Here is a 461373-nt window from a genome sequence, read left to right as displayed (position 1 = left end):
GCGCCGTCCGCAGCCTGTCACCCCGACCACGCCCCGCACCGGCGCCGTTCCATCCGGCCAGTCGGCCCCTCTGAGACTGGTCGACGAGCAGCGCATTGATACCCCCGCGCGCCCCAGCCCTGCAACGCCCCACGCAACCGACCATACAGACCATGCTTTCGGCTTTGTCAGCTATGCCAAACGGATGGGTGCACACAACCTGACCGACCTGCTGGAGGCTGCCGCCGCCTACATGGCCGATATCGAGGGTACACCGCAGTTCTCGCGCCCGATGCTGGTGCAAAAATTGCGCGAGGCTCATCAGGAAGGGTTTTCTCGCGAAGAGGGTCTGCGCGCCTTCGGACACCTTCTGCGGCAGGGCAAATTGAAAAAGCTCAGCGGCGGACGCTTTGCGGTGACAGATGTGACCGATTTCCGCCAATCGGCCTGAAGCTGCCGCAATCTGTCACGCAAAACGCTGCCCAAGGGATATTCGGCAGCGTTTTCATATCAGCATATCGGATGGGGCGCGCCGTTGGGGCACGCCCGCAGTCCCGTGTTTTACATCGCAGGCATCAGCACGCTATCAATGACGTGGATCACGCCGTTCGATGCTTCGATGTCGGCCGATGTTACGTTGGCATCATTGACCATGACGCCGCCATCGATCTTGATAGTGACATCGTCGCCCTGCACTGTCGCGGCTGTCATGCCATCGCTCAGGTCAGTCGACATGACCTTGCCGGACACAACGTGATAGGTCAGGATTGCCGTCAGCTTGTCCTTGTTTTCAGGCTTCAGCAGGTCTTCGACAGTGCCTTCGGGCAGTGCGGCAAATGCTTCGTCAGTCGGCGCAAATACGGTGAACGGGCCTTCGCCTTTCAGCGTATCAACCAGGTCGGCGGCCTGCACCGCGGCAACCAGCGTGCCGAACGAGCCGGCATCGACCGCGGTATCCACGATGTCCTTGTCTGCCGCCATGGCGGGAAACGCGAGCGCCGTCGATGCGGCAAGGGCCAGGAAAGTTCTGCGGATCATGAAAAAACTCCTCTCGGGTGGTCGCCATCATCGGCGATAGAGGGGATACGCGGACTAGCCGCAAAAGGATCACTCACATAACCGTGAAGACCGCATGTAGGCCGATCAAAATCAGTCTGGCGCTGCACATGCGTCATCTGGCGGTTCAGCTAACCGGCGCGCTGCCGCGTATTGGCATAGGTCGCAATGACGCCTAGCCGCGGAACCCCGTCGCCACCACGAACTTCTCGGAACTGTCTGCACGGCTGCTGGGCGGCTTGACGTTGGCGACCTTGGCAAAACGCTGTTTCAACAGCTTTTGCAGCTCGCCCTCGGCGCCGCCGGCCAATACCTTGGACACGAACGTTCCACCCTCTTCGAGCACGTCAAACGCCAGATAGGCCGCCGCCTCGCAGAGCGAGATGATGCGCAGGTGGTCGGTCTGCTTGTGCCCCGAACTGGACGCAGCCATGTCGGACATCACCACATCGGCGGGTCCGCCCAGCCATTGCTTGACCTGTTCGTCCGCACCCTCGTCCATGAAATCGAGCTGATGGATGGTGGCGCCTGCAATCGGCTCCACCTCCTGCAGGTCGACGCCCAGAATAGTGCCCACAGCCTTGCCGCTCTTTTCCCCCAGCGCGTTGATGCGCGGCACCGCCACCTGGATCCAGCCGCCGGGGGCGCAACCCAAATCCAGAACGCGCGCACCCGGCACCAGAAAGCGGAATTTATCGTCCACTTCCATGATCTTGAATGCCGCACGGCCACGATATCCCTCGTTCTGGGCGCGCTTGACATAGGGGTCATTCAGCTGCCGTTGCAGCCAGCGCGTCGAGGACGCCGTCCGCCCGCGGGCCGATTTCACCTTGACCGTCAGGTCGCGTTGGCCGCGCCCCGATGTATTCTTGCCGTCCGGTCCCTTGTTCATGCGCTCTCCTCGCTCGCCAGCACGCCGTCGGCGGCCATTTGGGCGTATAGCATGCCCTCGCGAAGACCGCGATCCGCAACCGACAATCGGTCGGTCGGCCAGCAGCGCAAAAGCGCCTGAAGGATCGCCACCCCCGACATGATCAGCGCATGCCGGTCCAGCCCGATCCGCGGATCCAGCCGCCGCCCGTCCGGCCCCAGCGCCAGATAGCTGCGGATCACCGTGTCGATCTGGTCCGAGGTCATGCGCAGCCCGTCGACGCGGTTGCGGTCATAGCGTTTAAGCCCCAGATGGCTGGCCGCGACGGTCGTGACGGTGCCGCTGGTGCCTACGATCTGGAACCCCTTGCGCGACTGTTCGCGCTTGTAAGGGGCGAATTCCATCAGGTTTTCCTCAAAAAACCAGCTCATCAGCGCAAACCGGGCCGCGTCATCCTCGACGTCACGAAACTGGTCGCGCAAGGTGGCCACGCCCAAGGGCACGCTGATCCAGTCGACGACGCGCGCGCAGGGTCCCGTGCCGCCATCACCCTGATTGAAGCCACCATGCAGCCGCATGATGGCGCGGCGGCGCTGGGATCGTTCGACATCGGTGAGGTCGATCCACACCAGTTCGGTCGACCCGCCACCGATATCGACCACCAGCAACTGATCCGTTTCAGGGCTGACCAACGGCGCACAGCTAACCACGGCCAGCTGCGCCTCTTCCAGCGGTGTGATCACATCCAGCGTCAGGCCCGTCTCGTTGCGGACCCGCGCCATGAAGGCGGCGCCGTTGGTCGCGCGCCGGCACGCCTCGGTCGCAACAAGGCGCATACCGGCGACCTGATGGCGGCTCAGCTTCTGCTGGCATACGCGCAACGCCTGAATCGTGCGCCCGATTGAGGCGCGTGACAACAGGCCGCTCTTTTCTAAACCGGCGCCAAGCTGCACCGATTTACTGAAGCTGTCTATGACCCGAAACTGACTGCCACGCGGTTCGGCAATCAGCATCCGGCAACTGTTCGTACCCAGATCGAGCGCCGCATAAAGCGGCGGGCGACGGGGCGGTTTCGGCGCGGGGCTCTCAACCGGTTTCGAGATTGCGCCCGCACCTTCGGGACGCTTGGGCGTCATTGGAACGCCCTCCATTTCGAGTTGTCCCCAACGTATGGGTTTCGCAGAGTTCGCGCAAGGCTGCACAGGGACGCCTGTGCCTCATAGCTATGATGAGAATTATGGGGTATGCGTACGCTGGCCGGGCTTGCCCTGCTGCGTTAGACAAACCTGCGTCGCTCTGCACGCGCGTTGGGTCGAAAACGGGCGCTGCGCGTGGTGGCGTGTACTTTAGACAGGGCGAAATCAGGGGGAATCATCATGGTCGACGTAACAATCGTTTACTGGCGCGACATTCCGGCTCAGGTCATCGTGGGCAAAGGGCGGCGCGGCGTAAAGAAACAGCTGCCCGAGAAATTCGAGCAGGCCATTGACCGCGCCGCGATGAAGACCGGCGCCGCTGGAACCGACGCCTATCTGTCCGAATGGCGCAAGGCGGCGCCCTACCCTCTGGACGGCGAGGCCGAAGACGTGGTCGCCGCCGAGGCTGCCCGCCTTGACGGCGAATACGACCGCGACCGCCTGAAGGCGCTGATCGCCAATGATGGCTGGAATTCTGATCGCATGGACGCTGGCGAAAAGACCGCCGACGCATGACCCCAACCGGGATAAAGGAGGCTCTGATGGCCCTGTTGAACTTTAAGAAACGTCGGCAGACCACGCCCGCGGCATCGCCCGCCGCCGTCGAGGCTCTCCTCAAGGATTACTCGATCGAGGTGATGCCACGCACCGCCGAAAAGATCGATGATTTCCGCGACCTGCTACCCGCAGGCACACGCGTTTACATCGCCCATATCGAAGGTACACCCATCGAGGATATGGTTGCCACCGCGCGCCGTCTGGCCGATCAGGGCTACAACATCATGCCGCATTTTCCGGCGCGCATCATCAAGGACCGCAGCGTGCTGGCCGATTGGATCGCACGCTATCACGGCGAGGCCGGCGTCGACCAGGCGCTGTTGCTGGCGGGTGGCGTTGCGCAGCCCTATGGCGATTTTCACAGCTCCATGCAGCTGCTTGAATCGGGCGAATTCGGCAAGGCTGGCTTCAAACGCCTGCATGTCGCAGGCCATCCCGAAGGCAACCGCGACATCGACCCCTCTGGCGGCATGGAAAATGTGACTGCCGCGCTGAAGTGGAAGCAAGCCTTTTCCGAGACGTCCGACGCTGAAATGGCGCTGGCCACGCAATTCGCGTTCGAGGCCAAGCCGATCATCGAGTGGGCAGATAGCCTCAAGGCAGCCGGCATCGACCTGCCCATCCATATCGGCGTCGCCGGCCCGGCGAAATTGCAAACCCTCATCAGGTTCGCTATCGCCTGCGGTGTCGGCCCGTCGCTGAAAGTCCTGCAAAAACGCGCGATGGACGTGACCAAGCTGCTGCTGCCCTACGAGCCGACCGACGTGATTGCAGATCTGGCCGCGCACAAGGCAGCAAACCCGGACTTTAATATCACCAACGTGCATTTCTTTCCGCTCGGAGGTATCAAGGCCAATACGACATGGGCAATCGAGAATGCAGGCGCCTCCGGCGTCCCTGCCTCGGCCCAGTAAATATAGAACCAAGGAACAAACATGACCCGCACCATCGTCGAGAGCAAAACAAGAACCGCCGTCATCGGCTTTGACGAGCCCTTTTGCGTCATCGGCGAGCGCATCAACCCAACCGGCCGCAAGAAACTGGCGGCCGAGCTGGAGGCGGGCGATTTTTCGACTGTCCAGAAGGATGCCATCGCGCAGGCCAATGCGGGTGCCACCGTGCTGGATATCAACGCCGGCGTCGTTTACAATTCGAACCCCAACCCGAATGAGACAGAGCCGCCCCTGATGACCAAGATCATCGAGATGGTTCAGGGTCTTGTCGATCTGCCGCTGTGCATCGACAGCTCGGTCCCGGCCGCGCTTGAGGCCGGATTGAAAGCCTGCGAAGGGCGCCCCCTGCTGAATTCGGTCACGGGCGAAGAAGAGCGACTGGAATTCGTGCTGCCGCTGGTCAAGAAATACAATGTGCCGGTCGTCGCAATTTCCAACGACGATACCGGGATTTCCGAGGATCCGGACGTGCGCTTCGAGGTGGCAAAGAAGATCGTCCAGCGCGCCGCCGATTTCGGCATCCCTGCACATGACATCGTGGTCGATCCGCTGGTCATGCCGATCGGCGCGATGGGCACGGCCGGTTTACAGGTCTTTGCTCTCGTGCGCCGTCTACGCGACGAGCTGGGCGTGAACACCACCTGCGGCGCGTCCAACATCAGCTTTGGCCTGCCGAACCGGCACGGCATCAACAACGCGTTTTTGCCCATGGCGATGGGCGCCGGCATGACGTCTGCCATCATGAACCCGGTCGGCCTGCCCGTCCCGTCCGCCAAGATTGCGGAAAAACGCGCCGAAGTGGCCGCGACTGGCCTGCAAATCCCAGAAGACATGGACGACGAGACGTTCTGCCAGCTTTTCGGCCTCGGCAGCACCCTGCCGAAATCGGGCAGCGAAATGGAGGCGATTCGCGCCGCCAACTTCCTGACCAACAATGACGCGCATGGCAGCGAGTGGATCAAGTTCAACAAGGCAGCGCCCAAGGCGGGCGAAGAAGGCCGTGGTCGCGCGGGCCGTGTCGGCGGTCGCAAGCGCCGCTGAACCCGATGAGCTAACGCGCAAGGCCCCGCTTCGGCGGGGCCTTTTTGCATTTAATGCTAGGCTCTGGACCCATTGATTGGCTTGAAGCTACGGGGCCTTGAGGATTCAAGCTCCCGGAGTGATGGGGGGTGCTGATGAGCAATTTTTACGGGCTGAGCGAAGATCAGATAGCGCGGTTTCGGCCATATTTTCCGAAGGGCCATGGGGTACCGCGTGTCGGTGACCAGCGCGTTCTGAGTGGCATTATCTTCATGAATCGCAATGGGTTGCTCTGGCGCGATGCTCCCCGGGAGTATGGTCCGCACAAGACCCTCTACAACCGCTGGAAACGGTGGAGCGACATGGGGTGTTCGCGCGAATCATGACGGGCCTGGCCGCCGAGGCACCCGACCACAAGACAATCTCGATTGATGCAACCTATCCGCTGCCCGGCAGGGGTTTGCCTACAAACCACGAGAGGGTCAAAGCACACCGCACGGCCTCGAGCCTGCGGGTAAAAAAAGGGGGCATGGACGTCTGATAGGGCGAACGAAGGGCGGCGTGACCCGTTGCCCGGCAGGCAATTGGAACAATCGACGAGAGGGACGAAGCTGCATGCTGTCACCGACACGATTGGACGGCCGCTCAAGTTCTTCATGACCGCAGGCCAGGTCAGCGACTTCTGTGGTTGCCGCCCGTGATGCAAGAATTTTTTGACCCTACTTGCGCGTGATCGAGTGCGAACTTCTGTCAGGCCTCGTGATGCGGCACTTCCATTAGCCGCGGGCCGGGATGGTGATCAGCGGATTGGGTCCAAATCTACACCTCGAGCTTTCAGCTCGTATCGCTGAACTGGTTTTCTCAATCCGGATCTGTTCGATCATTTTGCCCATTCAGGTCGTCGTCTTCTCACACCCCCTTGGCACCGTCGCTAGCGGTTCGACATGCGCATCATGCCGCGACTGCCAGCGCCGGATCCTTGTAATCCTCGTTTTTTGTTAACATCGCCCAGATCTGCCGCGCCATCTTGTTGGCCAGCGCGATTGCGACCAGCATGGTGGGTTTGCGCGCTAACATGCGTGACAGCCAGTTGCCCTGCGCAAGAGTGCGCCGCCCAAGCCAGCCCAGTCGCGACATTGCGCCCATGACCAGAAGGCGTCGGATGTCGGCCTGACCGGCTTTGGTCATCCGCCCCAAGCGCTCCTTGCCGCCCGAGGAATGCTGCCTGGGTACAAGGCCCAACCAAGCCGCAAAGTTGCGCCCGGTTTTAAAATGCGCCATGTCGGGCCCGAAAGCTTCCACCGCGATGGCCGTCAGCGGGCCGACGCCTGGCATGGTCTGCAGTCGGCGCCAGCAGGTCCTGGCACTCCTCCCGGATCAGCGCGGGCAAATCTGAAGTATCATCGTCCACAAGCGCTGTCATGCGATCAAGGTAGCGTATTCCTACGGGAAAGACGTCGCCATGCTCATACAGCAGAGCCCGCAAGGCGTTCACATCCGCGGTGCGCTGATGAACTAGCCGCTCCCGGCCACGGAAAACCGCCGCGCGGGACTGCTGCTCAACTGTCTTGGGCTCCACGAAGCGCATCTCGGCCTGGCGGGCCGCGATGACGATCGCCTCAGCATCGGCGGCGTCATTCTTCTGGCGCTTCACGAACGGGCGCACGTATTGCGGCGCGATCAGCTTCACCTCGTGCCCAAGCGCTTCCATTTCGCGCGCCCAATAGTGCGCGCCACCACAGGCTTCGAAGATGATCAGGCAGGGGGCCTGCTGGGCCATGAACGCGGGGAACTGCTGTCGCGTAAGTTTCTTGCGAAACTGCACCTCCCCCGAACGCAGGGCTGCGTGGACCTGAAAAACATTTTTTGCCAGATCGACTCCGATCATCATATCGTTCATCTCGCCGTCCTCTCTGTTGTGTGGCCTTGAACACCACAACCTTGGCACATTGCGATGCCGTCGGGGAGGGCGGCAACCACTCCATCTACGCCGGGGCCAAGGCTTTGGTGAACGGCCTGCCCGCGGCCGACTGGCTGCCGGGAGATCGGGGATACGACGCGAACTGGTTCCGCGAGGCCCTGATAGAAAAGGGAATAAAGCCTTGCATCCCTGGCCGGAAGTCCAGAGGCAAGCCCGTCACATACGACAAACGCCGCTACAGGATCGAGATCATGTTCGGACGGCTGAAGGACTGGCGCAGGGTCGCTACACGCTATGACAGATGCCCAAAGGCCTTCCTCTCAGCCGTAGCACTCGCCGCCACTGTGATGTTCTGGCTATGAACCAAGAACGAGCCCTGACCCTAGAGGCTGTTGACGTTCCGGATTCCCAATTCACCTAACTTCTGATTCAAGGTTGCAAACAGAGGAGAGCAGCCTTGACCCGAAGAGTTTTGACCGATGCGCAATGGGCCATCATCGAACCGTATTGCCTTGGGAAGCTATCCGATCCGGGACGAACCGGGCGTGATCCCCGCTTGTTCGTGGAAGCGGTCCTGTGGATCGTGCGCACCGGGGCGCAGTGGCGTGAGCTCCCGGTCGAATTTGGCAAATGGAACAGCGTGTTCAAGCGGTTCCGCAGGTGGGTCAAAGCGGACGCTTTCCACTACATGTTTTCAAAGCTATAGCTTCAGACGCCGACCTGGAATACGCAATGATTGACGGAACGATCGTGAAGGTCCATCGCTCGGGTCAGGGCGCAAAAGGGGGACTCTTTGCCAGGCCATCGGCCGTTCTCGCGGCGGCATGACGACGAAGATACTGGCTCTGACAGACGCACTCGGCAATCTCGTCGATTTCCCCCTTCTCGGCGATTGAAGGCAATCGCCTGCCAGGCAGCGGGACAGGCCCACGATCTGCGCGAGACTGGTATGTTGATCCGTGATCTGTCTGCCGGGCACTTGCTGGCGGATAAGGCTTTCGATGCAGATTGGTTGCGCAATGACCTGCTGGAACGCGACATCATCCCGGTCATACCGTCGAAATCCAATCGGAAATTTCCCGCAACCTTCGACAAGGAAACCTACAAATGGCGGCATCTGATCGAAAACTACTTCGGCAAGCTGAAGGAAAACAGAGGGATGGCCATGCGCTCCTGCAAGGCAGATCAGAGCTTCAAGGCCTTCATCTCGATTGCGGCAACAATCATTCAGATACGGTGAACGTCAACAGCCCCTAATATTTCACATGCGCGATTAACCGTCGATCCGTCCAAAATTCGGCGGTTTTTCGCCACGCAGAATCTAAGGCCTTCGATCTGGCGGGAATTTGTAGGAAACAGACACGCGCGCGCCGGAAGAGCGTCGCAGGCAGAAACGAACTCGAGGGAACGATGACCGTCCGATCCAACCGCTTTTGGCGTATAGCGCCACTTTTTTGTGTCGCCGCCATCAGTCTCGGCGCCTGCGCGTCCCAGCAGTCAGATGCCACCAACCAATTCAAAATCGACCCCGCGCGCGAGGCGATGGCCCTTCGCGAGGCAGCAAGCCTGCGCGCCAAGGGCAAGCGCGTCTGGTGCGTGCCCTTCGCCCGCAACGTCAGCGGTATAAACATTCGCGGCAACGCCAACACATGGTGGAACAAGGCGGCGGGCACCTTTGATCAGTCCAAAAGCCCTGTTGTCGGCGCGGTCATGTCTTTCCGCGCAACGTCATCGATGCCGATGGGTCATGTCGCTGTCGTCTCCGAAGTCCTGGCCCCCAACCGCGTTCTGGTCGATCATGCCAACTGGCATCGCAACCAGATCAGCCAGGGCATGACCGTGATTGACGTGTCGAATGCCGGCGACTGGTCTGCTGTTCGATTGGAGTCAAACCCAAATGCCTTTGGCGGGGTGTATCCGGTCAATGGCTTCATCCTGCCCCCTAAATCGGCTATTTAATACGGGCTGACGGTTGGCCGCTCTGTGTCGATGCATTTTCACAGCGTCCCGAAGGGGTCTGGCGTAGTTTGGGCGATCCTTCCCCCATCTGATCGGGCTGAGTTATGGAGATTTCTCGATCATCGACGCGGAGCTTTGGGCGTGCGCCCGGCTGGGGCGGTTGAGCGTTTCAAAGCGTCTGACAGGGCCGATCCCAGCGCGCCCTGAGGGCTGCCCGTGGACTGCGGTGCAGCCGAGGATCGAACCCCGCGGCCCGGCTTTGGTTTTTCAGTCTTGGTTGCGCGCGGCGATGACGCGTCGCCGCCATCTTTGCGCATGGTCAGGCCAATGCGCTTGCGCGCCACATCGACTTCGGTCACTCGGACGCGGACCACATCGCCGGCTTTGACCACCTCATGCGGGTCTTTGACAAAGCGATCAGCCAGTTGGCTGACATGCACCAAACCATCCTGATGCACGCCGATATCGACGAACGCGCCGAAGGCCGCGACATTGGTTACCGTCCCTTCCAGCGACATGCCGGGTTTGAGATCGGTGATGGCGTCAATGCCATCGGCAAAAGTAGCGGTCTTGAAGCTGGGGCGTGGATCGCGGCCCGGCTTTTCCAGTTCCGTCAGGATATCGCGCACGGTTGGCAGGCCGAATTTATCGTCGACAAACTGCTCGGCCCGCAGACCTGCCAGCGCGCTGCTATCGCCCATGATCGCGCGGATGTCGCGGCCACACGCCTGCACGATCTTGCGCGCAACGCCGTAGGCCTCGGGGTGAACGGAGGACGCATCGAGCGGTTCGGTGCCGCCCGAGATACGCAAAAATCCCGCGCTTTGCTGGTATGCCTTTGGCCCCAGACCGGGCACCTTGAGCAGGGCCTTGCGCGTGACAAAGGCGCCGTTGGCATCGCGATGCGCGACGATGGACTGGGCCAAGGATGGCCCCAAACCCGCGATATGGGACAACAGCGGCGCCGAGGCCATGTTCAAATCGACCCCCACCGCATTCACCGCATCCTCGACCACCGCAGCCAGAGATTGCGTCAGACGGCGTTGATCGACGTCGTGCTGGTATTGGCCGACACCAATCGCCTGCGGCTCGATCTTGACCAGCTCGGCCAGGGGGTCTTGCAAGCGGCGGGCGATGGACACGGCCCCGCGCAGCGACACATCGATATCCGGGAACTCTTTCGAGGCTAGTTCGGAGGCGGAATACACCGACGCTCCGGCCTCTGACACGATGACGGGTGTGGGGCGCGGCGCCCCGGCCGGCAGGCGCTTGAGCACGTCCGCGACCAGCCGCTCGGATTCGCGGCTGGCCGTGCCGTTGCCGATGGCAATCAGGGCGATATCGTGCCGACGAATCATCTGTAGCAGCGTCTCTTCGGCGCCGCGCAGGTCGTTACGCGGCTGGAACGGATAGATCGTAGCGGTTTCAATCAGTTTGCCCGTCTCATCGACAATCGCGATCTTGCAACCGGTCCGAATACCCGGATCAAGCCCCAGCGTCGCGCGCGCGCCCGCAGGGGCCGCCAGCAGCAAATCGCGCATGTTGCGGGAAAAAACATCTATCGCGGCCTCATGGGCGCGGCGGCGCAGATCGGTCATCAGATCGACAAACATCGACAGGCTCAGCTTGACCTTCCATGTCCAGTTCGCCGCCTCTTGCAGCCACAGATCCCCCGGTGCCCGACCGGGTATCCCGATTTCGGCAGCGATGATGCCGATGACACGCGGTAGTCCCGTGTCCGGTTCTGGGCCGATGTCGATGGTCACGACCTCTTCTTTTGCGGCGCGTAGAATGGCCAGCGCACGATGCGGCGGGATCGTTGCCCATTTTTCGCTATGGTTGAAATAATCCGAGAATTTGGCGCCGACCTCTTCTTTGCCGGGGGTCACGCGCGCCGTGATCACCGCGTCTGTTTGCAAGACCTGACGCAGGCGGCCTATGAGGGCGGCATTTTCGCCAAGCTCCTCGGTCAGAATGTCCCGTGCGCCGGTCAGCGCGTCCTTCTGTGTCACCACGGCCTCGGACAGATAGCCCTGCGCCAGCGTGGCCGGGTCGGCGGCGCGATCAGCGAGGATTGCGCGCAACAGCGGTTCCAGCCCGTTCTCGCGGGCGATCATGGCCTTGGTCCGCCGCTTGGGTTTGAACGGCAGATACAGGTCCTCCAGCACCGCCTTGGTATCGGCGCCTGCGATGGCGCGGGCGAGCGCGTCGGTCAGCTTGCCCTGCCCGGTGATTTCACCAAGGATGCTGGCGCGCCGCTTTTCCAGATCACGCAGGTAGTCCAGCCGCTCGGCCAATCGCCGCAATTGCGTATCGTCCAGACCGCCTGTCGCCTCTTTTCGGTAGCGTGCGACAAAGGGGACAGTGTCCCCGCCATCCAGCAGCGCGATGGTCGCGGTGACCTGTTCGGCGCGTGCCCCGATATCGGTGGCAATCTTGCGGGCGATACTGTCTGAGGCGGCGGTCATGGTCGGCTCCCTGCGCTAGTCGGATGATCGTAATAGCCGGGCAATCGGGGGCCGCCAAGCCTTGTTGGGCGCCACGAGGGAAAAGAGCGGAAGTCCAGAGAATGTCGCAGGGTGTTCGACGCCGGTTGCCGAAAAAATCAACGCGCCGTCGGCACAATTTTCAAATTCACCCCAGCGCGTAGCCCGCGCCACGTACAGTACGGATGGGATCGCTGCCACCCTGTTGCGTCAACGTCTTGCGCAGGCGCGCGACGTGAACATCGACCGTGCGCGTGTCCAGAAATATATCGCGCCCCCAAACAAGGTCCAGCAACTGCTCGCGGCTGAAAACGCGGCCGGGCCTTTCCATCAGCCGCGTCAAAAGGCGAAACTCGACCGGCCCCAGCTTCAGGTCTTGGTCGTCGCGAATGACCCGATGGCTTTCGGGATCGAGGGTGATATCCTGAAAGGACAGCGCCACGACCGACCCCGAACGCGTGCGCCGTAGCTGCGTGCGTGCCCGCGCCATAAGTTCATTCACCGAATACGGCTTTGTCACATAGTCATCCGCGCCGGTTTCCAAACCGCGCACCGTATCGACCTCTTCGGATCGCGCGGACAGCATGATAACGGGAATGTGCCTTGTGTCGTCGCGGGTCTTGAGCTGGCGACAGACTTCGATACCGCTGACCTTCGGCATCATCCAGTCGAGGATCACCAGATCGGGCAAAGCCTCGGAAACCATCAGCATGGCGTCTTCGCCGTTTTCGGCGCAGCGCACGGCAAACCCTTCGGCTTCCAGATTGTAGATCAACACCTCGCGCTGGGCCGGCTCATCCTCGACCAGCAGCACCTGCGCCTGCATAATTGACATGCCTAAACCCCTGATTCTGACGATGTCGTATCTGCCTTTGGCCGCGCCTCGTCCGGTTGCTTGCCGGTCGCCAGATAGATGACCTGCTCAGCAATCGATGTCACGTGATCCCCCATGCGTTCGGTGTTCTTGGAGATGAAATGCAGATGCAGGCAGGCAGTGATATTGCGCGGATCCTCCATCATGAAGGTAAGCAATTCGCGAAACAGCGCATTATACATCTGATCCACATCCACATCGCGCGCAATCACATCCGCGGCCAGTGCCGCATCGTGATGGATATAGGCATCCAGCGCATCCTTCAGCATCATCTCGACGGCGCGTGTCATGCGGCGAAGGGTGCCTATGCTGTCACTGATCGGCTCGGCGCCGGACAGAACCTGGCATCGTTTGGCCATGTTCTTGGCGTAGTCGCCGATCCGCTCCAGATTGCCGCTGATCTTGATCACGCTCAGAATCAGGCGCAGGTCAATCGCGGTCGGGGCGCGCAAGGCGATGATGCGGGCGGCGCCTTCGTTGATTGTCTCTTCGAGGGCGTCGATGCCAGCGTCTGCGGCGCGCACCTGCTGGGCAAGCTCCGCATCGCGGGTTTCCAAAGACTTCATGCCAAGGCGGATGGCGTCTTCGACCAGCCCGCCCATTTTCATGATCTGCGCCTGAACTACCTCCAGATCGGTGTCGAAAGCCGACGATATATGTTCATTCTTCATGGCTCATCCAATCCTGCCGGTGATGTAGCTTTCGGTCCTTGGGTCGTGGGGGGCGGTGAATATCTGGTCGGTATCGCCATATTCCACCAAAGTGCCAAGGTGGAAAAACGCCGTCTTCTGGCTGATCCGCGCGGCCTGCTGCATGGAGTGGGTGACGATCACCACGCAATAATTCTGCCGCAGATCGTCGATCAGCTCTTCGATCTGCGCGGTTGCGATCGGGTCCAGCGCCGAGCAAGGCTCGTCCATCAGCAGCACTTCAGGGGCCGTGGCGATGGCGCGCGCGATGCAAAGGCGCTGCTGCTGTCCCCCCGACAGCCCTGTGCCCGGACTGTCCAGCCGGTCCTTGACCTCGTTCCACAGCGCCGCCTTTCTCAGGGCGTTCTCGACGATATCACTCAGGTCGGATTTGTTGCGGGCCAGCCCGTGAATTTTCGGGCCATACGCGACGTTGTCAAAGATGGATTTCGGAAACGGGTTGGGTTTCTGAAACACCATCCCGACCTTGGCGCGCAGTTGCACAGGGTCAACGCGGCGATCATAGATATCCTCGTCATCGATGCGGATATCCCCCGTCACCCGGCAGATTTCAATCGTGTCGTTCATCCGGTTCAGACAGCGCAAGAAGGTGGATTTGCCGCACCCGGATGGCCCGATAAAGGCGGTTACCGTGTTGGGAGCGATGTCCACCGAGACGTCCTTGATGGCGATGGTATCTCCATAGCGCACCTGCACGTTGGTTGCTGATATCTTCTGCCCGGCCATGGCGCCGACAGTTTCGGTCATATTAGTGTCTTTCATGTCATTCTCTACCCTACCAGCGGCGTTCAAATCGGCGGCGCAGCAATACGGCCACCGTGTTCATCACCGCGAGGAACACCAGCAACGTGATGATCGCCCCCGAGGCGCGTTCGGCAAAACCGGGATCAGCCCGTTGCGTCCAGTTAAAGACCTGCACTGGCAGCGCTGTCGCCGCCTCTCCGAACAACCCGGCGCTCTCGCTGTAGGGCGCCGGATATTCGCGCACAAAGGCGACCATGCCGATCAACAGCAACGGTGCGGTTTCACCCAAGGCCTGAGCCAGCCCGATGATGGTGCCGGTCAGGATACCCGGCGCGGCCAGCGGCAGGACATGGTGGAACACCGATTGCATCTTGCTGGCCCCCACGCCCAGGGCGGCATCGCGGATCGACGGCGGCACCGCTTTCAGCGCGGCGCGGGTCGTGATGATGATCGTCGGCAGCGTCATCAGCGTCAGCACCAGCCCCCCGACCAGCGGCGAGGATTGTCGCAAGCCCGCGAAATTGATAAAGATCGCAAGCCCAAGGATGCCGAAGACAATCGACGGCACGGCGGCCAGATTGCTGATATTCACCTCGATCAGGTCGGAGAACCTGTTTTTCGGCGCAAACTCCTCCAGATAGATCGACGCGGCGACCCCGATGGGCAGCGCCAGCACCAGCACGACCAGCATCATGTACAGCGATCCCAGCAGGGCGACCCCCAGACCCGCCGCCTCGGGCCGCTGATCGCTGGCGTCGGGGGCGGTCAGGAACTGCCAGTTGAACCGCGTCTTGATCACACCGGCATCGGCAAGGCTTTGGGCGATTTGCAGCGCCTCGGGCGAGGTGTTGGCGTCCAGTGCGGCGCTTTCCACCGTGACCCGGCCCTTGAAATATCCGTCAATCCGCCCTTCGGCCAGAACATCCATCACCACCGTACCGCCGACCAGATCGGGGTTTGCCAGCACATGATCGCGCACACTCGCCGCCGCCTCCTTGCTGATCATCGCGCCGACGTCTTTGCCCGGAAGGGCGGTGGTGATACCGGACGCCTTCAGTTGCTGCAACAGCGCGTCCCGCAGCAGGGGCGCGTAGCCAAATGTCGTGACCTTCGCCATGACGGACGGATCGCGCTGCCCAGATTTGTCCAGCTTCGCCTCGGGCAAGGGGATTTCCAGCGTGATATAGGTCTGGCGAAACGCGCCGACACCGTTGGAGACGACTGACGTCAGCAACAGGATCAGCGCCACTGCCGCGATGCCAATCGCACCCAGCCCATAGGTGCGAAACCGCGCTTCTGCCGCGTTGCGCCGCCGGGTGCGCTGATCACTGACCAACAGGGAATTTGCCACTTTTATCATTCGTATTGTTCCCGATATTTGCGCACAATCATCAGGGCCAGCACGTTCAGCCCCAGCGTAAAGGTGAACAGCGTCAGCCCGAGGGCGAAGGCCACCAGCGTTTCCGGGCTGGCAAAGTCGGTATCGCCGGTCAGCTGGCTGACGATCTTGACGGTGATGGTCGTCATCGCCTCGAACGGATTCAGCGACAGGCGGGCGGCGGCCCCGGCCCCCAGCACCACAATCATCGTTTCTCCGATGGCGCGGCTGGCCGCCAGCAGCACGGCCCCGACAATGCCGGGCAAGGCGGCGGGGATGACCACTTGGCGGATTGTCTCGGACCGGGTGGCGCCAATTGCATAAGAACCGTCACGCATCGTCTGCGGCACGGAGTTGATGGTATCGTCCGATAGCGACGACACGAAAGGGATCAGCATGATTCCCATGACCAGCCCCGCCGTCATGACCGACGACGCGCTGTCCCCCAGCCCAAGGGGCTGTGCGAAATAGTCCCGCAGCAACGGGCCGACGGTGATCAGGGCAAAAAGCCCGTAAACAATCGTCGGAATCCCGGCAAGAACCTCGATCAGCGGCTTGGCGACGCCACGCATCCGCGGCCCGGCATATTCAGACAGGTAAATCGCCGCAAACAGGCCCACCGGCACCGCCACCATCAACGCGATAAAGCTGACATAAAGAGTACCCCAAAGCAGCGGCAGAATGCCGAGCGCGCTGTTGCCGCGAAAATTGGGAGCCCAGTCAGCGGAAAAGAAAAAATCGCGCCAGTCGTATTGGTGAAAAAACTGGAGCGTTTCGGACACCATCGACAACACGATGCCAAGGGTGGTCAGGATCGCGACGGTCGATGCGGCGATCAACAGCGATTTTATCCAGGCCTCGGATGCGACGCGGGCGCGAAACCCGGCTGAGGATCGCACGATTGCGCCGAAACACCCGATAGCGCCAACCGCCAGCACCGCCCAGAAAACGGCCCCTGCGGACAGGGTTTCAACACCCTGCTGATGCCCGATCAACCGGACAACGGACAGCGCCGCATAGCTGGCAATCGTCGGCACCAATACGCTGAGAACCGCGTTCGCTGCGTGCGCCTTGGGCAGCGCCGCCAACGTGCGAATGTCACCGCCCGCTGCGATACGTGCCCGTGCCCTTGCGCCGATCAGCCCCGCAAGGGCCAGACCGGCCACCAGAACCGGCAATGAAAAGACGATATCAAAAACCCACATCAAGGCAGCTTTCCCATGGATGGTCGCGGGGCCAACCCAACGGTCGGCCCCGCATTCAACCTTACATACCGCCAAGCAGCGTGTGATTAACCACGGCATCCTGAGTGGCCGTCAGCTCGGGGTCGGACACCAGACCGTATTCGGCCAGCGGTCCGTCCGGGCCCGCGATTTCATCGCTCACGAAGAATTCTGCGAAGTCCTGCAAGCCCGGGATCACACCCAGATGGGCGGCTTTGACGTAAAAATACAGCGGGCGCGACACAGGGTATTCACCGGCGGCGATGCTTTCGGTGTTCGGCACGACGCCGGACATGGTGGCCACCTGCAACTTGTCGGTGTTGTTCTCATAGAACGACAGCCCGAACACACCGATCCCGTTTGCATCCGCCTCGATCCGGGCCAGCGTTTCGGTATAGTCGCCGTCGATATCAACCGACAGACCATCGGTGCGGACCGTCATGCAGGCGGTCTCGGCCGCGTCTTCGTCACCGCCGTTGATCGTCATGATCGCATCCAGCGCGCCGCTGTCGCGGCAGCCTTGCAGCAGCACCTTTTCCTCAAACACTTCGCGGGTGCCATGCTTGGTCCCCGGAATGAAGGCCCTGATCGGCTGATCGGGCAGATCACTATTCAGCACGTTCCAGTTGGTGCTGGAATTGGCGGCCATGCCCTCGCTCGTTGGCAGCTCGGCGGCCAGGGCCATATACCAGTCGGCAGGCGTAAAGGCGAAACTGTTGCCGTTGATATCGCTGGCAAAGACGATCCCGTCATAACCGATGCGCACCTCGATGATATCGGTCACACCGTTTTCAACGCAGGCTTCGACCTCGGACGATTTTATCGGACGGCTGGAATTGGCAATATCCACCGTGTTCTCGCCGACGCCCGCACAGAACCGCTTGAGCCCGGCAGAGGATCCGCCCGATTCAACCACCGGCGTCGGAAAGTCGAAATTTTCCCCGAATGCCTCGGCGACGATCGCCGCATAGGGCAGGACAGTGGACGATCCTGCCACCTGTACATTGTCGCGGGCATAGGCGGCAGTGGCCGTGACGGCAACACCGGCCAGCGTGGAAAGAGTAAGTTTTGCGAATGACATGAAGGCTCCTGTCAGTTCCGGATCAAAGATCACCCCCACGGTGATCCTGGCGCGCTTATCCGCGCGCAACGCTTCGGTTTTGCGACAGGTTCGTTACAGTTTCATGACAGATGCAGGCTGGGGCGCATTTCTGCACCGGGTATCAGATGTCGCCCGAATCGGGCGGCAGAATAACGGTGAACTGAGATCCCTGCCCCGGCTGGCTGGTAATCCTCAACCGTCCCCGGTGCCGGTTCAGAATATGTTTCACAATCGCAAGGCCCAGCCCGGTGCCGCCCAACTCACGGCTGCGATGGCTGTCAGCGCGATAAAACCGCTCGGTCAGGCGCGGCAGGTGAATGGGATCAATGCCGGGCCCATGGTCGGCAATCGTGACCTCTATCGCGGGGCCACGAAGAACCGGATCATGTGCAATCTTGCGGGCGGTCGCCTCGACCGATTGATCGGCCCCGCCATATTTGATCGCGTTCTCGACAAGATTAGTAAAGACCTGCAACAATTGATCTGAATCGCCAATGACGGGCAATGGACCCTGCCCCGGATCGTAACGCAACGATACAGCGCGCTCCTGCGCCAACGTGCCGAGGTTGCGCAGCGTGGCCTGTAACACATCCCGCAGGTCCAACTGCACGGTCGGGCGCACCCGCTCATCCGCTTCGACCCGGCTAAGCGTCAGCAATTCACCCACAAGGCGGTTCATGCGGTCAGCCTCGCCCGCCATGATGCTCAGAAAACGGCTTCGCGCCTCAGCATCGTTCCGGGCAGAATTTCGCAAGGTTTCGATAAAACCCGTGACGGCAGTCAGGGGCGTGCGCAATTCATGACTGACATTGGCAACAAAATCGCGGCGCATCTGCTCGGCCTGGGCCAGGCCCGTCGCGTTCTGAAAGCTGAGAAGCAACAGCCCGCTGTCCCCAATCGCCCGCAAATGCACATCATAGAAGGCGTCACTGCCGTTTTCGACAATCTGATATGATACCTTTCGGGGCGTGCGATCCAGCAGCCCAAGTTCGACCGCCTCCACCAGCTTGGGGTGACGAAAGGCAGTGGTGAAATGCCGTCCCGCAACGCTTTTGCCCAGAAACACCTCGGCGGCATCATTCAAGGTCACAACCTTTTCGGCGCGATCAATGACAAGCGTCGGCGAGGGAATTGCAGCAATCAGATCATGGACCGTCGGGAGTTTGGCCGACGCTTGGCTGGTCATTGGTTTTTCTCTGACTTGGTGACTTGACAGCTAATTAGCCGATCTTTGATCTCAACAACAGTGATTGTCAGGCATAAATCCCGCCCTCAACGGCCTGTTTGCGCCGCCCTCCTTGACGGCCCGTCGAACTCCGGGGCGACATCATCGCTCGCCCCCTTATTTTGCAATCCAGCTTGGCCCCCTATCACTATCGCTGCTTTGTCCATGACGAGTCAGCAACCGGAGCGGAGCATCACCTGCCTGCCACGAGGACAGACCCGATGTGGATCGTCTGCTACAATCACCGGCGCCCACCGCACCTTGGGATATTTGAAGCAAGAAGAATTGAAGCACCCTACCCTTCTTATTGCTGAAAAATATCCCCGCCGGAGGCAGGCTTGCCAAAGTCGCGCGGCTTGCCGTCAGGGCGCGGCAGCACCATATTCAAGTCATGTTGAAATTCACTCCGATCCTACTGGCGATCATCTACGCCTTTGTCATGTACCGGTTTTCGGCCTGGCGCACGGCGCGCGATCTGACCGCGCGCTCAACCGAGCTGGCAGACCCGCGACTGAAAAAACTGACCGACCAACTGGCGCAGGCGCTGGACGTTGCGCGCATCCGCGTCGATATCTACGAAATCGATCCGGTGAACGGACTGGCCGCGCCGGACGGGCGTATTTTCATCACGCGCGGCTTCTACGCCAAGTTTCAGTCGGGCGAGGTGACGGGCGAAGAGATGGCGTCGGTTATCGCGCATGAGCTGGGCCATGTGGCGCTGGGGCATTCGCGGCGCCGGATGATCGACTTTTCCGGCCAGAACGCGCTGCGCACTGCGCTGGCTATGGTGTTGTCACGGTTTCTGCCGGGGATCGGCGTGATGATCGCGGGCGCACTGACATCGCTTCTGTCTGCGCGCCTGTCGCGGGGCGATGAATACGAGGCGGACGAATATGCTTCGGCCCTGCTGGTCAAGGCCGGGATCGGTACCGGGCCGCAAAAATCACTGTTTCAAAAGCTGGAGGCGTTGACGCAGTCCAATTCCGGCGCCGCGCCTGCTTGGCTGATGAGCCATCCCAAGACGGCCGAGCGGATCGCCGCGATTGAAAAAAACGAGTCGCGCTGGGGCGCCTGACGCCCCTATCCCAGCGCCTTTGCCAGACGTGGCAGGCGCGCCTTTTTCAACAAGGCGCGCATCGTCCAGTCGTCACCGCTCAGGCGGCGCGCCTCGGCCAGAACCTCGGCGCCGACCTGCGCCATCATTTCGGGCTGCGCCTGCCAGATGCCGTGCAGCAGCGCATCGGGATCGGTGCGCGACAGGCCTTCTTCGGCCAATATCTGGCGCGGGAAATCCTTGGCATTCAGTGTGATGATGATATCAGCCGACCCGGCGATAGCCGCGGTCAGCACATGGACGTCCGCGGGATCGGGCAGCCACAGCCGCGCCTCCAGCGAGGCAGGCCATGTCACTCTTGCGCTCGGCCACCCGGCGTCCATCAGCGCCGCCTCGGCGCCCGCTTGCGCGATGCCATCGGCGCCCAGCTTGATCGCCGCGCGCTGCCATTCCTCGATGATGCGCGCCGACCACATAGGGGCAAAGGCACCCGCGCGCGCCGCGCCCAGCAGCATCTGGCGCATCACCGTCGGGTAAATCACGCAGGTATCCAGCAGCGCCTTCACAGCCGGAAAAACAGCGCCTTGAGGTATCCCGATTCCGCCAGATGCGTGTGCATCGGGTGGTCCGGCCCGGCCCCGCCGGTATGGATCAGTTGCGGCGCGGGCCCCGTGCCGCGCCCGACACCGTGCAGGCCACGTCCGATGCCGCGCATGCTGGCGCGGCGAAAGGCCTCCAGATCGGCCGCATGGCTGCACGAACAGAGGCCCAGAAACCCGCCCTCGGCCACCAGCGGCGCGGCAAGGCGCGCGGTGCGCTCGTAGGCACGCAGGCCGGCTTCCAGCGATTTTTTCGATGGTGCAAAGGCGGGCGGGTCGCAAATGACCACGTCAAAGCGCGCGCCTTCCTCGCCCAGCGCCGTCAGAACGTCGAACGCGTCGCCCTTGCGGGTCTCGAACCGCTGCGCCATGCCCATCGCCTCGGCCCCGCCGCGCGCCAGATCCAGCGCCGGGTCAGAGCCGTCAACCGCCAGCGCCGAGGTGGCGCCATGCGCCAGCGCGGCCAGTGAAAAACCCCCGACATGGCTGAACACATCCAGCACGCGCGCGCCTTGGCTCAGCCGCGCCGCAAACGCGTGGTTCGGGCGCTGGTCAAAGAAAAGACCGGTCTTTTGCCCATGGGTCAGATCGGCCATGTAGATGGCACCGTTCATCGACACCGGCACAGCCGCATCCGGCGCCGCGCCGATCAGCACCCCGGCGACGTCGTCCAGCCCCTCAAGCGCGCGGGCGCGGCCGGCGGCGTTTTTCAGCACGTTGGTGGCGCCCGTCACCTCGACCAGAGCGGCGGCCAGATCGTCCAGCATCACATCGGCCCAGGCCGCATTCGGCTGGATCACGCAGGTATCGCCAAACCGGTCGATGACCACACCGGGCAGCCCGTCCGCCTCGGCATGGACCAGTCGGTAATAGGGCGCATCGAACAGCCGCTCGCGCAGGGCCAGCGCACGGCGCAGGCGCGCGACCAGCCAGGCGCGATCGATGGTCTGGGAGGTATCAAGGTCCAGTACCCGCGCCATGATGCGCGAGGCCGGGTTCACCGCAACCAGCGCCAGCGGCGCGCGCTCGGAATCCTCGAGCAGGGCAATGCTGCCGGGCGCGATGGCCTTGCTGCGCCGGTCGGTGACCAATTCATTGTCATAGACCCAAGGCACGCCGCGGCGCACCCCCGTGGGCGAGGTTTTCGGTTTCAGGCGGATCACGGGTATGGGGGAGTGCGTCATGCCGTCCCCTTAGAAGGTTTTCAGCGGTGCGAAAAGCGCAAAGCGTGTTCGGCACGCCCATGATGCCCCGGCTTTCGGCGGGAACGCTGCACAGATCGGCGGATCACCGAGCCTGATGGGGGCCGCGATCCCTGCGTCAGTCCCTTGGGCGCGATTTCCAGCCGCCCCGGCGGCGCGGCAATTCGGCTGACTGCAGGCCTTGTTGCAGCACCTCGGTCATGGGGTGATCGGGGTGATCGGCCTGATACCGTCCGAGGTAATGCACGATCGCGTCCTGAGTGTCCTGCCCGTCGGGCAGCGACAGCGCCCAGTCCAGAAAAATCGACCGACATTCATCGGCAGTGATGCCCTCAATGCGGAAAGCCTCGTAAATCAAAGCCTTGCGGTCCAGTGGGTCATCGCGTGATTTCATGGCGCGTTTTCCTGCCTTGTACCTAAATTTGCGTGGGTATCGGCCAATGCACTGGCCAGCGCACTATCGATAATTGCCGCTGCGGCCTGCGATGCCTTAGCCAGCGCCGAAACAAGTGAAAGAATATCCGGCCAACCCGTCTCGCGCAAGACGAAGGCGCGCGCACCGGCGCCCAGGTTATCCGCGTCCAGTGCCCCGTCGCCCAAAAGCCGCGCCGCCATCTGCACTTCGCGGCACAGCGCTGCGGCCTGCGACAGCGCGCGAGCCTCATCCGCGCTCCACCAGCCCAGCGATGTACCCGCGCGCAGCCCCGCCTGCGTGCCCTGTCGGCCGCAGCCTGCGACCAGCGTTGCGGCCTGCGCGATCAGCTGCACATCCTGAAGCCGCCCCGGCCCCAGCTTGGCGTCCAGTGGGCCGTCGGGCGCCTTGGCGGCGGCGATGCGTGCCCGCATCTCTGCCACCGTAGCGGCCAGCTGTGCGGGCGCATTCTCGCGCTCTGCGATGCCGACGATCAGCGCCACACGGAACGCTTCGATATCTGCGCCCAGGTCCGCCTCGCCTGCGACGCTGCGCGCGCGGGTCAGCGCCAGATGCTCCCACCCCCAGGCGCGGGTCTGCTGATAGTCGCGGAAGGCGGCCAGTGACGTCGCCACCGGCCCCTGATTGCCCGAGGGCCGCAAGCGCATGTCCACCTCGTATAGCCGCCCGCCCGCCATCTGCACCGTCAACGCCGAAATCATCGCCTGCGTCAGCCGCGCGTAATAGGCGCCGGAGGCCAGCGAACGACGGCCCTCGGACGCCTCGGCGCCATCCGCGTCATAGATCACGATCAGGTCCAGATCCGACGCCGCATTCAGCGCGCGCACGCCCAGCGATCCCATTCCCAGCAGGCAGGCGCCCCGCCCGGGCGGCGGGCCGTGCTTGGCCGAGAATTCGCGCACGACCTCGGGCCACAGGGCCGACAGCACCGCCTCGGCCAGATCGGCGTAATGGCGCGCCGAGGTGGCGGCATCCACCAGTCCGCGCAGATGATGCACCCCGATGCGGAAATGCCATTCACGGCGCCAGTGGCGGGCGGCGATCAGGCGCGCCTCATAGTCGTCCTCGCGCGTCAGACGCGCGGCAAGATCGGCGCGCAGGGCCGCCAGCCCCGGCCATTTGGCAAAGAAATCGCCGGCGATGACCGCATCCAGCACGGCGGCGTTGCGCGACAGGTAGCGCGCCAGCGCGGGCGCAGTGCCGGCAATATCGACCAGCAGATCCAACAGATGCGGATTGGCCTCGAACAGCGAAAAGACCTGTACGCCCGCAGGCAGCCCGGCAAGGAAGCCATCAAAGGCCAGCAGCGCCTCTTCGGGGTGAGACGTGCGCGACAGGCGCGCCAGAATATCGGGCCGCAACCGGCGGAATATCTGCCCCGCGCGATCCGAGCGCAGCGCCGGATAGGTGGGCCAGCGCGCAATCACCTTGGCGTCCAGCCACGTGCCCTGCTCGACCTCATCACCGCTTCCGGGCGCCTCTTCGGGCTTGAAAAACCGCTCGATCACCGCGTCGACGGCTGTGAGGCGCGACAGCAGCTCGTCTTTCAGATCCGCCGTTTTGCGTCCCATGAAGGCAGCCAGCCGGTCCATCCCCTCATCGGTTTCCGGCAGGTCGTGGGTCTGCTGATCGCGCAGCATTTGCAGCCGATGCTCGACCTCGCGATGAAACTTGTAATGCCCGGCCAGATCGCTAGCGACATCGCTTGGGATCCACTCCTTGTCGGCCAGCCCTTCCAGCCCCTCGATGGTGCCGCGCATGCGCAGACTGGGGTCGCGCCCCCCGACGATAAGCTGCCGGGTCTGGGTAAAGAACTCGATTTCGCGGATGCCCCCGCGCCCCAGCTTCATGTTGTGGCCCATCAGGTCCAGCGGGCCGCCCAGATCGGCGCCCAGCCCCTTGTGCGCGCGGATGCGCAGCCGCATGTTGTGCGCATCCTCGATCGCGGCGAAATCCAGATGGCGGCGCCAGACAAAAGGCGCAAGCGTGTCGAGGAATTTGTCGCCCGCCACAAGATCCCCGGCGCAGGGGCGCGCCTTGATATAGGCCGCGCGCTCCCATGTGCGCCCTAGGCTCTCATAGTAACGTTCGGCGGCGGCCATCGACATGCAGACCGGCGTCACACCGGGATCGGGGCGCAGGCGCAGGTCGGTACGGAATACATAGCCTTCGGCGGTATTTTCGCTGAGAATCGCGGCCATGCGGCGGGTGGCCCGCACAAAGGCAGCGCGCGCTTCGTGGTTGGCATCCGGTTCAAAGCGCGTTTCGTCATAGACGCAGATCAGGTCGATATCCGAGCTGTAATTCAGCTCTCCCGCGCCCATCTTGCCCATGGCCAGCACGACCATTCCGGCGGCATCCTCCAGATTGTCCTCAGTCATGCCCGGCAGCTTGCCACGCCGTATCTCGTGTGCGACGCAGTGGCGCAGCGTGACGGCACAGGCCAGATCTGCGAGATCGGTCAGGGTTTGCGTCACCACCTCCAGCGGCCAGACGCCTGCCAGATCGGCCAACCCCGCCAACAGGGCGATGCGCCGTTTGCCCTGCCGCAGTGCCCCCGAAGGATCGCCCTCGATACAGCCCAGATCGGTCATCAACGCCGCCAGCGCGTCCTCTGGCATGTCCAGCGCGCCGGGCAGCCATTCGGCCTCCGATTGCATAAGATGGCGCAAATAGGGGCTGCACCCCGCCGCGTTGCCGATCAGATCACGCAGATCGCCGGCGAATCCCGGGAAGCGCGCCTGCGCCTCCTCGGCGTGATCCGCCTGATAGGGGCGCGGCAGGCGGGTGATGCGGCTGACAAAATCCATATTCCCAGTGATACCGAGGGAGGTAGCCGGGTCAATGGCGCGCGTTGCACATTCGCGATGATGCCAGGGCCCGAGGGCGCGCCTGAGCGATGGACAAGCATTCCGGCGGCGCCATGTTAATTTCTTTTACATGACCCTTGCATTCGGCGCGGCGCATACCAATCTATCTTAATGTGAAGACGATTTACATAACGACCCCTGCCAAAACCCGCAAAGGATTATACATGAGCACCTATGCACATACTCCCATCGCTGCTGGCGGCCCGCTACGCTGGCTGGAGCGCGCCGCGCACTGGCTGGACGAGCGCGGCAAGCCCGCATGGATTGCCGTCACGGTGATCGGTTTCATCTTCTTCTGGCCCGTCGGCCTCGCTATTCTTGCCTATATCATATGGAGCAAACGTATGTTCGGAACCTGCACCAAGCGCCGCACGAGCGCCCCGTCAATGACCCGCAGCAGCGGCAACAGCGCCTTTGATGCCTACCGGGATGAAACGCTGCGACGCCTTCAGGATGAGCAAGCCAACTTCGAGAGTTTCCTCGACCGGTTGCGCCAGGCCAAGGACAAGGCCGAGTTCGACCAGTTCATGGATGACCGCGCCAAGGCCGCGAAGGACGAGCGCACACAGGACGATCGCGCATAGACCGCAGTCTGACAGCAGCCTTTCCGGCGGCCCGTCCCTCATGGGGCGCAGGTCGCCGGATGCCGCGCGGGACCACTTGATACTGCCTGCGGGCAGTATCCGTGATAAAGAGCAGCCCCGACCCTGCCACATACCGAAAGCCAGCCATGTCCTATTATTCCCAAGCAATCCCCCTGCCCGATCCGGACACCCATCCGGAATTCTACGCGTCCATCCCGTCCAAGCGGCTGGTGGCGTGGGTCATCGATTCGATCCTGATCATGGTCTTGTGCGTCCTCATATCCATCCTGACGGTGGGCATCGGGTTTTTCTTCTTCCCGGCGCTGTTCCTAATGATCGGCTTTGTCTACCGCACGGCGACATTGGCGCGCGGCTCGGCGACGTGGGGCATGGCCTTCATGGCGATGGACATGCGCAGACATGATGGCGCGCGTTTCGACTGGCTGACGGCCTTTCTGCACACGCTGGGCTATTCGGTATCGATGGCTTTTGTCCTACCGCAGGTCCTGTCGGTGCTGATGATGCTGATCGGCGCGCGGGCGCAGGGACTGACCGATCACGTTCTGGGCACGGTCGCGATCAACCGGCGCGTCTAACCCGCCGCCCGGATGCATTTGCGCGCCAAGGCATGTTGCAACTCAATCTCGAAACGATTTAGGTTTAAGACAGCACAGTTAAAAATGGCCCTTGATGCGACATACCACCACCATAGCCCCGCAGTTCTATGTGACCGCCCCCCAGCCCTGCCCCTATCTGGACGGTCGGATGGAACGCAAGCTGTTCACCGCGCTTCAGGGCGATGGCGCGCAGCGGCTGAATGACGGGCTGTCCAAGCAGGGCTTTCGCCGCTCGCAAAACGTGCTGTACCGCCCCTCCTGCGCCGATTGCGCCGCCTGCCTGTCGGCGCGCATCAACGTGGCGGAGTTTTCCCCGTCAAAAAGCCAGCGGCGCGTGATTCGACGCAATGCGGGGCTGACCCGGCGGGCAACTTCGCCTTGGGCGACCGAGGATCAATATGCCCTCTTTCGCCGTTATCTGGAAAGCCGCCACGCCTCGGGCGGGATGGCGGACATGGACGCGTTCGAGTTCGCCTCGATGGTCGAAGAAACGCCGATCCGCACGCGCGTCGTCGAATATATCGACGAAGACACCGGCACGCTGGTGGCAGTCTGCCTGACCGACATTCTCGATGACGGGGTCAGCATGGTCTACTCCTTCTTCGATCCAGACCACGACCGCAATTCCCTGGGCACCTACATCATCCTCGATCACATCGAGATCGCCCGCGAGGCCGAACTGCCCCACGTCTATCTGGGCTACTGGGTGCCCGGCAGCGAAAAAATGGGGTATAAGGCCGCGTTTTCCGGTATCGAGCTATATGTCGGTAGCCAGTGGGAGCCGATGCGCGACCCCAAGGCCTACGAGGTACACGTGCATCCGCTGTCCAACGATTCCATCTCGGAGCAGGTGGCCGACATCACCCTGCCAGACGGCACGCCCCTGCGCGCCAATCAGGGCTAGGCAGGGTTTTCGCCCACCCCTCATGCCGCCCGTGGGCAAGTTTGCGACGCTGCTGGCCTTTCCCTTTGCGATTAAATCCCTAATGTTCCAGCCAACGCCCTGCAAAACAGTTGGACACGTCTCATGAGCACCGATCCCCTCGTCGTCTTTACCCCGTCCGGCAAACGTGGCCGCTTTCCCGTTGGCACGCCGGTTCTGACAGCCGCGCGGCAATTGGGGGTCGATCTGGATTCCGTGTGCGGCGGGCGGGGCATCTGCTCGAAATGCCAGATCACGCCCAGTTATGGCGAATTCTCCAAGCATGGCGTGACCGTCGCCGCAGATGCGCTGTCTGAATGGAACTCGGTCGAGCAGCGCTATGAGGACAAGCGCGGACTGAAGGCCGGTCGCCGCCTTGGCTGTCAGGCCACCGTGCAGGGCGACGTCGTGATCGACGTGCCGCCCGAATCCCAGCTTCACCGTCAGATCGTGCGCAAGGCCGCGTCCACCCGCGCCATCGAAATGGACCCGGCCACGCGCCTTTACATGGTGCAGGTCGACGAACCTGACATGCACGAGCCCACCGGCGATCTGGAACGTCTGGCCCGCGCGCTGAAACAGCAATGGGACGTCCCCGCCATTCGCGCCGATCTGTCACTGCTGTCCAAGCTGCAACCGGTGCTGCGCAAGGGCAAATGGCAGGTGACTGTCGCAATGAACAAGGCGCATGACGACGACGTCGCCCGCGTGCTGGAAATATGGCCGGGTCTGCATGAAAGCGGCCTTTACGGGCTGGCCATCGACCTCGGCTCGACCACCGTCGCGGCGCACCTGACCGATCTGCACACCGGCGCCGTCATCGCATCCTCGGGCATCATGAATCCGCAGATCCGCTTTGGCGAGGATCTGATGAGCCGCGTCAGCTATTCCATGATGAACCCCGGCGGCGACGTCGAAATGACCCGCGCCGTGCGCGAGGCGATCAATACCCTGGCCGAGGAAATCGCCAAGGAGGCCGAGATTGCACCAAACCTGATCGTCGAGACGGTGATCGTCTGCAACCCGGTCATGCACCACCTGCTGCTGGGCATCGACCCGGTCGAGCTGGGTCAGGCGCCTTTTGCGCTGGCCACCTCGAAGAGCATTTCCATCGACGCGCGCGAGATGGACATCACCGCAATCAACGACCGCGCCCGCATCTATATCCTGCCCTGTATCGCAGGCCATGTCGGCGCCGACGCCGCAGCTGTGGCACTGTCCGAACAGCCGGGCAAATCGGATGATCTGGTGCTGATCATCGATGTGGGCACCAACGCCGAAATCCTCCTCGGTGACAAACAGGGCGTTCTGGCCTGCTCGTCCCCCACCGGGCCAGCGTTCGAGGGGGCGCAAATCTCATCCGGTCAGCGCGCCGCGCCCGGCGCCATTGATGCCATCCGCATCGATCCGGTGACCAAAGAGCCGCGCTTTCGCGTTATCGGCAGCGATCTCTGGTCGGACGATCCCGGCTTTGAGACGGCCGTCGGTGCCTCGGGCATCACCGGCATCTGCGGGTCGGGCATCATCGAGGCGGTGGCCGAACTGCGCATGGCAGGGCTGCTGGATGAAAACGGTCTGATGGGCTCGGCCGAGGCGACAGGCACCGCGCGCATGGTGCCAGAGGGGCGCACGCACAGCTATCTGGTACACGATTCCACCGCGGTGGGCGGCCCGCGCATCACCGTGACCCAAGGCGACATTCGCGCGATTCAGCTGGCTAAATCCGCGCTCTATGCCGGCGCGCGGCTACTGATGGACGCGCGCGGCGTCGACAAGGTGGACCGCATTGTGCTGGCCGGCGCGTTTGGCGCCCATATCTCGAACCTGCACGCGATGGTACTGGGCATGATCCCGGATGCGCATCTGAGCAAGGTGACGTCAGCCGGAAACGCGGCCGGCACCGGCGCGCGCATCGCGCTGTGCAACATCGGCGCCCGCGCCGAAATCGAGCGCATGGTGGGCGAAATCCACAAGGTCGAAACGGCAATCGAGCCGAAGTTCCAAGAGCATTTTGTCGCCGCCAACGCGATCCCACACAAGACCGAGCCGTTCCCGGAACTGGCCAAGATCACCACCCTGCCCAACCCCAACTTCAACGCAGGCTCGGGCGGTGACAGCGATGGGGGTCGGCGGCGCAGACGGCGCGGGTAAAACAGCGCATTTTTCTGGCCACTGTGCATGGACGCACGGCCCCGGCCCCGGTAAACGCCGTGGAGCCTTTGAATGCCCTGCGGCTTTTCCCCAGTTTGCGTTGCAACTTGCGTGCGTGCTTTAGCGAATTGGCAACGTCTGGTCGCATATACTGTGTAACGAATAACCTATGGATAATATTATATGAAACGCTGCCTCCCCCTCACCCTGCTTGCCGTGATGACCCTTACCGCCTGCGCTGGCCGTGATCCCAATCCGGTCACCGAAATTCAGGATGGCGATGCGCGCCTTTCGTGCACGGAACTGCGGCGCGAGATTGACGTCAATTCGCAAGCCGTGCGCGGCCTGATCGACGAAAAGCGTGACAAGCAGACGCAAAATGTCGTCGCGGGCGCAGCAGGCGCGATTCTATTCTTTCCCGCGCTCTTCTTTATGGATCTGAAAGGTGCCTCCGCCGAAGAGGCGCGTGCCTATCAGCGCCGAAATCAAGGCCTTGTAAGTCGCTATAACGCCCGCGGCTGCCGCCCGGCCATCGCGATCCAGGCCTATGAGCCAGCCAAGGCCGCAGCTGAGGCCAAGCGCGCCGAACAAAAGCCCCTGGCAGGCAAAGATCCCGCCAACTGAGACGCGCCGCCAGATCATGGGCGAGGGTATTCACCAATAGCCTCGCCCTGCGGCGACCTCAGTAATTCCCGGCGACGTATTTGGCGATGGCGCCGCCACGCGAATTCACGTCGAGCTTTTGATAGATCGCCTTGAGATAATATTTGACGGTGTTCTCCGACAGGCCCAGCCGGGCCGAGATCTGAAAATTCGTCAGCCCGTTTACCAGCAGGCCCAGTATCTCATGCTCGCGCCGCGACAGCGCGTGTGTCGTCTCCGATGTCAGGCGCCGCAGGATATCTGTCGGTACAATGGAATGTCCCTCGACCAACTTGCCCAGGATCTTGGGCAGGCTGATCAGGATCTGACCCATCATGCAAACCGAATTGGCACCCGATTTGATCGCTGCACGAATGAACGCGAATTCAGTATCGTCAGCCACCACAACGACCAGCGCCGCAGGGAAATCGCGCCGCAGCATATCCAACGCGCTCGCCACATCGCAATCGGCCAACCGCACGCCCAAAATTACGATCACGCGCCCCGTCTCGGCGGCCAGCAGGCGCCGGAGCCCTTCCAGATCGGTGGCAAACTCGCCCAGTTCGGTGCCCGGTATCTGACCAACAAGCGATCCGATGCCTTGGCAAACGATCAACTGGCGGTCCGCAACGATGATACGGGATATGTGTAGGTCAGGTTTGCTCATACGCCGATAGCTGCACATACTGGCACGCTTGTCACGAATAATAATGAGATCATGCGCAGAACCTGCTGAATTAGCAGGGTTTTCCGGTGTGCATCGGTATGCAACTGCCACGCTTACCCCACCGGGTAGCGCCGCACTACCCGTTCGGTGCCCCTCGGCGACAGCTGGCGGCCAAGCCCATACTCTCGGGGATTTCGCGCCCGGTACTCAGCTCTCATAAATAGGGGCAACCAACAGGAGAGATATCATGCGCGGCAATTCCCATCTATTCATCCCCGGCCCCACAAACGTCCCCGAAGAGGTGCGCCGCGCCATGAATATCCCAATGGAGGATATGCGCGCGCCCGATTTCGCTGATTTTGTGACCGGCCTGCTGACCGATCTGAAAAAAGTGTACCGGCTGGAAAAAGGCCGCGTCTTCATCTTTCCATCCTCGGGCACCGGAGCGTGGGAATCGGCCATCACCAACACGCTGAGCGAGGGCGACACCGTCCTGATGTCGCGCTTTGGCCAGTTCTCGCTGCTTTGGGTCGACATGGCCGAGCGGCTGGGCCTGAAGGTCGACCTGTGTGATGTCGAATGGGGCAAGGGCGTGCCCGTCGAAGAATACGCCAAGCGGCTCAAGGCGGACACGGATCACAAGATCAAGGCCGTCTTTGCCACTCAGAACGAAACGGCGACGGGCGTGTCATCGGATGTCGCCGGCGTGCGCAAGGCGCTGGACGATGCCGGGCATCCTGCCCTGTTGTTCGTCGACGGTGTCAGCTCGATCGGATCGATCGAATTCGAGATGGAAAAATGGGGCGTCGATCTGGCTGTGTCCGGCTCGCAAAAGGGCTTCATGCTGCCCGCCGGCCTTGGCTTTCTGGCCGCAAGCGACAAGGCGCTGGCCGCTAACGCGTCGAACACGAACAAAATGAACCGCTGCTATTTCAGCTGGGAAGACATGATCAAGCTGAACGACACCGGCTACTTCCCCTATACGCCCGCCACGCAGCTGCTGCGCGGTCTGCGCACATCGCTGGACATGATGCTGGACGCGGGGCTGGAAGCGATCTGGACGCGTCACACATTCCACGCCGAGGGCGTGCGCCGCGCTGTCGCCGCTTGGGATGGTTGCGAATTGGTGGCGCGCGGCCCCGAATGGGCCTCGGACACGGTGTCGGCCATCTACACCCCCGAGGGCGTGGATGCGCGCGATGTCATCGCGCATGCCTATTCCAAATACCAGACGTCGCTGGGCACCGGCCTGAACAAGCTGGCAGGCAAGGCGTTCCGCATCGGTCATCTGGGATCGCTCAACCCGGTCATGCTGCTGGGCGCGATTTCAGCCGCTGAAATGGCGCTGGTCGATTCGGGTGCCAAGATCGAGCTGGGCTCGGGCGTGGCTGCTGCGCAAGCACATTACCGCAGCGTCGGGGGCTGAGCCGGTGCGCGCCCTAGTCACCCGCGCCTGGCCCAAGGGAACGCAGGACCGCCTCGCACAAGTGTGCGAGGCGACGTTCCGCGATCCCGACACGGCGATGACCGAAACCGAATGGATGGAGGCCGCGACCCGCTATGACGTCATCCTTCCGACGGTGTCTGACAGTATCCCGGCCGGATTCTACGACGCGGCCAAGGGCAAGGTCCGCCTGCTGGCCAACTACGGTGTCGGCTACAACCATATCGACGTCGCCGCCGCCGAGGCGGCGGGCATCACCGTGACCAACACCCCCGGCGTGCTGACCGATTGCACCGCTGATCTGGCGATGGGCTTGCTTCTGGCCGCGGCCCGCCGTCTGGGCGAGGGCGAGCGCGAGCTGCGCGCAGGCCGCTGGGACGGCTGGCGCCCCACGCATCTGATCGGGCACAAGGTGGCGGGCGCCACGCTGGGCATCATTGGCTTTGGCCGAATCGGACAGGCGATGGCGCAGCGGGCGCATCATGGTTTCGGCATGAAGGTGGTGTTCCAGAACCGCAGCCGCGTCGCACCCGAGCTTGCCGCGCAATACGGCGCCACGCAGCTGGCCAGCGTCGCCGAGGTCGCCGAGGTCAGCGATTTCCTGTCGCTGCATTGCCCCGGCGGCGCCGATACGCGGCATCTGATCAGTACGGATATCTTTGCCGCGATGAAGCCCGGCGCGATCCTGATCAATACTGCCCGCGGTGACGTGGTCGATGAGGACGCGCTATTTGCGGCGCTGAACACCGGGCATCTGGGCGGTGCCGGCCTTGATGTCTATCAGGGTGAGCCAAAGCTCGATCCGCGCTTTCTGAAGCATGAGAATCTCGTGCTGGCCCCTCACTTGGGCAGCGCGACAGGCGGTACACGCGCAGCGATGGGGCACCGCGCCATCGACAATCTGGAGGCCTTCCTGAAAGGCGATACGCCGCCCGATAAAATCGTCTGACACCCGTTTAACCACGACTTCAACATGCCCCGGCACCAGCCGGGGCATGTTGCGTTTCACCTCCCCCGCATCTGGAAGATGACCGACCGCCACGTGGGGCGCTTCAACTCCCGCGCATTCCGCACTCCACCGCATACGAACGCGCGGACACCGGGTAGTGCGCCCTACCCGTTCGCGGCCCTTTCCCAACCCCGGCCCTGCATTGCTACCCATGCGAAAGTGTCTGGCGTGGACGCAATCCGGCACCTTTCAAGGGACGACGTATTCCAAGGGAGGAAACACCATGAGCTATACTTTGCACCCGCTGAAAAAACAGCGTCTACAGCGGTCCGAACTGGCTGTGCCAGGTTCGAACACCGAGATGTTCGAAAAGGCCGCCAACAGCGATGTCGATTACATCTTCCTCGATCTTGAGGACGCCGTCTCGCCCTCCGACAAAGAGCAGGCGCGCAAGAACATCATCCAGGCGCTGAACGACATCGACTGGAAAGGCAAGACCATGTCGATCCGTATCAACGGACTCGACACGCATTACATGTACCGCGACGTCGTCGATATCGTCGAGCAAGCCGGCCAGCATATCCACACGATTCTGGTGCCCAAGGTCGGCGTTCCCGGCGATCTCTACTGCGTCGAGACGATGCTCAGCCAGATCGAAGTGGCCAAGGGCTTCAAGCACCAGATCGGCCTTGAAGCACTGATCGAAACCGCCCTTGGCATGGCCAACGTCGAGGCGATTGCCGCTGCGCCCGGCCGTCTTGAGGCGATGCATTTTGGCGTTGGCGACTACGCGGCCTTCACCCGCGCCCGCACCGTGGTCATCGGTGGCCTGAACCCCGATTATCCGGGCGATCAGTGGCATTACGCCATCTCCCGCATGAACGGCGCCTGCCGGGCCTACGGCCTGCGCGCCATCGACGGACCGTTCGGTGATTTCAGTGATCCCGACGCCTATGTCGCATCGGCAAAACGTGCCGCTGCTCTGGGTATCGAAGGCAAATGGGCCATCCACCCCAGCCAGATCAAACTGGCAAACGAAATGTTCTCGCCCCCCGAGGAGGAAGTGACCCGCGCGCGCCGCATCATCGAAGCGCTTCGCGAGGCGGAAAAGCAAGGTAAGGGCGCTGCAAACCTCGACGGTCGGCTGATCGATGCCGCCTCCGAGCGTATGGCGCAGAACGTGCTGGCGGTGGCCGATGCCATCGCAGCCAAGGGCTGAGGGAAACAAAATGGATATTCACGAATATCAGGCCAAGGAGCTGCTGAAGAAATTCGGCGTCAACGTGCCGCGCGGCGGCATCGCCTACAGCCCCGAACAGGCGGTTTACCGCGCGCAGGAACTGTCCGGCGAAAAATGCGTCGTCAAGGCCCAGATCCATTCCGGCGCCCGCGGCAAGGCCGGCGGCGTGCGGATTTGCAGCACGGATGACGAAATCGCCGATGCCGCCGCCTGGATGCTGGGCCGCAAGCTGGTCACGCACCAGACCGGTCCGCAGGGCAAGCTGGTCGGCCGCCTCTATATCGAGGAAGCCACCGACATCGCGCAGGAAATCTACCTGGGCTTTGTCATGGACCGCACCGAGGAGCGCGTCGTCGTCGTCGCCTCCGCCCAGGGCGGGATGGAGATCGAAGACATCTCCGAGGACGAGCCGGACAGCATCATCCGCTCGGTCGTCGATCCGGCTGTGGGTATGCAGGCCTTCCAGGCGCGCGAAATCGCATTTCAGCTGGGCCTTGATGCCGCGCTGATCCCGCAGGCGGTCAAGCAGATCACCGGCTGCTACAAGGCGATGGACGAACTGGACGCCTCCATGCTGGAAATCAACCCGCTGGTCGTCACCGGATCGGGCGAGATCGTGGCGCTCGATGCCAAGCTCAGCTTTGACGACAACGCGCTGTTCCGCCACCCGGACATTTCCGAGCTGCGCGACAAAAGCCAAGAGGATTCGCGCGAAACCTATGCCGAGGATCGCGGCCTCAGCTATATCGGCCTTGAGGGCGAAATCGGCTGCATCGTCAACGGTGCGGGTCTGGCGATGGCGACGCTGGACATGATCAAGATGTCGGGCGGCGAGCCTGCCAACTTCCTCGACGTCGGCGGCGGGGCCAGTCCCGAGCGCGTGCTGATGTCGTTCAAGGCGGTTCTGAACGATCCCAATGTCGAGGCGATCCTGGTCAACATCTTTGCCGGCATCAACCGCTGCGACTGGATCGCCGAGGGCGTCGTGCGCGCGGTGCAGGAGCTGAAGCTGACCATGCCTCTGGTCGTCCGCCTGTCGGGCACCAACGTGGAAGAGGGCCGCAAGCTGCTGAACGAAAGCGGGCTGAACATCACCACCGCCGAAACGCTGGCAGAGGCGGCGGAAAAGGTCGTCGCGGCCTGGAAAAAGGCATCAACCAAGAATGCGGAGGCAATCTGATGGCCATCCTGATCGACAAGAACTCCAAGGTGCTGGTCACCGGCCTGACGGGCCGTATCGGCAGCTTTCATGCGCAGGAAATGCGTGATTACGGCACCAATGTCGTCGGCGGCGTGACCCCCGGCAAAGGCGGGACCACGCATAACGGTCTGCCAGTATTCAACACCGTCAAGGGCGCGGTCGCCGAAACCGGCGCCGATTTGGTCATCGCCTTCGTGCCGCCCCCCTTTGCGGCGGATAGCATCATGGAAGCGGCCGATGCGGGCATCAGCACCTGCGTTTGCATCGCCGATGGCATCCCCACGCAGGACATGATCCGCGTCAAACGCTACATGCGCCGCTACAAGGAAGAAAAGCGCATGCGTCTGATCGGGCCGAACTGCGCCGGGATCATCACGCCGGGTCAGGCCTTTGCCGGTCTGATGCCGCCCGCGATCTACCTGCCGGGCCGTGTCGGCATCGTGGGCCGGTCGGGCACGCTGGGCTATGAGGCTGCCAGCCAGATGAAGTCGCGCGGGATCGGTGTGTCCAGCTCTATCGGCATCGGCGGCGATCCGATCAACGGCTCGTCCTTCCGTGATATTCTGGAGCTGTTCGAGAATGATCCCGAAACTGATGCAGTCGTCATGGTCGGTGAAATCGGCGGCCCGCAAGAGGCCGAGGCCGCGGAATACATCCGCGATCACATGAAAAAGCCTGTCGCGGCCTATATCGCGGGCCTCTCGGCCCCCAAGGGTCGACGCATGGGGCATGCGGGCGCAATCGTGTCAGCCTTCGGCGAGTCGGCGCAGGAAAAGGTCGAGATCCTGTCAGGCGCAGGCGTCACCATCGTTCCCACCCCGTCAACCTTTGGCGAAACCGTCGAAAAAATGCTTTCCTGACAACATCTTGGGCGGAACCTGTGCCGGGTTCCGCCCGAAATTCCAAGACATATTGCCTTTGCCTTAATTTTGTCCCAATTGCTCCTCATTCACGCCCCGGTTTGCCGTCACCATGTAATGGATCACCGGCTGCCAGCTGGACCGATACCCGGCGCGTGACCCCTTTTGAAGGAGCACACCGATGCCCACCTCAACACCCACGCCCAAGAAGGCGCAATCGACCAAAGCGACCCTCTCTGCGACTCAGCAGACCAAACCCAGTGCGCCGCGCAAGGCAAAAGCCAAACCGCAAACCAACCCGCGCCAGATCTTCAACGATTTCGCCAGCATTTAATCACGCTTGAACGCACAGCACTGGTCGCCAGACAGCGCCGCCAGTGCTGAACTAAAGCGTTTCGCGAAAAACCTGACTCACAGCTTTTCGCGAAACGCAGTGCAACATGTTGGCGTTGCGCGCGTTTCGCCTCCGGTGAGTGCCTCAAGTTCAAGGCGAAACGCTTTAATGACAAAGTCCCCTCCCGATCCCGTCTCATCCATCCGCAATCTCGGCCCCGCCGTCGAGGCATCCTGCACGCGGGCCGGCATTCATTCGGCGGACGCGCTGCGCGATCTGGGCGCGGATGTCGCCTATGCGCGCATGATCGCCAGCGGCACTGCACCCCATTTCATCGGATATTATGTGCTGGTCATGGCCCTTCAGGGGCGGCCCTGGAACGATTGCCGCGGCGCCGAAAAAACAGCCCTACGCGCGCGATTCGACGCGATCAAGGCTGCGAACACGCCAAAGGGCCGCACCCCTCTGGATGCGGCCCTTGCCGAAATCGGTGTGATCAAGCGGCCCGGCGGGCCGCCAGACGGGAATTAACCAACCAGTTCAAGACCTGCGAAGAAATACGCGATCTCTTCTTTGGCCGTTTCGGGCGCGTCCGAGCCGTGGACCGAGTTTTCGCCGACGCTTTCGGCAAAATCGGCGCGCACTGTGCCGGGGGCCGCATCCTTGGGGTTGGTCGCGCCCATCACTTCGCGGTTCTTGGCGATGGCGCCCTCACCTTCCAGCACCTGCACGACAACCGGGCCGGAGGCCATGAACTCGCACAGCTCGCCGTAGAACGGACGCTCGGCGTGGACTTCGTAGAACTTGCCGGCCTGCGCCGGGGTCAGGTGGATGCGCTTTTGCGCGACGATGCGCAGGCCCGCATCCTCGAACTTGGCGTTGATCTTGCCGGTCAGGTTGCGCTTGGTTGCGTCGGGTTTGATGATGCTCAGCGTGCGTTCGGTTGCCATGTCAGCCTCTGATTAAGTGAATGTTGATATGGCGGCTGCGGTATCATGGCCGCCCGAAGGGATAAAGACCTATTCGGGGTGCGACACCATGGCATGTCATGCGGGCTTTTTATTCTGAGTTATTTCGTCAGATTAACCTGACGAAACGACTCAACTTAATCAAGGACGCTATCGCGATGTTTCTGAAAACCATCTGTGCCATTGGCGCGCTGATCCTTGCCGTATCCCCCTCCTGGGCCGGTACGGCAGCCCCGCTGACCTACGAGCAGTTCGAAGCGGCCGTGCCGCATCTGGATCTGGACAGTTGCCCTGACGCCCTGGCGCAGAAAAATGTGTTCTGCCGGGCAACCCTGCGGCATGACGACATCCACGTCTTTGCCTTCAGTAATGACGGCGAAAACCTGTTTGTCGGGTTCAAATCCTACACGGCGGACGGATTGGCGGCCCTGCTTCAATAAGACCGGCAGTTGACAAGGGCGGAGCGCCGGGGCATCGCTCCGCCCATGCTACGCATTGATGACATATCCTATTCCGTCGCGGGTCGCCCGCTGATCGAAAACGCTTCGGCAAGTATTCCGGATGGCCACAAGGTGGGCATCGTGGGCCGCAATGGCACGGGCAAGACCACGCTGTTCCGCCTGATCCGGGGCGAACTGGCGCTGGAGGGTGGCGCCATTACCCTGCCTCAGCGCGCCCGCATCGGCGGCGTGTCCCAAGAGGTGCCCGGCAACGAGGTGTCGCTGATCGACACGGTGCTGGCCGCAGACACCGAGCGCGCCGATCTGCTGGCCGAGGCCGAGACGGCGACCGACCCAACCCGCATCGCCGAGGTGCAGACGCGCCTGTCGGACATCGACGCCTGGGGCGCCGAGGCGCGCGCCGCCTCGATCCTCAAGGGCCTTGGCTTTGACGATGACGCGCAGCGGCAGCCATGCTCGGCCTTCTCGGGCGGCTGGCGGATGCGTGTGGCGCTGGCCGCCGTGCTGTTCGCGCAGCCCGATCTGCTGCTGCTGGACGAGCCGACAAACTATCTGGACCTCGAAGGCGCGCTGTGGCTGGAGACATATCTGGCCCGCTACCCGCATACCGTGCTGATCGTCAGCCATGATCGTGGGTTGCTGAACCGCGCCGTCACGTCGATCCTGCACCTCGAAGACAAGAAACTGACACTGTATAATGGCGCCTACGATACCTTCGCCGAAACGCGCGCTGCGCGTCTGGCAGCGCTCGAATCCGAGGCCAAGAAGCAGGACGCCCGCCGCGCCCACCTGCAAAGCTTTGTCGACCGCTTCCGCGCCAAGGCATCAAAGGCCGTTCAGGCGCAATCGCGGCTGAAAATGATTGCCAAGATGAAGCCGATCACGACCCCGCAAGAGGCCGCGCTGAAACGCTTTACCTTCCCCTCGCCCGAGGAACTGTCGCCGCCGATTATCCATATGGAGGGCGGGTCGGTCGGCTATGACGGCAAGGCGATCCTGCAACGTCTGGACCTGCGCATCGATCAGGATGATCGGATCGCGCTTCTGGGCAAGAACGGCGAAGGTAAATCGACCCTTTCCAAGCTGTTGGCAGGCAAACTTGATCCGATGGGCGGCAAGTTGACCACCTCGTCCAAGCTACGCGTCGGCTTCTTCGCCCAGCATCAGGTCGAAGAGCTTCATGTCGACGAAACGCCCATCGACCACATCCGCCGTCTGCGTCCCGGCGAGACGCCCTCGCGCCTGCGCGCGCGCCTTGGCGGTTTTGGCATCGGGTCCGAGCAGGCCGAAACGCTGGTGGGCAAGCTGTCGGGCGGGCAAAAGGCGCGACTGTCGCTGATGCTGGCTACCATCGACGCGCCCCATATGCTGATCCTGGACGAGCCGACCAACCATCTCGACATCGAATCGCGCGAGGCGCTGGTCGAGGCGCTGACTGCTTATACCGGCGCCGTGATCCTCGTCAGCCACGATATGCACCTGCTCAGCCTCGTGGCGGATCGTCTTTGGCTGGTCAAAGACGGTCGTGTCGCGACCTATGAGGGCGATCTGGAAAGCTACCGCACCATGCTTCTGACGGGCGACAAGCCCGCACCCAAGGCCAAGGAGCAAAAGCCGAAACGCCCGTCGCGCGATGCGATCACGGCCATCAAGCAGGACGTGAGGAAATGCGAAGAACGCGTTGAAAAGCTGAATACAATGGCGGACAAGCTGGCCAAGAAACTAGCCGACCCCGCCATGTATGACGACGACAACAAGGACGAGGCGACCGTCTGGCAAAAGAAGTATTCCGAAGTGATGGACGCGCAGGCCCGCGCCGAAACGCTGTGGATGCGCGCCTTGGAAAAGCTGGAGCGCGCCGAGGCCTAGGCCCGCAACGATTGACACAGCACGCCCCGGCGCGCCAAGGATAGACATGGACAGCAGCGCCCTCATCACCACGTTCGTCACGCTTTTGATCGTGCTTGACCCGTTTGCATTGGCGCCGCTGTTTCTGGCGCTGACGCGTGGGATGAGCGCGGCAATGCGCCGCTCGGTTGCCATTCGGTCCTGCCTGATGGGTACGGCGCTTCTGGTCGTGTTCGGTGCCTTCGGCGAGGCGGTGCTGGGCTTTATCGGCATCTCGATGCCTGCCTTCCGTATCGCCGGCGGCATCCTTTTATTCCTGACCGCGCTGGACATGCTGTTCGAGCGGCGCACCAAGCGCCGCGAGGATCAGGTAGAACACGACGATCACGAGGATCCCTCGATCTTTCCCTTGGGCATTCCGCTGATTGCCGGACCGGGCGCCATCGCCACGGTGATTCTGCTGACCGGCGAAAACGAAGGGCTGACCGGCCTTGCATGGGTGCTGGGCACGATGCTGTTCGTGATGTGCCTTGTCTTCGTGTCATTCCTCAGCGCCGGTCTATTGGAGCGCGCTTTGGGCAAGACCGGCATCAGCGTCGTCACCCGCGTTCTGGGCATGCTGCTGGCGGCCTTGGCGGTGCAGTTCGTGCTGGACGGTCTGCGCGGCTTTGGTCTGGCGGGCTGATCCGGGCTGCATATTCCCGCACGGCATGATCTGGCACTGCGCGGCGCGCGCCCCTATCTAGGTCGGGCAAAGGGAGACCACGTGACCGATTTCGATTCAGCAAACCTTGTCTACCTTATCGTGCTGGGCTGCGCGGTGATGATGTGGTTCTTTGCCGCCAACCGCCACTCGATGGGCAAGAACCTGCAGCAAGCGGCGGTCTGGGGCCTGATTTTCATCGGGGTCATCGCCGCGATCGGCCTTTGGGATGATATCCGCAACACCGTTGCGCCCACGCAATCGGTCAGCCGGGATGGCACACGGATCGAATTACCCCGCGCGCCCGACAGTCACTACTACCTTGATGCACAGGTGAACGGCGCGCCAGTGCGCTTTGTCGTGGACACCGGCGCCAGCGACATCGTTCTCAGCCGCGCCGACGCAATCCGCGTGGGGCTGCATCCGGACGGGCTGGCCTTTACCGGGCAGGCCAACACTGCAAACGGTATGGTGCGCACGGCGCCAGTGAGGCTGGACAGTTTCGTTGTCGGCGGCGTCACCGACCAAGACCTGCGCGCCGTGGTGAACGATGGCGATCTGGAGGAATCTCTGCTGGGCATGCGCTATCTGCAACGCTTCTCAAACATGCAGATATCCAATGGCACGCTGGTGCTGGAGCGGTAGGGCGCGTCTGCGTTTTGCGATCCCGGCGGTAATCTGGCGCCGAAGGATGCCCCCTAATTCGCGGCCGCCCATGGGCCCATCAGGGGGAAGCAGGCTGTTTCTCGGCCTTCTTCTCCCATCTGCCCGACGCCTCGGACCAGTATTGCGCGGCGCAGCCCGCATCGGTCAGCGCCTCCCACTGGACGCGCGCATGGGCGACGGCGGCGTCGTTGTTACCGTCAAACAGCACGCATACCCGGTCAAGGCGCGTCACCTCATCCGGCGCGACGTCCGCGCCATCCACTGCCATCAGGCAGGTCGCGCCGTTGGGCATGTCTGCAAGCGTGGTTAGCAGAATCGGCTGGTCGGCCTCATGCGGCTGCCCCGCGCGGCCATGTGGCAGAAATCCGTCATCGCCTCCTGCCAGCCACAGCGCCTCGTCCAGCGTGTCCAGATGCGCGGCCTCGCGGCCCCGGACGGCGACGCGCCAGCCCGCGCCGCGCGCCTTTTCCAGCAACATGGGCAAGGTCGCCTCCAGCGGCGCGCGGGTCAGGTGATAGAAATAGGCAACGCCCATCAGTCCCCCTCGGCCATGTCCGCGACCAGCCGGTTCAGCGCCATGACACCCCAGCCCGTCGCGCCCTTGGGAGCATAGGCCGTGTCAGATTTGACCGAGGCGACCCCGGCGATATCCAGATGTATCCACGGTATGCCCTCCTGCACGAACCGCTTGAGGAACTGCGCCGCCGTGATGCTGCCCGCAGGACGGCCGCCGACATTCTTCATGTCCGCGATCTGGCTTTTCAGCTCGTCGTCATAGGCCTGTCCCATCGGCATGCGCCATGCGCCTTCGCCCTCGGCCTCGGCGGCTTTCAGGAATGCACCGCAGAGGTCGTCATCGTTGGAGAAAACGCCGGCATTCTCATGGCCCAGCCCCACGATGATGGCGCCGGTCAGCGTCGCCAGATCGATCATCGCGCACGGTTTATACGTCTCCTGCGCGTACCACATCACATCCGCCAGAACGAGCCGCCCTTCGGCGTCGGTGTTGATCACCTCGACTGTGTCGCCCTTCATCGACGTGACCACGTCGCCGGGGCGCGTCGCGCGGTCCGACGGCATGTTCTCGACCAGGCCGACAAGGCCGACGACATTCGCCTTGGCCCGGCGCAGCGCCAGCGTGCGCATGACACCGGCGACAACACCGGCGCCGCCCATGTCCATGGTCATATCTTCCATCCCGGAAGCAGGCTTCAAGCTGATCCCACCGGTGTCGAACACGACCCCCTTACCGACCAGCGCCAGCGGCGCATCGCCGTCCTTGCCGCCCATCCATTCCATCACAGCCACCTTCGTGGGGCTGGCGCTGCCCTGCCCCACGCTGAGCAGGCAGCCCATGCCCAACGCTTCCAACTTGTCCTCTTCCAGAATTGTGACTTTTAGACCGAGGCCTTCCATATCCTTGATCCGGTTGGCAAACTCAGTGGTGGTCAGGTGGTTGGCGGGTTCGTTGACCAGATCGCGGGTGAAAAAAGTCCCCTCAACAATGGCGCGCGCGGCATCTGCCAGCGGCTCGACGTCACTCGCGTCCTTCACCATCATCGTCACGTCGCCCAGCGTTTTCTGATCGCCGGTCTTGCGGGCAGTGAACTCGTAGGCGCGCAGCGCGATGCCCTGCATCAGCTCGACAGGGCTGGCCTGCGACGCGGCCAGAACAATCATGCCCTTTTTTCCCAGCAGCTTGCCCAGCGCCGCGCCGGCCTTGCGCGCCTCAATGGCGCTGGCGCGCGACGCGATGCACAGCACATCGACCGCCTCAGCCTTCAGCCCGGCAGGCCAAGCCAGCGATTTCACGTCGCCTGATTTCATTTCGTCCAGCGCGCCGCCGTCAACCATGCGCGCCAGCGCGCCGCGGGTCAGCTTGTTCACGCGCTTCGCGCCTGCGTTCAGCTTGCCGTCCTTGGCGATCAGCACGACGATGCGGCCCGGGGCCTCGGCGATACGGTCCAGATCTGTATCGATGATGGTGGTTTTGGCGGGCGTGGTCATGGGGCGGCTCCTGTGCGGTCCTGCAATGGCTTGTCATATTCTGCCCGGACTCTGCGCATTTTGGCCCCGAGCGCAATGGCGCCTTGGCGCCGGCCGCCCCGATTAGCAGTTTTACTGGTCGCGCATTTGGTTTAGTTTGCCACCAGATATTGCGTGTCAGGGGGAATAGAGTGGCCAGATTCGACAGATATATGCTGTCGCAATTCATGGTTCTGTTCGGATTTTTCGCGCTGGTGCTGGTGTCGATCTTCTGGATCAACAAGGCGGTGCGCATGTTCGACCGCCTGATCAGCGACGGCCAATCGGCCTGGGTTTTCATCGAATTCACCGCCCTTACCCTGCCGGGTGTCATCGGCGTGGTGCTGCCGATCGCGGCATTCGCGGGGTCGGTCTATGTCACCAATCGCCTCAGCACCGAAAGCGAACTGACGGTGATGCAGGCCACCGGGTTTTCGCCTTGGCGACTGGCAAGGCCTGTGCTGTATTACGGGCTGATCGTGGCGATGATGATGATGCTGCTGTTCCACCTGCTGATCCCGCTTAGCCTGAAACAGCTGGAGCAGCGCCGCGCCGAGGTAACGGGCAATATCACGGCCAAGCTGCTGACCGAGGGCGAATTCCTGCACCCGGCCTCCGGCGTTACCTTCTACATCCGCGAAATCACACCCGAGGGCGAGCTGCGCAACGTGTTCCTGTCGGATCGGCGCCGCGCAGGCGCGCCGACGACCTATACATCGTCGCGCGCCTATTTGGTGCAAGAAGGCGGTGGCACCAAACTGGTTATGGTCAACGGGCTGGCCCAAAATGTGGCGCCGGACGGGCAGCGCCTATTCACCACCCATTTTGACGATTTTTCCTATGATATCAGTCGGCTTGTGGCGCAGAATGCGCTGAACCTCGACCGGATCGCCTTTGCCTCGACGCTGGATCTGATCCGCGATCCGGCGGCCGTCGCCGAGCGCACGAATGTCACGCTGGGCGTGGCCATCACCGCACTGCACAGCCGGTTCGCACAGCCGATCCTGTGTGTCGTTGCGGCACTGGTCGGGTTTGCCACATTGCTACAGGGCGGTTTTAGCCGCTTTGGCGTCTGGCGGCAGATCGTTACCGCGTTCCTGCTGCTGATCGGGGTCAAGCTGATCGAGGGCGCCGTTGCGGGACCGGTTCTGGCCACGCCGACAATGTGGCCGCTTTTGTACTTGCCCAGCGCGGTCGGGTTGATCCTGTCGGGTTTGTTGCTTCATTCGGCGGCCAATCCCGGCCTTTTGCGGCGGCTGCGCAGACGTGACAGGGCGGGGGTGGCATCGTGACGCTACACTACTATTTCGCGCGCAAATTCCTGTGGACCTATCTGGGCATCACCGGCATTTTCATGGTCATCCTCGGCCTCATCGACATGGTCGATGAATTGCAGGACTTTCCCGAGCTGCAATTGTGGGAGGTGGCCGAAATCGTGCTGCTCAACCTGCCTCATGCCAATTACGAGATCCTGCCGCTGGTGATGATCCTCGCGTCGGTCGCGCTGTTCATGCGTCTGGCGCGGTCGTCCGAAATGGTGGTGGTGCGCGCCTCCGGCCTGTCGGGGTTTCGCGGAATGTTGGCGCCGCTGACCATGGCGACGCTGATCGGACTGGTGTCGATCACCGTCATCAATCCGGTGGTCGCCGCATCCTCCAAGCAATATCATAACCTGATCGCCAACTACCGAAACGGCGACACCAGCATCATGGCACTGTCATCCGAGGGGCTTTGGCTGCGTCAGGGCAGCGCGCTGGGCCAGACGGTGATCCATGCCACATCGGCCAGCGCGGACGTCAGCACGCTGCAAGGCACCACCTTCATCGCCTTTTCCCCCGAGGGCGATCCGCTGCGCCGCATCGCGGCGCGGCGCGCAACGCTTGGCATCGGAGAATGGGTGCTGGAGGACGTCAAGCTGTGGGATCTGTCCGACGGCACCAACCCCGAGGCGAGCGCCCAGCGCATGGACCGGATGACGGTGCCCTCGGCCCTGACCCGCGAAGGCATCGTCGACAGCTTTGGCAAGCCGGAATATATTGCCATATGGGATCTGCCCGCGTTTATCGCCCAATTGGAGCAGGCCGGATTCTCGGCCCGCCGCTATGCGGTGTGGTTCCAGATGGAACTGGCGCGTCCGATCTTCCTGATGGCGCTGGTGTTGGTGGCCGGTGCCTTTACCATGCGCCACACCCGCACGACCAATACGGGCGTTTCGGTCCTTATCGCGATCATGTTGGGGTTTTCGCTGCATTATATCCGTAATTTCGCGCAGGTATTGGGCGAAAACGGGCAAATTCCCGTCATTCTGGCCGCTTGGGCGCCGCCGGCTGCGTCATTGATGCTTGCTTTTGGCATCTTGCTGCATATGGAGGACGGATGATCCGCCTGTTGCGCACTCTCACCCTCCTGCTTGCGATCCTGCCCGGCCTGGCGCAGGCGCAGGGCGGCGCTGCGCCGACCCGCGCGGCGCTGCTTATTGCCGATGAGGTTCTGCTGGAAGGCAGCGACACGTTGGTCGCCACCGGCAATGTCGAGGCGGTCTATGACGGCCAGCGGCTGAAGGCGCGGCGCATCACTTATGACAAATCCGCAGGCAAGCTGACGATTGATGGGCCGATCACGCTGTTCGATGGGAATTATACGACCGTTCTGGCCGACGCGGGACAGCTGGACCGCGATCTGAAAAACGGCATCCTGACCGGCGCACGCATTGTAATGGACGATCAGCTGCAACTGGCCGCGACGCAGATCAACCGCAAGGACGGGCGATATTCGCAGCTCTACAAGGCCGCCGTCACCTCGTGCCAGATCTGCGCCGAGGGCGGCACACCGCTGTGGCAGATCCGTGCGCGCCGCGTGATCCACGACGCCGAAACACGGCAGCTGTATCTGGACGGCGCGCAGTTTCGTATAGGCACCCTGCCCATCGCCTATTTTCCGCGCCTGCGCCTGCCCGACCCCACCGTGACGCGCACGACCGGGTTCCTGACCCCGTCGCTCTATAATTCCTCGCTGCTGGGGTTTGGCGCGAAGGTGCCCTACTTCATCACCATCGGCGACGACAAGGATCTGACGCTGACCCCTTATTACTCCACCCAGACGCGCACGCTGGAATTCCGCTATCGTCAGGCATTTGCCGATGGCGGGATCGAGTTCGAGGGCGCATTCAGCAACGACGACCTGGTATCCGACGACCGTGCCTACCTGTTTGGGCGCGGCGTCTTTGCCCTGCCGCAGGAGTATGTGCTGCGCTTCAACATCGAGGCGGTCACGGATGACACCTACCTCGTCGATTACAACTATTCCGACGAGGATCGGCTGGATAGCGAGATCTCGGTCGAGAGGATCCGCCGGGATGAATGGCGCCGCGCCGCGCTGACCTATTTCCACACCCTGCGCATGGGCGAGAACAGCGCGACACTGCCAACAAGCGTCGCCAATTTCGACTATGAAAAGCGGTACTTCCCCACCCGAATCGGCGGCGAACTACGTATCGCCGCCGAGGCGCACGGCCATTATCGCTGGTCTACACTGGACACCGACGGGCCGGATTACGATCTTTTCGCCGACGGGCGGGACGTGAAGCGCCTCACCACCACCGCCGAATGGCTACGCACCTGGACGATGTTTGGCGGGCTGCGGGCCACGGCCCAGACCGGACTGGCGGTCGATCTCATCCACGTGAACGAGGCGGGCACCACGTCGCGCAGCAGCATAACCCAGGCCACGCCGAACGCGGCGCTTACCCTGCGCTATCCGCTGTCCAAGATCACCGGAACCGGCACCACCCATGTGATTGAACCGATGGTGCAGTTGGCGTGGATCGGCGGCGACACCCCGAACATCGCCAATGACGAAAGCACGCGCACCGAATTCGACGAGGGCAACCTTTTGTCCCTGTCCCGCTTTGCCGCCGCTGACCGGCGCGAACGCGGCGCCAGCGCGGCCTACGGCGTCAGCTGGTCACGTTTTACACCCAGCGGGCTGCGCAGCACATTGACCGTAGGGCAGATTGCCCGTGACCGCGCCCAGCGCGAAGCGACGGGCGGGCTGACGTTTTCGCGCTCGTCAGGGCTGCGCGGGACCACGTCCGACGTGCTGGTTGCGGCGCAGATTGCCACGCAAAACGGGCTGTCCATCACGGCGCGCGGCCTTTTCGACGGTGCGTTCGACACAACCAAGGCCGAAGCCCGCGCCAGTTGGCGCAACGCCGCCGTCGATCTGGGCGCCACCTATATCTGGCTACCGCCCGACCTGCAGGAAAACAGGCCCAACACGACCTCGGAATGGGCTATCGACGGGTCTTACCGGCTGTCCAGGCATTGGACAGGCGACGCCGCATGGCGGTATAATGCCGCCAGCAATAACAGCGTCCGGGCCGGCGTGGGCGTGACCTATACAAACGAATGTGTCGAGGTCTCGCTTTCGGCCTCGCGCCGCTTCACCTCTTCCACTATCCTCGAGCCGTCGACCGATATTTCGCTCACCGTCGGTCTGCGTGGCTTCAGCGCGCGCGCCGAGGACAAAAGTTACGTTCGGGAATGCAAAAAATGACCTCACAAACCAATTCCAAAATCACCTTTCGGGGCATCGCCCTGGCCCTGATGCTGCCCTTGGCGGGCGCGTCGGTTGTCGTGCCGCAGATCGCCACGGCGCAGGGCATGTTCGATCCGGTGGTCAAGATCGACGGCGCCGCCGTCACCCGCTACGAGCTGGACCAGCGCACCAAGCTGCTGAAACTGTTGCGCGCTCCTGCGGACCCCGCCAAACTGGCGCGCGAACAGTTGATCGACGACCGGCTCAAGGCCCAGGCTGCGGCAGCTAACGGCATCACCGTTGATGATGCGCAGGTGCGGGCGGGGATGGAACAGTTTGCCAGCCAAGGCAGCCTGAACGTCGACCAGATGATCACCCTGCTGGCGCGCGGCGGCGTGGCCGAGCAAACATTTCGCGAATTCGTGCGCGCCGGACTGCTCTGGCGCGAGGTGACGCAGGCCCGTTTCGGCCAGCGCGTATCGGTCAGCAAAGAGGATCTGGAATTTGCCCGCACGACCGTTTCAGATGGTTCTGGCGTGCGCGTGTTGCTGTCCGAAATCATCATTCCCTACACCCCTGAAAATCAGGCGCAGGTCATGGAGAAGGCTCGCCAGCTTTCCGAGCTGACCTCGACCGCGTCCTTTTCGGCGCAGGCCAAGCAGTTTTCCGCGACACAGACGCGCGATTCTGGCGGACACCTGCCTTGGCAGCCTGTCACGCAACTGCCGCCCATCCTGCGCCCCCTCGTTCTGGACCTTGCGCCCGGCGAGGTGACTGCGCCCCTGCCGCTGAACGGCGCTGTCGCATTGTTCCAGATGCGCGACATTCAGGAAACCGACGCCCCTGATCCCGTCTATACCGCAATCGAATACGCCGCCTACTACATCCCCGGCGGGCGGAGTGCGGACGCGCTGAGCCGCGCCGCGCAGATCGATGCGCAGACCGACAGGTGCGATGACCTTTACGCCATTGCCAAGGGCCAGCCCGCCACCGTGCTGGAACGGGGCACAAAAGCCCCCGGCGAGATCCCGAACGATATCGCCATTTCGCTGTCGCGCCTTGATCCCGGTGAGGTCTCCTATGACGTGACCCGCGCGGACGGCCAAACGCTGGTCCTGCTGATGATGTGCAGCCGCAGTCAAACGCAGACCGCTGGCGCGCCCAGTCCCGCCGCCGAGGGCGAGACCGCGGCCCCGGACGAAACGGCGCAACTGTCGGCTCAGATCGCCACCCGTCGGCTGGAATCCTTCGCCAATGGCTATCTTGAACAGCTGAGGTCCGAGGCGCGGATCATCGAATACTGATGCCCGCCCCCATGCCCCCCATCGCGCTCAGCTGCGGGGAGCCTGCGGGCGTCGGCCCGGAACTGGCGCAAAAGGCGTGGGAGGTGCTGGGGCCATCGCTGCCCTTCTTCTGGATCGGTGATCCGGCGCATCTGCCTGTGGGCTGCCCGGTGACGGTGATCGAGCGCCCCGATCAGGCCATCGGGGCCGTCGGCCTGCCCGTTCTGCCGCATCCCATGCCCGGCGCATTGACGCCCGGCACCCCCAACCCCGCTCATGCCCAAGGCGTCATCGACGCCATAGCGCGCGGTGTGGATCTGGCGATGACCGGCGCCGCGGGCGCGCTGTGCACCGCACCCATTCACAAGAAGGCGTTGCAGGACGGCGCAGGCTTTGCCCATCCCGGCCATACCGAATATCTGGCGGCACTCACCGGTACAACGCGCGTGGTGATGATGCTGGCCAGCGATCAGTTGCGCGTGGTCCCGACCACGATCCATCTGCCCATGCGCGATGTCCCTATCGCCCTGACGGCGGACCTGCTCACCGATACCATCCGCATCACCCATACCGGCCTGATCCGCGATTTCGGCGTCGCCGCGCCCCGCATCGCCATTGCCGGCCTCAACCCCCATGCCGGCGAGGGCGGCAAGATGGGGCGCGAAGAACTGGACCTGATCGCCCCCGTTCTGGACACCCTGCGCGCCGACGGGCTGAATCTGATCGGGCCGCTCTCGGCGGACACGATGTTTCACGCCGCCGCGCGCGCAGGTTATGACGCCGCCATCTGTATGTACCACGATCAGGCGCTGATCCCGATCAAGACGCTGGATTTCGACCGGGGCGTCAACGTCACGCTGGGCCTGCCCATCGTGCGCACATCGCCCGATCATGGCACTGCGCTGGACATCGCCGGGCGCGGCACGGCAAACCCCACATCGCTGATCGAGGCGCTGAAAATGGCGGCGCGCTTGGGCGCGGCGCGGCGCGCATGAGCATCGACACGCTTCCCCCCCTACGCGCGGTCATCGCCAGTCACGACCTGAGCGCACGCAAATCTCTGGGGCAAAACTTCCTTCTGGACCTTAACCTTACGGCCAAGATCGCGCGGCAGGCCGGCGATCTGACAGAATGCGACGTGCTGGAAATCGGCCCCGGCCCCGGCGGCCTGACACGCGGTCTGCTGGCCGAGGGCGCGCGCCGCGTGCTGGCCATCGAAAAGGACCCCCGCTGCATGGCGGCGCTGGCCGAAATCGCAGACGCCTATCCCGGACGGCTAAAGCTCATCGAGGGTGATGCGCTGAAAATCGACGCGCTCCAGCACCTGACGCCGCCGATCCGCGTTGCCGCGAACTTGCCCTATAATGTCGGGACCGAATTGCTGGTGCGCTGGCTGACGCCGGACACTTGGCCCCCCTTCTGGCAATCACTGACGCTGATGTTCCAGCGCGAGGTGGCCGAGCGGATCGTGGCCGCACCGGGGTCCAAGGCTTATGGGCGCCTTGCCCTGCTCGCCCAGTGGCGCACCGATGCCCGCATCGTGATGAACCTGCCGCCCGAGGCGTTTTCACCGCCCCCCAAAGTCTCCAGCGCGGTGGTGCATCTGACCGCCTTGGCGCAGCCCCGCTTTCCCGCGCAGCCAAAGCTGCTGGAACGAACGGTCGCCATGGCCTTTAACCAACGGCGCAAAATGCTGCGCGCCGCCCTCAAGGGCCTTGCCCCCGATATCGAGGATCGACTGATCGCGTCCGGCATCAAGCCCACCGACCGGGCCGAAACCGTGGCGTTAGAGCAATTCTGCGCTCTGGCACGCACGCTGGAAGGGTAAGTGACCCTCGCCATCTTGTTGCCGGCGGCGGGCGCCTCGGCCCGCATGGCCGGGCGCGACAAGCTGATGGAACAGATCGACGGCGTGCCCCTGCTGGCGCGACAGGTCGCGCGGGCGCTTGCCACCGGCACGCCGGTCTATGTCACGACGCGCGCTGACCGGCCCGCGCGCATCGCGGCGCTGGCCGGGTTGAATGTCACGCAGGTCATGATCGCTGACCCCAGCCAAGGGCTGTCGGCCTCGATCCGCGCCGGGGTGGCCGCGCTGCCTGAGGATGTCACCGCGCTGATGGTGCTGCTCCCTGATCTGCCGGAGATCGAGACAGCCGATATGCGCGCCATGATTGCGGCCCATGCCGCACAGCCAGACTGCATCCTCCGGGCCGTGGCAGAGGATGGCACACCGGGTCACCCGGCTGTTTTTCCGCGTAAGCTTTTTAGTGCACTGGCTGATTTGACAGGCGATACAGGCGCACAAGCCCTGCTGCGGCAGGAAGGATTCGCCCCCTTCACCCTGCCCGGCAGACGCGCAATTACCGATCTCGACACGCGCGAGGATTGGGCCCGGTGGCGCGCGCAGCAAGGGTGACTGCCCACCCCGCCTGCGATCGTTCGTCATCAACGCCCCAAAACGCGGCGCGCACCTACTGGCCAAGACCCTGCGTGCGCCTCTGGGATATGACGCCGTCGAGAAATCGGTTCGCCCGTTGCGGGCTGCACGGATGCTGAAATTCAGGCTGTCACCGGCCAGAGTCAGACCATGGTGGCCTAGTATCGATCAAAATCCAGCCGCCGCGCACTGAGTCGCACAGCGCGAAAACAGTGCGAATAGGCCAGAACAGAACGAATACGAAACAGGAAATTGTCAGTAGCCTATGTGAGTACGCACAATCGCAATCCGCTTCAGCTAATTTCGGATTGCGGAAAACCCTGCATAAACAAGGTGGTACCCAAGGCCGGACTCGAACCGGCACGCCTCGCGGCGGGGGATTTTGAATCCCCTGCGTCTACCATTCCGCCACTTGGGCGCACTGCGCGGATATTTAGCGAATGGCCCGCCCCCCGTCCAGCCCTGCCGCGCGGTGTGACACGGGTTTTTTAGCCCAAACTTTTGTGTGATGCGCATATGCCGGGGCTTGACCGACCCCACCGTGCATGCTCTGAGCCATTGCAATCTCACTGTAATCTACGGAGCGCGCGACGCCGATGATACGACGCCTCTATCAAAGCACCATCGCCATGGCCGAACACCCGCGCGCGATGTGGGTGCTGGCCGTTGTCGCCTTTGTCGAAAGCTCGATTTTTCCGATTCCGCCTGACGTGCTGATGATCCCGATGATTCTGGCGCGGCCGCATCGTGCCTGGGCGATTGCCGGGCTGGCAATGCTGGCCTCCGTGCTGGGCGGGCTGGCGGGGTATGCAATCGGTGCGCTGGCGTTCGAGCAGTTGGGCCGCCCGATCCTGGAATCGCTGGGCAAGGCCGGTGCGATGGCCGAATTCAGCACCCGGTTCAACGATCTCGGGTTCTGGGCTGTGCTGGCGGCAGGCGTCACGCCCTTTCCCTACAAGGTGATCACGATCATGTCGGGCTGGACCGGTATGGCGCTCGGCACCTTCGTCCTGACCTCGATCCTGGCACGCGGTCTGCGCTTTTTCATCGTGGCGGCACTGCTGTGGAAATTCGGCGCGCCGATCCGCGAATTCGTCGAGCGGCGACTGGGCCTGATGTTCGTGGCATTCTTTGCCTGCCTCGTCGGGGGGTTCCTGCTGATAAAGGTGTTTTGAAGATGTCTCGTAACGCATGGATCGCCCTGGCCGCCCTCGGATCGCTGGGCCTTCTGCTGGGTGCGCTGGCGTTTCAGCATCTGGGCGGCCTTGCGCCCTGCAAGATGTGCCTGTGGCAACGCTGGCCGCATGTTGCCGCCGCGCTGATCGGACTGGGCGCGCTGGCGCTGGGGCGCTGGTCGCATGGCCGCATCCTGCCATGGCTGGGGATGCTGGCGGTGCTGACGTCAGCGGCGATCGCTGCCTATCACACCGGGGTCGAGCGTGGCTGGTGGCAGGGCCCGTCCTCCTGCACAGGCGGCGGGGGCGGTGATCTGCTGCGCATCGACGGGCCGCTGGACATGGTGATGTGCGACGCGGTCGCATGGCAGATGCTGGGCCTGTCGATGGCCAGTTGGAACATGCTGGCCTCGCTGATGCTGGCCACCATGTGGGTCATGGCCGCGCGGCGTTAATGCCCTACCCTGCCGATTTGCGTGTGCTCAGCAGCAGGCTGGTTTCGCTGCTGACAATGCCGTCTATCCGTCGGACCTGACCAAGAACACGGTCCAGTTCTTCCAGCGTTGGTGCGCCAATCTCGACGATGATATCCCAGCGCCCGTTGGTGGTGTGGCTGGCACGCACGGCGCTGAGGCCGTTCAACTGGCGCAGGATGCGGTCGGTGCCGCGCCCCTCGATTCCCAGCATCATCAGCCCACGCACCGGATCGCGCGCTGCATCGCCCTTCAGCACCACCGTGAACCCGACGATCTCGCCGCTGCGCCCCAGCCGCTCGATACGCGAACGCACAGTCGTGCGCGACACGCCAAGGGTCGCGGCCAGATCCGACAACGACGCGCGCGCATCATGTCGCAATGCCGAGATGAGAGCCTGATCAGTTTCGTCCATTATGTCAGTTTATCCTTTCATTATGATCAATCTTGTTCCCATCTGTGCAAATTGTCTACTTCCATCCGCCCCGTTTGCACAACACACTGTCGCCATACCTAACTAGGAGAGCGACATGACCGGCAAAACCTGCATTCTGATCGGCGCGCCCATGGACAGCGGCAAACGGCGCCAAGGCTGCCTCATGGGCCCCGACGCCTACCGCGTGGCGGGCATCGGCCCGGCGCTGGCGGATCTGGGCCATGACGTGGTCGATATCGGCAATGTCGCCCCCGATCCGGCCGAGGCACACCCCGATCTGCCCGGTCACCTATTTGCCCCGGCCGAGATGATCGGCTGGACGTCGGCGCTTGCCCGCGCCGCGACCGAGGCACTGCCACGTGGCTTGCCAATCTTCCTTGGCGGCGATCATGGCCTTGCCTTGGGATCGGTACTGGGGGCGGCAAATCATGCCGCGGCGCAGGATCGCCCGTTATTCGTGCTGTGGCTGGATGCGCATACCGATTTCCACACGCCGCAAAGCACGGCATCGGGCAACCTGCACGGCGCGCCGCTGGGCTATGTCACCGGGCGCGACGGATTTCACGGCTTCCCCGAGGTCGCGAACCCGGTCCCGCATGAAAACATCTGCCTTCTGGGCCTGCGCTCGGTCGATCCGGACGAGCGTGAGGCGATGCAGACAACCGATGTGCGCTATCACGATATGCGCAGCATCGACGAGGCCGGGATCGCCCGCCCCCTCGCCGCGTTCCTTGGAGATGTGGAAAAGGCGAACGGGATGCTGCATGTCTCGCTGGATGTCGATTTCCTCGACCCGAGCTTTGCCCCTGCCGTCGGCACCACTGTCCCCGGCGGCGCCACCATGCGCGAGGCGCATCTGGCGATGGAGATGATCTGCGACAGCGGCCTGATGACGTCGCTCGATCTGGTCGAACTGAACCCCTTCCTGGATGACCGGGGCCGCACCGCACAGGTGATGGTGGATCTGGCCGCCTCCGCCCTTGGCCGCCGCGTGTTCGACCGCCCAACGAGGGCATATTCATGACCGTTCAGGCGCCCTCCAACGTGGTGATGATCCGCCCCAACAGGTTTCATCCAAACCCCGAGACGGCAGCGGACAATCGGTTTCAGTCTCTGCCGACGCTCGGCGCGGACGAGGTCGCCGCAAATGCCTGGAGCGAATTCGACACGGCCGTGCAGCGCCTGCGCGATGAGGGGGTCGGCGTGCATGTGTTTCAGGACGAACGCGACGACACCCCCGACGCGGTGTTCCCGAACAACTGGTTTTCCACCCATCCGGGCGGCCATGTTGCCATTTATCCGATGTTCGTGCCGTCGCGTCGCCGCGAGCGGCGCGAGGACGTGATCGAGATGCTGAAACGCGAGTATCGCGTGCAGGTCGTCACCGATTATTCGGGGCTGGAACAGGACGGACTGGCGCTGGAAGGCACCGGCGCGATGGTGATCGACCATATCGGGCGCATCGCCTATGTCGCGCGCTCGCACCGCGCCGATCCGATTTTACTCGAGCGGTTCTGCACCAATTTCGGCTACGAGCCGATGGTGTTCGATGCCATCGACGAGGGCGGCGCGCCCGTCTATCATACCAATGTCATCATGGCGATCGGCACGCATTTCGCGATGGTCAGCCTCGACATGATTGAGAATAACGACCGCCGCGCCGATATCGCCGCGCGTCTGGCCGAGCCGGGCCGCGACGTGATCGACCTGACGCACGCGCAGATCGCCCAGTTCGCAGGCAACGCGATCGAGCTGAGCACACCAACCGGACTGATGACGGCGATATCCTCGCGCGCGCTGGCGGCCCTCGACAAAGGCCAGATCGCAATGATTGAACGGTCCACCCGCATCGTGCCGCTGGACATCCCCACCATCGAGGCCGCCGGCGGATCTGTCCGGTGCATGATCGCCGGGCTGCACCTGGCAAAACGTAATTTCACCATAGAAAAGGCCGCAAAATGAGCAAGCTTTCCCCCTCCGACAAGGCCTATGTGCCCTTCGTCAGCGTCGACAACATGATGAAGCTGATCCACCATATCGGGATCGAGGACATGCTGATCGGCCTTGCCGATTACATCGAAGAGGATTTCAAACGTTGGGAGCTGTTCGACAAGACACCCCGCGTTGCCAGCCACTCCGAAGAGGGCGTGATCGAACTGATGCCGACCTCCGATGGGGAGGTTTACGGTTTCAAATACGTCAACGGACACCCCAGCAACACCAAGCAGGGCCTGCAAACCGTCACCGCCTTTGGCCTGTTGGCGAATGTCGGCAATGGCTATCCCGTGCTGCTGAGCGAAATGACCCTCCTGACGGCGCTGCGCACTGCGGCCACTTCGGCGCTGGTGGCGAAATACCTCGCCCCCAAGGGCGCGGATACGATGGCGATGATCGGCAACGGCGCGCAGTCCGAATTCCAGAGCCTCGCGATGAAGGCCATCGTTGGCATCAAGACGGTGCGCCTGTTCGACATCGACAAGGAAGCGACCAAAAAGGCGGCGAAAAACCTCGCCGGTCTGGGCCTGAACGTGGTCGAGTGCGACACCGCCGAGGCCAGCATGGAAGGCGCGCAGATCATCACGACCTGCACTGCGGACAAGCAATATGCCACCATCCTGACAGACAACATGGTTGGCGCGGGCGTGCATATCAACGCCATCGGCGGCGACTGCCCCGGCAAGACCGAGCTGGCCCCCGCCATTCTGGAGCGGTCCGACATCTTCGTCGAATTCCCGCCCCAGACCCGGATCGAGGGCGAAATTCAGCAGATGGCCGAGGATTACCCCGTAACCGAGCTGTGGCAGGTCATGACGGGCGCCGCCAAGGGCCGCACCAGTGACACGCAGATCACGCTATTTGATTCCGTAGGCTTCGCGACAGAAGATTTCAGCGCGCTGCGCTATGTTCGCAAGAAAATCGAAGGCACGGATTACTTTCTGGATCTGGACATGCTGGCCGATCCCGACGATCCGCGCGACCTGTTCGGCATGCTGCGCCGCGCCGCGCCCAAATAGCACGCACCCGCGCGGGACAGATCACGTCCCGCGCGCAGTTCCTCTGTTAGCGAAGAACTTAAGGCGCAGCAAGATCATGACGCCCGGCGGCACGGGGGACGTGCCGCCGGACTGTACCGGTTCAGCTGTCGCTGGCGGGGATCAGGCCCATCTCTTGTGCCGCGCTCATTTCGGCATCGTCGACAACGCCGTCACCGTTGACGTCGATTGCGCTGAACTGTTCTGCGGTCATTTCAGGGTACACGGCCTGCACCTCTTCCACGGTCAGCAGACCGTCGCCGTTGGTGTCCATATCGGCCAGACCGCCCGCGGCGAAGGCCGTCGTTGCCAATGCGCCAGCGGCCAGCATGGATGCGATAAACTTGGTCATGGTGTCTCTCCTATCGTCTTTTACTTTAGGAAGGGGCTGTATTGCCCGCTTCACATCACAGGACGCGCTGGCAGCGATTTGCGTCCCGGATCAGTGCCTTGTCCGGATTTCAGGCGGCAGATCGCCTACCCGAGTGGTGCGCGGCGGCGCCTGTTCGCGCAAAAAGGCAGGCATCTGAACGTCGGCGGAAAGGCTCTGATTGCAGGGGGGCCAAAGACACCCAACATTCGCATGGACCAATGACGCTCTGAAAGGCCGAACCCATGCTCCTGCCCTGCACTGTGGCGCCCCCCCGATCCGTTTCCCAAATCCTGGCCGGGCTTCAGCCGGATCTCATGCGCCTCGCCCGGCGGCTCGCGGCCAGCGAATCCGAAGCACAGGATCTGGCACAGGAGACGCTGCTGCGGCTCTGGCTGCGCCGGGCCGAGATCGGACAGGTCGACGATCTGCGCGCCTATGCGCGCGCTGCGCTGCGCAACCTTTACCGTCAGGGCCTGCGCCGCGCGCCGCACCTGCCGCTGGAAGAGGCCGAAGACCCCAGCGTCGCCCCCGAAGTATTCGGCGCGCTGGCGCTGGCCGATCTGCAAGGCGCCATCCGCCGCCTGCCAACAGATCAGGCCACGCTGATCGCGCTGGTGATGTCGGGCGAAACCAGCCCGGCCGCCTTGGCCGGGCGCACGGGCTGCGGGGTGAACACGGTGATGTCGCGCCTTGCCCGCGCGCGTGCACAACTGCGCCGCGACATGGATATGGCTCCGGGCGCGCCGGTGGCCAGCCTGCTATAGCCCCAGCGCGCGCCGCCGCTCGGCCGCGAAGCCCTGCACCAACCGGTCAGCCACCAGCGCCAGTATCGCCATTGCCGCGCCCGACGTAATGCCCAGCCCGATATCGGCCTGCCCCAGCGCAAGGAAGATCGACTGCCCCAGCCCCGTCGTGCCGATCAGTGCCGCGATCACCAGCATTGCGAACGCATAAAGGATCGTCTGGTTCAGCCCCAGCAGGATCGTCGGCGCGGCATAGGGCGCGCGCACCTCGCGCATCGTCTGCCACGTCGTCGCGCCCGATGACGTCGCCGCTTCGATCAGGTCGGGCGGCGTGGTGACAAGGCCGTGGCGCGTGTAGCGGATCATCGGCACGATGGCGTAAAAGATGATGGCCAGAAACGCCGAGAATTCCCCGATCTGAAAGAACATCAACACCGGAATCAGGAATACGAACAGCGGTATCGTTTGCAGCATGTCGCAGATCGGCTGTACTACCCGCCACGCCAGCGGGCTGAGCGCGCAGATCAGGCCGATGCCCCCGCCCAGAACGGCGCAGGTCAGCACAGCGGCACCCGACAGGTACAGCGACCACAGCGCCTTGGCCCACAACCCCGAAAACAGGACCGCCGCCAGCATCAGCACCGCAAACAGCGCCAGACGCCGCCCGCCCGCAACCCAGCCGATGGCACCCGCGCCGATCAGGACGAAGGGCCAAGGCAGCTCGGCGATGCCCGTCTCGACGATACCCGCCAGAATGGGCAGCATCAGTCCCGCCGCCACGCGGCCCCGCAGCGCAATCACACCGCCGATCCCGGCGGAGACGGCGAACAGCACAGCGCTCATCCAGCCGGTCCATTGGAAGCCCCAGGTGAACGGCAGCACCGCCCCGTCAAGGCCGATCCGCAGCGGAAGCAACCCATAGAACATCGCGGCGTTCTTGATCGCGTCCAGCGCGGCGCCATTGGCGCGCACGAACACCGTCAGTCGGCCATCGACCCAATCAGCGGCCGGCACCAGCAGCTTTAGCTGGCTGGCAGCAGGCAGATAGAGCCACGCCAGAACGGCGACAAATGCACCAACCGCGACGATTGCCAGTGCGACGCGGCGCGAATGGCGCTGCTGCTGGCGCGCCATACCGGCGCTGATCCGGTCAATAACGATGGCGAACGCCACGATCACCAACCCCGCCAATAGCGCATCGCCGAACTGCGCCTTGCGCATGGTCAGAAGCACCTCCCAACCGATATCGTTGAAGCCACCGATCACGGCCGCGATGATCACCATAGACAGCGCCGCCATGAGCGACTGATTGACGCCCACCATGATCTGCGTCGTGGCCGACGGGATCTCGATCAGGAACAGTTGTTGCAGGCGGTTGCCGCCCGACATGATCGCCGCCTCCTTGATGTCGGTATCGATGCGCTCCAGCCCCAGGATCACATTGCGCGCCATGGGCGGCGCGGCATAGATCGCCGACGCGATCAGGCCCACCACCGGGCCGAACCCGAACAGCAGCAAAAGCGGCGTGAGATAGGCAAAGGTCGGCACGGTCTGCATCACGTCCATCACCGTCTGCACGGCGGATTTCACGCGCGGCATCTCATTGGCCAGGATGCCCGTGGCACCGCCCAATATCAATGCCAGCGGCACCGATACGGCGACCAGCGACAGGGTGTTCATGCTCTCCACCCAGTAGCCGGACGCAACGACAAAGCTAAGCCCGGCAAAGCCGAGCAGCGCCAGACGCACCCCCCCACAACCCAGCCAAGCGCCGTCACCAGCGCCACCAGAAGCGGCCAGGGCGTGTGCAGCAGCAGCGCCTGAGCCCAGCCCATGGGATAGGCCAGCCCGGCCGAAAACATCCGTGCGCCCGGTTTGATCAGGTTCAGGAACCACGTCAGCCCGGTGTCGACCCAGCGCGCCATGGGCAGCGCCCAGTCACCCGGAAACCGGTCCAACCATGGCAGATGCGGCACCAGCACCATGCACAGCGCGCCCGTGGCCAGCACCACCAGCGCCGCAATGGTGCCAGGGCTCAGCTGGCTCCCTGACCCCTTGGCGCCACTCATGACGGGTCGACCTGCAACGCCTTGGCCAGATCGGCCGGGTCGATCATCCCGGCGATCTGCCCATCTCGCCCCCGGACCGGCACCGGCTCATACAATGACATGCACGCGGTCAACGCCTCGTCCAGCGTCATATCGACGCGCAGGCCCGGATTATCGGCAGGTGGCGGCGCATCCGGATCAACCGGATGCAGGACCGAGAACAGGCACGCATGGCGTCCCTTGGCCACATCCCGCGTGAAATCGCGCACATAATCGTCGGCAGGTTCCAGCACGATCTGGCTGGGCGTGCCGATCTGCACGATCTGGCCATCGCGCATGATGGCGATGCGATCGGCGATCTTCAGCGCCTCGGCGATGTCATGGGTGATAAAAACGATGGATTTGCGCAAACGCGCCTGGATGTCGACGAATTCATCCTGCAACTGGCGCCGGATCAGCGGGTCCAGCGCGCTGAACGGCTCGTCCAGGAACCACACGTCGGGATTCACTGCCAGGCTACGCGCGATACCGACGCGCTGGCGCTGGCCGCCGGACAATTCGCGCGGATAAGCGCCCTCGCGCCCCTTGAGGCCGACCAGATCGATCACCTCCTGCGCGCGCTTCAGCCGCTCGGTTCGACCCTGCCCTTGCATCTTAAGCGGAAAGGCAACGTTCTGGAGAACGCTCATATGCGGGAACAGGCCAAAATGCTGAAACACCATTCCCAGTTTGCGACGACGCAACTGAGTCATGCGTGATTTTGACGCGTTCAGGATATCCTCGCCGTCAATCTCGATCTGGCCCGCCGTCACCTCGATCAGCCGCGAGATGCAGCGTACGATGGTCGATTTACCGGACCCCGACAGGCCCATAATGACGAAAAGCTCGCCGCGCTTGACATCAAAGCTGACGTTTTGGACTGCGGGCACCAGCCCCTGATCGCGCAGGATCTGCGCCGCTGCGTCCACATTGCCCCCTGACCGCTCCAGCGCATCGGGCAGACGCGCCCCTGCGCCGGTGCCAAATACCTGCCAAACATCGCGACAGCGGATCGCGGGCTGATCCGAGGGGGTCGGGTCGGTCATCTATCTCTCCCGAAGGTCTGGATCTGGTCGATTTGAAGTGGCACGCGCCCGAACGGCAAGCTGCGGCCCAGCGCGGTCCGATTTCCTAACCACAGCAGGCAAGGGTCCAAGGCCGCGCAAGGTATTGCCAACGCACCCCATACATGCCGCCCGGTTTCACAGGACAGCCCCCGAGATGCCATCAGACATACCGGAGGCAAAGCTGTAATCACTCGGTCGCGGCGACGACGACAGGTTTCCACTTGTCCGGGTTCGCCTGCATCCACGCAGCGACCGTTTCCTCGACCGACTGGCCGTCAACATCGACCTCGCCCATCATCGGCTGTTGATCCTCGACGCTCAGCTTCATGTTGGCAAGAATCTCGCCCGCCGCAGGCCATTTGTCGGGCAGTCCCGACCACGAGGCTTTGAACACGCGGGTGGGCGTGAAATCGCAGTCATATGTGGCATCCGGGTTCGGGCCCCAGGCCGGATCGTCAAAGCAGGCCTGCTCGCCCACCGGCAGATCGACAAATTTGACGTCATAGGCCGACATTGCCCAATGCGGCTGCCAGAAGGTGATCAACAGCGGAGATTCTTTTTCGGTCGCGGCGCGCAATTCGGTGATCAGCGCCCCTTCGGATCCGGCCGGCACGGCCTTGAATGGCAACGCAAAACCCGTGACGCGGTCGGCGCCCGGCGTTCCCCAATCGGCGGGGTAGTCGACCAGACGGCCCGCTGGCAATGTCTCGGCTGTGGCGAACTGGGCGGCACAATCCTTCAGCGCTTCCCAGGCCGGCAGGCCGGGACAGATATCGGCCACATGCGCGGGATAGGCGATGCCCTCTTTCGCTTCCAAACCCAGATCGCCGAGTTCGGTCACGCCGCCTGCCTCGATCTGCTTGGCATATTCGTCTGACACGTTGGACGACCAGATTTCCATCGCTGCGTCAATTTCGCCGTCGGCAAGGGCCTGATACATGTTCATGTAGCCAGCCGTGACATATTCAACCTTGTAACCGGCCGCCTTGAGCATCTCGCCCGCGATGCGGGTGGTGACATGCTGCCCGGTCCATTCATTCACCGCCAGCTTGATCGGTGTGTCAACGGCGCCCAGTTCGGCGCCGTGGCCTGCGCCTGCGGCGGCTGCCATGATGGCCGCCGCGCCCAGATAGGTTTTCGGCACGCTTTTCATTCTCATCTCCCTTTTTTGCGCCAGTATTGACCGAGTAGGGCATGGTGTCACTGCCTAATCTGCTTGTTTTAGACGTGGTTTATGCTTGGATGGACAGATGAACCAGCGCACGGACCAGAAGATGAGAATCCTCATTCTTGTCACGCCGCATTTCAACATGGCCGCGACAGCCGGGTTGGTCGATCCATTTCGCGCCGCCAACTATCTGGACGGGACGGCGCATTTCGCCTGGGAATTTGCCTCAGTGATTGGTGGTGCATGTCTGGCCAGCAATGGCATGTCGATTCAGACGTTACCGCTGGCACAGGTTCAGGGCGCACTCCGCGACATGGTCATCCTGTCCTCCAGCTGGACGCCCGAGGCGCATTGCGGCGCGCCGCTGCGCAGCGCGCTCTGGCACTGGGCGCAGTCCGGGGTGACATTGGGTGCAATCGACACCGGCGCTTTCGTCCTGGCGCAGGCCGGGCTGCTACAGGGGCGCCGTGCAACCGTGCATTACGAGCATATGGACGCCTTCGGCGAGCGCTTCCCCGGCTGTGATCTGAGCGAAGAGCTATACGTCTTCGACGGCAACAGGATCAGCTGCGCCGGCGGCGGTGCATCGGTGGATTTTGCGCTACAGATCATTCGTGGCGCAAAAGGTGACGCGCTGGCCAATGCTGCGGCGCGCTATCTTTTTCATCCCGTGGTTCGCCCGCCCGGAGCCCTGCAAAATGCCGCAGTCCAAGAACCACTGGGCAGCACCGCACCAACCGCGGTCAAACGAGCCATTGCCCTTATGGAGCGCAACCTCGAAACGCCCCTGCCGATCGCGCTCATTTGCGAACGGCTTGGGATTTCGCACCGCCAGCTAAATCGCCTTTTCGCCGGGTTCGTTCGCAAGACGCCAGCGCTTTACTATCGTGATATCAGGCTGGATCGTGCCCGCGGCCTTGTCACGCAAACGGACCTCGCCATGTCCGAGATCGCAGTCGCATCAGGGTTTGCCAGTCAAGTCCATTTCTCACGCGCCTATCGCATCCGGTTTGGCCTGCCGCCCAGCCGCGACCGAATAGAGGGACGTGTACCATTCGAATTCCGCGCCTGGCCGATGCACCGCAAGCCGCGCCAAGGCTGAGAAAGTTTGTACCGACGCGTACATTTCAGATCCGCCACGCACAGCGACCGCCAAGCAATCCAACGTCAGCACTGGCACACCACACATGCGCGACCTGCCGATTGAGACCGGCCTGATGGCCCCCGAACTGGAATAACGCATGCCCGCCTGACTGTCAGTTCATGAATTTGCGCGCTGTGCACTGCGCCATCATCCAGGTCAAGTTTGCTCGCACACCGTGCTTGAGTCTCCCGCCACGGGGCACCCCTGTCATGTGCCACTCATTTGCTGCTGCACGACTTCTGTCAGTTCGGTCAAGGAAAACGGTTTTGGCAAAAAGACCGAGTTGGGAATACGCGCCTGTGTGTCACCAAAATCCTCTTCTGCGTAGCCGGACACAAAGACGACACGCACGTCGGGCCGTACCTTTAGTGCCTTTTGCACCCAGCTGGGTCCATCCATGCCCGGCATCACCACATCCGTGACAAAGACGTCTATCGTGATCGTCGGATCCTCAACGATTTTCAGCGCCTCTTCTGCTGATTCTGCCTCTAGCACGGTAAAACCACGCATCTGGAGGGCGCGCGATGCAAAAGCGCGCACCGGCGCCTCATCTTCGACCAGCAGGACAAGCCCCTCTGTCGGCGTTACCTCGATCTGTGGCTTCTGGATTGGGGTGGGGCGCAGCGTCACCGCTTCGTGTGCGGGGAACATCAGGAAAAACGTAGTGCCCCCCCCTCCTCGCTGTCGACAAAGATAAAGCCGCCAGTCTGTTTGACAATGCCGTAGGCCGTCGAAAGGCCCAATCCCGTTCCCTCGCCAGTGCGCTTGGTCGTAAAGAACGGCTCAAACACCTTTGACAAGCGATCCTGCGGAATGCCGATCCCCTCATCCCTGACGCTGATCCGGACCCAATCACCCGGCGCCACCACTGCCCTGTCACGGTGCAGGGGCGCGTCCAGTGTGACGTTCTGCGTCTCGACCCGGATCTCGCCCCCCTCGGGCATGGCATCGCGCGCATTCACGACCAGGTTCATCACAACCTGCTCGAACTGGCGTTTATCGGCGCGGATAGACCATAGGGCCGGATCGTGATTCAGTGACAAGACCACCTTTTCCCCGACCAGCCTGTTCAGCAGATGCGTCAGGTCCGACATCGCGTCGCGCAGGTCCATGATTTCGGGGCGCAAGGTCTGCTTGCGCGAATACGCCAGAAGCTGGTTCACCAGCGACGCAGCGCGATTGGCGTTCTGATTGATCTGTAGCAAATCTCCATAGTCCGAATCGCCCTGATCATGGCGGAGTAGCAAAAGGTCGCAATGTCCTGAAATCGCGGTAAGAAGGTTATTGAAATCATGCGCGACGCCCCCGGCCAACTGGCCGATGGCCTGCATCTTTTGCGATTGGACGAACTGAGCTTCAAGCGATTTCAGCTCGGTCGCGTCGTTCAAAACCGCGATCAGGATCACCTCGCCGTTTTCCATCGTACGGTTCAGCGTGACCTGTACAAACACTTCGCGATCCGACCGGCGCACGCGCAGAAATTCCGAATGCAGCGCGCCCCGCGCAAGCGCGGAATCCTCCAGCCAATCAGGAATGGAGCGGCCCAAACCTTCGAGCAGGTCAGTGATTTGCCGCCCTTTCGCCACATCGGCCCCCAAAAGATCAGCTGCCGGGCGGTTGCACAGTTCGATCGTACCGCCGCGCGCCAGTTTTAGTAAAGGCACCGGCAACTCATCGAAAAAGGTCCACTCCACCGCCGGGCCTTCGGTCGCATTTACGGTGACGCCCGGCATCAGGAAGACCTCGCGCCGCCCGGCGATACCCTCCAACTCGACGACGAGGCACGATTCTACGCCGGACTGCGTACTGACGTCGTTCATTTGCCCCGAACGAAGCGGCAGCGCGGGACAGATAAGATCAAGCGTGCGAACCCGCTCGCCAAACAGCAGACGCGCTGCGTCATTCATGTAAAGAACCGCATTGTTGCGTCCGATCGTCAGCATCGGCAGTGGCAGCGTATCACTGCGCCGGGCCACCAGGTCTGCGGATTTCTCAATCCTCCACAGCAGCGTGTCCGCCCCGGCCCTGTGGACCGACAGACGCACGTGCCCCTCGCCCGTTACAACATCCTCGTGCGCCGCGCCGCGCACACCTGCGCGCGTCTGAAGACGATACAGGATCGCACCCGGGTTCGCGATCAACGGCTGCAGCACCTCGGACAAAGCATCGAATCGCTGGGCCTCGTAGGCGCGCTGTGCCGCGTTGTTGCAGCAAATGATCGCGCCGTCAGGCCCGGTCACCACGCTGGCCGCTGCGTCATGTTCGATCAAGATACGCAAGGAATCAGCCGCGCGGGTTTCCGATACAGTGTCGCGCCACGACATACGCAGGATCCATCCTGCACACCCCCCCAGCACCAGCGCCACCAGGATCATGGCCTGTTGTTCCAGTCCCGGAGGTATCAAGAATGCGGTCACCGCAAACAGCACCGCAAAGAACAATACCAAGGCTGCATGCGGACGCAACTGCGTCGCCGCCCGCTTGATCGGGTTGAGAGAGAGTGAGGATATGGTCAAACTTGAAGGCCCTGCATTGCGACTCGCTGCCCCGACCTTTGGCTAAACCATTTAAGTCCAGCTTAACGTCGGCCAGATTTACATGTCAGGGTTGTTGGTCAGGCTATCCATCGCGGCAAAGGTGCGCCACGAAGAAACCGTCACCACCGTCCGTTACATCAAACCTGTGGGTTTCGCGCCGCACCCAGCCGGGCGACGCGGCAAGAAAGGCGTCGATCTGGTCCTCGTTTTCGGCACTGAGGACAGAACAGGTTGCGTATATCAACTGCCCACCGGGGGCGACATACTCCGCAGCCGCAGCCATGATCTGTGACTGAAGGCGCGTCAGATCGGTCAGCCGCTCGGGCGTCAGCCGCCACTTGGCCTCTGGCGCGCGACGCCAAGACCCCGAACCGGAACAGGGCACGTCGCATAAAACCATATCGAACAATGCCTTGCCCGGTGCAGGCAGCTTGTCCAGCACCGTGATATCCACGCCTGCGCGCGCCGCGCGATTTGGCAAATCCTGCATGCGCGCGGGGTCCACGTCATGCGCAGAAATCTGCGCGTCGCTCCGCGCGGCAAGGGCCAGTGATTTACCTCCGCCACCGGCACAATAGTCCAGAATGCGGGGCGCCGGGGGCAGGTCTATGTCATCCATTACCGCCTGGCTGGAGCCGTCCTGAAGCTCGACCAGCCCGTCCAGATAGGCGCGACTGCGCGCCAATCGGCGGGCGCCATGCGTCACGATCAATGCCATGTCTGCAATGGGATGCGCGCCGCAGATAATATCCTCACCGGCCAAGGCCGCTATTGCGGTGTCGCGATCCCCCTTGCGCCGGTTGACGCGCAGCATGACAGGCGCGCGCTGGCGCAAGGCCTGCGCTGTCGCTTCGGCCTTGTCGCCTAACGAGGCGCGAAACTTCTGCAATAGCCATTCCGGCATGTCGCAGGCATCAGCCCCTGTCGGGACACCCCCCGCCTCTCGCTCGGCTGCGCTTAGGGGCTCCGGGGCATGACCCACCCCGGTGAACAGCGTATCGGGATCAATCTCACCCGCACGTAACGCGCCCAACATGCGCGCGCGCCCCGTTTCGCCGCCCCCAAGGCAAGCATAGGATCGCCAGCAACGCAGTGCCTGAAACACATGGTCGCGCACCGCCGCCCGATCACCCGATCCGGCAAAGCGGGACTGCCGCGCCCATCCGATCAGTGCCTTCTCAGCGGGCACGCCGCCCGCGATGTGATCGAGTATTTCGATCGCAGCCTGAATGCGCGCGCCAGGGGTCACGCGGGAGTTACTTCAACGGTTAGATGAGGCGCGGAGAACAACATACTAATATTACGAACCAATACGATAATTCGGCGATTCCCGCGTAATCTGGACATCATGGACATGGCTTTCGCTCAGACCCGCGCCGGTGATACGGACGAACTCGCAGTTGCGGCGCATTTCATCGACCGTGGCGCAGCCGGTATAGCCCATGGCGGCGCGCAACCCGCCAACCAACTGGTGAATAACCGTGCCGGCCGCACCCTTGTAGGGCACCTGCCCTTCGATCCCCTCGGGTACCAGCTTGTCGCTGGCCGCGTCCTTTTGGAAATACCGGTCGGCCGAGCCGCGCGCCATTGCGCCCAAGCTCCCCATACCGCGATAAGCCTTGTACGAGCGGCCTTGGAACAGGATCATCTCGCCGGGCGCCTCGTCGGTGCCGGCGATCATGCTGCCGACCATGGCGCAGGACGCGCCGGCGGCAATCGCCTTGGCGAAATCGCCGGAGAATTTGATGCCGCCATCGGCGATGATCGGAATATCGCCCGCCGCCGCGACGCAATCCATGATCGCGGTCAATTGCGGCACGCCGACGCCCGCCACCATGCGCGTGGTGCAGATGCTGCCCGGCCCGATGCCGACCTTGACCCCGTCAGCGCCCGCGTCGATCAGGGCACGCACCGCGTCGCCTGTGGCGACATTGCCCGCCACGATCTGCGCGTCCCCCGCTATCGTCCGCGCGCGCTTCACAGCCTCGGCAACGCCGGCCGAATGTCCATGCGCGGTGTCGATCACGACCATGTCGCAGCCCGCGTCGATCAGGGCCTCGGTACGCTCGAAACCCGCATCGCCAACGGTGGTGGCGGCAGCAACGCGCAAGCGACCCAGACGGTCCTTGCAGGCCGACGGATTCAGGACGGCCTGCTCGGTATCCTTTAGCGTCAGCAGTCCGGTCAGCTTGCCCTTGCCGTCGGTCACCAGCAGCTTTTCGAGGCGGCGCGCCTTCATCAGGGATTTGGCCTCTTCCAGATCCGCAGGCTCGTGCAGGATCGCCAGATCGTCCGAGGTCATCATCACGCTGACCGGCGTTTTGGCATCCTGCGCAAAGCGCATGTCGCGATTGGTTACGATCCCCACGACCCGGCCCGATGCGTCGACCACCGGAAACCCGGTGACGTTATACTGCTCCTGCAGCGCCTTGGCGTCTGCGAGCGTCTGATCGGGGGTCAGGGTGATGGGGTTGTAGACGATGCCGGACACAAACCGTTTGACCTGACGCACCTCTGCCGCCTGCCGGGCGACGTCGAAATTGCGGTGTATCACACCCATCCCGCCCGATTGCGCCATGCAAATTGCCATGCGCGCTTCGGTCACCGTATCCATGGCCGAGCTGAGCAATGGGATGGTCAGCGCAATAGATTTCGTGACCCGCGTGCGTACGTCGGCTGTGCTGGGCAGCACGGTCGACGCGGCAGGAACCAATAGGACATCATCGAAGGTCAAAGCCTCACGAATCTTCATCACGTTTCTCCATGAACAGATCGTTTGGCAACTCCCTATTTCACGGATATCACCGGTGCGAAAGGCCAAACCCGACCGAACGGCAAAACGTGGCTTGCCGCAGGGTGACAGCGCGGGCTAACTGAACCGGTCTATTTCAAATCGGAGCATTTCATCATGAGCGCACAAGGCACCGGGCGGCTGGATCTGCCCTTCGTCGGCATCTCGACCTTCGGCAAACGGCCCTATGTAGCGGACTGGGCCGCGATCGACGCCGATATCGCCATCCTCGGCGCGCCCTTCGATGGCGGCACGCAGTTCCGGCCCGGCGCGCGGTTTGGCCCGCGGTCGGTGCGCGAGGCATCGACGCTGTTCAGCTTTGGCCTTGGCGGCGCGTATGATCACGAGGACGACGTCACTTATCTGGGCGAAGACGTGCGCATCGTCGATATCGGTGACGCCGACATCGTCCACACCAACACAGTGCAGAGCCACGCAAACATCGCGACCGGTGTGCGCGCCATTTTGGATGCCGGCGCCCTGCCCGTCATCATCGGCGGCGATCACTCGATCAACATTCCCTGCATCGACGCGTTCGAGGGACATGGCGACATCCATATCCTGCAGATCGACGCCCATCTGGATTTCGTCGACGTGCGCCACGGTGTGCGCAACGGCCATGGCAACCCGATGCGCCGCGCCGCGGAGAAGTCATATGTCACCGGCCTGACGCAGGTCGGCATCCGTAATGTCAGCTCCACCGCCAAGGACGGCTATGACGCCGCCCGCGCCATGGGCTCGGACATCCTGTCAGTCCGCCAAGCCCGCGATCTGGGCGCCGAAGCGCTGGCCAAGCGTATTCCCAAGGGCGCGCGCGTCTATGTCACGATCGATATCGACGGCTTCTGCCCCTCCATCGCGCCCGGCACCGGCACGCCCAGCCATGGCGGCTTTCTCTATTACGAAATGCTGGAGTTGCTGCAAAATGTCGCGCAAGCGCACGAGATCGTCGGCATAGATCTGGTCGAGGTGGCCCCGGCCTATGACCCCACTGACGGCACGTCCATCCTGGCCGCACAGGTGCTGCTGAACCTGCTCGGCTTCATCATGCACGCGCGCAAGGGGTGAGCCGCACCTTTCATCGTTCCCAAAATACTCCCGCCGGAGGCGTCCGGCGGGTCAAATCGTCGAAACCTCGACCTATAGCGCAACAAGTGCAAAGAAATACGTGCCCCAGAGACACTTTTTTCGCCTCGCCTGCTTGACGCCCCCGCCGCCCGGTCATAATGTGCGCCTCGCACGTACAAAGGAGTGGTCCCATGGAGCTGCTAGTTGTAGTAACCCCGAAAAAGCGCATGGGCCGGTAACCGGACACCCAGAAGGTACCCCATGCGCCCCCGCCAAACCGGGGGTTTTTTTATGCGCGCAAGCGGAATGATGTCATGAACGGAGCAAAACAATGACACGTCAGATGACCGGAGCGAAAATGGTGGTTCAGGCCCTCAAGGATCAGGGCGTGGACGTCGTCTTTGGCTATCCCGGCGGCGCGGTCCTGCCGATCTATGACGAAGTGTTCCAGCAAAACGATATCCAGCACATCCTGGTGCGCCATGAACAGGGCGCGGTCCACGCCGCCGAAGGTTACGCCCGCTCGACCGGCAAGCCGGGCGTTGTTCTGGTGACATCCGGTCCGGGTGCGACAAACGCGGTGACGGGCCTGACCGATGCGCTGCTCGACAGTATCCCGATCGTTGTACTGACCGGCCAGGTGCCGACTTTCATGATCGGGTCCGACGCCTTTCAGGAGGCCGATACGATCGGCATCACCCGACCCTGCACGAAACACAACTGGCTGGTCAAGGATACGGCCAACCTCTCGGCGGTCATCCACGAGGCATTCCATGTCGCCACCGCAGGCCGCCCCGGCCCGGTGTTGATCGACATCCCCAAGGATGTGCAATTCGCCAGTTCCACCTACACGCCGCCGCAAAAGGTGCGCACCGGCCACTATCAGCCGCAGGTCAAGGGCGACTTGGACGCGATCACCGAACTTGTCGCGGCTATGGAAACCGCCAAAAGGCCCCTGTTCTATACCGGCGGCGGCGTCATCAATTCCGGCCCCGCCGCCAGCCAGCTGCTGCGCGAGTTGGTCGAGGCGACGGGCATTCCGATCACTTCGACGCTCATGGGCCTCGGCGCCTACCCCGCCAGCGGCAAGGCGTGGCTGGGGATGCTGGGCATGCACGGCCTTTATGAGGCGAACATGGCGATGCATGATTGCGATCTGATGATCAACATCGGCGCGCGGTTTGACGACCGCATCACCGGGCGGCTGGACGCCTTCAGCCCCGCCTCGAAAAAGGCGCATATCGATATCGACCCCAGTTCGATCAACAAGGTGATCAAGGCCGATATTCCCATCGTGGGCGACATCGCCCATGTGCTGGAGGACCTGCTGAAGGTCTGGAAATCGCGCGGCCGCAAGGTGAACAAGGAAAGCATCGCCAAATGGAACGCCCGCATTGACGAATGGCGCAAGGTCGATTGCCTCAGCTTCAAGCAGGACGGCCCCACGATCAAGCCGCAATACGCGCTGGCGCGGCTGGAGGCACTGACCAAGGATCACGACCGCTACATCACCACCGAAGTCGGCCAGCATCAGATGTGGGCCGCGCAATATCTGGGCTTCGAGGATCCGAACCGCTGGATGACCTCCGGTGGACTGGGCACGATGGGCTATGGGTTCCCGGCCTCCATCGGCGTGCAGATGGCGCATCGCGACGCGCTGGTCATCAACGTCGCGGGCGAGGCAAGCTGGCTGATGAACATGCAAGAAATGGGCACCGCGATCCAGTTCCGCCTGCCGGTCAAGCAGTTCATCCTCAACAACGAACGCCTCGGCATGGTGCGCCAGTGGCAGGAATTGCTGCATGGCCAGCGCTATTCGCATAGCTGGTCCGAGGCGCTGCCCGATTTCGTCAAATTGGCCGAAGCCTTCGGCGCCAAGGGCATCCGCTGCTCGGACCCCGCCGATCTGGACGACGCGATCATGGAAATGATCAAATACGACGGCCCGGTGATCTTTGATTGCCTCGTGGAGAAGCACGAAAACTGCTTCCCCATGATCCCTTCGGGCGAGCCACATAACAAGATGCTGCTGGGCGAGGCATCAACCAAGGATGCCATCGGCTCCAAAGGTGCGGTGATGGTTTAAGAGTGGCGCGCAACATTCGCCATCCAATTGATTTTTCGCAGAAAAATCGCGCCCCCGTGGTGCTGCTGCAAAGGAGCTGACATGTCCGCACTGAATATCAAGAAAGGCTCGAACAAGCATTCGGCCTATAACCTGCGCCCCACATTTTCGGATGTGGAAGAGCGCCACACTCTCGCCGTTCTTGTCGACAACGAGGCGGGCGTTCTGGCCCGCGTCATCGGTCTGTTTTCGGGCCGGGGCTACAACATCGACAGCCTGACCGTGGCCGAAATCGACGCCGAGGGGCATACCAGCCGCATCACCATCGTCACCACCGGCACGCCGCAGGTGATCGAGCAGATCAAGGCGCAGCTGGGCCGCATCGTGCCGGTCCACGAGGTTCACGACCTCACCGTCGAGGGCCCAGCGGTCGAACGCGAGCTGGCCCTGCTGAAGGTGGTTGGCGACGGCGACAAACGGGTTGAGGCGCTGCGCCTTGCGGACATTTTCCGCGCCAATGTTGTGGACAGCACGCTTGACAGCTTCACGTTCGAGATTACCGGCACATCGGAAAAAATCGGCGCTTTCGCTGACCTGATGCGCCCGCTCGGCCTGGCGGCTCTGGCCCGCACCGGCATCGCCGCATTGCCGCGCGGCGTCTAACCGGGACGTTGGCAGAAATTGCTGCGGCAAAGCAATTTCTGGATACGAAAAAGCGGACCCGCCCGGGTCCGCCACTGTTTCTGGATGTCAACCTTGCTGCTTGATCTGGCTCAGGCGTAGGCCACCCGCTTGATCTGATTGAACGGGAGGATCTGAGCCGCCGGCCTGCCGCTATTGGCCGGAATCGGCGAGTCGCCCCGGATCACACCCATGCGCGTACCGGCCTTTTTCAGTTCGGCGGTCAGGGCGGGATGGCTCCGGCGGGTGACCAGACGCGGCATATCCGCAAGGCGCACGTCGCCGGTGTCGCGCAAATTAAACTCTACCAGATCGCCGGCCGTCATAGCCGCATCACCGCCATCAGCGCCCCTATAGAACGCCAGATCGCCATGATCCTCACACCAGATAACGGCCCGATTTTCGCGTTGATCTGTCCAAAGAACTACTCCGTACATGTATATTCCCCCCAAAAACTCAAGTCTTGCGGCATTCATCATTCTTGCCGACTGATTGCTTGCCCTGAAGTTCGCAGCGCGTTATCGCCATCTTGAACAGGGCCCTTCCGTGTATTCAAAATGTCGTGTTCCCGTGCGGTCGGCCATGTCTGAATGCGCATTTGATATGGGGTATTTGTGTCATAATGCGCAATTACTGACGCTAGTTAGCGTCAGATGCCGTGACAAGCTGCCATAGACATGTTCAAATGTTCTTCAACACGTTGAAAGCAACCGGTTAGTGAGAGACCGTCATGCGATGGTTCAACACATAGCATAGCCTTCACACCCCGCTGCCCACCCGGGCGCCCCTCGCCACGCTGAATGACGGAATGTGTCCATGACTGCGACAGTCACCCACCCTGCCGAGCGCGCCAAAGACCCCGCGCAACTGCGTGCAATTTTCGGCGAAAACCTGCGCTCGCTCAGCGCCGATTACCCATCGATTGCAGGGCTTTGCCGCGATTTGGGGATCAACCGCACCCAGTTTAATCGCTATCTTAGCGGCGATAGCTTTCCGCGGCCCGACGTCCTGCACCGAATCTGCCAATTCTTCGACACAGACGCCCGAATCCTGCTGGAACGGGTCGAACTAATGGGCAACGCATCGTTCGATCTACTCAGCCATCCCGCCGTCGCCGGATTCTTTGGGGCCGCGCCGATTGCCGTGCCGACGGATTTGTTTCCAAACGGTATCTATCGCTTTGTGCGGCGCAGTTTCATCGACGAGGCGCAATTCGTCATGGGGCTGGTGCTGATCCACCGCGAAGACGGCTATACTTTCCTGCGCGGATACGAACCGCGCGAGGCGATGCGCAGCCAAGGCCTGTCCACCGCCCCGCGCGACCGCGAATTTCGCGGCATCGTCATGCGCCAGGAAGAGGGGATCATGATCATCGTCACCCATCGTAATTCAATGGCCTGCTCGTTCAACTTCCTCACGCCCGAAACCTCGTTTCAGCGCAACCTCTGGGAAGGCTACGTCACCCGGACCGTGCGCGAAAAGATCAGCGGCATCCGCGCCGCCCGCATGGTGTACGAACATCTGGGCAGGAATACCGGCGCCATCCTGTCAGCGGCGCGCACGGCGGGATTGATCGGAATCCAGGACGTCCCCCCCTTTCACACGCGCCTCTTGCGATTGGATCAGCCGTTCCGCTGACGCCTTGCGATGTCGCGGTGAGCAAAGTCACGTCGCGTCCGTTCGGTTTTCCGCACTGCAATCATGGCATCCTGCCCTCATAGCCACATGCCAAGGGAGCCAGCCATGAGCCTCACCGACCTATCGCGCGTTCGCAACACGGTAGAGAACGCCAACGGCCTGCCAAACGCCCACTACATCGATCCGGCCGTGTTCGATGAGGAAAAAAACGCCCTTCTGTTTTCGCAATGGGCCGGCCTTGCCGTTGCCGCCGACGTACCAGAGCCGGGCGATGCAGTGCCGATGACGTTCCTCGGCATGCCCTTACTGCTGATCCGCGACAAGGAGGGCAGCGTGCGCGTGTTTCAGAACATCTGCCGCCATCGCGGCATGATCCTGGTCGACACCCCGCGCAAGATCGAGGGCGCGATCCGCTGCCCCTATCACTCCTGGTGCTATTCCACCAAGGGCGCGCTGGTCAGCACACCCCATGTGGGTGGTCCCGGCCAAAACACCCACCCCGCGATCCAGCGCAGCGAACTGGGCCTGAACGAAGTGCGCAGCCATATCTGGCGCGACGTCGTCTGGATCAACCTGTCCGGCGATGCGCCCGCGTTCGAGGATGCGATGGCGCATATCATCAACCGCTGGCGCGAATTCGATCTGCCGCTTTATCACGGCGGCCATGACAGCCGATTCACTCTTGAAATTCAAACCAACTGGAAACTCGCGGTCGAGAATTATTGCGAAAGCTATCATTTGCCGTGGGTGCATCCCGGCCTCAACAGCTATTCGCGGCTGGAGGACCATTATCATATCGAAGCGCCGGGTGACTATTCCGGCCAGGGCACAATGGTCTATCGCCAGCTAACCAACGAAAACGGCGACAAATTCCCCGATTTCGAGGGGGTCGGCGCCAAGTGGAACGAACAGGCCGAATACATCGCCGTCTATCCCAACGTCCTGCTGGGCGTTCACCGCGATCATGCCTTTGCCATCATCCTTGAGCCCAAGGGCTGCGAACGCACGGTGGAGCATATTCACCTCTATTACTCCGGTCCCGCCACCGACGAGGGGCTGAAGGCGCGCAACACCCAGCTGTGGAAAACCGTGTTCGAAGAGGACATCTTCGTCGTCGAAGGCATGCAGAAGGGCCGTCATGTGACCCAGTTCGACGGCGGCCGTTTCTCACCCGTGATGGACAGCCCGACCCACTGCTTTCACTCTTGGGTCGCAGGCAAGGTCGAGGCATATCGCGCCCTGCAAAGCGCCGCCGAATGAGCGGCGATCTGCATTCCCGCATGCTGGCCGCCCATGCGCGGCCAGACCCCGCGGCGCTGGTTGAACTCTACACCGAAGCGGCGGACTGCGCCAATGATCTGGACGCGTCCTGCTTTTTCCTGACCCATGCTTATGTCTTCGCGCTTGAGGCCGGCGCCCCCCAAGCCGGCCAGCTGCGCCGCCGCCTCCTGCGCCACGGGCGCGAGGAATGACGCCTCAGCCAGCCTCGTACAGCAGACGGTAAAGATGCCATGTCGCGTGGCCCAACAGTGGCAGCACGATGAACAGCCCCAGAAAACCCGGCAGCAACGCGACGAAAGTTGCCACCGCGATGAACAGCGCCCAGCCCAGCATCGGCACCGGATGGGCCGCGACCACGCCGAAGCTGGTGATCATCGCCGTGACGAAGTCGATCTCCCGATCCAGCAGCAAAGGCAGCGCGATGACGGTGATCATGTAGATCAGCAGCGCAAACAGCCCGCCGATGATGCTGCCGACAATCAGCATCCCCATTCCCTCGGGCGTGAGGTAAATGGCGAAGGAGGTCGATACATTCGTCATCGTCGAGAATCCCAGAAACAGCGCAAAGATCATGTGCGCGAGGAAAAACCAGAACAGGAATATCATCACGATAATAACGCAGATCGACGGCAATTGCCGCTGGCCCTGACGACGGATGACACCGAACACGGCCCCCGGGTTCAACGGCAGCCCGCGTTCCAGCCGGTGGCTCACCTCATAAAGGCCGACCGCCGCGAAGGGCCCGATAAGCGGAAAACTGACAGCCGCGAACGTCAGCCAATACGTGTGGCCCGTCGCCACGGTCACCCAGACCATGAGCCACCCGATCGCCACATAGACCCCGGCAAAGACCACCGCATATCCCGGCGCGCGCTGCATGTCGCGCCAGCCCCGGCGCAGCGCCTCGCCCAGCATGGGTAACGTCGGCGCGCCCAGATCCGGCACTCCCAACTCGGCCATCATCGGCGCGCTCGTCCTGGGTTCGTCCGATCTTGTTTTCTGCATCTTTGCCCTCCTGCCATGCACCTGTGGCAATACTTGTGCCACCTTGCGCAATTATCCTCAGACATGAAGCATAGCGAAAGGATCCCGGCCATGTCATCGCCGAAATCCCGTGACGACTTCTGGCGCGAATAACGCAAATTGATCGAACCGGCGCCGCAAGCACCATAGGACTGGCTGGATACGGACGTATCCCGGTGCGTGGGTGACGAAGGCGACCGCCCAAGATCAGTAGCGCGCCGACTGGCGCTACTCCCTAATGAACCGGGACCTCGACCCGCGTGAACAACGCGCGACGCCGTCTTTCAATGTTCCCAAAATACTCGAATCCCGCACTCCGCCACAGGCGCCAGCGGCAAATATCACTCGCCCTGCGCCTCTGCCCGGCTCTTGCCGCTGACATTCATCGCCAGCGTAGCCGCCATGAACTGATCCAGATCACCATCCAGCACGCCCTTGGTGTCGGACGTCTCGACCAGCGTGCGCAAGTCCTTGACCATCTGGTAGGGTTGCAAAACATAGCTACGGATCTGGTTGCCCCAACCTGCATCACCCTTGGCATCATGTGCCTCGTTGATGGCGGCGTTGCGGCGGTCCAGTTCCTGCTGATACAGCCGCGATTTCAGCGCCTTCATGGCGATGTCACGGTTTTGGTGCTGCGACTTCTCAGACGAGGTTACAACAATCCCGGTAGGATGGTGCGTGATACGAACAGCGGAATCGGTGGTGTTAACGTGCTGTCCACCGGCGCCCGAGCTGCGATAGGTATCAATGCGGATATCGGACGGGTTCACCTCGATATCAATATCGTCGTCGACCACCGGATAGACCCAGACCGAGCTGAACGAGGTGTGCCGCTTGGCCGCTGAATCGAAAGGGCTGATGCGCACCAAGCGATGCACGCCGCTCTCGGATTTCAGCCAGCCATAAGCGTTGCGCCCACTGATCTTGTAGGCGGCCGATTTGATACCAGCCTCATCACCCGATTGCTCCGACTGCAGCTCGACCGTATAGCCGCGCTTTTCAGCCCAGCGGACATACATCCGCGCCAGCATGTTGGCCCAATCGCAGGATTCAGTGCCGCCAGCGCCGGCGTTGATTTCCAAAAACGTGTCGTTGGCGTCCGCCTCACCGTTCAGGAGCGCTTCCAGTTCCTTCTTGGCGGCGCGTCGTTTCAGCACCTTCAGGGCGGCTTCGGCCTCGGTGACGACATCTTCGTCGCCTTCGGCCTCGCCCATTTCGATCAGCTCGACGTTGTCCGACAGCTCGGCCTGGATCGCGTCATGCGTTTCCAACGCGTCGACCAGCGCCTGACGATCCTGCATCAGTTTCTGCGCCGTGGCCGGATCATCCCATAGCTTCGGATCCTCGACGCGCGCGTTAATCTCCTCCAGCCGGTGCTGGGCCGTCTCCCATCCCAGGCGCTGGCGCAGCAGTTCCAGCGATGTCTGGATTTCGGTGGTGATGGTCTGAATTTCAGCGCGCATATATGCTTTCCTGGTGGGTTGTGCGCCTGATACCGCAGCACGCGGCGGCGGGCAAGCGCGCCCTGCCCGCCGCGTTCCCCGTCAATACAGCCCGCCCGAACTCATCGAGCCGAACGTCGCCTTTTTACCGACCCGCCCGGTCCGACCGCTGGAGGTGGTTACGTCGCGCACCTGCTCGCCCTCACCCTCGCGGAACAGCTCCAGATCGTTGCCCATGGCAAAGCCGCCATCGAACATCAGGCCGAACATCGGATCCTGGCCATCGCGGAAATACTCCGCCACGACAGTGGGGCCCGAAGCGTCGTCGGACAGACGCGCGCCGGTGCGGCGGTCGATCTTGATGAAGTGGCCACCCGGTGGGATGGTGAATTCGCCGCCGCCATATTTGGCCGTCGCCTTGCGCATGAACTGGGTAAAGACCGGCCCGCACATGCCCGCGCCATAGGCGCTGCGACCCAGGCTGCGCGGCTGGTCATAGCCGATATAGCAGCCCGCAACGATATTGCTGGTAAACCCGATGAACCACACATCGCGCGCATCGTTCGTGGTGCCGGTCTTGCCCGCGACGGGCACCGACAGCTTGACGTTGCCCGCCGCCGTGCCGCGCTGCACGACACCTTGCAGCATCGACGTCAGCTGATAGGCGGTGATCGCGTCGATCACCCGCTCGCGGTTGGACACGATGCGCGGCGCGCGGCCGGGTGCGATGGAAGGATCGTTGCAATCGGTGCAGGTCCGCTCGTCATGGCGGTACACGGTGCGCCCATAGCGGTCCTGCACGCGGTCGACCAGCGTCGGCTCCACCCGTTCGCCGCCATTGGCGAACATGGCGTAGGCCGCAACCATCTTGTAGACGGTCGATTCCTCTGATCCCAATGCGTTGGCCAGATACGGCCCCATATTTTCATAGACGCCAAAGCGTTCGGCATAGGAGGCGACGGTCTCCATGCCCACCTCCTGCGCCAGGCGGATGGTCATCAGGTTGCGCGACTGCTCGATCCCGGTGCGCAGGGGCGTTGGACCATAATAGCGGTTCGACGAGTTGCGCGGCCGCCACAGGCCCTGCGGGGTGTTCACCTCGATCGGGGCGTCGACCACGATGGTCGCAGGGCTATAGCCGCTGTCGAGCGCCGCTGCATAAACGAACGGCTTAAAGCTGGAGCCGGGCTGGCGCTTGGCTTGCGTGGCGCGGTTAAACACCGAATTCTGATAGGAAAATCCGCCCTGCATCGCCAGCACGCGGCCGGTATTCACGTCCATCGCCATGAAACCGCCCTGCACCTGCGGCACCTGCCGCAGCGTCCAGCGGATGAATGCGCCATCCTTGGTCATGCGGCGCACATGCACCACCTGTCCGACCTTGAAAGTGTCCTGAAAATTCCCGCGCAGCCATCCGATATCGTCGCGCGGAATCACCTGCGGTTCGGTTTCGGATTGCGGCACATCCTCGATGCCGATGCGCATCTTCTGATCGGCGACCTCAAGGATGACCGCCGGATACCAATGGCTTTCCAGATCGATATCGCGCGCAACGCTGATCTCGGCCAGCGCGGCGCGCCATGCCTCTTCGCTTTCCAGCGCCTCGGGGGGCAGCGATTTGCCCGTGCCGCGCCAGCGGCCCAGATTGCGGTCGTACTGCTCCAGCTTGCCCTGCAGCGCCACTGCCGCCTCGACCTGCATTTCGGGGTCGATGGTGGCGCGCACGGTAAAGCCGCCCGAGAAAAACTCGCCCTCGCCAAAATCCCGGCTCAGCTGGCGGCGGATCTCATCCGTGAAATAGTCGCGCGGAGGCAGCGAGGCGGAGAACGGCTCGAAATCGCCATTTTGCACGCTGCGCAGGGGCTGTGCGACCTCCTCCTCATAGACGGCCTTGGTGATGTAGCCGTTCTGCTGCATTTCGCGCAGCACGAAGTCGCGCCGCGTGCGCAGCTTGTCGCTGGCGCGCACAGGGTGGAAACTGCTGGGCGCCTTGGGCATTGACGCCAGGAACGCGGCCTCGTGCGGGGCCAGTTCGCGCAACGACTTGTTGAAATAGGTCTGCGCGGCGGCGGCCACGCCATAGCTGTTCTGCCCCAGAAAGATTTCGTTCAGGTAAAGTTCCAGGATCTTTTCCTTGGTCAGCGCCTCTTCGATGCGGGTGGCCAGGATGATTTCCTTGATCTTGCGTTCGATCTTGCGGTCGCCCGAGAGCAGGAAGTTCTTGACCACCTGTTGCGGAATGGTCGAGGCGCCGCGCACGGTGCGCCCGCGCGTCTGGACCGCTTCGATGGCAGCGGCGGCGATACCGCGCGCATCATACCCACCGTGGGAGTAGAAATTCTTGTCCTCGGCGGAAATGAACGCCTCCTTCACCAGCTGGGGAATATCCTCGGCCGGGGTATAAAGACGCCGCTCGCGGCTGAATTCATCGATGATGCGCCCCTCGCCGGAAAAAATGCGGCTGATCGTGGGCGGCGTGTAGTTGGCAAGGCTCTGGTGACTGGGCAGGTCGCGTCCGTAGATGTAGAAAATCGCGCCTATGGTGATCGCGATCACCATGACCCCCATGGTGATCACACTGAAAATAGACCCGAAAAACGTCAATATAAATCTAAGCACGCACACCCACCTTATTGGTCCCGTCGATCATATATGCACCCGCGCCGCCGCCGTCAAAACACAAGCGCGACAGGACTGCGCCGGTATCCGCCCACGCAGCTTGCAGATCACTGACGCATCAAGCGGGAATTTGCGGCATCCGCGATGGTCCAGGCGCCGATCGCATCGGCAATGGCCTGCGCCATGTCCGCACGCCATTCTGGATCGTTCAGGTTGTCCATGTCCCGCCCGTTGGACAAAAAACCCAGTTCCAGCAGGACGGACGGAATAGCGGGCGATTTCAGCACCGAAAAGCTGGCGCTACGCATAGGGCGCGAATTGAGCGGCAGATCCGCCTCCTTCAGCGCAACAACCAGCGCGCGCGCCATCAGATCGGCGCGCGGCTGCGTCTCCATCCGGGCCAGATCCATCAGAACGTCCGCGACCACGTCATCGGTGCCGGACAGATCCAGCCCCGCCAGCAAATCGGCGCGGTTGTGGCGCTCGGCCAGCGCGGCGCTGGCGGCGTCGGAGGCATCGGCGCCCAGCTTATAGATGGTGGCGCCGCGCGCCGTCCCCTCGCCCAGCGAATCCGCGTGCAGCGACAGGAACAGATCAGCGCGCGCCGCGTGGGCGATACTGACCCGCCGCTCCAGCGAGACAAAGCTGTCATCCTCGCGCGTCAGTACCACCTCGATATCGCCCGCGCGCAGCAGCGTCTCTTTTAACTGCCGCGCAAAGCCCAGCATAAGATCCTTCTCCAACATACTGCCCGAGTCGGCGCCCGGATCGATACCGCCATGGCCCGGGTCCAGCACCACGACCATCGCCGCGCCCGGCGCGCGCGGCTGGGCGGCGCCCATATCGGCGGGCGGTGGGAGGTCCCAGCCGGGCTGCGGCTGCGGCACGCCGGCGCCGTCCGCGAACGCCTCGGGCGAGGTGTGCACCAGCGTCAGCACCAGATCGGCGCTGCCATCATCGGCGCCGGTGTTCAACACCGCATGGACCAACGCAAAGGGGCCGGCCAGTTCCAGCGCCATACGCGACCAGCCGGGCCGAAATCCGCCAACACGCGCAGCACGCACCAGATCGGTCTGCACCAGTTCTGGGCCCAACGTCCCGGCCCAGTCCACCTCGCGAAAGTCGACCACCAGCCGCTCGGGCGCGTCAAGGGTGAAGATGCGGAACGGCACCCCCTGGCTGAGCGCCAGCTTGATCCGCAATTCACCGCGCGCAGCAGTGATGGCGCTGGCCTCGGCGTTCAGCCGCGCCAGCCCGCCAAAGCCCTGCTGCGCGATAACCGGGGCCGCGCCGCCGATAAAAAGGGCAGCAAGAGCAATGCAAAATCTGATCATGTGGTGTAGTGTCCAAGAGGCTGTGCCGGGCGATGTGCCCGCGGTTTTGCGGCGCACCCTATCAGGCAGCATTGCGACTGTCCCGCCCCCATCGGCGCCAATTTTCATCACAACGACGGCGCGGCGATCACAATAGCGCGGGGCGGCAGCCCGCCGGGTTGAATTGCCCCGCGCGAGGCCCCACACTTTGCCGGGAGGCCTGCCGCCGCCACATACGGTAGTTGATCGTCAGGAGGATGCCAAAACCCACGCACGCCGCGCCTTGGGCTGGTTGCTCGGCGGGCCGGGTGGTTGGCAACCGTCGCAGGATATGCTTTCTGCCGTCAAAGCCGCCCGGAAATAGACCGGCCATGACATAACGGAGTTATCGAAATGAACCGCACCGCCATTCTGACCGGGGTCGGCATAATCGTCGCCGGCGCCGCACTGACCGCGCTGGTCACCCCAAGCGCCCCGCCCGCATACTCGGCCACCGCCCAGACAGCCCAGGCCGACACCACCGAGATCGCCCAGATGAGCGACGAGGAATTCGGCGCGCGGGTGCGCAGCTATCTGCTGGAGAATCCCGAGGTCATCTTTGAGGCCGCCGCCGTCATGGAGCAGCGTCAACAGGACCTGCAAAGCGCCAATGACGGAGATCTGATTTCAGCCAATTTCGATGCAATCTTTGATGACGGGCATTCTTGGGTCGGCGGCAATCCGGACGGCGACATCACCATTGTCGAGTTTATGGATTACCGTTGCGGCTACTGCCGCCGTGCCTTTCCCGAGGTCGAAGAACTGATCGCGAGCGACGGAAATATCCGCGTCATCATCAAGGAATTCCCGATTCTGGGTCCCGAGTCAGTCGTGGCTTCGCGCTTTGCCATCGCGGCGCAGCAGGTGCTGGGTGCGGACGCCTACAAATCGCTGCATGACGCGATGATGTCCTACAAGGGGGATTTGTCGGTCGACGGCCTGACAAGTCTGGCCGAAACGCTGGAACTGGACGCCGAAAAGATCACCGGACATATGGACAGCGATGACGTCAGCGCCGTGATCGCGGCAAACCGCGCACTGGGCGAGCAGCTGCAGATTTCCGGCACGCCGTCCTTTGTCATGCAGGACCAGCTGCTGCGTGGATACGTCCCGCTGGACGGCATGCGCGAGATTGTCGCAGATTTGCGCGGCTAAAACGCTTTGGCGCCGTCCCGTACAGGGTCGGCGCTGATTTGTGGCGGCGCTATTCAGCCGCTTCCTGCGCGGTTTCCGCATCGATCTGGGCAGCACGCTTTTCAACCTGCTCAACGATGTGGTCAATCATCTGATCGTTGCTCAGCTTGTGGCTCTGCTTGCCCGCCAGATAGACCATGCCAGACCCTGCCCCGCCGCCGGTAAACCCGACATCGGTCATCAGCGCCTCGCCCGGCCCGTTCACGACGCAGCCGATGATGCTCAAGCTCATCGGCGTCTTGATATGTTCCAGCCGCTGCTCCAGCGCCTCGACCGTCTTGATCACGTCAAAGCCCTGACGCGCGCAACTGGGGCAGCTGATGATGTTGACGCCGCGGTGCCGCAAGCCGAGAGATTTCAGGATCTCGAACCCCATCTTGACCTCTTCGACCGGGTCGGCGGACAGGCTGACGCGGATCGTATCGCCGATTCCCGCCCACAGCAGATTGCCCATTCCGATGGCCGATTTGACCGTGCCGCTGATCAGCCCGCCGGCCTCGGTGATGCCCAGATGGATCGGTGCGTCCGTCGCCTCGGCCAACTGATGATAGGCAGCAGCGGCCATAAAAACGTCGGACGCCTTAACGCTGATCTTGAATTCGTGAAAATCGTTGTCTTGCAGAATGCGGATATGCTCCAGCCCGGACTCGACCATCGCGTCGGGGCACGGCTCGCCGTATTTTTCCAGCAGGTGACGTTCGAGACTGCCGGCATTGACGCCGATGCGGATCGAACAACCATGGTCACGCGCGGCGGCGATCACGTCGCGCACGCGCTCGGGGCTGCCGATATTGCCCGGATTGATCCGCAGACAGGCGGCACCCGCCTCGGCGGCCTCGATGCCGCGTTTGTAGTGGAAATGGATGTCGGCGACGATCGGCACCGGGCTTTCGCGCACGATATCCTTCAGCGCCCTGGCTGACGCCTCGTCCGGGACAGAGACGCGCACGATGTCGACGCCGACATCCGCCGCCGCCTGAATCTGGGCAACCGTCGCGGCGACATCCGTCGTGGGGGTATTCGTCATCGTCTGCACTGAAATCGGCGCACCACCACCAACCGGCACGTTGCCGACATGGATCTGGCGGCTTTGCCGACGTTCGATGTTGCGCCAAGGGCGAATGGGGTTCAGCGACATTGCGGCGGTCCTTCCTCCGGCGGGTGTGGCCTGCCGGTTTCATTGTCACATGTCAGATAGGACGATCCGGCGCCCGCTTCAATCGCTGAGAGTCTGCTGCGTGCCGGGAAGGCGTTCGGCCGCGGTGTCCAGCTGGGCAACATAGCGCTCCAGATCGGAATCCTGCGTCAGATCGGCCACTGTCAGCAGACCTGTCAGCCCCTCGGGCGCCAGCGCGAGATTGGCAGTGATGGCACCCTTCGGGCCCGCCGGGCCGTAATGCTGACCGGCCACCTTGAAATAGATCGCACCAGATTCGCCCACGCGCAGCGTCGGCGGCACTTCGGTCAGCGGCACATCATAGGTGTCGCCGGCGTTCATGATGCCCTCGTAAATGACGCTGCCATCGGCAGAGCGCACACGCACCCATGCCGGGCGCACAGCGACCATCTGCACGCCGGCCATCGGATCGGCCACGACCTGCGGGCTGACGACCGAAGCGATGACGGCATCGATCGCATTCGGCTGAGGATTGGGCGCCTCGGCGATGGCGCGAGGGGCAGTTGGCTGGGTGGCGCCGGGCAGCGTGCCGCCTTGCATCGGATCCAGCGTGGAAATCGGGCCGTCGCGCGCGACCAGAACCGGCACGTCCAGCGCCTCGGGTCGGTAGAGCCGGTCCAGCGTGTCCCCCTCGGGCGAGCCGAACCCGGCCCCGGCGGCGATCACATCATCGCCTGTGCCATCGCTGGTGGCCGTCCGGTTGCTGCCGCGCGCATCGGCCAGAGGATCAAGATCCGCCAGCACGTCGGGCGTGTTTTCCACCGGCGACACCTGCACGCGCTGCACCTCGTTCAGGACGCTCCAGCCACCATAACCGATGGCCGTAATAAGCGCGATCAGCACGGCAACGGAACCGATTGCCCCCGGCTCGATCCGGGACAGGATGCTTTCGCTGGCGGGAATGAACGGCGTACCGGGCGCTGTCAGGCGGGCATCGCCGCGCCCTGCTGCACGCGGCGCAGACGCATCGCTGCGGCGCACCGACGATGCGGCAGCCGACATGCCATGCGCGGTGTAAAACCCGCTTTCCTTGCAGAAGGCGACAAAGGCGCGGTCGGGGTCCATACCCAGATAACGGGCATAGGACCGCACGTAGCCAGGGATAAAACCGGGGGTATCAAAAGCGTCGGGATTGGCATTCTCGATGGCGGCGACATAGCTGGCCTTGATTCGCAGCTCGCGTTCAACATCCAGCAGTGATTTGCCCATCGTCGCCCGCTCGCCGCGCATCAGATCACCGAGGCGCAGATCAAACGAGTCAAAACCGCGTGATTCTGCCTCCGTGGTTGATGTGCCTCGCGAAAACCGACGCAATATCATGCAAGCTGCCCCTCAATGTCGATAAGCCTAGGCCAAACCTTCGATTCGACCGTGCCCTTTGTTTTCAGGCATACTAGCATATCGCAAGCCGATTTGCACCTTTTGCGGATCTAGGCACTCATCTCGGCACGATTCAGCGCACAATGGCTCCATAGCTCATCCATGGCATTTACCAGGTGATCTATCTCGCCCGGGCCATGCACCGGCGACGGTGTAAAGCGCAGCCGCTCTGTCCCGCGGGGCACCGTGGGGAAGTTGATCGGCTGCACATAGATTCCATGGCGTTCCAACAGCATGTCACTGAGTTTCTTGGTATGTTTGGGGTCACCAACCATAACGGGCACGATGTGGCTGCCATGGTCGATCAGCGGCAATCCAAGCCCTTTCAGTCTGAGCTTCAGGATCTTCGCCTGCGTTTGATGCTGAGCGCGCAGAGACTGGTCGCGTTTCAAAAATGCCACGCTTGCGGCCGCTCCTGCCGCGATGGTAGGCGCCAGCGACGTGGTAAAGATAAACCCCGGCGCATAGCTGCGCACCGCGTCGCACATGCGTGCGGAGGCCGCGATATAACCGCCCATGACGCCGTAAGCCTTGGCCAATGTGCCGTTGATAATGTCAATCCGATGCGCAAGGCGGTCCCTTTCGGTCACGCCACCGCCGCGCGGGCCGTAGATACCGACGGCGTGGACCTCGTCGATATAGGTCAATGCGCCGAATTCGTCGGCGGCGTCGCACAGCGCCTCGATCGGGCCGAAATCGCCGTCCATGGAATAGACCGATTCGAAGGCCACCAGCTTGGGCGCGTCAGGGTCGTCGGCGGCCATCAGTTCACGCAGATGCGCCACGTCATTGTGGCGGAAAATACGCTTGGACCCGCCATTGCGGCGCACGCCCTCGATCATGCTGGCGTGGTTCAACGCGTCAGAATAGATGATCAGGCCCGGAAACAGCTTTGGCAGGGTCGACAGCGTGGCATCATTGGCGATGTAGGCGCTGGTGAACAGCAGCGCCGCCTCCTTGCCATGCAGATCGGCCAGCTCGGCCTCCAGCCGCTTGTGATAGACGGTGGTGCCTGAAATATTGCGGGTGCCGCCCGATCCCGCGCCGGTGGCGTCGATCGCCTCGTGCATTGCGGCCAGCACTTCGGCGTTCTGACCCATGCCCAGATAGTCGTTGCCACACCACACGGTGATGGGTTTATCGGTCCCGTCGGGGCGCTTCCAGATTGCGTGGGGGAAATGGCCGCGGCGCCGTTCGATGTCAATGAAGGTGCGATAGCGGCCTTCGCCGTGCAGGCGATCCAACGCCTCGTCCAACTTTGCCGTGTAATCAATGGGCTGATTCAACGGGCTTCCTTTCCTTGGTCGCGGCCGGCAGGAAACGCGGGCCGGGCGGCATCGTTGCGCCGCTCCTTGGTTCATATCATTTGATATAGCCAGCAGCTTTTCCTTGCAACAGGGTACAAATTGCCGCGCCGCGCATTGACCTGCATCAAGGGAGGTGATGATTTTCCGCATGGCAAAGAGCCTGCGTCTGGACAGCGCGGCGGGGGCTGATAGGTTTGCCGCCAAATTCCACATTGAGGTGCACCATGTCCCTGACCGATGTTCTGGCCCGTATCGACGCGCAAATGCCGGACGCCACCGCGCGCCTGCTGGACTTCCTGCGCATCCCTTCGATTTCGACCGACCCCGCCTATGCACAGGCCTGTCAGGACGCCGCCGACTGGCTGGTAGCCGATCTGCAAAGTATTGGCATTGCTGCCCAAAAGCGCAAGACGCCCAAGCACCCCATGGTTGTCGCCCACGCCGGGCAGGATGCGCCCGAGGGGGCGCCACACCTTCTGTTTTACGGCCATTACGACGTGCAACCGGTCGATCCGCTGCCGCTCTGGACGCGCGATCCGTTCGATCCCGCGGTCGAGCAGACACCCAACGGCGAGGTTATTCGCGGGCGCGGCACCAGCGACGACAAGGGCCAGCTGATGACCTTCGTCGAAGCCTGCCGCGCGTGGCGCGAGGTCCACGGCACCCTGCCCTGCCGCATAACGTTTTTCTTTGAGGGCGAAGAGGAATCAGGCTCGCCGTCCCTCATCCCGTTCATGCAAGAGAACGCCGAGGAACTGCGCGCCGATATCGCGCTGATCTGCGACACCGGGCTTTTCCAGTCGAAAACCCCCGCCATCGTCACCATGCTGCGCGGAATGGTCAGCGACGAGGTCACCATCACCGGCCCCGACAAGGATCTGCACTCGGGTTTTTTCGGCGGTATCGCCGCCAATCCGATCCGTGTGCTGAGCAAGGTTCTGGCCGGGCTGCATGACGACACCGGACGCGTGACCCTGCCCGGCTTTTACGATGGCATCCCGGACCTCACGCCCGATGTGCGCGCACAATGGGAGGGGCTGGGATTCGATCACGCGCGGTTCCTCGGCGATGTCGGCCTCAGCCAGCCTGCGGGCGAGGATGGGCGCCTGCCGCTCGAGATGATCTGGTCGCGACCCACAGCCGAGGTCAACGGGATCTGGGGTGGCTACACCGGCGACGGGTTCAAGACCGTGCTGCCCAGCCAGGCCAGCGCCAAGATCAGCTTTCGCCTGGTTGCGGGGCAGGATCCGGATGCCATCCGCGACGCGTTCCGCGCCTACGTCAAGGCCGCGCTGCCGGTGGATTGCACCGCGCAATTTGTCGGCCACGGCAACAGCGGCGCGAGCGTGATGGAAATCTCCGATCCCGCGTTCGAGGCCGCGCGCACTGCCCTTTCCCAGGAATGGCCCGAAGAGGCCGCCTATGTCGGCTGCGGCGGATCGATCCCCATCGCCGGACATTTTGGCGAAATTCTGGACATGACCGCGATGCTGATCGGTTTTGGCAAGGACGACGACGCCATCCACTCTCCGAACGAGAAATACGACATGGAAAGCTTTCACAAAGGCACGCGCAGCTGGGCGCGCATCCTGGATGCGCTGACATCCACCAAGGGCGCCTGAGAAACCGCGCGCCCATCGGCGGTGCGGCGGCCATAGGTTCAAAAAAGATGTGGTGCACCCAATAGGATTCGAACCTATGGCCTCTGCCTTCGGAGGGCAGCGCTCTATCCAGCTGAGCTATGGGTGCCTGCGGCGCGATATACCTGCGCGCCGCCCGGCCCGCAACGTATAAATCCAGCCCTTACGCGAAGAGATCGTGACACAGCTCCAGCGCGTCGATCAGCGCGTCGACCTCGGCCTCGGTGTTGTAGAGGCCAAACGACGCGCGGCATGTGGCGGTAACGCCCAGATGGTCCATCAGCGGCCCGGCGCAGTGATGGCCTGCGCGCACGGCGACGCCTTTCTTGTCGAGTATGGTCGAAATGTCATGCGCATGGCCCGCCCCGTCCATGGTAAAGCTGAAGATCGCCGCCTTGTCGGGCGCCTGCCCCTGCACCTGAAGCCAGTTCAATCCGCCCAGCCGCGTCGCCGCATAGTCGCGCAGGCTGTTCTCGTAGGCGGCGATATTCTGCATCCCCAGCCCCATCATGTATTCCAGCGCAACGCCCAGCCCGATGGTCTGCACGATGCCGGGCGTGCCGGCCTCGAACTTCATCGGCGGATCGTTATATGTCACATTTTCCTTTGTCACTTCGCGGATCATGTCGCCGCCGCCCAGGAATGGGCGCATCTCGGCCATCCGTTCGTGGCGCACATAAATCGCGCCCGAGCCGGTAGGGCCGTACAGCTTGTGCCCCGTGATGGCATAGAAATCGCAGCCGATATCCTCGACATCGACCGGCATATGGACCGCCGCCTGACTGCCATCCACCAGTACGGCCACGCCCTTGGCACGCGCGGCGGTGCAGATCGCCTTTACATCAACTTTTGTCCCCAAGACGTTGGAGGCATGTGTAATTGCCACCAGCTTGGTACGCGGCCCGATGGCGTCGATCACCTTTTGCGTGTCCAGTGCGCCATTCATGTCGGTATCGACCCATTTCAGGACCGCCCCCTGCCGTTCGCGCAGGAAATGCCATGGCACGATATTCGCGTGATGCTCCATCACGCTCAGTACCACCTCGTCGCCGGGCTGAAACCGGGGCATGGCCCAACTATAGGCGACCATGTTGATCCCCTCGGTCGTGCCCGAATTCAGCACGATCTGTGCCTCGTTCCGCACGCCCAGAAACCGCGCGATGATGGCGCGCACGCCTTCGTATTTCTCGGTCGCAAGGTTGCTGAGATAGTGCAAGCCCCGGTGAACATTGGCATATTCCTGACTATAGGCATTGGTGATCGCATCGATCACCACCTGTGGTTTCTGCGCCGAGGCGCCATTGTCCAGATAAACCAGCGGCCTGCCGTTCACCTCGCGCGTGAGGATCGGAAAATCGCCGCGCACCTTTTGAATATCCAGCATCACGCCCCTCCCATCACAGCCGCCGCAAGGACGCTGAGGATTACCGACAGGCCGACGACCATGGCCAGAACGGCCAAAACCAAAACGACTATCGATTTGAAAATATTATCGAATCCATGGGCGCGATCAATGAAGGCGACCAAAATGATCAGCCCCCAGACCGATGCGATCATCACCAGCGCCAGCCCGCCCAGCGGTAACGCCAGCATCAGGACCAACAGCGCCAGTTGCACGCCCAGGCGCAGCACCTGCATCCAAACGATCAACGCCAGAACCTGCGGAATCTGCGCCGCGCCACCCAAACTACGCCCGACCCAAGTCAGCGCCATCACCGTGACGATCAAAGCGCCAAAGAGGAACATGGTAAACAAGGCGGGCGATTGAAACGCAGGCGGGATCATCTGCACCGTCTGCGGATCACTCTGTGGACCCATAGACAGCGACACCGAATAAACGATGCCGTTCAACACGCTCATCAACGCCAACGCCATCCACAGCCATTCGCGCGGCAGCGACAGCGCCATGATCCGGTCCGCCGCAGCGCGCGGGGAAAACAGCGTCTGCACGAACAGGTCCGAAACCAGCTTGGTGTTCATATACGGCCCCATTCCGCCTCGCGCAGGCCAAGCGCCCAGAAGAGGGCGAAGGCCACCAGCCACGCGGCGCCAACCACGGTCAGCCCCGGTCCCGGCCCGATAAATCCGGCGACAAGACCGTGTAACAGCACCAGAGGACTGGCTGCAAGCAGCGCCCAGAACAATGCCATGCGCGCGCCAAAGCTCGTGCCCTTTCCGCCCGCCAGCCGCGCAATCCAGTGGCTGATCAGAGCGATACCATAGAAGATCAACGGCGCGATAAACGCCCATGCCAGCAGTGCACCGCCCAGCAACGGATTAAGCTCCTCGCCCGTCATGTACGCCTGCCGTGCCAGACGAGGCCACTGCGCGATGTACATCACCACGCAGCCCGCCATCAGGATCACCAGCGCGCGATCCTCGCGCTGGCCCATGGCCAACAGGCGGCGCATCACGGCGCCGGGGCCACGATACGTCGCCACGATGTCGCGCGCAGCGGGCATCAGGCGCGCCGCCGCTCCAGCCAGCCTTCCAGAAGCAGCTTGATCTCGTCCTGCAAGGCGAAATCCTCAATCTCGTCCACTGCCTCGGCCAGAAACGCCAGTGTCAAAAGGTCCGTCGCAATCCCCTTGGGCACGCCGCGGGCGCGCAGATAGTACAGCGCATCCTCGTCAATCGCGCCCGATGTGGATCCGTGCGAGCAGATGACGTCATCGGCGTAAATCTCAAGCTCCGGCTTGGCCAGAAACTGGCTGTCACCGTCCAGCAGCAGTGACTGGCTGATCTGATAGCCGTCGGTTTTTTGCGCACCGGCCTTGACCAGGATCTTGCCTTGGAAAACGCCCGTCGCACCGTTGCGCAGCACCTTTTTGTACACTTGGCGGCTCTCGCAACGCTGGGCGTCGTGGGTCACAAAGACGGTGTCGTCGTCATGAAAATCCCCATCGCCCATCGACGTGCCCGCGACATGTGCCATAGCGTCGTCACCGGTCAGTTCGATCACACATTCGTTGCGCGTCATTGCGCCGTTGGCGGTCATCGTGAAGGATTTGAACCGGCTTTCAGTCCCCAACCGGGCAAAGACATGCGTCGCCTCGCGCCGCTGATAATCGCGGCCTTGCGTGCGCACATGATGGAACGACGCGCGATCGCCGATATCGACCTCCAGCACGTTGTTCAGTCGGGCCGCCGCCGGACCATTTTCCAACAGGGTCATTTCCGAGCCCGGATCCAACTTGATCACATGATGCAGGATCGCGTCAGATGTCGTTGATTCATGGCGATAAATCAGGCTCACCGGGCGCGTTGCGTGGCCAGTGACGTGAATAAGCACCCCGTCGGTCGCAGCCGCCGTATTCAGCGTTGCCAAGGGGCGATGGACCGGGTCCTGCCCGCGCTGTTCTAGGGCGCCGTACAGATCCTTGGCCCAGTGGATATCAGTCTGCACCGCATCTGCCAGCCGTTCGATCGTCACGCCGTCGGCGGTCAGATCATCGCTGGCGCCAGCGTCAAAGACACCGTCGACAAAAACGATTTTAAGGCGATCCACTTCGTCAAAAACGGGCCGATCATCCCCGGTGAACAGCGCCGCCTCAGGCGCGTCCGCCTGGGTCAGCGTATCGGGGCGGGTGAATTTCCAATATTCATCTCGCCGCTGCGGCAGGCCCATGGCCCGCACCCGCGCCAACGCGTCCTTGCGCGCGGCCTGCGACCAGCCCGCGCCATCCGGCAACGTCACGGCATCCAGCCGTGCCTCCGTCTGGGACTGTCTGAGATTTGCCATAGCCATTATGCCACCTCCGCCAGAATGTCGGCATATCCGTTCTTCTCGACCTCGACGGCCAGTTCGGGACCGCCCGTCTTGATGATGCGCCCATCCGACATGATATGTACGAAATCAGGTTTGATATGATCCAGAAGCCGTTGGTAATGCGTGATAACCAGAAAACCGCGCCCCGCATCGCGCAGCGCGTTGACGCCGTCGCTGACCAGCCTCATCGCGTCGACGTCAAGCCCGGAATCCGTCTCGTCCAGAATGCACATCTTCGGCTCTAGAAGCGCCATTTGCAGGATCTCGTTGCGCTTCTTCTCACCGCCCGAAAAGCCGACGTTGACCGGGCGCTTCAGCATGTCAGCGTCGATTTTCAGATCCTTCGCCTTGGCGCGGATCAGCCTGAGGAAATCGGCAGCACTCATCTCGTCCTCGCCGCGCGCCTTGCGCTGCGAATTCAGCGCCGTGCGCATGAAGGTCATGTTTCCCACGCCGGGGATCTCAACCGGGTATTGGAACGCCAGAAACAGGCCTGCCGCCGCGCGCTCTTCTGGCTCCATCTCCAGGATGTCGACACCTTCCAGCGTCGCGGTCCCGTCTGTCACCTTATAGCCGTCACGCCCCGACAGAACGTAGCTGAGCGTCGATTTTCCAGACCCGTTCGGCCCCATGATCGCATGCACCTTGCCCGCTTCGACGGTCAGATCCACACCTTTGAGGATCGACTTGTCCTCATCTTCAAGGTCGACATGCAGGTTCTTGATCTCAAGCATCTTTTTTCCTCTCAACTAAACTCTCAAGGCCACTCAGGGCCGCATCATCATCTTTATGATCGGCAACAACCGATCGGGTGGAACGGCCATCGGCGCCACATCAAATTCGGCCATACGGCCAATCAGACGGGGGGCGCCGAGAAACTCTTGGATCGCGTGGTAGCCCTTGCGCCGCCTGTAGTCATCGACCAGCAGCGTGACGGGCTTGCGGGTGCAGAACGCCGTCGCCATGGCGCAGCCGGGGCGAAACCGGCCATCGACCAGCACGACATCGGGCTGGCGGAACTCCTCGCGCTGCCAGACTGACAGCGGATACTCGGCATAGCGGCGCCAGCCGCTAGTGTTCACCGGTTTGCCCCACTCGCCCGTCTCGCCGATATCAACCCAAATCACGTCAACCCGGGCGCCTATCGCAGGTGGGTTCTGCACAAACCAGCTGCGCATCATCTCGGCCCAAGCCTGATCGCTTTCTACGGAGAAGACCGTCTTTCCAGCCATCTCTGACGCCATAACGGTCGAGCCGCCCGAGCCGTATTCCAAGATCACTTCCGCCTCGGAATAGGCGCGGGCCACACGCGCGGCTTCGGCCTCGGGCATGGTCAGTTCGGGGCGGTCGATTTGGGACACGGTCATGCAGCGCCTCCTGCGGTCAGCAGGTAATTGCAGTTCTTGCGGCTATGCCGAACAGTGTGTGCGACATCGTAGCGATGCGCGATCCGCCATTCTTCAAACGCTTGCGCATTTTGGTCATCGACTTCGATCAGGATCACTGGACGGTGCGTCAAGATGATACGTTCCAGCCCGGAAAGAACTTCTATCTCCATTCCCTCCACGTCGATCTTGATCAGATCCGGCGCTTCGCCCTCCAGCAGATCATCGCCCGCATGCACCTGCAAATCGCCCTTGCCCTCAAACATCTTGGTCGCGCCAAGGTTGCGGTCGTGGCGCTTCATACCGAACCCACCCCGCGAGGCATCCGACAGACCAACGCCAAGCAAACTTAAATCAATGACACTGTCCAAGCGGTTCAGCAGCACGTTCGCCATCAGCGGCGCCACGGCAAGCGGATTAGGCTCCACCACGATCACGCGCCGCGCCGCCATTCGCGTAGCAAAGTAGAGCGCGTGATTACCAACATTTGCCCCGATATCAATAATATGCGATCCACACTTAATTTGATCCTCTAACAGATCCAACTCATCCGCCTCAAAGAACACACCATTGCGCCAAGCGTTCTGGATCGGATCGCGCGCCATGTTCAGGCACAGGCTCAGCTCCATCTGCGGCACATGCAGCACTTCGAACGGAGGGAACGCCACCGGCAAACCAGCGGCCAACGCCGCGCGCGCGGACGCGATGTTGAAATACGTCTCATCCGTCAGCTCCGGAAGAGGCAGAACGACATCACCCATCCCTGCCTTCCCCGGCATAATATGATCCCCCCGCAGCGGCACCTGATTTACCCGACAGAGCCTTCCAGCGAGATCGCGACCAGTTGCTGCGCTTCCATGGCGAATTCCATCGGCAAGGCTTGCAGAACGTCGCGGCAGAACCCGTTGACGACCAGCGCCACCGCCTCTTCCTCGTCCATGCCGCGCTGGCGGCAGTAGAACATCTGGTCATCGTCCACTTTCGACGTCGTCGCCTCATGCTCCACGCGGGACGAGTTATTCTTGACCTCGATATAAGGCACCGTGTGCGCCCCGCACTTATCACCGATCAGCAGGCTGTCGCACTGCGTATAGTTGCGCGATTCCTTGGCCTTGGGGTGCATGCTTACCAAACCGCGATAGGTATTCTGCGCCTTCCCGGCGCTGATCCCCTTGCTGACGATGCGCGATTTCGTGCGCTTGCCCAGATGGATCATCTTGGTGCCGGTATCGGCCTGCTGCATGTTGTTGGCGATGGCGATGGAATAGAATTCGCCCTGACTGTCATCGCCGCGCAGGATACAGCTGGGGTATTTCCACGTCACCGCGGACCCGGTTTCGACCTGCGTCCACATCACCTTGGCCCGGTCGCCGCGGCAATCGGCCCGCTTGGTGACAAAGTTGTAGATGCCGCCCTTGCCGTTCTCATCACCGGGATACCAGTTCTGAACGGTGGAGTACTTCACCTCGGCGTCTTCCTCGATGATGATCTCGACGACCGCGGCGTGCAGCTGCGCCTCGTCCCGCTGGGGCGCCGTGCAGCCCTCCAAATAGCTGACATAGCTGCCCTTGTCGGCGATGATCAGGGTACGCTCGAACTGGCCGGTATTTTCCGCATTGATGCGGAAATACGTCGACAGTTCCATGGGGCAGCGCACGCCGGGCGGCACATAGACGAATGAGCCGTCCGAGAACACAGCCGAATTCAGCGTTGCGTAGAAGTTGTCATTCACCGGCACGACGCTGCCCAGATACTTTCTGACCAGTTCGGGATGCTCGCGGATCGCCTCGGAGATCGAGCAGAAAATCACCCCCGCCTCAAGCAGCTCTTTCTGGAATGTCGTCCCGACGGAAACCGAGTCGAACACCGCATCGACGGCGACCTTCCGCGCCTCGGCAGGCATCTCGCCCGCGCCTTCGACGCCGGCCAGAATGGCCTGCTCCTGCAAGGGAATGCCCAGCTTGCTATAGGTCGCCAGCAGCTTGGGATCGACCTCGTCCAGCGATTTCGGCTTGACCATCATCGACTTGGGCCGCGCGTAGTAATACTGATCCTGAAAGTCGATTTCGGGATAGTCGACCATCGCCCAGTCAGGCTCGGTCTTGGTCAGCCATGTCTCATAGGCGGCAAGGCGCCATTCGGTCATCCACGCTGGCTCTTCGTTGTTTTCCGAGATCAGGCGCACGATATCGGGCGTAAGGCCTTTCGGCGCATATTCCATCTCGACGTCGGTGGACCAGCCATGTTTGTAGGCACCGCCCACCTCGCGAACGCGGTCGACCGTGTCTTGGTCAACGCCCTCCTTGACCACATCCTCGTGGGTCCGTGCCTCATCCAATACCGTCATGTCCAAGTCTCCCGTATCAAGCTGCGCCGCTTCGCGCGCGATGTCTGTCCAGATGCTTCAGCCACGTCTCGGCAAAGCGCATGATCTCGTCTTCCGTCGTCTGCGGGCCCAACGATACCCGAATGGCCGATGCCGAATCCGCCTCGCCGTACCCCATCGCCCGCAACACGGCGCTGGCGCGCACCTTGCCGCTGGAACAGGCCGACCCGGCCGATACGGCAAAGCCAGCAAGGTCCATGGCCATCACCTGCGTCTCGCCTTTCCAACCCGGCGTGAGCAAGCAACAGGTGTTCGGCAGCCGCGCCGCACCTTTCCCGACAAAAATAGTCTTATTTTCGGCGGCTGCAATGGTCTTTTCTAGAATGTTTCTAAGTTTCTCGATCCGACCCCATACGCCAGCGCCTAAATCGCGCGCCGCCGCCTCTGCCGCGGCCCCGAATCCGGCGATCCCAATAATGTTCTCGGTGCCCGACCGACGGCCCATTTCCTGCCCGCCGCCCTTGATTTGTGCAGCCACGTCGGTACCGCGCCGCACCACTAGCGCGCCGATGCCCTTGGGTCCGCCCAGCTTATGCGCCGAAATCAGCGCCATCTGCGCCCCGCTCCAGTTAAAGGCGACCGGCAGTTTGCCAAAGCCCTGCGTCATGTCACAAACGGCGACGCCCTCTGGCAGGTCCTGAACAATTCCCGTCTCCGAATTGGCCAGTTGCAGCGCCGTCCGCCCGGCATCGACCACGTTGACTGCCCCATCCGGCGACACGCCCAGCCCCCCATCAGCCCAGGCCGCCACGGCCTCATGCTCAACCGGCGCCGAGGCCAAGCCGCGCCCGGCGCACGCCAGCGCCGCCGCCTCGGTCGCACCGGAGGTAAAGATCACATCCGCCCCATCCGCGCCCAGCGCCGCCGCCACCTGAGCGCGCGCGCGCTCGACCATCGCCTTGGCCGTGCGACCCTCGGCATGAACGCTTGACGGATTGCCAACGATATCCATCGCCGCAATCATCGCCGTGCGCGCCTCGCCTCGCAAAGGTGCCGTCGCATTATAATCCAAATAGACGCGCGGCTTCATGTCGCCCCGCTTTCAATGTTCCAAAAATACTCAAATCGCGCTGCGCCAAGCAGTGCAATTCCTACACAAGGCCACATCATTCGTCATCCACCACCGCAAAAAGCGACGGAACAGCCGGACATGGTGCCAGCGTGTTGCCCACGACATCGCTCAACCGCGTCTGGTGCAGGTAGACATAAACCTGCGCGCTCAGCCCCTCCCACAGACGGTTCGTCATCGACTGCGCGCGCGTGCCCGACGCGCCGCCGGACGCGCCTGCGCCCTTGTGCAAGGCATCCAGCGTCTCGTCGACGGCGGCCAGGATTTCCGACACCCGAATCTCGGACGTGGGCCGCGCCAGACGATATCCACCACCTGGGCCGCGCACCGACATCACCAGATCGGCGCGCCGCAGTTTGACAAAGAGCTGTTCGAGATAGGGCAAAGATATGCTCTGACGCCGCGATACCTCGCCTAGCGTGACAAGTCCGCCTTCGGGCTGAAGCGCGATATCTGACAGCGCAACCATTGCATAACGCCCCTTGGTGCTGAGTTTCATGGCGATCTGCCCCCTGCTGCCTGTGAATAGATTGACCTTGCGCGCCCGGACGCTTATCTCAGCCCAAGCTCACCCGAACCAGCCACCTGCATCCGCAGGAGTAGCCCAAATTTTAGAATTGTTCTAAGGCGCACCGGCACCCCAGTCAACGGAGATTCCCGTAAATGGACTTTGCCGCAGCCCAGATCCGACAGCAAGGAACGCCGAATGCCTGAGGTAATCTTTCCCGGCCCCGAGGGCCGAATTGAAGGCCGCTATCACCCCCAGAAAGAAAAAGACGCGCCCATCGCCATCGTGCTGCACCCGCATCCGCAGTTCGGCGGTACAATGAACAACAAGGTCGTCTACAACCTGCATTACGCTTTTTACAAAATGGGCTTTACCGTGCTGCGCTTCAACTTCCGCGGCGTGGGCCGATCACAGGGCGAATACGATCAGGGCGTGGGCGAATTGTCCGACGCGGCATCGGCGCTGGACTACCTGCAGTCGATGAATGCCAATTCCAAGCATTGCTGGGTCGCGGGCTTCTCGTTCGGGGCGTGGATCGGTATGCAACTGCTGATGCGGCGCCCCGAGATCACCGGGTTCATCAGTGTCTCGCCCCCGGCGAACATGTATGATTTTTCGTTCCTCGCACCCTGCCCCGCATCCGGCCTGATCATCAACGGTCTGTCCGACCGCGTCGCGCCGCCTGCGGACACGACTGCGCTGGTCAACAAGCTGCACGATCAGCAAGGAATTACCATCCAGCATGACGAAGTCGAAGGCGCGGGACACTTCTTTGAAGAACCACATATGGACACGATGATCGATACCGTCACCGGCTACGTCAAGCGCCGCCTGACCGAAGGCACCCGCTAAGCCAATGGCCTGACATCGAAAACCACTAAAGCGGCCTCTGACTGCCACCCGCATATCGCTGCTGACCAGCGCCGCACCGGTGGATGGTTCGGGAGCGCGCCGCGCGGGGATATTTATAGGCAAGAAGAAAGCCGGGGCCGGGTCAGGATGATCCGGCCTTTTTCTTTTTGGCGGCGTTGATTGCCTTGGTTTTTGCCACGACCTTTTCCGCCAGATCCCGCGCGATGGAGAAAGCGCCTTTGATCTTGTCGCTGTCTTTTTTCCAGTCGCGGCGCACGATGATCTTGTTGTCCTTGATCTTGGCGAGGCCGCGCTGATCCTTGATGAACCCGACGAGACCTTCCGGGGACGCGAATTTATCATTGTGGAACTGGATGGTCGCGCCCTTGGGGCCGGCGTCCAGCTTGGCGATGCCGGCTTTGCGGCACATGCCCTTGATCCGCACGACCAGCAGGAGGGTGTTCACCTCCTTGGGCAGCGGGCCGAAGCGGTCGATCAGTTCGGCTGCGAAGCCTTCCAATTCGACCTTGGTATCCAGACTGCTGAGGCGCCGGTAGAGGCCGAGGCGCACGTCAAGATCGGGCACGTAATCCTCGGGGATCAGGACCGGCACGCCAAGGTTGATCTGCGGCGCCCATTGGCCGCCATCGTCGGCGATGCCCTCGGTTTCGCCGGATTTGATCTTGGCGACCGCCTCTTCCAGCATGGATTGATACAGCTCATAGCCGACATCGCGCATCTGGCCGGACTGTTCCTCGCCCAACAGGTTGCCGGCGCCGCGAATGTCGAGATCCTGGCTGGCCAGCGTGAAACCGGCGCCAAGCGTGTCGAGGCTGCCGAGGACCCGCAGGCGTTTCTCGGCGGCGGGCGTGAGCTTCAGACGTGGTTTGGTGGTCAGATATGCGTAGGCGCGTGTTTTGGAGCGACCCACGCGTCCCCGGATCTGATAGAGCTGGCTGAGGCCGAACATATCGGCGCGGTGGATGATCATGGTGTTGGCTGTCGGGATATCCAGCCCCGATTCGACGATGGTCGTCGCCAGCAGCACATCGTATTTGCCGTCGTAGAAGGCGTTCATGCGACTGTCCAACTCGCCCGCCGCCATCTGGCCATGGGCGATCATGTAACTGACTTCGGGCACCTCATTGTCCAGAAACGCCTCGACCTCTGGCAGGTCGGAAATGCGCGGGACCACGAAGAAGCTTTGGCCGCCACGATAATGTTCGCGCAGCAGCGCCTCGCGCAGCGTGACGGTGTCGAATTCGCTGACATAGGTGCGGATCGACAGACGGTCGACCGGGGGCGTTCCGATGATCGACAGATCCCGAACGCCCGACAGGCTGAGTTGCAGCGTGCGCGGGATCGGCGTGGCGGTCAGGGTCAGGACGTGGACGTCGCTGCGCAGCGCCTTGAGCCGTTCCTTGTGCCCTACGCCAAAGCGCTGTTCTTCGTCGATGATGAGCAGGCCAAGATTCTGGAAACGCACGGATTTTGCCAGCAGCGCATGAGTGCCGACGACAATATCGACCTGGCCCTTGGCCAGCCCGTCGCGCGTCAGGGCCGCGTCCCTGGCGCTGACGAAACGCGACAGGGGGCGCACATTGATGGGAAAGCCGCGAAACCGCTCGGCAAAGCTCTTGTAGTGTTGACGTGCGAGCAGCGTGGTCGGGGCGATGACGGCGACCTGCATGCCCGACATGGCGGCGGCAAAGGCGGCGCGCATCGCCACCTCGGTCTTGCCAAAGCCGACATCGCCGCAGATCAGCCGGTCCATCGGCGTGCCGGCCTGAAGGTCGGCCATCACGTCCTCGATCGCGCGCAGCTGGTCCTCGGTTTCCTCATAGGGGAAGCGGGCCGAGAATTCCTCCCACGCGTGATGCTCGGGTTCCAGAACGGGGGCGCTGCGCAGGGCGCGCTCGGCGGCGATGCGGATCAGGCGGTCGGCCATCTCGCGGATGCGTTCCTTCAGCTTGGCCTTTTTCGCCTGCCATGCGCCGCCGCCGAGCCGGTCCAGCAACCCCTCTTCGTGGCCATAGCGGCTGAGCAGTTCGATATTCTCGACCGGCAGATACAGCCGGGACGCTTCGGCATATTCCAGCACAAGGCACTCATGCGCGGCGCCCAACGCCGTGACCACCTCCAGCCCCAGATAGCGGCCGATGCCGTGATCGACATGCACCACCAGATCGCCGGGGCTGATGCTGCTCGCCTCGCTCAGGAAATTCTGGGCGCGGCGGCGGCGTTTGGGCGCGCGGATCAGGCGGTCGCCCAGAATGTCCTGCTCGGCAACGACGGTCAGGTGGGCGCCCTGATGCGACCCCTCAAAGCCCGTTTCAAGCCCCCAGACCGCCAGATGCAGGCCCGTTTTGCCCAGCCGCTGGGCCGAGGTGACGGTAACGGGGCCGATCAGACCCTCATCCTCCAGCAGGCCATCCATCCGCTCGCGGGCGCCCTCGGAATAGCTGGCCAGCAGAACGGGACCTTGGGCCATTTTCGTCTGAATATGATCCTTCAAGGCACCGAAAAGGCTGATATTTTCCTGTTGGCGTTCTGGCGCGAAACTGCGCCCGATGCGCCCGCCTGCATCGGTCACGCCGGGGCCGGTCGCCTGTGGCAACGCCGACAGTTGCAGCGCGCGGTGCGGCGCCAGGGCGGCCTCCCACGCGGCATCGTCCAGATAGAGCAGGCTGGGCGGCACGGGTTTATAAACACTATCGCTGCGCCCTTTGGCGGTCATGGCGTGCTGGCGCGCGCCGTACTGATCTTCGATACTGTCCCACCGCGCAACGCGGGCGGGTGTGACGGCGTCATCCAGCAGTACGGGCGCGCCCGGGATGTAATCGAACAGCGTTTCCAGTTTATCGTGAAAGAAGGGTAGCCAATGTTCGGCGCCCTGCGCCTTGCGGCCTGCGCTGACCGCTTCGTACAGCGGGTCGTCGGACCCGGCAGAGCCGAACTCGATGCGATAGTTCTGCCTGAATCGGGTGATCGCGGCATCGTCCAGGATGACTTCGGACACCGGCGCCAGTTCGATCATGTCCAGCTTGCGGGTGGTGCGCTGGGTGACGGGATCAAAGCGGCGCGCCCCGTCCAGAACGTCGCCGAACAGGTCCAGCCGCACAGGACCACCGCCATCCGCATCACCCGGCGGGAAGATGTCGATGATACCGCCGCGGATCGCATAATCGCCCGGCTCGGTCACGGTGGGGCTGTTGACGAACCCCATCCGCACGAGGAACGCACGCAGCGCCGCCTCGTCGATGCGCTGGCCGACATGGGCGGTGAAGGCTGCACCGCGCAGGATACTGCGCGCCGGGATGCGCTGCATCGCAGCGCCAAGCGTGGTCAGCAGAACATATTGCCCCGGCATGCCATGCACCAACCCGGCCAACGTGGCCATGCGCGCCGCAGAGATATCGGCATTGGGCGATACACGATCATAGGGCAGACAATCCCACGCCGGAAACTGCACCACCGGCATTTCGGGCGCAAAGAAACGCAGCGCGGCAGCCATCGCTGCCATGCGTTTATCGTCGCGGGCGATATGCAGGGCCGGGCCGGCGGCGCGCGCCACCTCGTCCAGCACGAGGCGCGCGTCGAACCCTTCGGGCGCGCCTGAAACGGTGATTTTGGGGGATCGCTGGGTCATGTAATGTACTTTCGCGGGGGCGTCATCCGCCCAAGGCTGAGAAGCTCATGTTTTGATACATGCCCCACATGGCAGTGACAAAGATCGACAGCATGCCGATAATCTGCACATGAAGGCGGTGACGAAAGAGCCGCTTGATCAGCGGCGCGCCGGTCAGCCCGGCGGCATCGATATGTCGGGCGGTGCGCAGGGACAGCAGCCAGACCACCGACATGGGCATCGCCAGAAGGAATATCGCCTGCGCAAATTCGCGACCGTAGACCCAGCCCAGCAGAGCGGCGGTGGTCAGCGCAAAGCACACGATACCCGTCAGCACCAGCCCGCTCTCCTGCACGATATAGAGGATACGCCGGATATTGATGCGCACCAAAACATTCATATCCTGCATGGCGCCATCGTTTTGCGTTTCCTTGTGGGCGCGCAACACCATGTCCCACGGCACGCCCAGAATATAGTGACTGGTCGAGGACCACATTACCGCCAGCGCAATCCAGAACCACAGGTTACTGAAACTGCGCATGTCGATCATCTCGAATACGGTTGCGTACCAGTCCACGATGGCTCCAGCCTGCCTAATGCGTCTTGCGGGGCCTGCGAGTCAGGCAGGTCCGGGAACGCGTCTTGTGCCGTTCGGTTGCCCCGCACATAGTGCCCTGTCCGACCTCGGATGGGGCGCCATGCGCATGGCTGCGCCTCTCTTAGCGCCGCGCCGCGACAATTCCCACCCTTGAGATGGGGGAATTTCCGTGGCACCTAAGGCGCATTGCCGCACATGAAAGACGCCTCATGCACCCTGTCCTGTCCCCCTTTCCCGCCAGCCGTCCGCGCCGCCTGCGCCGCACGCCCGGCCTGCGCGCGCTGGCCGCCGAGAACACCCTGAGCGCGGGCGATCTGATCTGGCCCGTCTTCGTGCGCGACGGCGAGAACGTCGAGGAACCCGTTGCCTCGATGCCCGGTGTCAATCGGCTGAGCGTCGACCGCGCCGCGCACGCCGCGCGCGAGGCGGCGGATCTGGGTCTCCCCGCAATCTGCCTTTTCCCTTACACTGGCGCGGACAAGCGCACGGCTGACTGCGCCGAGGCGTGGAATCCCGACAACCTCAGCAACCGTGCGACACGCGCCATCAAGGCCGCCGTGCCGGACATGTTGGTGATGGCCGATGTCGCGCTGGATCCCTATTCCGATACCGGCCATGACGGGTTCGTGCGAGATGGCGTCATCGTCAATGATGAAACGGTCGAGGCGTTGGTCAAACAGGCCCTCGCGCAGGCCGAGGCGGGCGTGGACATCATCGGCCCGTCGGACATGATGGACGGACGCATCGGCGCAATCCGCACGGCGCTGGAGGCGGCGGGACATCAGGACATCGTACTGCTGAGCTATGCCGCAAAATACGCCAGTGCGTTTTACGGCCCGTTCCGCGATGCGGTGGGCGCGTCCGGCGCGCTGAAGGGGGACAAGCGGACCTACCAGATGGACCCGACCAATTCGGACGAGGCGATGCGCATGATCGCGCGCGATCTGGCCGAGGGCGCCGATGCGATCATGGTCAAGCCCGGCCTGCCCTATCTGGACATCTGCCGCCGCGCCAAGGACACCTTTGGCGCGCCGACCTATGCCTATCAGGTCAGCGGCGAATATGCGATGATCGCAGCCGCCGCACAGAATGGCTGGATCGACGGCGAAAAAGCGATGACCGAAAGCCTTTTGGCGTTCAAGCGGGCCGGTTGTGACGGAATTCTGACTTATTTCGCTCCTGCCATGGCCCGCCTTCTGACCTGACACCGGCGCCCGGCAACACCTGCCGCGGGCGATATTTTGCGCATATATGTGCCCTTTGCGTGACAATGGGCAAATGCTTGCCTATAGTCGCGCACAGATCGACCGGTGAAACGGTCGGCGGGGCTTCAGGCAACGAACAGGCATATATTGACATGAGCATTATTTCCAGACGCGGATTCACGCTGGGCGCCCTTGGTTTGGGCGGTACGGCACTGGCTGGTTGCAGCAATGGCATCGGCAGCGTTGCGCCTCAGCAGATCGACGCGCGCGTCGACACGACGCTGCGCTATCTCTACGAAACCTACCCCGGCACGCGCAGCCTGTACGAGAAATCGGCAGGCATGCTGATCATGCCCCTGATGACCGAGGCCGGGCTGGGTCTGGGCGGCGGCTACGGGCGCGGCGCGCTGCGGATCAACAACCAGACAGTCGATTACTACTCGGCCGCCAAGGGCACCGTGGGCCTGCAAATCGGCGCGCAACAATTTGCGCATGTGCTGTTCTTCATGACCGAAAGCGCGCTGGCTGGCTTCCGCCGATCCTCGGGGTGGGCTGCTGGCGCCGATATCGGCTATGTGTTCAAGGATACCGCCGAAAACCTGCGTGCCGATACGACGACATCGTCGTCGCCAGTGATCGCTGTGGTGTTTGGCCAGGCCGGTCTGATGGCGGGCGCCTCGCTGGAAGGCATGAAGTACAGCCGCATCATTCCCTGACGTGCAGCCAGCGCCGGGGGTAATCCCTGGGCGCCGACGCATGACCTGTCAGTGCAGGGTGAATTCCCCCGTCACGTTTTGCCATTCGCCCGGCGAAATCAGCTTGCGATGGCTGAACCGCACGGAATGCAGCGGGCCATCCAGTTCCCGCTGCCAGAATTCGACGAATTTGAACAGGTTGGGATGATCCGGCGCGATGTCGTAATCTTGCCAGACGTAACTGTTCAGCACATGGACATAATCGGGCATGCCATAGAAGAATTCGGCGGTGGTCAGACCGTACCCTTTCAGCATCATTTCCGTCTCGCTCATCGGCATCTGTCATGCTCCTTACTTGCTCGATATAATCATGATGCCAGAAAGAAATTACTTTTCAATAAAAACAGTCTGTTAGCAGACTCCTCTGGTGGCTGCCAAAACCCGCCCGCATGCACCATTGCACCCCATATCATGGCGGTGATATAGCTTTGTCGCACCAGATGTGGAACGAGCGACAAGGTAGGCCCCGTTTTGACCGATACGCCGCAACCCCCCGAAGACATGGATGAAATGACACCCGAGCGGCCGGTCTATGACGGCCCGACCGTGTCCATCGAAGAAGAGATGAAGACGTCCTATCTGGATTACGCGATGTCGGTCATCGTCAGCCGCGCGATCCCCGATCTGCGTGACGGGTTGAAGCCGGTGCATCGCCGCATCCTCTATGCGATGTTCGAGGGGGGCAATACCCACGACAAGCCCTACCGCAAATCCGCCCGTGCCGTCGGTGACGTCATGGGTAAATACCACCCGCACGGCGATAGCGCGATCTATGACGCGCTGGTGCGCATGGCGCAGGATTTCTCGATGTCGCTGCCGCTGCTGGACGGTCAGGGCAACTTCGGCTCGATGGACGGCGATAACCCCGCCGCCATGCGCTATACCGAGGTCCGCATGGACAAACCGGCCGCCTACCTTCTCGCCGATATCGACAAGGAAACCGTCGATTTTCAGGATAATTACGACGGCAAGGACCGCGAGCCGACGGTCCTGCCCGCCCGGTTCCCCAACATGCTGGTCAATGGCGCGGGCGGCATCGCCGTCGGCATGGCCACCAACATCCCGCCCCACAACCTGGGCGAAGTGATCACCGCCACGCTGGCGCTGATCGAAAACCCGGACCTGACCAGCGAAGACCTGATCGAGTATATTCCCGGCCCCGATTTCCCTACGGGCGGCATGATGCTGGGCCGGTCCGGCGCGCGCAAAGCGTACCTTGAGGGCCGCGGCAGCGTCATCGTGCGCGCCAAGACCCGGATCGAGGAAATCCGCAAGGATCGCTGGGCGATCATCATCGACCAGATCCCGTATCAGGTGAATAAATCCACCATGATCGAGCGCATCGCCGAGGCCGCCCGCGACAAGCGGATCGACGGTATCGCGCATGTGCAGGACGAATCCGACCGCGACGGCGTGCGCGTGGTGGTCGAACTGAAACGCGACGCCACCGCCGAGGTCGTGCTGAACCAGCTGTTCCGCTTTACCCCGATGCAGACGTATTTCGGCTGCAACATGCTGGCCCTCAACGGTGGCCGCCCCGAGCAGCTGACGCTGCGCCGGTTCCTGACCTGCTTCATCGATTTTCGCGAGGATGTCGTCGCCCGCCGCACCGCGTATGAATTGCGCAAGGCGCGCGAGCGCAGCCATATCCTGTGCGGTCTGGCCGTCGCGGTCAGCAATGTGGACGAGGTCGTCGCAACGATCCGCGCGTCGATGGACGCGGCGGACGCCCGGCGAAGACTGATGGAACGCCGCTGGCCTGCCGGTGAGATCCTTGAATACATCGCGCTGATCGACGATCCGACCCATACCGCCAATGAGGATGGCACCTATAACCTGTCCGAAATTCAGGCGCGCGCCATTCTGGAGCTGCGCCTGCAACGCCTGACCCAACTGGGCGTCAAGGAAGTCACGGACGAGCTGCGCGAACTGGCCGGCAAGATCAAGGAATACCTCGCCATTCTGGCATCACGCGAGCGGATCATGGAGATCATCGCGAACGAGCTGGCCGAGGTGCGCGAACTCTTTGCCGTACCGCGCCGCACCCAGATCGTCGACTGGTCCGGCGACATGGACGACGAGGATCTGATCGAGCGCGAGGACATGGTCGTGACAGTCACGTCCGGCGGCTATATCAAGCGCACCGCTCTGGCCGATTTCCGCAGCCAGAAACGCGGCGGCAAGGGGCTGAGCGGCATGGCAACCAAGGATGAGGATGTCGTCACCACCCTCTTTGTCGCCAACACCCATACGCAGCTATTGTTCTTCACCACCGACGGCATGGTCTACAAACTAAAGACATGGCGCCTGCCCCAGGGGGGCCGCACTTCCAAGGGCAAGGCAATCGTCAACATCCTGCCGATCCCCACCGGCGTGTCCATCGCCGCCATCATGCCGGTCGACCGGGACGAGGCCGAATGGGACGATCTGCAAGTGGTCTTTGCCACCTCGGCAGGCACCGTGCGCCGCAACAAGCTGTCGGATTTCACCAACGTGCGCAGCAACGGCAAGATCGCCATGCGGTTCGAGGAAGAGAACGCCGGCATCACGCTGATCAATGCGCGGATTGCTTCGAACGATGACGATATCATGCTGGTCACGTCCTCGGGCCGGGCCATACGCTTTCGTGCGACGGACGTGCGCGTGTTCAACAGCCGCGCGTCGCTGGGCGTGCGGGGCATCCGCCTGACCGGCGAAGATGCGGTCGTATCGATGTCGATCATCCCGCATTTCGAAGCCACATCGGACGACCGCGCGGCATATCTGAAAATGCGCCGCGCGCAGGCCGGCCTCACCGAAGAAGAGGTGGACGCGGCGGACGAGGATGGCGACGCCAACGCTCAGCTGAGCCAGGAGCAGTTTGCCGCCATGAAGGATGCCGAGACGTTGATCCTTACGATCACGGCGCAGGGCAACGGCAAGCTCAGCTCGTCTCACGACTATCCCATTCGCGGGCGCGGCGGCATGGGCGTGGCAGCCATGGACAGGGCGATGCGCGGCGGTGCGCTGGTCGCGTCCTTCCCGGTGACGCAGGAAGATCAGATCATGCTGGCGACCTCCAAGGGGCAGTCGATCCGCGTACCGGTGCAGGGCATTTCCTTCCGCTCGCGCAGTGCAGGCGGGGTCAAGGTGTTCAATACCGGCAAGAACGAGACCGTCGTCAGCGTCGCATGGATCGCCGAGCAGACCGATGACGATGTGATCGAAGGCGAGACACCCATCGAAGCATCTGGCGGGACACCAGCGGAGGACGCATGAGCGACGCGTCCCCGCGCCCCCTGACCAAACTTGTTGCGCTGGCGTCTAGCCTTGTCGTGGCGGGGATCGCGGTCGTTGCCCTGTGGAACTATCTGGGCGGCAGCGGCGGCGACGACCCGGCCACGCGTACCAGCGTCATCAGCCCGGTGCAGGATGCCGTGAGGGCGGCCGCAGCCCATTCCGAAACCTGCGGTCACCGTCTTTCAAGTATTGCGCGCGTGAATACTGCGCAGGGCGGGGATCTGGATGCACGCCTGGCTGAAACCAAGGATTGCGGCGCCATCGCCAGACGTCTGGCCGTCGCAGGCTACAGTGCGCTCGACATCGCTACCGGCCCGGACGATTCACCCCTGCGGGCGGAATTCCTCGACTCTGCTGGATCGCTGCTAAGCATCTATGAGATGCAGGGCGACGATTTCGATCTGATTCAGGACCTGCTGCAAAACGCCCGCGCCGACGATACGCCGGTGGCGTCACTTGCCAGCGATATCAACTACACGCTGGGCAATTCCGCACCTGACATCGCCGCCGCAGAGGGCCAGCTTGCGCGTACGCAGGCCGCCTACCGCTCGGGCGGGTGACGGTAGCGCGCCCGTTCAGGCAGGCGGATAGAGCGCGCTGAACTTCTCCTCCAGATAGGCCATCAGCGGCGCCTCTGTCGGCTCGAACCCGCAGGCGCGCGTGATCAATTCGCGCGGAGTGTACAGCCCGCCATGCTGCTGGACGTTCTCCCGCAGCCAGCCCATCGCCTGCCCCATGTCGCCCTGCGCCAGCCCGGCATCCAGATCCGGCACCGCTTGGCGCAGCGCCTCGGCCAGACAGCCGGCATAGACATTGCCAAGGCTGTAGGTCGGGAAATACCCAAAAAGACCAACCGACCAATGCACATCCTGCAAACAACCCTGCGATGCGCGCGGTACATCGTATCCAAAATCAGCCTTGAACCTTGCGTTCCAGGCCTCCTCCAGATCGCCCGTCGCCAGATCTCCGGCGATCAGCGCCCGTTCCAGATCGAACCGCATCAGGATGTGCAGGTTATATTGCACCTCGTCCGCCTCGGTGCGGATGAAACCGCGATGCAGGCTGTTGACAGCGGCGTAAAATGCGTCCTCGCTCTCAATCCCGAAATCACCGAAGGCATCGCGCATCTGGCCGTATAGCCAGCCGGTAAAGGCGCGGCTGCGGCCCAGCTGATTTTCGACGATCCGGCTCTGGCTTTCATGCACGCCCATCGACACGCCCGCGCCCAGAGGCGTCAGCGCATAGGCTGGATCGATCGACTGCTCGTAGACCGCGTGACCGGCCTCATGCATCGTCGAATAAAGGCAGTTGAATGGGTCGTCCTCGGCCGTGCGCGTGGTGATGCGCACGTCGCTGCCAGACCCGCTTGAGAAGGGATGCACCGCCTTGTCGATGCGCCCGCGCTGCATGTCATAGCCGCACACGCGCGCCAATTGCCGCGCCAACCGCATCTGCGCCTGCGTGTCGAACTGCCCCGTCACCCGCAACGCCGGCATGCCGTTCAGCGCCGCCTCGCGCAGCATGATCAGCCCGGGGCGCAGCGCGCCGAACATCGCCTCAAGATCGGCAGCCTTGGCGCCCGGCTCGTAATCATCCAGCATCGCGTCATAGACGTCACCGCCATCGGCCAGCGCCGCGCCCTCCTCGCGTTTCAGCGCGAGGATCTCGTCCAGAACGGGCGCGAAACCGGCGAAATCGTCGGCCTCGCGTGCCTCGGCCCATTTGCCTTGGCTCAAAGCTGTCTGGCGCGCCAGTGCAGCCGCCAGATCGCCCGGAACGCGTTGCGTGCGCTCGAAACTGCGGCGGATATGGCGCAGCTGCGCTTCACCTTCCTGCGTCAGCGCCTCATCGCCTGCCGCCTCCAGCCAGTCCCCGATGCGCATATCGGTGCGCCGCGCATGCAGCACCGCATGCAGCGCGCCCGTCTCCTCCGAACGCTGGGCTGCGGCCCCGCGCGGCATCACCGTCTCGCGGTCCCATGACAGCCGTCCGGCGATCTGCGCCAATGCCTCGGTCTGGCGCTGGTGCGCCATCAGATCGTCATACGCGCTCATGTCACTTGCCCCTTACCGATTGCGCCAGCGGATACCCGGCATGAAAGCGCGCCCGCAGGATCAGCGTCCAGACGATCACCGCCAGGAACTGGTGCAGAATCGCCACCTGCCACGGCGCGGCCAGCACAACCGTCACGATCCCAACTCCGACCTGCGCAAGGACACTGTAGAGCGCGAGCATGAAGGCGCTCCGCGTCGCCACATTTGCGCTACGCCGCCCACGCAACAGCACCACAACCGAGAACACCAGCAGCGCATACCCGGTCATGCGGTGAATGAATTGCACCGTGCCCGCATTTTCAAAAAGGTTGCGCCACCACGGCTCGAACGCCATCATCTGTGGCGGCCAAAGCCCCCCGCCCATCAGCGGCCATTCGGCATAGCTGCGACCAGCATCAATGCCCGCGACCAACGCGCCAATGAGTATTTGAAGAAAGGCGAAATGCAGCCACCCCGTGCCCAGCCCGAACAGCCGCGCCTCGCGCGCGCGCCGGGCCTGCATGACCTCCCGCTCGGGTCGACCCAGCAGTAGCATATACCACGCGATGAACCCCAGAATGACAAAGGCCAGCCCCAGATGCGCGGCAAGGCGGTAGGACGCAACGGCTGTCCTGTCACCGCCCAGCCCGGAATGGACCATCCACCAGCCCACCGCGCCCTGAAGCCCGCCCAACGCGCCCAGCAGCAGCAGCCGCCTTGTCCAGCCCACCGGGATCTGGCGCGCAGCAAGGAAACCGAAGAAACCAACGGCCCAGACCAGACCGATCACGCGGCCCAGTTGCCGGTGGCCCCATTCCCACCAATAGATGAATTTGAAATCTTCGAGGCTCATCCAGCTGTTCTGTGCCTGAAATTGCGGAATCGCCTGATAGCGCTCGAATTCAGCCTGCCAATCGGCGGCATTCAGCGGCGGCAACGCACCTGTCAGCGGGCGCCATTCAGTGATCGACAGGCCACTATCGGTCAGCCGCGTCAGCCCCCCAACGGCAATCATCACCACGACCAACGCGAACAGCACCATCAGCCACAGCCGGATACCGCGCCGCGCGCCGCGCCGCCCCTCGTCGATCATGCCGCCCTTGGGCTGGACGCGCGCCGCCCCCTGGGCGTCCACCTCCTGAAAAATGCTGCGTTTTTCCGCCATTGCTGACACTCCTCAGATCGGTCGCTGGGGAACATTAATGCGCGCGCCCCGCCCCTTCAAGCGCCGCCGTCCCCGCGATCCTTCCAGCGGACCATCTGGCGCAGAATTCCGTGCAGCAGACGCGTATCGGCCTGCGTCAATGGCATGCGCGACCAGAAGTTGCGCAAGGTCTGGCGCATGTTGGCGGCCTTGTGATCGGGGAAGAAGAACCCGGCCTCGCCCATCCGCGCGTCGTAATGCGTCGCCAGCGCCTCGATCTCGATCTGGTCGGCCCATTGAGTGTTGTGCATATGCACGCGCCCCTCAGGGATCGCGCCCGCCGCACGGCGCCACTCATAAGCGGTCAGCAGGACGCATTGGGCCAGATTGAGGCTGGGAAAATCGGGATTGACCGGCACGGTGATGATCGCATTGGCGCGCACTACATCGTCATTTTCCAGTCCTGCCCGCTCGGGCCCAAACATCACGGCGACCTTTTGCCCTTGGGATATGCGCAGGGCGGCATCGCGCATCGCCTCTTCGGGGCTAAGGATCGGCTTGGTCAGTTCGCGCCCCCGCGCGGTCGTCGCATAGACATAGTGGCAATCGCCCAACGCACCGGGCAGATCGTCCAGCAGCAGCGCCTCGTCCAGAAGGCGGCCCGCCCCGCTGGCCATTGCCACGGCGCTGGGATTGGGCCAGCCGTCGCGCGGCGCGACGACGCGCATCCGGTCCAGGCCGAAATTCCACATCGCGCGCGCTGCTGCGCCGATATTCTCGCCCATCTGTGGGCGCACCAGCACGAAGGCCGGCTGGGGTTTTTCGGTAGGCATCGCTTTACCTCTCACTCGGCTTCGGGCCTATCCTTGCCCCGGCGCCTTGAGAAACCCTCGCTTCAGGCACCTTTCCCACTGTTTTCGCGCCATCGTGGATCAGCGAAATTCGGACAGGCAAGGAGTCCGGCTGAAAAACAAAAAAGCCGCGCAGAACCGGCGCGGCTTTTCAAACTCACAAGGCTTCAGCAGATCTTACTTGATCTTGCCTTCCTTGTACTCGACATGCTTGCGCACGACGGGGTCGTATTTCTTGATCGCCATCTTCTCGGTCATGGTGCGCGCGTTTTTCTTGGTCACGTAGAAGTGGCCGGTGCCCGCGGTCGAGTTCAGGCGGATCTTGATTGTGGTCGGCTTCGCCATTTTTCATCTCCTGCGCCGGGCAGCCGCGCTGCCGGTGAATACATTTGTCTGCCTTTTAACCCCGCTACGCCCCGAGTCAACCGCCATTACACCATATAGGCAGCCCCGCGCCCCGGTTTTTTCTTGGCCCAAATACCCAAATCCGCTCATCTCTACGCCCCGCTGCCATCTCTGGCTGGGCGGCGCCGGAAAATTCGCAGAATTATCTGCAACAAAGGCCAAAACGCGCGGAGGGCCTATAAGCCGGATTCTGTCCAGAGCGGGCCGAAACCTGCCCCTGGATGACCATTCATCTAAAGACGATGTTACCACCGCCCCTTTGGCTGCCAACCCGGACCGTCGGGCCAAGACGTGCCTGCGGACGGTATCGGGCGTACCCGACCTGCCCCGCGCGCGGTCCCTATTTGGCATTGCTCCCGGTGGGGCTTGCCGTGCCGGCGCTGTTGCCAGACCCGCGGTGGGCTCTTACCCCACCGTTTCACCCTTACTCAAGCTGATCGCGAGCGATCTGCGAAAGCGGTTTCTTTTCTGTGGCGCTTTCCCTCGGGTTACCCCGGCCGGGCGTTACCCGGCACCGTTGTCTTGTGGAGTCCGGACTTTCCTCCCCGGCAGGGTTGCCCCTGCCAAAGCGGCCATCCGGCCCTCCGCGCAGGTGCCAGTTAAGCGCCCCGCCCGCTCCGGTCAACGGGAAACCGCGCGGCGATATTGGCCAGCACCGCCATGTCCGCAACCTCCAGCGGCCCGCACGCCCATGGACGCCAGCGCAGGCGCAGGGCGGTCAGCACCTCGGCGTCGCTGAACTGCGCGCCATAGCCGACCTGTCCGGCCAATTCCCGAAACGCCGCAGCATCGGCGGATGCACCCGCCTCTGGCCAGACGGCCAGCCCCTGCAATGCCAGACGCCGCCAGTCGAAATGCGGGCCGGGATCATCCTTGCGATCCGGCGCCACGTCCGAGTGGCCAATCACGCGCTCGGGTGGAATATGCCAGCGCGCCATGATACCGCGCGTCAGCATCTCCAATACACGCATCTGGGGCTGAGGAAAAGGATGAGTGCCGCGACTGGCCAGTTCGATCCCGATAGAGCGGGAATTGACCTCGGCCACATCGCCCCAACTGCCCTGCCCGGCATGCCATGCGCGCTGCGCTTCACCAACCAGCTGCCACAGACGGCCATTCTCGCCGATGACGTAATGGCAGGACACGCCAGCACCGGGGTCGCACAGGCGCGTGACGGCGGCTTCGGCTGTTGCCATGTTGGTAAAATGCAGCAACAGGATGTCGGGGCGCGCGCCATCTCTGCGCGCGCCGTAATTCGGGGACGGTTGCCAGAGCACCGCAGGCACTGCGGGGGTACTAACCTCGTGTGCGGTCACGGTTTCAGCCGCCGGCGGCCTTGCGGAACGGACGCGGGTCCCAGCCACAGGCAAACCCGTCGCCGTCAGGATCCAGCCCCAGACGATCCCGCTCGGGCCCGCCCTTCTCCAGAAACGCGATCTGCGCCAGATCCGGGCCGGAGTATCCTGCGCAATTGCGCTCGGATTTGGACTGCTTGCTCAGTCCGATACGCTTGTACAGCTGAGTGCCCGGCGCATGCTTGCTGCTCAGCGCATAGGCCACGATATTGGGGCCCTCGTCGCCACTGCGGCCGGTCAGCGACTGAACCGAGGCAACCTGATATTGCTGGCGCGCAGCGGCGACGCGCGCAGCGTCATCCTCGATCGTGCGTTGCGAACTGACGACGTCAAAGTTGTTCTCGACCGAAATGCCGGAACTGTTGGTGGTCTGCGGCACCGGGTTGCCGGGGTCGGTCTGCGCGATGGACGTGTCGGAACTGACGGCCAGATCTGCGGAGTCGCTGCCCAGTGCTGCGCGTGTCTGCGCGACGATATCGTCGGCATCGCTACCGCCCAGCGGCTGGCTGCTGACCACGTCCGGCGCGGGAAGGGCTGCGCCGGACAACTGCGCATCGCGCGCTGCCTGCCGCGCCTCATAGTCGCTATAGCTGCCAAGACCGACGCCCGCGCCGCTATCGGGCGCATTTTCGGGAATGGAGGTTCCGCACGCGGCCAATGCCAAAAGGGCTGCGCTTGCCATCAGAAATCGCTTGTTCACTTTCGCCTCGCTTACTGCGTTCTGCGCATTACCACCATTTGTCAGGCTTGGCTACAAATCCGGCGGACCGCTCCAGCGCGTAGGCGCAATTCAGCAGATCGCCCTCTTCCCATGGCCGTCCGATCAGTTGCAGCCCCAAGGGCAGCCCCTGCGCGTCCTGCCCGGCAGGCACCGTGATGCCCGGAAGGCCGGCCAGATTGACCGTCACGGTAAACACATCGTTCAGATACATCTGCACCGGATCAGTGCTGGCCATTTCGCCCAGACCGAAGGCGGCGCTGGGGGTGGCGGGCGCCAGGATGGCGTCGACGCCATCCTCGAACACCTGTTCAAAATCGCGCTTGATCAGCGTGCGCACCTTGCGCGCGCGGTTGTAATAGGCGTCGTAGAAGCCTGCGGACAGCACATAAGTGCCCACCATGACGCGGCGCTGCACCTCGGGGCCGAACCCCTCGGCGCGGGTCTTCTCGTACATCTCGGTGATGCCGTCGCCCGGCGCCAGCGTGGCGCGGTGGCCATAGCGCACGCCGTCATAGCGCGCGAGGTTGCTGGATGCCTCGGCAGGCGCGATCACGTAATAGGCAGGCAGCGCGTATTTGGTGTGCGGCAGGGAAATGTCGCGCACCTCGGCGCCGGCATCCTTCAGCATCGCGGTGCCATCTGCCCAGAGCTTTTCGATCTCGGCGTTCATCCCGTCCATGCGGTATTCCTTGGGGATGCCGATGACCTTGCCGGATATGTCACCGGACAGCGCCGCCTCGAAATCCGGCACCGCCATGTCGGCGCTGGTGGAGTCCTTGGGATCATGGCCGCACATCGCGCCCAGCATGATCGCGGAATCGCGCACCGTCTTGGTCATCGGTCCCGCCTGATCAAGGCTGGAGGCATAGGCGACCACCCCCCAGCGCGAACAGCGTCCATAGGTCGGCTTGATCCCGGTGATGCCGCTAAAGGCGGCTGGCTGGCGGATCGACCCGCCCGTATCGGTCCCCGTCGCGCCCAGGCACAGATCGGCAGCCACAGCGGCGGCCGAGCCACCGGACGAGCCGCCCGGCGTCAGCGGGGTATCGTCACCGGTGCGGCGCCACGGATTGACAGCATTGCCGTAAACGCTGGTTTCGGTGCTGGAACCCATGGCGAATTCGTCCATGTTCAGCTTGCCCAGCATGACGGCGCCCGCACCGAACAGCTTGGACGTGACGGTCGATTCGTATTCCGGGGTAAAGCCTTCCAATATGCCGCTGGCGGCCTGACTTGGCACGCCCTTGGTGCAGAACAGATCCTTGATGCCCAGCGGAATACCGCACATGCCCGGCGCATCGCCCGCCCGCAGTCGAACATCCGCAGCGGCGGCCATGTCGCGCGCCATCTGGGGCGTGTCGTGCACGAAGGCGTTCAGCGCGCCTGCACCACTGATGGCTGTCAGGCAGGCATCCGTCAGCTCGGCGCTGGTGATATCGCCCTTCCGCAGCTGATCGCGGGCCTCGGCGATTGTAAGCGTATTAAGATCGGACATCATTCCACCACCTTCGGCACGGCAAAAAACCCCTCGCGCGCGTCGGGCGCGTTCGACAATACCTTGGCCTGCTGGCCGCCATCCGTCACCTCATCGGCGCGGCGCGGCAGGCGCATGGGCGTAACCGACGTCATCGGCGCGACCCCGTCTACATCCACCTCGCCCAGTTGTTCGATAAAGCCGAGAATGGTGTTGAATTCGGCGGCCAGTGCCGGCAGCGCGTCAGCTTCGACGCGGATGCGGGCCAGTTTGGCCACGCGCGCGGCGGTGCTTGTGTCGATGGACATGGGGGCGGTCCTCTGGATGTGAGCGTCAAGTCAGCGTTTAGCGCCGCCCCGGTTCGGGTGCAAGTATCGCGGCGGGAACCGGTGGCGCGCGCCGCGCGCTGTGATAGCGTCGGTCGAACACCTTGGAGGCAAAACACATGAAGATCATCTGGCTTGGACACAGTTCGTTTCGAATCGAATGGGGCGGGCAAACGCTACTTATTGACCCATGGCTGAGCGGCAACCCGATGCTGCCCGAGGCGCGCCGCGACGAGGCGACCACGGGCGCCACGCATATCCTGCTGACCCACGCACATTTCGATCATGCCAGCGATACGCTGGATCTGTCGCGCAAGCTGAAAATTCCGGTTGTCGGCCAGTTCGACCTGATGAACCATTGGGCTGAGAATGAAGGCATCAAGACGGTTGGCTTCAACAAGGGCGGCACCGTTGATCTGGGCGGCGTGCGCGTGACGATGGTCCACGCCACCCATTCCAGCAGCGTTGCGGGCAAGGATGGCCCCGTCGCAGTCGGCAGCGAATGTGGCTACATGATCGAGCACGGCGGTCGCAAGATCTATGTCAGCGGCGATACGGACGTCATGGCCGACATGGGTGTCTTTCAGGCACTGCACGCGCCCGAGGTCGGCATCCTCTGCGCAGGCGGTCATTTCACGATGGACATGCGCCGCGCGGCCTATGCCGCCAAGACGTTCTTTGATTTCAAGACCGTCATTCCCTGCCATTACCGCACCTTCGACGTACTAGAACAAACCGCGGATACGCTGGTGGCTGCCCTGCCCGGCGTAAACGTGATCGAACCACAGGTTCTGGAGGCAATTGATCTCTGACGTCGCAATTGGGTATTTGAACCAGGAAAAAGCCGGGGAGGCTCTCTTGTCTCCCCAGCCATCCCCTTGCTTCAATCGCCCCCAACACAAGGGCGTTCGGAGAGCGTGTCGATTATAACCGTGATCTCGGTCGTAGCGATAAGCTGTGTAAGAGTTGGGGCCCCGGGTCAAACACGATTGACGGCGGTTTGCGCAAAGACATGCATTTCAGGCGTGCTGGGGATTGAACGTGGGCCTTCATGTTCACAGCGCACGCATAATCCGCGCGCTGTGAACATCTGAAACTCTGTCACGCAAGCATGCGCTGGCTCTTGGGATCGTAGAACGGGGCGAGGCTGACCGTCGCGGGACTCTCTTGCCCCTCGACAAGGACCGTGTAGGTTCCATTCGCCAGATCCTGTTTGGATGTTGCGCCGTCCGGCAAAGACAGAAAGCACAGGCCGACCGCAGAGCCGACGGTGTTGCCATAGGCCCCGGCCGTCACATAGCCCGCCACGTTGCCATCCCGCAGCAGCGGTTCGTTGTGATGCAGAAGCGGCGCAGGGTCATCGAGCTTGACGAAGCACAGGAATGGCCCCTTGTTTTCCGCCTTCCGGGCCAGGTACGCGTCGCGCCCGATGAAGGGGATTGCCTTGTTTGGCTTGCAGACGAACCCCAGGCCGATCTGGTGCGGCGCTTCGGTATAGGCCATATCATGACCCCAATGCAGGAAGCCCTTTTCGAGGCGCAGCGCATTCAGCGCCTCGCCGCCGATCAGCCGCAGACCATGTTTTTGACCCGCCGCCTCGAGCACCTCGAATACGTGTTCGGCAAAATCCGGGGTCACGAAGATTTCCCAGCCCAACTCGCCCGAATAGGACAGGCGCTGCGCGGTCACTTTTGCGTGGCCGATGTGGAAACTCTGCAAGCTGTTGAACGGGAACGCAGCGTTCGACAGGTCGATACCGGAGACTTCGGCCAGCACGTCGCGGCTCTTTGGTCCCATCAGGCCCAGCACACCGAAGGCGGACGTGGTGTCACGCAGCCGCACATCTTCGCCCGCGGCGATATTGCGGCGCAGGTGCAGGTAGTCGCGCCGGGTGTGCGAGATCGAACTCATGACCATGTAGGAATTATCACCGTGGCGGGCGACGGTCACGTCGCTTTCGATTCCGCCGCGCTCGTTCAGCATCAGGGTGTAGGCAACGCGGCCCACTGGCATCGCCATGTCGTTGGTGCAAACCCGTTGCAGAAACGCCTCGGCATCCGCGCCTTCGACCATCAGCTTGCCCAGCATCGAATAGTCGATCATCGCGACCGCCTCGCGGGCCGCCTTCTGTTCGGCCATGGCGCAGTCGAACCAGTTCTGCCGCCCGAAGCTGTATTCGTATTCCGGTGTCATGCCTTCGGTCGCGAACCAGCCCGGCCGCTCCCAGCCCTGCAATTCGGCAAAGCAGGCGCCGCGCGCTTTCAGCGCGTGATGGAAGGGCGTGCGGCGCAGATTGCGCAGGGTTTCGCGCTGCCGGTTCGGCCAATGCATGGCATAGGTCAGCACCAGCGTTTCGGGGCAACGTTCCTGCAAATAGGGATCGCGGGCCTGGAATTCCTCGCAGCGCGCCGGGTCCATTTCGGACAGGTCCATTGGCGCATGGCCTTTCATGATCCAGTCCGCCAGCGCCTTGCCTGCGCCGGGACCGGATTGAATGCCGGTAGAGTTCACCCCTGCCAGCACGAAATACCCATCGATATCCGGCGCCGGGCCAAGCGTGAAGCGCCCATCGTAGGAATAGCTTTCCGGCCCGTTAAAGAACGTCCGGATCCCCGTTTCCTGCAATAGCGGCACGCGGTTCATCGCCAGTTCCAGCACTTCCATCACGTCATCCTCGACGAACGGCAGACTGTCGAAGCAGAAATCCTCGGATATGCCCTTGGTCGCCCAAGGCTTGGCCTGAAAATGCGCAAAGCCGAACAGCAGCTTGCCCGCGTCTTCCTTCCAATAGGTGCCATCGCAATATGACCGCAGGACCGGCAGGTCGCTGGGCAGGTCGGGGATGGATTCAGTCACCAGATAGTAATGTTCGCACGCGTGAATCGGCACACCGACATCGTTCTGACGGCCCAGATCGCGTGCCCACATGCCGCCGCAGTTGACGACAAAATCGGCGGTGATCGTCCCCTGATCGGTGCGTACGCCGCGCACCTTGCCGCCCTCGACCAGCACCTCATCGACCTTGACATGCTCAAAGATCGAGGCGCCGTATTTGCGCGCGCCCTTGGCCAGCGCCGTGGTCAGGTCGATGGGGTTGGCCGATCCGTCGCTGGGCATGTAGATCCCGCCCAGCACGCCTTCGGGGTTCATCAGGGGCCAGCGTTCGCTGATCTCTGCTGTGGACATCGCATGCGCCTCGATGCCGAACAGGCGGGCGAAATCCGCCTTGCGCTTCAGTTCTGCGTAGCGCTCGTCATTGACCGCAATCGAGATCGAGCCGCTGCGGCGATAGCCCGGATTCTGGCCGGTCTCGGCCTCGATTTCCTCCAGAAGTTCGATACCGTATTTGGCAAAGGCGGTTGTGCTGTGACTGCCCTGCAATTGCCCGACCAGACCGGCGGCGTGCCAGGTGGTGCCGCTGGTCAGTTGTTTGCGCTCCAGCAGAACAACGTCATTCCAGCCTTCCTTGGCCAGATGATAGGCGACCGAACAGCCGTGAATACCGCCGCCGATGATCACGACCTGCGCGTGGGAAGGAAGCTGTTTTGCCATGAATATCAAACCTTTGTAAAAGTTGTGTCAGCGGTTCTGTGTCAGTTGCGTCTTGAAAAGACGTCCGGCATTTGCGCGGTCGCCGTCCAGACCGGCCAACCGCATCAGGTGCCAGCCCAGCGCCTGATTGCTGGACAGAACCGGCTTGCCCAGTTCTGCCTCGGCGGTCGCGATTATGGGCAAGGCCCTCAGACTGGTGCAGGACACGAAAACCCCGTCGCAATCCGCCCGAGCGCCGATTGTGCGGACCGCATCGAGAATACTGTCCGAAGAAATGCGGGCGACGGTGAAATCGTCACTCTGGTCGAACGATGCGACGGCGTTGATCTCAAACCCCGCCGCTTGCAGGTTCTTTTGCATTTCGATCGTCACCGACGGGGCATAGGGCGTCACCAGTGCGACCCGCTTCAGCCCCAGCGCCGTCAGCGCCGCCTTGCAGGCGGTGATTGGATTGCTGACCTTCGCGTTGGGGTGGACCTGTCGGATGATCGCCGCCACGCGGTCTTCGCCGATCATCGTCGCGCCGGACGTGCAGCCATAGCCGATCGCATCAAAGCCAAAACTACCGGGCAGCAGCGATGCGGCAGCGGGCAGGTCCAGCTCCATCTGGCGCAGGGTTTCGGGCGTCACCTCTGTCTCGTTCGGGATGCGCGCGTGATAAACGGCGGTGCCGTCACCCCGCATCAGCGCGCCCGTCTCGTACTCGAGGGTCTGATCGGTCTGCAAGACGATCAGGCCGATTCGCGCGGTGCCGCCAAGGCCTGAATCGGTATGGAACGGCAGAGTTTCAATATGTTGTCTATCGCGCATGGCGCACATCCGGCCTATGGTGAAGGTTGGTATATACCATAAGCGTCACTGGTATATACCAACAACACATCCGTCAAAGGAATTCTGCGAGAGGCCGCAAATGTCAAAGACCCCCACCCCATCCGTCACAGGCCCCACCCCGGACACACCGCGGTTTCGCCAGATCGCTGACGCTTTGCGTCAATCGATCCTGACCGGCGCCACCGAAACGCATCAGGCGCTCCCGTCCGAACGCAGCCTCGCAGAGGAACATGGCGTCAGCCGGATGACCGCACGCCGGGCGCTCGAGGCGCTGGACGCCGAAGGGCTGTGCTATGGCGCGGGACGCAAAGGCCGTTTTGTGTCGCCCAAGCGACTGACCTATGACATCACCAACAAGATCAGCTTTACCGCCGATGCGCAGACCAGCGGCGCGCGACTGGAGATCGAACTGGTATCGAAATGCACCGCTCCCGCCAACGAACAGCAGGCGCGCGCCCTTTCGGTGACGTCGGGTGAGCCGCTGCATTGCTATACCCGTCTCTTTCGGATCGGAGGGCATACGGTATTTCTGGAAACCGAGTATCTGGTCGCGCGCAATTTCCCCGGCCTGCTGGATCGCGATCTGTGCCAATCAACCACCCACCTGCTGGAGCAGCACTACGCGACAGGGGCGCAGACCGGCGATATCGTCATCCGGATGCGCGCCATGCTGCCAGATGAGGCCGATCTGCTGGGGCTTGAGCCCTATCATGCCGGGATCGAGCTGGAGCAGGTGATCCGCGACGCTTCGGGGGCGGCGTTTTGTTTTGGCCGCCAGATCTGGCGCGGCGAATTGGCAGAATTTTCGGCGCGGGCGGTTGTCGGGCGGAAGGGATGATCGGGGGCGGGATCGGGCCTTGAAGGAGCCTGCATTTCTGAAAACAGTCCCGGAACGGAAAAAGCACGATGGGAAATGATCGCCACCGGGGCGCTCTTTGACGTCTGCCCGCTCTGCCGGTTGACTAGAGTGCCCTTTGATAGCCGGGGAAACGCTATGAAAGATTTTCACGACAAGCTGACCAAACTGCGCCACGAGTTCCACCGCAACCCGGAACTTGGTTTCGAGGAAGTCGCGACCAAGGCCAAGGTGGCGACGATCCTGCGCGATCTTGGAATCGAGGTGCATGAGGGCGCCGGAGTGGTCGGCATCCTCAAGGTCGGCGACGGCAACCGGGCCATCGGCCTGCGGGCCGACATGGACGCCCTGCCGATCAACGAAGCCAGCCAGCACGATTACGTCTCGCAAGACCCCGGAAAAATGCATGCCTGCGGCCATGACGGCCATATGACCATGCTGCTGGGCGCCGCCGAGATACTGGCGAAATCCCCGGATTTCGACGGCACGGTGGTGTTCATTTTCCAACCCAACGAAGAACATGGTCTGGGCGCGCTCGCCATGATCGACGAGGGCTTGCTGGAGCGTTTTCCGATCGAAGAGGTCTATGCCATCCACAACCTGCCGGGCGCGCCGGCCGGGCAGCTTTCGACCCGCACAGGGCAGATTTGCACCAGCGAAAGCCTGTTCGAGATCGAGATTTCAGGTCAGGGCGGCCACGCGTCGATGCCCCATGTCGGCGTGGATGCGATCACCGTCGGCGCCGAAATGGTCATGGCCTTGCAAACCATCGTATCGCGCAAACTGGCCCCCGGCAGCGGTGCGGTCGTGTCGGTCACCGAGTTTCTGACAGACGGGCAGCGCAATGTCCTGCCGGGTCATGCGACGCTCAAGGGCGACGTGCGCGCGCGTATTCCTGAGGACAGGCAGGCGGTGGAGCGATTCATGCGCCAGATCGTCGATGGCGTTGCGGCGACCCATAATGTGACCGCCCGGATGAATTTCAGAACGGAATTCATCGAGACCATCAATGCCCCCGGCCCGACGGAGGCGGTCGCAAACGTGGCGCGCGCCGCCGGTCTGGACACGATCCCTGATCGACCGGCGATGAGCTTCTCCGAGGATTTCGCACATTTCTGCGCCGCCGTTCCCGGCTGCTTTATCCTGCTGGGGAATGGCCAGACCGGCGCAAACGGACAGCCGCTGCACGCAGCGGATTATGATTTCAACGACGCGATCCTGCCAATCGGTGCCAATTTCTGGGCCGATCTGGTGCGGGACCGCCTTCCGCCCCGAAAGGACACGAAATGATCGATCTCTTTCCCGCCTCTGGCATCGGCCATGTTGCCGCCAAACGCCGCGATGGCGATGCGGCCCTGCGCGTTCTGCCTGCCGAGGAGTTCGCGACCGCCCGCGCTGAAATCACTCAGTGGGAGGGCTACGCCCCTACCCCGCTGGTGCATTTGTCGGCGCTGGCTGCGCAGATCGGCGTCGGCGATATTCTCTACAAGGATGAAGGCCCGCGCTTCGGCCTTGGCAGCTTCAAGGCGCTCGGCGGCTCCTATGCCGGTCTGCGGGTCCTACAGCGCGAGATTTCGCGCAAGCTGGACCGCGACGTGCCGCTGGCCGACATTCGCAATGGCCAGCACAAGCAGGACTGCGCAGAGATTACGCTGGTTTCTGCCACAGACGGCAATCATGGCCGTTCGCTGGCGTGGGGCTGCCAGCGTTTCGGCGCGCCCTGCCGCATCTACATCCATGCCGAAGTCAGTGAAGGGCGCGCCGAAGCGATGCGCGATCTGGGCGCCGAGGTGATCCGGATCAAGGGTGATTATGACGATTCCGTCGACCTCGCCAAATCCGAGGCCGAGGCGAACGGCTGGTTCGTCGTGTCCGACACCTCCTGGCCGGGCTATTCCCTGCCTCCGCGCGATGTGATGTCGGGCTATGGCGTCATGACCCAAGAGATCTGCGAAGCGCTGGACACGGCACCCAGCCACGTCTTCTTGCAAGGCGGCGTCGGCGGTCTGGCTGCCGGTGTCGTCGCGGGTCTGCGCCAGTACTGGGGCGACGCCGCGCCGCGCGTTATCATCGTCGAACCTGAATGGGCTGCCTGCCTGTTCGAAAGCGGCAAGACCGGCATCGCCACCAGCTTTGCCATCGAGCATGAGTCGCTGATGGCCGGGCTGTCCTGTGGCGAGCCGTCGGAACTGGCGTGGGAAATTCTGGTCGAAGAGACCAGCGACTTCCTGACCATCCCCGAAGCGCTGGTGGCACCGGGCGTGCGGCTGCTGGCCCGCCCCGTTGGAACCGACACCGCCATCGAGGCCGGCGAAAGCGCTATTGCGGGGCTGTCCGCACTGATCGGGGCACGCCTGGATGCAGACCTGTCGGCCAAGCTGGGGCTGGACAGTACATCGCGTGTGCTGTTGATCGGATCCGAAGGCGTGACCGACCCCGCCATCTTCAAGACGATCATGGAGGGACGTGATGCTGCCTGACGCACCCGAGCGCGGTTTTGCGACCGCCGAATTCGAGGCCCGCACCGCACGGGCACAGACGCTCATGGCCCAGCAGGGCCTTGCCGGTCTGTTGCTTATGTCAGAACCCGAAGTGCGCTATTTCACCGGGTTCCGCACCTTGTTCTGGCAAAGCCCGACGCGGCCATGGTTCGTCTTTGTCCCGGCAACGGGCAAGCCTGTCGCGGTGATCCCCGAGATCGGCGCCGCGCTCATGCGGCGATCCTGGCTGGACGATATCCGCACCTGGGCGGCGCCGATTCCAGAGGATGACGGGATCAGCCTTTTAACCGATTTGCTGGCGCCCTTGGCAGCTGGCAAGGCCCGGATCGGGGTGCAGAAGGGGCATGAAACGACGCTGCGCATGCCGCTGGGCGATTGGGAGCGGCTGATCGCGGCCCTGCCGGGGCTTGAGATCGCGGATGCGACCGATCTCGTCCGGTCGCTGCGGATGGTCAAATCCCCCGCCGAGATCGAAAAGCTGGCGCATATCTGCGCCATCGGGTCCGCCACCTTCAACCGGGTGCCGGATCTGGTTTCCGAAGGCATGCCGCTGGAGGACGTGTTCCGCACCTTTCGCCGCGAGGCGCTGACGCAGGGCGCGGACGACGCTCCCTATGTGGTCGGCGCGGCCGATCAGGGCGGCTATGCCGACTGCATCTCGCCGCCGGACCGCCGCCCGATTACGCGTGGTGACGTGCTGATGATCGACACCGGCTGCACTTGGGATGGGTATTTCTGCGATTTCGACCGCAATTGGGCCATCGGTACGGCCAGCGACGCAGCGCGGCGCGCCTATGACGTGCTGTGGCGCGCCACTGAGGCCGGGCTTGCCGCCGCGCGCCCCGGCAATACCTGCCGCGATCTGTTTCAGGCGATGTCCAAGGTCATATCCGAGATCGACACCAGTGGCGGCGATATCGGCCGGATGGGTCATGGGCTGGGAATGCAGCTGACCGAACAACCCTCGCATATGTTTGGCGATACCACCGTTCTCAGCGAGAACATGGTGCTGACGCTGGAGCCTTGCCTGAACTATGGCGACGGGCTGATGATGGTCCATGAAGAGAACATCGTCGTCGGGCCGAAGGGCGGCGTTCTGCTGTCTACCCGCGCGGCGCCCGAGCTGCCGGTGATCTGACAGGACCGGGTTGGCCCGAAAACGGGCCGACCCGACCTGAACACTCTCAGCGCCCCTTGGCGACCTGCCGCGCCAGGTATTGCTGGAAATACCAGATCGTCCGCTCTTTTGGCGATAGCCGTCCGGGCTCTGCCGCCAGTGCCTTGGCATTCTTTACGATCGTCCCGATGATCGGCTTGTCCTCATCGTTGATCACATCGAAACCCGCTTTCAACTCAGCGGCGTATGCGGCGCGCGCCTCTGGGTCTTCGGGCACGGAGCCGGGGAAAACATCAGCCCCCCAGAATACCTTGACCTTGTCGGTTCCATAGGGTTGCAGCGACAGCCAGAACGTCCGCTCGGCCGTGACCGAAAGGACATGACAGGGGAACACGGAAAACAGCACCGCCGTGTTCTTTTCCTCTTCGGTGAGTCCATCGTTGACGAGTGCCATGTTCGATTTACGCTCGTAATTCTGTCCCGCAATACGCCCCTGTTCATACAGGCTGTACGCCTCTCCTCCGTGCATGGCATTGGCCAGTCTGGTGGGCATCGCCGGTTCGATCGTCTTGGCGTGGGCCACGAACAGGTGATAGCCCTCCATGAAATTTTGAACCAGAATTTTCCAGTTGGTGTCCCAGATTTCCTCGGCCCGGAATAACGTGACAAATTCCTTCATACGGTAATTTGCATAGCGCTCGCTCAGCGTTTTCAGCCGCGGAGCGAGCGGCGGCGCCTCGGGATCAAGCGACACATAGACCCAGCCCTCCCATATCTCGACCTGAAACTGCGGCAGGCAGACGTCCTTCTTGTCGAAGTTGTCACGCATATGCGCCGCGCCGATCAGCTGCCCGTCAAGATTATACGTCCAGGCGTGGTAAGGGCACGTAATCCGCCCCTTCAGGTTGCCTGATCCGGTCAGCAGCGTTGTCATGCGGTGACGGCAGATATTGGACATCGCGCGCAGTTGCCCGTCCCTGCCGCGCAGGACGATCACTGGATCACGGCCTATGGTCGTCGTTCGGTAGTCGCCGGGGTTGGCAAACTCATCCTCCCGCCCGACACAAAACCATTCGTGGTTGAAGATATTATCAAGCTCAAGTTCATAAAACTCGGGCGAGGTATAGACCTGCGGCGGCGTCGCCTCGGCCAGTTCGTCCGGCAGGGCGGCATTGCGGGCAATCGCAGCCAGCAGATCGTCCAGAGGCATGTTGGGTGTCATCTCCGGCATTATCCTTCAAACTTCAATCGACGCTCAACCCGTATTGCTGCGCGCTCTCGGACAGCAGTTCGCCCAGCGTGGCGGCAAAGCTGCGCGGCAGCAGCAGGTTGAAATCCGCGCCGCTGCGCCACAGCGTGACGCTGACATGGTGCATGGCACTGGCGGCAACCACGGCCTCGGCAAAGGCGGCATCCCTCAGGTCGAGCGGCAGATAGTGGTTCAGCAGGGTTTCGGCCTTTGGGCCGCCCAACCGCAACCAGCATCGTGCATGTGACAGGTCCAGAACGGCGCCCTGATCCGCGTCGATATGCGGCAGGTCCGGCGCCGCGCCTTGCGACAGAAGCCAGTATTTCAGCGGCTCGATCCGCATCATCAGGGTCGAGCCGGCCAAAGTGCTGCGCCCCGGCGCCGGAGCCCCAGCAGCCTGCAAATGCTGTGCAACCGTCCGGCCCACTGTTTCCAGCGTGCCCGGCCAGGCAGCGATCTGGATCAATGAAAATCGCGGGATTTCCCGCATCGAGACGCCCGCCGCCCCCTGCCCGTACGTGCCCGGGCTTAGCGTTTCGCGCAGTGCAGAAACCGGTTCAGCCATGCATCCGTCCTCCTTCGGGGTCAAACATATGTGGCGATACGATCTCGACCTCGACGGTATCGCGGCGCACCGGGTCAGTGGCAGTTACGGTCTTGCCCTCCCACGCCACCGCCCCGCCTGCGATATAGCCAAGCCCGATCCAATGCCCCAGCGCGGGTGACTGGGTGACAGCCGTGATCCAGCCTTCGCCAAACCCCGTGTCTTCGCCGGGCGCGCATAGCAGCGCGCCGCCGTTGAACGTCTCGCCGCGATCCTTCGGAAAGATACCGACCAGTTGGGGCCGATCGGCGCGGGTCAGATCCGGTCGCTGGCGCAGCGCACTGCCGATGAACGGCTTGTTCGGCGACGCCATCTTGCCCAGACCAGCATCGTCAATTGTCACGCGGCCATCCAGTTCGGCGCCGGTCACGTGGCCCTTCTCGATGCGCAGCGTGCCAAGCGCCTCCAGCCCGTAAAGCACCCCTGCGCGCGGCTCCGCCGCCTGCCAGAGAAGATCCATCATCGCCTCGCCATGGCCTGCGGGCACATAGACCTCATAGGCTAGTTCCCCTGAAAAGCTGATCCGCGCGATCAGGGCATCAATCCCGCCTTTCAGGCGCAGCGGGCGCACGGCCAGAAACGGCAGGTTGTCGTTGGAAATGGCGTCCTTTTCTTCCAGGCAGACCGCGATCACATCACGCGCCTGCGGACCTGCGACCGAGACCCCGGCCCATTGATCGGACACGGACGTCACATGCACACGCAGATCCTGCCAGCGCGTTTGCAGCAGCTCTTCCAGCCAGACCATTACGCGGGCAGCGTTGGTGGTGGTGGTGGTCATCAGATAGTCGGTTTCGCCCAACCGCCATGTGGTGCCGTCATCCATGACGATGCCGTCGTCGCGCAGCATGATCCCATAGCGCGCCTTGCCAACCGGCAGTTTCGCGAAGGGATTGGTGTAGATCCGGTTCAGGAGTTCGGCCGCATCCGGCCCCTGTATGGCGATCTTGCCCAGCGAGCTGACGTCGCAGATGCCGACGCTGGCGCGCACGGCGGTCGCCTCGCGGATATAGGCCTCGTTCAGGCCCTCGCCTGCTTGGGCGAAATACCATGGACGATGCCAAAGACCGGCGTCGATCATTTCGGCGCCCTGCCGCAAGTTCCAGTCATGCAGCGGCGTGCGGCGCAGCGGCTTGAAATGCGGCCCCGTATGCCGCCCGGCAAGCGCGCCGATAGAAACCGGCGTATAAGGCGGGCGGAAACGCGTTGTGCCGACTTCGGGGATGTCGCGGCCCAACGCGTCGGCCATCAGCGCCAGACCGACGATGTTGCCCATCTTGCCCTGATCGGTCGCCATGCCCAGGGTCGTGTAGCGCTTGAGATGCTCGACCGAAACGAACCCTTCCTGATGGGCCAGCCGGACGTCATCGCCGGTGACGTCATGCTGCGGATCGACAAAAGCCTTGGCCTTTTGGCCGGGAATGCGAACCTCGTAGAGCGGCTCGATCGGGGTCTGCCAGCCACCCGGCGCGGGCGGCGTCGCGACCTCTCCCATGGCGCGGCGCGCGGCGGCGATGCCCGAGGCCTCGCATTCGGGCAAGGTCCAGACACCTGCCGCCGATCCAGCCATGAAGATATCGCCGCGCGTCTCGCCGGGCAGGAAACAGGCAAGCCCCGCGTCCCAGACAGGCCGCGCGCCCAGATGCGAGGCAAGGTTGATCATCGGCGACCAGCCGCCCGAGACCAGCAGCAGATCGCACACCTCCACCCCGGCATCGACCCACACACCATCAACGCGACGCGCAAGGGCCACCCCCTCGACAGCGCGCCGTCCGCGCGCGGCAAGTGGCGCCAGCCCAAGCCGCAGATCGACCCCCGAAGGCGCCGATTGCGGGGCCGCGCTGCGCGCGTCAGCCAGCACGACGTTGGCCCCCGCTGCCGCGAGGTCTGCGGCGACGTCATAGGCACTGTCGTTGTTGGTCGCGACCACGATCCTCTGGCCGGGCAATACCCCAAATCGGTTCAGATAGCTGCGCGCGGATGCGGCGCTCATCACGCCGGGCAGGTCGTTGTTACCGAAGGCCACAAGCCGTTCCATCGCCCCGCTTGCCAGCACGGTCTGCGCCGCGCGCACTGTCCAGAACCGTTGCCGGGGCAAGCTGGGGTCCGGATCGGCAAGGTGGTCCGTCACCCGTTCGATCAGGCCGGCGACGCCGTTGTCATAAAGGCCAAAGGCCGTTGTGCGGGTCATGATCCGCGCGCCCGCGTCGATCAACGCGGCAATCTGCGCATCCCGTTGCGCCTGCGCCGCCGGATCGCGCTGATTCAGAAAATCGCCGCCCAACTCGAAATCCTGCTCGACCAGCAGCACATCGCGCCCCTTTTGCGCCAGTTCCAATGCGGCGCTCAGTCCGGCAGGCCCCGAACCGACGACCAGCACATCACAGAAACCATGTGCATGGTCGTAAGGGTCGGGATCAGCCTCGCGAGAGGCACGGCCCATTCCGGCGGCCTTGCGGATCAGCTTTTCGTACTGCATCCATATTCCGGTGCCGCGCCCCGTCTCGAAAGGTGGCAGGCCCATGAATGTCTTGTAGTAGAAACCAGCGGAAAAGAACCGCGAGAAGAGGCCGGAGACCGCGCCGACATCGCGCCGCACGGACGGCCAGGCGTTCTGCCCCTGCGCGATGATCCCGCCGTGCAACTCTTGCAGCGTGGCCTTGACGTTCGGCTCGATCCGGGGACCGGCGCCAACGCTGAGAATGGCGCCGGATTCCTCGACCCCCGCCGACATGATGCCGCGCGGGCGGTGGTATTTGAAACTGCGTCCCAGTATCTTTTGATCGTTGGCCATCAACGCCGAGGCCAGCGTGTCCCCGGCATAGCCTTGTAGCGGCCTGCCCTCCCAAGTGAAGTTCACCGGACGGCTGCGATCTATCCGTCCCCCGGATTCCAGACGGCGGGCGCTCATTGTTCTGTCCTCAGCAATGTCTTGACGCCGGGGTGGCACGGGCGCACCTTGTGAATCTCGTGTGTCATGGTGTCACGATCAATCGACAGCCACATGCGGCAGCCTTGGGTGTGCTGCCAGGTTTCGGTCTGCACACCGCAGATGTTTTCGCGCAGAAAAACAGCATCGTGCCAGTCCTCCATAGGTGCATCCAGCGCCGGATAGGTGATCGATCCATCGCCGCCATAGCTGAATTCGCTATGGTCGCGCGGGCCGCAGAAAGGACAGTGTATTCTGATCATGTCTGGCCTCTTTATCCGTGCAATTTCGGGTCTGGCCCGGCGCCGCGCTCGTCGATCTGAAGACCGCGCTCAAAACGTTTCAGGTCGAAATTCCTGATCTTTTCATCTGGCCGGTCATTGGCGACCAGATCCGCCAGATACCACCCCGCCGCGGGGCTGGCCTTGAACCCGCCATAGTTCCAGCCGGCATTGAGATAGAGATTGTCCAGCGGCGTCTTGCACAGGAAATGCGAGCCATCCATCGACATGTCGACGACCCCGGCCCAGTGCCGCAGCAGCTTGACCCGTCCAAGACACGGCAGAACCGACATTGCAGCTTCGGCGACATCCTGCACGATGGGCAGATTGCCCCTTTGGGCGTAGGATTTATACCAGTCCAGATCGCCCCCGAAAACCATCCCGCCCTTGTCGGACTGGGAGATGTAGAAATGCGCGCCGCCCATGCCAAAGACCACAACCTGATCGAGCAGCGGTTTAAGAGGCTCGGACACGAACGCCTGCAACTTGTGGGATTCGATCGGCAGCCGACCCAGCCCCGCCATGCCCCACAGGCGCGACGTGTTGCCCGCCACCGACAGCGCAACCTTGCCCGCCATGATCGGCCCGCGCGACGTCTGAATCGTCGTGATCCGGCCTGCCTCGCGGGTGATACCTGTCACCTCGCAATTCTGGATGACATCGACGCCGCGCTGATCCGCCGCGCGGGCATAGCCCCAGACCACCGCATCGTGGCGGGCGGTTCCGGCGCGTTTCTGGACTGCGGCGCCCATGATTGGAAAACGCGCATCGGCGCTGTAATTCAGATGCGGCACGGTCGCCTTCAACTGCGGCAGACCCCATATCTCGGCATCCGGCGCACCAGTCCGGCGCATTGTGTTATAGTTTCGGGCGGCCCCGTCCACGGCGCCCGGGCTGTGCAGCAACGCGATATGCGAGCGTTGGCTGAACATGACGTTGTAGTTCAACTCATGGCTGAGGTTTTCCCATAGCTTCAGAGAATGTTCGTAGAATTCTCGGTTTCCGGGCTGGGCGTAGTTGGACCGCACGATGGTGGTGTTACGCCCGGCGTTACCGCCGCCAATCCAGCCCTTTTCGAGAACCGCAACGTTATGGATGCCATGGTTTTTGGCCAGATAATACGCCGTCGCCAGCCCGTGCAGCCCGCCGCCGATAACCACCACGTCGTAATGCGCCTTTGGGGTGGCGTCGCGCCACTGGCGATCCCACCCTTTCTGACCGGTCATCCCGTTCCAGAACACGTTCCATGCAGAAAACCGCGTCATCGACCGGTCCACTTGGCCAGAGAGAGGGGCGCTCCGTATCTGACTGCGCAGCCCGGCGCGACAAAGTCGCTACAGGCTCTTTGCTCCACGTGATCCATCAGATGATCACCTCGTCCAATGCCTTGGGGTGATCCGTTATCCGCTCGTATCCGGTTTCGGTAATGATAAAGCTGTCTCCGACCTGCGCGCGGAACGTGTCGACCGAGACCGACCCATCGACCGCCAGCACCATGCCCGGCTGTAGGATCGTGGTGTCGCCAGTGACCAGCTGTGGCTTTTCCAGAAAGCTGAAACCGGTCGCGCGACCGCAGCGGAACGGATACTCGAACCCGGCCTCCTGAATGACCTTGGCATAGGCGACGTGCACGCTTTCGGCGCTGACACCCGGACGCATCGCGGCCAACGCGGCCTTCTGGCTGGCCACGGCCACCTCGTAGACGGCGGCCTGATCCTTGTCCGCGATTTCACCAATCCAGAAGGTCCGGTCAAAGCCCAGCTTGAACCGGTGAAAATTCGTCATCCCGCAAAAGCACAGGAATACCGGCTCGCCATGGCGCATCACGCGGGTCGACGCGCGGTGATGGGTCTTGGTGATATCCCCGCCCGACGCCATGATTTGCAGGAAATGCGTGTTGGGCGACATGTCGGCATCGTCGTAATGCGCCGACAACAGCTCAGCCGCCTTGCGGGTGCCGGCCTGCGACGTGGCGATGGCAACCTCGAACTCCGGCACGCCATCCCCTATCGCGGCGCGACCCGCCGCCATCATTGCATTTGCGACCTGCCCCGCATGGCGCGCCATCTGCAGTTCCTCGGGCGATTTGATCATCCGCATTTCGGCAAGCAGCGGCGTGGCGCTGGAAATTCTACCCTGATGCACAAGCTCGTTCACATAGGCGCGCACCAGCGGCGGCATGTGGTCCGGCTCGATCGCGACGCGACCCCTGCCCGACAGCGCGGCTGGCAGTTCCTCGCGCCATTCACTGCACATCCCGTCATTCCACGGCGCGATCCGGCCCACATGGGCTGCGGATTGGGCAGAATTCAGATCGATCGTCGGGGTGATCAGCAGGCTCCCGCCATCGCTGGACACCACCAGAATGGTTGGGCGCCCGAACTCCATATGAAGATAGTCGTAATACCCGGTCAGATAATAAACGTTGTCATCATCGGTGATCAACGCGACATCGATATTGGCCGCGGCCAACTTGGCTTGAAAATCGGACAGTCTTTGAGTGAACATCACAGATCCTGTTGCAGGCGCGTACGATTGGGCCGAAGCGCAAAGCCGCGCCACCCCAAGACCAGAATTATCAGCGATCCGCGCGCATACAAAACAACATTTGATCCAGAGTTGTGATAACCACCGGTTATGAAAAACTATCGCCGCTCTCTTCCCCCGCTCGACTACTTCCTGTTCTTCGAGGCGGTTGCCCGCACCGGAAGCTTTACCCGCGCCGCAGAGGAACTGAGCGTAAGCCAGGCCGCGGTCAGTAAACGGTTGAAACAACTCGAAGACCTGCTGGGTTTCGCCCTTGTGCTGCGCAGCGGCAGGCGCATTTCGCTGACGGCCAATGGCAGAAAACTGGCGACTGTAGCGTCAGAATCCCTCGAGTTCCTGAATGTGGGCCTGACGCAGATTCGCAGCACCGCCGCCGACGAGAAACTGTCACTGGCCGCGAACGTCGCGGTCAGCCAGTTCTGGTTGACCCCTAGAATCAACGAATATCTCTTGGGCCGCGATGCGGTTCCGATCACCCTGACGGCGTCGGACAAGGACTCCGACCTGTTTGGCGCCGACAATAACGGACTTATATTCTACGGCTCTGACATTCCTTCAGGTTGGGAAGGAACACGTCTGTTCGAAGAAATATGGATGCCTTTGGTTGCACCCGCGCTGCAACATGTCGTCCCGGCCGACGCAACGCTGCTCGATTTTGACAAACTGACACTGAAGTGGATCAACTGGTCCAACTTTGCCGCGATCACCGGGCATGACACCTTGAACGGTGCCGGGCGGGTAAATCTGGGCTCTTACGGCAGCACGCTGGATGCGGCAATTCGCGGCAAGGGAATCGCCCTCGGGTGTCCGGACGTTCTGCAATACGAAATCGAGGCAGGTCGGCTGCACCCTCTGGAGGGCTATGGGCTGCGCACCGGGCGATCCTATTTTCTGATCTGGCGCGCAGGCACCATGACCCCGCGTGTCCGCGACCTGTTATGTCAGATCGTCGGCTTTCCGATCTGAGGCGACTGCCTCAGATCGCTTCCTTGACCGCGCTCAGAAATTGCTGTGTGCGTTCCCGTTGCGGGCTGCCGAAAATCTGCGATGGCGGGCCTTGCTCTTCAATTTTGCCGCCATAGAAAAAGCAGACCCGGTCCGAGATATCGCGCGCGAACCCCATCTGGTGCGTGACCATCAACATGGTCAGGTTATGCTCGGACACCAGCTTGCGAATGACCTCCGTCACCTCTCCGATCACTTCGGGATCGAGCGCCGATGTCACCTCGTCGAACAACATCACCTTGGGTCGCATCGCCAGCGCGCGAGCGATTGCCACACGTTGCTGTTGTCCGCCGGACAGGCGCGCAGGGTGCTGATCCTTTTTGTGGATCATGCCGACCATTTCCAGCAATTCCTCGGAGCGATCACGCGCCTCGGCCTTTGGCATGCCCAGCACCTGCACCGGACCTTCCATGCAGTTTTCCAACGCGGTCATGTGGGGGAACAGATTGAAGTGCTGAAAACACATGCCGATATCGGCACGCCGATCGCGCAGATGGCGCTGGTTGGCCGGCACCAACTGACCTTTGCGGGGCATGTGGGTCAGCGGCTTTCCATCGACATAGATACACCCGCTGTTGATCTGCTCAAGAGTCATCAGCATGCGCAGGACAGTCGTCTTGCCCGAGCCTGACGGGCCAATGATCGAAACCATTTCGCCCGCTGCCACGTCAAGATCGAGATCATCCAGAACGACCAGCGCGCCATAAGCCTTGCGCACATTGCGAAAGCTGACCATCGGCGGCGGATTACCTGTAATTTCCAACGGATAGCCGGACATATCTTGCATCGTCACATTCCCAATTTGCGGCGCACATAGCCCTCGAACAACCGGATGAGTCCGGCCGCCGGAAGCGATATCGCCAAGAAGATCAGCCCGACCAAGGTCAGCGGCTCGAGAAAACGGTAATGCTCGGACCCGATGGCATTTGCCGTATGAACCAGTTCTGCGACGCCAATCACGGACAACATCGGCGTGTCCTTGAAAATGCCGACCAGATAGTTCCCCATCCCGGCCAGGGCCGGTGGGATCGCCTGCGGGATCACGACCCGCCGATAGGTTTGCATCGTCGTCAGGTTGAGGGCGGTCGCCGCCTCCCACTGGCCGCGCTGCACGCTTTCGATACCGCCGCGATAGACCTCGGACAGGTAGCAGGCGTAATGCAGCCCGATCGCGATCATCCCCGACGTCCACGGGCTGAGCCTCAGACCAAATTGCGGCCCCACAAAGAAGACGAAGAAGATTTGCAGCAGAAGCGGCGTCGAACGAATGAACTCGACCAGTTCCCGCACCACGAAGGTCAGCGTGCGCGAAGGTGTCCGCTGACCCAGAGCCAGAACCAGACCCAGCACGAGGGCGATGCCATAACCTGCGCCCGCTGCCATCAACGTGTTGCCGGTAGCCACCAGCAAACGCGGCAGAATTTCCCAGGCAAATTCCCAATTCCAGTCAAACATGGATCACATTGCCCCCATTTTTCGGGCCATGAAACGTTCCAGCCAACGCATGAAGGGCGTCACAAAGAAACGGGCCAGTACGTAATAGATGATCAGTGCCACGCCAAAGACCTGCGCCGACAGGAAGGTCGACCCGTTGATCTGCTTGGCTTCGTACATCAAATCGGCCACGGAAATCAGCGACACCAGCGCCGTCGCTTTCAACAGCTCGATCATCAGGTTCCCCCAGGACGGCAACATGTTGACCAGCGCCTGCGGCAAAATGATGCGCCACATCCGTTTGGCCGGACTCATGTTGATTGCCAGCGCCGCTTCCCACTGGCCCTTGCGGACCGACAGGATCCCGCCGCGCACCAGCTCTGCGCCGTAGGCACCGATGTTCATCCCGACAGCAATATATCCAGCCGTGAACTTTTCGATGCTCAAACCGAAAAGCGGCAGCACGAAAAAGATCCAGTAGAGCTGTACCAGAAGCGAGGTCCCGCGAAAAATTTCGATATAGGTAATCGCCGCACTGCGCAGCAACCGGTTTCCCGAGAGCTTGAGCAGCGCCATGATCAGCGAAATTGCGATGCCCAGCGCGGCCGCAATCAGGAACTGAGCGATGGTGATCCCGGTCCCCGACAGCAGCCTTGGCCAGTAAACACTGAGAAATTCTACGAAGGTCATTTACCTAGCCTGTCAATTGGGCGGGTCGGTGCAGCGGCCCGATATCGGGCCGCCGCGTATGTCGGTTCAGCGATTTGCACAGGCCCATTCGGTGGTCGTATCAACCGGCAGGTTGGCTTCCACGTAGCCGTATTGCTTCATCGCTTCCATCATCGCATCCGAGCCGAGGTAGGCGGTTCTGGCAGCGTTGAATTTTTCGATGAAATCTGCGTCTGCGTCGCGAAAGCCGATTCCGACCCAGTTTTGGGTCCACTCCGGAAGCGCGTTCGGATCGGTTGCTTCGAACTTGCCGTCTGATTGCTCGGCCAGATAGACCGCCTCGAAGGACGTCAGCGCAGCCGCATCCGCGCGCCCGCCCTGCATCGCGGCCAGCGTCTCGGTAGGTCCGGGCAATTGCATCATCTGCGCGTCGCTCAGACCTTCGTTGCGGGAGGCTTCGACCGTATTTGCGCCGGAATACATCGCCAATATAGAGCCTTCGGCGGCCAGGATATCCTTGTAGTTGTTCAGCCCTTTCGGGTTGCCCGCAGGCACAAGGAAGGAATCACCGGTTTTGGCGATCGGCTCGGAGAAGGCGATGTTCTCACAGCGCGCTCCAAGGATATACATGCCGCCGGTGATGATGTCATAGCGATTGGCCTTGAGACCCGGGATCAACCCACCCCATTCGGTGACTGTCGCCTCGACATCGGTGTATCCCATTTCATTCAGAATACCCAAGGTGATCTCATTTACGAACCCCTTGGGGGTGCCATTTTCATCCGGAAAGCCGAACACCGGAATGTTGGAAAAGCCAATGCGGATCGGCTCTCCCGCTTCGATCCGATCCATCAGCGGACCAGCCAAAGCCGATAGTGTCGATGTCGCCAGCAACAGACCGGCGGTAATGCAGGTCTTGGTAAGTTTGAAGTTCATTTTGTTCTCCCTGTAGATTATTTTATGAACGCTAAGGTGTGTTGAAGTTCACGGCCTGTTTTTCATGCATCGACGATATTGAATGTCCTGCGCGCCCTTCAGCATCGTCCAACCCCACATGAGAATCGACCGTGGACGCCGCGGATCACCCAAGCCTTGACTTTGATAGCGTGCCTTCTACGTGCTCCAATATACTGAGCCTCAACACCTCTTGACGTCAATTTTGCGCTAAGGGCGACTAAATATGTTGCAAAAAGCGTAAAATCTGATCAGAAACCGCCATGGATGAAAAAGACCTCGAAATTCTCAAGCTCGTACAGTCCAACTCCCGCCTCACCGCTGACGCACTGGGGCATGAGATCGGGTTGTCGCCGCCGGCGGTCCAGAAGCGTCTGAAGAGGCTGCGTAGTAACGGCGCGATCGAAAAGGAGATCGCGCTACTATCCCCGTCCAAACTCGGGCGCGAGATGACGGTGATCGTGCAGGTCGTTCTTGAACGCGAAAATCGCGTTCACCTCGAGAACTTCAAACGCAAGATGCGAAATGCCGCAGCGGTCCAGCAATGCTATTACACCACCGGGGAGGCTGATCTTGTCCTGATCGTCGTTGTGGAAAACATCAAGGAATATGAACAGTTTACTCAGGAGTTTTTCTTCGATGAATCCAACGTCACCAGGTTCACGTCTTCTGTTGTCATGGACCGGGTCAAGGTTTCTCTCGATATATTGTAACATTCCCGACTGTACGACGTTGTTGTAGCAATTGGCCCGAGGCCGGGCTCTTCTTGCCCGTGACGCGCTTATCCCACCGTGCACCTTCGGTTTGTCCGACACCGTGAGTTCGCCTCCGTATCTGTTCATGGGCTAGACGCCACATCACGCCACAGCCTGTCAAAGAGCTTGATTGAGGCGCAAAACAGCGACAGCATGCAGGACGAGGCATTTTACCTAGGGAATGCCGGTTACAAGTTGGAGTATCTCATGCGTTCCATAACAGTTCTTTCCACAGCATTTCTTTTGGTGGCCGGTTTTGTCGGCCCGGCGTCGGCAGCTGCATGCGGCAACAATTCCGGTGGCTTCAACGCGTGGAAGGCAGCCTTCGCACAACAGGCTGCGAATGCCGGTGTCGGGCAGCGCGGATTGAACGCCCTTGCGCAAGCGCAATATGCCTCCAGCACCATCGCTGCAGACCGCAATCAAAAGTCGTTCAAATACACGCTGAACAAGTTCATGAAAATCCGAGGGGCAGACACGATCGTGGCCCAAGGCCGCAAGCGCAAGGCCCGCGATGCGGCCTTTTACCAATCACTTGAAGCCCGCTACGGTGTGCCCGCAGGTATCCTGATTGCGATCCATGGGATGGAAACGGGGTTTGGCGGGTTCATGGGCGACAGTGCGGTCGTATCGGCCATCACGACCCTCGCCTATGATTGCCGCCGGTCAGATTTCTTCAAGCCGCATGCCATTGGCGCGCTGAAGCTGGTCGATATCGGCTCCATTACCGGATCCACCAAAGGGGCAAAACACGGCGAGCTTGGCCATACCCAGTTCCTGCCCGGCAATGCGCTACGCTACGGCGTCGACGCCAATGGCGATGGGCGGATTGATCTCTATAATCAGGCCGACGCGCTGGCCTCCACCGCGAATTTCCTGCGTCAAAAAGGCTGGAAACCGGGTGCCGGATACGGCGAAGGTCAGACCAACTTTGGCGTGATCAGGCAGTGGAATGCCGCTGGCGTCTATCAAAAGGCCATTGCCATCATGGCCGCCCGAATCGACGGCTAGTCGTGGCCCATTAACGAAAGACACGCGCAGCGCGACGCCTGCATCGCAGACGACGCGCCGCACAGGCAAACCAGACAGATGAACCGGCAATCCTCCGTCGCTCACATCCACAAATCCATCCCAAGCGTGCAAACGCCGGATCCTACCCGCTGAACAATAGCCGTTCACACATGGAATTAGAAACTAATGATTGCACCAGCATTGGCCTGACGGTCGATGCGCTTGGCCAGACTGCCTTTGAGGTCGTGACATCATCACGCTCTCTCCTTCCACATTGCTGGATGATCGGCTACAGCATTCATTGAATGAGGGGAGCAAACTGTATGCGGGAGCAAATAAATCGTCTTGCCACGACCCTGGTCGCGACCAAGCCGCTAATAATTGCGCATGACAGACCCACCGTCTCAATCAGCTTTGACGACGCACCTAGATCCGCTTGCCAGCTGGGCGCTTCACTTACAGAGGATTTCGGAGGCCGCTCAACCTATTATATTTCAGGCAAATTCGCGAATTCGGACCCTCTCGATGACTACTCGTTGACTGATCTTCACCAATTAAACGAGGCAGGCCACGAAATCTGTTGTCACGGGTATTCCCACTTGGATTACCGAAAACACTCACTTGACGTTTTAAAAAAGGACCTTGAAAAAAACGCTGATTTTTTTCGAGATAACGGCCTGCCTCAACCGCGACACTTCGCATTTCCCTTTGGCGCAGTAAATCCGAGGATCAAGGCGTTCTGTTCGGAACAATTTGACACCTGTCGCGGCATTCAACCATGTATTATGCGGAAAAGGCTGGATCGGGCGCTTTTGTGCTCTATCCCTTTATACGCCAAGCATTGGAACCATGCGACGTACAAGGCCCGGATAGAGGACGTGCGTAAAAATGGCGGCTGGTTGTTGTTCTATACCCACAAGGTAACAGATGATCCGGGGCCGTATGATGCAACTCCGAAGATGATGGAGGAATTGCTCAAGATGACTGCGGACCTTGAGATCCCGATTAAAACGGTATCGGAAGCGATCAGTTATTTAACGATGGAATAGAGGATGCTATCTTCGGTGGTTCAATTTTTTACAATAAAGTACGCTGCGGTCGGATCCGGTCTGGGAAAATCTGTCTTGCATGGGTTTCCGGGTGAATGCGGGTATCAATGTTGAGGGTCGTCCAAAAAATTGGTCGCTTTTGGAGTTTTCTTGCATCGCAAGGCTGTTCACTTGCAGCGCGCCGTCTTGTGCTGGCGGCTATGCTGGTTTGCGTATCGGAATCAGTAAATGCCAACGATTACCGCGTCATGCCCGGTGACACTCTGCGCATGCGGATTATCGGCCTTCCTGAATTGCAGTCAGAAGCCGTCGTAACGCGCGACGGGTCGGTGGATCTCCCTCTTGTCGGATCGGTTCAATCAAAGGGGCTGACGACTGATCAGATCGAGACCGAACTTGCACGCAGGTTACTCTCGGTAAGCTATACGACTATCGGTAGTAATGAGATCACCCGCCAAGTGGATCTCGCCGGGTTTCGGCCATTTGTTGAAGTTGCTCGGTTTCGTCCGATTTTCCTGGATGGGTTGATCGGCAATCCCGGGCAGGTCGATTTTCAGCACGGCTTATCGGTACGCGCTGCGATTGTCCGCTCTGGCGGGGTTCGAATTGCAGGAACAATTGACGCAAGTGGCGCGGTGATCGCGCAGAATTATGGCGAAACGCAGATCCGGGCGATTAATGTTGCAGTGCTGCAGGCAAAGCGGTGGCGTCTGGAAGCACTCGCCATGCGAGATGCTGATCTGCCATTTCCCCGCCTTGAACAAGGCATAACCGCGCCAGACGCGTTTCAGGAACTTCTGACGGCGGAAAAAAGCTACGCCCGCTCGGAGTTGGAAAAGTATGAATTGCGCCGTCTGACCATGCTTCATGAGATTGCGGACAAGGACGTGCTGCTTGATCTTTATGCAGATCTGGTCACCGCGGGCGAGAAGGTCCAGAAAGAGAATTCTGCGACCGTGGAACGTATGACGACCCTCGAAGAACGAGGAATGGTGCGGCGGAATGACCTCGAAAACGCGATGCGTTTGCTTGAGATTTCCAGAGCTGACAATCTTGAAAATCGCATCGACAAATTGACTGTCGAACAGGCCGTGCAAAACCTGCGTCGGGAAATCAAGGAGATCGAGAATGATTTCGATCGCGACATTGCGGTAGAGCTTGCGACTGCGGCCGCTGATCTTCTGCTTGCCCGGACCGGCCTGCAAACGAGCCTGTTGCTTTCCGGGGCAGCGTCTGGCCTGACGACGCAACCAGGGGCCCTACAGATGAACATTTCGGTTTTTCGCGACGGCGACACGCTCGTTGTCGGCACCGACATCAACCTGGATTCGTTTGTTGCGCCCGGTGACATCATATCGATCGCAAGATAAGACGCCTGTCGCAGGCTACCGCTCGGTCGCGCATCCCGTCCCGGAGGAAAGACGATAAAATTACTTCGCCTATATGCGACACCAGTGACTTTGATTGGTCTGCGCATCAGCGGTGCCTTGTCTGCCTTTCTGGTCAGCCTGTTGATGGCGCGCTATATGGAGACCGCCGAGATGGGCCGCGGAATGGTCCTGATGTCGACGGCTGTCCTGTCGGGTATTTTTGTGTCGTTGGGGATCGAAGCCGGGGCGGTGAGATTTGTCGCGACCTACCGCAAAGACGACCGGCCAGATTTCGCCCGTGGTTTTTTCCGATTCAGTTGGCAGCTTGTCGGCATCGTCGGCCTCTCGATATGCATTTGTGCTACCATATTCCTATGGCTCAGGGCGGAAATCCTGGAACGCCCATTTGATATCGCCCTCTTTATCGCGCTGGCCACGGCGTGCGTAACCGGCGTATTGCGCGTCGGCGCGGCAAAGGCAATGGCGTTTGGCAAGGTGATCCACTCGTTGGCGCCCGCCACTTTTATTCGGCAGATGTTCTTGCTGATGGCGCTGATGTTTTATATTTGGGGTGTTGGCCAACCGACCGCCTTGACGGTCATCTTCGTATTTCTGTTTGGCAATGTTCTGGCTGCCGGCATCCAGTATCTTTGGAACCGTCGCATCGCGGAAGGGCTAGTCGGCGAGGGCCGCGATGTATCGGAATGGCCCAAGTGGGTCCGGTACGGTCTGGCACTGGCCCCGACGCTGCTGTTCGTCCAATACTCCCGCGATCTGACGCTCATATTTTCCTCGTGGACAGTGTCCGCCGAAGATATTGCGGTGCTGGGCATCGCAACAGCATTGGTCAACTTCGCGAAATTTGGCGTGGCTTCGATCAACATGAGCGTGGCGCCGACAATGGCTGACCTGATCGTGCGCGATGATAGCAGTGCCCTGCGGCGCCTGATCGATGTCTCCAATCACATGAAAATGTGGCCAAGCCTTGGTTGCTTTTGCCTGCTCGCCATTTTTGGTAGTGACCTGCTGGGTATCTTCGGCGACCAGTTCCGGGAGTATGCCGACATATTGATGATCCTTATGCTGGAACCTCTGGCGTTGGCATTTTTTGGCCCGTCCGGGCAATACCTTGCGCTGGCGGGGCAGCAGCGGGCACTGATGTATGCGGCGATTGCCGCGCTGTTTGTGATGATGATCGCGGTCAGCAGTTCTGGCGCCGCGTTCGGATTGCGCGGGGCCGCTTGGGCTGTCGCGATGTGCTGGATCTTTTGGTCAGCCGGGCTGGCCTATCTGGCCCGCAGGGGTGGTGGTCTTGGCATCACCTTTGCGGATACAATGATCGACCTTGTGAGAGGGGTACCAAAGTGACCACACCAGAATCAGGAACCGGTACTCGTGTCACGATCGGCGCCTGCACCTTTCGCAGACAGGATGATCTGCGTAAACTGCTCTTGTCCTTCGCGGATTTAAAGAATGCATCACAGTCGGTGATAGAAATTCTCGTCGTTGACAATGATGTCACGCCAAGCGCGCAGAGCACCGTCGAAGCGATATCCTCATCGCTGCCATGGCCCTGCAGATATGTTCATGAACCCAACCCGGGGATACCGCAGGCCCGCAATCGTATGCTTGACGAATGCGGCGACTCGGATTTCCTGCTATTCGTCGACGACGATGAAACAGTCGACCCGAATATCCTGGATGAACATCTTCGCATTCAAAAAACGACAGGCGCGCATTTCGTTCAAGGTCCGTGCGTCATGACGGTATCAGATGACAAAAATCGCTGGTGGCTCGACACGACGTTCTTTCGGCAGGAAAAATTTCCCGATGGTGCTGCCCGTCACGAAAGCTGGACAAACAATGTTCTCATTGATCTGGCGTTTCGACGCGCGTCAGGCGTTCGCTTTGATGCGCGGCTGCGGTATGCAGGTGGTTCGGACACGGTGTTTTTCCAGGACCTTGTCCGTGCAGGCGGGCGCGGGGCGTTTGCCGCGCAGGCGGTTGTCTATGAGAGGCAACCCGGCAGCCGACTGACCTGGCGTTGGGTGCTGCGTCGGCAGTTTCGTTATGGGGTGACGCGGGCCAACACATTTATCCTGCGCGAACCACGGTATGTTGCCTTTGGCAAATGCATGCTGCGCGCCATTGCGATGGAACTGCTCGGCGTCGGGGTGATGTTTACGGCGCTCTATCGGGGAAAGCGCGGATTGGCCGACGGCTTGGCGTTGATGGCCCGTGGTTCGGGTGTCGCGATGGGTTATTTCGGCTTCAGAGCAGACGAATATGCGCGCGCTCAGGCTTGACTTGATGGTCCGTTCCAGTGGGAGCTTCCCGGCGGAGATGAAGAGCCCCTACCCTATGCGCCGCGCGCATGAAACGATGAAACGTTTCACGGGTATTGGACCGGCCGTATGGTAGCCCTGCGCACAGCCCGCCGACCGGCCCTGGGAAAGATGCTGGTCCGGGAATCCTATATCGCAGCGCCGTTGTTGTTTTTGGTCGTTTTTCTGTCGCTGGGTGGCATGGTGAAATTTGGACCGGCAATGCCCGCGTCCTGGGCGCTGGTATATCTGGTTGGGTTCTCATGGTTCGTATTTACCCCCCTTAGAACAGCCTCGTTGTGGTTCAAGTTCTGGCCTTTGCTGCTGCTGCCTGCGATCGCGTTGATATCAATGGCATGGTCGGCAAACCCTGCGGCGACTTTTCGAACTGGCTTCCAATTCGCGTTCAGCACATTGCTGGCCATTCGGATCGCGACGGCAATTACCGCCCGTCAGGCAATCTGGTGCCTTTTCCTCGGCACGACGCTAGGATGCGCGTTGTCCGTCGCGGCATTCGTTTTGCCACCGTTGCAACCAGCGTTCGAAAGCAACGGCGCATTTGTCGGTATTTTCGTTCAAAAAACTGTCGCAGGCGTCGCACTGACGCTGTTCGTTCTGTCGCTCTGCGCGCAGGGCGCCCTCTGGGGGCACAGGATTTTGGCGGTTCTGTTGGCGTTGACGGTGATGCCGCTTTTGGCCATGACGCATTCAATTTCGGCGATGGTGCTTTTGTCGTGTTCTTCCTTGATCATCTTTCAGGGTGTGTTTGCCCGATGGACGGCGGGGGCCCGGCTGTCCTTGTTGTTACTTTTGGTTGCTCTTTGCGGCACTTGGTTGCTCATCTTGTGGGTTGGCGAATTCGACATTGTTGCCTTCGGTCTTGATCTGGTCGGCAAGAGCACAACCTTGACCGGCAGAACGGATATCTGGGATCTGGGGATTCAGGTTGCAAAAGATCACCCGGTGCTGGGCGTCGGCTATGCCGCCTTCTGGGAAAATCCCGCCTTTGCAGTGGAATGGGGCTTTCTTCATGCGACTGTGGACCCGCGGCTGAAAGGATTTCACAACGCCTATATCGAGGCATTCGCGACAACGGGGCTGATCAGCGTCATCCTGCTGGTGTTTGTCTATTACTGGACCATGCTGAAGGCCGGGCGTTGGTTCATAGAAAGTTGCAGCGTCCAGTCAGCGTTTTGGTTGGCAATCATCGTTTCGGCATTGTTGCTGAGCTTTGTCGACAACGTTCTGTTTGCCGAACACGAGTTCTTTCACATCGCCGCAACGCTCGCCTTCGTGTTTGCAACCGTCGAACGAGAGAAATATCAATGGACCTTCAGAGTCAGCTGAGTGCAAGGTAAGAAGGACGCTAAGCCGCATGGAACGTATCGATGTCCTGATTTGCACATTTCGCAGACGCCAGTTACGCGCCACGATCCAAAGCGTCCTTGACGCAGACGTGCCAGACGGCTTTGAGGTGCGGATTACAGTCGTCGACAACGATGACGAGCCGACGGCGGCGCCCCACATACAGGATCTGCCGGATCATTTGCGGCGCCCGATACGATTCATCCATGCCCCCGGCAGCAATATCTCTATCGCGCGAAATGCATGTCTGGATGCGGCCGACAGCCCTTGGATCGCGTTTATCGACGACGACGAAATTGCCGATAATGATTGGCTGAACGAACTCGTCAATCGCCAAAGGGACACCGGGGTAGACGGGATATTCGGCGTCACCAAATCAATCTTCGCGCCCGATGCGCCTCAATGGATGCGCGAGTTGCAGTTGCACGCCCCCGGACCGCAACGCAACAAAGACACTGTAAAGACAGGGGGCGCAGGGAATGTGCTGTTGCGCTGGCAGGGTGCGCCATGGCAGGGCGAACGATTTGACGTCGCGCGTGGTAAAACGGGCGGCGAGGATACCGAGTTCTTCTATCGGCTTGGACGGCTCGGCGCGCGGTTCGAGATTGCACCGGACGCCATCGTTCGCGAACCAGTCACACCAGAACGCCAAAGCTTTCGCTGGCTGGCGCGCCGTCGTTTTCGTGTCGGGCAGACCTATGTTGTCTCGGTTGACGGGTCGGGAGAACGCCTTGGGCTGGCATTACGGGCCCTGTTGAAGGCCGCATTTTCCTTTCTTGCGACGGTCCTGTTTTTTTGGAATCCCACAAAATGGCGATACTGGTATCTTCGGGGGGTGTTCCATTCGGGCGTCGTCGCCGGATGTCTCAACATCGCCGAGCGGGAAAGCTATGGGTAAGGCGATCGGGATGAATGTTTTTGGCGGTTGGCACTACCGAAGGTGCTTTTGATGGGGCATGAAAACAGCGATGTGTTAATCGTTGTCCCCACTCTGAACGAAGAGCGGCATATTGAGCGCTGTATTCGGTCATTACTGGGCAATGATCCGACCATGCGCCATGCCATGCTGATCGTCGCGGACGGCGGCAGCACGGACCGGACCTGCGCCATCGTCCAAGGGGTCGCACGGGATTTTGACAACGTGACCCTTCTACACAATCCAGACAGGTTGCAGTCAGCGGCGGTCAATCTGGCGATCGAAAAGCACGCCTTGCAACACCACAAATATCTTGTGAGGTGCGATGCACATTCGGTTTACCCCGCCAACTATGTCGCCAAAGTGGTCGAGGCGCTTCGTGCCAAAGACGTGGCGTCAGTCACAACTGTCATGGATGCGGTGTTCGACACCTGCTTTGCTAAAGGCGCCGCCTGGATCGTGGACACAAAATTGGGGTCTGGCGGCTCGGCGCATCGGGGGGGCATCACGTCGCGATATGTCGATCACGGTCACCATGCGGGCATGCGAATAGACTGGTTTCGCAAGGTTGGCGGCTACGATCCCACCTTCGCCGTCAACGAGGACGCTGAGTACGATCATCGGCTGGTGCAAACCGGCGGAAAGATTTGGCTGGCCGCCGATATTCGCATGAAATATTTCATGCGCTCCTCTCCCACGGCGCTATTGCGGCAATATTTTCGTTATGGACGTGGACGCGCACGGACGGTACTCAAGCACCGGATTCTGCCGCGACCGCGACAAATGCTTCCGGTTATCAACCTGATCCTGCTCTGCCTGACGATCCCGCTTGGCCTGTTGAACCCGGTCTTTTTGGTTTGGCCGGTCGCCTATGGTTCGCTTCTTGTTTTCGCCAGCATCTGGATGGGGGCGAAACACAAAGAGGTTTGCGGTTTGTGGTCCGGCCCTGCGTTGGCGATCATCCATCTCGGCTGGGCCGCCGGGTTCATCCGGGAAGCGCTTGGGCGACGTGACCGAGGGCCTGTCAGTCGCGCGATCTGAGCGTATCCCAGAAACGAATTTCAGGCTCCAAAAGCCGGCGGCAGCGTGCCAGTTCTGCCTCATCAGGGCGATAAGCGCCCTTGCTGCGCTTGTTGTAGTGAAAGATCCGCGGTTTTCGCCCGAAAACGGCTCCAAAATCGTCGCAGAACTTGCCCAGATCATCCAAATACCCGATCACAGCGAACTTTTTGGCTACTTCAAGCGCAACTTCGACAGCCTCGCCCTCGGATCCCGGTAGGATGAGGTGTTGCCCGGAAAAATATCTCAGCACTGTCAGCGCATGGTATCGCGCGATGTCGCTTTCCAGATATTCCTTGAACGGAACAGTCGTCAGACCATGCGCCACGGAACCATTGTAGTTTGACACAAGCCTCGACACCGGATCACGGAGGAGGGTGACGTATTTGTAGGTCGAACCGAAATGATGATCGGCAATGTCGCTGAACAAGACATGACCGTGGATCAACTGCGTGTCCCAGGCCATGTGCATAAGAAGCTGTTTCTCGCGAAGCTCGAACACCGACGCTCCGGTGGCCAGATCATCGTGGTAGAGCAGCTTTTCGTTTTTGCCCGCCTCTATTATTGCCGTTGCGCGACGTGTTGCATTGGCATCGATTACGCCGATGCGTTCGCTCATGGGGACAGTCGCGTATAGCGCTTCTGCAACACTGGTGCCGCCACATTTTGGAACGTGCATAAAAAAGCAGCGATGCGCCAGCGGTCCGCCGGTCATCGCCAGAAACCTACGGCTGTAGGTCCTGATACGACGGATGTTTTGCGCTGAATTACTGGCCATTACGGATCTGCATCGCTTTCGATCTATTTTGGGTCACGTAGGATTACGATCCCGGCACCAATCGCGCCTCCCAACACAAAGCAAAGCACGACAATCAGCTTTCTTGCGGGCGCACTCTTTTCAAGCGGGGGCAGAGCATCCGCTACGATGCGAACGCTAGACAATTGAAAGGTTTCCAATTCCTGCATCTCTCTGGCGCGCTCCAGAAGCCTTTCATAAAGCACACTGTCGGCCTTTGCCTGACGTTCCAACTCATTCAAGGTCACGATTCTTGATGTTAGATCAATAAGTTCCGCCTTAGTGTTCTTAATACGTGTCTCCAGGCTCTCACGGGTCGAACGATCTGCCTGTGCCTGCCTAAGTTCCAGTTCGCGCTCGAGTGAGAAAAGAAGCCTTGCTGTTTCCGTTACCTGGCGTTCGGTCATATCGCCAGTTTGGGTGCGGAATGTCTCCAGCTTTCTAGACGACTCACTGACACGCAACTGAAGATCGGTAAGTCGCTCCATCAGCCACAAGTTGGCTGCTTGGGCTTGGTCCACTTTGATTTTCTGCTCGGCGAGAATGAATTTCTCGGCAACTGTATTTGCGATTTCAGCGGACAACACCGGCTCTTCTGTGGTCGCCCGGATGGACAATATCATGGAATTGCCCACAGGCCTGATCAGCAGGACCTCGCTCAGTTTCTTGAGCGCTAACCTGCTGGGCATGTCATCAATCCCGCTCACATCGGCACCATCCGAAGGGGCGCCCGACGTGCCAAGAAAAAGATCGTTCTCCTGCAGCGAAAGTTCGGTAACGACCTGCTCCAAGACGCGGTTTGATTTGATGATCTCCGCGTTGCTTTCGATCATCGCCTCGCTAACTGGCTTGATGGCTTCGGACGCTGAGAAACCAGTTAGCTTTCTCTGCTCGGGCTCAATGATGATCCGCGCCACCGCACTGAATTGATCAGGAAGCGTGAGAGTTGTAAGCACGGCGATCCCGCTGACAAGAAGCGCTGCACAGACAATGGTGACCCAGCCCGCCAGCAAACTGCCGATGACCCGACCGACATCAACCACGCCACCGTCCGAGAGCCGACCGTCAATTTCGTGATCGTCCGACATGATCTACACCCCCATTCCCGGATTGTCGCGCAGGGGTATCATGATTGATTTACCGCTGTAAGTAGTGGTTTGTAACCTTAGTTGCGGAGGCTGGCTCGCGACAGTTTTTTCGGTCAGCGGCAGTGTGACCAAATCTGACCGTCGCCCGCTGCCGCCGATACGGCTGAGCAAGGCGCGCCATGATCAGCCGTACTACTGTGATGTTGCATATAAGGAACGTGAGACTTCTTCGGCAAACGCCCTCATGTACCTTCCAGCAGGTTCACCTTGTTTCCCTCAGGGTCGGTGAAAGCGGACCAGCGTAGAGTGTCGAAGCCGTCGACCTTCTCCGGGTCCGGCACGTCGACGCCGGTTTTGCGCAACCGCGCGATCTCAGCGTTCAAGTTGTCGATGCGCAGGGACACGTCCGTGGGACCGTTGTCCGGCGACTCCAGCACCTGAAACAGGACAGACGGTGCCAGATCCCATTCCTGGCAGCTTGGCATTGGTCTTCTGTCCGGTTCCCGCCCAATGAAGGTCGTCCACCATGCTGTTTGGGAGTCAAAGTCGCGGGCGTTGATACTGAGGAAGATATCTCTGACGTTCATACTCGATCTCCTTGTTTGCGCGTGTTCCTCATCGTTGTCAGCCTGCCCTTTCATATTTCGCGGCATTCTCCGCGAAGAGTGTCATCTGCCCGGCAAGGGCTGTCTGAAACGCCGGCCGTGCCGTGTGCCGATCAACATAAGCGCGGAGTGACGGAAGGTCGGCCAACAGGTCGTCCGGCACGTCACGAAGCACCGTCGTCAGCACGATATCGGCGACCGTGAAATGGCCAACAATATGCGGCTTATCCCCCAATGCCACGACGAGGCGTTCGAGCACGCCGGTCACGGCAGCCGCGATTTCCGGGCGCAGGCGCGCGGCGGCGTCCTTGTCACTGACAAACAGCTCCAGCGTCGCGAGCATACCGACGGGTGGCTCCAGCGTATTGAGTGCGCAGAATACCCACGATAGCACGCGGTCACGCGCGGCGGCATCGTCGGGCAACAGGGCGGCACTTGCCTCGGCGATACGCCAGAGAATCGCACCGCTTTCAAACATGGTTTGGCCGTCAATCTCGAGCGTGGGGATTTGTCCGAAGGGCTGCCGCTTCAGATGTGCGGGCTTCTTCTGCGTGCCTTGCGCCATAACCTCGACGTCGTAAGGAAATCCCGCCTCCTCCAGCGCCCATCGAACCCGCAGATCGCGGACGTGGCCCTGAGCAAAGCCGGGCACCCAGTCGTAGGCGGTGACGGTAAGCTGGCTGTCTTTCATTGCGATGCCTCCTTGTTTACGCGTCTATTCCCCGGTTTTCACCCAAGGCAGTCCTTTGCCAACTCGGTTGAATCTTCACGCTTTTCCGTCCGCCGCCGCCTTAATTTCGGCCACGTCTATCTTCACCATTTGCGTCATCGCGTTCATGACGCGTTTCGCCTTGGCACGATCCGGATCAGCCAACAGCTGCGGCAGAATGCGCGGGGTGACCTGCCAGTGCAGGCCAAAGCGGTCTTTGATCCAGCCGCATATGATAGGTTCGCCGCCGTCTGACAGCGCATCCCAATAGCGGTCCACCTCGGCCTGATCGGCGCAGTCGATGGAAAGCGAGATCGCATCGGTGAACGGATGGTCCGGGCCGCCATTCATGGCGACAAAGCTGCGACCCGACAGCGTGAAGCTGACGGTGATCACGTCACCTACCTTGCCACCGGGATAATCCATCGTGGTGCGGGTCGCCTCTTCAATACTGCTATCTGGAAACAGGCCGGTGTAGAACTCTGCCGCTTCTTCGGCGTTACCGTCGAACCAGAGAAATGTGCTGATCTTGTCCATCATACTGCCCCCTGCTTGCGCTTGCCGGTGAACATCACCTTTGCGCCCTGCGGGTCATCGGCCTGAATCAGCCAATCGCCCTCATCGCCTGGCAGGTCGATCGGCCCGTGGGTGACGGTGCCGCCGCCATCCTCGACCGCGGCCTTGGCGACATCGATGTCGGTCACGGTGAACGCAAAGTTCCAGAACGGGTCCCTCCCCGCCTCCTGCGCGTTCATCATCGCGCCGATCATGTCGGTGTCGCTCTGGCCGAAAAAGGTGTAGTCGCCGTTCGGCCCCATCGGCATTGCCCCTGTCTTCTTCCAGCCAAAAAGTTTGCCGTAGAAGCCCAGCGCCGCCGTCTGGTCGGACGTGACCAGCTCATTCCAGCTGCAATGTCCTGCCTTCATCTGATCGAATGCGGTACTTTGACCATCGCTGTCGCCGCGCATCAGGTAGAACGTTGCGCCCTGCGGGTCAGCGACGAAGGCAAAGCGACCGACGCCGGGGATATCCTGCGGTTCCATGTGAATGCGTCCGCCAAGTTTCTCCACCTTCGCGGCCATGGTATCCACGTCCGCCACGCCGAAATAGGCATCCCAGGTCGCAGGTCTTCCCTCTGCATGCTCTGGTGTGCGCATCATGCCGCCCACGTCTTGGCCGTCACTGGCGGCAAAGATGCGATAGTCGCGCTCCAGTCCACCCGGCGGCTTCTGAAAGCTCCAGCCCATCACTTTGCCATAGAAATCCTGCGCCGCATCGGGCGCATCGGTCATCAGCTCATACCAGATCGGGGTTCCGTCGCGGTTGGCCATCGTCATTCCTCCTGCTTTCCGTTCCAATCCATCTTCATGTAGACGTCGCCGTGCTTTAACTCGTCGAGCATCTGTTGGATGTGCGCAGCCCGCGTTTCGGGCGCCTTCACCTTGGTGATCCACCCGATGTAGTCATTGCGCTGATAGGGCGGCCGGGCGTCATAGGCCTTGCGCATCCCGGAGTTTTCAAGGGCCGCGCGCACGTCGTCCGGCATCTCGTGTCTGGGCCGGGCGGTCATTCCTATTATTCCTGCCGCCCCATCTCGAAGATCGGAGCAAACCCGCCCCAGATCATCCGTTTCATGTCGAACGGCGCATCGGCGGGCGGTTTCATGCTCTCGTCAGCCTCCATCTTTTTCTCGGCGGCGTCGGCCGTCGCCCTGTCGGGCCAGACAATCCACGAAAACACGACTGTTTCGTCATCCTTTGCCTGCACCGCGCGTTTGAAATCGGTCACCTTGCCGTCACGCACGTCCTCGCCCCAGGCCTCCATGATTTCGGTTGCACCGTAGGCCCGGAACATCTCGGCCGCGTCGGCCGCCATTTTCCGGTAATCTTCCTTGCGGTCTGTCGGCACCGGGATCACAAATCCACTGATATAGCTCATGGGTCATTTCCTTTCCTGTTTGATCAATTTTGCGCGGCCATTGCCTTTTGCATCGCATGCATATCCATCCACATGACTTCCCAGATATGGCCGTCCGGATCCTCGTAGGAGCGGCCATACATAAAGCCATGGTCCTGTTTCGGTGTCGGGTCAGCAGCGCCGCCAGCTTTCACGGCTGCGTCCACCGCTGCATCACAGGCTTCCGGGCTTTCTACGGAGAGGCAGAGCAGAACCTGCGCCGACTGTTTGGCATCGGGAATCTGCTTGGACGTAAAATCGCGCCAGCGCTCGTGCGATAGCAGCATGACAGTGATGGTGTCGCTGATCACCATGGACGAGGACGTCTCGTTCGAGAAGGTTTCGTTCTTTGTTGCGCCCAACATCTCATAGAAGGTTGTGGAGGTCTGAAGATTTGCAACCGGGAGGTTGACGAAGATCATCTGGGTCACGGGTGTTCCTTTCCTGTGGTAGGCACGAGGCGTAAGTCGTTCAAAATCCGGTACCAGTCGGCCCCGCACCCTTCGGGCATGGGTCAGGCAGCAACGCACCTCCGACTCCTCAGCTAGATCCGCCGCCGGGGGCGGATTGTTGGTCGTCACTCTTCTGCGATTCGATTGACAGTTACTTTGATATCAACTTAAACTCTGTCATGTCTAGGATAGTTCCCACGCACGCCACTTTCGGCATGACTCTGCGCGTCCGGGACAGCTGTCTGTGTTTGCACACGCAGCGCGCGGCCCGTGCCGTTGCCCGCCGGTTCGACGAGGCGCTACGCCCCGTCGCGCTCAGAAGCGGGCAATTCTCGCTGTTGATATCGCTGAACCGGCCCGAGCCGCCCACTGTCGGATCGGTCGCCACCCTTCTCGCGATGGACCGCACGACGCTGACAGCCAATCTTAAACCACTAGAGCGACGCGGGCTGTTGAACGTCACCCCCGACGCTCGGGATCGCCGCGCCCGGCGGCTGACCTTGACCGACGACGGACTGTCATTGTTGGAACGGGCGATCCCGATCTGGATCGCCACACACGAAGAGATCGAGCGCGCGCTGGACGGCGATGTCGATACCCTTCGCGCCGAATTGAACACGCTAAAAGATGTCGCGGGCGTTGAATCTGAAGAGCGGCGATAAGCGTCAAGACAGTCCCGGGAAGCTACCGATCTACCCAAAAATGTCGCCCTGCTTCTACAAGACGTGCAAACTCATAGCCCTATAGCTTTGAATTATGCATAGACGCCGATCGAGACCGGGTTTGGCACCGATCAGGGACAGACCTATCGTGGCGCAATCTCCGGCTGGACTCGGTTTCTCGACAAGCTGGAACAGGTGGTGTCCAATCTCGACTGATATGAAATCGAAGGGCGTTAGCTCATGAATATTATCCTCTGGGTCCTTCAGACGCGGTTGGCATGGTTGTGTCCGCGCTTGCGCCCTCTCTCGGCTGGCCGGTGCCCCTTGCGGCAATCGGGATTGCAGCCGAAATGCTGGTATTTTCGGGCGTTCATCTTCAGGCTGGTGCCGCGCAGAATGGCCCAATGGTCTACTGGCTGGCTGTCGCGGCAGTTTGCGTGATTATTGCAGTGGGGCGGTGGGTGATTTCGCCTCTGTAAGGATTTAAGGGCAAAACACATGAGCGCAGGCGGCAATCCCAAATTACTCTCCGGAGGCAATCCACAGATCCCAAAGGGCTACGGAAACGGGCCGGTACAGGATTATATCAATGCCATGCCTGACTGGAAAAAAGATATCGGCCGACGCCTCGATGATTTGATCGGCCAAGCTGTTCCCGACGCAACCAAGGCCGTCAAATGGAATTCGCCTTTCTATGGGATGAAAAAGGACGTTTGGTTTCTAAGTTACCACTGCTTCACGAAATACGTGAAGGTCACGTTCTTTGACGGCACTTCGCTTGATCCTGTTCCGCCGGAAAGCTCAAAGCAGGACAAGATCCGTTACCTCAATATCCGCGAGGGCGACGAATTTGATGAAGACCAGTTCATGGAGTGGGTCAGGCAGGCAAGCAAACTGCCCGGTGAGAAGTTGTAGCTCGGGTCACAAGCCCCCAAGCGCGCTCCTTCAAGCCTCCAGTTCGGCGTCCCAGTATAGAAAGTCCAGCCAACTGGAATGCAGGTGGCCCGGCGGGAATTTGCGTCCGAGGTTGCGCACCTCCTCGGGCTCCGGCGCGCGAGGCGGGCGGCGCAGGCTCAGCCCTGAGCGGGTCAGGCTTCGGGCGCCCTTGTGCAGATTGCAGCGGCCACATGCGGCCACCACATTTTCCCAGCTGGTTTTCCCCCCCGACGCGCGCGGCACGACGTGGTCGAACGTCAGATCGCCGTGTGCGCCGCAATACTGACAGCGAAATTCATCCCTCAGGAACAGGTTGAATCGCGTAAAGGCGATGCGCTTGCGCGGGTGGACAAAATCCTTGAGCACGATGACCGATGGCACCCGGATCTGCGTGCTGGGCGAGTGAACGACATGATCATACTCGGCAACGATATCTACACGGTGCAGCCAGGCCGCCTTGACCGCGTCCTGCCACGACCACAGCGATAACGGATAATAGCTAAGCGGGCGGTAGTCTGCATTCAGGACCAGCGCGGGATACTGCTTCAGGCTGCCCGGCGTGCGCACGAATTCAGTCCTGAAATCCGCGTCCATCCTACCCTGTGACTCCTGTCTGTGCCGACCAGTCTCAGTTTGGAATATATACCGCGCTCGCCGTCTGGCAAGAACTGGATTGAAGGGCGCAGGCGGGCATTTGTCCCGCGCCCTTTTGGCAGCTTATTGGCAGGAAACGGCGCGGGCTGTGCCCTATTGCACCGCCACCCATGGCCGGGCGCAGATCAAAGCTGCGCCATTACGTCGTCGGAGGCCTCGAAATTGGTGGTGACGCGCTGCACATCGTCGTCATCCTCCAGCGCGTCTATCAGCTTCATCAGCTTTTGCATGGCGTCCAGATCCATTTCAGTGGTGGTCGTAGGCCGCCATGTCAGGCGCGTCGCTTCGCTTTCACCCAAGGCCGTCTCGAGCGCGGAGGAGACGTCGTTCAGATCGGTATCGGCGCACCAGATCGTGTGCCCGTCCTCGCCGCTCTGCACGTCTTCGGCGCCGGCCTCGATCGCGGCCATCATCACGGTGTCGCCGTCACCCACATCAGCGCCATACTCGATCTCGCCCTTTCGCTCGAACATGAAGCCGACACTGCCGGTCTCGCCCAGATTACCACCATTCTTGGTGAACGTGCTACGCACCGTGCTGGCAGTGCGATTGCGGTTGTCGGTCATCGCCTCGACGATGACGGCCACGCCGTTGGGGCCATAGCCCTCATAGCGGATTTCCTCGTAATCGTCGCCGTCGCCTGCCTGAGATTTCTTGATCGCGCGGTCGATCACGTCCTTGGGCACTGACTGCGTCTTGGCCTCCTTGACGGCCATGCGCAGGCGCGGGTTTTTATCCGGGTCCGGGTCGCCCATCTTGGCGGCGACGGTGATTTCCTTGCTCAGCTTGGAAAACAGCTTGGAGCGGACTGCGTCCTGACGCCCCTTGCGGTGCTGGATATTTGCCCATTTCGAGTGGCCGGCCATGAACGTTCCTTATGTCATCGAGGGTGGAGGTTTGCGCTTCTATATGGCAGGGGCCCGCTGCGGTGCAAGGGGGGCACGTCCGCGATGCGCACCCGTCAGAGCGGCCAGATCAGCGGGATCAGCGCCGACGCTATCAGCGCAAGGCTCAGGTTCAGCGGCACGCCGATGCGCAAGAAATCGGTGAAACGGTACCCCCCCGGCCCGTAAACCAGCGTGTTGGTCTGATAACCGATGGGTGTGGCGAAACTGGCCGACGCCGCGAACATCACCGCCACCACCAGCGGGCGCGCGTCGACCCCCATCACATCGGCCAGACCGATGGCGATGGGGCTCATCACCACTGCAACGGCGTTGTTTGACACGATTTCGGTCAGGGTGGTCGCCAGCAGATAGACCGCCAGCACGATGGCAAAGGGCGGCAATGCCATCATGTAGGGCGCCAAGGTGTTGGCGATCAGTTGCACCGCGCCGGAATGATCCAGCGCTGCCCCGATCGCCAGCATCGCAAAGATCAGCGCCAGAAGCCGACCGTCGATGAAACTGAACGCCTCGTCGGCATCGATGCAGCGCGTCACCAGCACAATCACCACGGCCAGGATCGACAGGAACAGGATGGGCGCCACACCCAGCCCCGCCAGCACCACGATCCCGACCAGCGCCCCCAGCGCGATGGGCGCATGGCCGCGCCGAAAGGCGCGTGCAGACGGTTCGGACACGTCAACCATGTCCATCTCGGACGACAGTCGCCTGATATCCTCGGGCGCGCCTTCCAGCAGCAGCGTATCCCCGATCTTGACGATCAGGGTATCCAGTTGCCGGCCGATATTCTGGTTCCGCCGGTGCACCGCCAGCGGATAAACCCCATAGCGCCGCCGTAGCCGCAGCGACCCGAGCGAGCGGCCAACCATCTTGCAACCGGGCGTGATCAGCACCTCGACAGTCGACGTTTCGACCGCCGACACCTGATCAACACGCTTCAGGCTTTTGTCGGCTTGCAGGCTCAGAAGCTCGGTCATCTGGGTGCGCAGCACCACGCGGTCGCCCAGCTCCAGCGTGACGCCGGTCAGATCGTTGCGCAAGGACCGGTCGCCGCGCACCACGTCGATCAGGCGCACGCCCTCGCGCTTGAACAGTTGCACGCCGGTGACCTCGCGCCCGATCAGGTTGCTGTCAGGGGGAATCACGGCCTCGGTAAAAAATTTCATCCGGCTGCGGTCCGATAGCATGTCGGCCATGCTGTCACGGTGCGGCAGCAGTATCGGCCCGAGAAACCGCAGATAGAGCATGCCCCAGGTGACCAGAACGATGGCAAGCGGCGTGATCTCGAAAATCCCGAACGGCTCCAACCCGCGGGCGCGGGCAACGCCGTCAACCAGCAGATTCGTCGATGTGCCGATCAATGTCATCGTACCGCCAAGGATCGCGGCATAGCTGAGCGGTATCAGCAGGCGAGAGACCGGGGTTTTCATCGTGCGGGCGAGCTGCACAAAAACCGGGATCATCACCACGACGACGGGTGTGTTGTTCATCACAGCCGAGCCGATGATCACCATCACCATCAGCATCGCAACGGCCAGCTTGGGGTTGCTGCGCGCCTGCCGGTCCGCCAGCGATGTGAACGCCGCCAGCGCACCGGTGCGCACCAGCGCCCCCATGATGATGAACATGACCGCGATGGTCCAGGGCGCCGGATTCGACAGAACCTCCAGCGCAGACTCGTAGGGCAGCAGCCCCAGCGCCAACATGGTCCCTGCCCCGGCCAGTGCGACCACCTCGGTCGGGTGGGTTTCACGCACGAAGAACACGAACATGACTGCCACCACGGCCAGCGTCATCAGCGCCTGAGTGGTCTGTGACAAATCGAAGTATGCGATCAAATTCGGTCCTGCCCCTGTGTGTGCACGCCATGATCGCCGATGGTCGACTGTCGCGCAAGCGGATGCGTGCGCGCCCGCGGCTGCACCATGGCAATGCCCACCATCATAATGCTCAATGCCAGCCAGACCCAAAGCGAATACCGCTCGCCCAGCAGCAGCATCGACCACAGCACTCCACACCCCGTCACCAGATAGCTGGCCTGTGCGGCAAAGACCGATCCTGCCCGCCCCACCAACCACACATAGACGGCGTAGACGATTCCGTGCAGCGCCGCCGAAGCGGCCAGCGCCAGTTCAGGCACGCCGAAACTGTCCAGCGGATTGATCCACTGGCCGGTGACCAGCGACAGCGGAAACGTGATGATCAGCCCCAAAATCGACGCACCAAGGATCGTCTGCATCGAATCCAGCCCATCGGTGCCCCATTTTGCCACCAGATTACCCTCAGTCGCGTAGAGCAGCGGCGCGATCAGGGCGACGGGGATGAAGATGGCCATCGCACGCTCGGGCAGGCTGGCCTCGGGGCCGATCAGCAAGAGGATGCCCACCAAGCCAAAGCCGAGACCCGCGAGGCGCTGCCAAGCAAACTGCTCGTTTCCCAGCGCCAGCGCAATGGGCAGCGAAAACATCGGCACACTGGCGATCACGATCGCCATGATCCCTGCCGGCAGGCGCGCCGAGGCAAAGTAGAAAAAGATATCCGGCAGCACCGCACCGCAGAGCGCGATCACGATGTATAGCCGCCAAAACCGCCGCTCCAACCGCAGCGGCTTGCCGCGCAGGGCGCAGATCGTGCCCAGCAACGCAACAACGACCACTTCTTGCCAAAAGATCAGGCCCAGCGGTTGATGTCCGGTGCTGACCGCCAGCTTGGCCAGCGGCACGCTCAGCCCCCAGCCCGCGCCCATCGCCAGTAGGATGCCGTACGGGCCAAGGTCGCGGGGTGTCACGGACCCGCCGGAGTCAGACTGCCACCCTGGCGCACCATTTCGATTCGCGTCGCGCGGCCGGTGCGATCGTCGGTTTCGATATAGACACCCGATAGCGTGGCCTCGCCCATGGCCGGCGCAAACCGGCCCTTGGCCATGCCGGTGACAAAGCGGCGCAGCGGCTCGTCCTTTTCCATGCCGATGACGCTGTTGTAGTCACCGCACATGCCCGCATCCGACAGATAGGCGGTGCCGACCGGCAGGATCTGCGCATCGGCGGTTGGAATATGGGTATGCGTGCCGACAACCAGACTGGCACGACCATCGCAGAAATGGCCAACGCCCATCTTCTCGCTCGTGGCCTCGCAATGGATATCCACGATGGCCGCCTGAACCGCACCGCCCAGCACGTTGGCGCGCAATGTCGCGTCCAGCGCCGAGAACGGATCGTCAAAGGCGCGTTTCATGAACACCTGCCCCAGCACTTGCGTCACCAGAACCTTGCGCCCGCGCGCGTCCGAAAACACCCGCGCGCCGCGGCCCGGCGCGCCCTTGGCGAAGTTAAGCGGGCGGATAATCCGCGGTTCGCTTTCGATGGCGCGCAGCATGTCCTTTTGATCGAACGCGTGATCACCCAGCGTAACGCAATCGGCGCCCGCCTCGAGCAGGCCCTTGGCATGTTCGCCGCTCAGACCCATACCGCCGGTTGCGTTTTCGCCGTTGACCACGACAAAATCGAGCCCCCAGTCGGCCCGCAGCCGAGGCAGCCGTTCCGCAACCGCGCGGCGCCCACCGCGCCCCATGACATCGCCGAGAAAAAGGAGTTTCATGGTCGACGTGTTAAGATGCGCGCGGCGCGGGCGCAAGGGGCCAATACCGCCACTGCGGCCTGTGGCGCGTGGCGGAATTTGAGTATTTACAGAACATTGAAAGGCAGAGGGTCAGCGCTGTGCCAACGCGTCCTCCAGAACCGACAGGACGGCGGCGCGTGGAACATCAGACGTGATGAAGGCCTTGCCGATGCCGCGCGCAAGAATAAAGCGCAGATGACCGTCCTGTACCTTTTTGTCCTGCCCCATGAGCGCAAGAAGACCTTCTGCATCGGGGAGGTCTCCTTTTATATCAGATAGATCCACCTTCATATTCATGTTACTCAGATGTGCCCGCACGCGGCTGGGGGTCTCTTGCGCGCACAGGCCGATCCGCGCTGACAACTCGAACGCCAGAGCGCAGCCGATGGCGACACCCTCGCCATGCAGCAGACGATCAGAATAGCCCGTCGCCGCCTCGAGCGCGTGACAGAAGGTGTGGCCAAGGTTCAAAAGCGCGCGGTCACCCTGTTCGGTCTCGTCACGCGCGACGATAGCCGCCTTCATGGCGACCGAGTGCGCGACCGCATGGATGCGCGCCGCCTCGTCACCAGCGGCCATGCCGGGCGCGTGCGCCTCCAGCCAGTCGAAAAAGGCGGCATCCCCCAGCAGGCCGTACTTTACGACCTCACCGTAACCAGCGAGGAAATCGCGGTTTTTCATGGTTTGGAGCATTTCGATATCGGCCAAAACGAGGCTGGGCTGATGAAAGGCGCCGATCAGGTTCTTGCCGCGCGGCGAATTGATGCCCGTCTTGCCCCCGACCGAACTGTCAACCTGCGCGAGCAGGCTGGTTGGAATCTGCACAAAGCGCACGCCGCGCCGCAGAATGGCCGCCGCAAAGCCGACCAGATCACCGATCACGCCGCCACCCAAGGCGATCACGATATCGTCGCGCTCGACCTGAGCCTCCAGCAGCCATTCGGTTGTGCGCTCCAGCTGCGCCCAGCATTTCGTCGCCTCGCCCGGTGGCAGGGCAAGCGCCGTCATGGAAATTCCTTGTGTCTCCAATGCCTTGCGCAGGGGCTCCAGGTGCAGTCCGCCGACGGTTTCGTCAGTGACGACCGCCACGCGCGGGCGGCGCAGCAAGGGCGCAATCAGCGCGCCGGACCGGGCCAGCAGGCCGGGACCGACAAGCACGTCATAGGCGCGCCCTTCCAGCGGAACATGAACAGCTTTCGTGAGCATTTCGGTCATAGCACCTCCATAACGTCAGGACGCGTGGCCAGCGCCGCGATCACTTGGGTTGTCATCTTGTCTATCGTGTAACTGGCGCGCGAGACGACCTCCAGATCGGCCTCGGCATAGATCGGCACGCGTGCCTCATAGATGTCCTGCAGGGTTTGAAAAGGATCAGAAGTACGCAGCAACGGCCGGGAATCCTTGTGCTTTACCCGGTTCCATAGAAGCTTCAGATCGGCGTTGAGCCAAACCGAGACCGCCTTGGCCGAGATCAGCGCGCGATTGCGCGGCGCCAGAAACGCGCCGCCCCCGGTCGACAGGATGCAGGCCTCACCGCACAGCAGCCGGTCGATCACTTCGGTCTCGCGGCTGCGAAAGAACGCCTCGCCGTCGCGGGCGAAAATCTCGGCGATGGTCATGGCGGCGGCGGTTTCGAGTTCGGCGTCGGAATCCAGAAACGGCACCCCCAGTTGCAAGGCCAGCGCGCGACCCACGGCGGTCTTGCCTGCGCCCATCATGCCGACCATCACTACGGTTTTCTTCAGTTTTCCCGCCCTTGCCATGGCCAATCTCGGCACTCCCCCGCCCAAATTTCGTATTTAGAGATTGAATGGCGTGATCTTGCGCAAAAGGCCAGTTATAAGTTGGCAAAACAAACGGCAAGGCAGGCAGGCGCATCGTGTTCAAACTTATCAAATGGTTGTTTTATCTCACCATCCTCGCGTTTATCGCGCTGGTCGGTTACGCCTATCTGGGGCCGTTTTTTGGCGCAGATTTCAATCCACCCTCCAATGAGATTCGCAAGGAAATCATTCTTGACGCGAATTAAGCTACTTTTGGTTGCCGGACTGTTGCTGGCGCCGTGCTTGCCTGCGCAGGCGCAGCAGATCGGCCAGAGGCCTCTTTCAGCGATTGACTGGCTGGATCAGGTGCCGACCACTCTGGCGCCCCACCCGGCCGAGCCGCCCGTTGCGGGGCACGCAAGGATACCCCACATTGAAATGACGCCGTTGGGCGATGCGACGACCGGCGCGGTGGGGCTGCTGCCGCCATCGGTTACGGGGCTGCCTGCCGATATGTGGGCCGCCAGCAACGCCGCCGATCTGACCGCGCTCTGGGACAGTGCCGGCACGCAACCGGCTGCGGCGATCCAGGCGCTCTATCACACCCTTCTGCTGGCCGAGGCCGAACCGCCGCGCGGCGATGCGGACGCCTATCTGCGCACGCGGATCGCCGTTCTGCGGCGGTTCGGTGCAGTCGAGCCTGCGTATGAACTGCTGGCGCGGGCCGGGCCGCTGCGCCCTGCCCTTTTTGCCGCTTGGTTCGATCTGTCATTGCTGCACGGCGCCGAGACCGAGGCATGCACCGATCTTCGCGCGGCGCCGGGCCTGCTGAACGATGACGCCGCGCAGATCTATTGCACCGCATTAACAGGCGACTGGCCTACCGCGGTGCTGCTGTTCGACACCGGCCGCGCGCTGGGCACATGGGAGGGGCCGCGCGCGGCACTGCTGGAGCAGTTTCTGGATCCTGAAATGTCCGAAACCGCCGCACCGCCGCCCCCGATGGATCAACCGACGCCGCTGGATTTTCGCCTGTTCGAGGCGATCGGCAGCCCTCTGCCCACACGAGGCCTGCCCGCGGCCTACGCCATGGCCGATCTGCGCGGCACCGTCGGCTGGAAGGCCGAGATCGAGGCAGCCGAGCGGCTGACCCGCTCGGGCGCATTGGCGGCGGGCCGCCTGATGGGGCTTTACACACGCCAGCGGCCTGCCGCCTCGGGCGGGGTCTGGGACAGGGTCGCCGCGATCCAGAAGCTGGAGGCGGCGCTGAACAGCGGCACACCGGGACGGATCGACACCGCGCTGAATGCCGCATGGCTTCGGATGGGCGACGAGGGGCTGGAAATCCCGTTTGCGCAGATCTTCGGCGCGCGGCTTGCTGCGGCTGACCTAACGGGCGAGGCAGGTGCGCTGGCCTATCGCATTGCCCTGCTGACCGCCGATTACGAAGCTGCCGCCGCCAGCCCGCCGCCTGGCGATGAGGCGCAGTTTCTGGCCGGACTGGCGCAGGGCCGCCCCAATGCCGCGCTGGCCGGGGACAGCGCCGGGCAAATACTCGCCGGCGCCTTTACCCAGCCGCCACAGGCCGCGCCGGATCATGCCCTGCTGATCCGTCAGGGCAAACTGGGCGAGGCCGTGCTGTCTGCGGCGCTGCAATTTGACCGCGCCAGCGGCGATCCGGGCGAAATGGCCGCCGCGCTGGGCACTTTGCGCACCGTCGGGCTGGAGGATACCGCCCGCCGCGCCGCCTTGCAGGCGCTGATTCTGCGGCCCGGCGAATGAGTTCAGACGCCCATTGGACCGATGCGTTTCTTGAGGCGCAGGCGGCGGAACAGGGCGCGGCGCGCAACACGCTGGACGCCTACGCACGCGATCTGAGCGATTTCACCGGCTGGCTGACGCGCGCGAATCTTGGCCCGGCCACGGCGCAGCGCGGCGATATCGAACGCTACCTGATCGATCTGGAGGCGCAGGGACTGGCCAAATCCACCCGTGCGCGCCGCCTGTCGGCGATCAAGCAGCTCTATCGCTTTGCGTTCGAGGACCGGCTGCGCGCCGACAACCCGGCGGTTCAGATCAAGGGGCCGGGCCGCGATGCGCGCCTGCCCAAGACCGTCAGCGAGGACGAGGTCGACCGCCTGCTGGAGGCCGCGCGCTGCACCGGACGCAACGCGCGCGATCGCTGCCGCAACACCTGCCTGTTGGAGCTGCTCTATGCCACCGGCATGCGGGTCAGCGAGCTGGTATCGCTGCCTGTGGCCGCGGCGCGCGGCGATCCGCAGATGCTGCTGATCCGCGGCAAGGGCGGCAAGGAGCGGATGGTGCCATTGTCCCCACCCGCCCGCAGCGCGCTACAGGATTGGCTGGCCATGCTGGATGCCGCGGCCAGCGCCGAGCGCGCGCGCGGCGCGGTGCCATCGCCCTATCTGTTTGCCTCCTCGGGCAAGCTGGGGCACCTGACGCGCCACCGTTTTTACGCGATGATCAAGGAAATGGCCGTCACCGGCGGCGTCAGCCCGGCCAAGGTCACACCCCACACATTACGCCACGCCTTTGCCACCCATCTGCTGGCCCATGGCGCCGATCTGATCGCGATTCAGGCCCTGCTGGGCCATGCCGACGTCGCCACGACCGAGATTTACACCCATGTTCTGGACGCGCGCCTGTCGGCGTTGGTGCTGGAGCATCACCCCCTGTCTCAGGCGGCGCCTCGCAAACCTGGGCCCGACACGCCCGCACCCGACGAGGGCGAATAACCCGCTCCGCGTCGCGACCATGGACCACGCCACACCGCCGCACCGGTCATCATCCCTTGATCGCCCGCGCCGCGCACCCCATAACTCCGTTGGTATAAAAGGACACAGGACCCGATGGACGCGACAGCCCCGATTTTCGACATGGCATTCTGGTTGACCGGGGGTGCCATCCTGACGCTGCTTGTCCTGTCCGGTCTTTTCTCGGGAAGCGAGACAGCCCTGACCGCCGCCTCGCGCGGCAAGCTGCGTGCGCGTGCCGACAAGGGCGACAAGGGCGCCGAGCGGGCGCTGGCCATCACCGAGGACAACGAGACGCTGATCGGGTCGGTCCTGCTGGGCAACAATCTGGTCAACATTCTGGCGACGTCGCTGGCCACGGCGCTTTTCACCCGGCTCATGGGAGATTCGGGCGTGGCACTGGCCACGCTGGTGATGACGCTGCTGGTCCTCATATTTGCCGAGGTGCTGCCCAAAACCTACGCCATCACCAATGCCGAGGTCGCCGCCAGCCGCGTGGCCCCGGCCATCACCGTTGTCATTCGCCTGTTCTCGCCGGTTGTGTCGGCGGTGCGCATCTTTGTTCGGCTGATCCTGCGCCTGTTCGGCGTACGCACCGACCCCGACAGCAATGTTCTGGCCGTGCGCGAGGAAATCGCCGGCGCGCTGTACCTGGGCCATTCCGAGGGCGTCGTCGAAAAGGAAGACCGCGACCGGATCCTGGGCGCGCTGGATCTGGGCGAACGCGCCGTCGAGGAAATCATGCGCCACCGCAGCCAGATCGAGATGATCGACGCCGGGCTCGAACCGGGGGCGATCCTGGATCAGTGCCTGAAATCACCCCACACCCGACTGCCCGTCTACGTCGGCGATCCCGACAATATCATCGGCGTCGTCCATTCCAAGGATCTGCTGCGCGCCATGCACAAACTGGCCCTCGGCGAGGGCGGCAGCGCCAGCGCGTGGCGCAATTTCGATATCACGACAGTGGTTATGAAGCCTTACTTTGTTCCCGAAACCACAACGCTGGACGACCAGATGCGCCAGTTTCTGCGTATGCGCACGCATTTTGCGCTGGTCGTGGACGAATACGGCTCGCTTCAGGGTCTGATCACGCTGGAGGATATCCTGGAGGAGATCGTGGGCGAGATCACGGACGAGTTCGACACCGACGCCGAACACCCCATCCGCCGCAGCGAAGACAATCAGTACCTTGTTGATGGCGCAATGACGATCCGCGATCTGAACCGTGCCACCGACTGGTCCCTGCCCGACGATGCCGCCAACACCATCGCCGGGCTGGTCATTCACGAGGCCCAGATGATTCCCAAGGTCAATCAGGTGTTCAATTTCCACGGCTTCAGGTTCGAGGTCGTGGCGCGCAAGGATAACCGTATCACACGGCTGAAGATCGGCCAGATCTGACACCATCAGGGCGCGGTTGCCCCGACGTCGTTGCGATAGCCCGCGATCCCCAATCAGGGAAAGGCGATGGACCGTCCGTTTTCAGGAGCGCTGATTTTCACACCGGCACAATACCCGCCCGAACCACGTGACGCGCGGGCCGTGGCTGAAAGAGAAAGCAGGCACAGGCGCGCACTTAAATCGCAGTAAGCGCTGGTTCTCCGGGGCAGAATCGACCATTCTGCATCAACTTGAAGGGATACCGTTTATGAAAAAATTTGCATGGTTGTTGGCGTGCACGCCGTTGCTTCTCGCGGCTTGTGAGGATTTTGAGGGGGGGAGCAATGCTCCGTCCGGTCAATTCATCAAGGATCTACCCGAGGGCGTGCTAGCGCTTGCCGCGCCGTATCAGGATCTGACGGCTGTGCGAATTGATCCCACGACCAAGTGCTACATCTATCGCTACGCCGGACCTGTCGAGACGACATTCCTGCCGCTTAGGTCCGTCGAAGGGCGGCCCATCTGCTTGCAACCTGCGGACGCCTCCGCGGCAAGCTGACCGCACCAGAAAACCAGCGCCCGGCATTTGCCGGGCGCGCGCCAGTCAGGGCTAATCTCAGCTTCGCGCCGCAAGCCGATCCTCGGGAGGATACAGGTGGGCCGTCGACCCGGTCGCGACCTGTCCGTATAGGTCGTTGATATGCGCCATGACCATGCGCACACATCCCGAACTGGCCCGCCCCCCGATCGAGCGCGGCTGTGGCGAACCGTGAATACGCAGATAAGTGTCCCTGTTGCCGACATAAAGGTAAAATGCGCGCGATCCCAGCGGGTTGTTGGGGCCGGCATTCATGCCATCGGCGTGCTGGGCATAAATACCGGGATCACGCTTGATCATGGCCGGGGTCGGCGTCCATGTCGGCCATTTGGCCTTCCGGCGGATCGTGTAGTTTCCCGGCTCGTAAAGGTCTCCGCGCGCGATGGCGACGCCATACCGCATCGCGGTGCCGTCGCCGCGAATGTGATAAAGGTATCTCGCTACAGCATCGACATGAATATCGCCAGGTCTCAGCCCGTCATTCGCCTCGACACGTTGCGGCAGGAAACGTGGGGCGAAACCCCAGGGGTTCGACGTCGCAGGATTATAATTCGCAGGTGTTACCTGAGCATCCCATTTCGACCATTTCGTTCTGTCCGATGTTGGACCGGCCCATGCCGCGCCAGAAATCGGGGCCGAAAACAAGGCCGCAGCGGAAATTACGAAGTGGCGTCTGGTCAACATTGGGTCATGATCCTCGTTTGGGCGGCTCGACTGTTCATCGGTTACCAAACCATACATCATCAAGTAAAGTTCCAATTGCGTGACCAGGGTCAAGGCTCATGGCCAGATCATGACGTCAGCGACGAGCGCACAGGCTGCGAGGAACACTTTCGCGCAGCGGTCCGTAGCGGGTTGCGATCCGACGTCGGCCTTTCAGGCAGGCGAAAGTGTTTTCGATCTTATTGCGTTGGCGATAGCGGGCGAGACCGGGCTTTTGCGGCGCTTCCGCGCGGGGCTGCACGGAGTTATCTTCTTGTTTTCACGCTCTTCTCGATACCGGTTCACATTATAGGCACGATACCAATCGCATTACGCGCGTAGATATCCCGTTGCTCGCGGGGCATTTCTACAGCAGTCAGGATTTGAACAGAAGGTGATGTTCACGAGCAAGGGTCAACGCGAGCCGTGAAAACAACGATGTGCGTGAAAGATAAGTCACGTCACCGGGGCATGTCGGCCCAAGACCGTAAAACTGGCCAAAAGACACCGCGGAATGCAATATGTGAAAAGCGAGACAACCAGAGTCGACTTTGACGCGCAACTTGGCACTGCGCGGCGATGATGAGCCCACATTGAGAGTGGACTGAACAGCCAGATCTGTCATGCTTGTAAACTCAGGGCAAAGGGCGCGTGCACCCCTCTCCCTATCTTCCTCGCAATTTATCCCTGTTGCATGAAGGAAACGGATGATGCCAAAATCTGAACAGAACGTGCTGGTGCTGCAAGGTGGCGGTGCACTGGGCGCATATCAGGCTGGCGCATTCCAGACGCTCTTTGAGCATGGGTTCAATCCGCAATGGGTCGCGGGCATATCGATCGGCTCAATCAACGCTGCGATCATCTGCGGCAATCCCCCCGAGAACAGAGTCGAAAAGCTAGAAGGTTTCTGGGAAAAAGTCAGTTCTGCCATTGCCTTCTCCCCTTGGATGGATGGGCCGAAATCCCGCCACGCCTTTGCCGAATTCGCGGCTGCGACCACCATGTCCTATGGCGTGCCGGGGTTTTTCAGACCGCGGCTTCCTACAGCCTTCTGGCCCTTCGGCCAGGCACCGGCGCTCAGCGTTTATGACACGTCGCCCCTGGAAGAGACTTTGGGTGCGTTGGTCGATTTCGACTATCTGAATGACAAGGGGCCACGTCTCAGCGTCGGTGCCGTCGACATCGAAACGGGAAATTTTGCCTATTTCGACAACCGGAAGATTCGCATCGACGCACGCCACATCATGGCCAGCGGCGCGTTGCCGCCGGGTTTTCCGCCGGTCGAAATCGATGGGCGTTTCTATTGGGATGGCGGTCTGGTTTCCAACACCCCCTTGCAATATGTGATGGAGAACGCGGGCCCCGATCCCCTTTGCATCTTTCAAATCGACCTGTTCGATGCCCACGGCGAAATCCCCGCCGATCTGGCGGACGTGCAACAGCGCGAAAAAGATATACAATTCTCCAGCCGGACGCGTCTGACGACGGACAGATACCGGCAATTGCATGACATCCGCTCCGCTGCCCAGCGGCTTGCCGCGAAGCTTCCAAAGGAGTTGCAGTCGGATCCCGACCTTGCGCTCTTGCTTGCCACCGGCCCGGAATGTCCCGTGACGCTGGCGCATCTGATCCACCGCAAGGAGGGGTTCGAGGGCAACTCCAAGGATTACGAGTTTTCGCGGCTGTCGATGTCCGCGCATTGGGCGGCGGGCACTCAGGATGTGCAGCGCACGCTTTTGCACAAATCATGGAAATCCCGCCTGATTGGCAAGGATGGGCTTCAGGTCTTTGACCTTGGCGCGACGGATGACTGAAGGAAGAACGCGATGAACCACGATCAAATCCGCGAACAGGCGTTCGCGATGCCGCTGACCAGCCCCTCCTACCCGCGGGGGCCATACCGTTTCATAAATCGCGAATTTCTGACAATCACCTATCGCACTGACATGGATGCGCTGCGACGGGTCGTTCCGAAGCCGCTGGAGATCCCCGAGCCTATCGTCAAATACGAATTCATCCGGATGCCCGATTCCACCGGTTTCGGTGACTATACCGAAAGCGGGCAGGTTATTCCCGTCACACTGGACGGCGTGCCCGGCGGCTATGTCCATGCGATGTTCCTCAACGATGAGGCCCCTATCGCGGGTGGCCGCGAGATATGGGGTTTCCCCAAGAAACTGGCCGATCCCTCGCTGCGCGTCGAAAAGGATACGCTGGTGGGCACGCTCGATGTCGGGTCTGTCCGGGTGGCGACAGGCACGATGGGCTACAAGCACCGCACGCTGGATCACGATAAGGTACTGAAATCACTTGCCGCGCCCAGCTTCCTGCTCAAGATCATCCCCCATGTCGACTGCACACCGCGCATCTGCGAACTGGTCCGCTATTACACCACGGACATCACCTTGAAAGGCGCCTGGGACGGTCCGGCCGGGCTGGAGCTTCATTCCCACGCGCTGGCGCCGGTCGCGGATCTGCCGGTGCGCGAGGTGATATCGGCGGTCCATCTGCTGACCGACCTGACGCTGGGACTGGGCGAGGTTGTCCATGACTATCTGGCAGACGGGCCGCAGCGATGAACGCCGTGGACAGGATGGGCCATTGGGCGGGCAGAACCTGCGCGCGATGCGGTTGAGGCGCCCCACTTCATCAAAGGAATCTGACAAATGAATCTCAAGGACAAAGTCTGCATCATCACCGGCGCCGCCAGCGGCATTGGCCACGGCATCGCCGAGCGTTTCATCGCCGATGGCGCCAATGTCGTCATCGCCGATCTGAAACTGGATGCCGCGCAAAAGGCGGCGGACGCATTGACGGCCAAGGGACCGGGCAAGGCGATGGCAATTGAGATGAACGTCACCGACGAAGGCCAGGTCAACAATGGCGTTGAGGCGGTCATCAAGGCATGGGGCAAGATCGACGTTCTCGTCTCGAACGCCGGCATTCAGATCGTGCATCCGTTGCAGGAATTCCCGTTTGCCGAGTGGAAGAAACTGCTTTCGATCCATCTCGACGGCGCTTTCCTCACGACCAAAGCCTGCCTGCCGCATATGTACAAGGCCGGGTCAGGCGCGATCATCTTCATGGGCTCGGTCCATTCCAAAGAGGCGTCGCCGCTGAAGTCGGCCTATGTGACGGCCAAGCACGGCCTGCTCGGCCTCGCGCGCGTTATCTCAAAAGAAGGCGCTGCACACGGGGTGCGCGCCAACGTGATCTGCCCCGGCTTCGTCAAGACGCCGCTGGTGGAAAAGCAAATTCCCGAGCAGGCCAAGGATCTGGGCATTTCCGAAGAGGAGGTCGTGAACAAGGTCATGCTGGGCGAGACCGTCGATCAGGAATTCACCACGATCGAAGATGTCGCCGAAGTCGCGCATGTCTTTGCCGCTTTTCCCTCCAATGCGCTCACCGGCCAGTCGCTGGTCGTCAGCCACGGTTGGTACATGAACTGAATCGACGGGGATCATCATGGCCGATACGGATCTGCGCAGCCGCGTTCAGCGCTCGGGCATCTCCAGACAAATCTGCCGCCCTTGCTACACGCTAAACATCTTAAACACCTTCGCGCGGCGCGATTTTTAGCCAGATACCGTCCTTGCCGCGCACCGTCAGATGCGCGACGGGCATGGCGGGGCGCTCTGCCACCGTCTCGAACCGGTATTTACGCACCAACATCGCCAGCAGCAGCGGCCCCTCGATCATCGCAAACCCCGCACCGGGGCAGACCCGCTGCCCCGCCGAGAAGGGAATGAACGCCTCGCGCAGGCATTTGCGGCCCTCTTCGGTGCCATAGCGCGCGGGGTCGAACCCGTCGGGATTGTCCCAAATCCGCTCGTGCCGGTGCAGGTGCCATGGGCTGAGCACGATCTGCGCGCCGGGTGAAATGCTGCGATCGCGAAAATCCTCGGGGCAGCGTGCCTGCCGCACCATCATCGGCACTGGGGGATATAGGCGCAGGGTCTCGCGAAATACATCGCGCGTCAGGGGCAGCTTGCTCATGTGCGAGAATTCCGGCGCGGTATCGCCAAAACCCGCCTGCGCCTCTGCCGCCACGCGGCTCTGCCACTCAGGGTAAAGCGCCAACAGATACAGCGCCCAAGCCAGCGCCGAGGCGCTGGTTTCGTGCCCGGCAAGAAAGAAGATGGCGACCTGATCCACCATTTCCTCGGTATCGAACCTCTCGCCGGTCTGCGGGTCGACCGTCGTCATGATCTTGGTCGCCAGATCGTCCGGGGCGGTCCCGGCCTCGATCCGGGCCATGCGTTCGATCGTTAGTTGCCGGATGAGGTCGCGGATCACCCAAGCCGTGCGCCGCGCACGGCGACGGTGAAAGCGTGGCATCCACCCCGGCAGCGGGATCAGCGCGGCAAGGTTGACGACAGGCTGCGTGCGCTGATGCTCGCGGAATTCGCTGAACACGCGGGCGGCGACCTCGTTTTCGATCGGGATCGAGAAAAGCGTGCGGAAAATCACGTCAGCGGCGGCATGGCTTGCCTCGCTCTCGATATCCTGCGCGGTGCCCTCTGCTCGCTGGCCCAGCCGCTGCACCGCGCCCTGCCCCGCGTCGCGCATCGCCGGGAAAACATGCCGCAGGCGCCCGCCCTCGAACGCGGGATCAATGATGCGCCTCTGGCGCTTCCACGTTTCGCCATTGGTGACGAAAACCGAATTGCCCAGCAGCGGTGTCAGCCCCTCCCGCACGCGGTTTGATTTGGGAAAATCATCGGGCCGTCCCTTCAGGACCAGATCCACAAGATCGGGCTGATTGCACAGGTAGGACCGAAAGAACGGCGTGCGAAACTCGGCCATCCACGCACGGTAAAGGCGCGCGGGCTGCGCTGACAGAATATCGGCGCGAAACAGTCGTAGATAGCGCCAAAGTGATACGCGCCCGGGCCGTGACGGGGGTTTGGGCGGCAGCATCACGGCGCCATTCCGGTGAATTTGTTCACTGGCCGCTCTATCCGGCTGGCCGAGGGCGCGCGGCCGTCATAGCGCTGGCCCAGCGTCATCGGCCCGGCCGTGATGCGGAAATAGTCGTAATCGCCCGGCCGGTCGAACGCGCAGAGATACTGGAAATGCAGGCGAAAGAACTTCCATCGCAACGCGCGCCAGCGTTCGGGGGTAAGAGTCTGCGTGAACGCCGCCGAGATCACCAGCGGCCATCGTTTGCCCGGCGGGGCAACCCCGCTGACGGCGACCGGATCGCACAGCGCAAAGGCGCAGCCATCGCCCGGCGCCGTCACATCGACCCAGGTCAGCGCGCCTGAGTGCGACAGATAGGCCAGATCGGCGCGCAGACGGTGGGCATCGGGCAGGAACGACACCATCGGCACCACCTGCCCCAGCGACAGGAATGACAGCGCCGGACCACCGGGCGGAACGCGCCCGCCGCGGATGAGGTCTGCCAGGATCGACACCGCCAGATGCGCGCCCGAGGAATGGCCGACAACCAGAACCTCGTCGGCGTCCCCGGTCAGGGCGGCGGCGATGTCGTCCGCAAATTCGGCCATCCGCGCCTCAAGCGCGGGCGGGTTGGCACCGCGATAGCGGGCCGAATAGGCGTAATCGTGCATCAGGTAATAGGCGTAAAATTTGCCATCGCGCTTCTTGAACCAGCGCAGCAGGGCGTATCCGGCCCCGATCCCCAGCGCCGCGCCGATAACGTCCCCCAACGCGTCATAAGGCAGCGCCGCACCCCAAGCCCATGAGACCGCCCGGCAGACACCATAGGCCAGCGCGATGGCCAGCGCCGCCTGCACCAGCAGGAACCCCACAGGATAGAGCGCGGCAATCACCGGCCCCTTGCGCAGGCGCATCAGGCGCAGCAGCGCGCCGCTGGCGATATAGACCCATGCGGTGCGGACCAGTTGCAGATAGGTGGCAGCGATCGTCTGGCTCATGGAATCGCGCACGATGTCGGACCAGACCATCACATCGACCTCGCTTGCGATTTCGGCGCCGTCCATCCGTGCCGCCACCTGCCAGCCATAGCGCCCCTTGCCGCTGCGCGCGTTCAGGGTCAGCCCATAGCCCGAAATGTCGGCCTGCGCCGCGCCCTCCTTGCGGTATAGCTCGCGGTAGCGGCGCGGGTGGATGGGATCGTAGCCGGGAATGTAAAAGACCCGCCGCGCAAACGCGGGTCGGGTATCGGCGGATGTGCTGCCTTGTTTGATGTTCATAGAGACGCGCCCGAGACTACCCTGTGCCCCGCCACGCTAGTCGATGAACGGGGCCAGAGTAAGGCCGCAACGCCGCGCGTCGACACGCCTGCCTCAGCCCAGAACTGCAAGGCCGGGAAACGTCTCAAGCAGCCAGAAGGCAAAGGCCGAAAAGCCGCCCGTCAGCATCATCAGGCCAATGGTCCACAGCAAGAGGCCCATGATCCTTTCGATCCGGTCCATGTGCCGTTTCATCCAGCCCATGAACCCGGTCAGGCGCGGCAGGAATGCGGCCACCAGAATGAACGGCACACCCAGCCCGATGGCATAGACCGCCAACAGCGCCGTGCCGCGGGTGACCGATGCTTCGCTCGCGGCCAGTGACAGGATCGCGCCCAGTTGCGGGCCGATGCAGGGCGTCCAGCCGAACGCGAAGGCAAGGCCCAGGACATAGGCACCAAACGCGCTGCCGCCCCTGTCGCCTGCGTCCATCCTCATTTCGCGGTCCATAAATCCGATACGCAGGATGCCCAGAAAATGCAGGCCAAAGACCATCACCAGCACACCCGCGATCGAATTGAGCGTCGATTGGTATTGCAGAAACGCCAGACCCAGCGCCGATGCCGCAGCCCCCAGCAGCAGGAAGATCGTCGACAGCCCCAGCACGAAAAACAATGCAGGCACGATTGCGCGCCGCCGCGAAGCGCCGCCCTGCTGCGACAGATCCTGCAAGGTCACACCGCTCATATAGGCCAGATAGGGCGGCACAATGGGCAGCACACACGGGCTGAGAAACGACAACGTGCCCGCAAAAAGCGCCACGACCATCGCAGGAATGAGGCCCGCATCCATGATTTCAATTCCGAACATGGCGCAGGCTTAGCCCATCGCAGGGGCGGCGTCACGGGGCGGAATGTCACAACCTTGTGGACAGATGTCACCGGCCGGATTATCTGCCGCCCTATGGAACAAATCGACGCCATCGGCCTGTTGTGCCCTCTCCCCGTGCTGAAACTGCGCAAGCGCATGGCCAAGCTGGCCGCAGGCGCCGAGGTAGAACTGCGCGCCGACGATCCGGCAGCCATGATCGACGTGCCGCATTTCTGCAATGAGGCAGGCCATGCCCTGCTATCCGTCGAAGAGACAGACGCGCACACGCGATACCGGCTGCGCAAGGGCGGCTGAGCGACGCGAGGTATGACCAAAGGCGCGCCCCGCCCTTGGAACGCGCCTTTATTGAGTATTTTCAGAACGTTGAAAGCCCGGCGCAATGTGACGCCGGGCCTTTCCCAGGCGCGGCCTTAGCGACCCAGCGACCACCAACCCTTGCGCTTTGGCTTGTCAGCCTCGGTCTCGGCCGCGCCAGAAATCCCGGACTCTGGCTGCTCGGCTTGCTCAGGTTCTGGCTGCTCGGACACGACCGGCTCAGGCTCAGCCGGGATAGATTCGGGCTGAGCAGGGATTTCCTGCACAATCTCAGCAGGCTGGACCAGCTCGGGCTCAGGCGCGGGGGGCGCTGCCGTCTCGGGCGCGGTGTCCGCGGCCGACGTGGGGGCCACCTCGGCCACCGGGGCGGCAGCGATTTTGCGCGCGCGGGGTTTGCGCGTCGGCTTGGGCTTGGGAGCATCGCCTGCGGTATCCTCCGCAGCTGTCCCCTCTTCGGGCTTGCTGTCCTGGGCCACGCTATCTGCCTTCTTGGCGCGCGGTTTGCGGGTGCGCTTGGGCTTCGGCTTGTCCTCGGCAACCTCTTGGGTGGTCTCGGCAGAGGCTGCTTCGGCAGGCGTGGCGTCGTCATGGGCGCCGGTGTTCGCCGTCACATCTTCGCGCGTGTCACGCGCCGACAGGCGGGGGAATCGGTTTTCGCGGCGACCGGAATCGTCGCCACTATTTCCGCCCTCGGCCGAACCGTCCTGATCGTCAACATTGTCATCGCCATTATCGTCGCCATCGCGCGATTTCGACGACTTGCGGCGCCGACGCCGACGGCGCTTCTTTGGCCTGTCACCGTCTTCACCATTGTCGTCGTCGCCGTCATCGGCGCGTCCGTTCGGTTGGCGCTGCGGCTGCTCGGTCGCCTCCTCTCCGTCGCCCGGCAGTTCGTCAGGATCGACCTCCGTTTCGCTATCGATATCGTCCATGAGGGAGCTGTCGACCGATACGACCGCCGCGATCTGCTCGGGGACGGCGCGGGTGGCTGTCTTGAACTTCTCCAGCGCGAAATCGGGGCTGATCAGCGACGGATCGCCTTCGATCCGGATCGAAATGCCATAGCGGACCTCAATCTGGGCGACGCGTTCGCGTTTCTGGTTCATCAAGAAATTGGCGATGCCAACCGGCGCGCGCACCAGCACCTCCAGCGAGCGGCCCTTGGTACCTTCTTCCTCGACCTGGCGCAGGATATTGAGCGCAAGGTTGTCGTCCGAGCGGATCAGGCCGGTGCCATGGCAGGACGGGCATGGCTGCGTCGTTGCCTCGATCATGCCGGGGCGCAGGCGCTGGCGTGACATCTCCATCAGGCCAAAGCCCGAGATACGGCTGACCTGGATGCGCGCGCGGTCGGTTTTCAGGCAATCCTTCATGCGTTTTTCGACGGCGGCGTTATTCTTGCGCTCATCCATGTCGATGAAGTCGATGACGATCAGGCCGGCCAGATCACGCAGGCGCAGTTGGCGGGCGACTTCCTCGGCGGCCTCCAGATTGGTCTTGTACGCCGTATCCTCGATCGAGCCTTCCTTGGTGGCGCGGCCCGAATTGACGTCGACGGCGACAAGCGCCTCGGTCACGCCGATCACGATGTAACCGCCCGATTTCAGCTGCACCGTCGGGTTGAACATCGAGTTCAGGTAGGATTCCACCTGAAAACGCGCAAACAGCGGTATCGTATCGACATAGTGCCGCACGTTTTTCGCGTGGGACGGCATGATCATCTTCATGAAGTCCTTGGCGATGCGATAACCGCGCTCGCCCTCGACCAGAATCTCGTCGATCTCGCGGTTATACAGATCGCGGATCGACCGTTTGATCAGGTCGCCTTCCTCATAAATCTTGGCGGGTGCGATGGATTTCAACGTCAGTTCGCGGATCTGCTCCCACATGCGCTGGAGATATTCGTAGTCGCGCTTGATCTCGGATTTCGTCCGCTTCGCCCCGGCGGTCCGCACGATCAGGCCCGCGCCCTTGGGCACGTCGATCTCGGTCGCGATCTCCTTCAGCTTCTTGCGGTCGACGGTGTTGGTGATCTTGCGGCTGATGCCGCCACCGCGCGCGGTGTTGGGCATCAGGACACAATAGCGACCGGCCAGGCTTAGGTAGGTGGTCAGCGCCGCGCCCTTGTTGCCGCGCTCTTCCTTGACGACCTGGACCAGCAGGATCTGACGGACCTTGATGACTTCCTGAATCTTGTACTTGCGCGGTCGCGGCTTGCGCGGCGGGCGGATATCCTCGTGGGTGTCCTCATCGGCGACCACCTCGATATCGTCGTCCTTGTCCGCGGCATCGTCGATGCTGTCGTCGGCGTCATCTCCCTTGCGCGATCTGCGCGCGCGGGGGGTGCGGCGCGGCCTGCGCGGCGCATCATCGGCGTCGTCATCGTCGCCGTCTGCGCCGCCGGTGTCATCCGAAGACCCGTCATTCTCATGAACGCCGTTTTCGGCAGCGTCCCCAGCCCCATTGCCGGGCTCTTCCACGGGGGTATCTGCGACCCGCTCCATCGGCGAGCTACCTTCGTCGTCGTCGAAATCGATCGTTTCCATACCCGATACATCGGACTGGACGACCGCATCGTCATCCGACGTCGTCTTTTCGGCCTTGGACCGGCCACGAGCGCCGCGCGAGCGCCGCTTGGGCTTGGCGTTGTTCTCTTCTTCGGCTTCCTGGGCCTCGGCATAGGCGCGCTCTTCCTCCATCAGCGCCTCGCGGTCGGCGATGGGGATCTGGTAGTAATCGGGATGAATCTCCGAAAACGCGAGGAAACCGTGACGGTTTCCGCCATAATCGATGAACGCCGCCTGAAGCGACGGTTCGACCCGCGTTACCTTGGCAAGGTAGATATTCCCGGCAAGCTGCCGTTTGTTTTCAGATTCAAAATCAAATTCCTCGACTTTGTTTCCATCAACCACCACGACGCGCGTTTCTTCGGCGTGGGTGGCATCGATAAGCATTTTCTTGGCCATATTGTCCGTTCGCATCCGGGCACGCGCACCTGCCCGGGTGGGGCGGCATCGTGCAGGGGATGTCTGATTGTGGCGAGGTCACGTGCGCTGGCAGGGCGACCATACTGGCCCCCCGGCGGAAAATTATCCTGTGTTGCGCGCGTCATCGCGTTTCTTCTCCGGCGCCAGATACGGCGCCCATGATATATCCGAAGCGTTCCCTTGGGATTGCCCGGCGTTGAAGCGGCCCCCCTTGCAGGTGGCCTGATCGGTCTGCCCGGACGTGCCGGCGGATATGCCTACACAAGTGCCCGAAGCAGCGAAACTCACATGGATGGGCACTATTTCAGCGCGCAACCCATGGGGGCACACTAATGCGCGGGGGGGGGCGATTACAATGGACAAAATGTGGCGCAATCCCGCAACGCCCTGTGATGGAGGACAGAAATCATGCGTGGGGAAAGGCTTACTGATCCAGCGGGGGCCTTTCTACGGTATCCCCGCCCACGCTCTGATTGCAGGCTCACTCCAGATAGGTGGCCCACTTTTGCACCGGCCGGTGAATAGGGAGGGAAAAACGTGCTGTTCGCTCCGAATCCCAGAGGATGTGCCGATCGGATAGGCGAGATTCACAGCGCGCATCCCGATCGCGATTATCAAAGATAATCAGACCTTTGCAGCGTGTATTTCGCCATCTTCTCGTTCAGGGTCCGGCGCGGCAGGCACAATTCATCCATGACGGCGGCGATGCTGCCCTTGTGGCGGCGCATGGTGTTGTCGATCAGCATCCGCTCGAACGCCTCGACATATTCCTTCAGCGGCTTGCCTTCGGTCGTCATCACCGGCTGCATGTCCTGATGATCCGACATCAGCAGCGACACGATGGTGCCCGATCCGCGCCGTGATTGCAGTACGGCCCGCTCGGCCACGTTGAACAGCTGGCGCACATTGCCCGGCCACGGTGCTTGCAACAGCTGCGCAGCCTCCTGCGCGCTGACCTGAGGCGCGTCACAGCCGTAATCGTCGGCAAACTGATCCACAAAGCGGGTGAACAGCGTCAGGATGTCTTCGCCGCGCTGGCGCAGGGGCGGCACGGTGATACGCAAAGACGCGAGGCGATAGAACAGATCGGGGCGCAGTGCGTCCTCACTTGTCTTGCCCTCGTCCTGAAGATTGCTGATGGCGACGAGGCGTGTTTCGGGCGGTGTGCCCTCTTCGTTCAACCATGTCAGCAAGCGGGCCTGAAGGCTGTCGCTGAGCGCCTCGATATCCTCCAGCACCAGCGTGCCGCCGCGGGCCTCCTCGACAGCCGGCAGGCGGCTGTCCTCGGGGTTCATCGGACCGAAAAGACGTTTGGACAACTGATCCTGCTCAAACGCGGCGCAGGACACCAGCACGAACTTCTTGCCCGCGCGCGCGCCGACGGCATGCAGCGCGTGGGCGACCAGCGTCTTGCCCGTCCCTGTCTCGCCGTCGATCAGAACGTGGCCATCGGCCTGCCCCAGATCCAGGATATCTTCCTTCAACCGCTCCATCACCGGGCTGGAGCCGATGAGCTTTTTCATCAGCTGGCCGCCGTCCGACAGTTCGCGGCGCAGGGCGCGGTTGTCCAGCGTCAGGCGGCGCGCATGTGTGGCCTTTTTCGCCAGTTCGGTCATGCGGTCAGGGTTGAACGGCTTTTCCAGGAAATCATACGCACCGACGCGCATTGCCTCGACCGCCATCGGCACGTCGCCATGGCCGGTGATCATGATCACGGGCAGCGTGCTGTCGGCGCCCATCAGCTTTTTCAGGAACTGCATCCCGTCCATGCCGGGCATGCGGATATCCGTGATCACGATGCCGGGGTAATCGGGCCCCAGTTTTTTCAGCGCGTCCTCGGCGCTGGGAAAGGTTTCCGTGTCATAGCCGGACAGGGCCAGCCATTGGCTGATTGACTGGCGCATGTCCTTTTCGTCGTCAACGATCGCAATCTTCATCGCATTGGCCATCAGGGTCACTCCGCTGCACGGGTTTCTTCATCCAAGATAGGCAGGCGCATTTCAAATACAGCCCCCCCCGCTGCCGCGTCGCGCGCGGTCAGCCGTCCACCAAGCTCGTTTACGATCCCCGAGGAAATGGCAAGCCCCAGCCCAACCCCCTCGCCGGGTTGCTTGGTGGTGTGAAAGGGCTCGAACAGGTTCTCGATATCCTTCAGGCCGTGCCCATTGTCGCGCACGGTCAGCACAGCCATCGATCCGGCGGTCAGCACGAGGTCGATCTGCGCATCGTCCACCGCCTGCGTGGCGTCCAGCGCGTTGCGCAGAAGGTTAACCATCACCTGCTCGATTCGCACCCGGTCACCCATCACCATAACAGGATCATCAGGCAGTGTGCGGCTGATCGTAACCCGGCGCTGGCGCAATTGCGGTTCCATCATCGCGAGGGAGGACGCCAGCGCATCGCCTATGTTCACAGGCTCGAACGTATCCCCGGTGCGGCGCGCGTAGGATTTCAGCTGCTTGGTGATCGCGCCCATCCGCTCGATCAGGTCATCGATCCTCTGGAAGGACGACAGCGCTTCCTCCGGGCGGTTGCGTTTCAGCAAGAGGCGCGCACCGGCAAGGTAGGTCTTCATCGCCGCCAGCGGCTGGTTCAACTCGTGACTGACGGCCGCCGCCATTTCACCCAAGGCGGCCAGTTTGGAACTTTGCGCCAGCGTCAGTTCGGCGACGGCAAGCGTCTCCTGCACGCGTTCGCGTTCGGCAATTTCCCGCTGCAAGCGCAGGTTCAATGCGCGAAGCTCTGCCGACTCGCGCTGGAACAAAGCCATGCGCACCGCCGTCTTGCGGTTGAGAAAATAGAACGCCAGCGCCAGCAGAATCGCAAAGCCCATGATTTCGATTGCGAGAAACCCGTTCACCTTTTCGCGCACACTGTCATAGGTGGTGAAATTGGCGATCCGCCAGCCGCGGAACGCCACCCGGCCCGACACCCGCATCACCGCCTCGCCGCCAAGATACGCATCGGGGGGCAGCGTCGTCCAGTCGGCGGTGGCCTGTAGCGCGCGCCGGATCGCGCTGCTGACAGGCTCGCGCGCCAGCGCGTCGGCCTCGGTCAGGCCGCGCCAGCGCGGCTCGGTCGACAGGATGATCTGCCCCTCGCTGTCGGACACGATTACCGCGTCGGAAATCCCCGCCCAGGCGCGTTCGTATTTGTGCAGATCGACGGCGACCACAATGACGCCGATCAGGTTGCCCTGGCTTTCCACCCGGCGCGAATAGATGAATTCAAAACGCCCGCTATCGTTCTGTAGTAGCGTGAAAATCGTGTCCTTGGCTCGCAACGCATCAACGTAATAGGGCGCCGAGCCGAGCGATTCGCCCAGACGGTTACGGTCGGTCGCGGCCACCGTGCGCCCGTTCTTGTCCAGCAGGGTCAGCGACGCCGCGCCGATCTCATCGACAAAGGAGATCAGCCGCTGGGTCGATTGCGAATAATCGCCCGAATTCAGCGCCGCTATCAGCGCCGGATCGCGCGATAGCAGCTGCGGCACGACGGCGTTCTGGCGCAGCTCGCTCAGCAGGTTGCCCGAATAGAGCACCAGCCGCAATTCGGCCCGGTTGCGGGTGTTTGCAGTAAAGCGGTCGGTCAGCAGCCGGTTGGTGATATAGACCGTGCCGATCGCCAGCGCCGTCATCACGAGCAGCGCGATACGCACCCGCCAGCTGGTGATACGCTCGACGCGGCGCTGCTTTTCGCGCCGCGTGTGGCCGGGCGGCGGTGTGGCCGGGCGCGCATTTTGCAGCGTGGAAGGGGTGCGCGTGTTCATGTCCCTAGGCTACGGCGGGGGCGCAGCCACCTCAAGTCCCTTGCCGCGCTTCAGGCGTTTGCCAGCTGATCGACCAAACCCGCGAACATCGCGGCGCCGTCGGTGCCACCATGGGCAGGCTCGGCCATCCGCTCGGGGTGGGGCATCATGCCCAGCACGCGGCGGTTTTGCGACAGGATGCCGGCGATGTCATCGGCCGACCCATTGGGGTTATCCCCGTAGCGGAACGCGATGCGATCCTGATCCGCCAGCGCCTTCAGCGTTTCTGTGTCAGCATGGTAGTTGCCGTCGTGATGCGCGATGGGCACGGTGATCGTCTGCCCGGCCTCGTAGCGGCAGGTAAAGGGACTGTCCGCTGTCGTCACCGTCAACGGCACGGACCGACAAATGTATTTCAACCCCGCATTGCGCAGCAGCGTGCCGGGCAGAACGCGCGTTTCGGTCAGGATCTGGAATCCGTTGCAGATGCCCAACACATACCCGCCCCGCTCGGCATGCGCCGTGACCGTGCGGCTGATGGGCGAATTGGCGGCGATAGCGCCGCAGCGCAGGTAATCCCCGAAAGAGAACCCGCCGGGCACCGCGATCAGATCGACGCCATCCGGCAGCGCGGTATCCTTGTGCCAAACCATGGACACCTTGGCCCCCGCCCGACGCAGCGCCACGGCCAGATCACGGTCGCAGTTCGACCCCGGAAAAACGACGACAGCGGCATGCATCAGAGGATCTCCACCCGGTAGCTTTCGATCACCGTATTGGCCAGCAGACGCTCGCACATGTCGTTTATCGTCGCCTCGTCCGTGCCGTCCTTCAGGTCCAGTTCGATCACCTTGCCCTGACGCACGGCATTGACGCCCTCGAATCCGAGGCTGCCGAGCGCGTGGCGCACTGCCTCGCCCTGCGGGTCAAGAACGCCTGTCTTTAGCATGATATGAACGCGGGCTTTCATCGGTGGTATCCTTCGGCGTTGGTATAGGGGTCGCTATGGGTGGTCAGTTGATCAGCGTGGGCCGCGCCATCGGCGTCGCGCCCTTGGGCAATACGCCAAGACGTTTGGCGACCTCGGTGTAGGCGTCCGTCAGGCTGCCCAGATCGCGGCGGAACACGTCCTTGTCCAGCTTCTGGCCGGTCTCGATGTCCCACAGGCGGCAGCTGTCGGGGCTGATCTCGTCCGCCACGATCAGGCGCTGGAAGTCACCGTCATAAACGCGGCCGATCTCGATCTTGAAATCGATCAGCTTGATCCCGACGCCGTACATGACGCCAGCCAGAAAATCGTTCACGCGCAGCGCAAGGCTCAGCATGTCGTCCAGATCCTGCTGCGACGCCCAGCCAAATGCGGCGATGTGTTCCTCGGTGACCAGCGGATCGCCCAGCTTGTCATCCTTCAGGCAGTATTCGACGATGGGGCGCGGCAGTTGCGTGCCCTCTTCCAGCCCCAGACGCTTGGCCATGGTACCGGCGGCGTAGTTGCGCACGATCACTTCCAGCGGAATGATCTCGACCTGACGCACCAGTTGTTCGCGCATGTTCAGACGCTTCAGGAAATGCGTCGGCACGCCGATATTGGCCAATCCAACCATGAAATACTCGGACAGGATGTTGTTCAGAACACCCTTCCCCTCGATCACGGCCTTCTTCTCGGCGTTGAAGGCGGTGGCGTCGTCCTTGAAATACTGGACGATCGTGCCCGGCTCGGGGCCCTCATAAAGGGTCTTGGCCTTGCCTTCGTAAATCTTTTTGCGACGTGCCATGATAAACCTGTCCTTGCCTATGGGGGAGTCGGCCCCAAACTGCGATATCGCGTGTTTAGATCATGCCCCGCCCTGCCGCAAGCATGCTGCGGGCCTTGCGGTTGCAGGCCCGGGGCGCCATATCTGGGCTACGCACATATTGCACACAACCCAGCGAGGGAACCGAACAGATGAACACTTTCAAGGACCGCGAAGCCGCCTTTGAGAATAAGTATGCCCATGACGAGGAAATGAAATTCAAGGCCGAGGCGCGCTGCAACAAGCTGCTGGGTCTGTGGGCCGCCGATCTGTTGGGCAAGACCGGCGACGACGCCGACGCCTATGCGCGCGAAGTCATCAAGGCCGATTTCGAAGAGGCAGGGTTCGAAGACGTCATCCGCAAGGTTGCAGGCGATCTGGGCGACAAGGCCGATCCCGACACCATCCGCGCCAAACGGGCCGAACTGATGGCCGCCGCCAAGGCACAGCTGGTCGCAGAAAACTGATACCATAAAACCGGCAAATCAGCGCGCCGCCGCCCCATACCGCGTGTTATGGATTTGCGGCGCGCCGCCCGGCGTGACACAATCGCAAAAAACCCGATTTGGATGATTTGATGAGCAACGCACTTTCCCGGATGATGTCGCAGCGTGACTGGATCCTCGCCGATGGCGCCACCGGCACCAACCTGTTCAACATGGGGCTGGAATCGGGCGATGCGCCCGAATTCTGGAACGAAAAGCACCCCGACCGGATCACCAAGCTGTACAAGATGGCCGTCGATGCGGGCAGTGACCTGTTTCTGACCAACAGCTTCGGCGGCAACGCATCGCGCCTGAAACTGCATGGCGCGCAGAAACGCGCGCGCGAGTTGTCGCGCATATCCGCCGAAATCGGGCGCGAGGTCGCCGACCGCTATGATCGCCCGGTGATCGTCGCCGGATCGGTCGGGCCGACGGGTGACATCATGGCACCGATGGGCACGTTGACCCACGAATTGGCAGTTGAAATGTTCCATGAGCAGGCCGAGGGCCTGAAAGAGGGCGGCGCAGACGTTCTGTGGCTCGAAACCATCTCCGCCCCCGAGGAATACAAGGCCGCAGCCGAGGCGTTTTTGCTCGCGGGCATGCCTTGGGTCGGCACGATGAGCTTTGATACCGCCGGACGCACGATGATGGGTATGACCTCATCCGGCATGGCGGACATGGTCGAAACGCTGGACAACAAGCCACTGGCCTACGGCGCCAATTGCGGCGTCGGCGCGTCTGATCTGCTGCGCACCATCCTCGGCTTTGTCGCCCAGGGCACCGAGCGGCCCATCGTGGCAAAGGGCAACGCTGGCATCCCGAAATTCGTCGATGGACACATCCATTATGACGGCACCCCCCAGTTGATGGCAGAATACGCCTGCCTCGCCCGCGATTCCGGTGCAACGATCATCGGTGGCTGCTGCGGCACCATGCCCGAGCATCTGGCGAAAATGCGCGAGGCGCTGGAAACCCAACCGCGCGGCCCGCGCCCGACATTGGACCAGATCACCGAAACGCTGGGCGCGTTTTCGTCGACTATCGATGGAACCGGCGAAAACGTCCCTGCCCCGCGCCGCACACGCCGCCGGGGCAGCTAAGCAACCTCTGAGCGACCCAACCTGAAGCAATGACGCCGGTCGCCTGCCATCGCGGGCGGCCGGAACAAATCGCAGCGCAGATCGGGCAGATTTGCGCGCATCTCCATAGCGGCGCCATCTCCAGCGAGGCCCAACCATCGGCCTCATACCGCTTTTCCAGCCCCCCAACCGGTCGGTTACATTCCTACGCGCCCCATCCCGAAGGGAAATGTCTGGTGCTGGGCCAAGCGGGAGCATTCAGAACGCAAGCGGAACACATGCAAGAACACCATAATCAACATGCATATTTCGACCCTTCCCGCGCGGATTGACACGGTGTAAGTCGGTTCAGATGCGATCAGTGTCGCAATTCGCCTAGTGCCAAGGCCGCGAATTGGCGATGTGTGAAGCAGGAAACAATGCGGGCCACACGGCCTTGCTACACCGGGGGTTTGCACCATGTCCGACGACCAAGACGACATCATCCTGTCCGAATTGGACGATGACGAGCTGGTTCAGCAGATGTTTGACGATCTTTACGATGGTCTCAGAGACGAGATCATGGAAGCCGTCAATATCCTGCTCAGCCGCGGCTGGGTTCCCTATGACATCTTGACCAAGGCGCTGGTCGGCGGCATGACCATCGTCGGCAAGGATTTCCGCGACGGCATCCTTTTCGTTCCCGAGGTGCTGCTGGCTGCCAACGCGATGAAGGGTGGAATGTTTATCCTCAAGCCGCTTTTGGCTGAAACCGGCGCGCCCCGCGTGGGCAAGATGGTGATCGGCACGGTCAAGGGCGACATTCACGACATCGGCAAGAATCTGGTGGGGATGATGATGGAAGGCGCCGGTTTCGAGGTCGTCGATCTGGGCATCAACAATTCCGTCGAGAAATACCTTGAGGCGATCGAAACCGAAACCCCCGACATCCTCGGCATGTCCGCCCTGCTGACCACGACGATGCCCTATATGAAGGTCGTGATCGACACGATGATCGAACAGGGCATTCGCGACGACTATATCGTGCTGGTCGGCGGCGCCCCCCTGAACGAGGAATTTGGCAAGGCCATCGGCGCAGACGCCTATTGCCGCGACGCCGCCGTCGCGGTGGAAACCGCCAAGGAATTTGTCGGGCGCAAGCACAATCAGGGCGCAACAGCCTGAGGCCGCCCCGACGGCAAACGAACTTGATACCAACGGGGCCGACAGTGGCCCCGTTTTCACATCGGACCCGACCCTCGCCTGCGACGCCTCATACGTGTACACTGGGGCAACCGAACAGATTGGCACAATTGGCCCATGACCGACCTGCTCCCAGACCTGCCCTCTGACAAGATCCTGACCGAGGTCGGCATGTCCGCACCAGTCAACGACGCAGGCCGTGTCCTGCTGATTGCCTGCGGCGCATTGGCGCGCGAAATCCTCGCGCTGATCCGGCTCAATGGGTGGGATCATATGACACTGGTATGCTTGCCCGCCAATCTTCACCTATATCCCGACAGGATCGCAGACGCGGTCGAGGATACGGTGAAAAAACACGCGGCAAGCTTTCAACGTATCTTTGTCGCCTACGCCGATTGCGGCACCGGCGGCCTGCTGCGCGCCAGATGCGATGCGCTGGGGGTGGAAATGATACAGGGGCCCCATTGCTATAGCTTCTATGAGGGCAACGACACCTTCGCACAGCATGATGATGAGATCACGGCGTTCTATCTTACCGATTTCCTGGTCCGACAGTTCGACGCCTTCGTCTGGAAACCGATGGGCCTGGACCGACATCCACAGCTGCGCGACATGATCTTCGGAAACTATACCAAACTGGTCTATCAGGCGCAGACCGACGATGCGGCCCTGCGCGCCAAGGCCGAGGAGTGCGCGCGCCGCCTCGACCTCGATTACGAGTATCGCTTTACCGGCTATGGTGAGCTGGACACAACGCTGGCAGATGTCGCGAAAAAGAAATAGACGCGCCACTATCGCGACGCGCCCTGTTTTTTCTTGGTAAAAATACCCAAATGCCGCCGCCGCGACGGGTACTGCGTTACGCGTTGGCTTCGCGGATCTTGTCCGCCGCAGCCTTGTCATAGCTGACGCCGCTTTTCTCCAGCAGCGTGTCCAGCTCGCCCGACAGGGTCATCTCGGTGATGATGTCGCAACCGCCGACGAACTCGCCCTTGACATAAAGCTGCGGGATGGTGGGCCAGTCGGAATAATCCTTGATCCCCTGACGGATACCCTCGTCTTCCAGCACGTTTACGTCGCTATAGTCGATGCCCATGAAATTCAGCACCCCTGCCACGCGGCTGGAGAACCCGCATTGCGGCATCTCCTTGGTGCCCTTCATGAACAGGACCACGTCCTTGGCTTTGACGGTGTCTTCTATACGTGTCTTCGCGTCGGTCATGTTTGTCCTCATCATTTCTGCGGCCTTGGGGCCAGATTCGTACAGCTCGGCGCGGGCCACAATCGGAAAACGCGCCGAGTGGGGTTTCAGCCCAAGGCGCCGCGCCGCCTGCTGCTCAGTCGGGGGCGCGGGTTGTCAGCGCCAGCGCGTGCAACTCGCCCGCAGGTCCGTCCATCTTGCCTTTCAGCGCGGCATAGACGGCGCGCTGTTGCTGAACGCGGTTCATGCCCTTGAAAGACGGATCAATCACCTCGGCGGCGAAATGCGCGCCGTCGTTTCCCTGCACGCTTACGCGGGCATCGGGAAACGCCTCACGGATCATCGCCTCGATATCGGTTGCGAGAATGGCCATCTATGCCCTCCTGTACAGCGGTTTATATCGATGTAGAGCCCCGCCGGGCCAAGTGCAAGATGCCCCCGCCCCAAAGCGCACCAACAGTTCCTGCAAGTGCGCTACAGATCGTCACCCCGATTCAGCACCTCGCCCAGCAGGTCGCGCTGCAATTTGGGGCTGTCGCCAGTGCTGCGATGCCCGGACAAGGACCACCTGATCAAAGGCTTGCGCCGCCGACGCATCAACTGCCTCCGCTTGCACCTGTTCCCGCCGCACGCCATGGTGCGCAGGCAACCGAATTTGGCGGGCGACATGCAACACGCGACCACCTGGGGCCTCGTCTCCACCATCAAGGCGCCAGCGGAAGCCATCCTGAACTTTGCCGCGCATCATCTGGATATCGGCGCACACCGCATTCACATCTTTCTGGATGAAGATTGCCCGCCCGCCCGCCGCACCCTTGCCGCCCATCCGCGCTGCACCGTCACGGTGACGGACGACGCCTATTGGACCGAACGGCGCAAACGCCCCGAGGCGCATCAGGCGCGCCAGACCGTAAACGCCACCCGCGCCTATCGCCGCAGGCCCGGGGTGGATTGGCTGGCCCATATCGACGTTGACGAATTCCTCAGCCCCTCCTCCCCGCTCAGCGATCAGCTGGGCGCCCTGCCCGCCAGCGCCCGCACCGCCCGCGTGCGTCCAGTCGAGGCATTGGCGCCCCCCCCCGATGACGTGGGCGCGACATGGTTCAAGGCCTGCCATCTGCGCCAGTCCCGTCGCAACGCGCAGACCGAGGAAATCTATCCCACCTACGGCGCACTGCTGAACGGCGGGTTTCTCAGCCATGTCGCGGGCAAGATTTTCGTGCGCACCGGGCAAGAGGCACTGAGCCTGCGCATCCACAATGCCTTTGACGAGCAGGGAAAAATTGCCAACAAGGATGAGCTGACCCAGACCCTCCTGTGCCATTTCCACGCCCCCAGCTGGCAGGCATGGCAGCGCGCCTACCGCTATCGGCTGCAAAGCGGATCCTACCGCGAGGGGCTGAAGGGCGCGCCCAGCCTGCCGATGACGATGAATGCCCTGTTCAACGCGATCGAGGCCGATGGCGGCGAGGACGCGCTGCGCGCCTTCTATGACGAGGTCTGTACCGCCACCCCCGCCCTGCGCACCCGGCTGGAGGCGCACGGGTTGCTGCACCGGATTGATCTGGATCTGGATGCCAAACGCGCACGTCACTTTCCATCCCATGGCTAATCCACGCGCGCCAAATTGTGTCCGTCAAGGTGACATACCCTCCAAACGGCTGGTTTTGACCGTCTTTTAACCCATCTGATTGACCAAACCCCCTGAACTGATGTAAATGCGGCTCAGAGGTCCCCGCATGCGGAGAACCGCAGGGTCGTACGGACCCGGACCCAATCAGACGTACGGGCCAAGTTGTGTCCGTAAACCACGGATACACATGACAAAATTTTCCGATTTGAATCTGAACCCCAAGGTCCTCAAGGCCGTCGAAGAGACGGGCTATACCGTTCCCACCCCCATTCAGCAGGGGGCGATTCCCCCCGCGCTGGAGGGCCGTGACGTTCTGGGCATCGCGCAGACCGGCACTGGCAAGACAGCCGGTTTCGTATTGCCCATGCTATCGCTGCTGGCGCGCGGACGCGCCCGCGCGCGCATGCCGCGCTCTCTGGTCCTGTGCCCGACGCGCGAATTGGCCGCACAGGTCGCCGAGAATTTCGACACTTACTCCAAGCACCTGAAACTGACCAAGGCTCTCCTGATCGGCGGTGTCAGCTTCAAGGAGCAGGACAAGCTGATCGACAAGGGCGTTGACGTCCTGATCGCCACGCCCGGCCGCCTTCTGGACCATTTCGAACGCGGCAAGCTGCTGCTGACCGGCGTTCAGATCATGGTCGTGGACGAGGCGGACCGCATGCTGGACATGGGATTCATCCCCGATATCGAACGCATCTTCAGCCTGACGCCCTTCACCCGCCAGACGCTGTTTTTCTCCGCCACCATGGCGCCCGAAATCGAGCGAATCACAAACACGTTCCTCAGCTCACCCGAGCGGGTAGAGGTCGCGCGGCAGGCGACCGCCAGCGAGACAATCGAACAGGGTGTGGTCATGTTCAAAGGTTCGCGACGTGACCGCGAGGCCAGTGAAAAGCGCAAGGTTCTGCGCATGATGATCGACGGCGAAGGTGACAAATGCACCAACGCCATCGTGTTCTGCAACCGCAAGATTGATGTCGACACTGTCTCTAAATCGCTCAAAACGCATGGCTATGACGCGGCGCCCATCCACGGCGACCTGGATCAGAGCCAGCGGACCCGCACGCTCGACGGTTTCCGCGCAGGCGATCTGCGCATCCTCGTCGCCTCGGACGTCGCCGCACGCGGGCTGGATGTTCCGGCGGTCAGCCATGTGTTCAACTTCGACGTACCATCCCACCCCGAGGATTACGTTCACCGGATCGGCCGCACCGGTCGCGCCGGGCGCGATGGCAAGGCGATGATGATCTGCTCGCCCAAGGACGAAAAGAACATGATCGCGATCGAGGCTCTGATTCAGCGGGATATTCCGCGCCTCGAAAACCCGCTCGGTACGACCAGCGATGTGCAGGACGCCCCGGCAGAGGTGGATGTGGCCAAGACCGGGACACCCAAACCCCGCCGCTCGCGCAGCCGTAAGAAGCCGGACAGCCCAGCCGACGCAGCACAGGCCGAGGCGCCAGCGCAGGCCACCCTGCCCGATGCGCTGCCTGACACCCAACCTGCCGCACCGCAGAAACCAACCCAGGCCGAGACGCCACACCGGGACGCCGCCGCGCAGCCGGACGCAGTGCAGGACGATGCACCGCAAAATGCACCGCAGCCCGACAGCCGCCCCGACGCACAGGCGCAGCAGGACGGCAAATCCAGCCGCTCGCGCAGCCGTGGTGGACGTGGGCGCTCGGGCGGTGGAAATGGTGGCAATGGCGGCGGCGAAAAGGTTGTCGGTATGGGCGACCACATGCCCAGCTTCATCGCTCTCAGCTTTGAGGATCGCCGCGCGGGGTGATCCCCCCCGCCTGCCCGTCCTCCTACGGGGCAGTGGGTGAATACGTAAACGCCCCGGCCAATTTCTTGGCCGGGGCGTTTTCTTTTCTGGTCTTGCACCAATCGGCATCCCAAGTTCAGCGCACCCCGGTTCATCTCAAACATCGACGACGGTAGCGCTGCGGGGTCGGGCCGCCGCTGAGACAGGGCGGCCCGACTTGCCTCAGCTCATACGGCTGATGATCACCGTGACCTCGGGCCTTTTGCCGACCTCCGCGTTGGCCGACTGGCGTGTGATACGACGCAGCTCTTCTTCCAGCTTGTTATCGTCGGCGCGCAGCTTGCGGGCAGAGCGGCCCAGAAACTGGCTCAGATCCTCTTCCAGAACGTCCAGCAGCGGCGCGTTCGATGTGCCCGTTTCGGCCAGACCCTTGATCTCGCACCACGGATCGCCAAGGCTTTCGTGATCTTCGTCAAGGATGATATTTACCGTCACATGCCCGTTCAGCGCCATGCGGATCCGGTCGCGCACGACACCATCAAGTGCGCCGACCTGGACCGACCCGTCCAGATAGGTGCGCCCCGTTTCGACATGCTCGGCCACCTTCGGCGTCTTTGCCGTCAGGTCCATCAACATGCCGTTCACGACCATAACACCGCGTACCCCCTTGGCATTGCAGATTTTAACATGCTCGCGCAGGTGACGATGCTCGCCATGCATGGGCACAACCATCTGCGGCTTTACCAGTTCGTGCATCCGCTCGATATCGGGGCGGTTGGCGTGCCCCGAGACGTGATAGAGTCCGCTGCTGTCATCAATCACGTCAACACCGATTTCGGAAAACTGGTTCATGATGCGAATGACGCCGCGCTCGTTGCCCGGGATCGTCTTGGACGAGAACAGGAACGTGTCGCCCTCCTTCAGCTTGATCCCCTGATATTTTCCGTTGGCCAACTGGGCGCTGGCCGCGCGCCGCTCGCCCTGAGAACCGGTGACGATCAGCATCAGATTCTCGCGCGGCAGGTTCTTGGCCTCCTCGGGGGTGACGGTCGACGGGAAATTCTTCAAAACACCCGTCTCGACCGCGGCCTCGATCATCCGGCGCATGGCGCGGCCCATCAGGCACACGCTGCGCCCGGCCCGTTCGCCCGCCTCGGCCAGCGTTTTCACCCGTGCGACGTTACTGGCAAAGGTGGTCGCGGCGACCATGCCCTTGGCCGAGGCGATCAGCTTTTCGATCTCGGGGCCGACGGTGGCCTCGGACCGGCCCTCATGGGCCGAGAACACATTGGTGGAATCGCACATCAGCGCCAGAACGCCGTCCTTGCCCAGATCCTCCCACATGGCATGATCAAACGGCTCGCCCACGCCCGGATCGGTGTCGATCTTGAAATCGCCGGTATGCACCAAACGCCCCTTGGGCGTGTCGATCACCAACCCCGAGCTTTCGGGAATCGAATGCGAGATCGGCACAAACCCTACCGAGAACGGGCCAGCCTCCGTCACCTTGGGCCACGGCCTGACGATCTGGACCGCCTTTTCGGGGTGTCCATGCTCGGACATCTTGCGCCGCGCGATATTACCGGTGAAGGCCCGCGCATAAACCGGCGCGCCGAGGCGATCGTAGTAATGCGCGATGGCGCCGACATGATCCTCATGCGCGTGGGTGATGAAAATCGCTTCCAGGTCGTGCTTGCGCGCCACCAGCCAGGAAATGTCGGGCAGAATCAGATCCACGCCCGGGCTGGTCTCCATATCGGGGAAGGTCAGCCCCAGATCGACAAGGATCAGCTTTTCCTTGCCCGGTTTGCCGTATCCATACACATAGGCATTCATGCCAATTTCGCCCGCCCCCCCGAGGGGCAGGTAGATCACTCGTTCATTGCTCATCCGGCGTTAGCCTTTCTTGTTGTAGTCATGAATCACGGTCAGGCCGTGCATTGTCAGATCATCTTCTATCTCGTCAAAAAGCTCGGCCCCCTGGGCAAAGAGCGGCGCCAGCCCGCCAGTGCCGATCACCTTCATGGGGCGCGCATATTCGGCCTTGATCTGGGCGCAAAGGCCCTGAACCATCCCGATATAGCCCCAGTAGACCCCCGACTGCATGCAGTCGACCGTGTTCGTCCCGATCACGCGCGGCGGCGTAGTCACGTCGATATGCGGCAGTGCCGCGGCTGCCATATGCAGCGCCTCAAGACTGAGGTTCACCCCCGGCGCAATCACACCGCCCACATAGGCGCCGTCGCCTGCCACCACATCGCAGGTCGTCGCTGTTCCAAAATCCACGACGATCAGATCGCCGCCGTGCCGCGACCATGCCCCTGCCGTGTTGACCAGACGGTCCGGTCCCACCTGCGTGCCCGCGTCCACCCGCGGCAGCACCGGCAGCTTGCATTCGGGCTTACCCACAACCACCGGCCGACAGCCAAAGAACCGGTCGGCAAAGACGCGCAGGTTGAACACGACGCGCGGCACCGTGGACGAGATGATGACATCCGTAATGTCCACCTCGATGCCGTAATGTTTGACCAACGTGGAATACCAGGTGAAATATGCATCCGCCGTACGCGCATGATGGGTCGAGGTCCGCAGCGTGCACAGGAATTCGCTGCCATCCCAGATAGAAAAGACGGTGTTGGTATTCCCGCAATCAATTGCCAGCAGCATCATTCGCCTCACTTAGAAAAACACGTCTGCCGCCGGAATAGCCCGTCGTCCACCCGCCGTAGATAGAACGAGATTGCCGTCCTCGTCCACCGTCTCGAACCGGCCCGTCGTTTCCTCGCGCATGGTGCGCGCCGTCACGATCTGCCCCAGCCGTGCCGCCCGTGCCAGCCAGTCCGCGCGGATCGGCGCAAAGCCGTCACGAACGAACACCGCCTCGCGCCGCCCGTAGGCGGCTGCAAGATGATCCAGCAGCCTTTCAGGCGTTACCTGAACCCCTGTCCCGCTCAGCAGCGACACAGGCGGCACCGCCCTCGCCTCGCCCGGCACCGGCACACCCGCCAAATTGACGCCGATGCCGATCACCAGATGCGCCAGCCGCCCCGCCGAACTGCTACCTTCCAGCAGGATTCCGGCCAGCTTGCCCTCGCTCAGCAATACGTCATTCGGCCATTTCAGTGCCAGATCAGCGCCCGGTGCAAGCGCGCTCAGCGCATCATACAGCGCCAGCGACGCCACAAAGGACCTCAACGCAGCCCGCTCCGGCGGCTCCGCCGGGCGCAGCACCAACGATGCCGCAAAGTTCCCCTCAGGGTCGCCCCACACCCGCCCGCGCCGCCCGCGCCCCGCGATTTGCCGCGCGGCAAAAATCCACGTCGGGCCTGCCAATTCAGACGCCAGGCGCATGCCTTCGGCATTGGTGCTGTCCACCTCAGGCAACATGTGCCGCCCGTACCCTACTGGCCAAACTGGATCTTTCATCGTTCCGAAAATACTCCTGCCAGAGGCACGCAGCCCGCAGGGCTGCCGAAAACGAAAGTGACGCGCCATAGCGCGTCCCCTTCTGTCAGATATTTAGGTGACTGGCTCAGTTGACCAGCGTTGCCGCCGCCGCCTGCGCGGCGCCTTCGATCCCCAATAGGTTCACGCCCGGAAGCCAAGCAAGGCCAATGATCGCCGCGCTGACCATGAGGATCCCCCATAGAACCGGTGACACCGGCGGGTCCAGCGCCTCGCCCTCTTCGCCGAAATACATGTAGTAAACGATGCGCAGGTAATAGAACGCACCAATCACCGACCCGACCACACCCAGCACCGCCAGCCAAACCAGCCCGCCGTCATAGGCCGCACGCAACACGTAGAACTTGCCGAAGAAGCCAACCAGAGGCGGCACGCCCGCAAGGCTGAACAATAGCACCAGCATGGCCAGCGCCCGGCCGGGAGATGCGCGGGAATAAAGGTTCAGGCTGCGGATGTCAGTGATCGGCAGGCCGTCCCTCTGCATCGACAGGACAAAGGCGAAGGTGCCGACGTTCATCGTGACGTAGATCGCCAGATAGATCAGCATGGCCTGAACGCCAAACTCGGTGCCCGACGCGAGGCCCATCAACGCGAAACCCATATGCGCGATCGACGAATAGGCCATCAGCCGCTTGATATCGGTCTGCCCGATCGCCGCGAAACTGCCCCAGAAGATCGACAGAACGCTCATCACCGCAAGGATCTGCTGCCAGTCCGACACGATTCCTCCGAATGCGTCGAATAGCGTCCGGGCGAACAGCGCCATCGCCGCGACCTTGGGCGCGGTTGCGAAAAACGCCGTGACCGGGGTCGGCGCGCCTTCGTAGACGTCGGGCGTCCACATGTGGAACGGCACCGCAGACACCTTGAACGCGAGGCCCGACATGACAAACACCAGCCCCAACAGCAGCCCCACCGGCGCACGCCCGTCGGCTGCCTCGATAATTCCGACAAAACTGGTCGTGCCGACGTAGCCGTAGACCAAGGATGCACCATAGAGCAGCAAGCCCGAGCTGAGCGCACCCAGCACGAAATACTTCAGTCCGGCCTCGGTCGAGCGCACGCTGTCACGGCGCATCGATGCGATGACGTAAAGCGACAGAGATTGCAGCTCCAGTCCCATGTAGAGCGACATCAGATCGCCGGCGCTGACCATCATCATCATGCCAACCACACCAAGCGCGATCAGGATCGGGTATTCGAACCGCAGCAACCCGCGCCGCGCCATGTAGTCCTGCCCCATGACCATCACGGCGGCGGCGCTGAGGAGGATCATCACCTTGGCAAAGCGCGAGAAACCGTCGTCTATGAACATGCCGGAAAACGCCGTTTGCGTCCCCGAACCGGTCGTCCCGATCCAGAACGCCAACGCCACGAACAGCGCGGCGGTCAGCCAGATCAGCATGCCTGCCGCCTTGTCCTTGACCGTGTAGACGGCGCCCAGAAGGGCCAGCATCGCAAAGACCGCGATGACGATCTCGGGCAGGATAATATTCAGATCAGCCTGGATCATCTGAGCCTCCTCAATGCGCGGCTTCGGCGGTCTGGACGGCACTGTCTGTGCCCCCCTGCGCCAGCGCGGTGTCGTATTGTGAAATCAGCGCCTCGGTCGAGGGGCCGATGATGTCTGTCACCAGCGACGGGTAGACGCCCAGCAGTAGCGTCATCGCAACCAGCGGGGCAAAGATCGCCCGCTCGCGCCCGGTCATGTCGGAAATGGACTTGAGGCTCTCCTTGATCAGATCACCCAGAACAACCCGGCGGTAGAGCCACAGCGCATAGGCCGCCGACAGGATGACACCGGTTGCGGCCACGGCCGCGACCCATGTGTTGACCTTGAAGATACCGACCAGTGTCAGGAATTCCCCGATGAAGCCCGACGTGCCCGGCAGGCCCACATTGGCCATGGTGAAGAACAGGAAGATCAGCGCATAGCTGGGCATCCGGTTCACAAGGCCACCATAAGCGTCGATATCGCGCGTGTGCATCCGGTCATAGATAACCCCGACGCACAGGAACAACGCGCCCGAGATAAACCCGTGGCTGATCATCTGAAAGATCGCTCCGTCGACGCCCTGCTGGTTCGCCGCAAAGATACCCATCGTGACATAACCCATATGCGCAACGGACGAATAGGCGATCAGCTTCTTCATATCCTGTTGGGCCAATGCCACCAGCGACGTGTAGACAATGGCGATCGCGGACATCCACAGCACCAGCGGCGTCAGCACTTCGGCCCCGATGGGGAACATCGGCAGGCTGAACCGCAGGAAGCCGTAGCCGCCCATCTTCAGCAGGATCGCGGCCAGCACGACAGATCCGGCCGTCGGCGCCTGAACGTGTGCGTCGGGCAACCAGGTATGCACCGGCCACATCGGCATTTTCACCGCAAAGCTGGCAAAGAACGCAAGGAACAGCAGCGTCTGCATGCCGCCGACGATCGTGAAGCCCAGCACCGAGAACGTCTCGCTGTCAAAGCCGTGGCGCATCAGCGACGGAATATCCGTCGTGCCCGCATCCGAGAACATGGCAACCATCGCGACCAGCATCAGCACCGATCCGAGGAACGTATAGAGGAAGAACTTGAAGGATGCGTAAATACGCTCCTTCCCGCCCCAGATGCCGATGATCAGGAACATCGGGATCAGACCCGCCTCGAAGAAGACGTAGAACAGCACCAGATCCAGCGCCATGAACACGCCCAGCATCAGCGTTTCCAGAATGAGAAACGCGATCATGTATTCCTTGACGCGCGTCTTGATACCCCAGGAGGCTGCGATGGTCAGCGGCATCATGAAGGTCGTCAGCAGCACGAAAAGGACGCTGATCCCGTCGACACCCATCTTGTATTGCAGCCCCAGCAGCCATTCGCGCTCTTCCACGAACTGGAACCCGGTGTTGGACGGGTCGAAATCAAACAGGATGAACAGCGAGACGAGGAACGTCACCACCGTTGCCGCCAGCGCCACCCATTTGGCATTGCGCTGCGCCGCCGCATCCTCGCCCCGCAGGAAAATGGCGAGGATCGCCGCCGCGATGAGGGGGATGAACGTCGTGATCGACAGAACGTTTTCCATCAGTTTGCCCCTCCGGTGAACGTCATCCATGTGACGAGGATCACGATCCCGATCACCATGGCGAAGGCATAGGTAAAGATATAGCCGGATTGCGCGCGGCCCGCGAGGCGGGTGAAGAAGGGCACGATGCCCATCGCCACGCCGTTGATCGTGCCGTCGATGGCGCCGCCGTCTCCGCGCTTCCACAGGAAGGCACCAAGCTTCTTGGCCGGGCCGACGATCAGGGTATCGTAGATCTCGTCGAAATACCACTTGTTCAGCAAGAAGGCATAAAGCGGGCGCTGCGCCTCCATGAACTTGCGGGGGGTGGCAGGGCTCCAGACATAGAACCAGAGCGCGGTCAGCAGGCCCAGAACCATCGCGACGAACGGGCTGACCTTGACCCAGACGGGGGCATGGTGCGCATCGTCGATCACGGTATTGCCCGCGCCCATGTAGATCGCGCCGACGGGCGCTATCGCCTCGGCATGGGCCTCACCTGTCGCGGTCTCATCGGCGCCTGCCTCGGCATGCATGGTTGCGGCGTCCGCTGCGACAGCACCGTCCGCCCCGGCCACATCTTCGGTTGCGGCAACGGCGCCTTCGTCGTGGTCCGCTTCGCTGGCCTCGGCATGGTGCGCGGGAATGCCGAAGAATTTGTTCACCTTGTCGTGGTCGCCAAAGAAGCTGCCATACCAGACCATCCCGGCCAATACCGATCCGACAGCCAGCACGCCCAGCGGCACCAGCATCACCATCGGGGATTCATGCGCGTTCTGGTGCGTTTTCTTCTCGCCGCGTGCGGTACCGAAGAAGGTCATGAACATCAGGCGCCAGCTGTAGAAACTGGTCAGCGCCGCGGCAATCACCAGCATCCAGAAGGCATAGCCGCCTGCCGTGCCAGCCCACGCGCTCTCGATGACGGCGTCCTTGGACAGGAATCCGGCGAAACCGATATGCGTCAGCGGGATGCCGACACCGGTGATGGCCAGCGTGCCGATCATCATCGCCCAGAACGTATAGGGCAGCTTGTGACGCAGGCCGCCATAGTTGCGCATATCCTGTTCGTGATGCATCCCGTGGATGACCGAACCGGCACCCAGGAACAGCATCGCCTTGAAGAACGCGTGCGTCAGCAGGTGGAACATTGCCACCGAATAGGCACCGACGCCTGCGGCGACAAACATGTAGCCCAGCTGCGACATGGTGGAATAGGCGATGACGCGCTTGATATCGTTCTGCACCAGGCCGATGGTCGCGGCGACAAACGCCGTGGTCGCACCGATGAAGATAACGAACATCAGCGCCTCGGGCGCGTATTCCATCAGCGGCGACATGCGGCAGACAAGGAAAACACCGGCGGTGACCATCGTCGCCGCGTGGATCAGGGCCGATACCGGGGTCGGGCCCTCCATCGCGTCGGGCAGCCATGTGTGCAGGCCCAGCTGTGCCGATTTACCCATCGCGCCGATGAACAGCAGGATAGCGATCAGATTTGCTGCGTTCCAATCGGCCCACAGGAACCGCAGGTTTGTCTCGGCCAGCATCGGGCCGGAGGCGAATACATCCTCGAACAGGATACTGTCGGTGAGGAAAAAGATCGCCAGAATGCCCAGCAGGAAACCGAAATCGCCCACGCGGTTGACCACGAACGCCTTGATCGCGGCGGCGTTAGCCGACGGCTTGCGATAGTAGAACCCGATCAGCAGATAGGACGCGAGGCCCACACCCTCCCAGCCGAAAAACATTTGCAGCAGGTTGTCAGCCGTCACCAGCATCAGCATCGCAAAGGTAAACAGCGACAGATAAGCAAAGAAACGAGGGCGATAGGAGGCGCCCTCTTCGAAATTGTGATCATGGGCCATGTAGCCCATCGAATAAAGGTGGACGAGCGCCGAGACGGTTGTGACCACGATCAACATGATTGCCGTCAGACGGTCCAACCGGATCGACCAGCTGGCGTCCAGCAGGCCGGACTGCACCCAGTCCATAACGTGGATCTGCTGCAACGTACCATCATGGCCGATGAACACGATCCACGACAGCGCGCAGGACAGGAACAGCAGCGCCGTCGTGAGGACCTGCGCCCCCTTGTCGCCGATGATGCGCCAGCCGAAGCCCGCGATGATGGCACCGATCAGAGGCGCGAAGAGAATAATCTTTTCCATGACCTCAGCCCTTCATCACGTTGACGTCTTCGACCGCGATAGTCCCGCGGTTGCGGAAGAAGCAGACAAGGATCGCAAGCCCGATCGCGGCCTCGGCGGCAGCGACGGTCAACACCAGCAGGGTAAAGATCTGCCCCGCCAGATCGCCGGCAAAGCTGGAGAAGGCGACGAGGTTGATGTTCACCGCCAGCAGCATCAGCTCGATCGACATGAGCAGGATGATGATGTTCTTGCGGTTCAGGAATAGCCCGAAGATGCCGATGACGAACAGCGTCGCCGCCACCGTCAGGTAATGTTCAATTCCGATCATGTCTGTCCCTCAGTCTTTCTTGTCTGGCTCGCGCTTCTCTGGCGCGGGCGCCGCCATGGCGTCCTGGCTGGCGGTTCAGCCGATCAACGAGTAGCCGCCAAAGATCACGATTGTATTTCTGGACATGCGCTTCATCCCTTGGCTAGGGGCGGCGCTGATAGCGCCGCCTGGATTTATTTTCGGCAGCGGGCCTACAGTCCCTGCCCCGGCTTGACGTTCTTCAGCTTCATCGCCTTGGCCGGATCGCGCCACATCTGATGCAGCACATTCTGGCGCTTGACATCGACGCGGTGGCGCAACGTCAGGACAATCGCACCGATCATGGCAACCAGCAGGATCAGACCCGCCAGTTGGAACAGCAGGAAGTATTTATCATATAGCAGCAGTCCCAGCGCGGCAGTGTTTTGCACATCAACCGGCGCAGGCGCGACGCGCGCGGCCTCGGCCCCGGCCGACACTTCCCACGCGCCAAAGGCAATACCGAACTGCATCAGCAGGATCAAACCGATCAGCAGCGCAAGCGGCATGTACCGGGCCATCTCCGCCTTCAATTCGGCAAAATCGACGTCCAGCATCATGATCACGAACAGGAACAGAACCGCGACCGCACCGACATAGACGATCACCAGCAGCATCGCCACGAATTCCGCGCCCAGCAGAACGAACAGGCCTGCGGCGCTGATGAACGACAGGATCAGCCACAGCACCGAATGCACCGGGTTGCGGCTGATGACGGTGAACAATCCGCCGACAAGGGCCGAAATCGCAAAAAGGTAGAACGCAAATGCCATCGCGGTCATGTGTTTTTTCCTTCCTCGGTTTCCCCGTCCATCACCTCGCGCGCCAGCTCCATCGCGCGGTTCATGGCCGGAACGCCTGCGAACATCGCCATGCTTGCGATCGTCTCGGCAATCTCGGCTTTCGTGGCGCCGGCGCCCAGAAGGTGGCGCACAGTCATGCGCACCGCCGTATCGGCCTGCGCGCCCTGCATCGTCAGACCTGCCAGCGTCAACAGAAGCCGCGTCTTGGCATCAAGCCCATCGGGGTTCAAGCCCTTGCCGAAGGTCATTTCCATGATATCCTTGGGCATCGTCCCCCAAAGCGCCTCGAACCCCTTGGGTGAAAAGGATTCCAGCGCCGGATTCATGGATTTCGCCATGTCCTGCGCCTGCCGCATCATTTGCTCAAACGGGTTTTTTGCATCGGTCATCGGTAAGGTGCATCCAATTCGAGGTTGCGGGCAATCTCGGCCTCCCAGCGGTCGCCGTTCTCCAGTAGCCTGGTCTTGTCGTAGAACAGTTCTTCGCGGGTTTCGGTCGAGAATTCGAAATTCGGGCCTTCGACGATGGCATCAACCGGGCACGCCTCCTGGCAGAACCCGCAATAGATGCATTTTGTCATGTCGATATCGTATCGCGTCGTGCGGCGGCTGCCATCGTCGCGCGGCTCGGCGTCGATGGTGATGGCCTGCGCCGGGCAGATCGCCTCGCACAGCTTGCAGGCGATGCAGCGCTCTTCGCCGTTGGGATAGCGGCGCAGGGCGTGTTCGCCCCGGAAACGCGGGGACAGGTGGCCCTTTTCATGCGGATAGTTGATCGTCGCCTTGGGCGCGAAGAAGTATTTGAACCCCAGCCCCAGCCCCTTCCACACATCGCTCAGCAGGAAATAACCGACCGCGCGTCCATAATCGATATTCGCCATTACGTCAGCTCCTCGCAATCGTGGTGGCCTGTGCCCCGGCATCTTGGGACGGTATAGCCTGAGTCTGTGCATTCAGTCGCGTCATACCTGCATTGGTCGCGCCATTCCAGCGCGTCTCGTAATCACTTTGCAGGGCAAAATCAGGAAGATGCGACTCGGTTGTTTTTTCGATCTCGTAATACAGATAAGTCCGCCCCGGCCCGATCTGGTTTTTCAGCCGCAGGCGCAGCCCGCTGGTGGCCGGGTCTTCAAATGCGACATGACCGAAGGCATCGTCAGGCTCGGTGGGAATCGCGCGGCAGTCCAGCACATTGCAGTTGCAGGCGCGTTTCCAGAAGGTCCAGACCAGCTCGGGGTTGAATTGATACATACCGTGGCCGTACCAGCCATTCAGCCCATTCGCCGAAATCAGACGCCCGCCGGGTTTGAGCATGCGAAACAGCCCCTCCAGCGCCATCGGCACGTTGAACACATGCTCGACCGTGCCCCCGTCAAAGATCAGGTCGAACTGGTTCTCAAGACTTTCGCAGGGCTTCTTGTTCAGATCATGCAGGATCGTAGCGCCCTCGTAATCCGAAAAATCCATGACCTCCATGGCACCAAAGCCCAGCTTGCCCATCAGGGTCTCGGCATAGCCGTCGTCCTGAAGGAAATCGAAACGACGCGCCTCAATGCCATGATCGGCCAGCGTTTTTTCGTACAGCTTGCGGTGCTTCGTCTGAATGGGAAATTTCTGACGTCCCAGCATGAGCGAGCGCCCTTCCGGTTTGAACCGGGCGCTCAACTCAACAAGCCGATCAAAAAGGACGTAGTCGATCCCCAATGCTTCAGCCCCCCATCGTGAACCGGGCCCAGAATGCGCCCAGAACTTCGAACTTGGCGAGGAAGGAAATAATCACGACCCAGGCCAGCGACATCGGCAGGAACACTTTCCAGCCGATACGCATCAACTGATCATAGCGGTAGCGCGGCGTGATCGCCTTGACCATGGCGAACAGGAAGAAGAAGAACGCCATCTTGCCGATCATCCACACCACGCCGTCGGGCAGGCCCGGAATGGGCGACAGCCAGCCACCGAAGAACAGCAGCGACGTCAACGCGCACATCAGGAAGATCGCGATATATTCCCCCGCCATGAACAACAGGAAGGCCGTCGCGGAATATTCCACCTGATACCCGGCCACCAGTTCGGATTCGGCCTCGGGCAGGTCAAACGGCGGACGGTTCGTCTCGGCCAGGCACGAGATAAAGAACAGCGCAACCATCGGCAGGTGCGGCAACCAATACCAGCCAAAGAAGCCGTATTTGGTGTCCTGCGCACCGACGATATCGCCAAAGTTCAGGCTGCCGGTCGAGATGATGACCCCGATGATGATCAGCCCCAGGCTGACCTCGTAGGAAATCATCTGCGCCGCAGACCGCAGCGATCCAAGGAACGGGTATTTGGAGTTGGACGCCCAGCCCCCCATGATGACGCCGTATACTTCCAACGACGAAACCGCAAAAATGTAGAGCACCGCGACGTTGATATCCGATATCGCCCAGCCGTCGGACATCGGGATCACGGCCCACGCAATGACGGCCAGAACAAAGCTGACAATCGGCGCCATGATGAACACAACCTTGTCCGAGCCGGCGGGGATCACGACCTCTTTCACGACGTATTTCAGCGCGTCGGCGACCGATTGCAGCAGGCCGAACACGCCCACCACGTTGGGGCCGCGCCGCATCTGCACGGCGGCCCAGATCTTGCGGTCGCCATAAACGAGAAACAGCAGCGAAACCATCACAAAGCCAAGCATCGCAAGACACTGCGCAAAGATAATCAGAACGGTCCCGAACGGGGTTGCAAAAAATTCGGCCATCAGATCCTCATACCATCGGTATTCCATTTTCCGCGCAGTCGGCGGCGACGATTTCGGCGTCGATTGTCTTTAACCCGCGCGGCAGTGTCGGCGAGATCGTATAAACCGCATCCGCGCGCCATACGCCACCCTCATCCGCGATATTCGTGCGCACATGACGCGCAAACCCGTAGCCCCGGATCAGGGTGTATTGTGCAGCGGCACAATCCGCATACCGCGCCACGTCGCCCGTGTCACGTGCGCCGGACATTGTTATCCGGAAATTAACCAGATCGCTGTCCAGCAGATCGGTCTGTATTTCGCCATATTCAGGTTCAAAAGGCACCGCAGCCCCGCCCTGTGCACAGGCCGATACGGCGCCGGAGATAACCAGCAGCCCAAATACCGCAACGGCGCGCATCATTCACAACCCGGCGCAGGTTTGCGCTGGCCTGTCACGATCCAGTCGTCGCCGCGCGGTGTGCCGATCAGAGTATAGCGGCACGATGTCGTATAGGACTCATAGGACGTACCGATCGTGGTGACATTGCCCCACCCGCCCCTGCCGACACCGATCCCGACACCAATCACGGGTCGCGGTGACGGGCGCATGCCATGCTTTTCCACTTGCCACTGAAAGGCGCGGCGCCCGTCGGCCAGATCGAACACCTCGTCGGGCTGGCCGAAATCCAGCATCGGATCGACGATAGAACGGCCCATATACTTGTCCAGCACCGGGGGCGCGCAGCCCATCAGCACCGCAGCAACCGCAAGAGCGGTCAGGATATGGGGGGCGCTCGGCACGGTCCCTGTCACTCCGCAGCCATTCTGGACGACCTGCGGGCCTTGGCGCCCGCGCTCAGTTCGGCCATCAGCTGGCTTGCGCGGGCGATCGGATTGGTCAGGTAATGGTCCTCGATCGCATAGCGGAAGCTGCCCTTGCCCGGCGCGCTGGTCTCCAGCGGCTGCCATTCATTCTCGGGCACATGGTCGATTTCGGCCAGATGCGGCACTTCGGCGATCAGCGCCTGGCGCAACTGCGGCAGGCTGTCATAGGGCAGCACACTGCCCATCTCGCCCGACAGCGCGCGCAGGATCGCCCAGTTTTCCTTGGCCTCGCCGGGGGCGAACCCGGCGCGCAGCGCCAGTTGCGGACGCCCTTCGGTGTTCACGAACAGGCCCTGCTCTTCGGTATAGGCGGCGCCTGGCAGGATCACGTCGGCGCGGTGCGCGCCCCGATCGCCATGGCTGCCCTGATATATCACAAAGGGACCTGCCGCGATCTCGGTCTCGTCCGAACCGAGGTTGTAGATGACCTCGGCACCGTCCAACGCAGCGGTCAATCCGCCCTCGGTGGTGCAGCCCGCATCCATCGCGCCGACGCGGCCGGCGGCGGTGTGCAACACTAGGAATTTCGACTCCGTTGCCGCAGCAAAGGCCATCGCCTGACTCAGGACGGCGTCACCATCGGCTTCGGTCAACGCGCCCTGCCCTATGATCACGATCGACCGGCGGCTCAACGCATCCTCATGATCGCCACCATTCATCTTGACCAGATCATCGCGCCCCGTGCCCAGATGGAAATAGTCGAATGTCAGGTCCACTTTCGGCCCGACGACGCCCACCTTGGCGCCTGCCAGCCAAGCCTTGCGGATACGTGCGTTCAGCACCGGGGCCTCGACATGCGGATCACAACCGATCAGCATGATCGCTTCTGCGGTATCAATTTCCTCGATAGTGGCGGTCCCGACATAGCCAGATCGATTGCCCGCCGGCAGCTTGGCGCCATCGGTGCGGCATTCGACATGACCGCCCTGCCCCTCGATCAACTGTTTCAGCGCGAAGGCCGCCTCGACCGGTGCCAGATCGCCCACGAGACCGGCAACTTTCCTGCCCTTCATCGCAGTCGCAGCCGCCTCCAGCGCCTCGGGCCAGGTGGCGGCGCGCAGCTTGCCGTTTTCGCGGATATAGGGCTTGTCCAGACGCTGGCGGCGCAGACCGTCCCAGACAAAACGTGTCTTGTCCGAAATCCACTCCTCGTTCACGCCGTCATGGTTGCGCGGCAACATCCGCATGACTTCGCGACCCTTGGTATCGACCCGGATGTTGCTCCCCAAAGCGTCCATCACGTCGATCGTCTCCGTCTTGGTCAGTTCCCACGGGCGGGCCGTAAAGGCGTAGGGTTTGCTGACCAGCGCGCCGACCGGGCACAAATCGATGATGTTGCCCTGCATGTTGCTGTCCAGCGTCTCGCCGAGATAGCTGGTGATCTCGGCATCCTCGCCCCGGCCCGTCTGACCCATCTGGCTGATCCCGGCCACCTCGGTGGTGAAACGCACGCAGCGGGTGCAGGAAATGCAGCGCGTCATGTGCGTTTCCACCAGCGGACCCAGATCCAGATCCTCGGTCGCGCGTTTCGGTTCGCGGAATCGGGAGAAATCGACCCCGTAGGCCATCGCCTGATCCTGAAGATCACACTCGCCGCCCTGATCGCAGATCGGGCAATCCAGCGGGTGGTTGATCAGCAGGAATTCCATCACGCCTTCGCGGGCCTTTTTCACCATCGGCGAATTGGTTTTCACCATCGGCGGCTCGCCATCCTTGCCGGGGCGCAGATCGCGCACCTGCATGGCGCAGCTGGCAGCCGGTTTCGGCGGGCCGCCGACGACCTCCACAAGGCACATGCGGCAGTTTCCGGCGATCGACAAACGCTCGTGATAGCAAAAGCGCGGGATTTCCACGCCGGCAATCTCGCACGCCTGGATCAGGGTCATGGCCCCTTCCACTTCGATCTCGGTTCCGTCAATGTTCACTTTGCGAAGGTCGGTCATGGTGTTCACTTTGCTTTCAGGAATGAGCCGATGCGGCTGCGGTTCTTGATCTCTTCCCGTCCCAATTGGCACAGGCTGGCGGCGTCCAGATTGCTGGCGCCCTTCGATTTGAAATAGGCGTTGCGGCGCTCGCGCATCTTTGCCTGTTCGGCATCGTCGTTCACATAGGCGTCAATCTGCGCCTCGGTATAGCCGCGCTTTGCCGCCATTCCCTTGAGCTGGGTCACATAGCTGCGCGCAGCCCAGAACCGGCCCGAAAAATCATTGCATTCACGGCGGATCTTGTCGGCGGCGGCGATTGCCAGAAGGCCGGCGTTGATGTCTTTTTCGCCTGCCAGATCGGCGCGGGCGGCATTGGCCATTGTGCCAAGGCTGAGGGCAATGAGCGTGGTGAGTATCAGGCGCATGGTGCGTCTCCTTTCATGCGTGTCACGCGAAGGGCGCAATCGCTCCCCCGCTTGTCACACGAGATGGAGAGCAGCCGACCTGTTATGCAATAACAAGCACCGTTTGCTGCCGATATGCGGGCAGTTGCTACCATTTTACGCAGCTTCCGCGGAAAATAAGGACACCATTTTCAGAGACAACACTGGCATCCTCGGGTCCATACCCCGGCTGCCAGCTGATATCGCTGTCGCCAAACGTCTCGACGCAATAGGTCGTCCCCGCGAAACGCCCGGCCTCGCGTGCGCCATTGATGCCCTGCGCGAAATCGCGCACCGCGACCGAGAATTGCTCGCGCCGGTCGTTCGACTTGCTCAGTTTGGCTGGGTAGTAATTGCCATCAAAGCGCACCCGCTCGCCCGGCCTGCCACAGGCAGTCAGGGCCAGTGCGGCGGCCAGCGCGGTCAATGTCATCCCTCGGATCATTGCGAACCCCTTTTCAATCGCCCTGCTATTCTGCTGCCACAGGGCGCGATGTCGTGCTGCGCTTGTGCTTGATCCGGTCCTCGATCTCATCACGGAAGTTGCGGATCAGACCCTGTATCGGCCACGCGGCGGCATCCCCCAACGCGCAGATCGTATGCCCCTCGACCTGCTTGGTCACGTCCAGCAGCATGTCGATTTCCTCGGGCTCGGCATCGCCGCGCACCAGCCGGTCCATCACGCGCATCATCCAGCCGGTGCCCTCGCGGCACGGCGTGCACTGGCCGCAGGATTCGTGCTTGTAGAATTTCGACAGACGCCAGATCGCCTTGATGATGTCGGTGGACTGGTCCATCACGATCACGGCAGCCGTGCCCAAACCGCTGCGCTGGTCGCGCAGATAATCGAAATCCATGATCGCCTCGCGCATGTTCTCGCCGCGGATCAGCGGAACGGAACTTCCGCCGGGGATCACGGCCTTGAGGTTGTCCCAGCCGCCGCGAATACCGCCGCAATGCTTTTCGATCAGCTCTTCGAAATTGACGCTCATCGCCTCTTCTACAACGCAGGGGTTGTTGACGTGCCCCGAGATCGCGAACAGCTTGGTGCCCGAATTATTCGGGCGGCCAAAGCTGGAGAACCAGTCCGGCCCGCGCCGCAGGATCGTTGGTACGACGGCAATGGATTCCACGTTGTTCACTGTGGTCGGGCAGCCATAGAGGCCCGCGCCCGCCGGAAACGGCGGCTTCATGCGCGGCATGCCCTTCTTGCCCTCCAGCGATTCCAGCAGCGCCGTTTCTTCGCCGCAAATATAGGCGCCCGCGCCGTGGGTCAGGTAGATATCGAAATCATAGCCCGACTTGCAGGCGTTTTTCCCGACCATCCCGGCTTCATAGCATTCGTCGATTGCGGCCTGAAGCGCCTCTTTCTCGCGAATATATTCGCCGCGAATATAGATGTAGCATGCATTCGCCTGCATCGCGTAGCTGGCGATCAGGCACCCCTCGATCAGAGTATGCGGATCGTGGCGCATGATCTCGCGGTCCTTGCAGGTGCCCGGTTCGGATTCGTCGGCGTTGACGACCAGATAGCTGGGGCGCCCATCGCTCTCTTTCGGCATGAACGACCATTTCAGCCCGGTGGGAAATCCCGCACCGCCGCGACCGCGCAGACCGCTGGCCTTCATCTGGTCGATGATCCAGTCGCGCCCGTTCTGAAGGATCTTGGCCGTGCCATCCCAATGGCCACGCGCTTGCGCGCCTTTCAAAGTGCGGTCATGCATGCCGTAAAGATTGGTAAAGATGCGGTCTTGGTCTTGCAGCATTGCGTCAACGCCCCTGATTGTCCTGGCGCGCGCGCCAGATATTGTAGATCATCCAGATCGCCCACAGGAACCCCCCGAGAGCCATCAGATCGAACAGCGCAAGCACGCGCTGGCTTAGCCCCAGTTTAGCACCGATGAACGTCGCTGCCACCCACAGGATCGCGGTTCCCGCGATGACAAGCGCGGCGCGCCGTCCCGCCTGCGCCTGGTCTGCGCCCTTCACGGCCCCGGCGCCTTAGTTCGCATCGCCGCGCGCCAAAGTCACGGCCTGCCGCACCCATTGATCACGGCTGGCGCGGCCCTTGAACCCGGCCAGATTACGGTCAACCCAGTCAATTTCCGCCTCGGTCCAATTGGCGATCTGGTCGAAATGGTAGAACCCCATATCGTGCAGCATCGTCTCCAACTTGGGGCCGACGCCCTTGATCCGCTTCAGATCATCGGCGCCGCCTGCGCGCGGCGCGTCCAATGTGGCCGGCTTTTCCAGATCCTCGGGCGCCGTAACGATCGTATCCTGTGCCACCGGACGCGCGGCCTCACTGGCGATAGGATGCGCCTCCGGCGCTGGCTGTACCGCCGGGGTCTCGGCCTCGCGCGGCGCGGCGACGGACGCATCCGGCATCGGCGCTGGCGGATCCCCCGCAACCAGGCTGGACGGTGTGCTGGTTGCGGTCAACGGGCGGCTGGCCCGGTCGCCGGTGCAAATCACCTGCGGCAGCACGAAGCCCAGCACAAGAAAAGCTACGACTCCCAGCAGCCCACCCCACAGAAAGGACCATCCAGCGGCTGCAATCAGCACGATCGACAGCAGCAGGCCCAGACTGACAGAAACGTACCAGCAGGTGCTGGCGCATTTCTTGGCAGATGTGTTGATCGTCATCGTCATCTCCCCCTCGGTTCAAGGCACGCGCGAACAGGATTATTCGTAAACGTCGCCCTTCTTGACACGCTTGGCAAACTCCGTGTCGCCGCCAGATGCCAGAATGCCAGCCTGACGGATCCATTCATCGCGCGTTGCGCGCCCCTTGAACCCATCGAGGTTCTGGTCAACCCAAGCCACCTCGCCTGGCGACCACGCAGCAATCTGATCGAAGTGGTAAAATCCCATGTCGTTCAGTAGTTTCTCCAGCTTGGGACCGACACCCTTGATCATTTTCAGATCGTCCGCCCCATCGGCGCGCGGCGCTGTCATGGTCTGCGGCTTCTGGCCTGCCTCGGCTGTAGTCTCTGCAGCAGCGCCCGGCAGCGGCGTCTTGCCCTCGGCTGCGGGCCCCTCTGGCGCACTCTTGCTGGCAGCTTTATCCCCCGCTTTCGGCGTGCCGGCAGTTTCGCCCGCGACCTGAGGTGCCTTGGACGACGCCCGCGACGTTTTGGCAACGCTGGCCGAATCCTTTGGACCCGGTTTGCCTGCGGGCGTGGCGGTATTGTCCTGCTTTGGCTTGGCCTTGGATTTGGCGGCATCGCCCTGCGCGGCCTTGGCCGGGTCAATGCGGCCCGTTTCGGTCACGATATCCAGCGGCGCATCGCGCACGACGACCTTTGATGGTTCGGGGTGATGACCTGCGCCCTTGTCGCGCCACGGGGCCAGCAGCGGCACTTCGGTGCCGTCGATCCGCTTGACCGTCTCCCCCAGATCCGACGCCAACTGCGCCGAGGCGTTGTATTTTCGCTGCCCGCTGTCGAATTCCTTCAGGCTGGTCAACCCCGATTTCGGCTCGGACGCGAACCGCCCGTTCTGGGGCCCCGGTGTGGGCACGCGGCCTGCCGCCAGTTCGTCAATGATTTCGCGCAGGCGGTCCGCCGTCAGATCCTCGTAGTAATCCTTGCCGATCATCGCCATCGGTGCGTTGGCACAGGCGCCCTGACATTCCACCTCTTCCCAGCTGAACTTGCCATCGGCGCTGACAGTGTGGGGCTTATCGGCGATCTTTTCCCGGCACACGGCCATCAGATCCTCGGCGCCGCAGATCATGCAAGACGTGGTGCCGCAGATCTGAATCATCGCCACGCTACCCGTCGGCTGCAACTGGAACTGAAAATAGAACGACGCCACTTCCAGCGCGCGCATATAGGCCATGCCCAGCATGTCGGCGATGCCTTCGATTGCGGGACGGGTCAGCCAGCCTTCCTGCTCGTGGGCGCGCCACATCAGCGGAATGATCGCCGACGCCTGACGGCCCTCGGGAAATTTGGCAATCTGCGCCTCGGCCCATGCCTGATTGGCCGGGGTGAAGGCAAAGGATGCGGGCTGGTCGGGGTGCAGGCGGCGTAACATGGCAGATCCTATTGAGTAAGCACGCAGATGACAGGGATATTCGGCACGGCAGTATCCGGCGCATCGCCCCGGATTTCCGCCAGAAGCGTCGCCTGACGCGTCGCCTGTGCATCACTGCTATCAGCGAGGAAACACAGATACAGCATATCTGCTTTGGTCAATCCGTAGAGGGCGCCCCCGGCCCCGGAGACCGCAAAAGGCGTGAACCCATCGGCCACCAGGTCCGAGGAATGCCTGAAATCACTGCTGCCCACGTCCAGCGCGGACGCGGCAACCGGCATCAGGATCGCAAGAAGGGCGGCAAGGCGCATCATCTGTCGATCTCCCCGAACACGACATCCATCGTGCCGATGATCGCGGCGATATCGGCCAGTTGATGGCCGCCCGCGACATAGTCCATCGCCTGCAAATGCAGATATCCCGGCGCGCGTATCTTGGCGCGGTAGGGTTTGTTGGTGCCATCGCTGACAAGATAGACGCCGAATTCGCCCTTGGGCGCCTCGACCGCGACGTAAATCTCGCCCTCGGGGACGTGGAAACCCTCGGTATAGAGTTTGAAGTGATGGATCAGCGCCTCCATCGACGTTTTCATGTCGCTGCGCTTGGGTGGGGTGATCTTGCCACGGGCAAGGATATCGCCCTGCCCCTCGGGGGCGCGCAGCTTCTCGATGGCCTGATGGATGATATGGGTCGACTGGCGCATCTCTTCCATGCGGACGAGGTAGCGGTCATAGCAATCGCCATTCGTGCCAACAGGGATCTGGAATTCGAATTCGTCATAGCATTCATAGGGCTGGGCGCGGCGCAAATCCCATGCCATGCCGCTACCGCGCACCATGACACCCGAGAATCCCCAATCCAGCGCGTCCTGTTCGCTGACCTTGCCGATATCGACGTTGCGCTGCTTGAAAATGCGGTTTTCGGTCAGAAGGCCATCAAGATCGTTCATGAAGGCCGGAAATGCCTTGGCCCAGGTCTCGATATCGTCCAGCAGGTCGCTGGGCAGATCCTGATGCACGCCGCCAGGCCGGAAATAGGCCGCGTGAAGGCGCGCACCACAGGCCCGCTCGTAGAAAATCATCAGCTTCTCGCGCTCTTCGAACCCCCAGACCGGCGGAGTCAGCGCACCGACGTCCATCGCCTGCGTCGTGACGTTCATCAGATGGTTCAGGATACGGCCAATTTCGCAATACAGCACACGGATCAGGCTGGCGCGGCGCGGCACCTCGATGCCGGTCAGACGCTCGATGGCGAGGCACCAGGCATGTTCCTGATTCATCGGCGCGACGTAATCCAGCCGGTCGAAATAGGGCAGGTTTTGCAGATAGGTGCGCGATTCCATCAGCTTTTCAGTACCGCGATGCAGCAGGCCGATATGGGGATCGCACCGCTCGACAATCTCGCCGTCCAGTTCCAGCACCAGACGCAGAACGCCGTGCGCGGCAGGGTGTTGCGGGCCGAAGTTGATGTTGAAGTTGCGGATCTTCTGCTCGCCCGACTCGTAGTCGCGCGTTCCGTCGTCATAGGTATTACTGCGGATATCGCCGTCCATCACTTCGCCCCCTCTTTCTTGTCGCCGCTCTTCTCATCACCGGGCAGGATGTATTCGGCCCCCTCCCATGGCGACATGAAATCGAACTGGCGGTATTCCTGCACCAGCGAAACCGGCTCATAAACCACGCGCTTTTGCGCTTCGTCATAGCGCACTTCGGTATAGCCGGAGGTCGGGAAATCCTTGCGCAGCGGATGGCCGCGGAAACCGTAATCCGTCAGGATGCGGCGCAGGTCGGGATGGCCGGAGAACAGCAGGCCGAACATGTCGAACACCTCACGCTCGAACCAGTTGGCCGAGCGGTGGATTTCGGTGATCGACGGCACCATGTCGTCGGCGCGCGCCGCGACGCGCAGGCGGATGCGTTGGTTCTGGTACATGCTGAGGAAATGATAGACCACGTCGAACCGCTTGGCCCGCTCGGGGTAGTCGACGGCCGTGATGTCGACCAGCGTCGAGAACCGGCAGGTGCTGTCGGTTTTCAGAAACTCCACCAGCCCCCTGATGCTGCTGAGCGCCACGTCGACCGTCAGTTCGCCATTGGCGACAGACCAGCCCAGCACGCAATCCGCGCGCTTCATCTCGATATGCGAGCCCAGTTCCTTGAGCGCTTCGGTCATCTCTTTCCCCTTGCAATCAGCGATGCACCCGCCCTAGCGGGTGATCGTTCCGGTGCGGCGGATCTTGCGTTGCAGTTGCAGGATACCATACAGCAGCGCCTCGGCGGTCGGCGGGCAGCCCGGCACATAGATATCGACCGGCACGATCCGGTCACAGCCGCGCACCACGGAATAGCTGTAGTGATAATAGCCGCCGCCATTGGCGCAACTGCCCATCGAGATGACATAGCGCGGCTCGGGCATCTGGTCATAGACCTTGCGCAGGGCCGGGGCCATCTTGTTGGTCAGCGTGCCGGCAACGATCATCACATCCGACTGGCGCGGGCTGGCACGCGGCGCGATACCAAACCGCTCGGCGTCATAGCGCGGCATCGAGGTGTGCATCATCTCAACCGCACAACAGGCAAGGCCGAAGGTCATCCAGTGCAAACTGCCGGTGCGCGCCCAGTTGATGATATCCGAGGACGCGGTCAGCAAGAACCCCTTGTCCTGCAATTCGCGGTTCAGGTCCTGCGTGGCGACCTCGCGGTCGGCGCCCGCATGGTTCGGTGACGCGGCTACTCCCATTCCAAGGCTCCTTTTTTCCACTCATAGGCAAAGCCGATGGTCAGCACGCCCAGAAAGAACATCATCGACCAGAAGGCCGTCATGCTGATGTCCTGGAACGCCACTGCCCACGGGAACAGCATGGCAATTTCGAGATCGAAGATGATGAACAGGATCGCCACAAGGTAAAACCGTACGTCGAATTTCATCCGCGCATCATCGAACGCGTTAAAGCCGCACTCATACGCGCTGACCTTTTCGGGGTCGGGATCGCGCCCCTTGAGGATCAGCGACGCCAGGATCAGCACGACGCCAAGGCCGATGGCGATGGCCAGAAAGACCAGGATGGGAAGGTATTCCCTCAACATCTCTTCCAAGAGCGGCTCCTTTTCTGCCTGGGTGCAGCGCACCGGTGACAGGCGCGGGCAGGCAAGTGGCAAAGTTGACTGCTGATGTATCTATCTCTGCCCTTGGGTGGGGTCAACCTGCGCCGGGCGAAAACGCGGGCCGCAACGCCGCTGCCCAGCCCTTGCCAGACAGCGCGCAGTCCCCGCTCCTACCCCGCCGGTGACGTATAGAAATCGCGTTCAAACATACGGCTGGACCCTTCGGCGGGGAGCGCATCCAGATAGCTTTGCCGCTCGGTGATCCGCTCGAACCACGCGGCCAGTTCGGGATAGCCGTCCAGCGTGGCGAAATGGCGCGCCATATAGATCGCCTGGCCCACGCAGATATCGGCGGCGGAGTAGCCGCCGGTCAGCAGATAGTCGCGATTCTCAACCGGGGTGCTCAGGCGCGCCTCGATCGCGTCATAGCATTGCCTCAGACGCGCGCTCTCGATGCGCATCACAGCGGCGCTTTGATCGCGGGGGGGCAGCACAACGTGCTGCTGGGTCAGGGCCGCGACATGCTGCGTCACCGTCTCGGCGAAATGCACCCAGACCAGCCATGCCATCCGGTCCATCGCGCCGGGCAGCCGTCCGATGCCGCGCTCGGGGAACCGCTCGCACAGATATTCCACCATGGCGCCGCTTTCGAACATGCGCTCGCCCTCAATCTCCAGCGCCGGCACGCGCCCGGCGGGGGATCGGGTCAGAAATTCCTCGGTGCCGAGCGATCCGTCGAAGGGCATTTCGACCAGACGGTGTTCCACCTCCAGCTCGTTCAGCAGCCACAACACCCGCATAGAGCGGCTTTGCGGCACGTGATAGAGCGTAATCATGGGTCTCTCCCGTCATTGTAATTTCCGTGCGGCGCAAAGGGTACGACGCGACGCGCCCGGCGATAACCCATGAAGGTTGAACCGGGTTTATCGCTGATAGGCTGATTTCATCCCGCCCTCACGTAGGTCGCCGCCGCATGCGGGCTGCACGCAGCTTGGTGATTGTGGCATTTTAGCCACAAAAAAGCGGCTAAACCCGTCCTGAACAGCGATTTGATTCACGTCAAAGTGGACCACCGCAACGCCGCTTATCCGGGGCGTGAACCTGGAAGGAATAAGTGACATGACCATCTACACCAAAGCCCTCGCCGCCGCCACCGCTGCTGCCATCATCGCGGCCGCCGCCCCGGCCCTTGCCCAGTCCAAGGGCGACATGACCATCGGTATCGGCGTGCATAACGTCAATCCTCAGGGCAGCTCGAACACGGCGGCCGGTTCGATCAGCGTGGGCACCAGCACCCGCCCGACCCTGACCTTCGAGTATTTCGTCGCGGACAAGATCGGCATCGAAGTACTGGGCGCCTGGCCGTTCGAGCACAATATCAAGCTGGCCGGTGCCGGCACCGTCGGCAAGACCAAGCACCTGCCCCCGGTCATTTCCATCCAGTACCACTTCGTCAACCAGAGCAAGATCACGCCCTTCATCGGCCTTGGCGTCAACTACACGACATTTTTCGATGACGTGGGCACCGGCGCGCTGGCGGGCGTGCCTCTCAGCCTCGGCGACAGCTGGGGCCTGGCCGCCCATGCGGGTGTCGACCTCAAGATCTCGGACGCGGGATCGCTGCGCTTTGACATGCGCTATATCGATATCGGCACCGACGTGAAGGTCGGCGGCGCCAACATTGGCAAGGTCGACATTGATCCGCTGGTCGTCGGCATGGCCTATGTCCACCGCTTCTGATAGCGCGTAGCCTTGCCAAACAGGGGCCGTCCGGCAACGGGCGGCCCTTTTTGATGGGCCGATCACGCGGGTGTGCGCCCTTGATCAATCGCCATGTGGCGCATGCGCAGGCACTTGCCCCACATCCCGCACGGCGCCGAAATGGTCGATGAAATACTCCTGCCCGCCCCGCCCGGGCGCCGCGCAGGTGATGACCAGCCACAGCCCCTCTGATACAGCAGGGCGCGCGGTGCAATCGGTCGGGCGCGCAGTGCCGCCGGTCTCGGCCACATAGCGCGCGGCGATCTGCACGATTACATCCGTTTCCGCCCCGCGAACCGCCTTGCGGCCCAGCGACAGGCCAATGACCGCGCTTGCGGCGATCAGCGCGATGACCGGAACAAAGAACATCCATCGCGGCATTGCCCTGCCCCTTTGCGGACCATTGTTACGGCCCCGCCATACGGGCCTTGCGCCATCTCTAACCTGCGCCGGCCTCTCCGGCGGGAACCGCCCGGCCCGCAGCGTCGTTAAGCTGGTGAAACGCTAAACAGACATGAGGACCGACATGACCGACACAGATCTCAAAGGTACTTTCTGGGACCGCATGGAAAACGTCAACGTGGGCATGCTGTCCGCCCAAGGCACCGATCCGCGCCCAATGGCCCACCACGCACGCCGCGATGATGGCGCGCTGTGGTTCCTGACCGCCCACGACACCGACATCGGCAAGGACGCGGCGGCAGGCAAAACCGCGCGCTATCAGATCGTCAGCGGTGACGCGAAACTGTACGCCGTGATTGACGGCGCGCTCAGCATCGAAACCGACCGCGCCAAGCTGGAGGAAATCTGGTCGCCCATGGACGCCGCATGGTTCGAGGACGGCAAGGAAGACCCTAATGTGCGTCTGGTACGCTTCAGCCCCGCAAAGGGCGAGGTATGGGCCACTGACAGCACCGCCAAAGCGCTATACGACTTGGCGACGTCGGCCATGAGCGGTGGCACGGCCAATCCCGGCAGCCACGGTAAGATCACGTTCTGATGGGGCGCCCTGAAATGTGCGCCATGGGGGCCGCCGTGCTGGCGGCTCTCCTCGCGTTGCCCGCCACTGCCCAAGAGGTGGGCGAAATCGGCGTCGACTGGGCCGGAAATGATATCGTGATCGAGGCGATCGCCGATCCCGACGTGACCGGTGTGACCTGCCATCTTGCCTATTTCAGGCGTGGCCTGATTGACCGTCTGGCAAATGGCAACTGGTTCGAGGACCCCTCCAACAGCGCGCTGGAATGCCAGCAAACCGGCCCGATCAGGATCGGCGACATTGATCGCTCGAAATCGGGCGAGGATGTATTTCGTGCCGGACGCTCGATCATTCTGAAGTCGCTGCGCGTCAAGCGGATTTATGACGAAGCGAACCAGACGCTGATCTACGTCGCCCACGCACGCGAATTGACCCAAGGCTCGGCCAAGGTGGCAATTTCGACCGTGCCGCTGCGGGACGCCGTCACCGAATGACCTGGGCGACGCCTGCCTGCCACACCGCCCCCACCTCGGCGCGGATGATGCGCGCGATCAGCGCGCAATCGTCCAGGCTGAAGGTCAGCGGCAGGCGCATATCGACAACGGCGCGCAGCACCCGGTCGCTAGGCGGCAGCGGCGCGCTGGGGGCGTAGTGCCAGCTGTCATAGCGGCTGGTATACCCCTCGGGCTCGGCACCGCCGAACCACTTTAACTGCACACCGCGCGCGGCGCAGCGCGCCAGAACTGCGCCCACGGCATTGTCCGGCCAGTCCAGCAGCAGGAACTGGATGGAGGAGCCGACAAACATTTCTTCCGCAGGCCGCGTGATCACCGTCAGGCCGGGCGTGCCACGCAGCCCCTGCTCTACCGCGCGGTAGCGGTCCGTCCAAGCGGCGCATTGCGCGTCCAGCCGCGCCAACTGCGGGCGCAGGATGGCGGCGCGCAGGTTGTCCATGCGGCCTGACACGTTCGGCATATCATATTTGACCCGCGCAAATGCGCCGTCAGGTGGCACCGTTCCGTGCTTGTCGTACAGCATGTACGACCCCGAAAGCATGGTTGCCCGCGCCATCACCTCGTCATCGTCGGTGACCAGCAATCCGCCCTCGCCCGCGTTCAGATGCTTGTAGGTCTGCACCGAATAGCAGCCCACCAGCCCGTCACGCCCCGACACGCGCCCGCGCCACGCGGCGCCCATCGTGTGTGCGCAATCCTCGATCACGGTCACGCCCGCCGCATCGCAGATCTCCATCAGCCGGTCCATGTCCGCCAGATGGCCGCGCATGTGGCTGAGCATCAAAACCTGCGCCTGATCCACCTTGGCCGCCAGATCATCCAGATCGATGGTCAGCCCCTCGGTCACACCGACAAATACCGGCACGGCGCCCACCCCGGCGATGGCTCCGGGCACCGGGGCCAGGGTAAAGGCATTGGTCAGCACCTTGTCGCCTGGCCTCACGCCTACTGCGCGCAAGGCCGCGCCCATCGCATAGCCGCCGGACGCCACGGCCAGCGCATATTTCGCACCGGTATAGGCGGCAAACTCGCGCTCCAGCGCGGCGACCTCACCGATCTCGTCGCCGCTGGTGTTGTAGCGATGCAGCCGCCCTGACCGCATGACGGCGACCGCTGCTGCAATCGCATCCTCGGGGATCGGCTCCTGCTGGGTGAAATTCCCAGCGAAGACCTCGGCCGCGCCGCTCATATCAGCAGGCGCTGCGCGGCGGCGGGCAGATCGGCGAAATCATCCAGCAGCGCGTCCGGTTCCAACCCCGCCATGTCAGCGCCGTTTGGCCCGAAGGTGACCAGCACCGATGGCACACCGGCAGCGCGGGCCGTCGTGTGATCGGTGATCGTGTCGCCCACCAGCAGGCAGCGCGCCGGATCGCCGCCCGCGCGGCGCGCGGCCTCGCGGAGCGGTTCGGGGTCAGGTTTGCGCACGGCCAGCGTGTCGGCGCCGATCAATGCGCCGAAAAGGTCCAGTGCGCCCATCCGCGTCAGCAGCAGCCGCGCCAGATACTCGGGCTTGTTGGTGCAGATCGCCACTTTAAAATCCGCGCTTTTCAGCGCTTCTATCGCAGCCAATGCGCCGGGGTAGAATACAGTGTGGGTGTCGATCTCGGCCTCGTAAGCGTCCAGGAGAATGGGGAAGTATTGGTCCAGCACCGCCGGATCGGGCACGCGGCCCATCCGTGCCAGTCCCAGCGTCAGCATGGCGCGCGCGCCCCGCAGTGCGGTTCCGGCATCGGTCTGCGCGCTCAGCAGATCGCCTGCGCCCATCTGGCGAAAACACGCGTTTGCCGCAGCGATCAGATCGCCGCTGGTATCGGCCAGTGTTCCATCAAGATCGAAAACGATGCTGCGCATCTGCGCCCTCCGGTATTTCGGCCACAGCGAAGTTCCGCCCGGCCCTGTCACAATCGGCAACCTAGTTTGATCGCCCTCTCCCTTGCACCTACCTGCCCAGCAGATAAAACGGTCGTTAGCCGGATACAAAGGAAATCTTGTATATGACCCTCGCCCTGATCGTCCTCGCCGCTGGCAAGGGTACGCGCATGAATTCTGACCTGCCCAAGGTGCTGCACCCGATCGCGGGCGCGCCCATGCTGGTCCATGCCTTGCGCGCAGGTGCCACGCTGGAGCCTGCGCAGATTTGCGTCGTCACCGGCCATGGCGCAGACGCGGTCGAAGCTGCGGCGCTGGACTATGACCCTGACATCAAAACCGCCCGTCAGGACGCGCAATTGGGCACCGCCCATGCTGTCGCGCAGGCACGCGCCGCGCTCGCCGGGCATGACGGCGACGCTATCGTGCTATATGGCGACACACCCTTTATCCAACCGGAAACGCTGGAACGCATGATCGAGGCACGATCCAGCGCAGACGTGGTTGTTCTGGGCTTTGATGCCGCCGATCCGGGTCGCTACGGGCGGCTGGTAATGGACGGCGAGGCCCTGGAGAGGATCGTTGAATTCAAGGATGCAGCACCTGAGGAACGCGCCATAACATTCTGTAATTCAGGCGTTATCGCAGCAGACAGCGCAACCTTGCTTGATCTGATCGACGCTGTCGACAATGACAACGCGGCAGGCGAATACTACCTGACGGATATCGTCGGCATTGCCCGTGCCCGCGGTCTGTCAGCAACCGCCATCGCCTGCGGCGAGACCGAGACACTGGGCGTCAATTCCCGCGCCGAACTGGCCGCCGCCGAGGTGCTGTTTCAGGACCGCGCGCGCGCCATGGCCTTCGAGGGCGGCGTCACCTTCTACGCACCGGGTAGCGTCTATTTCGCCTATGACACCGTCCTCGGCCGCGATGCGCTGATCGAGCAGAACGTCGTCTTCGGGCCCGGCGTTACCGTCGAAAGTGGCGCGCATATCCGCGCGTTTAGCCACCTTGAGGGGTGCCACGTCGCGCGCGGCGCTGTCGTCGGCCCCTATGCCCGCCTGCGCCCCGGCGCCGAATTGGCCGAGGATGTGCGTGTGGGCAATTTCGTCGAGATCAAGAACGCCGTTCTGGACACTGGCGCCAAGGTCAATCACCTCACCTATGTCGGCGATGCCGATCTGGGCGCGGGCTGCAATGTCGGCGCCGGGACCGTGACCTGCAACTATGACGGGGTGCGCAAACACCGCACGCGGATCGGCGCAGGTGCGTTCATCGGATCCGGCACCATGCTGGTCGCCCCGGTCGCTGTGGGCGCGGAGGCGATGACCGCCTCCGGCTCGGTCATCACGCAGGACGTGCCGGATGGTGCGCTGGCACTGGCACGCGCCCGGCAGCTCACAAAACCGGGCCTTGCAAGAAAACTGATGGACATGTTCAGATCGTCCAAAGAAAAACATAATCAAGGGACAGGCTGATGTGCGGTATCGTCGGGATTCTGGGCACGCACGAAGTCGCCCCCATGCTGGTCGAAGCATTGAAACGGCTGGAGTATCGCGGCTATGACAGCGCCGGCATTGCCACGGTCAACGACGGTGTGCTGGAGCGGCGCCGCGCGATCGGCAAACTGGTCAATCTTGGCGATTTGCTGGTGCGTGATCCGCTGGCAGGCAAGTCGGGCATCGGGCACACCCGCTGGGCCACGCACGGCGCCCCGAACCTGATCAACACGCACCCGCACCAGACGCGCCGCGTCGCCGTTGTGCATAACGGCATCATCGAAAATTACCGCGACCTGCGCGCTGATCTGGCCAAGGCCGGGATCAGCCACCAGACCGAGACGGATACAGAAACCGTCGCCCTTCTGGCGCAGCATTACATTGACGAGGGCGCCACCCCCGAGGTCGCCGTGCGCCGCACCGTCGCCCGGCTGGAGGGTGCCTATGCGCTGGCCTTCCTGTTCGAGGGCGAGTCCGATCTGATGATCGCGGCCCGCAAGGGCAGCCCGCTGGCCATCGGCCATGGTGACGGCGAGGTTTACATCGGGTCGGATGCCATCGCGCTTGCACCGATGACGAACCGCGTGACCTATCTGGAGGAAGGCGATTGCGCCGTGCTGACCCGCAGTTCGGTCAGGATAACCGACCCCGCCGGGCAGATCGTCACGCGAGAGGCGCGCACTATGCGCATAGACGCTGCGCGGATTGACAAGGCCGGGCACAAACACTTCATGTCCAAGGAAATCGCCGAGCAGCCGACGGTCATCAGTGAAACCATCGCAGCCTATGTCGCGAGCGATCGCAGCGACATCAACCTCCCCGGCAAGGGTATTGATTTTACGAAAATAAACCGTCTAGTAATGGCGTCCTGTGGGACCGCGTATTATGCCTGCCTGACCGCGAAATACTGGTTCGAACAACTGGCAGGCCTGCCGGTTGAGGTCGATTTTGCGTCGGAGTTCCGCTATCGCACCCCCCCTGTGACCGAAGGCACCGCCGCCCTGTTCGTCAGCCAGTCTGGCGAGACCGCCGACACCCTCGCCGCGCTGCGCTACTGCGTCGGCAAGGCGCAGTCGATCCTGTCCGTGACTAACGTGCCCGAAAGCTCGATCGCGCGCGAAAGCGATCTGAACATGCCGATCTTTGCCGGCGCCGAAATCGGCGTCGCATCGACCAAAGCATTCACCTGCCAGCTGACCGTACTTCTGCTGCTGGCGCTAAAAGCAGCGCACGCGCGCGGTCGGCTCAGCGACGAGGCGTTCAAGGCCAAGCTGACGGCCATGCGCGGCCTGCCAGCCATCCTGAACCGGGCCATGAGCGTCGAAGAACACGTGCGCAGCATATCCCAGCGCCTTGCCGAATCGCGCGACGCGCTGTTCCTGGGTCGTGGCCGGATGTTCCCCATCGCGTTAGAGGGTGCGCTGAAATTAAAGGAAATCAGCTATATACACGCCGAAGCTTATGCTTCAGGCGAATTAAAGCACGGCCCTATCGCGCTGATCGACGAAAAGATGCCGGTGGTGGTGATAGCCCCCCGTGATGCGCTGTTCGACAAGACTGTGTCGAATATGCAAGAGGTGATGGCGCGCGGCGGCAAGGTGGTTCTGATCACCGACCAGGCGGGCGCAGCGGCGGCATCGGACGGGGTCTGGCAGACCATCGTTATGCCTGATGTGGATTTTGATCTGACACCGATCCTCTATGCGCTTCCCGTGCAGTTTCTGGCCTATCACACCGCCGTCACAAAGGGCACGGATGTGGACCAGCCCCGCAATCTTGCAAAATCCGTTACAGTGGAATAACTGTTAAATACCAGTGTGTTGAATAGCTATCTTGATAGAGGTTCTTACTTCAGAGAAAACACGCGCAGTTCCGGCAATCCGGCCAGCGGTGCCTCCAGCACGCGCAGCGCGGCCAGTGACATGCGGCTGCCTGCGCCCGAATCCCCGGGGATCGGGATCAGGTCGACCTTCACCGACTTGCCATTCGCCGGATAGACCGCGCGGCCCGGTCCCGGCGCGCGCACCAGCGGCGTTTTCAGCCAGAATCCCGGCTCGCCTGCCGCGCCCAGAGTGGCGATGGTCAGACCCAGATCGGTGCCGCCTGCCGCCGGCGCGACAGCGGCGGCCTTGTCCGCGGCGGTGGAGGTATCAAACTCATCGACCGTGCGGGCCGTCTTGGGCGGTTTGACCGATGCGATCATGCTGGGCGAGGCGCCCGGGGCGGGTGCGGATGTATCTGCCTTGGGCGCGGCGTTCTGCCGCGGCGACAGCCAATCCGGCATATTTGCACAGCCTGCGACCATAGACGCCGCCAAAATAAGGGTAAAATGTTTCATATAGCCAGCTTACGGCGACCAACCACCCCGTTCAATACCCCGGATACACACCATCTCCGCTAGCGGCGGATCACGGCCCGCCAGCACCCGAAACCCCTTGCCCCATGCGGCCCGGCACCTTACCTTTGCGGCATGACAAAGCCTCTTATAGATCCGTTTCATCGCGCCATCGATTATCTGCGTGTATCGGTCACCGACCGCTGCGATTTTCGCTGCGTCTACTGCATGTCCGAGAACATGACGTTCCTGCCCAAGAAGGAACTCCTCACGCTGGAAGAGCTGGACCGCATGTGCACCGCCTTCGTCGGCCTTGGCGTGCAAAAACTGCGCATCACAGGCGGCGAGCCTTTGGTGCGGCGCGGGATCATGACATTCTTTGATGCGATGACCCGGCATCTGGACAGCGGCGCCCTGCGCGAACTGACCCTGACCACCAACGGATCGCAACTGGAGCGCTTCGCCGATGATCTCTACGCTGCGGGTGTGCGGCGCGTGAACGTTTCGCTCGATACCGCGGACGAGGAAAAATTCGCCGCCATCACCCGCTGGGGCCGCCTGCCGCAGGTTCTGCGCGGCATCGACGCGGCGCAGCGCGCGGGCCTCAGGGTCAAGATCAACGCGGTGGCGTTGAAAGGGTTCAACGAGGACGAACTGATTTCAATCACCGAATGGTGCGCCAGCCGCGACATGGATCTGACTTGGATCGAGGTCATGCCGATGGGCGACATCGGCAACGAGGACCGGCTGGGCCAATACTGGCCGCTCAAGGACCTGCGCGCCCGGCTGGCCGAGCATTACACCGTCACCGATATCCCAGAACGCACCGGCGGCCCCGCCCGCTATGTCCGGCTGGAGGAGACTGGCCAGAAGATCGGATTCATCACGCCGCTAACACATAATTTCTGCGAAAGCTGCAACCGCGTGCGCCTGACCTGCACGGGCGAGCTGTACATGTGCCTCGGGCAGGAGGATATGGCCGATCTGCGCCCCCCCCTGCGCAATCACCCGCAGGACATCGCCCCCTTGCAGGATGCGATCCGCGCCGCAATCGCGCGCAAGCCGAAGGGCCATGATTTCGACTATTCGCGCCAGAGTGTGGACGGGCGCATGCCCCGCCACATGAGCCATACGGGCGGCTAGGCGCGTGACGCATGAGAGCGGTCGGCCGACGCGGGCCACGCCGCTTTTGCGGGTATACGCGGTCGCCTCGCGCGCGATGGCGCCACTGGCCTATCGCCGCGTCCGGCGCAAGCTGGCCGCGCATGGCACCGATCCGGCACGTATTCGCGAACGTCTGGGACACGCCACATTGCCGCGCCCCGACGGTCCTCTGCTGTGGCTGCATGCCGCCAGCGTCGGCGAAAGCCTGTCGGTGCTGCGCCTGATTGCGCAGTTGGGGCAGATGCACCCGGCGCTGAATTTTCTTCTGACCTCGGGCACAGCCACATCGGCGCAGATGCTGTCCACGCGGCTGCCACCACGCTGCCAGCACCAGTTTGCGCCTCTGGACAGCCCCAGTTGCGTAGGGCGGTTTCTGGATCATTGGCGCCCGGACGCGGGCGTGTTCGTTGAATCCGAAATGTGGCCGGGCATGCTGCGCAGTGCGGCGCGACGCGGCGTTCCGCTGGCGCTGTTGAATGCGCGCATCTCGGACCGGTCGGCACGCGGCTGGGCGCGGCTGGGCGGCACGGCGCGCTATCTGCTGAGCCTGTTCACCATGATCCACTGTCAGGACGCGCGCACCGCCAGACATCTGACGGCCCTCGGCGCGACCGACGCGCGCCACGGCGCCAACCTCAAGGCGATGGCGGGTCCGCTGCCTTGCGATGCCGCCGCGCTGGCAGATCTGCGCGCGCGCATCGGTAACCGCCCGGTCTGGACCACCGCCTCGACCCATCCGGGCGAAGAGGACGTGGCACTGAGCGCGCATCGCGCCCTGCTAACGACGCATCCCGGCGCGCTGATGATCCTCGTGCCGCGCCACCCGGACCGGGCAGACGGGATCGCGCAGATGATCAGGGAAACCGGCCTGACATATACGCGCCGCAGCGCGGGCGGCATGCCCGGCGCGCAGGATCAGGTCTACCTCGCCGATACGCTGGGCGAGCTGGGGCTGTGGTATGCGTTGGCGCCGGTGGCCTGCATCGCCGGCTCCTTCACTCCGGTCGGCGGGCACAACCCGTTCGAGGCTGCCCATGCCGGGGCGGCTGTGCTGCACGGCCCGCTTTATGCCAATTTCGCAGACGCCTACGCCCAGATGGACGCCGCAGGTGCCGCCCGGCAGGTGGCAGATGCGGACGACCTGGGGGCTACCCTGCGCGGCCTTTTCTCGGCGCCCGCAGATCTGCGCGCGATACAGGACTCGGCACGGCAGTTTGCCGCTACGCAGGATGATCAACTTGCGGCGCTGGCGACCACCCTTTGCGCGGCGCTGAAGCTGGGATAGACCACCGGTACGACCCTCAGCCGAAAGCCGCATTTTGACCGACCTCATCGTCACCAACTTCAATCCCAACTTCACCGGCGTTTCGGCCACAGCGGCGGGCGTCCTGCGCGCGCAGATGCCGCGCTATGATCTGGCGCTGGCAGGCCAGCCCCTGCCCGGCTGCCCCGCGCCGGTCAGCGTAGCAGAGGCGCGTGGCCTGTCGCGCCGCGCACCCGAGGGCCGCCCCTTTGTCATCTGGCATGTGCGGCGCAATACCGAAATGCGCGCGGCGCTCTGGGCGCGCGATGTGCTGCGCCTGCCGATCCGCATCGTCTTTACCTCCGCTGCGCAGCGGCGTCATTCGGCGCTGCCCCGCTGGCTGATCTCGCGCATGGATGCGGTGATCGCAACGACGGACCGTGCGGCCGATTTCGTGCCTCATGTCCGCGCCGTGGTGCCTCATGGTGTCGATTGCACGGCCTTTTCGCCCGCCATGGACCGCGCCGCAGCCTGGGGGGCAGTGGGGTATCCCGGCGCACGCGGCATCGCCACGATTGGACGCATCCGACCGGAAAAGGGCACCGACCGCTTTGTCGAGGCCATGCTGCGCCTGTTGCCGGGGCGCCCGGATGTGACCGCGCTGGTATTGGGGCGCGCGGGTCGCGGGGACACGGCGTTCCTGCAAGGGTTGAAGGTACAGATCGCAGATGCGGGCCTTCAGAATCGCATCCTCTTTCCCGGTGAGATCGCGCCCGGCGCCCTGCCCGCACTGGTGCGCAGCTTGTCAGCCGTCGTGCAGTTGCCGCGCTATGAAGGCTACGGCATGGCCCCGTTGGAGGGCATGGCCAGCGCCGTGCCCTTCGTCGCAACCGACGCGGGCTATTATCGACAGTTCAGCCAAGGCGGCATCTGCGGCGAAATCGTGAAGGACGCGGCAGAGGCTTCAGCGGCGCTTGCCGCGCTGCTGGACGATTCGGCCCGTCATGGCGCCATGGCCCGCGCTGCCCGCGCGGCAGCGACCACGCAATTCAGCGTCGAGGCCGAGGCGGACGGTATCGGCGCCGTCTACCATGCCCTGTGGGCGGCGCGCTAGGATCAGGCCGGCATGCGCCGCTCGATCAGTTCGGCCCACCAGCTGCACCCCGTGGGAATGATCGCATCGTCGAAATCGTATTCGGCGTTATGCACTGGCGCCGTGTCGCCGTTGCCCAGCAGGATATAGGCGCCAGGCCTTTCCTCCAGCATATAGGCGAAATCCTCACCGCCCATGACCAGCGGAGCCTCGACGCACGCGCCGCTGATCTCGCGCGCGACATCTGCGGCGAATTCGGTCTGATCCGCATGGTTGACCATCACCGGATAGTTGCGCTGATACTCCAGATCTATGATGCCCCCCATCGCCGCGCCCAGACTGGTGCAGATGGTGCGCAGCCGCGTTTCCGCCAAATCGCGCATTGCCGGTTCCAGCGTGCGAATCGTGCCCTTCAGCTGCACGCTGCCCGGAATGACATTCAACGCCTTGGACGAGGATTCGATGGACGTGACCGACACGACCAACTGCTCGGTCGGGTCGGCGTTGCGGCTGGAGATTGTTTGCATCATCGTGACCAGCTGCGCCGCCATGACGATGGGATCGACGCCCTCATGCGGCTTGGCCGCGTGGCCGCCGCGCCCCTGCACGGTGATTTCGAATTCATCGGTCGAGGCAAAGAAGGCACCGGGCCGGATGGCAAAGCTACCCGCCGGTTGTCCTGGCCAGTTGTGCAGGCCGTAGACTTCCTGAATGCCGAAGCGGTCCATCAAGCCGTCCTGACACATCACAAGACCGCCGGCACCGCCCTCTTCGGCGGGCTGAAAAATGACCACGGCAGTGCCATCGAAATTGCGCGTTTCGGCGATGTATTGCGCGGCACCCAGCAACATGGCGGTGTGCCCGTCATGGCCGCAGGCATGCATCGCACCCGGCACGGTGCTGGCATGGGGCGCGCCCGTCGCCTCGAGGATCGGCAGCGCGTCCATATCCGCGCGCAGCCCGATCACCTTGCCCGAGCCGGTGCGCCGCCCCTTGATCACCCCCACGACCCCCGTGCGCCCGATGCCTGTCACCACATCGTCACAGCCAAATTCACGCAGCTTTTCGGCGACCAGTGCGCTGGTGCGGTGCGTGTCGAACAACAGTTCGGGATGAGCGTGGATATCCCGGCGCCATGCCGTGATCGTGTCGTGAGTTTCGGCAAAACGGTTCTTGATGGGCATTGGGGTTCTCCTGAAGGCCGCCGCGCGAGGGTCCGCAGACCCAAGATGACCCCGACTGCGGCGCAGGTAAAGAGGCGTGGCAGCCGTGACTGAGGCGCGGGTGAGTCGTATCTCGAGATCACGTTACGTAAATTAGGTATAATTTTTGCGTATATTGACGGAATAGGCTGCCGCAGGTCTGGAAACATCTGACCGTTTTATGTCACTTCAACCACTGTACTCGTATTCTTGGTTACCGTCTTTCCGATCCTGCCCTGACCCACGCCGGAGGATGGCAATGCCAGCCAGAATGATCGCAGCGGCGCTATCGCTGTGCCTACCCTTGCCCGCCCTTGCAGGGGATGCGCCCGCTGGGCGCGGTGCGGACGGACTGCTGCGGCTTTATTATTGGCAGGCACCGTCGACGCTGAATCCCTACCTTTCGGGCGGTGTCAAGGACGTGGAGGCCGCCAGCCTCGTGCTGGAGCCGCTGGCCCGCCTCGACCCCGATGGCGAGATGATCCCATGGCTCGCGCGCGAAATCCCAACGCGGGAAAATGGCGGCATCGCACCCGACCTGCGCAGCATCACATGGCAGTTACGGTCCGGGCTGACATGGTCCGACGGCACCCCGGTCACCTCTGATGATGTCAAATTTACCATGGAATACTGCATGACCCCCGGCAGCGGCTGCGCCCAACAGGCCAAGTTCCGCGACGTGGCTGCCGTGGACACGCCCGACGCGCTGACCGCCGTACTGCAATTCGCCGTACCACGACCCCATCCCTACGGTCCCTTCGTCGGCCCGCAGACGCCTGTGATTCAGGCGGCGCAATTTGCGGATTGCCTGGGCGCCCGCGCCGCCGCCTGCACCGAGGCGAATTTTGCCCCCATCGGCACAGGCCCGTTCCGCGTGGTTAATTTCAGGCCCGGCGATGCCGCGCGTTTTGACGCGAATCCGGCATATCGCGCGCCGGATGCGCCCGCCTTCGGCGCGGTCCTCCTCAAGGGCGGGGGAAGCGCAATTGCAGCCGGGCGCGCGGTGCTGGAAACCGGCGAATTCGACTATGCCTGGAACCTGCAACTCAGCCCCGATGTGTTGAGCGCCATGGCCGCCAAGGACAATGGGCAGGTCGTCACTGCCTTCTCGACCCTGGTCGAGCGTATGGCGCTCAACCTGCCCGAACCGGCGCCGCGCGGATCCTCGACACGCGGCCCGAATCCGATACCGCATCCGGCGATGGCCGATATCGCGGTACGCCGCGCCCTATCCATGGCACTGGACCGCACCCTGATGACGCAAATCGGGTATGGCACCGCCGGCCGCGTCACCTGCAACATCGTACCCGGCCCGTCGGCCTACGCCTCGCGCGCCAATGACGGCTGCGCGGTGCAGGACATACCGGGCGCGAGGGCCCTACTGTCCGATGCGGGCTGGACAGACGACGACGGCGACGGGATACGCGCGCGGGACGGGCGGGAACTGCGTTTTACCTTTCAGACGTCGACAAACGCGGTGCGTCAGGATTTTCAGGTTCTGGCCAAGGAATGGTGGCGCCAGATCGGCATCGAAACCGACCTGCGCAACATCGACCCATCGGTCTTTTTCAGCACTGATACGGGCAATCAGGACACGCTTCAGAAATTCGGCGCACATGTCCAGATGTATGCCAGCGCGTCGGACGGCACCGACCCCGAGGCCTATCTGTCCGGCTGGGCTTGCGACGATATCCCGCATGCGCGGAACGGATGGCAGGGCCGCAATGTCGGCGGCTGGTGCGATCCTGCCTATGACACGCTGCTGGATCGGCTGTCAGTCACCGCCGGGCCGGACGATCGCGCGGCGCTGGCGCGCAGGCTGAACGACATGCTGGTGCAGAGCTACGCCGTCTTGCCGCTGGTCGATCGCGGCCGTGTGTCTGCCCATTCCAACACGCTGGAGGGCGTGCGCATGAACGCATGGGACAGCGAGCTGTGGAACATCGCGGACTGGCACAGGTCGCGCCCCTGACCGGCGCCACTTGACGCCGGGATCGGCGCAACGGACACTTGCCCCATATCACCGCCCCCCTCACCCTGCGGACAGCCAAGGCCATTTCATGCGATCCAACGCCCTTCGCCGTCTTGCCGTGGCCGTGCCGACGCTGTTGGTGATATCGGCGCTGATCTTTGCGCTTCTGGAACTCGCGCCGGGGGACCCGATGGCGCAGCTGCCCCACACCATCCCCGAAGAGGTGCGCGCCGATATGCGCGCAGCGCTGGGGCTGGACCGGAGCGCGCCTGTCCGCTACGCGCTCTGGCTGTGGCAGATGGTGGTGGTCGAGCCATCGGTTGCGCTGGATGCGGTGCTGGGCACGGATCTTGCTGCCGCGACGCCGCGCATCCTCAGTTGGCAAACCCGCGCGCCGGTAATGTCCCTGATCGCGCAGCGACTGCCCCAGACGCTGGTCGTGGTCGGGCTGGCCTATCTGATCGGCACGATGGCTGCGGTGGCACTGGGCGTCTGGTCTGCGGCGCGCCAAGGCACGGCGCTGGAGCGGGTCGGCACCGGGCTTGCAGCGATGGGCTATGGATTGCCGCCCTATTTCACCGCCGCGGTGCTAATCTACATCTTCGCCATTTGTCTGGGATGGATGCCGACGGTCTATGACACCACGCATCGCGTCACCGGGTGGGACAGCGCAGTCGTGCAGATCCGCCAGATGATCCTGCCCGTGGCCGTGCTGTCACTGCAAACCACGGCGCAGATCACCCGCTACACCCGCGCGGCGATGCTGGACGCGCTGGGTCAGGACTATATCCGCACCGCCCGCGCCAAGGGGCTGACCCAGCGGCGCATCCTTCTGGGCCACGCACTGCGCAACTCATGGACCTCAACGCTGACCGTCATCGCACTGGGCACACCCCAGATCTTTGCCGGCGCGATCATCACCGAGCAGATCTTTGGCGTGAACGGAATCGGCCAGCTCTTGATTCAATCGCTGCACGCGGGCGATCTGCCGGTGGTGCAGACCGTGACGATGATAATCGCAGTGCTGATCGTGCTGGCAAATCTGACGGCCGATCTGATCATCGCGCGCATCGACCCAAGGCCCCAACATGCATAGCGCGCTCAGGCCCGGGCCCGGCATACTGCTGCTGGGCGGCGCGGTGGCCTTCGTGCTGCTGGGGCCACTCCTTTGGCCCCTGCCGCCTGAGACCATGGACCTTTCCGCGCGCAATGCGCCTGCCAGCCTTGCGCATCCGCTGGGCACCGATCAGCTGGGCCGCGATCTGGCAGCGCGACTGCTGGCGGGCGGGCGCGTGTCGCTGGCCGTGGCGCTGATGGCCGCGATGGTCGGGACGGGGCTGGGGCTGGGTATCGGCATCGCGGCGGGTATGTCCCGGCGTCTTGACGGGCAATTGATGCGGCTGACCGATATCTTTTTGTGCCTGCCGCTCCTGCCCCTGCTGCTGATCGCGGCAACCCTTTTTCGCGCGCCCCTGACCGCAGCGCTTGGGGCGCAGGCTGGGATCTTCACGCTGATCACCCTGTCCATCGGTGCGACCAGCTGGATGGGAACCGCCCGCATCCTGCGCGCCGAAGTGCGCAGCGTGACGCAACGCGACTTCATCGCTGCCGCAAAGCTGTCCGGCTTGCACCCGATGCGGGTCGCCCTGCATCACATCCTGCCAAACATCGCCCCGTCGCTCAGCGTTTCCGCCGCGCTGGCCGCTGCCTCCGCGATCCTGATGGAAAGCGCGCTCAGCTTTCTGGGCCTCGGTTTTCCGCCTGACCTTCCCAGCTGGGGGCGGCTGATTTACGAGGGCACGCCCCACTTGGGCACCTATCCCGGTCGCGCCCTCTGGCCCGGCGCGATGATTGCAGCCACGGCGATCGGTGTCACCTGCCTTGGCGATGCGCTGCGCAACCTTGCCGCGCCACACTAGGCACACCTGTGCAATTCACGCGGCCATCCGGCTTTTTCTTGGTGAAAATACCCAAATCCTGCCACCTCATACAAACACAGACCGCACAGAGGCGCGCGCGCGCTCGACACTGCTGCACAGGCAACTAAAGTGGCCACCAATCCGGGCGCACTTGAGACAGGAGCCATCCATGCACTACGGCGAAACGCGACCCGAGATACTGAAACATAACCCGTTCAAGGCAATCATCGCGCCGCGCCCCATCGGCTGGATCGGAACGCTGGATCCGGGTGGGCAGGCCAATCTGGCACCCTATTCTTTCTTCAACGGGATCGGGTCAAACCCGGACATGGTCATGTTTTCCAGCGAAGGCGCGAAACATTCCGCCACCTATGCGCGCGAGCGGGGTGAATTCACCTTTTCTCTGGCGACCGAGGCATTGGCCCAGCAGATGAACATCACCTCCGCGCCCGAGCCATCGGGCGTGATTGAATTCGATCTGGCCGGGCTGGAGCAAGGCGCGCCCATTGTCATCCAGACCCCTTTCGTTGCCGCCAGCCCCGCCGCGCTGGAATGTGTCACCTTGGACGTGCGCCAGCTCAGCGACCGGCACGGCACCCTGCTGGAGCGGTTTTTGGTGATCGGCGAGGTCGTGCGAACGCATATCCGCGACGAATTCATCACGGATGGCCGCTTTGACACGGTGGCGGCGCGGCCCATCGCGCGCATGGGATATGCCGATTACGCAACCGTCACCGAAGCGTGGCAGATGGGCCGGCCAAAGCGCTAGGCACCAGCCGCGCCGCCAGCGACAGATCGGCGCGAAAATCAGTGGTGGCACGCTCTCGCGCCTGCGGGTCCGGCAGTCGCAGCAGGTACGACGGATGCACCGTGATCAGCACCTCATGGCCCAGGGCACCCTTCTCGACCGTGCCGCGCCGGGCGGTGATCCGCGCTCCGGACCCCGTCAGCGCCAGCGCCGCCGTGGCCCCCATGGCGACAATCAGGGTCGGTTTGGCGAGCGTAATCTCCGCCTCCAGCCACCATTTGCAATGGTCCACCTCGCCCGCATCTGGGCGCTGGTGGATGCGCCTACGCCCGCGCGGTATGTGCTTGAAATGTTTGACGGCGTTGGTGACATAGGCCGCCTCGCGGTTCAGCCCGGCCTCTGCCGCCACCTTATCGAACAACTGCCCGGCAGGCCCGACAAAGGGGCGCCCTGCCAGATCCTCGTGGTCGCCGGGCTGCTCGCCCACCACCATCAGCGCCGCGCGCTCCGGTCCTTCGCCGCAGACGGCCTGGGTCGCGTTGCAATGCAAGGGGCAGCGGGTGCAGGCGCGAATGGCGGCCTCCAGCCCCTCGCCGGTATCAGTCCACGCCGAGACATGCAGCGCGAGCCCCGCCTGCGCAGCGGCGGCGCGCAGGGGCGGCAAGGTCGGCGCGGCGGCGGCCATGGCGCGGGCGCGCGCCGGAGCGTCCGCGATCAGACCCGGAATCGCCGCCGCCTCCGGCAGGTTTTTCCAGTATTTGCGCGGCATCTCGGATCTCATCGCGTTCACCTTCAGCCGCGCGGGATTGAAGATGTTGCGGAAATAGGTCAGCCACAACTCCTCACTCGCGTCCTCGGGCAGCTGCGGCGCCGCCTGCCCCGGCTCCAGCCGGACCTTGCCCTGCTCATAGATCGCCGTCACGTCCGGGGTGACGATGCGCCAGTCCATGTCGGCAAAGCGGTCTCGAAAAAAGCCGGAATTCATCTCCAGCGTGTAATGCGTCGGCTCGAACCACGCGGCAAAACTGCGCCGGGGCGCATCCGGCGCGCCGATCTCGCGAAAGCGGACGAAAGCGCGCATCTTGTGACGGCAGCGATGCACCGCCTTTTCCATCTGGCGTAGTTTTGCCAGATCAGGATCGGCGCGATCCGACATCAGATGCGGCGCCCCCCGCAGCCGCCACAACAGCGCATAGAGCCGCGCGAACCGCTGCGGATCGGTGTGAAAGACCACCGTACTTGCCAGCCCGATGAAACTGCGCGGCACGATCACGGCGCCGGTGCCCACAGGCACTGCTGCATCCGCTGCGAACAGATCAGGCGCGCCGCCCTGCCCCTCGGCGTTCCACAACACATCGCCCGGCGCCACCCCTGCCGCCAGCAACCCGCGCGCGGCAACGCGCCATGCATCTGCCGCGCCGATCAGCGGCACTGTCACCCGGTGCATCAAAACAGGCTCATCTGCTCGGGCGGCGGCGCGAAACGCGCGCGCAGATGGGCGCTGTCGGTCAGACTGCCGGGCGTCCAGCCGCCCGCAATCACGAACGCGCCCGCCTTTTTCATCGACGCCCCCATGCGCGTGATATCCTCGTAACGCAAATGACGGTGGCGGCGCGTGGTCAGGATCCGGCTTACGGTCCTTACGCCAAATCCGGGAACGCGCAGCAGCAAATCACGGCTGGCGCGATTTACATCCAGCGGAAATAGGCCGCGATGCTGAAGCGCCCAAGCCAGCTTCGGATCGATATCGAGGGCCAGATTGCCGTCCGGCGTGACCGACGTAATCTCGTCCACGTCAAAGCCATAGAACCGCAGCAGCCAGTCCGCCTGATACAGGCGATGTTCGCGCTGCAAGGGCGGGCTGATCAACGGCAGCTTGGCCGAGGCATCGGGAATGGGCGAGAAAGCCGAATAATAGACGCGGCGCAGGCCATAGCTGGAATAGAGCCGCGTCGATTGCCCCAGAACGGTCGCATCGGTGGACGCATCCGCGCCGATGATCACTTGAGTTGATTGCCCGGCGGGGGCGAATTTCGGCGGGCGCTTGCCTGTGTGGCTGCGGTCCTTGGACGCCTCGCGGCGCTGGCGCACATCGGCCATGGCGCGGCGGATCTGGCCGGGGTTCTTTTCCGGCGCATAGGTGCCCAGCGCGGCATCGGTCGGAAGCTCTACGTTGATAGACAGGCGGTCCGACAGCAGCCCTGCCTCCGCGATCAACTCCGGCGCAGCGTCGGGGATGGTTTTCAAGTGGATATAGCCTTTGAAATTCTCCTCTTGCCGTAGCTTGCGGGCGATCTGCACCATGTCCGACATCGTCGCATCGGGCGAGCGGATGACGCCGGAGGACAGGAACAGCCCTTCGATGTAGTTGCGGCGATAGAATTCGATGGTCAGCTTAACGACCTCATCGACGGAAAACCGCGCGCGCGGCACGTTGGAGGACACCCGGTTGATGCAATAGCTACAATCGTAGATGCAGAAGTTCGTCATCAGGATTTTCAGCAAGCTGATGCAGCGGCCATCTGGGGCGTAGGAATGGCAGATCCCGCTGCCGGTGTTGGAGCCGAGGCCACCGCCGCGCGCATTGCGCTTGGTGCCGCCCGACGACGCGCAGGAGGCGTCGTATTTGGCGGCATCGCTGAGAATCGCAAGCTTCTGATCGAGGGTCTGGCGGGTCATATGTTCTTTATATGTTCCCACTCTCGCTCTCGCAAGAGGCGGCACATGTGCAGGGCGAAAGACCGCACGCAAACGAAAAAGAGCGGACCGATCGGCCCGCTCTCTTCCTCAACTCTCAATCGTCAGAGTTTACGCAGTCCGCGCTGCGGCGATCGATTCTTCCAGAATATCCAGCCCCTCGGCGAGGATATCGTCCTGAATGGTGATCGGCGCGAGGAAGCGAATGACGTTGCCGTAGATACCGCAGGTCAGCAGAATCAGGCCCCGCTTGAGCGCCTCCATACGGATGCGGTTGGTCATGTCGGCGTTCGGCGCGCTGCCGTCCGCCGTGTTGAACTCGGCCGCGATCATAAACCCGGGACCACGCACATCAACCATTTCGGGCGTATTGGCGCGGATCGATTCGAGCCTCTGCTTGAGCCGCGAGCCGAGCTCGTTCGCACGGTTGCACAGGTCTTCTTCTTCGATCACGTCCAGCACGGCGTTCGATGCCGCGATGCCCAGAGGATTACCGCCATAGGTGCCGCCCAGACCGCCGGGTTGCGCGGCGTCCATGATATCGGCGCGGCCCGTCAACGCCGCCAGCGGCAGACCGCCGGCCAAACCCTTGGCCATGGTCGTGATATCCGCAGCGATACCGTAGCCTTCCATCGCAAACAGATGCCCGGTGCGGGCAAAGCCGGTCTGCACTTCGTCCGCGATCATCACGATGCCGTGATCGTCGCACAGCTTGCGCAGATCGCGCATCAGTTCGGCAGGCGCGGGGTAAAAACCGCCCTCGCCCTGAACGGGCTCGATGATAATGGCCGCGACGCGCTCGGGATCCAGGTCAGACTTGAACAGCATGCGCAGCGAAGCCATCGCGTCCTCGGTCGAAATGCCATGCAGATCGATCGGGAACGGGATGTGATAGACGTCGGGCATCATCGCGCCGAAGCCCTTTTTGTAGGGGGCGACCTTGCCGGTCAGGGACATACCCATGAAAGTCCGGCCATGGAATGCGCCGCCAAAGGCGATGACAGCAGAACGACCGGTGTGGATGCGCGCGACCTTGATCGCGTTCTCGACAGCCTCGGCGCCGGTGGTGACGAACACGGTCTTTTTCGCGAAATCGCCCGGCACCTTTTCGTTCAGGCGCTCGGCCAGACGGATGTAATTCTCATACGGCAGCACCTGATGGCAGGTATGCGTGAATTTGCCGATCTGGTCGGACACGGCCTGCATCACCTTGGGGTGGCAATGGCCAGTGTTGACGACGGCGATGCCCGCGGCAAAGTCGATATAACGGTTGCCTTCGACGTCCCACACTTCGGAGTTTTTGGCATGGTCGGCATAGACTTGGGTCATCATCCCCACGCCCTGCGAAATTGCGCCTGTGCGACGTTCTGCGATCTCGGCGTTCAACATGACGCATCCTTTCGAGAAAACTGAAGAAAAATTTATGGCGGGCACGCCGCCACTGGCTTCGGGCCTCCTGTACGCCGTTTTGCACCCTATCAAAAGTCGGTTTATTGATTCCTGCAAGTCATTGATTTAAATAGGTCTGAAATCACGTCGTTCAATGGAGTGAACATGCCCAACGGACCCGACGAACTGGATCTGGGCGTCCGCCTGCGCGCGGTGCGCGCCAAGGTAGGTGTGTCGCAGCGCGCCCTGGCCAAGCGGACGGGCGTGCCCAACTCCACCATATCGCTGATCGAGGCAGGTAAGGTGAACCCGTCCGTGGCCGCGCTCAAGCGGATACTGGAAGGCATTCCCATGTCCTTGTCGCAATTTTTCGATTTTCAGCCCGAGGCTGAGCGCAAGGTTTTCTATGCCACCGAAGAACTGACTGAAATCGGCAAGAACGGCGTGTCGCTGCGCCAGATCGGCACCACGCTATTTGGCCGGGCGATGATGATTCTCAGCGAGACCTACGAGATTGGCGCCGACACGGGCCGCACCATGCTGGACCACGACGCAGAAGAAGGCGGCATCGTGGTCAGCGGCCGGGTCGAGGTGACGGTCGGCGATCAGCGCAAGGTTCTTGGACCGGGTGATGCCTACTACTTCGACAGCCGGATTCAGCACAGGTTCAGGCAGGTCGGGCCAGAGCCGTGCCGCATCATCAGCGCCTGCACCCCGCCTACGTTTTGAGGCGGGGAAGCGCGCGACAGCCCGCACGCGCCTAAGCCGCGCAAATGAAAAAGCGGACCCGAAGGCCCGCTTTTCCAGCACTCTATTTTTCGTTCGATACTCAGAACGGATCGTCGATCCGTACCATCACCGTCACCGTCCCGCGCACGGGCGTGCCAAATTGCAGGCGGATCTGGTTGCTGTCGGGCCCCTGCTTGGCCTCGTAATAGGGTGCTACATGGACCACGTTGCCGGCAGCATTCCGTAGCGGCCCCGCCGGCACGATGGACGTAACCGTCTGCGCAAAGGCCCCGAACGGCAGCCTGGCGCCCGGCTGAATCGTCCACGTCGCCGCGGGTGATCCTTGTTCATACTCCAGCAGCAGGGGGCTGGAGATTGGATTGTAGACATTGCCAAAGGTATTGTCACTGAAAGCAATGTTCTTGATCCGGTTGTAGTCCAGATCGGCAAAGCTGGTATCGATCCGCTCAATCCGGTCGATGGGATCGTCGATGATGCGGAATGAGTTGCCGCTGACATTCACGCCGTTCAGGAAGTGGCCCGTACCGTGCGGCTTGACCACGAGGAAGGTAAACCAGGGCGCCACATTGCCCGCCAGAAACACGTTGTCGACCAGATTGAGGGCACTGAACGAAAACTCGCTGGAGAAGCCTGGCGCGCTGTCATGCTCATTGCTCCATTCGATGAAACAATTGTCGACATAGTTCGAATTGATCGTCGTGCGGCAGTTGGTCCGCGTCAGGATCAGCCCGGCACTGCGCGTTCCATCATTCGAATTGTCGCCCTGAAACCAGTGGTTGCCCGACACGATATTACTGGACCCCGCCAGCAGGGCAAAATGCCGGAACCGCACGATGCGATTGTCGCGCAGCTTGACGTCGTTGGCGTTGGCGTTCAACGCGATCGAAACCCGGTCCGCCACATTCAGCGACCCCTCATTGGACAGGAACTGGCAGCGATCCACAATCATGCCTTGATCGCCGAGTGCCGGGCTGGATATCCCGCGATCTTTCGGCGAGGTGAAGAAACAGTCGCGAAAATGAAACCCCGTCCCGGCCCGCGGCAACATCACACAGCTGCATTCCCCCCCAGCCTGGAATTCAACGTTGGATATGGAAAACTTGCTAAGTTTGTCAAACGCGCTGAAATCCAACATGTATTTGAACCGGCGGAAGGTAAAAACCTGCGTCCCTGCCGCATCATACAGTTGCTGGCTCAGCCGGATTTCCTGCGCGGCAATGTCGACCCCGCTGACATACACCTCGCGGCCCACGCCATTTCCTTCGACGACGGCGCCGACGGGGATGTTCGCCACGTTGGTCACATTGGTCAGGGTCAGGCTGTCATTGGGAGAATAGGTGGCCTGCGACGTGAATACCTCGGTATCCCAGGCAGGCCGGTCCCGCGCGTAGAACTGTCCGTTCTTGATCAGGCGGCGTTGCGAATAGCTGGTCTTGTCCGGCACGGCGGCGCCCATGTCGATCGGTCCGTTCAGCGATATGATGCGTCCCTGCATATCCAGTGAATCGTGGCCTGAATTGTTCAGAAGCGCCTGAAACGCCTTGCGAAACGCTTCCTCCTCGTCGCCGAAAGCGTCGATATAGGCGGGCAGGTTAAAGTTCTTCGTCAGGGTGAAGATATGCTGCGTTGCCATGCTCACATTGCCGTCAAAACGCACCGTGGATTGCATCGTCACGCTGTCGCCCATGCGGTAGGTGCCATGTGGCACCAGCACATCGCGCCCATCCGCAGCGGCGTCGGCGGCCTCGAATGCGGGCGCGTCGTCGTGCACACCGTCACCGATGGCGCCGTAGTCGCGCACATCGACCGCCCCGAGCAGATCGCGCAGGAAAACGCGGGTGATATCCTCGATCTCGATATCATCAATCCGCACGATGCCGCCATTCGCGCCGGTCAGGTCCAGCCCGAAATGCCCATAGCTGGGCTGCGGTCCCCAGACCATATCGACGCCCGTGCGATTGCCTGTGCCAACAATGGCGCTGATCTCGACCACCGTGCCATAGCTTTGCAACGTGGTCTGAGGCCCGAACTGCGCCACGCCGCTGACATTGCCACCGTCGGGCGCACCGGCCCAGCCGGCAATACGGACTGTCGGCAGGTTGCCCGAAATGGCCTTGATGCGGGCGGTGATACGCAGGTAACAGCCCGGCAGGATCGGCGTCTGCCCCATGTAGCGTAGTTTTTGCGTGGCGCTGGCCTTTTGAATTTCCAGCGCACCGCCGAAATCCTGATCGGCGGGCACAAAGGCCGCGTTTACCGCGTTCGCGTAGGTGTCCGATCCGGGCGTGCCATCGCCACTGGACCAAACATTCAGACCGGCCCCGAAGGCGGGCGGCATGAAGAGGATCCCGTCAGTAACTGCCTTGTTCATGTATTTTCCCTTTCGCACCCTGTGCACGGACCCATTGGGACGCGCATTGGAATGTCACATTTAACGCCAGCCCGGGGCACACCCGGATGGACGTGGGAAATACAGAGCCAAGGTTAACCGCCTCTGGCAGCACCGTGACGGTGCCCTGCCGCCAAATCGCGTGTCAGGCAGTGCCCGCAGTGGCCCGGCGGATGGTCACGCCGTTGATCTTCCAGCCAGCATCATCCTGCTGCATCTGGTATTCCAGAATATGCAGTGCGCCCTGCAGGTCGCGCACCAGCACGTCCTGCCACAGCAGCCCGCCGCGTTCCTCCAGCGCCAGGAATTTCAGATCGCCCGGGCGCCAGACCATCGGATAGCCGTTCTTGACCATCGTCTCAAAATTCTGCGCGGTGCCGAACATCCGCTGTATCGTGGGGCTGGCATAGGTAAACGCTGCGTCTAAATCATCCGCCTCGAACGCTTCGATCTGGGCAGATATGACCGCGCGAATAGGCTCCTCCTGCGCGCGTATCGGCGTCCCAAAGGCAACACCGGCCACAACGCAAAGCGCAAAAATGATATGTTTCATTTATATCCCTCCCTGCTGGGAGAGATATCGCGCCGAAGCGTCAAATCAAATCAAACGCCTCAGACCGCCCCGGCCAGTCCCTGCACCTGAGACCACAGCGTGTCTGGCACCTCAACGGTTTTGGCCAGTACACGCCCCTGCCCCGGCATGCGCGCGCCCTCGTTTGCTGCGACGCCCTCGGCCACGCGGGCGAGGCGAGTCGCGAAATGGTCGGACATGCCGGGATCTATCAGCAGATAGAACTGGCCCAGATCATGCGGCGCGCCCTCGGGTGCCTTCAGTGGCGCGACATCCTGACTGGCAAGACTGCCGGTCAGCCCCGCTGCCAGAATCTCGGCCATCAGGCCAAATCCCCAGCCCTTGTAACCCGCCGCACCTGCGCCCAGGCTGACCAGAGATCCGCCCAGCGCCGCCGCTGCATCCGTCGTCGGGTTGCCATCCTTGTCCACGGCCCAGCCTTCGGGAATCGGTTCATTCGCGGCCTTGGCCATCGTGATCTTGCCCAGCGCAACGGTGGTGGTCGATTGGTCGAACTGCATCGCAATGCCGCCCTGCCCGTCCGGCACGGAAAACGCGATGGGGTTGGTGCCGATCACGCGCGTCTTGCCGCCCGGCGGCGCGACGATGGGCGTGGCGTTGGTCAGCCCCAACCCGATCAGCCCGGCACGCGCGATCTGGCCGGTGAAATAGCCCAGAGACGTGCAGGTATGCGCATGGCACACCGCCAGCGAGGCGGTACCGCAGTCCCGCGCCGCCGCCACCGCCTCAGGCAAGGCGCGCTCGAACGCTGCCTGCGCAAAGCCAAACTTTGCATCGACGCGCACCGATCCGGGACGCGGGCGCATGACCTCGGGCACGGCTGTCCCGTTGACACGACCAGACTGCAATTGCTGGCAGTAGCTCTCCAAGTAATACAGCCCGCAAATCCGGTTACCCGTTGCCTCGGCCTGACGGATGGCATCCGCGACGCTTGCGGCGATCCACTCGTCCGCGCCATGGCGCATCAGCGCGGCCTTTGACAGTTTCTCAATCTCGGAAATCTCGATACGCGGCATAGTGGCTGCTCCTTGGCTGGTGGCTGGTTACCCTGTCTTTTGTTCGCGCCTGCGCGCGCCGTCAATCACCCCGGTACGATTAACCCCTGATCCAGTTTTACCACCCGGTCCATCCGCGCCGCCAGTTCCAGGTTGTGGGTTGCGATCAGCGCCGACAGCCCCGTGTCACGTACCAGACCCATCAACGTGGCGAATACCTGATCGGCCGTGCCCGGATCCAGATTGCCCGTCGGCTCGTCCGCCAGCAACAGGCGCGGCTGATTTGCCAGCGCACGGCAGAACGCGACGCGCTGCTGCTCGCCCCCCGACATGGCCGACGGGCGATGCCCGGCGCGCGGACCGACACCTACGTGATCCAGCAATTCCTGCGCGCGCGCCTCGGCCTCCTTGCGTGGGGTGCCGTCTGCCAGCTGCGGCAGCGCGACATTCTCCAGCGCTGTAAACTCCGGCAGCAGGTGGTGGAACTGATACACGAACCCGACATCGCGCCGCCGCGCGATGGTGCGCCGCCGATCGCCCAGCGCCGTCATCACCGTGCCGCCAATCGCCACCTCGCCTGCGTTCGCAGTATCCAACAGCCCGGCGATATGCAGCAAGGTCGACTTGCCCGCGCCCGACGGCGCAACCAGCGCGACGATCTCGCCTCGCGCGATCTCCAGATCCGCGCCGCGTAGCACGGCGATCTCGGATTCCTTACCGCGGTTATAGATCTTCTTGATCCCCTTGAGGCTCAGCACAGCATCACTCATAGCGCAGCGCCTCCACCGGGTTCATCCGCGCGGCGCGGCGCGCGGGAAAGATCGTGACGATGAATGACAGCGACAACGACAGCGTCACCGCCGACATGACATCGCCAAATTGCAGCTTGGCAGGCAGGTAATAGATGCCGCGCACCGACGGATCCCAGATCTCGCCGCCCATCGCCCAATTCACAAACCCGAATAGCGGGTCGATATAGATGGCAAAAAGGCACCCCAGTATGACGCCCATGGCCGTGCCGATGATCCCGGTAAACGCCCCGCAGATAAAGAAGACGCGCAGAACCGACCCCTCGGTCAGGCCCATGGTGCGCAGGATGCCGATGTCGCGTCCCTTGTTCTTCACCAGCATGATCAGGCCGCTGGTGATATTCATCGCCGCAATCAGCACGAGGATCGACAGGATGATGAACATCACGTTATCCTCGACCTCCAACGCGCGCAGGAAGCCCCCGCTTTGATCCTGCCACGTCCATAGCAGCGCGCGATCCCCCGCCGCCTGCATCAATGGGATTGCCAGATCGCCGACATGCTCGGGGTCGGTCACCATCACCTCCAGTTCATCAGCCTTACCTTCGCGGTTAAAGAACCCCTGCGCCTCATCGAACGGCATATATACCCGCGTACGATCAATATCATAGCGCCCGGCGCTAAAGATATAGGCCACCTCATAGGCATTGACGCGCGGCGTCGTGCCGAAGGCCGTCTTGACCCCGCCGGGCGAGATGATCTTGATCCTGTCGCCCACAGCCACGCCCAGTTCACGCGCCACGCCCGAGCCGATGGCGATGCCCGTCCCGAACCGCTCGATATCGCCCTGCCCGGTGTTAGGATCGGCGATGCGCGGGATACCCTTGAGGTCGTCCAGCGTGATGCCGAACACCTCGACACCTGCATTACGATCGCGCGCGTTGGCCATGACCTGACCCTTGATCAGCGGGGCCACACGGGTCACGCCCGGCACCTCGCGCACGCGCGACGCCATCGCCTGATAATCCGCGATCATCCGGTCGACCCGACCGGTTTCGCCGTCGACGTCGCCCGCGTTATAGACGGTTACATGCGCGTTCGAGCCGAGGATCGTATCGACGAATTCCGCGCGGAACCCGGACCTTACGGCCAGTGTCGCGATCAGGGCCAGCACGGCCAAAGTGATCCCGATCAGCGAAATCCACGTCATCACGCTGACGCCGCCCTCGGCGCGTTTGGCGCGCAGATAGCGCCAGGCGATCATCCATTCAAACGGGGCGAAGGGGGCGGATTTGCCTGCCACGTGCACTCACTCCTGATAAGTTGGGCGCAACTTGCGCCGGGGGCCCAGCGCCGTCAAGCAGACCGGGCACGGCGCCGCCGAAACGGCAGTTTCAGCAGCGCCAGTGCGGCGGCCATAATGCCCAGACCGCCCAGAAATCCGGCCCCGGCGAACACCCCGCCCTCAAAATTCAGCGGCAGCGCCGGTTTGAATTCCGCCCATGCCGCGCTCGCAATCTCGCCGTCACCCAAACTGCGGGCACGGTAGGCGCGGGTGAATGGCCCGGCGCGGCGCAGCGCGGCCAGATCGGCAGACAGATGCTCGAACCGCACGATCACGCCCGCCATCGTCTCGGCCCGTTGAACACCCATCGCGCCGCCCTGTCCCAGATCGGCCAGCGCAGCGTTGCGCGTCAGCCCGATCTCGGCGGCGTCCGCGTCGAACTCGGCCACAAAGCGGCGCAGCTCGTCCACCGCTCCGCCCAGGCGCTGCACATATTGCTGCGAAAACTCGGGGAACTGCGACAATCCCGCAGCCCCCGCAAGGCCCCCCGCCAACATCAGCGCGCGGCCCAGCATCCCCTAGCCGACCAGCGTGCCGCGATGAGGTGCATAGATCTGCGCGAGGCGCTTGATCGCGTCCTCGGGCGGCATTTCCTCACTCTCGCCGGTGCGGCGGCTGGTCAGTTCGACCACACCGTTTTTCAGACCGCGCGGGCCGACGGTGATCCGCCACGGCAGGCCGATCAGATCCATCGTGGCAAACTTGCCGCCTGCCCGTTCGTCGCGGTCGTCATAGAGCGGGTCAAGGCCCAGCGCCGTGATCCCGGCATACAATGCCTCGCAGGCCGCGTCCGCCTCGGCGTCGCCCTGTTTCAGGTTGACGATCCCGGCATGAAATGGCGTCACGCCCTCGGGCCAGATTATGCCATTGTCGTCATGGCTGGCCTCGATGATCGCGCCGACCAAACGGCTGACGCCGATGCCGTGGCTGCCCATGTGGACCGGAACAGGCTTGCCATCCGGGCCTTGAACGGTGGCGCCCATCGCCTCGGAATACTTGGTGCCGAAGTAGAATATCTGCCCCACTTCGATGCCGCGCGCTGTGCGGCGCCGATCCTCGGGGATTTTGGCAAACAGCGCCTCGTCATGGGTTTCGTCCGTACGGGCATAGCGCGAGGTGAATTCGTCCAGCACCGCACGGCAGGCGTCGTGCGAATCATAGTCGACGTCGCGATCGCCGAATTTCAGCTCGGTGATCTCGGAATCATAGAACACTTCGCTTTCGCCGGTTTCGGCCAGCACCAGAAACTCATGCGTGTCATCACCGCCGATGGGGCCGGAATCCGCGCGCATCGGGATCGCCTGAAGGCCCATCCGCTCGTAGGTGCGCAGATAGCTGACCAGATGCCGGTTATAGGAATGCAGCGCATCCTCGCGATTCAGATCAAAGTTGTAGCCGTCCTTCATGTAAAACTCGCGGCCCCGCATCACGCCAAAGCGCGGGCGCATCTCGTCTCGGAATTTCCACTGGATATGATACAGCGTCAGCGGAAGGTCCTTGTAGCTGCCCACATGAGCGCGGAAAATGTCGGTGATCATCTCCTCGTTCGTCGGACCATAGAGCAGATCGCGCCCCTGCCGGTCCTTGATGCGCAGCATTTCCTCGCCGTAATCATCAAAACGGCCGCTCTCGCGCCACAGGTCCGCCGATTGCAGCGTCGGCATCAGCATCGGGATATGCCCCACGCGCATCTGTTCTTCATGGACGATATTTTCCAGCTTGCGCAACACCTTGAAGCCCAGGGGAAGCCACGAATAGATCCCGGCGCCCGCCTGCTTGATCATGCCTGCACGCAGCATCAGGCGGTGGGACACGATCTGCGCCTCGGCGGGCGTCTCTTTCAGGACGGGCAGAAAATAGCGGGACAGGCGCATGGCGATCCTCTCGGGGGTCAGGGGCATTTTGCCCCCCGTTTATGGCTTTGCGCACGTCCGGGCAAGCGCGGCATGCCCCCTCGCGCAGTAAACCCGCACTTGAAAGCGCGCGGCGCTTCCTTCAAGTGTAGCTGACACACCGAAAGGATGCCTTGGCCTTGCCCATCGGGACGCAGATGAAATACTGGGGGATCGCTGCGGCGGTCTTTTTGGGCGTGCTATGGCTGCTGGGTGACGTGATCCTGCCGTTTATCGTCGGTGCGGCTATCGCCTATTTTCTGGACCCCTTCGCCGACCGCCTGCAAAAGATCGGCCTCAACCGCGCATTGTCTGTCGGGGTGATCGCGGTCCTGACACTCATCATCTTTGTCGTCATGGCGCTACTGGTTATTCCGACGCTTGCGTCGCAGGCCACCGCGCTGGTGGACACAGCGCCCGAGTTGTCGCGCAAGTTGCAGACTTTCGTGACCGAACGTTTCCCAGAGGTTGCCGATGAAAACAGCGCCCTGCGCCAATCGCTGACCGCCGTGGGCGAGTCGATTCAGGAACGCGGCGGCGAGTTGCTGGAAACGGTGCTGTCCTCGGTATCCTCCTTGATCAACGTGCTGGTGCTGTTCGTGATCGTGCCCGTTGTCGCGGTCTACCTGCTGTATGACTGGGACCGCATGGTCGCGCGGATCGACGACCTGCTGCCGCGTGAACACGCGCCGACGATCCGCTATCTGGCCCGCGAGATCGACAAGACGATGTCGGGGTTCATCCGCGGCATGGGCACTGTCTGCCTGATCCTTGGCACGTATTATGCAGTGGCGCTGATGCTGGCGGGGCTGCAATTTGGCCTTGTTGTCGGGTTTGCGGCGGGTCTGCTGACCTTTATCCCCTATGTCGGCGCCCTTGTCGGCGGTGTGCTGGCCATTGGTCTGGCCCTGTTCCAGTTCTGGGGCGATTGGCTGGCCATTGGAATAATCGCCGGCATCTTTGCGCTGGGTCAGGTGATCGAGGGCAACATCCTGACACCTCGCCTGGTCGGCGGGTCAGTGGGACTGCACCCCGTTTGGCTGATCTTCGCGCTGTCGGTGTTCGGCGCACTGTTTGGGTTTGTCGGCATGCTGGTCGCCGTACCCGTTGCGGCCGCCATCGGCGTGATCACCCGCTTTGCGACAGGGCAATACAAAAACAGCCAGCTGTATCGCGGATCACCGGACCAAGACGCATAGCCATGTCCATGTCCAGCAAGCGGCCCCCAAAGCAGCCCCGGCAGCTGAGCCTTAATCTGCAGACGATGCCCGCCGTCGGGCGGAACGATTTTTACGTGTCCTCGGCCAACGCCACCGCCGTTGCACTGATCGATAGCTGGCAGAACTGGCCCGCACGCAAGCTGGTGCTGAACGGCCCTGCCGGATCGGGCAAGACGCATCTGGCCCATGTCTGGCGGGATCTCAGCGGCGCCCGGATCATTCAAGCCCGCGATCTGCCGGGGGCCGACATTCCAACGCTCGCCGCCGGGCATGTCGCTCTCGAGGCCGCCGATACCATCGCAGGCGAGCGCGAGATCGAAGAGGCGCTGTTTCACCTGCACAACCTTGCACTGGCCGAGGGGCATTCCCTGCTGATCACCGCGCGCGCCGCGCCCAACCACTGGCCGCTGGTCCTGCCCGACCTGGCCAGCCGGATGCAGGCGACGCCCACCTGCACCCTGAAGGAGCCAGACGATGACCTGCTGGCCGCCGTCCTGATGAAACAGATGGGCGACCGCCAGATCCTGCCGACCCCCGGCACAATCCCCTTTCTGGTGCGCCACATGCCGCGCGCCTTCGACGATGCCAGCCGTGTCGTCGCCGCACTGGACACGCTGGCGCTGGAGCGGCGCCGCCCCGTCACCCGCGCGCTGGCCGCCGAGGTGCTGGACAAGCTGGGCCTGTGACGCCACACTCATCCGGCGCACCACGACCCGTCATATCCTTGTCACATCAGGCCTTTATCCAACACTCATGAGCCACGCCGATTTTCTGACCTCACCCCTTCCTGCGGCCCAAGAGCTGCCAGATCTCGACCTGACCGGGCCGGGCCGCTTCTATAATCGCGAACTCAGTTGGCTGGGCTTCAACTGGCGCGTGCTGGAAGAGGCGCAGAACCCGCGCGTGCCGCTGCTGGAGCGGCTGCGCTTTCTGTCGATCTCGGCTACCAATCTGGATGAATTCTATAACGTCCGCGTCGCAGGTCTGCGGGAATTGGCCCGTGCGGGCAACACCACCCCCGCCGCCGATGGCCTGACCCCCGCCGAACAACTGGTGCTGATCAACGAGGACGCGCGCAAACTGCTGGGCGCGCAGCAGCAGACCTATCAACATTTGCGCGACGAACTGGGAACGCAGAACATCACCATCATGACCGGCGATGGTCTGGACGATGCCGACCGCGCCTATCTGGCCGATGTCTTTCTGAACAAGGTGTTCCCGGTCCTGTCGCCGCTGGCGATCGATCCGGCGCATCCGTTCCCCTTCATCCCGAACCTTGGCTATTCTCTGGCCCTGAACCTCACCCGTATCCGCGACAAACGTCCACTTCAGGCGCTGTTGCCGATCCCGCAGCAGATCGACCGCTTTGTCGCCCTGCCCGCCGGGGTAGGCGCACATCGCTTCCTGCCGCTTGAGACATTGCTGATCCTGCATCTGCACAGCCTCTTTCCGGGCTACAAATACAAGGGGCACTGCGCCTTTCGCGTACTGCGCGACAGCGATCTGGAGGTCGAGGAAGAGGCCGAAGATCTGGTGCGCGAATTCGAGGTGGCGCTGAAACGCCGCCGCCGCGGCGAGGTGGTGCGCATGAATATCACACGCGACGCGCCCGAGGCACTGCGTAGCCTCGTCATGGACGAGCTTCACGTCACCTCCGACGAGGTGATCGAGGTCGACGGCATGATCGGCCTCGCCGACCTCAAGGAGTTGGTGCTGGACGCGCGCCCGGACCTTCTATGGCCCAGCTTCGCGCCCCGCGTGCCGGAACGCGTGCAGGACTTCGAAGGCGACATGTTCGCCGCGATCCGCCAAAAGGACATGCTGCTGCACCACCCGTACGAGACCTTCGATATGGTCGTGCGGTTCCTAAAACAGGCGGCGAACGACCCCGATGTGGTGGCGATCAAGCAGACGCTCTACCGCACCTCCAACCAATCCCCCATCGTCGAGGCCCTGTGCGAGGCTGCCGAGAACGGCAAATCCGTCACCGCGCTGGTCGAACTGAAGGCCCGCTTTGACGAGGCCGCCAACATCCGCCAGTCCCGTCGGCTGGAGCGCGCGGGCGCGCATGTGGTCTATGGCTTTCTTGATCTGAAAACCCATGCCAAGATCAGCATCGTCGTGCGCCGCGAGGGCGACAATCTGGTCACCTATACCCATTTCGGCACCGGAAATTACCACCCCATAACGGCACGCATCTATACAGACCTTTCGTTTTTCACCTGCGACAGCGTGCTGGGGCGCGATGCAACCAAGGTGTTCAATTACCTGTCGGGCTATGCCCAGCCCGAAATGCTGGAAAACCTCGCCATTTCGCCCATCACCCTCAAGTCAAGCCTGCTGGAGATGATCGCAACCGAGATTGAGCACGCCCAAAATGGCCGCCCCGCCGAAATCTGGGCCAAGATGAACGCGCTGATCGATCCCGGCATCATCGACGCCCTTTATGCCGCCAGCAATGCGGGCGTGCGCATCAGCCTTGTCGTGCGCGGAATCTGCGGGCTGCGACCCGGTATCAAGGGTCTGTCCGAGAACATCCGCGTCAAATCCATCGTCGGGCGGTTTCTGGAACACAGCCGCATCGTCTGCTTTGGGGGCGGCCACGGCTTGCCGCATAAAAAGGCGCGCGTTTTCATTTCCTCCGCCGACTGGATGGGCCGCAACCTGAAACGCCGGGTCGAAACTCTGGTCGAGATCCAGAACCCCACCGTCAAGGCGCAGATCACCAGTCAGGTCATGGCTGCCAACATGGCCGACGTTGCCCAAAGCTGGGTGATGGCGCCCGATGGCAGCTTTGCCCGCGCGTCCCTGCCCGAGGGTGAATTTGCCTTTAGCTGCCACCGGTTCTTCATGGAAAACCCATCGCTGTCGGGCCGCGGATCGGCGGGCGCGGCGGATGTACCGCAGCTGACCCACACCGAGGATTAATGCAGCGCGGCGCGTTGACGGCACTTACCCGTCAGCACATAACAGGATCGGCGCAACAACGGCTGATAGCAAAATGAACGCACCCGATACCGATCGCGGAACTTCCGGCAGCACGGGCAGCAATCCCTTTGGCCGTGCCCTTTTCAACAAACCATCGGCGCGGGCGCTGCGCCGGGTCGGCGTGGTCGATGTCGGATCGAACTCGGTCCGGTTGGTGGTCTTTGACGGCGCGGCGCGCAGCCCGGCCTATTTCTTCAACGAGAAAATCATGTGCGGCCTCGGCGCCGGGATGCTTGAGACGGGGCGCCTGAACCCCGAAGGGCGCGCCCGCGCACTGAACGCGCTGCACCGCTTTGCCCATCTGGCGCGCGCGATGGACACCGGCCCACTGACCTGCGTCGCCACCGCCGCCGTGCGCGACGCCGCCGACGGCGCCGACTTTCAGGCCGAGGTCAAGGCGCTGACCGGCCTTGATCTGTGGGTGATCGACGGGCGCGAAGAGGCGCGGCTGTCTGCCCAGGGCGTGCTGCTGGGCTGGCCCGGCGCCTACGGGTTGGTCTGCGATATCGGCGGGTCGTCGATGGAGCTGGCCGAAATCAACGGTGGCACCGTGGGTCGGCGCGTCACCTCGCAGCTTGGCCCGTTGAAGCTGCGCGATCTCAAAGGCGGTTCCAAGGCACGCCGCACCTATATCCGTAATACCATAGAGTCGATGACGACCGAGCTGGGCGAACAAAAGAACCGCCTGTTCCTGGTCGGCGGCTCATGGCGGGCGATTGCGCGGATCGACATGGAGCGGCGCGGATACCCCCTGAACGTGCTGCACGAATACCGCATGCGCGCCTCATCCGTGCGCGACACGCTGCGCTATATTCACGAGGCGCCGGATCTGACCGCGCTGCGTCAACGCGCAGGCGTCTCGTCTGCCCGGATGGCGCTGGTTCCGCAGGCCGCCGAGGTGCTGCGCGAACTGGTACGCACGTTCAAACCCCACGATATCGCCATCTCCAGCTACGGCATCCGCGAGGGGATGCTGTACGAACAGATGCCCCAGCAATTGCGCGACCGCGACCCCCTGATCGAGGCATGCCGTTTCACCGAAGCCAAGGATGCGCGCGTTCCCGGCTTTGGCAAGATGCTGTATCACTTCATCATGCCGCTGTTCAAACGCGCCCGCCCCGAACGCGTGCGCCTGATCAAGGCCGCGTGCCTTCTGCATGACGTCAACTGGCGTGCGCATCCCGACTATCGCGCCGATATCTGCTTTGACACGGCCACCCGCGCCAACCTGGGCGGGCTGAAACACTCCGAACGGGTTTTTCTGGGTCTTGCACTGCTGCACCGTTACTCCAATTCGCGCAGCGTCACGCGGATCGAAAAGGTCAGCCAGATGATCGACGCGCCGATGCGCCGCGACGCCGAAATTCTGGGCAGGGCGATGCGCTTTGGCGCGATGCTATGGCCTCAGCGCGACGCCGATCCGGGCAAGCTGCATTTCTACCCCAAGAAACGGATCCTCGAATTCAACCTCGCCCCCGAGGCGGCGGCCATGTTTGGCGAGGTCGCGCAGGCGCGATTTACATCCCTCGCCGCATCGCTCGACTCGCAGCCGGTGGTCAAAGGCGCCATAGCGCCCTAGAGCCTGTCCACCTCAGATCTCGATCTCGTCCTGCGGCGGCAGCTCCGGTGCGCTGTCCTCAACCGGTTTACGCCGGATGATGATGTCTCCATTGGGCAATTTTTCCGGCGCCTCATAGACACTCAGATCCTCGACATCCTTCAGGATATCGGCCAGCGCCGGACCCATTTCCTGCGCGAAGTGGCGCAATTGCGGACCCAGCCGATCGGCCATCTCCTTCATGCCTTCCATCGCCGGGCGTGTCTCTTGCATCAACCCCTCAAAGAACAAGCGCGCGCCCTGCTCGATCAGCGAAGGACCATCCTGCGAGGGGGCATCCTCCTCGGCATGAACGGCGGGCGTTGCCAACATCAGGGCTGCGGCGGCGGTGATCAGGATCTGTCTCATGAGGCTCAATATAGCACGAATTTCGCCGAATTTAAGCCTATGCGTCGATATCCAGCGTTACCGGGAAATGGTCCGACGCCGTCAGCAGCGCTCCGCGCAACGCATCGTCGCCGTAACAGGCCGGATCATCGAACGGATGCCAGATCCGCCACGCCGGACCACGCGCCAGCAGATCGGGCGAGACCATGATATAATCCAACAGCGCCTGCAGATACCGCCCCTCATGGCCCAGATAGAACCGCGACGTGCTGTGAACCGCCCCGATCTTTTGCCCCAGCGCACTGCGCGCGTGTGGATCAAACAGGCGCAGCGCCTCGCCCTCGCCCAGTACCACCTCGACCGAAGAGCGGCCAAACAGCCCCTCATATTCATCCAGGCCCGGGCCATCGTTGAGATCGCCCAGCACGATCAGGGGCTCGCCCGCCTCCAGATGCGCCAATATGCGCGCACGCAACCAGACCGCCTGCGCCAGTTGCTTGCGCCGGTTGGCAATGGCGATGCGCATGACATCCGCAGGTGTGTTGGCGCCATGCGGCGCCTTGGATTTCAGATGCACACCGATCAGGCGCAGTACGAAGCCCGAGCGCGTTGTCAGCCGTACCTCCAGCGGCGGCTTGGAAAAACGCACCAGATCCTCGACCGCGTCAATATCCAGATCGATTCGGAATACCCCGTCGAAACGCGGCGCATCACTGCTGCCGCGTTTGCCCGTCGCGTCGCCCTGCGGGTCGTGCACCGCCTGAACGACGTCCGGATCGTAGAGCAGCGCGATCTCCTGCTGGGTATCGTTGGTGAATCCCACCAGTGCACGCCGCGTACGCAGGCCCATCACATCCGCAAATCGCTCCAGTGCGGTCACGGTGCTGCGTCGGGCGCTGTGATCGGGCGCCTCGATGATCATCAGCGCATCCGCGTCCAGCGCGCGCATCACCCCGCCCACCGCCGCCAGTTGATCGCCGCGCGTCACGTTATGGCGCGACGCCCAGCCACCATCATCCAGCAGCGCGCCGTCATCGGCAAACAGGCTGTTGAACCATTCGATATTCCAGGTCGCCAGCCTCATCCGCGATGCGCGGCTTCGACTTGCTCCCACGCGCGGTTGATGTCGATCATCCGCTTTTCCGCAAGGCGCATCGCCTCGACCGGCACACCGCGGGCCATCATGCGGTCGGGATGTGTCTCGCGCACCAGCGCGCGATACCGCTTTCGCACCTCGGCCAGACTGTCATCCGGCGACGCGCCCAACACCTGATAAGGGTCCGGTGCAGCGCCCGGCACAAAACGGCAGCGCATGCGCTGAAACTCACTGGATTTCAGGCCGAAAATCTCGGCCACACGCTCAAGAAAGATGTTCTCGGCCGGGTGATACCGCCCATCGGCCATGGCGATGTGAAACAGCCCCTCCATCAGATCGCACAGCGCGTCAGTGTCATCGCCGAACATCGCCTTGATCCGGGCGGCGTACTCCTCGAATCCGGCCACGTCTTGGCGCGCCAGATTGAACACGCGCGCGGCGCCTGCCTCGTCCTCTTGCGCGATCTGAAACACTTCGCGGAACGCCGCGACCTCGCCGCGCGTGACCTGCCCATCGGCCTTGGCCATCTTCGCGCCCAGCGCGATCACTGCGATGGCGAACGCCACGCTACGCTCGGGCGGGGTGCGCAAGCGGTCGAACACGGCGCTGAGACCCTCGCCATTGGCAAGGGCCGACACGGCCTCGGTTATGCGGGTCCAGAGAGACATGGCGCAACCCTAGAGCGTTTCAGCACCAGTGTCAGCGCGATCCGGCCCAGATTATCACAAAATCCTACGCGCAGTTCTATCCCAGAATGCGCTGCCCCTCGGGCGTGTCGAATTCGGCCCGTAATCCGACCGGTCCCACCTCGAACGCCACCCTGTCTTCAGCCAGTTGTCCCGCCAAACCCGCGCGCAGCGCGTCCGCATGCGGATGGCAGACAATCAACCGCCGCAGCGCGATGCCCGTGGCAGGCAGAGACGCCGCCGGGTGGCGCGCGCAATCCCACTGGATCACCGCGGGGTGGCAGTCGTCAAACGGCAGTTGCCCATTTTCCGGCACCGCCATACGCCATCGCAGATCGCCCCGTTCCAGCGGCACCTGAGCGCCGATGCCCGGCAGCGCGGCCTGCGCGCCCTCCAGATCGTCGGTGCGGCAGATCCAGTTGCCAATGCGCGGCGCGCCACTGAACCGATCCAGATCGAACCAGCGCGCATGGCCAAGCGGCGGCGCGTCCGGGTCGATCGCGATCACCTCCAGATACAGCCCATCCTCCAGCCCCAGCAATCGGTTATGAGTGCCGAAATGCGCATGCTGCCCGCCCGGTCCGGGCGCCACGCCCAAGGCGCGATGCACCCAGTCCGCCCCCTTCTCCAGCGTGGTCGCGGCAACCGCGATATGATCAAGTTCCAACATGTCCCTGTCCCTTTCCGGCCATATCGCAATGCCCATGGCATACCCAGACGCCGCGCTGGTTGCAATTTTTGACAGGCAGCGCGGCGTTAGATCACCCGCGCCGCCACGAATGTCATTTTCCGGCGGGCCTGTGCCGTTTTCCGTCTTGACGGGCACGCGCTGCTGCCATAGCCACGCGCCCATGGCGTGGTAGCTCAGGGGTTAGAGCAAACGACTCATAATCGTTAGGTCGGTGGTTCAAATCCACCTCACGCCACCAAAGTCACCTTGCACAACAAAGTGGCACCCCACAATCTTCCCTCACGCACAGTAGCGACAGGCGTTTTGCGAAGCGAAATGCCAAGAACGGGCAGTTGCGTAGAAAATTGACGCCGGACTTTCACCCGGCGCCCTATCATCCTGAAATCAAGACCTATCCCCGCGTCTCGCGGATCATTTTCAAAATATCCTGCGCCGCATCGGGAATGTTCGTGCCCGGGCCAAAGATCGCCTTGACCCCTGCATCCTTCAGGAATTTGTAATCCTGTTGGGGTATCACCCCGCCACAGATGACCAGAATGTCGCCAGCCCCCTTGGCGCGCAGCGCCTCGACCAGCTTGGGCGCCAGCGTCTTGTGCCCGGCGGCCTGGCTGGAAATGCCGATGACATGGACGTCGTTGTCGACGGCATCCTGCGCCGCCTCGTCAGGCGTCTGGAACAGCGGACCCACATCGACGTCAAAGCCGATATCGGCAAAGGCCGTCGCGATCACCTTCGCCCCCCGGTCATGCCCGTCCTGACCCATCTTGACCACCAACATCCGAGGGCGGCGCCCCTCCTCTTCGGCAAAATCCTCAACCGATTTCTGGATAGCGGCGAAACCTTCATCGCCCTCATAGGCCGCGCCATAGACGCCGGCCAATGTCTTGACCTCGGCGCGATGGCGACCGAACACCTTTTCCATGCTCATTGAAATCTCTCCTACTGATGCGCGCGCGCGCGCCGCCTCGACCGCTGCTTCCAGCAGATTGCCGCCGTCGCGTGCCCGGCGCTCCAACTCGTCCAGCGCCTTGGTGCAAACGTCCTCGTCGCGGTTGGCGCGGATCCGCTCCAACCGGGCGATCTGGCTGTCGCGCACCGCCGAATTGTCGATATCCAGCAAATCTATCGGGTCTTCGTTGTCGCGGCGATACTTATTCACGCCGACGATCACTTCGGTCCCACGGTCGATCATTGCCTGTCGCGTTGCGGCCGATTCCTCGATCCGCAGCTTGGGCATGCCGGAGGCCACGGCCTTGGTCATGCCGCCCATTTCCTCGACTTCCTCGATCAACGCCCAGGCCTTTTCAACCAATTCGGCAGTCAGGCTTTCGACGTAATAGCTGCCCGCCAGCGGATCGACGACGGCGGTCACACCGGTTTCTTCCTGCAGGATCAGTTGGGTGTTACGGGCGATCCGGGCGCTAAATTCGGTCGGCAGTGCCATCGCCTCGTCCAGAGCGTTGGTGTGCAGCGACTGGGTCCCGCCCAGAACCGCGCTCATCGCCTCATAGGCGGTGCGGATGACGTTGTTGTAGGGGTCCTGCTCCTGCAGGCTGACACCTGACGTCTGGCAATGGGTCCGCAGCATTTTCGACCGCTCGTTCTGCGCGCCGAATTCGGTCATGATCTTGTGCCACAGCAGGCGCGCCGCGCGCAGCTTGGCCGCCTCCATGAAGAAGTTCATGCCGATGGCGAAGAAAAAGCTGAGCCGCCCGGCGAATTTGTCGACATCCATCCCCGCCTCGATCGCGGCGCGCACATATTCGCGCCCGTCGGCCAAGGTATAGGCCAACTCCTGCACCAGGTTCGCGCCAGCCTCCTGCATGTGATAGCCGGAAATCGAGATCGAGTTGAACTTCGGCATGCCGCCTGATGTATATTCGATGATATCGCTGATGATGCGCATGCTGGGCTGGGGCGGATAGACGTAAGTATTCCGCACCATGAACTCCTTCAGAATGTCGTTCTGAATGGTGCCCGACAGGACCGATTTGTCATGCCCCTGCTCTTCGCCCGCGACGATAAAGCTGGCAAGGATCGGAATGACCGCGCCGTTCATCGTCATCGAAACGCTGACCTGATCCAGCGGGATCTGGTCGAAAAGGATCTTCATGTCCTCGACCGAATCGATGGCAACGCCAGCCTTGCCTACATCGCCCTCAACCCGGGGGTGGTCACTGTCATAGCCGCGATGGGTGGCCAGATCGAACGCCACCGACACACCTTGCTGTCCCGCCGCCAGATTGCGGCGATAAAACGCGTTTGACTCCTCTGCCGTCGAAAATCCGGCATATTGCCGGATCGTCCAGGGACGCCCGGCATACATCGTCGCCTTGACCCCCCGGGTAAAAGGCGCGGCGCCGGGGATGGTGCCCAGATGGTCCAGCCCGGCGATGTCATCCTCGGTATACAGGGGTTTGACGTCGATCCCCTCGATAGTGTGCCAGGTCAGATCCTCCAATGGCCGCCCGCGCAGCTCTGCCTCGGCCAGCTTGCGCCACTCGTCTTGCGCCTTTTTCGTCATATCTTTGTCCTCTTGTCTGGGCCAAGATCTGCGGTGTTGTACCGCCTGATCTGCGCCCGGTTCCTCTATGTGTGTTGCCGGTACGGCAGCGCGAGTCGCTGCGGGGGGTCGCACACGGCCCTAGCCCACAGTGTTGACGATGCGATTAAGCGTGCCAGCGACGTCGCCCGCGCGTGCAGTATCTGATATAGCTGCCCGCACCGCTCTTTTTGCATCGCAATCGCGCCCGATATAACTATATCTTCTGTAACAGGAGCGCCTATGAAACCTATTCTCATCTTTGTTTTCACTTGCCTTTTCGGTTTTCCGCTCGTGGCGCAAGAGGCTGCTGCCGGCGCTGGGGACGCGGCAGTGCCATCCGTCTTCGTCGACGCATCAGACGTCGATCTAAAGCAATTTCTATGGACAAACCGGCCATTGGTCGTTTTTGCCGACAGCCCGAACGATCCGCGTTTCGTGCAGCAGATGGAAATGCTGACAGCGCGCAGCGATGAATTGGCCGCGCGCGATGTCGTCGTGCTGACCGATACGGACCCGGAGGCGCGCGGCCCGCTGCGCGACCGGCTGCATCCGCGCGGCTTCATGCTGGTGTTGATCGTCAAGGACGGCACCATATACCTGCGCAAACCACTGCCGTGGGACGTGCGCGAAATCAGCCGAACCATCGACAAGCTGCCGATGCGCCAGCAAGAGATCCGGGAACGCCGCGATGGCCCCGGCGCCGACAAGACCAGCGGCCCATCATAGCACGCGGCGCGCATCACTCCGCCCCCATCGCAGCGATCAACAGCCCGTCCTCGACATCCATCAGAGCCAGCACGCCTGTGCCGCGATCCATCAGCACCACCGCCGCCGGATTGACCAGCGCGGCGGCAAAGGCCGCCTCGGCGGCGGGGTCCATGCAAGCCCGCCCCTCAAGACCAGCGAGACGCATCTGCATGCCGGTGGGGCGCTCGATCTCGATCAGTTCCAGCAGCGCGGCATCGGGGGTCAGTCGGGATGCGACGATTGCGACCTGATCATGTGATTTCAGTATCATCGCCGCCTCACGTACGCTGTTGGCGATGCGCATACGCGATGCGATGCGCGAGTCGACCACCTGAAAAAGCCCCGCCGCGCAACTGCCCGTGGCCGCAAACGACATCGTCTCGCCCAGGGGGAGCCACCCGGCCAACAAGGCCCGCAGGTCGGCCTCGTTCGTTCGATTGCACCCTGCCAGCGCCAGCGCCCCGGCGCATAGCACGCCGAGACGCCAGACGGCGCGCTGGCGGTGCGGGGCGGCGTCCGCAGGGCTGGAACGCGGGCAAATCACCGGATCACTCGAATTCCATGATCACTTCGTCGACGGCCAGACTGTCGCCCGGCCCCGCGTTGATGGCGCTGACAACAGCCCGCTTTTCGGCGCGCAGGATATTCTCCATCTTCATCGCCTCGACAGTGCACAGCGCCTGACCCTCCTGCACCTCTTCGCCAACCTCGACGTTGACCTTCACGATCAGGCCGGGCATCGGGCACAGCAGCAGTTTCGATGTGTCGGGCGGCAGTTTTTCGGGCATGCGCGCAGCCAACTCGGCCTGGCGCGGCGTGCGCACATGCACCTTTAAATCCGCCCCCCGGCTGCGGATGCGAAACCCGCCCGAAACCTTGCCGACCTTCAGAACCAGCGGCGCGCCATCCACGTCCAGCCGGGCCAGATGATCGCCCGGCGTCCAGTCGGACGCGACATCGACACTGCCACCATCGGCAAAGGTAACGGTCGCACCGCCGCGCCGGGCGGCGATGATGACGTCATAGCTGCTGCCCTTGACTGCAACGTTCCAATCGTCGCCAACCTTGCGCTCGTGGTTGTCCATTCGGCCCGAAATGCGCGTGCGCCGTATCTCGGCGACGCGGTGCATGGCTGCGCAGGAGGCCGCGATGCGGCGCAGCGACGCCTCGTCCAGTTCTGCCCCCTCAAAGCCGTCGGGATACTCCTCGGCGATAAAGGCAGTGGTGATGTCGCCGGAAGCAAACTTGGGGTGGTCCATGACCGCCGACAGGAATGGCAGGTTATGCCCGATCCCCTCGACCTCGAAACTGTCGAGCGCGACGCGCATCCCCTCGATCGACGCGGCCCGGTCGGGGCCCCAGGTACACAGCTTGGCAATCATGGGGTCGTAATACATGCTGATCTCGCCGCCCTCATAGACGCCGGTGTCATTGCGCACGATGGCACCAGCGACGCTCACCTCCTCTGGCGGGCGATACCGGGTCAGGCGCCCGATGGAGGGCAGGAAATTGCGATAGGGATCTTCGGCATACAGACGGCATTCCATCGCCCAGCCGTTCAGCTTGACGTCGCTTTGCTTGATCGTCAGCGGCTCGCCATTCGCAACACGGATCATCTGTTCGACCAGATCGACGCCGGTGATCAGCTCGGTCACCGGATGTTCCACCTGAAGGCGCGTGTTCATCTCAAGGAAGTAGAAATTCCGGTCGCCATCGACGATGAATTCCACCGTCCCGGCACTGGTATAGTCTACAGCCTGCGCCAGCGCGACGGCCTGCTCGCCCATTGCCTTGCGGGTTTCCTCGTCCAGAAACGGGCTGGGCGCCTCTTCGATGACCTTCTGATTGCGGCGCTGGATCGAACATTCCCGCTCGCCCAGATAGATGCCATTGCCATGCGCGTCGCACAGAACCTGAATTTCGATATGGCGCGGCTGCGTGACGAATTTTTCGATGAAAATCCGGTCGTCGCCAAAGCTGCTGGCCGCCTCGTTCTTTGAGCTTTGGAAACCCTCGCGCGCCTCATCATCATTCCAGGCGATGCGCATCCCCTTGCCACCGCCCCCGGCGCTGGCCTTGATCATCACCGGATAGCCGACCTGGTTCGAAATCTTGACCGCGTCCTCGGCATCTTTGATCAGGCCCATGTAACCGGGCACTGTCGACACGCCGGCCTCCTGCGCCAGTTTCTTGGAGGTAATCTTGTCTCCCATGGCCTCGATCGCCTTTTTGGGCGGTCCGACAAAGACGACACCTTCGGCCTCCAGCGCCTCGGCGAATTTCGCATTCTCCGACAGGAAACCATAGCCGGGATGCACCGCCTCGGCGCCAGTCTGGCGGATGGCGTCCATCACCTTGTCAATGACGATATAGGACTCGTTGGCAGGGGGTGGGCCGATATGCACCGCCTCATCTGCCATGCGGACATGCAGCGCATTACGGTCAGCGTCAGAATAGATGGCGACGGTCTGGATACCCATCTGGCGCGCGGTCTTGATGACGCGGCAGGCGATCTCGCCCCGGTTGGCAATCAGGATCTTCTTGAACATGGCGTGTCCCCTTTAAATGCATGCCCCGCGCCGCAGCGCCGGGGCCGAAAACGGCAGAGACCACCCGCGCCGGTCGGCACGGATGGTCCCATGATGAATGATTCGGACGCCAGGTAGGCGGCGCGTGTTACTTGCAGCGTTCCGGGAAGGACTGGCAGTACGCGACGTTGCCTGCCGCACCGACCAACGCGCCGGCAGCGAGGTTGCCGTCCAGCACGGCCGCTGTGCCCAATCCGGCGCCGCCGCCGATAAGGGCCTGCTTGCCCAGCGTGTCGCCGCATGCGGCGAGTGCGGACAGGGCCAGAATCGCAAATACAGCCTTGGATTGTTTTTTGAATGCTCTACGCATGGGGAACTGCCTCTTATTTCCGGAGCGGATCTTGCCCTGCAATTAGAGGTCAAAACAGCCTGAACGTCAAAGGAACAAACCCGTATGACCCGCCACTGCGCGGGGTCCCGCCTATGCTTGCAGGCATCTGATGTTGAACAAAAAAGGAGCGGCGTGCGGTTTACAGCGCAACGCCGCTCATAAGGGGAAGGGTAACGGTTTGGACAAGGTGCCCCGGACCCTTGGGGAAGGCCCGCCACTACTGTTTCCACGCTGCCATCGACCGAAGGTCGGGCCAAGCGCATTATCCGGCCAATACAATTATCGGCTGTATTCCGCGCAATTGGCGCGGCGATTGGCGAATTCGCGCCTGCGACGCGAACCACCCGGGCCGGGGCCATATGACCTACGGCCAGTGTCATACGTCATCTGCCCCGTCAAAGGCCGTCGGAAAGGCGCGCCGCGCCGCATCGACATCCAGCACCAGCAGCGCTTCGTAGTCCGTGGGATCGAACGGATCGCTGACCGTAAGCACCTCGCGCCCCAATAGCCACGACAGGCGGCCAGCATCTAGGTTGCCGCGCTCGAACGGCTGATCGCCGAAATTCGCCCACAAGGCCGCGACAAACGCAATGTCGGCCCGCCGATCAGGCGGACGCCGGTCAGCGAAACGCTCCCGCCGGGTCAGCGGCGTCGCGCCCTTGGGATTGGCGCGGCGAATGGTGAATTGAAAATCGGTACTCGGCAATCTGCCGGGGAATCCGCGATGCTTGATCATGCTGCGCCCTCCGACAGGGGGCGCGACTGCGGAACCGGGGCAGGCCTTGCAGCCTGCCCCGCTGTCAGAATCCGAAAGGTCGGATTAGTACTTGCCGCTCGAGACGGGCTCGGCTGTGACCGGCTCGACGACGACATACTCGTCCTCGGGCGCCTGCTGGCATGCTGCAACTGCTGCAAGAAGACCGAAAGCCATAAGACCTTTGATAACGTTCGACATTGAATTCTCCTGTCACTTTTTGAGGGCGGAATAGGGCGCTGTGTCCCCCACCCATACTTCGAGGTATGGATTGCTTGGGTGCAATCATCTTGCAGAATAGTGTAGTTTTCGCCAAAGCGATACGCTGATACGCGAATCCGGCGCCATTGTGGCCGCAAAGCCTCACAAGACCGTGAAGATGAGATTTGGCGCGCAAGATATTGTGGATACATCAGAATGCCTCCCAGATGCAGATGGAGTCGCGGATAGTGAAGACCTCGAAAATCTGTGCGACACTGCCGTCCATCACACCGAACGGCGCAACGCGGTCCGCCAGCGATATGATGACCGTTTGCCCCTCCACCGGCGCGGTCAGATTCGGTAACGCCTTGCTACGACACAGGAATGTCAGATCTTCCAACGCGGTATCCGGCATCATGTCATCGGGTGCGAACCCATCGGTGACGTAGCGCAGGCGCGTGACGGAACCATTACCCTCGGTGATGGTTTCATGCAGGTGCACCTGCCCGCCCGACGGCAACTGCACGGCGGCGGCGGCAGGTGCCCCAATACAAAAAACGGCAAGCCCAGCGCAGAGACCCCGCCTCGCCGCCCCGCTCAATGATTGCGCAGCGCTTTGACAAGCTGATCCTTGCGCATGTCCGACCGCCCGTCGACGCCGATTTCCTGCGCGCGGGCATACAGTTCCTTCTTGCTCCAGTCCTCGTAAGGGGGCGCCTTGCCACCTTTTTTCGACGGGTGCATGTCGTCTCTTGCCTGCGCATTGGCGATCCGCGCCGCCTTTTCCTTGGACGCGCCCTGATCGCGCAGCGCCTCGTAGGTATCCGCCTTCTTGATGCTGGGATCGTTCGAGTTGACCATTGCCCCCCTCCTTTGCGCAGACAAACGCAGCCGCCATCGGGGAGGTTCCCAATGGCGCCGCGGCGGCGTCTACGGTTGCGCAAGGTATCACTGGTCTGGCTCCTGCCCGCAGGCGCGGCCCCGTTAGGGCATTACAGAGGGATGTTGTCGTGCTTTTTCCAAGGCAACTGCGTCTTTTTCCCTCGCAGGGATGCAAACGCCCGCGCGACACGCATGCGTGTGGAGTGAGGCATGATGACCTCATCGACAAATCCACGCTCGGCCGCGACAAACGGGCTGGCAAACCGGTCCTCGTAATCCTTGGCGTGCAAAGCCAGCTTCTCGGCGTTGCCCCGGTCGGCGCGGTGGATGATCTCGGTCGCGCCCTTGGCGCCCATCACGGCAATCTCGGAGGTGGGCCAAGCATAGTTGAAATCAGCGCCCAGATGCTTGGACGACATCACCACATAGGCGCCGCCGTAGGCCTTGCGCGTGATGACCGTGACCTTGGGCACAGTTGCCTCGCCATAGGCGAACAACAGTTTGGCGCCGTGCTTGATCACGCCGTTATATTCTTGTGTCACGCCCGGCAAGAAGCCGGGAACATCCACCAGCGTCAGCAGCGGGATCTCGAAACAATCGCAGAACCGCACGAACCGCGCCGCCTTGCGCGAGCTGTCGATATCCAGACACCCGGCCAGCACCATCGGCTGATTGGCCACGACGCCGACGGTCTGCCCTTCCAACCGGATGAAACCGGTGATCATGTTCTTGGCGAATTCCGCCTGAATTTCGTAAAAGTCACCTTCGTCCGCCAGCTTGGTGATCAACTCCTTCATGTCATAGGGCATGTTGGGATTGTCGGGCACCAAGGTGTCCAGCGACGGCTCGCTCCGTCCCGGTGTGTCGAAAAACGGGCGCACCGGCGGCTTTTCACGATTGGAGGAAGGCAGAAAATCGACCAGTCGGCGCACTTCGGCCAGCGCCTCGACATCATTTTCGAACGCGGCGTCTGCAACCGAGGATTTGCGTGTGTGCGTCGTCGCGCCACCCAGTTCCTCGGCGGTCACCTGCTCATTCGTGACGGTTTTCACCACGTCGGGGCCGGTCACGAACATGTAGCTGGAATCTTTGACCATGAAGATGAAGTCGGTCATCGCAGGTGAATACACCGCGCCGCCGGCGCAGGGCCCCATGATCACGCTGATCTGCGGCACCACACCCGAGGCCGTGATGTTGCGCTGAAACACCTCGCCATAGCCCGCCAGGCTGTCGACGCCTTCCTGAATACGCGCCCCACCCGAATCGTTGATGCCGATGACGGGTGCGCCGTTCTGCACGGCCATATCCATGATCTTGCAGATTTTTTTCGCGTGCGTCTCCGAAACCGAACCGCCAAGGACGGTGAAATCCTGACTGAACACATAGACCAACCGCCCGTTGATGGTCCCCCAACCGGTAACGACACCGTCACCGTAGGGGCGATCCCGCTCCATCCCGAAATCGATGCTCCGGTGGGTGACGAACATATCGAACTCTTCAAAGCTGCCCTCATCAAGCAGCAGTTCGACCCGCTCGCGTGCGGTCAGCTTGCCCTTTTCATGCTGGGCGGCCACACGGGCAGAGCCCCCGCCCTTGCGGGCTTCGCTGCGGCGATCTTCGAGTTCCTGCAGGTTATCTTTCATCGCGGGCCTCCCCTTTGAGGTTTTCGGCAGGCTATACCCGAACTGGCGCGCCGCAACAGCGAATTTCAGCAAATTTGCAAACATTTGCATAGCGCCGCCGTCAATACTGCAAACTTGCATATATGCCTGCGGCCAGATGGACTTTGGCAAATGGCGGGCCTAGCCCTTGGACCATGACCACCCGGACCCCCGCCAAATTTCTGGACCGCAGCACACCGCCGCATATCGCCACGCTTATTCTGATGGCGGGCGTGTCGGCGCTGGCGATGAACATCTTTCTGCCGTCGCTGCCCGGCATGGCAGAGTATTTCGACGCGCCTTACCGTCTGATGCAACTGTCTGTCGCGCTCTATCTGGCGGTCAACGCGGTGCTTCAGATCCTGATCGGCCCGATTTCGGACAAACTGGGGCGTCGGCCTGTCATCCTGTGGGGGCTCGCGGTGTTCCTGCTGGCGACCATCGGCTGCGCCCTGTCAGAATCGGTCGGGATGTTCCTGTTTTTTCGCATGATGCAGGCGGCCATCGTATCGGCCATGGTCCTGAGCCGGGCAATCGTGCGCGATATGGTCCCGGAAAATCAGGCGGCCAGCATGATCGGCTATGTCACTATGGGCATGGCAGTGGTGCCGATGGTCGGCCCGGTCTTTGGCGGGATGCTGGATCAGGCATTTGGCTGGCAGTCGAATTTCTGGGCACTGCTTGTTGTCGGCGCGATCATCCTGTGGATCGGCTGGGCCGATCTGGGCGAGACGGCCGGGAAATCCGGGCTGACCCTTGCGCAGCAGTTTCGCGAGTATCCGACGCTCTGCCGCAGCCTGCGGTTCTGGGGCTACGCTATGGCCGCGGCGCTGTCGTCGGGGGCCTTCTTTGCCTATCTGGGCGGCGCGCCTTACGTGGGCGATCATGTCTTTGGGCTGGAGCCTGCGCAGGTTGGCTTCTACTTCGGCGCGCCGGCGCTGGGGTATTTCGCAGGCAATTTCATCTCGGGCCGGTTTTCGGTCGAGGTGGGGGTGAACAGGATGGTCTATTGGGGCACTCTGATCACCGCCGTAGGGATCGCGATCAATCTGGGCATCTTCTACGCAGGGCTGGGCAGCGCGGCCAGCTTCTTTGGCCTGATGACGCTGATGGGCCTGGGCAATGGCATGACCATCCCCAACGCCACCGCCGGCGCGCTGTCGGTGCGCCCCAGTCTGGCCGGCACGGCCAGCGGCCTGTCGGGTGCGCTGATGATCGGCGGCGGCGCGGTTCTGTCGGCGCTGGCGGGCGTGTGGCTGACGCCGGAATCGGGCGCCTTTCCCCTGTTGTGGATCATGATGGTGGTGTCCCTGGGGGCAATCGTGACCATCCTGCTGGTGATGCGGCGCGAGGCGCGGCTGGGCCTGTCCTGAGACGCTTGCGCGCGCAAGTTTGCAAACCTAAGGTGATGGCAAAGCTAACCTGCAAAGCGAGGCCGCCATGCGCGCACGCAAACTCTATGCCGGGGCCAAGCTGCGCGAGACGCGCCAGCGCATCGGCCTGACGCAAAAGGATTTTGCCGCCCGGCTGGGCGTGTCCCTGCCCTATCTGAACCAGATGGAAAACAACAACCGCCCCGTCAGCACCACCGTCGTGCTGGCTCTGGCGCAGGAATTCGGATTCGACGTGACCGAGCTGGGCTCGGGCGAGGCCGAGCGCATGGTATCGGACATGCGCGAGGCGCTGGCCGATCCGATCTTTGCCGCAACGCCGGACATGGCCGAATTGCGGCTGGTCGCCTCCAGTGCGCCTGCCCTCGCGCGCGCCTTTCTGGAGCTGCACAGCGCCTATCGCCAGACGCACGAGCGGTTGGCCTCACTGGACGAGGCGCTGGGCCGCGACGATGCGCAGACGCAGCAAAGCCCATGGACCGAAGTGCGTGATTTCTTCCATTATTGCGACAATTACATCGACGCGGTCGATCGCGCCGCCGAGCGGTTTGGCGGCACGGATGGCACCGCCCAGACCCGCGCGGTCGAGGCGCTGGCAAAGATCGGCATCACCGTGGTCAACACCGATGACGGACCGCTGCGGCGGCTCGACCGGGGGAGCGGTATTCTCTACCTCAGTGCGCGTGCGGCGCCGGAAACGCGCAGCTTCCAGATGCTGTTGCAACTGGCGCTGCTGACGCAGGACAAGCTGCTGGAGGCGACGCTGGATCTGGCCCGGTTCCAATCGGGCGAGGCGCGCGGTATCGCAAAAATCGGGCTGGCCAATTACTATGCCGGCGCGGCGCTGATGCCTTACACGACATTCCTGCAAGCGGCGCGCGAATGCCGCCACGATCTGGAAATCCTCGCCCATCGCTTTGGCGCGTCGATCGAGCAGGTGTGCCACCGCCTGTCGACCCTGCAACGCCCCGGCGCCAAGGGCATCCCGTTCTTCTTCGTGCGCGTCGATCAGGCCGGCACCATCACCAAGCGTCATTCGGCCACGCGGATGCAGTTCGCGCGCTACGGCGGGGCCTGCCCCCTGTGGAACGTCCACCGCGCGTTCGAGACACCGGGCCGTTTCCTGCGCCAACTGGCCGAAACACCCGACGGCGTGCGCTATATCAACCTTGCGCGCGACGTGTCCAAACCGGGCGGCCATTTCGGCGCGCCGGTCCGCCGTTTTGCCATCGCGCTGGGATGCGAGGTGAAACACGCGCCCGCACTGGTCTATGCGGACACGCTGGACCTGAGCAGCGCGGGCGCGTTCGAGCCGATCGGCATCTCCTGCCGCATCTGCGAGCGGACGGACTGCCATCAGCGGTCCATCCCCCCGCTAGAGCGGCGCCTGACGATCCGCCCGGATGCGCGCGGCGTGCTACCCTACGAGGTAGGTTAAGACGCTTTCGTCAACATCTGATAAATCTCGTCCTTGAGCGCGCCGCGCTTCTTGCGCATCTCACCTTCGGCCAGATCCTCCATCGGGGCGACGTTGGTTTCGGCCCTATGAACGATGCGGTTCACCTCGTCATATTCCTTGGTCAGCCGGGCGAAATGGGCGTCCGTCTGCTCTAACCTGGAGATATCATCGGCCTTGTCGGGGAATTCCTCAGCCAGTTGATGGGGGACATGGGTCATGTATTTGCCTTTCTTGTTTGCGTGTTGGGTCTACCCTTGCCTGCCCGCGCACATCGCGCATTGACCCGGATCAAACCGCGTCACTCTCCGCGCGGGAAACGGGCGTTTTCCTCGACCTCGTTCAAATCCATGTGGTTGCGCATGTACCGCTCGGACGCCTTTTTCAGCGGCTGGTAGTCCCACGGGTAATACCCGCCCTGACGCAGCGCCTCGTACACCACCCAGCGGCGGGCCTGGCTTTCGCGGACCTGCGCATCGAACGCGCCCAGATCCCAGTGCGCACCAGCCATGTCGCTGAATTGCTTCAGGGTTTCCGCATGGGCCGGATCGGCAGCCAAGTCATTCAACTCATGCGGATCGGCCTCCAAATCGAACAGTTGATCGGGGTCCAGCGCGCAGCGGTTGAATTTCCAGCGGTCTTGGCGCAGCGACACCAGCGGCGCATAGGAGCCTTCAGCGGCGTATTCCATCGCCACCGGCGCCTCGCGATCTGCGCCCTGCCCCAGCGGCACAAGGCTTTGCCCCTCCACCCACGGCGCGACCTCGTCCATGGACACGCCAGCCAGATCGCACAGCGTCGGACAGACGTCGATATTGCTGACGGGCGCATCCACCCGCCCCGGCGCCATTCCCGGCGCGGCGATCATCATCGGGACGCGGGATGATCCCTCGTAGAACGACATCTTGAACCACATTCCCCGCTCGCCCAGCATGTCACCGTGATCGGAGACGAACAGGATGATCGTGTCCTCGGTCTGGCGCGTGCCGTCCAGCGCCTCCAGCACCTCGCCGATCTTGTCGTCCAGATAGCTGATATTGGCGAAATAGGCGCGGCGGGCGCGGCGGATATGATCCTCGGTTATGTCGTAGCTGCGCCAGTCATTGGCATCAAAGATGCGCTGCGAATGCGGATCGTGATGGGCGTAATCCATCGCCGGGACATCCGGCAGAAGATGCTCGCAATCCTCATACAGATCCCAGTATTTCTTGCGCGCCACATAGGGATCATGCGGATGGGTAAAGCTGACGGTCAGGCACCATGGCCGCGTGTCCTGACCGCGCCCCAGATCATAGACCTTGCGCGTCGAATTATACGCCACCTCGTCATCGTATTCCATCTGATTGGAGATCTCGGCAACCCCCGCGCCAGTGACGGACCCCATGTTGTGATACCACCACTCGATCCTCTCGCCCGGTTTGCGATAGTCAGGCGTCCAGCCGAAATCGGCGGGGTAGATATCGGTCGTGAGCCGCTCTTCGAACCCGTGCATCTGGTCGGGGCCGACAAAATGCATCTTACCCGACAGGCATGTCTGATAGCCCGCCCGGCGCAGGTGGTGGGCATATGTCGGGATGTCGGCGGCGAATTCGGCGGCGTTGTCATAAACCCGGCTGCGCGACGGCAACAGTCCCGACATGAAGCTGGCCCGCCCCGGCGCGCATAGCGGGCTGGCGGTGTAGCAATTGGCAAAGCGGGTCGAGCGCGCCGCCAGACGCTTGAGATTCGGCGCATGCAGCCAGTCGGCGGGACCATCGGGAAAAAAGGTACCGTTCAACTGGTCGACCATGAATATCAGGATATTGGGGCGGCTCATTGCGAAAGACTCCTTTGGGAATACGGCGGATGCGCAATGGCTATGGCAAAAACCATGGACGGGTCAATCGGGCGGCGCGAGGCCAACAGATATAGATGTTGCAACTTGGCGGGACCTCATCATACGCTTCGCGGATAGATCCCAGCCGTATGGACAGGGCCGCGGGGCCGGTACCGCTGCACGATGGAGCGCAAATCGCGGCGCTGATCTGTCCGCCCCGCAAGTCCGGGGCCGTCAAACCGGGACAGGCCCGCGCGCCAACAGATCGCGGGCGGGGCAACACGCCGATGACAGAAACTATAAAAGGAAACACACATATGTCGCTAATTACCAATGGTCGCCTTGATCGCCGCGGATTCCTGAAAACCACCGCCGCCGGTGCCATCGCGGCGTCCCTGCCGTTGGGCGGCGCCATGGCCGCCACGCCCAAGCGCGGCGGTAACCTGCGCATCGGTAAGGGCCACGGCCAGACCACTGATACGCTGAACCCCGGCACATGGGAAAACGGCTATACCATCGCTCTGACCTTCGCCAAGGACGGCCACCTGACCGAGGTGCTGGCCGACGGATCAATCGGCCCCGAAATCGCCGAAAGCTGGGAGGCATCCGAGGATGCCAAGACCTGGCGGTTCAAGATCCGCAAGGGCGTGACCTTCCATTCGGGCAAGGAGCTAACGGTTCAGGACGTCGTCGCGTCGATCAATTTCCACCGCGCCGAAGGCACGACCTCGGCCGCCGGTCCGATCATTGCCGCGATTCAGGATATCACCATCGAGGGCGACGACACCGTCGTCTTTACGCTGGATGGCGGCGATGCCGACTTCCCGTTCATCGTCAGCGATTACCATCTGGCCATCCTGCCCGCCACCGATGACGGCATCGACTGGAAGTCCGGCGATGGCTGCGGCAGCTACAAGATCAAGTCGTTCAAGCCGGGCGTCTCGACGGTGCTGGAGCGCAACGAAAACCACTGGCGCGACGATGTCGCGTGGTTCGACAGCATCGAAATGCTGGTCCTCACAGACCAGAACGCGCGCACCACGGCGCTGGTCTCGGGCGACGTCGATACCGTCGACAAGCTGGACCTCAAGACCATCGGCCTGCTGTCGCGCAATCCCAACCTCGTCGTCAGCTCGATCGCGGGCACGCAGCACTTCACCTTTGCCATGGATTCGCGTCAGGCACCCTTTAGCGACAACAACGTGCGCCTTGCGATGAAATACGCGGTAAATCGCGAGGAACTGGTTGAGAAGATCCTGTTCGGCTACGGCTCGGTCGGCAACGACATTCCGATTGGCCAGAACCAGCAATTCTATAACACCGAGATGGAACAGAAGACCTACGATCCGGACAAGGCCAAGTTCTACCTCAAGGAAGCAGGCCTGGAGTCGGTCGACGTTGAGTTGTCGGCCTCCGATGCCGCCTTTGCCGGTGCGGTCGATGCCGCAACGCTATACCAGAACTCGGCCAAGGATGCGGGCATCAACATCAAGGTCGTGCGCGAGGCGAACGATGGCTATTGGTCCGACGTCTGGATGAAAAAACCGTTCACGGCGGTCTATTGGGGTGGCCGACCGGTGCAGGATCAGGCGTTTTCGATCTCCTTCACCTGCGGGGCCGAATGGAACGACGGTTTCTGGTGCAACGAGAAGTTCGACGCATTGCTGAAACAGGCCCGCGCCGAGCTGGATCAGGACAAGCGCCAGCAGCAGTATTTCGAGCTGCAAGAGATCGTCAGCACCCAAGGGTCGATCGTCATCCCGATGTTCGCCAACTACGTCTATGCCACGACCAAGGAGATCGGGATGCCCGAAAAGGCCGCGTCCAACTGGGACATGGACGGCGAACGCTGGGCCGAGCGGTGGTGGTTCATCTGAACACTGCGCCCTGAACACCGCGCACGGCCCTCGGGGCCGCGCCGTGACGATATGAATGCTGCCGGGGCGATGGTCCCGGCAGTTTTTTCATGCGCAGGCTTGCGCCGACAGTGCTCGATCAACCAGTTGAGGACGCCAGAAATGAAACTGACGGCACCGCGCAGATCCAAGGCCTAGGGAGGCCGATGCGCGCGCCTAACACTTGGTCGCGACGCTTGTCGGGGTGATGGCGCGGCGCTTCAGAATCGCCTCGCGCCAGGTGATGAAACTGACCGACGCGACGATGACCATGCCGCCCAGCACAACGTAGGGGTCGACCCCTTCGCCAAAGACCAGCGCGCCCAGCAGCACTGCCCATACCAGTTGCAGGAACGTCATCGGCTGCGTCACCGCCAGCGGCGCCGCGCGAAAGGCCAGCGTCATGGTGTAATGCCCCCCTGTCGCCAGAACCGCGACCCCGAACAGTGTGATCAACTCCAGCCAGGTCGGCGTAACCCAGTCCAGCGCGGCCAGCGGCGCCAGCCCGATGGCGACCGTTATCGACATCATGCCAACCACGGCCACGGGCGACACCTCGCTCGACGCCATCTTTGCCAACAGATACGATGCCCCGAAACAGATCGCCGTCAGCACCATCGCCAGATGGCCGGGCCCGACCTCGCGCAGACCGGGGCGCAGGATGATCAGCGCGCCACCCAGCGCGATCAGCACGGCCAACAGTCGGCGCAGCGCCAGCCGTTCCCCCAGAAACAGCGCGGCGCCGATGGTGACGTAGATCGGCGACAGGAAATTCATCGCCGTCACATCGGCCAGCGGAATGCGCGCCATGGCAAAGAACCACAGCGCCACCCCCACCGTGTGCACCGCTCCGCGCGCCCCGAAAACCACCCATAAGCGCCGACTGATCGGCGTGCGCAGGATAATGGGCAGCGCCGGGACCAGCAGGATCAGGCCCAGCGCATAGCGCAGGAACGCCGCCTGCGGCGCAGGCAGGCGCGTGCCGATCGTCTTGACCAGCGCCGTCACTCCGACAAACAGAATGCCGGTAACGACCATCCAGAAAATGCCCCAGCCGGGCCGTGTGTTCACTTGCGCCTGCATGCCGCCCAACTTGCCGATGCCGCCCGGAATGTCGAGCCTCGATATGTCGGTGCCCTGCTCTTTCATCTCTCCCCGATACCCCAGCCCGAGACGGTCGCACGCCGAATCAGAACATGCCCATCGTTTCAAGGCGCCCCCGACGGGTAGGAAATGTCGCAAAGGGGTGGGCGAAGCGGCGCAATCGTTGCGCAATGACGCGGGGACTCTTACAAAGTCAGAAAAAAGTTGCGCTGCGTTGCGGCAATTCGCACTCTGCGCGGCACGGCGGCACAGCAAGCCACATCAGTAACAGGGACACCGCGCCATGACCGAATTCAAGAAAATCCTGATCGCCAACCGTGGCGAGATTGCCATCCGCATCATGCGCGCCGCCAACGAAATGGGCAAACGCACAGTCGCGGTCTTTGCCGAAGAGGACAAGCTGGGCCTGCACCGTTTCAAGGCGGACGAGGCGTACCGCATCGGCGAAGGGCTGGGCCCCGTCGCCGCTTATCTCAGCATCGACGAGATCATCCGAGTCGCGCGCGAATCGGGCGCCGATGCGATCCATCCCGGCTATGGCCTGCTGTCCGAAAATCCCGATTTCGTCGACGCCTGCGTGGCTAACGGCATCACCTTCATCGGCCCTCAGGCCAAGACCATGCGCCAACTGGGCGACAAGGCCAGCGCGCGCCGCGTCGCCATCGAGGCCGGCGTCCCCGTCATCCCCGCGACCGAGGTGCTGGGCACAGACATGGACGTCATCCGCGCCGAGGCCGAGGCAGTGGGGTATCCGCTGATGCTCAAGGCGTCGTGGGGCGGCGGCGGGCGCGGCATGCGCCCGATCATCGGCCCCGGCGAGCTGGAGGAAAAGGTGCTGGAGGGCCGCCGCGAGGCCGAGTCGGCCTTTGGCAACGGCGAGGGCTATCTCGAAAAGATGATCCTGCGCGCCCGCCACGTCGAGGTGCAGATCCTCGGCGACAAGCATGGCAACATGTATCACCTGTTCGAGCGCGATTGCAGTGTCCAGCGCCGCAACCAGAAGGTGGTGGAACGTGCCCCCGCGCCCTATCTGACAGACGCCCAGCGCGCCGAGGTTTGCGAACTGGGTTACAAGATCTGCAAGCATGTGAATTACGAATGCGCCGGCACCGTCGAATTCCTGATGGATATGGACACGCAGAAATTCCACTTCATCGAGGTAAACCCGCGCGTGCAGGTCGAACATACCGTGACCGAAGAGGTCACCGGCATCGACATCGTGCAGGCCCAGATCAAGATTGCCGAAGGCAAGACCCTGACCGAGGCAACGCGCAAAGAGCGGCAGGAGGACATCCAACTGCACGGCCACGCCCTGCAGACACGGATCACCACCGAGGACCCGCAGAACAACTTCATCCCCGATTATGGCCGCATCACCGCCTTCCGCGAGGCGACAGGCATGGGCATCCGGCTGGACGGCGGCACCGCCTATTCCGGCGGCGTGATCACGCGGTTCTACGACAGCCTGCTGGTCAAGGTGACGGCCCACGCGCAAACCCCCGAGGCCGCAATCGCGCGGATGGACCGCGCCCTGCGCGAATTCCGTATTCGCGGCGTCAGCACCAACATCGCCTTTGTCGAGAACCTGCTGAAGCACCCGACATTCCTGAACAATACCTACACCACCAAGTTCATCGACGAGACGCCCGAGCTGTTCACCTTCTCCAGCCGACGCGACCGCGGCACCAAGGTGTTGACCTATATCGCGGACATCACCGTCAACGGGCACCCCGAAACCAAGGACCGCCCGCGCCCGCGCACGGACCTCAAGGATCCCCGCCCCCCCGTGCCCCGCGGCGAGCCGCAGATGGGCACGCGCAACCTGTTGGAGCAAAAGGGTCCGCAGGCCGTCGCCGACTGGATGAAAAAGCAAAAGCAGTTGCTGATCACCGACACGACGATGCGCGACGGGCACCAATCCTTGCTTGCCACGCGCATGCGCAGCCGCGACATGATCCGCGTGGCGCCGGCCTATGCCGCGCATCTGCCGCAGCTGTTCTCGGTCGAATGCTGGGGCGGCGCGACCTTCGACGTGGCCTACCGGTTCTTGCAGGAATGCCCGTGGCAGCGCTTGCGCGACCTGCGCGTGGCGATGCCCAACGTGATGTCCCAGATGCTGCTGCGTGCCTCAAACGGCGTGGGCTATACCAACTACCCCGACAACGTGGTGCAGGAATTCGTGCGCCAGGCCGCCAAGACAGGCGTCGATGTGTTCCGCGTGTTCGATTCGCTCAACTGGGTCGAAAACATGCGCGTCGCAATGGATGCCGTGATCGAATCGAACAAGATCTGCGAAGGCACGATCTGCTACACCGGCGACATCCTGAACCCCGATCGCGCGAAATATGACCTGAAATACTATGTCGGTATGGCCCGCGAGATGGAAGCCGCAGGCGCGCATGTTCTGGGCCTTAAGGATATGGCCGGATTGCTGAAACCCGCCGCCGCCCGCGTCCTGATCCGCGCGCTCAAGGAAGAGGTCGGTCTGCCGATCCACTTCCACACCCACGACACAGCCGGCATCGCCTGCGCCACAATTCTGGCCGCTGCCGATGCGGGCGTCGACGCGGTCGATTGCGCGATGGATGCGCTGTCGGGCAACACGTCTCAGGCCACGCTCGGCTCGATCGTCGAGGCGCTGTCGCATACCGACCGCGACACCGGCATCGACATCGGCGCCGTGCGCGAGATTTCCGACTATTGGGACAGTGTCCGCGCGCATTACGCCCCCTTCGAATCGTCGATGCAGGCCCCCTCGTCCGAGGTCTACCTGCACGAAATGCCCGGCGGGCAGTTCACCAACCTTAGGGAACAGGCCCGCTCGCTGGGTCTGGAGGATCGCTGGCCCGAGGTCGCGCAGACCTATGCCGACGTGAATCAGATGTTCGGCGATATTGTGAAGGTCACGCCATCGTCCAAGGTGGTCGGCGACATGGCCCTGATGATGGTATCCCAGGGTCTGACACGCGCCGAGGTCGAAGATCCGGCACATGATCTGTCCTTCCCCGACTCGGTGATCGACATGCTGCGCGGCAATCTTGGCCAGCCTCCCGGTGGCTTCCCCGCGGCCCTGACCGCCAAGGCGCTGAAGGGTGAGACGCCGGGCACCGACCGCCCCGGTGCACACCTGCCTCCCATCGATCTGGAAGAGACCCGAGCCGAGCTGAGCGCAGCAATGGAGGGCCGGGCCGTCGATGATGAGGATCTGAACGGATACCTGATGTATCCCAAGGTGTTCCTGGATTACATGGGGCGCCACCGCCTCTATGGCCCGGTACGCGCGCTGCCGACCCGCACGTTCTTTTACGGCATGAAGCCCGGGGAAGAGATCACCGCCGAGATCGATCCGGGCAAGACGCTGGAAATCCGTCTTCAGGCGGTCGGCGAAACAGGCGAAGATGGCGAAGTGCGCGTCTTTTTCGAACTGAACGGCCAGCCACGCGTCATTCGCGTGCCAAACCGTCTGGTCACCTCGCAAACCGCTGCCCGCCCCAAGGCCGAGCCCGGAAACCCCTGCCATATCGGCGCGCCGATGCCCGGCGTCGTCGCCAGCGTCGCCGCCGTGGTCGGGGCCGAGGTGAAGGCAGACGATCTGTTGCTGACCATTGAGGCAATGAAAATGGAGACCGGAATCTATGCCGAACGCGACGCAGTGGTGAAAGCCGTGCATGTCACGCCCGGCGGTCAGATTGACGCCAAGGACCTGCTAATCGAGCTGGAGTAACTCCGGCCACAGGCGCGGCCCGCTACGGCCCGCCGTTATGCATGACGCTATAGGGGGGGCTGACCGCCCCCCTACCCATTCCCAGAGAGAAGCCGCAGATCTCGCCCCCCGCGGAGGGGGCTTAGGGTTCTGAAGCCAATTATCCAGAATCTTCAATGTCAGAATGAACCGGGGGTTTCACCCCCAAACCCCCAGAGTATTTCGGAACGATGAAAGCCCGGACACGCGCGCATTTTCTTCTTGCTTCAAATATCCTCGCCGAAGGCTCCGGCCCCATCCAAGCGCGCAGACGCAGCGAAATCAGCGCCAATCCATTATTTTCACAAATTCCGGTAATTTGCCCTTGCAGCCCCCCGCCGGAATTTGTACATCCGCCTCAATCGGTGCGGGCGTAGCTCAGGGGTAGAGCATAACCTTGCCAAGGTTAGGGTCGGGCGTTCGAATCGCCTCGCCCGCTCCAATTAAAGGCTGAAAACCCAACAGCTTAGCAGAGGTCGCCTTCGGGCGGCCTTTTCTATTTTCGTGCAAGTTGTGCGGTGATTCAGCCTTGGGGTAGCTCAAAACCATTCCCCGGTAGGGCGCTCCTACTAGGATTCGGGCTCTGCTGTGCGAAGGTCTTCCAGTTCGTGAGGCGTAGGGATGTTCGAATCGCCACACCCGCTCCAAGTTCCCCCATGGTCACATTGCCCCTTCGGGGGGCCATTCTGCTGATCGTGCTGCCGGTTCTGCGCGCTTGGCCTTGCCACGAAGCCAACAGATCACTAAGAACGAAGGAGGAACGAATTAGCCTGCGACGCTTGCGTGTTGATCTTGGCCACCACACATTGTTGTATGTGCGAAAAGGACCGACCAGATGCTGACATCCGTAGAACTTTGCGCAGGCGCCGGCGGTCAGGCCCTGGGGTTGGAAAGAGCCGGATTCACCCATACCGCGCTGGTCGAGATTGACAAGCATTGCTGCAACACGCTGCGCCATAACCGCCCCGAATGGAACGTACTGGAAGAGGACATGCGCCTCTTCAAGGAGCGCGCGGCAGACTTCAGCGGCATGGACCTGCTGGCGGGCGGCCTGCCCTGCCCGCCCTTTTCGGTCGCCGGTAAGCAATTGGGCGAACAGGACGAGCGGAACCTGTTCAACGACGCGCTCGATATCGTCGACGCCGCCCGTCCGCGTGCGGTCATGATCGAGAATGTGCGCGGCTTCCTGGATGCCGTTTTCCACGACTACCGCGAGCAGCTGAAAACGCAGTTGGGCAAACTGGGCTACGAGACTGACTGGCGCCTTCTGAATGCATCCGACTACGGCGTACCCCAGTTGCGCCCACGCGTGGTCATCGTGGCGGTTCAAAAGGCGCGCGCCGATTTGTTCGGCTGGCCCGAGCCGAACCCCCACAACCCGCCCACAGTAGGCGAAACGCTGCGCGACCTGATGGCTGCTGGCGGCTGGCAGGGGGCCGATGACTGGGCCGAAAAGGCCGACGAGATCGCGCCGACCATCGTCGGCGGGTCGAAAAAACATGGCGGGCCAGATCTGGGGCCGACACGCGCGCGCGCTGCTTGGGCGACGCTGGGCGTCGAGGGGCGCACAATCGCGCCCGAGGCACCCGGGCACGGGCATAACGGCATGCCGCGGCTGACCGTGCCGATGGTGGCGCGCATTCAGGGGTTCCCGGACGACTGGCACTTTACCGGGGCCAAGACGAATGCCTACCGGCAGGTTGGCAACGCCTTCCCGCCGCCCGTCGCGCAGGCTGTGTCGGCACGAATCGCCGCCGCATTGCGCAAGCGGGTGCTGCACTCTGTTGCAGGCTGAGCGCGCAAACAGCCCGAGGGGGCATGGCAGATGAAACAGGTCATTCCCGATAGCCGCGTCACCCCCGGCCATCCCGATCATGCGCTTCTCAGCGCCATCGCAGGCGACATCACTGCGCGCGCGGGCGGCGCGGCCACGCTAGCAGACGCCATTGGCAGCCTCCTGCGCAACTGCGTCGACGACGTCATCATGACGCCCAAGACCGGGCGGCGCAGCTATGACGATCTGGAGAAAACCGAAAAGACCTATATCGGCACCCGCGTCGAGATTGAGCTGCGTACGCTGCTCTCGCTGTCCAAGGGGCGGCTGGACACGGTGATCCTCGGCCATGACGTGGATATCAAACACACCATGGGCGGCAACTGGATGATCCCGACCGAGGCCATCGGGCATCCCTGCATCCTTATGGCCGCCGACGAGGCGCGCGCAATCTGCCATCTGGGCCTGATCGTCGCGCGCCGCGACTACCTGACCGAGGGGCAGAACAAGGATGCCAAGCGCACGGTATCCGCCGCCGGTTTTTCCGACATCCTGTGGCTCTTGGCGCAGCAGCCCTACCCGCGCAATTTCTGGCAGACCGTGCCGCCCGATGCCGTCGCGCGTATTTTTGCCGCCGGATCGGGCAACCGGCGTATGGCTGCGCTGTTTCGCGAGGTTCAGGGCCGCCCCATCAGCCGCGACGTCGTCGAGGCGGTCGCGCAGCAGCGCGATTTCATGCGCCGCATTCGCGCCGATGGCGGCAGCGGCACGCGCGATCAGTTGGCGCGCGAGGGGATATTGCTGCTGTCGGGCCAGTATGACGCGGCGCTGATCGCCGGGCTTGGCTTGCGGCCCTGCACGGCCAGCCAGTTCATTTCCTACCGGCCCAGATCGCAGGCACAGGCCCAGATGGCAACGGCGCATGGGCTTGCGCTGGATTGGACCGCGACCTGACCGGTGTGCCTGTTGCTAAATCACCCATGCGCCCTTGGCGGCGCGGCGCGTTCTGCCTATAACCGCGGCAAACCTGACAGCGAGAGAGCGACATGCGCAGCGCCACCATCACCCGCCAGACCGCCGAGACGGATATCAGCGTGACCATCGCGCTGGACGGCAGCGGCAGCTATGACAACCAGACCGGCGTGGGATTTTTCGATCATATGCTGGACCAGTTGGCGCGCCACGCGCTGATCGACATGACTGTGCGCTGCACCGGCGATCTGCATATCGACGATCATCATACGGTCGAGGATGTGGGCATCGCGCTGGGTCAGGCCTTGGCTCAGGCCCTCGGCGACAAACGTGGTATCCGCCGCTATGGCGCCTGCCTGTTGCCGATGGACGACGCGCTGATGCGCGCCGCGCTGGACCTGTCCGGGCGACCGTTCCTTGTGTGGAACATGGACCTGCCAACGGCCAAGATCGGAACGTTCGATACCGAACTGGTACGTGAGTTTTTTCAAGCGTTCTCAACCCATTCCGGCATGACGCTGCACTTGGATGCCCTGCACGGGATCAACAGCCACCACATGGCTGAGGCCGCGTTCAAGGCCGTCGCGCGCGCCCTGCGCGACGCGGTCGAGACGGACCCGCGCAAGGCCGATGCGATTCCGTCCACCAAGGGAATGCTGTAACCCCATGCGCACCGTCATCGTTGATTATGAAAGCGGCAACCTGCACTCTGCCGAAAAGGCATTTCAGCGCATGGCACGCGAGGGCGACGCGGGCGAGGTGATCGTCACGTCCGACCCCGACACCGTGCGCGGCGCCGACCGGATCGTGCTGCCCGGCGATGGCGCGTTTGCCGCCTGCCGCGCCCAGCTATTCGATCATCGCGGCCTGTTCGAGGCGATGCGCGAGGCCGTGATCGACAAGGCCCGCCCCTTCATGGGCATTTGCATCGGCATGCAGATGCTGGCCACGCGCGGTCTGGAGCACGGCGAGACGGAAGGCTTTGACTGGATCGGCGGCACGGTCGGGCCTATCCGGCCCGAAGATGCCAGCCTGAAAGTGCCGCATATGGGCTGGAACGATCTGATTCTGGACCAACCACATCCCGTTTTCGACGGGATCGAGACCGGCCAGCACGCCTATTTTGTCCACTCCTATCAATTCCATGTGAATGATCCCGCTCATCTTCTGGCCCATGCCGATTATGGCGAGAGCGTCACCGCCGTAGTGGGGCGCGACAATCTGATCGGTGCGCAGTTCCACCCCGAAAAAAGCCAGGCGACAGGTCTGGCGATGATTGCAAACTTTTTGCGCTGGACGCCCTGATCCGGCCTTTTTCCCAATAGGTTACGCCATGATCCTCTACCCAGCCATCGACCTCAAGGATGGACAGGCCGTGCGCCTTCTGCGCGGCGAAATGACCGCTGCGACCGTGTTCAATGACGACCCGGCGGCGCAGGCCGAGGCGTTCGTCGCCGCGGGCTGTGAATGGCTGCATCTGGTGGATCTGAACGGCGCCTTTGCCGGCACGCCGGTCAATGCGGGCCCGGTCGAAGAAATCCTGAAACGCTGCAAGGTTCCCGCGCAGCTGGGCGGCGGCATCCGGAACATGGCCACGATCGAGGGCTGGCTGTCCAAGGGGCTACAGCGTGTCATCCTCGGCACTGTGGCGGTGGAAAACCCCGCGCTGGTGCGCGAGGCGGCCAAGGCGTTCCCCGGACAGGTTGCCGTCGGCATTGACGCGCGCGCAGGCCGCGTCGCGACCAAGGGCTGGGCACAGGAAACCGAAGTGATGGTGACCGACCTCGCCCGCAGCTTCGAGGACGCGGGCGTTGCCGCCATCATCTACACCGACATCGACCGTGACGGCGCCATGCAGGGGCCGAATATCGCGGCGACTGCGGCCTTGGCGAATGCCGTCAGCATCCCGGTAATCGCGTCGGGCGGCGTCAGTTCGCTGGTCGATCTGATCGCGCTGCGCGATTGCGGCGCCCCTCTGAACGGCGCCATCTCGGGGCGCGCGCTTTATGACGGGGCGCTTGATCTGGGTCAGGCGTTGACGGCCCTTGCCTGATTTACATCCCCGACGCTTTGCCGGTTAGCTTGGCCAGCGCGCCCGTCATCTTGGCGATGTAGCCTGCATCCGGTGCGATACCGTCCAGATCACCCAGACTTTGCGCCGGGTCGTCATAGGTCAGCCAGACCTGCCCATCGCCATCGCGGTAGACCAGCACCTTCAAGGGCAGATACAACCCCGCCAATGCATCGTCCTGCATCGCAGGCGTTCCCAGCTTGGGATTGCCAAATATCAACAGCTGCGCCGGGGCCAGTTCCATCCCGGCCGCTTCGGCGCCCGCCGCATGATCGACGCGCGCAAAGACGGTGGCGCCCGCCCCCTCTACCGCCTGCTCCAGCGCATCCATCGTGGCGGGGACATCACCGGCTGCCTTGACGCGGATCAGATCATCGGACCCGGCCCATGCCGGGGCGGTCAGGACGGTAATGGCGCTCAGCGCAACGGCTGTGAAAAATGGTCTCATTGGAAATCTCCTGCTGGGTTTTTGGTCAATTACACGTGCTGGCTACTGGCCCCGGGCGGCAAATGGACCTAAACGTTCCCTTGCATAGCACAGAGGCACGGCGACGACATGCTGAAAACCCGTATCATCCCCTGCCTTGACGTGGCCGATGGCCGCGTGGTCAAGGGCGTCAACTTTGTCGATCTGCGTGATGCGGGCGATCCTGTGGATGCTGCGCGCGCCTATGATGCCGCCGGCGCGGACGAGCTGTGCTTTCTCGATATTCACGCCACGCATGAGAATCGCGGCACCATGTTCGACGTCGTGCGCCGCACCGCCGAGCAGTGCTATATCCCGCTGACCGTGGGAGGCGGCGTGCGAACGCCGAGCGATGTCCGCGCCTTGCTGCTCGCAGGCGCGGACAAGGTCAGCTTCAACTCCGCCGCTGTCGCCAGCCCAGAGGTGGTGCGCGAAGCGTCCGATCAATTCGGCAGCCAGTGCATCGTCGTGGCCATCGACGCCAAGACCGTAAGCCCCGGCAAGTGGGAGATTTTTACCCATGGCGGGCGCAAGGAGACCGGCATCGACGCCGTGGAGTTCGCACGATTGGTGGCAGCCAATGGCGCGGGCGAGATCCTGCTGACCTCGATGGACCGCGACGGCACGCGCGCGGGGTTCAACCTACCCCTGACGCGCGCGATTTCGGACGCGGTCGATGTGCCGGTGATCGCCTCGGGCGGGGTCGGTACGCTGGATCATCTGGTCGAGGGCGTGACGATGGGCGGCGCCAGCGCAGTGCTGGCCGCGTCGATCTTTCACTTTGGCGAGTTCACCATTGGCGAGGCCAAGGCGCATATGCAGGCCGCCGGTATACCGATGAGGATGGGGCGATGACCTTGGACGATCTGGCCGCCACCATCGCGGCGCGCGCCGGGGCAGACCCGGAAAGCAGCTGGACCGCCAAGCTGCTGGCGAAAGGCCCCGAAAAATGCGCGGAAAAGTTCGGCGAAGAAGCGGTCGAGGCTATCATCGAGGCGGTCAAGGGCGATCGTGACGCGCTGACCGGTGAGGCGGCGGATGTTCTGTTTCACCTGCTGGTGATGCTCCAATCGCGCGGCGTGGCTTTCTCGGACGTGATGGCCGAACTGGCGCGCAGGCAAGGCCAGTCCGGCCTTGCGGAAAAAGCGAAACGCACCGGCAACTAATCTGGCCAATAGGCTACACGAACAAGAGGGCAGGCATGATCCGTCACATCGTTTTCTTCTCGGCCCGCCGAAGGCCAATCGGTCGACATGGTCCGCGAGGGCCTGATGATGTTGGCCACCATCCCCCATTCCGAACACTTCGAGGTGGGCCGCAACCTGCAAACCGATGCGATCAGCGCCGAGGCGCCCGATCTGGTGGTCTATGCCGAATTCGCGAACGAGGCTGCGCTGGCCGCGTTCAAGGCCCATCCCACCTATGCCGCCTGCATCGCCCATGTGCGCCCCATGCGCGAAATGCGTATCGCCGCCGATTTTCTCGCGGGCTGAGGTCAGGCCATAAGGCGCTGATATTCGATCTTGGGGCAGCGGCTCATCACGACATCGACACCGCGCGCGCGGGCCGTTTCGGCCGCGCCCTCATGCTGCACGCCGATCTGCATCCAGATCGTTCCCAGCCGGGGAAACAGCGCCAGCGCCTCGTCCACGATGGCCGGGACGTGCTCTGACTGGCGAAAGATGTCGATCATGTCGATATCGCCCTCAATATCGCTCAGGCTGCTTACAACGGGTTGGCCCAGCAAGGTCTGCCCGGCAAGGCCGGGGTTGACCGGAACAACGTCATAACCCGCACGCAGCAGAAAATTCATCACTCCGTGGCTGGGCCGCGAAGGATTGGCCGACGCGCCAACCAGTGCGATCCGACTGGTCCGGGTGAGGATGTCTTTGATCTGGGTATCTGATATCATGGGCGCGACCATCCTGCGATTTCCACCCGCGCGCAAGCGAACTTGTAGCTGGCATTGAAAAACAGACAGAAAAAAGCGCCCAAGGCTTGGGTCCTTGGGCGCCAGTCACGGAACGAGGGACAGTAAAATGAAGCGCCGAAGTTCCGCATCGGCGCCTCTGTACCTCAATCTAGGGACCATTCAGCAGTTTAAAAGGGCGGTAATAGACCTGTGATCGCATTGTGAGCGCGGCCAGGTGGCCGCTGCGCGCGCGTTCAGTCGAAAATATCCTCGACCACGTCCCAGATTTCCTCCAGCGCCTTGCTCAGCAGGCGCCTGCCGGGTTTGCGGCGGCGCGGCGCGCGGCGGGACTCATCATACTCCGGCGCGGCGCGGCGGGCCTGCGCCTTTGGCTTGGTCGGCATCGGCTTGGGCGCGGTGCGGCGGCGGGCGCCCTGCCCGCCCGAGGGTTTGCGCACTGCACTGTCACCACGCGGCTGGGGGATCGCCTTCATCTCGTGCAGAGGGGCGCCGCAGGCCGCGCAGGACAGCTCGTGCCGCCCCTCGCCGCGCAGCACCAACGCCGCGCGCGTTCCGCAATAGCAGCATGTAGCAATCTTGTGCATCAGGCCCCTTCGTTCGTGCGCCGGTCAGTCCGGCGCCTGAGAGGCATATAGGGCGACTGCCGCCGCATTTGAGACGTTGAGCGATCCGAACGGCCCGAAATATGCAATTTTCACCAACATGTCGCAGGTTTCACGCGTTTTCTGGCGCAGGCCCGGCCCCTCGGCCCCCAAAACCAGCGCGACAGGGCGATTCTTGCGCCCGTCCACTGCCTGCTCGATCGTCTGGTCCGCCTCGCCGTCGAGGCCCAGCACCAGATAGCCCATCTTTTGCAATTGCCTGATCGCGTCGGACAGGTTGCGCACCTGTTTGTAGGGTTGCCGCTCCAGCGCGCCGCTGGCGGTTTTCGCCAGTGCGCCGGTCTCGGGCGCCGAATGATGGCGCGGGGCGATGACGGCGCAGGCGCCGAACACCTCGGCAGACCGCAGGATCGCGCCCACGTTATGCGGATCGGTCACCCGGTCCAGCAGGATAACCCGCGGCGGACGCGCCCCATCGCCCAGCGCCAGCGTTTCCAGATCGCCCCAATCGAGCGGTTTGACCTCCAATGCGGCGCCCTGATGCACCGATCCCGGATCGAGCGGCGCGGTGAATTTGCGCGGATCGGCCTCTTCGGGCGTCATGCCAGAGGCGGCGATGGCATCGGCCAATTTGTTCTGCGCGTTGAGCGTCACGATCAGGCGCAGCTTTTCGCGGGCAGGGTTCAGCAGCGCGTCGCGCACGGCATGCAGGCCGAACAGCCAGACCGTTTCGGCTGCTGCGACCTTCTTGGCCTGTTCTTTTCCGACCACCCATTTCGGTTTCTTCATGGCGCGTCGCCCCCCCCGGTGTCCTAAGCTGCGCAAGATGCGCCGCCCGCCGCCCGCGCGCAAGCCGATTTCGGGACGCGATTTTTGCGGTTGACGCTTGCCGGGTGCCCTAGTAATCAGCGGCCCACGCAGGGCGGCAATTTGCCCGGCAAAGTGGGCGACAGGCCGCAAGGTGTGGCAGGGGACTGTAACTCCCTCGCGGAGACGCACGCCAGGTTCGATTCCTGGGTCGCCCACCATTTTCATTTATAGCAACAGCTTAGACAGCGTTACGCTCTGATGTGCAAAAATGGTGCGACATCAACCATGCGAAATGCATCTTACCTGAGCCTAAGCAGGCACGGCATTTTCCACTTCCGCTGGCCTATGCCAAGGTCGGTTCACCCGCAAAGGCGGATGTCGCATGTGCGCCCATCTCTCAAGACCCGCCTATCCCTTCCGGGGGCGTACAGGCCGGTGGAAAGTGGTTGCCTTTGGCCATATCGTTCTGGCATTCCGGCTGTGTTTTGCCCTACTCTCCGGCGGCGGCGCAACCGGGGCGCAGTTCATCGCTTTCATGATCCTGTCCCTGGCCCTTGTCGCCGCCGAGACGTTGAATACCGCCATCACGTGCATCACCGATCATCTGTCGCTCAATTGGCAGGTGTTTGCACAAGGCGCCAAGGAATCGGGGGATTTGAAACCGATGTGTACGCTGACCGCAAATAGCCTGCTCATCGGAACGGTTCTTCTCCGACACTTCGAAATTTTCTGAAAGTACGCTCATGAATATGGTCAAGATCGTCGCCGTCCCAATGCACAAGGAGGGCCGTAAGTTCGTGGCGATCTTCGCTGCAATCACCATCGCCCTTGCCTTTGTCTGGACGCCGCTGTTCTGGCTGGGCTGTGGCGCAACGGTGTGGTGTTACTATTTCTTTCGCGATCCGGTGCGTGTGATCCCCCAGCAAGAGGGTCTGGTCCTGTCGCCCGCCGACGGCATCGTGTCACTGATTCAGGACGTCGTCCCGTCCGGGGATCTCGGGCTGGGGGACACGCCCGTGACGCGCGTGTCGGTGTTCATGAACGTCTTTAACTGCCATGTGAACCGCGCGCCGATCGCCGGTGTCGTTCGCAACATCACCTATCACAAAGGCCAGTTCCTGAACGCCTCGTTCGACAAGGCAAGTGAGCTGAACGAGCGCAATTCCCTGATGATCGAAACAAAGTCAGGCGCGCGCATCGGCGTTGTGCAGATCGCGGGCCTTGTTGCCAGACGCATCGTCTGCTTTGTCAAAGTGGACGACAGCATTGATATCGGCCATCGGTTCGGCCTGATCCGGTTCGGCAGTCGTCTGGATGTCTATCTACCCGAAGGTGTTTCGCCCTTGGTTGCCGTCGGGCAGACGGCCGTCGCGGGCGAGACTATTCTGGCGGATCTCGCCACACCCGGCGCCGTGCGCACTGGAATTGCACAATGACCGGCGCGCAGCGGATCAAGATACGCCACCTCGTCCCCAGCATCGTCACCGTATTTGCGATCTGTGCGGGGTTGACGTCCGTCCGGATGAGCCTCGAAGGACGTTTGGAAGCGAGCCTCTATTTCATCCTTCTGGCGGTATTTCTGGATGCGGCAGATGGCAAACTGGCACGCTTTCTGGATAGCGCCAGCCCGTTCGGCGCCGAATTGGACAGCCTGGCCGATTTCTTCAATTTCGGCATCGCGCCGGGAATTTTGCTATTTAACACGCTCTATATCGGCACCGAGCATGCCAATCTGGGGTGGCTTGCAACGTTGGTACTGGCGGTGTGCTGCGCCCTTCGGCTGGCGCGGTTCAACCTGTCCATTCAGCGCCCGGATGTGACATTGAAGAAGGATGGCTTCTTCGTCGGGGTGCCCGCACCTGCCCTGGCCTGCCTTGCCCTCATGCCGGTATTCTTGCACCTGAATGGCTGGGGAGATACCGATCTGCCCGTCGCACGGACTATTTATATCATCGGCGTCGGATTGCTGGCCGTCAGTACAATTCCGACCTACTCGATAAAACATGCATCCATAAAACGGGCCCACCTGCCCTTTGCCGTTGTCGGCGCCGTGGTGCTGGTGGTCAGTCTGGTGTCCTATCCTTGGCCGACGCTGATTGTTGCGAACATCATGTATCTCGGATCTTTGCCGGTTTCGTATCTCGCGTCTAAATGACTAGGGTGCCATAGATCCACCATCTCTATCTCGGCAGGCATTTCGTCGGAAATGTTGCATATCACAGATATTGGTGGTCGTATCGTGCCGAAGATCCACGCAATCCAATAGCGGGACACATCAGGGAGGACTACCATGTTCAAGGATAACCTTTTCGGCGCCGGGCTTTTGACCGCCTTCGCCCTAACGGCCAGCAGCGGCTACGCGCAGGAGGACTGCGCGAACCGCGGCGCGCTGGATACGATCTATTGCGACGCCGATGGCGACCTTGTCGCCGATGCGCCGACGGACGCCAGCAAGCTGCAGGACCCGTCGACGCTGGTCTTTGCCTATACTCCGGTCGAGGATCCGGCGATCTACGAGGACATCTGGACCCCCTTCATCGAGCATCTCGAAGAGGTGACCGGCAAGGACGTGCAGTTCTTTGCCGTGCAGTCCAACTCGGCCGAGGTCGAGGCGATGCGCTCCGGCCGCCTACATATCGCGGGTTTCTCTACCGGGCCAACGCCTTATGCCGTGAACCTTGCCGGGGTGGAGCCGTTTGCAATCATGGGCAGCGATGATGGTCAGTTCGGCTACAAGTTGCAGGTCTACACGCAGGCCGACAGCGACATTCAGGAGATGGCCGACCTTGCCGGCAAGCGCATCGCGCATACCTCGCCAACCTCGAACTCGGGCAATCTGGCACCGCGCGCACTGTTCCCGGACCTGGGCGTCGTCCCCGATGACGATTACGAGGTCAGCTATTCGGGCAGCCACGATCAGTCGATGCTGGGCGTGGTCGCGGGCGACTATGACGCCGCCCCGGTGGCATCCGAAGTGGTGGACCGCATGGCCGAGCGCGGGCTGTACGACCCCGCGGACGTGCGTATCGTCTGGGAAAGCGACCCGTTCCCGACAACGTCCTACGGCCTGGCGCATGACCTTGCGCCCGAGGTGAAGGACAAGATCAAGGAAGCCTTCTTCAGCTTTGATTTCGCAGGCACCGCGCTGGGTGAGGAATTCACCGGCGTCAGCAAGTTCATCCCGATCACCTACAAGGATCAGTGGGCCGTCATCCGCCAGATCCAGAAGGCGAACGGCGTTGAATACACGCCGCAGGGCCTTGCCGCTGAATGATGTTGCCATGCCGGGGCCGACCGATCCGGCCGGCCCCACAAAGAAAGCGGTTTCATGCTGAAGATCACTGACCTCGTCAAACGCTACGGCACTGGCGACCCGGTCCTGAAGAACCTCGACCTGACCATCGAGGGCGAAAGCGTCGTGTCGATCATCGGATCGTCCGGGGCGGGCAAAAGCACGCTTTTACGCTGCATCAACCGATTGGTCGAACCGACATCGGGCTCGATCAACCTGAACGGGACCGAACTGACCACCTTGCGGGGCAAGAACCTGCGGGCGGCGCGGCGCAAGATCGGCATGGTCTTTCAGGGCTTCAACCTCGTCGACCGCCTGACGGTGATGGAGAATGTCCAATCCGGGCGGCTGGGCTATATCTCGACATGGGCGGCGGTCACGCGGCGCTATCCCAAGGCCGACATCCGTCGCGCGTTCGAGCTGATGGAACGCGTCGGCATTGCCCATTACGCCAACACCCGCGCAGATCAGTTGTCGGGCGGCGAGCGTCAGCGCGTCGGCGTCGTGCGCGCGCTGATGCAAGACCCCGAGATCCTGCTGGCGGACGAGCCTACTGCGTCGCTCGATCCGAAAACCTCGGAGCAGATCATGGGCCTGCTGCGCGACCTCGCCGCAGAGCTGAAGCTGCCGGTGTTGATCAACATCCATAACGTGACCGAGGCCAAGGAATACACTGATCGCATCGTCGGCATGCGCTATGGCCGCATCATATTCGACGACAAGCCCGCAAAGCTGGATCAGGGCGAAATGGACCAGATCTATGCCGGCAGCCCACATGCCGACCGCAGCGAAGACGTGGGTGCCACGCCATGAGCACGCCACGCGACACATGGTCGAAACCGCCCTTCATCGCCAATCCCGTGCTGCGTTGGACGGTCTACCTTGGCGTGATCGCCTATTTCGGATGGGTCGGCCTGACCATGCCCATCGACTGGAACCGCGTCGCCGCCGGGATCGAGCGCGCCGGGCGCATCTTTGGCGGTGCCTTCCCGCCCAGCTTCGAGCGCAGCGGGCTACTGATCGACGGCTTCCTCGAAAGTCTCAAGATCGCCATTCTGGCGACGGCGGGCGGGGTTGTCCTGTCGATCCCCATCGCCTTCATGGCCGCGCGCAATATCGTGCCCCTGCCCGTCTTTTACCTTGGCCGCGCGATCATCATCGTCGCGCGCAGCTTTCACCCGGTGATCGTCGCGATCGTCTTCGTCAAGGCGGTGGGCTTTGGCCCCTTCGCCGGAGTGCTGACGCTCATCATCTATTCCATAGGGTTCGTCGCCAAGATGTTGGCCGAGCGGATCGAGGAGATCGACTTTGGCCAGGTCGAGGCGCTGCGCGCCGCCGGTGCGCCCTATTTGTCAACGCTGTTCTACGCGATCTTCCCGCAGATCATGCCGCGTCAGATCGGGCTGACCATCTATCAGCTGGATTCGAACCTGCGCGCCTCTGCCGTGGTCGGCATCGTCGGGGCCGGTGGGATCGGCGCGACGCTCGCCAACGCGTTCGGGCGCTACGACTATGATTTCGCGCTCGCCATCACCATCGTCATCGTGGCTGTGATCCTGCTCTCCGAGGCGGTCAGCGGCATCATCCGGAAGCGTATCCAATGACCTCTATCCGCGAACAGTTCGGCCGCGACGACTGGACCCGGTTCACGCCGAAACAGAAGCTGACGCGCTGGGGCATCCTTGTGGGTTGCGCGCTGGCCATCGTCTGGGCGCTGTCTTCGATCCGGGTGGTCTGGGCCTGGGTCTGGGGCGCGCCCGAGCAGATCGGCGACCTTTTCGGGCGGATGTACCCGCCGGATCCCACAAACCTCGCCACGATCCTCAAGGTTCTGTGGGACACGGTGAACATCGCCACCTTCGCCACCGCCTTTGCCGTGCTGCTGTCGCTGCCGGTGGCCTATATTGCCGCGCAGAACACCACGCCCAATCGCGCAACGCTGTGGCTGGGGCGGCTGATCCTCGTGACGTCGCGGTCGGTGAACACGATCATCTGGGCGCTGCTCTTCGTCGCCATCTTCGGCCCAGGCGTCGTGGCGGGCATCGTCGCGATCATGTTCCGCTCGGTCGGCTTTATCGGCAAGCTGCTGGGCGAAGCGATCGAGGAGATCGACAAGCGCCCCGTCGAGGCACTGGAAGCCACCGGCGCATCGCGATTCAAGGTCATCGTCTACGCCATCATCCCCCAGGTCATGCCGACCTTCTGGGCCGTCGCGATCCTGCGCTGGGACATAAACCTGCGCGAATCCACCGTGCTTGGCCTTGTCGGCGCTGGCGGCATCGGGATCATCCTGCAAGGCGCCATTGACACCTTCAACTGGCCCGAGGTTGCTACCATCCTGCTGGCCATCATCGTGCTGGTGATACTGGGCGAGGTCGTGTCGGCCTTTCTGAGGCGCCGTATCCTGTGAAATGGATAGACGGAGTCGACCCCGCCGAGGCGTTCGAGGCGTATCTGGCGCTGCACCATCGCCTGCCTGCGGGGACTGGTGGTGGGCGGGCGCTCGCCGCCGATTTCGCGGATATCGTCGCGCCCTTCGATCTGATCCTGTTTGACGCCTACGGCGTGCTGAACGTCGGCGAAACCGCCATTCCCGGCGCCGCCGAAACCATCACCGCACTTCGCCGCTCAGGCAAGGCTGTCGCCGTCGTCTCGAATTCTGCCGCCTATCCCAAAAGCCGGATGATGGCCCGCTATGCCACGCTTGGTTTCGACTTCAGCCCCGGCGAAGTCGTGACCAGCCGCGAGGCCCTTTTGCATCGGCTGAAACGCGAACCCCGGCGCCGTTGGGGTGTCATGCTGAACCCGCACACCGACCCCGGCGAGATCGCGGCGCTCGACACCGTCACCCTGACGGACGATCCGGGGGATTACGATCTTTGCGAGGGCTTTTTACTGATCGGCTCGGATGGCTGGTCCGAGGCGCGCCAAACTCTTCTTGAGGCGTCCGTGCGCCGCCGACCTCGACCTGTATTTGTCGGCAACCCTGATCTGGTTGCGCCGCGTGAAACCGGATTGTCGCAAGAGCCGGGCTGGTTTGCGCACCGCCTCGCCGACGCGACAGGGATCAAGCCGATTTTCCTTGGCAAACCCTTTCCCGACATATTCGATCTCGCCCTGTCGCGGTTCCACCACCCTCCCGCCGCCGGGCGCGTGCTCATGGTCGGCGACACCCTGCACACCGATGTTCTGGGTGGCAATCAGGCTGGTTTCGCGACCGCCCTCGTCACCGCGCACGGATCGCTGGCGGGTCTGGATGTGGCAGACGCCATCAGGCGCTCTGCGATCGTCCCGGACTTTGTCGTTGATCGGATCTGAACTGCGCCGTGCAGCCAAAGGCCGACACATGCCAATGCCTTACGTTCGTGGCATAGGTGCCGGGGTGGCGCTACCGGCTTCGCGTCATCAGGCCCACTCAGCTCACCGAGACCGGCATAGGGATGATTGGGACGCCGTCTTCGAAAGTGACGCCGCTGGGGAATGTGAACCGCTCGGCCTTTTTCTTCAGCAGTGCAAACCCCTTGTAAGACAGGGATGCTTCGCCTTCAAATACGGGGCCCGTCACCACCCAGATACGCCCCCCCTGCACCTGTAGCCTGGCGTCGGTTACGTTCAGGGTCAGCTTGGCGTCAAAGTCCAGCTGGCCCAGACGTTTGCCGTTGAAAAATACCTCGACCTTGGGTTCGTGGGCCGACGTGATCTTGTGCCGTCCCAGCTTGACCCAGCTCTTTTCTTCGGGCGGGTGTTTTTGCGGGTCACGATAGGCCTGCAACTCGGCCATGGTCTGCCAGCCCGATTTCAGGATGTCCAACAGCGCCACGTCCAGCGCCTCGTAAAGGACCGCCAGCGCGGCTGCGAAGGTCAGCGCCTCGATCAACCCCGATCCCATGCGGCCCGCGTCCTCCTCGAGCGCCTTTTTCAACGCAGGGTCGGGTTCGAGCGCGGAAAACCCCGCACTATCGGCGGCGTAGAATTTGGCCAGGGTCTGCGTCTCTGCCGTGGCCGGAATGGGTGTCATGGTCTCGGTCATGTTTCTGGTTCCCCCGTGTCTGCAAGGCGCGTCACCGTCACGCTTCTGGACCCGCGTATCGGGCGCAGCGAGACTTCAAACTCGACCCCGGAACTGCCCGGCTCGGGATCTGCGCGTTGGTGTCCGGCATGGGCGCTGGGTTGCAGACGGACAAGATGCGCAAGGATCTTTGCTTGCGGCTCAGGCGGGCCACCACGCAGTATCACGCGACCGATCACAAGCAACGCCACAAGCCCGGCCCCAGCCAGCCCAGCCCAAGGCAAAATCGGCACACGCAGCGCCACGTTCATTCGGCGCAGGTTGTTCTGAACCGTATATTCACCGATCCGCCGCTCTGGGTCGGCTTCCAGAGAAACCTCAACCGTATTGCCAAACAGCGCGGCCTGAACGGGCAATTCGAGCCGCAGTTTGTACATTTCACCGGGGCGCAGGGTCGGCAGCGGCGCCACGACCGGATCTGTCCCGGCGACGGTCAACACAACCTCGGTTGCCGCGCTGCCGAAATCGCCCGCGTTCACGATCTGCGCCGTTACCGCCAGCGGTGCGCCCATCCGGGCCTGTCCTGCCGCAAGCGCGGTAACCTCAAGGTCCGGCAACAGAGAAGAAGTCGCCGGAATGCGCAGCGGTCCGACGCGGCTTTCGTTGTTGTCTTCGCGGCTCTCGTCGACATATCCATCGACATCGCCCCTTGCCACGAACGTCATCTCGCGGGCTTCGGGCGACGGCGCCAGCGGCGTCTCGGCAGACACGATAGCCCGCTGCCCGGGCGCCAATGCCTGCAACGTCATGTCGACATCGGGCATCTGGTTGCGCAGCTCGGTAAACCGCACGCGCGTCGCCACCGAGGGAACCGGCCCGCCGTTCATCACCTCTACCCGCAGCTTGACATGGCCTTGCACCGCGTCATGTTCGGCAAACAAACCGCTTAGCAGCAGATCCGGCCGCTGCGGCGCGGGTGGCGCATTCAGCGCCACGCGGACCGGCCCAAAGCTGTTGTTGTCGAAGCTAGTTTCGCGCAGTTTTCTGTCCGCATTTGCCATAGCCACCAGCATCGCAACTTCGCCCAATGCGGTTTCGGGTACAATGACCTCGGCCACGCCGACCGCGCTACCGCCCGGCGCGATTGCGGGCATTGCGATTTCGGGAAATCCGAAATGTTTTTGCGTCTCCGCAATCCGTACTTTCGACGGTCGGGATGGTGACTTGCCCACATTGCGCACGAAAACCTGAACAGACAGGCGCCGCGTCAGACGGTCATAGGCGGGGTCAAGCGCCACGATGACGAAATCGGGCATGGGCGGCGCCAACCGTTCCAGAAACACACTTCGTTCGATGCTGTAATTGTTGCGCTCATTGGACTCCCGGATGGTTGATCCGGCATCCGCAACCGCGCGCAATCGCACTGTCCGCCCCTCCAGAATCGAATCGTCAACGCGAAACCGGGTTTCCACCCATTGCTGTGCCCCGGGCGCCAATGGTCCCGCGATGTGACGCCCCAGCTGGTCTGCGATCACGCCGGTGCTGTCTGGAAAGGACACGGCAAAGCGCGCCGAGACCGCGCCCCGCCCGATATTTTCCACCAACGCCGTCACCGTCAGAACTCTGGCGCCGGGATCGTAATCCACGTGGAATTGCGAAACGACCAGATCCGGAAACCGTTCCGGAGCCGCATCATCGGGCTTCAGGCGCTCCGGCAGATCAATTTCGGGGCCGCGCGGATTAGGCTTGAGGATCTCGGCAGAGTTCCATGTAAGCACGATGAATCCCGGCTCCGCATCAGAGATATCGGCGCGCGACCGCATGACCTGCTGCATCTTTGCGCGGGCACCCTCGGGTAGGGGTACCAGACGCGGCTGTAGCCCCAGCGTCCGCAGGTTCGCCGCCACCAACTGGGCCAGCCTTGCTGTCCGCTGCGGGTCAAAAAACACAATGAGCTGAATTCTCCCGGATGCGCCCCCTCTTTCACTGAGAAGAGATTTGGCCTTTTTGAGATTCTGCTGTGTTTTTCGCGTGGTTTCTGGCTGGTTTGCGTGGCGAAGGGTGACGCCGCGAATGTCGAGCCCGGTGCGCTCGCCCGCCCGCATCCAGTCAGTCGAGAGCATGATCGCCTCGCGCAGCCGCCCGTCTTCCAGCGGGCCGCGCGCCATCTCGACGGTCAATGTCTGCGCCAGCCCGAAGACGGGGAACCATAAGATGAACAACCCGACGCAGATCGCGCACCGGACCGCACGACGATCAGGTAGAAACTGGCGGATGTTAAGTCGGTCGACGGGCATCGGATTGCGCCTTGTGGCCATGTTACGATTTGCAGATCGGGATCCCACATCAGCCTCTGACGGCCAATGCGGCCACCCCCAGCTTACACCAATAACGCGAATCCGGCTAATTCTCAGCCGTCACCCGTTGCACGATGCTAAGGTCGCTGGCAAAGCTGGCCGCAAACATCCATCACAGAGGAACGAGTGCGCCGGACCCAATTGCAGTGCGACCCACCTTTGGTTTTGCGCCGCCCAGCGCTTCTTTGAAACACTTCAGGCTCTGGCTTCAAATTTGGTCGATAGCAGGCCGGGATAGCCGTTTCAGACTGAGATAAGTTTTCAAACTGCGCCGGGTTTGCCGAATGCACAAATTATGCTACGCTTTTCTCATCTTTTAGTATTTGCGTTCCCTTTTTAGTACCTTTCTTCAATATTTCAAATTTCTGGAGTGGTCGATTGTGTTGGAACTTCTCAAAGCCGCCGCGCAGGTTGGCACGCACACTGCCAGCGAAGCATTGCCAAGCGAAATACTGCGTTTTACGCTGGAATATCCCGGTATCCCGAAGATTGACGCAGAGCGCCAGCGCCTGATTACGCTTTTGGGCGGCGAGGGTTTCGATCTGTTTGCGTATTCGGATGAAGACCCCGCTTTGCTGATCCTTCAGTTTCCCGGTGTCATCAGGGAACAATCCTCTGATTATCTGTTCACGATGGCCGATCAATTGGTCGACGCCATGGCGCTTGTCTCCTGCACGCCCGATATAGATCCCTCTTTCGTCGATAACGAAACGACAGCCCCCGGGGTCGAAGGCGTTGGCGCCATAGTCGACGCTTTCTGTTCCTCGGATGCGCCGTCGCCTGCCGAGGCGAACTGGGCGATCAAACTGATGAAGGTAGATGCGGCTTGGGCGCAGTTCGGCGTCACGGGTCAGGGCATTCGCGTAGGCCAGCCTGATACCGGTGTGGCCGCACATGATGAGCTATCCGAAGGTCTGGATAAGGCCAGCGGGTTTGACATGATTGCCGGCACGCCCGATCCAACCGATCCGCTGCTGACGTCGATGGGCTCACCCGGGCATGGCACGGCAACCTCAAGCGTAGTCATCAGCCGTCCGGGCCATGTCATCAGCGGGACCGCGCCGGGGGCGACCCTCGTGCCGGTGCGGTGTGTCGACCGCGTGGTTCTGGGCGGCGGCACGGCCGTGGCCCGCGCCATAGATCACGCCCGCCTCACCGGGTGCCATGTGGTAACGATGAGCCTTGGCGGGCCGTTTTCCACCTCTGCTCTGCGCCGTGCGGTCGTCCGGGCGGTGCGCGCCAACATGATCGTGCTGGCGGCGGCGGGCAATTGCGTGCGCGTCGTTACTTATCCGGGCTGGGATCGAAACATCATCGCGGTGGCGGCGGTCGACAACAATATGAAGCGCTGGAAAGGCTCCTGCCGGGGTGCGGCGGTCGATATTTCGGCGCCGGGCGAGAATGTGCATGTGGCACGCAGGCTGGCCGGACCGGCCGGTCAGACGCCCACACCCGAGGATCTGGCGCGCATCGATCCGCGCGGTCAGGGCACCTCGTATGCCGTGGCGCAGACGGCGGGGATTGCGGCCCTTTGGCTGGAACACTTCGGCGTAGACGCGGTGCGGGCCGAAGCGCTCAAGCGCGGCAATGCTGTGGTACAGCATCTTTTCCACGCAGCGCTTCAGGCCAGTTGCCATACCCCAATCGGCTGGGACGTCTCGCAGATGGGACCGGGCATCGTCGATGCGCAGGCGCTGCTTGGTCTGTCGCTGGCCGAAATCCCCGGACGCGACAGTCTCGGGACCGAAACGGCGGGGCCGGAAGTGAAGATGCGCGGCACCGGGTCCGATTTCGCCCGCCACCAGTCAGAGGCAGAGTTTCTGACATTTGATCGCGCGCTCCGGCGCGACCCTGCGCAAGGTCCTGCGCTGGAAACGGCGGTCAGCCCGATGCCGTCGCCGCGTCTGGCGCAGTTGATCGATCTGGGCGATCCGAGTGATCTGCCGGCCCCGGCTGCGGTCGTGGCCCCCGCTACGCCGCCCGTCTCCTTGTCGGATGCGCTGAAGCGCCTTGGCGCGTCACGCGGGGCCGGACTCGAGTCTGCCGCCGCGCTGTCCACCGAGGATGCCGTTGCCCGCATCCGTACCGAGGGAACCGACACCATCATGGCGACCGCGGAAAGCGTGCTGAAGACCGCGCGTGCGCGGTCCACCCGCGTTGATAGCGGGCTTCAGGATGAAGCCTTGTCGCGCATAGAACGGGCATTGGTTGAGGTGGCCGAACCCGACCGCCCGATGCCGCACGATATGGGCGAGGCGCGTTTTGCCCTAGAGGCGCTGGTACGGCTGACCGGGCGTCCGGCGCTGCGCATCACCGACAACGATGGCGATCTGGCGACCAATCCCAATATCGGTACCTGGGCCGGAAATCTGATGCCCGCGCGCAACAAATGGCGGCCAAAGGTCGATGCGGTCGGGCGGATCGACGTCACCGATCCGATGGGCAGATGGGTGCATGCGGGCACAGGCTTTGTGCTGGCCGACGGGCGGGTGATGACGAACCGCCACGTGCTGGATGTCTTTGCCGATCCCCTGCCCGCCGCCCCCGGTCAGCAAGCGTTCAGCCTGCGCCGCCGTGCCTCGATCATCTTCGACCCCGATGCGACCGATGAGTCCACGCGGTTCGAGATTACGCATGTCATCACCGCCGGACGCAACCGCATCGGCCGCCGTGTCGTCCTGACCAATCTGGACATGGCCATTGTCGGGGTCGAAACCAACAACGGGCAGCAGGATCTGCCTGCCCCGATGGGGGTAACCACGACAACAACCGACGCGGGTTTGGAAAACCTGATGGTGGTCGGCTATCCCGCACGACCGGGCTTTCAACAGGCGCCCACCGACGCCGAGCAGGCACTCCAGTTCTGGGACCGTGTAGGAGAACTGTATGGGGACGAATTCGGGGTGAAATACATCAGCCCGGGCATGATGATGAGTCGCCCGGGGTCGGTCGCCAATGACACGGCTGGATGGGCGTTTTCGCATGATGCCACGACATTCGCGGGCAATTCCGGGTCTGCCATCATCTCGCTTCACGGGGGCATGGCGCTGTGCGGGCTGCATTTTGGCGGCTCGACGCTGACGATGAACCTGGCGCATGATCTAGATACCGTGCGGGCGGTCGGGGACGGCGTGTTCGACACCGACGCGTTTTAAGCGTGCCATGGAGGAGGCCCCCACACAAGTTGAGCTGACGGGCATGCTTGTACGCCTGACCGCGCGCCTTCCCGTATCGCGTCAGACTTTCGCTGCGTTCTATGACAACTGGCTGGCCGAAGCGTCGCCACCAGACGCGCCCGCAGGTTTTCTGCACGCCGTCGTCACGACGTGGGCGGCTGTCCGTCATGCGCTGCCGACGCTTGATCCCGCCAATGACAGCGATGCACTGGCCTTGGCGCTCGCGGCACTGGCAGACCGCGATCGGATACTGGACTGTTTTGGCGCCGCCGTAGGGCTGTCCATGTTCGATGAGGCGTATGCCGGGCATCCCCCCGACGCCGCGCGTCCGCTGATCATGGGCCTTGCCCAAGATGCATTGGGCCACAAGTCCCGCCTGTCCATGGGACGCCGCCCTGAACCAACACCAGCGCAACCCGCTGCGGCGCAGCCCGCCCGCGCGCAGCTTCATGCGGCGGGTTTTCACAAGATGACATCGCCCGAAACGATCTGGACCGATCCGGGCGATCTGCTGCCCGCCCTCCTGCTGGCCCGGCGACGTATCTGCATCATCTACACCCGCGATGAAAACGAGAACGTCAAGCACACCGGCACCGGGTTCCTGATCGGTCCGTCGGCGGTCCTGACCAACTGGCACGTCGTCGAGGATATGGCGGCGCAACCGGTTCTGTCCGATCCCAGCCAGATCGAGGTGCGGTTCGACTATTCGCCCACCACCGGGCTGGAAACCGATGACGCGTCGGCACATTCTCCGCCCGCAGACAAAACGTGGTGCGTGGCCAGCAGCCCCTACGGCCCGACCCAGCCGGACGCTGCGGTGCCCTATTGGTGGACCGTCAAGACTGCCCGCGACGGCTGGCGCGACAGTGTGAAGACCTCGCTGGACTATGCCGTGATCCGGCTGGCCACGGCGCCGGGGCTGCAACGCGGCTGGTACGATCTGACCAAGTTGAACGACAGCAGCCAGAGCCTTGGCTGCTGGGTGTTGCACCATCCTTCTTCGCTGGGCCATACGGTGACCGAGGGGCAGATCTACTACCGCAAGAAGAACGTGGCGCGGATCTTCCACTCGGCCTCGACCGTTCGGGGATCTTCGGGCGGGCTGGCGCTGAGCGCCGAGGGGACACCGATCGGGTTGCACCATCTGGGGCTGGGCGATGACCCCCATGGTGGCCAGACGCCTACCCCCACCGCCCCCGCAAATGTCATCAACTGCGCCGTCTCACTTAGCTTTATCGCCCAGGATCTACAGGCCAAGCGCACGCTGGAGACGATTTCCCAGAGCACCGGTATCCTGCCGTTTCGCGGCTGTCTGGACGGGGTGCGCCCGGTTTTTGGCCGCAAGGCGCTGTTTAGCGATCTGAAGGAACTGTTTGAAGGCACCCGCCCGGTGATGAGGGTGCATGTCAGCAAAAGCGTGGCCGATGTCACCCAGCCCGGCAAAAGCTTTACCATAGAGTTGATCCAGAACCTGTTCCGCCCACCCGATCACCACCACATCGTCTTTAAGGCGGCGGAACTGCATGTCGATGCGCTGCGCCAGACCGAGGCGGTTCTGGGGTCATTTGCACCTGACCTTCTGGCCGGTCTGCCCCGCGAACCTGATACCACCACCCCTGCCTATGTCGCGCGGCTGGTCAATTACCTTGGCACCGCGATCCGCGACCGTCTGGGCAACAAGACGGTTTGGCTGATGATCGACGATCTGGACAAGCACGAGCTTTCGGATGCCTCGGGGCGAGAGTTTCTGGCGACGCTCTATTCTCAGGTGGGGCTGCTGCCAAATCTGCGCATCGTGCTGATTGGCCTGCGATCGTCGATCAGTATTGGCGGGCTGGATCCCGCGGATGTGATCGAAAACGCCATAGCCCCCACCGACCTGACCGACGTCGGCCAGCTTTTCGCCGACTGGCTGAAAGAACGCGGCGGCCGTGATGTGGCGATGGACGAAAAGACGCTGAGCCTGCTCAGCAAGACCGTCGCATCCTACGCCGGAACCCAAAGCCCGATGCCGAAGGTGGCCGAGTTCATATCCACCTACATGCAGGATGTGGTGGACGAGCTGTTCGGCGCTGCCGCGCAGGGCGACCCGGTGGACGGAGGCGGGCCATGAATACAACGCTCAACACCCTGATCCTGCGCAACGCAAGCCTTTCAGGCGGTTTTGATCCGCTGGCGATGCTGAACTCCGTCGATCTGGGCCCCGGCGCGCGCCAATACCGTGATGGGGCGCTTCGGGTTCTGTCGCTGCAATCGACGGAACACCTGCAATCCGGGGGGTATCGCTGGATGGTCACCCCCGATTGCCGCCGCCGGGCGCTGCGCGAATTCCTGAGTGCGGCGATGATTGCGCAAACCCTCAATGCGGCGCCGGCACTGGAAAAGGGCGATGTGCTGGGCCAAATTCTGCGCACCATCCTGCGCAAGGAAATTCCCGCCGTACCCGAGCGCAGAGCCGAGGAAACGGACGATGCCTATCTGGCGCGCCAACTGGCCCATGCAAGCGCCACCTACGACGCTGCGCAATTTGCCGAAGTGGTTCCGGCGCTGGACACAAAATGGATCGAGTCGGTCCGCAATGCAGCCGATCTGCGCATCAAGACCTTGCAGCGCCGTCAGGACATCCAGATCGTGCTGCCCACCAAGCTGTACGGGCGCGGCCATTACAAGCGCATCCTGTCCCGGCACCTGCGCGCCTTGGAGGACGACCCGCGTCCGCTGCTGTTGACCGGGGCCGGGGGCATCGGGAAATCGGCGCTGGTGGCCAGCCTGATCCACGGCTGGGAAGGGCGCGCAGATGCGCCCATGATAATATTTCTCGATTTTGACCGCCGCCAGCTGGTCGGCGGATCGCCTGTGCAGATGGTGCACGAAGTGTTGCGCCAATTGTCGGTCGGTCTGGCAAACAAGAAACTATCCGCGGAAAAAAAGGAGGCGCTGATCGAATTCCTGCGCGACGTGCGCCGCCAGTTACCCGCCCTCGACACTTCGGGCGGCGAACGCACCTATTCCTCGCAGTTCGGCCGAATGCTGTCGGCGATCTTTCCCCGCTTTCAGGAACCAGCGGCCAAGCCCCTGCACATGATGAACATCGCCATGTTCTTTGACAGCTTCGAGGCGGTGAACCGGCAGGGCGGCGGCGTGGTCCGGACGCTGATGGACATTGAAAACAGCCTGCGCGACAACGGGCTGACAAATCTGCGCACGATCGTCAGCGGGCGCGCCGCCCCCCTGCCCGAGCCGGACCTGACCGAAGCCTTCGGGGACGAGGCCCGCCGTATCGACATCGGCGGGCTGGGGGCCGTGTCGGGCGCGCGGCTCTTGGAACACTGTGACAAGGCGGGGGTATTTCGCACCGTCCAAGAGCGCCAGACCGCAAGCGATGCGCTGGGGGGGCATCCGCTGGCTCTGCGGGTTCTGGCAAAGTTCGCGGCAAGCCACGAAGGCGGTGCCACCAGCCTGCTGGAGGATCTGGCACATGATCCCCGCTTCAAGGCCGAGTTCGCTCAAGTCTATCTGTACGAACGTATCCTGCAACGGATCTCGGACGAGGATGTGCGCGCGCTGGCCCATCCCGGGCTGGTGTTGCGGCAGCTGAACAAGGACATGATCCGGCTGGTGCTTGCCGTGCCCTGCTTTGGCGCGCCGATCACGTCGGACCGCGCGGCGGACCTGATGACACGCTTGCGCGACGAATACTGGCTGGTCGAGGAGGAACCGGGCGATTTTCCCGCCCGCCACCGCAGCGATCTGCGTCGGCTGATGCTGCCCGGCCTATTCGCCGGCCCCCGCCCCAGCGACAGCGGCCCGACGGCGGCGCGCAAGACCACGTTGCGCAACAACGCCCGCGCGGTTTGCGTCGCGGCGGCGGATCTGTTCGAATTCGGCCCGCCGCGCGGCGATGCGGCCCATGTCTGGTGGCGGGTCATGCCGCCCGGGGTCCGGCAGGTCGAGGCGGCCTATTACCGCGCGCTCGGCACGGATCTGGAACCATCCTTTGATCTGGATTACGCCAACCGGATGCATACGATTCTGGGCGAAGACCTAGACACGTTGCCCCTCGTCTGGGTCGCGCGGGTCAAGGCGCTGCGCGGTGAGCCGCTGAGCGCGGCGGAATGGGACCAGCTGCCGCCCAATCTGCGCGAAAATGCAGAGGCGCAGACCTTCAAGAGAATGAAGGTGCAAGGCGTTGGAATGGGCAGGGTCGGCGCCAAGACCGCCCCGCGAAAAAAGGCCGCTGATGTATCCGGGGCGGGCACAACTCCTGAGCCAAGCGGCATCGCCGCTGATGCGACGCCACAGCATCTGGCCAGAGAGATCGGTCGCGGCTTCCTGTTAGGGCAGTTCGATCGGGCGTCCAGCCTCGGGCCGCGCTATTTCGACGCTCGCCGCTCAGAGGGGCTGTCCGTCGAGAACGGTGATGATTTCTGGGGCACGGCCGTTTGGCAGAGCATTCTGCTCGCGGGGGCACTGGAGGGCACCGGATGGGAGGATGACGGGCACCTGTCTGACCTGCCCCCACCAATGCCGGACCTCTACGCAGCCGCAAAAGGCGCCTCAACTGGCGCGTCGGACTCCTGCGCCGACGCGCTGATCCGTGCCTTGGAAAACCCCGACGGCTGGCATGCGCCCGACCGCATGCCCGTGCGCGCGAACCGCCTTGCCGGGCGCCAGATCATGGAGGTGCTGGCCATGTCCGGCGCCCGTCGAAAAGAGCCGTTCGTTCTATCCGCGCGCGCGTTTTGCCTCGCCGTCAGCCCGACCGACCCGTCGGGCGTGCCGCCCGGTGAGCCACCCGATCTGCCGGGCGACCTGCGCCGTCTGCTGAACCCGTTATATGGGGCGGCCCCGGTGACGCTTGGGGCCATGCAAGAGATATACCGGCTGAACGAACCCATCGCTATCTATCCAGAAGAGCTGATGAAAATGTCAGACCCGGCGCGCGTACTCTTTGCCGATATGCTGCGCGGATTGTCACCGGAACTGTATGAACCCACCGGCGCGTTCCTGCGTGACCAATCTCCCGCACGCGTGGGCGAAATGGTGGCGCATTTGACCAAAGATCCGGGGACGCACTGGCCGCAGGATCTGCGCTCTGACCGAAAGATCCCCTACCGCGAGGAGGAATTCGGCACCGTCATCGAGACGGCGGATCAATGCGGATTGCTGGCAGGTTTACTGGATTTGATGGCGCAGGATGACGCGCGCGTGGCGCCCTTGTTGCGCATGCACAACCTGATCGGCGAGTGGTTCTTTGCGCGCGATCCGCGTCAAGGCGCGGACAACCAGCACACCGTGGCGCGGGCGTAAACCGCCCGTGCAACCGAACCGAGGCGCCGAAAACCAGCGCCCCGGATGGCGAACCTATTTCAGTGCATCCAACTTGCGACGCAGCACATCGGCAACCCCGCCGATCTGCCCCATGGGCCTGATCGCCGTCTCAAGCCCCGCCGCCTCGGGTTCGCTTGCAACAAATCCCGCGACCGCAGAAAATATCTCTTGCTGGTTGCTCACCACGGCTGCGACCTCTGTCGCGGTTTGGGGATAGAGCAGTTGCAGCCCGCGCTTGTCGCCATCTGACAGCTCTTGTCCGTCACCCTGCGGGGCGCAGGGGCTGGGCACCGATTTGTAGAAATCCGGCGGAAACCGGTAGAGCATCACGGACTGCGGATCAAACGGCCCCGCGACCAGATGGGGATCTTCCTCGGTTTTCAGGTTGTGGTCCACCTTCATCCGGTCCCAGAAATTCGGATACCCCGCAAGATAGGTATAAATCCCCGGCCGCCGCCCGGCGGCATCGGCGATAAACCCGCCCCGGTCGTTCTTGGTTGGCTGGTATCCGTCGTCATCATCCCAGCGAAACGACGCTTGGCACGGTCCGCGCATGTTCTGATGCGCGTGGTGAAAGCCAAGCGCATGCAAAAACTCATGCCGCGTCGTGCCGCGCCATGTCGACGGGCGCTTCACCGCGTACCCGCCCAGGTTCAGACTTGCCTGATAGGGCCGCCCGCCAACATCTCCATTCGGAGAGCCGAGCGTGCCGTCGATGCTGTCCGTACCGACCAGCGAAAAATAGCCGCCCTTGTCAAAGCTGACACGGATTTCGGCAGCATAGCTGTTGTCCTGCTCGGTCCAGCGCCGGAAGGACCCGCAATCGGTTTCGCCAAAATCGAGCTTCAGGTTACAGGCGTCGCTGATTTCCTGCGTCGCCTCCATGATTGCGCGGTGCAGATCATCGTCGCCGTCCAGAAACGCCACCCGGACCACCTGCCCCGGAAGCCACCGCTGCACGTCCGACACCACAAATTCAAGGCCCATGCCGCCGCCCATCGACAGGCCGTTCATGTATTTGTCGCGCACCTCGATACTTGCGGCCACTTCGGACGGCAGCGCGTCCAGTACGATATCCGTCTCTTCCAGATGTGCGAGGGGATGCATGTCAAACTCCTTGGTTGCTGGTTTCACGGAATGGGCGAGGGGTATGTGCCGGTCAGGCGGGGGGCAGCCGCTCGGCCCAGAACTCGCAGGTCGTGCCGTAGGCGGGTTTCAGCACGACCCGGATCAGAAGCGCCGCCGCGACCGCCGCGATGGCCGGGGCCAGGCCGAAACTGCCCGTCAGCACCGTAACGATGGCCGCCGTGACCGCATTAGTCCCGAGCCCGAAAGCATCGCGCAATTTGGCACGGTCCGTCGCATCCTTGCCGTCGGTGCCGCACATGACATGGTATAGCTGCCCCTCGACCCTCTCAAAAATGCGGCGTCCAAGATCAGCAAAACTGCTGAAGAAGACCTCCTCGATCGGGGCATCGCCCAGACCGACCTGCCCTGCTGTGGCTGCATCCGCCTCCATCATCATCGCGCGACGACCGAGTTCGGCAAAAAGCGCTTGCTCGTCATCGCCCGCGGCGCTTTCGGTCAGCATTGTGACGCCTGTCACCGCATCCGCACCCAAGGCTTCCGTTGTGGCCCCGGACCGGAACGGATTGGTGGCGACGCGTTCCATGAAGGCGGCAAGCGCCCCGTCATGAGAAAGCTCTGCATCGCCGTCATCGCCAATCGCTTCGTTTCCCTGATGGGTGATGGCGGCCATCACCTCGTCCATTGTCGCAGTACCGGACCCGGGCATGCCCGGATCGTTGATCGGCCCCTCAAGCGCAGCACGTTTTTCGGCGACCTGTTCCAGAAATGCGGCCCGGTCGATGGACGATCCGGGGCAGGTCTTGCCCGACATCTGGTTGTGGAATCTCACGCAATCCGGGTCTGTCAGTGAAAAATGCCGTTGCAGACTGGCCACGACATGCAGAACCGCATCCAGCTGGTCCCTGGTCAGCGGGTCCTTGCTCGTGTCGAAATCGCCGATCGTTTCAAACATGAATACATGCGACCCGTTGAAGCCCGACGCGCTGGCCGGGCTGCGCGACCAGGCGCGTCCGGTCCAGATCGACCCATCCGGCCCGATTGAAACGTGCTGGGCAATGTCGGACCAGTGGTTGGTGCCGGTGTGATAATTATACATGCCCTGAATCGTCGGCAATCCGCGATACTGTGAATGGTTGGGGCGCCAGGTGTGGTGTACGTGGATTTCTGTTTTCGGCGTGCTCCAGGCATAGGCCTTCACCGCGTCGCTGAATTGTGCCGGGGTCAGGTTCAGAAAGGGGGGGGGCATCGTCTGTCTCCTTCAGTTTCGCACTTTCGGGATCTGGGGGACGGATGTTTCAGCCTACCCAGTCGGCATTGTTGCCCCGTGTGTCGATATGAACAAAGCTGCGGTATTTGCCGATGCCACCAGTAAAGCTGCCGTTGGCCGCGCGGATACTGCGGGCGGTTTCCCAAAGTGCGCTGACCGAAGCGGCACGCGGCGTCAGGTCAAGCGCACAGAACCGCTTGTGCTGGCTGCGACTGGCGCCACCGATACAACCATTGTAGGACTCGGCGCGGTAGGCCGACAGGATCACCACGGAACTGCCCAGCCGGGCGCGAATGGCATCCACGAACCGCGCTGTCGGCTCAAGCGTCGGCCACAGATCGGACGGGGGCAAGCTGTTGCGCCCCGCGCACCTTCCGCCTGGCCCGTTAGACCCGCCGAGCACCAGAAACTCCTGCGCCGAAAAGTGCCGCAGGTTCAGGCCCGCGACAAAGGCTGTGAAGCGCCCCATGTAGCTGGCGGTCGTTTCTGCGGCCTCGGTCCCATCTGATGGAATCTGCCCGCTTTCAAGCGTGCCCAGAAACTCGGCCTGGCTACGCTCGCTCTGCAAGATCGCGGCGGCGATTTCATCCTCGATTGAGACGCCCTCGCCCGAGAATTCCCCGGCCTCAAGCGTCGCCTCTATTCCCAACGTTTCCTGGACTGGCATTGGCGTCGCAACCTCCTGTTAATGAGACTCGTCGGAAAATTTCGCAGCTAGTGCGATAGAAGTATTCAAAAAAAATGACTCGGAGAAAGGAAACAGTAGTGCTACCTTAAAGAGAGTGTATGGTTTTTAGTATGCCACATTTTGTGACGATTTGAAAAGACTTTGACGACGGAGAATTGAATGAGTTTCATCCCCTGAGTTGCAAAATTGAGCGCGGTTTACGCAAATTATTGCATCAAATGACCCGTATATTTCGACGCGAAGGAATTTCACGTCGGCGTTGTTGCATATCCTAAAGTTAATAAATGGGCGTTTCCGCCCAAAGAAGTCTTGTGGCGTCAAAAGCGTTATTTCCGTCCCGAATTGAACGTGGGGGCGGTTTTATTAAGATGTGAAAGCGAGCGATTGACCAATGGACGTTAGGCATTTCGCACAACCCCGTCGATTCGCACAAGGTGCCGATGTGCTTCGCGGATCAGGGGAAACCGGCAAGGCTGATAAGGGCAGAGCGCAGGCGCAACAACATAAGGACGCCACCGCGCAGAACGCCGTATTTGCAGACGGCGCCAAACTGGACCCAAGCCAAGTGGCGGGTGGGTTTTTATTTGGCAATATATTGTGCCTCCCCGTTCCGAACGCGGCTGCACATTATTACTACCTGCCGCTCAACTGTGGATTATTTTTAAATCCCGATGGCAGCGCGCAGGTGGCGTTGATTGAAGCAGGCGAAAGTGCCTTTTTACAACTCACGGCATTGTGGTCGCCCAGCGAAGAAGCTCTTGCGTCTTTGCGAGTCGAGTTGGCACAGTTAAACCAGATCGATGACCCGGATCTGGTAAAGTTGAGTTTTGCGCCAGTTAGCATAGATTCCGCTCGGCTGTTGCTTCATGACGCCTCTGGCGGCGTGCGTGAATTGGCGCGCAGCGCCACATCAGGCACACCGCCCTACAGCGCGATGTTCAGCCTGACGGTCACGCCGCAAGACCGGCCTTCGGTGGCGGCCGCGATGAACGGACAGCCAGGCCATCTGGGCGTCAGCTACGACGCAAGCCTGCATTGGCCCGTCCAACATCAGGCCCGCCTGACGGGCGAGCTGAGCGGTCTGGCAACCCGTGCCGATCTGGAGGCGGCTCTGGCGGATCGCCGCGTGGTTCTGGAACAGGTCGACCCCGGTGATGCAGACCTGTGGTCCGCCTTTCTTGATGCCGCCGTCCGTATGCTGGGCACCGTGCCTGCAATCGCATCTGGCGGGCAGAATACGACTCTGGAAATTGACCTGACCATTGACGACGATCTGAACATTTCGGCGGGCACCGACATCGGGCGGTGGTTCCCGGCAGGCGATACGCCGCTGGTCATCCCGGATCCGGGCGTCCCACCCCTGCCCCAGCCGCCAACCACACCGAACGGCGCCGAACCGGCCACCGCCGTCCGCCTGTCCCTGCCAGAGATGCCGGGCGCCGATCTGTCGGGTGTCGTGGCGCTGGTCAGCGCCAGCCGGGACGATGACCCGCAAACGCGTGTCCACCTGACCCCGGCCGCACCCGAAGCCACACTTGAGCTTGGCACGGCAGACGGCGCGATCCTGCTTGTCACCCAATACGTCACCGGCGCGGCGACGCATGAGGCAACCGCGACGGCCAGCGGCGACACGCTGACCCTGGAGGCGGCAGACCTCGGGCTTATCGCGGTCAGTATCGATCCCACGCCGCTCGCGGATGTCGGCGCCGACCGCGCCCGCGTCACCGTGCGCTATGACCCCGACGACCGCGACACCCGTGATCTTCGCACCTTCCATTTCCGCCCGCCATTCGCGCCTGTCACCTGGCTGCTGGTGGCGCGCGGCGCCCCTCTTGGTCAAAGCCTGACCTACGAGTGGCGCGCCACCCTGGCGTCCGGCGCGGTCGAGCGGCACCCCGAAGCCACCGCCGCAAGCCCCCAAATCGTGCTGTCCCCCAACATTCAAACCGAGGATTGACCCATGCTTCAGATCGACAAGGTCCAGACCATTGAAGGCATCACCGTTTATGGCGACAGCAAGAAGATCGAGACCCACTACCCGTTGCCGTCGCGCTGTTCGTTCCGCAAGACGCCCGAGGGCAAGCTGGATATGGGAATCTACAAATACCGGATGCCGATCGACCGCGAAGACGGCAAGGTCGGCGGCGGCTTCCTGATCTTCAGCGTGGCCTTCGTGCTGCCAGACGACAAGGTGCAACCGCTGAAGGATGCATTGCAGGCACAGGTCAACGCCGAGGCGCGGCGGCGCAACATCGACCCGATCCCCAAGGTCAAGTTGGCCTCGCCCACCTATACGGACGGCACCTGCAGCCTGATCATTGCGGGGTCCGACGGCACATTTGTCGACAAGATCCAGAATTCGGGCAAGCCATCGCTCTATGGCGACAACTCCGCCACGTTCGGAGTGGAGCTGACCCCCGAGGGCATCACCTTCTTTGAGCAGGCGATGAAAGGTCAGGGACCGACCTTTGGTGTCGAGTATTCGCTTGTCACGCCCGCAGCCCTGCCGTTGGTCAAGGTCAAGGCCTCGTTCCATGCGACCGAATTCTACAGATTTTACCAAACCATCGATGTGAACAAGCATTGGCCAGCCTGGAAACATGACAGCTACCGCGAGACGATACGCGAACGGGCAATCTCGTCCGAGGCCATGCGTTTCTGGGCCGACTGGGGTATGGTTACCGACGAAAAGGTCCGCGGCGAAATCCGTGACTGGGCGATGCGCGCGCTGGAAGACGGGGCCGAGCGGCGGATGATCGAAGCGATCGCGCCCGTCCCCGATGACCAACGGAAAAAGCCGAAAAAGATTGAGCACGTAACCCGCGACATCACGTCGACCAAGATTTCCAGCTTTACGCTGACCTACAAGGAACGCCAGGCGATAGAGTGGCGGGTCAACCCCAACGGCACCCTGCCCGGCATCACCACGCTGAAGGACGCCGACGGCAACAATTATAAATGGGGGGACTACTTCCGCGAGATTGACCTGGACGATCCGTTCTTCCGCCAGCTTCGTGTGAACGTCTCCGCAAATGCCAATTTCAAAGAACTCCCGATCCATTCGGTCGAGGTCAAGCTGAAGTACAACAACCGCCCCATGGCAAACATGGTCCCGGGCGAGCCCGAAGGCGAAGTGGTGCTGCGCGATCCCGACAAGATCGGCAGATTGGGCGCTTTCGTCGAGGCGGACAACTGGTTCTACACCCATTCCATCCAGATCAACTACACCGGCCACAGCAGGAAATATCAGTCCGAGGATATCACCACCGACGAGGGCAACCTGATCATCGGTGTCGATGATATCGGCATTCTGGATATCGATATATCCAGCGGCGATCTGAACTGGGACGACATCGACCGCGCGCTTGTCAGCTTCAGCTACGAGGACCGCGGGGTCGACCGGATCGAGGATCAGTTCCAACTGAGCCAGGCCAATCCGACGCACAAGATTCAGGAAGTCATCTTTGAACCGATGCGGAAGAACTACAAATACCACGTAAAATATTTCATGAAGAACGGCAGCGAGGTGCAGGGAGACCCGCAGGAGTCGCGCGCATCCAATCTGTTCATAAATGACGTGTTCGCCGCCACCATCGACATTGGCGTGCGCGGCGTCGGTGACTTTGCCGCGCGGATCCAGAACATCTTCATGGACCTGCGTTATGACGATGACGAGAACGACTACCACCTGACCAAAAGCGTGGCGCTGAACGCGGGCAACCCGTTCTTTGAATGGTCGTTCCCGGCAATCTCGCAGACCGGCGGCGTTGTCCGCTACAGCGCTTCGGTCGCCTACAAGGATGGCACCAGCGAGGATATCCCCCTGACCGTCGCCGAAACCAACACCATTCTGGTGCCGGCCCCGATCGAGGACTTCCTTGAGGTGATGGTGATCACCGACCTGATCGACTGGGCGTCGGTGCGGCTCGCGCGGGTGTCGCTGCATTATCAAGACCCCGACAACGATGTGAACGAACGCAAATCCTACGTGTTCAGCCCGACAAAACCGGAGTCCCAGACCTGGAAGATCGAACTGAAGGACAAGGATCTGATTGAGTACAGCTATTCGGTTCAGTTTTTCATGACAGACCAGACGACAAAAACGGTTGGGCCGGAAACGGTCTCCGATCAGGCGCTGATCCTCGATCCGTTCCAATAGTGGCCCCTCGTTCAGTCGGAGCAATAATTTATGCTGTTCTTAAAACCGCCATTCCACATCATCAAGGGTATCACCGTCTTTGTGGATCACGAACGCAAAGACGTGTTTCACTGTGCGCCCGCGATGCCCGAGCTGACCACGGTCTTTGACCCGGTCGTGGGCCAGCACATCCCGCAATTGCAACTTCTGAAGTATCGCGGGGCGGCGGGGGCTGGCGGATTCCTGAACTTCAGCGTCGATCTGGCGATAGAACCCGAACGCCTTGAGGAGGTGCGCAGCGAACTCAAGCGGATGTATCAGTTACGCGACAACCCGATCATGTCACCGATCAGTTTCGAGGATGGCGAGGTCAAGCTGATCATCCTCGGTGCCGCCAGCGATGACGCGCCCGCCGACGACGCGGATGCAGATACGGCCGAAAAACGCTTTGTGGTGAAGATGGCCCACCACTCCAAGCCTGCGCTCTACGGGGACAACAACGCGATCTTCTCGGTCGAGCTGGATGCCGATGGCGTGCAATTGATCGAGGCGTCGATGCGCGGCGAGATGATGCCGATGGGTGTCATCTATTCGCTGCACTTCTTCGCATTGCGCCCCGCCTTTCAGATCAAGGTCAGCGCCGACTGGGACCGGGTGCAGACGCATTTCGAAGAAAGCTTTTCCGCGACGGTGCTGTTCTCCTCGGTCGAAATCGGGTCTGTGGTCGACAAGCTGATAGAAGACCGCGCGATCAATATCGAGGTCGACACTTTCCTGCCCGAAGGCGAAGAGGACGCAAGCTGGATCGGGCGCCGCGAAGATGCGATCAACGATTTCAAGGATATGGTCACGCAAGCCTTCTTTGAACCCAGCGTCGACCCGATGAATCCCGGAGAAGACGGATGGGACGAAGAGGCCAAGGCCGCCTCGCAGGTGGGCCTGCTGATCGCGACCGGCGGCTGGGCCGGGGTGGCGTCCTTTGGCTACAAGAAATTCGACATGACCCGGATCGACCGCAAGTCGATCAACATGACGATGAACGAACGCATTTCCGTGCGGCGCTCGATCTATCCGCAGGCGCACATGCAAGGGCTGTTCCGGCTGCTGCGGGATGCCGACGGGCAGGTCGATATGTCGCGTTTCGTGACCGAGGTCGATCTGGACAGCGATTGGTTCAAGCGCCGAACAGCCACGGCCCATGCGCTGGTGGATTTTGACGCCGATCAGGTCGAATCCCTGAACGTGTCGCTGGACTACGGCAGCCGTGTGGAAACCATGCGCCTGACGAAAGAGGCGCCCAACACCACCAAAAGCTGGAACAGCGTTCTGGAAAACGGGGTGATGAAACGCCCGGTGGCCTATGACTACACCGTCAGCTTTCGCGGCGTCGACGCCGCCGAACGCCCTGCCCGGATCGACTCCCCGCGCCGCGAAACCCTGCGTGATGAATTCGAGGTCGCGCCGCAAAACGAGAAGCTGTATTTCATCGACGACATCGTCGTGGGCGCGGCAAACTTCCCTTGGGATCGCTACCCAAGCGTCGGCGTCCAGTTGCGTTACCGCGACCCGGACAATGAAATCGATCTGAACGACAGCTTCCTTCTGACCAGTGAAGACCCCGAATTCACCTGGAAACGGTTTCGGATGAACGTTGATCTGGATAGCTATGAGATCCGCAGGGAATATCACGCCGCCGACAACCGTGACCGGGTCGAGGACTGGACGACGCTGGATCAGGAACTGCTGACGATCCGCAATCCCGTGCCGAAGTCGCGCTCGGTCACCGTGGTGCCGGCGGTGCCGTGGGATCTGGTGTCGATGGTGTTCGTGGAACTCAGCTATCAGGATATCGCCAACGACCTGTTCGAAACGAAATCGCTATTCTTCATGAACAGCGACACGGACCGCATTCCCAAAAGCTTCGTCGTCAACCTCAAGGACGAGAACAAGCGTTTCATCCGCTATTCGGCCAAAATTCTGATGACGGACAATCGCCAGATCGACATTCCGATGTCCGATACGCAGGAATCGACCATCTTCATCCGGCTGGACATGAAGGCGCACCGCGTCATCCAGGTTCTGTCCCCGGACGAGGATTTCGCCGCCAAGGGGGTGGCGCGGGTGCAGGCCGATCTGGCGTTCGAGGATCCCGATTTCGGCATGTCCGTCCAAAGCTCCTTTACCTTCGACGGACCCGGTCAAAGCGGATTTTTCGAATACGACTATGCCCGCAGCGAAGCGAGCACCTATCAACTGACCGTCACCGAATTTCTGACCAATGGCATGAGTCGGCAACGACCGACCGGGCAAACCGTCGAAAGCCCGCTGCGGCTGCGGCTTTCATCACAGACATAGCGCGCCCCAGACCATCGCCCGCAAGATCACGAGGATAAAATGCTCCAGTTCGACTCCAAGGTTCAGACTATCGAGGGCGTCACCGTCTTTGGCGATCACATCCGCCCGGATCAGTTCTGGTACCTGCCCGGACCCGCGCCCACGCTTGGGCACCGTGACCCCGGCAATGTGCCCCAGTTCACGCTGATCACCTATCGCGCGGCATCGGCTGACAGCGACATGAAGGGTGGCGGGTTCCTGACGCTGGAATCGGTTCTGAAGCTCGACAATCGAACCAAGCGCAAGATCCTGTCCAAGCTGGCGCAGGTGTCCGACGGCCCGCCGATCTTGTCGCCCGTGCCGCTGGACGAAGGTTCGGTGCGCATTGTTGCGCTCGATCTCGAAGGTGGAGGCGGCACCACCGCCGACGCGGCCCCTCCGGGCGGGTTCCGGGCGGTCGAAAAGATACTGGGCGCCACAATTCCGTCGATGAGCGGCGATAACAACGCGCTTTTCAGCCTTGCCCTCAGCCAGGAAGGCGCGGTGATCCTGGATCAGGCGTTCAAGCAGGGCGGCGCGCCGGTCGGCGTGATCTACAGCTTCATCTATACCGGGCTGAACCCCGCCTTGGACGTGGAAATCAAGGCCAATTACAAACGCATCTTCGACCATCTCAGCATGGGGATCGACCTGACGGCCGGGGCGGTGATCGGCGGTGTGCCTGTCTACCTTGAGGCGGGCATTGACCTTGCCTTTGAAAAGCTGATTCAGGACGGCGTCATCGAAATCAAGGTGATCAATTTTTCAACCGCCGAAGACAAGTCGGACAAAGAAAACTGGGCGCTGGATTTTTTCAAGAACGATCTCCTGAAACAATGGTTCGAGCCGACACTGGCACCGATCAGACCCAGTACGCAGGCACCGGGCGGCGCAACCACACCGGGCGGGGCGACGACCCCCGGCGAACCCGCGGCACCCGGTGGCACGCCCGGCGAACCAGCAGCGCCCGGTGACACGCCAGGCGAACCTGCAGCACCCGGTGACACACCCGGCGGGCCTGCAGCACCCGGTGATACGCCCGGCGAACCTGCGGCTCCGGGTGGCGGCAGCGCACCCTCACCGGGAGGGCCGGGACCCGGCGGCGGCACGACACCAGCCCCCGGCGGCGGCGAAAGCCCGGCATCAGCGATGCTGTTGTTTTCCGGCGCCGGCATGGACGCGATTGCGACGTCCGAGGTTCTTGCCGAAACGCTTGCCCAGGCGACGATGACAAAAGCGATCGACGTACCCCATGGAGGGCGCGATGTGAGCATGGCGCAGGCGAGCGACGGGCGCGAGGTGACCCTGACATTTGCGGGACGCGGGCGGCCCAATGCGGTCGAGGTTGCTGGCCAATCGCGCGCCCTTGACGGGCTGGGCGCGGTGCGCTTCGACGTGGGGCCGGGCGAAACGATCGCCTTCCAGGCCCTCTATCCGGCAGCCGTGGGGCAGACGGAGACTTTTCGGTTGATGTTCGATGTCGACAAGCCCGCAGCGGGTGGCTGGAACGTGGCACCGCCGAGCCGCGCCTATACCAACTATCTGAACAATCAGCCGTTTCCCCCCGATGTGCAATTCATGCGCACCCGCGCTGCGGACGGGTCCACCGGCGCGGACGCCCTGCGCAGCTGGATCGCGCAATCCACCGCCGAGGTGCTGATCGACGGTCACGCAAGCTTTGAAGGGGACTCGGCTCGCGAAACCGCCGACCGGGAACTGTCACAACGCCGGGTCGATGTGGCTCAGGGCATCATCGGATCACGCGTCAGTATCGGCGCGACAGTTGCCCACGGCTTCACCCGCGCCCGCGATGCCGGACGCGTGCGTGACGCCAGCGATCGAGTCGCCGAGATATCACGCCAGGGCGACACCGCCCCCGCCACGACGATCACCGGAACCGTAGTCCGCAGCGGCGGCACGACCCCCGGTGGACCGACACCCGGCGGACCTACCCCCGGTGGTCCCACACCCGGCGGCCCTACCCCCGGCGGTCCCACGCCCGGCGGCCCTACGCCCGGTGGACCTGCACCCGGCGGTCCCACGCCCGGTGGACCCACACCCGGTGGACCCACGCCCGGCGGTCCTGCACCGACCCCCGGTGGTGGTGGACCAGCCATCACCTTTCCCACCGACATCCCCGACATGGGCATCAAGCTGGCCTTCAAGCTGCAAAAGATTGAGCAGATCGAGGACAAGAAGCTGACGCTGCACTACAACCGACAGCAGGCGGTTCAGCGCAAACATGCCCCGCAGGGTGCCATCGCCATGATGGCCAAGGATCTGTCCGGCCCGCCGCATTTCATCACCGTCGACCTCGACAGCCCGTTCTTCCGCAAGATCGAGATCAAGGTCGACAACCCTGTCGACTACGCTCAGCTGGGCCTGATGGCCACGGATGTGGAGATCGAATACGGATCGCGCAACGATCCCGCGACCCTGAAACGCCGCGATATGTCGTTTCTGCGGAGCGGGCCGACATCCGACAGCCATACGTTTTTCATGAACGATGCGCACGACCTCGATTACCGGATCACGCTGCAATACCATTTCGACCCGATGTCGGGCTGGGACGGTCGCGCACTCAGTTACACGATGCCGCCCGAGACGACGTTGGACCGCACACTTCTGATCAACCCGTTCAACCATTTCGGCTTTGTCGACATCAAGGTCCTGCCCGGAGAGCTGGACCGAGGCATGATCCGCCATACCGAGGTGCAGCTGCGCTATGATGGCGGCGACTGGCAGCGCGACAGGACGATCGTGGTGCGCCCGGACTCGCCCGAACAGAGCTGGAAACTGCGGCTGGACGATCCCGAGCGGCGCGACTTTTCCTACACGCTGCGCCACCATCTGGTCGACGGATCGGTGCGCGAGGTGGAAAGCACGGCGACACGGGTGCCCTCCGTCACTGTCAACGATCCCTTCGATGACGCCCTGATCGTCGAGTTCTTTCCGAATTTCGACGGCGCGGCGCTGCAGAAGATGTTCGTCAAGGTCATCTACGAGGATCGGATAAACGATTATCGGCGCGAAGAGGATCTGACTTTTGAGGGTGCGCTGTTGCAGCCCCAACGGCTGCGCATCGCCCGGTTCGACCGGACCCGGCAGGCATATTCCTTCCAGATCACAACCCTAGGCACTGACCATTCGGTCAAGCGCTTTGCCCCCGTCACCTCGGAAGAGACGATCATTTTCCTGGGTGAGCATCTGTCCAATTAACAAGGAGATATTGAAATGTCCGCAGCAAAGACCAAAGGAAAAACCGCCAAGGAGCTGAGCGCGCTGATCGAAAGCGGGCAGGCCCAAGCAGAAACCATGCAGGCGCAGGCACGCGAGAATATGACGCTAAGCGCCGAAGAGGCACAGCGCCCGGTGTCCAGCCGCGTGACCGCCTCCGCGACCATGGCGTTCGAGCCGTCCTACGGCGAAATGGGCAAGGGCGAGGCCGCCGCCGCCGAAGGTGCGGTCGAGGCGATCAGCCAACCCAAGCCCGAAGCCATGGCAATGCCCAGGGCGGCCAGCACGTCCGCGACCGCGCTGGATGCCTATTGGGGCACCTATGCCACCCCCGAAGAACGCCGCGCGGCGTCCGAGATGGCCCCGATGATGCCAGAGGTCGTCATCGGAACCGATGAACGCATCGAAGTGACCAACAATGAGCAGTATCCTTGGCGCTGCATCTGTTCGCTGAATATCCGCGCGCAGGATGGGTCGAATTTTATCGGCACCGGATGGCTGGTCAGCCCGCGCGTGGTGCTGACCGCAGGCCATTGCGTGTTCCTGCACGGCGCCGGTGGCTGGGCCAGCAGCATCGAGGTGATCCCAGGCCGTCGCGGCAGCAGCCAGCCGTTCGGATCGGCCTCGACCGGGGCATTGCGCAGCGTGCGCGGATGGACCGAAAGCCAGAATTCGGACATGGATTATGGTGCGATCCTGCTGCCCGAGGACGCGCGGTTCGGCGACCGGCTGGGCTGGTTAGGCTATACGAACCGGTCCGACAGCGAACTGGAATCGGGTGTCGTCAACCTGTCGGGCTATCCCGGTGACAAACCATCGGGCACGCAGTGGTTCCATTCGATGGCCATCGCCAGCCACACCGAGTTCAAGATCAAATACATGATCGACACGTTCGGCGGCCAAAGCGGCGCGCCCGTCTGGCAATACCTGCCCGACGGAGGGCGCTACGGTGTTGGCATCCACACCAGCGGGCACCTGTCGGGCAACTCGGCCACACGGATCACGGCGGGCGTGTTCAACAACATCGTCAGCTGGATCGGTCAGGCCCCGTGATGGCGACATGACGAGGTTGGCATGACGGCGGCGGGCAGGTCCGGATCGGATGCCGGTGATGCAAATGCCGACGGGACACGCGCTGCCCCGTCGGTCATCACTGGCCGGGTCCTTGGGCCGGACGGTACGCCGGTGATCGGCGCGATGGTCATGGTCACCGGCGACAGCCCGCGCCATCAGGACATCGGTCAGGTCACGGGCCCGGATGGCACCTACCGATACGGCGCGCTGATACCGGGACGCTATACGTTGCTGGCCCGCGCCGCAGACGGGCGTAGCGGAACCGGACAGGTCACGGTCAATCCGGGCAGCCAGGCCGTTTTGGACATCACAGTGCAGGAGGAGGACCGGCAATGACCCATGCAACCGCCATCCCCGATGCGACCCCTGATCGGCGCCCCCCTGACCTGCTGCCCCAAGCGGCCCGTCTGGGGCTGGCAGGCTATCCGGCAGGCTTGCGCGCGCGCGCTGAGACGGCTCTGCGAACGCTTGCTGGCGAGCGGCTGTCGCGCGACGAGCTGTGGACCGGCAGCGATTTGACCGGAGATGGATTTCCGTTCGAGCTGTCCTTTGCCGCCGCCGATCCCAGGCTGCGCTGGACGTTCGATCCCGCCGCCGCCCTCCCCCCGGACCGCCGCCTGCCCTTTGTGCTGGATGGTCTGGCGCGGCTGGGCTGGGACGGTGATACCGGACTGCTGGATGTGGCGCTACCCCACGTACCGCCCGGCGGGTTCGGCGCCTGGGTTGGCGGGCGTCATGGCGCTGCGGGCGATGACTACAAGGCCTATCTGGAATGGACGGATGACGACAAGGCCGCGCAAATGATCGCCGACCTCGCCCTTCCGCGTCCGCCGGGAAATGTCGGGGGGCTGAGTACCCGCATGCTGGCGCTTGGCCCCGGCCCGCGACGCGAGGTGTATTACCGTGGCTCCCCCGTACCAGAGGCGCTGGTCAACCTCCTCCACCCCGTCGGGCTGGCGCACCGCGCCGACGACATCCGCAGGGTGATCGAAGACAGCTACGAACACAGGCTGCGCGACCGGTTGCCCGGCGGCGACGTGGGGTTCAGTTACAGCGTGGATTCATCAGGACTGTTGCCCACGCTCACCCTCTTTTTCTTCGCACGCTGCCTTTGGGGCGGCGACGGCGCGATCCGCGGCAAGATGCTGGCGCAGTTGCAAGCCGCCGGGGCTGATATCACACCCTATACCGTCGCCTCCCGCGCTTTGGCCAATGGCAAAAGCGCGAAAACGCGCCACGGCATGATCGCGCTGACCATAACCGACGTCGGCCACTTCTGGGGCGTCGGGCTGCGCCCCGCAACCCGGCCATGACCGCGCGCACACCCGATATTTAATACCGATTTCAAGAAAGGACGCTGCATGCCGACCAATCTGACCGCGACACCGGGCGCCGATTTTCAGGCGCCGATAGCGCTTGCCACACTGTCACACGGCGCAATGCCGGAACGGATCAAGGCCCTGTCCGGTGCTGTGCCGCGCAACAAGGCCACAGCGCCCGTGGCGCCCAGCCCTACGCCGCAGGACACCCAGCTGTTCGAGGATGCTGCCAACCCCTCGCTGAAGTTCTGGCTGCCGCGCTATCATCTGGGCGAGGAACTGGTTTCGGGCCAGACCCGCTATCGGATCGGCTTTAGCGACACCGACGGCACATGGCGTCTGGCACTGCGGCTTGAGACATTGCCCGCCTCTGCGCTGGCCGCAACCGCCAGCCAGCATAGCGCCCTGCCCCATGACATCGAGGTTATTTTGTCCTACACGGTGCAGGGCGCGCGCGCATCCCGTAAATCGCTTCTGTTTCAGGAGGTTATCAGAGACGAAGACGGCGCGGATGTAGCCCTTGTTCTGTCCGGCATGCCCCAACGCGATGAGGTTTTCGCGGTACTTCAGGATCCCGCACGCGGCGCAACGCTGATTGTGAACCGCAAGGCAAGGCTGATGATCCCCGAAGCACAGGAAACCGCGCGAACCGAGGCAAGCGCCGTGAACCCGCAAGTGCTGACAGCGCGTGTCCGCGCCATCGACCCGCGCATTGCCGTCGCGGTGCGGCCGCTGAAGCCAGCTGTCCGGCCAACGGGACCGGTTATCCGGCCGACCGGGCCGATCGTCCGCCCGACTGGGCCGGTCATTGCCCAGCCCACGCCGGCACTGGTAAAACCCATCGTCGTCTTCAATGGGTCGGAACGTGTCGATATTCGCGGGCGCAAGTTTGATCGCTATAATCTGGGCGTGAAGAACTCGAAATCCTTTCACCCCAGCCTGTTCGCCGGCGCGCCGCAACTGCCGCCCTGCGGTGCGAACAAGAACGCGTCGCGCACCTGGCTCGATATTCTGGACGGCAAAACCGGTGCCCGGCTTTATGGCTACTGCGCATTTTCCAGCCCCGGAAATCTGCGCAACTTCTCGCTGACAATTCCCGCAGGCACCGCGCCGCCCAGCTCTGTGCGCATATCGCTGACCGACCGGCAGACCCGCAAGCGGGTCCTGTCCGATCCGGTGAAGATCACGCAGCTTGCCCCGCCCGAGCCTCAGTTCATCCTGATCGAAGCCGAGATGGAGCAGGCCGTGTCACCCGAACCCTTCGCCTTTTCCGCCGATCTGCACGGCTATATATTTGATGGCCTGTCCAGCGGCGGCAATGGCACGCCGGGCCAGCCCCCGACCAGTGGAGTTTTGCGGCGACGCCAGGAGTTCGCGGGCAATGTACATTCCTATTTTCAGGACGCCACCGAGCGGAACGTGTTCTTCTACCTGCCTGACGATTTCCGCATCAGTCGGCGCGGCGGCGCGCTACGCTCGCCCTTCATGACGCTGCGTGTCCGTTCAAATGGCGGGTCGACGACGAATACCGATGTGACGCTGGATTACGCAGTCGCACCCTACACCGACCCTGCCCGCCTGACGGACGCCCGCACAGCCCTAGCGGCGCAGACCTCGCAGGATGCAGAAGCCATCGTGCTACAGGCGTTCGTTACATCAGAGGTGCGGTTTACGATCCACCGCCCGACCGAGGCAGGCCGCGTGACCGAGGAAAGGCTGGGGGGGGCCTTGATGCTGCAATCGACCGTATTTGACACGCTGTCGATCCCGGTCGCCGATTTCCAGATTGCCTTCGATGCGATGCTGGGACGCACCGCAAGCGTTTTTGGTGGGCAGGTCGATATCGAGATCGAGGGTTGGGAAACGGAATCGCTGCCCTTCGTCGCCGATTTTCGCAGACTGGCCGGCCCCGTCGTGGATGTGGCACTCGGCTCGGGAGGCGCCACGCTGGCGGTGAGCGTTACGAACGCCATCGAAAGCCCGCTGTTGCTGGACGATCTTGCCCTGTCGGCAACGCGCGCGGGGGTAGCTGTGCCGATCAACCTTTCCGACCAGATCACAAATGGAATGCAGCTTGCAACGGGGGAAACGCTCGACCTGACAACGAGCATACCGGTCGTGTTCAGCCTTGTGCGCGCCACTTTGCAAGTAACGACCGCGCCCCGCATCGAGCTCGACGACGCCGCGATCCTGGACTCAATCCTCGACCGCTCGACGCTGGAATATTACCGCGAGGTCGAAATTCATGCGATCGCAGCGGTGTTTGCGGTCCCTGCCGACCGGCCCCATGATCAGATCCACACCATTCTGGTCGAATTCGAGGGCGGCGCGACGGTGGCGCTGAATGAGGCAACGCAAAAGGTGATTGCCCGCGTCGATTACCCCTTTGACGAGGTGATCCTGCGGCGCGTGCGGCCTGACAGCACGTACCGGTACACCAAGACCGTGATCCGGGTGAACGGCCGACAGGATCGCGACCCCGAGCCGCTGACCAGCAGTTCCAACATCCTGTTCCTCAGCGTCTTTCCGTGATCCGCGGGGGGGCGCGTGCGAGATGATCATCCTCAAGGGGCTACCGGATTTTGGCGAAACGCTGGTACTGGAGGACGGACCCGTCTGGCGGGCCTTTGGACAGGACAACTGGCTCGCGCCCCATACCACGCTTGGGCTGGCCACCAGCGCGGACGGCCTGCCCTCGTTTCGGTTGTCGATCACACGGCCCACCACCCCGTTCCTGCCGCCTGCGCCGTTTGGCGTGCTGGATGTCGGCCTCGCCGCGACACGGGCGCAAACCGACCTGCTGGAGGCGTTGCGCGAGGGCCACCCCGGCGCGACATTGGCGCCGCTTGAGGCGCTCACCGGGCAGCTCAAACTGGGCAGCGTGCCGGGCGCGATCGCCTTGCCGGGCGATGTCACCGGCACCGCGACGCTGGTGATGCGCGGCGACGGCACCGCCCGGTTTGTGCGCCGCCTTCACATCGATAGCGCCGCGATCATGGAAGCCCTGCTGCAGGACGGAACGCTGCCGCTGTTCGTCACCGGCGCCATCGGCTATCGCGGCGTGTCCCCACGTCTGGCGATGACCGCGACCTTTGACCCCGGCGCTTTGCTCGATGTCCTTGGGGCGCGGGCCGGGCCGGACCCGATCAGCCGCGACGCGCTGACCCGCACGGTCGAGGGCGTACTGGATGCCCTGCCCCTGGATCTGTCGGACCGGGTGGGGCCCGAGGCGGGCGATGCGCTGTCCCAGACCCTCACTGACAGGTTGATTGCGCGGTTCGCGGTCCCGGCGCCCAGCGACGACCCGGATACCGGCACACCGCGTTTCACCCTGCCAACCGGCGCCGATGCTGGCCATGGCCGGTTCGAATGGGATCTGTCCCAGCCAATCGCCACCTTGCGCTGGATCACCCTGGCCACCGACCCGTTCACGCTGTTGCGTGATTTTCTGGCCCAACACGGGCCGGACCCATTGATCCAGCGCAGCACGCTTGCTCCCATTCCCACCGGTGCGCGGCGGCTGAGCGTTTTGGCCAACCTGCCTACCGGCGCGGAACAAATCACGGGGCTGCACGCCCTAGGCGTCACCCTGACGGCACCGCCACTGGCGCCGCACCGTCCGCGCCCGGCCATCGTCTCGGCAATGCTGGACGCGGCCACCGATGCAATGGGATTAACCCTTGCCCTGTCGCCGGGCGAGCCGTTGGCCTATCGGGTATCGGGGTTCGCCATCCTCGCGGATGCGGCGGGGGTCCGGCGGCTGGAGGGTGCGACGCGCGATTGCACCGATGCCGTCCTGACGCTGACCCCGAACGATTTCGGACTGGAGATGATACGAATCAGCGGCGCGCCGGATCTGCTGGCGCTGGCCCGGATCACTGGCACGCTTGACCATACGCAGGACGGGCGTGCATTTTCACAACCCATTGCGCTGGACACAGCAAGCACCGCACAGACGCTAGCCCTGCCCTTGGGCACGGATGCGACGCTGACGCTCGCGGCCCACGACCAGACCGGCGACTCGGTGCTCACCCTTGCCCCCTTTGCCGCCCGTAGCACGAGGATCGAGCTGGGGCAGTTTGCCGGATATGGCCCGCAGCGCGCCACTCTACGTTGCGACCTGCCCACGGGCGCGCGCCTCGCGGTCGAGCTGCGCGCGGAAACGAGCGATCAGATCGATACCCTCCTGTTCCGCGACGACAAGGCCGAGCGGCACTGGACCTATTCCGCCCTCTCGCCCTTTACCCCGGGGTTTCACTGGCGACTGATGGCCGACGAGGACGCCCCGCCGGGTGATTGGCATTACCACGCGGATGCACGCATCCCCCTGATCCTGCCGCCTACGCCGGTTTAGTCGATGACCGCAGCACGAATAGCCGAGGATCGTAAGGAGACCTGTTTGACGTCAGTGCCTATTGGCCCAAACAGGGTGATTTGATAAGGGAGTGTTCTGGTTCATCGTCACCGCCAAGGCGTGGGACATGAGACATCCATTCGGCACGGGGAATAGCCCTGCGAGACAATCGGGGTAAGCCTAGGTGCTTTTCAGTTCCGCCCAGTTCGTATTCCTGTTTCTCCCCCTCAGCCTTGTGGGCTATTTTGTCACGGCGCGCCTCTTCGGCCAACGGGCAAGCCTGTGGTGGCTGATCGTCTGCTCTCTGTTTTTCTATGGCTATTGGAAATTTGAGTACCTGCCGCTGCTGGTTGGGTCGATCGCCGCCAATTTCGCAATCTCAAGGGGCATTCAACACTACATCGCCCCCCCGGTGCCCGCCCGAAGCAAAAGCTTTGCGCTTTTGATGCTGGGCATCGCCCTTAACCTTGGTCTGCTCGCTTACTTCAAATATTTCGCGTTCCTGATCGAGACGGTGAATGGCCTCGTCAGGAGTGATCTGAGCGTGCCCGACATTCTCTTGCCGTTGGCGATTTCATTCTTCACCTTTCAGCAGATCACCTATCTGGTCGATAGCTACAAGGGCAAAGCCGAGCGCAGTTCGGCACTGAACTACGCGGTTTTCGTGACCTTCTTTCCTCAGTTGATCGCCGGTCCCATCGTTCACCACAAGGAGATGATGCCACAGTTCATGCGGCGCACCACGTCCATGCTGCGCTGGAAAAACCTGTTGGCGGGCTGCATCATATTTTCTCTGGGATTGTTCAAAAAGGTCGTCATCGCCGACACCTTCGCCATTTATGCCGATGTGGGGTATGCGGATCATACCCAGCTGACCATTCTGGATGCGTGGATCACGACGTTTTCCTACACGTTCCAGCTGTATTTCGACTTCAGCGGCTATAGTGACATGGCGATCGGGGCGGCGCGCATGTTTGGCATACGCCTGCCGCTGAACTTTTTCTCGCCTTACAAGGCGCTGTCGATTCAGGATTTCTGGCGTCGCTGGCACATCACGCTGTCCCGGTTCCTGCGTGATTATATCTACATCCCGCTCGGCGGAAATCGACGTGGCGAAATGCGCGTCAGTGCCAATCTGATGACGACCTTCCTGCTGGGCGGGCTGTGGCACGGGGCGGGTTGGACTTTTATCATCTGGGGGGCCATTCATGGCGCCGGACTGGTCGTAGAGCGTGCGTTCGCCATGACCGGCTTGCGCCTGCCGACGATCCTTAAATGGGCGCTGACCTTTTTCATGGTACATCTTGCGTGGGTGTTTTTCCGCGCCGAAAGCGCCGCCCAGGCGGTAGATATCCTGCAAACGATGTTTGGCCTGAACCCCGATGCGATGGAAGGGCCGAAGCATGTCGTGATATCGGATGCCAGCGCGGCGGGCAAATACCTGCTGCTGGCATTGATCGGCGTCTTGGCTCTGCCCAACACGGATCAATTTTCCCGCGATATCAGGCCGATGTGGAAGACGGTCCTGGCCTCAATCCTGTTCGGAATTGCCTGCATCTTTATGCTGATTTCTCGCAGTGACGTTTTCCTCTACTTCAACTTTTGAAGGAACGGCCCTCATGTACCGCCGCCGCCTGACCATCTTTGCCGCGATCGCCACCGCCATCATTCTAAGCCTTCCGATCGCCAATCTCGCATTGCGCGCCTATATCGGAGGCAAGCTGTGGCCGTCCGAGACGCGTGATCTATGGTCACTGGACCGCGTCGAAGGCAATGTCGCTTATCTGCTCATGTCGTGCTGCAATCGCTCGATGTATCCCGGACGCACGCGGATCGGGCGAAACGGTTACTTTTTCCTTGGCGACGATGATGGGCAGGTCATCAGCAAGGCGACTGGCAGCTGGCAACCACCAGCGGGGCTGATTGAAGATCGCGCCGCCGGTCTGGCCCGTCTTCAGCAAAGGGTTGCAGATGCAGGCGCTGCTCTGGCTGTTGTGATCGCGCCGAACAAACATTCGGTTTACCCCGAAATGCTGCCGCCGGATCTGAACCCGGCGCAGCAAACCGTGACCGACGCATTCGTAAATCGCGCCGAAGCGATGGGTGTTTCCATCCTGGACCTGCGGCCGGTGATGCGGCGGCTCAAGGAAACCAGCCAAGCCTATTTGAAAACCGATACGCATTGGACCCGTGCCGGGGCAGCGGCCAGCTATGATAATGTCATGCGATTCCTAAGTGATCAGCACGCGGTTCCGGCATCGCCCGTCGACTACCAGCTGACCCCGGTCAATCGCCCGGCCGGGGACCTCGTTCGCCTTCTTAAAATGCATGAGATGTTTGGCCCGGATCACGAGGTCGACTACCGCATCACGATGACCCCGCCCCCCGAAACATGCCTGGCGACGCTCAGCCTGCTGTCTGGTGACACCAGCGCATGTGTCCCCTCGGGTGATGGTGAGGTGTCGGTCATGGACAGATCCATGAAGATGACCCGGACCGACAATGCGCCCAATGACCAGACCGTTTTAATGCTGTGCGACTCCTTCTGCACCGCCTCCTCGGCCCTGTTCGACGCCAGCTTCAGGGTCGTCTATCGCGTACATTGGAAGTTTATTGATAGCGCCGCGCTCGGCCGATATCTGGAGGCGTTCGCGCCCGATATCGTCATTGTCCAGATGGTTGAGCGTGACATGCTATCCTTCACCGAAAGCGGAAATTAGCTCCGCACATTTGGCGGAACAGGATCGCAACCTTCTAGGTGCGTATCCGCCGCGCCCCCCCCCACCTGAGCGCGCCAGCCATTCCCCGCAGACGCGCCGCGTATTTCAGCCTGCGCTTTGAGGACAGCAACGTGGCCGGTGACAACGCTCTGATACCCGTTTTCAAGACCGCACCAAGGCAGGCCAGCCGCATACCGTGCTTGCGCGCCGTGTAGATCTGCGAAAACCCCCAATGCCAGTTTTTGAGTTTCTCGCTCTTGGGAGACCACCCGGATGATGCCCCACCAATGTGACTGACCTTGGCATCGTGCACATACATCAGGTTGCCTCTGGCCGCCGACAGGCGAACGCTCAGGTCATCGTCCTCGAAGAACAGAAATATCTTGGTGTCAAAGCCACCGACCGCATTGAAATCGGCGCGGCGCACGAAAAATGCAGCGCCGGACAGAACCGGCAGAATGGTGTCTTGTGTCAACTCACCCCGTGGCACCCACGCCCCGCGCGGCACCAGATCGCTGCGCCGCTTCAGGATGGACGTGCCGTCGTCGTTGAGGATCCGGGGGTTGAAGGCGGATATATCAGGGCGCCGGTCCGCGGCGAGAACCAGATTTTGCAAGGTATCCGGAAACAGCGCAGTGTCCGGGTTTAGAAACAGCAGAAACTCGGTTTCAGCCGCTTCGGCGCCCTTGTTACAGCCTGTTCCGAAACCCAGATTTCTGTCGCTTTCGATGAGCTGTGTCTTGTTCTCTCTGGCTGCGACCAGCTCTCGCAGCTTGGGGCGATCCTGCGAGGCATTATCGAATATCACCACGGGCGTCTGCGCGGGCACCGATGCAAGCATATCAGCAAGAACTGCTGAGCTGTTATAGGCAACGGTTACAATCGTGACGCGTTCGGCTGCATTACTCTGATGCATTGAGGTTCCGCCTGGCAAGCGCCCTGATTTTGCGACGATACAAGGGACGTAGAATTTCCCGCCTCATTTTCTCGACGAATCCGCCCTTGCGGCTGATCAGGCTACCGCCCAGCTCGCTTGAAATTTCACGCACGCCCGACGGCCACACGGTCAGCACCCGTACGTTATGAACCCACTGCATTTGCAGAAAATTATCCACCGGGCGATCAAATTTCACCGAAGCGGCCAGAAGCGCGCTTGCCGCGTCACGGGTCACCAATTGCGCGACCATGCCAAGTGCGATCCGGTCATAAGATCTCAAATGGATTGATCCGGTCGACGCAATGTCGCGCAGCGGCTCTTCGCGAAGTTTGATCGGAAACCGCACGAAATCCCCCTGTCGGGCGTTGGAAACTGCAAGGTCCAACGCGGTCGGAAAAACCTCGGGGTCAAGTTGCAGATCGTCTTCGAGGATCAGCGCGGCATCAAGCCCCTCGTCGATGATCCGTTGCCAGCAGGCCCGATGGCTGTGGAACGTGGCCACCTCGGATGGCCGCAGCTCAAACGGATAGTGAGGGCGCAAAGTTTTGCGCATGTATGCTTGGGAATGCTGATCGCTCATCTGCTGGCCGTCGACTGCCGCCACGATATGCGAGCGCAAGGGCAACATGTCTATCGTGGCTTGGACCTGCGGCAAGCGCGCATGGGCACGCTCCAGGTGGATGATCATACAATCCGGCTTCAACGCGGCGGCCCTCCACGGGGTGACAAATCTCAAACGGCAATTGGCAGAGTCTTAGAAACTATTCCAGCAAAGTGCCAGCTTCGCGGCCCAAGCGATGTAAAACTGCGCGCGGGTAGCCGACGCCGCAAAGTCTCACAACTGCGCGCTCAGGCCAACCTTAGCACGCTGTCGATCACATATTGCGTCTGCTCGTCCGTCTGGGCAGGGCACATCGGCAGGCTCAGCACTTCGTCGGCCAGACGTTCGGCCAGAGGAAAGCTGCCGCGCGCATATCCGGCATCTACGTAGGCGTTCTGCAAATGCGGCGGGATCGGATAGTGGATGACGGTCCCGATACCGGCCTCGTCCAGCCGCTTTTGGAACGCTTCACGGTCCGGGTGGCGCAGCACGTACAGATGCCAGACCGGATCAGCCCAGTCCGGCACGGATGGAACGCCAAGGCCCGCTTCGGCAAATGCCTCTGAATAGCGCCGCGCAATTTCCTGACGCCGGGCAGTTGCCGCGTCCAGGACGCTTAGCTTGACGTTCAGCACAGCGGCCTGAATGGGGTCGAGGCGACTATTCACGCCCTTGATATCGTTTTCGTATTTGACGGATGATCCGTAATTTCGCAACAACCGGGTTTTGGCGGCGATATCGCCGTCATCTGTCGTCAACGCGCCTCCGTCGCCCAATGCGCCCAGATTCTTTGTCGGATAGAAGCTCCAGGCGACGGTGCCGGCACTGCCGATCCGGCGTGACTTGTAGCGCGCGCCATGCGCCTGAGCGCCGTCTTCCAGCACCGACAGATCATGTTGCCGTGCGATGCTCTCCAAGGCGTCCATGTCCGCAGGCTGGCCATATAGATGCACCGGCAGGATGGCCCTTGTGCGATCAGTCACCGCCGCGCGCACGGCATCAGGGTCGATGTTATAGGTGTCCTCCAATGGCTCCACGGGCCTCGGGGTCGCGCCGCACTGGCTGACCGCCAGCCATGTGGCGATGTAGGTGTTGCTGGGCACGATGACCTCATCACCGGGGCCGATGCCCATCGCGCTCAGCCCGAGGCGCAGCGCATCCAGTCCGTTGGCCACCCCCGCGCAATGCGGACTGCCGATGTAGGCTGCAAAAGAGGCCTCGAACGCCTCCAGTTCAGGGCCCAGAACATAGGAACCCGACCGCGCGACGCGCAGCAGCTCGGCTTCGATCTGGTCCTTCACCTCGGCATGGGCCGCTTTCAGATCCAGAAACGGAACCTTCACGACACACCTACCGCGCTAAGAAATTCCGCCTTGTCCCGTATGTAATCGGCCTCGTCATAGGGGGCTGATGCCATGACCATGCAGACCGATCCCGACGAGAAATTATCGAGGTATCGCCACATCATGGGGCAGACATAGACCCCGAAATAGGACCGGTTCAGATGAAATCGCCGCTTCTCGAACCCATCGTCCAGCACCATGTCGAAACTGCCCGACATGCAGATCACGAACTGATGCAGCGCCTTGTGCGCATGTTCACCGCGATCCGCGCCGCCGGGCACGTCATACAGATAGTAGACCCGCTTTATGTCGAACGGGATGTGATTCCCGCCCTCCACGAAGGTCAGATTACCGCGCGCATCCGCGATCTTGGGCAGCTCTATGACACGGCAATCTTTCAGGGGCATGGAATTTCATCTCGCTTCTGTCCGCACCCTGACTATCTGACGAGAGTATATTCGACAAATGCTTTTGCCTGTCGCGCTAATGCTGCGCCGCATCCCGCAAGAAGCGTTGATCATACGGCGCCAAACGATGATATGTACCCATGATCGTGCGGAACCTGTGAAAGTGGTATGACAGAATGAACAAATCCCTGAACATTCGGCGCTACACGCAGCGCGACGCCGACGCTTGGAACGCCTTTGTGCCCACCTCCGGCAATGGCACCTTCCTGCATGATCGCCGCTTCATGGATTATCATTCGGACCGGTTCGAGGATCACTCGCTGATCGCCGAAGCGGACGGCAAGATCATCGCCCTGCTGCCCGCGAACCGCGCCGGGGACACGCTGCAATCCCACGGCGGGCTAACCTATGGCGGGCTGGTTACCGGGCCCGCGATGTCTGCCGAGCTGATGATCGAAACGGTGTCCGCGCTATATGACACGCTCCGCGCCTCGGGCTTCAAAAGGCTTCTTTACAAGGCCATTCCTCATATTTTTCACCAGTACCCGGCCGAGCAGGACATCTACGCACTTGTGCAGCGCGGCGCGCAAATGGTCCGATGTGATCTGTCGTCGGCCATCGCCATTGGCCGGTCTCCGAAATTCTCCAAGTCCAAGCGCCAAGGCGTCAGCCGTGCCGGAAAGGCGGGGTTGAAGGTGACGCAAAGCGATGACTTTGCTGCGTTCTGGCACATCCTCACGGCGCGACTGGGCGATGCGCACGGCGCAGCACCCACGCATAGCCTGGCGGAGATCGAGCAGCTGCGCGGTCACTTTCCCGATAAGATCCGCCTTTATGTCGCGGGCGCTGGCGGATCGCTTCAGGGCGGGATCGTGGTTTTTGACTGCGGCCCTGTGGTGCACGTGCAATACATGGCCTCCACCGAAGACGGTCGGCGCGACGGCGCGCTTGACCTGATCGTTTCCCGCCTGCTGGACTCCGTCTATTCAGGCAGGACATGGTTCAATTTCGGCATTTCCACCACGGATGGCGGTCGAACGCTGAACACCGGCCTGTCGAGACAAAAAGAAATGTTTGGCGCCCGCAGTATTTTGTTCAATCAATACGAGTGGGATCTGAGCTGAAATAACAGCTTGGGTCTTTTCCTAAATGAAAACCGCGAAGCGCGCGCCTGAGCCATGCGCAACAGGCTTGGACCCGAAACACAGGCGCGCGAAAATCACAAAGACTTCAAAACGGTTTGCATCTCGCTTGCCAGGGTCGGAATATTAGGTTCCTGCAACATTGACAGATGGCCGCCGGGCACATCGATCACCTTGAAACCGGCCCTTGCGACCGACGCCCATCCCAGACCATTGGCCTTGGTTTCTTCAGAGTCGAAAAAACTGCTCTCTGAACGAAAGATGATCAGAGGAATATCGATCGGCTGTGGCGTATAATCCTGCACGGCCAGTTCATTTGACGCGATGAACTCGAAAACCGTCTTCGGGGGCAGGTTTTCCTCGAATTTGGATTTGCGATTGATCTGGCGTGTGGCAACCATATGGCGAAAATTGTGGATGCGGTTGTGGATGATCTGCGCCGGATATCCCCAGCCCAAATATCGCGCACGGCGCAGGTGCGCGCGGATTTTTCTAAAGCCTGTCACATTTTTTCTGCCGTCGGGACCGGCGGCATCGAAAAACGCCAGCATCCCCACATTGCGACCGCTGGCGTGCAATTGCTGTGCCAGCTCGAACGCAACGTAACTGCCAAGAGATGCGGCCATAAGGTGGACCGGGCCAGTCGGATAGTAGCGATTGATTTCCTCGCAGTACCGGCTGGCGGTAAATTCAACGCCTGTCGGCGTGTTTTCATCCAAAGAGCCGACCGAGACCCCCATCACCGGCTGATCCAGCCCGAGATATCTGGCCATTGGATGAAAATACTCCTCATTCGCGCCAAGAATGTGAATTCCCAGCAGCGGGGCCTTGCTCCCCTGCGGTTGTATCGGAATGATATGCTTGGACGTCTGGCTGCCTATTTCCAGCACCTTGGACAGGGCGCGGGGGGACGGGTTGTCGCGGAAATCAACGATGCCCAGCTTTTTCCCGGTGACCACTTCGATCCGGCCGATGAACTCGATCGACAGTAACGAATGCCCCCCCAGATCAAAGAAACTTTGATCCGGATCGACATGCGGCAGGTTCAGTACCGCCGCCATGGTCTGGCAAATCTGGGTTTCCAGTTGGGTGGCCTTGGTTTTGCCCTGTGCGTCCGGCGGCGGCGTGGCCGCAGGCCGGGGCAGCGCGCGCCTGTCGATCTTGTCGCTGGGCGTGCGCGGGAACTGAGGCAGGTGGACCAGTGCCGGCCTCATATAGCTGGGCAGCAAGGCCGCGACGTCATTGGAAACCGCTGTCAGGTCCGGCGCTTCGGGCGATGCAATCCAGACGACCAGCCGGGCAGACGGCGTGTTCTTGTCCAACACATCACACAGCATTTCGACGCCGGGAAGGCATTTCTCGACGGCACGTTCGACTTGCCCCAATTCAATGCGATGGCCGCGCAGCTTGATCTGCCGATCTTGACGACCGAGAAATTGCAGGTTGCCACAGTCCAGCCATCGGGCCCTGTCACCGGTGCAATAGATGCGACCTTTCCCGCTGAACTTGTTGGGCCGGAAGGCCCGCGCCGTTTCGCCAGGCCGCCCGATATAGCCCTGAGTGACCGCAGGGCCGCCGATGGCCAGCTCCCCGACAGCCCCCTTCGGGGCAAGGCTGCCGTCCGACGCGATGACATATGCCTGCGCATGCGCTGTCGGCCGGCCAATAGAGACATCTTCGTCGGGCTGGTGGCTGTCGGGCTCGAACAGGGTGCAGGTGATCGTGGTTTCGGTGGGTCCGTAGCCGTTCAGCCATCGCGGCTCTGGCGCGATGGCCAACCATTCCGACAAGGTTTGCGGCGAAACAGTCTCGCCTCCGACGACAACCACGCGCACGGATGGCGGCGCGCCTCTCTGGCTTGTCCCCATATACTTGGTCAGAACCGTCCAGAAGGCTGTCGGAATGTTCAGCACGCTGAGTTTGTGTGCCTCAACCTGATCGAGGAACATTGATGCCGATTCAGCCATCTCATCGCTTCGCAATACTAGTGTCGCGCCGGACATCAGCGTGGTGAATATCTCCTCAATGGCCACATCAAAGGACAGGCCCGCAAATTGCAGAACACGGTCTTCGCTGCTCATTCCATAGGCCTGTGTCAGGGCCGTCACATGCGCCAGAAGATTGCCGCGCGTGACTCGGACACCCTTTGGCGTGCCGGTTGAGCCGGAAGTGTAAATCACATAGGCCAGTTGGTCGGTATTTTCCTCAGGGCACGCAATGGGATCGGCAACCGGGTCCAAATCTTGCGGGATTGGCGTTGTCCTATCGCCGCTGGTCACGCCCCCGGCGTGAATCGTGATCTGCGCGTTGCTGTCCGACAACATATGCGCGCGCATCGCGTCGGGATGGATCGGGTCCACCGGCATGAACGCCGCCCCGGTTTTGAGCACCGCAAGCACCGCAACCACGAAATCGGCGGATCTGCTCAGATTGACGGCCACAATCCCGCCTGGGGCCGCGCCATGATCCTGAAGAACCTTGGCCAGCCGGTCAGATCGCCGGTCCAGCCCCGCAAAGCTCAGCACGTCGTCCTGTCCGATCTCTTCCAGCGCCGCGGCGTCCGGCGCATCCCGCACCACATCCCGGAAGCGTTCAACCAGACAGGTGCCCGGCTCTTCCAGTGGACTATCCGGCATCGACCAGCCCAGCAGCGTTTCGCGCACGCCGGGATCCAGCATGTCAAGCGCAGCGATTCTGGTGCTGTCATCCGCCTTGGACATCGCGCCCATCAGCCGCAGCAGGTGCCCAAACATCCGTTCTGCAATCCCAGCGCCAACAACGGATGGGTCATACTCAAGCAGGATTTTGATGGCATCCTCGGCATAAACCGAGAGCATCAGGGGCATGCCCCCCTCTTCGCGCAGTTCGATCTTTTCAACCCATGCGGACGGCACATCGTCAGTGACAAGGCTTTCGATTCCGGCGTTCTCAAACATGACCGCAGTTTCAAACAAGGGCTTCGCCCCATGCAGCCCAATGCTGCGGCGGATCAGATCGGCTGGAGTTTGTTCAAGACTGTGCAAAGACAACATATGTTGGCGCAATGCGCTCAGCAGATCAGACACCGTCAGTTCGGGGTCAAGCTTCACACATGTCGGCAGCGTATTGATCAGGCACCCAACGGTATCGTGACAATTGGGCATGGCATGACGGCCCGACCTTACAACACCAAAGGTCACGGCATCGCACCCCTGCCAACGGGATAGCAGGATTCCCCACGCGGCCTGCACCAGATTGGCCAGCGTAGCCCCGTTTTGCGCGGCCACCTGCCGCAGTGCCACCCCGTCTTCGATGGTCAGCGTCCGCGTAATCTGGCGCTTTCGTTTCTGCGTGGGATCAACGCCGCCCCCCTCGGGCAAATTCAAAGCGCCTGCGTCCTCGGTATCTTTCAGATACGCCTTGAAATACGCCTCTGCCTCGTCCGAATTCGGGACAGTTTCGGAAATCTCTCGGCAAAAGCCTTCGAAGGTCATTGTATCGGGGTTGGCAGGCGGCAACGCACCGGTTTGCAGGAACGCTATCAAATCCTGCGCCAATCGCGCCATGCTGCGCCCATCCGCAATGGCATGATGGATCGTCAGAACCAGTACGGCATGCGCTCCGCCCCAGCGGATCAGATTGGCGCGCCACATGATATGATCCACCAGATCAAACCCGCGCAGACGGTCTTCGTCCAGGAACGCTTCAAGCTGATCCAGGCGCGCCTCGTCCGGGGCAGCGGTCTTTTCTGACACGATGATCGGAACGTGGTCTGAAGGCTTCAACATCTGGTTTGGCCGACCGGTGTCATCCCACCGGATCATCATTTGCAGTGCATCATGTCGCTGGGCCAGTGCCTTCAGGCCAGCCTTGACCTGATCTTCGCGCACCGGCGTGTTGCCAAAATGAACAACAACCTGCTCCAGATTGACCCAAGGCTGCGTGGCGACGAAACTTTCGGAAAGCAGACCGATTTGCATTGAAGTTAACGCAAATTCTGGATTTTTCTTAACTCCAATATCCTGCTTCATATCACCATCACCACTCAACCCGTTCAAAAATTTACGCACCCAATGTACGTCCATTGCATTTTACGCAACCTGCGGCAATATTGAATCCTACTGGCCGAAAGAATAGAGGCACGCCACAATGCCCGCAGTCAAGCCGGCTCCAAGACTCGCTTGGACGCGTTGTGAATAGTCGCTTTCCGAAACATTTTCGTAACTTTGGGAACAGAATCCTTGTTTCTCATCGGAGCTTGGCTTTCAATTGAATCTTTCAATATGTTCCGCAGTTTTGATCGCTGATCAATTCGATCTCCCCCTGCAACCGATCAAGCGCAGGGATTTCCTGAATTACGTTTCTATGGACGCGGGATATTTTCGTAGCTTCCTATAGAAGGGTTTGGTTTGGGTCGTAGATGCGACCCGCATCGAAGATCCTTGACCCTTCGGTATCGCACCGCAGTCCATCTGCCTGATCGTCGCCGGTTGGACGCTGCCCCCTTATCGCTGTGCCCACGTCCTTTCCGCCCTGACGAAGCGAAGATCGCGGAACGCGACCGCAAGCCGCTCTGAACGGATAGACTGGCGCATTTGGGGTCTGGCGCGGGACCGGTCCTATGTCATCCGCCTGTCAAATTGTCGTCACAAAACAGTTCCTGTCAGCATTGTATAATATCGCGCCGCGCGATGCGCAAAAATATTAAGTGTTGAAAAATAGTTAACAATCGATCATCTTTTAATCTATTGAAGCATCTTTTTTTGGAGACTCACGCATGGCCGAAGGCCTCCGGCTCACCTGTGCTGTTATAATGTTCGCCGTGTCGCTTTCACCGACACTCGCATTTTCTCAGCAGGAGACGGCGGTCGAAAGCGAAAGCCAGCTGTCAGAGCGCGCGCGTGCATATCGCCGCGTCATCGTTGATCTGGAAGCAAAATCCGCATCAGCCGAAGAGCAGTTGGAAAGTGTCACCGCTGCTCTTGAAGAGGCACAGCTGGAGCTGGAAAAGATACAGGCGGATACCGAGCAGGCCGTCCAGCGACAGCAGGGTGCATCCGAAAGCGTCAAGCAGGCTGAAGCCGCGTTCGAAGATCGCACCAGTCAGCTTGCCGAAGTCGAGGCCGCGCTTGCCGCTGCCCTGAGTGCATCCGAGCAGGCCCAATCCGCACAAGATAACGTCCAGCCACAAATTGACGAGCTATTGAAGCAGCAAGAGGCCGCCGAGGGCCAGTTTCAGAAGCTCTCCGAGCAGCTGCGCGCAGCAGAGCAGGCGCTGGCACAGGCACGTGCGGATCTTGACGCGACACAGCAGGACACCCGCGATGCCAAGGCTGCACTGGCGACAGCGGAGTCCGATTTATCTGCGGCGACCGACAATCTTCTGGCGATGGAAACCAGACGCGACGATCTGACAGCCGAAATTTCCAAGCGGGAGGCTGATCTTGCCAATGCCAATGACTCCCTTGCTTCGGCCCAGGAAGAATTGACATCATTGAAGGCCGAGGCTTCTGATCTTGCAGACGCAAAGTCGCAAGCCACGCAACAGCTCGCAGATCTGACGGGCCAGAAGGAGGCAGCGCAGTCGACGCTTGAAGCGGTGACACAAGACATGAAGGCGATGACAGCCGAAAGTGAGGCACTGAAAGCCGCAATTGAAAAGATGCAAAACGAGCAGCGCCTTCTAGCCGCAGACGTGGACCAGTTACGCGAGGCAAAAGGGGGGCTGTCAGGCGAAGTTGCAGGCATGCAGACTGCGCTGGACGACCTCAAGGGGCAGCGTGACGCGGCGCAGCAGCAATCGGCGCAATCCACAACCGAGGCAGAGGCCGAAGTTGCTGCGCTTCTTCAGGAACACGAAGACGCGGAGGCGAAATTAAAGACGTTGCAGGCACGGTTGGCCGAGGCCGAGGTGGATGACACGGCCCGAAATGCGGCGCTTACGGAACTCGAACTGCTTTCGGCGCTGATCGAGGAAGACAAGGCGACGTTGGCTGACACACGCGATCAGATCGCGCAGGCTCAGGCGGAGCTATCCGCGCTTGCCACTCAGCAGCCTGCTGTACAAAATCCGGCCAAACCCGCTGAAACACAGGCAATGCCAGCCGCATCAAGCCCGGCGATGGCGCTGAACCCGCGTGCCCCAAATGCCGTTCGAAACGCCCTCAGGATTGCTCCGGGTCTGGGGGGGGCGACCGCCCAGCAGCGCAGCGAATTGGAACGTCTGCTAGTCGACGGAACCTGCACCCACGACGCGCTTGCGTCTGTATTCAATACCATCAACCGCCAAACGCTCGTGTCGCTCATGCGCAATTTGCGCCGGTGCTGAACAGCCCTAATGTGAAGGAAAGATCGAATTGAACCTACATCGATTGATCAGACTGTCAGCCGTAATCCTATGCACAACGATTGGTGCGACGAATGGACTCCAGGCGCAGGATCTGGAACAGAATATTTTGACAGGTGGGCCAACCGGAACCTACATCCAGATCGGACGCGATATTTCCGGCCTGATGGAGGATTGCGGCCAGACTTTGAACGTGGTCGAGAGCGCCGGTTCGCTTGAAAACTTCCTGGGCGTCCGCAAAAGAAGATCGACGCAATTCGGGATCGTCCAGAGCGATGTTCTGGAATACCTGCAAACCTACTCGGCTGGCGACAAGGATATCGCGCGCGCGATTGCAGGGGTGCGCATCGCTTTCCCGCTCTACAATGAAGAAGTTCACATTCTTGCAAAAAGTGACATCGCAGATCCGCAAGGTCTGAACGGACGGCGGGTCGCCATCGGGGTGGAAGACAGTGGCACCTATCTGACGGCGTCTCTGCTATTGGAACTGCTTGGCATCAAACCGGCTGAGACGGTCACTATCGGGCCAGACGAATCGATGGCGCAGCTCAAGTCAGGCGAAATCGACGCGTTCTTCTATGTCGCGGGCGCACCGACGAGCATATTCTCAAATACAGAAATAGACCCCGCCGCCTATCATCTTTTGCCCATCACTGATCCTGTCTTGCAGGCGGTCTATACGCCAGCCGAAATTCCCGCCGGGACCTATGCCTTCCAGCCGGAACCGCTGAGTGTGGTCGCGGTCAAAGCCGTGCTTATGACCTACGAATACAACCCCAGACGCAATAGCTATAACGCGCAAAGCTGTGAAGCTGTCGCGGAGGTATCGCACCAGATCATTTCCCGGTTCTCGGATTTGCAGGAAAACGGGCACCCGAAATGGCAGCAAGTCGATCTGAACGCCATCCCGCCCGGCTGGCAAATCGGTGACTGCGTGAATACGGGCCTGACGGGAAGCTACCAATCTTCCTGCACCGCACCGCAGGCCACCACGCCCGACAATGCCGCAAACGAGGCTTACAAATCCCGAATTTGCGCGACCATTGGCTGCTGAAATAGTCCGCTGCGCTAATTTGCGATCGGGAGCCAGGCACTGAAGGGACGGCTGTCGGCGCGGACGCGCCAAGCGGTCGCCCCTTCTGCCAGATCAATCCGGGCTGCCGTCAAAGGCGTTTCAAAGTAACCAATCATGCCACCATCCGCGTCAGCCAGTTCGACGCGAAAGCTATCGGCGGCTCCGTCCCAAACGAGATCCAGCTTGCCCCCGGACACCCGCGCAAAGAGGGGTTCGCTTGATGGCGCGCTTACTTGGGCATCATCAGTCGCGGACAGGGCGCCGCGATCACGTTCGCCGTTTGCGACGGCGTCCCATCGGGCGGCGACTATCGGCGAAAATACGACGCCATCGCCGGTGGCATAAAGTTGGCCCAGATATGTAGCCGCCGCCCCATGCCCATGCAGCGCCGCCAAAGAGAACAGGATCGCAGCCTGTTGCAGACTATCGGACTCGATAGCTTGTAAAAAATCCGCATCGCCGTCCTGATCTGCGCCACTGTCAGCGGGCAGGACATCCGGGCCAAGATATCGGGCGGGGACATCAGGTGATGGCAGATCGGACAGATTTTCAGCTGCGGCAGTGATCACCTGTTCACCCGCGGTTGCCGGGTCGTCAGATCCTTTGAGCGGTATCAACGTGTCAGGCTGAAGTGTGGGTATGGAGACGAACAAGACACCGGCCAAGCCTGCGGCAACGGCGACCCCGAAGGCAGGTTTGATCCAGTTTCGCGCGGTCTGAGATGCGACATCTTCGGCCATCCGCTCAGGGGCATTCACCACGCCCGTTTCGCGCGGCGGTACGACACTGACCGTCTCATGTGGTGTGTTGATCGCGGGTGTCGCCGGCGGTTCGATATTCGCGGGCTTTTCCTTGTCGAGGTCTTTCAGAACGTCCGCCGCAAGCTCAGTATCGTCCAATTCGACGACTGCCTTTGTGAGGCTCATATTTTCCGGCGACACATTGTTGATCAGAACGTGTCGTGTAAATCTGCCATCGATATAGGAAAGGTCTGCCCCCCTCGCGAGGAAAAGGAGTATCTCGCACAGCTTGCTTATGCGGCGTGGGTTTCCGTGGCATGCATCTTCGATCAGCTGTAGGGCCTCATCGCTGAAAACCGGGGCGGCGACACCGGCAAGACGAAGCCGTTCTGTGACGTAGTCCTTGGTTTCGCCGTCAGCCAGTCCGTCAATATGAAGCCTGAGCGTGATGAGGCTGTTCAGCCTCGCAAACTCGGCGCGCTTCAGGGTTTCTCCAAATTCGGTTTGACCAAAAAGGACAAGATGCAGGTCGAGATCGTTCGCGCGTGAATATTGGGCCAGACGGGCAAAACCTTCGCCAGCAGACGGCGACAGGGCCTGCGCCTCATCCACCATCAAAAGGGTTTTTACGCCTGCTGATTTCGCTTGCCCAAGCGCGCTCGCGACGCTGTCCCATGCTGCGGAGGGCTTGACTTGCGCGTCTTGCAGCTGACGCGCGAAATTGGTGATGACGTCGTCTTTGGTCTCAGGGCAATTCATCGGAAATGCGATCTGTACTCGATCTCGATCCGCGTAGCGATCCAGGATCGACTGGGCAATCAGCGTCTTGCCGCTTCCCCAATCGCCCGTCACCAGGGCGTTTATCCGCGGCCCTTCAATCGCCTTGATCAACGCGTCGCAAACAGTTTTATGCGGTCTGACCGGGACCATGGAGTTGGCGTCCGGCGCGACTGCAAAAGGTCTGATATCGCGATCAAATACGTCAGGCACTTTATTTCAGGCCTCCCGTTTTTGAAAAATGGACGTCGGCAATCGGCTCTCAGTTTTCCAAGTCATCCTCTACAGTCTATGCGCTCTGCGCCGTCGATTCTAGTAAATGATCCACGCTTTGGTTCAAACTGACCTGCGCCCCTAAAATGCCTCCGGATCGGTGCATAATCCGCACTACGCCAGTGATCAAACCGCTGAGAAAAATACCGTTTCATCAATGCCTGTCGCTTTTCAGGTGTCCATGATGATTTGCCTTACCCAGCGATATATTCTAATCGGAACGCCCCGCTATGAAGCATGGGCCCACCGAGAGGATATTGCCTTGCAAACCCCCTTCTATCTGATCGACAAGTCACGGCTTTTGACGAACCTGCAAAAGATCGCATGGCTGCGAGATGCCTCAGGGGCTAAATCGCTGCTGGCGCTGAAGTGCTTTGCCACGTGGTCAGTGTTTGATGTCATGGCGCAATATATGGACGGATCGACCTCCTCTTCGCTCTATGAGGTCAAGTTGGGCTACGAAAAATTCGGCGGCGAAACCCACGCCTATTCCGTTGCCTATGCCGATCACGAGATCGCCGAGGTGCTGGCCAGTTGCGACAAGATCCTGTTTAATTCCATCGGACAGTTGGACAGGTTCGACGCCGTCTCACAAGGCCATATTCGTGGCTTGCGGGTAAATCCCGGCGTGTCCACCTCCGAGTTCGATCTGGCGGACCCCGCGCGTCCCTTCAGCCGTCTGGGCGAACATGATCCGGCGCAGATCGCCGCAGTGGCGGACCGCATCAGCGGGCTGATGTTCCACAATAACTGCGAGAACGATGATTTCGACCGTTTCGATCAGATGCTGACGCTGATCGAAGAAAAGTTTGGCGAAACATTGCACCGGATGGGCTGGGTCAGTCTGGGCGGCGGTATCCACTTTACCGGTGCGGATTATCCGCTGGACCGTCTGGCAGAGCGGCTCCGGCGCTTTGCGGCGACCTTCGATGTGCAGGTCTACCTTGAACCCGGCGAAGCGGCGATCACCGGGGCCGCCACGCTTGAGGTCACGGTTCTGGACACGCTTTTCAACGGCAAGAATCTGGCCATCGTCGACAGTTCGATCGAAGCGCATATGCTGGATCTGCTGATCTATCGTGAACCCGCGAAAATCACCCCCGACACGGGCGCGCATGACTGGATGATCTGCGGCAAATCCTGCCTTGCGGGGGATATCTTTGGCGAGTTTCGGTTCGACGCGCCGCTGAAATCGGGCGACCGGATTTCGTTTCAGGACGCCGCCGGCTATACGATGGTCAAGAAGAACTGGTTCAACGGCGTGAAGATGCCCGGCATCGCCATCCGCGAACTGGACGGCAGCATCACAAAGGTGCGCGATTTCAACTACGAGGATTTCAAATCCGCCCTGTCCTGACACTGGCAAATACACGAGGTTTTTGAATACATGAAACGCAATGTTCTTATCATCGGTGCAGGCGGCGTCGCGCAGGTCGTGGCGCATAAATGCGCGCAAAACAATGACGTGCTGGGCGAGTTGCATATCGCCAGCCGCACGGTTTCGAAATGCGAAGCGATCATTCAAAGCGTGCATGACAAATCGGCGATGAAACAGGACGGCGTGTTCAAGGCCCATGCCGTCGACGCCATGGACAGCGACGCGGTCGAGGCGCTGTTGCAACAGACCGGCGCGCAGATCGTGATCAACGTCGGCTCTCCCTTCGTGAACATGACCGTGCTTGAGGCCTGCATCCGCACCGGCGCCGCCTATATCGACACCGCGATCCACGAAGACCCGGCCAAGATCTGCGAAACCCCGCCCTGGTACGCCAATTACGAATGGAAACGGCGCGAGGACTGCGCCAAGGCTGGCGTGACCGCAATCCTTGGTGCGGGATTCGATCCCGGCATGGTCAACGCATTCGCCCGCTTTGCCGTGGATCAGTTCATGGACGAGGTCACGTCGATCGACATCGTCGACATCAACGCCGGCAGCCATGGCAAATACTTCTCGACCAACTTCGACCCCGAGATCAACTTCCGCGAATTCACCGGCACCGTTTACAGCTGGCAGCAGGGGGGCTGGCAGGAGAACAAGATGTTCGAGGTGGGCCGCGAGTGGGATTTGCCCGTCGTGGGCAAGCAAAAGGCCTATATGTCCGGCCATGACGAGGTCCATTCGCTGGCGGCCAATTATCCGCAGGCCGATGTCCGGTTCTGGATGGGGTTCGGAGACCACTATATCAACGTGTTCACGGTTCTCCAAAATCTGGGGCTGTTGTCGGAACAACCGGTGGTGACTGCCGAAGGGTTGGAAGTCGTGCCGCTCAAAGTGGTCAAGGCCGTGTTGCCGGATCCGTCCACCCTTGCCCCCAACTACACCGGCAAGACGTGCATCGGTGATCTGGTCAAGGGCACAAAGAACGGTCAGGACGTGGAGGTTTTTGTCTACAACGTGGCCGACCACAAGGACGCATATACCGAGGTCGGAAGCCAGGGCATCTCGTATACAGCCGGTGTGCCTCCGGTGGCTATGGCCATGCTGATCGCCGATGGCACATATGACACCGGGGCGATGGTAAACGTCGAAGAACTTGACCCCAAGCCGTTGTTTTCACTGCTTGACCAAATCGGCCTGCCCACACGCGTAAAGGACGCGCAAGGCGACCGGGAATGGCATAAGGCCTGAGCCTGCGCAAACGTTCTGACGGCCCATTATTGCGACGGAATACCTATCGGCCCACGCTTTACATCAAAGGCGGGGGCCGGTAGCGTCGCGGCGCAATTTTGCTGTGCAGTCCGCGAATGAACCGTCCGGGACGGGCAAGATCGTCTACGCTTTGAGCATATCGTCAGCCGCCCCGGCGCGAAATGCTTTAGCGCCCTGCCTCCCGAAACCACGCAAGGATCGCGTCGGGCTGCGGCGCAAGCGCCGTGGCAAGCCCGCCAGAGAAGGCATCGAAGGCTGCTTTGTTTGCTTCACTCAAACCGACCAGCACCGGAATGTCACGCTCCAGCGCGGTGCCGATAGCGGCGCAAAACCCGCGCCCGACCGCTTCTTCGGGGCCGAATTTGTTAAGGATGAACAAGTCGGCATCGTGGAACGCGCCCTGCTCGACGGTGGCGACTGCCTGCGCGATCGCGCCGGGGTCAAGCCGACAGGCGTCGGAGCCGGCTCCAAGCTCTTGCGTGATCTTGATTACCGGCCCGCATGGCAGAACGCGCACCTTCATGTCGCAGCCATTCTCAAAGCCACTCGCATAGCCGACATCCTTGACGATACCGGCGAGCGGCACGCCCTGTTCGTGCAACCGGCCAGCGACGTCGGACAGTAGTTGATCGGTTCCGCCCCTGTTGGGCGAAGTGACGCTTGCAATTTTCATGACCGCTCCTGTGTTCTGTCAGGGGGGCGCTGCTTTGCCGAACCAGCTCACGCCGCGCGCCCCGGTCAGGAATCCATCGGACGGGCGGGGGTCGGCGTCAATGCGGCCAATCGCATCAGCCAATCATGCGGTAGCGCCGGTGAGGGCTATGTCATCCCTTGCGGCAACGCCGATGGCATGTTTCCCTTCTGTCCCGGAATTGCGCGCCCTATAGTAGCGCAAAACAAGATCGCCAGAGCAGGAATGACATGGCCAACCAGCCCACCCGCAGCCCCGATTTCAACGTGATGATCGTCGGACAGGGGGGCCGCCTGCAATACGAGGCGTTGCTGTTCTGTCTGTCCCTGCGCAGCTACAGCCCTGATTTCACTGGCCGCCTGTTCGTGGCCGAACCCCAGCCCAGCCCCCTGTGGCCGAGCGATCCGCGCATTCGCGGCACTGAGACCTGCACCCTGCTGACAGAACTGGGCGCCGAAATCCTGCCTTTTGACAACCAGCATTTCGGGCACAGCTACCCCTATGGCAACAAGATCGAGGCGCTGGCCGCCCTGCCGCCGGGCGAACCGTTCGTCTTCTTTGACACCGATACGCTGGTCACCGGCGATCTGGCCGCCGTGCCGTTCGATTTCGCCCGGCCCAGCGCGTCCCTGCGCCGCGAGGGAACTTGGCCCAAACCCGAGCTATATGGCCCGGGATACGGCGCAATCTGGAAATCGCTCTATGACAAGTTCGGGCTGGACTATGACAGCTCACTCGATCTGTCGCAGCCCGACGAGTATTGGAAACGCTACCTTTATTTCAACGCCGGCTTTTTCTACTATGAATGCCCGCAGATCTTTGGCCAGCGTTTCCTAGATTATACACTGGCGATCCGCGACGATCCCCCACCCGAACTGATCTGCCAGGAGATGGATCCGTGGCTGGATCAGGTTGCGCTGCCGCTGGTGATCCATTCGCTGGGCGGCGGGCGCGACACCCTGCCGGGCGGGTATCTGGACGGCGCCGTGACCTGCCATTATCGCCTGCTGCCGCTGCTTTATGCGCGCGAGGGCGATCACGTGGTCGAGGCGCTGCACCACGTCACCGCGCATAACCGCGTGAAAAAGGTGCTGAAGGAATACGAACCGATCAAGCGGATGATCTACCAGCGGCGCGGCATGAAGGTACGTGCGCTGTTCGATCAAGGCGACCTGCCCCGCCGCGAACAGGCGATCCGCAACACGATCAAGCGCAACGGGTTCTGGATGCGCTGAACTCCCGCGCGCATCGCGGCTCATGATCATCCTGCACCGCATGATCGTTGCCCCGGGCCGCGCCATCCCCTACAAATCCGCCCAAACGCATTTCCCGAAAGGACAGCCCATGACTCTTGGTTTTGAAACGTTGCAGGTTCACGCCGGCGCCAAGCCCGATCCGGCCACCGGCGCGCGGCAGATCCCGATCTACCAGACCACCGCCTACTGCTTTCGCGATGCGGAACACGCGGCCAAGCTGTTTAACCTTCAGGAGGTCGGCTATATCTATTCGCGCCTGACCAACCCCACCGTTGCAGCGTTGCAGGAACGCGTCGCGACACTTGAGGGGGGCGCGGGCGGCGTGTGCTGCTCGTCCGGGCACGCGGCGCAGATCATGTCGCTGTTTCCGCTGATGGGTCCGGGCCTGAACGTGGTTGTCTCGACGCGTCTTTACGGCGGGTCGATCACGCAGTTCAGCCAGACGATCAAGCGCTTTGGCTGGTCCGCCAAGTTTGTCGATATCGACGATATGGACGCAATCGCGGACGCGATCGATGATGACACCCGCGCGATTTTCTGCGAATCCATCGCCAATCCCGGCGGGCATATCGCCGATCTGCGTGCCATTGCGGATGTGGCAGACAAGGCCGGCATCCCGCTGATCGTCGACAACACCACCGCCACGCCGTACCTGTGCCGCCCAATCGAACATGGCGCGACGCTGGTCGTGCATTCGATGACGAAATACCTGACCGGCAACGGCACCGTCACCGGCGGCGTTGTGGTGGATTCGGGCAAATTCGACTGGTCCGCCTCGGACAAGTTCCCGTCGCTGTCGGCGCCCGAACCGGCCTATCACGGCATGAAATTTCACGAGACGTTCGGCCCGCTTGCCTTTACCTTCCACGGCATCGCCATCGGTCTGCGCGATCTGGGCATGACGCTGAACCCCCAAGCGGCGCATTACACGCTGATGGGAATCGAAACGCTGTCCCTGCGGATGGAGCGCCACTGCGCCAACGCCCAGAAAATCGCCGAATGGCTGGAAGGGCACGACGCGGTGTCGGCCGTCACCTATGCCGGGCTTGCATCGTCACCCTATAACAAGCGGATGGCGCAGGTCTGCCCCAAGGGCGCCAGCGGGCTGTTCACCCTGTCACTCAAGGGCGGCTATGATGCCTGCGTCAGGTTTGTCGACGCTCTGGAACTGTTCAGCCACGTCGCCAATCTGGGCGACACGCGATCGCTGGTCATTCACCCGGCCTCCACCACGCACCGGCAACTGACGCCCGAGCAGCAGACAGCTGCCGGGTCCGGCCCCGAAGTGGTGCGTATCTCGATCGGGATTGAGGCGGCAGAGGATCTGATTGCCGATCTGGACAAGGCACTGAAGGCCGCCGGGTAAAACACCCTTTGCGGATCACCCAGTAGGATTGGGGGCGGCGCAACACGCGCCGCCCTTTGTGTATCACCTCAACTGGGTCAAGCCCCTGAGATGGCACGCAGGCTTTCGCTTTTCCTCGGCGTGAACCTGCTATAAAATCGCGCGATGGATCGCGATGACTCCCACAGTAGATATTTGGGTGATAAAGACATCTGATGAAACCGAATTTCGCACTCACCTTCTCTGCGCAGGGCGTCAGCCTTTTGCACCGGTCCGACAAGGGCTGGACCCGCGTCGGTACCGTCTCGCTGGACGATGATGACATGCCCGCAGCGTTTTCGGCGCTTCGGGACCGCGCCGGACGCCTGTCTGGTGATCTCAATTGCAAGATCGTTATCCCGAATGATCAGATAAAATACCTTTCGATCGAAACCGAAGGCGACCCCGAACCGGCCGTGCGCGCCGCGCTGGACGGGGCAACGCCCTATCCGGTGGAGGATCTGGAATACGACTGGACCGCCGTAGACGGGGTGATTCAGATCGCCGCCGTCGCGCTGGACACGCTGGCCGAGGCCGAGGCGTTTGCATCCGAGCATGGGTTCGACGCGATCAGCTTTGCCGCGATCCCCGATGGCGCCGCCTTTGGCGGAGAGCCGTTCTTTGGTCTCACCCGCCACGGCGCCACGACCCTGCCGAATGGCACCGTGGTGGATCGTGACGATAGCGCGATTCGCATCATCGGCGACGCGCAGATCCCCGCTGCGGACGCTCCCACGCCGCCGCCTGAGTCCCCGAAGCCCAAGACCGTACCAGCGGGCGCCCCCGTCGCCAGCGCCGCGGCCCAAGCTGTCGCCGACGCGCCCCCCGCCCCCAAGCGGGCCGCGCCGGACAGTGGTGATGTCGCCCCGGCCAAATCCCCCATATCCAGTGAGGCGCCGCAGAAGAAGGCGGACAGCCCGGCACCTGCCGCCACCTTGGACCCTGAACCGACGAAGTCGCAATCGCCCGAAAAACCTGACAGCGCACCTGACAGCGCAAAGGGCGCCGCGGCCCAATCCGACGCAGCCAGCCCCGGCACCCCTAAACCAGAAAAACCCAAATCGCACGCTGAGGCAGCCGCGCCCAAGGATGCCAAGCCGCCGGTGCCAAAGCCTGACACCCCTGCTGCCGCGCCTGTTGCCGAATCTGCATCTGGGTCCATGGCAGCCTTCAGTTCGATGCGGGCAACGCGCAGCGACGATGCCGCAAAGGCGCCCACCACGGCGCCACCGCTGCCCAGCCCGGCCAGCGATGACGTGACCGATCCGGCCCGTCTGGCCGAACTGGCCGCCAGCCTGCAACCCGACCCGTCCGTACGGCTGGATCGCGACGCCGCAGAAAATCCGGCGCCAACGGGCAAAACCGGCCATCCGGGCCGCAGCAAGGACCGCAAGGCCGAGGCCGCAGCGGACCGGGCCGCGCGCCCCACGCGCGAGAATGAAAAACAGCGCATGACCGTCTTTGGCGACCGCCAGAGCGCGGTTCGCGGCAAACCGCGCTTCCTTGGGCTGATTCTGACGGCGATCCTGCTGCTTTTCCTTGTCGGCGTCGCCGCTTGGGCATCGATTTTCCTTGAGGATGGACTGTCGCGTTTCTTTGGCAGGGGCGATGACATCAAACTGGCGAACGTTCCCGCCACCGACGAAACAGAGCCTGGTGATGAAGCGACCAACGCCCTTGATGGCACCGGCGACACCGTTGGCGAGGACAACGTGATCACCCCGCTGCCCGAAATTGCCGCACTTCCCGACGGCAGGGACCAGCCCGAGGTGGTCGCCCTGCCCGATCTGCCGTCACCGCTGGCCCCCAGCGAGGCGCTGGCGCGCTATGCCGCGACCGGCATCTGGCAAATGGCGCCGACATCCCCCGACATTCCCGTCGCCGGCGCACCGCTGGCCGACATCTATGAGGTCTCGGTCGATCCCGGCCTTGGGCTGGGCGACCCAGCCAACATGCCCCGGCGCACGCCAGACGCCCGCGACACCCGGCCCGAAACGCCGGGGGATCCGCCCCCGGCCGGATCGCGTTTTGACTTCGACGCACGCGGTTTGGTCCGCGCAACACCGGACGGCGCCATGACACCGCAGGGCGTTCGTGTTTTTGCCGGCAGCCCGCCGATGACCCCGCCGAAGGACATGGCGCAAAGCGTCACGGTGACCGCGACTCCCGAAACCGCCGAGCCTAATCTGGCGCCCGGCACGACCTTTACCGGCGATCCCGCGCTGGCCGGTACCCGCCCGCGCCTGCGCCCCGAAAGCATTTTGGCACGCAGCGGCCCGCAGGCCGCCCCGGACGAGGCCCCGCCCGAAACCCGCGAAGACGGCGAGAATACCGTGACCGGGACGGACGAGAACACCCGCACCGCCGAAGATGATGCGGTCGTCAGCCCGTCTCTGGCCATGCTGCGCCCGCAAACGCGCCCCGCGCGGATGACCACCGCCGCCGCCACCCTGCAAACCGCGCAGGACGTCCCCAACGCGCCGCTGGTCGAAGGCGCCGCGCTGACCCGCGCCATAGCCGAGGCCACAGCCGCAGGCACTGTGGCTGTCGACCCCGAAGAAGAAGCCGATCAAGACAGCTTTGACAACGCCACCCCGCAGGCCGTAACCGCATCGCTGACGCCCCTGCGCCGCCCCGGCGACTTCAAAAGCACCGTCGCGCGCACGCGCGCCAAGGCTGCCGCGCAGCCTGTTCCCGCCGCGCAGCGGCTGAAGCCGAGCATTCCGTCCAGCGCGTCCGTCTCGCGGCAAGCGACGGCCAAGGACGCGATAAACCTGCGCAAGGTCAACCTGATCGGCGTCTATGGCAGTTCCTCCAGCCGCCGTGCACTGGTGCGTCTGGGCAATGGCCGCTACCAGAAGGTCCGCGTCGGGGACCGGCTGGATGGCGGTCAGGTCGCCGCCATCGGCGACAGCGAACTGCGCTACATCAAGCGCGGCAAGAACGTCGTGCTGCGCATTCCACAAGGCTGACGTCCGGCATAGTGCGGCAATACCCTGCGCATGGGCGACCATCGTGCATTTTCATGCCATCAGACGTTGATACATTCTGAACTGCCAGTATGCTTAACCCTCGATTATCCGGGCCATTTGCCCGTTCGTTGTCGTTTCCTGCTGCCGAAACGGCCTTGCCCCTGCCGATACGAAGGACCCCGCCGCGATGGAAGGCTTCCTCTACCAAGCCTCGATCTACCTTGCCGCCGCGGTGATCGCGGTGCCCATTGCGGCGCGGCTGGGGCTGGGGTCGGTGCTGGGCTACCTGATGGCGGGCATCCTGATCGGCCCGGCCTTCGGTCTTGTCGGCCAAGAGACCGCCGACCTACAGCATTTTGCCGAATTCGGCGTCGTGATGATGCTGTTCCTCATCGGGCTGGAGCTGGAGCCGCGCGCGCTGTGGGATATGCGCCACCGCCTGCTGGGGCTGGGCGGCATGCAGGTGGCACTGACGACGCTGGTCATCATGGGCGGCGTCATGGCCATGGGTCATCAATGGAGCGTGGGGTTGGCCATCGGCCTGATCTTTGCGCTATCTTCGACGGCCATCGTGCTGCAAACCCTGTCGGAAAAGGGGCTGATGCAGACCAAGGGAGGGCGCTCGGCCTTTTCGGTGCTGCTGACGCAGGACATCGCGGTGATCCCGATGCTGGCGCTGCTGCCGCTGCTGGCCATGCCCGGCGGCCTCAGTTCGCGGGTCAACGAGGCGACAGATCACAGCGATCCCGGCCTGATCAACACCGCCGCCGCGCATGGCGATACCGGTATGTCGCTGGTCGACGGTCTGCCCGGTTGGGGCGTGACACTGGTCACGCTGGCTGCGGTGGGCGCGATCATCCTGACCGGCATCTATCTGACGCGGCCGGTATTTCGCTATATCCACGTCGCCCGCCTGCGCGAGATGTATACCGCGCTGGCCCTGCTGATCGTCTGCGGCATCAGCTTTGTGATGTATCTGGTGGGGCTGTCGCCTGCCCTCGGTGCGTTCCTGGCCGGTGTGGTTCTGGCCAACAGCGAATTCCGTCACGAACTGGAAAGCGATATCGAGCCGTTCAAGGGCCTGCTGCTGGGCCTGTTTTTCATCACAGTGGGCGCGGGCATCAACTTTGGCCTGCTGTTTGGTCAGCCGTTTCTTATACTGGGGCTGGCGCTGGCGGTGATCGTGATGAAGGGTGCCGTGCTGTATGTGCTGGGCCTTGTTTTCCAGCTGCGCGGGCGCAATCTGTGGCTGTTTACCCTCTCGCTGGCGCAGGCGGGTGAATTCGGCTTCGTTCTGATCTCGTTTTCAAGGCAACAGAATGTGGTGCCCGGCGACATGACGGAAATACTGCTGCTGATCGTTGCCATGTCGATGATGATCACGCCGCTGCTGTTCATTCTTTACGACTTTCTGTCCCGCCGGATCAAAGACGCGGACGAAGCGTTGGAACCCGACGACGTCGACGAACAGGCGCGCATCATCATCGTCGGCATCGGACGTTTCGGGCAGATCATCAACCGGTTCGTGCGTTCATCGGGTTACGAGACGGTCGTGTTGGATCACAATCTGGCGGCGATCCAGCGCATGCGCCAATTCGGTGTCAAAGGGTTCTTTGGCGATCCAACCCGTCCTGAAATGCTGCACGCCGCCGGGCTGAAGGATGCGCGCGTGCTGGTCGCGGCACTGGATGATCCCGACGCGGCGGTGCGCCTTGTCACCTTCGCGCGGCGCGAGCGACCGGATCTGCACATCATCGCGCGCGCGCGCGATCGCACTCAGGTTTTCCGCCTGTATCAGGCCGGAGCCAACGACATCGTGCGCGAGATGTTCGATTCGTCCCTGCGTGCAGGTCGCTACGTTGTGGAAAACATGGGTCTGACTGAATTCGAAGCCTCTGAATTGCAGCGGACCTTCTATCAGCACGATCGCCACTCCGTGCGCGAATTGGCTGCGCTATGGGATCCAGATATGCCCACGGTCGAAAATCAGGAATATATCGCCCGCGCCCGCGAATTGGAGGCAGAGCTGGAGACCATGTTGCTGTCGCAGCTCGAAGACTCCAGCGATAGCGATAGCGACCGCAAAAGCGCCTGAGCGGCGCCTTTAACGCGTTTCGCCTTAAACTTGAGGCACTCATTTAAGGCGAAACGCGTGTAACGCTGATATGTCGCGGGCATTTCGAGAAACGTAACCGCACCATTGGCACCGCCTGCCTGACGCTGGGGCGATGATCTAAGATACGTGTTTAACGACGTCGTTAACGACGTGTCTTATGCGGGGTCATCGATGCGTGGTGAAATTCTTGGGGTCGAGCGACGGCGTTTCTGGCGTGACGAGGACAAGCTCGAGATTGTCATGTCGGTCGGGATAGACGGGGCGACGGTGACGCAGGTGGCGCAACGCCATGAGGTTACGCGGCAACAGATTTACGCCTGGCGGCATGACCTCAAGAAGAAGGGCCTGTGGACGCCCAATGCCGGGGCGCTTTTCTACCCTTTGGATATGCCAGTGCCGGCGGCGCAGCCTACGGCAGCTGATACGTCGCCACCAGTTGCAGTCGAATTGCGCTTACGGTGCGGCCATCGCCTTCATTTTGATAGCACGATAGACCCGGCCGCGCTGACGTCCTTGATCCGTGCCGTGGAAGCCGCATGATCGGCCCTGGCACCGGCGTTCGCGTGTATCTGGCCTGCGGTGTGACGGATATGCGAAAGGGGATCGCCGGGCTGGCGGCACTTGCCCAAGATGTGCTGCATCAGAAACCCGCCAGTGGGGCGGTGTTTGCGTTCCGGGGACGGCGTGGTGACCGGCTGAGGCTGCTCTACTGGGACGGTCAGGGGTTTTGCCTCTATTACAAGGTGCTTGAGCGGGGACGTTTCCCTTGGCCGAGCGCCAAGGATGGGGCGGTGCGGCTGACCTCTGCACAGCTCGCGATGCTCTGGGAAGGCATCGACTGGCGGCGTCCCGATTGGGGCGCTCCGCCTGCGCGGGTCGGGTGATTTTGCGACCTGATTTGCTTTATTTAAAGGATGTGTCGCTATATCGTGTTGGGAATGTTCAGATCTCCTGATCAGGTTGCTGCGAGGATGCTCTGAAAGGCGGCTTCGGGCTTGATTTTGGCGCGAAGGAGGAACCAGCGCAGATAGCGGTAGAGATATTTCGTCGCTGGTCCGCAGAACGGTCGAATGAAAGCATCGTATCGCGCGTGCAACGCATTGACGTTCTGGATGTGGAACGCGCCGGCGACAACCCGTTTCCCAAGTTTGTTCGAGACCTCGTAGTGTGTGAGGCTGTGCTTTTTGCAGAAAGAGCGATATGGTCTCAAGCCATCGCTACATAGCACCGCATCATCTGGAATGATCGGTGCCAGGGCGATTTCGATTGTCCGGTTTCGGCGGTTTGCGATCGGTGCGAAGAGACGCCTGCCGCCCCGATCCATCACAGTCAGCAAGGGGATCTGCCACTGCGAGAGGCCGCGCGCCATCTTGATCCGTCCGCTGCGATAAACATACCACTGCGGCCGAGGTGGAGCGGGATACTGGTTGGAGTTAGCCGCGTGATTTGCCCACTCACGAGAGCCTTTCCGGCTTTCTCGCTGATAGGTCTCATCGACCTCCACAACGCCGCTAAAATCCTTGTCGCAAGCCTCTGCAAGTGATTCCAGAATAATCATCCGCCACCGCCATATCGTATCTTTTGTAAGTCCGAGACGCGCGGCGAGTTTGCGACACGAGAGAGGCGTGTCCGACAGCATATTCCGGATAACCTCCAAGAAAAGATCGTGCCGGTGCAGTCCGCAAATCTCGGTTCCGGTGAGACCAGAGTAAGTTCGCAGACAGCAGTCGCAGCGATAACGCTGCACACCGGTTCGCGTTTGTCCCCATTTCTGGCGCCTCTCTTCGTTGCAATGTGGGCACTTGCGTTCTTGTTCTGTTCGTGTTTCTATTTCTGCCAATGCAGCCCGCCTCTGGCGGACATCGTGCGCCCGCGAAAGCAGATCCTCAATCTGTCGCGGGGTAAGCTGGATGATCCGATCGAGGAACTGACGGAACGCGTGCTGGCTGATATTCGTGGCTTGCTTCAATGACACGGAGGCCTCCGGTTTATTGCGACCAGAGTGGAATATTGGCCATTTCTGGCAAAACGAACGCCGACCAACACGATATCAAGACACAGCCTATTTATATGGTGCCATAGCCTGATTTTTGGTAGTCAGGCGCATGTCGAAACCTGATGAAAATTTGCCCCCTCTCGCGCATGCAAGCATGCGCTGCCGGGCAGCGGATGATCCCGCTGAATTGAGGGCGATGATCGCGGCTTTGCAGGTAGAAAATGCTCGGATCGAGGCAGAGAACGCCAAGATGTCGGCGACATTGCGTGTCCATGATCAACTGGTTCAAGCGTTGCGCCTGCGGATCGCCAAGTTGCAGAAACTGGCCTTTGGCAAGTCCTCGGAAAAGGTCGAGCGCGAAATCGAGCAGCTGGAACTGGCGCTCGAAGACCTGTTGGTCGCCGTAGCGGAAAACGATGACGCGCCCATCGACGAAGGGCAGGATGAACCGTCACCGGAAGCTGCCGATGCACCCGCTTTGCGCCGCCGACCACGGGTCTCGGATACGACCCCACGCGAGCGGCGTGAACTGGACCCCGGCACCTGCTGCCCTGACTGTGGCGGCGATCTTCGCGTGGTGGGGGAGGATGTCAGCGAACTCCTCGACATGATCGCCGCGCAGATGAAGGTGATCCAGATCGCCCGGATCAAGAAGTCCTGCCGCCGCTGCGAGCGGATCGTGCAGGAACCCGCGCCAAGCCGTCCGATCCCGGGCAGTATGGCAGGCCCGAACCTGCTGGCGCATGTGCTGGTCTCGAAGTTCGACGACCACCTTCCGTTATATCGCCAGCACGAGATCTTCGAACGCATGGGGGCAGACATCCCCGAAAGCACGCTGGTCGGCTGGGTGAACACCGGTTCGCGAAGCGACAGACTGTCCAGTGGACAGTCTGAGGTGTGAACGGGCGGAGCCCCGGGTGGCCGCGCCATGAAGACCCTGTCGCCGCTGATCGAGCGCATTGAGGCTGACATCATGGGCAGCGATTTGCTGCACGCAGATGATACGCCGATCCGGGTGTTGGACCGCTCCAAGAAAGACAAAGGGCTTGGCAAAGGTGTGAAGCAAGGCCGGATCTGGGCCTATGTGCGCGATCAGCGCCCATGGGCGGGTGCCGCGCCACCCGGTGCGGTCTATCGGTTCGCACCGAACTGGAAGGAAGAGCACGTCCTCAGCCATCTGGCCAATGCCCGCGGCATCCTGCAGGCGGACGGCTACAAGGGCTATGCCAAGCTTTACGAGCCTGAATCCAATAGTGGGCGGCGTTTGCGAGAGGCAGCCTGTTGGGCACATCTGCGGCGTGACTTCCATGATTTTTGGACCTCGACAAAATCCGAGATTGCCCGCGAGGCGCTCGACCGGATCGGCAAGCTTTACGACATCGAGCGCGACATTAACGGTCAACCCGCTGGTGTCCGCCATGCCGCGCGTCAACAGTTGAGCCAACCAAAGGTCACGGCCTTCTTTGCTTGGTCAGAGCAACAACTCCTGCGCATTCCGGGCAAAAGCGATCTGGCCAAGGCATTCCGCTATGGCCTCAGTCGACAGGAGGCCTTCAGCCTGTTCCTGACCGATGGCCGCGTCGCTATCGACAACAATCCCGCCGAGCGCGCCTTGCGTCCAATTGGCATTGGAAGGAAAATTGGCTATTTGCAGGGGCCGATACCGGTGCGGAAACCCTCGCTCGCGCTATGACCATCATCGAAACCGCCAAGCTCAACGGTCTCGACCCGCAGGCCTATCTCGCCGACATCCTCGACCGCATCCACGATCACAAGATCAACAGGCTCGATGAATTATTACCGTGGAATTGGGCGCCGCTGGCATCCACAACCGACAGTCAAGCCGCATAAGCTGCGGTCTCAATGGCGCGGTTACCGAGAAACACAGTGATTCAGGTTTTTCGCGAAACGCTTTAGCCCCCGACCACACCCGCCTCTGCAAAGGTGGCCATGCCACTGTGACAGGCCAGCGCGCCCTGCACGATAGGCAGTGCCAGCGCCGCGCCCGACCCTTCGCCCAGACGCATGCCCAGCGATAACAGCGGCGCCTTGCCCAGACGGGCCAACGCCAATTTATGCCCCGGCTCGGCGCTGACATGCCCGGCGATGCAATGATCCAGCGCGCCGGGCCGCTGCGCCTCAAGGCAGGCAGCCGCCGCCGTGCAGATGAACCCGTCAAGGATGACAGGCACGGACAAATGCCGCGCCCGCAGAATCGCGCCCGCCATCGCCGCCAATTCGCGCCCCCCCAGACACCGCAATATCTCAAGCGGCTGGCCCAGACGATCCGCATGGCGGCGCACGCCTTCGGCCACGACACGCGCCTTGATCTCCAGACCGTGCGCATCGACGCCGGTGCCCCTGCCGGTCCAGTCCTGCGCCTGCCCGCCCCAAAGGCCATGCGCGATGGCCGACGCGGAGGTGGTGTTGCCAATGCCCATTTCGCCCACGACCAGCAGATCGGTCGCAGGATCCACCGCGTACCACCCCACCTCCAGCGCAGCGAGGAATCCGGCCATATCCATCGCCGGGCCTTGGGTGAAATCATCGGTCGGGCGATCCAGATCCAGCGCATGCACATCCATGCGCGCGCCGAATTGCCGGGCCAGCTGATTCACCGCTGCGCCGCCGGCCCGAAAATTCGCCACCATCTGCGCCGTGACCTCGGGCGGAAAGGCCGACACCCCCCGCGCCGCGACGCCGTGATTGCCGGCAAAGACGATGATCCGCGGCGCAGCCACGCGCGCGCGCGCATCCCCCCGCCAACTGCAATACCAAGCTGCAATCTGCTCTAGCCTGCCTAGCGCGCCGGGGGGTTTGGTCAGCGTACCGTCGCGCTCCTGCGCAGCGGTCAGTGCGGCGGCATCGGGCGCGGGCGTACCATCCAAAAGGGCAATGATATCGGCCAATGTCTGGAATGTCTGCGCCATGGTGGACCCCGTTTGCAAATGATCTATCAGGCGGTATATCGCAAGGACTCATGCAGTCTGCATCCCCAAAAGGCCCTATCCATGCGCAAAAACGAAGCCCCCCCCCCGCAGCTTGCCGATATCCGCGCCGCCTTTGGCCTGTTGACCCGGCTGCCGGTCACCGACGCCGCGCCGCGCGGCGCGCAGGCGGGATGGGCCTATCCTCTGGCCGGGATGGCAGTGGGGCTGATCGCCGGTATCGCAGGGCTGTTCGCACATTGGTTCGGGCTGCCCGCCGCGTTGGCGGCGCTGGCCGCGCTGTCCACGCAGATTATCCTGACCGGCGCCATGCACGAGGACGGGTTGGCCGATACCGTCGACGGGCTTTGGGGCGGCTGGACCCGCCCGCAGCGGTTGGAAATCATGAAGGACAGCCATATCGGCACCTTCGGCACTCTGGCCCTGATGTTGTCACTATCAGCCCGTTGGGCGGCGCTGTGGTTGCTGTTCGAGGTGGATGGAACCTGGGCGCTGGCCGCACTCGTCGCCACTGGTGCGCTATCTCGGGCCGTCATGCCTGCGCTGATGCGGGGCCTGCCCAATGCGCGTGGCGCGGGGCTTTCGCGCGGCGTTGGCCGACCTACCTGGCGTATCGTTAGCTGGGGGGCCGGGCTGGCGACGATTGTTGCGATCGTCCTGCTGGGCTGGTCGGGCATCGGGGCGGTGATCTGCGCGCTTCTCGCGACGGTGGCCGTCGGCTGGATCGCTCAGAGCAAGATCGGCGGACAAACCGGTGACATTCTGGGCGCAGCGCAACAGATCGCCGAGATCGCCGTCCTGCTGTCAATCATCGCCTAAGCGGTACTCCATAAAAAAGGGCCGTATCCCCGCAGGATACGGCCCTTTGTTCATGTCATACTTTCAGGCGGCGCGCGAGATCAGCACATCTCCGACCTGCTTTGCGGCCTGCACTTCGTCATCACCGCTGACGGCAGCAACTTCGCGTGTCAGACGCTCCAACGCGGCCTCGTACAACTGACGCTCGGAATAGCTCTGCTCACGCTGGTCGTCTGTGCGGTGCAGATCGCGCACCACCTCGGCGATGGCGATCAGGTCGCCCGAGTTGATCTTTTGCTCGTATTCCTGCGCGCGGCGCGACCACATGGCCTTTTTCGCCTTGGCCTTGCCCTTGAGCGTCGTCATCGCCTTGGTCACGATATCGGGGCTGGAGAGCGAGCGCATGCCGATTTCGGTCGCCTTGTTGGTCGGTACGCGCAGTGTCATCTTGTCCTTTTCGAAGGAGACGACGAATAGCTCCAACTCGATCCCGGCGATCTCCTGCTTTTCGATCGAAACGATCTTGCCCACGCCATGGGCGGGATAGACGACAAAATCATTAGGGCTGAAATCAGGTTTTCTGGACTTGCTCATCTGGATTTTCCTTTCCCGGCCGGACCCGAACGCCGCGAACAACATGACCGCGCCCCGGCATGAGGCCGGTAGCAACGGATCACGAAGTCTTGGCACAGAAAAATCCATACCCGGGCGCTAGCGAGGGAAAATGGATATCGGGCATGGCATTGCATTCTTGAATACAATACCATAATTTTACCCTCTAAGGAAGGCCAACTATGCAGCCGCAGCAATGTGTGCTGCATCGCCAACGTTTTATGGGTTTTTTCCAGCGCACAGCACCGAATGAAGGCGCCTAATCTGCGCGAATCAGCAGCAGCTATGTCCGCTTAATCGCCTTCGCCCGGCGCTTCGGAAAAATACTTCTCCAGCTTATCCGTTTCGCCGTCGCGTTCCTGTGCCTCGGGCAACTCGTCTTTCTTGGTGACGATAACAGGCCACATTTCGGAATACTTGCGGTTGAATTCGACCCAGGATTCCATGTCCGGTTCGGTGTCTGGGCGGATGGCGTCGGCTGGGCATTCAGGCTCGCAGACGCCGCAATCGATGCACTCGTCCGGGTGGATGACCAGCATGTTCTCGCCCTCGTAAAAACAATCGACAGGGCATACCTCGACGCAGTCGGTGTATTTACAGGCGATGCAGTTATCGGTGACGATATAGGTCATGTCGGCCTCTTGGATGGATGCGAGTGACTTAATCCACAGCCACCGATCATTCAAGCGCCTGACCGCCATTCAGGTCCAGTTTGCGCCTGTCGCGTTTCGTGGGCCGCCCTTTTCCCTCGTATCTGGGGTTTGGCGAAACAAAGGTCTTGGTCTCCGGCTCGGGCGGGGGCGCCAAATCATCGTATAGCATCTGCGCCTCTGGCGCAGGGCCACGCCGCAGGCCGATGGCGACAATACGCACCACGCGTACCGATTGGGCCTGCGAAAAGGTCAGCACATCTCCGGGGCGCACAAACTGCGCGGCCTTGCCCGCGCGGTTCCCATTCACGCGCAGGTGCCCGCCCTTGACCACCGCCGCCGCAAGGCTGCGCGTCTTGAAAAACCGCGCCTGCCAGAGCCATTTGTCGAGGCGGATTTTTCCCGCCTCGTCAATAGCCTGTGGCGCAGTCTTCACTTGCCCTTCTTGAGCCCCATGAGGGCTGCGGCAAACGGATTGTCCGGATCGATACGGTCCTTCTTCGGGGCTGGCCCTGCGCTATGGCTTTTGGCGTTGTCCGCCTTGGGGCCGCCGCGCGGCTTGCCGCCTTGCGGTTTGCCGCGCCCCTCCTTGCCGCCTTGCGGCTTGCCCTTGGCGCGTGGCTTTTCGCGCGCTTCAGACGCCTTGCCGCGCCCCTCGGAGGCAGCGGCGCGGCGTGCGCGCCCGGCCCAGGTGAAGGTGTAGTAAACTTCGGGCTCCACCTCGGGCGCGATGGGGTCAGCGGGCGTGCCGGGGGCAACCTCGGTCTCGCCCGTCTCGGGGATGGCGGCGGACACTTCGGTGGCACCTTCAGGCGTCTCGGCGATTGGCGCGACGCCGTTCGCCTCGATCTGGTCGACCACATCGTCGACGGTCTCGGGGGCCGGCTCGATGCCCGGCACCTCATCCATGATCTTGTCGACCGGCTTGACCTTGGCCCGCTCACCGCGCTCGGCCTTGTAGCCAAGGCCGACCATCAGATCTGCGAACTGCTCCAGCGTCATGCCGGTGATCGACAGCATGTCGGCCTTGGCCTCGAACCCGGCGCGGCTGTCCTCGGTGCGCAGCATGTCGGCCAGACGCTCCAGCATGTCGATGCGAATCGCGCGGGCGCCGGCAGCGCGGTAGCCCGCCATCGTGTAATAGCCCTGTGGCATCCGCGTGGCCGGAACGGTCACCAGACCGGGGGGCGGTGCCTCGGGAAAGTCGTCCATGCCGTTCGCAAGCGCCCAAAGAACCAGACGCAGGCGCGTCGGCGCGGGCTTCAGCAGCAGCGGCATAAACACGGTAAACTGGCCGAAACGCACGCCATGCTTGCGCAGCGCGCCGCGCGCGTCCTGCTCCAGCGATTTGACCTCGTCCGCGACATCGCCGCGCGGGATGACGCCCATCGTCTCGACCATGCGAAAGCCAAAGCCGCGCGCAAGGCCTGTCAGGGTCTCGTCACGACCGATATTCAGCAGCGGCTCGAACAGCGTCGCGATCTTGCGGTCGATGAAATGTTGCAGGCGCCGCTCGACCTTTTGGATCACGTCCGCACCGGCCACGTCATCAACGAACACCTTGATGCCGGGCTTCATCGGGTCAGTACCGGGGGTCAGCTTGCCCACCGCGTCCTTGCCCCACATGAGGCCGCCCTGTTCGGTAAAGTCGATCTCGGTGTCGGGCGCATTGTAAAAGCGGTCCGCGCGCAGATTGAAATGGGGTGCAAGCGCCGACACGCTGGCCTGGCTCAGCGCCTTGGCCTCCTGCCCGCTCGCCGCCTTGTCCTGAACAAAGCGGAACCCATCCAGACGACCGACGAATTCGCCGTCGACCGTTACGTCACCAGTATCGTTAACCTCTGCCACAATGGCTTCCTTCTGCTTGAGCCGGCGCAACAGCACGGATGTGCGCCGATCCACAAATCTCTGTGTCAGCGCCCCATGCAGCGCGTCCGACAATCGGTCTTCTACAGCGCGAGTCGCTCCGCGCCAATGCGTTTCGTCATCCACCCAGCCTTTTCGCTGGGCGACATAGGTCCAGGTGCGAATAAAGGCCAGACGTTTAGACAACGTATCAATGTCGCCATCGGTTCGATCAATACGCTTGATTTGCCCGGCCAGCCAGTCATCAGGGATGCGGCCCAGCTCGTGCAGGTCGCAAAATATGGTCTCCAGAAGGCTGGCATGCTCGGCCCCGCTGATGCCGCGAAAATCGGGAACACGGCAGACATCCCACAGCAGTTTGACGGCGTTGCCATTGGTCGCGCGTGCCTTGATATCGGGCGCTTCGGCTAGGCTGCGTAGCGCGGTCAGATCATCGGCATCGCGGGCCAGCGCCAGCAAATCATTCTGCGGTTTTTGCTCAAGCGACGCGATCAGCGACGGCACCGTCCCCATCCGCAGCGCCGCGTTGCGCCACTCCAGTTTGCGAATGGGGGCGAAGCGGTGCTCCATGATGGCCTCGGCCACTTCAGGCGACAGATCCGGCGCCTCGCCGGTGACGCCGAAGGTGCCGTTGGTCATTCCCCGTCCCGCGCGCCCGGCGATCTGGGCCAGTTCATTTGGCATCAGATCGCGCATGCGGCGGCCGTCAAATTTGGTGAGCGACGAGAACGCGACGTGGTCGATATCCAGATTCAGACCCATGCCGATGGCATCGGTCGCCACCAGATAATCGACGTCGCCATTTTGATACAGATCCACCTGCGCATTGCGCGTGCGCGGGCTGAGCGCGCCCATGACAACGGCTGCGCCGCCCTTTTGGCGCCGCAGCACTTCGGCGATGGCATAGACGTTATCAACCGAAAACCCGACAATCGCGCTGCGTTCCGGCATCCGGTTTATTTTTTTCGACCCTGAATAGGTTAGCTGCGACATGCGCTGGCGGGGGATGAATTCCACCTCGGGGATCAGCGCGGCAATGGCATTGCGCATGGTCGCGGCGCCCAGAAACTGCGTCTCGCGCAGCCCGCGCATCCGCAGCAGGCGGTCGGTGAACACATGGCCCCGTTCGGGATCGGCGCAGAGCTGGATCTCGTCAATGGCGACGAAATCGGCGCCCATGCCCTCGGGCATCGCCTCGACTGTGCAGACCCAGTATTTCACGCGGGGCGGCACGATGCGTTCTTCGCCAGTGACCAGCGCCACGACGGACGGGCCGCGCGCGCGCACGATTTTGTCATAGACCTCGCGCGCCAGCAGGCGCAGCGGCAGGCCGATGACTCCGGTGCGATAGCCCAGCATCCGCTCGATCGCGTAATGCGTCTTGCCGGTGTTGGTCGGTCCCAGAACCGCAAGGATCCGTGGCTGGTCGGCCATAGGCCATGTCTCCTGTCGGTGAGGATGCGCGTCAGAGGTCGGTGCCGCTGACCTCGGCTTTCAGACGGTCCAGCGCAAGGCCTGCGTCGTCGAAATGTGGATGAATGGCAACAACACGGCCATACGCCTCGGCGGCAAGGTCCGGCAGCCCGACCTCCTCAAGCAGGGCGCCGAGGCTGTAGATCGCGGCGAAATTGCGCGGATCCAGCGCCAGACTACGGGTCAGATCGTCCATCGCCGGGCCAAGCAGCCCAGCCCGCGCATAGGCAACGGACCGCGCATGCCAGCCCTCGGCGAACTCCGGCGCGTGGTCGGTCAGCGCCCCCAAAAGCTCGATCGCCAGATCCGCGTCACCCGACGCCATCGCATCGCGCCCGCGCTTCAGCAGTAGATTCATCGAGGGCGAGCCGGAGTTGGACAAGCGCAGGCGAATATCCTCGCCCAGGCGCGCCGCCTCGGCCGGCGGGGCGGTGCGCAGCGCCTCGAACATCTCGTCCAGCCGCGCGTCCGACGCATGGGCGCCGCCGCCAAGGCAGAGCACCGCAGCACAGGCCGCAAGCAAAGGATTGAGATTGGATCGGTGAATGCCCATAACAGCCCAAGTTTAGCGCCCACTTCGGGAAAGCAAACCCCCGGACGGATCAATTTTGAAAGGCCCGCGCATGAGCGACAGGATAGATGCGGCGATCATCGCCCTTAACGCACGGCTAAATGGCGCCGCATTGGATGGCACCGCTAAATTCGTCGTGCCCGGCGAAGGCGCGATTTTGGTCGACAACAGCGGTGCGCGCGCAGGCGACGACGCGGCGGATGTCACCCTGACGGCGGATGGCGAGGTCTTCGAGGCGATTATCCAAGGTGATCTGGATCCGGCGACGGCCTTCATGTCGGGCAAGCTGGGCATTGACGGCGACATGGGATTGGCGCTGAAACTGGCCGGCGCCCTCGGCTGATGGAGGCCGCGCCGCTTTTCGGGGATATAGCCGACGGCCCGCGCGGCGGTCGCGCCATGTGGCTGACCACGCGGGACGGCGTGCGCCTGCGCATCGGTCACTGGCCATCGGATGGCGCAAAGGGGACCGTGCTGCTATTTCCGGGGCGCACTGAATTTATTGAGAAATATGGGATCTCTGCTGCCGATTTCGCGGCGCAGGGCTACGGCACGCTGGTCATCGACTGGCGCGGTCAAGGCCTTGCAGACCGTGCGTTGAACGACGCCATGTCCGGCCACGTGACTCATTTCAGCGAATACCAGGCAGACGTCGCCGCCATGCTGGAGGCCGCCGAGGCGCTGGACCTGCCCCGGCCCTGGCATCTTCTGGCCCACTCCATGGGCGGCTGCATCGGCCTGCGCGCGGCGATCGAGGGGATGCCGGTCGCCAGCTGCGCCTTTTCCGCGCCGATGTGGGGCATCGCCATGAAACCCGCTCTGCGCCCGGTGGCGTGGTCGCTCAGCTGGGCCAGCCGCCCCCTTGGGCTGGGCCGCGTTTACGCCCCCGGAACGGTGCGCGGCTGCTATCTTCTGCAGGCCCCGTTCGAGGCAAACGCCCTGACGCGCGACCGGGAAATGCACGCGCGTATGGTGTCCCAACTGCGTACCTATCCGCAGTTGGCCTTGGGTGGTCCCAGCCTGACATGGCTGTTTGCGGCGCTGCGCGAATGCAGGGCATTGGCGCGCATGGCGCCGCCAGATCTGCCATGCCTCACCTTTGTCGGCACCGACGAAGATATCGTCAGTCGCGCCCCGATTGATGCGCGCATGGCCCACTGGCCCGGGGCGCGGCTGGAAGCGGTCGAAGGAGGCCGACACGAGCTGTTGATGGACACACCTGAAACACGCCGCCATCTCACCGGCCTGCTGGCCACCTTCTGGGACCGCGCCTGACCGCCCTATTCGTCGCGCAGCACCTCCTGCCGCTGCGTGCCGAGGCCGCTGATTGTCAGTTCCATCACATCCCCCTCGCGCAGGAAACGGGGCGGCTTCATCCCCATTCCCACACCCGGCGGGGTGCCTGTGGCGATGATGTCGCCCGGATGCAGTGACATCATCTGGCTGAGATATGACACGATATGCGCGACGCTGAACACCATCGACGCGGTGTTGCCGCGCTGCGCCTTGGCACCGTTCAGATCCAACTCCAGATCCAGCGATTGCGGATCGCCCGCCTCATCCGGTGTCACCAGCCAAGGGCCGATCGGGCCGAAGCTGTCACAGCTTTTACCCTTGGTCCACTGGCCCTTGCGCTCGGTCTGGAAGTGCCGCTCGGACACGTCGTTGACGATGGTGTAACCAGCGACATACTCCAGCGCCTCGGCCTCGGTCACGTATTTCGCATGGCGCCCGATGACGACGCCCAATTCCACCTCCCAATCCGATTTCTCGGATCCTCGGGGCAGATAGACCGGATCGTTCGGCCCGGTGATCGACGATGTCGCCTTCATGAAAACAATCGGCTCGGGCGGCGGTTTCAGGCCCGCCTCGGCAGCGTGATCCGAATAGTTCAGCCCGATACCGATCAGCTTGCCCACTTGGCCCACAGGAGGGCCCAAGCGCGGCGCGCCGGTCACCTCGGGCAGGCTGCTTAGGTCGATCTGCGCAAGCGTCGACAGCGCGTCCCCCGCAATGTCAGGCAGCACGCCCGAAAGATCGCGCAAACGGCCTGCGTCATCCAGAACGCCGGGCTTCTCGGCGCCCGCCTCGCCATATCGTACAAATTTCATGCTACTCTCCCTCTCGCAATCCGCGTGCAGACTAGCCGCATTGCGCGCCCGCGCAAGAGGCTGGCCAAGTCCGGCTTGCGATCCATCCTTGACTCATCACTCCCCCAATTCACACCCTAGGGCAGCAACGGCCCCGCAAGCGATTTCCACATAGATCGGTGACGCCCAGCATCGCCCAGGGCGATATAGCCATTGATTCGATAACATATGGTGAAAATCGCCGGATCGGCCCAGATACGGGTCGGGCTGTGTGGGATACGCAGGCGGCGCGAGGCTGGTCAGAGATCTGTAGATCCGGGCCATGGCGGCTGGTCCGGCTGGGATACGAAAACCAGAAGTACGGGAGAAGTAATTCTCAAAAACATATGGTTACATAGATATCTTTACGCGATAGTTGAAGAATACGGCAAGGATATGGAACCCTTCACCATGTCGTTTTCCGGTCTGGCCGATGATGAATTCTGCAAGACCATCACTTGGGTACACCCCCGCGCGCGCGGCAAGGGGCCAATAGCCTGGACGACCTGCACCAAATACGGCGCCAATACGGCTGATCGGCCCGCCACCCTTGAGCGCGCGCCCTGCGCCGCCTATGTCTGCACCCAAAGCCATAAAGGAAACAGCCCATGATCCGCCTTCCCCAGCCTGCCTTCGATGCCAACGCCACTACCAAGGGGGGCGATCTGGGCAAGCTGCCGGACTGGGATCTAAGCGATCTCTACACCGCCCCCGATGCCCCGGAGCTGGCCCGCGACATGGATTGGCTGGAGGCCGAATGCGCCGCCTTTGCCGCCGATTACGAGGGCAAGCTGGACAGCCTTGACGCTGCCGGTCTGCTGAACTGCATCCATCGTGACGAGGCGATCAGCAACATCGCCGGGCGCATCATGTCGTTTGCGGGCCTGCGCTACCACCAGCTGACGACCGATCCCGCGCGCACCAAGTTCCTGTCAGACTGCCAGGAAAAGATTACCAACTTCACAACGCCGCTGGTGTTCTTCACGTTGGAACTGAACCGGCTGGAGGATGACCACCTGTCCAAACTGCTGAGCGAGTCCAGCGATCTGGCCCGCTACAAATCGGTTCTGGACCGTATCCGCGCGATGAAGCCCTACCAACTCTCCGACGAGATGGAGAAGTTCCTGCACGATATGGGCGTGGTCGGCGACGCGTGGGAACGGCTGTTCGATGAAACCATCGCCGGGCTCACTTTTACCGTGGACGGCGAAGATCTGGGTATCGAGGGCACACTGAACCTGCTGACCGAGCAGGACCGCAGCAAACGCGAGGCCGCCACCCGCGAACTGGCCCGCGTCTTTGGCGAAAATATCCGCATCTTCTCCCGCGTTCACAACACATCGGCCAAGGAAAAAGAGGTCATCGACCGCTGGCGCGGCATGCCCACGGCGCAGACCGGGCGACATCTGAGCAATGATGTCGAGCCCGAGGTGGTTGAGGCGCTGCGCAATGCCGTCGTCGCCGCCTACCCCAAGCTGAGCCACCGCTACTACGCGCTGAAAGCAAAATGGCTGGGGCTGGAGCGGATGCAGGTCTGGGATCGCAACGCGCCCCTGCCGATGGAGGAGACCCGCATCGTCGGCTGGGACGACGCGCGCGACACGGTGATGAACGCCTACACCGCGTTCGATCCGCGCATGGGCGAGATTGCGCAGCCGTTTTTCGATAAGGGCTGGATTGATGCGGGCGTGAAAAAAGGCAAGGCGCCCGGCGCCTTTGCCCACCCCACGGTGACGAATGTGCACCCCTACGTGATGCTGAATTACCTGGGCAAACCGCGCGACGTGATGACGCTGGCGCACGAGCTGGGGCATGGCGTGCATCAGGTGCTGGCCGCAGATCAGGGCGAATTGCTGTCATCGACCCCGCTGACGCTGGCTGAAACCGCATCCGTCTTTGGCGAAATGCTGACCTTCCGCCGGATGCTGGACGGCGCCAAGGACAAAGCCGAGCGCAAGGTGATGCTGGCCGGCAAGGTCGAGGATATGATCAACACCGTCGTGCGCCAGATCGCGTTCTACGATTTCGAATGCAAGCTGCACGAGGCCCGGCGCGGCGGCGAACAGACCCCCGATGACATCAACGCGCTGTGGATGTCGGTGCAGGCCGAATCGCTGGGGCCGGTTTTCGATTTTGCCGACGGGTACGAGACGTTCTGGGCCTACATTCCGCATTTCGTCCACTCGCCCTTCTACGTCTATGCCTACGCCTTCGGCGACGGGCTGGTGAACGCGCTTTATGCCGTCTACGAAGAACAGCCCGAGGGCTTTCAGGACAAGTATTTCGACATGCTGAAAGCGGGCGGCTCCAAGCACCATTCAGACCTGCTGAAACCCTTCGGCCTTGATGCCAGCGATCCCAAATTCTGGGACAAGGGGCTGAACATGATCTCGGGCATGATCGACGAATTGGAAGCGATGGAGGACTGACGCCGCTGCCTAGTTGAGGCGCGGCGCACAAGACGAAAAAATCCGGCGGGCGCGCCGCCGGATCCTACCTTGGAATGCTTAGAAGATCTCACGCGTCCTCCAGCATGCCCTTTTCCTGCGCCAGACTGCGCATGCGCGTCTGTAGCTTTTCAAAGGCGCGCACTTCGATCTGGCGGATGCGCTCGCGGCTGACGTCATACTGGCCGCTAAGCTCCTCCAGCGTGATAGCCTGATCGCTCAGGCGGCGCTGCGTCAGAATGTCCTTTTCGCGGTCATTCAGCACATCCATTGCCTCGGCCAGCATCTCGCGGCGGGCGGTCAGCTCGTCCAGTTCCTCGTAATCGGTGGCCTGATCGGCGTCCGTGTCCTCCAGCCAGTCCTGCCATTGCATCGTGCCTTCGCCCTCGGACCCGACTGTGGCGTTCAAGGACGCATCCCCGCCCGACATCCGCCGGTTCATCGAGATGACTTCCTTTTCTGTAACGCCCAGCTGGGTAGCGATTATCTTGACATTCTCGGGGCGCAGATCGCCCTCTTCCAACGCGCCGATCTTGTTTTTCGCCTTGCGCAGGTTGAAGAACAGCTTTTTCTGGGCAGAGGTCGTACCCATTTTGACCAGTGACCAGCTGCGCAGGATATATTCCTGAATACTCGCGCGGATCCACCACATCGCGTAGGTCGCAAGTCGAAAGCCCTTTTCGGGATCGAAGCGTTTGACAGCCTGCATCAGGCCCACGTTCGCCTCGGAAATCACCTCGGCCTGCGGTAGTCCATAGCCGCGGTAGCCCATCGCGATCTTGGCGGCGAGGCGCAGGTGCGACGTGACCATGCGGTGCGCCGCCTCGGTATCTTCCTGCTCGACCCAGCGTTTGGCCAGCATGTACTCTTCTTCTGGCTCAAGCAGCGGGAATTTGCGGATTTCCTGCATGTAGCGGTTCAGCCCGCCTTCCGGCGTCGGTGCCGGCAGATTTGCATAGTTTGCCATGGTATTGCCCCTTCGGATGCCGCAATGTTTACGGCCTTAACATCTATTTGGGCGCGTGGGCGCCCTTTTTCAATGCTTCTTGCATATGCTTGTTAAACTATCATGAACTTCCGCTGTTCCATCTGCCAGCCATGTGTCGGCAGGATCACGCGACTGTGCTATTTTCAGCCTCCGGCGTGAGCGCGGCGATCAGCCCGGCCATGTCTGCCGGCAACGGTGCCTCGAACATCATTTCCTGTGCGCTGACCGGATGCACAAAGCCCAGGCTGGCCGCATGCAACGCTTGGCGGGGGAATTGCTGCGCCATGGCAAGGCCGGCCGGCGGCAGCGCCTTGTGCGGCAGCTTGCGCTTGCCGCCATAGACCGGATCGCCGATCAGACCGTGCCCGGCATAGGCCATATGCACACGGATCTGATGGGTGCGCCCCGTCTCCAGCCAGCACTCCAGCAGCGCGCAGACGGCAGGTGCGCCGAACTGCTGAATCGCGCGGGCGCGTGTGACGGCATGGCGCCCGCCCGACCAGCCGACAGCCTGCTTTTGCCGGTCGGTGCGGTGGCGGCCCAGATGGGTGGCAATCCGCAGGATATTGCCCGGCTCGAACGTTATACCGCGCAAGCCGCGCAGGCGCGGGTCGGACGCATCCGGCACGCCGTTGCACAGCGCCAGATACCGCCGCTGCGCGCTGTGTTTTTCAAACTGCGCGGCAAGGCCATGATGCGCGGCGTCGGATTTGGCCACCACCAGCAGGCCGCTGGTGTCCTTGTCGATCCGGTGGACGATGCCGGGCCGCTTGGCGCCGCCGACGCCGGACAGATCGCCGCCGAAATGATGTAGCAAGGCGTTGACCAGCGTGCCGGTGGGTGTGCCGGGGGCAGGATGCACGACCATGCCCGCAGGCTTGTTTACCACGATCAGATCGCCGTCCTCGTGGACGATGTCCAGCGCGATATCCTCAGGCAGAATATGGCTTTCTTCGGCCTCGGGCACGGTGATGGCCACCTCGTCGCCCTCGTCCACGCGCGCCTTGCAATCGGTGACGACAGCGCCGTTGACCGCCACCTGCCCGGCCTCGATCAGACGAGCCAGCCGGGTGCGCGACAGCGCCGCGTCCTCGGGCACATCCCGCGCCAATGCCTTGTCAAGCCGTGGCGGCGGGTCCATACCGAGCCGCACAGTCAATAGGGTCGAGCCCATGGATGATGATCCCCAGATGCAGCCGGTCGATCCGGCGATGGTTAAATATCTGCGTGCGCTTGTCACGGCGCTGACAGCGACCATGATTATCGGGTTCATAATCATCGTTGCGCTGTTTGTCACCCGCTTCGCAGGCGGGGCGGATGTCACGCTGCCGGTCTCGGTCACATTGCCCGATGGCACGGTGCCTGCGGCCTTTACCCAAGGCGGCAATTGGTATGCGGTTGTGACCGCAAGCGATGACATCCTGATCTTCGACCGCGCAACGGGGCAGTTGCGCCAGACGATCCGCATCGAAAACTGATGTGAAGGGGTGGTACCACCTCCCCGGTTTGAACGGGGGACCTCTTGATCCACAATCAAGCGCTCTAACCAACTGAGCTAAGGCGGCACTGAGTGCGATTTAGCGTCGGGTGTCTGCGATTGCAACCCAAAACCGCCGATTTTCACAGCCTTCGCATCGGCGCCCGGCAGAAGCACCGGCGCGATCCGTCTTGCCATCGCATCCGGGCCGGGCTATCCAAACGCCCTGACCAGAAGGAGCGATATCATGGGCATCAACAACGAGCGCGACGTCGAGGCCAACATGCAAATCGGGCCGACCGATCAGGGCATGGTACGTATCTTCATCGAATCGCAGGGGGTCGAAATCCCGATGGATTTCTCGCCCGAAGAGGCCGAAGAGATCGCCGCCGAAATCGTGGCAGCGGCCAAAAGCGCGGCGAAAATCAGCTGATTTTCGGAGAGACCGCGTTATGATACGGGATCACGCCACCCCAGCAGGCGCCGTGCCGCATCGCGGGCGAACTTGCGGGTGACGGCGCTGCACCTTGCGCCGGGCAGGCGCGTTTCTGGCCCCATGCGCACGATTTCGGCGCCATAACCATCGGCCAGAATCAGCCCCGTCTCCTTTGGAAGGATATCAGCCGGGAAATCCGTATCGACGGCCCAGAAAAACCGGTCAGCCCAGTCCAGATAGCCCTGCCATTTGCCGTCTGACATGAAATCGGCCCGGCTCGACTTGCATTCGATGACCCACAGCTCGCCCTTGGGGCCCAGTGCCATGACATCGACGCGGCGCCCCCGCTCGGGCACGTATTCCTCAAGCGCGGCAAAATTCATTTCGGCCAGATGCCGACAGACACCGCGGGCCAGTATCTGCCCAGGATGAAGCTGTATCAGCGGTTGGCCTGTCGGTAAATTGTTTCGCATGGCGCCATCGTGAACAAAAAGAGAACGCACGCAACCCCCTTGCCGAACCGCCCGCACCACCCTACCTAGGGCAGTGGCGGGTTCTGCCCTTCTCGTGAACGGTTGCATTCCGGTGGCCTTAAGCAAATCCGAGGGAGCTGGCTCTGTCCTGACCCTGGTCAGGTTACCCGGTGCCCACCTGTAAATACAGGTCCTCGGGAATGAGATAACCAAACGGCTGCGTGCGGGCCCGCCACTTACCCATTGCGCGTTGATAATATGTGGTAGCGCCCGTTGAGGGTGCGATCAGCCGCGCTTGGGCGCGTCGGGCCGCCCTTCGGCGGTGATGCGGACCGGCGCCATCTGGCCGTTACTCCGGCTCACACGCTGGCGATGACCACCGCGCGGTTCGTCGTCGTCATCCTTCATGTTCATGACGGCAATCGCGAACTGAACCCCGGCAAAAACGATTCCATTGGCGAGCCACAGAACCAGAACGGCCAGCCACCCCTTGTCCGAGTGGGACACAAGGTGCCACAGATTGGCGATATTGAACCACAGCAGCATCCCGACAAACGCGCCTGCAATCCCGAATCCTATAGCCACATGCGTGATATAGAGGCGGATCAGTTTCGGCATCGGGGCATCTCCTGCGAATGGGATACTATCAATGTAACGCGAACATGTCTCGCCACAAGGGCGATCGGCGGGGAATGGCCCATACGGCGGTTCAACATGGCCTTGTCAGAGCAGACCCACCTGCGGCTCTAGAACGCCTCTGGCCGTGCCTCGCGCGCCATGTGATCCAAAACCGCGTTGACGAATTTCGGCTCGCGCCCATCCGGGAAAAAGCTGGTCGCGACATCGACATATTCGGTGATGATCACGCGCGGCGGCGTGTCGTTGCCGATCAGTTCAGCCCCGGCGGCACGAAATAGCGCCCGCAGCGTCGGGTCAATCCGCGCGATGGGCCATTTGGCCACCAGCGCGCGGTCGGTCATCTGATCAATCCGGCGCTGATTGTCGACCGCGCTGTCCAGAACGCCGCGAAACAGATCTTCGTCCCCCTCGATCATATCGCAATCATCATCGACCTGCGCACCAAAACGATGATCCAGGAATTCCAGATAGACCGAATTCACGCTCTGGTTGGAATGCTCCATCTGGAACAGCGCCTGAACGGCATATAGCCGCGCGGCCGAGCGCATCTTGCGTTTTTGGTTGCCGGAAATGGGTGCAGCTTGGCCTGTCATACCGTCGGTTTGTCCTTGGATGTGCCCGCGATGCGCATCTCGTCCGCGCCGGGAATGAACCCCACGCCCTTGCGCGGAGCGCCCCATTTACGGGTCAGCGCGACCAGATGCAAGGCGGCGGCGGCGGCGCCTGCCCCCTTGTTCATGCGCGCAGGATCGGCCCGCGCCTCGGCCTGATCGCGGTTCTCGACCGTCAGGATGCCGTTGCCGATGCAAACACCCTGAAGACCCAGCAGGGTGATCCCCCGGCTGGAATCGTTGCACACGGTTTCGTAATGGGTCGTTTCGCCCCGGATGACACAGCCAAGCGCGACATAGCCGTCAAAATTGCTGAGGCGTTCGGCGATGCCGATGGCAGTGGGCAGCTCCAGCGCACCGGGCACTTCGATCAGATCATAGGTGGCGCCTGTCGCCTCGATCTCGGCTGTTGCGCCGGCGATCATGTTGTCGGCAATGTCGCGGTAGAATGGCGCGACGACGATCAGCAGCTTGGCGGGCTTGTCCAACTCTGCGCGGGGCATGGTGTATTCAGTGCCTGCCATCGGATTAACCTTTGCTCAAGGGATGCGTGCCGATGATGCTGATGCCATAGGCATCAAGGCCCAGATACCGCGTTTCGGGGTTGTCCGTGACAAGGATCAGCTCGTGCAGGCCCATCGTCGACATGATCTGCGCGCCCAGGCCGGTATGCTTGATCGTGCGCGGGCCGTCCTCGTCCAGTTCCCCGGCCAGTTCGGGTCGGGGCTGGCGGAACAGGAAGATCGCGCCGCGCCCCTCATCCGCGATGATCTGCATCGCGCTGCGCAGCTTGCCCGCCGGGGCGCCGCCGATGCCCAGCACATCCTCCAGCGCGTTCAACGCGTGCGTGCGGGCCAGAACAGGCGCGCCATCAGTGATGTCGCCCTTGATCAGCACGACATGTTCGGTGCCCGACATCTGGTCGGCAAAGATGCGCATTTCCCAATCGCCGCCGATATGGGCGGTCACTGCCTCGCGGCGGACCTCGCGGACGAGGTTATCATGCTTGTGGCGATACGCGATCAGATCGCTGATCGTGCCGATCTTCAGCCGGTGGGTTTGGGCAAATTCCACCAGATCGGGCAGCCGCGCCATGGTGCCGTCGGGTTTCATGATCTCGCAAATCACGCCGGAGGGGTTCAGCCCTGCCAGCCGCGAAATATCGACAGCCGCCTCGGTGTGGCCCGCCCGCACCAGCACGCCGCCCGCGCGCGCGCGCAGGGGGAAGATGTGGCCTGGCGTCGCCAGCGCAGCCATCGTGTTCTGCTCATTGATCGCGGTGGCGACAGTCAGCGACCGGTCAGCGGCGGAAATACCCGTCGAAACCCCCTCGCGCGCCTCGATCGACACGGTAAACGGCGTCTCATGGCGCGACGAGTTATTGACCGCCATCATCGGCAGACCCAGCCGGTCGACCCGCTCGGCGGTCATCGGCAGGCAGATCAGGCCGCGGCCATGCACGGCCATGAAATTGATTGCCTCAGGTGTGGCGAATTCGGCGGCGATCACCAGATCGCCCTCGTTCTCGCGGTCCTCGTGGTCGACCAGAACGAACATCCGCCCGGCGCGCGCCTCGGCGATGATCTCTTCGGTCGGGGAGATGGCGCGGCTCAGGTCCGATTCAACCGGTCCGGGCGTGCGATAAGCTGTCGTTTCAGGCATGGGCCCCCCTTGACGTCCTTTGCCGCCCAGATAACCCGGGCCGCCGCTATTGACCAGAGCCGAGTGCCGCAGCCACGCATGCAGCAAAATCGTCGCCGCGCTGCTCGAAACTGTCATATTGATCGAAACTGGCCGCAGCCGGGGCCAGCAGCACCGTGTCGCCGGGCTGCGCATCGCCGTGGGCGCGGCGCACGGCCTCGGCCATGGTGGTGCAAATCTCGGCCCCGGCGCCCTCCAGCCCCAGCGCGAACTGCGCGGCCTCGCGGCCGATGACATAGGCCTTGGCGACATTTCCCAGCGCGGGGGCCAGCGCGGCCAGCCCGCCTTCCTTTTGTAGCCCGCCACAGATCCAGCGGATTCTGGGGAACGCCAGAAGCGCCTTCAGCGCGCTGTCGACATTCGTGGCCTTGCTATCGTTGACATAGGTGACGCCGCCCGCCTCGGCCACGATCTGACTGCGATGGGGCAGGCCCGGATAGCTGTGCATCCCCTGCTCGATCACGCGGGGCGCAAGGCCCATGGTACGGCACACCGCATAGGCCGCGCAGGCGTTTTGGTGGTTGTGTGCGCCCGGCAAGCCCTTGATGCTGCGCAGATCGATACTGCCGGCCTGCCGCCCCTTGCGGTATTCGGACAGGAACCCCTTGCGCGCGAACACCTGCCAGCCAGGGCCAGTCAGCTTTTCAGCGACGGAAATGCGGATGACGCGATCGTCCCCTGCCCCCTCGCTGAGTTGCCCGGCCAGAAACCGCCCCTCGGCCTCGTCCACGCCGATGATGGCGCGGTCCGGGCCGCCTTCGGCAAAGAGGCGCCGCTTGGCCGCGAAATACCCGCCAAGGCCGGCGTGCCGGTCCAGATGGTCGGGGCTGAGATTCGTGAAAACGGCAATATCCGGCGTCAGGGAGCGGGCCAGTTCTATTTGGTAGCTGCTAAGTTCCAGCACCACCGCGCCGCCGTCTTCGGGCGGGTCGATATCCAACACGCCGCGCCCGATATTACCGGCCAGCTGCGCATCGCGGCCTGCGTCCGTCAGAATGTGATCAATCAACGCCGACGTCGTGGATTTGCCGTTCGATCCGGTGATCGCGATCACCTTTGGCGGCTGATCGAAATCGGCCCACTCCGCCCCGGCGAAGGAGCGGAAGAACAGCCCGATATCGTTATCCACCGGCACACCCGCCGCCTGTGCGGCGGCAACGATGCGGTTGGGCTGAGGGTATAGATGCGGGATACCCGGACTGACGATCAGGCTGGCGATGCCGTGAAACGCGCCCTCGCGGGTCAGGTCGAGCGTCTCGAACCCATATGCCTCGGCCTTGGCGCGAGCCTCTGGATTATCGTCCCAACAGATCGGCTCCGCACCGCCCGCCTCAAGCGCACGCGCTGCCGACAGCCCCGAGCGGCCAAGACCCAGGATGGCGACCCGCGCGCCTTCATATCCGCGCACCGGTATCATTGCACAAAAAACCTGCTGATCGCCAAGGCAAGAAGAGAGATCAACACAACGGCGATGCCGAATGATATAAGATAGGCATTTGATTTTTCTGCATTCTGACCACGGCCGAAGTACTTCGACGCCAACGGAGTAAGGCTCGCGGAACTGATTGCAACGCCCAACAGTGACAACGCTCCAACCCCGTCATTCGCCATCGCGCCGACTGCCAGAATAATTCCGGCAAGACCCACCAAGCCCTGAAACCCGTCCTCAACGCGTTCGGGAAAGGGTGCGAAAAGCAGCTTCTTCATCTTATCCATCACCGCACCTTCAGCGTCGCCAGCCCGATCATCGCCAGAATCAGTGCCACGATCCAGAAGCGGATGACGATCTGCGGCTCCGACCAGCCCTTTTTCTCATAGTGGTGATGGATCGGTGCCATCAGGAACACGCGTTTGCCCGTGCGTTTGAAATAGAGCACCTGAATGATGACGCTCAGCGCCTCGACCACGAACAGCCCGCCGACGATGGCCAGCACGACCTCGTGCTTGGTCGCAACGGCGATGGCGCCCAGCGCACCGCCAAGGGCCAGCGATCCGGTGTCGCCCATGAACACGGCGGCAGGGGGCGCGTTATACCATAGAAACCCAAGGCCGCCGCCAACGAGGCCCGCGACGAAAATCAGGATCTCGCCGGTGCCGTCGACATAGTGGACATCCAGGTAGGTGGTGAAGTCTACCCGTCCGACGACATAGGCGATCACGCCCAGCGCCGAAGCCGCAATCATCACAGGCATGATCGCCAGCCCGTCCAGACCGTCCGTCAGGTTCACCGCATTCGCGGCGCCCACGATCACGATCATCGCGAAGGGGATGAAGAAAAAGCCCAGGTTAATCAGCGTGTTCTTGAACACTGGCAGCGCCAGTTGATATTGCAACGCCTCCGGGTGATAGGCGGACGCCCAATAGGCGGCGACGAGCGCGATCAAAAAACCCAGCGCCAGACGCAGTTTGCCCGGCACGCCGTCATGGTGCTGTTTGGACACCTTGGCATAGTCGTCGGCAAATCCGATCAGGCCGAACCCGATAGTGACAAACAGCACGATCCAGATGAACGGATTGTCCAGCCGCGCCCATAGCAACGTCGACGTCAGCAGCGCGCCAACGATCAAAAGGCCGCCCATCGTGGGCGTGCCGGCCTTGACGAAATGCCCCTCGGGGCCATCCGTGCGAATGGGCTGCCCCTTGCCCTGCCGTTTGCGCAGGACGTTGATCAGTGGCGGGCCAAAAAGGAAGCCAAAAATCAGCGCGGTCAGGAACGCACCGCCGGTACGAAAAGTGATATATCGGAAAAGGTTGAAGAAATCGCCACCATCGGACAAGGCGGTGAGCCAGTAGAACATTCAATCATCCCTTTCCTGAGGGCGGCTTTTCCGCCCCGACCTGCGCAAGCTGTCGACGATCTTGCTGACTTTGCTGCCCTTCGATCCCTTGACCAAAAGCACATCGCCCGCGTCTATCACGCCATGCACCCGAAGCACCAGATCATCCGCGCCCTCGAACCACTGGCCGCGCTGTGCGCGCGGCAGCGCCTCCCACAGGGCGCGCATGCGGGGGCCGACGCAGTGCACGCTGGTCAGTGCCGCGATATGCGGCAGGTCCGCCAGCGCGCGGTGCATTTCGACCTCATCTGCGCCGAGTTCCAGCATGTCGCCCAGAATGGCGATGCGCCGCCCCTTGGCAATACACCCGACACCATCACGCGGGGTACTGGCGGCCAGAACCTCCAGCGCGGCGGCCATCGAGGTGGGATTGGCGTTGAATGCGTCGTCGATCAGGTCCAGCGTGCAATCCTCATCGGCGCTGTCCAGATCGATCACCTCGCGGGTGCCGCGCCCGGCGGGCGGCCGCCAGCGGGCAAGGTCCGGCGCGGCCAGCCCGGCATCGCCGCCCAGCGCATCGACGGCGGCCAGCACGGCAAGGCCGTTCATCGCGAAATGACGCCCCGCACTGAGGATCTTGAACACCGCCGGATCTCCGGCAATCGTGGCGCGTACCACCGTGCAATCGTTATTCAGCTGCACGCCGTCCAGCCGGTAGGCGTCGCCGCCCGCGCCGAAGGTAACGATACGCGCGCCCGCTGCGCGGGCCGCGTCCAGCAGAATAAAGGTCGTGTCCAGATCCGCGTTGACGATCGCGGCGCCGCCCGGTTCAAGCCCTTCAAAGATCGCCGCTTTTTCGCGGGCGATGCCTGCCAGATCGTCGAATGCCTCCAGATGGGCGGCGGCCACTGTCGTGATCATCGCCACATGCGGGCGCGCCATGCGGCTGAGTGGCGCGATTTCGCCGGGGTGGTTCATGCCAATTTCGACGATAGCGAATTCAGTGTCTTGCGCCATGCGCGCCAGCGTCAGCGGCACGCCCCAATGGTTGTTATAGCTGGCCTCGGCGGCGTGGGTGCGGCCTTGTCGCGCCAGAACCTCGCGCAGCATTTCCTTGGTCGATGTCTTGCCCACCGAGCCGGTGACGGCGACCACGCGCGCGTTTGTGCGGGCGCGCCCGGCACGGCCCAACGTCTCCAGCGCGGCCAGAACGTCGGGCACGATCAGCAGCGGTGCATCCGCGGCCACGCCATCGGGTACATGACTGACCAGCGCCGCCGCCGCGCCCTTGGCCAGCGCCCCGGCGACAAAATCATGGCCGTCCCGCTCGGCCTTAAGGGCGACGAACAGATCGCCCGGCTGGATCGTGCGCGTGTCGATCGACACCCCATTGGCCTGCCACGCGCCTTGCGCCGTTCCACCCGTTGCGGCGGCGGCGTCGGCGGCGGTCCACAGGCTCATGCGCCTTCCCCTGCCTCGGCAGAGTCCAGCGCCATCACGGTGACGCTGGCCTGCTCGGCATCGTCGAAGGGCAACACATCGGTGCCGACGGTCTGCCCCGTCTCGTGCCCCTTGCCGAGGATCAGCAGTGCATCGCCTGACCCCAGCGCATCGACGCCGCGCAATATGGCCTCGGCCCGGTCGCCCACGTTCGCCGCATCCGGGCAGCCGCCCATGACGGCGGCGCGGATGGTGGCGGGGTCTTCGCCGCGCGGGTTATCGTCGGTCACGATCACCAGATCGGCATGTTCGGCAGCAGCCTGCCCCATCAGGGGCCGCTTGCCCGGATCGCGGTCGCCGCCCGCGCCGATGATGGCGATCAGGCGACCCATGACATGCGGGCGCAGCGCCTGAATGGCAGTCGCGACCGCGTCCGGCGTGTGGGCGAAATCAACGAACACCGCCGCGCCACTGCGCCGCGTTGCCGCCAGCTCCATCCGGCCGCGCACAGTGCGCATTTCCGGCAAGGTCTGGAAAACCCGCGCCGCATCCGCCCCGGCGCCAATGGCAAGCCCCGCCGCCAGCAGTAGGTTTTCGCCCTGAAAGCCGCCGATCAGCGGCAGATCAACCTGCTGTGGATCACCCATCCATTCAAAACGCAGGCTTTGCCCGATGGGATTGAACCGCTGGCCCAGCAGGCGCAGATGCGCGCCGACAGACCGGCCCACACGCAGCACGTCCTGCCCGCGTGCCTCGGCCAGATCGGCCATGTCGGCGCCGCGCGGATCGTCCATGTTGATGACAGCGACGCCGCCCTCGGGCAGCACGCGGGTGAACAGCCCCGCCTTGGCGTCAAAATACGCCTCGAACGTATGGTGATAGTCCAGATGGTCCTGGCTGAAATTGGTAAACGCCGCCGCGATCAGTTGCACCCCGTCAAGGCGGCGCTGCTCCAGCCCGTGGCTGGACGCCTCCATCGCCGCATGGGTGACACCGGCCTCTGACGCCTCGGCCAGGACGCGGTGCAGGGTGATGGGGTCAGGCGTGGTATGGGCCAGCGGCGCGGCATAGCTACCTTCGACGCCGGTGGTGCCGACATTGATCGCCTCCAGCCCCAGCGCCTGCCAGATCTGGCGGGTAAAACTGGCAACGGACGTCTTGCCGTTGGTTCCGGTCACGGCAACCATCACCTCGGGCTGCTGACCAAACCACAGCGCGGAAGCAAAGGCGAGCGCGGCGCGCGGATCTTCGGTCACGACCAGCGCGGCGTCTGATCCGGCCAGCACGTCGGCGGCAATGCGCGCGCCCTCAGTATCCGTCAGAATGGCGGTCGCGCCCATACGCAGCGCATATTGGATAAAGTCCGCCCCATGCGCGCGGCTGCCGGGCAGCGCGGCAAAGAGCGTGCCCTCCACCACCTTGCGGCTATCAACGGCAAGGCCCGTAATACGCGCCTGCGCGCCGCCCTTGGCCGCAAGGCCCAGATCCGCCAGTGTTCTTGCCTGCCCCGCCGCCATGGTCGCCCCGCTCAATCGCCGCTGCTAAAAGATGTCAGCGTTATATCAGGCGTCCCGGCAGGTTCAATGTCGGGGCGCATCCCCAAAAGAGGGGCGACGCGCGCCACGATTTCCGACGCGATCGGCACGGCGGTCCAGCCAGCGGTGCGGCGCGGTTTGACGCCCGACGTCTCGACCGGTTCGTCCAAGGTAACGATCAGCACGTATTTCGGATCGTTCGCCGGGAACATCGACGCAAAAGTCGCGATCACCTTGTCGGTGTAATAGCCGCCGCCGCGTTCTTTGGGCTTGTCGGCTGTGCCTGTCTTGCCGCCAACGGCGTATCCGGGAACCTCGCCCATGCTGGCGGTGCCGCTGGTGACGACGCGGCGCAGCATCGTGCGCGCCTCGCGGGCAACAGCGGTGGACATGACGCGCGTGCCCGGGGGGGGGCCGTCCTGCTTCAGCAAGGTTGGTTTGACGTAGCGGCCACCGTTGGCGATGGCAGCATACCCCGCAGCCAGATGGAGCGGGGTAGAGGACAGGCCGTGACCATAGGAAATGGTGACAGTCGACAGTTCTGTCCAGCGCTTGGGCAATAGCGGCTGGCCACCGCTGGCCTCGACCATCTCGAAATCGACGGGCTTGAAAAAGCCGAGCGTTTTCAGAAACTCCTGCTGCCGCACTGCGCCGATCTGAAGCGCAAGGCGCCCGGTGCCCCGGTTCGAGCTGTGCACGATGACATCCGACACGCTGATCTTGCCGTAATTCTTGCCGTTGAATTCACCGATGCGGTGGCCGCCCACGCGCATCGGGCCAGCGGTTTCGATCATCGTATCCGCGCGGACCAGCCCGAGCTGTATTGCCTGGGCGGCAGCAAAAATCTTGAAGGTCGAGCCCAGCTCGTAAACCCCCTGCACTGCACGGTTGAACAGCGGACTGTCTGCCGCATTGCCCTGCACCAGCGGGCGGGGGCGGTCGTTGGGGTCGAAATCAGGCAGGGATGCGATCGATACGATTTCGCCGGTCTGGACGTCCATCAGGATGGCGGCGGCACCTTTGGCGTTCATGATGCTCATGCCGCCGGCCAGCACCCGCTCGATCGCGGATTGTACCGACAGATCCAGCGACAGCGTCAGCGGCTCGTGGTTCTGCGCCGGATCGCGCAACCGCTCGTCATAATACTTCTCAATGCCCGCGACGCCGATCACCTCGGCGGCATGCACGCCCTCGCGGCCAAAGCCGGCACCGCCCAGCACATGCGCGGCCAACGTGCCGTTGGGATATAGCCGCATCTCACGCGGGCCAAACAGCAAACCCGGCTCGCCGATGTCATGCACGGCCTGCATCTGCTCGGGGCTGATTTTCTTCTTGATCCACAGGAACTTGCGCTTGCCGGTAAAGTCGCGGATCAGGCGGTCTTCTTTCAGGTCCGGGAAAATCTTGACCAGTCGGCTGGCGGTCTTTTCCGGCTCGATCATCTGCTGGGGCTGGGCATACAGGCTGTGCGTGTCGAAATTCGTCGCCAGAATCCGCCCCTTGCGATCGACGATATCGGCCCGCTGCGCAAGGATGCCTGCCCCCGCCGCGCTGGCGCGCGGCTCGGCCGGTTCGGTCTGGGCAAGAACGCCCATGCGCAGGCCGATAACGCCAAACGCACAGAAAAACATGGTGCCCAGCACCAAAATCCGCCCCTCGGCGCGGCGGCGCGATTTGTCGCGCATCGCCTCGTGACGCAGGCGGATATTCTCGCGCTCGATGGCGTCGGGATTCTCGCCCTTGGCACGGGCGGGCAGGATGCGCGCCAGCGGGCGCAGCGGGGTGCGGATCATGGCATGCTCTCCCCTTCGTTATTGCTTGAGAGGTCGACCGAGCCTGAAAAATCCACGCGCAGATCCGTTTCCGGCGGGAAGTCCACCTGATCGATACGGCCGAATTGCTCGGCCTCCAGCGGCATCAGGCCGAGACGGTCGAAATTGATATCCGCCAACTCGCGCAGGCGCGACGGGCGGTTGAGATAAGCCCATTCGGCATTCAGCACGCGCAGCCGTTGGCGCGCGGTCGAGATACGGCTCTCCAGCCGTTCGGCGTGGCTGATCGCGGCCTGCGTGCGGTAGTTCTCGTGATAGGCCCAGTAGGCCAATCCGATCACGGCCAAGGCGCTGAGTACATACAGGATACTGCGCATCACTTCCCCCCCTTCAGCAGCGGCATGCCCAGTGCCTTGCGGTCCGTCACGCCCGGCGCGGCATCGGTGCGCGTGGCCACGCGCAGCTTGGCGCTGCGCGAACGCGGGTTCGCGGCCAGTTCGGCGTCATCGGCAGTGATCGCCTTGCGACTTTTCAGCGTGAACTGGCGCGCCTGCTGGGCCTGCACCGGCGCATGGCGGCTGCCGCCCCCGCCCCCGTCGCTGCGATCCTGCAAGAATCGTTTGACCATGCGGTCCTCGATCGAATGAAAGGTGACAACAGCCAGAATACCGCCGGGCTTCAGGGCGCGTTCCGCCGCCTCCAGCCCACCGATCAACTCGCCATATTCGTCATTCACGGCAATCCGAATCGCCTGAAAGCTGCGCGTTGCCGGATGCGCCTGACCCGGTTTCGAGCGTGGCAGGCATTTCTCGACGATCTCGGCCAGTTGCAAGGTGCTGACGATCGGCACTTCTGCACGTTTGCGCACGATAGCCTTGGCGATGCGACGGCTGGCCCGCTCCTCGCCGTAAAGGTACAGGATATCGGCCAATTCACCCTCGTCGGCGGTGTTGACCAGATCGGCGGCGCTGGCGCCCCCTTGGCTCATCCGCATGTCCAGCGGCCCGTCGCGCATAAAGGAAAACCCCCGCTGCGCCTGATCCAGCTGCATCGAACTGACACCGAGGTCCAGCACAACACCGTCCAAGCCCTGCGCATATTCGTCCAGCCGGGAAAACACGCCCTCGACCAGCTCGACCCGCGCACCAAACGGCGCGGCCCAACCCTCGGCCATCTCCAGCGCCGCCGGGTCGCGGTCAACGCCGATCACCTTGCCTGCGCCCGCCGCCAACAGCGCGCGGGCATACCCGCCCGCGCCCAGCGTGCCATCCAGCCAAGTGCCGGTGACAGGCGCCGCAGCAGCAATCAGCGGTGCAATCAATACAGGGATATGCGGGGCATCACCGGGGGCAGCAGCAGACATCGCCTATTCCCCCTTTGCGCCATCCAGAAACACCAGCGGATCGAAATCCGCAGGCAGATCGTCCAGCCACTCTTCGGTCTTGGCGGCCTCTTCGACCTCATAGGTCTCGGGCTTCCAGATCTGGAATGTGTCGCCGGCGGCGATGAAAAACGCCTCGCCTTCCAGGCCGATCTTGGCGCGCAGCTTGGCGGGCAACACAAGGCGCCCGGTCTCATCCACCGTGGTCGGGAAGGACTGGCCGTGAAACAGGCGCTGAAGCATCTTGCGCTCCATCGAGCCGCGCGGCAGCGCGTCGATCTTGTCATCGACCTCACCGATCGCATCGACGGTATAGCATTCCAGGTAATTGCGGCGATGATCGCCGTAAACGATGATCAGTTCGGGCGGCAGGCCGTCGGTCCAGTTCGGATCGGACGCCTCGATCACACGGCGAAAAAGGGCCGGGATCGAGACCCTGCCCTTCGTATCCACCTTGTGGTGGCTTTCACCTCTGAACCTGCGTGCCACGGGTGCGGCCCCTTGCCCTGCCTCGGTTAATCGAAATCGCCCCTTGAAACGAAAACGACGGATTGAGCGGCTGCCACTGCCCAATCCGTCGCCCTCGTCCCGCTCTTGGCGGGGTGTCCGACTGCGCGCGCCACCTGGGGGGATGTCTGCTCGCTCGCGCGCCGGATCTCTTTGTTGGATGAAGTCGGATGCCTGTATGAAACCTGACTATGGTTATTATTAAGCGGGATCGTTTGGTGTCCCTTGTTGTCGTCCCGTCCTCATCACGCTTATAGGGATGCCATGGGAATTCATGGGAAGCAACTATAAAATGACACAACCGACCACAGGATGTAGTTATCCACAGGAGTACAAAGCAAGATCATGTGACACGGATTTGTGAGAAGGCGCAGAACCTAGATGAAATTTCACCCACTTCCGCTACATCTTGTGGCACCAAAGATGACCCAAGTTTTTCCCGTAAATTCCCGATTTATTTCCGAATCGACCGAAAAACCACAGGCGTGCGTATCTGTGCCGCCCAAAAGCACCAGGGCTCAAACTGGAAATCGAACATGGGTACGCCTAGATTCGCGGCCCGTCACACACCAAACGGCATGCAATTCCATATCGGACTGACCGGCGCCCCATTTCGTCCCATGGTTTCCCATGGCACGGAACCGATCACGTCAAAGCCCGACATCCTCGGGCATGAATACCAGATCGGTCGGACCCGGCCGCGCGCCTGCCGCGGTCAACATCGCGTGAACCTGCCCACGGTGATGCGTCTGGTGATTGAACAGATGCACAGCGCACAATCCCATCGGCCGCGCCATTTCGCGCCCCGTGGCGCCGGAAACCCAAGTCAGATCCCCGGCCAGATCCTCGGGATTCAGCCGGTCGGCCCAACCCAGAATCCGCTTGTCCGCCTGCGCCCGTGCAGCGCAGTAGGCGTGCCAATCAGCCAACAGCCCGGGACTGGCGTCAATACCACCCTCCGGCGGGGCGCCGCCGTCGAATCGCGACATCCAGATCAAGTCAGCCCACAAAAGATGATTCAGCGTGCCAAAGATCGATCCGAAAAACGCACCCCGTTCCTGCCTGCGCACGTCATCGCCCAACCCATCCGCCGCCGACAGCAGCGATCCGTTCTGCCACAGGTTATACCGCGCCATCAGCGCGCAATATGAGGGCGATGAGGTCATGAGGCCACCTTTGCAACAACCGCAGGCCGCATGGCGCGCCCCACTCCTTATGATACGTTAAAGGTGCTTTTTCTTGGGATAAATACCCAAATACCGCGCCATCACCGCAAACCGGCCTCGGGGTCGGGCGCATCGGGGTCCGCCTGACCGATTCCGAGGAACACGAATTTCAGCGGCACCATCCAGGCGAACCCCACCACCACATAGACCAGCAATGTCATCCAGCCCGGCAGATCCGGCAACCATGCGATCAGACTGATTGCCGCAACGATGTATATCGGCAGGCCAATCAGCAGGATCACCAGGGACCAGCGCCTGCGCGCCTTATAGCTGAGGGCCATGCCGTCTCTCCTTGTTCGCTCGACGATGGGATCAGTCCGCGAAGGGGTCAGTCACCAGAATGGTATCTTCCCGCTCCGGCGAGGTTGACAGTAGCGCGACGGGGCATTCGATCAACTCTTCGACGCGGCGCACATATTTGATTGCCCCGGCAGGCAGGTCGGCCCAGCTGCGCGCGCCCTCGGTCGATTCGGACCAGCCCGGCATCTCCTCGTAGATCGGCTTGCAGCGGGCTTGCCGGTCGGCGGCGGTCGGCAGGTAGTCCAGCCGCTCGCCGTCCAGTTCGTAGCCGGTGCAGATGCGCAGGGTCTCGAACCCGTCCAGCACGTCCAGCTTGGTCAGCGCGATGCCCTTGACGCCCGATGTGGCGCAGGTCTGGCGCACCAGCGCGGCATCGAACCAGCCACAACGACGCTTGCGGCCCGTCACGGTGCCGAATTCGCGGCCCCGCTCGCCCAGCCGCTGGCCGTTATCATCGTCCAGCTCGGTCGGGAACGGGCCTTCGCCGACGCGGGTCGTGTAAGCCTTGACGATGCCCAGCACATAATTGATCGCGTTCGGACCAACGCCCACACCGGTGGCCGCCTGCCCTGCAATCACATTGGACGAGGTAACAAAAGGGTACGTGCCGAAATCGATGTCCAGCAGCGCGCCTTGCGCCCCCTCGAACAGGATGCGCTTACCGGCCTTGCGCTTGTCGTTCAGCACCTTCCAGACGGGTGCGGCATATTGCAGGATCTCCGGCGCGATCTCGCGCAGTTGGGCGATCAGCCCGTCGCGGTCCACCGGATCGATCCCGAGCCCCTTGCGCAACGGGTCATGATGCTGAAGCGCGCGGTCCACCCGCGCCTCCAACGTCGCCAGATCACCCAGATCAGCGACGCGGACCGACCGGCGACCGACCTTGTCCTCATAGGCCGGGCCGATGCCGCGCCCGGTGGTGCCGATCTTGGTGCCCTTGCTGGCGGCCTCTTCGCGCGCGCGGTCCAGTTCGCCATGGATCGGCAGGATCAGCGCCGTGTTTTCGGCGATCATCAGCGTTTCGGGCGAAATGTCGACGCCCTGCTCGCGAATCTTGGCGATCTCGTTCACCAGATGCCACGGATCCAGCACCACGCCGTTGCCGATCACGCTCAGCTTGCCGCCACGCACCACACCCGAGGGCAGCGCGTTCAGCTTGTAGACCTTGCCATCCACGACCAGCGTGTGACCGGCGTTATGGCCGCCCTGAAACCGTGCGATGACGTCTGCGCGCTCGCTCAGCCAGTCGACAATCTTGCCCTTGCCTTCGTCGCCCCACTGAGCGCCTACGACGACCACGTTTGCCATGCTGGACCTCTTATCTGTTCGGTAAACCCGCGCCCTTGTAGCCATGCGCAGCGCGAGGTGAAACCTCTAAAGCGTTCTTCCGAAACGTCGGCCAGTGATTTTCACCGCAAACCCGGCCAGTGCCCGGCATCTGCGCGCCGATGCCGGGTTGCGGGGGGCGGGGAAATTCCATAAAGCCTGTCGTGATATTGCTGAGCCGCGAAAAAACCTCGAAACGCCTACGCCACATCGCGGTTGTTCGCGCTTTGATGTCAAGTCGTGGTTTAACTTGACCTCGAAACGCTTTAGATACCGCCCAAGACTTCCTCAGATTCCCCCTACCCGGCAGGCCGCTCAATGGAAAACGTCGTTCTCATCATCCACCTCCTTCTGGCGCTGGCGCTGATCGGCGCCGTGCTTCTGCAACGCTCGGAGGGCGGCGGTCTGGGCATGGGCGGCGGGGGCGGTGGTGGCCGCGTCGCAGGCCGTTCGGCCGGGACAGCCATGGGCAAGCTGACATGGGTGCTGGCCGGCGCGTTCATCTGCACCTCGATGGCGTTGACCATCATCGCAGCCAGCAATTCGGCAGGCAGTTCGGTGCTGGACCGCTTGGTCGACGCGCCCCGGCGCGATGAAGCGCCCGTCGATCCGGCCAGCGGCACCTCTCCGTTGCAATCGCTGGACGATAGCGACACCAACGCGCCCCTTTTGCCGACCGCAGAATAACTTCAGCCAATTATTCGGGCCGCCGATAGCTGCCTGATGCATCCCAGCTAAACAGTCGCGGCGCGGTTGCGCGCCCCGCCCGAATCCTCTATGGCTCAAGTCCCGTGGTGCTGCGGTTTCTTGAACCCGCAATTGCACGAAATCAGGCCCGTTTTATGGGCCTTCCATCACGGGGGACCGCCTGCCAATGGCTCGTTACATCTTTATCACCGGCGGTGTCGTCTCTTCCTTAGGCAAGGGGCTGGCCTCTGCCGCGCTGGGGGCATTGTTGCAGGCGCGCGGATTTTCGGTGCGCCTGCGCAAGCTGGACCCCTATCTGAATGTCGATCCCGGCACGATGTCGCCGTTCGAACATGGCGAGGTCTTCGTCACTGATGACGGCGCCGAGACCGACCTGGATCTGGGCCATTACGAACGGTTCACCGGCGTGCCCGCCCGCATGACTGACTCGGTCAGTTCGGGGCGCATCTATTCCAACGTGCTGGAAAAGGAACGGCGCGGCGATTATCTGGGGAAAACGATTCAGGTTGTCCCGCACGTCACCAACGAGATCAAGGACTTCCTCGCCATCGGTCAGGACGAGGTCGATTTCATGCTCTGCGAAATCGGCGGCACCGTGGGCGATATCGAGGGCCTGCCGTTCTTCGAGGCGATCCGCCAGTTCAGCCACGACCAACCGCGCGGGCAATGCATCTTCATGCACCTCACACTGCTGCCCTATCTGGCAGCGAGCGGCGAGTTGAAGACCAAACCGACCCAGCACAGCGTCAAGGAATTGCAGAGCATCGGCATAGCGCCCGACATCCTGGTCTGCCGCTCCGAACACCCCATCCCCGAAAAAGAACGCGAAAAGATCGCGCTGTTCTGCAACGTGCGCAAAGAGCATGTGGTCGCCGCCTACGACCTGAAATCCATCTACGAGGCACCGCTGGCCTATCACCGCGAGGGGCTGGATCAGGCCGTTCTGGACGCGTTCGATATATCGCCCGCGCCCCGCCCCGACCTGACCGTCTGGAAGGATGTGGCGGACCGCATCTACAACACCGATGGTGAGGTAAACATCGCCATCGTCGGCAAATATGTCCAGTTGGAGGATGCGTACAAATCAATCAAGGAGGCGCTGACCCATGGCGGCATGTCCAACCGCGTCAAGGTCAACGTCAAATGGGTCGACGCCGAAGTCTTTGACACCGAAGACCCGGCACGCCGCCTCGACGGCTTCCACGCGATCCTGGTGCCCGGCGGCTTTGGCGAGCGCGGCACCGAAGGAAAGATCAAGGCGGCCCAATTCGCGCGCGAGCGCAAGATCCCCTACATGGGCATATGCCTTGGCATGCAGCTGGCCGTGATCGAGGCCGCCCGCAATGTTGCCGGCATGTCCACAGCCGGATCAGAGGAATTCGACCACGAATCCGGCGCCAAACGGTTCGAGCCGGTGGTCTACCACCTCAAGGAATGGGTGCAGGGCAATGACAAGGTCAAGCGCAAGGTGACTGACGACAAAGGCGGTACCATGCGTCTCGGTGCCTATAATGCCACCCTCAAGGAGGGCAGCCGCGTCGCCGAAATCTACGGCACCACCTCCATCGAAGAACGCCACCGCCACCGCTATGAGGTCGACACGAAGTATCGCGAGAAGCTGGAGAAGTGCGGCCTGCGGTTTTCCGGCATGTCGCCCGACGGACGTCTGCCCGAGATCGTGGAATGGGCAGATCATCCGTGGTTCATCGGCGTGCAGTTCCACCCCGAGCTGAAATCCAAGCCGTTCGCGACGCACCCTCTGTTCGACGATTTCGTGCGCGCCGCCGTGGAAACCTCGCGCCTCGTCTAGGGCGCGACGCGCGCTGAAAATGCTGGTTTTTTGGGTATTTTGACCAAGAAAAAGCAGTGCGGCGCGCACCATTTTCAATGTTCCGAAAATACTCCCGCCGGAGGCTCCCGCAGGTTCCCCCAACGCGGCGCTGCAAATTCAGCCAGCCATCAGCGCTTGGGCAGCGGCGCGCGCGGCGGCGGTGATCGTGTCGCCCGATAGCATGCGCGCGATCTCGTCCACGCGCTGATCTGCGTCCAGCGGCATGACCGTCGATAGCGTCATCCCACCTTCCACCCGCTTTTCCACCCGCCAATGATGTGCGGCCAGTGCCGCCACCTGTGGGCTATGCGTGACGACCAGAACCTGACCGCCCTGCGCCAGATCCGCCAGCCGCCGTCCAACTGCATCAGCTGTCGCCCCGCCGACGCCGCGGTCGATCTCGTCGAAGATCATCGTGAGACCCGGCTGCGTGCCCGTCAGGCACACCTTGAGAGCCAGCAGGAAGCGGCTGAGTTCGCCGCCGGAGGCAATCTTGGCAAGCGGTCCCGAGGGCGCGCCAGGATTTGTCGCGACGCGAAAGGCAACCTCGTCGATGCCGTCGGGCCCGGGGGGCAGTTCGGTCATGGTCGTCTCGAACACTGCGCGCTCCATCTTGAGCGGGGCCAGTTCGGCCATCACGGCGGTGTCCAGGCGCCCGGCCGCCTCGGCCCGCCCAGCACTGAGGGCGGCGGCGCTGTCGTCATAGAGTTTGCATGCGCGTTTCAGATCGGCGCGCAGCCCCTCGATCCGGGCATCACCCGCGTCGAGCGCGGCGAGGCGCTGCTCCAAGCCCTCGGCGAAATCGCCCAGCGCGTCCGGCCCCACACCATGCTTGCGCGCCAGCGCACGGATCGCAAAAAGGCGCTCTTCGGTTTCCTCCAGCTCAGCGGGGTTGAAGGCCAGCGCCTCGACGCAGTCGTCGACGCCGCGCGCCGCGTCGTCCAGTTCAACCAGCGCACGTCCCAGAGCGGCGATGGGCGCATCAAGCTGGCCCTCAACCTGCGCCGCCGCATCCTCCAGCCAGCGCAGCGCATCACCGGCGGCGCCTTCGGCCCCCTGCCCGCCGAGGGCCTGCGCGGCCTTGGCGATATCGGCGCGCACGCGTTCAGCGGCCTGCATCATGCGGCGACGCACATCCAATTCGCCGTCTTCGCCCGGTTCGGGCGACAGCGCGCGCATCTCGGCAACCGCGTGACGCAGGTATTCTTCTTCGCTGCGCACTTCCTCCAGCGCGTCTTCGGCGGTTTTCAGGGCTTTCATGGCCGTCTGCCGCGCGCGCCATGCGCTGCGCATTTCAGCCCGCAGTGCATCCATTTGTCCGTATTCGTCCAGCAGCGCCCGGTGGCCACGCGCGTTGAGCAAGCCGCGATCATCGTGCTGGCCATGCAGTTCGACCAGCGTATCGCTGAGGCTGCGCAGCACCTCACCCGAGCAGCGTCGATCATTGACCCACGCCGTCTTGCGGCCCTCGGCGGTATTGATGCGCCGCAGGATCAGCTCGTCACTGGCGGGAATTCCCGCCTCGTCCAAGACGGCATGTGCGGCGTGGCCCGGCGGCAGATCGAACACCGCCGTAACCTCGCCCTGTTCGGCGCCCGCGCGGACCAGTTCGGCCCGGCCACGCCACCCCAGGACAAACCCGAGACTGTCCAGCAGGATCGATTTGCCTGCCCCGGTCTCACCGGTCAGCGCATTCAGGCCGGGCCGGAACGTCAGTTCCAGCCGGTCGATGATCAACATGTCGCGAATATCAAGACTGCGCAGCATTGCCTAAAGCCTTTTGGGTTTTTCTGGCTCGGAGAAACGCAGAAGGCAGGTGCCGTTTCGATCTGGGCTGCGTTCCGCACTCCACCCGCCCTTCAAGCGGAATGCGAAACGCATTGAACCCGCAGCGCGAGCCCTAGCCCACCTCATGCGTTACAGCCACTGGCCCTTGATCATCTGGCGATACACCTGCCCCAGCCAATTATCGCCGCGCGCCTCCATCTTCAGCCCACGCTGGGTCAGCAGCAGATAGCCGTCCTGATACCACGCGGTCGAGCGGAAGTTGTAGCCCAGAATCGCGCCGGCAGTCTGCGCCTCGTCGTTCAGACCCAGGGACAGATACGCCTCGATCAGACGGTACAGCGCCTCGGCGGTGTGGGATGTGGTCTGGAAATCCTCGACCACAACACGGAAACGATTGATCGACGCGGGGAAGTGATCGCGCTTGAGATAGTAGCGCCCGACCTCCATCTCCTTGGCGGCGAGGTGGTCAAAGGCCAGATCGAATTTCAGCATCGCAGACCGGGCATATTCGCTGTCGGGATACAGTTCGATCACCTTGCGCAGCGCCTGAAGCGCCTGAAAGGTCAGGCCCTGATCGCGGCCAACTTCGTCAATCTGGTCGTAATAGCTGAGCGCAAGAAGATATTGCGCATAGGCCGCATCCTCGTCCGTTGGATAGAAATCGATATAGCGCTGCGCGGCACTGCGGCTTTCCTCATAGCTCTGGTCGAGATGATAGGAAAACGCCTGCATGATCACGGCACGCTTGGTCAGGTCCGAATAAGGGAAGAGCCGCTCGATCTCGGCAAAGCTTTGGGCGGCCACCGCAGGTCTGTTCGCCGCCAGATCATATTCGCCGCGTTCAAATATCTGCTGGGCCGTGTAATTTTCATAGTCGACATCGCCGCGCTCGACTTTGCTGGAGATACCGCCGCAAGACGCGAGCGCCGCCGACAACAGAAGCGCACCCGTCAGTTTCGCCGCTTGTTTTGCCGCCAGTTTCGCGCGCGATGTAGCGCCCTGTCTGCCAAACGTCATGCCTGATCTGCCCTTCTTCCCCGTTGATCGGGTTGTAGCCCAATCATCCGGTCTGTGCCAGCAGAGAAATCCAAGCGAGACAAAGGAGTTGGCGCAAATCGCCACACCGGCGCAGGACCGCATGTGCGATGCATGGGAAACATGCGCGTCACGCGACTTGCGGCACTTCGCCCCAATGCACGCCCGCGCCGGGCAGCTTGGCCGCGAGCGTCGCGTCGCAGGTCACCCACTCCACCGCGCCCGGCTGATCAAATAATGCGCGCAGCAGATCGTTGGTCAGTGCATGGCCGGCCAGATGCCCCTGATAGAACCCCAGCAGCGGCGCACCGGCCAGTGCCAGATCCCCCAATGCATCCAGCATCTTGTGGCGCACAGCCTCGTCGCTGTGGCGCAGGCCACCGGGGCTGAGCACATCGGCCCCGTCCACGACGACGGCATTATCCAGCGAACCACCCAGCGCAAGGCCGCTGGCACGCATCGCGTCTACATCCGACTTGCGGCAGAACGTGCGGCTACTGGCCAGTTCCCGTACAAAGCTGCCATTCGCCATGTTCAGCGTTTTCTTCTGCACGCCGATCGCCGCTTCGTCAAAGGCGATATCGAATTCGATCGTCAGTGTGTCATGCGGCGTCAGCCGCGCCCAGGCGTTCCCGCGGCGCACCTCGACCGCGCGCAGGACGCGCAGTGCGCGCACCGGCTGCCCCTGCTTGCGCAGGCCGGTCTGCAAGATGCCGCGCACAAACAGCGCCGAGCTGCCGTCGAGAATGGGCACTTCCGGTCCGTCGACTGTGATCAGCGCATTGTGAATGCCACAGCCCATCAGGGCGGCCATCACATGTTCCACCGTTGAAACTTGCACACCATGGGCATTTTCCAGCCGGGTGCAGAGCGGAGTCTGATTTACATGGGTCCAAAGCGCAGGGATGTCCCCGGTGCCAGCCGGGCAATCCACCCGGCGAAAGACGATGCCATGGTCAACGGCTGCGGGACGGATCACCAACCGTGCGGACAGGCCCGAGTGCAGGCCAACGCCGTCGAACGAAATGGGTTTTGTCACCGTCGTTTGCACATTGCCCTCATAAAATTTGTTGCCTCGGGGTCCACCAGACGGTCTTGCCGCTGTGGTTAAAAAGGATTTAAGCCGTGAGCGCCGATGGCTCAACTCAATCTTTGCAACCGTTTGAAACATGCCCGAGTCCCCGGCGGCGGTATTTCGCCTAGATGTAGCTTTGCACATAATATCATCATGTTAGAGGCGCGCAAAACCGCCTGCGTTCACGAAAAAAGGCCGCCCTGAGGCGGCCTTTTGATGCGTTATTACGGTTGGTTGCGTGCGCGGATCAGTTGGCCTGACGGCGCAGGAAGGCCGGGATTTCGATCTGCTCGTCACGCTCTTCCTCGTGCGGGACGGGCGCCGGGGCGGGCTGCTGTGCCTGAACGCTGGGCTGCTGGCGATGCTGGCGCGGCGCTTCGGCCTCCTGACCGTGGCCGGTCATCCGGTTCAGCAGCGAATTGATACCAAAGCGCGGACGCTCGGCGGGCTGCTGCATATCGGAGTTGCGGGCCTGCTGCTGGGCCTGACGCACCTGCGGCGTCTGGGCGCCTACCGGGCGGCGCGACGCGGCGTTGCCGACGGCGGTGTGCAACCGTGCCATGACATCGTCGGACGGCGTGCCAGTCGACGCGGGGCGCGAGGCGACATAGGCCTGAAGTTCCTCTTCGGGCTCATATTCGGGTTCGATCGCGCGCGGAGTATATGCCGGGGGCGGCAAATCACTGCCGGACCTTGCGGCAGTCGGGCGTGACGACTCGAACTGGCGTTCTTGACGCTCGGGACGTTCCTGACGCTCTTGGCGCGGTTCAAAGACATCCTCCGCCCGCTCTTCGGCGGCGGCGCGCCCGGCCTCGATCGAGGTGAACAGCGACGGCTCGGGCGCCTCTTCGGTACGCGCGGCGGGCTGAACGGGCTCGGGTGTCGGCGCGGGCTCCGCGCGCTCTGCCTCTTCGCGGGGCTCCTCCTGCTCGACGCTGAGCGTCTGGCGCAGCGGCTCGGCCAGCGAACGGCGCGGGACGGGCACTTCGGTTGTGGCCGCGACCGCGTCGATGCCGGTGGCCACGACGCTGACGCGCATCTTGCCTTGCATCTCGGGATCCATGGTGGAGCCGACAATGATGTTCGCTTCCGAATCCACTTCCTCGCGGATGCGGTTCGCGGCTTCGTCCAGCTCGAACAGGGTCAAATCGGTGCCGCCGGTGATGTTGATCAGGACGCCCTTGGCGCCGCGCAGGCTGATTTCGTCGAGCAGCGGGTTTGCGATGGCCTTTTCGGCGGCCTGGATCGCACGATCCTCGCCCTCGGCCTCGCCGGTGCCCATCATCGCCTTGCCCATCTCGTCCATCACCGCGCGCACGTCGGCAAAATCGAGGTTGATCAGGCCCGGACGCACCATCAGGTCGGTCACGCCCTTGACGCCCTGATACAGAACGTCGTCAGCCATGCTAAAGGCTTCGGTGAACGTCGTCTTCTCATTGGCCAGACGGAACAGGTTCTGGTTGGGAATGATGATCAGCGTATCGACGACCTTTTGCAGCGACTCGACGCCGTCCTCGGCCTGCTTCATCCGCTTGCCGCCTTCGAACTGGAACGGCTTGGTCACGACGCCGACGGTCAGAACACCCAATTCACGCGCGGCCTGCGCGATGATCGGTGCGGCACCGGTCCCGGTGCCGCCGCCCATTCCGGCAGTGATAAAGCACATATGCGCGCCGGCCAGATGATCGACGATCTGTTCGATGCTTTCCTCTGCAGCGGCAGCGCCGACCGACGCACGGGCGCCCGCGCCCAGCCCTTCGGTCACTTTCACGCCAAGTTGGATCAGGCTTTCGGCATTCGACTGCTGAAGCGCCTGCGCGTCCGTGTTTGCAACAACGAACTCGACCCCATCCAGCTGCTTTTCAATCATGTTGTTGACTGCGTTACCGCCAGCGCCGCCAACACCGAAAACGGTGATCCGGGGCTTGAGGTCTTCGCGTCCGGGCATGGTGAGGTTCAATGTCATTGCTCTGTCCGCCTGTGCTTGCGCCCACATTCGCGGGCCGTTTTTCTGCCGTAATTCGCATTGTTATCGGGAAGTGCCCGGATCGTCACCTAAAAAACACCGCCGAACCACCAAATATAGACGCTTTTTGGCGTCGATTCGCGGGATTTCGCCGATGGCACCGCATCTTGGGGCTACCAGTTGTCACGGAACCATTTCACCGCCCGCTTCAGCGACCGCGCGGGATAGCGATCAACCGGCAGCTCAAAGTCCCACCATTCGTCCTGCGGGTTCGCCGCAAACAGGCACATGCCCACCGCGCTGGCAAACCCGGCGCCGGTCGCAGCCTGCGGCAATCCATGCACGCGCAGGGGGCGCCCCAGACGCACCTGCTGACCCAGAATGCGGCTGGCCAACCCGTCAAGGCCGGGGATCTGGCTGCCGCCGCCCGTCAGCACGATCTGCTGGCTGGGCAGGCAATCGAAACCGGCGGCGTCCAGACGAGCGCGCACCTCCTCCAGAATTTCCTCGACGCGGGGGCGCATGATGCCGATCAGCTCGGCGCGGCTGACGCTGCGCCTGTCATGGTCCCAATCGCCGGTGTCGCTGTTGATCTCGATCATCTCGCGGTCGTCCATGCCGGTGGCGACGACGCCGCCATAGAATGTCTTGATCCGTTCGGCGACCGCGGTCGGCACTTGCAGACCCATCGAGATGTCGGAGGTCACATGCTCGCCGCCCATGCGGACGCTGTCACAGTAGATCATGTGCTTCTTGATAAAGATCGAGATGCCGGCGCTGCCGCCGCCCAGATCGATACAGGCGGCGCCCAGTTCCTGTTCGTCCTCGACCAGCGACGAAATGCCGGCGACATAGGCCGAGCTGGCGATGCCGGCCAACTCCAGATCGCAGCGCTTGACGCAATAGGCCAGATTCTGGATCGGCGCGCTGTCGACCGTCAGCATGTGCAAATCGGTGCTCAGCGCGTTGCCCATCTGCCCGCGCGGGTCGATCAGACCCGACCGGTGATCCAGTGCGAAATTCACCGGCTGCGCATGAAGCACCTCGCGGCCATCCCCGAAATCGGGGACTTCGCAGGCCGACAGAACGCGGCCGACGTCCTGCTCGGACACCATGTGCCCCTCCAGTTCGACCTGACCGGCCAAGCCGTAGCTGCGCGGCCCAGCGCCCGAAAAACACGCGATGACATGATCGACGCGCATGTTGGCCATCTTTTGCGCGGCCTGAACGGACGTGCGAATGGCGCGCTCGGTTTCGGCCATGGCGTCGATTTCGCCAAAGCGGACACCACGCGAGCGGGTCGTCGCGGCGCCGATCACGCGGAACCCCGCCTGCCCCGCCATCGCGCCGATGCCACTGTCATCGGGATGCTTGTCGGTGCCGTCGAACCGCAGCACAAGGCAGGCGATCTTGGACGTGCCCACATCCAGTACGGCCACGACACCGCGCTGCATGGCGGCGCGGCGCATGTTGCGCATTGCGCGTTGGGATTCATAAAGTTCGATCATTTTGCGCCTGTCCCTGCACTCAAGTTCCGTACGCGCCACCATTCCTGACTGGCGGGCTCGTTCATTCTCAGCGTTGGCCGGTCGGCCAGCCGCATGTCCACGACCGCGATGTCGCGCTCCAGCATCGTCTGCGCCTCGTTCAGCACGATCACGCGCTCCAGCGCGCGGACCGGATCGTCCACCGGCAGCAGGATGCGCTGGCCGCGATCCAGCACCACGTCCCAGCGGCGTGCTCCCATCCGCACGAGGCCCCGCAGACGCGTGCCCAGCGGACCGGCGGCGGCACGGATCGCCAGCGCCTCGGGCACTGCCTCCTGCGCGCCGTCGCCGGTCACCACCAGTAACTTGGCCCGCTCGGCCCGGTGGGCGACGGCGTCCAGCGCGACGCCCGCGTTATCGATCACGATCAGCCCCTTGGGCACGCGCAGCAGTGCGGCGGGCTGGCGTTCATGCACGCGGACCTCCAGCACGCCGCCCTGACGCACGCGCACGGCGGCACTGGCGACGGCGGGAATATCCTCGATCGCGGCGCGCACGGCCTCCAGATCCATATCGAACGAACTGAGCGGCAGCACATAGCCAAAGCTGTCGCGCACATCCTCGGCAGTTCGCGGACTGGCGCCCTCGACCGCCAGAAGCTTGACCATGAATTCGGGACGGGTCTGGATCTGCTGGCGCAAATCGTTGAACGTCAGCATCATGCGCTGCTGAACGGCAGGGTCCGTCAGATACCAGGACGCAACTCCGAAGGTCAGGCAGAACGGCACACCAAAGCGCAGCATGCGCCGGTACATCGGCGTCAGCAGCACCCGCTGCATCCGGTAGGACCAGCGCGATGGCGCGGGATCGTTGCGTGCGCTTACCTGCCCCATGATGCATCCTCGACCATCCAGCGGCAGAGCGCGCCAAAGCTCATCCCGACCGCCTGCGCCTGTTCGGGGCTGAGCGATGTCGGCGTCATGCCCGGCTGCGTGTTCGTCTCCAGCAGGATCAGACCCTGCGCGCCGCGCGCCTCATCCCAGCGGAAATCAGTGCGGCTGACGCCCCGGCACCCCAGCGCCACATGCGCGCGCAGGGCGTAATCCATGCACAGATCGAAAATGTCCTGCGGGATGTCAGCGGGCACGACGTGGCGCGACCCGCCGACCTCGTATTTCGCGGAATAATCGTACCAGCCATCGGTGATGATGTCGGTCACGATCAGCGCCCGATCACCGACGACGGTGGTGGTCAGCTCGCGGCCTGGCGCATACGCCTCGACCATCACGCGCTCGGGCATATCATCTGACAGTTGCGCGGGGCCATTCGCCGCCTCATGCACGATATAGACCCCGACCGAGGAACCCTCGTTATAGGGTTTGACCACATAGGGCGGCGACATGGGATGCCGCGCACAGACGTCATCGCGATTGGCGAGGATGCTGGGCACGACCGGCAGGCCGGCGGCGCGGTAGGCAGATTTCGTCGCCTCCTTGTCCATCGCCAGCGCCGAGGACAAGACGCCCGAATGGGTGTAGGGAATGCGCAGCCATTCCAGCATGCCCTGCACGCAGCCATCCTCGCCCCAGCGACCATGCAGGGCGTTAAAGACGACGTCAGGGGAAATTTCAGACAGCTTTTGCGCCAGATCGGGGCCGGCATCGACCTCGACCACGACATAGCCTTCATCCCTCAGCGCGGTGGCGCATTCACGTCCAGAGGACAACGACACGTCGCGCTCTGCCGACGGGCCGCCCATTATCACCGCAACTTTGGGGTTTGTTCTGCTCGAACGAACCACCGATCTGCCTCAATGTGCCGGGCCGTTTTCGGCCCTGTTTTTATTGGTTTTGGGCGCGTGCGCCCTGTCTTTATAGTGTGTCGGACGCCTGTGTCCCATCAGGGGCCGGTTCGCCGACCCTCATGATTTCCCACTCTAACTCTATTGCGCTGGTTTGAAAAACCTTTTTTCTGACGGATTCTCCCAATCCTTCCAGATCGGCTGCTGTGGCGCCTCCGGTATTGACCAAAAAGTTGGAATGCTTGGGGCTCATCTGCGCCCCTCCCAGCCGGGCGCCGCGCATTCCGGCATCGTCGATCACCTTCCACGCCTTTAAGTCATGCGTGTCGTCCGCCTGCCCCGTGCTGCTGAATCCGGCGGGGTTGCGAAATGTGCTGCCGGCGGTGCGGTCCTTGGTCGGCTGCGTCTCGTCCCGCTTTTGCAGTTGTGCGGCCATGCGCGCCTCCAGCGCGGCAGGATCGCCAGCGGGCCCTTGCAGCACGGCAGAGGTCAGCACCCAGCCCTCGGGCAGGTCGGTCTGGCGGTAGCGGAAATTCATGTCCTGCGCTGTGAGCGCGACGATCTGTCCCTCCCGCGTGACAGCGCGGGCCGAGACGAAGGCGTCGGCGGTATAGGTGCCGTAGCACCCGGCATTCATCCGCAAGGCGCCGCCGATGGCGCCCGGAATGGTGCGCAGAAATGTCAGGTCCACCCCGGCCCCCGCCGCCCGCTTTGCCACATGCGCGTCCAGCGCCGCTGCGCCGACGGTAACGCGGGTGCCCTCCACCTTGATCCCGTTAAAGCCGCGCCCAAGGCGGATCACCACTGCGCGCAGCCCCCCGTCGCGCACGATCAGGTTGCTGCCGACGCCCATGGGAAAGACCTTGATGGCAGGGTCCAACGCGGCCAGAAATCCAGCCAGATCCGCCTCGTCGGCAGGCTGGAACAGCCAGTCCGCAGGTCCACCCACGCGCAGCCATGTGAGGTCAGCCAAGGGCCGCTGCGGCGTCAACCTACCACGCACCTGGGGCATTTGCCCGCTCATTTATCTGCCCTCCCGCCACGGATGAGGCCGATCAGAAGCCCCAGCAGCCCGCCGATCAGCCAAACCGGCAGGATCAGCCCGGTAAAGACCGCGGTGCGCGGCGGCAAATCCAGCGCAAACGCGGTCCAGCCCAGCGCAAGAACGATGGTGGCGCAGATCAGCCAGCCAAGTCCGGCAGAGCGCAATGTACGCCGCAGGCACAGCCGGAAAAACACATAAACGCCAACGCTGAATGCTGCCGCCATGAAGGCGAATAATATCGTCACATTGGATGTCATATGCCGGTCCTCCAGCCAGTCCTCTGGCGGGCGTTGGTGCAAGGTTTCGCCCGGCTCAATCCTCGGCAAGCCCCTGCTGAGGGCCACGCAGCCAGCGCCACAGGTAAACCACCGGCCAGCGCAGGATCGTCACAGCCGCAACAAGGCAGAAAAGCCCGATCCACGGCCCCGTCTGCCAGGTCACATAGCCCAGGATCGGGATGCCCACGGCGATCAGAACATAGGCTGCGCGCCAGTGATTTTCGCCGCTGGGCGTCATCGCCAGCAGGTTCGCGCCCAGCACCCATATACAAGCGAGTATCAGCGACGTCGGCATGGCCTATCCTTCCTACAATTGCGATGTTTTCAGCGCCTCCGGCAGCCTGGTCGCCCAGCCGCTGATCGTGCCGGCGCCAAGGCAGACCACCAGATCGCCGGGCCGCGCATGGGCGCGGACCAAGGCGGCCAGCCCCGCCTCCCCCTCGATGGCATGCGCGTCGCGGTGCCCCCGCTCGATCAGGCCCGCGACCAGATCGTCGCGGCTGGCGCCGGGTACGGGATCCTCGCCCGCAGCATAGACCGGGGCGATTCCGACGATGTCGGCCTCGTTGAAGCACGCGCAGAATTCCTCGAAGTGATGGCTGAGGCGCGTGTAGCGATGCGGCTGATGCACGGCAATGACACGGCCTTCGGTGGCGTGGCGCGCGGCTTTCAGCACGGCTGAAATCTCGGTCGGGTGGTGGGCGTAATCGTCGATGATGGTCACGCCGTCGACCTCGCCCACGCGGGTAAAGCGGCGGTTGACCCCACCGAAACTGGCCAGTGCATCGCGGATTTCGACGGTCTTCATACCCAGATGGCGCGCGACGGCGACGGCGCTGAGCGCGTTACTGACGTTGTGATCGCCGGGCATGGGCAACGTGCAGCCCTCGATCACCGTGCCCTCGGCCTGAAGCGCGACATCAAAATGCGCAACACCCTTGGCATAGCGAAGATTCACGGCCCGCACATCGGCCTGCGCGTTAAACCCATAGGTAATCACACGACGGTCGGTGATTTTCGCAAGGAGCGTCTGCACATCGGCATCATCGGTACAGCAGATCGCCAGCCCGTAGAACGGAATGTTGCTGACGAAATCCTCAAACCCCTTGTGCAGCGCGGCCACGGTCCCCCAGTGGTCCATATGCTCGGGGTCGATATTGGTGACGATGGCGATCGTCGCAGGCAGGCGGTTGAAGGTTCCGTCGCTCTCGTCCGCCTCGACGACCATCCATTCGCCGGCCCCGACATGCGCGTTGCTGCCATAGGCGTGAATGATGCCACCGTTCACCACCGTGGGATCAAACTGACCGTGATCCAGCAGCGCGGCGACCATGGTGGTCGTCGTCGTCTTGCCGTGCGTGCCCGCAACCGCAATGTTGGATTTCAGGCGCATCAGCTCGGCCAGCATTTCGGCGCGGCGCACAACCGGCAGGCCCCTGCGGCGCGCCTCGTCCAGTTCCGGGTTGCCGGGCTTGATCGCGGAAGAGATCACGACAACCTCGGCTGCGTCCAGATTTTCAGCCCTCTGCCCCTCGAAGATCAGCGCGCCGTTCGCCTCCAGCCGGTCGGTCAGGGGGCTGCGCTTCAGGTCCGACCCTTGCACGGTATAGCCGTGGTTCAACAGCACCTCCGCGATACCCGACATGCCGATGCCGCCGATCCCGACGAAATGGATGGGTCCGACATCACCGGGCATTTTCGTGGCTGCTGAATTCATCTATGTTTTTCCTTTCTGGGCCGCCTGTTGGGCCAGCCAGCCGATCAGATGGGCCAGCCGTTCAGTCGCATCCGGCATCGCACTGCCCAGCGCGGCATGCGACATTTGCGCGGCCCCTTTGGGGTTGCCGATGATGGTCTGGATCTGCTCGGCCAGCGCCTCGTGGTCGAGGCGGCTTTCGGGGACGAGGATCGTCGCCCCCGCTTTTTTAAGCGCCTGCGCGTTGGCGGTCTGATGGTCCCCGGCCGCGGCGGCGTAGGGGATCAGGATCGACGGGCGCCCGATCACGGCGATATCGGCGACGGACGATGCGCCCGCGCGGCTGATGATCAGCTGCGCCTCGCTCATCCGGCGCGGTACGTCGTCAAAGAATTCCTCGACCTCGGCGGCGATGCCCTGCTCGGTGTAGTATTCGCTGACGCGCTGCAAATCCTCGCCGCGCGCCTGATGCGCGACGCGGATATTGCGCAGCAGGTCCATCGGCAGGCTGGCAATGGCGGGCGGCACGACATCGCTGAGGATGCGCGCGCCCTGACTGCCGCCGACCACAAGGATCGACATCGGGTAATCGCCCGGTGGAATATATCCCGCGCCTGCCCGCTCGCGTACGGCGGCGCGCACCGGATTGCCGACATGATAGCCCTCGATCCCCTCGGGCAGGTCGGTAGGCCAAATGCCGCAGGCCAGAGCATCGACACGTGTCGCAAAGATCCGGTTGACCCGGCCCAGCACACCGTTCTGTTCATGCACCATGCGCGGACGGCGCAGAATCCACGCGGCGGACAGCGCCGGGATGCTGGGATAGCCGCCAAAGCCGATGACGACATCGGGCTTGTCACGCAGCATGCCCCAGATCGCGGCCAGCGTCCCGCCCGCAATGCGCAGGGGGGTCAACACCTTGGCCGCCGCGCCGCCGCGCGCGAACGTGCCGCTGGAAATCTGCGTGATCTCGACCCCGCTGGGAAACGCGCCGGTGTAACGCGCGCCGCGCGCATCCGTGGCCAGCTTCACCCGCCAGCCCTGGGCCAGCATATGCTCGGCCAGCGATTGGGCGGGGAACATGTGCCCGCCGGTGCCGCCGGCAGCCATCAGCAGAAGAGGTGCGCGCCGGGTCATCGTGCCCTCCCGCGCAGGATATCACCGATCTCGCCCTGCGGACGCGACCGGGTGAACGCGAACAGCATGCCCACCGCGATCCCCCCCGCAATCAGGGACGAGCCGCCGTAGCTGACAAAGGGCAGCGTCATCCCCTTGGCCGGCAGCAGGCGCACCGCGACGCCCATGTTGATCATCGCCTGCACGCCAAAGATGCACGCCAGCCCCGTGCCGGCCAGCCGGATGAACGGATCACGCTCGCGCATCAGGCGCATCAGTGAGCGCACGACGACCGTGGCGTATAGTGCGATTACGATCAGCACCAGAACCAGCCCGTATTCCTCGGCCGCGACCGCGATGATGAAATCGGTATGCGCATCCGGCAGCGACCACTTGACGGTGCCCTCGCCCACGCCCACGCCGAAAAACCCGCCCTCCTGAATGGCGTTGGTGGCAAAGCCCAGCTGCGTGGTCGGGTCGACATCCGGCGACAGGAAACCATCGATGCGACGCGCAAAGTGCTGCGAATTGGAATAAGCGAACGAACCGCCCAAAACCACCAGCCCCGCCATCGCGGCCAGCAACAGGATCGGCGCGCCTGCGACGAAATACATCACGCCCCATGCAAACAGCACCAGGGACGCCTGCCCGAAATCAGGCTGAAGCGCCAGAAACGCGACGATGATCAACGTCAGAATGAACGACCAGCTCATCCCCGGTGGACCGCTGATCTCGCGGCTGGCGGCCATCATCCACGCGGCGGCGACGACAAATCCGGGCTTGAGAAATTCCGACGGCTGCACGGATGCAAACCCCAACGAATACCAACGCACCGCGCCCTTGCCAAAATCGGTGCCCAGAAACGGCAGCAGCATCAGCGCCACCAGCGAGAGCAGGAACCCGATCACAGCCAACCGGCGCACCAGCATCGGCCCCATCATAGACGTCGCCAGCATGGCAATCATCGCCATTCCACCAAAAAATGTCTGTCGCTGAACGTAGTGAAAGGGCGCAAAACCGTTCTTTTCGGCCAGTGGCGGCGACGCCGCAAAGCCCAGCAGCAGCCCGATCCCGAACAGGATCAAAACGCAAGAGATCGACCACTTGTCGATCGTCCGCCACCATTTGGGAAGGACCGGCTCGACATCCCTGATGGGAGACGATCCATAGACCATTTCTGTCATGACACCCGCCGATTTTGCCTCAAACACTGCCCCTTTTCGGGGTCTATCCCGTCACTATAGCAGCAGAAACGCCGCGAGGAAAGCGCTCTGGCACAGTCCCGGCGCGGCTATTGCGGGTACTCCCCGCCATCACCGGCGCGCTTGACCGCGCGCACCGCTTCGGGCAGGGCGTGGTCCATGCAGATCGACACGCTAATTCTGGGCGCCGGGGCCGCCGGCATGATGTGCGCCGCGCATTGCGAAGGCCGCACGCTGGTGATCGACCACGCCCGCGCGCCGGGCGAGAAAATCCGCATTTCCGGGGGCGGGCGCTGTAATTTCACCAATCTATACACGGCGCCGGAAAACTTCCTGTCCGCCAACCCGCATTTCTGCAAATCGGCGCTGGGGCGCTATACCCAGTGGGATTTCATCGCTCTGGTCGATGCCCATGGCATCGCGTGGCACGAAAAGACGCTGGGCCAGCTGTTTTGCGACAGTTCGGCCAAGGATATCGTGGCGATGCTGCGCAGCGAAATGGCGCGCGCGGGCGCGGATTTGTGGCTGCACACCAGCCTTCAGTCGCTGCGCCATGACGGGCACGCCTTCCACGCCGTACTGAAAACGCAGGGCGCGCGCCGCAATGTAACCGCGCGCAACGTGGTGCTGGCCACGGGCGGCAAATCGATCCCCAAGATGGGGGCGACCGGCCTTGCCTACGACATCGCGCGCCAGTTCGGTCTGGCAGTGACCGCGACGCGCGCGGGGCTGGTGCCTTTCACATTTCCGGATGGTCGTTTTGCCGATCTGGCGGGCGTGGCGCTGCCGGTTCGGGCGCGGGTCGGCGCGGCCAGCTTTGACGAGGCGATGCTGTTCACGCATCGCGGGTTGTCCGGGCCAGCGATGCTGCAAATCTCATCCTACTGGCACGAGGGCGAGGCGATTTTCGTTGATCTCGACCCAAGCGGCACCCTGCTGGACACCCTGCGCAGGCAGCGCGCCCAATCGGGGCGGCACAACCTGACCACCGAATTGGCACGCCACCTGCCCGCGCGGTTGGTCGCGGCCCTGCCAACCCAAACCGGGCTGACGCTGGGCGGCAATCTGGCAGATCAAAGCGACGTGGCACTGTCGCAGCTCTGTGACACCCTCAGCAACTGGCAGCTCACCCCCGGCGGCACCGAAGGCTATCGCACGGCAGAGGTCACGCTGGGCGGCATCGACACAAGCGGCGTCAGCTCAAAAACGATGGAGGCGCAGACGCAGCCCGGCCTCTATGTGATCGGAGAGGCGCTGGATGTGACCGGCTGGCTGGGCGGCTACAACTTCCAATGGGCCTGGGCCTCGGGCGCTGCGGCGGGACGCGCCATTTCTGAAAAGACAAGACAGGTCTGAAAAGACAGGACAGGACAGGACACCTGACACGGCCCATTGCTCGTTATTGGCTCAAATACCCATTCTTCATCAGATTTTTTGCAGGAAAACCTGACCCCTCGCGGCGTCAACCGAAGGTCGGATAGAACAGACCGCCGGGCGACAGGGTAAATACCTCGGCGCCGGTTGCCGTCACGCCGATCGAATGCTCGAACTGCGCCGACAGCGATTTGTCGCGCGTCACCGCGGTCCAGTCATCCGACAGAACCTTGGTCTCGGCGCGGCCCAGATTGATCATCGGCTCGATGGTGAAAAACATGCCCTCTTCCAGCACCGCACCCGAGCCGGGCCGCCCGAAATGCAGCACATTGGGCGGCGCGTGGAACACCCGGCCAAGACCGTGACCGCAAAAATCACGCACGACCGAGGTCTGATGCGCCTCGGCATACGCCTGAATCGCGTGGCCGATATCGCCGAAGGTGTTGCCGGGTTTCACTGCCTCAATCCCGATCATCAGCGCGTCATGGGTGACCTGTATCAGGCGCTCGGCATAGGTCTTGGGCTTGCCTGCGACATACATGCGGCTGGTGTCACCGAACCAGCCGTCGACGATCACGGTGACGTCGATATTCAAGATATCGCCATCTTTCAGGCTGTCATCGGGGCGCGCATGGGTGTCATTTTTCCACTTCGGGATCTTGCCGCCGGGGATGCCGTGGCAGACAACATGGTTGACGCTGATGCAGCTGGCGTGACGATACCCCTTGTAGCCGATGGTGGCCGAGGTTGCACCGGCGTCATTCACCATCCCCTCGATCATCGCATCCAGCGCCGCTGTTGACTGGCCCACCGTGATATGCGGCGCGATGTCGTCGAGGATGCGCGCGGCCAACGCCCCGGCCTTGTGCATGCCCGCGAAATCCGCAGCCTCGTGGATGCGAATTCCGTCCCGTGTCGTGCGTCCGCGATGCTCGTTATTCACGTCTGGCCTCATCTTTGGTGTCTTTGGGTCTCCCTTACTGCGCCCGCGCGAAAAGGGCCAGACCGCAGCGCGTGCCTGGGCGGACGGATTTGAGTATTTGAAGAACATTGAAAGGGGCGGCGCGCTACAGTGTGGGGAGCGTGGGCCCAAGGAGGATCTGCGAAGGTTTGATCACGGCGCCGTGGGCCATGATTTCGACCCCGGCGGCATGGGCGGCCGCGAGCGCGGTCGCATAGGCCGGGTCGATATCCGCCGCGGTTCCGACGCTTGTGCAATCGGTACGCTGGACCAGATAGAGCAGGACGGCACGCTGGCCGCTGCGGGCGATTTCGGCAAGGTCCGACAGATGGCGCGCGCCGCGTTCCGTGCGGGTGTCGGGAAATTCCGCAAGTGCGGCTTGGCGGCTGAGCGTGACGGATTTCACCTCGACATAGGCGTCCGGGCGACCGGATGCGCGCAGCAGGAAGTCGACGCGGCTTTTCTCACCATATCGCTGTTCCGGCAGAATGGCGTCATATCCCGTCAGGCCCGGCACCTGCCCCGCGCTGAGCGCCTCGCCCACCACGCGGTTGGCGGCGGAGGTATCAACGCATGCGAAATGCCCGCCAGGCAGTTCGACCAGACGCCATGCGAAGTTCAGCTTTTTCTTCGGATCATCGTTCGGCTCGACCCAGATGGGTGTGCCCGGCTCGGCCAGGCCGGTCATACGGCCGGGATTGGCGCAATGGGCCACCACTTCGCGTCCATCCTCCAGCCGTATGTCAGCGAGGAAGCGTTTGTAGCGGCGGATCAGCACGCCGCGCTCAAGAGGGGTTTGAAACCGCATGTGCCGGGGCCTATACCCAAGGGCAGGCCCGATCAAGACGCCCCGCACAAGGAGACGACGATGCCGAACCCAACCGCCGCCATGCTGGTGATCGGCGACGAGATCCTGTCAGGGCGCACGCGCGACAGCAACACCCACCATCTGGCCTGCGCGTTGACCGCCGCCGGGATCGATCTGGCCGAGGCGCGCGTCGTGCGCGATGACGCGAGCGCGATCGCCAACGCCGTGCAGGCGCTGAGCGCGGCGCATACATATGTGTTCACCTCGGGCGGCATCGGCCCGACGCATGACGATATTACCGCGGACGCCGTGGCACGCGCCTTTGGCGCCGCGATTGATATACGCGACGACGCGCGCGCCATTCTGGCGGCGCATTACGTGCGTGCAGGGATCGAGATGAACGCCGCACGGCTGCGCATGGCCCGCATCCCCGAAGGGGCGACGCTGATCGAGAACCCGGTCAGCGCGGCACCCGGTTTCATCATCCGCAACGTCCATGTGATGGCGGGCGTGCCGAAGATCTTTGAGGCGATGGTCGCCTCGGTCCTTCCGACGTTGACGGGCGGCGCGCCGCTAATCTCGCGCAGCATGGATGTCTATCGCGGCGAGGGCGACATCGCCGGGCCGCTGGGGGATCTGGCCGCGCGCTATCCGCAGCTCAGCTTTGGCTCCTATCCGTTCCAGCGGGGCGGCGTTTATGGCGCCAATGTCGTGGCGCGCGGGCAGGACGAGGGCGCGCTGGACGCTGCGATGGCCGATTTGACGGAGCGATTTGCATGATAAACCCAGATGCGCGGGCGCTCCTAACTGTGGTTCAGGCGACATGGCCTGCGTATGCGCAACAATCGCTGGGGCCGTGGATCTTGCGCGACGGGCGCGGCGGCGGCAAACGGGCATCGGCGGCGACCGCCTGCGGGCCGGTGACACACGCTGATCTGGCCGCCGCCGAGGTCGCGATGCGCGCCATGGGCCAGCGGCCCTGTTTCATGATCCGCGACGGGGACGCGGCCATTGACGCGCTGTTGGCACAGGCAAGCTACGAGGTGATCGACCCCGTGGCGATGTATGCCGCGCCGCTGGTTGATTTGGCCATGGACACACCCGAACCGACGGCCAGCTTTCATATCTGGGAGCCGCTGGCAATCCAGCGCGAGATCTGGGCGGGCGGTGGTATCGGCCCGGCGCGCGTTGCCGTGATGAACCGCGTGCACGGCGCCAAGACGGCGCTGTTGGGGCGCAAGGACGGACGCGCCGCCGCCACCGGGTTTGCCGCGATTCACGATGGCATGGCGATGGTACACGCGTTGGAAGTGTTGCCCGTCTACCGCAGACAGGGCACCGCCCGCGCGCTGATGTTGGAGGCGGCCCGCTGGGCAGCGCCTTTGGGTGCGCGGTATCTGGCCGTGGTCTGCACCGAGGCGAACACCGCCGCGAACGCGCTTTATGCGTCCATGGGAATGCACCGTGTCGGGCGGTATCACTATCGCCAGCAACCGCAAGCCGGAGAGAGTGCGTGACCGCCCGCGCACATGGCACACGCGCCGCCGCGCGAATGCTGTCCGCCCTCCTGCTGATGGCCGGGCCTACCAGCACGCTCGCCGCGCAGGAGCTGACACTACCCGGCAGTGCAACACTGACGCGCGAGGAGGCCGATGAGGCAGGCAGCCATGCCGTGCCCACCGGCCCGTGGTCCGACGGAACACTGTCGGCGCAGGACGCCGAGGGGCGCATCACGCGGCAGGCATGGCGCGTGCCCGGTGCGCCCGTCACCACGCTGCAACTGACGAATACGCTGGAGGCACAGCTTGAGGCCGCAGGGTACAGCACGGTCTACCGTTGCGCGGCGGCGGCCTGCGGGGGCTTTGATTTCCGCTTCGCCCTGACAGTATTGCCGCCGCCGGAAATGTTCGTTGATTTGTTCGACTACCACTATGTCTCGGCGCGCAAGCCCGTGGACGGGGCGGAGATGGACGCCTATGTGACGCTGCTCGTCAGCCGGTCGGGCGCCGACACATATGTGCAGATCACCCGCATCGCCCCGCAGGGCGCGCCCAGCGCGCCGCCCGCAACCGCGGCGCCGCCCGGTGTCACACCCGCGTCGGTCGCGCCGCTGGTTCAGGCGCTGACGCAGCGCGGCCATGCTGTGCTGCGCGATCTGGATTTCGCGACCGGCGCCGATACGCTGGGTCCCGGTCCGTTTACGTCCCTGACCGCGCTGGCCGCATTTCTCAAGGCGAATGGCGCCCGCCGGATCGCGCTGGTGGGTCACACCGACACGGTGGGCGGGATGGCGCCCAATCTGGCACTGTCGCGCCGCCGGGCGCGCGCCGTCATGCAGCGCCTGATCGACACGCATGGCGTGGCCCCCGCGCAGCTGGAGGCCGACGGCATCGCCTATCTGGCACCCACCGCGCCCAACACGACAGATGCCGGGCGCGAGGCGAACCGCCGGGTCGAGGCAGTCCTGCTGAGCGGCGGCTGAGCGCCGACGAAACCTGCTTAGACGTGCATCGCACAACCACCTGCCGCGCAGGCTGCTGCGATATGTCCCGGCACGCCGTCCCCGGACGTGCGCCGCTTTGGCAGGTAGCTGTGGATGGCGCGCCCCCGGCCTGTGGCATAGTCTTGGCCCACTGCGGCCCAGTCGACCGCCGCCCACGCGGCCCAATCGGCGCCCACAGCCGCGCTTGCCGCCCATGTTTGACCGTCGGGCTGCGCCCAGGTTTCGCCGCTTTGCGTTGCGACAGGAATAGCAGGCATGCGGGCAGGCGTTGCATCGCCATAGTCGGCGACGCGCTGCCCCTCTGCAAAGGCGCCCAGCGTCTGATCCCAGCGCGCCCCGCGTATCGTCAGGCCCAGACTGCGCGCGACGGGATCGTATTCGGCAGTGAACAGCGTGCCGAACCCTTGGGCATAGCGGTCCTGCAACAGGGGCTTTTTCAGGAACTGCGCATTCAGCGTGCGCGGCACCGCGTCCATCCACCTCAGATGCGCAAGACGCTCGTGGGTATGGGTGAACGCGGGATTGCTCGCCTTTTCCGGCCCGCTCTGATGGTTGGTGGCAATGGCCCGCGCGGTGATGCGCACACCGCCGCCGGGCAGCATCTCGACCCCTTCGGTGCGCCCGGACGCGTCGGCCAGCACCAGATTATAGGCCATGTGCGACGGCACGCGGCGCAGCGCATCCAGCGCGGCGTCCACGCTATCGCAAGTCTCCAAAACATAGCGGATGATCGTGGTGATCCCGAACCCCTCGCCTGTCTCTGATCGCCCGCCATAGGCAATCGCGATGGCAAGGCCGGCATCGTTGATGCCATCCGACAGCCCCCAGAGGAATTCGGACATCCCCATGACGGCGCGCCCGGTCCATTCGCTGCGCAGCAGCAGGCCCTCGTTCAGTTCGGGCGACAGATCGTAATTGCGCACCAGCCGCACATCATCGCCCTGTGCCATCGCGGCCAGAGAACACCCGCCCAGATAGGTTGGCGGGCACCATGTGGACAGGAACCGCGCGGCCCGGTCCGACCCGCCGGCAAGGGTGGTCAGCCTGCCGTGAACCGCCAGAAGCTCGGGCATGTAACGGCGCAGTGCCGCCTTGCACTCGGCCAGAGAGGGGCCGTCATCGCCGCCTCTGGCGATGAACCACGCCTGATAGTCCGGCCAGCAGCGGCGCCAGCGGGCGGCCCATTTCGGGCCGGGAACGGCTTCGGATACGGCGTCAAAAGTGAGTGTCAGATCGGTCATGTTACAGGTCCTTTTCGTTGAAGAAGAAGCGGATCATCTCGGCGCTGGCATCGGGGCCCGCACCGTCGGTATAGCTGCCGCCGGGCTGCCCGCCGGACCACGCGTGGCCCAGCCCCTCGATTTCCCAATGCTCCAGCAACGGCGCGGCGTTTGCGGCGCCAATGACGCGGCGGCGGTAGGATCGACCCGCCCTCGTACCTGCCATTTGGGTGTCGATGGATTGCGCCACGCCGTCGTCCATCGCCTGCTGCGCAATCCGCGCGCCATTGACCGGATGCACGGTGGTATCTGCCGTGCCGTGAAACACGATACTGCGCGCAGGCGCGGCACGGCGCTGCGGCTCGGGGCCGCCTCCTGCCATGGCCGCAAAGGCGGACGGCACATCCCTGGCCGCGCCCAGCGGCAGGCCGGAATGAGCGCCGACGGCGGCAAAGACATCGCCGTACGCCGCGCCAAGGATCACCGCCATCGCCGCCCCCGCAGACAACCCGGCGACAAAGCTGCGCTCCCCCGGCACGCCGAATTCGGCCATCGCACTGCGCGCCATCCCGGCGAGGATCTCGGGCTCACCGCGCCCGCGCTTCTGGTCGCCGGGGCTGAACCAGTTCCAGCACGATTGCGCGTTGTCGCCGCGCGACTGATGGGGGTAGATCACGATCAGCCCGCGTGCCTCGGCCAGTGCGTTCATGCCGGTGCCGATGGCGAAATCCTCGGGCGTCTGAGTGCAGCCGTGCAGCATCATCACGATGCCCGCAGCGCCGCCTGCCGCCGTCGACGGCACATAAGTGCGATAGCTGCGCGCCCCTGCGGCGCAGGTGTGAACATCGCTGCGAAACGCGGCGCCCGCCGGAATCGGCACGTCCCGCGCCGTGCCGTGCCCCAGCGGCATTTGCAGACCGGACAACAAGCCATCCATGCCGGGCAAGGCCCCTGCGCCCCCGGCCTGCCCGTCCAGAGGCGAGGTCAATCCGTGCTGCGCAAGGGTGCGCTGCACCAGATCGTTGGCGGCATCGATGCGCGCAGAACGTGCGTCACCGGTCGCCGGGCGCATTGCGCCAGCGTTGAAGTTCTTCATGTTTTCAGTCCTTTTTGATGCGCCAGCGCGCTACATTATGCGCCCTGCCAGCGCCTTCTTTACGTCCGGGCTGGCCTGCAAGGCCCCCAGCACCGTGATGGAACCGATGGTCGCAAGCGCCAGTTCAGGCGTGACATCTGCCGCAATCCGGGCAAGGCCCACAACCTTGACATGCAGCACCTCGCCGGCAGCCTTCAGCGCCTCCAGATCCGCGCTGGTGTAATCGCGCAGGCCCAGCTCCATCGTGTGGCGCTCGATGGATTTGGCGACCACCTCGACATGGCTGTCCAGCTGGTTGCGGATCGCGGTGCGGATGAAATCGCTGCGGTTGGAGTAAAACCCCTCCTGCACAAGCAGATCTATCCGGCCCAAATCCACATAGCCAAGGTTGATCGTGATTTTCTCGCTGTCTGGCGTCTTGTCTCGCAGGTGTCTTACGTTACTCATGGTATATTCTCCATCTACATGGATGGTATATGGCTGATATTTGGTGAATTGCAAGGGTTTCGTGAGGTCAGCCGCCCAGCTTGACGACCCGCTTGCCAGAGTTTTTGCCATACAGCGGGCCGACGAACGCGGCAGCCCATGATCTTGACGATCTGACCCACGGCTCCAGCCTCAGGATTTCGTCGTTCGGCGCGTCCTTGGGGCATTCGGCCAGAACATATTTGCGGTACATGGTTGTGGATTGTGTTATGTTGGGTGCCTTTCCAACGTCAGGCATGTGGTTCATCACCACAGGCAGATACCCATCAACTGGGGGTAACTGCCTGAAAGCAGTGCCTCCGTGGGGCACGGGTATCAGGCGCCGACATCATCCAGCGGAAAGACAGGGCGGCGCAGGCGCACATAGGCGCGCGCAGTCACATCGGGCGTGCACAGCCCGCCGGCATCGGTGATGATGACCTGTGATGCGATGGCGGCGAAGGCCCCCTTGAAATGCTGCATCGATTTCACCGCCAGTATGGATTTCTCGGTCGGTTCGATCCCGGCGACGCGGAAAATATTGCGATCCAGCATCTGCATCCGGTCCGACACTATCATGATGTCCAGCCCCTGCACCCGCAGGCAAACGCTGGCCCCGGTCGATCCGGGCAGGCCGGTGAACATCGGCCCCTCGAAGGTAAAGGCGCCATCGCTGATCGCCATGACGCGGCCCGTGACCTGCAAGGGACCGCCACCGACAGAGGGATCGATTTTGCCGCCGATGGACAGGGTCACGTCCGCGCCGACGCCTGCGCGTGACAACTGCGCAACCGCGCCGGGATCAAACAGCGCGCCAGCGGCGCCGTTCTGCACGCCCGCTTTCAGCAATGCCGCGATCAGCGCCGTGCAGTCGCTATAGGCGCCCGAGCCGGGGTTGTCCGAATAATCCGCGATCACGATGGGCCGATCGGGCGACTGGCGAAAATCGAGGCGCGCCATGCACTCTGCCAGCGGGATCGGTTTTGACCACTCTTCGCGAAACCCCCAGATTTCATCGCAGATCCGCTGCGCCGCCGCGATGGCCTGCGCCCCCGCGCCCGCGTCATGCGTCACCAGAACGGACGGCCCGGTCGCCCAGACATCGGCATCGGTAAAGCCCGCGTTGATCGCCACGTTCAGGATGCCGCCAGCCTCCATCTCGCGTGCGGCGCTGTCCAGCAGGCGGCACATCGGGCCATCCTCGGTCGTGCGCCCGTCGTCGCAACCCACCAGCATCGGGGGGCGGCGAATGGTAATCTGCGGCGCAATCGCGCCGACCATTGCGCCGTGCAGCAGCGTGCATGCCTCATGGCCGACGTCGCGCATGTCGACATGCGGATAGGTGCGGAACGACACGACGATGTTGGCCAGATCAGCCAATTCATCAAAGATGTTGGCGTGCAGGTCCAGCGTGATCGCCAGCGGAATATCAGGGCCGACGACTGCGCGGATTTCGCGCAGGAACTGGCAATCGCCATCCTGATCGGTTTCAGTCACCATCGCGCCATGCAGGGCGACGAATACGCCATCAAATGGCCCGCCTTCGGTCAACCTGCGCAGGCATTCGCCGGTGATCTCGGCGCGCGCCTCTTCGGTGACGATGCCGTTCGGTTCGGCGTGGGCGGCGGTGATGTAGACGGGCGTCCAGCCTTGTGCCTCGGCCACGTCGATGGCGCCGCCCACTTCGGACCCGGTGCCGCGGAAATTGGCCGGGATCTCATCGCCCTTGAAGTAATGTGAGGCGTGGAACCCGCTCATGTCTGTGCGCATGACTGTGAACGTGTTGCTTTCGTTGATGAACTCGATGATCGCCACGCGATATGTCATGCGCTGTCCTTTGGGTGCGTCAACGCGGGGGCGACCTGCTTGAGGAAACGGGCTGATCGCTCGTGCTGCGGAGTGGTGAAAAATGCCTCGGGCGGGGCAACCTCGATGATGCGGCCCGCGTCCATGAACACGACGCGGTCCGCCACCTTGCGGGCGAACCCCATCTCATGGGTGACGCAAAGCATCGTCATGCCCGCATCCGTCAAATCGGCCATGACGTCCAGAACCTCGCCGATGGATTCGGGGTCCAGCGCCGATGTCGGTTCGTCAAACAGCATGATGCGGGGCTTCATGCACAGGCTGCGCGCGATGGCAGCGCGCTGTTGCTGCCCGCCCGATAGCTGGGAGGGGTATTTGTCGGCCTGATCCTGCATACCGACGCGCGCGAAGTATTCCATCGCCGCCGCGCGCGCCTCGGCCCTGGGCACTTTGGCGGTATGGATCGGCGACAGGGTGCAATTCTCCAGCGCGGTCAGATGCGGGTAGAGGTTGAAATGCTGAAAGCACTTGCCGACACGGTCGCGAATACGGCGCACCGCATCCTTGCCATCCTGCGCGGTGATCCCGCAAACCGCCAGCCTGCCCGACTGCGGCACGACAAGGTGGTTGATGCAGCGGATCAGCGTCGATTTGCCCGACCCGGACGGGCCGCAGACGACGATCTTTTCGCCATGCGCCACACTCAGGTCAATATCGCGCAGCGCGTGGTAGGCGCCGAAATGCTTGTTCACCCGCTCGAACAGAACAGCTGGGCCATCATCTATGCCATCCATGTAAATCGCCCCTCGACCCGGCGCAGTGCCCATTCGATGGCCAGAACCAACACCAGATAATGCGCGGCGGCGACGTAGTAGACCCGCAGATCCAGCGTTTCCGAAAAGATGAACCGCGCCTGCCCCATCAGATCGAACACCGTGATGATCGCCACCAGCGACGTTGCCTTGAGCAGCAGGATGAATTCGTTGCCGATGGCCGGCAGCGCCTTGGCAAAGGCGATGGGCAGCAGCACCCGGCGGAACGCGGTCCAGCGCGTCAGGTTCAGCGCGGCGTTGGTTTCATGCACCGAGGCGGGGATGGTCTGAAGGCTGCCGCGAATAATCTCGGCCTGATAGGCCGCCGTGTTCAACACCAGGGCCAGCAGCCCGCAATACCACGCATCCCGGAACATCCACCACAGGCCGATGGCGCGCAGTTCGCTGTTGAACTGGCCGAGGCCGTAATAGACCAGAAACAGCTGCACCAGCAGCGGCATTCCGCGGAAAAGGTTGACATATCCCAGCGCCAGCCAGCCCAGAACTCCGGTGGATTTCGCCCGCGCCACGCCAATCGGCAGCGCCAGAAAGAAGCCAAAGAAAACGGCGAGCACCGTCAGCGACGCCGTGGTGATCAACCCGTCCAGCCACAGGCCCCGGAAATTCAGCCACAGGTCAAGCATCGCCGGTCTCCACCCGGGCGAAACCCTTCGAGGCACGGCGCTCCAGTCCCTTTTGCAGCCATGCAGATACGGCGACGAGTGCGATGTAGATCGCGCCGATGACAAGATAGAAAAAGAACGGCTCGCGCGTGGTGTTGATGGCCAGTGTCGCGATATGCACCAGATCGCTGAGCGCGATGATCGACACCAGCGACGTGTCCTTTAGCAAAATCACCCAAAGGTTGCCAAAACCGGGGATCGCATGGCGCCACATCTGCGGCAGGATGACCAGGCGGAACGTCTGGCAGGGCGATAGGCCCAGCGATTGCGCCGCCTCGGTCTGGCCTTTGCCGATGGCGTTCAGCGCGGCGCGCACCACCTCGCTGCCATAGGCGCTGATGACAAGGCTCAGCGCGATCAGGCCAGCCAAAAAGGGCGACACCGACAGGCGCGCGCCCGGCGCGATCCAATCGGTGGCCCAGTTTATCAGCGCCTGCGATTGGTAATAAAGGATCAGCAGCGTCAGGATCTCGGGCAGCGTCTTGAACACCGTGGTATGGATCTGCGCCGCGATACGGACAGGCCGGTACGGCGACACCTTGGCCCAACACACCGCAAAGGACAGCACGACCGCGATGGGAAACGTCGCCAGCGCAAGCGCAAGCGTAACACCAAGCCCGAGCAACAGTTCATCGCCCCAGCCGGAATCCCCGTAAGATAGCAATGTCAGGAATTCCATGTGGCGCCGTCTCGCATATCAAAGGGTTGGCCGGGCCGCCTTGCGTACGGCCCGGCCTGTTTCGCTTATCCTATTCGCCGAACAGTTCGCTGACCGCGACCGGCTTGCTGCGGATGTCGAACTCGAAATACTGCGCGCGGATATCGTCATAGGTGCCGTTTTCGATGATCGTGGCCAGCGCCACGTTCACGCGGTCGCGCAGGTCGGTTTCATCCTTGCGAAAGGCCATGCCCGCGCCGATGGTGCCGTCCAGCAGGAAATCCTGCCCGACGAATTCGCAGCACTCGACTCCATCCGCCATCCAATCGGCAATGGCGAATTTCGATTCCAGCACCAGATCCAGCCGACCGCTTTCCATGTCCAGAAACGCCTCGCCCAGCTTGGGGTACAGCTTGATGTCGTTGTTTGGGAAATACTGCTTCAGCACCTTGCTGGCGACGCCGCCGGACTGCGTGCCCAGAACCATGCCGTCCAGCGTTTCGGGGGTGGCATCCGTCAGCCCCAACTCCTTGAGCGCGGCGAAACGCATGGTGTTGAAATAGTACGGATCGGAAAACGCGACCTCCTCCATCCGTGCCTCGGTGATGGCCATTGAGGCGATCAACACGTCGAACTTGCCCGACTGGAGCGCGGGGATGATGCCGCCCCATTCATGCGTGCTCCACTCGCAGTTGGCCTGCAATTCGGCGCAGATGGCGTTGCCGATATCGATATCAAAACCGTTCAACGCGCCGCTTTCCGACACGGAATTGAACGGCGCATAGGCGCCTTCGGTGCCCAGACGGATGGTTTCGGCCTGCGCAAATCCGGCGCCCAGGCCCAGCGCGGCGACGGCAAGTGCAGATTTTTTCATGAGTGCGAACATTCTTCTCTCCCTGCGGGGCGGCGGGCCGACCCGATCTTTGTTTTGTCAGCCTCTTGCAGAGGCGCTATCGTTTCTGGGGCTTCCAACCAGCCAGGCAGGACGCTGTTGATACTTATAGGGGCCTTGCCGCGCGAGCCTCAAAGCAAAAGAACTATTTCAAAGATGAGCCAAGCTAATAATATGCAATCGCCCCGCGCCTTTCGCACTCAGATGTCCAACCTGCGCGCGCTGCGCGCATTCGAGGCTGTGGCCCACCATCTCAGCTTTACCCGCGCGGCGGATGAACTGTCGGTCAGTCAGGGCGCGATCAGCCACCAGATCAAATTGCTGGAACAGCGGTTGGGCACGCGCCTGTTTACCCGCCACGGCAAGAGCGTCGCGCTGACGCTGGAGGCCGAATTGCTGCGCGATGTGTGCGCCCGCAGCTTTGACGAGATCGGCGAGACGCTGTCGCTGATCGGGCACAAGCCCAAGGCGCAGATCCTGCGCGTGCGTAGCGGGCCGTTCTTTGCGATGAAGGTGATCGCGCCGCGCATTTCCGAATTTCTCAGCGCCAATCCCGGTATCCAGCTGCATCTGAACAATCTCGATCCCGATTCCGCATCACTGGGCAGCGAGGACGTGCTGATCAAATACTGCCTTCAGCCGCCAGCCAATTCAGTCTCGGTCGAAATCCTCAAGGAAAATCTGGTGCTGATCTGCAACCCGGATCTGGTGGCGACCGGCGATAGTCTGGAGCGAATCATAGCCCGCCCCGATATCGCCCGCCTGCACTACCGCGACATGAGCGATTGGCAAAGCTGGCTGGACCTGTTCGGCTATGCCGGGCCGACCGCGCCCCAGAACCTGATTTTCGACGACCAGCACACCATTCTGGAGGCCGCCCGATCCGGTCAGGGTATCGGCATGGCCGAACGATCGCTGATCAGGGGCGACCTCGAACGGGGGCGCATCGCGATCCTGTCGGATCTGTGCCTGCGCCCCGAGGCGTCCTATAAGTTCGTCTACAAGACCGAACGCGCAGCGACACATCCCATGATCGATTTGTTCCGCACATGGCTGGAAAGGCAGGTCGCGCTGATCCAAGGTACAGACGATCACACAGGTAATCACACAGGCACCCAAGGAGAGACGACATGAGCGATGCATTCGACGAAGACCTATTCGCCAAGGGGCTGGAGCAGCGCAAGGCGACGCTGGGCGCCGAGTATGTAGAGCGTAATCTGGCCGCCGCCGATGACTTCACCCGCCCCTTTCAGGAGGCGATGACCGCATGGTGCTGGGGCTTTGGCTGGGGCGATGACGTGATTGCGCCCAAGACCCGCTCGATGATGAATCTCGCGATGATCGGTGCTCTCGGCAAGATGCATGAATGGGAACTGCACTGCAAAGGCGCGCTGAACAACGGCGTTACCAAGGAGGAAATCCGCGCCATCATCCATGTGATCGGCATCTATTGCGGCGTCCCGCAGGCGCTGGAGTGTTTCCGCGCCGCCCGCAAGGTTCTGGTGGAGGCGGGCGAACTGGACGGGTGATTTTTCAGGGCCGCCCTGGCGTTACAGCGCCAGCGCGGTCCTGCGCCCCTCGAAAATGGCAAAGGCGGCATTGCGCGGCGCGTTCGCATCGCCGATCACCTGCGCTGCGATGCCTCTGTGCGCCAGATCAACGCGCAGGGATGTGTCCGCAACATTCGTGGTCGCCAGTACCAGCGCATCGGCCTCGATCCTCTGCGTCTCGCCGGTCAGCAGCGACAGCACTTGCGCGCCCTGCCCGGTCCATTCGGCAATGGCGCTGTCGGTAATGAACTGCGCGCCCCTCTGCGCGAGTGCGCGCCGCAGCGGCCAATCGGTGGCCGAGCGTTGCAGTTCCTTGCCGACCAGCGCATCGGGGGTGACAATTGTCACGTCATGGCCATCCTCGGCCAGCCGCCACGCGGTGCCGCAGCCGCGCCAGTTACCGCCCTCGTCCAGCACGATCACGCGGGGGCCGAGGCGCGCGGCGCGCATCATCACGTCCTCGGCGGAGTGGACATGGCCCAGCGCAAGACCGGGCAAGGCGGCGACATGGGGCAGCGCGCGTTGGAACCCGGTTTCCGTGGGCAGCGATCCGGTGGCGAGGATCACATGATCTGCCCCGAACGCAGCAATGTCACCGGCATCCATGTGGCTGTTGTAGCGCAGACGGGCACCCAATTGCTCCAGCTGGCGTTGATACCAGCCGATCAGATCGGTGATCTGCCCCCGGCGCGGCTGCAAGCCGGCGAGGCGGAACTGGCCGCCCACTTCCGGCCCCGCCTCGGCCAGCGTCACGCGATGGCCGCGCTCGGCGGCGGCGCGCGCAGCCTCCAGCCCGGCGGGGCCGCCGCCGACGACCAGCACGGTTTGAGGGGCGCCAGCGGGCGTGAGACGGTCGCCACCCCAGAGATATTCGTGACCGGCAGAAGGGTTGATCAGGCACGAGATGTAATAGTCGCGGCTGCGCCGTCCCCAGCATTGCTGATTGCACGAAATGCAGCCGCGAATGTCATCTGCGCGCCCGGCCTCGGCCTTGGCCACCAGATGCGGATCGGCGATCTGGCCGCGCACGATGGACACCAGATCAGCCTCACCCGCGCCCAGCACGGTGTTGGCGTTCTCCGGCGTGCGGATGTGGCTTTCGGCCGTGACGAGGGCATTTTTGACCAGCCCTTTCAATAGCTTGGCCAGATCGACGCCCAGCTTTTCGCCATAAAGGAAGGTCGGCATCAGCTTGTAAAAATCGAAATAGCCACCGGTGCCGCAGGTGACATAGTCCATCAGCCCTTCGCCGTCGTGCAGCGCGACGATCTGCGCGGTCTCCTCGCGGCTCAGCGCTGCCTTGACGTCCGGCTCGTCATTGACGGCAAGGCCGATGATGAATTCATCGCCGCAGGCCGCGCGGATGCGGTACAGCACCTCGCGCGAGGCGCGCGTGCGGTTTTCCAGGCTGCCGCCCCATTGGTCGGTGCGCTGGTTGGAAAACGGCGTCCAGAACTGATCGAGCAGGCCGTGATAGGCCGCCCACACCTCGACCCCGTCGAAACCTGCCTTCTGGCATCGGATCGCGGCCTGCACGAAGCCGTCGATGGTTTCCTCGATCTCGGCCTCGCTCATCTCGTGGCTGCCGTCGCTGTCGTGATAGCTGGGTCCGCCCGAGGGCGACCAATGCGCGTGCCATGAATTGTCGCCGTCGCCATGCGCGCCGATATGGTAAAGCTGCTGGATCATCACGGTGCCATGGGCGTGGCAGGCATCCGTCAGCTTGCGAAAATGCGGGATGACGTCATCCGTGCCGCCACGAAAGTTACCGCGCGTCAGCACGGCAGCGGGGTGGACCGGCATCGGTTCGACCACGATCATCGCGGCGCCGCCCATCGCGCGCTCGGCGTAATAGGCGATGTGCTGGGCGCCAGGCAGGCCGTTTTCGGCCATGTTGGTCGTATGGGCGCCAAAGACGATGCGGTTTTTCAACGTCTTGTGGCGCAGCTGAATGGGGTTGAAAATATGCGGGTGGCTCATTCGCCGCGCTCCAACCTGCCCAGCCCTTCGGCCAGTGTCTCGCTCATGCCGCTGCCTGTCATATGGTTGCGCAGCCGCTGGTTATAACCCCCGGGCGTGTCCAGCGCGCTGAGCAATGTGGCGCAGTCCGATCCGATCAGGCTGGAGCCGACCAGCGCACGCAGGAACGCTTCGCCCTGCGCGCGATCCCCTGCGCGGCTACCCAGCCAATCGGCGGCATCCGCGACCATACGCACAGCAGGCGACAGGACGGCCTGTGCGCAACTGTAGGCGGCCAGATCGTCCTCGGACTTCAAGGCAAATATGGTGTTTCGCCCGCCAAAGAGTGTCTGCAACAGGTCCGTGTCGCCATAGCCCATGATCGGCGATCCGCCCTGTGCGATGCCAGGAAAGGGGATCATGATCGCCGCCGCCTGCGCCGGGGCGATCATCTGTGCGACCTTGCCCAATGCGCAATCCGCCATCAGCGAGATCACCTTGTGATCCGCGCGCAAGGCAAGGCTGCCCAGCACATCGCCCGCCACCCCGGCCATCAGCCCGAGAAAGATGACGTCACTTCGGTCCAGCACTGCCTGATTGTCGTGAATTGTGACGTTTGCATGCATCGCCGCAAGCCGTTCGGATTGTGCTGCGCTACGGCGCGACACGGCGATGTCGTGCCCGTCCCCTGCCATGCCCTGCACCACAGCCGACGCGATGGTGCCCGTGCCGATGATTCCGATACGCATGTCAAATATCCTTGAGCAGGCGCAGCGCGTCATAGATCGCCGCGTGGGTGTTGCGCGCCGAGACGGCATCGCCGATGCGGAACAGCTGGAATTTGCCATCGGGGTTGCGCGTGACCTCCTGCTTGCGCCCGTCGATCAGCGCGTCATGGTCCAGCGCGCCGCCATTGGACGACTGATCGCGCAACTCGAAATAGAGATCGTCCAGCGGCAGCGTGCCGTAGTTGACGACGACCTGATCGTACTGCGCCTCCTCCGTCAGATCACTGTAATCGGTGCCGATCGTCGCGGTCAGCTTGTTGCCATCCTGCGCGACCCCCAGCAGACGCCGCGTGACGGTGAAGGTCACACCCTTGCCCTGAAGGCTGCGCATGTAGGGGACAAGGTTCATCGCCATGATGTCGGGCGCGAAAGTGCGGTCGGGGGTCATCACCTCGACCGTTGCGCCCGCGTCGACGGCCATTTCGGCGGCCTGCAAGGCGGGGTGGTCGCCGGATTCGTCATAGATCAGGATGTTCTCAGCCGGTTTCACGTCGCCCGAGATGATATCCCACGCGGTGACGACATGCGGCTCCTCCCGGCCCGTCTCAAACAGTTCGGTATTGGGCAGGCCGCCGGTGGCGATGATGACGACATCGGGGTTCAGCGCGGTCACGTCGCCTGCCTCGGCGAAGGTGTTGAAATGGAAGGTCACATCGCGCGCCGCGCATTGCGCCATGCGCCAGTCGATGATGCCGATCATCTCGCGGCGCCGGGCGCTGCGGGCAGTCAGGCGGATTTGCCCGCCGGGGTCGGCTGCGGCCTCGAACACGGTCACGCCATGGCCGCGCTCGGCGGCGACGCGGGCGGCCTCAAGCCCGGCAGGACCGGCGCCGACGATCACCACCTTTTTGCGGGTTTCGGCGGGTGCGATAGTATGTGGCATCGTCAGTTCGCGCCCCGTCGCGGCGTTGTGGATGCACAACGCATCGCCCGCCTGATAGATCCGATCTAGACAGAAGGTCGCGCCGACACAGGGGCGGATATCGTCTTCGCGCCCCTCAATGATCTTGCGCACGATATGCGGGTCGGCCATGTGCGCGCGGGTCATGCCGACCATGTCCAGCAGGCCGTCGGCGATGGCATGCCGCGCCGTCGCCACATCGGGGATGCGCGCGGCATGGAAGGTCGGCATGCCGGTCGCCTTGCGCACTTCGCCCGCGAAATCGAGATGCGGCGCGCTGGCCATGCCCTGCACCGGGATCACGTCGGTCATGGCCGGATCGGTATGGATGCGGCCCCGGATCACATTGAGAAAGTCCACCAGCCCAGACGCGGCCAGACGTTTCGATATCTCGATCCCCTCTGCCGCGTCGATGCCGCCAGTCTGCACCTCGTCAGCGGTATAGCGGATACCGACGATGAAATCCTCGCCCACCCGTTTGCGGATCGCGCCCAGCACGTCCATCGGGAAGCGCAGGCGGTTTTCCAGCGTATCGGCGCCATACGGCCCGGTCAGATCGTTGGTCAGCGGCGACCAGAGCTGATCCAGAAGATGACCATAAGCCTGTATTTCGATCCCATCCATGCCGCCCGCCTTCATCCGCTCGGCGGCGTCCGCGAAATCAGTGATGATGCGCTCGATATCCCAATCCTCAAGCAGCTTGGGAAAGGCGCGGTGCGCCGGCTCGCGGTGCATGGTGGACGACACCGAGGGCAGCCAGTCGCCCTTGTTCCAATTCGTGCGTCGGCCCAGATGCGTCAGCTGAATCATCACAGCGCAGCCATGTTCGTGGCAGCCATCGGACAGTTTCTGTATCCACGGCACCACCTCGTCCTTGTAGGCTAGCACGTTGTTGAAAACCGGCGGGCTGTCGCGGCTGACGGCGGCCGATCCGGCGGTCATGGCCAGCGCCACGCCGGCCTTGGCGCGTTCGGCGTGATAGGCGGTGTAGCGTTCCTTGGGCATGCCGCCCTCGGGATAGGCCGGTTCGTGACTGGTGGTCATGATGCGGTTCTTCAGCGTCAGATGCTTCAGCTGGTAGGGCTGCAAAAGCGGATCTTTGGTCATGTCTGTCCCCCGGTATCAGGCGCCGCTGGCGGCGCGTGCGTCCCTGCGTGATGCCCGGCGACTCGGCCGGATTGGACACAAGTGTCTACTTGGTTGACACACCTGTCAAGTTTGCTGATAGTCCCGTCATGACCAAAACCCCCGCCCCCTCCCCCGGCAGCACGCAAGAAACGTGGCTGCACGCCGCCTATGACGCGTTGACCGAAGGCGGCGTCGAGGCCGTCAAGATCATGCCATTGGCCAAGCGACTGGGCGTCACGCGCAGTGGATTCTACTGGCACTTCAAGGACCGCGAGGCCCTATTGGAGGCGATGGTCCGCTATTGGGAGGATAAGAACACCGGCAATCTGATCGCCCGCTGCGACGCCTATTCCGAAACGATCTGCGAGGCGGTGCTGAATCTGTTCGATTGCTGGCTGGACGATACGCTGTTCGACGGGCGGCTGGATCTGGCGATCCGCAATTGGGCGCGCGTCGATTCAGGCCTCGCGGCGCGGCTGGCCCATGCCGATACGCGGCGCAAGGCGGCGGTGCAGGCGATGTTCCTGCGATTCGGCTATGCCGCGAGCGAGGCCGAAATCAGGACGCTGACGCTGATCTACACCCAGATCGGGTATCTTTCGATGCAGGTCACCGAGGACCGCGCCCTGCGTTTTTCGCGTATGCACGGCTATGTCGAGGTGTTTACCGGCCAAACGCCGACAGTCTCCGAGCTGGACCGATTCATCGCCCGGCACGATACGGCACCTTTGCCCGCAGACATCACGCCTTAGGGCGCCCCGGTTTGACGTGGCCCGAGACCGTCCAGATAGCTGCGGTCGAATTCCGGGCCGTAGACCGGGGATTTCATGCGACTGTCACGAAAGCTTTTGAGCGGTTAGCCCAAGCGCAAAGCCCCCTCACGACGCTGGCGGCGGACCAGATCAAAATCCACCTCGATGGGGATCATCTCTTCCTGAACGTTGCCGCGATGCAGGATCTGCCCCGCCGGATAGATCACCTTCGAATACCCGTTGCCGCCCGCCAGCAGGCCATGACCGGGTGTCGGCGAAGCTAGGCCGCGCGCCGCCTCGGGGCACCAAATGTCATAGCAGATCGGCACGTCGAATACGGATAGATGTGGAAAAGCACCTACAGACGCTTGAGCATTTTCGTGATGTTGCCCGGCATCGTGATATGCATCTGAATGTCGGCAATCGACAATCGGGACAGGCTGCCTCCTGCGTGTATCGGGCGCCACCGGCCCGGTCTTTTGCCCGGCTATCCGGCGAAGGGCGCGGGCGGCCACCCGAATTCACCCGCTGACGGGTGAGACTGCACATTGCGCGTCAAGCTCTGCCCCGGCCCGGCCGAAAGGCTGCGCGACCCGGTGGAGGTAAACTCGACCAGACGTTCGCGCGGGTCGACCGATCCCAAATGCCACGCCTCATGACTGCCATCCATCCAGCTTAGCGCGATCGACCCCGTATGCGGTCGATAGGCGGCCGTGTAGACGGTGCCGAAACCGCGCGAATATCTGGTGCTGGCCAGCGGTGCGGTCAGGAATTCGCCCGTCAGCCTGCCCGGCGTCATAGCCGGATCCTTGAGCAGCGCCTCAAGATGGTCCGAGCGTCCCTGGGTGTTGGAAAACCGCCCATGGCGCGGCCATTCGACGCCGATCTGGTGGTTCGTGGCATAGGGCGTGCGCGTGACGATAGGCGGGCGGTCTGGTGCCAGATAGACGGTCGCCCAGTCGCCAGCCGCATCGACGACGGTCACGTTATAGGACATATGCGACGGCACGGCGCGCAGCGCCTCGACCGCTTGGCTCACATCCACGCACATCTCCAGTACGTAGCGCACGATCAGCGGTATTCCAAAGCCCGCAGCGCAGGCCGTGCGTCCGCCAAAGGTCAACGACGCTGCAAGGCCCGCATCGTTCACACCATCGGCAAGGCCGACGATTCCATCAACCATTCCGGCCACGCGGCGCCCGCGCCAAGCTGTTGAGAGCAGCGTGGCCTCGTTCAACTTCGGGTCCAGATCATAGTTGCGGATCAGGAACGGGCCGTCGCCGTCGACCAGAACCGCCTGCGAACAATTCACCAGATAGCGCGGCGGCGACCAGAAACTGAGGAACAGCGCCGCATCATCGTCGGCGTTGCAAACGTTGACCCACGTGTCCCAAAGCGTCTCGAATTCCGGCATGTGGCGCCGCAGCGCAAGGCGCGCATCGCGCAGATCGGTCGGGCGGGCGGTGCGCCGCTTGCGCAGCCAGCGCGACCAGCCGGGCCAACCGCGCGAGAAAACCTGTGCCAACGCGTCAGAAGGCTGATCTTCTGCAAGGCTGTTGAAATTAAGTCGCATGATATATCCGTCTATATCTGGGGTCAGATATGTGCATCCTGCACAAAGTTCTTCTTACCCGCATTCCGGCGGTGAACACCATAAGGCAAGGTGTAACGATACTGACATTGCCCATCACGTTGTCATGATCCCTGCCATGCTGCCGCCCCCTCTGGCACGATCCGCCAGCTCGACATTCCCGGCACGGTCGCAACCTACCCGATAACACAATATCCCTGCATTGTCCGCCTACAGCGCACGTTTCAGTGGGGGGGGATCAGGATCACAATCCGTTTACGTGGACGGTGTTTTTCCTTGTCGGCGGCGTCTGGATGTCCGTCGAAAGCGCGCGAGGCATGCGTCGCGAATGGTGCAGCCTGGACAAGCTGGAGGTCTGACTGCGCGGTCAGGGATTCGCTTTCTTCCGGCTCAGGAGCGATATCGACACAACCGATGTGCCGAACGGGGAACCAGACTGATTCCCCGTTCCTTCAATACTCAGAACCATTTACCGGAGGTCATATCCGGCGGTAACACGACCTCGGTCTTGGGAGTCAGCGGCACGCTTTTGGAACTGGCCCTTGATCGCGCTGTTCCACTGTTTGGCCCGCTCCAGAAGCTCGCGATCATCCGATTGCATCCGGCCACGCGCCAGAACGCAGCCCATATCGGCGCCGTGATAACAATATTCGCCGACGCCATAGACCCGCAGATAAAACGCCTCGTGCTCGTCCCCGAGCGCGTTGATGTTGTGACCTGCGCGCACGAATGAGATTTCTCCGTTGTCTTCCATGCTCCAGATCCCCGACCTAGGAGCCTGCGTGATCAACTCGACCTTGTCCTCGGTCTGCTTGAGGATCAGCTGAGTCCAGTAATCGTAATGATTCCAGCGGCTTTGCACCTCTTCGACGTCGATCTCATAGTCGACATCCATGAATTCCAGCAGGTGGAACAGGAACATCGGGCAGCCGCCATAGGTCGACGTGATCAGATTGGTTGGCGGCGAGGCGCCCGAAACGCGCGGGTTGATTTCGCCCAGATAGACCTCGTTCGTGTCGGTATCCAGCAGGAAATCGGTGCAGAATACGCCCTTGTAGCCCTCGATATACAGCTGATCGCCCAGCTTGCGGGCCATCTCGCGGACCTTGTCGGGCACGCCATCGGGCAGGATCGCGGGGGACACGTCATTGCCACACCAGCCGCCCTTGTAGGGGGTGATTTCCTCGAACCCCGTGATGTCGGTCATCACCGGGCCGACCAGCGTACCGTGCCGCGTGGCGCAGCCCTCGATCGTGCCGGGCAGATGGTTCAGGCGCTTCATGACCTTCAGCTCTTCGCCGACGATCTTGCTGGAGAATTTGTCCCAATCCTTCTTGGTCTTGATGAAGAAGGTCGTGCGCCCACTATCGCCATAGGGCGTCTGAACGACCAGATCCTTGCCCAGTTTGGCGCTGGTCGCCAGCTTGGTCAGTTGCGCATAGGTATCCGCCCGGCCCATCACATTGGGCGCGCTTGCAACATCCGCCTCGTTGCCGATGCGCGTCGTCTCGATCTTGCTGTCCAACCGGTGGCGCAATTCATTCGAGGGCAGCGCGATCTTCAGGCCGATTTCGCGGCACAGATCCTCGGTCTTTTCATCGAACATAACAAATACGGCCAGCCCGGGATCGCGCTGCTTCACGCGATCGCGGAATTCGGGGTGGTCGACCAGATAATTACCGACATCCTCCATTGACTGAAAAACCGGCGCACCCAGCTGCGTCGGTTTGAAGACGCGCGGATGTTCGCCGTCGAAGACATCAAAATAATTGACGAATTCCAGCCCGCCGACCCATTGGTCAAGGCCCATCAGATTGAATGGCGTCGGCATGATGACGTAGATCGGCGTCTTGTTGCGCCTCAGATAGCGATATATTTCCGTCAGACCGCTTAATTTCTCCCGCGTCGGCGCGGGTTGCTGCTGCTCGGTTTTCTGTTTCTTTTTCGGCGCTTTTTTCGGCTCTTTTATCTTCTTGTCAGTCTTGGCCATTTTTGGCTTTCCCCCGTTGGTAGATGTCCGGTCGCGCGGCGATGCACTGTCCGGATCTTGAAGCGCGAAACCTGTAGTGCCAAGCTTCGATCGAACACGCAGTCTGGCTGCCGCAACAGAATCTTGGGCCCAGCGCCACATCACTTTAAGACTAGCTGTTTTCAAATGTCCCGTCACTTTGCAATTATTGCGCAAAATCGCGTTTTTGCGATACCATTGACGCGCTTGTAATGCGTTTCTAACAGTATCGTTGCTGACAGTATAGACTATGATGTCAGCGCCCGATCCAAGTCCGCATTGCCCCGCTAACGGCCATTTCATCGGCGGCAAATGCCGACACGACGCGCCAGCGGTTCGCCCGCGTTTGCAAAGCGCATATAAAAAGGGCCCCGCATTGCTGCGAGGCCCCTTTCATCAATAAGACATGCGCTTATTCGTCGTGGTTTTCCGGCGTCTTTACCAACGTCTCGCCGTCATCCTCGACCACCGGAGCGGCAAGGGCAGCGGCCGCGGCGGCCTCTTCCCGGCGCGCTTCGATCACGACGTTGTCACGCGTGGCTGCAATCTTGCGCATGTCCTGGGTCGCGCCACCTGTGCCCGCCGGGATAAGGCGGCCCACGATGACGTTTTCCTTCAGACCGACCAGCTTGTCCCGCTTGCCCTGAACCGAGGCTTCGGTCAGCACGCGCGTCGTCTCTTGGAAGGACGCCGCCGAGATGAAGCTGCGGGTTTGCAGCGACGCCTTGGTGATGCCCAACAGGATCGGCTCGCCCTGTGCGGGGCGCACGTTCTTGGCCAGTGCCTTTTCGTTCACGGCGTCGAACTCGGCCTTGTCCACATGCTCGCCCTTCAGCAGCGTCGTCTGGCCACTGTCCTGGATTTCCCATTTCTGGAGCATCTGGCGCACGATCACTTCGATGTGCTTGTCGTTGATCCGCACGCCCTGCAGGCGGTAAACGTCCTGCACTTCGTCGATCATGTAGTCCGCCAGCGCCTCGACACCCATAATGGCAAGGATGTCATGCGGCGCAGGGTTGCCGTCCATGATGTAGTCACCCTTCTGGACAAAATCACCTTCCGCAACCGGGATGTGCTTGCCCTTGGGCACCATGTATTCGACCTTGTGATCGGGGTCCTCGGCGGACTCGATCGAGATACGGCGCTTGTTCTTGTAGTCCTTGCCGTAGCGCACATAGCCGTCGATTTCCGCGATGATGGCGTGATCCTTGGGGCGGCGCGCCTCAAAGAGTTCGGCCACACGCGGCAGACCGCCGGTGATGTCCTTGGTCTTGGCACCTTCGCGCGGGATGCGCGCAACCACGTCGCCCATCTTGACCGCGTCACCCTCATCGATGCTGAGGATCGCATCCACAGACATCGCATAGGTGACGGGGTTGCCGGCGTCATTGCGCATAGGCTCACCATCTTCGCCGACGATAAAGATCTCGGGCTTCAACTCGTTGCCCTTGGGGGCCGCGCGCCAGTCCATCACGATCTTCTGCGTCATGCCGGTGGCATCGTCCGTCTCATCGCGCAGGGCAACGCCCGTCACGAGGTCGACGAATTTGGCCGTACCCGACTTCTCGGCGATGATCGGCAGGGTATAGGGGTCCCATTCGAACAGCTTGTCGCCGCGCGCGACTGTGTCGCCCGCCTTGACGTGCAGCTTGGTGCCGTAGCCCACCTTGTGGCTGGCCAGCTCGACATCGCCTTCGCCCATGATGAGCAGCTTCATGTTACGGCCCATCACCAGCGTATCGCCCGAGGCATTCTCAAGCGTTTGTTCGCCCTCGAAGGCGATCTTGCCCGACTGGCTTGCCTCGAGGAAGGACTGCTGGCCACCTTGCGCAACGCCGCCGATGTGGAATGTCCGCATCGTCAGCTGCGTGCCCGGCTCGCCGATGGACTGCGCGGCGATGATGCCGACAGCCTCGCCCTGATTCACCATCGTGCCGCGCGCGAGGTCACGCCCGTAGCACATGGCGCAAACGCCATCCTCGGCCTCACAAGTCAGCGGGCTACGGATGCGCGCGGTCTGCACCGCTGCCTCCTCGACCGCGTCGGCGGTCAGCTCGTCGATCAGCTGGCCTTCCTTGACCAGCACTTCGTCGGTGCCGGGGCGCAGGATATCCTCGGCCGCGACGCGGCCCAGCAAACGCTCGCTGATGGACGATACGACCTCGCCGTCATTGACCGCAGCCTCGGTCGTGATCGCGCGGTCCGTGCCGCAATCATGCTCGCGCACGATGCAATCCTGAGCGACGTCCACCAGACGGCGGGTCAGATAGCCCGAGTTCGCCGTTTTCAGGGCGGTGTCGGACAAACCCTTACGGGCGCCGTGGGTCGAGTTGAAGTATTCAAGAACGGTCAGACCTTCCTTGAAGTTCGAGATGATCGGCGTTTCGATGATGTCGCCGTTCGGCTTGGCCATCAGGCCGCGCATACCGCCCAGCTGCTTCATCTGCGTGACCGAGCCACGCGCACCGGAGTGGGCCATCATGTAGACCGAATTCGGCTCGGCCTCGGCACCATTCTCATCCGTTTTACCCGACGAGATGTTGCTCATCATCGATTCAGTGACCTGATCGTTACATTTCGACCACGCATCGACCACCTTGTTATACTTCTCGCCCTGAGTGATCAGGCCGTCCATATATTGCTGCTCAAAGCCTTTGACCTGATCGCGCGTCTCGCCGACGATCTCCCACTTGTTGTCCGGAACGACCATGTCGTCCTTGCCAAAGGAAATCCCGGCCTTGAACGCCTCGCGGAAGCCCATGGTCATGATCTGGTCGCAGAAGATGACCGATTCCTTCTGACCGCAATAGCGGTAGACGGTGTCGATGACCTGCTGCACTTCTTTCTTGCGCAGCAGACGGTTGACCAGGCTGAAAGGTGCCTTTGCGTTCTTGGGCAGGAGTGCGCCAAGACGGACACGACCGGGCGTCGTTTCGACCCGTTCGAACACCTGATTGCCCTCGGCATCGATCTGCGGGATGCGCGCGGTGATGCGCGCGTGCAGATGCACCTCGCCGCTGTCCAGCGCGTGCTGCACCTCGTCGATCGACGAAAACATCATGCCCTCGCCCTTCATGCCCGCGCGCTCCAGCGTGGTATAGTAAAGGCCCAGGATCATATCCTGCGACGGAACGATGATCGGCGCGCCGTTGGCAGGCGACAGAACGTTGTTCGTCGACATCATCAGAACCCGCGCCTCCAGCTGCGCCTCAAGGCTCAGCGGCACGTGAACGGCCATCTGGTCGCCGTCAAAGTCGGCGTTGAACGCCGAGCAGACCAGCGGATGCAGCTGGATCGCCTTGCCTTCGATCAGGATCGGCTCGAACGCCTGAATGCCCAGGCGGTGCAGCGTCGGCGCGCGGTTCAGCATCACCGGATGCTCGCGGATCACCTCGTCGAGGATGTCCCAAACCTCGGGACGCTCCTTTTCGACCAGCTTTTTCGCCTGCTTGACGGTCGAGCTCAGCCCCTTCGCCTCAAGCCGCGAGTAGATGAACGGTTTGAACAGCTCCAGCGCCATCTTCTTCGGCAACCCGCACTGGTGCAGCTTCAGTTCCGGTCCCGTCACGATGACAGAGCGGCCCGAGAAGTCGACCCGTTTGCCCAGAAGGTTCTGGCGGAAGCGGCCCTGCTTGCCCTTGAGCATGTCCGACAGCGACTTCAGCGGACGCTTGTTGGCACCAGTGATGACGCGGCCACGGCGGCCGTTATCGAACAGCGCATCGACGGATTCCTGCAACATCCGCTTCTCATTGCGCACGATGATATCGGGCGCGCGCAGTTCGATCAGGCGCTTGAGACGGTTGTTGCGGTTGATGACCCGGCGATAGAGATCGTTCAGATCGGACGTAGCAAAACGGCCCCCATCCAGCGGCACCAGCGGGCGCAGTTCTGGCGGGATGACCGGAATAACGGTCATCACCATCCACTCGGGACGGTTGCCGGATTCCAGGAACGACTCGACGACCTTCAGGCGCTTGATGATCTTCTTGGGCTTCAGCTCGCCGGTGGCCTCGGCCAGATCGGCGCGCAGGTTTTCGGCTTCGGAGTCCAGATCGATCTGGGCCAGCATGTCGCGGATCGCCTCGGCGCCGATATTGGCGGTGAAGGCGTCGATGCCATAGGCATCCTGCGCGTCCATGAATTCCTCTTCGGTCAGCATCTGACCGTAGGTGAGGTCGGTCAGACCCGGTTCGATCACGACGTAGTTCTCGAAATAGAGAACCCGCTCAAGGTCGCGCAGCGTCATGTCCAGCATCAGACCGATGCGCGACGGCAGCGATTTCAGGAACCAGATATGCGCGCAGGGCGCGGCCAGCTCGATATGGCCCATCCGCTCGCGGCGGACCTTTTGCAGCGTGACTTCGACGCCGCATTTCTCGCAGACGACGCCGCGATATTTCATGCGCTTGTATTTGCCGCACAGGCATTCGTAATCCTTGATCGGGCCAAAGATACGCGCGCAGAACAGACCGTCCCGCTCGGGTTTGAACGTGCGGTAGTTGATCGTCTCGGGCTTCTTGATCTCGCCGTAGGACCACGACAGGATACGCTCGGGCGATGCCAGCGAGACCCTGATTTCGTCGAAGGTCTGCGTCGGCGTCACGGGATTGAACGGGTTGTTTGTCAGTTCCTGGTTCATTTAGTTACCTCGAATTTTGGGTAGTCCGGAAATGGAAGGTGCCCGGTTTTCCGCGAAAACCGGGCCAAGAAAATTACTGCGAATTTTCTATTCCTCCCCTTCCGAATCCAGGAGTTCCATGTTGAGGCCCAGACCCCGGACCTCCTTGACCAGCACGTTGAACGATTCCGGCACGCCGGCCTCAAAGCTGTCTTCGCCCTTGACGATGCTCTCGTAGACCTTGGTACGGCCTGCAACATCGTCCGACTTGACCGTCAGCATCTCCTGCAAGGTGTAGGCGGCGCCGTAAGCTTCCAGCGCCCAAACCTCCATCTCACCAAAACGCTGTCCGCCGAACTGCGCCTTACCACCCAGCGGCTGCTGCGTGACGAGGCTGTACGGCCCGGTCGAGCGTGCGTGGATCTTGTCGTCGACAAGGTGGTGCAGCTTGAGCAGGTACTTCATCCCCACGGTCACGGGGCGGGCAAACTGCTCGCCCGTGCGGCCGTCGAACAGGATCGACTGACCGGACGTGTCGAACCCTGCCCGGCTGAGCGCGTCGTTCACATCCGCCTCTTTCGCCCCGTCAAAGACAGGCGTCGCGATGGGCACACCGCCCGTCACGTTGCCTGCGGCCTCGACCAGCTGCGCCTCGTCCATGTCCTTGATGCCCTCGTCATAGACATCGTCGCCATAGGCCAGGTGCATCGCCTCGCGCACCGGGGTCAGATCGCCGTTGCGGCGATAGCCCTGAAGCGCATCGTCGATCTTGATGCCAAAGCCGCGCGCGGCCCAACCCATGTGGGTTTCCAGAATCTGACCGACGTTCATCCGGCTGGGAACACCCAGCGGGTTGAGGCAGAAATCGACCGGCGTGCCATCCGCAAGGAACGGCATGTCCTCCATCGGGACCACCTTGGAGATAACACCCTTGTTGCCGTGACGGCCGGCCATCTTGTCACCCGGTTGCAGCTTGCGCTTCACCGCGATGAACACCTTGACCATCTTCATGACGCCGGGCGGCAGGTCGTCGCCGCGGCGCACCTTCTCGACCTTGTCCTCGAACCGCGCATCAAGGGCGCGCTTCTGCGCCTCGTATTGTGCGTGCAGCGCCTCCATGATCTGCGCGTCGGCCTCTTCCTTCAGTGCCAGCTGCCACCACTGACCCTTGGTCAGCGTGCTCAGCAGATCCTCGGTGATCTCCGAGTTCGACTTGACGCCCTTGGGGCCTTTGACAGCCGTTTTGCCCAAGATCATCGTGCCCAGACGGGAATAGATGTTGCGATCCAAGATCGCCAGTTCGTCGTCACGGTCACGGGCAAGGCGCTCGATCTCGTCACGTTCGATCTGCAGCGCGCGCTCGTCCTTTTCCACGCCGTGGCGGTTAAAGACGCGCACTTCGACGACCGTGCCGAAATCACCCGGCTTGACGCGCAGGGACGTGTCACGCACATCGCTGGCCTTTTCGCCAAAGATCGCGCGCAGCAGTTTTTCCTCGGGCGTCATCGGGCTTTCGCCCTTGGGGGTGATCTTGCCCACAAGGATATCGCCCGGCTCCACGTCGGCGCCGATATAGACGATGCCGGCCTCGTCGAGGTTGCGCAGCGCCTCTTCGCCCACGTTGGGAATATCGCGGGTGATTTCCTCGGGCCCGAGTTTCGTGTCACGCGCGGCGACTTCGAATTCCTCGATATGGATCGAGGTAAAGACGTCATCGCGCGAAATCCGCTCGGAGATCAGGATCGAGTCTTCGTAGTTGTAGCCATTCCACGGCATGAACGCGACGATGACGTTCCGGCCAACGGCCAGTTCGCCCATGTCGGTCGCGGGGCCATCGGCGATGACCTCATGCTTGCCGACAGTGTCGCCCACCTTGACCAGCGGACGCTGGTTGATGCAGCTGTTCTGGTTCGACCGCTGGAACTTGCGCAGACGGTAGATGTCGACGCCGGGATCGCCCGGTTCCATATCCTCGGTTGCGCGCACAACAATACGCTGGGCATCGACCTGGTCGATGACACCCGCACGTTTCGCCATGATCGCGGCCCCGGAATCGCGGGCAACAACGCCCTCGATGCCGGTGCCGACCAGAGGGGCCTCGGCCTTGATCAGCGGCAGGGCCTGACGCATCATGTTCGACCCCATGAGGGCGCGGTTGGCGTCGTCATTCTCAAGGAACGGAATCAGCGATGCCGCGACCGAAACCAACTGCTTGGGCGACACGTCGATCAGATCGACCTGCTCATTCGGGGCCAGCATATAGTCGCCCGACTGGCGGGTGCTGACCAGATCGTTCACGAAACGGCCATCCTCGTCCAGATTGGCGTTAGCCTGAGCGATGGTGTGGCGCGCTTCCTCGGTCGCGGACATGTATTGCACATCATCCGTGACCTGACTGTCCACCACCTTGCGATAGGGCGTTTCGATAAAGCCGTACTTGTTCACCCGCGCAAAAGTGGCGAGCGAGTTGATCAGACCGATGTTCGGCCCTTCGGGCGTCTCGATCGGGCACATCCGGCCATAGTGGGTGGGGTGCACGTCGCGCACCTCGAAACCGGCACGCTCGCGTGTCAGACCGCCCGGCCCAAGCGCCGACAGGCGGCGCTTGTGCGTCACTTCGGACAGCGGGTTGGTTTGGTCCATGAACTGCGAGAGCTGGCTGGAGCCGAAGAATTCGCGCACGGCAGCTGCGGCAGGTTTCGCGTTGATCAGATCCTGCGGCATGACGGTGTCGATCTCGACCGACGACATACGCTCTTTGATCGCGCGCTCCATACGCAGAAGGCCGACGCGGTACTGGTTCTCCATCAGTTCCCCGACCGAGCGGACGCGACGGTTGCCGAGGTGGTCGATATCGTCGATATCGCCCTTGCCGTCGCGCAGATCGACCAACGCCTTGATGCAGGCGACGATGTCTTCGCGGCGCAGCGTGCGCACGGTGTCTTCGGCATCCAGATCCAGACGCATGTTCATCTTGACCCGGCCAACGGCGGACAGATCGTAGCGCTCGCTATCGAAGAACAGCGTGTTGAACAGGGCCGATGCGGCCTCTTCGGTGGGCGGCTCGCCCGGGCGCATGACGCGGTAGATGTCCATCAGCGCGGTTTCGCGGCTCATGTTCTTGTCTGCGGCCATCGTGTTGCGGATGTAGGGACCGACATTGATGTTGTCGATGTCCAGAACCGGGATGTCGGTGATGCCCGCATCCAGCAGATCCTGAAGCGTGCCGCCGGTGATGTCGCCCGCCTTGTCGTATTCCAGCGTCAACTCGCCGCCGGCCTCGATGTAGATCGCGCCGGTCTCTTCGTTGATGATGTCCTTGGCCGCGAACTTGCCGACGATGTGCTCGAACGGAACCAGCAGGTCGGTGACGTTACCTTCATCGATCAGTTTCTTGACCGCGCGGGGCGTGACCTTCTTGCCGGCCTCGGCCAGGATCTCGCCGGTTTTTGCGTCGACCAGATCATAGGTCGGACGGGTGCCGCGCACACGCTCGGGGAAGAACTTGGTGACCCAGCCCTTGCCCTTTTCCAGCTTGAACTGGATGGTGTCGTAATAGGCATCCATGATGCCTTCCTGGTCCAGCCCCATGGAATAGAGCAGGGTGGTCACAGGCAGTTTGCGGCGGCGGTCGATCCGCGCGAACACGATATCCTTGGCGTCGAATTCAAAATCTAACCACGAGCCGCGATAGGGAATGATGCGGCAGGCGAACAACAGCTTGCCCGAGCTGTGCGTCTTGCCCTTGTCGTGGTCAAAGAACACGCCGGGCGAACGGTGCATCTGCGAGACGATGACCCGCTCGGTGCCGTTAACCACAAAGGTGCCGTTGGGCGTCATCAGGGGCATGTCGCCCATGAACACGTCCTGTTCCTTGATGTCCTTGACCGATTTGGCGCCGGTATCTTCGTCGATATCGAACACGATCAGACGCAGCGTCACCTTCAGCGGGGCGCTGTAGGTCATGTCGCGCTGCATGCACTCCTCGACGTCGTATTTCGGCTTTTCCAGGTCGTAGTTCACGAACTCGATGACGCTCGTCTCGTTGAAATCCGAGATCGGGAACACCGATTGGAACACGCCCTTGATCCCCTCGCCATCCGTCGGAACGGATAGCTCGCCGGAGCGCAGGAACAGATCATAGGAGGATTTCTGAACCTCGATGAGGTTCGGCATCTCGAGAACTTCGCGGATTTTACCGAAGTATTTACGCAAACGCTTCTGGCCAAGGTAGGATTGAGCCATGTGTCTGGTCACCTTTCATTTCTCAACGGTCGCGCGTGCTGTCGGGCCCCAGCCGCACGGCCATCAGAGAGAGCGGGGGTGCGATCCATTCATGGCCATCGTCCCAAAGACGGCCTCCCGATCACACGAACCTCGCCTGAGATAAGCCCCCTGCCCTGCACGACAACGGCAAGTGCCGGTAACGTGACCGGCGCCGCATCTGGCGCATGGGGGCCTGTCCAAGACAGGTTCGGCTGGACCCGGAAGCTCCGGATCCAGCCACATCTGGCGGGGTCAGAACCCGGACATCCGCCCGGGCCAAATCCCCTGCAATTACTTGAGCTCGACTTCGGCGCCAGCTGCTTCCAGCTTGGCTTTGACGTCTTCTGCTTCGTCCTTGGAGACCTGCTCCTTGACGGCTTTGCCGCCCGCTTCGACCAGATCCTTGGCTTCTTTCAGGCCCAGACCGGTGATTGCGCGGACTTCCTTGATCACGTTGATCTTGGAGGCGCCTGCCGACTTCAGGATGACGTCGAATTCGGTCTGCTCTTCTGCAGCCTCGGCCGCGCCGCCTGCGGGACCGGCCATCATCACTGCGCCGCCTGCTGCGGGCTCGATGCCGTACTCGTCCTTCAGGATGGTTTTCAGTTCTTGTGCTTCGAGCAGCGTCAGACCAACGATCTCTTCTGCCAGTTTTTTCAGATCAGCCATTTTCTCATGCTTTCCGTTTTAGATGTGTTCCAACGACAGGGCGAATGCCCTTGCCGGAATTTCCAGTTGCGTCAGGCCGCTTCGGCCTTCTCTTCGATAGTCGAAAGGATGCTTGCGATGTTCGAAGCAGGCGCGCCAATTGCGCCGGCAATGTTCGAGGCAGGTGCGCCGATGCAGCTTGCGATCTGAGCGATAAGCTCGTCGCGCGAGGGCATCTTCGACACGGCTTCGACGCCGGCACGGTCCAGAGCGTTCTCACCCATTGCCCCGCCAAGGATCTGGAACTTGGGGTTCCCCTTGGCGAAATCCTCGGACACCTTGGCAGCTGCCACGGGGTCTTCGGAATAGGTCAGAACGGTCATGCCCGTCAGGTAGCCTGCGATGGATTCGCAGGGTTTTCCGTTCAGGGCGATCTTGGCGAGCTTGTTCTTGGCAACGCGCACGGATGCCTCGGCCGCACGTGCGCGCGCCCTCAGATCCTGCATTTCCGCAACTGTCAGTCCGGCGTAATGGGCAACCACTACGACGCCAGAGCTTTCGAAGATCTGGCCGAGTTCCTCGACCACTTTCTCTTTCTGGGCTCTATCCACAGTTTCACTCCAATATTCGGGGGAAATTCCCCCGGCTCAGTTCAGCCGGACGGTAAGGTCCGGCATTTGGTCCTGTAAACGGGGCATCGTCGACGCATCCAGACGCACGGTCTGGCTGATCTAGTCACTCCCGCCTCAGGCAGGATATTAAGGGCAAAGGCCCACCCACCATCTTGGACGAAACGTACAAAAGACATGGAACGCGAATCCCATGCCACCTGCACAGTGCAGCCCATAGAGGTTTCCCGAAGCATTGCCAACCCCTGAGGTGACGTCCGCGCCAATTCACCACCCGAAAGCAGAAAGAGCGGACCACAAGGCCCGCTCTTTCGTCACTTGCCAGCTATTGCGATCATTCAACCGCAGCGTCGGCCACGTCGATAGTCACGCCCGGACCCATGGTCGAGGTCAGCGAGATACGCTTCATGTACGACCCTTTGGCACCGGCAGGCTTGGCCTTCTGAACGGCGCTGATGAAGGCGCGGACATTCTCGACCAGCTTCTCTTGATCGAAGGATGCCTTGCCGACACCGGCATGAACCACGCCGGCCTTCTCGGCCTTGAACTGGACCTGGCCGCCCTTGGCGTCCTTGACAGCCTGGGCCACATCCATCGTCACCGTCCCGATCTTCGGGTTCGGCATCAGGTTGCGGGGGCCCAGGACCTTGCCCAGACGGCCCACGACAGGCATCATATCAGGCGTGGCGATGCAGCGGTCAAAGTCGATCTTGCCGCCTTGGACGATCTCCATCAGGTCTTCGGCGCCAACGATGTCGGCACCGGCCGCCTCGGCCTCTTCGGCCTTGGCACCGCGAGCAAAGACAGCGACGCGAACGGTCTTGCCTGTGCCGTTGGGCAGACCGACAACGCCACGAACCATCTGGTCAGCGTGGCGCGGATCGACGCCAAGGTTCACGGCGATTTCGATGGTTTCATCGAATTTCGACTTGGCGTTGCCCTTGACCAAGGCGACGGCGTCTTCGACCGTAAGGTTGGATTTGCCAGCAAAGGCTTCGCGGGCTGCGCGTGCGCGTTTTCCAAGTTTTGCCATCTTACTTCACCTCGATGCCCATGGAGCGTGCGCTGCCGACGATGATCTTCATCGCGGACTCGACGTCGTTTGCGTTCAGGTCTTTCCACTTGGCTTCGGCGATCTCGCGGACCTGCTTAACCGACACGCTGCCGACTGTATCGCGGCCCGGCGTCTTGCCGCCCGATTTCAACTTGGCCGCCTTCTTGAGATAGTAAGCCGCCGGGGGCGTCTTGATGTCGATCTCAAAAGACTTGTCCTGGTAATAGGTGATCACGGTCGGGCACGGTGCGCCCGGCTCCAGATCCTGCGTCTTGGCGTTGAACGCCTTGCAGAATTCCATGATGTTCAGACCGCGCTGGCCCAGTGCGGGGCCGACGGGCGGGCTGGGGTTGGCTTGCCCGGCTTTCACCTGCAGCTTCATCTTCCCGGCGAGTTTCTTGGCCATGAGGCCTCTCCTTCCATTTCAACAGGCCTTGGGGCGCGCCCCTCGGCCAACTCAGTTGCGTGGTCCGGTTCGGGCGCCGCGGCTCCCTTGCCTTCCACATGATGCCCGGACGAATCCGGGCACATCGCGCAGCCCCTATTGCTTGGAGACCTGCGTGAATTCCAGTTCGACCGGGGTTTCCCGGCCAAAGATCGACACCGACACCTTGAGGCGCTGGTTATCTTCGTCGACATTCTCGACCGATCCGTCGAAGCCTTCGAACGGGCCATCGTTGACCTTGACCTTTTCACCGATCTCGAAGTGGATCAGGGTGCGCGGGCTGTCCTCGCCCTCCTGCACCCGGCCCAGGATTGCCTGAACTTCGGAATCGCGCATCGGCATCGGGCGGCCCTGCGGGCCGAGGAAACCTGTGACGCGGTTGATCGAGTTGATCATGTGATAGCCCTTGTCGGACATCTCCATGCGCACCAGAACGTAGCCGGGCATGAACCGCCGCTCGGCCGTCACCTTCTTGCCGCGGCGCACTTCGATCACTTCTTCGGTCGGAACCAGCACCTCGTCGATATCTTCTTCGAGGCCATTCTCGACGACCGAGGTTCTGATCTGCTCGGCGATCTTCTTCTCGAAATTCGACAGAACGCTCACCGAGTACCACCGCTTTGCCATGCTGAGCCATTCCCCGTTTCAACCGGCATCACTGGCCGGAATTTCCTGTCCTGCCCGGCCTGCCGCACCACCGTGGCACAGCGCCCTGCCGGACGTCCGCTAAACAAAATCGGCGCGGGGCTCGAATCGCCGCGCGCCATATTGCAGAATTGTGCAGCAACTACCCGTCATCGCCCGTGGGTTCAAGGGGCAGCAATCACAAACGCCGCCCGAAGTGACGGAGATCAGCCGAAAATGTTCAAAACAGCCTGAAGACCACTGCGGATGCCCAGATCGACCAGCGCAAAGAAAACAGCCGTCAGCGCGGCCATGATGAACACCATCACGGTGGTCAGCAGCACTTCGCGGCGGGTCGGCCAGACGACCTTGGACACCTCCGAGCGGACCTGCTGAACGAACTGAAGCGGATTGGTGCGTGCCATGCGCTGCCTTCTTTTCTGAAAGGGTGACCCTGCGCGGCGCAGAGCCGTTGACGGCGCACATATCCGCAGGGCGCGGTAAATTCAAGTGGTCAAGCGCCCCAGACAGACCGCTAGCGGGCGCGCATCAGGCCTGCCCGGCCTCGGTCCCAATCCCGTCGGACGGATCGGGCGGTCGCCATTCACGTCATGCAACAGCACCTCGGGCCTGAAATCGGGCATGTAAAGACCGCTCGACCGCAAGGCCAACCAACCCGCGAGACAAGGGAAACACACCTCCAGCTTCTTGAGCTTGCGCCCGATCAGCCTGCGCGACGCCCGGCGGCAAATCAGCGCGAGGTAGAGATGATAGCGACCGGCCTCGGCTTTGAATCCGCCTGCCTCGGTCGGACCCGCGCTGCCGTCGGACGTGAACCTCAATGCCATTGCCCTCCGGATCAGCCAGATAGATGGCATCGCTGACGATGTGGTCGGACGCACCTTGAAGCGTCACGTCTGCTGCCGTCACATGTGCCAGCCAGCGGGGCAGGTCCCGCGCGATGGCATCAGGAACGCGGTGTGAAACAACCCTGCTTGGCGACGATCACGCGCAGCGAGTGCAGAATCCCCCACCAGTTCAAGAAGCACTGCCCCGCCGGTACCAAGTGTGACGCGGCGATCATCGGCCGCAATCACGGAAAGTCCGAGAACCGACTGGTAGAAGGCGGACACCACTTTGAGGTCGCGCACCTGCAATCTCACGCTTGCGATCCGTAGTGGTGCGGTGGTCATGTCCAAATGGTCGCTTGTCTTGGTCATGGTACTCCTCCTTGGAACGGGATGCGGCGGGGATAAGGCGGGTCAGGCGTCGGAGTGCTTCAGCGCATAGCCGAGCCACCACATCAGATGGCAGCGATGCCCAGCATAACCGACCTCTGGGCCTTTGGAATTTTGCGAGATGGATGAATGACTGCTTTGGAGCGCCGCAACGCAACACCGCCAGTGTGAGGCGCCCGTCCAAGACCAGGTCCCACCTCCCCGTACGCGACTCCTGACCGTGAAGAAAATCTGCTGTCTTTCAGATGGCTTGGAACTTGTTGTCAATCTTCGGGCAGCGACATCACCTATCGACCAAGAGGACGACGGCTGGGAGAAACTGCAGAACGCAAAGACACGCTCCGGAACCTCGGTGGGCGCGCTTATCGCAGCCATCCGATCAGGCGATCTCCGGGTCGGCGCGAGAGACGGCCAGACCGGCTACCAGAACATCTGCGTCCTCAAGCAGGAGGTCAATCGGCTGGCAAAGCCCACGGGCGCGCCAGGACCAGAGGATTGTCTCCCGGCGTTTAGTTTCGAGCGGTTCATAGGGCCCGAGCCAAGAAGCGTTTCCTTGCGCTCGTGCGTAAGGGACCCAAGCCGGCCACGCGGAGGCGCCATCCGACGACCGGAATCTGGCAATACGTCATGATTGAGGCCGACGTCGCCGCATTCCATCACCGATTCATGACGAATGAGTTTATCGGCCACCGGCACATACCTGACCGCCCTACGATCCGCCGTCATTGCACGATATCAGGATGATTTGGCAGGGGCAGAAGGGTTCGAACCCTCGACCTACGGTTTTGGAGACCGTCGCTCTACCAGCTGAGCTATACCCCTACGGTGTGCGACCGATTACGCGACCTTTTATCGGGAATCAAGTCATCAATCGCACGGAAAAGGGCGAAGTCAGCCTTTTACCTTCGCAGGCTGGTGGGCGGATTGCGCTGCGGGCTGGGCTGCTGGGGCAGTTGCTGGCTTATAGGTCTTGCGGGCATTTGCCTTGTCGGCGTCGGTGCCGCCGAACCAGTCTTGCTGATATTTCTCACGCATCAGCCAATTCTGAATCAGCTTGGAGGCATTACGCGTCAGATTTGTCATCTGCTCTTCTTTGGATTGGGTCAGCCCGGATCCCAGCCACGTTTCGCCCGAAAATGATTCGATGACCGTCACCTGTTCGGGTTTTTCGTTCAGCTTCTTGCCGGCCGCATCGTCCCAGACGGTGACATTCAGGATCAGCGCCGATTTCGGCGACGCGACGATCGGCACCCCCGGCACCGCCAGCACATACCCCTCGATCGAGACGCCCAGATGGTACAGCTTGTCGCCATCATAGCGCCTGAACCGTTCGTCCACCGCTTTGGTCATCGCGGTGATCCACTCCTTATCGGTCGCATGGCGCGAGGCCGGGCCCTTGGTGATATTGGGCGTGACGACCACGTTATGGGCCAGCTTGAAGTCACCCAGCGGCGCAGGCGCCTTGTCCAGATCGTTTGGGTTGGTGCAGGCCGCGACCGTGGCCAGCAAGGCGATTAGGGCGAAAACACGATACATGAGAAGCGATCCTCGGCAGACTGGGATTGGATGGCAGGCCCTGCCGCGATAGCGCACCCGCGCGCCATTCGCAACGACATGCCGAAGCGGCAAAATTTGCCGGTCCGGGCCTGTGCGCCTATATGCTGTATTATGACGACAGATAGATCCCACAGCCCACATGCCCCTGCCCTGCCCGTGCGCGTGCCACTGGTCACGCAGCCGATGGGCATTCTGGCCAGCCTGAATGCCGCGCGGCGCAACGTGCTGAGCATCATTCCCGATCTGGCCACGCGCCAGCCGATGGTGTCGGGGCGCACCGGCAAAAGATGGCACATGGTGATGGACCCCGGCGCCCTGCGCCGCGTGCTGCTGGAGAATGAGGCCAATTACCCCAAATCGCTGGTCACGAAGAACCTGCTGCGCCCCGCCATCGGCGACAGCATGTTCATCGCCGAGGGCGCGCACTGGCGCTGGCAGCGGCGCGCAGCGGCGCCGGTGTTCTCGCATCGCAACGTAATGAACCTCGCGCCGATCATGACGGCCGCCGCCGAGCGTAGCGTCGCGCGCATCGCCACCGCTGGGCCGCGCGCCGTGGACATGGCCGAGGATATGGTGCGCACCACCTTTGACGTAATCGGCGAGGTCACGTTTTCCGGTGATGGCAGTTTTGATTCGGACGCCGTGCATGGCGCCATTGACGGCTATATCGCCGAGGCGGGCAAAATCTCGCTGTTCGATATTCTGGGCCTGCCTGACTGGGTGCCGCGCCCCGGACGGATGATTTCGGGCGCCGCGATGAAGCAGATGAAGTCCATCGCCGACGACGCGGTCGAGGCACGTCGCAAGCGCGGCCCCAAGGGCGTGCCTGACCTGCTGGACCTGCTGCTGGAGGGCGAAGACCCCGAGACGAAACGCCGGATGAACACCGCCGAACTACGCGACAACCTGCTGACCTTCATCGTCGCCGGACATGAGACAACAGCGCTGACGCTGGCCTGGTCACTCTATTTATGCGCCTTTGATCCCCGCGTTCAGGACAAGGCGCGCGCAGAAATCCGTGCCGTTTGCGGGGATCGCGCTGCCACCGGCGACGATGTGGCAAACCTGCCCTATATCCGCCAGATCGCGGACGAAGCACTGCGCCTCTACCCGCCTGCTGCGATGGTGTCGCGCAGTGCGCTGGCCGACGACACGCTATGCGGGCGTCAAATCCGGCGCGGCGATACGGTGATCATTCCGATCTATGCGCTACATCGCCACCATCAGCTGTGGGACGATCCCGACGCATTCCGCCCCGAGCGGTTTGAGAACCGCAAGGACGTGCAGCGGTATGCCTACCTGCCGTTCGGTGACGGGCCGCGCATTTGCATCGGCGCCAGTTTTGCCTTGCAGGAGGTGGTGATCATCCTCGCCACGCTGCTGGGGCGGTTCCGCTTTGCGCAGGTCGAGGGGCGCGATCCCGATCCGGTGATGATCCTGACCCTGCGCCCTCAGGGCGGTGTCTGGCTGACCGCCCAGCCGTTGTAAGACACGTCCAGTCGCCGGGCGAAAAGGCGCGCATCAGCGCGGGATTGCGCCCTCGGCCCCATTGAATGCCGACCCCTCACCCTATCTACTAGGGTGCAACCAACAGCGGAGATAACGCTTATGACCATCCGAATCATCACCCGTACGGCTCTGGCAGCCACCCTTGCCCTTGGCGCCTTCGCGACCGGCGCCGTGGCCGAGTCCACCGTTGAAGAACTGCGCGCTGCGTTGGTCGGCAACACCTTTTCCGGCGACATGGGCGGTGGCGGCTATGCCAGCTATTTCGCCGAGGATGGCACCTACGAGGATGCATCGGGCGGCGGCACGTATGAGATCACCGAAGAGGGCGTCTGCTATCCCGGCACTGATTTCGGCTGCTATCAGGCGCAGGTCGACGGCGACCAGCTGGAGTGGTTCCAGAACGGCGAAAGCGCCGGAACAGGCATGATCAAGCAGGGCAACACGCTGGAGTGACCGCCCGCAGCAGACGGCAAGAAGGGCGGCCCGATCGGGCCAGCCCCTTACGGCAAATGTTGAAATTACTGTTACGCTCAGGCGAGTTTGCCGGAATATCTCTCAAAGCCCCCACAAGATCGCGTAAAGGCCATCCATCACCTTTTGGCCTTCATCCGGAGAGAGCCGATGGACAGGCGTCAGATGCCGCAAACCGTGCGCATCCACCGTAAGTGGCATATGTGTACGAATGCGATAGAGATCGCCCTCGATCCGGACATCGATGGTAAGCTGCCTCAGGGTAGAAAGCATATCAGCCGGCAAGATCGGCAGTAGAACGGTCGTGTTGAGGTCCAATAAGTGTTCTGCTTGGACAACCAGGTACAGATCGCCGCCGATCTTGAGGACGTCAAATTTTTGCATCGGGCCAGGGATGGTTCAGGGCCAGATGCGATCCTGGAACACCCCTGTTTTTAATATGTTGCGCCTCAGTAGAAATCGCAACTTCGTTTTCGCGGAACCAGGCAGCGGCGCGCTCCTGAGGGCTTCCAGCTGCCATGTCAGCGGCGACCAGTTGCTTGATGTAGTCAGTGGCACTTGTTCCTCTGGCCGCAGCCCAAGCCATCAGCTTGTCCTTTTCCAGCGGGTCCATTCTGATAGTAAGGTTGGTCATGGAGTCCTCCATCTACACTCTGCACTAACAATAGTAATTATTTGTCAGTGCGATGCAAGGCTTGGATTACGGGCCGTCGAAGATATCTTCGAGCCATACCAAACCTGATTCTTCCCCTGAGCGTCCGTCAAGCGTCTTCCCTGAAAAGGAATGTTGGTCACCGTGCGGGCAACAGAAGTGATTATTTCAACATTTGCCGTAAGGGGCTGGCCCGATCGGGTCGCCTTTTTTTGCGGGTGTCGCGCCTACGCCAAGTCGTACATCCGGTGCAGGGCGGCGCTGTCCGGTACACCGCTTGACAGGGTCGGCCCGGCGCCAGACTGTCTGACATAACGACATAGGATCTACGCGCCATGAAGATGCATCCGCCCATTCCCATTCTGCGCAGCTATGACGAGGCGGCGACCCGCGCCTTTTACATCGATTTTCTCGGCTTCGTTGTGACGTTCGAGCATCGCTTCGAAGACGACGCGCCACTTTATCTGTCGCTCAAGCGGGGTGATTGCGTGCTGCACATCTCGGAGCATCACGGCGATGCGTCGCCCGGCGCGGCGGTCCGGATCGAGGTGGACGACGTGCACGGCTATTGTCGCGACCTCAATGCAAAAAAATACAAGTACGCCCGCCCCGGCGTGCAGCGCCAGCCGTGGGGCTTTGATGATATGAAGATTGCCGATCCGGCAGGTAATCGGTTGATTTTCTGCACTGAAACAGACGATTAGCGCACCAAGTTCATCCTGTGAACTTGTTATCCCGCGGGAAGCCCCGTGGCGCCATTCGGCCCGACCCGGCCCGCTTGCCGATCCATTCATCCAAGGCCGCTTCGGTGCGCGTGCGCCCGGCGGGGTCCAGCCATGTCAGACCGGCCTCGATGTTGAATGTCGCGGCGTCGCTCAGCCCGCCATCCTTGTACTTTTGCAACCTAACCCCCTTGCCTCTCCCCATTTCGGGCAGCTCGGACAGTGCAAAAACCAACACTTTTCGATTTTCACCCACAACGGCGACGTGATCACCCTGGACGGGCCGACATACCGTGGCCCGGGTGGGGGTGCGCACGTTCAGCACCTGTTTGCCGCCCCGCGTCTGGGCGATCACCTCGTCTTCGGGCACGACAAAGCCGTCGCCGGCGCTGGAGGCAACCAGCAGCTTGCGGCCAGGCTTGTGGATCAGGATATCGACGATCTCGGCCTCATTCGGCAGATCTACCATCAGGCGCAACGGCTCGCCCATGCCGCGCCCGCCGGGCAGGCTGGAGGCCGAAATCGTGTAGAAGCGGCCGTTACCGGCAAAGACCAGCAGGCGGTCGGTGGTTTCGGCGTGAAACAGGAACCGGGGGCCGTCGCCATCCTTGAATTTCAGCTCGCGGGTCAGGTCGATATGGCCGGTCAGGGCGCGGATCCAGCCCATCTGGCTGCACACCACCGTAATCGGTTCGCGGTCGATCATGGCCTCCAGCGGCACGTCTTCGACCGCGCCGGCCACGGCAAACTGCGTGCGGCGCGCGCCCCCGGCGGATGATTTGCCAAACAGCTTCTTGACCTCGCGCAGCTGATCCGCGATTGCGCCCCACTGCAATTCGGGATGCTCCAGCAGATCCTCCAGCCCGGCGCGTTCTTCCATCAGGGCGGTTTGCTCTTTCAGCAGCTCGATCTCTTCCAGACGGCGCAGGCTGCGCAGGCGCATGTTCAGGACGGATTCGGCCTGAAGATCGGTCAGCCCGTCCTCGCCGCCGTCCGCAGGTGAAACGTAGTCGGATTCGTCCGTCGCGCGGACAAAGTCCTGCCCCCAATCCTCGCGCATCAGCGCGGCTTTGGGCGCCTCGTCATAGCGGATGATATCGATCACCCTGTCAAGATTCAGAAAGGCGACGATCAGCCCTTCCAGTATTTCCAGCCGGTGGTCGATCTTTTCCATCCGGTAGACCGACCGGCGCTGCAACACCTCGCGGCGGAAGTCGAGGAAGGCGCGCAGAACTTCCTTCATCGAGCAGACTTTTGGTGTAACTCCGTCGATCAAGACGTTCATATTCAACGAGAATCGCACTTCCAGGTCCGAATTGCGATACATCATGCCCATCAGAACCTCGGGCGCGACATTCTTACTGCGCGGCTCCAACACCAGACGGATATCTTCGGCGCTCTCGTCGCGCACATCGGCCAGAATCGGGATCTTTTTCAGCTGGATGATCTCGGCGATCTTTTCGATCAGGCGGGATTTCTGCACCTGATAGGGGATCTCGGTGACGACGATCTGCCACTGGCCGCGGCCCAGATCCTCGATCTCCCATTTGCAGCGCAGGCGGAAGGCGCCGCGCCCGGTGCGGTAGGCCTGCGCGATATTTTCGGGCGGCTCGACGATGACGCCGCCTGTCGGGAAATCGGGGCCGGGCACGAAATCCAGCAGCTTGTCATCGCCGGCATTCGGGAACTTGATCAAATGCAGGCAGGCGTCGATCAACTCGGCAATGTTGTGCGGCGGGATGTTGGTCGCCATGCCCACCGCGATACCGCTGGACCCGTTGGCCAGAAGGTTCGGGAAACTGGCGGGCAGCACGGCGGGCTCGGTCAGGGTGCCGTCGTAATTGTCCCGAAAATCGACGGCATTCTCGTCAAGCCCCTGCAACAAGGCCTCGGCCGCCGCCGTCATGCGCGCCTCGGTATAACGCGCGGCGGCGGGATTATCGCCGTCGATATTGCCGAAATTGCCCTGCCCGTCGACCAGCGGATAGCGTACCGCGAAATCCTGCGCGAGGCGCGCCATGGCATCATAGATCGCCGCATCGCCATGCGGGTGATAGTTACCCATCACGTCGCCGCTGATCTTTGCCGATTTTCTGAAGCCCCCGGTGGAACTTAGACGCAGCTCGCGCATTGCATACAGGATACGTCGATGAACGGGCTTCAACCCGTCGCGCGCATCGGGCAAGGCGCGGTGCATGATCGTGCTGAGCGCATAGGTCAGATAGCGGTCGCCAATGGCACGGCGCAGCGTCTCGGACACCGCTTCGGGGATAGCGCCATCAGGCGCGCCGGGAGTTTTGATCTTATCGCTCATGGCTCGCGTCATAACTGTGGCGCCAATGCTCGTAAAGCGTCTGTCGGCGTGGAGGCAGCGGTTTATCGTTATCTGGCGGGGCGAATCGTGTTAACTTTTGAGTCTGCCCGAGTATGCCAGCCCGGGTGGGTGTATGTGTTGGGGGATTGTGTTTATGTGGCGTTTCATTTTGATCAGCTTCGGCTTTCTGGGCTTTGCGTTCTACGAGGCCAGCGGTGGTGCCGATTACGCACCCTCTCCAAATTCGCTTCAAGTGGCGATGCGCGACACGCCCCTCTTTGCCGCCCCCCTGAAGGTCGCACCGCAGGAGAATGACAGCAGCCCGCAGGTGGCCGTCGCCAGCACTGCCGCCCTGCCCCCCATCCAGAAACCCAAGACACAGCGCATCATAGCGCCGGTCAGAGCCAAGGTTGCGGGCGGCAATACGACGCACGCGCAGGCGACCTTCGCGGGCTTGTCCGGCATTGGTGATGATCCCTTGGGCGGGCTGGAGATCACCTTTGCATCAGCCACCCGCAGCGTGGGCGGCGACGACGCGATGGTGCAGCGTTCGGTCCAAACAGTCGGCGCGTTTACTGCGGAAACTCTTGTTCAGGACGTCAATCGCCTGCCGATCGAACAGGCACTGATCGCGCCGCAGCAGCCCGCCGATATCCGCAGCGTCGCGGGCAGCAACGCCAACATGCGCAGCGGGCCGGGCACCGATTACAGCGCCGTGGACCAATTGACGCAGGGCACTCAGGTCGAAATACTGGACCGGCGCGGCGCTTGGGTCGAGCTGCGCAATATGCAGACCGGGCGAACCGGATGGATGGCCGATTGGCTGATCACGGCAATGAACTGAGGCATCCTGATTTGACACCAAAAACTGGCGGCACTGGCCGCGCGATCCTGATCACCGGATGCTCCTCCGGGATAGGATATGATGCGGCGCACGGTCTGGCGGCGCGGGGCTGGCGCGTCTTTGCCAGCTGCCGCAAGCCCGAGGATTGCGACCGCATGCACGCCGAAGGGTTGGAGAGCCCCTTGATCGATTATGCCGACACCGCCAGCATCGAGGCCGGGCTGGCCGAGGTCTTGGAGGCGACCGGCGGCAGGCTGGACGCGCTGTTCAACAACGGCGCGCATGCCTGCCCCGGCCTTGTCGAGGATCTGCCGACCGGCGCGCTGCGCGAAATTTTCGAGGCGAACCTGTTCGGCTGGCACGAATTGACGCGACGGGTGATTCCGGTGATGCGCGCCCAAGGGCATGGGCGGATCGTGCAATGCTCTTCGGTCCTCGGGCTGGTGACGCTGCCATGGCGCGGCGCCTACAATGCCACAAAATTCGCCGTCGAGGGCCTGACCGATACTATGCGGATCGAACTGCGCGGCACCGGCATCGAAATCTGCCTGATCGAGCCTGGCCCGGTCACATCGCGCATCCGCCAAAACTCGATCCCGCATTTCGAGCGCTGGATCGACTGGGAAAACTCCGCGCGCGAGGCCGATTATCGCGCCGGGCTGCAAAAGCGACTATATGCCGCGTCCGGCCCCGACCGCTTCGAGTTGCCGGCCTCGGCTGTCACCGCCAAACTGGTCCACGCGGTCGAGGCACGCCGCCCCCGCGCGCGTTATTACGTGACGTTGCCAACCCATGTGATGGGACTCGCGCGGCGCATCCTGCCGACCCGCGCGTTGGACTGGATCCTGTCGCGCGCCTGATGCGACGCCCGACCCCGCACGGTTTTTTCGTTTCGCTTTCCCCGGCAACAGGTCTACATCGGCCCCCAGAGCCAATCTGGAGATCCGCATGCTGAAAGATCCTCTATTCCTGCTTGCCGCCGGGGCGTGCCTTGTCGTAGCCATCATTCTGGCAATGGGTATCAGCACCTTCGGCAAGGAAGGCGCCGAAAATGGCAAGCGCGCAAATAAATTCATGCGCTGGCGCATCATCGCGCAGTTCGTGGCGGTCGCGCTCATCCTGGCTTTCGTGGCGATCCGCAACCAGTTCGGAGGGCAATGACAATGGTCGTTCTCAACAAGATTTATACTCGCACCGGCGATGCCGGCACCACCGCGCTTGGCGATGGCAGCCGGGTCGACAAACATTCTGCGCGGGTCGCCTCCTACGGCAATGTCGATGAGGTGAATTCGGCCCTCGGCATGGCGCGGTTGCACGCCACGGATGAGACGGACGAGGCGCTGGCCCGCATCCAGAACGACCTGTTCGATGTGGGCGCCGATCTGTGCCGCCCGGACATGGAAAAGGATTCCGAGGCGGAATATACCCCGCTGCGGGTCGTCGCCAGTCAGGTAGAGCGGCTGGAGGCCGAGATCGACGCGATGACCAAGGTGCTGGAGCCCCTGCGCAGCTTCATCCTGCCCGGCGGAACCGCGCTGGCCGCGCATCTGCATCTGTGCCGCACCATGTGCCGCCGGGCCGAACGCGGCGCGACCGAACTGGCCCAGGTCGAAACTGTCAACCCGGCGGCAATCAAGTACCTGAACCGCCTCAGCGACTGGTTTTTTGTCGCGGGCCGCATGGCAAATAACGGCGGCAAGGACGACGTATTGTGGGTTCCGGGCGCGAACCGCTGACAAAGTCAGCGGCGGGTCGTCCAGCGGACGGACCGGCGCCCTGAAGGGCGGAGCCCTGGGGCCCGATGTCGGCGCAACCCTTAGCGCTACGTCGCCTATCAAACCCCGGCGCCGCAGCCGCGACACGATGTGACGATTTTGCGCTGTTTTCCATCTGATCCTTTCTATATCAACGCCCGAGAGAGCGTTTTTGAAGAGTCGCTGCGCGGCTTTTCGTCAATCTGAGGAGATTATGCCAATGAAGGTGCTTGTGCCGGTCAAGCGCGTCATCGACTACAACGTGAAGGTCCGCGTCAAAGCGGACGGAAGCGGTGTCGATCTTGCCAACGTCAAAATGTCGATGAACCCTTTCGACGAAATCGCCGTCGAACAGGCCATCCGCCTGAAAGAGGCCGGCAAGGCCGAAGAGGTGATCGCCGTCTCTATTGGCGTCAAGCAGGCGCAGGAAACGCTGCGCACTGCGCTGGCCATGGGCGCCGACCGCGCCATTCTGGTCATCGCGTCCGAAGACGTGAACACCGACATCGAGCCTCTGGCCGTCGCCAAGATCCTCAAGGCGATCGTCGACGAAGAGCAGCCCGGCCTCGTTCTGGCGGGCAAGCAGGCGATCGACAACGACATGAACGCCACCGGCCAGATGCTGTCGGCGTTGCTCGGTTGGTCCCAGGGCACGTTTGCCTCCGGTCTCGACATCGAGGGTGATCATGCCCTGATCACGCGCGAAGTCGACGGTGGCCTGCAAACGATCAAGGTCAAGATGCCCAGCATCGTCACCGTCGATCTGCGCCTGAACGAGCCGCGCTATGCGTCCTTGCCCAACATCATGAAAGCCAAGAAAAAGCCGCTGGATGAGAAAACTGCCGCCGATTACGGCGTCGATGTCACCCCGCGCCTGACGGTCATCGGCACTGCCGAGCCCGAGACGCGCAAGGCAGGCGAGATCGTCGGCTCGGTCGACGATCTGGTTGCGAAACTCAAAGAAGCGGGGGCTTTGTAATGGCTGTTCTTCTCCTTGCCGAAGTCACCGATGGCGAACTGAACCTTGACACCACCGCCAAGGCCGTCACGGCCGCCGCGAAACTGGGCGACGTTACCGCACTGTGCTGTGGCGCTTCTGCCGCCGCCGCTGGCGAAGCTGCGGCGAAAATCGCCGGCATCTCCAAAGTGCTGGTCGCCGAGGATGCATCGCTGGGCCACCGTCTGGCCGAACCCACAGCCGCGCTGATCGTCAGCCTTGCAGGCGATTACGAGCATATCGTCGCCCCCGCCACGACTGACGCCAAGAACGTGCTGCCGCGCGTCGCCGCGCTGCTGGACATGATGGTCATCTCCGACGTATCCGGCGTAGTCGACGGCGACACGTTCGAGCGGCCGATCTATGCCGGTAACGCCATTCAGACGGTCAAATCGACCGACGCCAAGAAGGTCGTCAGCATCCGCACGTCCACCTTCGACGCGGCTCCCGATGGCGGCTCGGCCTCGGTCGAGACAATCTCGGCCGTCGCCAACCCCGGGCTGAGCGAGTGGATCGAAGACAAGGTCGCCGCCTCCGACCGCCCCGACCTGACATCGGCCGGCGTGGTCGTGTCCGGCGGTCGCGGCGTCGGCAGCAAGGACGATTTCGCCATGATTGAGGCGCTGGCCGACGCATTGGGCGCCGCTGTCGGCGCGTCCCGCGCGGCGGTCGATTCGGGCTATGCGCCCAACGACTGGCAGGTCGGTCAAACCGGCAAGGTGGTCGCGCCCGATCTTTATGTGGCTGTCGGTATCTCGGGGGCGATCCAGCACCTAGCCGGCATGAAGGACAGCAAGATCATCGTCGCGATCAACAAGGACGAAGAGGCGCCGATCTTTCAGGTCGCCGATTATGGCCTGGTCGCCGACCTGTTCGAAGCCGTGCCAGAGCTGACAAAAAAGCTGAGCTGACAAAATCGGCGACGACGCAGTGTTTCAAGGCCCGCCATTAACTGGCGGGCCTTTTCAATTTCCGTTCAGTTCAGCGTAAAGCGGCGCATCACCGGCACCAGATGCTGCGCCACCTCCTTGTGCGCTGCTGGTCCCGGCAGTTCGGCTGCGATATTGGCCTCGAATTCCGAATGGACCATTCCGGCAATGCCCGCCGACCGCGCCGCGTGGCTGAGTGTTGCATCGACGATCTGCGCGGCATGACCGCGCACCGCCTCTAGCATTGCGCGCGTGACCAAGGCCGGATCGGCGCAAATCTCCGGATCGCCCGCATGCTCCGGCGGTGTGTGTGCCGACATCCATAACAGCAGGACAGGCGCATCGATCCTGCGCAAAAGCAGCGTCATACGCGCCACCCAGGCGGCTTGTAATTCATCCCGCAACAGCGCAAACTGCTCGGATGAGACATGGCTGAGGTGGCGCAGCAAATGGCGAACAAAGTGAAACTCGGTAAAGTCCACCTCCCCGAACATCGCGCGTAACAGCGGCGAGGGCTGCACAAACCGGTCGTTGCGGCGTGGATGCACCGAGTAGTATCGGTTCGACAGACTCTGCGCCCCCGGCACCTGAAGCACGGCCACCGCCGCACCCGACGCGGCGCGCACGATCTCATCGTCGCCCACCAACATATCAAGGCCCGCATTGGGCCAGCCCAGATTGACGCAGGCCATTCCTGTCTGCATTTCCACCAGTGCCGGAAAGGGCCGTTCTATGAATTTCCCATAGGTCTCGATGCCGCCAAGAAATGCGGCATATCGCCCTTCCGTGCTGCGCTTCGGTCCGCGAAACAGTAATTTTGACGCACCATATCGGCACGGCGCGTAATCGAGGGGCTGCGCCCCCTGCATTTCATAAGCCATGATTCCCACCATTCAGTTCACCCGTGAACCAGAATCGTCGTAATCCCTTTAGAAACCCCTAAACGGCGCATTCAACGTAAAGTTTAGGCAAGCCTACCGGTACTGCGCCCCTTGCGGCCCCCCGGCGCTGGGGCCTATTGTGCGCCAAACCACCAGATGGGGCAGTCACATGGATATCCAGACAATCGGCATCGTCGGCGCAGGGCAGATGGGCAATGGCATCGCGCATGTCATGGCGCTGGCAGGCTATCAGGTGCTGCTGACCGACGTCAGCCAGGACGCGCTGGACGGCGCAATGCAGATCATGCACCGCAACCTTGACCGTCAGGTCAGCCGCGACAAGATCAGCCAAGCCGACATGGACGGCGCGCTGGAGCGGATCGACACCACACTGAAACTCACCGATCTGGGCCGGACCGATCTGGTCATCGAGGCCGCGACAGAGCGCGAGACAGTCAAGCAGGCGATCTTCGAAGATCTTCTGCCGCACTTGAAACCGGATACGATCCTGACGTCAAACACATCCTCCATTTCGATCACACGCCTTGCCAGCCGCACCGACCGGCCCGAGAAATTCATGGGCTTCCACTTCATGAACCCGGTCCCGGTGATGAGTCTGGTCGAGCTGATCCGCGGCATCGCCACTGACAAGGAAACCTACGATGCCTGCCTGAAGGTCGTCGAAAAGCTGGGCAAAACCGCCGCCTCCGCCGAGGACTTCCCCGGCTTCATCGTCAACCGCATCCTGATGCCGATGATCAATGAGGCGGTCTATACCCTCTATGAGGGCGTCGGGAACGTCCGTTCGATCGACCAGTCGATGAAGCTGGGCGCAAATCACCCCATGGGCCCGCTGGAACTGGCCGATTTCATCGGGCTGGACACCTGCCTTGCTATCATGAACGTTCTGCATGATGGGTTGGCCGATACAAAATATCGCCCCTGCCCGCTGCTGACCAAATATGTCGAGGCCGGCTGGCTGGGCCGCAAGACGGGGCGCGGCTTTTACGACTATCGCGGGGACGAGCCTGTTCCCACTCGCTGACCCCGCAAGGCCTGAAACAGGCACGCGCTGGTCTTGAAGCCAAAAAGCCGGAAGGGATATCGCACCGCCGGCTTTTCCTGGTCTAAATACCCAAAACCCCGCAGTCTCAAACCGCGCTGAAATGTCAGTCTTTCTCTTCCATCTCAAAACCGAGATGCTTGGCTACGGTAAAGATGTCCTTGTCACCGCGCCCACACATATTCATGATCAGCAAATGATCCTTGGGTAGGTCCGGCGCAATCTTCATCACATGTGCCAGCGCATGGCTGGGCTCCAGCGCGGGGATGATCCCCTCCAACGCGCAGCTCAGCTGGAACGCTTCCAGCGCCTCCTTGTCGGTGATGGCGACATACTGCGCCCGGCCAATTTCGTGCAGCCAGCTATGCTCGGGGCCGATGCCGGGATAGTCGAGGCCCGCCGAGATCGAATACCCTTCCTGAATCTGGCCATCGTCATCCTGTAGCAGATAAGTGCGATTGCCGTGCAGCACGCCGGGCCGCCCGCCGGTCAGGGATGCGCAATGCTCCATCTTGGCGTTGACGCCCTTGCCGCCGGCCTCGACGCCGATGATGCTGACATCCTTGTCGTCGAGGAAGGGATAGAACAGGCCCATCGCGTTCGACCCACCGCCAATAGCGGCGATCAGCGTATCTGGCAGGCGCCCTTCGGCAGCCATGATCTGTTCCTTGGCTTCCTTGCCGATGATGCTCTGAAAATCGCGAACCATCGCCGGGTAAGGGTGCGGACCGGCCACCGTGCCGATGCAATAGAACGTGTCACGCACATTCGTCACCCAGTCGCGCAGCGCATCGTTCATCGCGTCCTTCAGCGTGCCGCGCCCCGAGGTAACCGGGATCACCTCGGCGCCCAGCAGGCGCATGCGGAAGACGTTGGGTTTTTGGCGTTCGACATCATGCGCGCCCATGTAGACCACGCATTTCAGGCCGAATTTGGCGCAAACCGTGGCCGTGGCGACACCGTGCTGGCCTGCGCCGGTTTCAGCGATGATCCGGGTCTTGCCCATGCGGCGAGCAAGGATGATCTGCCCCAGCACGTTGTTGATCTTGTGCGCGCCGGTATGGTTCAGCTCATCACGTTTCAGATAGATCTTGGCGCCGCCCAGATGCTGGGTCAGCCGATCTGCATAGTAAAGAGGGCTGGGCCGACCGACATAGTTGGTCCACAGATCCTGCATTTCGGCCCAGAAGCTGTCGTCGGTCTTGGCGTTCTCGTACTGCTCTTCCAGCTCCAGAATCAGCGGCATCAGCGTCTCGCTGACGAACCGCCCGCCAAAATCGCCAAAGCGGCCCTTTTCATCGGGGCCTGTCATGAATGAGTTGAATAGATCGTTCATATCGCTGGCCTCTCCGTCATGCGCATGGCTTTGGTGAATATGGGACCGCGCCGGGGTTTTCCAGCGAAAAGGGCGCGGCGCTAGCTGCGCGTCGCGGCCACAAAGGCACGCATCAGCGCTGCGTCCTTGACACCCGGCGCGCTTTCGATGCCCGAACTGACGTCAAGCTGGTTCGCACCCGTCCGGCGCACGGCCTGCGCCGCATTTTCAGGAGTCAGCCCCCCGGCCAGCATCCATGGCAACGCCCAGTCGCGTCCGGCGATCAGAGACCAGTCAAAGGCCAGTGCATTGCCGCCCGGCAGCGCTGCGCCCTTGGGCGGCTTGGCGTCGATCAGCAGCTGGTCGGCAACCCGCGCGTAGCGGTCGATCTGCACCAGATCCTCCGGCTCGGCGATGCCGACGGCCTTCATCACCGGCAGGCCGTAGCGCGCCTTGACCTCTGTCACGCGCGCGGGCGGCTCTGACCCGTGCAGTTGCAGCATATCCAGCGGAACGGTATCAATCAGCGCGTCCAGTTGCGCGTCATCCGCATCGACCGTCAGCGCCACCTTGATGATGCCGCCCGGCGTGGCCTGTGCCAAAGCGGCAGCCGCATCATGGCTGACATGTCGCGGCGAGCGCGGGAAAAAGACGAAGCCGACGCATTGCGCCCCTGCCGCCGCGGCGGCAGTCACGTCATCGGGCTGCGTCAACCCGCACATCTTGATCCGGATACCGTCCATCGTGGTGCCTGTCAGCGGCCGTTGTCCAGAAGGGCGATCACCTCATCATTGTCCTTATGCTTGTCCCGCTTGAGGCGCTGGATCTCGGCGCGCAGGCGGGCCATTTCGCGCGTCTGCCTGGCAGCGGCGGCCCGCTCTCCCGCCTCCCGGATCCATTCCCAGATGAAGCCCAGGATCAAGCCGATTGCGATACCGCCAAAGATGACGACGAACAGTGGCATTTCCATCGTGGGACTAAGGGCGGTGAAACCGCTCAACCCTTCGGGCACCAGCGCGACAGGCACCGCAACGCGGTTTGCCAGCGCGATAAGGATCAAGGCCAGCGCGAAGATGGCAATAGAGACATAGCGAAGATAGCGCATGATTTACTTTCCGTTCAGCCGGTCCCGAAGGAGCTTGCCCGTCTTGAAGAAGGGCACGTGTTTTTCCTCGACGGGAACGGATTCGCCGGTGCGCGGGTTCCGCCCTACGCGCGCATCGCGCTTTTTCACCGAAAAAGCGCCAAAGCCGCGCAGTTCCACCCGGTTGCCCGAGGCCATGGCGTCCGTGATCTCGTTGAAGACCGTGTTGACGATCCGCTCCACATCTCTTTGGTACAGATGAGGATTTTCGTCGGCAATCTTCTGAATTAATTCCGATCGGATCATCGGCATAGCCCCCCGGTCTTGTGGTTTTCGCAATCGCGCCGCTGCGGGCAGTATAGGTGGAAAGCACGGAAACAAAAACACAAAGCGCGACACAGCGGGATAAATGCAGCGATTTTTCACGTGCACCGGGGGCCATTGCGGTCAGGATCGGCCACAAGCCTTCCGGCGCCGTGCGTCGCGCCGCCTGCCAGGCGCCCCGATTCGGTCGCGGTCCACGTGGTCAGCCGCGCTGGAAAATAATCCTCGGCCTTGCGAAATCAACGATAAACCCCGGGGTGCGAAAAAATGACGCGCAAGATAAATCCAAAATAGGATGGCCAATTGTATAATAGTTGCGCTGCACCTGCAAAGTGATTAGGACGGTCGGCAAGTTTAAGAGGATCGAAAAATGGCCCATGACGGACAAATTGAAATGACACAAAACGCCGTACTTCTGGACAATCTCGCGGACCTGACCCGCGCCAGCCTTGCCCCGGTCGCCACCCTGCTGGAGACGGCCAAATCCCGCGTGAAAACCCTTGTATCAGAGGGCGGGCGCGTCTCAAACACGCTGGTCGAGCAGCATCAGACCGCTGCGCATGGTCTGGCTTGGCTGGCAACCTATTGCGAGGCGCTGCATCAGATGCAGGCATGGGCCGACCGTCTGCAAGCCGAGGGGACATTCGGCGAGGTCGAAGCGCTGATCCACCAGATCGCGTTCGGCGAATACCTTGCCCAGATCCCCGGCGGCATCCCGATGAGCCAGGGCGAAATGCTGCGCCCGGCTGATATCGGTCTTGAGCAGGACGACCTGCGCGGGATGATGACGCCCGAGATCCTAACGCTGACGCAAGGCGGCAACAGCCAGGCCGCGCGCACACGACTGGTTCAGCTTATGCAGGAACGCGCTGCCGAAATCACTGTGGGCCGCACCGGTCTGGACGACGAGCTGGAGATGATTCGCGAACAGTTCCGCCGCTACGCCGTCGAGCGAGTCGAACCGCACGCCCATGACTGGCACCTCAAGGACGAGCTGATTCCGATGGAGATCATCGAAGAACTGGCCGAAATGGGCGTCTTCGGCCTGACCATCCCCGAGGAGTTTGGTGGTCTGGGCCTATCCAAGGCGTCGATGGTTGTCGTGTCCGAGGAACTCAGCCGCGGCTATATCGGCGTCGGCAGCCTCGGCACCCGTTCCGAAATTGCGGCAGAACTGATCATCTGCGGCGGCACCGACACGCAAAAGGCGCATTGGCTGCCGAAACTCGCCAGCGCCGAAATCCTGCCGACGGCGGTCTTTACCGAGCCGAACACCGGCTCCGACCTTGGCGCGTTGCGCACGCGCGCAACGAAAGACGGCGATGATTATCGCGTCACCGGCAACAAGACGTGGATCACCCACGCCGCGCGCACCCATGTGATGACGTTGCTGGCACGCACTGATCCCGGCAGCACCGATCACAAGGGCCTGTCGATGTTCCTGGCCGAGAAAACCCCCGGCACCGACGCAGCCCCCTTCCCCACCGAGGGGATGAGCGGCGGCGAAATCGAGGTGCTGGGCTATCGCGGCATGAAGGAATACGAACTGGCCTTCGACAATTTCCACGTCAAGGGCGAGAATCTGCTGGGCGGCGAAGAGGGCAAGGGCTTCAAACAACTGATGGAGACGTTCGAATCCGCCCGCATCCAGACCGCCGCCCGCGCCATAGGCGTGGCTCAATCGGCGCTCGACGTGGCCATGCAATACGCCCAGGACCGCAAGCAATTTGGCAAACCGCTGATTAACTTCCCGCGCGTGTCTGGAAAACTGGCGATGATGGCGGTCGAAATCATGATCGCCCGCCAGCTGACCTATTTCTCAGCCTGGGAAAAGGACGAAGGCCGGCGCTGCGACGTCGAGGCCGGCATGGCCAAGCTGCTGGGCGCCCGCGTCGCGTGGGCCGCAGCCGACAATGGCCTGCAAATTCACGGCGGCAACGGCTTTGCGCTGGAATACAAGATCAGCCGCATCCTGTGCGACGCGCGCATCCTGAACATCTTCGAGGGCGCCGCCGAAATTCAGGCGCAGGTCATCGCCCGCCGTCTGCTGGGCTGAAAATCAACGCGGCACCGCCCGGACGACGCGGTGCCGCTCATTCCCCACCTCCGGGCTTTTTCTTGGCCGAACAACGATCCATCCTGCGCGCCGCCGGGATGGAACTGCTAACCTGCAATCGTCAGCGTAATCGACTCCAGCCCGTCAATGCTCCCGCTCAACATACTGCCCGGCGCCACGGGCCCCACCCCCGCAGGCGTGCCGGTAAAAATCAAATCCCCCGGCGCCAGATGATAATAGCGCGACAGATGCGCGACGATCTCAGGCACGCTCCACATCATGTCCGACAGCCGCGCCTCCTGCATGCGTCGCCCATCCAGATCCAGCGTGATCGACCGATCACCCAGACGGCCAAACGCGTCGGCCATCGTAATTGCCCCCACAATGGCGGAGTTCTCAAAATCCTTGCCCAGATCCCAAGGCTTGCGCCCCTCCTTGGCCGCGCCTTGCAGATCGCGCCGGGTCAGGTCAATCCCGCAAGCGTAACCGTAAACAGCGTCCAACGCCTCCGCCTCGTCCACTTCAAAAGCGCCCGCCCCGATGGCGATGACCAGTTCCATCTCATAGTGGCAATCACGCGTGCCGGGCGGATAGGCGATGACGCTACCCGATGGGGTGACCGCATGCGCCGACTTGGTGAAATAGAACGGCGCGGCGCGGTCCACCTCGGCGCCCATCTCGGCGGCATGTGCGGCGTAGTTGCGCCCGACACAAAACACGCGGCGCACAGGGAAAACCTGTACATTGCCCGCGATCGCCACGCAGGGCGCGGTCGGAATATCAAAAACAGGTTTGGCGGTCATGGCGGCCCTCCCTGGCAGACGCCTCCGCCAACAATTATGCGGCGCGCCTGCGCGCCTGTCAAAGCAGCTTCACGCGGGGATGTTGGCGATACCGCCCGGATATGCGATGACACAGCGGCCCAATACCTGTCCAAAAAAACCGAGCTTTCATGCCCACACCCGCCTATCGCCGCTACGCCATCTACTACACCGCGCCGCCCGGCCCGCTGGCCCGGTTCGGCGCAGAATGGCTGGGCTGGGACATCGCGCAGGGGCGCAGCCCTGCACAGCGGCCCGATATCCCCGGCCTTGCGAAACCCATCGATACGCTGATAACAGCGCCGCGCCGATACGGCTTTCACGCCACGATCAAACCACCCTTTCGCCTCGCGCCATCGCAAACCGAGGCAGCATTGACGGCAGCCCTGTCCGCCTTTTGCGGCGCCCGGGCCCCTGCCTGCGCCTCCGGGCTGGAGCTTGCACGCCTTGGCCGTTTTCTTGCACTGGTGGCGACGGGCGACACGGCCAGCATCAACGCCCTCGCGGCAGACGTAGTGCGCGATTTCGACCACTTTCGCGCCGCATCGACAGCGGCCGAAATCGCCCGCTACAACAGCCCGACCCTCAGCGCCGCGCAAACCGAAAACCTGCAGGTCTGGGGCTATCCGCACGTCATGGGCAGCTTTCGCTGGCACATGACCCTGACCGATAAACTTCCACGCGCCAAGGCCGCCGCCGCCCATGCCGCGCTCGCCCCCATGCTGACGCCGCTCCTGCCACGCTCATTCACCTTGGACGCGCTCAGCCTCGTTGGCGAAGATTGTAGCGGCCAATTCCACCTGATCCACCGTACCCCGCTGACCGGTTAACGCGCCAACACGGCTTTCAATGTTCTGAAAATACTTATTCGACGTCGCCACATCGCGCCACCCTCGCGGCAAAGCGCGCGATAAACCGCGCCCGCGCATCCGGCAACGGCTTGTGGCCCAGTTCGGGCGCCAGACGACTGTGCAGGAAATAACCGGTGGTGTGCAGCCCCTCTGCGATCTCATCGTCAGGTGCAGTGCCGTGGCCCAACATGCAGGGCGGCAGGGGCAGCAGGCGATCGGCCCAGTCGCCAGCCCCCGCGCGCGACACCGCCCGACCGCTGCGGGGTGACACGTAGCTGAGGTCATTCGCGCGCGCCCCGCGCACTGCGCAGGCCGACAGATCAAGACCGAAACCCATTTCCTGAAGCAGCGCCATTTCCCACCGCAAATAGGCCAGCGGCCAGACATCACGCGCGCCCATCAGGTCCAGCAGCGTCTCGGTGCGCTGATACAGCGCGGTGTGTGCCTCGCGCTCGGGCAGTGAGAACAGCAGCAAGGACGTCACAGCGTTGAGCCCCGCCAGCGCCAGCCGGTCGTCCATCACCAGCGCCATGCGCGAGCGGACAGGCTCGACCGTGAAGGCGCCCAAATGGTCCTCCAGCCGGGCGCGCCATGACAGGTCCAACTGCGCGCCGGGCTGAAGAATAGCCGCCAATCGCCGCGACGCACCGCCGCGCACGACGCCTGCGTGGCGCCCCCGCAACGGCGTCAGGACGTCGATGATCGCAGAGCTTTCGCCGTGCCTGCGCACCGACAGCAAAATTCCCTGATCGCGCCATTCCATTGCCGCCTACCCCTGCCCCGCACCATCGGGCGCATGAGGCAAAACTATAGCGGCGGCGTTAATCTGCAAGGCCGGGCTGGTCCAGCAGGTGCCTTCCGGCGCGATCCTCGACCTCGACCACCCACAGATCGCGATCAAATCCACACTGCCGCGCGATGGCCGCATCTACATCGGACTCCGCCCCCGCGATGAGCGCATCCCATTTGCGCGCGCCGCTCATCAGATCAAAGCTGCGCTGGTAGGCCGCGGCCTGCCCGTCGAGCGTGTTCAGCTTGACCAGCACCGCGCCCGAAGTGTTGTCGCCATGGGCGGTGACGAAAGCGGGGATATCCATCCCGCGCAGGCGGGTGAGGTAAGCGTGTACCCAGAACTCCGCCGTGAGGCGCGTCATGCGGGCCGTTGGATTTGAGTATTTTCGGAACATTGAAAGACAGGGCGGCGCATCAATTGCCATCCTTGAAATTAAGTCCCATTTCGGAATACCGCTCGGCCTCTTCCAGCCAGTTGGGGCGCACCTTGATTTGCAGGAAAAGGTGGACGCGGCGGCCCAGGAACTCCTCCAGCTCGGCACGGGAGGCGGCGCCAACCTGTTTGATCGTCTCGCCCTTGTGGCCCAGCACGATACCCTTGTGGCCGTCGCGCATGACGTAGATCAGCTGATCGATGCGGGCCGAGCCGTCGTCCTTTTCTTCCCAGTTCTCTGTCTCGACGGTCAGTTGATAGGGCAATTCCTGATGCAGGCGCAGAGTCAATTTCTCGCGGGTGATTTCAGCGGCGATCATGCGCAGCGGCAGATCGGCGATCTGGTCCTCGGGGTAGAGCCATGGGCCGTCTGGCAACTGATCTGCGAGCCATTGGCGCAGCGCGACGACGCCGTGGCCCTTTTCGGCGGAAATCATGAAGGTTTCGGTGAACGGGAACCGGTCGTTCATATCCTTGGTCAGGGCCAGCAGGACGGGCGATTGAACGCGGTCGATCTTGTTTATGGCCAGCGCGACCTTGCGGCCTTTGGTCACCTCGGCCAGGTTTTCCAGGATACGCTGGACGCCTTCGGTGACGCCGCGATGCGCCTCGATCATCAGGACCACTACATCCGCATCCGCCGCCCCACCCCAGGCGGCAGCGACCATGGCCCGATCAAGGCGACGGCGCGGTTTGAACAGGCCCGGCGTATCGATAAAGACCAGCTGCGCGTCATCCTCGATGGCGACGCCGCGGATACGGGCGCGGGTCGTCTGCACCTTGTGGGTGACGATACTGACCTTGGCGCCGACCATGCGATTCAGCAGAGTAGACTTCCCTGCGTTCGGCTCTCCGATCAGGGCTACGAATCCGGCGCGTGTGCTCATGTGGCTGTGTTCCATCGGTTGCAAGCCGCAGACCTAACCGATTGATGCGCGCTTGCCCAGAGGGCGCGGCGGGCACGGTGCTTTGCGGGTGCCTACGCGTCGTCGCCCTCGAGCCGATCCATCAGCACCTTGGCGGCCATCTGTTCTGCCTGACGCTTGGAGCCTGCTGTGGCCGTCTCTTCGATCCCGTTCTCAAGCTGGGCCGCGATCGTGAAAACCGGTGCATGGTCGGGGCCGCTGCGCGCGGTCTGCACGTAGCGGGGCGGCGGCATGCCGCGCGCCTGCGCCCATTCCTGCAATGCCGTCTTGGGGTCGCGCGCATCCTGTTCGACCGCATCGATGCGAGGCGCCCAATGCGCCATGATGACATCGCGCGCCGCCCCGAACCCTGCGTCCTGATAGACAGCGGCAATGACCGCCTCCATCGCGTCGCCCAGCAGCGCCTCTTTGCGGCGCCCGCCTGACAGCATTTCCGACCGGCCCAGTTTCAGAACCGCGCCCAGATCGATGTCACGCGCGACGGCGGCGCAGGCCTCCTTGCGCACCAGCGCGTTGAAGCGGGGCGCCAGCAGGCCTTCGGCGGCGGTGGGGTCGTGCGCCAGCAGCGCTTCGGCCATGACAAGGCCCAGCACCCGGTCGCCCAGAAACTCCAGCCGCTGATTGTCGGACCGGCCGACCGAGGACATAGACGGGTGCGTCACCGCCTCGATCAGCAGCGCCGGACGGGCGAAATCATGCCCGAGACGCGCCGCGAAGGCCCGGAGCTCTGCGGAAAGTTTCAATCGAGCCCCTTGAAGAAGCGGTCCGACCGCCATGTCCAGAAATAGAGCATGGATTTGCCGGCCGAGGAAAAGATGACGCGATCTGCCCGCCCGATCAGGTTCTCATAGGGCACAAAGCCAACGCCGCCCACCGTCTGGGGATAGCGGCTGTCGGTCGAATTGTCGCGGTTGTCGCCCATGAAGAAATACTGCCCCTCGGGCACGGTGAACACGCCGGTATCGTCCGAGCGCTGATCGCCGATGTTCAGGATACTATGCGAACGTCCGTTCGGCAGCGTTTCGATCTGGCGCGGCTTGACGCATATCGACCCCTCGCCCACTACCCCGTTGGCGCAGCGCGGGCGGCTGTTCATCGAGCCCTGGCTTTCGTAAATCTCGTCAAAGCTGCCCGCATCCTCCAGCGCGACCGGAGTGCCGTTGATCTGCACCACGCCATCGGTGATCTGAACCGTGTCGCCCGGCAGACCGATCAGGCGTTTGATGAAATCGCTGTGGTTGACCGGGTGGCGGAACACGATGATATCGCCGCGCTCGGGCTCGGCGCCCCAGAACCGGGTGTTGTCGCCGTCCAGAAATCCGCAGATATCCTTGGCGTCCACATCGATCGGGCCGAATTTGATCGACGGGCATGAGGCGTAGGAATAGCCGTAGGCCATCTTGTTCACAAAGAGAAAATCACCGATCAGCAGCGTGTCCTTCATCGATCCGGAGGGAATCCAGAACGGTTGAAAAAACAGCGTGCGGAACACGCCGGCGATCAGCAGGGCGAAGACCACCGTCTTGATCGTCTCGATGATGGGATTGCCTGTCTTGGCCTCGGATGCCATGCGCGGTCTCCGCCTGATATGCGTTTAAAGCTATGAAGTGAGGCGCTTCATGGGCGCGGGGACGGCCCAAGTCAACCCGGCGTATCGCCGCCTGCCTGAATCGGCCCGAAGGGCCGCGCCTCAATCACCACGAAGGCCTGCGCCCACGGATGGTCGTCGGTCAGGGTGACATGGATGATCGCGTCATGGCCCGGCGGCGTCATCTGCGCAAGGCGGTCTGCCGCCCAGCCCGTCACCTCCATCACCGGCTGGCCGGTGGGCAGATTGCTGACGGCCATGTCCTTCCACGCGATGCCCATGCGCAGGCCGGTGCCCAGCGCCTTGGAGCACGCCTCTTTGGCGGCCCAGCGTTTGGCGTAGGTGCCGGGGGCGTCGACGCGGGCTTCGGCCTTGCGTTGCTCGGTATCGGTGAAAACGCGATTGCGAAACCGGTCGCCAAAGCGGTCCAGCGTGCGGGCGATCCGCTCGATATTGGCCAGATCGGTGCCGATGCCAAGAATCATCGCAGTGCTGTCACGGCTTGTCCGGACCATTCCGGCGGGCGGCTGCATCCTGTTCGCTACGCGCGCCGATGCCCAGGAAAAAGCGGTTCGACAGAAGGTAGCCCAGCGCATAAAGCCCCAGCAGTATCAGGAATTGCCTGGAGCCGAATTCCGCGATGGTCAGCTTGGCAAACTCCGGCATCAGCGCGGTCATGGCATAACTGAGCGCGATGTTCAGGATCACCGCCAGCACCGTTGCCAGCAGCGCAAAGTTCCACGCCTCAGCCGGGTTCGGTTTGCGCCCCTCGCTGCGCACAAAGGCGCGCCCTTCGATCAGGGCGGCGACCATCGCGGGCGCGAGCAGCTGCGCAGACGATCCAAGACCGGCATCCGCCCACGCATTGGCTGCCAGCACGATCAGCGCGACACCGATGGCCATGCCCAGAAAGACGGCTGTATAACGCGGATAATTCATCGCGCAGCGTCCATCAGGCGGCGCATTTCCACAATGGCGGGTTTCAGCCCCATGAACACCGCCTCGCCGATCAGGAAATGGCCGATGTTCAGCTCGGCCACCTCGGGCAGCGCGGCGATGGGCGCGACGGTGTCAAAGGTCAGGCCGTGGCCGGCATGCACCTCAAGCCCCAGCGAGTGGGCGTAGGTTGCCATCTCGCGCAGCGCATTCAATTCGGTGTCGCGGGCCATGAACCGGTCCTCGGCATGGGCGTCGCAATAGGCGCCGGTATGCAGTTCAATGACGTCGGCGCCGACGCGCGCGGCGGCCTCGATCTGGGCCGCGTCCGCCCCGATGAAGATCGACACCCGGCTGCCCGCCTCGCGCAATGGCGCGATATAGCGGGCCAGAGCCGCCTCGTCGCGGACCACATCCAGCCCACCCTCTGTCGTGCGTTCCTCGCGCTTTTCGGGCACGATGCAGACGGCGTGGGGCGTCAGGCGCAGGGCGATCTGCGCCATCTCGTCGGTCGCGGCCATCTCGAAATTCAGCGGTACGGTCAGCTGTGCCATCAGCGCATCGATGTCGCGGTCGATGATATGCCTGCGATCCTCGCGCAGATGCGCGGTGATGCCGTCGGCGCCG

At 62.4% G+C, this 461373-nt stretch carries 427 protein-coding genes, 7 tRNA genes, 1 other RNA gene and 6 pseudogenes (2 of these 441 cut by a window edge); 179 read left to right on the top strand and 262 right to left on the bottom strand.

What is annotated here, in order from left to right:
• On the top strand, window positions 1–430 hold the 3' end of the coding sequence (locus FGD77_RS14315) for a hypothetical protein (protein ID WP_255010793.1). It extends 1118 nt beyond the left edge of the window; 430 of the gene's 1548 nt are visible here — the last part of the coding sequence; its start codon lies off the left edge, out of view; its stop codon occupies window positions 428–430.
• A 110-nt stretch (window positions 431–540) separates the two neighbouring features.
• Here the strand turns inward: FGD77_RS14315 and FGD77_RS14310 are convergent, their stop codons facing one another.
• The 3 genes from FGD77_RS14310 to FGD77_RS14300 all read right to left on the bottom strand — a co-directional run bounded on the left by FGD77_RS14310 (window position 541) and on the right by FGD77_RS14300 (window position 3042).
• Window positions 541–1017 carry a fasciclin domain-containing protein gene (locus FGD77_RS14310; RefSeq protein ID WP_255010791.1) on the bottom strand — a complete coding sequence of 159 codons (477 nt, stop codon included), beginning with the start codon at window positions 1015–1017 and terminating at the stop codon, window positions 541–543.
• Window positions 1018–1210: 193 nt separating this feature from the next.
• Window positions 1211–1927: an RlmE family RNA methyltransferase gene (locus FGD77_RS14305; protein WP_255010789.1), complete on the bottom strand. Its 717-nt coding sequence runs from the start codon at window positions 1925–1927 to the stop codon at window positions 1211–1213.
• Complete coding sequence (locus FGD77_RS14300; protein WP_255010787.1) at window positions 1924–3042, bottom strand: Ppx/GppA phosphatase family protein; 1119 nt, start codon at window positions 3040–3042, stop codon at window positions 1924–1926. The genes FGD77_RS14305 and FGD77_RS14300 overlap by 4 nt, the downstream gene beginning before the upstream one ends.
• Window positions 3043–3282: 240 nt before the next feature.
• Here FGD77_RS14300 and FGD77_RS14295 point away from each other — a divergent pair, with 240 nt between their 5' ends.
• From FGD77_RS14295 to FGD77_RS14280, 4 genes and pseudogenes are all read left to right on the top strand, one after another.
• On the top strand, window positions 3283–3618 hold the full coding sequence (locus tag FGD77_RS14295) for a virulence factor (protein WP_255010785.1): 336 nt from the start codon (window positions 3283–3285) through the stop codon (window positions 3616–3618).
• A 26-nt stretch (window positions 3619–3644) separates the two neighbouring features.
• Window positions 3645–4574, top strand: coding sequence for a methylenetetrahydrofolate reductase (locus tag FGD77_RS14290; protein WP_255010783.1), 930 nt, complete (start codon window positions 3645–3647; stop codon window positions 4572–4574).
• A 21-nt stretch (window positions 4575–4595) separates the two neighbouring features.
• On the top strand, window positions 4596–5654 hold the full coding sequence (locus FGD77_RS14285; RefSeq protein ID WP_255010782.1) for a methyltetrahydrofolate cobalamin methyltransferase: 1059 nt from the start codon (window positions 4596–4598) through the stop codon (window positions 5652–5654).
• 134 nt (window positions 5655–5788) lie between these two features.
• Window positions 5789–6322: pseudogene (locus FGD77_RS14280) on the top strand (transposase); the annotation flags it as partial.
• A gap of 262 nt (window positions 6323–6584) precedes the next feature.
• Here FGD77_RS14280 and FGD77_RS14275 read toward each other — a convergent pair.
• Window positions 6585–7533: pseudogene (locus FGD77_RS14275) on the bottom strand (IS110 family transposase).
• Window positions 7534–7553: 20 nt separating this feature from the next.
• Here FGD77_RS14275 and FGD77_RS14270 point away from each other — a divergent pair.
• The 3 genes and pseudogenes from FGD77_RS14270 to FGD77_RS14260 all read left to right on the top strand — a co-directional run bounded on the left by FGD77_RS14270 (window position 7554) and on the right by FGD77_RS14260 (window position 9513).
• Complete coding sequence (locus tag FGD77_RS14270; protein WP_369682725.1) at window positions 7554–7916, top strand: transposase; 363 nt, start codon at window positions 7554–7556, stop codon at window positions 7914–7916.
• A 95-nt stretch (window positions 7917–8011) separates the two neighbouring features.
• Window positions 8012–8794: pseudogene (locus FGD77_RS14265) on the top strand (IS5 family transposase).
• A gap of 170 nt (window positions 8795–8964) precedes the next feature.
• Window positions 8965–9513 (top strand): CHAP domain-containing protein, encoded by a 549-nt coding sequence (locus tag FGD77_RS14260; RefSeq protein WP_255010781.1) that lies wholly within the window; start codon window positions 8965–8967, stop codon window positions 9511–9513.
• A 119-nt stretch (window positions 9514–9632) separates the two neighbouring features.
• Here the strand turns inward: FGD77_RS14260 and FGD77_RS14255 are convergent, their stop codons facing one another.
• The 8 genes from FGD77_RS14255 to FGD77_RS14220 all read right to left on the bottom strand — a co-directional run bounded on the left by FGD77_RS14255 (window position 9633) and on the right by FGD77_RS14220 (window position 19216).
• A complete protein-coding gene (locus FGD77_RS14255; protein ID WP_255010780.1) occupies window positions 9633–11981 on the bottom strand; it encodes a Tex family protein in 2349 nt (782 codons plus the stop codon).
• A 166-nt stretch (window positions 11982–12147) separates the two neighbouring features.
• Window positions 12148–12834 carry a phosphate regulon transcriptional regulator PhoB gene (phoB, locus tag FGD77_RS14250; protein ID WP_255010779.1) on the bottom strand — a complete coding sequence of 229 codons (687 nt, stop codon included), beginning with the start codon at window positions 12832–12834 and terminating at the stop codon, window positions 12148–12150.
• Between the two features lie 2 nt (window positions 12835–12836).
• A complete protein-coding gene (gene phoU, locus FGD77_RS14245; RefSeq protein ID WP_255010778.1) occupies window positions 12837–13544 on the bottom strand; it encodes a phosphate signaling complex protein PhoU in 708 nt (235 codons plus the stop codon).
• A gap of 3 nt (window positions 13545–13547) precedes the next feature.
• Window positions 13548–14309, bottom strand: a complete 762-nt coding sequence (gene pstB, locus FGD77_RS14240; RefSeq protein ID WP_255014238.1) for a phosphate ABC transporter ATP-binding protein PstB — start codon at window positions 14307–14309, stop codon at window positions 13548–13550.
• A gap of 49 nt (window positions 14310–14358) precedes the next feature.
• Complete coding sequence (gene pstA, locus FGD77_RS14235; RefSeq protein ID WP_255010777.1) at window positions 14359–15687, bottom strand: phosphate ABC transporter permease PstA; 1329 nt, start codon at window positions 15685–15687, stop codon at window positions 14359–14361.
• Complete coding sequence (gene pstC / locus FGD77_RS14230; protein ID WP_255014236.1) at window positions 15684–16910, bottom strand: phosphate ABC transporter permease subunit PstC; 1227 nt, start codon at window positions 16908–16910, stop codon at window positions 15684–15686. The genes pstA and pstC overlap by 4 nt, the downstream gene beginning before the upstream one ends.
• Before the next feature lie 61 nt (window positions 16911–16971).
• A complete protein-coding gene (locus tag FGD77_RS14225; RefSeq protein ID WP_255010776.1) occupies window positions 16972–18009 on the bottom strand; it encodes a substrate-binding domain-containing protein in 1038 nt (345 codons plus the stop codon).
• 142 nt (window positions 18010–18151) lie between these two features.
• Window positions 18152–19216 (bottom strand): ATP-binding protein, encoded by a 1065-nt coding sequence (locus tag FGD77_RS14220; protein ID WP_255010774.1) that lies wholly within the window; start codon window positions 19214–19216, stop codon window positions 18152–18154.
• A 430-nt stretch (window positions 19217–19646) separates the two neighbouring features.
• Between FGD77_RS14220 and FGD77_RS14215 the strand changes: the two genes are divergently transcribed.
• The gene (locus FGD77_RS14215) at window positions 19647–20330 is read left to right on the top strand and encodes a M48 family metallopeptidase (protein ID WP_255010772.1); all 684 of its coding nucleotides are present in this window, start codon (window positions 19647–19649) and stop codon (window positions 20328–20330) included.
• A gap of 5 nt (window positions 20331–20335) precedes the next feature.
• Here FGD77_RS14215 and FGD77_RS14210 read toward each other — a convergent pair whose 3' ends face one another.
• The 4 genes from FGD77_RS14210 to FGD77_RS14195 form a co-directional block, all read right to left on the bottom strand.
• Window positions 20336–20875, bottom strand: coding sequence for an RSP_2648 family PIN domain-containing protein (locus tag FGD77_RS14210; RefSeq protein WP_255010770.1), 540 nt, complete (start codon window positions 20873–20875; stop codon window positions 20336–20338).
• Entirely contained in the window at window positions 20872–22092 is a 1221-nt protein-coding gene (locus tag FGD77_RS14205; RefSeq protein WP_255010768.1) for an RSP_2647 family RNA methyltransferase, read from the bottom strand. The genes FGD77_RS14210 and FGD77_RS14205 overlap by 4 nt, the downstream gene beginning before the upstream one ends.
• 136 nt (window positions 22093–22228) lie before the next feature.
• Complete coding sequence (locus tag FGD77_RS14200; RefSeq protein WP_255010766.1) at window positions 22229–22504, bottom strand: hypothetical protein; 276 nt, start codon at window positions 22502–22504, stop codon at window positions 22229–22231.
• Window positions 22501–25353: a glutamine-synthetase adenylyltransferase gene (locus tag FGD77_RS14195; RefSeq protein ID WP_255010764.1), complete on the bottom strand. Its 2853-nt coding sequence runs from the start codon at window positions 25351–25353 to the stop codon at window positions 22501–22503. The genes FGD77_RS14200 and FGD77_RS14195 overlap by 4 nt, the downstream gene beginning before the upstream one ends.
• A 224-nt stretch (window positions 25354–25577) precedes the next feature.
• On the opposite strand from FGD77_RS14195, the gene FGD77_RS14190 reads away from it, so the two are divergent.
• The 5 genes from FGD77_RS14190 (at window position 25578) to FGD77_RS14170 (ending at window position 30311) form a co-directional block, all read left to right on the top strand.
• A complete protein-coding gene (locus tag FGD77_RS14190; RefSeq protein ID WP_255010762.1) occupies window positions 25578–25997 on the top strand; it encodes a DUF2852 domain-containing protein in 420 nt (139 codons plus the stop codon).
• Window positions 25998–26143: 146 nt separating this feature from the next.
• Window positions 26144–26593, top strand: coding sequence for an RDD family protein (locus FGD77_RS14185; protein WP_255010760.1), 450 nt, complete (start codon window positions 26144–26146; stop codon window positions 26591–26593).
• Between the two features lie 94 nt (window positions 26594–26687).
• Complete coding sequence (locus FGD77_RS14180; RefSeq protein WP_255010758.1) at window positions 26688–27518, top strand: arginyltransferase; 831 nt, start codon at window positions 26688–26690, stop codon at window positions 27516–27518.
• Between the two features lie 123 nt (window positions 27519–27641).
• Entirely contained in the window at window positions 27642–29687 is a 2046-nt protein-coding gene (locus FGD77_RS14175; protein ID WP_255010756.1) for an ASKHA domain-containing protein, read from the top strand.
• A 183-nt stretch (window positions 29688–29870) separates the two neighbouring features.
• A complete protein-coding gene (locus FGD77_RS14170; RefSeq protein WP_255010754.1) occupies window positions 29871–30311 on the top strand; it encodes a hypothetical protein in 441 nt (146 codons plus the stop codon).
• A 58-nt stretch (window positions 30312–30369) separates the two neighbouring features.
• On the opposite strand, the gene FGD77_RS14165 is transcribed toward FGD77_RS14170, so the two are convergent.
• Window positions 30370–30996 (bottom strand): LuxR family transcriptional regulator, encoded by a 627-nt coding sequence (locus FGD77_RS14165; RefSeq protein ID WP_255010752.1) that lies wholly within the window; start codon window positions 30994–30996, stop codon window positions 30370–30372.
• A 247-nt stretch (window positions 30997–31243) separates the two neighbouring features.
• Here FGD77_RS14165 and FGD77_RS14160 point away from each other — a divergent pair, with 247 nt between their 5' ends.
• The 7 genes from FGD77_RS14160 to FGD77_RS14130 all read left to right on the top strand — a co-directional run bounded on the left by FGD77_RS14160 (window position 31244) and on the right by FGD77_RS14130 (window position 37555).
• A complete protein-coding gene (locus FGD77_RS14160) occupies window positions 31244–32422 on the top strand; it encodes an alanine--glyoxylate aminotransferase family protein (RefSeq protein ID WP_255010750.1) in 1179 nt (392 codons plus the stop codon).
• A 4-nt stretch (window positions 32423–32426) separates the two neighbouring features.
• Window positions 32427–33389, top strand: coding sequence for a D-glycerate dehydrogenase (locus FGD77_RS14155; protein ID WP_255010748.1), 963 nt, complete (start codon window positions 32427–32429; stop codon window positions 33387–33389).
• 283 nt (window positions 33390–33672) lie between these two features.
• Entirely contained in the window at window positions 33673–34608 is a 936-nt protein-coding gene (locus FGD77_RS14150) for a CoA ester lyase (RefSeq protein ID WP_255010746.1), read from the top strand.
• Between the two features lie 10 nt (window positions 34609–34618).
• Entirely contained in the window at window positions 34619–35809 is a 1191-nt protein-coding gene (locus FGD77_RS14145; protein ID WP_255010744.1) for a malate--CoA ligase subunit beta, read from the top strand.
• Window positions 35809–36690 (top strand): succinate--CoA ligase subunit alpha, encoded by an 882-nt coding sequence (gene sucD, locus FGD77_RS14140; RefSeq protein ID WP_255010742.1) that lies wholly within the window; start codon window positions 35809–35811, stop codon window positions 36688–36690. The genes FGD77_RS14145 and sucD overlap by 1 nt, the downstream gene beginning before the upstream one ends.
• 181 nt (window positions 36691–36871) lie before the next feature.
• The gene (locus FGD77_RS14135; protein ID WP_255010740.1) at window positions 36872–37024 is read left to right on the top strand and encodes a hypothetical protein; all 153 of its coding nucleotides are present in this window, start codon (window positions 36872–36874) and stop codon (window positions 37022–37024) included.
• Between the two features lie 168 nt (window positions 37025–37192).
• The gene (locus FGD77_RS14130) at window positions 37193–37555 is read left to right on the top strand and encodes a TfoX/Sxy family protein (RefSeq protein WP_255010739.1); all 363 of its coding nucleotides are present in this window, start codon (window positions 37193–37195) and stop codon (window positions 37553–37555) included.
• On the opposite strand, the gene ndk is transcribed toward FGD77_RS14130, so the two are convergent.
• Window positions 37552–37974: a nucleoside-diphosphate kinase gene (gene ndk, locus FGD77_RS14125; RefSeq protein ID WP_255010738.1), complete on the bottom strand. Its 423-nt coding sequence runs from the start codon at window positions 37972–37974 to the stop codon at window positions 37552–37554. The two genes, FGD77_RS14130 and ndk, sit on opposite strands and share 4 nt — an antisense overlap.
• Before the next feature lie 176 nt (window positions 37975–38150).
• Here ndk and FGD77_RS14120 point away from each other — a divergent pair, with 176 nt between their 5' ends.
• The 4 genes from FGD77_RS14120 (at window position 38151) to FGD77_RS14105 (ending at window position 41649) form a co-directional block, all read left to right on the top strand.
• The gene (locus tag FGD77_RS14120; protein WP_255010737.1) at window positions 38151–38432 is read left to right on the top strand and encodes a hypothetical protein; all 282 of its coding nucleotides are present in this window, start codon (window positions 38151–38153) and stop codon (window positions 38430–38432) included.
• Between the two features lie 45 nt (window positions 38433–38477).
• Complete coding sequence (locus FGD77_RS14115) at window positions 38478–40322, top strand: ABC-F family ATP-binding cassette domain-containing protein (protein ID WP_255010736.1); 1845 nt, start codon at window positions 38478–38480, stop codon at window positions 40320–40322.
• Window positions 40323–40368: 46 nt separating this feature from the next.
• On the top strand, window positions 40369–40986 hold the full coding sequence (locus tag FGD77_RS14110) for a MarC family protein (RefSeq protein WP_255010735.1): 618 nt from the start codon (window positions 40369–40371) through the stop codon (window positions 40984–40986).
• Window positions 40987–41067: 81 nt separating this feature from the next.
• The gene (locus FGD77_RS14105) at window positions 41068–41649 is read left to right on the top strand and encodes a TIGR02281 family clan AA aspartic protease (protein WP_255010734.1); all 582 of its coding nucleotides are present in this window, start codon (window positions 41068–41070) and stop codon (window positions 41647–41649) included.
• 79 nt (window positions 41650–41728) lie between these two features.
• Here FGD77_RS14105 and FGD77_RS14100 read toward each other — a convergent pair whose 3' ends face one another.
• Together FGD77_RS14100 and FGD77_RS14095 are read right to left on the bottom strand one after the other, a co-directional pair.
• Complete coding sequence (locus FGD77_RS14100) at window positions 41729–42205, bottom strand: DNA polymerase III subunit chi (RefSeq protein WP_255010733.1); 477 nt, start codon at window positions 42203–42205, stop codon at window positions 41729–41731.
• The gene (locus tag FGD77_RS14095; RefSeq protein WP_255010730.1) at window positions 42205–43677 is read right to left on the bottom strand and encodes a leucyl aminopeptidase; all 1473 of its coding nucleotides are present in this window, start codon (window positions 43675–43677) and stop codon (window positions 42205–42207) included. Before FGD77_RS14095 ends, FGD77_RS14100 begins: the two co-directional genes overlap by 1 nt.
• Window positions 43678–43847: 170 nt before the next feature.
• Here FGD77_RS14095 and lptF point away from each other — a divergent pair, with 170 nt between their 5' ends.
• The 7 genes from lptF to FGD77_RS14060 are packed head-to-tail and all read left to right on the top strand — an operon-like array spanning window position 43848 to window position 51930.
• On the top strand, window positions 43848–44987 hold the full coding sequence (gene lptF, locus FGD77_RS14090) for an LPS export ABC transporter permease LptF (protein ID WP_369682724.1): 1140 nt from the start codon (window positions 43848–43850) through the stop codon (window positions 44985–44987).
• Window positions 44984–46075 (top strand): LPS export ABC transporter permease LptG, encoded by a 1092-nt coding sequence (gene lptG / locus FGD77_RS14085; RefSeq protein WP_255010728.1) that lies wholly within the window; start codon window positions 44984–44986, stop codon window positions 46073–46075. Before lptF ends, lptG begins: the two co-directional genes overlap by 4 nt.
• The gene (locus FGD77_RS14080) at window positions 46072–48249 is read left to right on the top strand and encodes an LPS-assembly protein LptD (protein WP_255010726.1); all 2178 of its coding nucleotides are present in this window, start codon (window positions 46072–46074) and stop codon (window positions 48247–48249) included. The genes lptG and FGD77_RS14080 overlap by 4 nt, the downstream gene beginning before the upstream one ends.
• The gene (locus FGD77_RS14075; RefSeq protein ID WP_255010724.1) at window positions 48246–49535 is read left to right on the top strand and encodes a SurA N-terminal domain-containing protein; all 1290 of its coding nucleotides are present in this window, start codon (window positions 48246–48248) and stop codon (window positions 49533–49535) included. The genes FGD77_RS14080 and FGD77_RS14075 overlap by 4 nt, the downstream gene beginning before the upstream one ends.
• Window positions 49535–50509, top strand: a complete 975-nt coding sequence (pdxA, locus tag FGD77_RS14070; protein ID WP_255010722.1) for a 4-hydroxythreonine-4-phosphate dehydrogenase PdxA — start codon at window positions 49535–49537, stop codon at window positions 50507–50509. Before FGD77_RS14075 ends, pdxA begins: the two co-directional genes overlap by 1 nt.
• A complete protein-coding gene (gene rsmA / locus FGD77_RS14065) occupies window positions 50506–51342 on the top strand; it encodes a 16S rRNA (adenine(1518)-N(6)/adenine(1519)-N(6))-dimethyltransferase RsmA (RefSeq protein WP_255010719.1) in 837 nt (278 codons plus the stop codon). The genes pdxA and rsmA overlap by 4 nt, the downstream gene beginning before the upstream one ends.
• The gene (locus FGD77_RS14060) at window positions 51343–51930 is read left to right on the top strand and encodes a nucleotidyltransferase family protein (RefSeq protein WP_255010717.1); all 588 of its coding nucleotides are present in this window, start codon (window positions 51343–51345) and stop codon (window positions 51928–51930) included. It abuts the gene before it with no gap.
• Between the two features lie 355 nt (window positions 51931–52285).
• On the opposite strand, the gene FGD77_RS14055 is transcribed toward FGD77_RS14060, so the two are convergent.
• Window positions 52286–52369, bottom strand: a tRNA-Leu gene (locus tag FGD77_RS14055).
• A 178-nt stretch (window positions 52370–52547) separates the two neighbouring features.
• Here FGD77_RS14055 and FGD77_RS14050 point away from each other — a divergent pair.
• Both FGD77_RS14050 and FGD77_RS14045 read left to right on the top strand, forming a co-directional pair.
• A complete protein-coding gene (locus FGD77_RS14050; protein ID WP_255010715.1) occupies window positions 52548–53126 on the top strand; it encodes a YqaA family protein in 579 nt (192 codons plus the stop codon).
• Between the two features lie 2 nt (window positions 53127–53128).
• Window positions 53129–53581 (top strand): disulfide bond formation protein B, encoded by a 453-nt coding sequence (locus tag FGD77_RS14045; protein ID WP_255010713.1) that lies wholly within the window; start codon window positions 53129–53131, stop codon window positions 53579–53581.
• A gap of 4 nt (window positions 53582–53585) precedes the next feature.
• Here the strand turns inward: FGD77_RS14045 and FGD77_RS14040 are convergent, their stop codons facing one another.
• Window positions 53586–54014, bottom strand: coding sequence for an Lrp/AsnC family transcriptional regulator (locus FGD77_RS14040; RefSeq protein ID WP_255010711.1), 429 nt, complete (start codon window positions 54012–54014; stop codon window positions 53586–53588).
• A 115-nt stretch (window positions 54015–54129) separates the two neighbouring features.
• Here FGD77_RS14040 and rocF point away from each other — a divergent pair, with 115 nt between their 5' ends.
• Genes rocF through FGD77_RS14025 form a run of 3 tightly spaced genes read left to right on the top strand, consistent with a single transcriptional unit; the run spans window position 54130 to window position 57049 of the window.
• The gene (gene rocF, locus FGD77_RS14035; protein ID WP_255010709.1) at window positions 54130–55059 is read left to right on the top strand and encodes an arginase; all 930 of its coding nucleotides are present in this window, start codon (window positions 54130–54132) and stop codon (window positions 55057–55059) included.
• The gene (gene ctlX / locus FGD77_RS14030; RefSeq protein WP_255010708.1) at window positions 55056–55997 is read left to right on the top strand and encodes a citrulline utilization hydrolase CtlX; all 942 of its coding nucleotides are present in this window, start codon (window positions 55056–55058) and stop codon (window positions 55995–55997) included. The genes rocF and ctlX overlap by 4 nt, the downstream gene beginning before the upstream one ends.
• Window positions 55994–57049 (top strand): ornithine cyclodeaminase, encoded by a 1056-nt coding sequence (locus tag FGD77_RS14025; protein WP_255010705.1) that lies wholly within the window; start codon window positions 55994–55996, stop codon window positions 57047–57049. The genes ctlX and FGD77_RS14025 overlap by 4 nt, the downstream gene beginning before the upstream one ends.
• 121 nt (window positions 57050–57170) lie before the next feature.
• Here FGD77_RS14025 and FGD77_RS14020 read toward each other — a convergent pair whose 3' ends face one another.
• Window positions 57171–57419, bottom strand: a complete 249-nt coding sequence (locus tag FGD77_RS14020) for an EF-hand domain-containing protein (protein ID WP_255010703.1) — start codon at window positions 57417–57419, stop codon at window positions 57171–57173.
• A 263-nt stretch (window positions 57420–57682) separates the two neighbouring features.
• On the opposite strand from FGD77_RS14020, the gene FGD77_RS14015 reads away from it, so the two are divergent.
• On the top strand, window positions 57683–58204 hold the full coding sequence (locus FGD77_RS14015; RefSeq protein ID WP_255010701.1) for an RNA polymerase sigma factor: 522 nt from the start codon (window positions 57683–57685) through the stop codon (window positions 58202–58204).
• Here the strand turns inward: FGD77_RS14015 and FGD77_RS14010 are convergent.
• The 4 genes from FGD77_RS14010 to FGD77_RS14000 all read right to left on the bottom strand — a co-directional run bounded on the left by FGD77_RS14010 (window position 58199) and on the right by FGD77_RS14000 (window position 62490).
• A complete protein-coding gene (locus tag FGD77_RS14010) occupies window positions 58199–59932 on the bottom strand; it encodes an ABC transporter permease (RefSeq protein ID WP_369682723.1) in 1734 nt (577 codons plus the stop codon). The two genes, FGD77_RS14015 and FGD77_RS14010, sit on opposite strands and share 6 nt — an antisense overlap.
• Window positions 59860–60252 carry a hypothetical protein gene (locus tag FGD77_RS22470; protein ID WP_369682722.1) on the bottom strand — a complete coding sequence of 131 codons (393 nt, stop codon included), beginning with the start codon at window positions 60250–60252 and terminating at the stop codon, window positions 59860–59862. The genes FGD77_RS14010 and FGD77_RS22470 overlap by 73 nt, the downstream gene beginning before the upstream one ends.
• Window positions 60249–61316 carry a glycine betaine/L-proline ABC transporter ATP-binding protein gene (locus FGD77_RS14005; protein WP_255010698.1) on the bottom strand — a complete coding sequence of 356 codons (1068 nt, stop codon included), beginning with the start codon at window positions 61314–61316 and terminating at the stop codon, window positions 60249–60251. The genes FGD77_RS22470 and FGD77_RS14005 overlap by 4 nt, the downstream gene beginning before the upstream one ends.
• A 208-nt stretch (window positions 61317–61524) precedes the next feature.
• The gene (locus FGD77_RS14000) at window positions 61525–62490 is read right to left on the bottom strand and encodes an ABC transporter substrate-binding protein (protein ID WP_255010696.1); all 966 of its coding nucleotides are present in this window, start codon (window positions 62488–62490) and stop codon (window positions 61525–61527) included.
• 121 nt (window positions 62491–62611) lie between these two features.
• On the opposite strand from FGD77_RS14000, the gene FGD77_RS13995 reads away from it, so the two are divergent.
• Window positions 62612–63607, top strand: a complete 996-nt coding sequence (locus FGD77_RS13995) for a GlxA family transcriptional regulator (protein WP_255010694.1) — start codon at window positions 62612–62614, stop codon at window positions 63605–63607.
• Between the two features lie 249 nt (window positions 63608–63856).
• On the opposite strand, the pseudogene FGD77_RS13990 reads toward FGD77_RS13995, so the two are convergent.
• The 3 genes and pseudogenes from FGD77_RS13990 to guaB all read right to left on the bottom strand — a co-directional run bounded on the left by FGD77_RS13990 (window position 63857) and on the right by guaB (window position 68938).
• Window positions 63857–66024: pseudogene (locus tag FGD77_RS13990) on the bottom strand (ATP-binding protein).
• Window positions 66025–66268: 244 nt separating this feature from the next.
• Entirely contained in the window at window positions 66269–67435 is a 1167-nt protein-coding gene (locus FGD77_RS13985; protein ID WP_255010693.1) for an RsmB/NOP family class I SAM-dependent RNA methyltransferase, read from the bottom strand.
• 51 nt (window positions 67436–67486) lie between these two features.
• Window positions 67487–68938, bottom strand: coding sequence for an IMP dehydrogenase (gene guaB, locus FGD77_RS13980; RefSeq protein WP_255010690.1), 1452 nt, complete (start codon window positions 68936–68938; stop codon window positions 67487–67489).
• 156 nt (window positions 68939–69094) lie between these two features.
• Here guaB and speB point away from each other — a divergent pair, with 156 nt between their 5' ends.
• The 3 genes from speB (at window position 69095) to ilvN (ending at window position 72773) form a co-directional block, all read left to right on the top strand.
• Window positions 69095–70045, top strand: a complete 951-nt coding sequence (speB, locus tag FGD77_RS13975; RefSeq protein ID WP_255010688.1) for an agmatinase — start codon at window positions 69095–69097, stop codon at window positions 70043–70045.
• Window positions 70046–70376: 331 nt separating this feature from the next.
• Window positions 70377–72131 carry an acetolactate synthase 3 large subunit gene (locus tag FGD77_RS13970; protein WP_255010685.1) on the top strand — a complete coding sequence of 585 codons (1755 nt, stop codon included), beginning with the start codon at window positions 70377–70379 and terminating at the stop codon, window positions 72129–72131.
• 81 nt (window positions 72132–72212) lie between these two features.
• Complete coding sequence (gene ilvN, locus FGD77_RS13965) at window positions 72213–72773, top strand: acetolactate synthase small subunit (protein ID WP_255010683.1); 561 nt, start codon at window positions 72213–72215, stop codon at window positions 72771–72773.
• A gap of 110 nt (window positions 72774–72883) precedes the next feature.
• Here the strand turns inward: ilvN and FGD77_RS13960 are convergent, their stop codons facing one another.
• The gene (locus tag FGD77_RS13960) at window positions 72884–73270 is read right to left on the bottom strand and encodes a hypothetical protein (protein ID WP_255010680.1); all 387 of its coding nucleotides are present in this window, start codon (window positions 73268–73270) and stop codon (window positions 72884–72886) included.
• A 337-nt stretch (window positions 73271–73607) separates the two neighbouring features.
• Between FGD77_RS13960 and FGD77_RS13955 the strand changes: the two genes are divergently transcribed.
• The 3 genes from FGD77_RS13955 to FGD77_RS13945 all read left to right on the top strand — a co-directional run bounded on the left by FGD77_RS13955 (window position 73608) and on the right by FGD77_RS13945 (window position 75901).
• A complete protein-coding gene (locus FGD77_RS13955) occupies window positions 73608–74429 on the top strand; it encodes a helix-turn-helix domain-containing protein (RefSeq protein WP_255010678.1) in 822 nt (273 codons plus the stop codon).
• A 105-nt stretch (window positions 74430–74534) separates the two neighbouring features.
• A complete protein-coding gene (locus FGD77_RS13950; RefSeq protein ID WP_255010676.1) occupies window positions 74535–75689 on the top strand; it encodes an SRPBCC family protein in 1155 nt (384 codons plus the stop codon).
• Window positions 75686–75901, top strand: a complete 216-nt coding sequence (locus tag FGD77_RS13945) for a hypothetical protein (RefSeq protein WP_255010673.1) — start codon at window positions 75686–75688, stop codon at window positions 75899–75901. The genes FGD77_RS13950 and FGD77_RS13945 overlap by 4 nt, the downstream gene beginning before the upstream one ends.
• Window positions 75902–75905: 4 nt before the next feature.
• Here the strand turns inward: FGD77_RS13945 and FGD77_RS13940 are convergent, their stop codons facing one another.
• The 4 genes from FGD77_RS13940 to FGD77_RS13925 all read right to left on the bottom strand — a co-directional run bounded on the left by FGD77_RS13940 (window position 75906) and on the right by FGD77_RS13925 (window position 82131).
• A complete protein-coding gene (locus tag FGD77_RS13940) occupies window positions 75906–76670 on the bottom strand; it encodes a DUF2189 domain-containing protein (protein ID WP_255014231.1) in 765 nt (254 codons plus the stop codon).
• Between the two features lie 404 nt (window positions 76671–77074).
• Complete coding sequence (gene prfB / locus FGD77_RS13935) at window positions 77075–78199, bottom strand: peptide chain release factor 2 (RefSeq protein WP_255010671.1); 1125 nt, start codon at window positions 78197–78199, stop codon at window positions 77075–77077.
• A gap of 81 nt (window positions 78200–78280) precedes the next feature.
• On the bottom strand, window positions 78281–80797 hold the full coding sequence (locus FGD77_RS13930) for a PBP1A family penicillin-binding protein (RefSeq protein WP_255010668.1): 2517 nt from the start codon (window positions 80795–80797) through the stop codon (window positions 78281–78283).
• Window positions 80798–80904: 107 nt separating this feature from the next.
• Window positions 80905–82131, bottom strand: coding sequence for an N-acetylmuramoyl-L-alanine amidase (locus FGD77_RS13925; protein WP_255010667.1), 1227 nt, complete (start codon window positions 82129–82131; stop codon window positions 80905–80907).
• A gap of 372 nt (window positions 82132–82503) precedes the next feature.
• Between FGD77_RS13925 and FGD77_RS13920 the strand changes: the two genes are divergently transcribed.
• A complete protein-coding gene (locus FGD77_RS13920; protein WP_255010666.1) occupies window positions 82504–83304 on the top strand; it encodes a DsbA family protein in 801 nt (266 codons plus the stop codon).
• 49 nt (window positions 83305–83353) lie between these two features.
• Here the strand turns inward: FGD77_RS13920 and ispG are convergent, their stop codons facing one another.
• The 3 genes from ispG to hemA all read right to left on the bottom strand — a co-directional run bounded on the left by ispG (window position 83354) and on the right by hemA (window position 87174).
• Window positions 83354–84481, bottom strand: coding sequence for a flavodoxin-dependent (E)-4-hydroxy-3-methylbut-2-enyl-diphosphate synthase (gene ispG, locus FGD77_RS13915; RefSeq protein WP_255010665.1), 1128 nt, complete (start codon window positions 84479–84481; stop codon window positions 83354–83356).
• A 78-nt stretch (window positions 84482–84559) separates the two neighbouring features.
• Window positions 84560–85840: a helix-turn-helix domain-containing protein gene (locus FGD77_RS13910; RefSeq protein WP_255010664.1), complete on the bottom strand. Its 1281-nt coding sequence runs from the start codon at window positions 85838–85840 to the stop codon at window positions 84560–84562.
• Window positions 85841–85950: 110 nt separating this feature from the next.
• Window positions 85951–87174: a 5-aminolevulinate synthase gene (gene hemA, locus FGD77_RS13905; protein WP_255014229.1), complete on the bottom strand. Its 1224-nt coding sequence runs from the start codon at window positions 87172–87174 to the stop codon at window positions 85951–85953.
• A 257-nt stretch (window positions 87175–87431) separates the two neighbouring features.
• Between hemA and FGD77_RS13900 the strand changes: the two genes are divergently transcribed.
• Complete coding sequence (locus FGD77_RS13900) at window positions 87432–88829, top strand: M20/M25/M40 family metallo-hydrolase (protein WP_255010663.1); 1398 nt, start codon at window positions 87432–87434, stop codon at window positions 88827–88829.
• A 50-nt stretch (window positions 88830–88879) separates the two neighbouring features.
• Here FGD77_RS13900 and FGD77_RS13895 read toward each other — a convergent pair.
• The 11 genes from FGD77_RS13895 to FGD77_RS13845 form a co-directional block, all read right to left on the bottom strand.
• Window positions 88880–88956 (bottom strand) — tRNA-Arg (locus FGD77_RS13895).
• Between the two features lie 54 nt (window positions 88957–89010).
• The gene (locus FGD77_RS13890; RefSeq protein WP_255010662.1) at window positions 89011–90231 is read right to left on the bottom strand and encodes a cysteine desulfurase; all 1221 of its coding nucleotides are present in this window, start codon (window positions 90229–90231) and stop codon (window positions 89011–89013) included.
• Window positions 90231–90827 (bottom strand): Yip1 family protein, encoded by a 597-nt coding sequence (locus FGD77_RS13885; protein ID WP_255010661.1) that lies wholly within the window; start codon window positions 90825–90827, stop codon window positions 90231–90233. Before FGD77_RS13885 ends, FGD77_RS13890 begins: the two co-directional genes overlap by 1 nt.
• The gene (locus tag FGD77_RS13880) at window positions 90824–91309 is read right to left on the bottom strand and encodes a YIP1 family protein (protein WP_255010660.1); all 486 of its coding nucleotides are present in this window, start codon (window positions 91307–91309) and stop codon (window positions 90824–90826) included. The genes FGD77_RS13885 and FGD77_RS13880 overlap by 4 nt, the downstream gene beginning before the upstream one ends.
• Window positions 91309–92595: a SufD family Fe-S cluster assembly protein gene (locus FGD77_RS13875; protein ID WP_255010659.1), complete on the bottom strand. Its 1287-nt coding sequence runs from the start codon at window positions 92593–92595 to the stop codon at window positions 91309–91311. The genes FGD77_RS13880 and FGD77_RS13875 overlap by 1 nt, the downstream gene beginning before the upstream one ends.
• Window positions 92595–93350 (bottom strand): Fe-S cluster assembly ATPase SufC, encoded by a 756-nt coding sequence (sufC, locus tag FGD77_RS13870; protein WP_255010657.1) that lies wholly within the window; start codon window positions 93348–93350, stop codon window positions 92595–92597. Before sufC ends, FGD77_RS13875 begins: the two co-directional genes overlap by 1 nt.
• Window positions 93351–93383: 33 nt before the next feature.
• Window positions 93384–93983 (bottom strand): hypothetical protein, encoded by a 600-nt coding sequence (locus tag FGD77_RS13865; protein WP_255010655.1) that lies wholly within the window; start codon window positions 93981–93983, stop codon window positions 93384–93386.
• A complete protein-coding gene (locus FGD77_RS13860; RefSeq protein WP_255010652.1) occupies window positions 93980–94762 on the bottom strand; it encodes an FkbM family methyltransferase in 783 nt (260 codons plus the stop codon). Before FGD77_RS13860 ends, FGD77_RS13865 begins: the two co-directional genes overlap by 4 nt.
• A 47-nt stretch (window positions 94763–94809) precedes the next feature.
• The gene (gene sufB, locus FGD77_RS13855) at window positions 94810–96348 is read right to left on the bottom strand and encodes a Fe-S cluster assembly protein SufB (protein ID WP_255010650.1); all 1539 of its coding nucleotides are present in this window, start codon (window positions 96346–96348) and stop codon (window positions 94810–94812) included.
• A 16-nt stretch (window positions 96349–96364) separates the two neighbouring features.
• A complete protein-coding gene (locus FGD77_RS13850; RefSeq protein WP_255010647.1) occupies window positions 96365–97417 on the bottom strand; it encodes a cysteine desulfurase family protein in 1053 nt (350 codons plus the stop codon).
• 76 nt (window positions 97418–97493) lie between these two features.
• The gene (locus FGD77_RS13845; protein ID WP_255010646.1) at window positions 97494–97955 is read right to left on the bottom strand and encodes an Rrf2 family transcriptional regulator; all 462 of its coding nucleotides are present in this window, start codon (window positions 97953–97955) and stop codon (window positions 97494–97496) included.
• Between the two features lie 207 nt (window positions 97956–98162).
• Here FGD77_RS13845 and FGD77_RS13840 point away from each other — a divergent pair, with 207 nt between their 5' ends.
• Window positions 98163–98816: an alpha/beta hydrolase gene (locus FGD77_RS13840; protein ID WP_255010645.1), complete on the top strand. Its 654-nt coding sequence runs from the start codon at window positions 98163–98165 to the stop codon at window positions 98814–98816.
• Between the two features lie 142 nt (window positions 98817–98958).
• On the opposite strand, the gene mfd is transcribed toward FGD77_RS13840, so the two are convergent.
• Both mfd and FGD77_RS13830 read right to left on the bottom strand, forming a co-directional pair.
• Window positions 98959–102465: a transcription-repair coupling factor gene (gene mfd / locus FGD77_RS13835; RefSeq protein ID WP_255010644.1), complete on the bottom strand. Its 3507-nt coding sequence runs from the start codon at window positions 102463–102465 to the stop codon at window positions 98959–98961.
• 22 nt (window positions 102466–102487) lie between these two features.
• Window positions 102488–103021 (bottom strand): component of SufBCD complex, encoded by a 534-nt coding sequence (locus tag FGD77_RS13830; protein WP_255010643.1) that lies wholly within the window; start codon window positions 103019–103021, stop codon window positions 102488–102490.
• Between the two features lie 230 nt (window positions 103022–103251).
• Here FGD77_RS13830 and hemB point away from each other — a divergent pair, with 230 nt between their 5' ends.
• Both hemB and FGD77_RS13820 read left to right on the top strand, forming a co-directional pair.
• A complete protein-coding gene (gene hemB / locus FGD77_RS13825) occupies window positions 103252–104247 on the top strand; it encodes a porphobilinogen synthase (RefSeq protein WP_255010642.1) in 996 nt (331 codons plus the stop codon).
• Window positions 104248–104399: 152 nt separating this feature from the next.
• The gene (locus tag FGD77_RS13820; RefSeq protein ID WP_255010639.1) at window positions 104400–104963 is read left to right on the top strand and encodes a YSC84-related protein; all 564 of its coding nucleotides are present in this window, start codon (window positions 104400–104402) and stop codon (window positions 104961–104963) included.
• Window positions 104964–105011: 48 nt separating this feature from the next.
• On the opposite strand, the gene FGD77_RS13815 is transcribed toward FGD77_RS13820, so the two are convergent.
• Window positions 105012–105281: an usg protein gene (locus FGD77_RS13815; protein ID WP_255010637.1), complete on the bottom strand. Its 270-nt coding sequence runs from the start codon at window positions 105279–105281 to the stop codon at window positions 105012–105014.
• A gap of 222 nt (window positions 105282–105503) precedes the next feature.
• Between FGD77_RS13815 and gyrA the strand changes: the two genes are divergently transcribed.
• Window positions 105504–108260 (top strand): DNA gyrase subunit A, encoded by a 2757-nt coding sequence (gene gyrA / locus FGD77_RS13810; RefSeq protein ID WP_255014227.1) that lies wholly within the window; start codon window positions 105504–105506, stop codon window positions 108258–108260.
• Entirely contained in the window at window positions 108257–108841 is a 585-nt protein-coding gene (locus tag FGD77_RS13805; RefSeq protein ID WP_255010635.1) for a hypothetical protein, read from the top strand. Before gyrA ends, FGD77_RS13805 begins: the two co-directional genes overlap by 4 nt.
• A gap of 15 nt (window positions 108842–108856) precedes the next feature.
• Here the strand turns inward: FGD77_RS13805 and FGD77_RS13800 are convergent, their stop codons facing one another.
• The 9 genes from FGD77_RS13800 to gatC all read right to left on the bottom strand — a co-directional run bounded on the left by FGD77_RS13800 (window position 108857) and on the right by gatC (window position 116572).
• Complete coding sequence (locus tag FGD77_RS13800) at window positions 108857–110335, bottom strand: carboxypeptidase M32 (protein WP_255010633.1); 1479 nt, start codon at window positions 110333–110335, stop codon at window positions 108857–108859.
• Between the two features lies 1 nt (window position 110336).
• Window positions 110337–111479 (bottom strand): heme A synthase, encoded by a 1143-nt coding sequence (ctaA, locus tag FGD77_RS13795; RefSeq protein WP_255010631.1) that lies wholly within the window; start codon window positions 111477–111479, stop codon window positions 110337–110339.
• A gap of 56 nt (window positions 111480–111535) precedes the next feature.
• The gene (locus FGD77_RS13790; protein ID WP_255010628.1) at window positions 111536–112291 is read right to left on the bottom strand and encodes an RNA methyltransferase; all 756 of its coding nucleotides are present in this window, start codon (window positions 112289–112291) and stop codon (window positions 111536–111538) included.
• 195 nt (window positions 112292–112486) lie between these two features.
• On the bottom strand, window positions 112487–112654 hold the full coding sequence (rpmG, locus tag FGD77_RS13785; RefSeq protein WP_007204264.1) for a 50S ribosomal protein L33: 168 nt from the start codon (window positions 112652–112654) through the stop codon (window positions 112487–112489).
• A 223-nt stretch (window positions 112655–112877) separates the two neighbouring features.
• Window positions 112878–113302, bottom strand: an RNA gene (gene rnpB, locus FGD77_RS13780) — RNase P RNA component class A.
• An 11-nt stretch (window positions 113303–113313) separates the two neighbouring features.
• Window positions 113314–114030 carry an N-acetylmuramoyl-L-alanine amidase gene (locus FGD77_RS13775; RefSeq protein WP_255010620.1) on the bottom strand — a complete coding sequence of 239 codons (717 nt, stop codon included), beginning with the start codon at window positions 114028–114030 and terminating at the stop codon, window positions 113314–113316.
• Between the two features lie 4 nt (window positions 114031–114034).
• A complete protein-coding gene (locus FGD77_RS13770) occupies window positions 114035–114751 on the bottom strand; it encodes a hypothetical protein (protein WP_255010619.1) in 717 nt (238 codons plus the stop codon).
• A 46-nt stretch (window positions 114752–114797) separates the two neighbouring features.
• Window positions 114798–116285 carry an Asp-tRNA(Asn)/Glu-tRNA(Gln) amidotransferase subunit GatA gene (gene gatA, locus FGD77_RS13765; RefSeq protein ID WP_255010617.1) on the bottom strand — a complete coding sequence of 496 codons (1488 nt, stop codon included), beginning with the start codon at window positions 116283–116285 and terminating at the stop codon, window positions 114798–114800.
• A complete protein-coding gene (gene gatC / locus FGD77_RS13760) occupies window positions 116285–116572 on the bottom strand; it encodes an Asp-tRNA(Asn)/Glu-tRNA(Gln) amidotransferase subunit GatC (RefSeq protein WP_255010616.1) in 288 nt (95 codons plus the stop codon). Before gatC ends, gatA begins: the two co-directional genes overlap by 1 nt.
• Before the next feature lie 137 nt (window positions 116573–116709).
• Here gatC and FGD77_RS13755 point away from each other — a divergent pair, with 137 nt between their 5' ends.
• Window positions 116710–117402, top strand: coding sequence for a metal-dependent hydrolase (locus tag FGD77_RS13755; protein ID WP_255010614.1), 693 nt, complete (start codon window positions 116710–116712; stop codon window positions 117400–117402).
• Between the two features lie 289 nt (window positions 117403–117691).
• Here FGD77_RS13755 and FGD77_RS13750 read toward each other — a convergent pair whose 3' ends face one another.
• Window positions 117692–120142, bottom strand: a complete 2451-nt coding sequence (locus FGD77_RS13750) for an FAD-dependent oxidoreductase (RefSeq protein ID WP_255010613.1) — start codon at window positions 120140–120142, stop codon at window positions 117692–117694.
• A 27-nt stretch (window positions 120143–120169) separates the two neighbouring features.
• On the bottom strand, window positions 120170–120952 hold the full coding sequence (locus tag FGD77_RS13745; protein WP_255010611.1) for an Asp/Glu racemase: 783 nt from the start codon (window positions 120950–120952) through the stop codon (window positions 120170–120172).
• 100 nt (window positions 120953–121052) lie between these two features.
• On the opposite strand from FGD77_RS13745, the gene FGD77_RS13740 reads away from it, so the two are divergent.
• The 4 genes from FGD77_RS13740 (at window position 121053) to FGD77_RS13725 (ending at window position 125468) form a co-directional block, all read left to right on the top strand.
• Window positions 121053–121811, top strand: a complete 759-nt coding sequence (locus tag FGD77_RS13740; RefSeq protein WP_255010610.1) for a GntR family transcriptional regulator — start codon at window positions 121053–121055, stop codon at window positions 121809–121811.
• Window positions 121812–121967: 156 nt separating this feature from the next.
• The gene (locus tag FGD77_RS13735; protein ID WP_255010608.1) at window positions 121968–123119 is read left to right on the top strand and encodes an amidohydrolase; all 1152 of its coding nucleotides are present in this window, start codon (window positions 121968–121970) and stop codon (window positions 123117–123119) included.
• Window positions 123116–124309: a diaminopropionate ammonia-lyase gene (locus FGD77_RS13730; protein ID WP_255010607.1), complete on the top strand. Its 1194-nt coding sequence runs from the start codon at window positions 123116–123118 to the stop codon at window positions 124307–124309. Before FGD77_RS13735 ends, FGD77_RS13730 begins: the two co-directional genes overlap by 4 nt.
• A complete protein-coding gene (locus tag FGD77_RS13725) occupies window positions 124299–125468 on the top strand; it encodes a Xaa-Pro peptidase family protein (RefSeq protein ID WP_255010605.1) in 1170 nt (389 codons plus the stop codon). Before FGD77_RS13730 ends, FGD77_RS13725 begins: the two co-directional genes overlap by 11 nt.
• A 46-nt stretch (window positions 125469–125514) precedes the next feature.
• Here FGD77_RS13725 and FGD77_RS13720 read toward each other — a convergent pair whose 3' ends face one another.
• The 6 genes from FGD77_RS13720 to FGD77_RS13695 form a co-directional block, all read right to left on the bottom strand.
• On the bottom strand, window positions 125515–126669 hold the full coding sequence (locus FGD77_RS13720) for an aromatic ring-hydroxylating dioxygenase subunit alpha (RefSeq protein ID WP_255010600.1): 1155 nt from the start codon (window positions 126667–126669) through the stop codon (window positions 125515–125517).
• A 22-nt stretch (window positions 126670–126691) separates the two neighbouring features.
• Window positions 126692–127261: a sarcosine oxidase subunit gamma gene (locus tag FGD77_RS13715; protein ID WP_255010598.1), complete on the bottom strand. Its 570-nt coding sequence runs from the start codon at window positions 127259–127261 to the stop codon at window positions 126692–126694.
• Window positions 127254–130211, bottom strand: a complete 2958-nt coding sequence (locus FGD77_RS13710; protein ID WP_255010596.1) for a sarcosine oxidase subunit alpha family protein — start codon at window positions 130209–130211, stop codon at window positions 127254–127256. Before FGD77_RS13710 ends, FGD77_RS13715 begins: the two co-directional genes overlap by 8 nt.
• Window positions 130208–130492: a sarcosine oxidase subunit delta gene (locus FGD77_RS13705; RefSeq protein WP_255010594.1), complete on the bottom strand. Its 285-nt coding sequence runs from the start codon at window positions 130490–130492 to the stop codon at window positions 130208–130210. The genes FGD77_RS13710 and FGD77_RS13705 overlap by 4 nt, the downstream gene beginning before the upstream one ends.
• An 11-nt stretch (window positions 130493–130503) precedes the next feature.
• Entirely contained in the window at window positions 130504–131775 is a 1272-nt protein-coding gene (locus FGD77_RS13700) for a sarcosine oxidase subunit beta family protein (RefSeq protein ID WP_255010592.1), read from the bottom strand.
• Between the two features lie 97 nt (window positions 131776–131872).
• Window positions 131873–133018, bottom strand: a complete 1146-nt coding sequence (locus FGD77_RS13695; protein WP_255010571.1) for a Xaa-Pro peptidase family protein — start codon at window positions 133016–133018, stop codon at window positions 131873–131875.
• 129 nt (window positions 133019–133147) lie between these two features.
• Here FGD77_RS13695 and FGD77_RS13690 point away from each other — a divergent pair, with 129 nt between their 5' ends.
• Entirely contained in the window at window positions 133148–134023 is an 876-nt protein-coding gene (locus tag FGD77_RS13690) for a LysR family transcriptional regulator (protein WP_255010569.1), read from the top strand.
• Between the two features lie 10 nt (window positions 134024–134033).
• On the opposite strand, the gene ehuA is transcribed toward FGD77_RS13690, so the two are convergent.
• From ehuA to FGD77_RS13670, 4 genes are all read right to left on the bottom strand, one after another.
• Complete coding sequence (ehuA, locus tag FGD77_RS13685) at window positions 134034–134849, bottom strand: ectoine/hydroxyectoine ABC transporter ATP-binding protein EhuA (protein WP_303626373.1); 816 nt, start codon at window positions 134847–134849, stop codon at window positions 134034–134036.
• A 2-nt stretch (window positions 134850–134851) separates the two neighbouring features.
• Entirely contained in the window at window positions 134852–135517 is a 666-nt protein-coding gene (gene ehuD, locus FGD77_RS13680) for an ectoine/hydroxyectoine ABC transporter permease subunit EhuD (RefSeq protein ID WP_255010566.1), read from the bottom strand.
• Window positions 135518–135520: 3 nt separating this feature from the next.
• A complete protein-coding gene (ehuC, locus tag FGD77_RS13675; RefSeq protein WP_255010564.1) occupies window positions 135521–136186 on the bottom strand; it encodes an ectoine/hydroxyectoine ABC transporter permease subunit EhuC in 666 nt (221 codons plus the stop codon).
• A 66-nt stretch (window positions 136187–136252) separates the two neighbouring features.
• The gene (locus tag FGD77_RS13670; RefSeq protein WP_255010562.1) at window positions 136253–137101 is read right to left on the bottom strand and encodes a transporter substrate-binding domain-containing protein; all 849 of its coding nucleotides are present in this window, start codon (window positions 137099–137101) and stop codon (window positions 136253–136255) included.
• Window positions 137102–137382: 281 nt separating this feature from the next.
• Between FGD77_RS13670 and FGD77_RS13665 the strand changes: the two genes are divergently transcribed.
• The 9 genes from FGD77_RS13665 (at window position 137383) to FGD77_RS13625 (ending at window position 146950) form a co-directional block, all read left to right on the top strand.
• Window positions 137383–137832: an Lrp/AsnC family transcriptional regulator gene (locus FGD77_RS13665; protein ID WP_255010559.1), complete on the top strand. Its 450-nt coding sequence runs from the start codon at window positions 137383–137385 to the stop codon at window positions 137830–137832.
• Window positions 137833–138081: 249 nt separating this feature from the next.
• Window positions 138082–138885, top strand: coding sequence for a lytic transglycosylase domain-containing protein (locus FGD77_RS13660; protein ID WP_255010557.1), 804 nt, complete (start codon window positions 138082–138084; stop codon window positions 138883–138885).
• 323 nt (window positions 138886–139208) lie between these two features.
• Window positions 139209–139934, top strand: a complete 726-nt coding sequence (locus tag FGD77_RS13655; protein ID WP_255010555.1) for a polysaccharide deacetylase family protein — start codon at window positions 139209–139211, stop codon at window positions 139932–139934.
• A 107-nt stretch (window positions 139935–140041) separates the two neighbouring features.
• Window positions 140042–141304: a polysaccharide biosynthesis/export family protein gene (locus tag FGD77_RS13650; RefSeq protein ID WP_255010552.1), complete on the top strand. Its 1263-nt coding sequence runs from the start codon at window positions 140042–140044 to the stop codon at window positions 141302–141304.
• Between the two features lie 84 nt (window positions 141305–141388).
• Window positions 141389–142672, top strand: a complete 1284-nt coding sequence (locus tag FGD77_RS13645; RefSeq protein ID WP_255010549.1) for a lipopolysaccharide biosynthesis protein — start codon at window positions 141389–141391, stop codon at window positions 142670–142672.
• Window positions 142669–143610 (top strand): glycosyltransferase, encoded by a 942-nt coding sequence (locus FGD77_RS13640; protein WP_255010546.1) that lies wholly within the window; start codon window positions 142669–142671, stop codon window positions 143608–143610. The genes FGD77_RS13645 and FGD77_RS13640 overlap by 4 nt, the downstream gene beginning before the upstream one ends.
• Window positions 143611–143718: 108 nt before the next feature.
• Window positions 143719–144975, top strand: a complete 1257-nt coding sequence (locus FGD77_RS13635) for an O-antigen ligase (RefSeq protein ID WP_255010543.1) — start codon at window positions 143719–143721, stop codon at window positions 144973–144975.
• A 28-nt stretch (window positions 144976–145003) separates the two neighbouring features.
• Window positions 145004–145891 carry a glycosyltransferase family 2 protein gene (locus FGD77_RS13630; protein ID WP_255010539.1) on the top strand — a complete coding sequence of 296 codons (888 nt, stop codon included), beginning with the start codon at window positions 145004–145006 and terminating at the stop codon, window positions 145889–145891.
• A 51-nt stretch (window positions 145892–145942) separates the two neighbouring features.
• Entirely contained in the window at window positions 145943–146950 is a 1008-nt protein-coding gene (locus FGD77_RS13625; RefSeq protein ID WP_255010536.1) for a glycosyltransferase family 2 protein, read from the top strand.
• On the opposite strand, the gene FGD77_RS13620 is transcribed toward FGD77_RS13625, so the two are convergent.
• The 9 genes from FGD77_RS13620 to FGD77_RS13580 all read right to left on the bottom strand — a co-directional run bounded on the left by FGD77_RS13620 (window position 146934) and on the right by FGD77_RS13580 (window position 152544).
• The gene (locus tag FGD77_RS13620) at window positions 146934–147746 is read right to left on the bottom strand and encodes a sulfotransferase family 2 domain-containing protein (protein WP_255010534.1); all 813 of its coding nucleotides are present in this window, start codon (window positions 147744–147746) and stop codon (window positions 146934–146936) included. The genes FGD77_RS13625 and FGD77_RS13620 overlap by 17 nt on opposite strands.
• A 23-nt stretch (window positions 147747–147769) precedes the next feature.
• Window positions 147770–148852, bottom strand: a complete 1083-nt coding sequence (locus tag FGD77_RS13615) for a GumC family protein (RefSeq protein WP_255010533.1) — start codon at window positions 148850–148852, stop codon at window positions 147770–147772.
• A gap of 242 nt (window positions 148853–149094) precedes the next feature.
• Window positions 149095–149439 carry a VOC family protein gene (locus FGD77_RS13610; protein ID WP_255010532.1) on the bottom strand — a complete coding sequence of 115 codons (345 nt, stop codon included), beginning with the start codon at window positions 149437–149439 and terminating at the stop codon, window positions 149095–149097.
• A 37-nt stretch (window positions 149440–149476) separates the two neighbouring features.
• Window positions 149477–150148 (bottom strand): glutathione S-transferase family protein, encoded by a 672-nt coding sequence (locus FGD77_RS13605; RefSeq protein WP_255010531.1) that lies wholly within the window; start codon window positions 150146–150148, stop codon window positions 149477–149479.
• A 75-nt stretch (window positions 150149–150223) separates the two neighbouring features.
• Window positions 150224–150706: a VOC family protein gene (locus FGD77_RS13600; protein ID WP_255010530.1), complete on the bottom strand. Its 483-nt coding sequence runs from the start codon at window positions 150704–150706 to the stop codon at window positions 150224–150226.
• Window positions 150703–151497: a VOC family protein gene (locus tag FGD77_RS13595; RefSeq protein ID WP_255010529.1), complete on the bottom strand. Its 795-nt coding sequence runs from the start codon at window positions 151495–151497 to the stop codon at window positions 150703–150705. Before FGD77_RS13595 ends, FGD77_RS13600 begins: the two co-directional genes overlap by 4 nt.
• Window positions 151498–151499: 2 nt before the next feature.
• Entirely contained in the window at window positions 151500–151736 is a 237-nt protein-coding gene (locus tag FGD77_RS13590; RefSeq protein ID WP_255010528.1) for a YdeI/OmpD-associated family protein, read from the bottom strand.
• Window positions 151737–151741: 5 nt separating this feature from the next.
• Window positions 151742–152104 (bottom strand): DUF1428 domain-containing protein, encoded by a 363-nt coding sequence (locus FGD77_RS13585; RefSeq protein ID WP_255010527.1) that lies wholly within the window; start codon window positions 152102–152104, stop codon window positions 151742–151744.
• Between the two features lie 23 nt (window positions 152105–152127).
• Window positions 152128–152544, bottom strand: coding sequence for a VOC family protein (locus tag FGD77_RS13580; RefSeq protein ID WP_255014221.1), 417 nt, complete (start codon window positions 152542–152544; stop codon window positions 152128–152130).
• A 245-nt stretch (window positions 152545–152789) separates the two neighbouring features.
• Here FGD77_RS13580 and FGD77_RS13575 point away from each other — a divergent pair, with 245 nt between their 5' ends.
• Window positions 152790–153236: a MarR family winged helix-turn-helix transcriptional regulator gene (locus FGD77_RS13575; protein WP_255010526.1), complete on the top strand. Its 447-nt coding sequence runs from the start codon at window positions 152790–152792 to the stop codon at window positions 153234–153236.
• A gap of 498 nt (window positions 153237–153734) precedes the next feature.
• Window positions 153735–154151, top strand: a complete 417-nt coding sequence (locus FGD77_RS13570) for a DUF1801 domain-containing protein (protein ID WP_255010525.1) — start codon at window positions 153735–153737, stop codon at window positions 154149–154151.
• 30 nt (window positions 154152–154181) lie between these two features.
• Here the strand turns inward: FGD77_RS13570 and FGD77_RS13565 are convergent, their stop codons facing one another.
• The 7 genes from FGD77_RS13565 to FGD77_RS13535 all read right to left on the bottom strand — a co-directional run bounded on the left by FGD77_RS13565 (window position 154182) and on the right by FGD77_RS13535 (window position 161112).
• Complete coding sequence (locus tag FGD77_RS13565; protein WP_255010524.1) at window positions 154182–154766, bottom strand: HNH endonuclease; 585 nt, start codon at window positions 154764–154766, stop codon at window positions 154182–154184.
• A gap of 185 nt (window positions 154767–154951) precedes the next feature.
• The gene (locus FGD77_RS13560) at window positions 154952–155692 is read right to left on the bottom strand and encodes a YebC/PmpR family DNA-binding transcriptional regulator (RefSeq protein ID WP_255010523.1); all 741 of its coding nucleotides are present in this window, start codon (window positions 155690–155692) and stop codon (window positions 154952–154954) included.
• 95 nt (window positions 155693–155787) lie between these two features.
• On the bottom strand, window positions 155788–157527 hold the full coding sequence (locus FGD77_RS13555; RefSeq protein ID WP_255014220.1) for an SLC13 family permease: 1740 nt from the start codon (window positions 157525–157527) through the stop codon (window positions 155788–155790).
• Between the two features lie 38 nt (window positions 157528–157565).
• Window positions 157566–158519 (bottom strand): DMT family transporter, encoded by a 954-nt coding sequence (locus FGD77_RS13550; RefSeq protein ID WP_255010522.1) that lies wholly within the window; start codon window positions 158517–158519, stop codon window positions 157566–157568.
• A complete protein-coding gene (locus FGD77_RS13545; protein ID WP_255010521.1) occupies window positions 158516–159328 on the bottom strand; it encodes a TIGR00282 family metallophosphoesterase in 813 nt (270 codons plus the stop codon). Before FGD77_RS13545 ends, FGD77_RS13550 begins: the two co-directional genes overlap by 4 nt.
• A 111-nt stretch (window positions 159329–159439) precedes the next feature.
• On the bottom strand, window positions 159440–160564 hold the full coding sequence (gene aroB, locus FGD77_RS13540) for a 3-dehydroquinate synthase (protein WP_255010520.1): 1125 nt from the start codon (window positions 160562–160564) through the stop codon (window positions 159440–159442).
• Window positions 160561–161112, bottom strand: coding sequence for a shikimate kinase (locus tag FGD77_RS13535; protein WP_255010519.1), 552 nt, complete (start codon window positions 161110–161112; stop codon window positions 160561–160563). Before FGD77_RS13535 ends, aroB begins: the two co-directional genes overlap by 4 nt.
• Window positions 161113–161228: 116 nt before the next feature.
• Here FGD77_RS13535 and FGD77_RS13530 point away from each other — a divergent pair, with 116 nt between their 5' ends.
• From FGD77_RS13530 to FGD77_RS13510, 5 genes are all read left to right on the top strand, one after another.
• Window positions 161229–161378 carry a hypothetical protein gene (locus tag FGD77_RS13530; protein WP_255010518.1) on the top strand — a complete coding sequence of 50 codons (150 nt, stop codon included), beginning with the start codon at window positions 161229–161231 and terminating at the stop codon, window positions 161376–161378.
• Window positions 161365–162894 carry a hypothetical protein gene (locus tag FGD77_RS13525; RefSeq protein WP_255010517.1) on the top strand — a complete coding sequence of 510 codons (1530 nt, stop codon included), beginning with the start codon at window positions 161365–161367 and terminating at the stop codon, window positions 162892–162894. Before FGD77_RS13530 ends, FGD77_RS13525 begins: the two co-directional genes overlap by 14 nt.
• On the top strand, window positions 162891–163868 hold the full coding sequence (locus FGD77_RS13520; protein ID WP_255010516.1) for a tyrosine recombinase: 978 nt from the start codon (window positions 162891–162893) through the stop codon (window positions 163866–163868). The genes FGD77_RS13525 and FGD77_RS13520 overlap by 4 nt, the downstream gene beginning before the upstream one ends.
• Before the next feature lie 114 nt (window positions 163869–163982).
• Complete coding sequence (locus tag FGD77_RS13515) at window positions 163983–165290, top strand: HlyC/CorC family transporter (protein WP_255010515.1); 1308 nt, start codon at window positions 163983–163985, stop codon at window positions 165288–165290.
• Between the two features lie 247 nt (window positions 165291–165537).
• Window positions 165538–165828, top strand: coding sequence for a hypothetical protein (locus tag FGD77_RS13510; protein WP_255010514.1), 291 nt, complete (start codon window positions 165538–165540; stop codon window positions 165826–165828).
• Window positions 165829–165885: 57 nt separating this feature from the next.
• Here the strand turns inward: FGD77_RS13510 and FGD77_RS13505 are convergent, their stop codons facing one another.
• Window positions 165886–166551: a L,D-transpeptidase gene (locus FGD77_RS13505; RefSeq protein WP_255010504.1), complete on the bottom strand. Its 666-nt coding sequence runs from the start codon at window positions 166549–166551 to the stop codon at window positions 165886–165888.
• 728 nt (window positions 166552–167279) lie between these two features.
• On the opposite strand from FGD77_RS13505, the gene FGD77_RS13500 reads away from it, so the two are divergent.
• The 3 genes from FGD77_RS13500 (at window position 167280) to FGD77_RS13490 (ending at window position 170018) form a co-directional block, all read left to right on the top strand.
• Window positions 167280–168383 (top strand): patatin-like phospholipase family protein, encoded by a 1104-nt coding sequence (locus FGD77_RS13500; protein ID WP_255010502.1) that lies wholly within the window; start codon window positions 167280–167282, stop codon window positions 168381–168383.
• Window positions 168384–168395: 12 nt separating this feature from the next.
• On the top strand, window positions 168396–169148 hold the full coding sequence (locus tag FGD77_RS13495; RefSeq protein ID WP_255010499.1) for an acetoacetate decarboxylase: 753 nt from the start codon (window positions 168396–168398) through the stop codon (window positions 169146–169148).
• Window positions 169149–169235: 87 nt separating this feature from the next.
• Window positions 169236–170018: a 3-hydroxybutyrate dehydrogenase gene (locus FGD77_RS13490; protein WP_255010497.1), complete on the top strand. Its 783-nt coding sequence runs from the start codon at window positions 169236–169238 to the stop codon at window positions 170016–170018.
• A gap of 100 nt (window positions 170019–170118) precedes the next feature.
• Here the strand turns inward: FGD77_RS13490 and FGD77_RS13485 are convergent, their stop codons facing one another.
• The 3 genes from FGD77_RS13485 to FGD77_RS13475 all read right to left on the bottom strand — a co-directional run bounded on the left by FGD77_RS13485 (window position 170119) and on the right by FGD77_RS13475 (window position 173597).
• The gene (locus FGD77_RS13485; RefSeq protein WP_255010494.1) at window positions 170119–171489 is read right to left on the bottom strand and encodes a cytochrome P450; all 1371 of its coding nucleotides are present in this window, start codon (window positions 171487–171489) and stop codon (window positions 170119–170121) included.
• Window positions 171489–172748 (bottom strand): hypothetical protein, encoded by a 1260-nt coding sequence (locus tag FGD77_RS13480; RefSeq protein ID WP_255010492.1) that lies wholly within the window; start codon window positions 172746–172748, stop codon window positions 171489–171491. The genes FGD77_RS13485 and FGD77_RS13480 overlap by 1 nt, the downstream gene beginning before the upstream one ends.
• Window positions 172749–172841: 93 nt before the next feature.
• Window positions 172842–173597: a cytochrome c biogenesis CcdA family protein gene (locus tag FGD77_RS13475; RefSeq protein WP_255010490.1), complete on the bottom strand. Its 756-nt coding sequence runs from the start codon at window positions 173595–173597 to the stop codon at window positions 172842–172844.
• 93 nt (window positions 173598–173690) lie between these two features.
• Between FGD77_RS13475 and FGD77_RS13470 the strand changes: the two genes are divergently transcribed.
• Complete coding sequence (locus FGD77_RS13470) at window positions 173691–173912, top strand: sulfurtransferase TusA family protein (protein ID WP_255010488.1); 222 nt, start codon at window positions 173691–173693, stop codon at window positions 173910–173912.
• A 116-nt stretch (window positions 173913–174028) separates the two neighbouring features.
• Here the strand turns inward: FGD77_RS13470 and FGD77_RS13465 are convergent, their stop codons facing one another.
• The 6 genes from FGD77_RS13465 to purC form a co-directional block, all read right to left on the bottom strand.
• On the bottom strand, window positions 174029–176899 hold the full coding sequence (locus FGD77_RS13465) for a ribonuclease E/G (RefSeq protein WP_255010486.1): 2871 nt from the start codon (window positions 176897–176899) through the stop codon (window positions 174029–174031).
• A gap of 635 nt (window positions 176900–177534) precedes the next feature.
• On the bottom strand, window positions 177535–178869 hold the full coding sequence (locus FGD77_RS13460; RefSeq protein WP_255010484.1) for a sigma-54 dependent transcriptional regulator: 1335 nt from the start codon (window positions 178867–178869) through the stop codon (window positions 177535–177537).
• Between the two features lie 5 nt (window positions 178870–178874).
• Entirely contained in the window at window positions 178875–180557 is a 1683-nt protein-coding gene (locus FGD77_RS13455; RefSeq protein WP_255014218.1) for an ATP-binding protein, read from the bottom strand.
• A gap of 182 nt (window positions 180558–180739) precedes the next feature.
• The gene (gene purQ, locus FGD77_RS13450) at window positions 180740–181408 is read right to left on the bottom strand and encodes a phosphoribosylformylglycinamidine synthase subunit PurQ (RefSeq protein WP_255010482.1); all 669 of its coding nucleotides are present in this window, start codon (window positions 181406–181408) and stop codon (window positions 180740–180742) included.
• A complete protein-coding gene (gene purS / locus FGD77_RS13445; protein ID WP_255010480.1) occupies window positions 181408–181638 on the bottom strand; it encodes a phosphoribosylformylglycinamidine synthase subunit PurS in 231 nt (76 codons plus the stop codon). The genes purQ and purS overlap by 1 nt, the downstream gene beginning before the upstream one ends.
• 43 nt (window positions 181639–181681) lie before the next feature.
• A complete protein-coding gene (gene purC, locus FGD77_RS13440; RefSeq protein ID WP_108690594.1) occupies window positions 181682–182443 on the bottom strand; it encodes a phosphoribosylaminoimidazolesuccinocarboxamide synthase in 762 nt (253 codons plus the stop codon).
• A gap of 170 nt (window positions 182444–182613) precedes the next feature.
• Between purC and FGD77_RS13435 the strand changes: the two genes are divergently transcribed.
• From FGD77_RS13435 to FGD77_RS13420, 4 genes are all read left to right on the top strand, one after another.
• On the top strand, window positions 182614–182928 hold the full coding sequence (locus FGD77_RS13435) for a DUF1476 domain-containing protein (protein ID WP_255010479.1): 315 nt from the start codon (window positions 182614–182616) through the stop codon (window positions 182926–182928).
• A 110-nt stretch (window positions 182929–183038) separates the two neighbouring features.
• Window positions 183039–184049: a betaine--homocysteine S-methyltransferase gene (gene bmt / locus FGD77_RS13430; protein ID WP_255010478.1), complete on the top strand. Its 1011-nt coding sequence runs from the start codon at window positions 183039–183041 to the stop codon at window positions 184047–184049.
• A gap of 438 nt (window positions 184050–184487) precedes the next feature.
• Entirely contained in the window at window positions 184488–185192 is a 705-nt protein-coding gene (locus FGD77_RS13425; protein ID WP_255010477.1) for a B12-binding domain-containing protein, read from the top strand.
• Window positions 185193–185381: 189 nt separating this feature from the next.
• On the top strand, window positions 185382–185993 hold the full coding sequence (locus FGD77_RS13420; RefSeq protein ID WP_255014216.1) for a DUF1638 domain-containing protein: 612 nt from the start codon (window positions 185382–185384) through the stop codon (window positions 185991–185993).
• Between the two features lie 76 nt (window positions 185994–186069).
• On the opposite strand, the gene grxD is transcribed toward FGD77_RS13420, so the two are convergent.
• Window positions 186070–186432, bottom strand: coding sequence for a Grx4 family monothiol glutaredoxin (gene grxD, locus FGD77_RS13415; RefSeq protein WP_255010476.1), 363 nt, complete (start codon window positions 186430–186432; stop codon window positions 186070–186072).
• Window positions 186433–186547: 115 nt separating this feature from the next.
• Window positions 186548–186784, bottom strand: coding sequence for a BolA/IbaG family iron-sulfur metabolism protein (locus FGD77_RS13410; protein ID WP_255010475.1), 237 nt, complete (start codon window positions 186782–186784; stop codon window positions 186548–186550).
• A 294-nt stretch (window positions 186785–187078) separates the two neighbouring features.
• Between FGD77_RS13410 and FGD77_RS13405 the strand changes: the two genes are divergently transcribed.
• On the top strand, window positions 187079–188023 hold the full coding sequence (locus FGD77_RS13405; protein ID WP_255010473.1) for a glycosyltransferase family 2 protein: 945 nt from the start codon (window positions 187079–187081) through the stop codon (window positions 188021–188023).
• Between the two features lie 208 nt (window positions 188024–188231).
• A complete protein-coding gene (locus FGD77_RS13400; RefSeq protein ID WP_255010472.1) occupies window positions 188232–189836 on the top strand; it encodes a DEAD/DEAH box helicase in 1605 nt (534 codons plus the stop codon).
• 201 nt (window positions 189837–190037) lie between these two features.
• On the opposite strand, the gene FGD77_RS13395 is transcribed toward FGD77_RS13400, so the two are convergent.
• The 27 genes from FGD77_RS13395 to FGD77_RS13265 all read right to left on the bottom strand — a co-directional run bounded on the left by FGD77_RS13395 (window position 190038) and on the right by FGD77_RS13265 (window position 213596).
• On the bottom strand, window positions 190038–191705 hold the full coding sequence (locus tag FGD77_RS13395; protein ID WP_255010470.1) for a ribonuclease J: 1668 nt from the start codon (window positions 191703–191705) through the stop codon (window positions 190038–190040).
• Window positions 191706–191711: 6 nt separating this feature from the next.
• Entirely contained in the window at window positions 191712–192482 is a 771-nt protein-coding gene (locus FGD77_RS13390) for a type III pantothenate kinase (protein WP_255010469.1), read from the bottom strand.
• Between the two features lie 12 nt (window positions 192483–192494).
• The gene (locus tag FGD77_RS13385; RefSeq protein ID WP_255010466.1) at window positions 192495–193241 is read right to left on the bottom strand and encodes a biotin--[acetyl-CoA-carboxylase] ligase; all 747 of its coding nucleotides are present in this window, start codon (window positions 193239–193241) and stop codon (window positions 192495–192497) included.
• A gap of 106 nt (window positions 193242–193347) precedes the next feature.
• Window positions 193348–194793 carry an NADH-quinone oxidoreductase subunit NuoN gene (nuoN, locus tag FGD77_RS13380; protein WP_255010465.1) on the bottom strand — a complete coding sequence of 482 codons (1446 nt, stop codon included), beginning with the start codon at window positions 194791–194793 and terminating at the stop codon, window positions 193348–193350.
• 10 nt (window positions 194794–194803) lie between these two features.
• Window positions 194804–196357 carry an NADH-quinone oxidoreductase subunit M gene (locus tag FGD77_RS13375; protein WP_255010463.1) on the bottom strand — a complete coding sequence of 518 codons (1554 nt, stop codon included), beginning with the start codon at window positions 196355–196357 and terminating at the stop codon, window positions 194804–194806.
• Window positions 196357–198504 (bottom strand): NADH-quinone oxidoreductase subunit L, encoded by a 2148-nt coding sequence (gene nuoL, locus FGD77_RS13370; RefSeq protein ID WP_255010462.1) that lies wholly within the window; start codon window positions 198502–198504, stop codon window positions 196357–196359. The genes FGD77_RS13375 and nuoL overlap by 1 nt, the downstream gene beginning before the upstream one ends.
• A gap of 4 nt (window positions 198505–198508) precedes the next feature.
• The gene (nuoK, locus tag FGD77_RS13365; RefSeq protein WP_113912613.1) at window positions 198509–198814 is read right to left on the bottom strand and encodes an NADH-quinone oxidoreductase subunit NuoK; all 306 of its coding nucleotides are present in this window, start codon (window positions 198812–198814) and stop codon (window positions 198509–198511) included.
• A gap of 191 nt (window positions 198815–199005) precedes the next feature.
• On the bottom strand, window positions 199006–199614 hold the full coding sequence (locus FGD77_RS13360) for an NADH-quinone oxidoreductase subunit J (RefSeq protein WP_255010458.1): 609 nt from the start codon (window positions 199612–199614) through the stop codon (window positions 199006–199008).
• Window positions 199611–200024 carry a carboxymuconolactone decarboxylase family protein gene (locus FGD77_RS13355; protein WP_255010456.1) on the bottom strand — a complete coding sequence of 138 codons (414 nt, stop codon included), beginning with the start codon at window positions 200022–200024 and terminating at the stop codon, window positions 199611–199613. Before FGD77_RS13355 ends, FGD77_RS13360 begins: the two co-directional genes overlap by 4 nt.
• Window positions 200021–200515 carry an NADH-quinone oxidoreductase subunit NuoI gene (gene nuoI / locus FGD77_RS13350; RefSeq protein WP_255010453.1) on the bottom strand — a complete coding sequence of 165 codons (495 nt, stop codon included), beginning with the start codon at window positions 200513–200515 and terminating at the stop codon, window positions 200021–200023. The genes FGD77_RS13355 and nuoI overlap by 4 nt, the downstream gene beginning before the upstream one ends.
• A gap of 4 nt (window positions 200516–200519) precedes the next feature.
• Complete coding sequence (locus tag FGD77_RS13345) at window positions 200520–201263, bottom strand: methyltransferase domain-containing protein (protein ID WP_255010449.1); 744 nt, start codon at window positions 201261–201263, stop codon at window positions 200520–200522.
• Window positions 201264–201342: 79 nt separating this feature from the next.
• Window positions 201343–202380: an NADH-quinone oxidoreductase subunit NuoH gene (gene nuoH, locus FGD77_RS13340; RefSeq protein WP_255010448.1), complete on the bottom strand. Its 1038-nt coding sequence runs from the start codon at window positions 202378–202380 to the stop codon at window positions 201343–201345.
• A 7-nt stretch (window positions 202381–202387) separates the two neighbouring features.
• Complete coding sequence (locus FGD77_RS13335; protein ID WP_255010445.1) at window positions 202388–202783, bottom strand: hypothetical protein; 396 nt, start codon at window positions 202781–202783, stop codon at window positions 202388–202390.
• Window positions 202780–203163 (bottom strand): hypothetical protein, encoded by a 384-nt coding sequence (locus tag FGD77_RS13330; RefSeq protein ID WP_255010442.1) that lies wholly within the window; start codon window positions 203161–203163, stop codon window positions 202780–202782. The genes FGD77_RS13335 and FGD77_RS13330 overlap by 4 nt, the downstream gene beginning before the upstream one ends.
• 8 nt (window positions 203164–203171) lie before the next feature.
• Window positions 203172–205190, bottom strand: coding sequence for an NADH-quinone oxidoreductase subunit NuoG (gene nuoG, locus FGD77_RS13325; protein ID WP_255010440.1), 2019 nt, complete (start codon window positions 205188–205190; stop codon window positions 203172–203174).
• Between the two features lie 5 nt (window positions 205191–205195).
• Window positions 205196–205597: a DUF5333 domain-containing protein gene (locus tag FGD77_RS13320; protein ID WP_255010436.1), complete on the bottom strand. Its 402-nt coding sequence runs from the start codon at window positions 205595–205597 to the stop codon at window positions 205196–205198.
• Window positions 205598–205724: 127 nt separating this feature from the next.
• Entirely contained in the window at window positions 205725–206060 is a 336-nt protein-coding gene (locus FGD77_RS13315; protein ID WP_255010433.1) for a hypothetical protein, read from the bottom strand.
• Between the two features lie 25 nt (window positions 206061–206085).
• The gene (gene nuoF / locus FGD77_RS13310; RefSeq protein ID WP_255010431.1) at window positions 206086–207381 is read right to left on the bottom strand and encodes an NADH-quinone oxidoreductase subunit NuoF; all 1296 of its coding nucleotides are present in this window, start codon (window positions 207379–207381) and stop codon (window positions 206086–206088) included.
• Between the two features lie 4 nt (window positions 207382–207385).
• Window positions 207386–207604 (bottom strand): DUF5337 domain-containing protein, encoded by a 219-nt coding sequence (locus tag FGD77_RS13305; RefSeq protein WP_255010427.1) that lies wholly within the window; start codon window positions 207602–207604, stop codon window positions 207386–207388.
• A 12-nt stretch (window positions 207605–207616) separates the two neighbouring features.
• Window positions 207617–208261, bottom strand: a complete 645-nt coding sequence (locus FGD77_RS13300) for an NADH:ubiquinone oxidoreductase (RefSeq protein ID WP_255010425.1) — start codon at window positions 208259–208261, stop codon at window positions 207617–207619.
• Window positions 208262–208300: 39 nt separating this feature from the next.
• Window positions 208301–209656: an NADH-quinone oxidoreductase subunit E gene (locus FGD77_RS13295; RefSeq protein ID WP_255010423.1), complete on the bottom strand. Its 1356-nt coding sequence runs from the start codon at window positions 209654–209656 to the stop codon at window positions 208301–208303.
• A gap of 8 nt (window positions 209657–209664) precedes the next feature.
• A complete protein-coding gene (locus FGD77_RS13290; protein WP_255010420.1) occupies window positions 209665–209970 on the bottom strand; it encodes a hypothetical protein in 306 nt (101 codons plus the stop codon).
• Window positions 209967–211208, bottom strand: a complete 1242-nt coding sequence (locus FGD77_RS13285; protein ID WP_255010417.1) for an NADH-quinone oxidoreductase subunit D — start codon at window positions 211206–211208, stop codon at window positions 209967–209969. Before FGD77_RS13285 ends, FGD77_RS13290 begins: the two co-directional genes overlap by 4 nt.
• Window positions 211208–211828 carry an NADH-quinone oxidoreductase subunit C gene (locus FGD77_RS13280; RefSeq protein ID WP_255010415.1) on the bottom strand — a complete coding sequence of 207 codons (621 nt, stop codon included), beginning with the start codon at window positions 211826–211828 and terminating at the stop codon, window positions 211208–211210. Before FGD77_RS13280 ends, FGD77_RS13285 begins: the two co-directional genes overlap by 1 nt.
• Window positions 211829–211861: 33 nt before the next feature.
• Window positions 211862–212395 carry an NADH-quinone oxidoreductase subunit B family protein gene (locus FGD77_RS13275; protein ID WP_255010412.1) on the bottom strand — a complete coding sequence of 178 codons (534 nt, stop codon included), beginning with the start codon at window positions 212393–212395 and terminating at the stop codon, window positions 211862–211864.
• On the bottom strand, window positions 212386–212751 hold the full coding sequence (locus FGD77_RS13270; RefSeq protein ID WP_255010409.1) for an NADH-quinone oxidoreductase subunit A: 366 nt from the start codon (window positions 212749–212751) through the stop codon (window positions 212386–212388). Before FGD77_RS13270 ends, FGD77_RS13275 begins: the two co-directional genes overlap by 10 nt.
• A 179-nt stretch (window positions 212752–212930) precedes the next feature.
• Window positions 212931–213596 carry a glutathione S-transferase family protein gene (locus FGD77_RS13265; protein WP_255010407.1) on the bottom strand — a complete coding sequence of 222 codons (666 nt, stop codon included), beginning with the start codon at window positions 213594–213596 and terminating at the stop codon, window positions 212931–212933.
• 283 nt (window positions 213597–213879) lie between these two features.
• On the opposite strand from FGD77_RS13265, the gene FGD77_RS13260 reads away from it, so the two are divergent.
• The gene (locus FGD77_RS13260; protein ID WP_255010405.1) at window positions 213880–214500 is read left to right on the top strand and encodes an OmpW family protein; all 621 of its coding nucleotides are present in this window, start codon (window positions 213880–213882) and stop codon (window positions 214498–214500) included.
• An 84-nt stretch (window positions 214501–214584) separates the two neighbouring features.
• Here FGD77_RS13260 and FGD77_RS13255 read toward each other — a convergent pair whose 3' ends face one another.
• Complete coding sequence (locus FGD77_RS13255; RefSeq protein ID WP_255010403.1) at window positions 214585–214902, bottom strand: hypothetical protein; 318 nt, start codon at window positions 214900–214902, stop codon at window positions 214585–214587.
• A gap of 145 nt (window positions 214903–215047) precedes the next feature.
• Between FGD77_RS13255 and FGD77_RS13250 the strand changes: the two genes are divergently transcribed.
• Window positions 215048–215521 carry a pyridoxamine 5'-phosphate oxidase family protein gene (locus FGD77_RS13250; RefSeq protein ID WP_255010399.1) on the top strand — a complete coding sequence of 158 codons (474 nt, stop codon included), beginning with the start codon at window positions 215048–215050 and terminating at the stop codon, window positions 215519–215521.
• A 23-nt stretch (window positions 215522–215544) separates the two neighbouring features.
• Entirely contained in the window at window positions 215545–215994 is a 450-nt protein-coding gene (locus tag FGD77_RS13245; RefSeq protein ID WP_255014214.1) for a CreA family protein, read from the top strand.
• On the opposite strand, the gene FGD77_RS13240 is transcribed toward FGD77_RS13245, so the two are convergent.
• The gene (locus FGD77_RS13240; protein ID WP_255010396.1) at window positions 215984–217204 is read right to left on the bottom strand and encodes a DegT/DnrJ/EryC1/StrS aminotransferase family protein; all 1221 of its coding nucleotides are present in this window, start codon (window positions 217202–217204) and stop codon (window positions 215984–215986) included. The two genes, FGD77_RS13245 and FGD77_RS13240, sit on opposite strands and share 11 nt — an antisense overlap.
• Window positions 217201–217866 (bottom strand): HAD-IA family hydrolase, encoded by a 666-nt coding sequence (locus FGD77_RS13235; RefSeq protein ID WP_255010393.1) that lies wholly within the window; start codon window positions 217864–217866, stop codon window positions 217201–217203. The genes FGD77_RS13240 and FGD77_RS13235 overlap by 4 nt, the downstream gene beginning before the upstream one ends.
• A gap of 143 nt (window positions 217867–218009) precedes the next feature.
• On the opposite strand from FGD77_RS13235, the gene glmU reads away from it, so the two are divergent.
• Both glmU and glmS read left to right on the top strand, forming a co-directional pair.
• On the top strand, window positions 218010–219365 hold the full coding sequence (gene glmU / locus FGD77_RS13230; RefSeq protein WP_255010389.1) for a bifunctional UDP-N-acetylglucosamine diphosphorylase/glucosamine-1-phosphate N-acetyltransferase GlmU: 1356 nt from the start codon (window positions 218010–218012) through the stop codon (window positions 219363–219365).
• On the top strand, window positions 219365–221188 hold the full coding sequence (gene glmS / locus FGD77_RS13225; protein ID WP_255010387.1) for a glutamine--fructose-6-phosphate transaminase (isomerizing): 1824 nt from the start codon (window positions 219365–219367) through the stop codon (window positions 221186–221188). Before glmU ends, glmS begins: the two co-directional genes overlap by 1 nt.
• A 44-nt stretch (window positions 221189–221232) precedes the next feature.
• On the opposite strand, the gene FGD77_RS13220 is transcribed toward glmS, so the two are convergent.
• A complete protein-coding gene (locus FGD77_RS13220) occupies window positions 221233–221724 on the bottom strand; it encodes a hypothetical protein (RefSeq protein ID WP_255010385.1) in 492 nt (163 codons plus the stop codon).
• 132 nt (window positions 221725–221856) lie between these two features.
• Between FGD77_RS13220 and moaA the strand changes: the two genes are divergently transcribed.
• The 3 genes from moaA to FGD77_RS13205 are packed head-to-tail and all read left to right on the top strand — an operon-like array spanning window position 221857 to window position 225242.
• Entirely contained in the window at window positions 221857–222864 is a 1008-nt protein-coding gene (moaA, locus tag FGD77_RS13215; RefSeq protein ID WP_255010384.1) for a GTP 3',8-cyclase MoaA, read from the top strand.
• A gap of 4 nt (window positions 222865–222868) precedes the next feature.
• Entirely contained in the window at window positions 222869–224170 is a 1302-nt protein-coding gene (locus FGD77_RS13210) for a 3-deoxy-D-manno-octulosonic acid transferase (RefSeq protein ID WP_255010383.1), read from the top strand.
• A 34-nt stretch (window positions 224171–224204) separates the two neighbouring features.
• Window positions 224205–225242 carry a glycosyltransferase family 4 protein gene (locus FGD77_RS13205; protein WP_255010382.1) on the top strand — a complete coding sequence of 346 codons (1038 nt, stop codon included), beginning with the start codon at window positions 224205–224207 and terminating at the stop codon, window positions 225240–225242.
• Window positions 225243–225244: 2 nt separating this feature from the next.
• Here FGD77_RS13205 and FGD77_RS13200 read toward each other — a convergent pair whose 3' ends face one another.
• Window positions 225245–226405, bottom strand: a complete 1161-nt coding sequence (locus FGD77_RS13200) for a M20 aminoacylase family protein (protein WP_255010380.1) — start codon at window positions 226403–226405, stop codon at window positions 225245–225247.
• Between the two features lie 271 nt (window positions 226406–226676).
• Here FGD77_RS13200 and FGD77_RS13195 point away from each other — a divergent pair, with 271 nt between their 5' ends.
• The 4 genes from FGD77_RS13195 to FGD77_RS13180 all read left to right on the top strand — a co-directional run bounded on the left by FGD77_RS13195 (window position 226677) and on the right by FGD77_RS13180 (window position 231083).
• A complete protein-coding gene (locus FGD77_RS13195) occupies window positions 226677–228395 on the top strand; it encodes a peptide ABC transporter substrate-binding protein (RefSeq protein WP_255010377.1) in 1719 nt (572 codons plus the stop codon).
• An 88-nt stretch (window positions 228396–228483) separates the two neighbouring features.
• The gene (locus FGD77_RS13190; protein ID WP_255010375.1) at window positions 228484–229491 is read left to right on the top strand and encodes an ABC transporter permease; all 1008 of its coding nucleotides are present in this window, start codon (window positions 228484–228486) and stop codon (window positions 229489–229491) included.
• Window positions 229484–230314 (top strand): ABC transporter permease, encoded by an 831-nt coding sequence (locus FGD77_RS13185; protein WP_255010372.1) that lies wholly within the window; start codon window positions 229484–229486, stop codon window positions 230312–230314. Before FGD77_RS13190 ends, FGD77_RS13185 begins: the two co-directional genes overlap by 8 nt.
• Before the next feature lie 169 nt (window positions 230315–230483).
• A complete protein-coding gene (locus tag FGD77_RS13180; protein WP_255010370.1) occupies window positions 230484–231083 on the top strand; it encodes a flavin reductase family protein in 600 nt (199 codons plus the stop codon).
• On the opposite strand, the gene FGD77_RS13175 is transcribed toward FGD77_RS13180, so the two are convergent.
• From FGD77_RS13175 to FGD77_RS13165, 3 genes are all read right to left on the bottom strand, one after another.
• Window positions 231046–232509, bottom strand: a complete 1464-nt coding sequence (locus FGD77_RS13175; RefSeq protein WP_255010368.1) for a UdgX family uracil-DNA binding protein — start codon at window positions 232507–232509, stop codon at window positions 231046–231048. The two genes, FGD77_RS13180 and FGD77_RS13175, sit on opposite strands and share 38 nt — an antisense overlap.
• Window positions 232509–233741, bottom strand: a complete 1233-nt coding sequence (locus FGD77_RS13170) for a putative DNA modification/repair radical SAM protein (RefSeq protein ID WP_255010366.1) — start codon at window positions 233739–233741, stop codon at window positions 232509–232511. Before FGD77_RS13170 ends, FGD77_RS13175 begins: the two co-directional genes overlap by 1 nt.
• Window positions 233742–233870: 129 nt before the next feature.
• Window positions 233871–235148, bottom strand: coding sequence for a 4-aminobutyrate--2-oxoglutarate transaminase (locus FGD77_RS13165; protein WP_255010364.1), 1278 nt, complete (start codon window positions 235146–235148; stop codon window positions 233871–233873).
• A gap of 165 nt (window positions 235149–235313) precedes the next feature.
• On the opposite strand from FGD77_RS13165, the gene FGD77_RS13160 reads away from it, so the two are divergent.
• Window positions 235314–235877 carry a cupin domain-containing protein gene (locus FGD77_RS13160; protein ID WP_255010362.1) on the top strand — a complete coding sequence of 188 codons (564 nt, stop codon included), beginning with the start codon at window positions 235314–235316 and terminating at the stop codon, window positions 235875–235877.
• A 100-nt stretch (window positions 235878–235977) separates the two neighbouring features.
• Here the strand turns inward: FGD77_RS13160 and FGD77_RS13155 are convergent, their stop codons facing one another.
• The 7 genes from FGD77_RS13155 to proS form a co-directional block, all read right to left on the bottom strand.
• Window positions 235978–238269, bottom strand: coding sequence for a glycosyl hydrolase family 28-related protein (locus FGD77_RS13155; protein ID WP_255010360.1), 2292 nt, complete (start codon window positions 238267–238269; stop codon window positions 235978–235980).
• Between the two features lie 163 nt (window positions 238270–238432).
• A complete protein-coding gene (locus tag FGD77_RS13150) occupies window positions 238433–238840 on the bottom strand; it encodes a DUF4864 domain-containing protein (protein ID WP_255010358.1) in 408 nt (135 codons plus the stop codon).
• A gap of 59 nt (window positions 238841–238899) precedes the next feature.
• Entirely contained in the window at window positions 238900–239895 is a 996-nt protein-coding gene (locus FGD77_RS13145) for an Ldh family oxidoreductase (protein WP_255010356.1), read from the bottom strand.
• A 65-nt stretch (window positions 239896–239960) separates the two neighbouring features.
• A complete protein-coding gene (locus tag FGD77_RS13140; RefSeq protein WP_255010355.1) occupies window positions 239961–240644 on the bottom strand; it encodes an ABC transporter ATP-binding protein in 684 nt (227 codons plus the stop codon).
• Window positions 240637–241887 (bottom strand): lipoprotein-releasing ABC transporter permease subunit, encoded by a 1251-nt coding sequence (locus FGD77_RS13135; RefSeq protein WP_255014212.1) that lies wholly within the window; start codon window positions 241885–241887, stop codon window positions 240637–240639. Before FGD77_RS13135 ends, FGD77_RS13140 begins: the two co-directional genes overlap by 8 nt.
• 92 nt (window positions 241888–241979) lie before the next feature.
• On the bottom strand, window positions 241980–242483 hold the full coding sequence (locus FGD77_RS13130) for a DUF2937 family protein (RefSeq protein ID WP_255010353.1): 504 nt from the start codon (window positions 242481–242483) through the stop codon (window positions 241980–241982).
• 3 nt (window positions 242484–242486) lie between these two features.
• Entirely contained in the window at window positions 242487–243842 is a 1356-nt protein-coding gene (gene proS, locus FGD77_RS13125) for a proline--tRNA ligase (protein WP_255014210.1), read from the bottom strand.
• A 152-nt stretch (window positions 243843–243994) separates the two neighbouring features.
• On the opposite strand from proS, the gene FGD77_RS13120 reads away from it, so the two are divergent.
• The 4 genes from FGD77_RS13120 (at window position 243995) to FGD77_RS13105 (ending at window position 249647) form a co-directional block, all read left to right on the top strand.
• Entirely contained in the window at window positions 243995–245059 is a 1065-nt protein-coding gene (locus tag FGD77_RS13120; protein ID WP_255010351.1) for an AI-2E family transporter, read from the top strand.
• 8 nt (window positions 245060–245067) lie between these two features.
• Window positions 245068–245766: a DnaA/Hda family protein gene (locus FGD77_RS13115; protein WP_255014208.1), complete on the top strand. Its 699-nt coding sequence runs from the start codon at window positions 245068–245070 to the stop codon at window positions 245764–245766.
• Window positions 245767–245833: 67 nt separating this feature from the next.
• The gene (locus FGD77_RS13110) at window positions 245834–248008 is read left to right on the top strand and encodes an RNA degradosome polyphosphate kinase (protein WP_255010348.1); all 2175 of its coding nucleotides are present in this window, start codon (window positions 245834–245836) and stop codon (window positions 248006–248008) included.
• A 73-nt stretch (window positions 248009–248081) separates the two neighbouring features.
• A complete protein-coding gene (locus tag FGD77_RS13105; RefSeq protein ID WP_255010344.1) occupies window positions 248082–249647 on the top strand; it encodes a Ppx/GppA family phosphatase in 1566 nt (521 codons plus the stop codon).
• Between the two features lie 12 nt (window positions 249648–249659).
• Here the strand turns inward: FGD77_RS13105 and FGD77_RS13100 are convergent, their stop codons facing one another.
• From FGD77_RS13100 to FGD77_RS13085, 4 genes are all read right to left on the bottom strand, one after another.
• Window positions 249660–250034 carry a hypothetical protein gene (locus tag FGD77_RS13100; RefSeq protein ID WP_255010342.1) on the bottom strand — a complete coding sequence of 125 codons (375 nt, stop codon included), beginning with the start codon at window positions 250032–250034 and terminating at the stop codon, window positions 249660–249662.
• 37 nt (window positions 250035–250071) lie between these two features.
• On the bottom strand, window positions 250072–251097 hold the full coding sequence (locus tag FGD77_RS13095; protein ID WP_255010340.1) for an endonuclease/exonuclease/phosphatase family protein: 1026 nt from the start codon (window positions 251095–251097) through the stop codon (window positions 250072–250074).
• Window positions 251094–251777 carry a molecular chaperone DjiA gene (locus FGD77_RS13090; RefSeq protein WP_255010338.1) on the bottom strand — a complete coding sequence of 228 codons (684 nt, stop codon included), beginning with the start codon at window positions 251775–251777 and terminating at the stop codon, window positions 251094–251096. Before FGD77_RS13090 ends, FGD77_RS13095 begins: the two co-directional genes overlap by 4 nt.
• Before the next feature lie 76 nt (window positions 251778–251853).
• Complete coding sequence (locus FGD77_RS13085; RefSeq protein WP_255010334.1) at window positions 251854–252465, bottom strand: VOC family protein; 612 nt, start codon at window positions 252463–252465, stop codon at window positions 251854–251856.
• A 183-nt stretch (window positions 252466–252648) separates the two neighbouring features.
• Here FGD77_RS13085 and FGD77_RS13080 point away from each other — a divergent pair.
• Window positions 252649–252724, top strand: a tRNA-Met gene (locus tag FGD77_RS13080).
• 153 nt (window positions 252725–252877) lie between these two features.
• Here FGD77_RS13080 and scpA read toward each other — a convergent pair.
• Window positions 252878–255010 (bottom strand): methylmalonyl-CoA mutase, encoded by a 2133-nt coding sequence (scpA, locus tag FGD77_RS13075; protein WP_255010330.1) that lies wholly within the window; start codon window positions 255008–255010, stop codon window positions 252878–252880.
• A 261-nt stretch (window positions 255011–255271) separates the two neighbouring features.
• On the opposite strand from scpA, the gene FGD77_RS13070 reads away from it, so the two are divergent.
• Entirely contained in the window at window positions 255272–255757 is a 486-nt protein-coding gene (locus FGD77_RS13070) for a DUF4174 domain-containing protein (RefSeq protein ID WP_255010327.1), read from the top strand.
• 13 nt (window positions 255758–255770) lie between these two features.
• Here FGD77_RS13070 and FGD77_RS13065 read toward each other — a convergent pair whose 3' ends face one another.
• From FGD77_RS13065 to FGD77_RS13030, 8 genes are all read right to left on the bottom strand, one after another.
• The gene (locus tag FGD77_RS13065) at window positions 255771–256322 is read right to left on the bottom strand and encodes a hypothetical protein (protein ID WP_255010325.1); all 552 of its coding nucleotides are present in this window, start codon (window positions 256320–256322) and stop codon (window positions 255771–255773) included.
• Window positions 256323–256326: 4 nt separating this feature from the next.
• Window positions 256327–258327 carry an acetyl/propionyl/methylcrotonyl-CoA carboxylase subunit alpha gene (locus tag FGD77_RS13060; RefSeq protein ID WP_255010323.1) on the bottom strand — a complete coding sequence of 667 codons (2001 nt, stop codon included), beginning with the start codon at window positions 258325–258327 and terminating at the stop codon, window positions 256327–256329.
• 127 nt (window positions 258328–258454) lie between these two features.
• Window positions 258455–258676, bottom strand: coding sequence for a hypothetical protein (locus tag FGD77_RS13055; RefSeq protein WP_255010321.1), 222 nt, complete (start codon window positions 258674–258676; stop codon window positions 258455–258457).
• Between the two features lie 397 nt (window positions 258677–259073).
• Window positions 259074–259433 (bottom strand): hypothetical protein, encoded by a 360-nt coding sequence (locus FGD77_RS13050; protein ID WP_255010318.1) that lies wholly within the window; start codon window positions 259431–259433, stop codon window positions 259074–259076.
• 84 nt (window positions 259434–259517) lie between these two features.
• Window positions 259518–259652: a hypothetical protein gene (locus FGD77_RS13045; RefSeq protein ID WP_255010315.1), complete on the bottom strand. Its 135-nt coding sequence runs from the start codon at window positions 259650–259652 to the stop codon at window positions 259518–259520.
• 211 nt (window positions 259653–259863) lie between these two features.
• Window positions 259864–260178 (bottom strand): DUF6497 family protein, encoded by a 315-nt coding sequence (locus FGD77_RS13040; RefSeq protein WP_369682721.1) that lies wholly within the window; start codon window positions 260176–260178, stop codon window positions 259864–259866.
• A gap of 71 nt (window positions 260179–260249) precedes the next feature.
• On the bottom strand, window positions 260250–260513 hold the full coding sequence (locus tag FGD77_RS13035) for a Rho termination factor (protein WP_255010312.1): 264 nt from the start codon (window positions 260511–260513) through the stop codon (window positions 260250–260252).
• A gap of 131 nt (window positions 260514–260644) precedes the next feature.
• Window positions 260645–262177: an acyl-CoA carboxylase subunit beta gene (locus FGD77_RS13030; protein WP_255010309.1), complete on the bottom strand. Its 1533-nt coding sequence runs from the start codon at window positions 262175–262177 to the stop codon at window positions 260645–260647.
• A gap of 173 nt (window positions 262178–262350) precedes the next feature.
• Between FGD77_RS13030 and FGD77_RS13025 the strand changes: the two genes are divergently transcribed.
• Together FGD77_RS13025 and FGD77_RS13020 are read left to right on the top strand one after the other, a co-directional pair.
• The gene (locus tag FGD77_RS13025; protein WP_255010307.1) at window positions 262351–263568 is read left to right on the top strand and encodes a multidrug effflux MFS transporter; all 1218 of its coding nucleotides are present in this window, start codon (window positions 262351–262353) and stop codon (window positions 263566–263568) included.
• Window positions 263569–263635: 67 nt separating this feature from the next.
• Window positions 263636–265024, top strand: a complete 1389-nt coding sequence (locus FGD77_RS13020; protein WP_255010304.1) for a short-chain fatty acyl-CoA regulator family protein — start codon at window positions 263636–263638, stop codon at window positions 265022–265024.
• On the opposite strand, the gene FGD77_RS13015 is transcribed toward FGD77_RS13020, so the two are convergent.
• Window positions 265021–265263, bottom strand: a complete 243-nt coding sequence (locus FGD77_RS13015) for a YdcH family protein (RefSeq protein ID WP_255010301.1) — start codon at window positions 265261–265263, stop codon at window positions 265021–265023. The genes FGD77_RS13020 and FGD77_RS13015 overlap by 4 nt on opposite strands.
• 80 nt (window positions 265264–265343) lie before the next feature.
• Window positions 265344–266858, bottom strand: a complete 1515-nt coding sequence (gene betC, locus FGD77_RS13010) for a choline-sulfatase (protein WP_255010299.1) — start codon at window positions 266856–266858, stop codon at window positions 265344–265346.
• A gap of 317 nt (window positions 266859–267175) precedes the next feature.
• On the opposite strand from betC, the gene FGD77_RS13005 reads away from it, so the two are divergent.
• Window positions 267176–268735, top strand: a complete 1560-nt coding sequence (locus tag FGD77_RS13005) for an ABC transporter substrate-binding protein (RefSeq protein WP_255010296.1) — start codon at window positions 267176–267178, stop codon at window positions 268733–268735.
• A 195-nt stretch (window positions 268736–268930) separates the two neighbouring features.
• Here the strand turns inward: FGD77_RS13005 and FGD77_RS13000 are convergent, their stop codons facing one another.
• Window positions 268931–269836 carry a DMT family transporter gene (locus FGD77_RS13000; protein ID WP_255014206.1) on the bottom strand — a complete coding sequence of 302 codons (906 nt, stop codon included), beginning with the start codon at window positions 269834–269836 and terminating at the stop codon, window positions 268931–268933.
• A 304-nt stretch (window positions 269837–270140) separates the two neighbouring features.
• On the opposite strand from FGD77_RS13000, the gene FGD77_RS12995 reads away from it, so the two are divergent.
• From FGD77_RS12995 to hisA, 7 genes are all read left to right on the top strand, one after another.
• Window positions 270141–273581, top strand: coding sequence for a pyruvate carboxylase (locus FGD77_RS12995; RefSeq protein WP_255010293.1), 3441 nt, complete (start codon window positions 270141–270143; stop codon window positions 273579–273581).
• A 385-nt stretch (window positions 273582–273966) separates the two neighbouring features.
• A tRNA-Gly gene (locus FGD77_RS12990) sits at window positions 273967–274041 on the top strand.
• A 393-nt stretch (window positions 274042–274434) separates the two neighbouring features.
• On the top strand, window positions 274435–275394 hold the full coding sequence (locus FGD77_RS12985; RefSeq protein WP_255010290.1) for a DNA cytosine methyltransferase: 960 nt from the start codon (window positions 274435–274437) through the stop codon (window positions 275392–275394).
• A 30-nt stretch (window positions 275395–275424) separates the two neighbouring features.
• The gene (locus FGD77_RS12980; protein WP_255010288.1) at window positions 275425–276327 is read left to right on the top strand and encodes a NaeI family type II restriction endonuclease; all 903 of its coding nucleotides are present in this window, start codon (window positions 275425–275427) and stop codon (window positions 276325–276327) included.
• 92 nt (window positions 276328–276419) lie between these two features.
• Complete coding sequence (gene hisB, locus FGD77_RS12975) at window positions 276420–277007, top strand: imidazoleglycerol-phosphate dehydratase HisB (protein WP_255010285.1); 588 nt, start codon at window positions 276420–276422, stop codon at window positions 277005–277007.
• A 4-nt stretch (window positions 277008–277011) separates the two neighbouring features.
• Window positions 277012–277650: an imidazole glycerol phosphate synthase subunit HisH gene (gene hisH, locus FGD77_RS12970; protein ID WP_255010283.1), complete on the top strand. Its 639-nt coding sequence runs from the start codon at window positions 277012–277014 to the stop codon at window positions 277648–277650.
• A gap of 28 nt (window positions 277651–277678) precedes the next feature.
• Window positions 277679–278398 (top strand): 1-(5-phosphoribosyl)-5-[(5-phosphoribosylamino)methylideneamino]imidazole-4-carboxamide isomerase, encoded by a 720-nt coding sequence (hisA, locus tag FGD77_RS12965; RefSeq protein ID WP_255010281.1) that lies wholly within the window; start codon window positions 277679–277681, stop codon window positions 278396–278398.
• Between the two features lies 1 nt (window position 278399).
• Here the strand turns inward: hisA and FGD77_RS12960 are convergent, their stop codons facing one another.
• Window positions 278400–278864, bottom strand: coding sequence for a DUF302 domain-containing protein (locus FGD77_RS12960; RefSeq protein WP_255010279.1), 465 nt, complete (start codon window positions 278862–278864; stop codon window positions 278400–278402).
• 108 nt (window positions 278865–278972) lie between these two features.
• On the opposite strand from FGD77_RS12960, the gene hisF reads away from it, so the two are divergent.
• The 3 genes from hisF to FGD77_RS12945 all read left to right on the top strand — a co-directional run bounded on the left by hisF (window position 278973) and on the right by FGD77_RS12945 (window position 280375).
• Window positions 278973–279737: an imidazole glycerol phosphate synthase subunit HisF gene (gene hisF / locus FGD77_RS12955; RefSeq protein ID WP_255010277.1), complete on the top strand. Its 765-nt coding sequence runs from the start codon at window positions 278973–278975 to the stop codon at window positions 279735–279737.
• Window positions 279734–280048 (top strand): phosphoribosyl-ATP diphosphatase, encoded by a 315-nt coding sequence (locus FGD77_RS12950; RefSeq protein ID WP_255010275.1) that lies wholly within the window; start codon window positions 279734–279736, stop codon window positions 280046–280048. The genes hisF and FGD77_RS12950 overlap by 4 nt, the downstream gene beginning before the upstream one ends.
• An 87-nt stretch (window positions 280049–280135) precedes the next feature.
• Window positions 280136–280375 carry a Dabb family protein gene (locus FGD77_RS12945; protein WP_369682720.1) on the top strand — a complete coding sequence of 80 codons (240 nt, stop codon included), beginning with the start codon at window positions 280136–280138 and terminating at the stop codon, window positions 280373–280375.
• 2 nt (window positions 280376–280377) lie between these two features.
• Here FGD77_RS12945 and FGD77_RS12940 read toward each other — a convergent pair whose 3' ends face one another.
• The 3 genes from FGD77_RS12940 to rlmB form a co-directional block, all read right to left on the bottom strand.
• Window positions 280378–280794 (bottom strand): CoA-binding protein, encoded by a 417-nt coding sequence (locus tag FGD77_RS12940; protein WP_255010274.1) that lies wholly within the window; start codon window positions 280792–280794, stop codon window positions 280378–280380.
• A 254-nt stretch (window positions 280795–281048) separates the two neighbouring features.
• A complete protein-coding gene (locus FGD77_RS12935) occupies window positions 281049–281399 on the bottom strand; it encodes a hypothetical protein (protein WP_255010273.1) in 351 nt (116 codons plus the stop codon).
• 24 nt (window positions 281400–281423) lie between these two features.
• Window positions 281424–282206, bottom strand: coding sequence for a 23S rRNA (guanosine(2251)-2'-O)-methyltransferase RlmB (gene rlmB, locus FGD77_RS12930; RefSeq protein WP_255010272.1), 783 nt, complete (start codon window positions 282204–282206; stop codon window positions 281424–281426).
• A 155-nt stretch (window positions 282207–282361) separates the two neighbouring features.
• Between rlmB and FGD77_RS12925 the strand changes: the two genes are divergently transcribed.
• From FGD77_RS12925 to FGD77_RS12885, 9 genes are all read left to right on the top strand, one after another.
• Window positions 282362–282445 (top strand) — tRNA-Tyr (locus FGD77_RS12925).
• Window positions 282446–282669: 224 nt separating this feature from the next.
• Window positions 282670–282960 carry a diacylglycerol kinase gene (locus tag FGD77_RS12920; RefSeq protein WP_255010271.1) on the top strand — a complete coding sequence of 97 codons (291 nt, stop codon included), beginning with the start codon at window positions 282670–282672 and terminating at the stop codon, window positions 282958–282960.
• Between the two features lie 10 nt (window positions 282961–282970).
• Window positions 282971–283663 carry a phosphatidylserine decarboxylase gene (locus FGD77_RS12915; protein ID WP_255010270.1) on the top strand — a complete coding sequence of 231 codons (693 nt, stop codon included), beginning with the start codon at window positions 282971–282973 and terminating at the stop codon, window positions 283661–283663.
• Window positions 283660–284382, top strand: coding sequence for a phosphatidylcholine/phosphatidylserine synthase (locus tag FGD77_RS12910; protein WP_255010269.1), 723 nt, complete (start codon window positions 283660–283662; stop codon window positions 284380–284382). The genes FGD77_RS12915 and FGD77_RS12910 overlap by 4 nt, the downstream gene beginning before the upstream one ends.
• Window positions 284383–284517: 135 nt before the next feature.
• Window positions 284518–285501 (top strand): phosphate/phosphite/phosphonate ABC transporter substrate-binding protein, encoded by a 984-nt coding sequence (gene phnD / locus FGD77_RS12905; protein WP_255010268.1) that lies wholly within the window; start codon window positions 284518–284520, stop codon window positions 285499–285501.
• A gap of 54 nt (window positions 285502–285555) precedes the next feature.
• Complete coding sequence (gene phnC / locus FGD77_RS12900) at window positions 285556–286332, top strand: phosphonate ABC transporter ATP-binding protein (RefSeq protein WP_255010267.1); 777 nt, start codon at window positions 285556–285558, stop codon at window positions 286330–286332.
• Window positions 286329–287123 carry a phosphonate ABC transporter, permease protein PhnE gene (gene phnE / locus FGD77_RS12895; protein WP_255010265.1) on the top strand — a complete coding sequence of 265 codons (795 nt, stop codon included), beginning with the start codon at window positions 286329–286331 and terminating at the stop codon, window positions 287121–287123. The genes phnC and phnE (FGD77_RS12895) overlap by 4 nt, the downstream gene beginning before the upstream one ends.
• On the top strand, window positions 287120–287929 hold the full coding sequence (gene phnE, locus FGD77_RS12890; RefSeq protein WP_255010263.1) for a phosphonate ABC transporter, permease protein PhnE: 810 nt from the start codon (window positions 287120–287122) through the stop codon (window positions 287927–287929). The genes phnE (FGD77_RS12895) and phnE (FGD77_RS12890) overlap by 4 nt, the downstream gene beginning before the upstream one ends.
• On the top strand, window positions 287926–288837 hold the full coding sequence (locus tag FGD77_RS12885) for an HAD-IIA family hydrolase (RefSeq protein ID WP_255010261.1): 912 nt from the start codon (window positions 287926–287928) through the stop codon (window positions 288835–288837). The genes phnE (FGD77_RS12890) and FGD77_RS12885 overlap by 4 nt, the downstream gene beginning before the upstream one ends.
• A 97-nt stretch (window positions 288838–288934) precedes the next feature.
• Here the strand turns inward: FGD77_RS12885 and FGD77_RS12880 are convergent, their stop codons facing one another.
• Window positions 288935–289549 (bottom strand): hypothetical protein, encoded by a 615-nt coding sequence (locus FGD77_RS12880; protein ID WP_255010258.1) that lies wholly within the window; start codon window positions 289547–289549, stop codon window positions 288935–288937.
• A complete protein-coding gene (locus FGD77_RS12875) occupies window positions 289546–291825 on the bottom strand; it encodes a CARDB domain-containing protein (protein ID WP_255010256.1) in 2280 nt (759 codons plus the stop codon). The genes FGD77_RS12880 and FGD77_RS12875 overlap by 4 nt, the downstream gene beginning before the upstream one ends.
• A 440-nt stretch (window positions 291826–292265) precedes the next feature.
• Here FGD77_RS12875 and FGD77_RS12870 point away from each other — a divergent pair, with 440 nt between their 5' ends.
• From FGD77_RS12870 to FGD77_RS12860, 3 genes are read left to right on the top strand one after another with little or no spacing between them, the layout of a single operon-like run.
• A complete protein-coding gene (locus FGD77_RS12870) occupies window positions 292266–295040 on the top strand; it encodes a S8/S53 family peptidase (RefSeq protein WP_255010254.1) in 2775 nt (924 codons plus the stop codon).
• A gap of 43 nt (window positions 295041–295083) precedes the next feature.
• Window positions 295084–297174 carry a serine protease gene (locus tag FGD77_RS12865; protein WP_255010251.1) on the top strand — a complete coding sequence of 697 codons (2091 nt, stop codon included), beginning with the start codon at window positions 295084–295086 and terminating at the stop codon, window positions 297172–297174.
• Window positions 297171–300371 carry an ATP-binding protein gene (locus tag FGD77_RS12860; protein WP_255010249.1) on the top strand — a complete coding sequence of 1067 codons (3201 nt, stop codon included), beginning with the start codon at window positions 297171–297173 and terminating at the stop codon, window positions 300369–300371. The genes FGD77_RS12865 and FGD77_RS12860 overlap by 4 nt, the downstream gene beginning before the upstream one ends.
• 54 nt (window positions 300372–300425) lie before the next feature.
• Here FGD77_RS12860 and FGD77_RS12855 read toward each other — a convergent pair whose 3' ends face one another.
• From FGD77_RS12855 to FGD77_RS12845, 3 genes are read right to left on the bottom strand one after another with little or no spacing between them, the layout of a single operon-like run.
• The gene (locus FGD77_RS12855; RefSeq protein ID WP_255010246.1) at window positions 300426–301499 is read right to left on the bottom strand and encodes a hypothetical protein; all 1074 of its coding nucleotides are present in this window, start codon (window positions 301497–301499) and stop codon (window positions 300426–300428) included.
• Between the two features lie 52 nt (window positions 301500–301551).
• Window positions 301552–302727 (bottom strand): peptidoglycan recognition family protein, encoded by a 1176-nt coding sequence (locus FGD77_RS12850; RefSeq protein ID WP_255010244.1) that lies wholly within the window; start codon window positions 302725–302727, stop codon window positions 301552–301554.
• Window positions 302728–302776: 49 nt separating this feature from the next.
• A complete protein-coding gene (locus tag FGD77_RS12845; RefSeq protein WP_255010239.1) occupies window positions 302777–303415 on the bottom strand; it encodes a D-Ala-D-Ala carboxypeptidase family metallohydrolase in 639 nt (212 codons plus the stop codon).
• A gap of 880 nt (window positions 303416–304295) precedes the next feature.
• Here FGD77_RS12845 and FGD77_RS12840 point away from each other — a divergent pair.
• From FGD77_RS12840 to FGD77_RS12790, 11 genes are all read left to right on the top strand, one after another.
• Window positions 304296–305393: a hypothetical protein gene (locus FGD77_RS12840; protein ID WP_255010236.1), complete on the top strand. Its 1098-nt coding sequence runs from the start codon at window positions 304296–304298 to the stop codon at window positions 305391–305393.
• A gap of 3 nt (window positions 305394–305396) precedes the next feature.
• Window positions 305397–307595, top strand: coding sequence for a hypothetical protein (locus FGD77_RS12835; RefSeq protein WP_255010233.1), 2199 nt, complete (start codon window positions 305397–305399; stop codon window positions 307593–307595).
• Between the two features lie 30 nt (window positions 307596–307625).
• Entirely contained in the window at window positions 307626–309929 is a 2304-nt protein-coding gene (locus tag FGD77_RS12830; RefSeq protein WP_255010232.1) for a hypothetical protein, read from the top strand.
• A gap of 39 nt (window positions 309930–309968) precedes the next feature.
• Window positions 309969–313166, top strand: coding sequence for a collagen-like protein (locus tag FGD77_RS12825; RefSeq protein ID WP_255010231.1), 3198 nt, complete (start codon window positions 309969–309971; stop codon window positions 313164–313166).
• Between the two features lie 15 nt (window positions 313167–313181).
• The gene (locus FGD77_RS12820; protein WP_255010229.1) at window positions 313182–314237 is read left to right on the top strand and encodes a serine protease; all 1056 of its coding nucleotides are present in this window, start codon (window positions 313182–313184) and stop codon (window positions 314235–314237) included.
• A gap of 21 nt (window positions 314238–314258) precedes the next feature.
• The gene (locus FGD77_RS12815) at window positions 314259–314594 is read left to right on the top strand and encodes a carboxypeptidase-like regulatory domain-containing protein (RefSeq protein WP_255010228.1); all 336 of its coding nucleotides are present in this window, start codon (window positions 314259–314261) and stop codon (window positions 314592–314594) included.
• Complete coding sequence (locus tag FGD77_RS12810) at window positions 314591–315571, top strand: hypothetical protein (protein WP_255010227.1); 981 nt, start codon at window positions 314591–314593, stop codon at window positions 315569–315571. The genes FGD77_RS12815 and FGD77_RS12810 overlap by 4 nt, the downstream gene beginning before the upstream one ends.
• Before the next feature lie 48 nt (window positions 315572–315619).
• Window positions 315620–318109 (top strand): hypothetical protein, encoded by a 2490-nt coding sequence (locus FGD77_RS12805; RefSeq protein ID WP_255010226.1) that lies wholly within the window; start codon window positions 315620–315622, stop codon window positions 318107–318109.
• A 22-nt stretch (window positions 318110–318131) separates the two neighbouring features.
• Window positions 318132–319931, top strand: a complete 1800-nt coding sequence (locus tag FGD77_RS12800; RefSeq protein ID WP_255010225.1) for a hypothetical protein — start codon at window positions 318132–318134, stop codon at window positions 319929–319931.
• Window positions 319932–320115: 184 nt separating this feature from the next.
• Window positions 320116–321537: an MBOAT family protein gene (locus tag FGD77_RS12795; protein ID WP_255010221.1), complete on the top strand. Its 1422-nt coding sequence runs from the start codon at window positions 320116–320118 to the stop codon at window positions 321535–321537.
• 13 nt (window positions 321538–321550) lie between these two features.
• Entirely contained in the window at window positions 321551–322651 is a 1101-nt protein-coding gene (locus tag FGD77_RS12790) for a hypothetical protein (RefSeq protein WP_255010219.1), read from the top strand.
• A gap of 34 nt (window positions 322652–322685) precedes the next feature.
• On the opposite strand, the gene FGD77_RS12785 is transcribed toward FGD77_RS12790, so the two are convergent.
• From FGD77_RS12785 to FGD77_RS12770, 4 genes are all read right to left on the bottom strand, one after another.
• Window positions 322686–323567: a glycosyltransferase family 2 protein gene (locus FGD77_RS12785; RefSeq protein ID WP_255010217.1), complete on the bottom strand. Its 882-nt coding sequence runs from the start codon at window positions 323565–323567 to the stop codon at window positions 322686–322688.
• On the bottom strand, window positions 323554–324276 hold the full coding sequence (locus tag FGD77_RS12780; RefSeq protein ID WP_255010214.1) for a glycosyltransferase family 25 protein: 723 nt from the start codon (window positions 324274–324276) through the stop codon (window positions 323554–323556). The genes FGD77_RS12785 and FGD77_RS12780 overlap by 14 nt, the downstream gene beginning before the upstream one ends.
• A gap of 161 nt (window positions 324277–324437) precedes the next feature.
• Window positions 324438–325532: a DegT/DnrJ/EryC1/StrS family aminotransferase gene (locus FGD77_RS12775; protein WP_255010213.1), complete on the bottom strand. Its 1095-nt coding sequence runs from the start codon at window positions 325530–325532 to the stop codon at window positions 324438–324440.
• On the bottom strand, window positions 325529–325939 hold the full coding sequence (locus FGD77_RS12770; RefSeq protein ID WP_255010209.1) for an FdtA/QdtA family cupin domain-containing protein: 411 nt from the start codon (window positions 325937–325939) through the stop codon (window positions 325529–325531). Before FGD77_RS12770 ends, FGD77_RS12775 begins: the two co-directional genes overlap by 4 nt.
• A gap of 176 nt (window positions 325940–326115) precedes the next feature.
• Here FGD77_RS12770 and FGD77_RS12765 point away from each other — a divergent pair, with 176 nt between their 5' ends.
• Window positions 326116–327063: a GNAT family N-acetyltransferase gene (locus tag FGD77_RS12765; RefSeq protein ID WP_255010207.1), complete on the top strand. Its 948-nt coding sequence runs from the start codon at window positions 326116–326118 to the stop codon at window positions 327061–327063.
• Window positions 327064–327158: 95 nt separating this feature from the next.
• Here FGD77_RS12765 and FGD77_RS12760 read toward each other — a convergent pair whose 3' ends face one another.
• A complete protein-coding gene (locus tag FGD77_RS12760; protein ID WP_255010204.1) occupies window positions 327159–331091 on the bottom strand; it encodes an amino acid adenylation domain-containing protein in 3933 nt (1310 codons plus the stop codon).
• Between the two features lie 746 nt (window positions 331092–331837).
• Here FGD77_RS12760 and FGD77_RS12755 point away from each other — a divergent pair.
• Window positions 331838–333388 (top strand): hypothetical protein, encoded by a 1551-nt coding sequence (locus FGD77_RS12755; RefSeq protein ID WP_255010202.1) that lies wholly within the window; start codon window positions 331838–331840, stop codon window positions 333386–333388.
• Window positions 333389–333416: 28 nt separating this feature from the next.
• Window positions 333417–334460: a TAXI family TRAP transporter solute-binding subunit gene (locus FGD77_RS12750; RefSeq protein ID WP_369682719.1), complete on the top strand. Its 1044-nt coding sequence runs from the start codon at window positions 333417–333419 to the stop codon at window positions 334458–334460.
• Between the two features lie 14 nt (window positions 334461–334474).
• Here FGD77_RS12750 and FGD77_RS12745 read toward each other — a convergent pair whose 3' ends face one another.
• Window positions 334475–336151 (bottom strand): ExeA family protein, encoded by a 1677-nt coding sequence (locus FGD77_RS12745; RefSeq protein ID WP_255010198.1) that lies wholly within the window; start codon window positions 336149–336151, stop codon window positions 334475–334477.
• Between the two features lie 382 nt (window positions 336152–336533).
• On the opposite strand from FGD77_RS12745, the gene FGD77_RS12740 reads away from it, so the two are divergent.
• Both FGD77_RS12740 and FGD77_RS12735 read left to right on the top strand, forming a co-directional pair.
• Entirely contained in the window at window positions 336534–337628 is a 1095-nt protein-coding gene (locus FGD77_RS12740) for a carboxynorspermidine decarboxylase (RefSeq protein ID WP_255010196.1), read from the top strand.
• A gap of 30 nt (window positions 337629–337658) precedes the next feature.
• The gene (locus FGD77_RS12735) at window positions 337659–338900 is read left to right on the top strand and encodes a saccharopine dehydrogenase family protein (RefSeq protein WP_255010194.1); all 1242 of its coding nucleotides are present in this window, start codon (window positions 337659–337661) and stop codon (window positions 338898–338900) included.
• Between the two features lie 187 nt (window positions 338901–339087).
• Here FGD77_RS12735 and FGD77_RS12730 read toward each other — a convergent pair whose 3' ends face one another.
• Window positions 339088–339594 (bottom strand): DUF2478 domain-containing protein, encoded by a 507-nt coding sequence (locus FGD77_RS12730; protein ID WP_255010192.1) that lies wholly within the window; start codon window positions 339592–339594, stop codon window positions 339088–339090.
• A 248-nt stretch (window positions 339595–339842) separates the two neighbouring features.
• On the opposite strand from FGD77_RS12730, the gene FGD77_RS12725 reads away from it, so the two are divergent.
• The 6 genes from FGD77_RS12725 (at window position 339843) to tnpB (ending at window position 348224) form a co-directional block, all read left to right on the top strand.
• Entirely contained in the window at window positions 339843–340847 is a 1005-nt protein-coding gene (locus tag FGD77_RS12725; RefSeq protein ID WP_255010190.1) for a hypothetical protein, read from the top strand.
• A 109-nt stretch (window positions 340848–340956) separates the two neighbouring features.
• Window positions 340957–342234 carry an O-acetylhomoserine aminocarboxypropyltransferase/cysteine synthase family protein gene (locus FGD77_RS12720; protein WP_255010188.1) on the top strand — a complete coding sequence of 426 codons (1278 nt, stop codon included), beginning with the start codon at window positions 340957–340959 and terminating at the stop codon, window positions 342232–342234.
• 194 nt (window positions 342235–342428) lie between these two features.
• The gene (locus FGD77_RS12715; protein WP_255010186.1) at window positions 342429–345224 is read left to right on the top strand and encodes a hypothetical protein; all 2796 of its coding nucleotides are present in this window, start codon (window positions 342429–342431) and stop codon (window positions 345222–345224) included.
• A gap of 187 nt (window positions 345225–345411) precedes the next feature.
• Window positions 345412–347319 (top strand): monovalent cation:proton antiporter-2 (CPA2) family protein, encoded by a 1908-nt coding sequence (locus FGD77_RS12710; RefSeq protein ID WP_255010183.1) that lies wholly within the window; start codon window positions 345412–345414, stop codon window positions 347317–347319.
• Between the two features lie 147 nt (window positions 347320–347466).
• Window positions 347467–347880, top strand: a complete 414-nt coding sequence (locus FGD77_RS12705; protein ID WP_255010181.1) for a transposase — start codon at window positions 347467–347469, stop codon at window positions 347878–347880.
• Window positions 347877–348224, top strand: a complete 348-nt coding sequence (gene tnpB / locus FGD77_RS12700) for an IS66 family insertion sequence element accessory protein TnpB (protein WP_255010180.1) — start codon at window positions 347877–347879, stop codon at window positions 348222–348224. The genes FGD77_RS12705 and tnpB overlap by 4 nt, the downstream gene beginning before the upstream one ends.
• Before the next feature lie 71 nt (window positions 348225–348295).
• On the opposite strand, the gene FGD77_RS12695 is transcribed toward tnpB, so the two are convergent.
• Window positions 348296–349315, bottom strand: a complete 1020-nt coding sequence (locus FGD77_RS12695) for an IS1595 family transposase (protein ID WP_255005374.1) — start codon at window positions 349313–349315, stop codon at window positions 348296–348298.
• A gap of 175 nt (window positions 349316–349490) precedes the next feature.
• Between FGD77_RS12695 and FGD77_RS12690 the strand changes: the two are divergent.
• A pseudogene (locus tag FGD77_RS12690) lies at window positions 349491–351187 on the top strand (IS66 family transposase).
• A gap of 62 nt (window positions 351188–351249) precedes the next feature.
• On the opposite strand, the gene cobT reads toward FGD77_RS12690, so the two are convergent.
• Complete coding sequence (gene cobT / locus FGD77_RS12685; RefSeq protein WP_255010178.1) at window positions 351250–352266, bottom strand: nicotinate-nucleotide--dimethylbenzimidazole phosphoribosyltransferase; 1017 nt, start codon at window positions 352264–352266, stop codon at window positions 351250–351252.
• An 81-nt stretch (window positions 352267–352347) separates the two neighbouring features.
• On the opposite strand from cobT, the gene cobS reads away from it, so the two are divergent.
• Entirely contained in the window at window positions 352348–353103 is a 756-nt protein-coding gene (gene cobS, locus FGD77_RS12680; protein ID WP_255010177.1) for an adenosylcobinamide-GDP ribazoletransferase, read from the top strand.
• A gap of 63 nt (window positions 353104–353166) precedes the next feature.
• On the opposite strand, the gene FGD77_RS12675 is transcribed toward cobS, so the two are convergent.
• The 5 genes from FGD77_RS12675 to FGD77_RS12655 form a co-directional block, all read right to left on the bottom strand.
• The gene (locus tag FGD77_RS12675; protein WP_255010175.1) at window positions 353167–353676 is read right to left on the bottom strand and encodes a CarD family transcriptional regulator; all 510 of its coding nucleotides are present in this window, start codon (window positions 353674–353676) and stop codon (window positions 353167–353169) included.
• 311 nt (window positions 353677–353987) lie between these two features.
• Complete coding sequence (fdxA, locus tag FGD77_RS12670) at window positions 353988–354326, bottom strand: ferredoxin FdxA (RefSeq protein ID WP_255010173.1); 339 nt, start codon at window positions 354324–354326, stop codon at window positions 353988–353990.
• A 46-nt stretch (window positions 354327–354372) separates the two neighbouring features.
• Window positions 354373–354759, bottom strand: a complete 387-nt coding sequence (locus FGD77_RS12665; protein WP_255014204.1) for an RNA-binding S4 domain-containing protein — start codon at window positions 354757–354759, stop codon at window positions 354373–354375.
• Window positions 354760–354776: 17 nt separating this feature from the next.
• Window positions 354777–357644 (bottom strand): helicase-related protein, encoded by a 2868-nt coding sequence (locus tag FGD77_RS12660; protein ID WP_255010171.1) that lies wholly within the window; start codon window positions 357642–357644, stop codon window positions 354777–354779.
• 31 nt (window positions 357645–357675) lie between these two features.
• Complete coding sequence (locus FGD77_RS12655) at window positions 357676–358236, bottom strand: hypothetical protein (protein WP_255010168.1); 561 nt, start codon at window positions 358234–358236, stop codon at window positions 357676–357678.
• A 70-nt stretch (window positions 358237–358306) separates the two neighbouring features.
• On the opposite strand from FGD77_RS12655, the gene FGD77_RS12650 reads away from it, so the two are divergent.
• Both FGD77_RS12650 and FGD77_RS12645 read left to right on the top strand, forming a co-directional pair.
• Window positions 358307–358597 (top strand): SCP2 sterol-binding domain-containing protein, encoded by a 291-nt coding sequence (locus FGD77_RS12650; protein WP_255010166.1) that lies wholly within the window; start codon window positions 358307–358309, stop codon window positions 358595–358597.
• Window positions 358597–359529: an alpha/beta fold hydrolase gene (locus tag FGD77_RS12645; RefSeq protein WP_255010163.1), complete on the top strand. Its 933-nt coding sequence runs from the start codon at window positions 358597–358599 to the stop codon at window positions 359527–359529. Before FGD77_RS12650 ends, FGD77_RS12645 begins: the two co-directional genes overlap by 1 nt.
• A gap of 5 nt (window positions 359530–359534) precedes the next feature.
• On the opposite strand, the gene FGD77_RS12640 is transcribed toward FGD77_RS12645, so the two are convergent.
• On the bottom strand, window positions 359535–360365 hold the full coding sequence (locus FGD77_RS12640; RefSeq protein WP_255010162.1) for a fumarylacetoacetate hydrolase family protein: 831 nt from the start codon (window positions 360363–360365) through the stop codon (window positions 359535–359537).
• A 414-nt stretch (window positions 360366–360779) separates the two neighbouring features.
• Between FGD77_RS12640 and FGD77_RS12635 the strand changes: the two genes are divergently transcribed.
• Window positions 360780–360995, top strand: a complete 216-nt coding sequence (locus FGD77_RS12635) for a hypothetical protein (protein ID WP_255010159.1) — start codon at window positions 360780–360782, stop codon at window positions 360993–360995.
• On the top strand, window positions 360992–362812 hold the full coding sequence (locus FGD77_RS12630; RefSeq protein WP_255010157.1) for a M3 family oligoendopeptidase: 1821 nt from the start codon (window positions 360992–360994) through the stop codon (window positions 362810–362812). Before FGD77_RS12635 ends, FGD77_RS12630 begins: the two co-directional genes overlap by 4 nt.
• A gap of 88 nt (window positions 362813–362900) precedes the next feature.
• On the opposite strand, the gene rpoH is transcribed toward FGD77_RS12630, so the two are convergent.
• Together rpoH and FGD77_RS12620 are read right to left on the bottom strand one after the other, a co-directional pair.
• Window positions 362901–363797 carry an RNA polymerase sigma factor RpoH gene (gene rpoH, locus FGD77_RS12625; protein ID WP_255010155.1) on the bottom strand — a complete coding sequence of 299 codons (897 nt, stop codon included), beginning with the start codon at window positions 363795–363797 and terminating at the stop codon, window positions 362901–362903.
• A gap of 145 nt (window positions 363798–363942) precedes the next feature.
• Window positions 363943–364992 carry an RluA family pseudouridine synthase gene (locus tag FGD77_RS12620; RefSeq protein ID WP_255010152.1) on the bottom strand — a complete coding sequence of 350 codons (1050 nt, stop codon included), beginning with the start codon at window positions 364990–364992 and terminating at the stop codon, window positions 363943–363945.
• On the opposite strand from FGD77_RS12620, the gene FGD77_RS12615 reads away from it, so the two are divergent.
• Window positions 364991–365296 carry a DUF6476 family protein gene (locus FGD77_RS12615; RefSeq protein WP_255010150.1) on the top strand — a complete coding sequence of 102 codons (306 nt, stop codon included), beginning with the start codon at window positions 364991–364993 and terminating at the stop codon, window positions 365294–365296. The genes FGD77_RS12620 and FGD77_RS12615 overlap by 2 nt on opposite strands.
• 10 nt (window positions 365297–365306) lie before the next feature.
• On the opposite strand, the gene FGD77_RS12610 is transcribed toward FGD77_RS12615, so the two are convergent.
• Window positions 365307–365383: transfer RNA gene (locus FGD77_RS12610), tRNA-His, on the bottom strand.
• A 159-nt stretch (window positions 365384–365542) separates the two neighbouring features.
• Here FGD77_RS12610 and FGD77_RS12605 point away from each other — a divergent pair.
• The gene (locus FGD77_RS12605) at window positions 365543–365728 is read left to right on the top strand and encodes a DUF6324 family protein (RefSeq protein ID WP_255010148.1); all 186 of its coding nucleotides are present in this window, start codon (window positions 365543–365545) and stop codon (window positions 365726–365728) included.
• A 17-nt stretch (window positions 365729–365745) separates the two neighbouring features.
• Here FGD77_RS12605 and FGD77_RS12600 read toward each other — a convergent pair whose 3' ends face one another.
• The 17 genes from FGD77_RS12600 to FGD77_RS12520 all read right to left on the bottom strand — a co-directional run bounded on the left by FGD77_RS12600 (window position 365746) and on the right by FGD77_RS12520 (window position 381401).
• Window positions 365746–366204, bottom strand: a complete 459-nt coding sequence (locus tag FGD77_RS12600; RefSeq protein WP_255010145.1) for an MmcB family DNA repair protein — start codon at window positions 366202–366204, stop codon at window positions 365746–365748.
• Window positions 366205–366489: 285 nt separating this feature from the next.
• Complete coding sequence (locus FGD77_RS12595) at window positions 366490–366822, bottom strand: hypothetical protein (RefSeq protein WP_255010143.1); 333 nt, start codon at window positions 366820–366822, stop codon at window positions 366490–366492.
• A 128-nt stretch (window positions 366823–366950) separates the two neighbouring features.
• Window positions 366951–367436 (bottom strand): transcription antitermination factor NusB, encoded by a 486-nt coding sequence (nusB, locus tag FGD77_RS12590; RefSeq protein ID WP_255010140.1) that lies wholly within the window; start codon window positions 367434–367436, stop codon window positions 366951–366953.
• The gene (locus tag FGD77_RS12585; protein WP_255010137.1) at window positions 367433–367978 is read right to left on the bottom strand and encodes a 6,7-dimethyl-8-ribityllumazine synthase; all 546 of its coding nucleotides are present in this window, start codon (window positions 367976–367978) and stop codon (window positions 367433–367435) included. Before FGD77_RS12585 ends, nusB begins: the two co-directional genes overlap by 4 nt.
• 4 nt (window positions 367979–367982) lie before the next feature.
• The gene (gene ribB / locus FGD77_RS12580) at window positions 367983–369116 is read right to left on the bottom strand and encodes a 3,4-dihydroxy-2-butanone-4-phosphate synthase (RefSeq protein WP_255010134.1); all 1134 of its coding nucleotides are present in this window, start codon (window positions 369114–369116) and stop codon (window positions 367983–367985) included.
• Window positions 369117–369162: 46 nt separating this feature from the next.
• A complete protein-coding gene (murD, locus tag FGD77_RS12575) occupies window positions 369163–370572 on the bottom strand; it encodes a UDP-N-acetylmuramoyl-L-alanine--D-glutamate ligase (protein ID WP_255010133.1) in 1410 nt (469 codons plus the stop codon).
• A complete protein-coding gene (locus tag FGD77_RS12570) occupies window positions 370569–370871 on the bottom strand; it encodes a hypothetical protein (protein WP_255010130.1) in 303 nt (100 codons plus the stop codon). The genes murD and FGD77_RS12570 overlap by 4 nt, the downstream gene beginning before the upstream one ends.
• The gene (gene mraY / locus FGD77_RS12565) at window positions 370871–371953 is read right to left on the bottom strand and encodes a phospho-N-acetylmuramoyl-pentapeptide-transferase (RefSeq protein ID WP_255010127.1); all 1083 of its coding nucleotides are present in this window, start codon (window positions 371951–371953) and stop codon (window positions 370871–370873) included. The genes FGD77_RS12570 and mraY overlap by 1 nt, the downstream gene beginning before the upstream one ends.
• Entirely contained in the window at window positions 371954–373393 is a 1440-nt protein-coding gene (gene murF / locus FGD77_RS12560; protein ID WP_255010124.1) for a UDP-N-acetylmuramoyl-tripeptide--D-alanyl-D-alanine ligase, read from the bottom strand.
• A complete protein-coding gene (locus FGD77_RS12555; protein WP_255014202.1) occupies window positions 373390–374889 on the bottom strand; it encodes a UDP-N-acetylmuramoyl-L-alanyl-D-glutamate--2,6-diaminopimelate ligase in 1500 nt (499 codons plus the stop codon). The genes murF and FGD77_RS12555 overlap by 4 nt, the downstream gene beginning before the upstream one ends.
• 11 nt (window positions 374890–374900) lie before the next feature.
• Window positions 374901–376700: a penicillin-binding protein 2 gene (locus tag FGD77_RS12550; protein WP_255010121.1), complete on the bottom strand. Its 1800-nt coding sequence runs from the start codon at window positions 376698–376700 to the stop codon at window positions 374901–374903.
• Entirely contained in the window at window positions 376697–377056 is a 360-nt protein-coding gene (locus FGD77_RS12545) for a cell division protein FtsL (protein WP_255010119.1), read from the bottom strand. Before FGD77_RS12545 ends, FGD77_RS12550 begins: the two co-directional genes overlap by 4 nt.
• Entirely contained in the window at window positions 377056–378042 is a 987-nt protein-coding gene (gene rsmH / locus FGD77_RS12540; protein WP_255010116.1) for a 16S rRNA (cytosine(1402)-N(4))-methyltransferase RsmH, read from the bottom strand. The genes FGD77_RS12545 and rsmH overlap by 1 nt, the downstream gene beginning before the upstream one ends.
• 3 nt (window positions 378043–378045) lie before the next feature.
• Entirely contained in the window at window positions 378046–378549 is a 504-nt protein-coding gene (mraZ, locus tag FGD77_RS12535) for a division/cell wall cluster transcriptional repressor MraZ (RefSeq protein WP_255010114.1), read from the bottom strand.
• Between the two features lie 668 nt (window positions 378550–379217).
• Window positions 379218–379733 (bottom strand): DinB family protein, encoded by a 516-nt coding sequence (locus tag FGD77_RS12530; RefSeq protein ID WP_255010113.1) that lies wholly within the window; start codon window positions 379731–379733, stop codon window positions 379218–379220.
• A gap of 101 nt (window positions 379734–379834) precedes the next feature.
• Complete coding sequence (locus FGD77_RS12525; protein ID WP_255010112.1) at window positions 379835–380074, bottom strand: DUF2842 domain-containing protein; 240 nt, start codon at window positions 380072–380074, stop codon at window positions 379835–379837.
• 31 nt (window positions 380075–380105) lie between these two features.
• Complete coding sequence (locus tag FGD77_RS12520; RefSeq protein WP_255010111.1) at window positions 380106–381401, bottom strand: adenylosuccinate synthase; 1296 nt, start codon at window positions 381399–381401, stop codon at window positions 380106–380108.
• 336 nt (window positions 381402–381737) lie between these two features.
• Here FGD77_RS12520 and secG point away from each other — a divergent pair, with 336 nt between their 5' ends.
• Entirely contained in the window at window positions 381738–382106 is a 369-nt protein-coding gene (gene secG / locus FGD77_RS12515; protein WP_255010110.1) for a preprotein translocase subunit SecG, read from the top strand.
• Window positions 382107–382293: 187 nt separating this feature from the next.
• On the top strand, window positions 382294–383937 hold the full coding sequence (locus tag FGD77_RS12510; protein ID WP_255010109.1) for a CTP synthase: 1644 nt from the start codon (window positions 382294–382296) through the stop codon (window positions 383935–383937).
• A gap of 138 nt (window positions 383938–384075) precedes the next feature.
• On the opposite strand, the gene recN is transcribed toward FGD77_RS12510, so the two are convergent.
• The 13 genes from recN to ftsW all read right to left on the bottom strand — a co-directional run bounded on the left by recN (window position 384076) and on the right by ftsW (window position 398429).
• Window positions 384076–385725 (bottom strand): DNA repair protein RecN, encoded by a 1650-nt coding sequence (gene recN / locus FGD77_RS12505; RefSeq protein ID WP_255010108.1) that lies wholly within the window; start codon window positions 385723–385725, stop codon window positions 384076–384078.
• 150 nt (window positions 385726–385875) lie between these two features.
• A complete protein-coding gene (locus FGD77_RS12500; RefSeq protein WP_255010107.1) occupies window positions 385876–386763 on the bottom strand; it encodes an outer membrane protein assembly factor BamD in 888 nt (295 codons plus the stop codon).
• A gap of 148 nt (window positions 386764–386911) precedes the next feature.
• Window positions 386912–387832: a UDP-3-O-acyl-N-acetylglucosamine deacetylase gene (lpxC, locus tag FGD77_RS12495; protein ID WP_255010106.1), complete on the bottom strand. Its 921-nt coding sequence runs from the start codon at window positions 387830–387832 to the stop codon at window positions 386912–386914.
• Between the two features lie 271 nt (window positions 387833–388103).
• Complete coding sequence (gene ftsZ, locus FGD77_RS12490; protein WP_255010103.1) at window positions 388104–389822, bottom strand: cell division protein FtsZ; 1719 nt, start codon at window positions 389820–389822, stop codon at window positions 388104–388106.
• Between the two features lie 173 nt (window positions 389823–389995).
• Entirely contained in the window at window positions 389996–391330 is a 1335-nt protein-coding gene (ftsA, locus tag FGD77_RS12485) for a cell division protein FtsA (RefSeq protein WP_255010100.1), read from the bottom strand.
• The gene (locus tag FGD77_RS12480; RefSeq protein WP_255010097.1) at window positions 391327–392202 is read right to left on the bottom strand and encodes a cell division protein FtsQ/DivIB; all 876 of its coding nucleotides are present in this window, start codon (window positions 392200–392202) and stop codon (window positions 391327–391329) included. The genes ftsA and FGD77_RS12480 overlap by 4 nt, the downstream gene beginning before the upstream one ends.
• Window positions 392190–393110 (bottom strand): D-alanine--D-alanine ligase, encoded by a 921-nt coding sequence (locus FGD77_RS12475; RefSeq protein WP_255010094.1) that lies wholly within the window; start codon window positions 393108–393110, stop codon window positions 392190–392192. Before FGD77_RS12475 ends, FGD77_RS12480 begins: the two co-directional genes overlap by 13 nt.
• Before the next feature lie 70 nt (window positions 393111–393180).
• Window positions 393181–394134: a UDP-N-acetylmuramate dehydrogenase gene (gene murB, locus FGD77_RS12470; RefSeq protein ID WP_255010092.1), complete on the bottom strand. Its 954-nt coding sequence runs from the start codon at window positions 394132–394134 to the stop codon at window positions 393181–393183.
• A complete protein-coding gene (locus tag FGD77_RS12465; protein ID WP_255010089.1) occupies window positions 394131–394412 on the bottom strand; it encodes a hypothetical protein in 282 nt (93 codons plus the stop codon). Before FGD77_RS12465 ends, murB begins: the two co-directional genes overlap by 4 nt.
• 55 nt (window positions 394413–394467) lie before the next feature.
• Window positions 394468–394728, bottom strand: a complete 261-nt coding sequence (locus FGD77_RS12460) for a DUF2484 family protein (RefSeq protein WP_255010087.1) — start codon at window positions 394726–394728, stop codon at window positions 394468–394470.
• 12 nt (window positions 394729–394740) lie between these two features.
• Window positions 394741–396150 carry a UDP-N-acetylmuramate--L-alanine ligase gene (gene murC / locus FGD77_RS12455; RefSeq protein WP_255010080.1) on the bottom strand — a complete coding sequence of 470 codons (1410 nt, stop codon included), beginning with the start codon at window positions 396148–396150 and terminating at the stop codon, window positions 394741–394743.
• Complete coding sequence (locus tag FGD77_RS12450) at window positions 396151–397266, bottom strand: UDP-N-acetylglucosamine--N-acetylmuramyl-(pentapeptide) pyrophosphoryl-undecaprenol N-acetylglucosamine transferase (protein ID WP_255010078.1); 1116 nt, start codon at window positions 397264–397266, stop codon at window positions 396151–396153. It lies immediately after the preceding gene.
• Window positions 397263–398429, bottom strand: a complete 1167-nt coding sequence (ftsW, locus tag FGD77_RS12445) for a putative lipid II flippase FtsW (RefSeq protein ID WP_255010075.1) — start codon at window positions 398427–398429, stop codon at window positions 397263–397265. The genes FGD77_RS12450 and ftsW overlap by 4 nt, the downstream gene beginning before the upstream one ends.
• Window positions 398430–398606: 177 nt before the next feature.
• Here ftsW and FGD77_RS12440 point away from each other — a divergent pair, with 177 nt between their 5' ends.
• Complete coding sequence (locus FGD77_RS12440) at window positions 398607–399803, top strand: aminoacetone oxidase family FAD-binding enzyme (protein WP_255010074.1); 1197 nt, start codon at window positions 398607–398609, stop codon at window positions 399801–399803.
• Between the two features lie 106 nt (window positions 399804–399909).
• Here FGD77_RS12440 and map read toward each other — a convergent pair whose 3' ends face one another.
• Window positions 399910–400776, bottom strand: coding sequence for a type I methionyl aminopeptidase (map, locus tag FGD77_RS12435; protein WP_255010073.1), 867 nt, complete (start codon window positions 400774–400776; stop codon window positions 399910–399912).
• 112 nt (window positions 400777–400888) lie between these two features.
• Window positions 400889–401590 (bottom strand): DNA/RNA nuclease SfsA, encoded by a 702-nt coding sequence (gene sfsA, locus FGD77_RS12430; RefSeq protein WP_255010072.1) that lies wholly within the window; start codon window positions 401588–401590, stop codon window positions 400889–400891.
• A 60-nt stretch (window positions 401591–401650) separates the two neighbouring features.
• On the opposite strand from sfsA, the gene FGD77_RS12425 reads away from it, so the two are divergent.
• The 3 genes from FGD77_RS12425 to FGD77_RS12415 are packed head-to-tail and all read left to right on the top strand — an operon-like array spanning window position 401651 to window position 404072.
• Complete coding sequence (locus FGD77_RS12425; protein WP_255010070.1) at window positions 401651–402370, top strand: molybdopterin-binding protein; 720 nt, start codon at window positions 401651–401653, stop codon at window positions 402368–402370.
• Window positions 402367–403107, top strand: a complete 741-nt coding sequence (locus tag FGD77_RS12420) for an N-acetyltransferase (protein ID WP_255010069.1) — start codon at window positions 402367–402369, stop codon at window positions 403105–403107. Before FGD77_RS12425 ends, FGD77_RS12420 begins: the two co-directional genes overlap by 4 nt.
• Entirely contained in the window at window positions 403104–404072 is a 969-nt protein-coding gene (locus FGD77_RS12415) for an OmpA family protein (RefSeq protein ID WP_255010066.1), read from the top strand. Before FGD77_RS12420 ends, FGD77_RS12415 begins: the two co-directional genes overlap by 4 nt.
• Window positions 404073–404089: 17 nt before the next feature.
• Here the strand turns inward: FGD77_RS12415 and FGD77_RS12410 are convergent, their stop codons facing one another.
• The 9 genes from FGD77_RS12410 to FGD77_RS12370 form a co-directional block, all read right to left on the bottom strand.
• A complete protein-coding gene (locus FGD77_RS12410; RefSeq protein ID WP_255010063.1) occupies window positions 404090–405334 on the bottom strand; it encodes a C45 family autoproteolytic acyltransferase/hydolase in 1245 nt (414 codons plus the stop codon).
• A 1-nt stretch (window position 405335) separates the two neighbouring features.
• Window positions 405336–406409 (bottom strand): PHB depolymerase family esterase, encoded by a 1074-nt coding sequence (locus FGD77_RS12405; RefSeq protein WP_255010060.1) that lies wholly within the window; start codon window positions 406407–406409, stop codon window positions 405336–405338.
• A gap of 30 nt (window positions 406410–406439) precedes the next feature.
• A complete protein-coding gene (locus tag FGD77_RS12400; protein WP_255010057.1) occupies window positions 406440–406856 on the bottom strand; it encodes a CopG family transcriptional regulator in 417 nt (138 codons plus the stop codon).
• A 67-nt stretch (window positions 406857–406923) separates the two neighbouring features.
• Window positions 406924–407133, bottom strand: coding sequence for a hypothetical protein (locus FGD77_RS12395; protein ID WP_255010054.1), 210 nt, complete (start codon window positions 407131–407133; stop codon window positions 406924–406926).
• A gap of 77 nt (window positions 407134–407210) precedes the next feature.
• Entirely contained in the window at window positions 407211–408701 is a 1491-nt protein-coding gene (locus FGD77_RS12390) for a M81 family metallopeptidase (protein ID WP_255010051.1), read from the bottom strand.
• A complete protein-coding gene (locus tag FGD77_RS12385; protein ID WP_255010049.1) occupies window positions 408698–409474 on the bottom strand; it encodes an amino acid ABC transporter ATP-binding protein in 777 nt (258 codons plus the stop codon). The genes FGD77_RS12390 and FGD77_RS12385 overlap by 4 nt, the downstream gene beginning before the upstream one ends.
• Window positions 409462–410136 (bottom strand): ABC transporter permease, encoded by a 675-nt coding sequence (locus tag FGD77_RS12380; RefSeq protein ID WP_255010047.1) that lies wholly within the window; start codon window positions 410134–410136, stop codon window positions 409462–409464. The genes FGD77_RS12385 and FGD77_RS12380 overlap by 13 nt, the downstream gene beginning before the upstream one ends.
• Window positions 410129–410854, bottom strand: coding sequence for an ABC transporter permease (locus tag FGD77_RS12375; protein ID WP_255010044.1), 726 nt, complete (start codon window positions 410852–410854; stop codon window positions 410129–410131). The genes FGD77_RS12380 and FGD77_RS12375 overlap by 8 nt, the downstream gene beginning before the upstream one ends.
• Window positions 410855–410924: 70 nt before the next feature.
• On the bottom strand, window positions 410925–411719 hold the full coding sequence (locus tag FGD77_RS12370; protein WP_255010042.1) for a transporter substrate-binding domain-containing protein: 795 nt from the start codon (window positions 411717–411719) through the stop codon (window positions 410925–410927).
• A 162-nt stretch (window positions 411720–411881) separates the two neighbouring features.
• Between FGD77_RS12370 and FGD77_RS12365 the strand changes: the two genes are divergently transcribed.
• Both FGD77_RS12365 and FGD77_RS12360 read left to right on the top strand, forming a co-directional pair.
• Window positions 411882–412859 (top strand): LysR family transcriptional regulator, encoded by a 978-nt coding sequence (locus FGD77_RS12365; protein ID WP_255010040.1) that lies wholly within the window; start codon window positions 411882–411884, stop codon window positions 412857–412859.
• Window positions 412856–413254: a carboxymuconolactone decarboxylase family protein gene (locus FGD77_RS12360; protein ID WP_255010037.1), complete on the top strand. Its 399-nt coding sequence runs from the start codon at window positions 412856–412858 to the stop codon at window positions 413252–413254. The genes FGD77_RS12365 and FGD77_RS12360 overlap by 4 nt, the downstream gene beginning before the upstream one ends.
• A 21-nt stretch (window positions 413255–413275) precedes the next feature.
• Here FGD77_RS12360 and FGD77_RS12355 read toward each other — a convergent pair whose 3' ends face one another.
• From FGD77_RS12355 to FGD77_RS12345, 3 genes are read right to left on the bottom strand one after another with little or no spacing between them, the layout of a single operon-like run.
• The gene (locus FGD77_RS12355) at window positions 413276–415255 is read right to left on the bottom strand and encodes an FAD-dependent oxidoreductase (protein ID WP_255010035.1); all 1980 of its coding nucleotides are present in this window, start codon (window positions 415253–415255) and stop codon (window positions 413276–413278) included.
• Window positions 415252–415983 (bottom strand): NAD(P)-binding domain-containing protein, encoded by a 732-nt coding sequence (locus FGD77_RS12350; RefSeq protein ID WP_255010033.1) that lies wholly within the window; start codon window positions 415981–415983, stop codon window positions 415252–415254. Before FGD77_RS12350 ends, FGD77_RS12355 begins: the two co-directional genes overlap by 4 nt.
• Window position 415984: 1 nt before the next feature.
• Window positions 415985–418030: an NADH:flavin oxidoreductase gene (locus tag FGD77_RS12345; RefSeq protein ID WP_255010029.1), complete on the bottom strand. Its 2046-nt coding sequence runs from the start codon at window positions 418028–418030 to the stop codon at window positions 415985–415987.
• 128 nt (window positions 418031–418158) lie between these two features.
• Here FGD77_RS12345 and FGD77_RS12340 point away from each other — a divergent pair, with 128 nt between their 5' ends.
• Window positions 418159–418803 (top strand): TetR/AcrR family transcriptional regulator, encoded by a 645-nt coding sequence (locus FGD77_RS12340; protein WP_255010027.1) that lies wholly within the window; start codon window positions 418159–418161, stop codon window positions 418801–418803.
• Between the two features lie 104 nt (window positions 418804–418907).
• On the opposite strand, the gene FGD77_RS12335 is transcribed toward FGD77_RS12340, so the two are convergent.
• The 15 genes and pseudogenes from FGD77_RS12335 to FGD77_RS12265 form a co-directional block, all read right to left on the bottom strand.
• Window positions 418908–419132 carry a hypothetical protein gene (locus tag FGD77_RS12335; RefSeq protein WP_255010025.1) on the bottom strand — a complete coding sequence of 75 codons (225 nt, stop codon included), beginning with the start codon at window positions 419130–419132 and terminating at the stop codon, window positions 418908–418910.
• 158 nt (window positions 419133–419290) lie between these two features.
• Window positions 419291–420376: a C45 family autoproteolytic acyltransferase/hydolase gene (locus FGD77_RS12330; RefSeq protein ID WP_255010023.1), complete on the bottom strand. Its 1086-nt coding sequence runs from the start codon at window positions 420374–420376 to the stop codon at window positions 419291–419293.
• 487 nt (window positions 420377–420863) lie between these two features.
• Window positions 420864–422384: a biotin carboxylase gene (locus tag FGD77_RS12325; RefSeq protein ID WP_255010020.1), complete on the bottom strand. Its 1521-nt coding sequence runs from the start codon at window positions 422382–422384 to the stop codon at window positions 420864–420866.
• A gap of 430 nt (window positions 422385–422814) precedes the next feature.
• Window positions 422815–427044, bottom strand: a complete 4230-nt coding sequence (rpoC, locus tag FGD77_RS12320) for a DNA-directed RNA polymerase subunit beta' (RefSeq protein WP_255010017.1) — start codon at window positions 427042–427044, stop codon at window positions 422815–422817.
• 87 nt (window positions 427045–427131) lie between these two features.
• On the bottom strand, window positions 427132–431268 hold the full coding sequence (gene rpoB, locus FGD77_RS12315) for a DNA-directed RNA polymerase subunit beta (protein ID WP_255010015.1): 4137 nt from the start codon (window positions 431266–431268) through the stop codon (window positions 427132–427134).
• Between the two features lie 312 nt (window positions 431269–431580).
• Entirely contained in the window at window positions 431581–431958 is a 378-nt protein-coding gene (rplL, locus tag FGD77_RS12310) for a 50S ribosomal protein L7/L12 (RefSeq protein WP_255010012.1), read from the bottom strand.
• Window positions 431959–432029: 71 nt separating this feature from the next.
• Window positions 432030–432548, bottom strand: a complete 519-nt coding sequence (rplJ, locus tag FGD77_RS12305; RefSeq protein WP_255010010.1) for a 50S ribosomal protein L10 — start codon at window positions 432546–432548, stop codon at window positions 432030–432032.
• A 352-nt stretch (window positions 432549–432900) separates the two neighbouring features.
• Window positions 432901–433599, bottom strand: a complete 699-nt coding sequence (rplA, locus tag FGD77_RS12300; protein ID WP_255010007.1) for a 50S ribosomal protein L1 — start codon at window positions 433597–433599, stop codon at window positions 432901–432903.
• A 1-nt stretch (window position 433600) separates the two neighbouring features.
• On the bottom strand, window positions 433601–434026 hold the full coding sequence (gene rplK / locus FGD77_RS12295) for a 50S ribosomal protein L11 (protein WP_255010004.1): 426 nt from the start codon (window positions 434024–434026) through the stop codon (window positions 433601–433603).
• A gap of 135 nt (window positions 434027–434161) precedes the next feature.
• Window positions 434162–434692, bottom strand: coding sequence for a transcription termination/antitermination protein NusG (gene nusG / locus FGD77_RS12290; RefSeq protein ID WP_255010001.1), 531 nt, complete (start codon window positions 434690–434692; stop codon window positions 434162–434164).
• A gap of 224 nt (window positions 434693–434916) precedes the next feature.
• Entirely contained in the window at window positions 434917–435114 is a 198-nt protein-coding gene (gene secE / locus FGD77_RS12285) for a preprotein translocase subunit SecE (RefSeq protein ID WP_255009999.1), read from the bottom strand.
• Window positions 435115–435387: 273 nt separating this feature from the next.
• Window positions 435388–435522 (bottom strand): annotated as a pseudogene (locus FGD77_RS12280) (glutathione S-transferase family protein); the annotation flags it as partial.
• 93 nt (window positions 435523–435615) lie between these two features.
• Entirely contained in the window at window positions 435616–435909 is a 294-nt protein-coding gene (locus FGD77_RS12275; protein WP_255009996.1) for a hypothetical protein, read from the bottom strand.
• A 764-nt stretch (window positions 435910–436673) separates the two neighbouring features.
• Window positions 436674–436749: transfer RNA gene (locus tag FGD77_RS12270), tRNA-Trp, on the bottom strand.
• 69 nt (window positions 436750–436818) lie between these two features.
• Window positions 436819–437463, bottom strand: coding sequence for a hypothetical protein (locus FGD77_RS12265; RefSeq protein ID WP_255009994.1), 645 nt, complete (start codon window positions 437461–437463; stop codon window positions 436819–436821).
• A gap of 132 nt (window positions 437464–437595) precedes the next feature.
• Here FGD77_RS12265 and FGD77_RS12260 point away from each other — a divergent pair, with 132 nt between their 5' ends.
• Both FGD77_RS12260 and FGD77_RS12255 read left to right on the top strand, forming a co-directional pair.
• Complete coding sequence (locus FGD77_RS12260) at window positions 437596–438972, top strand: cytochrome P450 (protein ID WP_255009992.1); 1377 nt, start codon at window positions 437596–437598, stop codon at window positions 438970–438972.
• A gap of 120 nt (window positions 438973–439092) precedes the next feature.
• Window positions 439093–439446 (top strand): hypothetical protein, encoded by a 354-nt coding sequence (locus FGD77_RS12255; RefSeq protein WP_255009990.1) that lies wholly within the window; start codon window positions 439093–439095, stop codon window positions 439444–439446.
• Window positions 439447–439548: 102 nt separating this feature from the next.
• Here the strand turns inward: FGD77_RS12255 and FGD77_RS12250 are convergent, their stop codons facing one another.
• Together FGD77_RS12250 and FGD77_RS12245 are read right to left on the bottom strand one after the other, a co-directional pair.
• Window positions 439549–439848 (bottom strand): CcdB family protein, encoded by a 300-nt coding sequence (locus FGD77_RS12250; protein ID WP_255009988.1) that lies wholly within the window; start codon window positions 439846–439848, stop codon window positions 439549–439551.
• Window positions 439835–440098 (bottom strand): hypothetical protein, encoded by a 264-nt coding sequence (locus tag FGD77_RS12245; protein ID WP_255009986.1) that lies wholly within the window; start codon window positions 440096–440098, stop codon window positions 439835–439837. The genes FGD77_RS12250 and FGD77_RS12245 overlap by 14 nt, the downstream gene beginning before the upstream one ends.
• 353 nt (window positions 440099–440451) lie before the next feature.
• On the opposite strand from FGD77_RS12245, the gene FGD77_RS12240 reads away from it, so the two are divergent.
• Window positions 440452–440820 carry a glyoxalase superfamily protein gene (locus FGD77_RS12240; RefSeq protein ID WP_255009985.1) on the top strand — a complete coding sequence of 123 codons (369 nt, stop codon included), beginning with the start codon at window positions 440452–440454 and terminating at the stop codon, window positions 440818–440820.
• Window positions 440821–440830: 10 nt separating this feature from the next.
• On the opposite strand, the gene parC is transcribed toward FGD77_RS12240, so the two are convergent.
• On the bottom strand, window positions 440831–443152 hold the full coding sequence (gene parC, locus FGD77_RS12235) for a DNA topoisomerase IV subunit A (RefSeq protein WP_255009982.1): 2322 nt from the start codon (window positions 443150–443152) through the stop codon (window positions 440831–440833).
• A 154-nt stretch (window positions 443153–443306) separates the two neighbouring features.
• On the opposite strand from parC, the gene FGD77_RS12230 reads away from it, so the two are divergent.
• The 6 genes from FGD77_RS12230 to FGD77_RS12205 all read left to right on the top strand — a co-directional run bounded on the left by FGD77_RS12230 (window position 443307) and on the right by FGD77_RS12205 (window position 447658).
• On the top strand, window positions 443307–443996 hold the full coding sequence (locus tag FGD77_RS12230; protein WP_255009980.1) for an SH3 domain-containing protein: 690 nt from the start codon (window positions 443307–443309) through the stop codon (window positions 443994–443996).
• Window positions 443997–444007: 11 nt separating this feature from the next.
• On the top strand, window positions 444008–444856 hold the full coding sequence (locus tag FGD77_RS12225) for an SDR family NAD(P)-dependent oxidoreductase (RefSeq protein WP_255009977.1): 849 nt from the start codon (window positions 444008–444010) through the stop codon (window positions 444854–444856).
• Window positions 444857–444944: 88 nt separating this feature from the next.
• Window positions 444945–445157, top strand: a complete 213-nt coding sequence (locus tag FGD77_RS12220) for a twin transmembrane helix small protein (protein WP_255009975.1) — start codon at window positions 444945–444947, stop codon at window positions 445155–445157.
• Between the two features lie 2 nt (window positions 445158–445159).
• On the top strand, window positions 445160–445732 hold the full coding sequence (locus FGD77_RS12215) for a cob(I)yrinic acid a,c-diamide adenosyltransferase (protein WP_255014199.1): 573 nt from the start codon (window positions 445160–445162) through the stop codon (window positions 445730–445732).
• Between the two features lie 238 nt (window positions 445733–445970).
• Entirely contained in the window at window positions 445971–446729 is a 759-nt protein-coding gene (locus tag FGD77_RS12210; protein ID WP_255009973.1) for an electron transfer flavoprotein subunit beta/FixA family protein, read from the top strand.
• On the top strand, window positions 446729–447658 hold the full coding sequence (locus FGD77_RS12205; protein ID WP_255009970.1) for an electron transfer flavoprotein subunit alpha/FixB family protein: 930 nt from the start codon (window positions 446729–446731) through the stop codon (window positions 447656–447658). The genes FGD77_RS12210 and FGD77_RS12205 overlap by 1 nt, the downstream gene beginning before the upstream one ends.
• Window positions 447659–447723: 65 nt before the next feature.
• Here the strand turns inward: FGD77_RS12205 and FGD77_RS12200 are convergent, their stop codons facing one another.
• Window positions 447724–448557 carry a DUF6473 family protein gene (locus FGD77_RS12200; protein ID WP_255009968.1) on the bottom strand — a complete coding sequence of 278 codons (834 nt, stop codon included), beginning with the start codon at window positions 448555–448557 and terminating at the stop codon, window positions 447724–447726.
• Window positions 448558–448726: 169 nt separating this feature from the next.
• Between FGD77_RS12200 and FGD77_RS12195 the strand changes: the two genes are divergently transcribed.
• The gene (locus FGD77_RS12195) at window positions 448727–449602 is read left to right on the top strand and encodes a 3-hydroxybutyryl-CoA dehydrogenase (RefSeq protein ID WP_255009966.1); all 876 of its coding nucleotides are present in this window, start codon (window positions 448727–448729) and stop codon (window positions 449600–449602) included.
• Between the two features lie 124 nt (window positions 449603–449726).
• On the opposite strand, the gene trpB is transcribed toward FGD77_RS12195, so the two are convergent.
• The 4 genes from trpB to ihfB form a co-directional block, all read right to left on the bottom strand.
• On the bottom strand, window positions 449727–450956 hold the full coding sequence (gene trpB, locus FGD77_RS12190; protein ID WP_255009964.1) for a tryptophan synthase subunit beta: 1230 nt from the start codon (window positions 450954–450956) through the stop codon (window positions 449727–449729).
• Window positions 450957–451036: 80 nt separating this feature from the next.
• A complete protein-coding gene (locus FGD77_RS12185; RefSeq protein ID WP_255009963.1) occupies window positions 451037–451678 on the bottom strand; it encodes a phosphoribosylanthranilate isomerase in 642 nt (213 codons plus the stop codon).
• Window positions 451679–451689: 11 nt separating this feature from the next.
• Window positions 451690–452040, bottom strand: coding sequence for a LapA family protein (locus FGD77_RS12180; protein ID WP_255009962.1), 351 nt, complete (start codon window positions 452038–452040; stop codon window positions 451690–451692).
• A 3-nt stretch (window positions 452041–452043) separates the two neighbouring features.
• A complete protein-coding gene (gene ihfB / locus FGD77_RS12175; protein ID WP_255009961.1) occupies window positions 452044–452325 on the bottom strand; it encodes an integration host factor subunit beta in 282 nt (93 codons plus the stop codon).
• A 388-nt stretch (window positions 452326–452713) separates the two neighbouring features.
• Between ihfB and FGD77_RS12170 the strand changes: the two genes are divergently transcribed.
• A complete protein-coding gene (locus FGD77_RS12170) occupies window positions 452714–454399 on the top strand; it encodes an acyl-CoA dehydrogenase family protein (RefSeq protein ID WP_255009960.1) in 1686 nt (561 codons plus the stop codon).
• A gap of 107 nt (window positions 454400–454506) precedes the next feature.
• Here FGD77_RS12170 and FGD77_RS12165 read toward each other — a convergent pair whose 3' ends face one another.
• Window positions 454507–455202 (bottom strand): fumarylacetoacetate hydrolase family protein, encoded by a 696-nt coding sequence (locus FGD77_RS12165; protein WP_255009959.1) that lies wholly within the window; start codon window positions 455200–455202, stop codon window positions 454507–454509.
• A 149-nt stretch (window positions 455203–455351) separates the two neighbouring features.
• Here FGD77_RS12165 and FGD77_RS12160 point away from each other — a divergent pair, with 149 nt between their 5' ends.
• Window positions 455352–456050, top strand: coding sequence for a DUF1045 domain-containing protein (locus FGD77_RS12160; RefSeq protein WP_255009957.1), 699 nt, complete (start codon window positions 455352–455354; stop codon window positions 456048–456050).
• A gap of 34 nt (window positions 456051–456084) precedes the next feature.
• Here FGD77_RS12160 and recO read toward each other — a convergent pair whose 3' ends face one another.
• The 8 genes from recO to FGD77_RS12120 all read right to left on the bottom strand — a co-directional run.
• A complete protein-coding gene (gene recO, locus FGD77_RS12155; RefSeq protein WP_255009956.1) occupies window positions 456085–456834 on the bottom strand; it encodes a DNA repair protein RecO in 750 nt (249 codons plus the stop codon).
• 58 nt (window positions 456835–456892) lie between these two features.
• The gene (locus tag FGD77_RS12150) at window positions 456893–457225 is read right to left on the bottom strand and encodes a DUF1491 family protein (RefSeq protein ID WP_255009954.1); all 333 of its coding nucleotides are present in this window, start codon (window positions 457223–457225) and stop codon (window positions 456893–456895) included.
• Window positions 457226–457277: 52 nt separating this feature from the next.
• Window positions 457278–458183 (bottom strand): GTPase Era, encoded by a 906-nt coding sequence (era, locus tag FGD77_RS12145; RefSeq protein ID WP_255009953.1) that lies wholly within the window; start codon window positions 458181–458183, stop codon window positions 457278–457280.
• A 92-nt stretch (window positions 458184–458275) separates the two neighbouring features.
• On the bottom strand, window positions 458276–458965 hold the full coding sequence (rnc, locus tag FGD77_RS12140; RefSeq protein ID WP_255009951.1) for a ribonuclease III: 690 nt from the start codon (window positions 458963–458965) through the stop codon (window positions 458276–458278).
• Complete coding sequence (lepB, locus tag FGD77_RS12135) at window positions 458962–459792, bottom strand: signal peptidase I (protein ID WP_255009949.1); 831 nt, start codon at window positions 459790–459792, stop codon at window positions 458962–458964. The genes rnc and lepB overlap by 4 nt, the downstream gene beginning before the upstream one ends.
• Window positions 459793–459863: 71 nt before the next feature.
• Entirely contained in the window at window positions 459864–460295 is a 432-nt protein-coding gene (gene acpS / locus FGD77_RS12130; protein WP_255014197.1) for a holo-ACP synthase, read from the bottom strand.
• Window positions 460296–460305: 10 nt separating this feature from the next.
• Window positions 460306–460749 (bottom strand): ABZJ_00895 family protein, encoded by a 444-nt coding sequence (locus FGD77_RS12125; protein WP_255009947.1) that lies wholly within the window; start codon window positions 460747–460749, stop codon window positions 460306–460308.
• Window positions 460746–461373: the 3' portion of a pyridoxine 5'-phosphate synthase gene (locus FGD77_RS12120; protein ID WP_255009943.1), read on the bottom strand. The gene runs 119 nt beyond the window's last position; 628 of the gene's 747 nt are visible here — the last part of the coding sequence; its start codon lies beyond the right edge, outside the window — the gene reads right to left on this strand; the stop codon is at window positions 460746–460748. Before FGD77_RS12120 ends, FGD77_RS12125 begins: the two co-directional genes overlap by 4 nt.

Source organism: Roseovarius sp. M141, assembly GCF_024355225.1.
Taxonomy (GTDB): domain Bacteria; phylum Pseudomonadota; class Alphaproteobacteria; order Rhodobacterales; family Rhodobacteraceae; genus Roseovarius.
This window is presented reverse-complemented; position numbering and strand designations above follow the sequence as displayed.

Bases quoted from the DNA above. Each gene is read 5' to 3' on its own strand.
- FGD77_RS14310 (WP_255010791.1), bottom strand. From the start codon at position 1,017: ATGATCCGCAGAACTTTCCTGGCCCTTGCCGCATCGACGGCGCTCGCG.
- FGD77_RS14305 (WP_255010789.1), bottom strand. From the start codon at position 1,927: ATGAACAAGGGACCGGACGGCAAGAATACATCGGGGCGCGGCCAACGC.
- FGD77_RS14300 (WP_255010787.1), bottom strand. From the start codon at position 3,042: ATGACGCCCAAGCGTCCCGAAGGTGCGGGCGCAATCTCGAAACCGGTT.
- FGD77_RS14295 (WP_255010785.1), top strand. From the start codon at position 3,283: ATGGTCGACGTAACAATCGTTTACTGGCGCGACATTCCGGCTCAGGTC.
- FGD77_RS14290 (WP_255010783.1), top strand. From the start codon at position 3,645: ATGGCCCTGTTGAACTTTAAGAAACGTCGGCAGACCACGCCCGCGGCA.
- FGD77_RS14285 (WP_255010782.1), top strand. From the start codon at position 4,596: ATGACCCGCACCATCGTCGAGAGCAAAACAAGAACCGCCGTCATCGGC.
- FGD77_RS14260 (WP_255010781.1), top strand. From the start codon at position 8,965: ATGACCGTCCGATCCAACCGCTTTTGGCGTATAGCGCCACTTTTTTGT.
- FGD77_RS14255 (WP_255010780.1), bottom strand. From the start codon at position 11,981: ATGACCGCCGCCTCAGACAGTATCGCCCGCAAGATTGCCACCGATATC.
- phoB (WP_255010779.1), bottom strand. From the start codon at position 12,834: ATGTCAATTATGCAGGCGCAGGTGCTGCTGGTCGAGGATGAGCCGGCC.
- phoU (WP_255010778.1), bottom strand. From the start codon at position 13,544: ATGAAGAATGAACATATATCGTCGGCTTTCGACACCGATCTGGAGGTA.
- pstB (WP_255014238.1), bottom strand. From the start codon at position 14,309: ATGGCCGGGCAGAAGATATCAGCAACCAACGTGCAGGTGCGCTATGGA.
- pstA (WP_255010777.1), bottom strand. From the start codon at position 15,687: ATGATAAAAGTGGCAAATTCCCTGTTGGTCAGTGATCAGCGCACCCGG.
- pstC (WP_255014236.1), bottom strand. From the start codon at position 16,910: ATGTGGGTTTTTGATATCGTCTTTTCATTGCCGGTTCTGGTGGCCGGT.
- FGD77_RS14225 (WP_255010776.1), bottom strand. From the start codon at position 18,009: ATGTCATTCGCAAAACTTACTCTTTCCACGCTGGCCGGTGTTGCCGTC.
- FGD77_RS14220 (WP_255010774.1), bottom strand. From the start codon at position 19,216: ATGACCAGCCAAGCGTCGGCCAAACTCCCGACGGTCCATGATCTGATT.
- FGD77_RS14215 (WP_255010772.1), top strand. From the start codon at position 19,647: ATGTTGAAATTCACTCCGATCCTACTGGCGATCATCTACGCCTTTGTC.
- FGD77_RS14205 (WP_255010768.1), bottom strand. From the start codon at position 22,092: ATGACGCACTCCCCCATACCCGTGATCCGCCTGAAACCGAAAACCTCG.
- FGD77_RS14200 (WP_255010766.1), bottom strand. From the start codon at position 22,504: ATGAAATCACGCGATGACCCACTGGACCGCAAGGCTTTGATTTACGAG.
- FGD77_RS14195 (WP_255010764.1), bottom strand. From the start codon at position 25,353: ATGGATTTTGTCAGCCGCATCACCCGCCTGCCGCGCCCCTATCAGGCG.
- FGD77_RS14190 (WP_255010762.1), top strand. From the start codon at position 25,578: ATGAGCACCTATGCACATACTCCCATCGCTGCTGGCGGCCCGCTACGC.
- FGD77_RS14185 (WP_255010760.1), top strand. From the start codon at position 26,144: ATGTCCTATTATTCCCAAGCAATCCCCCTGCCCGATCCGGACACCCAT.
- FGD77_RS14180 (WP_255010758.1), top strand. From the start codon at position 26,688: ATGCGACATACCACCACCATAGCCCCGCAGTTCTATGTGACCGCCCCC.
- FGD77_RS14175 (WP_255010756.1), top strand. From the start codon at position 27,642: ATGAGCACCGATCCCCTCGTCGTCTTTACCCCGTCCGGCAAACGTGGC.
- FGD77_RS14170 (WP_255010754.1), top strand. From the start codon at position 29,871: ATGAAACGCTGCCTCCCCCTCACCCTGCTTGCCGTGATGACCCTTACC.
- FGD77_RS14165 (WP_255010752.1), bottom strand. From the start codon at position 30,996: ATGAGCAAACCTGACCTACACATATCCCGTATCATCGTTGCGGACCGC.
- FGD77_RS14160 (WP_255010750.1), top strand. From the start codon at position 31,244: ATGCGCGGCAATTCCCATCTATTCATCCCCGGCCCCACAAACGTCCCC.
- FGD77_RS14150 (WP_255010746.1), top strand. From the start codon at position 33,673: ATGAGCTATACTTTGCACCCGCTGAAAAAACAGCGTCTACAGCGGTCC.
- FGD77_RS14145 (WP_255010744.1), top strand. From the start codon at position 34,619: ATGGATATTCACGAATATCAGGCCAAGGAGCTGCTGAAGAAATTCGGC.
- sucD (WP_255010742.1), top strand. From the start codon at position 35,809: ATGGCCATCCTGATCGACAAGAACTCCAAGGTGCTGGTCACCGGCCTG.
- FGD77_RS14135 (WP_255010740.1), top strand. From the start codon at position 36,872: ATGCCCACCTCAACACCCACGCCCAAGAAGGCGCAATCGACCAAAGCG.
- FGD77_RS14130 (WP_255010739.1), top strand. From the start codon at position 37,193: ATGACAAAGTCCCCTCCCGATCCCGTCTCATCCATCCGCAATCTCGGC.
- ndk (WP_255010738.1), bottom strand. From the start codon at position 37,974: ATGGCAACCGAACGCACGCTGAGCATCATCAAACCCGACGCAACCAAG.
- FGD77_RS14120 (WP_255010737.1), top strand. From the start codon at position 38,151: ATGTTTCTGAAAACCATCTGTGCCATTGGCGCGCTGATCCTTGCCGTA.
- FGD77_RS14115 (WP_255010736.1), top strand. From the start codon at position 38,478: ATGCTACGCATTGATGACATATCCTATTCCGTCGCGGGTCGCCCGCTG.
- FGD77_RS14110 (WP_255010735.1), top strand. From the start codon at position 40,369: ATGGACAGCAGCGCCCTCATCACCACGTTCGTCACGCTTTTGATCGTG.
- FGD77_RS14100 (WP_255010733.1), bottom strand. From the start codon at position 42,205: ATGGGCGTTGCCTATTTCTATCACCTGACCCGCGCGCCGCTGGAGGCG.
- FGD77_RS14095 (WP_255010730.1), bottom strand. From the start codon at position 43,677: ATGACCACGCCCGCCAAAACCACCATCATCGATACAGATCTGGACCGT.
- FGD77_RS14080 (WP_255010726.1), top strand. From the start codon at position 46,072: ATGATCCGCCTGTTGCGCACTCTCACCCTCCTGCTTGCGATCCTGCCC.
- FGD77_RS14075 (WP_255010724.1), top strand. From the start codon at position 48,246: ATGACCTCACAAACCAATTCCAAAATCACCTTTCGGGGCATCGCCCTG.
- pdxA (WP_255010722.1), top strand. From the start codon at position 49,535: ATGCCCGCCCCCATGCCCCCCATCGCGCTCAGCTGCGGGGAGCCTGCG.
- rsmA (WP_255010719.1), top strand. From the start codon at position 50,506: ATGAGCATCGACACGCTTCCCCCCCTACGCGCGGTCATCGCCAGTCAC.
- FGD77_RS14050 (WP_255010715.1), top strand. From the start codon at position 52,548: ATGATACGACGCCTCTATCAAAGCACCATCGCCATGGCCGAACACCCG.
- FGD77_RS14045 (WP_255010713.1), top strand. From the start codon at position 53,129: ATGTCTCGTAACGCATGGATCGCCCTGGCCGCCCTCGGATCGCTGGGC.
- FGD77_RS14040 (WP_255010711.1), bottom strand. From the start codon at position 54,014: ATGGACGAAACTGATCAGGCTCTCATCTCGGCATTGCGACATGATGCG.
- rocF (WP_255010709.1), top strand. From the start codon at position 54,130: ATGACCGGCAAAACCTGCATTCTGATCGGCGCGCCCATGGACAGCGGC.
- ctlX (WP_255010708.1), top strand. From the start codon at position 55,056: ATGACCGTTCAGGCGCCCTCCAACGTGGTGATGATCCGCCCCAACAGG.
- FGD77_RS14025 (WP_255010705.1), top strand. From the start codon at position 55,994: ATGAGCAAGCTTTCCCCCTCCGACAAGGCCTATGTGCCCTTCGTCAGC.
- FGD77_RS14020 (WP_255010703.1), bottom strand. From the start codon at position 57,419: ATGACCAAGTTTATCGCATCCATGCTGGCCGCTGGCGCATTGGCAACG.
- FGD77_RS14015 (WP_255010701.1), top strand. From the start codon at position 57,683: ATGCTCCTGCCCTGCACTGTGGCGCCCCCCCGATCCGTTTCCCAAATC.
- FGD77_RS22470 (WP_369682722.1), bottom strand. From the start codon at position 60,252: ATGAGTGGCGCCAAGGGGTCAGGGAGCCAGCTGAGCCCTGGCACCATT.
- FGD77_RS14005 (WP_255010698.1), bottom strand. From the start codon at position 61,316: ATGACCGACCCGACCCCCTCGGATCAGCCCGCGATCCGCTGTCGCGAT.
- FGD77_RS14000 (WP_255010696.1), bottom strand. From the start codon at position 62,490: ATGAAAAGCGTGCCGAAAACCTATCTGGGCGCGGCGGCCATCATGGCA.
- FGD77_RS13995 (WP_255010694.1), top strand. From the start codon at position 62,612: ATGAGAATCCTCATTCTTGTCACGCCGCATTTCAACATGGCCGCGACA.
- guaB (WP_255010690.1), bottom strand. From the start codon at position 68,938: ATGAAGATTCGTGAGGCTTTGACCTTCGATGATGTCCTATTGGTTCCT.
- speB (WP_255010688.1), top strand. From the start codon at position 69,095: ATGAGCGCACAAGGCACCGGGCGGCTGGATCTGCCCTTCGTCGGCATC.
- FGD77_RS13970 (WP_255010685.1), top strand. From the start codon at position 70,377: ATGACACGTCAGATGACCGGAGCGAAAATGGTGGTTCAGGCCCTCAAG.
- ilvN (WP_255010683.1), top strand. From the start codon at position 72,213: ATGTCCGCACTGAATATCAAGAAAGGCTCGAACAAGCATTCGGCCTAT.
- FGD77_RS13960 (WP_255010680.1), bottom strand. From the start codon at position 73,270: ATGATGAATGCCGCAAGACTTGAGTTTTTGGGGGGAATATACATGTAC.
- FGD77_RS13955 (WP_255010678.1), top strand. From the start codon at position 73,608: ATGACTGCGACAGTCACCCACCCTGCCGAGCGCGCCAAAGACCCCGCG.
- FGD77_RS13950 (WP_255010676.1), top strand. From the start codon at position 74,535: ATGAGCCTCACCGACCTATCGCGCGTTCGCAACACGGTAGAGAACGCC.
- FGD77_RS13945 (WP_255010673.1), top strand. From the start codon at position 75,686: ATGAGCGGCGATCTGCATTCCCGCATGCTGGCCGCCCATGCGCGGCCA.
- FGD77_RS13940 (WP_255014231.1), bottom strand. From the start codon at position 76,670: ATGGCCGAGTTGGGAGTGCCGGATCTGGGCGCGCCGACGTTACCCATG.
- prfB (WP_255010671.1), bottom strand. From the start codon at position 78,199: ATGCGCGCTGAAATTCAGACCATCACCACCGAAATCCAGACATCGCTG.
- FGD77_RS13925 (WP_255010667.1), bottom strand. From the start codon at position 82,131: ATGATCAGATTTTGCATTGCTCTTGCTGCCCTTTTTATCGGCGGCGCG.
- FGD77_RS13920 (WP_255010666.1), top strand. From the start codon at position 82,504: ATGAACCGCACCGCCATTCTGACCGGGGTCGGCATAATCGTCGCCGGC.
- ispG (WP_255010665.1), bottom strand. From the start codon at position 84,481: ATGTCGCTGAACCCCATTCGCCCTTGGCGCAACATCGAACGTCGGCAA.
- FGD77_RS13910 (WP_255010664.1), bottom strand. From the start codon at position 85,840: ATGATATTGCGTCGGTTTTCGCGAGGCACATCAACCACGGAGGCAGAA.
- FGD77_RS13900 (WP_255010663.1), top strand. From the start codon at position 87,432: ATGTCCCTGACCGATGTTCTGGCCCGTATCGACGCGCAAATGCCGGAC.
- FGD77_RS13890 (WP_255010662.1), bottom strand. From the start codon at position 90,231: ATGCTGGATATTCAAAAGGTGCGCGGCGATTTTCCGATCCTCACGCGC.
- FGD77_RS13885 (WP_255010661.1), bottom strand. From the start codon at position 90,827: ATGAACACCAAGCTGGTTTCGGACCTGTTCGTGCAGACGCTGTTTTCC.
- FGD77_RS13880 (WP_255010660.1), bottom strand. From the start codon at position 91,309: ATGCCCGCTGCGCGCGACATCGTGGCGACGTATCGTGGCCCCGGCGCC.
- FGD77_RS13875 (WP_255010659.1), bottom strand. From the start codon at position 92,595: ATGGCTATGGCAAATCTCAGACAGTCCCAGACGGAGGCACGGCTGGAT.
- sufC (WP_255010657.1), bottom strand. From the start codon at position 93,350: ATGCTTGAGATCAAGAACCTGCATGTCGACCTTGAAGATGAGGACAAG.
- FGD77_RS13865 (WP_255010655.1), bottom strand. From the start codon at position 93,983: ATGACCGTGTCCCAAATCGACCGCCCCGAACTGACCATGCCCGAGGCC.
- FGD77_RS13860 (WP_255010652.1), bottom strand. From the start codon at position 94,762: ATGGGTGATGTCGTTCTGCCTCTTCCGGAGCTGACGGATGAGACGTAT.
- sufB (WP_255010650.1), bottom strand. From the start codon at position 96,348: ATGACGGTATTGGATGAGGCACGGACCCACGAGGATGTGGTCAAGGAG.
- FGD77_RS13850 (WP_255010647.1), bottom strand. From the start codon at position 97,417: ATGAAGCCGCGCGTCTATTTGGATTATAATGCGACGGCACCTTTGCGA.
- FGD77_RS13845 (WP_255010646.1), bottom strand. From the start codon at position 97,955: ATGAAACTCAGCACCAAGGGGCGTTATGCAATGGTTGCGCTGTCAGAT.
- FGD77_RS13840 (WP_255010645.1), top strand. From the start codon at position 98,163: ATGCCTGAGGTAATCTTTCCCGGCCCCGAGGGCCGAATTGAAGGCCGC.
- mfd (WP_255010644.1), bottom strand. From the start codon at position 102,465: ATGACCCAGCGATCCCCCAAAATCACCGTTTCAGGCGCGCCCGAAGGG.
- hemB (WP_255010642.1), top strand. From the start codon at position 103,252: ATGCACCCTGTCCTGTCCCCCTTTCCCGCCAGCCGTCCGCGCCGCCTG.
- FGD77_RS13820 (WP_255010639.1), top strand. From the start codon at position 104,400: ATGAGCATTATTTCCAGACGCGGATTCACGCTGGGCGCCCTTGGTTTG.
- FGD77_RS13815 (WP_255010637.1), bottom strand. From the start codon at position 105,281: ATGCCGATGAGCGAGACGGAAATGATGCTGAAAGGGTACGGTCTGACC.
- gyrA (WP_255014227.1), top strand. From the start codon at position 105,504: ATGGATGAAATGACACCCGAGCGGCCGGTCTATGACGGCCCGACCGTG.
- FGD77_RS13805 (WP_255010635.1), top strand. From the start codon at position 108,257: ATGAGCGACGCGTCCCCGCGCCCCCTGACCAAACTTGTTGCGCTGGCG.
- FGD77_RS13800 (WP_255010633.1), bottom strand. From the start codon at position 110,335: ATGAGCGCGTATGACGATCTGATGGCGCACCAGCGCCAGACCGAGGCA.
- ctaA (WP_255010631.1), bottom strand. From the start codon at position 111,479: ATGGCGGAAAAACGCAGCATTTTTCAGGAGGTGGACGCCCAGGGGGCG.
- FGD77_RS13790 (WP_255010628.1), bottom strand. From the start codon at position 112,291: ATGCCTACCGAAAAACCCCAGCCGGCCTTCGTGCTGGTGCGCCCACAG.
- rpmG (WP_007204264.1), bottom strand. From the start codon at position 112,654: ATGGCGAAGCCGACCACAATCAAGATCCGCCTGAACTCGACCGCGGGC.
- FGD77_RS13770 (WP_255010619.1), bottom strand. From the start codon at position 114,751: ATGGCAAGCGCAGCCCTTTTGGCATTGGCCGCGTGCGGAACCTCCATT.
- gatA (WP_255010617.1), bottom strand. From the start codon at position 116,285: ATGTCCGATCTTAATACGCTTACAATCGCCGAGGCCCGCGATCAGCTG.
- gatC (WP_255010616.1), bottom strand. From the start codon at position 116,572: ATGTCCATCGACACAAGCACCGCCGCGCGCGTGGCCAAACTGGCCCGC.
- FGD77_RS13755 (WP_255010614.1), top strand. From the start codon at position 116,710: ATGAAGATCATCTGGCTTGGACACAGTTCGTTTCGAATCGAATGGGGC.
- FGD77_RS13750 (WP_255010613.1), bottom strand. From the start codon at position 120,142: ATGGCAAAACAGCTTCCTTCCCACGCGCAGGTCGTGATCATCGGCGGC.
- FGD77_RS13745 (WP_255010611.1), bottom strand. From the start codon at position 120,952: ATGCGCGATAGACAACATATTGAAACTCTGCCGTTCCATACCGATTCA.
- FGD77_RS13740 (WP_255010610.1), top strand. From the start codon at position 121,053: ATGTCAAAGACCCCCACCCCATCCGTCACAGGCCCCACCCCGGACACA.
- FGD77_RS13735 (WP_255010608.1), top strand. From the start codon at position 121,968: ATGAAAGATTTTCACGACAAGCTGACCAAACTGCGCCACGAGTTCCAC.
- FGD77_RS13730 (WP_255010607.1), top strand. From the start codon at position 123,116: ATGATCGATCTCTTTCCCGCCTCTGGCATCGGCCATGTTGCCGCCAAA.
- FGD77_RS13725 (WP_255010605.1), top strand. From the start codon at position 124,299: ATGCTGCCTGACGCACCCGAGCGCGGTTTTGCGACCGCCGAATTCGAG.
- FGD77_RS13720 (WP_255010600.1), bottom strand. From the start codon at position 126,669: ATGACACCCAACATGCCTCTGGACGATCTGCTGGCTGCGATTGCCCGC.
- FGD77_RS13715 (WP_255010598.1), bottom strand. From the start codon at position 127,261: ATGGCTGAACCGGTTTCTGCACTGCGCGAAACGCTAAGCCCGGGCACG.
- FGD77_RS13710 (WP_255010596.1), bottom strand. From the start codon at position 130,211: ATGAGCGCCCGCCGTCTGGAATCCGGGGGACGGATAGATCGCAGCCGT.
- FGD77_RS13705 (WP_255010594.1), bottom strand. From the start codon at position 130,492: ATGATCAGAATACACTGTCCTTTCTGCGGCCCGCGCGACCATAGCGAA.
- FGD77_RS13700 (WP_255010592.1), bottom strand. From the start codon at position 131,775: ATGACGCGGTTTTCTGCATGGAACGTGTTCTGGAACGGGATGACCGGT.
- FGD77_RS13695 (WP_255010571.1), bottom strand. From the start codon at position 133,018: ATGTTCACTCAAAGACTGTCCGATTTTCAAGCCAAGTTGGCCGCGGCC.
- FGD77_RS13690 (WP_255010569.1), top strand. From the start codon at position 133,148: ATGAAAAACTATCGCCGCTCTCTTCCCCCGCTCGACTACTTCCTGTTC.
- ehuA (WP_303626373.1), bottom strand. From the start codon at position 134,849: ATGCAAGATATGTCCGGCTATCCGTTGGAAATTACAGGTAATCCGCCG.
- ehuD (WP_255010566.1), bottom strand. From the start codon at position 135,517: ATGTTTGACTGGAATTGGGAATTTGCCTGGGAAATTCTGCCGCGTTTG.
- ehuC (WP_255010564.1), bottom strand. From the start codon at position 136,186: ATGACCTTCGTAGAATTTCTCAGTGTTTACTGGCCAAGGCTGCTGTCG.
- FGD77_RS13670 (WP_255010562.1), bottom strand. From the start codon at position 137,101: ATGAACTTCAAACTTACCAAGACCTGCATTACCGCCGGTCTGTTGCTG.
- FGD77_RS13665 (WP_255010559.1), top strand. From the start codon at position 137,383: ATGGATGAAAAAGACCTCGAAATTCTCAAGCTCGTACAGTCCAACTCC.
- FGD77_RS13660 (WP_255010557.1), top strand. From the start codon at position 138,082: ATGCGTTCCATAACAGTTCTTTCCACAGCATTTCTTTTGGTGGCCGGT.
- FGD77_RS13655 (WP_255010555.1), top strand. From the start codon at position 139,209: ATGCGGGAGCAAATAAATCGTCTTGCCACGACCCTGGTCGCGACCAAG.
- FGD77_RS13650 (WP_255010552.1), top strand. From the start codon at position 140,042: ATGTTGAGGGTCGTCCAAAAAATTGGTCGCTTTTGGAGTTTTCTTGCA.
- FGD77_RS13635 (WP_255010543.1), top strand. From the start codon at position 143,719: ATGGTAGCCCTGCGCACAGCCCGCCGACCGGCCCTGGGAAAGATGCTG.
- FGD77_RS13630 (WP_255010539.1), top strand. From the start codon at position 145,004: ATGGAACGTATCGATGTCCTGATTTGCACATTTCGCAGACGCCAGTTA.
- FGD77_RS13625 (WP_255010536.1), top strand. From the start codon at position 145,943: ATGGGGCATGAAAACAGCGATGTGTTAATCGTTGTCCCCACTCTGAAC.
- FGD77_RS13620 (WP_255010534.1), bottom strand. From the start codon at position 147,746: ATGGCCAGTAATTCAGCGCAAAACATCCGTCGTATCAGGACCTACAGC.
- FGD77_RS13615 (WP_255010533.1), bottom strand. From the start codon at position 148,852: ATGTCGGACGATCACGAAATTGACGGTCGGCTCTCGGACGGTGGCGTG.
- FGD77_RS13610 (WP_255010532.1), bottom strand. From the start codon at position 149,439: ATGAACGTCAGAGATATCTTCCTCAGTATCAACGCCCGCGACTTTGAC.
- FGD77_RS13605 (WP_255010531.1), bottom strand. From the start codon at position 150,148: ATGAAAGACAGCCAGCTTACCGTCACCGCCTACGACTGGGTGCCCGGC.
- FGD77_RS13600 (WP_255010530.1), bottom strand. From the start codon at position 150,706: ATGATGGACAAGATCAGCACATTTCTCTGGTTCGACGGTAACGCCGAA.
- FGD77_RS13595 (WP_255010529.1), bottom strand. From the start codon at position 151,497: ATGGCCAACCGCGACGGAACCCCGATCTGGTATGAGCTGATGACCGAT.
- FGD77_RS13590 (WP_255010528.1), bottom strand. From the start codon at position 151,736: ATGACCGCCCGGCCCAGACACGAGATGCCGGACGACGTGCGCGCGGCC.
- FGD77_RS13585 (WP_255010527.1), bottom strand. From the start codon at position 152,104: ATGAGCTATATCAGTGGATTTGTGATCCCGGTGCCGACAGACCGCAAG.
- FGD77_RS13580 (WP_255014221.1), bottom strand. From the start codon at position 152,544: ATGATCTTCGTCAACCTCCCGGTTGCAAATCTTCAGACCTCCACAACC.
- FGD77_RS13575 (WP_255010526.1), top strand. From the start codon at position 152,790: ATGACTCTGCGCGTCCGGGACAGCTGTCTGTGTTTGCACACGCAGCGC.
- FGD77_RS13570 (WP_255010525.1), top strand. From the start codon at position 153,735: ATGAGCGCAGGCGGCAATCCCAAATTACTCTCCGGAGGCAATCCACAG.
- FGD77_RS13565 (WP_255010524.1), bottom strand. From the start codon at position 154,766: ATGGACGCGGATTTCAGGACTGAATTCGTGCGCACGCCGGGCAGCCTG.
- FGD77_RS13560 (WP_255010523.1), bottom strand. From the start codon at position 155,692: ATGGCCGGCCACTCGAAATGGGCAAATATCCAGCACCGCAAGGGGCGT.
- FGD77_RS13555 (WP_255014220.1), bottom strand. From the start codon at position 157,527: ATGACGCTGGCCGTGGTGGCAGTCATGTTCGTGTTCTTCGTGCGTGAA.
- FGD77_RS13545 (WP_255010521.1), bottom strand. From the start codon at position 159,328: ATGAAACTCCTTTTTCTCGGCGATGTCATGGGGCGCGGTGGGCGCCGC.
- aroB (WP_255010520.1), bottom strand. From the start codon at position 160,564: ATGACCGAAATGCTCACGAAAGCTGTTCATGTTCCGCTGGAAGGGCGC.
- FGD77_RS13535 (WP_255010519.1), bottom strand. From the start codon at position 161,112: ATGGCAAGGGCGGGAAAACTGAAGAAAACCGTAGTGATGGTCGGCATG.
- FGD77_RS13520 (WP_255010516.1), top strand. From the start codon at position 162,891: ATGAGTTCAGACGCCCATTGGACCGATGCGTTTCTTGAGGCGCAGGCG.
- FGD77_RS13515 (WP_255010515.1), top strand. From the start codon at position 163,983: ATGGACGCGACAGCCCCGATTTTCGACATGGCATTCTGGTTGACCGGG.
- FGD77_RS13510 (WP_255010514.1), top strand. From the start codon at position 165,538: ATGAAAAAATTTGCATGGTTGTTGGCGTGCACGCCGTTGCTTCTCGCG.
- FGD77_RS13505 (WP_255010504.1), bottom strand. From the start codon at position 166,551: ATGTTGACCAGACGCCACTTCGTAATTTCCGCTGCGGCCTTGTTTTCG.
- FGD77_RS13500 (WP_255010502.1), top strand. From the start codon at position 167,280: ATGCCAAAATCTGAACAGAACGTGCTGGTGCTGCAAGGTGGCGGTGCA.
- FGD77_RS13495 (WP_255010499.1), top strand. From the start codon at position 168,396: ATGAACCACGATCAAATCCGCGAACAGGCGTTCGCGATGCCGCTGACC.
- FGD77_RS13490 (WP_255010497.1), top strand. From the start codon at position 169,236: ATGAATCTCAAGGACAAAGTCTGCATCATCACCGGCGCCGCCAGCGGC.
- FGD77_RS13485 (WP_255010494.1), bottom strand. From the start codon at position 171,489: ATGCTGCCGCCCAAACCCCCGTCACGGCCCGGGCGCGTATCACTTTGG.
- FGD77_RS13480 (WP_255010492.1), bottom strand. From the start codon at position 172,748: ATGAACATCAAACAAGGCAGCACATCCGCCGATACCCGACCCGCGTTT.
- FGD77_RS13475 (WP_255010490.1), bottom strand. From the start codon at position 173,597: ATGTTCGGAATTGAAATCATGGATGCGGGCCTCATTCCTGCGATGGTC.
- FGD77_RS13470 (WP_255010488.1), top strand. From the start codon at position 173,691: ATGGAACAAATCGACGCCATCGGCCTGTTGTGCCCTCTCCCCGTGCTG.
- FGD77_RS13465 (WP_255010486.1), bottom strand. From the start codon at position 176,899: ATGGCCAAGAAAATGCTTATCGATGCCACCCACGCCGAAGAAACGCGC.
- FGD77_RS13460 (WP_255010484.1), bottom strand. From the start codon at position 178,869: ATGGCCAATGCGATGAAGATTGCGATCGTTGACGACGAAAAGGACATG.
- FGD77_RS13455 (WP_255014218.1), bottom strand. From the start codon at position 180,557: ATGACGGCGCTGGCGATCGGCACGGTCTATATCACCAACCGGCTGCTG.
- purQ (WP_255010482.1), bottom strand. From the start codon at position 181,408: ATGCATGCCGCTGTCGTCGTTTTTCCGGGGTCGAACTGCGACCGTGAT.
- purS (WP_255010480.1), bottom strand. From the start codon at position 181,638: ATGAAAGCCCGCGTTCATATCATGCTAAAGACAGGCGTTCTTGACCCG.
- purC (WP_108690594.1), bottom strand. From the start codon at position 182,443: ATGGCACGTCGCAAAAAGATTTACGAAGGCAAGGCCAAGACCCTTTAT.
- FGD77_RS13435 (WP_255010479.1), top strand. From the start codon at position 182,614: ATGAACACTTTCAAGGACCGCGAAGCCGCCTTTGAGAATAAGTATGCC.
- bmt (WP_255010478.1), top strand. From the start codon at position 183,039: ATGAGCAACGCACTTTCCCGGATGATGTCGCAGCGTGACTGGATCCTC.
- FGD77_RS13425 (WP_255010477.1), top strand. From the start codon at position 184,488: ATGTCCGACGACCAAGACGACATCATCCTGTCCGAATTGGACGATGAC.
- FGD77_RS13420 (WP_255014216.1), top strand. From the start codon at position 185,382: ATGTCCGCACCAGTCAACGACGCAGGCCGTGTCCTGCTGATTGCCTGC.
- grxD (WP_255010476.1), bottom strand. From the start codon at position 186,432: ATGACCGACGCGAAGACACGTATAGAAGACACCGTCAAAGCCAAGGAC.
- FGD77_RS13410 (WP_255010475.1), bottom strand. From the start codon at position 186,784: ATGGCCATTCTCGCAACCGATATCGAGGCGATGATCCGTGAGGCGTTT.
- FGD77_RS13405 (WP_255010473.1), top strand. From the start codon at position 187,079: ATGCAACACGCGACCACCTGGGGCCTCGTCTCCACCATCAAGGCGCCA.
- FGD77_RS13400 (WP_255010472.1), top strand. From the start codon at position 188,232: ATGACAAAATTTTCCGATTTGAATCTGAACCCCAAGGTCCTCAAGGCC.
- FGD77_RS13395 (WP_255010470.1), bottom strand. From the start codon at position 191,705: ATGAGCAATGAACGAGTGATCTACCTGCCCCTCGGGGGGGCGGGCGAA.
- FGD77_RS13390 (WP_255010469.1), bottom strand. From the start codon at position 192,482: ATGCTGCTGGCAATTGATTGCGGGAATACCAACACCGTCTTTTCTATC.
- FGD77_RS13385 (WP_255010466.1), bottom strand. From the start codon at position 193,241: ATGAAAGATCCAGTTTGGCCAGTAGGGTACGGGCGGCACATGTTGCCT.
- nuoN (WP_255010465.1), bottom strand. From the start codon at position 194,793: ATGATCCAGGCTGATCTGAATATTATCCTGCCCGAGATCGTCATCGCG.
- FGD77_RS13375 (WP_255010463.1), bottom strand. From the start codon at position 196,357: ATGGAAAACGTTCTGTCGATCACGACGTTCATCCCCCTCATCGCGGCG.
- nuoL (WP_255010462.1), bottom strand. From the start codon at position 198,504: ATGGAAAAGATTATTCTCTTCGCGCCTCTGATCGGTGCCATCATCGCG.
- nuoK (WP_113912613.1), bottom strand. From the start codon at position 198,814: ATGATCGGAATTGAACATTACCTGACGGTGGCGGCGACGCTGTTCGTC.
- FGD77_RS13360 (WP_255010458.1), bottom strand. From the start codon at position 199,614: ATGACCGCGATGGCATTTGCGTTCTACCTTTTTGCGATTTCGGCCCTT.
- FGD77_RS13355 (WP_255010456.1), bottom strand. From the start codon at position 200,024: ATGACCGATGCAAAAAACCCGTTTGAGCAAATGATGCGGCAGGCGCAG.
- nuoI (WP_255010453.1), bottom strand. From the start codon at position 200,515: ATGGCGAATATCGATTATGGACGCGCGGTCGGTTATTTCCTGCTGAGC.
- FGD77_RS13345 (WP_255010449.1), bottom strand. From the start codon at position 201,263: ATGCTGGGACGTCAGAAATTTCCCATTCAGACGAAGCACCGCAAGCTG.
- nuoH (WP_255010448.1), bottom strand. From the start codon at position 202,380: ATGGCCGAATTTTTTGCAACCCCGTTCGGGACCGTTCTGATTATCTTT.
- FGD77_RS13335 (WP_255010445.1), bottom strand. From the start codon at position 202,783: ATGATGCGCGCCGTTGCGGTATTTGGGCTGCTGGTTATCTCCGGCGCC.
- nuoG (WP_255010440.1), bottom strand. From the start codon at position 205,190: ATGACCGACCTTCGCAAAGTGAACATTGACGGAACCGAGATCGAAGTG.
- FGD77_RS13320 (WP_255010436.1), bottom strand. From the start codon at position 205,597: ATGCGCCTGATACTCACCACGCTCATTGCCCTCAGCCTTGGCACAATG.
- FGD77_RS13315 (WP_255010433.1), bottom strand. From the start codon at position 206,060: ATGATCCGAGGGATGACATTGACCGCGCTGGCCGCCGCACTGGCCCTG.
- nuoF (WP_255010431.1), bottom strand. From the start codon at position 207,381: ATGCTGCAAGACCAAGACCGCATCTTTACCAATCTTTACGGCATGCAT.
- FGD77_RS13300 (WP_255010425.1), bottom strand. From the start codon at position 208,261: ATGACGATCAACACATCTGCCAAGAAATGCGCCAGCACCTGCTGGTAC.
- FGD77_RS13295 (WP_255010423.1), bottom strand. From the start codon at position 209,656: ATGTTACGCCGCCTGCACCCCGACCAGCCCGCATCCTTTGCCTTCACC.
- FGD77_RS13290 (WP_255010420.1), bottom strand. From the start codon at position 209,970: ATGATGCGCCTTGCCGCCCTTCTTGCGATCCTGATGCCGGTTGCCGCG.
- FGD77_RS13285 (WP_255010417.1), bottom strand. From the start codon at position 211,208: ATGGACGGCGATATCCGCAGTAATACCTATGACGACGGAACGCGCGAC.
- FGD77_RS13280 (WP_255010415.1), bottom strand. From the start codon at position 211,828: ATGACCGAAGCGCTCAAGGAACTGGGCTCGCATATCGAGATGAAGCGC.
- FGD77_RS13275 (WP_255010412.1), bottom strand. From the start codon at position 212,395: ATGGGAGTAGCCGCGTCACCGAACCATGCGGGCGCCGACCGCGAGGTC.
- FGD77_RS13265 (WP_255010407.1), bottom strand. From the start codon at position 213,596: ATGATTACGCTCTATCACGTGCCGCAAAGCCGCTCTATGCGGGTGTTG.
- FGD77_RS13260 (WP_255010405.1), top strand. From the start codon at position 213,880: ATGACCATCTACACCAAAGCCCTCGCCGCCGCCACCGCTGCTGCCATC.
- FGD77_RS13255 (WP_255010403.1), bottom strand. From the start codon at position 214,902: ATGCCGCGATGGATGTTCTTTGTTCCGGTCATCGCGCTGATCGCCGCA.
- FGD77_RS13250 (WP_255010399.1), top strand. From the start codon at position 215,048: ATGACCGACACAGATCTCAAAGGTACTTTCTGGGACCGCATGGAAAAC.
- FGD77_RS13245 (WP_255014214.1), top strand. From the start codon at position 215,545: ATGGGGGCCGCCGTGCTGGCGGCTCTCCTCGCGTTGCCCGCCACTGCC.
- FGD77_RS13240 (WP_255010396.1), bottom strand. From the start codon at position 217,204: ATGAGCGGCGCGGCCGAGGTCTTCGCTGGGAATTTCACCCAGCAGGAG.
- FGD77_RS13235 (WP_255010393.1), bottom strand. From the start codon at position 217,866: ATGCGCAGCATCGTTTTCGATCTTGATGGAACACTGGCCGATACCAGC.
- glmU (WP_255010389.1), top strand. From the start codon at position 218,010: ATGACCCTCGCCCTGATCGTCCTCGCCGCTGGCAAGGGTACGCGCATG.
- glmS (WP_255010387.1), top strand. From the start codon at position 219,365: ATGTGCGGTATCGTCGGGATTCTGGGCACGCACGAAGTCGCCCCCATG.
- FGD77_RS13220 (WP_255010385.1), bottom strand. From the start codon at position 221,724: ATGAAACATTTTACCCTTATTTTGGCGGCGTCTATGGTCGCAGGCTGT.
- moaA (WP_255010384.1), top strand. From the start codon at position 221,857: ATGACAAAGCCTCTTATAGATCCGTTTCATCGCGCCATCGATTATCTG.
- FGD77_RS13200 (WP_255010380.1), bottom strand. From the start codon at position 226,405: ATGCCCATCAAGAACCGTTTTGCCGAAACTCACGACACGATCACGGCA.
- FGD77_RS13195 (WP_255010377.1), top strand. From the start codon at position 226,677: ATGGCAATGCCAGCCAGAATGATCGCAGCGGCGCTATCGCTGTGCCTA.
- FGD77_RS13190 (WP_255010375.1), top strand. From the start codon at position 228,484: ATGCGATCCAACGCCCTTCGCCGTCTTGCCGTGGCCGTGCCGACGCTG.
- FGD77_RS13185 (WP_255010372.1), top strand. From the start codon at position 229,484: ATGCATAGCGCGCTCAGGCCCGGGCCCGGCATACTGCTGCTGGGCGGC.
- FGD77_RS13180 (WP_255010370.1), top strand. From the start codon at position 230,484: ATGCACTACGGCGAAACGCGACCCGAGATACTGAAACATAACCCGTTC.
- FGD77_RS13175 (WP_255010368.1), bottom strand. From the start codon at position 232,509: ATGCACCGGGTGACAGTGCCGCTGATCGGCGCGGCAGATGCATGGCGC.
- FGD77_RS13170 (WP_255010366.1), bottom strand. From the start codon at position 233,741: ATGACCCGCCAGACCCTCGATCAGAAGCTTGCGATTCTCAGCGATGCC.
- FGD77_RS13165 (WP_255010364.1), bottom strand. From the start codon at position 235,148: ATGTTGAACGCCGAGATCGCAGAACGTCGCACAGGCGCAATTTCGCAG.
- FGD77_RS13160 (WP_255010362.1), top strand. From the start codon at position 235,314: ATGCCCAACGGACCCGACGAACTGGATCTGGGCGTCCGCCTGCGCGCG.
- FGD77_RS13155 (WP_255010360.1), bottom strand. From the start codon at position 238,269: ATGAACAAGGCAGTTACTGACGGGATCCTCTTCATGCCGCCCGCCTTC.
- FGD77_RS13150 (WP_255010358.1), bottom strand. From the start codon at position 238,840: ATGAAACATATCATTTTTGCGCTTTGCGTTGTGGCCGGTGTTGCCTTT.
- FGD77_RS13145 (WP_255010356.1), bottom strand. From the start codon at position 239,895: ATGCCGCGTATCGAGATTTCCGAGATTGAGAAACTGTCAAAGGCCGCG.
- FGD77_RS13140 (WP_255010355.1), bottom strand. From the start codon at position 240,644: ATGAGTGATGCTGTGCTGAGCCTCAAGGGGATCAAGAAGATCTATAAC.
- FGD77_RS13135 (WP_255014212.1), bottom strand. From the start codon at position 241,887: ATGATCGCCTGGCGCTATCTGCGCGCCAAACGCGCCGAGGGCGGCGTC.
- FGD77_RS13130 (WP_255010353.1), bottom strand. From the start codon at position 242,483: ATGCTGGGCCGCGCGCTGATGTTGGCGGGGGGCCTTGCGGGGGCTGCG.
- proS (WP_255014210.1), bottom strand. From the start codon at position 243,842: ATGCGCCTGTCCCGCTATTTTCTGCCCGTCCTGAAAGAGACGCCCGCC.
- FGD77_RS13115 (WP_255014208.1), top strand. From the start codon at position 245,068: ATGTCCAGCAAGCGGCCCCCAAAGCAGCCCCGGCAGCTGAGCCTTAAT.
- FGD77_RS13110 (WP_255010348.1), top strand. From the start codon at position 245,834: ATGAGCCACGCCGATTTTCTGACCTCACCCCTTCCTGCGGCCCAAGAG.
- FGD77_RS13105 (WP_255010344.1), top strand. From the start codon at position 248,082: ATGAACGCACCCGATACCGATCGCGGAACTTCCGGCAGCACGGGCAGC.
- FGD77_RS13100 (WP_255010342.1), bottom strand. From the start codon at position 250,034: ATGAGACAGATCCTGATCACCGCCGCCGCAGCCCTGATGTTGGCAACG.
- FGD77_RS13095 (WP_255010340.1), bottom strand. From the start codon at position 251,097: ATGAGGCTGGCGACCTGGAATATCGAATGGTTCAACAGCCTGTTTGCC.
- FGD77_RS13090 (WP_255010338.1), bottom strand. From the start codon at position 251,777: ATGTCTCTCTGGACCCGCATAACCGAGGCCGTGTCGGCCCTTGCCAAT.
- FGD77_RS13085 (WP_255010334.1), bottom strand. From the start codon at position 252,465: ATGTTGGAACTTGATCATATCGCGGTTGCCGCGACCACGCTGGAGAAG.
- scpA (WP_255010330.1), bottom strand. From the start codon at position 255,010: ATGACGAAAAAGGCGCAAGACGAGTGGCGCAAGCTGGCCGAGGCAGAG.
- FGD77_RS13070 (WP_255010327.1), top strand. From the start codon at position 255,272: ATGAAACCTATTCTCATCTTTGTTTTCACTTGCCTTTTCGGTTTTCCG.
- FGD77_RS13060 (WP_255010323.1), bottom strand. From the start codon at position 258,327: ATGTTCAAGAAGATCCTGATTGCCAACCGGGGCGAGATCGCCTGCCGC.
- FGD77_RS13055 (WP_255010321.1), bottom strand. From the start codon at position 258,676: ATGCGTAGAGCATTCAAAAAACAATCCAAGGCTGTATTTGCGATTCTG.
- FGD77_RS13050 (WP_255010318.1), bottom strand. From the start codon at position 259,433: ATGATCAAGCATCGCGGATTCCCCGGCAGATTGCCGAGTACCGATTTT.
- FGD77_RS13045 (WP_255010315.1), bottom strand. From the start codon at position 259,652: ATGTCGAACGTTATCAAAGGTCTTATGGCTTTCGGTCTTCTTGCAGCA.
- FGD77_RS13035 (WP_255010312.1), bottom strand. From the start codon at position 260,513: ATGGTCAACTCGAACGATCCCAGCATCAAGAAGGCGGATACCTACGAG.
- FGD77_RS13030 (WP_255010309.1), bottom strand. From the start codon at position 262,177: ATGAAAGATAACCTGCAGGAACTCGAAGATCGCCGCAGCGAAGCCCGC.
- FGD77_RS13025 (WP_255010307.1), top strand. From the start codon at position 262,351: ATGACCACCCGGACCCCCGCCAAATTTCTGGACCGCAGCACACCGCCG.
- FGD77_RS13020 (WP_255010304.1), top strand. From the start codon at position 263,636: ATGCGCGCACGCAAACTCTATGCCGGGGCCAAGCTGCGCGAGACGCGC.
- FGD77_RS13015 (WP_255010301.1), bottom strand. From the start codon at position 265,263: ATGACCCATGTCCCCCATCAACTGGCTGAGGAATTCCCCGACAAGGCC.
- betC (WP_255010299.1), bottom strand. From the start codon at position 266,858: ATGAGCCGCCCCAATATCCTGATATTCATGGTCGACCAGTTGAACGGT.
- FGD77_RS13005 (WP_255010296.1), top strand. From the start codon at position 267,176: ATGTCGCTAATTACCAATGGTCGCCTTGATCGCCGCGGATTCCTGAAA.
- FGD77_RS13000 (WP_255014206.1), bottom strand. From the start codon at position 269,836: ATGCAGGCGCAAGTGAACACACGGCCCGGCTGGGGCATTTTCTGGATG.
- FGD77_RS12995 (WP_255010293.1), top strand. From the start codon at position 270,141: ATGACCGAATTCAAGAAAATCCTGATCGCCAACCGTGGCGAGATTGCC.
- FGD77_RS12985 (WP_255010290.1), top strand. From the start codon at position 274,435: ATGCTGACATCCGTAGAACTTTGCGCAGGCGCCGGCGGTCAGGCCCTG.
- FGD77_RS12980 (WP_255010288.1), top strand. From the start codon at position 275,425: ATGAAACAGGTCATTCCCGATAGCCGCGTCACCCCCGGCCATCCCGAT.
- hisB (WP_255010285.1), top strand. From the start codon at position 276,420: ATGCGCAGCGCCACCATCACCCGCCAGACCGCCGAGACGGATATCAGC.
- hisH (WP_255010283.1), top strand. From the start codon at position 277,012: ATGCGCACCGTCATCGTTGATTATGAAAGCGGCAACCTGCACTCTGCC.
- hisA (WP_255010281.1), top strand. From the start codon at position 277,679: ATGATCCTCTACCCAGCCATCGACCTCAAGGATGGACAGGCCGTGCGC.
- FGD77_RS12960 (WP_255010279.1), bottom strand. From the start codon at position 278,864: ATGAGACCATTTTTCACAGCCGTTGCGCTGAGCGCCATTACCGTCCTG.
- hisF (WP_255010277.1), top strand. From the start codon at position 278,973: ATGCTGAAAACCCGTATCATCCCCTGCCTTGACGTGGCCGATGGCCGC.
- FGD77_RS12950 (WP_255010275.1), top strand. From the start codon at position 279,734: ATGACCTTGGACGATCTGGCCGCCACCATCGCGGCGCGCGCCGGGGCA.
- FGD77_RS12945 (WP_369682720.1), top strand. From the start codon at position 280,136: ATGGTCCGCGAGGGCCTGATGATGTTGGCCACCATCCCCCATTCCGAA.
- FGD77_RS12940 (WP_255010274.1), bottom strand. From the start codon at position 280,794: ATGATATCAGATACCCAGATCAAAGACATCCTCACCCGGACCAGTCGG.
- FGD77_RS12935 (WP_255010273.1), bottom strand. From the start codon at position 281,399: ATGCACAAGATTGCTACATGCTGCTATTGCGGAACGCGCGCGGCGTTG.
- rlmB (WP_255010272.1), bottom strand. From the start codon at position 282,206: ATGAAGAAACCGAAATGGGTGGTCGGAAAAGAACAGGCCAAGAAGGTC.
- FGD77_RS12915 (WP_255010270.1), top strand. From the start codon at position 282,971: ATGAATATGGTCAAGATCGTCGCCGTCCCAATGCACAAGGAGGGCCGT.
- FGD77_RS12910 (WP_255010269.1), top strand. From the start codon at position 283,660: ATGACCGGCGCGCAGCGGATCAAGATACGCCACCTCGTCCCCAGCATC.
- phnD (WP_255010268.1), top strand. From the start codon at position 284,518: ATGTTCAAGGATAACCTTTTCGGCGCCGGGCTTTTGACCGCCTTCGCC.
- phnC (WP_255010267.1), top strand. From the start codon at position 285,556: ATGCTGAAGATCACTGACCTCGTCAAACGCTACGGCACTGGCGACCCG.
- phnE (WP_255010265.1), top strand. From the start codon at position 286,329: ATGAGCACGCCACGCGACACATGGTCGAAACCGCCCTTCATCGCCAAT.
- phnE (WP_255010263.1), top strand. From the start codon at position 287,120: ATGACCTCTATCCGCGAACAGTTCGGCCGCGACGACTGGACCCGGTTC.
- FGD77_RS12880 (WP_255010258.1), bottom strand. From the start codon at position 289,549: ATGACCGAGACCATGACACCCATTCCGGCCACGGCAGAGACGCAGACC.
- FGD77_RS12875 (WP_255010256.1), bottom strand. From the start codon at position 291,825: ATGCCCGTCGACCGACTTAACATCCGCCAGTTTCTACCTGATCGTCGT.
- FGD77_RS12865 (WP_255010251.1), top strand. From the start codon at position 295,084: ATGCTTGTACGCCTGACCGCGCGCCTTCCCGTATCGCGTCAGACTTTC.
- FGD77_RS12860 (WP_255010249.1), top strand. From the start codon at position 297,171: ATGAATACAACGCTCAACACCCTGATCCTGCGCAACGCAAGCCTTTCA.
- FGD77_RS12855 (WP_255010246.1), bottom strand. From the start codon at position 301,499: ATGCATCCCCTCGCACATCTGGAAGAGACGGATATCGTACTGGACGCG.
- FGD77_RS12850 (WP_255010244.1), bottom strand. From the start codon at position 302,727: ATGCCCCCCCCCTTTCTGAACCTGACCCCGGCACAATTCAGCGACGCG.
- FGD77_RS12845 (WP_255010239.1), bottom strand. From the start codon at position 303,415: ATGCCAGTCCAGGAAACGTTGGGAATAGAGGCGACGCTTGAGGCCGGG.
- FGD77_RS12835 (WP_255010233.1), top strand. From the start codon at position 305,397: ATGCTTCAGATCGACAAGGTCCAGACCATTGAAGGCATCACCGTTTAT.
- FGD77_RS12830 (WP_255010232.1), top strand. From the start codon at position 307,626: ATGCTGTTCTTAAAACCGCCATTCCACATCATCAAGGGTATCACCGTC.
- FGD77_RS12825 (WP_255010231.1), top strand. From the start codon at position 309,969: ATGCTCCAGTTCGACTCCAAGGTTCAGACTATCGAGGGCGTCACCGTC.
- FGD77_RS12820 (WP_255010229.1), top strand. From the start codon at position 313,182: ATGTCCGCAGCAAAGACCAAAGGAAAAACCGCCAAGGAGCTGAGCGCG.
- FGD77_RS12815 (WP_255010228.1), top strand. From the start codon at position 314,259: ATGACGGCGGCGGGCAGGTCCGGATCGGATGCCGGTGATGCAAATGCC.
- FGD77_RS12810 (WP_255010227.1), top strand. From the start codon at position 314,591: ATGACCCATGCAACCGCCATCCCCGATGCGACCCCTGATCGGCGCCCC.
- FGD77_RS12805 (WP_255010226.1), top strand. From the start codon at position 315,620: ATGCCGACCAATCTGACCGCGACACCGGGCGCCGATTTTCAGGCGCCG.
- FGD77_RS12800 (WP_255010225.1), top strand. From the start codon at position 318,132: ATGATCATCCTCAAGGGGCTACCGGATTTTGGCGAAACGCTGGTACTG.
- FGD77_RS12790 (WP_255010219.1), top strand. From the start codon at position 321,551: ATGTACCGCCGCCGCCTGACCATCTTTGCCGCGATCGCCACCGCCATC.
- FGD77_RS12785 (WP_255010217.1), bottom strand. From the start codon at position 323,567: ATGCATCAGAGTAATGCAGCCGAACGCGTCACGATTGTAACCGTTGCC.
- FGD77_RS12780 (WP_255010214.1), bottom strand. From the start codon at position 324,276: ATGATCATCCACCTGGAGCGTGCCCATGCGCGCTTGCCGCAGGTCCAA.
- FGD77_RS12770 (WP_255010209.1), bottom strand. From the start codon at position 325,939: ATGCCCCTGAAAGATTGCCGTGTCATAGAGCTGCCCAAGATCGCGGAT.
- FGD77_RS12765 (WP_255010207.1), top strand. From the start codon at position 326,116: ATGAACAAATCCCTGAACATTCGGCGCTACACGCAGCGCGACGCCGAC.
- FGD77_RS12760 (WP_255010204.1), bottom strand. From the start codon at position 331,091: ATGAAGCAGGATATTGGAGTTAAGAAAAATCCAGAATTTGCGTTAACT.
- FGD77_RS12755 (WP_255010202.1), top strand. From the start codon at position 331,838: ATGGCCGAAGGCCTCCGGCTCACCTGTGCTGTTATAATGTTCGCCGTG.
- FGD77_RS12745 (WP_255010198.1), bottom strand. From the start codon at position 336,151: ATGGTCCCGGTCAGACCGCATAAAACTGTTTGCGACGCGTTGATCAAG.
- FGD77_RS12735 (WP_255010194.1), top strand. From the start codon at position 337,659: ATGAAACGCAATGTTCTTATCATCGGTGCAGGCGGCGTCGCGCAGGTC.
- FGD77_RS12730 (WP_255010192.1), bottom strand. From the start codon at position 339,594: ATGAAAATTGCAAGCGTCACTTCGCCCAACAGGGGCGGAACCGATCAA.
- FGD77_RS12725 (WP_255010190.1), top strand. From the start codon at position 339,843: ATGGCCAACCAGCCCACCCGCAGCCCCGATTTCAACGTGATGATCGTC.
- FGD77_RS12720 (WP_255010188.1), top strand. From the start codon at position 340,957: ATGACTCTTGGTTTTGAAACGTTGCAGGTTCACGCCGGCGCCAAGCCC.
- FGD77_RS12715 (WP_255010186.1), top strand. From the start codon at position 342,429: ATGAAACCGAATTTCGCACTCACCTTCTCTGCGCAGGGCGTCAGCCTT.
- FGD77_RS12710 (WP_255010183.1), top strand. From the start codon at position 345,412: ATGGAAGGCTTCCTCTACCAAGCCTCGATCTACCTTGCCGCCGCGGTG.
- tnpB (WP_255010180.1), top strand. From the start codon at position 347,877: ATGATCGGCCCTGGCACCGGCGTTCGCGTGTATCTGGCCTGCGGTGTG.
- cobT (WP_255010178.1), bottom strand. From the start codon at position 352,266: ATGGCGCAGACATTCCAGACATTGGCCGATATCATTGCCCTTTTGGAT.
- cobS (WP_255010177.1), top strand. From the start codon at position 352,348: ATGCGCAAAAACGAAGCCCCCCCCCCGCAGCTTGCCGATATCCGCGCC.
- FGD77_RS12675 (WP_255010175.1), bottom strand. From the start codon at position 353,676: ATGAGCAAGTCCAGAAAACCTGATTTCAGCCCTAATGATTTTGTCGTC.
- fdxA (WP_255010173.1), bottom strand. From the start codon at position 354,326: ATGACCTATATCGTCACCGATAACTGCATCGCCTGTAAATACACCGAC.
- FGD77_RS12660 (WP_255010171.1), bottom strand. From the start codon at position 357,644: ATGGCCGACCAGCCACGGATCCTTGCGGTTCTGGGACCGACCAACACC.
- FGD77_RS12655 (WP_255010168.1), bottom strand. From the start codon at position 358,236: ATGGGCATTCACCGATCCAATCTCAATCCTTTGCTTGCGGCCTGTGCT.
- FGD77_RS12650 (WP_255010166.1), top strand. From the start codon at position 358,307: ATGAGCGACAGGATAGATGCGGCGATCATCGCCCTTAACGCACGGCTA.
- FGD77_RS12645 (WP_255010163.1), top strand. From the start codon at position 358,597: ATGGAGGCCGCGCCGCTTTTCGGGGATATAGCCGACGGCCCGCGCGGC.
- FGD77_RS12640 (WP_255010162.1), bottom strand. From the start codon at position 360,365: ATGAAATTTGTACGATATGGCGAGGCGGGCGCCGAGAAGCCCGGCGTT.
- FGD77_RS12635 (WP_255010159.1), top strand. From the start codon at position 360,780: ATGGAACCCTTCACCATGTCGTTTTCCGGTCTGGCCGATGATGAATTC.
- FGD77_RS12630 (WP_255010157.1), top strand. From the start codon at position 360,992: ATGATCCGCCTTCCCCAGCCTGCCTTCGATGCCAACGCCACTACCAAG.
- rpoH (WP_255010155.1), bottom strand. From the start codon at position 363,797: ATGGCAAACTATGCAAATCTGCCGGCACCGACGCCGGAAGGCGGGCTG.
- FGD77_RS12615 (WP_255010150.1), top strand. From the start codon at position 364,991: ATGGATGATGATCCCCAGATGCAGCCGGTCGATCCGGCGATGGTTAAA.
- FGD77_RS12620 (WP_255010152.1), bottom strand. From the start codon at position 364,992: ATGGGCTCGACCCTATTGACTGTGCGGCTCGGTATGGACCCGCCGCCA.
- FGD77_RS12605 (WP_255010148.1), top strand. From the start codon at position 365,543: ATGGGCATCAACAACGAGCGCGACGTCGAGGCCAACATGCAAATCGGG.
- FGD77_RS12600 (WP_255010145.1), bottom strand. From the start codon at position 366,204: ATGCGAAACAATTTACCGACAGGCCAACCGCTGATACAGCTTCATCCT.
- FGD77_RS12595 (WP_255010143.1), bottom strand. From the start codon at position 366,822: ATGCCGAAACTGATCCGCCTCTATATCACGCATGTGGCTATAGGATTC.
- nusB (WP_255010140.1), bottom strand. From the start codon at position 367,436: ATGACAGGCCAAGCTGCACCCATTTCCGGCAACCAAAAACGCAAGATG.
- FGD77_RS12585 (WP_255010137.1), bottom strand. From the start codon at position 367,978: ATGGCAGGCACTGAATACACCATGCCCCGCGCAGAGTTGGACAAGCCC.
- ribB (WP_255010134.1), bottom strand. From the start codon at position 369,116: ATGCCTGAAACGACAGCTTATCGCACGCCCGGACCGGTTGAATCGGAC.
- murD (WP_255010133.1), bottom strand. From the start codon at position 370,572: ATGATACCGGTGCGCGGATATGAAGGCGCGCGGGTCGCCATCCTGGGT.
- FGD77_RS12570 (WP_255010130.1), bottom strand. From the start codon at position 370,871: ATGGATAAGATGAAGAAGCTGCTTTTCGCACCCTTTCCCGAACGCGTT.
- mraY (WP_255010127.1), bottom strand. From the start codon at position 371,953: ATGTTCTACTGGCTCACCGCCTTGTCCGATGGTGGCGATTTCTTCAAC.
- murF (WP_255010124.1), bottom strand. From the start codon at position 373,393: ATGAGCCTGTGGACCGCCGCCGACGCCGCCGCCGCAACGGGTGGAACG.
- FGD77_RS12555 (WP_255014202.1), bottom strand. From the start codon at position 374,889: ATGGCGGCGGGGCAGGCAAGAACACTGGCGGATCTGGGCCTTGCGGCC.
- FGD77_RS12550 (WP_255010121.1), bottom strand. From the start codon at position 376,700: ATGATCCGCACCCCGCTGCGCCCGCTGGCGCGCATCCTGCCCGCCCGT.
- FGD77_RS12545 (WP_255010119.1), bottom strand. From the start codon at position 377,056: ATGCGCAGTATCCTGTATGTACTCAGCGCCTTGGCCGTGATCGGATTG.
- rsmH (WP_255010116.1), bottom strand. From the start codon at position 378,042: ATGTCTGCTGCTGCCCCCGGTGATGCCCCGCATATCCCTGTATTGATT.
- FGD77_RS12530 (WP_255010113.1), bottom strand. From the start codon at position 379,733: ATGACCTCATCGCCCTCATATTGCGCGCTGATGGCGCGGTATAACCTG.
- FGD77_RS12525 (WP_255010112.1), bottom strand. From the start codon at position 380,074: ATGGCCCTCAGCTATAAGGCGCGCAGGCGCTGGTCCCTGGTGATCCTG.
- FGD77_RS12520 (WP_255010111.1), bottom strand. From the start codon at position 381,401: ATGGCAAACGTGGTCGTCGTAGGCGCTCAGTGGGGCGACGAAGGCAAG.
- secG (WP_255010110.1), top strand. From the start codon at position 381,738: ATGGAAAACGTCGTTCTCATCATCCACCTCCTTCTGGCGCTGGCGCTG.
- FGD77_RS12510 (WP_255010109.1), top strand. From the start codon at position 382,294: ATGGCTCGTTACATCTTTATCACCGGCGGTGTCGTCTCTTCCTTAGGC.
- recN (WP_255010108.1), bottom strand. From the start codon at position 385,725: ATGCTGCGCAGTCTTGATATTCGCGACATGTTGATCATCGACCGGCTG.
- FGD77_RS12500 (WP_255010107.1), bottom strand. From the start codon at position 386,763: ATGACGTTTGGCAGACAGGGCGCTACATCGCGCGCGAAACTGGCGGCA.
- ftsZ (WP_255010103.1), bottom strand. From the start codon at position 389,822: ATGACATTGAACCTCACCATGCCCGGACGCGAAGACCTCAAGCCCCGG.
- ftsA (WP_255010100.1), bottom strand. From the start codon at position 391,330: ATGATCGAACTTTATGAATCCCAACGCGCAATGCGCAACATGCGCCGC.
- FGD77_RS12480 (WP_255010097.1), bottom strand. From the start codon at position 392,202: ATGGGGCAGGTAAGCGCACGCAACGATCCCGCGCCATCGCGCTGGTCC.
- murB (WP_255010092.1), bottom strand. From the start codon at position 394,134: ATGAGCGGGCAAATGCCCCAGGTGCGTGGTAGGTTGACGCCGCAGCGG.
- FGD77_RS12465 (WP_255010089.1), bottom strand. From the start codon at position 394,412: ATGACATCCAATGTGACGATATTATTCGCCTTCATGGCGGCAGCATTC.
- FGD77_RS12460 (WP_255010087.1), bottom strand. From the start codon at position 394,728: ATGCCGACGTCGCTGATACTCGCTTGTATATGGGTGCTGGGCGCGAAC.
- murC (WP_255010080.1), bottom strand. From the start codon at position 396,150: ATGAATTCAGCAGCCACGAAAATGCCCGGTGATGTCGGACCCATCCAT.
- FGD77_RS12450 (WP_255010078.1), bottom strand. From the start codon at position 397,266: ATGACCCGGCGCGCACCTCTTCTGCTGATGGCTGCCGGCGGCACCGGC.
- ftsW (WP_255010075.1), bottom strand. From the start codon at position 398,429: ATGACAGAAATGGTCTATGGATCGTCTCCCATCAGGGATGTCGAGCCG.
- FGD77_RS12440 (WP_255010074.1), top strand. From the start codon at position 398,607: ATGCAGATCGACACGCTAATTCTGGGCGCCGGGGCCGCCGGCATGATG.
- map (WP_255010073.1), bottom strand. From the start codon at position 400,776: ATGAGGCCAGACGTGAATAACGAGCATCGCGGACGCACGACACGGGAC.
- sfsA (WP_255010072.1), bottom strand. From the start codon at position 401,590: ATGCGGTTTCAAACCCCTCTTGAGCGCGGCGTGCTGATCCGCCGCTAC.
- FGD77_RS12425 (WP_255010070.1), top strand. From the start codon at position 401,651: ATGCCGAACCCAACCGCCGCCATGCTGGTGATCGGCGACGAGATCCTG.
- FGD77_RS12420 (WP_255010069.1), top strand. From the start codon at position 402,367: ATGATAAACCCAGATGCGCGGGCGCTCCTAACTGTGGTTCAGGCGACA.
- FGD77_RS12410 (WP_255010063.1), bottom strand. From the start codon at position 405,334: ATGACCGATCTGACACTCACTTTTGACGCCGTATCCGAAGCCGTTCCC.
- FGD77_RS12405 (WP_255010060.1), bottom strand. From the start codon at position 406,409: ATGAAGAACTTCAACGCTGGCGCAATGCGCCCGGCGACCGGTGACGCA.
- FGD77_RS12400 (WP_255010057.1), bottom strand. From the start codon at position 406,856: ATGAGTAACGTAAGACACCTGCGAGACAAGACGCCAGACAGCGAGAAA.
- FGD77_RS12395 (WP_255010054.1), bottom strand. From the start codon at position 407,133: ATGCCTGACGTTGGAAAGGCACCCAACATAACACAATCCACAACCATG.
- FGD77_RS12390 (WP_255010051.1), bottom strand. From the start codon at position 408,701: ATGACATATCGCGTGGCGATCATCGAGTTCATCAACGAAAGCAACACG.
- FGD77_RS12385 (WP_255010049.1), bottom strand. From the start codon at position 409,474: ATGGATGGCATAGATGATGGCCCAGCTGTTCTGTTCGAGCGGGTGAAC.
- FGD77_RS12380 (WP_255010047.1), bottom strand. From the start codon at position 410,136: ATGCTTGACCTGTGGCTGAATTTCCGGGGCCTGTGGCTGGACGGGTTG.
- FGD77_RS12375 (WP_255010044.1), bottom strand. From the start codon at position 410,854: ATGGAATTCCTGACATTGCTATCTTACGGGGATTCCGGCTGGGGCGAT.
- FGD77_RS12370 (WP_255010042.1), bottom strand. From the start codon at position 411,719: ATGTTCGCACTCATGAAAAAATCTGCACTTGCCGTCGCCGCGCTGGGC.
- FGD77_RS12365 (WP_255010040.1), top strand. From the start codon at position 411,882: ATGAGCCAAGCTAATAATATGCAATCGCCCCGCGCCTTTCGCACTCAG.
- FGD77_RS12360 (WP_255010037.1), top strand. From the start codon at position 412,856: ATGAGCGATGCATTCGACGAAGACCTATTCGCCAAGGGGCTGGAGCAG.
- FGD77_RS12355 (WP_255010035.1), bottom strand. From the start codon at position 415,255: ATGAGCCACCCGCATATTTTCAACCCCATTCAGCTGCGCCACAAGACG.
- FGD77_RS12350 (WP_255010033.1), bottom strand. From the start codon at position 415,983: ATGCGTATCGGAATCATCGGCACGGGCACCATCGCGTCGGCTGTGGTG.
- FGD77_RS12345 (WP_255010029.1), bottom strand. From the start codon at position 418,030: ATGACCAAAGATCCGCTTTTGCAGCCCTACCAGCTGAAGCATCTGACG.
- FGD77_RS12340 (WP_255010027.1), top strand. From the start codon at position 418,159: ATGACCAAAACCCCCGCCCCCTCCCCCGGCAGCACGCAAGAAACGTGG.
- FGD77_RS12330 (WP_255010023.1), bottom strand. From the start codon at position 420,376: ATGCGACTTAATTTCAACAGCCTTGCAGAAGATCAGCCTTCTGACGCG.
- FGD77_RS12325 (WP_255010020.1), bottom strand. From the start codon at position 422,384: ATGGCCAAGACTGACAAGAAGATAAAAGAGCCGAAAAAAGCGCCGAAA.
- rpoC (WP_255010017.1), bottom strand. From the start codon at position 427,044: ATGAACCAGGAACTGACAAACAACCCGTTCAATCCCGTGACGCCGACG.
- rpoB (WP_255010015.1), bottom strand. From the start codon at position 431,268: ATGGCTCAATCCTACCTTGGCCAGAAGCGTTTGCGTAAATACTTCGGT.
- rplL (WP_255010012.1), bottom strand. From the start codon at position 431,958: ATGGCTGATCTGAAAAAACTGGCAGAAGAGATCGTTGGTCTGACGCTG.
- rplA (WP_255010007.1), bottom strand. From the start codon at position 433,599: ATGGCAAAACTTGGAAAACGCGCACGCGCAGCCCGCGAAGCCTTTGCT.
- rplK (WP_255010004.1), bottom strand. From the start codon at position 434,026: ATGGCCAAGAAACTCGCCGGGAAGATGAAGCTGCAGGTGAAAGCCGGG.
- nusG (WP_255010001.1), bottom strand. From the start codon at position 434,692: ATGGCAAAGCGGTGGTACTCGGTGAGCGTTCTGTCGAATTTCGAGAAG.
- secE (WP_255009999.1), bottom strand. From the start codon at position 435,114: ATGGCACGCACCAATCCGCTTCAGTTCGTTCAGCAGGTCCGCTCGGAG.
- FGD77_RS12275 (WP_255009996.1), bottom strand. From the start codon at position 435,909: ATGACCAAGACAAGCGACCATTTGGACATGACCACCGCACCACTACGG.
- FGD77_RS12265 (WP_255009994.1), bottom strand. From the start codon at position 437,463: ATGTATCGTGTTTTCGCCCTAATCGCCTTGCTGGCCACGGTCGCGGCC.
- FGD77_RS12260 (WP_255009992.1), top strand. From the start codon at position 437,596: ATGACGACAGATAGATCCCACAGCCCACATGCCCCTGCCCTGCCCGTG.
- FGD77_RS12255 (WP_255009990.1), top strand. From the start codon at position 439,093: ATGACCATCCGAATCATCACCCGTACGGCTCTGGCAGCCACCCTTGCC.
- FGD77_RS12250 (WP_255009988.1), bottom strand. From the start codon at position 439,848: ATGCAAAAATTTGACGTCCTCAAGATCGGCGGCGATCTGTACCTGGTT.
- FGD77_RS12245 (WP_255009986.1), bottom strand. From the start codon at position 440,098: ATGACCAACCTTACTATCAGAATGGACCCGCTGGAAAAGGACAAGCTG.
- FGD77_RS12240 (WP_255009985.1), top strand. From the start codon at position 440,452: ATGAAGATGCATCCGCCCATTCCCATTCTGCGCAGCTATGACGAGGCG.
- parC (WP_255009982.1), bottom strand. From the start codon at position 443,152: ATGAGCGATAAGATCAAAACTCCCGGCGCGCCTGATGGCGCTATCCCC.
- FGD77_RS12230 (WP_255009980.1), top strand. From the start codon at position 443,307: ATGTGGCGTTTCATTTTGATCAGCTTCGGCTTTCTGGGCTTTGCGTTC.
- FGD77_RS12220 (WP_255009975.1), top strand. From the start codon at position 444,945: ATGCTGAAAGATCCTCTATTCCTGCTTGCCGCCGGGGCGTGCCTTGTC.
- FGD77_RS12215 (WP_255014199.1), top strand. From the start codon at position 445,160: ATGGTCGTTCTCAACAAGATTTATACTCGCACCGGCGATGCCGGCACC.
- FGD77_RS12210 (WP_255009973.1), top strand. From the start codon at position 445,971: ATGAAGGTGCTTGTGCCGGTCAAGCGCGTCATCGACTACAACGTGAAG.
- FGD77_RS12205 (WP_255009970.1), top strand. From the start codon at position 446,729: ATGGCTGTTCTTCTCCTTGCCGAAGTCACCGATGGCGAACTGAACCTT.
- FGD77_RS12200 (WP_255009968.1), bottom strand. From the start codon at position 448,557: ATGGCTTATGAAATGCAGGGGGCGCAGCCCCTCGATTACGCGCCGTGC.
- FGD77_RS12195 (WP_255009966.1), top strand. From the start codon at position 448,727: ATGGATATCCAGACAATCGGCATCGTCGGCGCAGGGCAGATGGGCAAT.
- trpB (WP_255009964.1), bottom strand. From the start codon at position 450,956: ATGAACGATCTATTCAACTCATTCATGACAGGCCCCGATGAAAAGGGC.
- FGD77_RS12185 (WP_255009963.1), bottom strand. From the start codon at position 451,678: ATGGACGGTATCCGGATCAAGATGTGCGGGTTGACGCAGCCCGATGAC.
- FGD77_RS12180 (WP_255009962.1), bottom strand. From the start codon at position 452,040: ATGCGCTATCTTCGCTATGTCTCTATTGCCATCTTCGCGCTGGCCTTG.
- ihfB (WP_255009961.1), bottom strand. From the start codon at position 452,325: ATGATCCGATCGGAATTAATTCAGAAGATTGCCGACGAAAATCCTCAT.
- FGD77_RS12170 (WP_255009960.1), top strand. From the start codon at position 452,714: ATGGCCCATGACGGACAAATTGAAATGACACAAAACGCCGTACTTCTG.
- FGD77_RS12165 (WP_255009959.1), bottom strand. From the start codon at position 455,202: ATGACCGCCAAACCTGTTTTTGATATTCCGACCGCGCCCTGCGTGGCG.
- FGD77_RS12160 (WP_255009957.1), top strand. From the start codon at position 455,352: ATGCCCACACCCGCCTATCGCCGCTACGCCATCTACTACACCGCGCCG.
- recO (WP_255009956.1), bottom strand. From the start codon at position 456,834: ATGGAATGGCGCGATCAGGGAATTTTGCTGTCGGTGCGCAGGCACGGC.
- FGD77_RS12150 (WP_255009954.1), bottom strand. From the start codon at position 457,225: ATGACGCGCCTCACGGCGGAGTTCTGGGTACACGCTTACCTCACCCGC.
- era (WP_255009953.1), bottom strand. From the start codon at position 458,183: ATGAGCACACGCGCCGGATTCGTAGCCCTGATCGGAGAGCCGAACGCA.
- lepB (WP_255009949.1), bottom strand. From the start codon at position 459,792: ATGGCATCCGAGGCCAAGACAGGCAATCCCATCATCGAGACGATCAAG.
- acpS (WP_255014197.1), bottom strand. From the start codon at position 460,295: ATGATTCTTGGCATCGGCACCGATCTGGCCAATATCGAGCGGATCGCC.
- FGD77_RS12125 (WP_255009947.1), bottom strand. From the start codon at position 460,749: ATGAATTATCCGCGTTATACAGCCGTCTTTCTGGGCATGGCCATCGGT.